Origin of the sequence: Rhodococcus sp. IEGM 1305, assembly GCF_030058635.1 — a bacterium.
Lineage (GTDB): Bacteria > Actinomycetota > Actinomycetes > Mycobacteriales > Mycobacteriaceae > Rhodococcus_F > Rhodococcus_F opacus_D.
This window is the reverse complement of the sequence record NZ_JASHKX010000001.1, coordinates 400,454-845,561: the sequence shown is the minus strand read 5'-3', so window position 1 is coordinate 845,561 and position 445,108 is coordinate 400,454. Positions and strand designations below refer to the sequence as shown.

The window sequence follows — 445,108 nt, the reverse complement described above, 5'->3', positions numbered from 1 at the left end:
ACGGTCGGGAATTCCCAGAAATCCGGCAGCAGGCGGGGGTGCGGGTACGACGGCAACCCGCCGCCCTGATCGGCGTGCGAGTGTTCCTGCCGGAACCCGTCCATCCGCTCCGCCGGGATCCGCCCCTCCAAGAACGCGCGGGCGTAGATGCCCGGCGAGGCGTGGCCCTGGATGAAGATCTGATCCCCACCCCCGGGGTGGTCCTTGCCGCGGAAGAAGTGGTTGAACCCCACCTCGTACAGGGCCGCCGACGACGCATACGTCGAAATGTGGCCGCCGACCCCGACGCCGGGGCGTTGCGCGCGGGTCACCATCACCGCCGCGTTCCACCGGATGAACGCCCGATACCGGCGCTCGGTCTCCTCGTCACCGGGGAACCACGGCTCGTTCTCCGTCGGGATGGTGTTCACATAATCGGTCGACGTCAACGCCGGCAACGCGACGTGCTTCTCCCCGGCCCGCTCGAGCATCCGCAACATCAGATACCGGGCACGGGTCGGTCCGGACCGGTCCAACAGTCCGTCGAACGATTCCAACCACTCCGCGGTCTCGTCCGGGTCGATATCCGGCAGATAAGACGCAACACCCTCACGGATGACGCGAACCGAGCCGGCGCGGCCGGGGTCTACGGAGGTCGTGGTCTGTTCGAGCAAAGGGATACTCCATCGTTGCGGGCGCGGGATAGGGCGCCGTAGTGGCCGTCCGGGGTGAGGACGAAGCTGTACAACTCACTGCATCAGGTGACTACCGCGGTTTCGCGAGCGGCCATCCCGTGATCTGCTTGGGACGCGGGGGCGCGTAGGTGCGCACCTTCGAGGTCGAGAGACCCAACCCTACAAGAGATTCCGCCAATGTGACAGCGGCACTGACGCCGTCGACCACCGGAACGCCGGCGCGCTCACGGATCCGGTCGTCGAGGCCGGCCATTCCACCGCAGCCGAGGCAGATCACCTCGGCCTTGTCTTCGCGCACAGCAGCTTCGGCCTCGTCGACGATCGCCTCGATCGTGCGCTCGGGGTCGGATGCCAGCGCGAGGACGGGCAGTCCGCTCGCACGTACACTCGCGCACTTGGTGTCGAGGCCCGCGAGCCGGAGCCGGTCTTCGATGAGCGGCACGGTGCGGTCGAGGGTGGTGACGACGGAGTACTTGTGTCCCAGCATCATTGCGACGCTGGCGGACGCTTCGGTGATGTCGACGACGGGTACGTCGAGCAACTCCTGCAGTCCTTCCCTGCCGTGTTCGCCGTATCCTGCCTGGATCACCGCGTCGTACGGTTCCGGGTACGACCGCACCCGGTCCATCACGGCGATCGCGGCGAGGTAGCTCTCGAAGTTCCCTTCCACGGATTCCGCACCGATCTCCGGTGTGAGCCCGACGATCTCGGTGCCGGGTGCCGCGGCGGCCTCGGCCTGTTTGGCGATGGCGTCCGTGATGGACGTGGTGGTGTTGACGTTGACGACGAGAATACGCATCGAAAGCTCCTGTCAGTGGTCGCCGTGGCCGCTGTCCACGGCGATGGACTCGCCGGACACGTCCACGTACTGCCGGGTGCGGTCGCCGACGACCGCGTAGATTGCCGCCGCCAGGCCCGCTCCGATGAACCAGGAGAACGGGGCGACGAGATGGAAGGCGGGGACGATCGCGAACAGGGTGCTGACGAGCGCGGCGGGGACGAGGGCATAGATCGCCCGAAGGTTGAATCCCTTGCGGTAGTAGTAGGGTCCGGTCGGGCTGTCCGAGTAGAGGGCGGGTACGTCGACCTTCGTGCGGCGGATGAACCAGTAGTCGACGAAGATGATGCCGAACAGCGGGCCGAGGACGGCGCCGAGGCCGCCGAGGAAGTAGTTGATCACCACGGGGCTGTCGTAGAGATTCCACGGCAGCAGGACCACGCCGATGCAGGCGCTGATGATGCCGGCCTTGCGGAAGCTGATCTTCTCGGGGGCGAGGTTCGACAGCACGTACGACGGTGCCACGAAGTTCGCCATGACGTTGACGGCCATCGTCACGATCACGAGGGCCAGGCAGGCCAGCGACAGGAACAAGGTGTTCGGGATCGCCGCGACGATGTCGGTGGGGCTGTCGATGATGGTGCCGTCGATCTGGAACTGGGCGCCGCACAGAATGAACGCGATGACGGCGAACGCGAGGACGTTGACGAACAGGCCCCAGAAGTTGCCGCGCACGACGGCGGTCTTCGACGGGGAGCGCCGCGAGAAGTCGCAGAAGTTGAGGATCAGGGTGCCGTAGATCGACATCCACAGGGCTGCGCCTGCGAAGACCTGCCGCCACATCTCCCCACCCGAGGCGGGCTGATCGGACGTCCACGCGATGGAGAAGTCGGTGCGGAACAGCATCCACAGGGCGAGCGAGCCGACCGTCACCAGGATCAGCGGACCGGCCAGGCTCTCGAATTTGCGCACCGCCTCCATCCCGTAGACGAGGACGACGATCTGGATCGCCCAGATCCCGATGAAGCAGATCCATCCGAGGCTGGAGAGTCCGAGGATCGAGTTCTGGTCGAAGCGGTCGAGGGAGGGCGCGACGGCGACGAGGAAGATCCGGAAGACGATCGACGCGAGGTAGGTCTGGATTCCGAACCAGACGATCGCGATGACCGCGCGGACGATGGCGGGAATCTGGGCGCCGCGGATTCCGAAACTGATCCGGCTCATCACGGGGAAGGGCACGCCCGTCTTCTGGCCCATGAACCCGGCGTAGGTCATCGCGACGCAGACGATGACCGCTCCGATCATGAGCGACAGGATCATGTGGCCGCCGCCCAACCCGAGCGCGAACAGGCCGATGGCGAACGAGTAGTTGGCGATGTTGTGGACGTCGTTGGTCCACAGCGTGAAGATGCTGTAGCTACCCCAGCGGCGACCCGAGGCCTTCGTTGGCGCCAGGTCCAGGTTGTAGAGTGTGGTACTCGTCTGGGTCGCTGGCGGCGTCGGCGTCGCGACGGTGGTGGTGTGCCGCGAGACTGTGTCGTCTATGAGCATGTGCCTGTCCTTGCGTGGCGGCGAACGAACTTCCGTATCACGGAAAGTTTGTTCCATTGGTCCCTCCAAGTGTGAGCCAGGCAACAGTGGCGGTCAATGATTTCCGCAGGATATATCTTGGTGGCGCGCCGCCTGGAACACGACAAACCCGCTGTAGCACTGGATCTTTCGGATCCATCGCCATGCAAGGGTGCGGCGGCGTCAGGCCAGTCCGCGGCTGAGCAGTCGGCCCCGGGGCGCCTCGTCGAGGTCGATCCGCTTGCCTGCCAGCCAGGTACTGCGCACGACGCCGGCGAGGGCACGCCGATCGTAGGCGGAGACGGGATTCTTGTGCTGCAGGGCGGCCACGTCGACGACGAACGCCTCCTCGGGCGCGAACACGGCGAAATCCGCCGCGTACCCCAACGCGATGTGCCCTTTCGTGTTCAGCCCGACCTGCTCGGCCGGGTTCTCCGCCATCCACCGGACCACGTCGTTCAGGCTGTGCCCGCGACGTTTGGCCTCCGACCACACCGCGGACAGCGACACCTGCAGCGAGGCGATGCCGCCCCACGCGACACCGAAGTCGCCGATGTCGAATCTCTTGAGGTCGACCGTGCACGGGGAGTGATCGGTGACGACGCAATCGATCACGCCGTCGGCCAGGCCCTGCCACAGCAGTTCACGGTTCCCGGCTTCACGGATCGGCGGGCAGCACTTGAATTGCGTTGCTCCCGAGGGTATCTCTTCCGAGACGAACGACAGATAGTGCGGGCACGTCTCCACGGTGAGCTTCACGCCGTCCTTGCGGGCCGACGCGATCATCGGCAACGCATCGGAGCTCGACAGGTGCAGGATGTGCACCCTGCACCCGGTCCACCGGGCCAGCTCGATAACCTCTGCGATGGCGAGATTCTCGGCACCGCGCGGCCGCGAGTCGAGGAAGTCCGCGTAGTTCTCCCCACCTGGCGACGTCGCGCGGTCGATCGCGTGTGCGTCTTCCGCGTGCACGATCATCATCGCGCCGAAGCCCGCGATCTCCTTCAGCGCCAGTTCGAGCTCGGCCGGATCCAGCGGCGGAAACTCGTCGACGCCGGAGTGCAGCAGGAAGCATTTGAATCCGAACACGCCCGCGTCGTGCAGGGCCCGCAGGTCCGGGACGTTGCCGGGCACGGCGCCGCCCCAGAATCCGACGTCGACGTATGCCTGATCGGCGGCGACCCGGCGTTTCACGTCGAGTGCCAGGGCGTCGACGGTCGGCGGGATGCTGTTGAGCGGCATGTCGACGATCGTGGTCACCCCGCCTGCGGCCGCGGCCCGGGTCGCGCTCGCGAATCCCTCCCACTCGGTGCGGCCCGGTTCGTTGACGTGCACGTGCGTGTCGACGAGACCGGGGATCAGCACCTCGTCGTCGCCCAGTTCGACCACGACCTCGGCGTCGAGCTGGGCGCCGAACGGTTCGATGACGACGATCCGGCCGTCCCGCACACCCACGCAGCGGGCGACCTCCCCCGCCGCGGTGATCACCCGCGGGGCGCGGAACAGCAGGTCGAGCCGGTCAGACATCGTGTTCACCACCTGTTCCGGCAACGCTGCGCACCGCCGCGGCCACGGCCGGGGCGACTGCGGCATCGAACACGCTCGGCACGATGTACGTGGGGTTGAGTTCCGACGGAGACACCGAATCGGAGATCGCGCGGGCGGCCGCGATGAGCATGTCGTCGGTGATCTCGACGGCGTGCGCGTCGAGCAGGCCCCGGAACACGCCCGGGAACGCGAGCACGTTGTTGATCTGATTCGGGAAGTCCGACCGTCCGGTCGCGACGACGGCCGCGTGCCTGCCGGCCGCGACCGGATCGACCTCGGGCACCGGATTCGCGAGGGCGAACACGACCGACCGCTCCGCCATCGTCTCGATGTCGCTGCCGGTCAGGATGTCCGGCGCCGAGACACCGATGAACACGTCCGCACCGACCAGTGCGTCCCGCAGCGATCCGGACCGAGCTTCCGGGTTGGTGTTGTTCGCGATCCAGGACCGGAACGAGTCGGACGTGTCGTCGGGCGAGAGGATGCCGTTCCGCCCGCACGCCACGATGTTCGTGGCACCCTGCGCGACCAGCAGTCGGATGATCGCGTGTCCGGCGGCGCCGACCCCCGAGACCACGATCTTCACCGTGTCGAGGCTCTTCTCGACCACCCGCAGGGCGTTGGTCAGTGCGGCGAGAACCACGATGGCGGTGCCGTGCTGATCGTCGTGGAACACCGGGATGTCCAGCATGTCGCGGAGCCGGGCCTCGATCTCGAAGCAGCGTGGGGCGGAGATGTCCTCGAGGTTGATTCCCCCGTACACCGGTGCGAGGGCCCGGACGATCTCGACGATCGCGTCCGTGTCCTGGGTGTCCAGGCAGACCGGCCACGCGTCCACGTCCGCAAACTGTTTGAACAGGGCCGCCTTGCCCTCCATCACGGGAATCGACGCGGCGGCACCGATGTTGCCAAGCCCCAGCACGGCCGAGCCGTCGGTGACGACCGCGACGGTGTTGCGCTTGATCGTCAGCCGCCGCACGTCCTCGGGGTTCTCCGCGATCGCGGTGCAGACCCGGGCGACGCCGGGTGTGTACGCGCGGGACAGGTCGTCGCGGTGCTTGAGCGGAACCTTCGGCACCACTTCGAGTTTCCCACCGAGATGGAGCAGGAACGTGCGGTCACTGACCTTGCCGACCACGACGCCGGGCACGTCGGCGATCGCGGACGCGATCTGCTCGGCGTGCTCGACGTCGGAGGCGTCGCACGTCACGTCGATGACCATGTGGTCAGGGTGGCTCTCCACCACGTCCAACGCGGTCATGGCGCCCTTCACGGAGGCCACCGCCCCCGCGAGAGTCGAGGTGGTGCCTGCGCCGACCGGGGCCGTGACGCGAACGGTGATGGAGTAACCGGGACTGGGATTGGGCATGCGTGTTTCCTCGGGTTCGTCAGGTAGGGGTGGAGAGCGCGCCGGTGCTCCGACTAGCGCGGCGCCTGGTCGGCGACGAGCGCTTGATGGCTCTGGGGCAGGGCTTCCCACCAGGTGCGTCGCGTCTCCGACAGCGCGGTCGCGTCGAGGTCGCCGAACAACCGCAGCCGGGACAGGCCACCGTCGGGGTAGACGTCGAGTCGCAGGTGCGTGGCAGCCTCGGTGGCGTCCAGAACGAAGCGGTGCCTCGTGTCGGGCTGCACGGCCGTGCGGGACAGCAGTTCGGTCCACGCGCTCTCGTCGGCGATGTCGGCGGTCCGCGCGTCGGCGGTGCTCAGCCGCACCCAGCCGGGCGCGTTCCCCACGTAGTAGCTGGTGTCGATCTCGACGTGCCGGGGATTGCCGGCCGCGGCCAGCGAGAACACCGCGAAGTCGTTGCCGCCGCCACGACGCCGGGAGTTCTCCCAGCCCTCTCCCATGTTCCGAGCCCGCCCGGGAAGGATGATGTTCGCGGGCGACGCGTAGAACGCGTCGGAGCAGCCGACGAGGCGTCCGCCGTTCTCCGCGGCGAGCAGGTCCACCGTCCCGTCGAGGAACCGGGGGTCGGGCACGACCTCACCGTGCACCCGCAACCGCGCGACGCCGCCGTCGGGGTAGATCGACAGCCGCACGTGTGTCCACCGGTGCCGGTCGGCGACGGCGTAGGCGTTCGCGGCATGCCCCTCGGCCGGGGACTTCTCGACGATGGTCTGCCAATCCGCCTTCATGACCTCCTCGATGGACGGGTAGCCCTCGATCGACGCCGCCTCGATGGAAATGAAGGGCGGGTAGTTGCCCTTGAAGTGCGCGGTGTCCACGATGATCCCATGGATGATGCCCGCGGCCCCGAGCCGGACGATCGCGTAGTCGTGGCCGTCGTCGCGGCGGCGGCGGGTCTCCCACCCGTCGTATACCTTGCCCTTGTGCCCGAAATCGGACGGGTCGAAGAACGGGGCCTCCGCCTTGATGAGGTTCTCCCGCTGGGCGAACAGTTCGTCGTTGGCCGCGGATACGCTTCCGCCGAGGGCGCGTGAGGCGAGGTCGGGTAGTGCGGTGAAGTCGGGTGACGTCATGATTCTCCTCGTGTGCTGAGTGGTGCGAGTTCGGCAGTCGATGCCGCGATCGTGCAGCCGGTCCGGCGCAGTAGTTCCGCCGCATCTCTGATCGATCGACGAAGGTCCGGTTCCAGGTCCGCGAGCGCGTATGCCGCGGAGATGCCGGCGCTGTGCAATTGGATGTCGCTGAGCAGGTTTCGGCCGCAGACGGCCAGGACGGGGATTCCGGCCCTACGGGCCTCGGTTGCGACGCCGATCGGCGCCTTGCCGTGGAGACTCTGCTCGTCGAGTGACCCCTCGCCGGTGATGACGAGGTCTGCCCCGGCGAGCCTCCCGGGAAAGTCGACGAGCCCGAGAACCGTGTCGATGCCGGGCCGGGTGTCGGCCCCCAGCACCGAGATCGCGCCGAATGCCGCGCCTCCCGCAGCGCCCGCACCCGCGATCCGGCTGTCGTCGCGGCCGGTCGCGGCGCGCACGACCTGCGCCCACCGGGTCATGGCGTCCTCGAGCACGACCAGTTCTTCTGCGGCCGCGCCCTTCTGGCTCGCGTACACGGCGGTGGCGCCGGTCGGGCCGAGGAGCGGATTGTCGACGTCGCAGGCGAGCCGGAAGTGCGCCGCACGCGCCACCGGGTGGAGACCGGTCAGGTCGACCCGGGCGGCCTGGCGCAGTGCCGCTCCGCCCGGTGCGACGTCGTTGCCCTCGGCGTCGAGGACACGTACGCCGAGGGCCTGTAGCAAGCCGGCACCGCCGTCGGTTGACGCGCTGCCCCCGAGACCGACGGTGATCTCGCGAGCTCCCCCCTCCAGCGCGTGCCTGACGACGGTGCCGAGTCCGAATGTACTGGCACCCAAGGGGTCCGCCACACCGTCCGGGAGCAGTACCAATCCCACGGCCGAAGCCAGTTCGACCACCGCGGTCGAGCCGCGCACCGCGTAGGACGAGGTGACGGGCCGACCTGTCGGCCCCGTGGTGGTCACCGCGACCGGAGACCACCCTGCGGCGACGGCCGCGGCGACGGTGCCGTCGCCGCCGTCCGCGACCGGAACACGATCGATCGCCCAGGAGGGATCACCGGCGAGGAGTCCGTCGGCGAGGGCGTCCGCCACTTCCGCCGCGGTGAGGGATCCCTTGAACTTGTCGGGTGCGACAAGTACACGTGTCACGGTGCCCCCTAGTCCAGCAGCAAGAGGGCTGTGGGAGCGTGCTCCCAGCTCTCCGCCAGATCCTCGAACTCGGCGACGTTGTCGAGTTCGGTTCCCATCGCGATGTTGGTGACCCGCTCGAGGAAGACCTCGACCACCACCGGCACCTTGTGCTCCCCGGCGAGCTCACGGGCCTTCTCGAGGGCGCCGGCGATCTCGCCGGGCTCGGTGACCCGCAGCGCCTTGCAGCCCAGCCCCTCGGCGACCTTGACGTGATCGACGCCGTACCCCTTCGGGACCGCGGGCAGCACGTCGTGTTCGGTGGTTTCCTGGGTGTTGATGTTGTCGAAGCCCAGCTGCACGCAGAAGTCCATGTCGAATGCGCGCTGCGCCTGACGGATCAGTCCCAGGTAGGAGTTGTTCACCACGACGTGGATGTACGGCAGGTTGAACTGGGCGCCCACCGCCAGTTCCTCGATCATGAACTGGAAGTCGTAGTCACCGGACAGCGCCACGACGGGTGTCTCCGGCTCCGCGGCAACCACTCCGAGGGCGGCGGGGATGGTCCAGCCCAGCGGCCCGGCCTGGCCGCAGTTGATCCAGTTGCGCGCCTTGTAGACGTGCAGGAACTGGCCGCCGGCGATCTGCGAGAGCCCGATCGTGCTGACGTACCGGGTGTTGCGCCCGAAGACGCGGTTCATCTCCTCGTACACCCGCTGCGGTTTGACCGGGACGTCGTCGAAGTGGGTCTTGCGCTGCATGGTCCGCTTCCGGGTGGCACAGTCCTCGACCCAGGTGCTGCGGTCCGCGAGTGTTCCGGCGGCCTTGCGCTCCTTCGCGACGGTGACGAACAGTTCGAGCGCCGCCTTGGCGTCGGAGACGATCCCGTAGTCCGGTGCGAACACGCGGCCGATCTGGGTGGGTTCGATGTCGACGTGAACGAACTTGCGCCCCTTGCGGTAGGTGTCGAGGCCGCCCGTGTGCCGGTTGGCCCAGCGGTTGCCGATGCCCAGGACGAAGTCCGACGCCAGCATGGTCGCGTTGCCGTACCGGTGGGCGGTCTGCAGACCGACCATGCCCGCGGCGAGGCGGTGGTCGTCCGGGATGGTGCCCCAGCCCATCAGCGTCGGCACCACGGGAACGTCCAGCAGTTCCGCCAGTTCCACGAGCAGATCCGCGGCGTCGGCGTTGATGATGCCGCCGCCGGCGACGATCAGCGGGCGGTCGGCGGCCCCCAGCATGTCGAGGGCCTTCTCCGCCTGCGCCCGGGTCGCCGCCGGCTTGTACACGGGCAGCGGCTGGTAGGTGTCCGGGTCGAACTCGATCTCCGCCAGTTGCACGTCGATCGGCAGGTCGATGAGAACCGGTCCGGGCCTGCCGGACCGCATCAGGTGAAATGCCTGCGCGAACGCACCCGGAACCTGGGCGGGCTCGAGCACCGTCATCGCCATCTTCGTGACCGGACCCGCGATCGCGGCGATGTCGACGGCCTGGAAGTCTTCCTTGTGCAGGCGCGCGACCGGGGCCTGCCCGGTGATCGCGAGGATCGGGATCGAGTCCGCCATCGCCGAGTACAGGCCGGTGATCATGTCGGTCCCGGCCGGCCCGGACGTCCCGATGCAGACGCCGATGTTTCCGGCCTTGGCGCGGGTGAATCCCTCGGCCATGTGGGATGCGCCCTCGACGTGGCGGGCGAGGACGTGCTTGATCCCACCGTGGTCACGCATTGCTGCGTAGAACGGGTTGATCGCCGCACCAGGGAGGCCGAAGGCCTGGGTGGCACCTTCGAGTTCCAGAATCTTGACCGCTGCGTCAGCGGCGCGCATACGAGGCATATCAGTTCTCCATCGAGGATTACGAGTTGAGGCGGGTCACTGGGAGGGGCGGCCGGACAGCCGCTCCACTCCGCGCAGCAGGCCCGAATGATCCAGGCCACCATCGCCGTTCGCACGGGCGGAGGCCATCAGCTGGGCGACGACGGCGCCGAGGGGTGTCACGACGCCGGCCTCACGGGCAGCGCTGGTCACGATGCCGAGGTCCTTGTGGTGCAGGTCGATACGGAATCCGGGTTCGAACGACCGGTCCAGCATCTTCTGCGCCTTCTGGTTCAGGACGGCCGATCCGGCGAGCCCACCGCCGAGTACCTCCACGGCGGCCGCGGTGTCGACACCGTAGGCCTCGAGGAAGATGATCGCCTCCGCGAGCAGCTGGATGTTGCCGGCGACGATCAGCTGGTTCGCTGCCTTCACCGTCTGTCCGGAGCCGTTCGGGCCCACGTGGACCACGGTCTTCCCGACGACGTCGAGGATCGGCCTGGCCGACTCGAAGTCTTCCGGGGCGCCGCCGACCATGATCGACAGTGCGGCGTTGACCGCACCGGCCTCGCCTCCCGATACCGGGGCGTCGATCAGCCGGAATCCACGCTCGGTTGCCTGCGCGGCGAGTGCGGTGGTGACGTCGGGCCGGATGCTGGAGAAGTCGATGATCAGCGCGCCTGCCGGGGCGTGCTCGAAGACTCCGTCCTCGCCGGCAAGTACGGCCTGCACGTCGGGCGAGTCGGGGACCATCACGGCCACGACGTCGGCGCCGGCAACGGCCTTGGCGATGGAGTCCGCTGCGGTGCCGCCGGCCTCGACGAGTGCCGCGGTGCGCCCGGGCGAGCGGTTGTATCCGACCACCTGGTGGCCGGCCTTGGCGAGATGAACGGCCATGGGGCTGCCCATGATTCCGAGTCCGATGAATGCGATAGTGCTCACGAGTGTCCTCGATTCCGTCGAAAGTGGTGTGTGTCAGTGGGCGGCGTGGGACGCGCGCTGTTCGCGGGGCAACCAGTCGAAGGTGTCCGGCCGGGTGGACTTGTACTCGAGTCCCACGTATCCGCGGTAGCCGTGACCGGCGAGCCTCTTCAGGTAGCCGTCGATGTCGAGTGTTCCGGTGCCGGGTTCTCCGCGACCAGGAGTATCCGCGATCTGTACGTGCCCGACGCGGTCCGCGTACGTGTCGATCGCGGCGCCGACGTCGTCGCCGTTGACCTCGAGGTGGTAGAGGTCCGCGAGGAGCCGGAGCGAATCGACACCGTGTTCCGCCTTCACCCGGTCGATCACGGCGATCGCCTCGGCCGCGCTCTTCAGCGGGTACGCCGGCGTGCCGCTGACCGGTTCGACGAGTACGACCGCACCGATACGATCCGCCGCCTTGCCCGCCTGGGCGAGGTTCTCGGTGGCCGTGTCGTCCTGAATCTTCGGATCCGTGCCGTCGATACGATTACCATACAGGGCGTTGAAAGCTTTGGTGCCCAATCGTTCTCCGATTCCGACGGTGATGTCGATGTTGTCGCGGAACGCCGAGACCTGCGCCGGGTCGGACAGCAGTCCGCGGTCCCCCGCCGGCATGTTGCCCGCCGCGAAGTTCAACCCGGTCAGCTGCACTCCGGCGTTCTCGATCGCGGCCACGAACGCGTCGACGTCGCTGTCCCGCGGTACGGCGGTGTCGAAGGGCCACCAGAATTCGACGGCGTCGAATCCGGCATCCCGAGCAGCCTGTGGGCGCTGCAGGAGCGGCACGTCGGTGAGCAGGATCGAGCAGTTCAGGGTGTAGGCCAAGGTATCCATCGGTTGTTCTTTCACTTTCCGGGTGTTCAGGAGACTGTGGTGTTGTCGGGCTCGGGCAGGCCTCGGTAGCGTCGCCAGGCGCCGTGATCGGTGATCTCGGTGAGCTCGCCGGCTCGGCTCTCGAGGAGGCCCGGTCGCAGGCCTACCGCCAGAACCGAACGGCCGTCGGACAGTTCGATCACGGTGAGCTCGAGTTCCTCGGGCTCCTCGGGGAGGAAGTCGGTGCGAATGTCGCCGATCGGCACGTCGTAGAGCTCGCCCTCGATCGAGGCTCCCCCGGTCTCCGTCAGCAGCAGTGCGGGGAATTCGTCACGCACGGAGAAGAATCGGTATTTCGGTGCGGTCCGGACCGTGCCGAGGAACGTGTGCGCAGACACGTTGTGATGCAGGTTTCCCCCACGCATCGCTCCACCGTTGCAGAACAATTCGGCCATCTTGTCAGCTCCTTCTTCCGTGGGCAGGTGTCGCCGCTTCGGGCTTGCCCGCCAATTCGATCGCTACCTGGAGCAGCGCTTCGCGTAGTCGTTTGGTGTTCGCGTCGAGTCCTTCGCGCACCAGGTCCTGGGTGACCGGCCACGGGGTGTCGCTGATGACGTCGTGATCGGTGACCAGGGCGATGCAGGTGTAGGACATGCCCAGTTCCCGGGCCAGCGCCGCCTCGGGGTACGGGGTCATGCTGATCAGGTCCCATCCCTGGGCCGCGTACCAACGTGATTCGGCGCGGGTCGAGAATCGGGGACCGCGGATCGCCACCATCACACCGCCGTCGTTGACCACCCAGCCGTTCCGGCGGAGCGTCGACACCACCGCTCGGCGCCCGTGGGCGCAGAACGGGTCCGCGAAGGAGATGTGGACGTCGTCGTCGTGGAAGGTGTCGTCGGTGCGGCCCGTGCGGTCGACCAGCTGGTCGGGCACTACGACCGAGCCGACGCCGATCGCCGGGCGCAGCGAGCCGGAGGGGGTGGGCGCGAGGATCGTGCGCACGCCGAGGCTGTGCAGGGCCCAGATGTTGGCGCGGGCATTGATGCGGTGGGGCGGGATGTTGCGGTGTCGTCCGGTGCGGGTCAGGTAGGCGAGCCGGCGGCCCCCTGACGATCCGAGGACGATGCTGTCCGACGTCGGCCCGTACGGGGTGTCGATGTCGACCTGTTCGGCGTCGTCGAGGAGTCCGTGGTATCCCCAGGTGCCGAGCACTGCGACGGTGGGCTGGGTGTCAGGCATGGTGGTTCACCGGTCCTTCCGAGGCCCCGTTCGTGGTCAGCGCTTCGCGCCTCTCGATCGCCGGCCGTGCCGGGGCGTCCTGGAGGTGTTCGTGCCCCGGGTGCGGGTGGATGGTGACGTCGTCCGGGTCGTCGGGTGTGACCTTCCCGTCGAGTACCGCTCGCATCTTGTCCTTGTCGAGCATGCCCTCCCAGTTCGCGACCACGAACGTGGCGAGGCAGTTGCCGAGCAGGTTCGTGAATACGCGCATGGAGTCCATGAGCCGGTCGGCGCCGAGCAGCAACGCGACCGCGGCCACGGGGAACGCGCCGATTGCGGCAGCGGTCGCGGACAGGGCGACGAAGGCCGACCCCGGCACACCCGCCATTCCCTTGGAGCTGAGGATCAGGATGCCCATGATCGCGAGCTGCTCGCCGAATCCGAGATCAACCCCGACCGCCTGCGCCAGGAACATCATCGCCAGCGACAGGTAGATCGCGGCTCCGTCGAGGTTGAACGAGTAGCCGGTAGGGATCACCAGACCGACGACGGCGCGGTCGCATCCCGCGTTGTCCAACTTCTTGATGATGCGGGGCATGACCGCCTCGGACGATCCGGTGCCCAGGGCGAGCATGAATTCTTCGCGGCAGTACTTGATGAACTTCCACGCGTTCACTCCGGTGATCAGCTTGACCACGATCGACAGGACGGCGATGAAGACCAGTGCAGCGCCGTAGCACGCCAGGATGAGTACTCCGAAGGATTTGAGGGAGCCGGCACCGTAATTGCCGACGGTGAATGCCATCGCACCGAACGCTCCGAGAGGCGCCAGGTACATGATGTAGCCGACGATGCGGAAGATGACGTGCAGCGTCTGGTCGATCACATCCATCAGGATCGGCGGAGCCGATTCACTGAAGGACGCCAGCGCGACACCGAACAGGATCGCGAACAGCAGCACCTGCAGCAGGTTGTTCTGTGCGAACGCATCGAACACGCTGGTCGGGATGATGTGCATGACGAACTCGACGCCACCCGGCAGGTGGCCGCCCTGCGTCTTCTCGTCCAGGGCGCTGGTGTCCAGCGTGGCCGGGTCGATGTTGAGCCCGCTACCCGGCTTGACGAGGTTTCCGACGAGCAGGCCGAGCCCGAGCGCGAAGGTCGTCGCGGCCGTGAACCAGAGCAGCGCCTTGCCGCCGATCTTGCCGAGCGCCTTCATGCTGCCGACCTTGGCGATGCCGGTGACGATCACCAGGAAGATCAGCGGCGACACGACCATCTTGATCAGCTTGATGAAGCCCTCACCCAGTGGCGCCAGGTGATGGGAAAACTCCGGAAACAGGATTCCGGTGGCGATGCCCAGGGCGATTCCGATCAGGACCTGGACGAAAAGTGATCTGTACCAACGCTGCTTTGTGGGTTTCGCAGCGATTTCGACTTCAGACACGGGGCCCTCCCTCGGGGCTTGGTGTTTTCCATATTATGGAAGTTGTATTTCGTATCTCGATATAGTGAACGCCGTCACACCGACGTTTGTCAACCGATGTAGCGAAGGAATCGTCGCGATCCGCCACTCCCGCGCTATCGTCATACGGAGCACCCTTTCCGTCTGACGGAAAGAATGTGGGGGCTCTCGCGCAGTCAGAGGATGGAGACAGACATGACGAACGGTCAGAGTCCGGCCGGCGGCGTGCAGTCGGTCGAGCGCGCATTCGACATACTCGAGATCATGGCGAGTGCCGGCGGGTCCATCGGGGTCAGCGAACTCGCCGACCTGGCCGGACTCCCCCTCCCGACCATTCACCGGCTCATCCGCACCCTGATGAACCGCGGATACGTGCGGCAGCTACCCACCCGGCGGTACGCGCTCGGGCCCAAGCTCATTCGCCTCGGCGAGAGCGCCACCCAGCTGATCGGCGCCTGGTCGCGACCGCACCTGTCCGAACTGGTGCGAGGCACCGGCGAGACCGCGAACATGGCCGTCCTCGACGGCACCATGGCCGTCTACGTCGCGCAGGTGCCGTCCGAACACGCGATGCGCATGTTCACCGAGGTCGGCCGACGCGTCTACCCGCACTGCACCGGCGTCGGCAAGGCCATCCTCATGCAGCTCTCGAATGACGCCGTGCGCTCACTGGTCGGCCGGACCGGAATGACGACGTACACCGAGAACTCTTTGACCGACCCCGACATGCTGATCACCGATCTCGAATTGAGCCGAAACCGCGGGTTCGCGATCGACGAGGGTGAGCAGGAGATCGGCGTCCGGTGCTTCTCGGTGCCGGTGCCGAACGCTCCGACCCCCACCGCCATCTCCGTCTCCGGGCCCGCGGCCCGCGTCACCCTCGAGTCGGCGGACCATATCGTGCCGCTGCTCAAGCGCGTGGCGAAGGAACTCGGCACCGAGTTCGACAAGAACGCCGCGCTCTGAATCCGGTCGCCCATCAACAAAGGTTGACGGATCCTTGTCATCAACTTAAGTTGATACCGTGAGTGACGATCCGAACCCGGCGACCGCTTTCGCTGCCGTCGTCGCGCTGCGGCGTCAGGCCGATCAGCTCGAGCGTGACGCCGTCGCACACGCACTGTCCGCGGGCTGGACCTGGGCGGACATCGGTCACGCTCTCGGCGTCTCGGGTCAGGCGGCGCACAAACGCCTCGGTCCCGGACGATCCTCCGACAAGAAGACGAGGGGCACACGATGAAGTTCACCCGGGCATGGCGCGACATGCGCACGATGAAGACGCTGTTCTCCGAAACGGAGGCCGAGGCCGACCGCCTGGGTGACCGGGAACCGGGCCTCGAGCATCTGCTGCTCGCAGCGTTCGTACTGCCGGACGGTACGGCAGCCCGAGTGTTCGAGCGTCTCGGATCGAACCGGGACGCACTGCGCGAGGCGGTCATTCGCGTGCACGGGGAAGCCCTCGCGGCGGCAGGCATGACGGACGCGGGCGTCGCCACCAGCGCACTGAGCCGCCCGCGCACCGGGCCGCTGCGACTGACCGAACCGGCCCAGGCCGCGTTCCGCAATGCGGTGGCTCTCGCGAAGTCGGAACGGCGACCGATCGTCGGAGCCGACCTCGTCGCAGCCGTCGCCACCATCACGCACGGCACCGCGGCGCGGGCACTGGAATCACTGGGACTCGTCCGGTCCGACGTCGTCGACGCCGCCCGCGCCGAGCCGGCACCGTGAGCGGACGGCCCAGGCCCGGCAGCCGCCGCCTGCGCGGATAGGCTCGACACGTGGTTCTTCCCAGCTCGACTTCTGTGTCCCCTGCAGATGTTCTCGGCTCCATGCGGGACGTCATCGACGGTCCGCTGCCCGACATCGCCGTCCGCTTCTCCAAGTTCCTCGCCGACATCTGGCCGCACACCGCGCTGGTGATCTTCACCCGGGAATGCACGGGACGTCCCCGCAAGGTCAGCGGAGATCCGTCGGTGGTCGAGCGCGTCACCATCGCCGAACTGGACGCGTTGCGCACCCGCGTGACGGAAGGCACCCCGTTCGACGACCAGATCGTGCTCGCCGGCTCGAAGCGGAAGGTGTGGGCGCTGCTGGACGCGACGGGGACCCTTCTCCTCGTTCTCCCGAAGCCGCGGCAGCGCATTCGTGAGGTCCCGCTGGTGGCGGGCGCGTTCGGCGTCGTCGCCGTGTCGATCCGGCATCAGGTGGCGCAGGCGAGCCCGGCATACCTGGCGGAGTCGCGGGCGGCGTCGAGCGAGCGGGCCAGGACCATCGTGGAGCTGACGGACCTGCACGCGGCGACGCTCGAATCGATCCTGTCGACGCTCCGGTCCAAGGACCTCGACGACCGTCGGTCGCGGATCACGGCGAGCGAGACGGCGTCCTCGGCGCTGGTGACCCTGCGCTCCGCGGGCGAATCCGACCGCAACCTCGCGGAGGAAGCCGTCACCACCGCGTTCGCCCGGCTGCAGGGCGAACTGCGGCCGCTGCTCCAGCACCGGCCCGTGCGGGTCGACTACGTCGATCCGCCGGTGGACGGCCGCGCGCTGCCCGGCGAGGTGGCCAGTGCCGCCCGGGCCGTCGTCCGGAGCGCCGTCCTGGCATTCGCGGCGCAAGCCGCCCTCGAGCGAATCCGCATCGCCTGGGACTGTGACGGCGCGAACCTCCTGGTCGAGGTCCGCGACGACGGCGACGGCGGTCTCGACACCGACGCGCTGGTGCGGCAACTCTCCGGCCGGGTGCACACGCTCGGTGGCCGGATCGACGTGGAGTCGGTCGACGGGTGGGGGTCCCGGGTAGCCGTCGCGATCCCCCTCGACGTACCGGTGGCGCGACCGGACGAACAGCAACTGGGCGATCTCAACCCCCGCGAACTCGAGGTCCTGGGTCACCTCGCGACCGGCAAGCGGAACAAGGCGATCGCCGACAGCCTCGGCATCAGCGAGAGCACGGTCAAATTCCATGTCGCGGGTGTGCTGAAGAAGCTCGGTGTGGCGTCCCGAGGTGAGGCGGGCGCGATCGCCCTGGAGGCGGGCATCCGCGCCGACACCACCAGTAGGCACGCATGAGCGTCGCGACGCTGCCGATCGGGCACTGACCCCCGCACGTGAGTGGCAAAGTGTGCGGGCGCACGCTTTGCCACTCACGTCAGGTGATGCGGTCCGGGTGGGTGTAGATGTTCATGGTGGTGCCGCGGAGGAACCCGATGAGGGTGAGCCCGGTGTCGTGGGCGAGGTCGATCGCCAGCGAGGAGGGTGCGGACACGGCGGCGAGGATCGGGATGCCGGCCATCACCGCTTTCTGCGCCAGCTCGAACGACGCCCGGCCGGACACGAGCAGGATGCTTCCCCGCAGCGGGACCCGGTTCTGTTCGGTGGCCCAGCCGATCAGCTTGTCGACGGCGTTGTGCCGCCCCACGTCCTCCTTGATCGCGAGCAGTTCCCCGGTCCGGGTGAACAATCCGGCCGCGTGCAGGCCCCCGGTGGTCTCGAACACCTTCTGCGCGGCCCGCAACCGGTCGGGCAGCTCCGCGATCGTCGCGGCCGGCACCCGCACCGTATCGGTGGCCGGTGAGTGCTTCGTGCGTTGCCGGATCGCATCCAGCGACGCCTTCCCGCACACCCCACACGAGGAGGTGGTGTAGAAGTTGCGTTCGATACCGGTGTCGGGCAGGAACACCCCGGGCGCGAGATCGACGTCGAGGACGTTGTAGGTGTTGACACCGTTGTCGTCGACGCTGTTGCAGTAGCGGATCGACGCGATGTCCGCGCGGTCGCCGATGATGCCCTCGGTCAGCAGAAACCCCTGCGCCAGTTCGACATCGGAACCGGGGGTGCGCATGGTGACCGCCAGCGGTGTCCCGTTCACCCGGATCTCGAGCGGCTCCTCCACCACCACGGTGTCCGGTCGGGTGGACTGCCGGGTGTCGGTGATCCGGGTGACCGGGGTCCGGGTGGTCACACGCCCCATCAGGGTCGCCGTTCGAGACGGATGGTGATCGCCTTCGACACCGGGGTGTTCGACTTACGGGCCACGTGATCGAGTGGGATCAGCGGATTCGTCTCCGGGTAGTAGGCGGCGACGTTCCCCCGCGGCGTCGGGTACGGCACCAACCGGAAATCATCCGCCCGGCGCTCCTGCACCGTCCCGCCCGGGGCTTCCCACTCGGAGATCAGGTCCACCCGGTCCCCGTCGACGTATCCGAGGGCGGCGATGTCCTCGGGCGCGATGAACAGCACCCGGCGTCCGCCCTTGACGCCGCGGTAGCGGTCGTCGAGACCATAGATGGTGGTGTTGTACTGATCGTGGGAGCGCATCGTCTGCAAGATCAACCGGCCCTCGGGCACCGGCAGCCAGGACAGCTCGTTGACCGTGAAATTCGCCTTCCCCGTGTCCGTCACGAACCGGCGCTCGTCCCGCGGCGGGTGCGGCAGTCCGAATCCGTCCGGTTGACGGACCTTGCGGTTGAAGTCCTCGAACCCGGGAATGACCCTTGCGATGGAATCGCGGATGCGGTCGTAGTCGGCGGCGAATTCCGCCCAGGGCACCGAATGTCCGGGACCGAACAGGGCCTGCGCTATCCCGCAGACGATGGCGACCTCGCTGCGCAACTGGTCACTCGCCGGTGTGAGGCTGCCGCGGGACAGGTGCACCATCGACATCGAGTCCTCGACCGTGACCTGCTGCTTCTTCCCGGACTGCACGTCCTTGTCGGTGCGCCCCAGCGAGGGCAGGATCAGCGCGGTCTGCCCCGTCACCAGGTGCGAGCGGTTCAGTTTCGTCGACACCTGCACCGTCAGCGCACAGCCCCGCAACGCGGCCTCGGTGGTCTCGGTGTCCGGGGTCGCCGAGACGAAGTTGCCGCCCATCCCGACGAACACCGACGCCTTCCCGTCCCGCATCGCCCGAATCGAGTCGACCGCGTCCAACCCGTGCTCCCGCGGCGAGCGGATCCCGAATTCGGCGTCGAGCGCGGCCAGGAACGATTCGGGCATCTTCTCCCAGATCCCCATCGTCCGGTCACCCTGGACGTTCGAGTGTCCGCGCACCGGGCACACCCCGGCCCCGGGTTTGCCGATCATCCCCTGCAACAGCAGCAGGTTCACCGCGTCCTGGATGGTCGCGACCCCGTGCGTCTGCTGAGTCAACCCCATCGCCCAGCAGATGATGGTCTTGTCCGAGGAGATCAACGCCTCCGCCGTGGCCTGGATCTGCGCGAGGGTGAGCCCGGTCGCCGCCGCCACCGTGCCCAGATCGACCTGCCGCAGATGCGCCGCGCACTCCTCGAAGCTCGCGGTGTGCCGGTCGATGAACTCCCGGTCCAGCACCGTCCCGGGATTGCGGTCCTCCGCCTCGAGCAGCAACCGGCCCAATCCCTGGAACAGGGCCTGGTCGCCGCCGATCCGGATCTGCAGGTACTCGTCGGCGATCTGCACACCGTCGCCGACCACCCCGTGCACCTTCTGCGGGTCCTTGAACCGCAACAGTCCGGCCTCGGGCAGCGGGTTGATCGCGATCACCCTCGCCCCGTTGGCCTTCGCCTTCTCCAGGGTCGAGAGCATCCGCGGGTGGTTGGTGCCCGGGTTCTGCCCGGCGATCAGGATCAGGTCCGCGTTCTCGAGGTCGGGAACCGACACCGACCCCTTCCCGATCCCGATCGTCTCCACCAACGCACTGCCCGACGACTCGTGGCACATGTTCGAGCAGTCCGGCAGATTGTTCGTCCCGAACGCCCGGATCATCAACTGGTACACGAACGCCGCCTCATTGCTGGTGCGCCCGGACGTGTAGAACACCGCCTCGTGCGGCGACGCCAACGCCCGCAGCTCGCCGGCGATCATCGCGAACGCCGCGTCCCAGCCGATCGGCTCGTAATGCGAGGCCCCCGGCAACAACACCATCGGATGCGTCAACCGGCCCTGCTGCCCCAACCAGAACTCGGTCCGACCCAGCAGATCCGACACCGAATGCGCCGCGAAGAACTCCGGCCCGACCTTGCGGGTGGTCGCCTCCTCCGCGACCGCCTTCGCCCCGTTCTCACAGAACTCCGCATGCTTGCGGTGCCCCGGAGTCTCCGGCCACGCACACCCCGGACAGTCGAACCCCTCCCGCTGATTCAACTTCATCAACGTCCGGGCCGTGCGCACCGGACCCATCTGCTCGAGCCCACGACGCAACGACACCAACACCGCAGGAACACCTGCCGCATAGGATTTCTCGTGCGTGACGACGACATCATCTTCGTCGAAGGTGTACCTGTCGGTGGTGTCGGTCATGGAGTCAGTTTCCTCGTGCAATCCATTCGGCGAGGTGCGGGGCCTCGGTGCCGATCGTGGTTCCGTCACCGTGACCGGTGTGGACGAGCGTTTCTTCGGGAAGAGCGAACAGCCGGTCCCGGATCGACCCGATGATGGTCGGGAAATCCGAGTACGACCGGCCGGTGGCGCCGGGGCCACCCGAGAACAGGGTGTCGCCGGAGAACAGTGCCCCGGCCTCGGGCAGGTACAGGCACACCGACCCCGGCGAGTGACCGGGCGAGTGGATCACCTGGATCTCGGTGCCCGCGATCGCGATCCGCTGTTCGTCCTCGAGATGCCAGTACTTGGCGTCGGGGTGGCTCATCTTCCACAGCACGTCGTCGCCGGGGTGCAGCAGCACCGGGGCATGCAAACGCTCGGCCAATTCTGGGGCGACGGTGACGTGGTCGTTGTGACCGTGCGTGCAGATCACGGCATTCACGTGCCGGCCTCCGACCGCGTCGATGATCGGCTGCGCGGTGTGGGCGGCGTCGACGATCACGACGTCGGTGTCGTCACCGATCAGCCAGATGTTGTTGTCGACGTTCCACTCTCCGCCGTCGAGGGCGAACGTTCCCTCGGTGACGACCCGCTCGATCCGCAACTGCCCGCTCACAGAACGACCACCGAACGCAGCACCTCACCGGCGTGCATGCTGTGGAACGCCGCTTCCACCTCGTCGATCTTGATGCGCTCGGTGACGAACTTGTCCAGCGGCAGCCGGCCCTGCTGGTACAGGTCGACGAGCATCGGGAAGTCACGCTCGGGCAGGCAGTCGCCGTACCACGAGGACTTCAGGGATCCGCCGCGGGAGAAGAAGTCGATCAGCGGCATCTCGAGGGTCATGTCGGGGGTCGGGACACCGACCAGCACGACGGTGCCGGCGAGGTCGCGGGCGTAGAACGCCTGCTTCCACGTCTCGGGGCGGCCGACCGCATCGATCACGACGTCGGCGCCGAAACCGCCGGTGAGTTCCTGGACGGCCGAGACGGCATCCACCTGGCCGCCGTTGATCGTGTGCGTCGCGCCCAGGTCCTTCGCCCATTCGAGCTTCTTGTCGTCCCGGTCGATCGCGATGATCTTCACGGCGCCTGCCAGGCGGGCGCCCATGATCGCGGCATCGCCGACACCACCGCAGCCGATGACGGCGACGGTGTCACCGCGGGAGACGTTGCCGGTGTTCACGGCGGCACCGAGGCCGGCCATCACGCCGCAGCCGAGCAGCCCGACGACTGCCGGGTCCGCGGAGGGATCCACCTTGGTGCACTGTCCGGCGTGGACGAGCGTCTTGTCGGCGAACGCGCCGATCCCCAGGGCGGGAGTCAGTTCGGTGCCGTCCTCGAGCGTCATCTTCTGCGCGGCGTTGTGCGTGTCGAAGCAGTACTGCGGGCGGCCGCGCTTACAGGCCCGGCACTGACCGCAGACGGCGCGCCAGTTCAGGACGACGAAGTCGCCGACCGCCACGGACGTGACGCCTTCACCGACACTCTCGACGATCCCCGAAGCCTCGTGGCCCAGCAGGAACGGGAACTCGTCGTTGATCCCGCCGTCGCGGTAGGTGAGGTCCGTGTGGCACACACCGCACGCCGCGATATCGACCACCACCTCACCCGGACCGGGGTCCGGAATGTTGACGGTCGCGATCTCGACGGGGGCACCCTTGGAGCGGGCGATGACGCCTCGTACCTGCTGCGGCATTGGACTCATTCCTTCGGTCGATCAGTCATAGCGGGATCGATGCATGGCCATATATGCACCTCTCCCGAGACCTTACGTTCCGGAAGATCACCGAGGGACTGATCGAAGTGAGAGGTTGACCTAGCCGGAATGCCAGCCGCTCACCACGGTCTTGCGATGGAGGTCATGACGGGAAACTGACGGTTGACACGTCGCGGTATATACAGGACTATACATCTCGAAGAGTGAGGCACACCACATCGATCACGGAGTTCTGATGACCCGGAGAGATTCCAGCTCGACCGAGGAACCGCACCCGCCCCTTCCTGTGGTGCTCGACGGCGCCCAGCTCACCGTCGACCAACTCACGGCGCTGGCCCGGGAACCCGTCGTGATCGAGCCCGACCCCGCAGCGCTCGACCACGCACGCCGTTCGTGGGAGACAGCCGTGCGCATCGCCGAACGGCAGCCCATCTACGGACGCACCACGGGTGTCGGGGGCAACCGGGACACCTCCGTCTCCGACGGCGTCGACCAGGACCTTCGACTTCTCCGCAGCCACGCCACGGGTTCGGGCCCCGCGCTGCCGGATCACGTCGTCCGCGCCGCCATGATCATTCGCGTCAACCAGATTCTCAACGGCGGATCCGGTCTGCACCCCGACATCGTGACCGCGCTGATCGATGCCGTCGCGGCGGACGAACAGCCCACCGTGCACGCTCGCGGGGCGATAGGCACCGGCGACCTCAGCGCGTTCTCCGAGATCGCGCTCGGGTTGATGGGCGAGGCACCGCTGAGGGACGGTCGACTCGTCACCCGGTGGACCGCACACCAGGGTGACGCACTCCCGCTGATCTCGACCAACGCGATGACGGTCGCGCTCGCGGCGTCGGCCACCGACAGCGTCGCGAACTGGCTGGAGCACTCGCTGATCGTCGGTGTGCTGTCGCTGCTGGCGACGCGCAGTTCCGTCGAACCGTTCGCGGCACGGGTGCAGGCTGCCCGCAGGCACCTCGGCCAGGAGGAGGTGGCCGGCCGGGTCCGGGAGCTCCTCGCGGGCCACCGCGTACAGGCTGCCCGCGTGCAGGATTCCTACGGGTTCCGCGCCCTGCCGCAGATCCTCGGGGCGACGTGGCAGGCGCTGCAGCGGTTGCGGGGCACGCTCGCGATCGAGATGAACTCGTCCTCCGAGAACCCCCTCATCTCCGTCGAGGACGACGCCGTGTTCCACAACGGGAACTTCCACGGAATGCCGATCGCCCTCGCCGTGGACGAGGCGAAACTCGCGCTGTCGAGCGCGGCGCTGTTGTCGCAGTGCAGGCTTGCCAATCTCTCCGATCCGGTGGTCACCGGTCTCCGGCCGTTCCTGGCCGACGGTCCGGCGGGCAGTAGCGGCACCATGCTGCTGGAGTACACGACGTCCGCGGCCATCGCCGAGATCCGGATGGCCGCGGCGCCGGGCTCTCTCGGACACACCGTGATCTCCCGCGGAACCGAGGACCACGCGAGCTTCGCGTCGCAGGCCGCCACCCAGCTCACCGACATCCTCGCCCAGTCTCGCATCGTGCTCGCGTGCGAACTGATCTCGGCGGTGCGCGCCCTCGGCCAGCAGAACCACGAACTCGACACGACCACCGAACTCGGCGCGTACCTGGACCGGGCACGCGCATGCCTGGACCCCCGGACGACCGACCGTCCTCTGAGCGACGACCTGAAAGCAGCGGTGAAGTTTCTGGAACAGATGCCGAATCCGGAGAAGGACACAACTCGGTAAAGCAGTCCCACGACACCGAACTTCCGAGTGTGTCTCCACTCGGATTACACGAAAGTAGCACGCGGATGATCACATTCGACAAAGTCACCAAGGCATATCCGGACGGCACGACAGCGGTGAACGAACTGGACCTCGAGTGCCCGAGCGGGAAGATCACAGCACTCGTCGGGCCGTCGGGATGCGGCAAGACCACGTCGCTTCGCATGATCAACAGATTGATCGAACCGACGTCCGGAACCATCTCCCTCGACGGCGAATCCACGGCGGACATGGATCCGGCGCTGCTGCGCAGGCGGATCGGGTACGTCATCCAGCATGCCGGACTGTTCCCACACCGCACTATCGTGGACAACGTCGCGACCATGCCCAGATTGCTGGGAAAGACGAAGAAGGAGGCCCGAACCCGGGCGATGGAGCTGCTCGAGACGGTCGGTCTCGCGGCGAACTTCGCGGACCGGTATCCGTGGCAGCTCTCGGGTGGCCAGCAGCAGCGAGTGGGGGTCGCGCGCGCCCTCGCCGCGGATCCGGCCTTCATGCTGATGGACGAACCGTTCAGCGCTGTCGACCCGGTGGTCCGGAGCCAGCTCCAGGACGAGTTTCTGAGACTGCAGAAGGACATCGGCAAGACGATCATCATCGTCACGCACGACATCGACGAGGCACTCAAGCTCGGCGATCAGGTCGTCGTGTTGCGGACCGGCGGGATCCTGGCGCAGGCGGCGACGCCGCTGGAGTTGCTGACCGAACCCGCCGACGAGTTCGTCGCCGACTTCGTCGGACGCGACCGCGGCTACCGTTCGCTGGGTTTCTCGAACCTCGGCGGCCGCGTGGAGACGGTCGCCGAACCCGTTGCCCGTCTGGGTGATTCGGCGTCCGATGCCCGCACCCGGACCACGGACGACTGGCTGCTCGTCGTCGATCCGGCGAACAAGCCGATCGGCTGGGTGCAACCGGCGAAGGTCGTCGACCGCATCCGCCCGGACGACGTGAATCTCAGCGGGACGGTCGCCGATGCGCACGGAACGATGCGGGCCCTGCTCGACGCCGCCCTGTCCGCACCCAGCAAACGCGGTGTCGTCGTCGACGGCGACGGTGTGCTCGTGGGAACCGTGACGGCACACGCGGCGGTCGCGGCGATCGAGTCTGCGGATCTCGTAGCCACGGAGGCGATGGCCCGATGAACATCGAATGGCTCGGCCGCCAGTCCGATCGCATCGCCGAACTGGTCGGCTGGCACATCCTCCTCGCGCTCGTGCCGCTCGTCGTCGGTGTGATCGTCGCGTTGCCGATCGGCTGGCTGGCGCATCGCAGTCGCCGGATCAACCCCTATGTGGTGGGCACGGCCGGCCTGCTCTACACGATCCCGTCGCTGGCGCTGTTCGTCCTGCTCCCGCCGATCCTCGGAACGAAGATTCTCGATCCGATGAACATCGTCGTCGCGCTGACGATCTACACCGTCGCCCTGCTCGTGCGCGTCATCGCCGACGCCCTGGATTCGGTGCCGCAGGAGACGGTGCTCGCCGCCACGGCGATGGGCTACCGGCCGTACCAGACTCTGCTGAAAGTTCAGCTGCCGGTGGGTGTTCCCGTCATCTGCGCCGGACTGCGCGTCGCGGTCGTGTCGAACGTCAGCCTGGTCTCTCTCGCCGCGCTGCTCGGGATCCCGCAGATCGGTTCCCTGTTCACCCAGGGCTTCCAGTTGCGTTTCTACACACCGATCATCACCGGTATCGCGCTGTGCCTGCTGCTGGCGCTGGTTCTCGACCTGCTCATCGTGCTCGCCAATCGGTTACTCACACCGTGGACCCCGAAGGTGGTCTCATCATGATCGACTTTCTGCTCGACGGTGCTCATTGGACCGGGCCCGAGGGCATTCCTGCTCTCCTCCTCCAGCACCTGCTGTACACATTCCTCGCCCTGTTCGCGGCGGCGCTGATCGCGGTTCCGCTCGGTTTGTACATCGGGCACACTGGTCGCGGAGCGGTCGTCGTCGCGGGCCTGGCCAACTCGCTGCGCGCCCTTCCCACCATCGGCTTGCTGATCCTGCTGGTGCTCGTCATCGCACCGTCGTTCTCGACCAAGCTGGCCTATCTCATTCCGAGCCTGATCGTGCTGGTCTTGTTGGCCATCCCGCCGATTCTCACCAACACGTACGCAGGCATTCGCTCGGTCGACCCGGCCGCCGTGGACGCTGCGCGGGGCATGGGGTTCCGGTCGATGCGCATCCTCACCGAGGTGGAGATGCCCTGCGCGCTGCCGCTGATGCTGTCGGGTGTGCGCAGCGCCGTGCTGCAGATCGTCTCGACCGCGACCGTCGCCGCCTACATCTCGCTGGGCGGACTGGGACGTCTCCTCATCGACGGCAAGGCGCAGAGCGACTACGCGCAGATGGCCGCCGGAGCGGTCCTCGTGTCTCTCCTCGCGCTCGCATTCGACCTGGCGATCGGATTCCTCACGGTTCGGGTCGTCTCACCCGGTCTGACGCGACGCGAGCGGAGCGGCGCGAACAAGCGACCCGATTCCGAAGACACCGCCGTCGCAGCCCGAACCGCGTCCGCTCCCGAGCCCTCGCTGATCTGAAGGACATCATCATGAAGAAGGCATTGATCGTCGCGCTGACCGGCGCCACCCTGATGTCGTTGACTGCATGCGGGATCGGCAAGGACCCGTTGGCGTCCGACGACGGCGGAAGCAGTGACGGCGCCATCGTCGTCGGCTCCGCGGACTTCCCCGAAAGCCAGCTGATCGCGACGATCTACGCGGAGGCGCTGCGCGCGAACGGCATCGACGTCACCGAGAAGCTCAACATCGGAAGCCGGGAGGTGTACGTCCCGGCCATCCGGGACGGCTCCATCGACCTGCTGCCCGAGTACTCGGGTGCGTTGCTCCAATACCTCGACAGCGCCACCACCGCGACCGCGTCGGACGAAGTGACCGCGGAGATCAAGGCCAAGCTGCCCGCCGGGCTCGTCGCACTGGAACCGTCCCCCGCCGAGGACAAGGACGTTCTCGCGGTGCGGCAGGAGACCGCGGACGAGTACTCGCTCGAGACGATCGAGGACCTCGTGCCCCACGCCGACGAGCTCACCCTCGGCGGCCCGCCCGAATGGAAGACCCGGGAGAACGGCGTCGCCGGCCTGCGGGACAAATACGGACTGACGTTCAAGGAGTTCCTGGCACTCGACGCCGGCGGTCCCCTGACGCTCAACGCCTTGCTGAGCGGTCAGATCGAGGTGGCGGACGTGTTCAGCACCGACCCGGCGATGCGGTCGGAGAACCTCGTGGCACTCGAGGACACCAAACACCTGTTCCTGGCGGAGAACATCACCCCGATCATCAACGAGAACAAGGCAGGCGACGATGTCCGCGGCGTCCTGGCCGACGTGTCGGCAGCACTGACGACCGAGGATCTCATCGAGATGAACCAGCGGGTGGCCGACCTCGAGGACATGGGCGACATCGCCCGGGAATGGCTGCAGGACAAGGGGCTGGCGTCCTGATCACGCCCCGGGCGGGCGAGTCAGCTCAGCGCATCGAACGTCGCCGTCGCATATTGGGCGGTCCGGTCGGAGCCGAGAAGTCCCGGCCCCATCTTGTTCATCACGTACGTCATGGTCATCCGGCGTTCGGTGTCGACGACGACCTGCGAGCCGCCCCAGCCACCCCAGAAGCAGATGCGTCCCTCGGGGACGAACGGCACGGACACGGGCGTCGGCAGACCGTACCCGATGCCGAATCGAATCGGTTGCCCCAGAGCCAGATCCACGCCGCTCGACTGCTCCTCGAAGATCAGGGAAATGGTGTCCGGCGACAGCAGGCGGACGCCGTCGAGTTCTCCCCCGCAGGCCACGACGGACTGGATCCGGGCGAGCGACCGGGCGTTGCCCTGGCCACCGGCCGCACCGTTCTCCGCCTGGCGCCACTCGTCGGACCAGGACGCGGACGCGTCCGGTCCGGGGCCGGTGAACGTCCTGACGATGACACTGGCGGGGTCGAGGGAGGCCAGATCGATCGGCAACGGCGGCGGCGGGACCACGTTCGACACCCGGCCGAACTCCGACGGGTCCAATCCGATGTGGAAGTCGGCCCCCAGTGGCCCGGCGATCTCCTCCGCGACGAAACGGCCGAGCGTGCGCCCGTCGATTCGGCGGACGACCTCACCGATCAGATGGCCGTAGTTCAGCGCGTGATATCCGGACGCCGTGCCCGGCTCCCACCACGGCGCCTGGGCGGCAAGCCGTTTCGTGGACTCGGCGAGGTCGAATGTGTCCTCGACCGTGATCGGCTGATCCCACCCCGACACACCCGACGTGTGCGACAGGAGATGGCGGACCTCGACGCGGTCCTTGCCTGCCGCGGCGAATTCCGGCCAGTACTTCGCGACGGGCGCGTAGACGTCCAGCAGTCCGCGGTCGACGAGCATCAGTGCGGCGAGCGCGGTGACCGTCTTGGTGCACGACCACACGTTGGTGATGGTGTCGCGCTCCCATTCGGTGGCGTGATCGGTGTCGGACCATCCGCCCCACATGTCGACCACCGGCTCTCCGTCGAGGGTCACGACGATCGACGCGCCGAGTTCCTCACCGGAGTCGAGATTGTCCTTCAGTGCCTCCTGCAACGCCGTGAAGCGCTTGTCGCACACTCCTCCGAGCTTGGTCACCTGTGGTTCCTCTCCACCAGCCGACGCAATTGATCTTGACATCGGATTCAATTTGAGGGTTCCAGTGTGATCCCGACCCTCATGTGATGTCAATCACTCGTTTCGTGGCGACTCATCCGGACGAGCCCCGACCTCAGCCGGTCACGGGCAGCACCAGCGCCTGCCCCGGGTCGCCCGAGGCGATGGTGACCTGGTGCGGCACCAGACTTCCGCGGAAGCTCGGATCTCCCCCGGACACCACGAGGCGAACGCGGTGCCCCTCGTCGAAGCGGTGGACGATGGCCGGCATCGTGACCCGGACGGGCCCACCGGGTGCCACGATGCGCACCGGAGCGACCTGTCCGTTGATCAGCGTTTCGGTGCCGTCAGGAGCCACGTCGTACAGCTTCGCGAAGACCACGACCGAGTCCTCGACACCGGTGACCGCGGGTGCGGCGGCGACGCGGACGTCGAGCGTCGGGGCGCCGACCACGTCCAGCGGGGCGTCGAGGATGCCGGACGACCATTCGGCCTGGGTGCCGGGGATCATGCCCTGCGGGACCTGATTCCCCGGCCGGGTGTCCGGTGCCTCCCGGTCCGTGGGGAGGCCGCCGGGCAGCGTGTTCAGCGTCTGCGCGCCGGGAACGATGCCGTCGAGTCGGTCGGTCAGCGCGCCGTCGCCGGAGAGGTAGAGCGAATAGTCCTGGCCTACCGCGATATCCGAGGATTCGGCGTACGCGGGTGCGGCGTTGCCGGTGTAGTCGACCCAGTTGCGGAAGTAGCTGAACACCGGCCCGGTGTCGACCGCGCGATCCTTCAGGTAGTGGTCGAACCAGTCGACCATCCGGCCCGTCTCGTACTGGGTGTCCGGGTTCGGATCCTTCATGCTGATCTCGCCCTCGGCGGGAGTGAGATCGGAATGCCCCCAGCTGTGCCAGATCATCTTCACGTCGTTGCCCTGCGCCTGCAGGGTCTCGAACGTGGCCGTCGCTTCGTTGAGGTCGAAGAGGGTGTCCTGCTGACCCTGCATGATCAACGCCGGAATCTTCACCCGGTCCGCGTACGACACCACGGACGACTGGCGCAGGAAGTCGACGGACCCCGGGTCCGGGTAGCCCTGCACCGCTGCCTGCGTCAGCGCCGGGCACGCGGGGTCGGCGAAATTGGGGCAACCCAACGCCCGCACAGGGTCCTGCGCGTAGCCCTCGGCCCGGGGGTTGGTCACGCCGATGGCCCCGAACATGAGCGACCACACCACCTTCGACGCACCGGGAACCGACGTGCTGACCCCGGTGATCTGGTCGGTGCCGTTGGGCGCGAGGGAGTAACTGAGGTCGTTCCACGTGATCATCGGGATGATCGTGTCGATCCGGGGGTCCACCGAGGCCGCGGCGAACTGCACGGCCCCGCCGTAGGAGCCGCCGACCATGCCGACCCGCGGATCGTGCGCCTCGGCGACGCCGTGGTGAGCGGTCGGGTCCTGCACCACGTAGTCGAGTCCGGGGACGGGGACGGTGTGCGCGGGATCGACGAACGCCATGCCGTCGCGTCCGCCGAGGAAGCTCACCAGTTCACTCGCGGCGCGCCCGTCGTAGTCGGGGTTGTCCATGTGAATCTTGCAACCGGAACCGCCGAAGCCCAGCCCGGAGTACGCGAGCACCGCGTAGCCGCGGGACGCGAGGAACGACGCGATGCCGGCCTGATCGTTCTTGGAACCGCCGAAGCCGTTGGTGGTGAGCACGGCGGGCACCCGATTCGACGCCGACGCCGAGTCGGGCTTGTACACGTCGCCGATCACGTCGCACGGCTCGTCCCGGTTCGGTCCGACGAGAACCTGGAAATGGAGCGTGGTCTTCGTGAACCCGAGCGGATCGGCTGTCACCGGGGCCGACGCCGCGATCGGTGTCAGTACCGCGGCCGCCGCCGTCACCACCGCCAGAGTCGATCTACGCGCCCTGTGTTTCACAGCCCACCCGCCGTCCGTCACTCCGCCCCGAGCACCTCCGACGAGCGTAAACGCTCTGGACGCACGACCAACTCAGGCTGCCGGTGTGTCGCGGCACCGGTGTGCGGCGCGGCGCGCAGACTCGCGCAGGTCGTCTGGCGCACGGCTGCGCCCCTCGTGCGGTTTATATTTGAGCTGTGGTAATGACCAAGCGCGCCGAAACGTCCCTGTTGACCGACCAGGTCTACGAGACGATGCACGAGGCGATCATGAACGGCGATCTGCCTGCAGGCTCCCGCCTGCGCATTCGCGACATCGCCGCGCAGGTCGGGACGAGCGTGATGCCCGTGCGCGAGGCGATCCGGCGGCTCGAGGAAGCCGGTCTGGCCGAGCGCGTCCCCCACAAGGGCGCGGTCGTGAAGGGCTTGACCTTGGCCGAACTGGTCCACGTCTACGACGTGCGACGGTTGCTCGAAGTGGAAGCCGCACGATTGGGCGCCCAGCAGATCAGCCCGGCGGACGTCGACCGGATGCACGCCGAGTACGAACTCATGCAGACCGCCATCGCCGAACGCCGGGTGGTGGCGCTGCTCGATCACGACGAGGCGCTGTTGACGATTCTCTACGAAGCATCAGCGAACCCCGTGCTGGTCGACTCCATCCGTACCCTGTGGCAGCACTGCCGTGCCTACAAGATCGTCGGTGCGCAGGGCACCCTCGACACGCCGGGGGACGACTCGTTGTGGAGGTACCAGGAACGTCTCGTCGAGGCCGCCCGCAAGGGCGACGCCGACGCTGCGGCCGCCGTCAACAACGAGTCGTTGATCAACGCGACGTCGCGGATCAGGGTGCAGCTCGCCGCCCAAGAGGATGCCGGTTAGCCCGTAGCGACAACGGTTTTCGCGGACCCGCCGGGTGCAATCCGTCCACCTCCACGGTGAGCGTCAGGGCACCTTCGGCGGGTTGTCGGGGAAGAGGAGGGCGCCGATCTCCTTGCCGATCGGCACCGTGTTATTGGCGTTGGCATTGGCCGTCGGTCCGAGCGTGGCGTAGACGACGATCGTGGTCTTCGACTCCGTCTCGTAGAGGGCGATGCCGTTGTAGCCCCCGAACGCCGGGTTCATGAGCAGCCAACTGCCCAGGTGAACGGTTCCGAATGCGAAGTACTTGTCCGCAGTCAGCGGGCCCAGCCCGGCGGTCTTGTCCGCCATCATCTCCGTGAACGCCGTGTCGGACAGGAGTTCGCCGGTGCCGAGCGCACGAACCCACCGCGCGACTTCGGCCACCGTCGAGTTCATGTTGCCGCTGTTGAGGAACGCCGTGGGATTCCAGAACGTGGAGTCCTCGAAGACGCCACGTTCGTTGGTATAGCCGTGCAGGATCGGTTCACTCATCTGAGGTGTCAGCACCACGCTGCTCGCGTCCATCCCCAGCGGCGTGAAGATCCGCTCCTTCAGGAGGTCTCCCAACGGCTTTCCCGCCGCCTTCTCGAGTACCACACCGAGCAGGCACAGGTCGCTGTGCGCGTAGGCAAAACTGGTCCCCGGTTCGAACAGCGGCGGGCGGGCGTTCGCCAAGTCGAAGATCTCCTGAGACGTAAAGCCTTTGATCGGATTTGCGTAGAAGATCTTCAGGAAATCGGGGTTGGTCACGTAGTCCGAAATGCCGGTGGTGCTGTTGGCGAGCATCCGCGGGGTGATCTTGTCGGCTCGCGGAAAGTCGGGCACCCACTTGGCGATCGGCTCGTCCAGGATCAGCGTTCCGGCCTCGCCCAGCTGCAACAGAATTGTCGACAGCATCGGTTCCATCGGCTGGCCGACTCGCAATTGCATGTCACGCGTCGCGGGAACGCCGAGCGGAGACTCCCCCACCGCCCCGGCGGCGATCTCCTCGTCGCCGCGCCACACACCGAATACGGCGCCGCTGAGATCGAGCTCCGTCAGCTTGTCGCGAACGATAGCGGCGATCTTGTCGGCGTTGGGATCATCGGTGTCCGCGACGTCGGGACCGTTTTCCGCTGATTGCTGTTCGCCGCTGCGACCGTCCGATCCGCACGAAACGGTGGCGAGGGCAAGAACGATGCTGAGCGCGGTGGCCGTTCGACGCAGCCGGCTACGAGTCGACAAGCTCATGGGGTCGATCCCTTCGTACGCAGAGGTCGAGTGGGAGTCGCTGCTCACTGGGATTCTAGGCGCAGACCGTCGTTGCCCAGGGAGGTTCCGGCCGTTATCCGATCGGCTGGTCGAGCGGCAACAACCAGCACTTTTCATCCGAGAACGGCCAGGTGGTGCCATGTGGCACCACATTTGAGCCACTAAACCCTTGCCGTGGTGCCATTGCTGTGCCACGATGGCACCATGGATTTGACACCGTATGTGAGCAACCTCGGACGTGAATTCGCCACCCTCGCCGAAGCCGGCGGTGACGAATCCCGTGCGTTGGTCGAGCGCCTGACCGGGTCGCTCGAGTCTGCGATCCGGATGACGTTGCTGGACGCACTGTCCGCCGCCACGGACGAGATCACCCAAGATCTGGCCCCGGGATCGGTGGAGCTGCGCCTGCGCGGACGCGACCCGAACTTCGTCGTGACCGCACGGCCCGCCGAGCCGATCGAAGACGCGACCGAGGACGATGCCGCACCGGCGGACGGCGGCACACCGATCGCCGAGGACGGCCCGACCGCGCGGATCAACGTGCGCCTCCCCGAACAGCTCAAGGCCGCGGTCGAGGAGGCCGCAGCCAAGGAGGGGCGCTCGGTCAACGCCTGGCTGGTCCGCGCGGCCTCGACCGCGCTGCAGCAACCGGACCGCGTCCAGCACGCCCAGCAGCGCGGCAAACAGACCAAGCAGAGCCTCACCGGCTGGGTGCGCTAGCCGCACCGCCTCACCTCACACCACGTCCCCGACCTGCGGGGATGTTTCACCAACTCATCCCGAGGGGACAGCTATGCCCAATTTCGATACACCCGAACCGATTTCCGTCACGCTCGAACTCGGCGTCGGCAATGTGCGGATCACCGCGAGCGACCGCACCGGCACCACCGTCGACGTGCGCCCGAGCGACGCATCCGATGAGTCCGACGTGCAGGCCGCCCAGCGGGTCCGCGTCGACTACGCGAACGGCGTGCTCCAGGTCATGGGACCGAAAGCGCGCGTACTCGACTTCTCCCGCAAGTCCAGGTCGGTGGAGGTGTCCATCGACCTGCCCAGCGGTTCGCAGGTTTCCGGCGAGGTGCAGGTGGGAGACCTCAGCGGCACGGGCCGGCTCGGGCAGTGCCGGTTCAAGACCTCCGCCGGGAACGTCCGGCTCGAGCAGACCGGTCCGTTGCGTGTGGACACCGCGGCCGGTCACGTCACCGCGGACGGCGTCGCGGGCAACGCCGAGATCCGCACCGGCTCCGGGAAGGTCCGCATCGGCGAGATCGAAGGCTCCGCAATCGTCAAGAACTCCAACGGTGACACCGCGATCGCCGCGGTCACCGGCGACGTCCACGTGCGCTCGGCGAACGGCGACATCTCCGTCGACCGGGCCGGCGCGAGTGTCGAGTCGAAGACGTCCAACGGCAGCATTCGCCTCGGCGAGGTGGCCCGCGGTTCGGTCGAGCTCGGGACCGCGATGGGCGACCTGGAGATCGGCATCGCCGAAGGCACCGCCGCCTGGCTGGAGGTGAACACCAAGTTCGGGCAGGTACGCAATCTGCTGGACAACACCACCCGGCCCGAGGCGTCCGACGAGACCGTCGAGGTCCGCGCGCACACCTCGTTCGGCGGCATCACGATCCGTCGTTCCTGATCCACTTCTGGACCTCGAGAAAGGGAAACCATGACCACTAGGCAATCTCAGCCGGCCATCGCGGTGACCGGGTTACGCAAGTCGTTCGGCGACCACGTCGTGCTCGACGGCATCGATCTGACCGTCCCGCAGGGAACGGTCTTCTCCCTGCTCGGCGCGAACGGCGCCGGGAAGACCACCACGGTCAACATCCTGTCCACCTTGATCAGCGCCGATGCCGGTTACGCCCGAGTCGCCGGCCACGACCTCACCCGCGAATCCGACGCGGTGCGCGCCGCAATCGGTGTCACCGGCCAGTTCTCGGCGGTGGACAACCTGCTCACCGGTAAGGAGAACCTGCTGCTGATGGCGGATCTGCACCACCTCGCCCGCAGCGACGGCCGGCGGCGCGCCGCCCAGCTGCTCGAACGGTTCGACCTGGTCGACGCGGCCTCGAAGCCGGTCTCGACCTACTCCGGAGGCATGCGGCGGCGGCTCGACCTCGCGATGACCCTGGTCGGCAGCCCGCGCGTGATCTTCCTCGACGAGCCGACCACCGGCCTGGACCCACGCAGCCGCCGGGCAATGTGGCAGATCGTCCGGGACCTGGTGGCCACCGGCGTCACCATCTTCCTGACCACCCAGTACCTGGAGGAAGCCGACGAACTGTCCGACCGGATCGCGGTCCTCGACCACGGCCGCCTGGTCGCCGAGGGAACCGCGGACGAGCTCAAGCGCCGCATCCCTGGGAGCCACGTCCGCCTGCAGTTCGCCGACCCACGCGGCCTCGAAGCGGCCGAGCGCGTCCTCGACCAGGTCTCGCGCGACCCCGACGCACTTGCCCTCCGCGTGCCCAGCGACGGCGGCCTCCGCTCGCTCAAGACCCTGATCGACCGGCTCGACGACGAGGCCATCGAGGTCGACGAGCTGTCCGTGCACACCCCCGATCTCGACGACGTCTTCCTCGCCCTCACCGGCAACCCCCACAACGAGAAGGTGACCTCATGAGCGCCCCCGCCCCCACTCTCGCCGGGCCGGCCCCGGCGGACCTCCGGTTCCACCCGCTGCGCGACTCGGCAACGATGCTGCGCCGCAACCTCAATCACATGCTGCGGTACCCGTCGATGACCGTGACTCTCGTCGGAATGCCGGTCGTCTTCCTGCTGCTGTTCGTCTACGTGTTCGGCGGGACGTTGGGCGCAGGGCTGGGCGGGGTGTCCGGCGGGCGCGCCGAGTACGTCAACTACGTTGTGCCCGCGATCATCCTGATGACCGTGACGGCCGCGGTGCAAGGGACAGCGATCTCGGTCGCGATGGACATGACCGAGGGCATCATCGCCCGGTTCCGCACCATGCACATCGCACGCGTCTCGGTGCTGACCGGACACGTGCTGGGCAGCGTGATCCAGGCGATGCTCAGCGTCGCGATCGTGATCGGCGTGGCACTGCTGGTCGGCTTCCGGCCCACCGCGGGGGTGGGCGCGTGGCTGGCCACCGTCGGCTTCCTGGTGGTGGTGACGTTCGCGCTCGTCTGGCTCTCCGTCGCGCTCGGCCAGGTGAGCAAGACCGTCGAGGCCGCGAGCAATGTGGGTATGCCGCTGGTTCTGCTGCCCTTCCTCGGCAGTGGGTTCGTCCCCACCGACTCCATGCCTGCCGGATTGCGCTGGTTCGCGGAGTACCAGCCGTTCACCCCGATCATCGAAACCCTGCGCGGCCTGCTGATGGGTACCCCGATCGGGAACAACGCATGGATCGCGCTCGGCTGGTGCGCCGTCATCGCCCTCGGCGGATACCTCTGGTCGAAAAGGCTTTTCAACCGCGAGTACTCGCGGTAGCGGCACGGCCCCGCAACTGATACTGCCACGAAAGGACATCCGATGAGTAACACGGTCGCCGTCCCGTACGGCCTCCCCATGGAACGCGATGCGGGCCCCTTCGACCCGCCCCGGCAGATCACCCGGCTGCGCGAGACTCGTCCCGTCAGTCCCATGGTCTTCCCCGACGGTCACGAGGGCTGGCTCGTCACCGGCTACGACGCGGTCCGCCGGCTCATGGCCGACACCCGGTTCAGCTCCCGCCAGGACATCGGCATTCTCCACGTGCCGTACGAGACCCCCGGCATGCCCACCGCCACCGAGCCGTCCCCGCAGATGCCGGGCGTGTTCATCGCCATGGACCCGCCGGACCACACCCGGATGCGGCGCACACTCACCGGCGCCTTCACCGTCAAACGCATGAAGCAGCTCGAAGACCACATCATCGACGTGGCCGAGCGGCAACTGGACGAGATGGCGCGCCTGACCCCGCCGGTCGACCTGGTCAAAGAGTTCGCGCTGCCGGTGCCCTCGCTGGTGATCTGCGAACTGCTCGGTGTCCCCTACGCGGACCGGGACACCTTCCAGGTCAACTCCGCCAAGTTCCTGATCAAGGACCAGCCGCTCGACGAGAAGATGGCCGCGTACGGCGCACTGAGCACGTACCTGGCCGAACTGGTCACGCACAAGCGCGCCGCCCCCGGAGACGACATACTGTCCGATCTGGCCCGCGATGACGACCTCACCATCGAGGAGCTGACCGGCGCCGCCTTCCTGCTGCTGCTCGCCGGCCACGAGACCACCGCCAACATGCTCGCGCTGGGCACCTTCGCGCTGCTGGAGAACCCCGAGCAGCTGGCGGAACTGCGCGCCGACCCCGACCTCCTCCCCGATGCCGTCGAGGAACTCCTGCGCTACCTGTCCGTCGCCGACATCTTCTATCGCTACGCCACCGAGGACATCGAACTCGGCGGCGAAACAATCGGCGAGGGATCGACGGTCGTCGTCTCGTTGCTGGCCGCCAACCGCGACCCCCAGCGCTTCGACAACCCCGACACCCTCGACATCCGCCGCAAGGCCCGCGGTCACCTGTCCCTGGGCCACGGCGTCCATCTGTGCCTGGGCCAGCAACTGGCCCGCCTCGAGATGCGCGCCGGATTCGAGGGACTGCTGCGCCGCTTCCCGACCCTGGGGCTCGCCATCCCCGCCGGCGACGTGAAACTCAGGACCGACATGAACATCTACGGCGTCCACGACCTGCCGGTCACCTGGACGGAAGCGTCCCGGTAGAACCGTCGGCCGAGCGCGTCAGCCGATCCAACCAGTCGCCGAACAGAGCGGCAAGTAGTTCGGGCCGCTCGTGCATGAGTGCATGACCGACGTCCTCGACGACGGCCAGGGTGGCGTGCGGGTAGCGCTCGAGCAATTCGGCCGCGTCGGTGTACCCGACGACCGAATCGCGGCGGCCCGCCACGATCAACGTCGGCCCCGGGAACGCATTCGATCCGACGTCGACCGTCCACCCGGCGAAGATGCGCCCGAGAGCGTCCTCGTCGACGAGCGTCGTACCCGGCAGAACATGGTCGCGGTAGCGGCGAGCGGTGGCCGGCGTGCGCACGACGAAGTACTCGTCGAACCCCGCCCACTGTGCACGTTCGAGTTCGTCGTAGGCATCGGCGTCCTGGCGAACCACGGCGTGGTCGGGCACGTGTCGTGACCGCTCGGTGACCGGGCACAACAACGCCAGGCCGAGCACCGTGTCCGGTCGCTGTGCGGCCACCCCGCGTGCCAGGTAGGCGCCGTAGGAATGTCCGACCAGCATCACCGGGCCCACGCCCAGGCTGTGGATGAAGTCGCCGAGCAGCGTCACCACATCGTCGTTGCAGGTCAGGCCGTCGGCTGTCGACAGGCCCATCCCCGGCAGGTCCGGGTAGATCCGTCGGTATCCCGTGCCGGGAACGACGGCCTCGATTGCCGCCTCGATCTCACGATGATCGACGCCGGCGCCGTGCAGAGCCACGAGCGGCACGCCGGTGCCGTGCTCGACGTAATGGACCAGGGCTTCGTCGATCCGGCGTTCCATGTCGACACCTTAACGATCCACGCGACTACAGGAGCCGCGCTCGACCAATTGCCCGATCCCCCGTCGACGACTGAAATATGCTGCGTGAGGTGGACATTGTCGATGCTCATCATCATTTCATCAACCTGCCCGATCTCGCGTACCCGTGGATCGACAGTCGCCCACCCGCGCTCACCGCCTTGCTGCCGAACTACTACGACGCTGCGCACCGGTACCTGCCGCACGACTATCGGGCACAGCTCGAGGGGACGCCCGTCACGGCCTCGGTCGCGTGCGAGTTCGGTGCTGCAGACGGAGTCGCGGAGGCCATCTGGGTTCAGCATTGCGCCGACCGCGTCGGTGTTCCGAACGCCTTCATCGCGGCCGTGCAGCTCGATTCAGGCGATCTGACAGGCGTTCTCGCGCAATACCGGGATCTCCCGGTGGTCCGGGCTGTGCGTCAGCCGCTGTACTGGGCGGCCGACCCGATCAAGCGCCTGGGTGCGCGCGGCGACTACCTGTCAGACCCGGCCTGGTTGCATGGATTCGAGCAGGTCGCCGATGCGGGGCTGGTGTGGGATCTGCTCGTCTACGACGAGCAGTTACCCGCCACGCACGAACTCATCGCCGCGTTTCCCGACACCACGTTCGTGCTGGAGGCGGCCGGTTGGCCGGTCGATCTCACTGCCGAGGGCTTCACCCGGTGGGAAGAACGCCTCACGGCGGTGAGTCAGTTTCCGAACGTCGTCCTCAAGTTGCAGGGAATCGCCCTCATTTTCGGAACATCCCTGGAGGCGATCGGTCGGTGGGTCCGGACGGCCCTCAGCATCTTCGGCGCCGGGCGATGCATGTTCGCCTCGCATTACCCGATCGACCATCTGGTGTGGGATACCGAAACCATGGTGTCCACCGTCCAGGCAGCACTCGGCGACTTGTCACCGTCAGAACAAGCGCGCTTCTTCGGCGAAACCGCACGACGGGTGTACCGCCTGCACGCCGGTGACACCTAGTATTAGGGAGATCGGAGTACCTGCAGTTTCGACGCCGCCAATCCACTTTCGGCGTCCGGCCCACACTGTGAGGAGTCCACGTGACGCAAGAGGGCAGTATCCGGGTCGGCGACCGGACCATCACGTATCTCGAAGCCGGTGACCCGGGCGGACCGCTCGTGCTGCACAACCACGGCGGACCCTCGAGCCGGCTGGAGGCCGAACTGTTCGATTCGCATGCGAAGGCCAATGGACTGAGATTCGTGTGCGCGGACAGGCCGGGCATGGGCGGGTCCGATCCTCAACCGGGCCGCACCTTCGAAGGCTGGACCGATGACCTCCTGTTGCTGGCCGACTCCTTCGGCGCACAACGATTCGCGGTGACCGGCTGGTCCGAGGGCGGACCGTGGGCCCTGGCGGCCGCCGCGTATCTGGACCCCGCGCGCCTGGCCGATGTCGTGTGCATCGCCGGTGGCAATTACGGAACCTTCGGATCGAACTGGGCCGCGAAGTATCTCAGCAGCGTCGACGCGCTGGGTGGCCGCCTGGCACTTCACTTCCACCCCGGTTTCACACTCATGTACGACGTGCTCGGTATCAGTGCCACCCACTTCGCGGATCGCTACGCGAAGGCGATCACGCAGTCGGCGTGCACCGCGGACCGGGAGGTGCTGGCTGACGAGAAGGTCCTCGACGCGTTCCTGAGGGCAGGGCGCGAGTGCTTTCGACATGGCGCGGACGGACTCGTCGTCGACGCCACGATGCTCTACAAGGCCTGGCCGTTCGACATGACGAAAGTGACGCGCCCCGTGCACTTCTGGCAGGGCAGCGCCGACACCCTGGTGCCTGAGATCATCAACAAGACGGTAGCGGACAAGACCCCGGGCGCCGTCTGGCACCCGATCAGCGGTGGTGGTCATTTCATTGCCGTCAGTCACGCGAACGACATTCTCGCACTGGTATCGAACGATCTTGCGCCAGTGCAAAACTGACCCTCCAGGTCAGGCCGGGATTTCTCGGGCGTCGAACCGAGTCTGATAGAACAGCACCGTCACGGCGACGATCGCTTCGAGTGCGGCCGTCGCGAGTGCCGCCGCCATCGGAGTCGACATCGAATGACCCATCGGAGCCGACGCCGCTGCGTGCATCGCGTGCCCGTGGTGACCGCCACCGGACCCGGGACTCATCACGGTGACGTGCAACGCGATCATGCCGACGTTCATCAGCGCGACGAGACCCCAATCCCGGTGTGAACCACGCATCCACAGGTGCCGGGCGCAGTACAGGCATCCGAAGATCATCGCGGCGGTCACCATGCCGACCATCGGCGACGACGTCGCATGCTCACCGAGCGACGCGGCGTGGAGCGCTGCCGCGGCAACCGCGAGGGCCGCGGCCGCCCGCCGCAACCAATGACTGGCGCGGCGGGCGATCGGAGAGAAGACGGCGGACACGACTTCTAGCCTTCGCAGCAGTGCGTCGCGGTGCTCGCCGGCACGTCGAGCGCGGGGTTGCGGTCGAAGAATCCGACCGGCTTCAGCGTGAACCCGGCATAGTCGACCGGCATGACCGGCCAGTCCTCGGGCCGGGGGAAGTGCGTCAGCCCGAACGTGTGCCACAGCACCAGGTCTTCGCCCTCGATGTCCCGGTTGCCCGCCACGAACGTCGGCAGACCGGCCTGGCCCGGGTGCTGGTTGACGAAGTCGCCTGCGGGATAACGCTCGGACTCGTCGTATTGCGTGACCCACAGGTGCTTGGTCGCGAACGCGGCACGGGAGGCGATCGAACTGGACGGATCCGCCAGGAGCACCGGCTGACCTTCGGGGTGCAGCGCGTACCCGACGTCCTGCCCCAGCCGGTTCTGCTTGGTGGGATTGGTGATGTGCCAGACCCGGGCCTTGAGGTTGTCGGCGGTGCGTTGCCCCTCGGATTCGGTGGTCAGCTTGGTCTTCTGGCAGCGGAAGGCATTGCCCCACGGGTTCTCCGGACCCATCGGGACGGGCACGGCATCCACTTCCTCGACGGTGTTCACATTGCCGTCGACGGCCATGTCGAGCCGGGCGGAGAAGAGGTGCTGGTGGAACGGGGCGCCGAGCCCGGGCGCCATCTGGGTGGAGAATCCGTCGGCACCGCGGTAGGCGGAGGTGAAGACGATTCCGGTGGCCTTCGCCTCGAGTTCGATGGTGCCGTCGAGGTAGAGGTACCAGTAGAAGCCGTAGTCGTAGTTGCCGATGGTGAGGAAGAACGAGATGACGAGGCGGCGCGAGCGGCGGGTCTCGGTCATGCCGTTGAACATGTCCGTGTGCTTCCACAGGACGCCGTAATCCTCCTCGTGGAGGCAGATCGCGTTCTTCATGACGCGCGGGTCACCGGACTCGTCGGCGATCGTGACGTCGAAGTACTGGATCTCGCCGAGGCAGTCGCAGCCGAGTTCGAGCGAGTTGGTGTACCGGCCGAACAGGTACTCGCCCTGGTCGAAGTAGTTCTGCCAGTACCGGACCGGGGACGGATCGGCGTAGGGAACCACCATCTCGGCGATCGAGGCACGATAGATCACGGGACGTTCCACTCCCCCGTCGTCGAACGAGAGCTGGTGCAGCGTCAGACCCTCGCGCACGTCGAAACCGAAGCGGAACTTCCAGTCGGCCCAGGTGATCTCGTTGCCGTCGACGGAGAAGCTTGCTCCTTCGGGTTGGGTGATCTCGATCGGCTTGAGGTCGGTCCGCGTGGGTGTGGCATGCGGTTCGGCGTTCCATTCGCCGCGCTCGGCGGGGACGGGTAGCTCGATCTCGTCGACCACCTTCACGACGCGACGCTCGGTGAGATCGACGTAGGCCACGACCCCGTCGATGGGGTGAGCCCACGGCAGGTCCGCCTTGTCCTCCTGGTGGAAAGCGAGGACGCGGACGATGCGGTGCCCGACCTCGTCCTCGTGACCGAACACGCCGGCCGACAGGGGAACCGCCCGGACCTTCGACGGCTCGATGCCGCGCTTGGCCATCGCCGCGAGCCAGTCGGAGCTGCCGAGCAGGAACGCCTCGATGTCCTCGAACTCCTCGTCGAGGATCGGCACGTGGCCGTCGGTGGCGGAATCGACGGTGGCCCTGCTGATCACGCGGTTCTCCGTCACCGACACGACGAGGTCGGTGCCGATGCCGGTGGATCGATCGAGCAGCAGGATCCGGGCGCGTCGCTCGATCGGGTCGCCCGCGGTAAACGCGAGGACCGTCGACTTGTGCGGCTCGGCGAGCGCGACGAAGACGAAGCGCACGTTCTCGCCGATCAGTCCCTCGTCGGTGAGGAGTGCCTTCGCCGAACGGATCTCGTCCGCAGACAACGGGGTGAGCGGATGATCCGGGGCGGCGGAACCGACGGGGGCCGGGGTCTCGGTGGTGGCGGTACTCATCGTGCGATCTCCTTGTCGGTAATGGTGTCGTTCGTGTCGTGCTGCGGTATGGCGGTGTCGTGGCGTGCGGCGTGGGGTCGGAGCACAGCGACGGCTGCTCCGCCGGCGAAGGTTCCTATGAGCAGGACCCCGATGACGGCGGCGAGAGTGCTCGACCCGCCGACGAGAAGGGGAAGGTTGGCGACGGTCATGATCAGAAGCCCGGCCAGGCCGACGAGGCCGAGCAGGGGTGCGATCACGGTGTTCCACACCCGGCGGTCCACCCGCGTCCTGCCGAAGTAGACGAGGACGGCCACGGAAGTCAGGGTCATCAGTGCGACGATGCCGACGGAGGACACACCGGCGAACCAGGCGAACACCTCGGTCACCGGGTCGAGTCCGGCAACGGCGGACGCGACGATCAGGACGAGAGCCGATGCCGTCTGCACGACGGACGCGATGTACGGCGACGCGTGCTTGACGTGCGAGCGGCCGCATCCCGCGGGCAGGGCCGCACTGTTCCCGAGGGAGAAGATGTACCGGGAGAGCACGTTGTGGAAGGACAGCAGGGCGGCGAACAGGCTCGTGATCAGGAAGATCTGGACCAGGTCGCCGGCGATCGCGCCCACATAGCGGGTGGCGGTCTCGGTGATCATCCCCTCCGGATTCTCGGTCGCGATGGCCACGGCACCCTCGTCGCCCCACGCGCTCACCATCGCCCAACTCGACAGTGCGTAGAAACCGCCGATCACCAGCAACGCCAGGTAGGTGGCCCGGGGAATGGTGCGGCCCGGGTCGCGGGCCTCGTCACGGAAGACGGCGGTGGCCTCGAATCCGATGTACCCGGCGATGGCGAAGATCAGGGCGATGCCGGGTGCTCCGGAGAAGAACTCGGCGGGGTGGAACGCCGCCGTCGAGAATCCCTCGCCGCCGCCGCCGCCCCGGACGATGACGGCGGCGTCGATGACGAGGACGATCCCGACCTCGCAGACGAGCAGTACGCCGAGCACCTTGCCGGACAGGTCGATGTGCCGGTATCCGAGGATCGCGACCACGGCCGTCACGGCCAGGGCCCACACGTACCAGGGAAGTTCGGGGCCGCCGTGAGAGGTGACGAAATCGTTGACGGCGGCTCCGATGTATCCGTACACCGCGCCCTGGACGGCGGTGTAGGACAGCAGCGCGAGGAATGCGGAGCCGAGACCGGCATGCCGGCCCAGGCCCTGCGTGATGTAGGTGTAGAACGCGCCGGCGCCGGGGAGGTGCTTGGCCATCGCCGTGAATCCGACGGCGAAGAACAGCAGTACCACCGTGCAGACGATGTACGACGCGGGGTAGGCGGCGCCGTTGCCCGCTGCGATGCCCAGAGGGACGGTTCCGGCGATCACGGTCAACGGGGCCGCCGCTGCGACGACCATGAACACGATGGCACCCGGACCGAGGGTGCCTGCCAGTCTGCGAGGGGCGCCGTCGCTGACCGCACTCGAGTGCGTGGGGGCGTTGGTTGTCATGGTTTCCTTCGACTTTCACGAGGAGAGGGCCTGCGTGGAGGCTCCGCGGTGAGCTCTGGGACGAGCATGCGACTGCGGGTTGTCGGCGCAGTTGCCGAAGCGTCACAGTCCGTCGACAGCAAATGAGAACGCACGCAGGACGATTCTCATTCGGGTCCGGTCGAGGAATCTAGAGGGCGATGTTGACGGACTTGCTCTGGGTGTATTCGGCGATGGCGCCTTCACCGAGTTCGCGTCCCCACCCGGACTGCTTGTAGCCGCCGAACGGAAGCGCCGTGTCGAACGCATTGTGGCAGTTCACCCACACCGTGCCCGCCTTGATCTCGGCGGCCACCTCGTGGGCGCGGGACACGTCCCGGGTCCACACGCTGGCGGCGAGGCCGTAGGGGGTGTCGTTGGCGGCCGCGCGGACGCCTTCTTCCCGGTTGAACGGCACCGCCACCGCGACCGGTCCGAAGATCTCCTCCTGGTACACGCTGAAGTCACGGTTCACGTCGACCAGCAGGGTGGGCTCCACGTAGAAGCCGGTGTCGCCGTGCCGCTGCCCGCCGGAGAGCGCGCGAGCACCGTCGGCGAGTCCGGCGTCGATGTATCCGGTGACCTTGCCCAACTGCTCCTCGGAGATCAGCGGGCCGATGTCGTTGGTGGGGTCGAGTCCGGGTCCGATCTTCTGGGACTTCGCGAAATCGGCGACACCGGACGTGAATTCGTCGAAGATCCGGTCTTCGACGAGCAGGCGCGTTCCGGCCGTGCAGGCCTGGCCGTGGTTGAACAGGAAACCGCCGGCCACGCCCGGGATCGCGGCCTCGAGGTCGGCGTCGGAGAAGATCACCTGCGGGCTCTTGCCACCGAGTTCGAGGGACACCTTCTTCAGGTTCCCCGATGCGGCAGTGACGATCTTCTTTCCGACCTCGGTCGAACCGGTGAACGCGACCTTGTCGACGTCGTCGTGGCTCGACAGCGCCGCGCCGATGTCGCCGAAACCGGTGAGCACGTTGAACACGCCGTCGGGGACACCGGCCTCGGCGATCACCTCGGCGAGGAGCAGCGCGCTGAGCGGTGTCTGCTCGGCAGGCTTGAGGATCATGGTGTTCGCGCAGGTCAGCGCGGGTGCCACCTTGAACGCGGCCATCACCAGCGGGAAGTTCCACGGGATGATCTGTGCGCACACACCGACCGGTTCACGGGTGGTGAAGGCGTGGAATCGGGCTCCGGGCGCCCACGGCACCGACACGGGGATGGTGCGGCCTTCGATCTTGGTGGCCCAGCCGGCGTAGTAGAAGAAGATCTCCGCCGCCCACGTCACGTCGACGGCCTTTGCCACCGCTACGGACTTGCCGTTGTCGATCGACTCGAGCTGTGCGAACTGATCGGCCCGGGCCAGAATCCCCTCGCCGATCTTCCAGAGGATCCGCTGACGTGCCGCGGGGGTGAGCGAGCGCCACGGCCCGGACTCGAAAGCCCGCCGGGCCGCCGCTACCGCCCGGTCCACGTCTTCGATTCCGGCGTGCGGCACTGTCGTGATCACCTGTCCGGTGGCGGGATCGACCGTCTCGAACGTCCTGCCCGACGCGGAGTCCACCCATCGGCCGTCGACGAACATGCGCTTCGGCGACGAAACGAAGTCGACGACCCGGGGGTCGAGTCCGGCGGGGGTGTGAACGACTGCAGTCATCATGTCCTCTTCGATGGAGTGAACGAATCTGTGAATGAATCCGGCTTCTGCAGAACACTTTTGGCGGAAGTTTTCGCCTCGTCGTGCTGCGGCCCGAACCCACGATAAACCCCGAATGTGTCGCCGGTCACTACTAAATCCGGATGGGAATCAGCGACTGCGGCATTCTCATTCGACTTTTCCGGCCACGGCGGCGCCGATTCTCATTCCGGCTTTTCGGGTTGGTGCAGCTGATCCGCCGTGTGCGCCGGCGCAGGCTCCGGAATCGGGAACGAATTCTCCGGCCATTCTCATTCGAGGTGATCGAAAATTAATTCCGATCGGCGCATCGCGCTCGTCTGCTGCGCTAGCGTGCAACTCATGCAGCCCCGGGTTGATCACTCGCGCGGGGCCGGCCGGAAAGTGTGGAGAGCAGGTGCGTGGTGTCCGGTACACCGAGAATCAGAAGTAGATCACCGGTCGCCGGTCTCGAGCGGGCGCGTCTGAGTTTCGTCCAAGTGCTCGGGCAGTCCGTTTCCGCGGTCGCACCGTCGGCCGTGATGGTCACGCTGCCTGCTCTCGTCATACCCGACGCGGGCCGGGCGACCATTGCGGTGTTCGTCGCGGCGGCGATTCTGATGACGGCGGTCGGCTACTGCATCGGACAGTTCGCCACCCGGATGGTCGCCGTCAGCGGTCTCTACAGCTACATCGTCAAGGGACTTGGGGCGGTGCCCGGTTTCGGCGGGGGCTGGTCGCTGCTCGTCGGCTACGCGGCCGCGGCCATGGCGAGCACACTCGGTGCCGCGAGTTACCTCGCCGCGCTGCTCGGCCGAGTCGGGCTTCCGGCGGGGTCGCCCCTCATCGCGGTCCTCGCGGCGATCGTCGGACTGCTCGCCCTTCTCCTCATGGTCCGGGGCGTGCAATTGTCGGCGCGGATCATGCTCGCCATCGAGGTCTTCGCAATCGTGGCCGCCTCCGCCGCGCTGGTGGTCGCGTTCGTGCAATCGGTCCGCGAGGGCGCGACCCCGTCCGCGGGCGGCGCGAAGTCAGGATCCGCGGTCGGGTTCGCCGTGCTGCTCGCGATCACGTCGTTCGTCGGATTCGAGAGTGCGGGCACGGTGGCGCGGGAAGCCCGCAACCCGTTCGTCGCCGTCCCGCGCGCCATCCGGTGGACCCCCATCGCGCTGGGCGTTCTGTACGTGTTCGCGGCCGCCCTGCAGTTGCCGGAGCCGGTGCGGCAGGGAGTCGACTCGCTGCCGATCGTCCTCACGCTGCCCGACACGTCCGGCGCAGGTTCGTCGGCGCTGTCGATCGTCATGGAACTCGGCATCACCGCCTCCTGGTTCGCGTGCGTCCTCGGTTCGACGACGGCGCTGTCGCGCACCCTGTTCGCGATGGGCCGCGAAGGGGTGGTTCCGAGCGTGTTCGGCCGGACGCACCACCGGTTCCACACTCCGCACGTGGCATTGACGGCGGCGATGCCGGTCGTGGTCGCGGTGCCCGTCCTCTACCTGTTCGTCAGCGGTTCGAGCCGCGACGTCCTGATCGGACTCCTCGCCGTGTCCGCCCACGGCTACGTCCTCGCGTACGTCCTGCTGTGCGTCGCGACGCCGGCGTTCCTCCGGCGGATCGGCGAACTGACTCGACTTCCCCTGATCGTCGGCGTGCTGACGGCGACGGCGATGGTCGCCCTCGTCGGGTGGGCGGCGTTCTCGCGCACGTATGTCGCGGGCGCGGCGACCGCCGTCTACGTGCTTCTGATGCTTGTCGGCGCCGCGGTCTTCGCGATCCGCGCCAGGAGATCCCCCGGAATCGGAGAACGGATGGGTGTGTACGACGAGGCCGTGGCCGACGACCTGCTGGGCCGGTACCGCCCGTGGGAGGTCCGCCGGTGAGCCCCGACGACAGAGCCCTGTCGGGGCGGCAGCCGAAAGCCGTCACCAGCGCGCTGCGGGTGCTCGAGGAGGTGGCCCGCGCCGGCTCGGGTGTGACCGCGAAAGACATCGCGGCCCGCCTGTCGATGCCGTCGGCGACCACGTATCGACTGCTAAACATTCTCGTGGGCGAAGGCTATGTGGTGCGGCTCCCCGATCTGTCCGGGTTCGCGCTGGGCCAGAAGATCGGGATCCTCGTCGACGCCGCCGTCGTGCCCACCGTGTGTGCGGCGGCGCGTGAGGTTCTCGCCGAACTACGACTGTCGGTGCGCTTCGGGGTCCACCTGTTCTACTACACCAACGTCGCCGTCCGCACGGCCGACGCCGACCCCGAATACCCGCCGCCGGAGGACGAATCGTTTCTCAACCAGCACCTCTACGCGTGCGCAGTCGGCAAACTCCTTCTCGCGGAGAAGTCGGAACTCGAATCCGTGATTCCGCGTTGGGAGCCACGGGCGCTGACGGCCCGCACGATCGTCGCGCGGAGCGAACTCCTCGCGAATCTGGACCTGATCCGAAGCCAGGGCTTCGCCACCCAACTCGCCGAGCTCCGGGACGCGTCGGCCTGCGTGGCCGTCCCCGTCCGGTCCGGAACGGGGTCGCTCGTCGGCAGTCTGGCCCTGTCGGGACACGTCGATCACGGACACCTCATGCTGCGCCACGTCCCGTCGCTGCGGGAACATGCGGAGCGGCTGGCCCCGCTGATGGCCTAGCGCTCAGATCCCACCCGGCGAGGTAGCCGCCGACGTCAGGCGCCGACGGCCACTCCGCGCGGTGCGGGAGTGAGACTCGCGCCGCCCAGACCGAGGTGGTCACGCAGGGTGCTTCCGGTGTAGTCGGTGCGGAAGAGTCCACGCCTCTGCAACTCGGGAACGACGAGGTCGACGAAGTCGTCGAACGTTCCCGGCGCCTGGGCCGCCGACAGGATGTACCCGTCCGCCTCCCCGCCGAGGAATCCTTCCTCGATCTGATCGGCGATCTGCGACGCCGTCCCGACGAACTGCGGCAGCAGCACACCCTGGGCATACAGCTTGCCGATGTCGCGCAACGTGAGGTCGTCCTCGACGCTGAGCCGGCGCGCGACGTCGAACAACCCCTGGGTGCCCGGCACGACGACATCCTCGATCGGGGCGTCGAGGTCGTACTGCGAGAAGTCGTGATCGGTGTGCACCGACAACGTGATCAGGCCGGAGATGGGGTCGGCGAGTTCGTTGTGGAACGCCTGCTTCTCCCGAGCGATCGACTCGGTCTCCCCGACGAACGGCACGAACGACGGGAAGATCTTGATGTCGTCGGGGTTGCGCCCGAAGTTCGATGCACGCGACTTCACGTCGTCGTAGTAGGCCTTACGGCCCTCACTCGTCGGGTCGATCTCGAAGATCGCCTCCGCCCAGCGGGCAGCGAAGTCCTTACCGACCGAGGAGGACCCGGCCTGGATGATCACGGGACGGCTCTGCGGTGAGTGCGGCACCGTCAACGGTCCGCGCGTCTTGAACCACTCGCCCTCGTGGTCGACGGTGCGCACCTTGTCGGGATCGGCGAACACACCCGACGCCTTGTCCTGCACCAGGGCGTCACGATCCCAGCTCCCCCAGAGCTTGAATGCGACCTCCAGGAATTCCTGGGCGCGGTCGTACCGCTCGTCGTGACCGAGGTGGTTCTCGATGCCGAAGTTCTGGGCCTCCGCCTGATTGAGCGAGGTGACGACGTTCCAGCCCGCCCGGCCCCGGGACAGGTGGTCGAGGGTGGCGAAGATCCGCGCCACCTCGAACGGGTGGAAGTAGGTGGTGGACTTGGTGATCGCCAGACCCATCTTCTCGGTTACGTTGGCCAGGCCCGCCGCCACCAGCGAGGGGTCGATGGTCGCCGACGCCTGCGTTCCACTGCTCAGCGGGACACGGATGTCGTTGCCGTATCGAACGGGTGTGGCGAGGAGATCGGCGAAGAACAGGAAGTCGAACTTTCCGCGTTCGAGTGTCTGCGCCACGCGCCGGTAGTAATCGGGTCCGAGGTAGTCGGTCTCCGACGCCGGGTGCCGCCACGCGGCGTGGGAGTGGGTGACGTGCGAGGCGATGAGGAAGCCGGCGAGGTGCAGTTCACGAGACATGGTGTGGCTCCTTGATCGTCGGAAGTCTTAGTTCAGCCTTCAACAACGCGGCGATGGATGTCACCGATTGGACTCAGCGTGACGCGAAGTCCGCGACTTTCGCAGACTCGCATGGAGCCGAGTCCGTCGAAGTCAGGCGATATCCGGTGCGCGGAAATAAGATGAGTGATGACGAAAAACCCGCCGGTCCCACACCATCCGGTCGTCCTCGAATCGTTCCCGTGAAGTCGGCGCTGTCGGCGGTCCTCGCCGGGTGCGTGGTGGCGCTCGCACTCCCGTGGTCGCACGTCGCCATTGCCGACGCCGCGCCGGACTCCGCCATCCGGTACGTCGCGTTGGGTGATTCGCGGGCCACCGGGTCGCCTCACGACCCGCTGTCGATTCGAGACGGCTGTTTCCGCACATCCGACGCGTACCCGCAGATCGTCGCCGACACTCTGCGCGCGGCATCCTACGTCAGCCGGGCGTGCGCCGGAGCGAAGACCGAAAATATCACGGATACACCACAATTCACCATCACCGGACCGCAGCCACCGCAGATCGGCGCACTCCAGCCGGACACGACGCTCGTCACCGTCAGCATCGGGGGAAACGACATCGCGTGGTCGTCCTTGGTGGAACCCTGCTACACACTCGCCCCGGGACTCGACGCGAACTGTCGCTCCGACGCCACCACGGCCCGGCGCATGAACGACGCTCTCACCGTGCTCGGCCCGAAGGTGTCCGCCACCCTCGCGGCGATCACCGGGAAGTCCCCCGCCGCAACGGTACTCGTGGTGGGGCACGGGGGCATCTTCGGCGACCGCGGTTGCTGGCCCTACATCCCCACGAGCGACGCCGACGCCGCCTTCGTGGTGCAGTTCTTCGTGAGTATGAACAGCGTTCTCGCCGGCGCGGCACGGAGTAACGGCGCGTACTTCGTCGACGTGGCCGCCGCCGCGGTGGGGCACGACGCGTGTGCTGGATCCGATCTACGGTGGTTCGAAGGCCTCGTCCCCCGATCGTTCACGATGCCCCTGCACCCCACGCACGAAGGACTGAGGGCGATGGCATCGCTCGTCGTCGCGGCCCGTCCATGACCTGCATCGCGGAATCCGGCTTGCGCCATTCCCCGGAGCGGTTAGCCTGCCCTTACAACGTCGTGGCGAGGTGAGGAGTGACGGATGCGGGTTGCAGGGATCATGGCGGCGGTTCTCTTGGTCGGAACGGTGGTCGCCGGGTGCGCGTCATCCGAGACGGACTCACCCGCGACCTCCGCGAGCAGTGATGCCTTCCCCGTGACCACGACGGGCGCGCTGGGGTCGGCGACGATCGACGAGCGCCCGGACCGCGTCGTCGCGTTGAGCTGGACCGACGCCGACATTCTGCTGTCGCTCGGCGTGACTCCGGTCGCAATCGGGAAGGCGCCGAACGAGTCGGGCGTGCAGCCGTGGACGGCGGATAGTCTCGGGGACGCCCACCCGGCCATCCTCCAGGGTGTCAACACCAATGTCTCGGTCGAAGAAGTCGCCGCACAGGCTCCTGATCTCATCGTCGCCACCAAGTCATTCGGGCTCGACAATCAATACAGCCAACTCTCGGAACTGGCTCCCGTCGTGCACTATGCCGACACCCCCTCGGCCGAGACCTGGCAGGACGCGACGCAGACGATCGCCGCCGCGCTCGGTATCTCCTCGCAGGGAGACGACGTGGTGGCGCAGACCGAATCGGCTATCGACGACGACGCCGCCGCCCACCCCGCCCTCGACGGCAAGACCTACACCTTCTTCGTGGGACCGCAGCCCGACTCGACGTACGTCGTCAACTCGACCGACGACGCCGGAGCGAAGTTCCTCGACCAACTGGGGTTGACGCTGACCCCGTTCGCCACGGCACAACCTGTAAGCAATATCCCCGGGCGTGCCCAGATCAGCACTGAACTACTCGCCGACACCGATGCCGATCTCATCCTGGCAACGAGTTCCAATGGCGCGTTGGAGAGTGTGGAACAGCAGCCGGCATTCCAGTCGCTCGGCGCTGTCGAGCGCGGCGCATACGTGCCGCTGGCACCGACGCTGGCGCAGTCGATCGCCTTCCCCTCACCGCCCAGCCTCGATTGGGCACTGGGACAGGTGGTTCCACTCCTCGACTCCGCCGTGCAACGCTAACGACCTCGGAAGCCACTCCCGACACACTCGTCAATCCGTCCGCAAGCACGTCGATGCACCGCCGCACCACTGGACATCCGACCCAGTGGCGCAGTCGTGTGGTCGTCCGGTATACCCTTAAACAGGCCGTCCGGTTTGTTAACGGGATAGCTCGTAACCGATACCGACGCTCACACGAAGAACATCGATATCCTTTTCCCGCCACGCGGTTCTGTTCCACGGGCGGGAACGGAAGGACCGCAGTGCTGTTGGCAGAAACGTCACGAACACCGGCCCCCGTGGCTGCACCCGATGCCGAGGACTGGCGCGAGCTGGCCTCGTGCCGCGGGGTCGCATCGTCGGTGTTCTTCTCTCCCGACGGCGAGCGCGGTCATGCCCGCGCCCGTCGCGAAGCGAACGCCCAGCAGATCTGCCAGGACTGCCCTGTGCTCGCCCAGTGCCGCGACCACGCCCTGGCAGCCGACGAACCGTACGGGATCTGGGGCGGGATGACCGAAGCCGACCGCAGGCGGCACGCCCGCCGACTCCGCTCCGACAGCCGCCGTTGACCGGTTCCTCCCCTCCGCGGATCACCGTGCCTCCAGCTTGTCGATGTCGGCGAGCACTTTCTTGTGCCAGGCGATCTCGGTCTGGATGCGCATCTTGGCGTGGGCGACGATGAGATCGTCCGCCGCACTCTGGTCGGGCCATCGACGATCGAGCTGGTGATCGAACTGCAGCTCGCGTGCCGCGAGGACCGCGATGCGGTCCTCGACGTAGCCGCGAAGTACCTCTCGGTCGAGATCCGCGCTCACAGCCAGGGCGAGGTCGACGGGGTCCGGTTTGAGTTCGAACTCGGTGAACGCCTCGTCACGAAGCGCTCGAAGCTCCCTGGCGCCTTCCGCCGTGATCTCGTACACGGTTCTGGCGGGCAGCGCACCGTCCTGCTCTGTTCGCAACGGCCGGATCAGACCCTCGTCCGCGAGCCGATGCAACGCACCGTAGAGCGACCCGGGCTTCACCTGTGACCACAATTCGGCTCGATCCAGACGCGCGTCGCGACGCAGCTGGTGACCGTGCATGGGTCCCCGCTTGGCGAGAGCGCCGAGGACGAACAGCCGCGTGGGATTCATGCCATCAGTTCTACCGGAGTACTCATATTTGAGTACTCTCTTTCGCATGGCTATTCGACCGATCCTCATTGCCGGAGACACCAGACTGACCACACCAGCGGTGCCGGTCACCGCGTTCGACAACGCACTCGCCGCCTTCGTCGACGACCTCTACGAGACCAACACCGCAGCTCACGGGGCCGGCCTGGCCGCCAACCAAGTCGGAGACCCGAGAGCGATCTTCGTGTACGACCTGATCGACGACACCCGACGGCATCGAGGGCACGTCATCAATCCGATACTCGAGACTTCACCTCTGCCCGAGACCATGCCCGACCCGGACGACCTCGAGGGATGCCTTTCCGTTCCGGGCGAGCGTTACCCGACGGGCCGGGCCGACTGGGCGCGAGTGGTCGGCGTGGACATCGACAACAACCCGATCTCCGTCGAGGGCACCGGTTACCTGGCCCGCTGCCTGCAGCACGAAACCGACCATCTCGCCGGGCATCTCTACCTCGACCGGCTCGTCGGACGCAATCACCGGGCCGCCCGCAAGATGATCAAACGGCGTCAGTGGACCGGCCCCGGCAACACGTGGGTACCCGGGGCGGACCGTGATCCTTTCGGTTGGTGACAGGCATGCCGTCCGTCACGAGGTCGATGGACTTCAGCGCCGCGGCGGCGATGGGCACGATCCGGCCGGGCGCCGAGGCCGGCTAGAACCCACCGTGGCCGCCGAAGTGACCGAAGCCGCCGAGTTCGCCGAACCCGCCGTGGAAGGGCCCCACATCCTCGCGGCCGGGTCCGATAGGCCCGGTCGTTCCCGGCCAGCCCCACGGGAAACCCGAATCCGGAAGGTCCGTCACGGGACCCGCATCCGGCACGACGCGGGCGGCAGGAGTAGCCACATCGGGTACTGTTGCGGCGGAAGCAGTTCCGGCACCGAGGGCGACCAGGGGTGCGATTGCGGCTACGGCGACCGCCGCGCGGAGTGCGAACTTGCTCATTGTTCTCACCTTCATTTTCTTTCTGTGCCGCACCGACTTGTGCGGTGCAGGTGATGGGTTGATGATCGAACGACCATTGATGTAAATCGTCGTGGAAACGGGGCCCGGCGTCGCCACTGCCAGCAGGAGCTTCCGGATGCCACCAGCGCCAATCTCGGTCTTCCAGGTAGCTGCAATTCCATGACCGCTCGATGTGTGCGAGGCCGCGTCATGGCATGTCGGGCCCGGCACCGATGACGTATTCTCGAAGTCGGTCACTTCGACGGTGATCGCGCGCTTTTCTTTTCTCACGGACGGCGAAACTCGGGGTCGACGATGGCCGAATTCCATCCTCCGGCGACGCGGTCCGATCCGCTCGGGACGATTGCGGTAGAGCTGGCCGCGGCCGGCTTCGACGATGCCCACGAAGTCGGACGTGGCGGTTTCGGAGCGGTCTACCGCTGCTGGCAGCGCTCCCTCGAGCGCACTGTTGCCATCAAGGTGCTCACTGCCGCCGCACTCGACTCGGACAATCTCGACCGATTTCTCCGCGAACAGCACGCCATGGGCAAACTGTCCGGGCATCCCAACATCGTCAGCATCTTCCAGAGCGGCACCACGGAATCGGGCGCACCCTACATCGTGATGCAGTACCACCCGCGCGATTCCCTCAACGCGCTGATCCGCGAGGCGGGCCCACTGAGCTGGCAGGAGTCGCTGCACATCGGGGTCAAGATCGCCGGGGCACTCGAGACGGCACACCGACGAGGCACCCTCCACCGCGACATCAAGCCCGCGAACATCCTGCTCACCGAATACGGGGAGCCTCAACTCACCGACTTCGGCATCGCGCGAATCTCGGGTGGCTTCGAGACCGCCACCGGCCTCATCTCCGGTTCCCCCGCGTTCACCGCACCCGAGGTACTCCAGGGACAGACCCCCACACCGGCGTCGGATCTCTACAGCCTCGGGGCCACGCTGCTGTGCGCGCTCAACGGTCACGCCCCCCGAGCCGAGCAGACGGCCACTCAGGTGCCGCAGACCACCGACGGAACGTTGCCCGGTGCCACGCAGACCGACATACCCGCCGACGTGCGCTCCGCCGTCAACCATGCGATGGCGGGCAACACCGAGGATCGTCCCGCGACCGCCGCCGAGTTCGGGCAGGAACTGCGGTGGATCCAACGCCGCCACGGCCTGACCGTCGACGACATGGCCGTGCCCACCGACACCGGCGACGACCACGCCCGCGAACATCCACAGTCGGCTCGGGCACCGGCGAGTTCGGCGAGCGGCCCGGTGACGACCCGCCTGCGCGTGATCCTGGCCGAAGACGACGTCCTGCTCCGCGAGGGTGTGGCGAGCCTGCTCACGCGCTCCGGCTTCGACGTCCTGGAACAGGCGGGCGACGCAACCACACTCCTCGACCTGGTCCGGGAGCGAGCGCCCGACCTGGTGATGGTCGATATCCGGATGCCCCCGACCCACACCACCGAAGGGCTCGACGCAGCCCGGGCGATCCGCGACGAATTCCCCGAAGTCGGCATCCTGGTCCTGTCCGCGCACGCCGACGTCGAACACGCGATGGAGCTACTCGCCAGCGGCCGCGGAATCGGCTACCTGCTCAAGAGCCGCATCACCGACGTGGACGATTTCATCGACACCCTCCAGCGCATCGCCGCGGGGGCCTCCGTCGTCGACCCCGCGCTGGTGCAGGAGTTGGTCTCCGCCCGCAGGCGCAACGACCCGCTCGCCGCACTCAGCGCGCGGGAGCGGGAGGTACTGGCCCTCATGGCGGAAGGACGTTCCAATGCCGGCATCGCCCGCCGGCTGTGGGTCACCGAGGGCACCGTCGAGAAACACGTACGCAGCATCCTCACCAAACTGAACCTCCCGGAGACCGGCGACGATCACCGACGAGTACTCGCGGTCGTCACCTTCCTCGAGGCCCGCTGACCGGGGCCACCCGCTCCCCTTCGGTTCCGTCACCGGCGCGGAGCACATCCCGGATGGCATCGAACGACAGATCGGACTTCGACACGAAGCCCACCGCGGGGCTCCCGGAGATCAACTCCGCCAGGTCCTGCTCGGCGTGAGTGGAAATCAGGATCACCGCGGCCGGGTGCGCCTCGTCGTGGAGCCGCTCCGCGAGGTCGAATCCGCTCTCCGGTCCGAGTTCGACGTCGACGAGGATGACGTCGGGCTGCAACTCCGTGGCCGATCGGACCGCCTCGGCAGTGTTCGACGCCGTACCGACCACCGTGATCCCCTGCTGCTCGAGCAGTCGCCGGGCAATGTCCAGAAAACGTGGGCTGTCGTCGACGATCACGCACCGTAGACGACCGAGTTGCAACACCATGTGGTCCATGGTCGACCGGGTACCTGCCGGTACGCATTCCCGCTAGCAGGTAAATCCTCCCGGTCACTCGCCGGCGACCGGGATGGTGATGTCCAGCGTGGTCCCGTGACCGGGCGGGCTCGTGATCTGCATGTGGCCGCCGAGTGCCTCGACACGGTCCTGTAGTCCGATGAGCCCGGAGCCCGCACCGGACGAGGCACCGCCGACGCCGTCGTCCCCGATCACCACGTGCAGAGTGCCGTCCTCCGCCCGCAGGGACACTTCGACCTCGGAGGCGTGGGCGTGCTTGGCGGCATTGGTGAGCGCCTCGGCGACCACATAATAGGCGGCCACCTCGACCGATTCGGTGAACCGGCCCTCGATCGCGACATCGAGAGCGACGGGGACTGCGGAACGACGAGCCAGCGTCCGCACCGCCGATCCCAGCCCGCCCTTCGACAGGATCGCCGGATGGATTCCGTGCGAGAGTTCCCGCAGATCCTCCGACACGCCTGTGAGCCCCGACGCGATGGCCGACAGCTGCTCCCGCACGTCCACCCACTCGGCCGGCACCGACGCCTCCGCCAGCCGCACCTCGAGTCCCAGCGACACCAGCCGCTGCTGGGCCCCGTCGTGCAGGTCACGTTCCAGGCGACGCCGCGCGTCGTCGGCGGCTGCGACGATCCTGGCCCGCGAGGCGATCAGTTCGGCACGGGTCGCAGCATTGGCGATCGCGGTCGCGACGAGATCGGCGAAGTCACCGAGTCGGGTCTCGGTGTCCGCGGGCAGCGGCTCGGTGCGCCGCGATCCGACGATCGCGGCGCCCCACACCCGTTTGTCCACGACGATCGGGACTCCCACGATCGATCCGAAGCCTTCCGCACGAATGCGGGTGGCAACTGCCCCACCGACGTGTGCGTGGTTGTCGATCCTGGCGCCGTGGCCGGTGCGCAATACGATCGCCCCGACGTCGTCGCCCTCCGTCGAGATCGTGTCTCCGGTGACGGGCATCCGAGTTTCCCTCGGCTCGTATCGAACAGCGACCAATGTCCCGGTTCCGTCTCCCTCGTAGCGAATCAGCACGGCGTCGACCACATGCAGCCAGAGCGCGAGTTCTTCGGCCACCGCCGTGAACACCTCGGAGGGGCTCTCCCCACGGGCCGCCAATGTCGCCACCCGGCGCAGTGCGGCTTGGTGTTCGGCGAGGATCGCGAGTTCGTCCCGGCTCGCCTCCGCCTCCCGGCGGCGCAGAACCGCTTCCGCGGTGCGCAATCTGGCCTGGCCCGCCATGAGGTTGGCCACCAGCGCGACGGGCAGGAACACCACGACGGCTACCCAGTCGCCGGGTTTGGCCGGAAGCAGCGTGCCCTCCACCTGCAGGTGAAAGTAGACGTAGATGACGGCGCTCACCACTGTCGTCAGCACCGACAGCGCGAATCCCCACCGAGCCGAGACCACCAGAACCCCGAGCAGGAACACCGCACCGAAGGCGTTCTGCGGTGCCACCTTGTTCAGCTGATGCACCACAACGGTCTCCACGGTGATCACGGTGGCGGCGACCACGATCCCCAACCACAACGGAGGGGTGGTCGGTCGCACCAGGAGCGATATCAGACGCGCAGGCAGTTGGCGCGCGTCCGAATCGAAAGCTGCCCGGGGGGACGCCGCGCCGCGCCGGGACAGCGCTCCGATTGACCGCCGTGACCACTTTCGCGTCATCGTGCATGCTCGGATCAGTCGTGGGGTTCGCGGACAGACCTCGATGAGCATCATATCGAGCTGCCTGTCCGGTCTCACCCGATCGAGTTCCCGTCACTCGGCTGACACCCGCCGATGTCGCTACGCTGGGCCTAGGCCGATGCAGTAAACCTTGGGAGGAAGCGGTGGTAGCCGTACAGATACAGGTGGGCGATCTGGTGCAGGCGTCCGGTCACGCCGGTCCCTGGCTGGTGGTCGAGCTCAGCAAGGGCATGGCGTCGCTGCAGCATCCCGACGGACATCGGCTCTCGGTTCGGACGACCACCCTGTCCGTGGTGCACAAGGCGACGAGCCCGGCCGGCGAGGTCGAACCGGCCGACCGGGAACAGCCGGGAGAGGCCCCCACCCTCTTCGACTAGTCGACGATGGTGGTGACGATCGAGGTGACAGCCGGGGTCCGCGGCGTCGAGCCGAACCCGAAGCGGACGGGCGGATCCACGGGCCGCAGCGGGCCGAGGTCCCGGCCGCGCCAGGATGCGGACATTCCCACCAGCCGCCGCTGATCGACGGCGCCGTAGTACTCGCGACGCCCGTTGCCTGCGGTGCCACGGGTGCGCACACCACGGAGAGCGGCGCGGGCGATCGGGTCGCTGACCACACAGAACCACGGTGCACTCGCGACGGCCCGCGGGATCAGGTTCAGCAGGCGCCCGAGCGCGGTGCGGGCGCCGACCTCGACGCTCACGCGCAGGTCCCCGGCCTCGACTGTCCGAGTGCCGCCGGACCGCGAGCGCCGCACAGGCGTGATCACGGTTTCGTCGAAGACGTACGTCGCGGTGACGAAGTCGCGGACCGCGTCCGACGGGGCGAGGAGCACGCGGTGACCGTCGGCGAGTTCGACCATGACATCCGTGAACTCACCGAGCGGCGATCGCGACCAGTGTCCGACGACGATGCGCACGCCCGAACCGGTGCCCAGGCCCGTGATCTCCCCGTCGAACCGCCATCTGGTCATCCGGCCAGCGTATGCGCGGTCACTCCGTCAGGTGTCGGTACGCGGCGGCGCTCCGGTCCGACAGCACGGTGCGGAGAATGAATCGTGTTTGCGCCGTAACGTATTGGTCCACCGTGTAGCGGGCAGCGAAGTGCCAGTGCTTGAGCGCCCACCCGTGCGCGAGCATCATCATGTCGAACGTCGTCAGGTCGACGTCGAGATCGCTCGCGATACCCGCGGCAATCGCGGCGTCGAGGGCGTCGTGGAGCGGCTTGGACGTCGCCACCTCGAGTTCCTTGATCCGCTCACGCCCATCCTGGTCGAGTGTCCGACTCTCCCGGTACGTCAGCACGACGGCATCCAGATTCTCGTCGACGATCTCCACATAGCGCCGGAACCCGGCCACCAGCCGCTCGACGGGGTCGGTGCCCGCTGCGTCCATCGCGGGCTCGAGCTGATCGCGGAAGGCGTCGAGGATGTCGACGATCGTGGCGAGGAGGATGTCCTCCTTGCCACCGAAGTACTTGTAGATCAGTCCGACACTCACCTGGGCCTCGTCGGCCAGTGCCTGCATGGACATCTGGTGGAAGCCGGTCCGCTGCATCACCGTGACCGCGGCGTCGAGCACCTGGCGTCGCCTCGAGCTGACGCGGACGGCGCGGACGGCTTCGTCGAGTGAAACGGCGGACGTGTCCTTCGCCATGACAGATGACCTCTCCTTGCTGGCAGAACCTGCGGTGAACGAGTATTCACAGTATCCCGCGCGGGGCCGGAACCGCAGTCCGGCCCGGGTCAGATACCGAGATCCTTCGCCACGATGGTCTTCATGATCTCGGTGGTACCGCCGTAGATCGTCTGGATCCGGGCGTCCACGAACGCGCGCGCCACCGCGTACTCGCGCATGTACCCGTAGCCGCCGTGCAGCTGCAGGCAGCGGTCGGCGACGCGAACCTGCAGTTCGGTGGTCCACCACTTGAGCCGCGCCGCACGGGCCGGGGTCAGCTCTCCGCGTACGTGCTGCCGGATGCAGTCGTCGAGATACGTGCGGGCCAGATCGAGTTCCGTGGCCAGTTCCGCGAGAACGAACTGGGTGTTCTGGAAACTGGCGATCGGCTTTCCGAAGGCGCTGCGTTCCTTCACGTATTCCAGGGTCTGCTCGAGCACACCCTCGGCGGCCGAGACCGCGCCGACGGACAATGACAGGCGCTCCTGCGGCAGATTGTGGACGAGCTGATAGAAACCCTGCCCCTCCTCGCCGAGGAGGTTGGCGACCGGCACGCGCATGTCGGTGAACGTCAGCTCGCTCGTGTCCTGGGCGTGCAGCCCGATCTTCTCGAGGTTGCGGCCGCGGGAGAACCCCGGTGTGTCCGATTCGACGACGAGCAGCGAGAGCCCCATGTGTTTGTCCGCAGACGTGCGCACGGCGACGACGAAGAGCGTGCCGTTCTGACCGTTGGAGATGAACGTCTTGCTGCCGTTCACCACGTAATGGTCGCCGTCGCGCACTGCCGTGGTGCGGATCCCGGTGAGGTCGCTGCCGGTGCCCGGCTCGGTCATCGCGATGCCGAGAATCGTTTCACCGGTGACGGTTCCGGGAAGCCAGCGTGCTTTCTGCTCCTCGGTCGTCATGTCCGTCAGGTATGGCAGCACGACGTCGTTCTGCAGGGAGAACGCGATGCCCGCGGCGGCGGCGCCCGCGCGACTGACCTCGTCGACGACGATCGCGTTGTAACGGAAGTCCTCGACGCCGGGGCCACCGTAGGCTTCGGGAACCGGGAAACCGAGCAGCCCCTGCTTACCCGCGTCGGTGAACAGTGCCGGGTCGAGGCAGCTTTCACTTTCCCACTGCTCGTGCCGCGGGACGATCCGCTCGCGCACGAAGCTGCGGACACTGTCCCGGAACTGGTGGTGCTCGGACTCGAATTCGATGGTCATGACGGTGTCCTTTACGAACTGAGGGTGTGGGGTGCGCGGGCACTCGGGACCACGAATGCCCCGCTCTCGAATTCCCGGCGCGCGGTATCGGTGGCCTTGTAATGCAACTTCTTTCCCGTCGCCGACATGGGCAGTGACTCCACGAAGCGGTAGGCGCGGGGGCGCTTGAACTGCGACAGCATCGGGTGCCTGCGGCAGAAGTCGTCCAGATCGTCCGCGGACGGGACCGGTGCGGTGGTGACGACGTACGCGACGACGACCTGCCCCCACTTGTCGTCGGGAACCCCGACCACCAGCGAATCCGTGACCGACGGATGTTCGCCCAGTGCTTCCTCGATCTGCACGGGGTGCACGTTCTCGCCGCCGGACAGGAGCATGTCGTCCTTGCGGCCGACGATCGTCACGAACTCCTTGTCGTCCCACGTGGCCAGATCGCCGATGTGGAGCCAGCCGTTCCGGAATTTCTGCCTCTCCTGTTCCGGGGCGTCGAAGTAGGCGTTGGCGCCCTTCGGTGAGCGGACGATGACCTCACCGATCTCGGTGCCGTCCTTGGCTACCGTCTCGTGAGCGTCGGCGAGGCGGTCGTCGAACAGCCTGACCACGGCGACGTCGTCGTCGATGCAGGCCCGCCCGGCGGTCCCGGCCATCTCCGGCAGATCGGTGGGCCGGAGAAAGGTGTTCCAGAATCCCTCGGTGCTGCCGTACCCGTTGAAGATGCGGGGATTCAGCACCTTCTGATAGTGCAGTGCCGCTTCCCGTTCGAGGGGCGCGCCCATCGTCACGATGCCGTCGAGGGTCGACAGGTCCCGGGGCTTCTTCTCCTGTGCGCGAGCGAGCATCGCCAGGTTGGTCGGGGCACCGATCAGGAACGTCAGCCCGTATTCCTCGACATAGTCGAGGGTCACGTCGGCGTCGAAGCTGCGCTGCGCCACCAGCGAGGCGCCGAGATAGAACGTAGGATTCGGCCCGGCGCAGTACAGTCCGCCGCGGTGGAACCACGGAGTCATGTTCAGGGTCTTGTCTTCCGCGGTCAGCGGGAAGTGCATGATCACGTCGTGGGCACTGAAGATCTCGATCATGCTGTTCAGCGGAACACCCTTGGGCATGCCGGTGGTTCCGGACGTGAACAGCCGGGTGGTTTCGTCCCACACCGTGCGACTCACGTTCGGCGGCGACGCCGACTCTGCCACGAGTTCGTCGAACCGGATCACCTCGAACCCGTTTCTCGGCAGCGGTTCTCCGGGTCCGACGGCGACGACGAGAGCGGGTTTGTGTGTGGCGCGCGACAAGGCGTCCCGCACCATCTCGCCGATCTCGGTGTCGTAGACGAACACCGTGGGGCGGTTCGCGTCGAGGATGCACGCCGTCTCCCCGGATGCGAGACGGAAGTTCATCGGCGCTCCGACCGCATCGCAGGCCTGCCCGGCCAGGTACAGCTGGGCGAATTCGGGACCGTTGAACAACTGGTAGGCCACGACGTCGCCCGGTGCGACGCCGGCGCGGGCGAGCCCGGTGGCGAGCCGGTCGACGCGATCGCCGAGTTCGGCGTACGTCCAGCTCTCGCCGGTCGACGGGGACTGCATCGCGAGTCGATCGGCATACCGGTGGGTGTTGCGCCGGAAGCCGTTCAGATAGGTGAAATCGTGCTCGAAGTACTGACGATAGGCGTGGGCATCGTATGTGTACGTCATGATGAGTCCTCCGTCCCGGTACCCGGTCAGCCGGCCATGGTGAGGCCACCGCTGACGCTGATCACCTGGCCCGTGATGAACGATGCGGATTCGGACGCGAAGAACAGGACCGGCGCCGCCACTTCCTCCGGGCGGGCGAGCCGCCGGAACGGAATGGCCTTCACCAGAGCCTCTTTGAGCTTCTCGGCCTGAGCCTGGAACAGCGGGGTGTCGGTCGGGCCGGGGCACACGCAGTTGACGTTGATGCGGTATCGGGCCATCTCCCGGGCGAGCGACTTCGACAGCGCGATCACACCGCCCTTCGCACCGGCGTAGATGCTCTCCCCCGCACTGCCGACACGGCCGGCATCGCTCGCGAGGTTGACGACGCGCCCGCCGTTCCCCGCCTCCACCATGCCGGGGAGGAACGCACTGCACATGTGCACGGGCCCGAGGTAGTTGATGGCGACGACCTTCTCCGCGAATTCGGTCGTGGCGTTGAGGAACTGGTCGGTGCGGTCCCATCCCGCCGCGTTGACGAGGACGTTCGCGACGCCGACCTCGGCCGTCACCCGGTCGCGCAGGCCGTCGACCTGCGCCCGGTCGGCGACGTCGACGGTCATTGGAAAGAGCCGGTCGGGCCGTTCGGCTGCCGTCTTCTCCGCGGCCTGCAGGTCGAGGTCGGCGACGACCACGGTGTCGCCCTGCTCGGCGAGCGCGAGGGCGATGGCCCGGCCGATGCCGGAGCCTGCGCCGGTGACCACTGCGATGGTGTTGCTCATGGTTTTTCCCACTTCCCGTGCTGTCGGACTCAGGCGTTCACGTACTTGGTGAAATCGGGCTTGCGCTTCTCCGCGAACGCCGCCGCACCCTCGCGGCCCTCGGGTGAGTGCGTGAACAGGTCCAGCGCAGACATTGCGAGGTTGCTCAGTCCGGCCTGGTGATCGGTGTCGGCGTTGAACGACTGCTTCAGGAAACGCAGGGTGGTGGGGCTCTTCTCGGCGATCTCCGCGGCGACGGCCTTGGCCTCGTCGAGCAGTCGGTCGGCGGGGACCACCCAGTTGACCAGGCCCCACCGTTCCGCGGTGACGGCGTCGTACTGGCGGCAGAGGTACCAGATCTCTCGGGCGCGCTTCTCGCCTACGACTCGCGCCAGGAACGCGGACCCGAAGCCTGCATCGAACGAACCTACGCGGGGACCCGCCTGGCCGAACTTCGCGGTCTCGGACGCGATGGTGAGGTCGCAGAGCACATGGAGCACATGCCCCCCGCCGACCGCGATTCCGTTCACCGCCGCGATGACGGGCTTGGGGACGTCGCGGATCAGCTTGTGCAGGTTGCCGATCTCGAACATTCCGCTCTCGGTCGGGCCGTAGTCGCCGGTCTCCGCGCGCTGCTTGACGTCGCCGCCGGTGCAGAACGCCTTCTCCCCCGCACCGGTGAGGATGATCGCCTGCACCGCGTTGTCGGCCCACGCCGAGCGGAAGGCCTTGATCAGCTCCTCGACGGTCTTGCCGCGGAAGGCGTTGTAGCGCGCGGGTCGGTTGATCGTCACGACGGCAGCCGGGCCGTCGACCTCGTAGGTGATGTCTTCGTAGTCGGTCACGGTGATTCCTCTCCTGGACTGTGCAATGAGGGCATGTTCATGAAGTATGAATATCAATTCGATGTAAATGAACGTACATTCACGCCGAAGTGGGTGTCAAGGGTCACTCGACGCTCGGTGGCGCTAGAGGAAGGCGCTGACCCCGGTCTCCGCACGGCCGATCAGCAGTTTCTGGATCTGACTGGTGCCCTCGTAGAGCGTCATCACCCGCGCGTCACGCATGTACTTGGCGACGGGATATTCGTCGACATACCCGTACCCCCCGAAGATCTGAATTGCGTTGTTGGCGGCACGAACCGCGGCCTCGCTGCAGAAGTATTTCGCCTTGGACGCTGCCGTCCCGAACGGTTCACCGCGCTCGATCAGGTCGGCCGCCCGCCAGGTGAGCAGCCGCCCCGCGTCGGCGTCGACGGACATGTCGGCGATCAGATCCTGCACGAGTTGGAACGAGGCGAGCGGACGGTCGAACTGCGTGCGCTCGCGGGAATAGTCGACGGCGGCCTCGAGACAGCCCTGGATGATTCCGACGCAACCCGCACCCACCGAGACGCGACCCTTGTCCAGCGAGTGCATGGCAATGGAGAAACCCTGCCCCTCGGATCCGAGCAGGCAACTGGCAGGCACGCGCACGTCCGTCAACGACAACTCGGCCGTCGCCTGCCCACGCAGCCCCAGCTTTCCGTGGATCTCGCGCGAGTCGAATCCCGGGGTGTCCGTCGGAACCAGAAAGGCCGAAACCCCTTTGGGCCCCGAACCTCCGGTTCGCGCGAACACCAGGCACAGCTTCGCCCACGTGCCGTTGGTGATGAAGATCTTGGAACCGTTGATGACGAAGTCGTCGCCGCTGCGTACCGCCCTGGTCTTCAGGTTGCCGGGGTCGGAACCGTTGTCCGGCTCGGTGAGCCCGAAACAGGCGAGCGCCTCACCGGACGCGATGCGGGGAAGCCATTCGTGCTTCTGATCCTCGGTGCCGTGCGACAGGATCACTTTGCCCACGAGCCCCATCGACACCGACACGATGCCCCGGACCGCGGAGTCCGCCCGGCCGAGTTCCTCCATGCCGAGGCAGTACGTGATGTAGTCGCCGCCGAGGCCGCCGTACTCCTCCGGAATGGTCATGCCGAAGAAGCCGATATCGGCGAGCTTCTCGACGATCGCGGTGTCGACCGATTCGGCGCGGTCCCACGCAGCGCGGTGTGGGACGACCTCCTTGTTCAAGAAGTCGCGGGCCAGCTGCCGGAACTCCTTCTGCTCCGCGGTCAGTTTCAGGTCCATGGATGCTCCTCGATGCCGTGTTGAATACACGATCACTATTTGTGAGTGACTAATCACTTCAAGTGAAGCTATATTCACTCCGGGGTGTCGTCAACCCCCGAGCACTGGCCCGGTGCCGCATCGGCTGAGTAGGCTCGACTCATGCCGGTCACCTGGTCGGACGAGGTCGATGACGTCATCGGCGGCGATCTGACCTGCGGGTTCGCGTACAGCACGCCCGCAGGCGGGGCCGTGGTGACAGCGGTGGCGCCCCTCGGGCTGCGCGACCGCGAGCGGGGAACGGTCGGTTTCACCACCTCACTGGGGTTCGGCCGCAAGCTCGAACGCATCACCGGCGAGCCCCGGGTCGCGCTCGCCTACCACGCCCGCGAGCACGGGGTCGGCGACTCCACCAATCAGCGCTACGTGCTCGTGCAGGGAGACGCGACGTTCGACCCCACCCCCGACCCGGAACTGCTCGAAGACATCGGCCGGCGCTCGACCCCCTACACGGGCGAGCCACGCCGCGGCGTGTTCTGGGACCGGTGGCTCAGCGCGTACTACGCCGACCGGGTACCGGTGACCGTGACGGTAAGACGAGTAGTCGCCTGGCCCGACCTGCACCTGACCGACCCGCCCGAGGTGTTCGGCGCACCGCTACCCGCCGTCGACGCGGAACCCCAGACCCCGCCGAAGAAGGGCACCGGCCCCCGCGTGGATGCGACCAAGACCGGGGAGCGCGCGGCGAAGCTGTCGCACCGGCTGCTCGCCTACCGTCAGGTGGACGGCTACCCGTCCGTCGTACCGGTCGACGTGAGCTCTGCCAGCAGCGAGGGCGTGCGTCTGACGGTGCCCGCCGGAGTGCCGCAGGGCGGCCGCCGCGCAGGGCTGCTCGCCCACGCCTATCGCGCCGAGCTCGTCGGCCTCGAGTCGCGTCAGAACACCGGCTGGATCGAGGTCACGGGCACCGAGGCGCTGTATGCACCCCATACCCAGGCCGGGTTCGCGGCGCCGCCCAACAAAACCCTCCTGCTCCTCGTCAACGGCTTTCTGGCCCGGCGCGGTCTGGCGAAGGCACGCAAGGAGGGTCGGACCCAGGCCACGGGTGCCTGATTCGGACGCCGCAGGTGCTTCACCGCCGACGCGGTCCTCGCGGTATTCTCACCTCAACCGAACCTTCGGTTGGCTACCGTGGATGACGGCGCACCGATGCGGCGGAGTTCTGCACCTGGAAGGATTGCGCGCATGACTACGGCACGCCCCGCACGGAAGACCGGATCGCCCGGACGTCCCGGCTACGACCTCGACTCGCTGCTCGCTGTCGCTGTGAAGGTCTTCAACGACAAGGGTTACGACGGCACCAGCATGGAGGTGCTGGCCCAGCGCCTGGGAATCACGAAGTCGTCGATCTATCACCACGTGTCCGGGAAGTCGGAGCTGCTCGAACTGGCACTGTCGCGGGCGCTCAACGCCCTCTTCGCGGTCACCACCGAGGAGAAGGCGACGAGCGGCCGGTACATCGACCGTCTCGAATACCTCGTCCGCCGCAGCGTCGAGGTCCTCGCCGCCGAGCTTCCCTACGTGACGCTCCTGCTGCGCGTTCGCGGCAACACCGCGGTGGAGCGTCGCGCGCTCGCCCGCCGCCGCGAGTTCGACGCGTTCGTCAGCGACCTCGTCGTCGCGGCGGCGGAAGAGGGAGACCTGCGGCCGGGCATCGATCCCGCGCTCACCAGCCGGCTCGTGTTCGGCACGGTCAACTCACTGATCGAGTGGTACCGCCCGCGCACCGGCGGGACGGTCGCCGACCTGGCGGACGCCGTCGTCGAGCTGACGTTCGACGGGCTGCGTCGCACCTGATCCGTCGGGCCTCCCAGTCGGGCGTGCGACCCAGGTACCGCAGGACCGGGGCCTCCCGTGATCGCGGAGGTGAAGGCGAGCTGATCGCCCGCCGCATGCTGCAACACCTGGGTGACCGTCCACTGGTCGCACGGCGTCAGCCGGGTCCAGCCGTCGGCGTCCACTCCGCGTACCACCGTCCGCAGCATCGCGTGCGCGGCGTCCAACACGCCCCACGTCGTCGAGTTCTTCGTGGCTTGATCGAGCCCTGTCAGCGAAACTGGCGCCTCGTCGCCACACTCACCGTCGGCCTGTCCCGACAATCCGGGTTGCCCTGCAGCGAGACACCAGACCTCGATCGGCTCGCCCGCCGTACCGCCCGTTCGGACAGTTGGGCGCGCAGCAGCGCTCGAACATCGGCAGGCACTTCTCGTGCAGCGGCGCTGTCCAGAATCTTCTGCAGTCTCCGGTCGAATCGAGGAATCGTCATACCGAACCCGATCCAGATCTCGTCGGGAGGTGGACCGCCGTAGGGCAGCCACCGGCACGCGAACTCGAGAATGGCTGCATCCAGTCGTTCCACGCCGGCCGCCACAATCAGACCGTGACGGCGAGGTTCTCGAAGATGGTGGCATTGGCCATGCCACCGCCTTCGCACATCGTCTGCAGTCCGTAGCGGACGCCGTCGGCGCGCAGGTGGTGCACGAGGGTGGTGGCGAGGCGGGCCCCGGATCCGCCGAGCGGATGCCCGAGCGCGATCGCACCGCCGAGCGTGTTGACCCGGTCGTCGGGGGCGCCGGTCGCCCGCAGCCAGGCGCCGACGACACTGGCGAACGCCTCGTTGACCTCGAAGGCTCCGATGTCGTCGAGGGTCAGGCCGGCGCGCTCTAACACCCGTGCAGTGGCGGGGATGGGACCGGCCAGCATCGCGACCGGGTCGTCGCCGACCACGGTTGCGGTGTGTACCCGCGCCAGCGGGGTCAGTCCCAGGTCGCGGGCCCGGTCGCCGGACATCACCAGTAGTGCTGCGGCGCCGTCGGAGATCTGCGAGGCGTTGCCCGCGGTGATGCGGCCCTCCTCGCCGAAGGCCGGCTCCAACTGGGCCAATTTCTCGAGGGTCGTGGTTCGGCGGATCCCCTCGTCGGCGTCGAGTTTCGTTCCGTCCGGCAGCGTCACCGGCACGATCTCGCCGGCGAATCGGCCTTCGTCGACCGCCGCGGCGGCCCGCTGGTGTGAGCGCAGGCTGTACTCGTCGAGCCAGCCGCGGCTCAGTTCGTACCGGTCGGCGAGGATCTCGGCGCCGCGGCCCTGGTTGAACTCGATGCCCTCGTAGCGTCGCCGAATCGCATCGCTGTTCGGGTCACCGAGGCCGACGCGCCGCGCCGATCCCATCGGGATGCGGGTCATCGACTCGACGCCACCCGCGACGACGATGTCGTATTGGCCGGACATCACTCCCGCGGCAGCGAAATGCAGTGCCTGCTGGCTCGATCCACACTGCCGCTCGATCGTGGTGCCGGGAACCGACTCGGGCCATCCGGCGGCCAGCACCGCGTTGCGTGCAATGTTGCCGGCCTGCTCACCGACCTGTCCGACGCATCCCCACACGACGTCGTCGACCGTCCCGGCCTCGACCCCGGCCCGGTCGAGCAGCGCGGTCAGGACGGTCGCGGACAGGTCGACGGGGTGGACCTCCGCGAGGCCGCCCTTGCGGCGGCCGATGGGGCTCCGTACGGCCTCGACGATGACTGCATCACGCATGGTGTGTTCCTGTTCTCTCGTTCTCGGTGATCACGTCGCGGTCCAAACCGGGGTGCGGCGTTCGGTGAAGGCGGCGGCGCCCTCGCGGGCGTCGTCGGAGTCGAAGACCGGCATCACGATCTGCCGGGTCCGCTCGAACATCTCCGCGTGCGGCCAGCCGGGAGACTCGTCGACAACCCGTTTGCTGGCCCGGACTGCGAGCGGCCCGTTGCCGGCGATCTCGTCGGCGAGTTCGAGCGCCGCCGCCAACACCTCGCCCTCGGGAGCGAGCCGGTTGACCAGCCCCAGCGGGTGCAGCTGCGCGGCGGTCACGGTCTTGCCGGTGAGCACCATCTCCAGCGCCACCGCTCGCGGCAGCCGTGCGGGCAGCCGGGTCAACCCGCCCGCGGCGGCGACCAGGCCGCGGCGAACCTCGGGCAGGCCGAACGTTGCGGTCGGCGCGGCGACGACGAGATCCGCCGCCAGGACGATCTCGAAACCCCCCGCGAGCGCGGGACCGTCGACGGCGGCGATCAGGGGCTTGCCGGGCGGCGCCTCTACCAGCCCGGCGAATCCGCGACCCTCGATGCGGGGGCTCTCACCTCGCAGGAAGGCCATGAGATCCATTCCTGCGCAGAAGTATCCGCCGGCTCCGGTGAGCACACCCACTCTCAGCTGTGGATCGGAGTCCAGCAGTTGAACCGCCTCGGCGACGGCCTCCGCGACCTCACGGTCCACCGCGTTGCGGACCTGCGGTCGGTTCAGCGTGATCACCAGCACCGGCCCGGCCCGTTCCGTCAGCACGACCGGTGTGAACGCCTCCGCGGTCACCGCGGCGCCATCCGGATCGCACCGTCGAGGCGGATCGTCTCACCGTTGAGCATGCCGTTCTCGATGATGTGCTCGGCCAGCGCGGCGAACTCGGACGGCTCGCCGAGCCGCTGCGGATGCGGAACCGACGCCGCCAGCGCGTCCCGGATGTCGTCGCGTGCGCTGAGAAGGAGTGGCGTCGCGAACACGCCGGGCGCGATGGTGCACACCCGGACTCCGACGCCGGCGAGGTCGCGGGCGGCGGGAAGTGTCATCCCCACGATTCCCGCCTTGGACGTCGCATAGTTGATCTGCCCGATCTGGCCCTCGTAGGCGGCGACGGACGCGGTCAGGACACACACGCCACGGTCGCCGTCGAGCAACTCGTTCGCCGCCATCGCCTCGGCCGCGAACCGCAGCACGTTGAACGTCCCGATCACGTTGAGCCGGATCACCGACTCGAACGGCTCGAGGTCGGCGGCCTTGCCGTCCTTGGTGAGCACGCGCATCGGTCGTCCGCGGCCCGCGCAGTGCACGACGGCCCGCACCGGTCCGCGCTCGGCAGCGGCGGCAAAGGCCGCGGCCACCGCGTCGCCGTCGGTCACGTCGGTCGGCACGAACCGCGCGACGGGCCCGAGCGCCGCCGCCTGCTCTGCCCCCGCCGAACCGGGGAGATCGAGCAGGGTGACTGTGGCGCCGGACTCGACCAGCCGGGTGGCGGTGGCGAGTCCGAGTCCGGATGCTCCGCCCGTGACGACGGCGTTGATGTCCTTGATCTGCATGAATGAACCTTCGATGTGGCCGGGCCCCAGTGTGGCGCCCGGAATGGTGTGGAGTGCGAGATGCCTAGAGCCCCATCGACTTCGAGATGACGCTCTTCATGACTTCGCTGGTGCCGCCGAAGATCCGGGTGACGCGGGCATCGGCGTACAGTCGCGCGATCGGGTACTCGGTCATGTAGCCGTAGCCACCGTGCACCTGCAGGCACTTGTCGATGACCCGGGCCTGCACCTCGGTACAGAACAGCTTCACCTTGGCCGCGTCGGCGGGAGTGAGAGTGCCCGCGTCGAGGGCGATCAGCGCCTGGTCGATCAGGGCCTGCCCGGCCTGCAACTCGGTCGCGCACTCGGCGAGTACGAACTTCGTGTTCTGGAAGCCGGCGAGCGGCTTACCGAACACCATCCGCTCCTTGGCGTACTCGATCGCCAGGTCGACCGCGGCGGTGGCCGTGGCCTGCGCGGTGATCGCGATCGACAGCCGCTCCTGCGGCAGGTTGTGCGCCAGCATCTTGAAGGCGGCGCCCTCCTCGCCGAGCAGGTTGGCCGCGGGCACCCGGACGTTGTCGAAGGTGAGTTCGGCGGTATCGCTCGACTTCATCCCGATCTTGTGCAGGTTGCGACCGCGAGTGAACCCGGGCATGCCGGATTCGACCACCAGCAACGACAGACCGTTGCGGCGATTCTCGGGATCCTTCGAGGTCCTCGCGACCACGATCACGAGGTCGGCGTTGATGCCGCCGGTGATGAACGTCTTGTTCCCGTTGAGGACGTAGTCGTCGCCGTCGCGGACGGCGGTGGTGGTGACACCGGCGAGGTCGGAGCCGATGCCGGGTTCGGTCATCGCGATCGCGCTGACGAGCGCACCGTCGGCGAAGCCGGGGAACCAACGGTCGCGTTGTTCCTCATTGGCGTATTCGAGAAAGTACGGGAGCACGGTGTTCAAATGCACCTGGAAGCCCCCGAGAGAGGCGGCCGCGTAACCGATTTCCTCGTACACGACGGTGTTGAACAGGAAGCTGTCGATGCCGCCGCCGCCGTACTGCTCGGGCACCTGCAGTCCGTTGATCCCGAGTGCCGCGGTCTTGGTGTAGAAGTCGCGGGGGATGCAGCCGGCCGCCTCCCAGTCGGGCAGGTTCGGGACGATCTCCTTGGCGATGAACTGGCGGACCACGTCACGGAAGGAATGGTGGTCGTCGGTGAAGATGGTGCGTTGCATGGTGATTCCTTCGAAAATGGGTCGACGGTGAGTGCCGTCGACGGATTTCAGCGGCCGAGCGCGACGACGCCGTCGGCGGCCAGCGCATCGAGCGCGTCGGTCGGGTAACCGAGTTCGGCGATCAGTTCGGCGGTGTGCTGCCCCAGGTCGGGCGCACCTGCCGTCGGGAGCTTCGGGACACTCTCGAGGTGCCACGGCGTGCCGAGAGCGGTCGCAGGCACGCCGTCGGGGCGGCTGACCTCGATGAAGAGCCCGGAGGCCTGGACGTCGGGACTGCGCATCGCCTCGGGATAGGTGTTGATCCGCCCGGCGACGACACCATTGGCGGCGAGCACGTCCATCGCCTCGTCGCTCGTCATGGTCGCGAACGCGGCGCGCAACTCGGTGAGCAGGGCGGGGCGGTTGCGGACCCGGCTCTCGTTGTCGGCGAACCGGGCGTCGTCGGCGAGTTCCGCCCGGCCCAGCAGTCGGCACAGTCGCCGGAAGTGGACCTCGGAGTAGGCGGAGACCACGACGCTGCCGTCGCGGGTGGGCATGATGTCGGCGGCCGGGGCGACCGTCGGCTGACCGTTGCCCATTCGCCGTGGTTCGTTGCCGGTGGCGAGGTAGGCGCCCCAGTTCGGGGCCTGCAGATGAATGGCGACCTCGAGCAGCGACACCTCGACGGTGTCGCCCTCGCCGGTGCGGAGGCGCCTGATGTACGCGCCGAGGATTGCCTGGGCACAGACGTAGCCGGTGGCGGCGTCGACGATCTGGGCACCGACCTTCTGTGGCTCGCCGTCGTGCTCGCCGGTCACCCACATCAGGCCGCTCTCCGCCTGCGCGGCGATGTCGAGGCCGGCTCGATTCCTGGACGGTCCGTGCAAGCCGAACCCGCTCACCGTCGCGTACACGAGGTGCGGATGCGCGGCGCGCATCTCCTCCGCGCCTAGACCGAGCTTGTCCATCACCCCGGGGCGCAGATTCTGCACCACGATGTCGGCGCCGGCGATCAGACTGCGGGCGATCTCCTGACCGCGCGGGTCCTTGAGGTCGAGCGCGATTGCCCGCTTGCCGCGGTTGTAGTTCTCCACCATGGCTTTACCGTGCGCGCCGATTCCACGTGCGGACTCGCCGTGCACCGGTTCGACCTTGATCACGTCGGCGCCGAGGTCCACCAGGACCTGGGTGGCGGCGGGGGCAGCGATGAATTGACCGAAGTCGATGACGCGGACGCCGTCGAGGGGCTTGTCGATCATGCGGTCTCCTCGGCACGCCGGCGGATGAGGGTGATGTCCCGTTCAGGGTTGACCAGGAACACCGCGATCGCACTACCGACGATCATCAGGATCCCGCTGATCAGGAAGCCGGTGCCATAGCCGGAGACCTTGTCGGCCGCCCGGCCGACCGAGAAACCGAGTACGAGTGGTGCGACCATGCCGGAGATACTCGACACAGCGCCGAGGCCACCGAGGACCATGCCGCGTTTACGGGACTGCACCACGTCGGCGATTGCCGTCAACGCCACGCCGTACGCCGCGGTGTTGAGTGAGAAGGCCAGGGACACGAGCAGGATCTGCACCGGTCCGGCAGACACGATGGTGAACCCGACCATGGTGATGCCGGCGCCGGCGATCAGGCCGGCCGACAGGTAGCCACGCGCAACCTTCCGGGAGACGCCGCGGGAGACGAGGCGATTCGAGAACCATCCGGCAGCGATCGCACCGACCGCCGCGAGTCCGTAGGGAAGCATGACCAACCGACCGGTGGTCAGGGTGTCGTAGCCGAGACCGTCTTCCAGGTAGACGGGGAGCCAGGACACCTTGAGCGTGGTGGACCAGTACGAGCAGAACATCAACAGCGCGATCCCGATCACGGTCCCGGTGCGCAGGATCGTCCGGTACGGGGCGTCGACGGTGTCGACGACGGTTGCGGTTGCCTGGGCCGACTCGGCGGCCTCGCCGGGTGCGCCGCGTCCGAGGAGGATCCAGGCGACCACCCAGACCAGACCGACCGTGATCAGAAGGTAGAACGCGGCGTGCCAGTCCCAGCGGACGATGATCCAGGTCAGTACGGGAGCAGCGATAAGGACGCCGAGCGAGGATCCGGCGGTGACGAAGCTGCTCGGCAGGGCACGCTTCTCCGGCGGGAACCAGGAGTGGACGGCGTGGTTGGCGAGGGCGAAGGCCGGGCCCTCGGCGAACCCGAGGACGAGCCGGCAGGCAACCAGGACGCCGAAGGTCACGGTGCCGGTCAGGGGCACCATGGTGGCTACCCAGAGCAGCATCAGTCCGGCCAGCAGCCATCGGATACGCACCTTGGACGAAAGCCAGCCGAAGAACAGGGCGCCGGCGGCGAACAGCCAGAAGAAGCTACTCTGGATCATGCCGAACTGTTGCGGCGTCAGGCCCAGATCCTTCTGGATCTGGACGCCGGCGAACGCGATGACGGACTTGTCCGCGAAATTGATGAGCATGAACACGACGAGCAGTCCGGTAATCATCCAGGCGCGCCGGGTCAGCGCCGATCTGGTGTGCCGGAACGCTGCGGTGGTCGGCGTCGATATCTGAGTCATAGGGCCTCTTCGGAAACGAACCGTCGCGACGTGTCTGCATGGCGTGAACCAGTCCGGACGGATCTCGAATGCGACCTTCTAGGTGATCGATCCGGATCCCGTCGCAACGGTGTGATCAGGTACACACCATTGAAGTCCCGAGTATCGATCGGGTCAAAGACCAGAAAAGTAGGAGAAATACTGCAATTGCCTATGAGTTCGTGGCGCGCGCGTTGTCGTCGCGAATCCGGCGGTCGAACTCGGCCCGCGTCAGCTTCGCGGCCTCCACGAGGGAAACGCCGGAGGACATGAGCGCGGCGATGGACGCCGCGAACTCCTCGAAAGACGCACGGGCGCAGGCCAGGAACTCCGTGGACGCCTGGGTCATCCGGCCGGGACGGCGGACCACGCCCATGCGGCGGGTGAGCCGCGGCGAGAGTTCACGCACCACCCCGCCGCGCAGCATCGCGTCGAGTCCGCTGCGCAGGGCCACGATCGACACCCCGCCGCCTGCGAGAACGATCGGCAGCACGGCACCACGCTGACGCACCTCCACCGCGACGTCGGGTTCGACGCCGTGCAACCGTAGCGAGCGGTCGATGAAATCCCGCGTCGCCGTGCCTTTTTCACCCATGACGAATGGAACACGGGTCAACGCCTCGATCGGCACCGGGTCGGGCCACCGCGCGTCGGTACCAGGCGGGCACACCAGGACGAGCTGCTGATCGATGAGCTCCTCCCCGATGAGGTCCTCGGTCGGGAGGGGCAGTGCGAGAATGCCCAGCTCACACGCCCCCGACCAGACCAGTGACACGATATCGGCGGTCTCGTCCCGTTCCTCGATGTGGAACCGCACGTCGGGGTACTGCCGGCGGAATTTGGCGACCCACACCGACAGCGGGTCCGAGGACAGGTCCGAGAGCGAGGCGATGTCGATCCGGCCGCCGCGCATCGCCCCGACATCGCGCACGGCGTTCTCGGCCGATTCCACCTCCCGCAGGATGCTGCGTGCCGGGCCGACGAGCGCCTCACCGGCAGGCGAGAGCACCAGGCCACGGCCGACGCGATGGAACAACTCGACGCCCAGGTCCCTCTCGAGCTTGCGCACCGCCTGCGACAGCGACGGCTGCGCCACGCGTAACTGCGCTGCGGCGCGGGTGACCCCGCCACAGTCGACAACAGCGAGGAAGTACTCCATCTGCCGCATGTCCATGCTCTGAATCTAGAGGTACCGGCGCCGCGGCGGAGGGCCGATAGGGATCTCCCGAGAGTGTGCGGCGACCGGCCGAAAAGGGTATCCCGCAGGTCGCCGGATGAACTAGCCTCCGCCGAATGAGTGTTGTCCTTCTGGTCCGTCACGGACAAGCATCCTTCGGCACCGACGACTACGACCGCCTGTCGCCACGCGGCCGAGAACAAAGTCGCGCCCTCGGCACCGAACTGAACCGTCGCGGTATCGCTCCCGCCCGCACAGTCACCGGAAACATGAAACGCCAACGAGAGACGGCTCGGGAGGCAAGCACGGCCGCCGCGTGGCACACGACAGACCCCGACATCGATCCGGGTTGGGACGAGTTCAACGCGAGCGACCTGCTGGCTGCGAGCGGTGAGCACGATCCGCGGGCGAAGACGGATCCGCGCGCCTTCCAGCGGCTGCTCGAGCGGGCATCCACACGGTGGTCGTCCGGTGACCACGACGCCGACTACGTCGAGACGTTCAGTGCGTTCACGGCCCGGGTCGACGCGTCCCTCGACCGCGTTGCCGAAGGGCTCGAACGCGGACAGACCGGTGTCGTGTTCTCCAGCGCCGGTGCGATCGCCTGGGTGACTGCCCGGCTGCTGGGGGGCGGCTTCCCGCAATGGCTCGCCCTGAACAGAGTCGCGGTCAATTCCGGCGTCACCAAGATCGTGATCGGAGCGTCGGGGACGTCCCTCGTGGCGTTCAACGAGCACGGTCATCTCCCGGCCCCCTGGGTCACCTACCGGTGAGACTGTCCGCCCGCTCATGGGCCACGATCAGCTCGACCCGCGAGTTGTAGCCGGTTTTCTTGTAGAGGCGGGTGAGGTAGGCCTCGACGGTCTTGCTGCTGTAGTGGAGAACCCCTGCGATCTCCCGGTTGCTGAGGCCGTCTCGGACCAGCGTGACGAGTTGACGCTCCACATCGGTGAGAGGTCCGGGTGCCCCCGACTTGTCGACACGTCTGTCGAGGACGAGTCCGCGCGACCTGCCGACGGCCTCGACCCGCTTCAGCCACAGCGTCGCGTCCATTTTTTTGAACAATGCCCAGGCGGCCTCGAGGTGATCGGCGACGTCCGGGCCGACGACGCCCAGCGCATGATGGGCCCGCGCCGCGATGTAGTGCATGCCTTGCTCCTCGGCCTCGAGAAGCACATCGCGAGCGAGGTCCACCTCACCGAAGCTGAGGGCATGGCCGATGCCGGATTCCGTGCGGGCCCTGGGCGAACCGATTTCGTCTGCATGGCAGCAGAACTCGGCCGCGACGCGCCGCGCGGCCTCGACCTCTCCGCGAGCGAGATAGCCCTCGACCAGAGTCGCGTGGGTGACGGTCCCGACCTCGCTCCAGCCGCGGGCTGCCGCCTCGGACCGCAGTCGCTCCAAAACCGGCATGGCGTGCTCGAACCGGGACCTCGACACCTCGACCGACACCTGCACTGCCTGCCACATCGCGAAGTCGAGCCGGCAAGAGGCCGGCGGCTTCGTCGCTGCCAGCACGGACGCCGCACGCCGGAAATCACCTCGGCCCGTGAGGATCTGCACCTCCACACCACGCAGGCGAGCCAGATTGCTGCGCATACCCGAGTACTCGAGATGGACTGCCTCTCGGGCAATCGTCTCAGAAGCCTCGGTCCATTCGCCGGCCGTGAACTCGGCGAGCGCGCGAGCCAGTACGGCTTGCCCGCCCAGGTTTCCGAATCCGGCGAGTCCGGCGGCTTCACCCGCCTTCGTCAGCAGCGCGTTCGCGCGACCGGTCGCGCCTGCCGTTGCGGCGTTGTGCGCTGCCGACTCCAACGCACCGGTGCGCGTGCCCACCGGGAGTTCCCGCTCGTCGGTCCCGAGAATCGCGAGCTGGTCGACGGCCTCGAGTGCTTTCGGGAACGTCCCGACGGAGGCTTCGACCTGACCGAGGTACGTGTAGGCGATGACCTGGTCCGCCGGGGTCGCCTCGCACACCTGTGACCACGCTGTCGCGGCCAGGACGCGCGCCTGATCCGTGTCACCGAGGCGCGCCGACATCGCCGCGCGCTGCGCGAAGTACGGCGTCGGGTCCGTGACCTCCTCCACCTCCGAAACCAGCAGGTCCACAGCACCTTGTGGATCGCCCATCGCATTGTGGCAGTGCACCATTGTCGCCACGGTACGGTCGCGGGAACTGCCCGCCTCGAGGAGTCCGAGCGCTTTTCTGCCGGCTTCGACTGCCAGAGCAGGCCGCGAACCCTTCCAGTACGCCGCGGACTGCCTGCGGAGTATCTCGCCGGCGGCGGCATCCGCGCGTGGCAGCAGATCAAGCGCCCGTCCGTACCAGCGGGCAGCCGCGCGTGGCGACGTGCGCAGCGCTCGATCGGCGGCACGCAACGCCACCGTGACCGCGACCTTGTCGCCGCGCGCCGCGCCCTCGGTGGCATGCCGGGCGCGCTCGAGGGCCGGCATGCCCAGCTCGTGGTCGGTGCCCTCGATCCGCGCAGCAATCGCAGCATGGACGCGGCGGCGCTCGGCCGGACCGGTCTCGTCATAGAGCAGCTCACCGATCAGTGGGTGGCCGAATTCGTACCATCCGGACCCCGTTGCCACCAGCGCACCGCTCGAGACCAATGAGTCGAAGGCGGCCCGGACCTCGCCCAACGACCTCTCGGCCAGTTCGGCGAGGAGCGGAAGGTAGTCCAGATCCACCCGTCCGAACACCGCGACCAGACGACCCAGTACGCGGACGGCGTGGTCCCGGGGAAACAGCCGGTGGAGCAACGCCGCAGGGCGCAAGAACTGGGGCGGGGAATCATCGACCAGGTAGCCGATTCCCTGTTCGATCCGGAGTGCACCCGCAGTGTGCAACGCGTTCACCGTTTCTCGGACCAGCAGCGCGTTCCCCCGCGTCCGCTCGGTCAGATACCCGGTCAGTCGCTCGTCGGGCACGGCACCGAGGACCGACTCGACCAGTCCGCCGAGGGCCTGCCCCTCGACCGGCCGAACTTCGAGAACCGTCCGCGCCTGTTCGCTCACGAGGTGGCCGATCGTCGCGAAGAGACGTTCGCCGGTCATCCACGGCCGAGTCCGCGAGGCGAAGATCACGAGGAGCGGGCGGCCCGCCAAATGCCGAGCGGCGAGGGTCACGGCGACGAGGCTGTCCTCGTCCGCCAGGTGCGCGTCGTCCACAACCACGACCACTGGCGACGAATCCGTCATAGACTGCAACAGCGCCGTCACACCACTCGGATCGTTCGACACCGTGCTGTGGCCGAGGACTCCCACGAGGGTGCGCAACGTCGCGTACGGGATGTCGCGGTCGTACTCGTGCGACGCGGCGTATAAGCACGTCCACCCACGCCTGCGGGCCGCGTCGAGCGTGCTCCGCAGGAGGTGTGTCTTTCCGGTGCCGGCCTCACCGTGAATCAGGTACGTCGAACCGGCACCGGCACTCAATCGTTCTATGGCGCAGTCGAACACGAACTCGTTCACAGCATCTAGGCGAGACTCATCCGAAGAGGCATGGCCTTCCATCCTCGCAGGGTGTTGTTGTGATAGCGACGTACGGGTGCCGCAAGTTCGATGCACGTCACACGGGTCACGAGAACCTCGAGCAGGCACTCGGCCTGGAGACGCGCCGCGTGCTGGCCCACGCACTGGTGGATCCCCATCCCGAAGGCCACGTGCCCCGAAGGATCACGCGAGAGGTCGAACCGATCAGGGTTGTCCCACCGGCGCGGGTCACGATTCGCAGCGGCGTAGCACAGCAACACCCTCGTCTCGGCCGGTATGACGGTCCCGGAGATCTCGACGTCGGCCGACGTCTTGCGGAACAACATCTGGACCGGCGACTCCCAGCGCAGCGCCTCGTCGAAGGCGACTCGGGCGAGGTTGGGGTTCTGTCGAAGAGCCGCCCACTGATCGGGATGGGTGGCGAATCCATAGAGCATCGCGGAGAGACCATAGACGGTCGTGTCGACACCTGCCGACAACAGCGAACGCGTGAGGAGCGGCGCCAGTTCGTGCATGATGTCGCCGCGGTCGGCGGCCGCCCAGATCTCGCTGCCGAATCCTTCGGGTTTCAGTGACTCCCTGGCACACTTCGCAGTGGCCCATTCCGCCAGTGCGTCGCTCCGGCATTCCCCCTGCAGGACCCGTTCATTTCGCGGCCCCAGGGCGTTGAAGATGTGATCTGCGTAGGGAACGAGATTCTCCCGCTGCTCCTCGTCGATGCCGGACGCGTCGGGAAAGAAGTTCACCGGAAACACGGCCGCGATGTCGTTGTATCCGTCGATCTCGGTCGCGTCCCCGGCAGCCGTGCCACCCAGCAGGTTGTCGATCAGCGTCTCGGCCTGCCGTGTGCAGGCGCCCTTCATCGCACGCAATGCTCGTGCGGACAGAATCGACTGCAGCACCTCGCGGGGTGCGTCGTGCTCGGGCGGATCGGTCTGAAGTAGTCCCCGGGCCCGCCATGGCTCGTTCAGGCCGACTCCGGAACCGGACGTCATGCCCTGCCAGTTCGAGAGCGCGCTGTGGACCTCGTCGTAACGCCCGAGGGCGTGGACGTTGTACCGGGGCAGGAAGACGACAGGCCCGGATTCACGCAGCCGCTCCTGGAAAGGCAGCGGGTTCTCGAGCGTTTCCGGCGAGAAGGGGTCGTCGTCGAGGGACGGGGCTGTCGAACCCTGCCGTCCGGTGGTATCCGTAATCGACACTGTCTACCTTCCTAGAGATCCAGCACGAGTCGTTTGGTGATCGAACGTGACACACAGACGAACATCCGGTCCCCCTTGGCGCGTTCCGCATCGCTCAGGAGTGAATCCCGATGATCCGGAACACCTCCCACGACGCCGACTTCACATGTGCCGCAGACTCCCTCGTTGCACGAGGACAGCACCGGGACGCCGGCGGCGTCCAGGGCCTCGAGAACGGTCTCGTCGGTGCCGACGGTGACGGTCCTGCCGGAGTTGGACAGTTCGATCGTGAAGGGTTCCGTGCGGACCGGTGGACGCTGGGAAGGCGCCACGAACCGCTCGAACCGGACGGCCCACCCGGGCCAGTTCGTGGAAGCGGATTCGACCGCCGCCAGCAGGGGCTCGGGTCCGCAGCAGTAGACTTTGGCCCCCTCGGTCGGCTTGCCGAGGAAATCGAGCGGCAGGTGACCCGATTCGTCCTGCGGCCACACCGTGACGCGGTCTCCGTATCGAGCCAGTTCGCCGAGGAAGGCCAAGGAACGACGCGACCGACCGCCGTAGAGCAGGTGCCAGTCGATTCCCAGCTTCTCGGCTGCGGCGATCATCGTCATGATCGGAGTGATCCCGATGCCGCCGGCGATGAATTCGTATCGGCTCGCCTGTGCGAGACCGAAATTGTTCCGAGGGGTGCCGACACTGAGCATGTCCCCGACGGCCAGATTCTCGTGAATGAACTGCGATCCGCCCTTGGAGTTCGGCTCCCGCAACACGGCGACCTCGTAGGCGGAGGCATCCCACCGGTCGCCGCACAACGAGTATTGCCGCACCTGGGAACCACCGTCCGCGGTCGGCATGACCAGGTCGATGTGCGCGCCGGGCGTCCAATGCGGGAGCCGCCCACCGGACGGCTCCTCGAGCCGCAGTTTCACGACGCCGTCTGCCACGACGTCCTTCCGCGCGACCTCGAGCGTCTGGTTTCCGGGTCGCCGCGTGACCGGCGATGCGGGCGAGGACGAGTCGACACCATGCTGAGCAAGATGATTTGGCACGTGATGATCATGCGCGGCGCCTGCTGGTGAGATCAATGTCTCAATCACTATCAAGGCGATAGCCACAGTCGCCTGCCGAACGGGCCCTACACACGACAGTGTCCCCCTCACCTGGGTTACAGGTGAGGGGGACACGGGTGGGACGTCACGGCGAAACCGACACGCTTCGTGGGCGAGTGGGCCGAACGAACTCAGCAGAAGCCGACCGTACGGTCAGGCACTGCGTCGTGCGGCCTGGCGACGAAGTTCATTGCGCGCCAGCGCGTTCTTGTGCACCTCGTCGGGTCCGTCTGCGAACCGCAGCGTGCGTACATACGCGGCTGCCGGGGCGAGAAAGAAGTCCTGGGAGAGTCCGCCGGCGCCATGGACCTGGATTGCCTTGTCGATGATCCATTCGACGGTCGACGGAGTGGCGATCTTGATTGCCTGGATCTCGGTATGGGCGCCCTTGTTGCCCACCGTATCCATGAGCCAGGCCGTCTTGAGAACCAGCAAGCGCAACTGCTCGAGACGGACCCGCGATTCGGCGATCCAGTCTCGAATCACGCCCTGTTGGCTGAGTGGCTTGCCGAACGCCACGCGTTCGTCGGCCCGCTCACACATGAGTTTGATCGCTCGCTCCGCAATGCCGATGGCGCGCATGCAGTGATGGATCCGGCCGGGTCCCAGCCTGGCCTGGGCGATCCCGAAGCCGTCGCCCTCGGTGCCGATGAGATTGGCAACCGGAACCCGCACGTCGGTGAACTCGATCTCGGCGTGTCCACCGCTGTGATGGTCGTCGTAACCCAGGACCTTCATCGCGCGCGTGATGTGGACGCCGGGGGTGTCCCGCGGTACCAGGATCATGCTCTGCTGGCGATGCCTGTCGGCCGACGGATCCGTCTTGCCCATCACGATCAGGATCTTGGCGTTGGGATTCATCGCACCGCTGATGTACCACTTGCGGCCGTTGATCACGTAGTCGCCACCATCGCGAACGATACTCGTGGAGATGTTGGTGGCGTCCGAGGATGCGACGTCGGGCTCGGTCATGGCGAAGGCCGAACGGATCTCGGCCTCGAGCAACGGGGTGAGCCACTCCTTCTTCTGCTGCTCGGTGCCGAACATCGACAGCAGTTCCATGTTGCCGGTGTCCGGGGCTGAACAGTTCAGCGCGGCGGGAGCGAGGAGCTTGCTGCGGCCGGTGATCTCGGCGAGCGGCGCGTACTGCACGTTCGTAAGCCCGGCACCCTCGGCCCCGGGGAGGAAGAGGTTCCACAGCCCACGGCTGCGTGCCTCCGCTCTCAGCTTCTGCAGGATGGGAGACTCCGACCACGCGAAGCGGTTCTCGAGGCTGTCCAGCTCATCCAGGTACGCCGCCTCGGCCGGGTAGACGTGCCCGTACATGAAATCGACGAGTTCCTTGCGCAACCCGTCGGTCCGGGCGTCTGTCGAGAATTCCATCTACTTGTGCTCCTTCAGTGAGTCGAGCCCGAGTTCGAGCAGCAACGGCACAGTGCTGCCACTGTCCTCGAAACCCGCACCCACGGTTTGACGATTGATGTGTCGATACCGGACGCCCTCGGAGATCGCGGCGAGCTTGAAGCAGGCCAGACCGAGGTGGAAGCCGAATCCCTCCAGTTCGCGACCGCTCTCGGCTTTGTAGTGTTCGATGATCTGTTTCTCGGTGAGGTATCCGGGTGCCAGCGTCGCGTCGTACTTGGCCGGTTCCGTCGAATCCCGTTCGGACACGATCTTCGCTCGCCGCTGATAGGTGAGCATCAAGGCCAGGTCCAGAAGCGGATCACCCAGCGTCGCCAGCTCCCAGTCGATGACCGCGGCAGGTATGTCGTCGGCGCCGACGAGCACGTTGTCCAAGCGGAAATCACCGTGGACGATGCCCGCGGCCGACTTCGTGGGGACGGCCGCGACGAGTGCCGTGTAGAGCTCGTCGGCGCCGGGGAGATCGCGGGTGTAGGACGCGTCCAGCTGCGTCTTCCAGCGTTTCACCTGCCGTCCCAGGAAGCCTTCGGGACGACCGAAGTCGTTCAGGCCCACGTTTCGCGGTTCTACCCGGTGCAGCTTTGCCAGTGTGCGTACCAGCTCGACGGAGATGGCTCGGGTTCGAGCCACGCCGAGTGGCCTGAGCTCATCGGCGTACCGATAGGGCACGCCCTCGATCCGCTCCATGACGTAGAAGTCGGTGCCGAGTACGCCCTTGTCGTCGCAATAGGCGATCATCGCCGGAACCGGGACGCCGGTGGTCCGAAGAGCACTGGCCACTCGGTATTCTCGGCGCATGTCGTGAGCCGTCGCCATGACCTCGCCCAGTGGCGCACGACGCACGATCCACTGGTTTTCACCGTCGGAGAGATCGTAGGTCAGATTCGATTTCCCACCCTCGATCAGCCGGGCCGACAGTTCCCCTGCCACCAGGCCCGGTCGCTCCCCGGCCAGCCAGTCTGTGATTCGATCGATATCCAGCCCGGGCGGGGATTGGGGACGCGTCGGGGCGGCACCTGTCTGTGTGTACTCCATGTGAGACCTCACGCCCGTGCGAAGGCGGGGACTATCTGCTCGTAGCTGATAGCGCCTTCCTTCGCGTTTCCGAAGCGGACGGCAAGGTCGATCATGTGGTCGACCTGATCCTTGGGTGCCTTGAACATCGGTTGCAATTTCGGCGCCACATCCTGCGCGTAGTGCTCGATGTAGGCCTTGGCGATTTCGGGTGCGTTGCCGTCGAAGGTGCCGGAGTTCAGAATTTCCGCTGCTTCGTCCTTGTGGGAGAGCATCCATTCGCTGCCCTCCGACTGTGCTCGAAGCCAGTTCTTCAGCACGTCCTCGTGCTCCTCGGCAAAACTTTCGCTGGTGGAAATACAGACCACGGCCTGGTTGCGCAACGTCTCGGGCATCGACGGCCTGCCGAAGTCGAGCAGCACCGATCCGCCGGTCTCCCGGGCGATGAACAGCCCCGAGCTCCATTGGACCGAGACGTAGCCGTCGAGTCGCCCGGCTTTCATGTTCGGGATCGCCGAGGCAGACGGGCCGACCGCCAGATGGGTGACGTCGGAGGATTGCATACCGGCCAGCTCCAGAGCGAGGTCCAGTTGCAGATCACCGCCCGCGCCAATGGCGCTCACCCCGATCGACTTGCCTTTCAGCGACTGCATCTTCTCTTCGAAGGTCGCGTCTTCGCCGGGCCAATTGCCGTTCGGGCCGACGACGACCCCGTAGGTGGTGGACACGTTCTTCAGACCGATGATGACCGGTCGCTTGCCCTGTGTGCTGTTGGCGTGGGCACCCATCAGCAGCAGGGTGTCGGAGCTGTAGCCGTTGACAGCGCCTGCGGACACGAGCTGTAGCGCCTGCACACCGCTCTGCGGGGTGATGAACTTCGGAACGTTGAGGTTGTTCCTGGCGAAGTCGTTGTTGGCATGATTCACCGCATCGAGGAGAAAGGTGTCACCCGGAAACGACCCGATGGTGAACTTGGCGGCCTGGCCCGAGGCACTCGCGCCCGGTCCACCCCCGCAGGCCGCCAGCAACGAGGTGGCGCCGACCGCCGCCGTGCCGAGACCGAGATACTTCAACATCGACCTTCTCGAGATGTTGCCGTCCAATGCCCGCAGTTCTCCGAAGGGCGAGTCACCTTGCTTCGACCCAAACATTCGTACTCCTAGTGATTAGTGCATGCCTGGTGGCCTGACGATGTGCTGCCCCCGGTTTCCGCAAACTGGCTACCGACCGATCCCGTTGTGCTCCATCACCACTCGGCCGACGGTCTTTCCGTCCCCCAGGCTCTGCAGGGCCGCAGGCACCCCGTCCATCGAGACCCGTTGACTGACGAAGGGATCGATGGCTCCGGAGTCCGCCAACGTGCACAGTTCCTGGTGGGATCGATCGACCGCGCCGGGATTCTTCGTGTTGTAGAGCCCCCAGTGAATTCCCAGGATCGAGTAGTTCTTGACCAGCGCGTGGTTGAGCGCCGCGGTCTGGATCTCGCCGCCCGCGAAGCCGACGACCAGAATCCGCCCCTCGAACGCAATGCATTTGGTCGAACGGTGGTAGACGTCGCCTCCCACCGGGTCGTAGATGACGTCGGCGCCTCTGCCTTCGGTGAATTCCTTGACGACCCCGACGAAGTCCTCCTGCCGGCGGTCGACGACGACATCGGCACCGAGCTGCCTGGCGTAGGCGGCCTTCTCCTCGCCGCCCACGACACCGACGACCCGGGCACCGGCGGCCTTGCCGAGCTGGATGGCCGCGCTGCCGACACCGCCGGCGGCCGCGTGAACCAGGAGGGTCTCCCCCTCTTGAATCCTGGCCAGCCGATGGAGTCCGAACCAGCCGGTCTGATACCCGATGAACAGGCATGAGGCCTGCGCGTCGTCGAGTGAGGCCGGCGCCGGATAGGTCGTGCTCTGGCCCATCAAGGCGTACTCGGCGAATCCGCCGTAGGGAAGAGTGGTCAGGCCCAGAACCCGGTCGCCTACCGCTGCCCGTACGACGTCCGGCCCGACCGCGACGACCTCACCGCAGACTTCACGTCCGGGGGTGAAGGGCAGGTCGGGGCGCACCTGGTACTTGCCACGGCACATCAGCACGTCCGGGAAATTGGCTGCGCCCGCCAGGACACGCACGAGGACCTGCCCTGCACCAGGTTCGGGAACATCACCTTCGACGAGTTGCACGACATCGATCGGCTCGCCGAGCTGGGTGACCGACCAGGATTTCATGCGGCGGGGAATCGATGTGCTCATGCTGTCTCGAATTCGACGAGGGGCTGACCGGACGCGACGCTGTCGCCCTCCGCGACGTGGACTGCCACGACCGTGCCTGCATCTTCGGCGAGGATCGGGATCTCCATCTTCATAGCTTCGAGGATCATCAACGTCGCCTCCTCCTCCACTCGGTCACCCGGTGCGACAAGGATCTTCCACACGTTGGCACCCATATCCGACTCGATCGTCTCTGACATCTCACGCACTCCTTCTGGCCAAGTTCTTTTGTCTCTGTTGGATCTTCTCGACCACACCGGTGTCGTAACGCCCGCTCGTGAATTCTTCCGAGCCGAGCACTTGTTCGAGGAAAGGCTTGTTGATGACGAGCCCCTCGATCACGAACTCCCTGCATGCCGCGAGGGCGCGGGCGTGCGCCTCCTCACGGGTCGCGCCGAACGCGCAGACCTTGGCCAGCAACGAGTCGAAGTGAGGCGTCACCTCGGTGCCCGCCGTATAGCCCGAGTCGATCCGGATACCGGGCCCGGTCGGCTCCTGCCACACGTCGATCGGACCCGGGCGCGGGAAGAACCTCTTGGGGTCTTCCGCGCAGATCCGCAACTCGATCGCGTGACCGCGCGAAACGGGGGCAAACCCCGGTGTGGTGGTGCCCGACTCCGCGATGCTCAGCTGCTGCTCGACCAGATCGACACCGTGAGTGAGTTCGGTGATCGGGTGCTCGACCTGGATACGGGTGTTCATCTCGAGGAACACGAAGTCGCCGGTGACGGCGTCGAGCAGGAATTCCACCGTACCTGCATTCCGATAGCCCACCGCCTGCGCGGCCGCAATCGAACTCTCGACGAGGCGCTCTCGCAGGGCCGGATCCAGGTGCGGGGCCGGGCTCTCCTCGATCAGTTTCTGGTGACGCCGTTGCGTCGAGCAATCCCGTTCTCCCAGAGCGATGATCGTGCCGTCGTTCCGACCCAGGATCTGGATCTCGACATGCCGCGCGGAGGACACATACCGCTCGACGAAGACCCGATCGGAACCGAAGCTCCGCGCCGCCATCGACTTCGTGTTCTCGAACGCCTTGCGCAGGCCTTCTTCGTCGTGAGCAACGGCCATGCCGATTCCGCCGCCGCCGGCGGATGCCTTGACCATCACCGGATATCCGAGACGCCCGGCCTCCGCGACGGCTTCGTCGCCCGTTTCGAGCGCTGCGCCGACGTCGCCGCTGATCGGCACACCGGCAGCAGCCACGACCCGGCGTGACTCGACCTTGTCACCCATCACCTCGATGACCTCGGCGCTCGGGCCGACCCACGTCAGTCCGGACTGGGCCACCAGTCGGGCGAAGTCGGCGTTCTCGGCCAGGAATCCGTAACCCGGATGCACGGCGGTCGCACCGGCTTGCTGTGCGATTCGAACGATCTGAGCGCCGTCGAGGTACGCCTGTACCGGCGTGTCGCCCTCGAGCTGAACGGCGTGGTCGGCCTCACCGATGTAGGGCAGGTCCGCATCGACCTTGTGGTAGACCGCGACGGTGCGAACACCGAGCTTGTTGGCGGTCGCGATGATCCGCCGGGCGATCTCGCCGCGATTCGCGACCAGTAGGCAATCTGGAAATGAGCTCATCACATCGTCCTCAGTAACTCGTCGGCCAGGCGCGCAGCAGGTGCTCGCCGATGCCGTTGGTCCGGGCTCGGTAGTGGTCTTTCAGCGCGCCGAGGATGAAGTCCCGGGTCTCGGCGGGATCGATGACCTGTTCGACGCCGAAGACGCGTGCCACGTCGTAAGCGGTAGTGCCCTTGGCCATCTCGGCGAGGCGCTGCGCATACAGCTCGGGATCCGATTCCGCGTCGACTCCGTGAACGACCGACACCGCCGATGTGGGATCCATGAAGCTCACCTCCGTCGACCACCAGCCTGCCGTCGTGTCGGCGGTCAGTCCGCCGCCCATGTTGATGTAGGCCTGGCCGTAGTTCTTGCGAAGCGTGACAGCGATCTTCGGCACGGTCACCAAGGACAGTGCGTTCATCCAGTTGATGACCTTGCCGGCGATCTTGTTTCGCTCGGCTTCCAGCCCGATCAGGAATCCCGGCTGGTCGACGAGGAACACGACGGGAATGTTGTAGGAGTCGCAGAGAACAAGGAAGCTGGTCGCCTTGTCACACGCCGGACCGTCGAGCGCCCCGCCCTTGAACATCGGATTGTTGGCGACGATTCCGACGCTCTGTCCACCGATCCGGACCAGTGAGGTCTCCAGGCTCTTGCCGTAGCGTGCCTTGATCGGGAACACCGAACCGGTGTCCGCGACGATCTCGATCACCTTGCGTACGTCATAGGTCTGGGTGCGAGCCTGGGGAACGATGTCGTTGAGTTCGGCCGCACGCTCGCCCGATCCACTCGGGATCGGCGCGACCGGCGGCGTCTCACCGTTGTGGGAAGGCAGATACGAGAGGAACCGGCGGATCAGTTCGATCGCTTCCTCGTCGGTGTCGGCGACGGCATCGGCATAGCCGGTCACCTCGGCATGGACCTTCCATCCCCCGAGCTCCTGGGCATCGACTTGCTGACCGGTGGCGCGGCCGACCAGGCCGGGGCTCGACACCGCGAGGACACTCCCCTTGCGGAAGACCGCGAAGTCGGCGGACACGGTGTGCCAGGCAGCCGATCCGAAGCAGTGTCCGAATGCGGCGGATGCCCAGGGGCTTTCGCGCTGCCGGAGGAACCGTTTCTTGCTGTTGGCGGCACCCATTCCGGTCCCGCCCATCGCGTCCGGCATCCGAACGCCAGTGGACTCCGACAGGTAGACCAGCGGCATCCCGACCTGAACGACGAGCTCCTTGAAATGGGACATCTTCTTGTTGCTCACCGGACTGCTCGACGACCCCTTGACGGTGAAGTCGTAGGCGACGACGGCCGCGCGCCGACCGTCGACCTCGCCGGTTCCTGTCACCTTGCCGTCTGCGGGCGTCTTGTCGCGATCGGCGTCGACGGCCGAGGTCGTGAACAACCCGCTTTCCCGGAAGGATCCGGGGTCGAGCAACAACGCGATCCTCTCGCGAGCGTTGAGTTTGCCCTCGGCGCGTCTCTGCTCCAGCTTCTTCGGACCGCCCATCGCCAGCGCGGCTGCGCGACGTTCTTCGTGCTCCTGCTCGCGGCTGAGTGTGGGTTCAGCCATCACTGTGTCCTGTGACATCTCTACTACCTTCCGTCTGCGTCGCGTGACGCCTGGTATGTCCGCTGTCCCTGCTCGAGAACCGCCCGTGCAGCGAGGGCCGCGTCCTCGAAGGCCGGAAAGACCGGGATTCCGCGTGTGCGTGCGCGGTGCGCGTACGTCTTGATCAATGCCTCCGTGTCGGCGCTGCCGTCGGTCTTGAGCACGAGAAGTTGGTGGGTGTTCGACGTTGCTTCGTCCCGGGCGCCTGCGATCGAGTCGATGACGGTGCCGGTCACGTCGCCGTGGGTTTCACCGAGGTTGCGCTGGATGATGCCCACATTGAGGTGGGAGATCAGCACTGCCGGCTCGCTGCCGGCGAGGACCACCGCGAGAACGTCCTTCGCGATCGCACCGTTCTTGACGGCGAGCGTTCCCGCAGGCACGTCGATCGGATTGTGCAGTCCGTTGCCCGGCGGCAGGCCCAGGTCGTCCAGTTCCTCGACCACGGAATCGGCGAGTGGCGGTGTGGCCAGTCCCTGCCGCCCGAGCGCGTCGGCGCCGAGGACGCTCGCTCCGCCACCGTTGCCGAACAGAACAGCATCACGACCGTTCGGCTTAACCCTGAGGTCGAGCGTGGACAGAGCATGCAGGGCCGTAGCGAAGTCCGCGAGCGAATCGACGAGCGTCATTCCGGCCTGTCTCGCGATCGCGGGCCACAGTCGGTGATTTCCCGCGAGGGCACCTGTGTGGCTGGTCGCCGCCCGCGAACCTTCGCTGGTCCGGCCACCGGCGAGAAGCACTACCGGCTTGCGCATTTCGGCTCGGGACAGCACATCGAGAACGTCGCGTGCCGCAGCCAGCGACTCGAGGTAGAGGCCGATGACACGGATCTCGCCGTTCCGCAGGGCGGACTCGACGAGCTCTGCAGCGGTGACGTCGGCGCCGTTCCCGATGCTGACCACGCTGTGAAAGTCGATGCCACGCAACGATCCGACCCGCAAGATATCGACACTCAGCCCGCCACTTTGCGAGACGACCGCCGTCGTTCCCGGCGTCAGAGGTGCGTCGGGCACAAACGAGAGTCGACCGGCCGAGGCATGGGTGCCCAGGCAGTTCGGGCCGATCAACCGAATGCCCGCATCGCGGACGGTCTGGACCAGGGTCTTCTCGAGGTCCTGTCCTTCTTCGACCTCACCGAAGCCGCTGGAGACCACCTGAGCGAATCGAACGCGGCCGGCGCCTCGGCTCAGCGCCTCGCCGACACGTGTCGCGGGCAGGGCCACGAACGCATAGTCGATCGGCTGATCGACCTCGGACAGAGCCCGCACTGCGGGAAGACCTTCGATGCTGTCCGAGGTCAGGTGGATCGGCACGATGGTGCCGTCGAAGCCACCGCCCAGAATGTTCCGAATGAACCGGTTGGCGAGGTTGGGCCGCTGGCCGCTCGCGCCGAGGACGGCGATCCTGCGCGGATGAAACAGCGGGGTGAAATCCGTGGCCCGGCCGTCATCGTCCTCGCGTGCGGATTCGGCTACTTCCACCGGACCGACGACGAAACGTGCGTCCACGGCCACCGCGCGTGTTCCGGAAACGATGACCGGGTTCAGGTCGATCTCGATCACGTCGTCCGGCAGCGACTGCAGCAGACCGTTCGGCCCGGCGAGTCGCGAGATCAGTGTCACCAAGGCAGGAATGTCTGCCCTCTCGCCACCGCGGGCTCCGTCGAGCACCTTCATGCCGCGCAGTTCGTGCAGCATGTCGAGAATCTGTTCGTTCGCGAGCGGTGCGAGACCGAACGCAACATCCTCGAAGACCTCGACCAGTACGCCGCCGAGGCCCACCATCACGGTCCAGCCCAGCCCCGGAGCCCGAACTGCTCCCACGATCACTTCGTGACCGGACGGGACCATTTCCTCGACGAGGAGGCCGTCCAAGCGGTGCCCTGCGGCGGCCAGTTGCTCGCCCATCCGTGCAGCGACCTCGTCGATCTCATCGCGGCGAACCCCCACCCGCACGCCGCCGGCGTCGGACTTGTGGACGAGCGTGGACGAGATGGCCTTAACGACCAACGGCTCGCGAATGTCGTCGGAAATCATCTGGCCGACAGCAATTTCGATGCCCCGGGGTGTGTCGATCCCGAAGGCGGAGAGCAGGGATTTACCTTCCGCCTCGGTAAACATCGCCGATTCTCTCTCCCGTGCAATGGAAATGAGTTCGGCGACTGCGTCCCGGGTGCATGGCTGTGCTGTATCGACTGACACCTGAAGTTCCTTACTGAACGTCGGATCCGGCGGCGATCTCGCTCGCTCGGCACGTGTTCAGTGTGGTCAGCCGCACAGGGATTGGGAAGGTTCGCAGCCTTGGCGGGGTGATACGGGTGCGCTATCGGACCGCCGCCGGGTCGACCGCGCTGTCAGAAATTCTTGGCAGATTCCCGCAACAAGCCCAGGAATGCCTGCACGGCAGACGTCCGCGCTTCGTCATTTCTCACGATCGCGGATATGCGGGCATGGGCCCATTCGTACGGAAGGGGCACGAGCGCGACACCGTTGCCGCTCACCGTCGAGCTGAGAAGTGTGTTCGCCATACAGATCCCGACGCCGGCGCGCACCATGTTCTGAGACGCTTCGGCGTTGTTCGTGGCGTAGACGATCCTGGCCTCGACTCCGTCGAGTAGCTGCTCGAACGCTGTACGGAGGATGCTGGTCTCCGCCGGAAAGATCAGCGGCTCCCCCTCCAGGTCAGCGGCCTCGAAGCCGTCCTTGCTGGCGAGGCGATGATTCTCCGGAACCGCCAACACCAGCCGACCGGAGATCAAGTCGACATGGTGCAGTAAGGCCTGCTCCGCCGGAATCAGATCTATCCCGGCCAGGCGAGTCACCAGACCGACATCGAAATGGCCGCTGAGGACGCCGCGGCTCACCATCTTCGATGGCCCTTCCTCGACTTCGAAACGCACATTGGGAAAGTCGCTCAACAGGCGCTTGACGACCCCGGGAAGTATTGTCTGAGATCCCGCCGGCACCGTGCCCAGGCGGACGGTGCCGAGTTTCAGGCCCCCGATGGCGCTGGCCTCCTCGCGCATCAGCCGTTCGGCCTGAACAGCGGCGACCACGTGCGGCAGGATCCGTTCGGCCGCGTACGTCGGTCGCACGCCCTTGGCACCACGAACCACGAGCACGACGCCGAGGTCCTCCTCGAGCCGCTGCACCTGGTTGGTGATCGTCGGCTGAGAGATGTCGAGTTCCTTGGCAGCTTGACGGAACGACCCGGTCCGAACCGCTGCTTCCAGATATCGCAACTGCTCGAATCTCATCGGTCTCCCTCGGTGCTGCCATGCGACCTGGCCCACATTACAGCGCGCAAGGCGCTCTCCGAATCCAGCGTCGGGCGGGCGCAGCGATCGACACGTAACCTCGAGTGGACCGACCCGAGTCGTTCAGTTCAAGAGATCGTCGAGGCCGGTCGAGTCCCGCGAGAGGGAGCCGCCTTCGACGGGAATCGTTGTACCCGTGATGTATCCCGCGGCAGGCGAGAGGAGGAATGCGATGGTGGCGGCGATCTCGAACGGCTGACCGAGCCTCCCGAGCATGGGCCGTCCGGCCAAAATCCGGGAGTCGTTCGGGCTTCGCGGTGCGGCGACGACACGTGGTGAGAGGAAGAGACCCGGGGCGACCACATTGACGCGAACGCCGCGGGGTCCGTATTCGGCGGCCAGTTCCTTGGCCCACACCTCGAGTGCCGCCTTGGCGGGGCCATATCCGGGTGCCGTTCGACCGCCGTGGGTCCCCATCACACTGGAGACGTGCACGATCGCACCGTGGCGGATCAGCGGGGACAGCCGACGCGAAGACAGAAACGCGTGGGCCAGGTTCACCCTGAAATCCTGATTCCAGTCCGCCAATCCGTAGTCGGTGATCTGTTTGCGATGCATCCGGCCGATGACGTCCACATAGCCGTTGATATGTCCGAACTCGGCGATTGCACCGGTCGCGACGACATCGATACCCTCTTCGGTGGTCACGTCCGCCACCAGAGACGGCATCCTCAACGAGGTGGCCACGTCGTCGACCCGGTCGGGATCGATGTCCACGCACAGAACGCGACCGCCCAGGGCGACGATCGTCCTGCTGACGTGCTCACCGATCCCGCCACCTGCGCCGAGGACGACGTAGGAATTTCCGTCCAACCGGAAGAGGCTGTTGTGATCGATCCCCTCGGCGAGAAGCGGCTGATCGGGGTCGTCGATGGTCAGCGCGGTTACCTCGTCCACTTGGTGACCAGCTTCTGCAGGCCGGAGATCGAGACGTCGAGGACCATGGACAGCAATCCCATCGCGATCAGGATCGCGAAGGTTTCCGCAACCTGGAAATTGTTGGTCACGACGACGAGGCGCTGGCCCAGGCCGGTGTATGCGCCGACCATTTCCGACACGACGGCGCCGAGCACCGAGTAGACCGCGCCGAGCCGTAGCCCGCCGACGATGGCAGGCAGAGCCGCAGGAATCTCGATCTTGAAGAAACGCTGGGTCCGCGTCATGCCCAGCGACTTGGTCAACTGCGCGATGTCGTGATCGATGCTCTTCATCGCACCCATCGTGCTCGTCATCAGGACGAAGAACACGACGCTGAAGGCAACGAGAGCCTTCGGTCCGAAACCCAGGCCGAACCAGAGGATGAAGATCGGTGCCAGCGCGGGACGCGGAAGGCTGTTCATCAAGGTCAGAAATGGTGAGGCTGCGGTATGAAGGACCTGGACGCGGGCGAAGACGACACCTGCGAGGATGCCGGCGATCGCACCCGTCACCAGCCCGACCATCGCTCCGCTGAACGTCGCCGTCACATCGGTCCAGAAGACGCCATCGGTCAGCTGGCCGAAGAACGCTTGCGCGACATCGAGGGGGGCGGAGATCATCATCGGGTCGACGATCTTGTTTCCGGAGACATAGGCCCATATGGAGACGAAGACTGCGAGAGCACCCACCCGAAGTGTCCAGACGAGGATCTTTTCGTTGCGTCGGGCGCGACGCCGCTCCACGAGGATCGTGTTGTCGAGATCCGCCGGTTCGTTGTTGTTCGCGGCTCCGCCGATCAATGCGACCGTGCGGGGCGCGTCACTGCGTAGATCAGACATCGAGCGCCCCGCGGACAAGCTCGACGTCGGCGGCCGAGGAGGTGTGAGGGCCGCCCGTGACCTGCAGGACCGTTCCCGTGATGAAGCTTGCGGCATCAGAGCACAGGTACAGACACGCATCGGCGACTTCTTCCGGCCTTCCGACGCGTCCGAGTGCGAGAAAGCGGCCGAACTTCTGCTCGGTTTCGGGAGATGCGAAGCGAGACGACGGCGTCAGGGTGGCGCCGGGTTCGACGCAGTTGACTCGAATGCCGCGATCCGCCCATTCCCAGGCCATCGTCTTCGTCAGCGAGGCGAGTCCCGCTTTGGCTGCCGCATAGGCGCCGCGGAGCGGGTGTGCGTGGTTGGCCGATCCGGATCCGACATTGATGACGTTTCCGCCACCCTGGCGTTCAAAGACCGGCAGGCATGCGCGGGCACAGTGGAAGGCCCCGCTGAGATTGGTATCGATCGTCGCATTCCAGGCATTGACCGACAGGTCTTCGAGGCGCGATGCGAAGTTGCCGCCGGCATTGTTGATCAGGACGTCGATCCTCCCGAACTGTTCGAGAGCGGTCCGGACCAGATCTTCGGCAGTCTGCGGCTCGCGGATGTTGCCGGCCACGAGCGCCGCCTTTCGTCCGAGCGCTTCGACACTCTCGACTCGGTCCTGAAGCGTCTCGGCGTTGCGCCCGTGCAGGATCAGATCCGCTCCTGCTTCCGCGAACTTGTCGGCGAGAGCCGACCCGATGCCTCCGGAAGCGCCGGTCACTATGACGACCTGGTCCGTGAAGTCGAAAGTGGTCTGACCCACCTTGTTGATGGTGGCGGCTTCTCTGGTCACCTGACGTCCTCCTCGTGATTCGCACCCTGTGTGTTGCAGCTTGTTACGCACTGGGATCCGTTCCCGGCAAGGTGCGTTCGAGTTAGCGTCGTGCCATTCGGGGCCGTGGACAATGACTGAATCGCTATCAAGGCGATAGCCCCCGAGCGGGCCTCTTTTCCTTGACACCGTCGCCGAGGTGTTCGACGATTCACGGGCCGATAGGGTGATTTTTACCACAGGGTCATGTAGCTCGGATCCACCGCGAATTTTCTGTGCCAACTCAGCAGATCGTCCGGCGCAGGAGGAAGCGATCGGTCAGCCCCGTAAACACATCATCGGATTGACGGTGTCCGATTCATCCCTACGGTCGAACAGTGAGAGTGAGAATCTTGTGACTGGTCTAGCTGAAACTACGACGAGGCCCACTACCGCCAAGGGGATCTCGGTCGAGTTCGAAAATGTCCGCCACGCGTTCCTGCACGGCAATCGACCGGTGCGCGTGCTGGACGATTTCAACCTCCGCATCGAGCCGTCTGAGTTCGTCAGCATCGTCGGTCCGTCGGGCTGCGGCAAGACCACGGCGCTCGGCATGGTCGGCAACCTCCTGAAGCCCCGCAGTGGAACCGTTCGCATCGATGGAGCGGAGGTGAGGCCCGGCAGCAATGATGCGGCTTTCCTCTTTGCTCGTGATGCACTCCTTCCGTGGCGACGGGTCCGCAGCAACGTCGAACTCGGCATGGAGATCCGCGGTGTTCCCAAGGCAGAACGACGCGAGCGTGCCGAGGAATGGCTTCGTCGTGTACGACTGCACGAGTTCGCCGACTCGGATGTTCTCCACCTGTCGCAAGGAATGCGCCAACGCGTTGCGATCGCCCGCACTCTGGTCCAGAGCCCAGGCGTCCTTCTGATGGATGAGCCGTTTGCAGCCTTGGACGCACAGACGCGCGCGATCCAGCAGGAGGAGTTCCTCCGGCTGTGGGAGGCCGAGCGACCGACGGTCATCTTCGTCACCCACGACCTCGAAGAAGCCATCCTGCTCAGCGACCGCGTCATCCTGATGGCCAGCCGGCCGGGTCGCATGGTGGTCGACATGAAGATCGAACTCCAGCGGCCGCGGCATCAGGAGATGCGCAGGTCCTCTGATCTCTTCAAATCGTATTTCCACGACATGTCCGCCCGGCTTCGGGCTGAAGTCGATCTCGCCGAACAACGCATGATGGAAGAAAACCAGAATGACTGAAACTCTGCAGACGGTGACGACCGCCGATGGCGCCATAATGGCCTATCGGCAATTCGGCCGAGGATCGCGCCTGATCACCTGCCTGCACTCCCTGGCATTGGACGGATCATGGTATGCGCCTTTGGCCGAGGCTCTCGGCGACGACTACCGTCTGCTTGCGCCGGATTTCCGGGGGCACGGCATGACTGCGCACGGACGATCTGCCATCACTCTCGGCCTCATTGCCGAGGACGTCGCCGCGATGTGGGACGCCGAGAGCGTCGAGCGCTCCGTGGTGTTGGGAATCTCCCTGGGAGGCATGGTCGCTCAGGCGGTCTCGGGGAGCTTTCCGAACCGGGTCGACGCGCAGATCCTGATGGCCACCCGGGGCGCCTATGATGACGAGGCCACTCGCGGAACGTTGGCCCGCGCGGCTGAGGTTCGTGCACCTGACGGGCTCGAGCACGCTGAGGAAATGACCATGCATCGCTGGTTCGGTGATGCATCGCGAAACGAGGCAGACCCGTTGGTTCGGAAAGCTCGCGAACAGTTCCGGGGCGCCGGTGGCGACACCATCGGCGCCTATTTCGATGCAATGACCGAGGTCGGCACGTTTCACACCGAGTCGCCTCCCCCGACTCTCGTGGTCGGCGGCGTCGACGACCGAAGCACTCCTCGTGCGGTAATCGAACAGCTGGCCGCCTCGATCACGGGTGCCGAACTGCGTTTCGCCGAGGGTGGACACCTCGCCGCCTTCGACAACCCCGGCGAAGTCGCCGCCACGGTGCGGCCTTTCCTCGAGGGCCTCGACTGCTGGTAGCCGATCAGTCCACGTGCACACTGGTTCCACATACTGCCTTACGGAGACGACATGGATTTCACGCTCGATCGCGCGCTGACAGAGGATACGCTTCGCGCACAACTCGATTCGGCCCTGACACCCGCGCTCCTGATGTTGACGGCTCACGTCACAGGCGACGCAGGGGTCCTGCGTCCGGAATGGAAGCCCAACCGGGCGACGTTGCCTGCCAGTGGACTCGCACCCGAGACCGACGCGGAGATCAGAGCCTTCTGCCTGAACCGCCTCGCACCGTATCTCCCCTCGCAGCGGGACTGGGCCGCATTCCCGGACGATTCCGTGCGTGAGTCGATGTGCACCTGGTTGATGGACGTAGACATCGAGGACGCTCAGGCTCTGGCTGCGGTGGCCTTCACACCTGACGACTGCGACCCTCGCGGGCCGGAGTGGAATCTCGACGAGATCGCTCCCGAAAGCGACCTGCGCGCCGTGGTCATCGGCGCCGGATTCTCCGGATTGCTTGCCGGACTTCGACTGAAGCAGGCAGGTGTGCCCTTCACGATTATCGAGAAGAGCGCGAATGTCGGTGGCACGTGGTACGAGAACAGCTACCCGGATTGCAGAACCGACGTCCGTAGCCACATCTACACGTACTCGTTCGTTCCGCACGACTGGGTCACGCACTTCGGCCGCCAACAGGCCATCCATGAATACCTGTACAACTTCGCAGCGAAGAACGGTCTCCTCGAGCATATCTCGTTCGGCACCGAAGTGACCTCGACCCGTTGGGACGAGAGCACCAGTACCTGGACGATCGACACCCGCACGTCCGACGGCGTCGTCAGCTCGGCTGAATCCCAGATCGTCGTCAGCGCTGTGGGACAACTGAACCGGCCCATGATCCCCGCCGTCGACGGCCTCGAAACCTTCACCGGCCCGGTGATGCACTCCGCGGAATGGGACCACAGCATCGATTTCGCCGGCAAACGCGTCGTCGTGATCGGGACCGGCGCCAGCGCACTGCAATTCGCTCCGAAGATCGCAAAGGAAGCGGAGCATGTCACGATCTTCCAGAGGAGCGCGCCATGGCTGCGGTCGACCCCGGTGCTTCGGCAGGACATCGACCTCGGCGAACGCTGGCTCCTCACCAATCTGAAGCACTACCGCGCCTACTACCGTTTCTCCATCTTCCTTCCCCGCCTCATCGGCAACCTCCCGGCTGCAACGGTCGATCCGGACTTTCCGCCGACCGAGGTCTCGGTATCTGCGGCCAACGAGGCGCTTCGTGTCGAGCTGACCGATTACCTCACCGAACAGGCCGGCGACCGACTCGATTTGCTCGAGCAGATCATCCCCGACTACCCGCCCGCCGCGAAGAGAATCATCTGCGACGACGGCACGTGGGTTGCCACCCTCAAGCGTGACAACGTGCGCCTGGTGAGCCAGGCCGTGCAACGGATCGACCAGGACGGTGTCTGGATCGGTGACGAGCACGTCGCCGCCGACATCATTGTGTTCGGAACCGGTTTCAAGGCCTCGGAATTCCTCGTCCCCATGACGGTGACGGGCATCGACGGACAAGATCTGCATCAGACCTGGGGTATCGATGCCAGCGCGTACCTGGGCATCACGCTTCCCGGCTACCCGAACTTCTTCTGCATGTACGGTCCGAACACCAACACCGTCATCCACGGCAACCTGGTGTTCTTCCTCGAGTGCCAAGCCGCATACATCATCAGTGCCGTCCAGATGCTGGCCAAGGGCGGCCACCGTTCGATGGCGCTTCGACCGGACGTGTTCACCGAGTACACCGACGAGGTCACCAAGGAGAGCGCCAAGCGCACCTGGGGCTGGTCGAAGACCCACAGCTGGTATCAGAACGCCGCCGGGCGGTCCACCATCATGTGGCCACTCCCGGCTCGCGAGTACTTCGAGCGCACCAGCGCGGTGCACGACGAGGACTACTACATCCACTGACCCGCATGACGTCATCATCCGCATTTTTCATTTCACCGGAGGCTACTTTGATCACCGAGACAACGGCAGGTGTCGCCAACCTCGAAACCCGCTACCTGACGGGCGGCGGCCCGGAAGACGGCGTCCCCGTCGTGTTCCTGCACGACGGCGCGTGGGGCGGCAGCGCCGACGTGACGTGGGGGCAGGTCCTGCCCCTGGCCGCAGAGAAGTACCGGGTCATCGCCCCGGATTTCCTCGGTTACGGCGGATCCGCCAAGTCCGTTCGCCTGGATGTCTCACCGTTCGCTTTCCGGATCCGGCACGTGTTCGCCTTGCTCGACCATCTCGGCATCGACGGTCCGGTGCACCTGGTCGGAAATTCGTTCGGTGGATCGGTGGGTCTGCGGGCGCTGGCCGACGGTGACTACCGATCCCGGATCGCCTCGGTCACCACACTCAGTGGCACCGGCGGCCCCTGGAAAGCGCCGGACATGGGCAAGCTGCGCGACTTCGACGGTTCGGTTGCCGGTATCGAGGCGTTCGTCGACCTGCTGTGCGACGACTTCTCCGGCAGGGCCGGACAGGTGGACGCCCGATTCAGGTGGGCCGTCGCTCCCGGTCACTTCGGGTGCATGAGCGCTCCGCATCTGCCGGTACCCGAGGCGTTGCGGAAGGAGCGCCCAGCCGATCCCTACCCCGCCACACTTGCCGGCGTTCAGACCCCCGTGCTGCTCCTCGAGTGCTCCGAGGACGTGCTGCTCGAGGCGGGGTGGAGCAAACACCTCCAGGCCGAACTCCAGAATTCCCGCGCCATGGTCCTGCCCTACCGGCACTGTCCGAACATCACCCATCCGAAGGAGACGTGGGCCGTGATCGGCGAGTTCCTCGACAGCTGCACCGGCGGTACGAACTGATGCCGACCCCGGGCGGCAATGCTGCGACCGCGTCCACCGTGGGTTCGCTCGTTCTCACCGGCGGATCGTCCGGAATCGGCGCCGGGTTGGCGGGCGATCTGGCAGGCGAGTGGGACATCACCGTCGTCGATCGGGATCTGCCGGAAACGCCTGCCCCCGGCGTGACGTACCTCCAGGGCGACATCACCACCGACGATGCGGTCGACACGGTTCGCAAGTCGCTGACCGAGAACGGCCGGGCAACGATCGACGGCATCGTCCACTGCGCGGGCATCGGCGCATTCGGCCCCTTCATGGAGATGCCGAAGTCCGAGTGGGAACGGGTGCTTCTGGTCAACCTTCACGGAACACTCAATTTCGTCCAGGGCGTCGCCGACATGGTCGCGGACGGCGGCAGAATCGTCCTGTTCTCGTCCGGGACGGTCTTCAAGGCCCCGGCGAGCGCAGCGGCGTACGCGGCCTCCAAGGCCGGCGTGATCGGCTTTGCCCGCAGCCTCGCCGCGGAACTCGGAGCCAGGAACATCACGGTCAATGTGATCGCCCCCGGTTTGGTGCTGACCCCACTCTCGACGGCGATCGCCGCAGGTGAAGAGGCCAACATCAACACGCGAGCGATCAAACGGCCCGCAACGGTCGAGGACTTCATCGGCCCGACCCGATTCTTCCTCTCCCCCGGCTCCTCCTTCGTCACCGGGCAGACGCTCGTCGTCGACGGAGGTTCGATCCGCCGTTAGGCGGCGCCGCACGGACCGCCACCGGTCGCCTGCTCGACGGCCGCGTGACCGAATTCCGGATCGTCTCGGTCCGCGGCCCGGGCGGCGATAGTCTGGGAAGGGTCGTCGAGAGGTAGGCGGATGACACCACAGTTCCCAGGGCGGCACAGGGGCGGATAGCGCGTTGGCAACCGACGGCGATCCGCTCCGCACACAGCGCGATACCGACACCGCGACGACAGATGAACTGCGCGCGGCCGGGTTCGACGATGCCCGGGAGATCGGGCGTGGGGGCTTTGGCGTGGTGTATCGCTGCACCCAGTCCGCTCTGGACCGCGCGGTGGCCGTGAAGGTTCTCAGCGGCGACCTCGACGACGAGAGCCGGGCCAGGTTCCTCCGGGAGCAGCGGGCGATGGGCAGGCTGACCGGGCACCCGAACGTCGTGAGTGTGCTCGAGGTCGGCGTCACGCCGAGCGGGCTTCCCTTCCTGGTGATGCCCTACCATCCGCAGGATTCCCTCGATGCGCGGATTCGCCATCAGGGTCCGCTCACCGTGACCGAGGCGCTGCGGTTGGGAGTGAAGATGGCTGGCGCACTCGAGACGGCGCACCGGTTCGGCATCGTGCACCGCGACGTCAAGCCCAGCAACATCCTGCTCACCGACTACGCCGAACCGGCACTGACGGACTTCGGCATCGCGCACATCACCGGCGGTTTCCAGACCGCGACGGGAACCATCACCGGATCGCCCGCGTTCACCGCCCCGGAGGTCCTCGAGGGCGACACCCCGGGTCCGTCCTCCGACGTGTACGGCCTCGGGGCGACACTGTTTGCCGCGATGACCGGACACGCGGCATTCGAGCGCCGGAGCGGCGAGCAGGTGGTCGCGCAGTTCCTGCGGATCACCACGCAACCGGCGCCGGACCTCCGAGGCTCCGGTATCGAAGCCGCCGTGGCCGCCATGCTGGAACACGCCATGTCGCGAGACTCGCACGAGCGCCCGTCCGCCGCGATCCTCGGTGAAGCGCTGCAGGACATCCAATTTCGCCGCGGTGACCCGGTCGACGAAATGTCGTTGCGCCCGGACCCCGAAGCCGGGCGAGACCCGCAGCGCCCGACGTCGACAGGACGATCATCCACCGGAACCCCCTCGGGATCGGGTGCCGACGGGACTCTTCCCCTGGACTTGACGAGCTTCGTCGGCCGACGAAAAGAGCTCGCCGAGGCCAAGAAACTGCTCTCGGCGTCACGGCTGGTCACGTTGACCGGAATCGGCGGTGTCGGCAAGACCCGACTGGCACTGCGCGTCGCGACCAACATCCGGCGGGCATTCGACGACGGGGTCCGGCTGGTCGAACTTGGTGAACTGCGCGACGGATCGTTGCTGGGAGAAGTCGTGGCGGCCGGGCTGGGATTGCGGCAGCGGTCGCCGAGACCGCTGCAGACCCTCGTCGAGTTCCTGGAGCCGCGCGACATGCTGCTCGTACTCGACAACTGTGAGCAAGTGGTGGATGCGGCAGCAGATCTGACGGAGACAGTGCTGCGTACCTGCCCCGGCCTGCGGATTCTCGCGACGAGTCGCGAAACCCTGGACGTCGCGGGGGAAGCCGCCCTGCGCGTGCGCCCACTGGCACTTCCGGATTCGGACACGGAGGCGTCGCTGAAGAGTCTGCCCAGCTACGACGCGGTGACGTTGTTTGCCGAACGGGCCGCCACGGCGGTACCCGGCTTCGAAGTCACCGAGGACAATGCCGCCACCGTCGCCCGAATCTGCATCCAACTCGACGGTCTGCCCCTGGCCATCGAATTGGCGGCAGCGAGGCTGCGCTCGATGTCGCCGGAACAGATCCTGCAGCGGTTGACCAACCGGTACGAGCTGCTGACCCGCGGAAGCCGGAGTGCACCGACCAGGCAGCAGACGCTGCGGTGGAGCATCGACTGGAGCTACGACTTGTGTCTCCCCGCCGAGCAGCAGCTGTGGTCGCGGCTGTCGGTCTTCGCAGGCAGCTTCGAACTGGACGCCGCCGAGGAGGTGTCCATGTACGACGCCCAACCGGCCGGTCTCATCGATCTCGTCGCGTCGCTCGTGGACAAGTCGATCCTCATCCGCGAGGGATCGGGGGCGGTGGTGCGATTCCGGATGCTCGAAACGCTGCGCGAGTACGGCCGGGAGAAGCTCGAACAGGACGGCACCCTCCCGGACCTCCGGCGGCGGCATCACAGCTGGTATCGGCAATTCGCCCTCCAGGCCGAATCCGAATGGATCGGCCCCCGGCAGGTCGCCTGGCTCGCCCGGCTCGAGCGTGAACAACCCAACCTGCGCGAAGCGATGGAGTACGGCCTGTCCAAGGCTGCCGACTCGGCCGAGGCGGGGCTGGAGATCGCGACCGCTCTGTATCCGTTCTGGGTTTCGCGTGGGCTGCTCCGAGAGGGGCGCCGCTGGCTCGACCGCGCACTGGCGCAGGAGGGAGGACACGACACCGCACTCCGGGTCAAGGCGTTGCATTCGGCCAGCGTCCTCGCCAGCCGACACGAAGACCTGGAGCGGGCAGCCGAACTGATCGACGAGGGGCGTGTGCTTGCCGAGACCCGGGGAAGTGCACTCGATCGCGCCCTCATGCTTCAAGCCGACGGAGCGCACGCACTGCACGGCGGCAACCCGGAGCACGCCGTGAGCTCGTTCACCGAGGCTCTCGAGGTATTGCGCGGCGAGCGCAACCTCCTTGCACACGTCACGGCCCTGCATGCGCTCGGATTGGCTCACGAGATTCTCGGACACGCCGAGGCCGCCACCGGCTGTCTCGACGAGGCGATCCGGATTACCGAATCACACGGTGAATCGGTGTACCTGGGTCGCTCGTCCCTGACCCTCGGGCTGGTGATGTGGCGGGAGGGCGACCGTGATCGCGCGGTGCTGCTGCTCCGGAAGGGACTCGAACTGGCCCGCGTGGTCGACGATCCGTTCGGAGCCACCTGGTGCCTCGAAATTCTCGCCTGGATCTCGTCCCGCGAGAACGATTTCCACCGCGCCGCCGTCCTGCTGGCAGCGGCCGAGATGCTTCGACGGCGGGTGGGCACCTCCATTGTCCAGATCCCCGACTTGACCGAATCTCACCAGGAATGCGAGCTCGTCACGCGGCGCGCACTCGGTGCCCGGGCGTTCGAGACTGCGTCCCGCGAGGGCGAGGCGCTGGGCTTCGACGCCGCCGCCTCCTATGCCCTGGGCGAACCTCTCCCGGCAGCGCCAAGGCGTGGCGATCCTGCGACGGCACTGACCAAACGCGAACGCCAGGTCGCCGACCTGGTTGCGCAGGGTCTGACCAACAAGGCGATCGCCGCCCGCCTCGCGATCTCCCAACGCACCGCGCAGGGCCACGTCGAGCACGTCCTCGCGAAACTCGGATTCTCCTCACGAGCTCAGATCGCGGCGTGGGTCGCAGAACTGTCAGCCAAGCCGGACAGCTCACACCCCTGATGCCGTGCCATCGCACGCCCTCCGCGCGACCGGCGTCAGCCGCCATCGCTCGGGAACGAATCGGAATCCGAGCCGCACCGCCGCGCCGAATCGCCGGAGCCTGCGCTCGTCGTCCGCGGACCACTCCCAGCCGAGCTTGTCGCGGGCGACCGGAGGCAGCGTTCCTCGGGCGATCCACACGAGCAGCCGTCCGAGCACGGCACCGACGAGACGCCACAGAACCGCGGGGATCCGATCGTCGGGACGAGGCGTCGGCTGCCCGTTGAGCACGCGCGACCTGCGCACCGTCTCGGTCGTGTCGAGAACCGTGCAGACCATCTCGTCCCAGTAGTCCACGAAATCGGCGTACGTCTCGGGCAGGTTGGTAGCCGACACCCCGTAGACGCGTACCACTGCTTCGACTCCTGACACAGCTGTTCCTTCTCGGAGTCGCCGAGCGGTTCACCGAAGTATTCGGCGACCACGTACTGGGTGCCCAGGAACGTGGCGTGAGCCCAGAAGTACGGACCGGGATTCAGCGCGTGATACCGCCGCCCCTCGTCCGTCGTGCCCTTGATATCCCTGTGCATGTCGCGGATCATCTGGGCCTCCGCGCCCGTCGGATCGTAGAGCGCGCGGATGATCGGCCCCGCGGAACGGGCCAGCCGGGCGAACTCGTTGCCGAATACGGCCGAGTGCCGCACAAGAGCGGTGTCGATGACGGGATGCATCACCTGCAGCGTGCCCGACCACGAGATCAGCAGCGCGGTTCGCCAGTCGCCGAACCGGTGCCACGTCAGCGAGTGGGGCCCGAGCGGCGGCAGCGCCGAACGTCGTTGGGACGGAAGCTCCGTGGTGGTCATGGCGCTCTCCAGATGCCGCTCGATGTGGCACGTGGTGCAATTCAGCATGACTTTTGACATCGCATGATGTCAACAATGGAGCGCGGGGGTTCCCCGATCGTTGCCGGGATCGATGAGACGATGACGGAATGACCGACAGCGACAACCCTCGTGGAGCGCCGCGCAAATGGCGTGGCCGGGAGCCGGCCGACCGCCGCGCCGCGAGGCGTGCGGCACTGATCGAAGCCGGCCTACAGATCATGGGAACCGAGGGAACGGCAGCGACGACGATGCGCGCGACCTGCCGCCAGGCGGGCCTCACCGAGCGCTACTTCTACGAGAGTTTCGACAATCGCGAGGCGCTGCTCGTCGCACTCCTCGACCACGTCGTCCTGGGCGCGAGGGACACCCTGGTCGGGGCTCTCGAGACGGGCCCTGCCGATCCGGGTGAACTCGTCCGCCACGTCGTGAAGGCGTTCACCGGCTACATCGCCCAGGACCGGCGGCGGGGACGCGTCATGTTCGTCGAGTCGCAATCCGTGCCGGAATTGGCCCAGCGCGGCGAACAACTCGTCACCGAGTTCACGACTCCCATGACGGCGGCACTGACAATGCTGGGTGTCGACGGCGCACCCCGCGACGCCGTCAACACCCAGCTGAACGCGATTGCCCTGTTCGGGGCGATCGCCTTTCTGTACCAGCGCTGGCTCACCGGCAGCCCGAAGATCTCGCAGAAGCGGATCGTCGAGCACATCGCACTCACCATCGAGGCTCATGCGCCGGTGAACAGCACCCCCTAGACGTGCGCGGCGCGAACCAGCGGTCGCCGCATCGCTTCCAGGCCCGCGACGACCGCCACGGCGATCACCACGTGCATGGCCGAGAGCGCGATGGTGCTGGCGGTGTCGAAGTCGGCCTGAATGGTCAGGGCGATCGTCGCGAGCGGCAGCAGGGCGCCGATCACTTCGGCCGGCCGGATGACGGCCACCCATTTCAGCGAGATCAGCGCGGCCAGTGTCATTCCGATCAGTATCGGAATGACCGTCAGCATGACGACGCCGCCGGGCGCCACGCTGCTGGTCTTGCCGGCATCAGTCATCTCGAACGAACCGCCGGCAGCCAATCCCAGCAGCCAGATCACCAGGTTGGGGACGAGCGCGCCGATCGTCGTCGCGGCGATTGCCCACGGGCGGCTCAGTTCGAGCGTCATCGGGTTGATCCGTGAGGTCGTGGTTGCAGAAATCGTGGTTCCGGTGCTGGACATGTTCATTTCTCCCTGTCGAGTGGCTCGAAGTGCTACTGACCGATCCTGCAACCTCAACCATTGTTTGGGTCAAGGCTTGAAATCGAGGTCTTGTCGGTGAGACCCGAACAGGTAGACCCGGGCGGTACGCAAAACTCATCGCGGTCGGCCCCGGTCGGTCATCTGAGGGAAGATGGCGACTATGAACTCTGCCCCCACCACACCCTCCCGACCGCGGGGGCTCCGCAACCCCCTCCGCATACTCGCGCGCTGGCTCGGCACCCGCGAATGGGTGATGCGGATGGCGCCGATCATCATCTGGCTGGAGTCGCACCTGCGCGCGTGGACCGGCAACCGGGTGAGCCTGATCGGCATAGCCGGACTGCAGTCCGTGCAGGTGACGGTCCCGGGACGCAAGAGCGGCACCCCTCGCACGACGGCCCTTCTATGCATTCCGTACGGGGACGGGTACATCGTCACCGGCTCGAATTGGGGACGTCCCGAGCATCCGACGTGGTCGGTCAATCTGCGTGCGGCGGACGAGGCCCAGGTGAAGGCCGGGTCGCACGAATCCCGGATGAGCGTCCGGATGGTCACCGGGGACGAACGCGAGAATCTCTGGAAACTGGTGGTCGACTACTGGCCCGGCTACCTCATGGAGCATCGACGGTCCGGCGGACGTGAGTTCCGGCTGTTCGTGCTCGAGCCCACCCGCTCGGCTACGGAGAGTCGCGAATCCTGAAGACCGGCTCCACGAAGCGTTCGACGGCGTGACGCTCGGCGGCCGCGTCGCCCAACGGCCAGGTCAACAGTGACAGGACGACGCGCACGATCCACCCCGCCGCCTCCTCGTCGGGCGCAATGCGGGTGAGCGAGATCGCCACCCGGCCGAGTTCGGGTGCGCGGGCCAGGTACTCGTCCGTACTTCTCGACCGCGACCCGGTGAACCACCGGGCCAGTGTCGGCTCCGCGCGGATCGCAGTCACCGACGCGAGAATCGCCTCGACAATCCGCTCCGAGTTCTCGAACGGTTCCAGCGACTGCTCGACGTGGTCCGCCACGGCTCCGGCGGCGCGGGACATCACGGCGTCGACGAGCGCCCGCTTGCCGCCGACGTAGCGATAGAGCGTCGCGCGCGAGCACCCTGCCCGCGCGGCGACCTCGTCGACACCCACGCCGTCGATGCCCCGCTCGCGGATGAGGTCGGCCGCGGCGGCGTGAATCCTCTCGACGGCAAGCACCCGCCGGTTGCCGCCGGTCAACCAATCCGCGTGTTCCATCCGCGCCGCCGTCCGAAACGTCGTTGTCACTGTGTCTCACCATGAGACGAATACACCAAACATTCTAGAACATGTTTTCCCAATTGGGTTCATGATCAGGCTCGACGACTCCAGATCCACTCACGCTGAGACAAGGGCACATTTATCGCTGAACAGCGAAGTCGCAGTCTTCTGGCCACCCTTGACAGCACCCTCCTTCGGCGCGAACCGTGATCATCTGTAACAGGTTCTCGTCAACAAGGAGTCCTCGATGGCCCACTTGCCGACCCACGGAATCGACATCTTCGATCCCGTCCATCTCGACGAACCGAACGAGCTCTACCGGATCCTCCGCGAACACTCCCCCGTCCACCGGGTCGCCGGCACCGACTTCTTTCTGGTGTCGACGTGGGATCTCGTGACCGAGGCGGCGAACCGCACCGACGTCTTCTCGTCGAACCTCACCGGTGTGCTGGTGCAGCAGCCGTCGGGACCGCCCGCGACGTTCGACCTGGACGGCGGCGGTCAGGCCGTGCACGTCTTGGCCACCGCCGACGACCCGGCGCACCTGCACCACCGCACACTCGTGCTGACGACGCTCGGCCGCCGCATCCGCGCGCTCACCCCGACCGTGCACTCACTCGTCGACACTCTGTGGGACGAGGGCCTCCGCGACGGGCAGATCGATTGGGCGTCCGCGATGGCGGACCGGCTGCCACTGGCGATGGTCGCGCATCTCATCGGCCTGCCCGAGTCGGACGTACCCCAGCTACTGACGTGGGCCTACGACAGCACGGAGATGCTCGGCGGGGTCGTCGCCGCGGATCGCCTCGGCCCCCTCGTCACCTCCGCGGCCGAACTGGCCGGCTATCTACGGGCCGAACTCGTGCGCGCGAGGACCGACCCACGCGAGGATCTCCTGGGCGTCCTCGCGCACGCATGCAATGCCGGTGAACTGTACGAGGACGTGGCGACACTCGTCCTGGTCCAGCTGGTCGGCGCCGGCGGCGAATCGACCGCGGGGCTGATCGGGGGCGCCGCACGCCTCCTCGCCACCCGCCCCGGACTGCAGTCCCGGCTCCGGCAGCAACCCGCACTCGTCGACGCGTTCCTCGACGAGGCACTTCGTCTCGAGTCCCCGTTCCGCGGGCATCACCGGCACGTGCTTGCCGACACCACGCTCGGCGGCGTCGAACTGCCCGCCGGTAGCCATCTACTCCTGCTGTGGGGTGCGGCCAACCGGGATCCGGCCGTGTTCGAGCGTCCGGACGAGATAGTGCTCGACCGGCCGCACATCCGTTCGCATCTCGCATTCGGCAAGGGCGTCCACTTCTGTGTCGGATCGGCGCTCGCCCGCATGGAAGCGCTCGCCGCGACCACCGCATTGCTCGCGCGCACCGACAGCTTCTCCCTCGCCGCCGACGCCGAGCCACGGTGGGTCCCCAGCCTGTTCGTGCGGCGCCACAGCGCGCTCCCGCTCCGACTCGAGCAGATGACACGCAGCGATTGACATTGACGTCAATATCAACACATACTGTGACCGTGACCACAAGCGAGGCTCAGGAGCGGGCGCGGTCGGCGCGGAAAGACAACGACGGTCCCCGCCGCCGCGAACTCCTCCGGGCCGCGAGCGCCTGCTTTGCCGAACTCGGTTACGACCGGGCGACCGTCGAGGTGATCACCACTCGGGCCGAAGTGTCGCGGGCAACGTTCTACGCCTACTTCTCGTCGAAGGACGAGGTGTTCCACGCCGTCGCCGCCGACGTGTGCGAGGAATTCCTCGAGTCGCAGCACGTGGAAGGACCGGCCAGTGAAGACCTGCGAGAGGTGCTGCGCACCACCACGAAAGCGTTCGTGGAGGCCGTGTACGCCAACGGGCGCGTCCTCGAACTGATCAGGCACCGCGCCCGGCTCGACCCCGAGGTCGGCCGGAGCTGGACCACCGTGCAGACCCGGCTCATCCGCCGCTACACCCGGTTCATCGAGCGCATCAACGCCACCTGCGACGTCACGCCGTGCGCCCCACCCGCCCGCATCGCGCAGACCCTCGCCGACGCCCAGCTCGCGGGCGCCGCCCGGCTGGTCGATGCGACCGCCCGCGAACAACGCCGGTACACCGCCGACCTGACCGCCATCTCCGAAAGACTCATCGGCTTCGCCTAGCAACGACAATCCGCACAGAATCGGGAGTTCGGTATGCCCACTTCGCCTTCGAGTGACCCCGCTGCACTGGAATCGGCCCTCGCCGAGATACGCGAACTCCAGGACGCCGCGTGGCCACGGCAGGTACCGCGGTCAGTCGAGTACCCGATCGAGGGCCGCACCGTGATCGACTACCTGCGGCACTGGGCGACGGCACGACCGCAGACCGTCGCGATCGACTTCTACGGTCGTGCCATCACCTACGCCGAACTCGACGAACTCTCCGACCGCTTCGCCGGCTGGCTCCTCCAGCGGGGCGCGTCCGCCGGCGACCGCGTCGGCGTCCACCTCACCAACTGTCCGCAGTTCCATGTCGCGATGCTCGGGATCCTGAAGATCGGTGCCGTCCACGTCCCGATCAACCCGCTGTTCCGGGAGCACGAACTCGCGTACGAACTCGACGACGCCGGCGTGGAGATCCTGCTGACGCAGGATTCGTTCGCGGCCATGGTCGACTTCGTGCGCGGCCAGACGGCGCTGCGGCACGTCGCGATCACCGCCCTGTCGGACCTGCTGCCCGCCGAACCCGGCGTCGCACCGCCGTTCCCCCTCACCTCCGCGCCCACCGACTGGGCGGAGATCGTGAACTCCGCACGCGCCGAGCCTATTCCGATGGACCCCGACGCGTTGGCGGCACTGAACTACACCGGAGGCACCACCGGGATGCCGAAGGGCTGCAAACACACCCAGGCGCACATGGTCTACACCGCAGCCACCGCGACACTGGCCGGCGGCAGGCAGGTGGGCGAGGCTCCCCCGGTGGTCCTCGGGTTCCTGCCCATCTTCTGGATCGCCGGCGAGGACTTCGGCATCCTGTACCCGCTGATCAACGGCGGCACCGTCGTGCTCCTCAACCGCTGGGACCCGGACGCCGCGGCGACCCTCGTCGACAGTCGTGGGGTGACATCGATGGTCGGGACGGTCGACAACTATGTCGAACTGATGGATTTGCCCGGCTTCACCGAACGTGATTTCTCCACGCTGGACAACGCGATGGCCGTGTCGTTCGTGCTCAAGCTCGACCCCGCGATTCGCGGCCGCTGGCGCGACGCCACCGGACACGTGCTGCGGGAGGCCAGCTACGGGATGACGGAGACGCACACCGCCGACACCATCACACTCGGTTTCCAGACCGACGACGAAGACCTGCTCAGCGAACCCGTGTTCTGCGGACTTCCGGTTCCGGGCACCGACGTGCTGATCGTCGACGAGGCCGGGGCGCCCGTGCCGGTAGGGCAACCCGGACAGATCGTCGTGCGCAGTCCGTCGCTGCTCACCGGTTACTACGGCAAACCCGACGCCCCCGCTGCCGCGCTCCGCGACGGATGGCTCCAGACCGGTGACGTCGGCAAGCTGAACGATAAAGGCGCACTGCACTATCTGGCGCGCAACAAGGAAATGATCAAGACCAACGGAATGAGCGTGTTCCCCTCCGAGGTCGAGGCACTGCTCATGCTGCACCCCGACATCCAGTCGGCCGCGGTGGTGCCGAAGCCCGATCCGGGCAAAGGCCAGGTGCCGTTCGCGTTCGTTCAGCTCCTGCCCGACCGTGAGATCTCGGGCGAGGAACTGCGAGAGTGGGCCGCCCGGAACATGGCCACGTACAAGGTGCCCACCGTCGAGGTGCTCGACGCACTACCCATGACAGCGACCGGGAAGGTCCGCAAGGCCGACCTGTTCGCCCTGGCCGAGGAGTACAAGTGACCCTGCTGGTCGCCAATCGTGGCGAGATCGCGCTCCGCATCATCCGCACCGCCGGGGAGATGTCGGTCGACACCGTCGCCGTCTACGCGGAGGACGACGCGGACAGCCCCCACGTGCGCGCGGCAACCGAAGCGGTCGCGCTCCGCGGTTCCGGCCCGTCCGCCTACCTGGATCCTCGGGCCATTCTCGACGCGGCCGCCGAGTTCGGTGCCACGGCAGTGCATCCCGGATACGGATTACTCAGCGAGAACGCCGCTTTCGCACGCGCCTGCGCCGAGGCCGGACTGGCCTTCGTGGGTCCGAGCCCCGACGTGCTCGACATCTTCGGCGACAAGTCGTCGGCGCGTGAGGCCGCGGTGGCCGCGAAGGTGCCGGTGCTCGCCGCGACCAACGGTCCCACCGGCCTGGACGGCGTCCGCGCGTTCTTCGCGGAACACCCGGGCGGCATCATGATCAAGGCGCTCGCGGGCGGCGGCGGTCGCGGCATCCGTGCCGTCCGCAGCTCGGACCGGATCGAGGAGGAGTACCGGCTGTGCGCGTCCGAGGCGCAACTCGGATTCGGCAACCCCGCACTGTTCGCCGAGGCACTCCTCGACGGCGCCCGGCACATCGAGGTGCAGGTGGTGGCGGCCCCTCAGGCGGGCGTGACGCGGGCCCTGGCCGTCGGTGACCGCGACTGCAGCGTGCAGCGCCGCCACCAGAAACTCGTCGAGATCGCCCCCGCGCAGGGGCTCGACCCGGGACTGCGCAGCGAACTGCACGAGGCCGCGGCCCGGCTGTGCGCCAGTGTCGGGTACCGGGGACTCGCCACCGTCGAATTCCTGGTGTCCCGGGACGGCTTCGTGTTCCTGGAGGTCAATCCCCGAATCCAGGTGGAGCACACGGTCACCGAGGAGGTGACGGGGATCGACCTCGTCGCCGTGCAGATCGACATCGCCCGGGGTGCGGACTACGGGGATCTGTCGCTGCCCGAGGGCGTCAGCGCCGTGGGGCTCGACACGTCGGGCACCCCCACTGCCGCCCGCGGAATCGCCGTCCAGGCCCGCGTCAACATGGAGACGATGCGCCCCGACGGTCAGGCCGTTCCCGCCGCGGGCACCTTGTCCGTCTTCTCGCCGCCGACGGGACCGGGTGTGCGCGTCGACACCTACGGCCGGCCCGGACTGTCGCCGAGCCCGCGGTACGACTCGCTCCTCGCGAAGGTGATCGTGCATTCGCGGGGCCCGTCGTTCTCGGCCGCGGTGCGCAAGGCGGATGCGGCGCTCGCCGAGTTCGTCGTCGAGGGCGTCCCCACCAATATCGCCTTCCTCCGGGCGATTCTGGCGGATCCCGGCTTCGCCGACGGCGTAGTCGGCACCGATCATCTCACCGAGCGGATGAGCGCGCTCGTCGACGCCGCCCAGGTGCAACAACCGGCGGAGGTGGCGTCGGAAACACTCGAGTTGCGGGCGGGTGAGGACGTGCTGCGCGCCCACATGGCCGGGACCGTCGTGGAGTCGGCCGGCGAAGGTGCAACGGTGGAGTCGGGTGCCCAGCTCGTGGTGCTCGAGGCCATGAAGATGCAGCACGTGATCGCCGCGCCCGCCGGTGCGGTGGTCGAGCGGAATCTGGTGTCGCCCGGGCAGAACGTCAACGCCGGCGACCCGCTGGTCGTGATCCGCCGCACGGGAGCGGAGGCCGGCGACGTCGCCGACAGCGCAACCGATCTGGATCGTGAGCGCGCGGACCTGGCGGAGATCCGGCAGCGGCACGAGGTGACCCTCGACGCCGCCCGGCCCGCCGCGATCGCGAAGCGCACGAAGCTCGGACGGCGCAGCGCACGTGCCAACATCGACGATCTGGTCGACCCCGGCAGCTTCGTCGAATACGGACCGCTCGTCCTGGCCGCGCAGCGCAGCCGCCGATCCGAGCAGGACCTGATCGAGAACACCCCCGCCGACGGTCTCGTCGCCGGGCTCGCCACCGTCAACGGTGACGTGTTCGGTTCGCGCGACGCCCAGGCGGTCGTGCTGTCGTACGACTACACGGTGCTCGCCGGAACCCAGGGCATGCGGAACCACGCGAAGACGGACCGGGTGATCGAACTCGCCGGCCGCAAGCAGGTCCCGGTTGTCCTGTTCGCCGAGGGCGGCGGCGGACGGCCGGGCGACACCGATGCCGGCCCGGCAGCAGGGTTGGACCTGAACACCTTCCGGTCGCTGGCGGCCTTGAACGGGAAAGTTCCGCTGGTGTCAGTGGTCTCCGGGCGCTGCTTCGCGGGGAACGCCGCCCTCGCCGGAGTCTGCGACGTCCTCATCGCCACCCCCGACGCGAACATCGGCATGGGCGGCCCGGCGATGGTGGAGGGCGGCGGACTGGGTGTGTACCGGCCGGAGGACATCGGACCCGTCGACGTGCAGCGGCGCAACGGCGTCATCGATCTGCTCGCCCGCGACGAGGCGCACGCCGTCGAACTGGCCAGGAAGTACCTGTCGTACTTCCAGGGCGCGCTCCCCGACTGGGAAGCCCCCGACGAGCGGCTGGCACGCCACGTCGTCCCGGAGAACCGGTTGCGCGCCTACGACGTTCGCAATGCCGTGGAATCCATCGCCGATGTCGGCTCGGTCCTCGAACTACGCCGCGACCACGGCGTCGGCATCGTCACCGCGCTGATCCGGGTGGAGGGGGCGCCGTACGGGCTGGTCGCGAACAGCAGCCACCACCTCGGCGGCGCGATCGACGCGGTCGCGGCAGACAAGATGGCCCGCTTCCTGGAGCTGTGCGAATCGTTCGGTCTGCCCGTCGTCTCGCTGTGCGACACACCGGGATTCATGGTCGGCCCCGATTCGGAGAAGGAGGCCACGGTTCGCCGGTTCGGCAAGCTGTTCGTCGCGGGCGCGCGGATGACCGTGCCGTACGGGACCATCATCCTGCGCAAGGGGTACGGCCTCGGCGCGATGGCCATGGCGGGCGGCTCCTTCCACGCGTCCGAGTTCACGGTCGCGTGGCCGACCGGCGAGATCGGGGCCATGGGGCTGGAGGGCGCGGTGCGGCTCGGATTCCGGAAGGAACTCGAGGCCATCGACGACCCCGCCGAGCGCGACACCGCGTTCGCGCAACTCGTCGACGCCGCCTACCAGCACGGGAAGGCCTTGAACGCGGCGACGATCTTCGAACTCGACGACGTGATCGACCCGGCCGACTCCCGTGCCTGGATCGTGCGCCTCCGGCACCCGTGAGTACTTATTAACCGCGGGATGTTAATAAGTACTCACAGGGGCGACGCCCACCACGGCCCGGCCGGAGTAGGTGCCTGCGCGCACCTGGTCGATCACCGAGACGACGTCCGCGATCGGAACGTCGTGGGTGATCGATTCGAGCCGGGACGGCGCGAGGTCGGACGCGAGACGGCCCCACAGCCGGCGCCGCTGCTCGATCGGGTACTGCACCGAATCGATGCCGAGCAGGCTGACACCCCGCAGGATGAACGGCAGGACCGTGGTCTCCAACTTCGGTCCGCCGGTCAGCCCACTCGCCGCGACCGCGCCCCCGTACTCGATGGTGCTGAGCACGTGCGCGAGGGTGGCACCGCCGACGCAGTCGACGGCGGCGGCCCACTGCGCCTTACCGAGCGGACGCGGCTTCGTGTCGGGCTCCGGGAGCCGTCCGATCACCGTGCTCGCACCCAGTTCGGTGAGCAGTTCCGCCTTCTCCGGCTTTCCGCTCGACGCGACCACCTCGAAGCCCGCCGCGGACAGCAGGTCGACGGCGACGGTGCCGACGCCGCCACTCGCACCGGTCACGAGCACCGGACCGTTGCCCGGCTCGACTCCGCGGGACAGCAGCGCCTCCACGCTCATCGCGGCCGTGAAACCGGCGGTCCCGATCGCGGCAGCGGTGCGGGTGGACATGCCGTCGAGTTTCACCACCCAGTCGGCCGGGACGCGGGCGAACTGCGCGTACCCGCCGTGACGGGCGGTGCCGATGTCGTAACCGTGCGCGACGACCGTGTCACCGACGGAGAACTCCGGGGACTGCGACTCGACGACCGTGCCTGCCACGTCGATGCCGGGCACGATGGGGTACTCGCGGACCACTCCACCCTTCGGTGTGAGCGCCAGGGCGTCCTTGAAGTTCACGCTGGAGTACTCGACCTGGATGGTGACCTCGCCCTGCGGCAGGAACGACTCGTCGACCGTCTCCTGGGAGAGGCCGATGGCGCCCTCGTTCTCGCGAGCGATCCAGGCGGTGAATTCCTTCATCAGCTTGCTCTCCTGACCTCGGGGGTGCGTCGAGACCATCATGCGACAGCCGTGTCCCGCAGACGAGGCCGGGGCGACGTTCCCCGGATCAGAACCGCAAGAGCACCTTGCTCGACGAGGACGCATCCCTGGCTGACGCGAAGGCGGTGAGCGCATCGGCGACGTCGTACTCCGCCGTGATGATCGGATCCACCGCGAGGGAGCCGTCGGCGAGGGCGGCCACCACCTCGTCGATCTCGTCGTTGAACCGGAACGAGCCGACCAGATCGAGTTCCCTGGTGATCGCGATCGACACGGGTACCGGCTGATCCCCCGAGGGAAGCAGACCGACCATCACGACGCGGCCACCGCGGGCCGTCCCGTGGATCGCCGATGCCAGACCGCGATGGTTGCCGGAGCATTCGATGGTGACGTCCGCTTCCACCGCCGCGACTGCGTCGGCATCGGTGGCGGTGAGCGTCGCGTCCGCACCCACGGCACGCGCGATCCTCAGCGGGTACTCGTGCATGTCCACCGCGGTGATCTTCCCGGCGCCCGCCCGCTTCAGCACTGCCACGACGAGCGCGCCGATGGGTCCGGCACCGATGACGAGGACCGACCGGTCCTTCACCTCCCCTGCCCGCGCGACCGCGTGCCACGCCACGCTCGCCGGCTCGGCCAGTGACGCCAGACGAAGATCGAGACCGTCGGGAAGGACCCGGAGCATGCGGGTCGGGACGGCGACGTGGCTGACGAACAACCCGTCCGCGTGCGGGAAATGTGCCGCGCTGCCCAGGTACGTGCATCCGGGCGAGATGTTGGGGCGATCGGCCGGATATTTCGCGCTGTCGCCGCCGGGGGTCGCGGGATGGATGGTGACGGGGGTGCCTGCGCCGGGACCGCTTCCGTCTTTCGCGCCGATCAGGACGGTTCCCGACGCCTCGTGTCCGAGCCGCATCGGTGCGCGAAGGATCGATTCGCCGGCGGCGCCGTGCTGCCAGTAGTGGAGGTCGGATCCGCAGATCCCGCCGTAGGCTATGCGGATCACCGCTTCGTCCGGTTTCGGTGCGGCGATCGGCACCTCCTCCACGCGCAGGTCCTGCGCACCGTGGGCGACGACCGCCTGCGCGTGCGTCGGAACCTCGGTGGTGTGTGAAGCGGTGGTCGGGCTGGTGTTCATGCGTGGAGTCCAGTTCTGTCGGAGATCGGAGCTGGTCATCTGGTGACGGGTTCCGCGGTGGTGAGAAGGCCGAGTTCGTCCCGGCGTGGCATGCCCTCCCAGTCGCCGGACACGGTGCACGCGAACGCCCCGACCGTGACAGCGGTTCTGAGCCGGTCGGCGGGTGCCTCACCGGCCAGTCGTTCCGCGAGGTAGCCGGCGACGAAACCGTCTCCGGCCCCGACGGAGTCGATCACGCTCACCGGAACCGCGGGCAGGGAGTACGTCTCCCCGTCGACGATCGCCAGGCATCCCTTGTCTCCCAGTTTCAGGACGCTTTCGCGTGGTCCGAGATCGCGGATGCGGGCGACGAGTTCGGCGGGAGTGCCGTCGCCCACTGCGATCGCGGCCTCGTCCTCACCTGCGAAGACGATGTCCGACAATCCGATCAGCTCACGGAAGACGGGGCCGGCGTCGTCCGGCGACCACAGCGCTCGGCGGTAGTTGAGATCGAACGACACCGGAATGCCCAGTGCGCGTGCCCGTTCGACGCAGTGCAGGGTGGTCTTCCTGGCGGTGTCGGACAACGCGGGGGTGATGCCGGTGACGTGCAGCAGGGACGCCGACTCGAGCCGGTCGTCCGCGATGTCCGACATCGTGAGCCGCGACCCCGCGCTGCCGGTCCGGTAATACCAGACGCGGGTGGCGGTGGCGGTTCGCCGCTCCTTCACCATCAGTCCGGTCGGAACATCCGGATCGCGGATGACGTCGGCGGTGATTCCCTCGGCCCGGAGTTCCCGTTCGATCAGGTCACCCAGACTGTCCTGGCCGACGCGCCCGATCCAGGTGACGTCGACGCCGAGTCGCCGCAGCGCGATCGCGAAGTTCGATTCGGCGCCGCCGATTCCCAGGTGGAGCGTGGAGGTGTGGGCGAGCGGTCCGGTGTCCACCGCCCTGGTGAGGGCCATCGTCTCGCCGAATGTCAGCACCGTCATCACGCGACCTCCAGTTCGGCGACGACGTCGCCGAGGCGCCGGCATCGTTCGGCCAGCTGCCCGAGGTCGCCGCCGCGGAGTGCGTCCCCGATCAGCGGTCCGCCGAGGCTGACCGCCGCCGCTCCGGCCGCGAACCACGCGGGGACGTCCTCGATGCCCACCCCACCCGACGGGACCACCTGGATGTCGGGGAAGGGGCCGCGCAGGTGCCCGATGTACTCCGGCCCGACCACCGACGCCGGGAACAGCTTCACGGCAGTCGCACCCGCGTCCCATCCGTTCCACAATTCGGTCGGGGTGAATCCGCCGGGGTAGATCGGAACTCCGGCACGGACGGCCGTGGCGATGACGTCGAGGTTGGTCGTCGGCGTCACGAGGAAGTCGGCACCCACGTCGAGGGCGGCGCGGGCCTGGTCGACGGTGGTGACCGTCCCGACCCCGATCTCGACGCCGTCGGGTGCGGTGCGCCGGATGCTGCTCAGGGACTCGAGGGTGCCGGGCGTGCTCATCGTCAGCTCGACGGCGCGCACCCCGTTCTCGGCGAGGACGGTCACCACGGGGGCGTACCGGTCGGCGTGCGCGGCGCGCAGCACCGCGATGACAGGGGAGGTCATGCCGCCGTCACCTCCCGGTCGGTGGAGTTGGCGGCCAGCGTGAGGTCGCGGTCGCGGGTTTCCGGTGCCATCGTCGAGGCGATCAGAACGGTCACGGCCATCACGATCATGTAGAGGGCCACGGGGATCCACGAGCCGGAGAAGGCCGTGACGAGGGCCGCGCAGATCAGTGGTGCGACACCGCCCCCGAAGATCGAGGCGAATTCACGGCCGAGAGTGACGCCGGCGTAGCGGTAGCGGGAGCCGAAGATTTCCGGGAAGTAGCTCATGGTGACGCCGACGGCGCCCTGGCAGGCCAGGATGAAGCCGACGATCATCGCCATCGTGATCAGCAGGTGTGAGCCGGTGTTCAGGGCCAGGAAGGTCGGCACCGGCAGGATGATCAGGGCGATCACGATCGAGATGTAGACCGGCTTGCGGCCCACCCGGTCGGACAGACGCCCGAACCCGTATGCCGCGATGCCGCCGCAGATGGCCCCGACCAGCAGCACCTTGGGAATGAACGTGGGGTCGACGTGCACGTCGTTCTTGAGGTACGACGCCATGAACACCTGGTACGTGTACGACTGCGCGCTGATGCCGATGGTCATGAACATGACGATGAACAGCGGCTTCTTGCCGTTCGCGAAGATCTCCTTCACCGGCGTCTTCGGAACCTGGTGCTGCTCCTTGAGTTCCTGGAACACCGGGCTCTCGTTGAGCTTGCGACGAATGACGAACGCGGCGACCGTGACGAACAGACTGCTGATGAAGACGAGACGCCAGCCCCAGGACATGAGCTGCTCTTCCGGCAGGAGCTGCGCGGCGATCCACGCGACTGCGCCGAGCGCCGTGCCCAGTGCGGCTCCCGTCATCACCAGGGCGGCGAGCCTACCTCGCCTGCCTATCTGCGCCGTCTCCGTCAGAAGGGTTGCACCGCCGGACTGTTCGGCTCCCGCTCCGAACCCCTGGAAGAATCGGCACGCGACGAGGAGAGCGGGTGCGAGCAGCCCGACCTGACTGTAGGTGGGCAGCAGGCCGATACCCAGTGTCGCGCCGCCCATCAGCATCAGCGTCGCGACGAGCACCCACTTGCGGCCGAGACGCTCTCCGTACCGCGAGAAGAACAGGCCGCCGAGCGGCCGGGCGAGAAACCCGACGGCGTAGGCGCTGAAGCTCGCGAGGATGCCCGCCGCGGGCGAGATGTTCGGGAAGAACAGGGTGTTGAATATCAGCGCCGAAGCGGTGCCGTAGATGACGAAGTCGTACTGCTCGAGCGTGGTGCCGATGAGCCCCGCCCACGCCGCCCGGCGGACCGCGGACGGGTCTGCCTGGGGTGTACCGCCACCGCGGCCGGGAGTTTTCGGGTTCACCGTGGGGTCGAGTGTAGTGTCCATGGATTCCTCCATTGGTGGTCCCGGAATAGTCCGGGCAAGGGGTGAGGGAGTCAGATGGTCGCGCTGGACCGCAGCGACGTGATCGTGTCGAGGTCCGGGACCGGGTCGGATGCTTCGCCGGCGGCGACTGCCGGCCCGTGACGGACGATGATGTCGACGAAGTCGGCGATCCGCGAGACGAAGTCGGTGTGCGAAGCGAGAGTGCTGGGAAACAGACCTCCGTCGACGAAGACGGAGCGAACGAATTCGGTAGTGGACGCGGCGTTGTCGGCCATTCCTGCCAGGCGCGGTCGAGCGGGGTCGGTCATGGATCGTGCGTGGGGGCCGGGGTCGAACCCGGGCGGCGGGGCGATGCAGCAGAGGTATGCCGCCACCGTCAGAGAAAGGTACTGCGGGACCGTACCGCGGCCGAGGTGTGCGAGCGCGGGGATCGGGATGCGCTGCGTCAGTTTGACCGATCCGTCGGATCCGACCTGTGAGGTGCGATGTCCCAGAGCGGTATTGGACCAACGCGAGAACAGCTGCCGGATGTAGTCGTCCGTGTCCACCGATGCGGGAACGGTGACCGTCGGCAGGTACTCGTCGCAGAGGATCCGCCGCGCTGCGGCCTCGACGAACGGTTGCGCAACGGACTCGGGGATGGTGGCGCGCCCGTCGAGTGCGCCGAGGTAGGCGATGAGCGAATGTGTCCCGTTGAGCAGCCGGACCTTCATCAGCTCGTACGGCTCGACGTCGTCGGTGAACAGCGCGCCACCGTGCTCCCACACGGGGCGGCCGGCGGCGAACCGCTCCTCCATGACCCACATCGTGAACTGCTCCGCGGGGACGGCGATCGTGTCGCGCACGCCGAGGTGTGCCCGTGCCGTCTCGTTGTAGCGGTCCGAGCCGGACGGCACGATCCGGTCCACCATGGAGTTGGGGAACGTCACGGACGAGTCCATCCAGGACAGCAGGTCGTCGCGCAGAGTCGGGGCGAACGTGCCGACGAACTCGCGGACGAGTCTTTCGGTCTGACGCCCGTTGGACAGCAGGTTGTCGCAGCTGAGGATCGTGACCGGGGCGCCGTGCGTGCTCGCCCGCAGGGCCAGTCCGCGGGCGATCTGCCCGATCGTGGTGCGGGGCGTCCGCACCTCGTTGAGGTCGCGGCGAACGACGTCGGAATCGAGGTCGAGGGACCCGGTCTCGGGTGACACCGTGTACCCGTGTTCGGTCACCGTGATCGTGACGATCTTCGTCGCCGGGTCCGCGATCGCACGGACGACGGACTCCGGGTCCTGCTCGGCCACCAGCGTTCCGGTATGTGAACCCGGGACGCTCACACGAGCACCGTCCGGCGAGATCTCGACGACGCTGTACAGAAGGTCCTGCGCGTTCATCGCATCGGCGACGGTACTCGAGCGGCTCGCCACACCGAGAATGCCCCACGGTCCGGGTTCGCGTTCCATCGCGAGCGCGGTGTACACCGCCTGGTGTGCGCGGTGGAAGTTGCCGAGGCCCAGGTGAACGATCCCGGTCCCCTCCGGTACCCGCCGGTGGATCAGTGCCGCGGCGGGAACGTTTCGGCGCGAAAGTGTCGGTTCGGACATGCTCGTCACCAATCCGTCATAGAGCCGTCGCGGCGCCGGGCGACCGGGAGATAGGCCTGCTCGTACGGATATTGCTCCGCGAGTTCCTCGTTCATGCTTACTCCGATGCCCGGAACGTCGCCGGGGGTGAGGTGCCCGTCCGAGAACGACCACGCGTGGGGGAAGACCTCGCTGACGAGCGGGTCGTAACCCATGTATTCCTGGATTCCGAAGTTCGGCGTCGCGAGACCGAGGTGCAGACTCGCTCCCAGGGAGATCGGCGAGACGTCCGACGGGCCGTGCGGTCCGCCGCGAATCTGGTACACCTCGGCGAGCGCGAAGATCTTGCGAACGTGGCTGATTCCGCCCGCGTGGACGATGGCCACCCGGATGAAGTCGATCAGCTGTTCGGTGATCAGGTGCTGGCAATCCCAGATCGTGTTGAAGACCTCCCCGATCGCCAGGGGTGTGGTGGTGTGGTTGCGCACCAGGCGCAGTGCGTCCTGGTTCTCGGCCGGCGTGACGTCCTCGAGCCAGAACAGGTCCACGTGTTCGACCGACTTCCCCAGCCGCGCGGCCTGCTGCGGGGTGAGCCGATGGTGGGCGTCGTGGAGCAATTTGAGTTCGGGGCCGACGTGTTCACGGACGGCTTCGAGGATCCGGGGTGCATGGTTGAGGTACGCGTCGGTGTCCCACACTTCCTCGACCGGCAGGGCGCCGCGACTCGCGGGCTCGTATCCGGCGGCGCCCTGGTGCACGCCGTACACCGAATCCAGTCCGGGTACCCCGGACTGCACTCGAATCGCCTGGAAGCCCGTCGCGCGCGTGGCGTCGACCGAGTCGAGCAACGCGGGCGCGTCCCACCCGGTTGCGTGGGTGTAGGAGAGCACCCGGTCGCGGACGGCACCGCCGAGCAGCTGGTAGACGGGCTGACCGAGGGTCTTGCCCTTGATGTCCCAGAGGGCGACGTCGACGGCTCCGATCGCGGCCATCGTGACGGGCCCGCGCCGCCAGTACACGCCGCGGTAGAGGTACTGCCAGGTGTCCTCGATCCGCGCCGCGTCACGCCCGATCAGCAGGGGCGCCACATGGTCCCGGAGATACGACGCGACGGACAGTTCACGGCCGTTGAGCGTGGCGTCACCGTAGCCGACGACGCCGTCGGCCGTGGTGATCTTGAGGGTGACGAAGTTGCGGGTGGGGCTGCAGACCAGCACGTCCGCGGAGATGATCTTGTCGGTCATGCCCGTGATCCTTTCGAGCCGACCGCGGGTGCGACGACGTTGCGCAGTTGCTCACCGCGAGCGAGTCGAGTGATGTTGTCGGCGATGTCGTCGACGCGGCCGACGAAAGTCTGCTGTGAGACTCCGGAAGAATGCGGTGTCATCAGGATGTTGGGGAGTTCGGAGAACGGCAGAGCGCTGGGCCTCCCGCGACCGTCGGGTCCGGGATAGTCGTACCAGACGTCGATGGCCGCAGCGGCGATGGTCGACGAGGACAGTGCGTCGAACAGGGCCTGCTCCTGGACGAGAGGTCCGCGGCCCACATTCACCAGCACACCGTCGCTGCCGAGTGCGCGCAATTCGTCGGCGCCGATCATCCCCCGCGTCCGGTCGTCGAGCGGTGCGGACACCACGACGACATCGGATTCGACGAGGAGACGCCCGAGCTGGGACACGTCGGCCGCCCAGTCCAGTCCCGCACTCGGCGCGTCGACGTTGCCACGACCGGTCACGGCCGCTCCTGTCGCGCCGAATGCTCGGAACAGAGTCCACGTGGCATGGCCGATGTGGCCGAATCCCACGAAGCCCACCCGCGCGCCCTGCAGCGAATTCGACTGCGTGAGAAGGTCGTCGTAGACCGAGGTCGCCCAGACGCCCTGCCGGAGCGCCGTGTCCTGCGCGACGAAGCCGCGCCGGAGCATCACCGCGGCCGCCACGACGTATTCGGCGATCGACTTCTCGTGATGGAAGGTGTTCGCCACCAGCACGTCCGGTGCCAGGGCATCGAACGCGATGTTGTCCGTGCCGGCACCGGCGACGTGGACGAGACGCAGCCGCTCTGCAGCCGACGCCATGGACGGTGTGAACTTTCCCCCGACGTAGACGTCGGCGTCGCGCAGATCGTCGATCAGGGCGGCCTCGTCGAAGCTGTCGTGCCAGGACAACCGTGCATCGGACGGAACTGCGGCCTCGAGCCGGGGTCGGTGCGGGATCAGGTTGCTGTCGGCAACAACGATTTTCATCTAGCGGCTCTCTTTTCCGGGGCGAAACACCCGATCGTGCGCCGGTCCGGCCGAAGCCCGGACGACCAGTTGAGTGGGGAGATGGATTTCTCGGATATCGGAGTCCGGCTCGTTCGCGCGCTGGAACACCAGGTCCAGACTCAGCACGCCGGCTCGCGCCATCGGCACATTGATGCTTGTGAGCGCGGGGCTGGCGAGTTCGGCCAGCGGCGAGTCGTCGATGCCGACGACGCTCAGGTCCGCTGGCACCGAGAAGCCCATTGCGCGGACGCCGTTCATCACTCCGATGGCCATCGGATCGTTGTGCGTGATCACGGCGCTCGCGCCCGTCGCGATCACGCTCGCCGCTGCGGCGTGACCACCCGCGAGGGTTTCCTGCTGCCAGCCGAGCAGACTCAGCTGCACGTCGCGGGCCTTGCAGAATTCCTCGACCGCGGCGACGCGGCGCTGGTTCGACCAGGATTGAGGCGAGCCCTGGACATACGCGAGGTGCTCGTGTCCGAGGGCGACGAGGTAGTCGATGGCCTGGCGAATTCCGTCTTCCGAATCCGCCACGATGCAATCGCATTCGGGTGACGAGCGGTTGACGAGCACCAGGGGGGTGTCGCCGGCGAGCTGCACGATGTCCGATGCGGGCAGCCGTGGAGCGCAGACCACGAGTGCGTCGACGCGCCCCTGCAACTCGCCGAGAACCTCACGCTCACGGTCGGCGCTGCCGTCGGTGTCGGTGAGGAGCACGGTCTGGCGCCGGTGCCACCCCTGCGCCTGCGCCGCCTTCACGAAGCTCGCGAACACGGTGTGCCCGATGTCGGGTACCACGACCGCGACGGTGGTGGCGGTGGGGCGCACGACGTCGGTGCGGGTCGGTGACGCCGCCCGGTAGCCGATCTCGTCGGCGACCGCGATGATCCGCGCGAGCGTGTCCGGTCCGATCCGGTCCGGGGCACTGAATGCCCGTGACGCGGTGGACAGGGATACCCCTGCGCGTTGTGCGACCTCGGTCAGGGTGGGTGCCACGGTGCTACCGCCTCGCTGTTCGTTGTGACTGCCGACACACACTATCCACCTGCTTGCGCAAGGTTGTCAATAGTTGCGCAAGGCTTGCAGCAAGCCGTGTGCGTCGTGCGAGTTCACACGTCCAGGAGCGACAACTGCCGATCGGATTCGAACAGCGCGGCCCGGTCGAACGTGGACGTCGAGGCCAGTAGTTCGTCCGCACCGGTACGCGCGGCCAGGGCCTCGAGCGCGACCCTCACCTGCTCGGCGGTGCCGTGAATGGAGTTCGCGATCGAGGCGTCGACCTGTTCGCGCAGCCGCGGAGTCCACGCCTGCCCCCGGATGTCCGCGACCGATTCGAGCGGCGGGAACTCGCCGGTCCGGCTCGACTGTGCCAGCGCCCACGCCTCCGGAAGCAGCAGTTCACGGGCCCGGTCTGCGTCCTCGGCGATCATCACCTCCAGCGAGACGACCACGTACGGGGACCGGTTTCCGGCGGACGGGACGAAGCTGTCGCGGTACCGGTCCAGTTCCGGGACGTTGGCGCCCGACCCTCCGAGTACCGGACCACCGACCACCACCGGCAGACCGGCCTTCGCGGCGAAGTCGAGCCCGCGCCGGGTAGCGAGAACGAACATCGGCGGTGGACTCGTCACGTGGGGCCGGGCCGTCACGGCGCCCTTGCCCTCGAGGTAGCTCCGCACCTCGTCGAGGTCGCCGGCGAACGTGTCGGGGGCGTTGCGGTCGCGGCGCAGCGCCTCGCGTACCGGCTTCGTGAATCCCAGCGACCGTCCGACGCCCAGGTCGATCCGGCCCGGGTAAATCGCCTCGAGCATCAGGAACTGCTCGGCCACCACGAGGGGCTGGTGGTTCGGCAGCATCACACCACCCGAGCCCAGCCGGATCCGGGCGGTGCGGGCACCGAGGGCCGCGAGCAGCACGGGCGGCGACCCACTCGCGATTCCCGGCACGGCGTGGTGCTCGGCCACCCAGAACCGATGGAACCCCAGTTGCTCGGCATGCACCGCCCGCTCGATCGTCCCGGTCAGCGCGGCAGAGTCCGGCGCACCCCGGCGCGTGCGGGACCGGTCCAGAATCGAGAGTTTCACCCTCGGGGGAACCGCCGTCCTGCCGGCGGTATTTCCTCACCCCGTCCGCACTCGGTGGACGAGTGTGCGCGCTTCGCTGACATACTGACCGCCGCAGGATCCACGATCGCCGGGAGGTCAATGGTGAGCAGCACGGGGACTATGTCGTACTCGCTGGACGTCACGTCGCGGTCCGCAGCGCAGATGCGGGAGTGCGTAGAGTTCTTCAGCGAGCCCGAGCTGGCCCACCTGCCCACGGCCCGCCTCGCGGACGCACTGGAGTCGCTGGCGGAGACGGGCCGCTACGAGCACACCGTGGAGGAACTGGAAGTCGGCTCGCAGCTGGCGTGGCGCAACCACGCCCGGTGCGTCGGTCGTAAGCACTGGCGCACGCTGAAGCTGATCGATGCCCGGCACGTCACCACCGCGGACGAGATTGCGGAGGCGTGCTGGGAGCACCTGCGGGTCGCGACTAACGGCGGCGCCCTGCGCTCGGTCATCACGGTCGGTCCGCTACCGCTGGCGGACGGACGCGAGTACAAGATCGTCAGCCCGCAACTGATCCGGTACGCGGGCTACCGTCACGCGGACGGGACGGTGACCGGGGACCCCGCGCAGGTCGGAATCACCGAGACGGTGACGAAGATGGGGTGGCGGGGTGCAGGTACGCCGTTCGACGTGCTGCCGCTGTTGATCAGCACCCCCGACGAGACGCTGCGCTGGTACGACGTTCCCCCGGACCTGGTCCTCGAGGTCGAGATCGAGCACCCGGACTACGCCTGGTTCGCCGATCTCGGTCTCAAATGGCATGCGGTTCCCGCCGTGTCGAACATGAGCTTCTCGGTCGGCGGGCTGACCTACCCCCTCGCCCCGTTCAGCGGGTGGTACGTGAGCACGGAGGTCGGGGCCCGCAACCTCAGCGACCAGGATCGATACGACATGCTGCCCGCCATCGCCGAACGGCTGTGCCTGGACACGACGTCGGAGCGAACGCTGTGGCGCGACCGCGCACTGGTCGAACTGAACCGCGCCGTGATCCACAGTTACCGGCAGGCCGGTGTGCACATGGTCGACCATCACACCGTTGCCAAGCAGTTCATCAGCCACGTCGAACGCGAAGAGTCACTCGGCCGGAAATGCCCGACGGACTGGTCGTGGATCAACCCGCCGATGTCGGCGGCGCTGACCCCCACGTTCCACCGGCTCTACGACGCACCCGACATGGACATCCGCCCGAACTTTCTCCCGGCCGCCAGCTCCGGTTGCCCGATCTCCGGTCAGCCGCGGTAGGGCGGGGCCACGCCCCAACCCCAGTGCGGGACGGGTGCGTGCTCGACCACCTCGGCACCGGGGCTCGAGTTCTGCAGCGCGAGTCTGGTCCCCCACTCGACGTAGGCCATGAATGCGGAACGGAATTCGGGATCCGACGGGAGGTCGGCGTCGTCGGCGGCGAGGCTCATCGTTGCCGCGAAGCGGTGCCGCTGCTCCGGGCTGATGGCGAGGCCGATGTGGTGGCGCAACATTCGTTCATATCCGCCGAGTTGTTCGGTGTAGCCCGGCGGGCCGCCGAACACCTCGCACCACCACAGCGTCACGTTGCGGCGATGCTCCTCGTGCACTCCGCCGGGGAACATCGGCGACAACAGTTCGTCGCCCTCCACCCGGTCGTAGAAGGCGTCGATCAGCCGCCGGAACGACTGCTCACCGCCCGCCCACTCGTACAGGGACGGTGTTTCCTGATCACTCATGGGAGCTCCCGATTTCCGTCATCTGTCCATTACAATACACATCAGTATTGGATTGAAAAGAGGATCGAGCATGAGTGTGGCCGGGCGTAGTCGCGACACCGATATCGACACTCGCGTGCTGAGAGTGGCGGGAAGGCAATTGGCCCGGGCCGGATACGACGCGATGTCGATCGCGGCGATCGCCGCGGAGGCCGGCACCACCCGACAGGCGCTGTACCGGCGGTGGGCGTCGAAGTCGGAGCTCGCCGCGGCAGTCGTGGCGCAGCTGGCCGACGAACAGTCGGGGCGGTCGTCGGCCGATCCCTTCGGGGATCTGGTCCGCGAGCTGACCGACTTCCAGCAGGGGGTGTCGCGGAGCGGCCGGTTGTCGCTCGTCGGCACGATGCTGCAGGACACGACGGACGCCGACGTCCGCGCCCAGTACCGTGCCCGGGTGGTGGCGCCGCGCCGGCGCCGCATCCGCGACATCCTGGACCGCGCCGCCGAACTGGAGCTGATCGACGCCGACGCCGATCTCGACGTCGCCGTCACCATGACCACCGGCAGTTGGTACGGCCGGGCGCTGGCCGGTGGTCGCCCACCCGCCGACTGGCCTGCCCGGACCGCGACACTGATCTGGCGGGCCGTCGGCGGGGTGCCGCCGACCTGACGCTATTGCTACGCCGTCGACGCGTTCGTCGACCGCCGGTCCCCCATGTTCCGTGACATCAGGACGCCGATGAGGAGGAGAACGCCGGCGACGGCGATGAACCAGCCCGTGCGGTGCAGTCCGTCGTCGCCGATGACGTGACCGGCGGTGGTCTGCAGCACGACGGCCGACAGGTTCGCTCCGATGTACTGCACGGTGCGGTACATCCCGATCGCCGTGCCCACTTCCTCGACGGACGTGACCGAGCTGATCAGGTTCTGATTGCCGATATTGTTGAATCCATTGGGAATTCCCAGTACTGCGGCCACCAGGAGTAGCACGACGATCGGGGCCGTACTGCTCTCCACCGACGCCAGGAGCAGTCCTCCCACCAGGAGCGCACACGTTCCGACGGTGAGCGTTCGGCGCACCCCGTGCCGCCGATACGTCCGTGACGCGAACAGCGTGGAGCCGATGCCGACGACGGCGACGGGCAGCATCATCAGACCGGCTTCGGTGGCGCTCATTCCGCGGGAGTACTGCAGCCACTGCGGGATGCCGAAGAAGATGCAGTAGAACGCCGTGTAGGTGAGGAGGGTGCGGGCGAGTGTGGCGCTGAGCGCACGGTTCCGGGCCAGGGCCCGAACGTCGATGAACGGTTCGTCCGCGCGTCGTTCCCAGTGGATGAACAGGGCGAACACCAGAGCCCACACCGGGATCAGCCACCAGACGGGATCGGTGGTGAGCGACAGCAGGAACAGCATCGTCGACGAGACGAGCCCGAGGAACAGCAGGACCCCGGCCACGTCGAGCGCGTGCAGCAGTTGCCGACCGCTGACCGAGATGCCGCCGACGAATCCGACCTTCGCGAATTTCGTGACCGCCACCGCGCTGAACGCGACGATCGGCAGGTTGATCCACATGATCGACTGCCAGCCGAACGCCCCGACGAGCAGTCCGCCGAGCGTCGGGCCCAGTGCCACGACAGCCTGGCTGCAGATCGCGAGGGTCGTGATCGCGGTGCGCGGCTGCGCGCCGTGTCGTTCCGCGTATCCGCGAATCATCGTCATCGCATTGGGATACTGTGTGGCGGTTCCGATTCCGACGAGGATGCGGGAGAAGATGAGCCAGCCGACGCTGGGTGCGAGCAGACCGGCGATCGAGCCCAGCGCCACCAGGGCGAGGCCCCCGAGGTAGACCTTCCGGGCGCCGAGCAGCGCGCCGAGCTTGCCTGCCATCGGGGCGGTCACGGCCGTGGCGATGTAGAGCCCCGAGATCACCCATGCGATCCCGGACGAGGAGCCGAACTGGGCGGCGATCCCGACGATCGCCACCGCGATCATCGACGAGTTCAGCGGTTGAAGGATGCTCCCGGTGGCGACGGAGCCGCTGACCCGGAACGGTACGGACGGGGACTTCTGCGCGAGGCCGGCATCGGCGACGGTCGCGCTCACGAGTTCATCAGTGACTCCTGCGGCGCCGGCTCGGGAGTTCCGGCGAGCCGGCGGAGTAGCCGTCCGGCGATGAAGAGGAGGTCACGTTCGGCGTCGGTGCATTCGGCGGCGAGTGCGGCCGTCAGCCACTCGCTACGCCGCGACCGATCGTCGACGAGCGTCTGCAAACCCAGCGCGGTGACCGCGACGATGCTCGCGCGCGCATCGTGGGGGTCCACGGTCCGGGAGACCATTCCGGACTCCTCGAGGATCGAGACGGTCCGCGCGATGGACTGCGGCGCGACCTGCTCGAGATCGGCGAGAGCGCGTGCGCTCATCGGACCTTCCCGGTCGAGGTGCGCGAGGGCTTGGAGTTGTGAGGGGGTGAGCAGGTGCCCGGAGCGCTGGGTTCGGATACGTCGGTTGAACAGAACGACGTCCTCGCGGAGCTGATCGACCTTCTGGTCCATGTGGCTGCCTCCCTCTCACTGGTCAGGTTCATTAGCCAGTCTAGCTGTTTTATTTGCATTCCTCAATGATTCATCTACCGCGGATAATGGTTGTTCTGAGGCCGAATTTCATCAGCACTGCTGTCTAATGGTCGCGGGGAGGCGTCGCGCGCTCGAATTCCTGCAGGTAGGGCGAGCGGGGCGGGTGTCTCACAGGAACCTCCGAGGCGATCGCTGGCAGTATGAGGACGGCGAGCGCTGATCCAGATCCGAAAGAAGGTGGTCGTGACTCTTCGCACACGGACAGCCGGCATTGTCGCGGTGGTGGCCATGACGTTCCTGGCAACGGCATGCACCATCGGAGACACCGGCACCTCGGAACCCCCGACCACCTCCCAGTCCGCGCCCGCCTCGATTGCCGTCCCCGCCGCCGACGGGGCGCCGATCAACCCGACCACCCCGATCGTGGCGACCGCGACGGGCGGCCGGCTGACGGCCGTGACCGTCACGAATCCCGCGGAGCAGAACACACCGGTCGCCGGAAACCTCACGCCCGACGGCACGAACTGGACGAGCAGCCAACCGCTGGCCTACGGCTCCACGTACACAGTCGTCGCGGACGCGGTCAACCCCGACGGCGCCCCGGTCGAGCAGACCTTCACCGTCACGACGTTGACGCCCGGCACCACCGCGTACGCGAACGTCGTCCCGGCACCCGAGGTCGTCGCGGACACCGGGATCGGCGTCGGCCAGCCGATGGTCTTCCAATTCACCGCACCGGTCGTGAACAAGGCCGAGGTGCAGCAGCGACTGCAGGTGACGACGACACCGCCGCAGCCCGGCGCCTGGTACTGGACCGACGACCAGAACGCGCACTACCGAGCGGCGGGATACTGGGCGCCCGGCACCAAGATCCACATCGAGGCCGACGTGTACGGCGTCGATCTGGGCGACGGGATCTTCGGCGCCGAGAACAACGCTGCCGACTACACCGTGCACGACTCGTGGGTGGCCAAGGCGGACGGGGCGAGCAAAATGCTCACCGTCTTCCACAACGGCGTCCAGGAGAACGCGATGCCGATGAGTCTCGGCACCCCCGACCACCCCTCGCACGAGGGTCCGCACGTGATCTCCGACAAGCAGCAGAGCATCATCATGGACTCCTGCACGTACGGGGTCTGCGCCGGCGATCCCGACTACTACCGCGAAAAGGTAGATCTCAACCTGCGGATCTCCAACGACGGCGAGTTCGTCCACTCGGCGCCGTGGTCGGTGGGTGATCAGGGCAGCAGCAACGTCTCCCACGGCTGCGTCAACCTGGCACCCGCCAACGCCCAGTGGATGTTCGACCATTTCGGTATCGGCGATGTCGTCGAGATCACCAACTCGGGCGGACCGCTCCTGCCCGTGTGGGACACGTACGGTGACTGGGAGGTCCCGTGGGATCAGTGGCAGGCAGGTAACGCAACGGGATAGGAGGCGCTCGTGAATTCACCATCCGCGGAATGTGTCACGCAGTTGAAGGCGGTCCTCCCGCACCGGGTTCATCTGCCGGACACCCGCGACTACCGCACCGCGCTGGGCAGAGTGTTCTTTCCCGATGCCGCGAGACGCCGGCCGTCCTGCGTCGTCCAACCGGTGTCCGTGGAGGAAGTCTCCACCGTCATGAGGGTCGCGCATCGGACGGGCGGCACCGTCACCGTCCGCGGCGGCGGGCTGAGTTCCAACTGCGTCGCCGACGATGCCGTCATGCTCGACCTGTCGGCGCACCTGAACACGGCCCGACCCGAAGACGACCGGGTGGTCGTCGCCGGCGGCGCCACCGTGGGAACCATGCTGGACGCCCTCGCACCCACCGGCCGCGTGGTTCCGGTGGGGATCGTGGACCACGCCGGATTCGGACTCGTCACCCGCGGCGGCGTCGGATACCTCACGCGCAGTCTGGGATTGACGATCGATCAGCTCGTCGAGGCCGAACTGGTGCTTCCGTCCGGCGAGGTCGTCCACCTGTCCGATGCCAGCACCGGTGACGAAGCGGACCTGTGGTGGGCGGTCCGGGGATGCGCACCATGCTTCGGCGTCGTCACGTCGGCGGTGCTGCGCACACACCCGGTGGGTCCGGTGTGGGTCGACCGGATGGTGCTCGGACTCGAAGCGCTCGCCACCTACTTCCGTGTCGCACCGACGCTTCCGCGGGACACGACGATGGGCGCGGTACTCGGTTACAGCGCCCTGTCTCCCGACGAGCCCGTCCTCTTCGTGTACACCGCGTGCGCGAGCGGGGACGAATCCGCCATCGACCGCGCCCGATCCGCCGCCACCACGGTCGCCGACGTGTCGGGCACCGTGCTGTACCGATCCGAGACGTCCGGCACGTACCTCACCGGGTTGCCCGAATTCGCGCCGCCCGGCCCCGACGGCGAAGAACCGGAACCGATCCGGCTGCCCGAACCGGGCGAGCGCCGAGGGTCGTTCTTCGGGAAGGCCGTCTTCACCGGACCGACCCTCGACTCCGAACTCGCGGAGGCCCTGGCCACCCAGATCCGAGGGGCGCCGACGCGGGAATGTCGTATCGACTTCCAGCACACCGGCGGCGCCCTCGCCGACGTCGGTGACGGCGACACCGCATTCTGGGGCCGAAGCGGCGAGTGGAACATCCCGCTCAACGCCATCTGGTCCGACCCCTACGACGGAGCCGCCTGCCTGTCGTGGGCCGGCGGCACCCTCGACGCGCTCGCACCCCACACGATCGGCGTCTACAGCGTCGAAGTCCGGCCCGGCTTCCCCGAGACCGGAGCCGAGATCGACGCGGCCTACGGTGGAAACCTTCGCCGACTGCGCGAACTGCGGCAGAGGCACGATCCGATGGGGGTGCTGACGCACTATCCGCTCTAGGACATGCCCTAGTCGCCGATCCGCTCCCCCGTCTCCGGGTGGAACAGGTGGACCGCTCCGTCCCGCTTGCGCAGGGACACCGTGTCGGCCAGCCGCGCGGGGGTGCGGGTCAGTGACCGGGCGGTGAGTTGTGTACCGTCACCGGCGATGTGGGTGTGGACGTAGGATTCACTCCCGAGTTCCTCTACCAGGTCCACGATCACCTCGATCCCACCGTCCCCGGTCGACAACTCCAGCTGCTCGGGGCGCACACCGACCGTGACGGTCTCCAATCCGGCCGCGTGCAGCGCCGACAGCTGGTTGCGTTCGAGCGCGAGCGTCGAGTTCCCCAGGCGCACGCCGTCGCTGACGATGGGCATGGTCATCAGATTCATGGCGGGCGAACCGATGAAGCCGGCGACGAACGCGTTCTTCGGGCGATCGTAGAGTTCGGTGGGAGCCGAGAACTGCTGCAGCTTGCCGTTCTTGAGGACGGCCACCCGGTCACCCATGGTCATGGCCTCGACCTGGTCGTGGGTGACGTACACGGTGGTGGTGCCGAGCCGGCGCTGCAGCGCCGCGATCTGCGTGCGGGTCTGGACGCGCAGCTTGGCGTCGAGGTTCGACAGGGGCTCGTCCATGCAGAACACCTGCGGCTCCCGCACGATCGCCCGGCCCATCGCCACCCGCTGGCGCTGACCGCCGGACAGCTTGCCGGGCTTACGATCGAGGTAGTCGGTCAGGTCGAGCAGCTTGGCGGCATCGGCCACCTTCTTCTTCCGTTCCTCCACCCCGACCCCGCGCATCTTCAGAGCGAAGCCCATGTTCTCGCCCACCGTCTTATTGGGATAGAGGGCGTAGTTCTGGAACACCATCGCGATGTCACGGTCCTTCGACGGAACACCCACCATGTCCTTGCCACCGATCTCGATGGTGCCCTCGTCGATGTCCTCGAGGCCGGCGAGCATCCGCAGTGCGGTGCTCTTGCCGGAGCCGGACGGTCCGACGAGGACGATGAACTCGCCGTCTTCGATGTCGAGGTCGAGCGTATCGACCGCCAGCGTGTCGGCGTTCTCGTAGATGCAGGATGCGCCCTTGTACTCGATGTCAGCCATGATTGCTCCTCTTGTGGGTACCGAAGTCGGGGGAAGTGGTTGCCGGGGTGATCATTTGATCGCACCGAAGGACAGGCCGCGGACCAGCTTGTTCTGTGCGACCCAGCCGGCCAGGATGACCGGGAGCGCCGCCAGCGTCGCCGCTGCCGACAGCCGGGCCCAGTACAGGCCCTCACCGGTGATGAAGCCGACGAGGAACACCGGAATGGTCTGTGCCTGAACGGCGGTGAGGTTGACGGCGAAGAAGAATTCGTTCCACGAGAAGATCACGCAGATCAGGGCGGTGGCCGCGATGCCGGGTGACACGAGCGGAAGGATCACCTCGCGCACCGACGTCCACAGGCTCGCGCCGTCCATGCTGGCGGCCTCGAGCAGTTCGCCCGGAACCTCGAGGAAGAACGAACGCATCATCCACACCGCGATGGGCAGGTTCATCGCCGTGTACAGGATGATCAGCGCCCAGATGTTGTCGAGTAAGCCGATGTCGTTGACGATCACGTACAGCGGGATGATCGCGGCGACGATCGGGAGCATCTTCGTGCTGATGAAGAAGAACAGGGCGTCCTTCGTCTTGCGGACCGGTCGCAGCGACAGCGCGAACGCCGCAGGCACACCAAGCACCAGCACGAGGATCGTCGACATGGCGGTCGCGAACGCCGAATTCAGCAGTGCGGTGCCGATTCCGCTGTCGAGGACTGCCTTGAACTGGTCCAGGGTGGGCGTGAAGAACAGTTTCGGCGGAGTCGTGTAGGCGTCGCCCTCCTGCTTGAACGCGGTGAGCACCATCCACGCCACGGGGAAGAAGAAGCCGAGGGCCACGATCCACGCCACCACGCTCCACGGACTGAACTTGCGGTGCTTGCGCGCCCGCTTCGTCTCCGGCGCGGTGGGGGTGGACTCCACCGGCGCCGCCGCAGTGTCGGTACTCATTACGCTGCCTCCTCGTTACCGGTAAAGCTCTTGAAGATCAGGCGCAACGCCAGGGTCGCGACGACGATGGTCGCGATCACGACGATGACGCCCATCGCGGCGGCCTGCCCGATGTCGAAACCGAGGAATGCGCGCTGATAGATGTAGAAGGGGAGGTTGGCACTGGCGGTGCCCGGCCCGCCCTGGGTCATCATGTAGATGGCGTCGAACGTGTTGATCAGGTAGATCGCGCCCAGCACCGCGCCGAGTTCGATGAACCGGCGGAGATGCGGGAGCGTCAGTTCGCGGAACATCGCGATCGGCTTGGCGCCGTCCACCCGTGCCGCCTCGAGGATGTCGCGCGGCATGGACTGCAGACCCGCCAGGATCAGCAGCATCATGAACGGGGTCCACTGCCAGATCAGGTTCACCATGACCGCGGCGAGCGGGAACTTGCTGACCCAGTCGACCTGTCCCACCCCGAACGGGGAGAGGACGAAGTTGACGATGCCGAACACCGGGTCGAACATCGTGGTCTTCCACAGCAGCGCACCGGCGACGGGTGTCACCAGGAACGGGGTGATGAGGAGGGTACGCACGATGCCGCGGCCCAGGAAGGCGCGGTCGAGCAGCAGTGCCAGCAGCAGGCCCAGCACCACCGAGATGATCACGGTCCCGACGATCAGGATCACGGTGTTGACCGCGACCTCACGGAACTGGCTGTCCTGGAACACGTCCACGTAGTTCTGCAGGCCGACGAAAGCCTGGGACCCCGGACGGACCAGGTTCCAGGACTGCGTCGAGTAGTACAGCGTGAACAGGAACGGGATCTGGGTCACCACGATCATGAAGATCAGAGCGGGAAGCAACGGCCCCCGGCGACGCCATCCCTCGGCGCGGGAGACGCTGTCATCCTTGGCCTCCCGCAGTTCCCGCACCCGGTCGGCGGTGCCGTCCGCGGTGGGTTTCTCGGCGATGGTGGTCATCGTTCCTCCCGATAGGTCGCGCCGACCACCTCGGCGTACTGCTGTGCCTGGGCGAGCGCCTCGGGCACGGTCTGCTGGCCTGCGATCGCCGCACTGATCTGCTGGCTTACGCGGGTTCCGAGATCCTGGAACTCCGGGATCGCCAGGAACTGCACGCCGGTGTACGGAACCGGTTGCACGGTGGGCGCATCCGGTGTCGCGTTCTCGATCGCCTCGAGCGTCAGCGGTCCGTAGGCCGCCGAGGCTTCCTTGTACTCGGGAATCTCGTAGGTCGACAGCCGGCTGCCCGGAGGCACCCGCTCCCAGCCCAGATCCTCACCGACCGTGCGTATGTATTGCTTGTCGGTCATCCACGAGATGAACTTCCACGCCGCATCGGGATTCTCGCTGCTCTCGGGGATTCCCAGCGACCAGCTGTACAGCCAGCCGGAGTTGTCCTTCACCTCGATCGGCGCGGGGGCGTACCCGATCTTGCCGACGACGGCGCTCGACGCCGGATCCTCCAGGGTGGACACCGCGGACGTCGAGTCGTACCACATCGCCACCTGGCCCTGGGCCAGCTGTGTGGCGCACTCGCCGAAACCGCTCGTCGCGGCGCCGGGCTCGCCGTACTCGCGCACCAGGTCGACGTAGAACTGCACCGCGCGTTCCACCTCCGGGCTGGTCAGCTGAGCGTTCCAGTCCTCGTCGAACCAGCGGCCACCGAACGTGTTGATGACCGTGTCGAGGGGTGCGAGCAATTCACCCCAGCCCGGCTTGCCGCGTAGGCAGATGCCTGCCATGTCCTCGGAGTCGAGTTGCTTTGCGGCCGCTGCCACCTCGGTCCAGGTCGGCTTCTCCGACAGGGTGATTCCGGCCTGCTCGAACAGGTCCTTGCGGTACATCAGGAACGAGGACTCGCCGTAGAACGGCACCGAGTACATGCTCCCCTCGTAGGACAGCGACTCGCGCAGGGTGGGGATGAAGTCGGCCTCGTCGTAACCCTCCGTCGCCTCGGCGTATTCCGAAAGGTTCTTCAGCCAGCCGTACTTGGCCCACTGCGGGGTCTCGTAGTTGCTGATCATCACGACGTCGAACTCACCGCCACCGGTTGCCGTGGACGCCGTGATCTTCGCGCGCGCCTGGTTCTCCGACAGCGTGACGAACTTCAGGTCGATGTCGGGATTCTCTTCCTCGAACTGCGAGGCGAGCTTCTGCGCATCCTGCATCTGTGAATTGGAGACCATCGCGATGGTGATGGTCTGGTCCGACGCGCCCAGCGATCCGGCGCCTGCACATCCGCTCAGCGTGAGGCAGAGCGCTCCCGCTCCGGCTACCAGCATCGTCGCCGGTTTCCTGTGTTTGTTCACCGATCTTCACCTCTCTTGCGTGGTGCTACTGATCGAGCAGCCAACGCGCGCATTCGATGTCGCAGACCAGCATCTTGGCCAGTCCGCCGTGGAGGGCACCCAGTGCCGCTTGGTGTTTGGCGACGCCACCCGTGACGAGGATCGACCCCTCGCACGCGCGGATGTCGTCGAGAGGAACGGACATGGCCCGTTCGTCCAGAGGGCCGGCAACCTCGGTTCCGTCGAGCCGGTAGAAGCGTCCACCGACTTCGCCGACCGCGCCGAGGCCGGTGAGCACGGACAGCATGTCCGTGTCGATGAAGCTGCCCTCGAACAGGGTGGTCGACGTGGACACGGCACCCGTTCCGAACATCATCATCTCCGCGGTCCGCCCGGCCTCGAGCGCCTTGGAGATGACGGAGTCGCTCCGCATGGATACCACGGTCGACGCGTCCGCATACAGCGGAACGGGAAGCCGAACAGTGTTGGCCTGCAGCTGCTCTGCGCATCTACCCAGGACGTACTCCGTTCCGGTCTGGTAGTTGATGGCACTCACCGAGCCGTCGAGCTGGACGACGGACGCGCACGTGGCCGCCCCGGACGGCAGACCCTGCGCGACGGCGACCGTCTCCGGCCCCCACGTGAATCCGAGGGTGTCGCCTTCCCGAATCCGGCGAACCAGCAGCGACGCCGCGGCCCGTCCGACGCCGGCGAAGCTGTTGTGGTCGTCGATCGCACCGGCGGCGTCGACGGAATCGGCGACCACCACCGCCTCGACGAGTCCGAACTTCTCCTCGAGCGCGCGCTCCTCGTCCGAGCGCAGCGCATCACGCAGATGCGCGGGTGCCTGCACCTCGATGCGCACCAGGCCCTGGGCGCGGGCTCGTGCCACCAGCCGGCCCGCGGTGGGGCGGGAGACACCGAGTCGTGTGGCGACCTCGGCCTGGGTCATTCCGTCGAGGTAGTACAGCGTTGCAGCGCGCAACGCGAGGCGCAGATCCTCCGTCGTGGACGGCGGTGGTGCCGTGATGAGAGACGGCGTCGGGGCCGTCGAGTTGGGGGACGTCACTGGTTCTCCTCGCCATGATCCCGGGTCCGTCGTGTGTGTCTTCGGAGCCCCGGGGAAACCGTGAGCAAATGATCACTATGCGTTCATCTGCTCAGTACGCTAGCATCGAAGTGTGACCCACACAACACTCCCTTCGGATATCCCCAGGACGATGCGTGCCAGCGTGCTCGTCGAGCCGGGTGTGATCGAGATCCGGGAACGCCCCGTGCCCACTCCCGCCCCCGGCGACGTCCTGGTCCGCGTGGCCTCGGTAGGTGTCTGCGGATCGGACGCCCACTACTACCGCGAGGGCCGCATCGGCGAGTTCGTGGTCGACCAGCCGATCGTGCTGGGCCACGAGGCGTCGGGCACCGTCGTAGGTGTCGGCGACGGGGTCCCGGCAGCGCGTATCGGGCAGCGTGTCTCCATCGAACCGCAACGCCCCGACCCGGACACCGACGAATCCCGGCGCGGTCTCTACAACCTGTGCCCGCACATGCAGTTCTATGCCACCCCGCCGATCGACGGGGCGCTGGCCGAATACGTGACCATCGGCTCGGCGTTCGCCCATGCGATTCCGGACGAGATGTCCGAGGACGCGGCCGCGCTGTGCGAGCCGCTGTCCGTGGCCATCGCCACCACCCGCAAAGCCGGAGTGACGGCGGGATCCCGTGTTCTGATCGCGGGCGCGGGGCCGATCGGAATCGCCATGGTGCAGACCGCCCTCGCGTTCGGTGCCACCGAAGTGGTCGTCTCGGACCTCGATCCCCGGCGACGCGACGTCGCAACCAAATTCGGTGCCACCGCGGTGCTCGACCCCCGCGAGCAGGACGTCGCGGGACTCCACGTGGACGCGTTCGTCGACGCGTCCGGCGCCCCGAGTGCGGTGCTGGCCGGAATCCAGGCCGTCAGGCCCGCGGGATCCGTGGTTCTGGTGGGCATGGGCGCCCCCGAGATGACACTGCCGGTCCAGACCATCCAGAACCGGGAGTTGGTACTGACCGGGGTATTCCGCTACGCCAACACGTGGCCGACGGCGATCGCCCTCGCGCGGTCGGGGCGGGTCGACCTCGATTCGATGGTCACCGGAAGATTTCCGCTCGCCGAAGCGGAGCAAGCACTGAACGCAGACCGGACGCCGGGCAGCCTCAAGGCCGTCGTACGCGTCCAGGAATGAGGAGAGACCGATGCAACTGTGCGCGCAGGCACTGCAACAGTTCGACGACACCGTGCAGGTGCCGAATTACGATCGAAGCGACATCACCGTAGGGATAGTGCATTTCGGTGTCGGCGGATTCCACCGCGCACATCAGGCGATGTACGTCGACCGGTTGCTGCGACGCGGGGAGGCCCGCGAGTGGGGCATCTGCGGGGTCGGGGTCCTGCCCGGTGACCGGCGCATGAAGGACGTCCTCGACGCGCAGGACGGCCTGTACACGCTGGCGCTGCGGCACCCGGACGGCACCTGGGACGTCAGCGTCATCGGATCCATCGTCGACTACCTCTTCGCCCCCGACGACCCCGAGGCCGTGATCGAGAAGATCGCCGCGGAGTCCACGAAGATCGTCTCACTGACGATCACGGAGGGCGGCTACAACTTCACCCACGACACCGGCGAGTTCGATGCCGAGAACCCGGATGTCGTACACGATCTCACCGACGGCGCCGCACCGCGGACCACGTTCGGACTCGTCGTCGAGGCACTGGCCCGGCGCCGAGCGCGCGGGCTGCCGTCGCCGACCATCATGTCCTGCGACAACATTCAGGGCAACGGCGACGTGGCGCGCAAGATGTTCCTGGCGTACGCCGAATTGAAGGATCCCGAACTGGCGGCCTGGATGCGCGCGGAGACGTCGTTCCCCAACTCGATGGTCGACCGCATCACGCCCGTCACCACCCCCGAGGTGACGGAGGCGCTGTCGTCGCGGTTCGGCATCGACGACCAGTGGCCCGTCGCCGCCGAACCGTTCACGTCGTGGGTGCTCGAGGACGCCTTCCCGCTCGGTCGCCCGGCATTCGAGGACGTCGGCGTCCAGGTGGTCGACGACGTCGAACCCTACGAACTGATGAAGCTGCGTCTGCTCAACGCGAGCCACCAGGCCCTCTGCTACTTCGGCTACCTGTCGGGATACCGGCTCGTGCACGACGTCGCGCAGGACCCACTCTTCGCCGACTTCCTGCTCGCGTACATGGACGAGGAGGCCACGCCCACCCTGGCGCCGGTACCCGGAGTCGATCTCGACGAATACAAGCGCACGCTCATCGAACGATTCTCCAACCCCGAGATCCGCGACACCGTCGCCCGCCTGTGCGCCGAATCCTCCGACCGCATCCCGAAGTGGCTGCTGCCCGTGATCCGCGAAAACCTGCTGGCCGACCGGCCCGTTCGACTGTCCGCCGCGATCGTGGCGAGCTGGGCCCGGTATGCCGAGGGAGTCGACGAGGACGGCGAGCCCATCGACGTCGTCGACCAATTGAAGGACTCCCTCGTGCCGATCGCGCGCAGCCAGCACGAGAACCGCACTGCCTTCATCGAGAATCAGTCTGTCTTCGGCGACCTGGCCGACAATCCGCGCTTCGTCACCGCGTACCTCTGGGCGCTGGACTCGCTGTACAGCGTCGGTGCACGGGAGACACTCGAGGCTCTGCGTGAGAAGGTGCAGTCATGAGTCTGGTCATCGGTGAAGCTCTCATCGACATCGTGACGGCGAGCGACGGCGCCACCACCGAATATGTCGGCGGCAGCCCGCTCAACGTCGCGGTCGGCCTCGGCCGGCTCGGTCGTCCGGTCGAATTCGTCACCCGGATCGGCGACGACACGAGAGGCGGCGCGATCGTCCGGCACCTCGAGCAGTCGGGAGTGAGCCTCGCGCCCGGCAGCATCACCGCGCAGCGAACGGCGACGGCCCACGCCACCCTCGATTCCGCCGGATCCGCCACCTACGAGTTCGACATCGAGTGGGACCTTCCCTGCCCGAGCGGGTCGTCCACACCGGCGCTCGTCCACACCGGTTCCATTGCCGCCGTGATGGAACCCGGCTGCGACGTCGTCGCCGACATGCTCGACCGCCGCCGCTCGTCGGCGACCATCAGCTACGACCCCAACGTACGACCGGTGTTGATCACCGACAAGGCACGCGCCCGGCAGCGGATCGAGCACCTCGTGTCGATCTCGGACATCGTCAAGGTCAGCGACGAGGACCTCCGCTGGTACGACCCCGACCGAAATCCCGAGGACATCGCCCGCGAGTGGCTGTCCCGCGGCCCGGCGATGGTCGCGGTGACGAAGGGCGCCGAGGGCGCATTCGCGGTCTGCGCGGCCGGACTCGTCGAGGTCGCGGCCCGCAACGTCGAGGTGGTCGACACGGTCGGCGCGGGCGACGCGTTCATGGCCGGGCTCCTCGACGGGTTCTGGTCGCACGGCTTCCTCGGCGCGGAGAGCCGCGACGCCCTCCACGCGATCGCCCCGGAGGAAGTGCGGAACGTGCTGGACAACGCGGTGCTGATGTCGGGTCTCACCGTCGCGCGTGCCGGGGCGGACCTGCCCACCCGCCAGACACTGGATCGCGCGGCGGGTGTCCGGCAATGACCCTCGTCGCGGGCATCGATTCGTCCACCCAGTCGTGCAAGGTGATCGTCTGCGACGCCGACACCGGTGAACTCGTCCGCGAGGGCAGGGCGTCGCATCCGGACGGCACCGAGGTCGACCCGCAGGCGTGGGCTTCGGCCCTCGACAGCGCCATCGCCGCCGCCGGCGGACTCGACGACGTCGCCGCGGTGTCGGTCGGCGCGCAACAGCACGGCATGGTGTGCCTCGACGACACCGGGACGGTCGTGCGTCCGGCGTTGCTGTGGAACGACACTCGCTCCGCCGACGCCGCCGCCCAACTGGTGGACGACCTCGGTGGTCCGGACGCGTGGGCGGACGCCGTCGGTGTGGTGCCGCTCGCCGCGATCACCGTCAGCAAACTGCGCTGGCTCGCCGATTCCGAACCGGCGAACGCCGACCGGACGTCCGCGGTGTGCCTGCCCCACGACTGGCTCGGCTGGCAGCTCACCGGCAGGTCCGATCTCGGCACCCTGGCCACCGACCGCGGCGACGCCAGCGGCACCGGATACTTCTCCGCGGCCACGGATTCCTACCGTCCCGACCTGCTGTCGCTGGCACTGCGCGGACGCACGGCCACCGTGCCGCGCGTGGCCCACCCGGCCGAGAAGATCGGGGAAACCCGCTGGGGCGCCGCCGTCGGCCCCGGCACCGGCGACAATGCCGCCGCCGCACTGGCTCTCGACGCCCAGGAAGGCGACGTCGTCGTCTCCGTGGGAACGTCGGGCGTCGTGTCCGCGGTGTCCGTGACACCGGCGAACGATCCGGGCGGTTTCGTCGCCGGCTTCGCCGATGCCACCGGACGTCAACTGCCCCTCGTGTGCACGCTGAACGCTGCCCGGGTGCTCGACGCGACCGCCTCGCTGCTGGGCGTCGATCACGACGAGCTGTCGCGGCTGGCGCTGTCGGCGCCGTCCGGCAGTGGCGGACTGGTGATGGTGCCGTATTTCGAGGGGGAGCGCACCCCCAACCGGCCGAACGCCACCGGCTCCGTTCACGGACTCCGGCTGGCCAATTCGACCCCCGCCCACCTCGCCCGCGCGGCGGTCGAGGGGCTGCTGTGCGGCCTGGCGGACGGCATCGACCACCTGATCGCCCAGGGCGTCACGGTGCGTCGCATCCTCCTCGTCGGCGGCGGCGCCCGCTCACAGGCACTGTGCGAACTCGCGCCCGCCATCTTCGGGGCCCCGGTCCTGGTGCCGCAACCGGCGGAGTACGTCGCGATCGGCGCATGCAGGCAGGCGGCCTGGACGCTGGCCGGGACCCCGGAACCACCCAAGTGGGATCAGACGTCCGCCCAGCGTTACGAGGCCGACCCGGCACCCGAAGTGCGCGAACGGTATGCCTCCGTGAGGCGCTGACGCGCCTGTGCGCCTTTTTGGTTGCTCCAGCTACCAAAAAGGCGCACGGGTGGCTACGCCACCTTCACCAGCATCTTCCCGACATTTCCGCCGTGCATGAGCTGCAGGAACGCGTCGACCGAGTTCTCGATGCCGTCGACGACGGTCTCGTCGTGAACCACGTCGCCGGATGCGAGCCACGGTCCCATCTTGGCGGCGAACTCGGGGAAGACGTGCGTGTAGTTGCCGAGGGTGAAGCCCTCGAGGGTGAGCCCGCGGCTGATGATGTTCACCATGTTGTCGGGGCCCGGTGTGCGCTCGGTGGCGTTGTACGCGGAGATGGCACCGCAGAGGGCGGCGCGGCCGCCGTTGCGCATGACGTCGAGTGCGGCCTCGAGGTGGTCGCCGCCGACGTTGTCGAAGTAGACGTCGATGCCGTCACCGGCAAGTCCCCGGAGTTGCTCGCGCACCGGTGCCTGCTTGTAGTCGAAGGCCGCGTCGTATCCGTAACGGTCGGTCAGCAGCGCGACCTTCTCCGCGGACCCGGCGGATCCGATGACGCGGGACGCGCCCTCGAGTCGTGCGATCTGCCCGGCGGCCGTCCCCACCGCACCCGCGGCGCCGGAGATGAACACGGAGTCGCCGGCCTTCAGGTGCGCGATGTGGACGAGTCCGACGTACGCCGTGAGCCCGGTCAGTCCGAGAATCCCCAGATAGGCCGAGATCGACACTCCCGGAATCTCGTCTACGACGCGGAACGCCGAGGCGTCACCCTGCGCGACGTCCCGCCACCCGAGATCGTGGACCACCACCGAGCCGACCGGATGCGTCGCGGCGGTGGATTCGACGACGCGACCGACAGCTCCGCCGGTCATCGTCTCGCCCAGCGCGAACGGCGGGATGTACGACTTCACGTCGTTCATCCGGCCGCGCATGTAGGGGTCGACGGAGACGAATTCGTTGGCCACCCGCACCTGGTCGGGCCCGAGGTCGGGCAGCTCGACGGTCGCGGTGCGGAAGTCGTCCTGGGTGGGCCAGCCCACCGGCCGGTTGATCAGCTGAATCTGGGTGCTCGTGGTCACGGGTGTTCCTTTCGATACGTCTGAGGTCACAGCGCCAGTCCGAGCGCGAGGAGGAGTACCGCGAGCAGCGGAAGTGTTCCCTGGGTGATCGCCGCGCGAGCCTTGTCGGGCGACGACAGCAGGAGCACGAGGGCCGCGAGCAGCATGGAGCCGGCACCGGCGAAGACGAGGGCAGCACCGACGGCGGTCGCGCCGATGATCACGGCGACGATGCCGACTGCCGTCACGATCGCCAGGAAGAGGTTGTAGAAGCCCTGGTTGAAGGCAAGCTCCTTGGTGGCGTCGGCTTCTTCGGCACTGGTTCCGAACGTCGCGCGGGTGCGCGGCGCGGTCCAGAGGACGGACTCGAGCACGAAGATGTAGACGTGCAGCGCACTGGCGAGTGCGGCAAGAACAAGACCCGCGGCGACCATACGAAATCCCTCCTCGTTCTGAACTGACCATTTCAATATATACTGAAATGGTCGTTTCACAACCAGGAGTGAGGATCGTCATGCCGCGCACGCAGGATTTCGACACGGCCGAAGTGGTCGGCCGCGCCCGCGACCTGTTCTGGGACAAGGGCTTCGAAGCCACGTCGATACCCGACCTCGAGCGCGTCACCGGATTGAATCGGTCGAGCCTGTACAACGCGTTCACCAGCAAACGCGGACTCTTCGACGCCGCCGTGCACGACTACCTGGACCGGGTGGTTCGCCCCCGGCTCCGCATCCTGACCGACGAACCGACGCGCCCCGACGCCGCCGTGCGCTACTACCGCAGCCTTGCAGGCGCCCTCGCGGCCCTCCCCGACGAAACCCCCGGACGCGGCTGCCTGCTACTCAACAGTGCCGCCGGTTTCGCCGCGCACGACGACACGCAACGGTCCGTCGTCGACGCATACCAGCGCGAACTGTCCGGGGCGCTCGCCCACGCTCTCCGGGCCCACGACCCGGACGCGTCGACGGCCACCCTGGCCCACCGGACCCGGCTCCTGACATCACTGTCCGTCAGCGCACTCCTGCTGTCGCGGGTCAACCGGGACGAGGCCGTGGCGGTCGCGAACACCGCCGTCGAGCAACTGGAGGAATGGCGACCCACGTCCTGACGTGAGTGGCAAAGAGTGCCCCGACACGCTTTACCACTCACATAGCGGTGACCCAGTCCGCCATCACGTCCGCCAGCGCCTCGGCGCCGCGGTTGCAGTCGTCCGCCTCGGCGAACTCGTCGGGCGAGTGGGACACGCCGGTGGGGTTGCGGACGAACATCATCGCCGTCGGCACCTTCGCGGACAGGATTCCGGCGTCGTGGCCGGCAGCGGTCGGGAGGACGGGAATGTCACCCAGGTGGGCGAGCGAGCGGCGCAGTCGTTCCCGGGTGGAGTGCGGGAACTCGACGATCGGCGTGACCGATTCGGCGTCGACCTCGAGACCGATACCGTCGGCGGCCGCGTAGGCCTGCGCCTCGGCGGTGATCTGCTGCACCAGCTTCGTCAACGTCTCCTCGTCGGCGGCCCGCGCATCGAGCCACGCCCGCACCTCCGACGGAATAGCGTTGGCACCGTTGGGAAGTACCCGCACCTTTCCGAACGTCGCGACCGCCTCGTGCAGCGTCGCGGCGGTCCGGGCGGTGTGGACGGAGGAGGCGAACGCGAGCATCGGGTCGCGGCGGTCGACGAGCCGGGTGGCGCCGGCGTGGTTGGCCTCTCCGGAGAACACGAACTGCCACCGGCCGTGCGGCCAGATCGATGACGCCACGGCGATGGGGCTGTCGATCAGGTCGAGCGCGCGTCCCTGTTCGACGTGCAACTCGACGTACACGCCGACGCGGTCGACGAGGTCTGGGTCCTCGCCGAGATGGTGCGGGTCGCGGCCGGCGCCGACCAGTGCCTCGCCGAGGCTGATGCCGTCGTTGTCCCGCAGCGCCAGCGCGCGTTCGGGTGCCAGCGCCCCGGTGGAGAGTTGCGAGCCGACGCACGCGACACCGAACCGTGCGCCCTCCTCGTCGGAGAAGGCAGTGACCGCCACCGGACGCGTCGGCGTGATTCCCCGCTCGCGGACGAGGTCGATCGCGGCGAACGCGGACACCACCCCCAGCGGTCCGTCGTAGGCGCCGCCGTCGGGTACCGAATCGAGGTGCGATCCGGTGACGAAACTGTCGCGGGGGTCGCCGTCCCAGCCCTCGGGCATCCACCACGCCCACAGATTGCCGTTGCGGTCCTCGTCGACGCTCATGCCGCGTGCCTGCGCACAGTCCGAGAACCATTCGCGCAGCGTCATGTCGGCGTCGTTCCACGCGAATCTTCGGTATCCCCTGGTCGACTTGTGCTGTCCCACATCGAGGATGCTCGCCCAGAGCGAATCGAAGGAAGTCATGTTCTCGGTCCTCTACTCATAGTGTCAAAGCCGGCAGGCGCTTCGCGCCCGTGCGCCTTTCTGGTTGTCCCAGCTACCAAAAAGGCGCACGGGTGGCGGAGCCGCCTACAGGGCGCCGGGGATCCAGGTGGTTCCGGCGAGGGGCACGCGGGCCATCGCCGACGCCTCGACGGTGAGGGCGACGAGGTCCTCGGGTTCGAGGTTGCGCAGATGCGACTTGCCGCAGGCGCGGGCGAGGGTCTGCGCCTCCATGGTGAGCACCCGCAGGTAGTTCGCGAGCCGCCGTCCGCCCTCGACGGGGTCGAGGTTCTTGGACAGTTCCGGGTCCTGGGTGGTGATGCCGGCAGGGTCCTTGCCGGCCTGGAAGTCGTCGTAGAACCCGGCCGCCGAGCCGAGTTCCTCGTACTGCTTCGCGTAGCGGGGGCTGTTGTCGCCCAGCGCGATCAGAGCGGCGGTGCCGATGGCGACGGCGTCCGCCCCGAGGGCCATTGCCTTCGCGACGTCGGCGCCGCTGCGGATGCCCCCCGACACGATGAGCTGTACCTTGCGATGCACCCCGAGTTCCTGCAGCGCCTGCACCGCCTGCGGGATCGCGGCCAGGGTGGGGATGCCGACGTGCTCGATGAACACGTCCTGGGTGGCGGCGGTGCCGCCCTGCATGCCGTCGACCACGACGACGTCGGCACCGGCCTTCACGGCGAGTTTCACGTCGTAGTAGGTGCGGGTGGCGCCGACCTTGATGTAGATCGGCTTCTCCCAGTTGGTGATCTCGCGCAGTTCGATGATCTTGATCGCGAGGTCGTCGGGGCCGGTCCAGTCGGGGTGCCTGCACGCCGACCGCTGGTCGACGCCCATCGGGAGGGTGCGCATCCCGGCGACGCGTTCGGTGATCTTCTGTCCCAGCAGCATTCCGCCGCCGCCGGGCTTGGCACCCTGGCCGAGGACGATCTCGATGGCGTCGGCCTTGCGCAGGTCGTCCGGGTTCATCCCGTACCGGGACGGCAGGTACTGGTAGACGAGGTTCTTCGACTGCCCCCGTTCCTCGGGGGTCATGCCGCCGTCACCGGTGGTGGTGGATGTGCCGACCTCGCTGGCGCCGCGGCCGAGGGCTTCCTTCGCCTGCCCGGACAGTGCACCGAAGCTCATGCCGGCGATGGTGATCGGGATGTCCAGGTGCAGCGGGAACTTGGCGTTGCGGTCGCCGAGCACGACGTCGGTGTCGCACTTCTCGCGGTAGCCCTCGAGCGGGTACCGCGACATCGACGCGCCGAGGAACAGCAGGTCGTCGAAGTGCGGCAGCTTGCGCTTGGCACCCCAGCCGCGGATGTCGTAGATGCCGGTTTCGGCGGCGCGTTGGATCTCGGAGATGACGCCGCGGTCGAACGTCGCCGATTCGCGCAGGGCCGGGTTCGGGGTGTTCATGACGGTTCTCCTAGTACGCGCTGGCGTTGTCGACGTGGAAGTTGTAGAGGTTGCGGGCGGAGCCGTAGCGGGTGAACTCGGACGGGTCGGCGTCGAAACCGGCCTGATCCAGCAGTTCCCGCAGTTCCGTCAGGTGCTCCTCGCGCATGTCCTTCTTGATGCAGTCGGCGCCGAGGGAGGCGACGGTGCCGCGCACGTAGATGCGGGCCTCGTACAGCGAGTCGCCGAGGGCCTCGCCGGCGTCGCCGAGGACGACGAGACGTCCGGCCTGACCCATGAACGCGGACATGTGGCCGATGTTGCCGCCGACGACGATGTCGACGCCCTTCATCGAGATGCCACAGCGCGCAGCGGCATTGCCGTCGATCACGAGGAGGCCGCCGTGGGCGGTGGCGCCCGCGGACTGCGACGCATCACCCTTGACGTGCACCGTTCCCGACATCATGTTCTCGGCGACCCCGACTCCGGCGTTGCCGGTGACGGTCACCGTCGCGTGCTGGTTCATGCCGGCGCAGTAGTAGCCGACGTGCCCGTCGATGGTGACGTCGATGTCGGAGTCGAGGCCGCAGGCCAGCGCGTGCGCGCCCTGCGGGCCGGTGACGGTGACCGTCTTCGGGGCCTCGGGGGAGGTGAGCCGCTCGTTGACGGCACGGGTACTCGACGTCTCGAGGTTCAGGACAGTCGCTTCGGTGGTGGCTACCGGTGCCATACGTACACCTCTTCCGGTTCGGGCTCGAAGATTCGGGCGTTGTCGACGCCAGGCAGGTTCGCCAGGGCGCGGTATTCGGAGGCCATCGCGACCCACTGGTCGGTCTCGGCGATGACGGCGGGCTTGCAGGAGATGGCGTCCCGGACCACGGCGAACGAGTCGGCCGTCGAGACGAGCAGGGTGTAGAAGCCGTCGAACGTCTCGTTCAGCGTCAGCAGCGCCTTCTCCAGGTCGACGCCCTCGGCGAGCTGCTTGGCGACGAACCGCGCCCCGACCTCGGTGTCGTTGGCGCTGTCGAATTCGACGCCGTCACGTTCGAGCTGATGCTTGATGCTCATGTGGTTGGAGAACGAGCCGTTGTGCACGAGGCACTGGTCGGGGCCGACGGAGAACGGGTGCGACCCCTCGGCGGTCACTGCGGATTCGGTGGCCATGCGGGTGTGCGCGACACCCTGCCAGCCGCTCGCCGACGGCAGCCCGAACCGGTTCGCCAGGTCGATGGGGTTTCCGACGCCCTTGAGGACGGTCAGGTCGTCGCCGAAGCCGATGACCCGGGCCGACGGCACCACACTGCGCACTGCCGCCGCGAGATCCTCGGCGCCGACGACGCCGTGCAGGATCGTCGTCGGGTGCAGGTCGATTCCGGTGACGGTGGTGTCGAGTGACGCCGACAGCGTTGCGGCGAGTTCCGTTGCGGGGATGGGGCAGTCGAGCAGCGAGACCGTGGACTCCCCGACCGGTGACCAGGCCTGGTCCCCGTAAATCGCCATGCCTGCGGAATCGGGTCCGCGGTCGCACATCTGACCGAGCATGTCGGTGAGCAGGGCGCCGAGTTGTGGGTAGAGGGACGGCTCACGCAGGTGAAGTCCGACGATTCCACACATGGATGTCTCCTTTCGGGAGGTCTGTCAGAACGCTGTCAGGTAGTGGTCGAGTTCCCAGGGGGAGACGGTGTTGTGCCAGGCGAAGAACTCCTCGCGCTTGAGTGTCGCGAAGTACTCGGCGACCCCGGGGCCCGCGACGTCCAGGGCGCCCGTCACCACCGGATCCGATTCCAGTGCGTCCATCGCGTGCAGCAGCGTCATCGGCAGCATGTCGCTGGGACTGTCGCCGGAGCCTGGGGTGCCGGGGTCGAGATCCCGTTCGATGCCGTCCAGGCCGGCGGCGATGGCGGTGGCCGCGGCGAGGTAGGGATTGGCCGAGCCGTCGCCGCCGCGCAGTTCCACCCGGTTCCTGTCCGGAACCCGGAGGTAGTGGGTGCGGTCGTTGCCGCCGTACGTGGCGTAGCGAGGCGACCAGGTGGCACCACTGCTCGTCGACGTGGCGCCGGTCCGCTTGTACGAGTTGACGGTCGGCGCGATCACACCCTGCAGTGCGCACGCGTGCTCGAGGATCCCCGCGATGAACGCGTACGCCGTCCTCGACAGTCCCAGCCCCTTCGGATCGTCCCCGTCCGGGAACACCGAACCGGCGTCGTTCCACAGCGACAGGTGTAGGTGCATCCCGGAACCGGTGCGGTCGGAGAAAGGTTTGGGCATGAACGTGGCCTTCATGCCGCGCTTCTCGGCGATCACCGACAGCAGGTACCTTGCGGTGATCACCCGGTCGGCGGTGGTCATGGCGTCGGCGTAGTCGAAGTTCTGCTCGAACTGCCCGTTGCCGTCCTCGTGGTCGTTGGCGTAGTTGCCCCACCCGAGCGTGTTCATGGCCGCGGACACCTCGGTCAAATGGTCGTACATCCGGGTGACGTCGCGGGCGTCGTAACACGGCTGACGACTGACGTCGGCCGTGTCCGCGGTCGTGAGGGCGCCGTCTCCGGTGCGGTGGACGAGGAAATACTCGATTTCCGCGCCGACGTTGACGGACAGGCCGAGATCGGACGCCTTCTTCAGCGTCTCCTTCAGGATCACCCGCGGCGCATACGGCCAGGGCTTTCCCTCCACGTGCGGGTCGCAGTGCACGATCGCCAGTCCGGGTTTGACGAACGGGATCGGCGTGAACGACGAGACATCCGGTACGGCAACGAGATCGGAATCCTTGGGCTCCTGCCCCATGTGCCCCGCCGCGTACCCGGCGAAGCCCACGCCGTCGTCCTGAAGCTGCTCGACGGCCTCGATCGGGACCAGTTTGGCGCACGGCTTGCCGGACAGCGTCACGAACAGGGCGAGGATGAAGGTGGTTCCGGTGGCCCGGGCCACCTCGGACAAGGTCTGCGGTGGGGTTGTCACGATGTTCTGCGCGGTGAACGCGTCAGCAGTGTCGACAGCCATGGGTAGCTCCTGAACTGGTGGTCTACGGGTGAGGGGGTCTGTGGGTCAGCGCATCTCGCCGGCGCCCTCGTAGGGGTGCAGGCTGAAGAGGAGGTCGTCCTCCTCGAAGCGTGAGTAGCGGAAGTCGGACGGCTCGACGTTCGGGAGGCTGGTCATGCCGTCGTCGAGGAGCATGTCGGCGACGAGGCGGCCGACCGCGGGTGAGATCTTGAAACCGTGACCGGAGAACCCGGTGGCCAGGAACAGTCCGTCGACCGGTGCGGGTCCGATGATCGGGTTGTAGTCGGGAGTGACGTCGTACGCGCCGACGTAGCTCGAGGTGATCCGCGGATCGGGCATGTCGGGCAGACGGTTCCCGAGCTTGCCGATGTTCTTCTCGATGGTGCTGTCGTCCGCGCGGTTGCTGTACTTGTCGGGGTCGATGTATTCGGGCGCGGCGTGGTCGCTGTTGCCGACGAGCAGTTCACCGTTCGGCTCACGGCAGATGTACTGCAGTCCGGCCAGGTCCGACAGCACCGGCACCTCCGGAGTCGGAACACCCTGGTCGATCAGGACGAGCTGCGCCCGTTGGGCTTTCACCGGGATGTCGACGCCGACACCGGCGCCGAGTTCGGGGGCCCACGGACCGGTCGCGAGGATCACCTGCTCGGCATGCACTTCGTCGCCGTTCGTGAGCGTCACCCCGTAGACGCGGCCGTCCGCGTTCTGCAGCAGCGACGCCACCGGCGTGCTCTGGCGGATTTTGACGCCCAGCTTGCGGGCCGAGGCACCGAACGCCATGCCGGCCATGTACGCCTCCCCGCGGCCACCGAGGGGCTCGTACGCGAAGGCGGCGAAGTCGTCGAGATGCAACCCCGGCCACAGTTCGGCCATTTTGTCGTGGCCGATGTAGTCGACGTCGATACCGAGGCCCTGCATCATCGCGACGTTCGCCTTCAGCGGGTCGATGTTGTTCTCACCGACGCCGACCACGTATCCGCACTCGCGGAATGCCATGTCGTCGCCGAAGATCTCAGTGGCCCTGGTGAAGATGTCGACGCCGTACCACGACATCGCCGCCAGCGACGGCGTCCCGTAGTGGCACCGGACCACACCACTGGACTTGCCGGTCATGCCCGAGCACAGGGTGTCACGCTCGAGGACCAGCACATCGGTCTCGCCGCGGTCCGCGAGCGACCAGGCGATGGCGAGACCTTCGAGTCCCCCACCGACGATCACGAACTTTGCTGTCTGTGTCACGTTGCTTCCTTCATTCGGCCGGATGTTCGGGCGCTGCGGCTTGGGTAGCGGTTCGTTTCACCTCATGAATCGCTGTTGTTCACTATGAAACAGTTCTACTATGTCGATCGTGTTACGGCAACGTTGTCGGTGCATCACCAAATCGCGGCGCTCAAACGCTCTTTCAACAACTATCCTCGCGTTGATCTGCACGTTTCCAGCCTGGCCGGATTGATTTACGTCATCGAAATACGTCTTGTGGTTTCCTGTTGCTACTCCTCGTTTCATACAGAGGAGGTCGCGGACCCAACTCACCACACCTTCAGGGAGAACCCATGACCACGACCGACAAGCCCACCGCCGTCCCGTTCCGCGTCACCGCCGGATTCCACGAGAACCTGCCTCAGATGCCGGTCTCGGAGTACCCGGGCACCAAGGGATACATCGACGACGTCTTCGCCAACCCGGACGGCTCGGAGATGTCGGCCGGCTACTTCGAACTCCAGCGCACCGACGCCCCGCTCGACTACTACTACGCCTACGACGAGATGAAGGTCGTCCTCGAAGGGGAGTTCACCCTCGAGAACCTCGACACCGGCCAGGTCGAGGTGGCGAAGGCGAAGGATGCGATCTTCTTCCCCAGGGGCTCGCGTATCCGTTTCACCACCCCCGACCGCGCACTGGCCTACTTCGTCGGCCACCGTTCCTTCGCTCCCTGATCCGCGATGGCGGTATCGATGAGGTCGACCAGCGTCCCACGGTGGCGATCCGACTACTCGGCCGTCGACGACCTCGCAGCGGGCGCTCTCGTCACCCGCTACGTACTGGTCTCGGAGCGCTCGGTCAGCGGGCAGGTCATCCGTGAGCTGTCCGAGCGTGTGGCGCCCGTTCCCACTCGCACGGTGATCGTGGACGCCGGGGCCGGATCCGGGTTCGGCGGGCTCGGCGAACTGCTGTCCGGGGCGCGCATCGGGTGGCGGTTCGTCGTGGCGGGCCCCGAGCGCATGGTGGGGGCGGTGCGTGCTCGGCTGATCTCCGCGGGCGCGTTGCCCGCCGAGATCGCCGCGATCATCGACCCCGACGCCCCGGTGCGCGACGTGTTCTGCGCGCACTGCCACACCACGTCGCCCTCGGTGCCGGTCGCCATCGGCGGCCGGACACCGTGCGCCGGTTGTTCCGCCGAACTCACCGTCTACTACCACTACTCCCGACGCCATAGCGCCTACCTGGGATATCGAGCCGACTCGGAGGAACTGCCATGACCACGGCCCTCGAAACAGTTGCGGGCGAGAGCATCACCGGAGGGCTCACTCTGACAGTGCGCGAGGCACGGCTGCTGTGTCCGGGCATCCGTCACGTCGTCCTCGCGGACCCGGCAGGCCGCACCCTGCCGTCGTTCACCCCGGGCAGCCACATCGCCGTCACCTGGGCCGAGGGTCGGCAGAATTCCTACTCGCTGACCGGCCCCTCGATCGAGCCGGACCACTACGCGATCTCGGTCCGGCTCGACGAGAACGGCCACGGGGGTTCGCGCTGGGTCCACGACCTCCAGCCGGATCAGCGCATCCGTGTGAGCCTTCCGCGGAGTGCGTTCGCGCCCGTGCTCAATGCTCGGCACCACCTGCTGGTCGCGGGTGGAATCGGCGTCACGCCGATCCTGTCGCACGTCCGAGCCGCGCTCGAGTGGGGTCGTTCGTTCGAAGTGATCTACTCATTCCGCGATCAGTCGGGAGCGCACGCCGACGAGTTGGCGGCGCTGTGCGGTGACCGGATGATCACGGTCTCCACGCCCGGGGAACTCGCGGACCGCCTCGTCCCCAAGCTGGCGGACCAGCCACTCGGTACCCACGTCTACACGTGCGGTCCCGCGCCGATGATCGCGGCGGTGGCCGAGTGGGCCCGCGACTGCGGCTGGCCGCCGGGGCGCGTGCACTCGGAGGCGTTCGGGGCGGGCCCGCTGCCCGAGGGGGCGCCCTTCGCCGCCACGCTCGGGCGCACCGGCATGATCGTGCCCGTGCCCTCGGGGACCAGCCTCCTCGAAGCGTTGCTGGACAAGGGAATCAACGTCCCGAACCTCTGCCGGCAGGGTGTGTGCGGCGAATGCCGGCTGTCGGTCCGCGGCGGCGCGATCGAACACCGCGACCTGTTCCTCACCGACGAGGAGAAGGCCTCCGGAGATTCGATCATGCCGTGCGTATCACGTTCCGCAGGAGACCGATTGGAGCTGGATCTGTGACATCGACCGACTCGCGTGCCGACCACATCGCGCGCTTTCCGTTCCCCTTTCCGCGCGACCAGTACCGCTACAGCACCAACGTCGAGCCGGCCGGGAACCCCACCGCCACCGTGGCCGGCAGCTGGGGTGACACCCGCATCGCCATCGACGCCCACTATCACCGGGAACTCGCCGAACGCGAGCGCATCCTGGCCGAGGATCCGTCGCGGCACCAGTGCCTGCCCCACATGGTCCCCGCCGCGTGGGACGCGATGCTCACGCTGATGCGCATGCTCGCCGACGAATACCCCCGCACCATGACCCTCGAACGGCACGAGGGCAGCTGGTTCTGGAAGAACGACCTCCTCGGGATCGAGCACAACTTCGTGTTCGGGGATCCCGACACGTTGCCGGCGCCGCCGCTGGTGTACATCTGCGGCCAGATCCAGGAGGACGTCGTGCTGCTCGATCAGCGTGAGGGCGAACTGTGGGGTGACGCAGGTCTGGTGACGTTCGCGGCGGACTGGTCCTTCGGATTCGACGTGGGCATGAGCTTCCTCGAGATCCACGGCCCCGTCCCGCGCGTCCACAGCGAGAAGATCATCACCCGCGCACACAACTTCCTGATGCGGCTCGAGCCCGGCCAGAGCTACCGACGCACCAACTGGACGCTGACCGTCCACGGCAAACTCGACACGTCGACCGAGACCTACCCCGAGTGGGGGAAGGACCGGCGCACCCTCGCCGACGGCCCGCTGGACGAAGTCGGGGACCGCCTGTTCCTGAGAACCGAAGTGCAGCACCTCATCCGGCTCGCCCACTCCGGTGCCGTCATGTTCCTGATCCGGACGTACCTGCTTCCGTTCCGGGATATCGCGTCCGTTCCGGAGTGGGGCGAACGACTGTACCGGGTGCTCGAGGACCTTCCGGTGGACATGGCCGAATACAAGGGCATCAGTCGCACCCGGGAACCCGGCATGAGATGGCTGCTGAACCACGGGAATGTGGAACTGTGACGCTCACCGATCGGGCAGCACCCCAGACCGATCAGGCTCTCTACCTCGTTCTCGCGACGGTCTCCGTGATCGCCCGCGACGGCCTGCGCGGGCTGACGACGCAGGCCGTCGCCCGGGAGGCCGGCATCTCGGACGAGGCCGTCCTGCGCAGCGCCGGGTCGACGGACGCCCTCCTCGACGCCGCGCTCCGGTACGCGCTCGACAAGAGCGCGAGCGTCTTCGCCGACATCGCCGCCGGCTCGTCGCTCGACCACTTCGTCGAGCACCTCACCGACCTCGTCGCCCGCGACCCCGACCTCCAGGTCTTCCAGTACGAGCTGATGCTCGAATCCCGACGCACGCCACGCCTCGACCCGCACGTGAAACTGCTGTACGCCACGTACATCGAGGCGACGTCCCAGGCACTGACCCGGCTGGGCATCACCGCCGACGAAGACCTGACCCTGCTGGTGTACTCGGCGATCGAGGGATTCATCATGCACCAGCTGATCGCGAAGGATCGTCCCGCGACCGAGCGCGCGATCGGGCGACTACGCCGGATCCTGTCGACCGCGAGGTAGTCCCTGCACGTGAGTGGCAAAGTGTGCCCTGGCACGCTTTGCCACTCACGTGCAGGCGAGGACCTCCGCCACCACGACCGACGCCTGCCCGGACAGCCGCACCGACCCTTGCTCGACGAGGAGACAGTCGCCCGGTTGGACGAGACCGAGGTCCGTCGCCAGCCGCCCATCGAGGACCAGGACGAGGACGGCAAGCCGCCCGTCAGCGGTGACGTCCTGCGCCGCTCCGATGTCGACGACGTCCACGGACGCCGCTGTGGTGGACCTGTGGACCATGACGTTGAACGCCTCGGTGGGACCTTCCGCCACACAGTCGGGGCTGCGTTCACCGGCGAATGCCGTCGGACTCAGGCGCGGAATCAGGGTGGGGCCGCCGCCGAAGTCGAGTGACACGGGATGGTCGCCGATCACCGTGAAGATGCGGTCCACCTCGGGGAATGGCGAGAACGTCGAGTCCGCGTCGAGCGTCGCGACGCTGAAGCGCCACCGGGACGCGACACCGGCGGCGATCTCCGCTGTGGTGCCCGCGCCGTTGGCCCACGGGGTGGTCCGCCGATCCGAGCGCCGGGCGATGCGGGCCTCGCGAACTGTGGTCACTCCTTCTCCTTACCTAGAAAGTCCACTGTCAGGATACTTTGTTTCGCGCATCGGCACGCAGGCGTACGCCGGATTCCGTTACGCAGTTGTCACTCAGCGAACTATTTCCGCAATCTCCGCTTTGGTTCACTGTCACTAGACATCGATTCCCAAAGGCGGACACGACAAGTGTCACGCCATCCTCGATCAAGGTGGACGACTATGAACGAAGCAGTCGCTGCGGCCGACACCGCCTGGATTCTCGCGGCCTTCACGGCAGTGAGCCTCATGGTGCCGGGCCTGGCCATGTTCTACGGCGGAATGGTCAGCGTGCGCAACACGCTCAACATGGCCATGATGACGTTCGGCGCGTTCGCCGTCGTCGGGGTGCTGTGGATCGTGTTCGGCTACTCCGCCGTGCTGGGTAACTCCCTCGGCGGTCTCGGCATTCTGGGCGACCCCCTCGAGTTCTTCGGCTCCAGTTCATTACTGGAGGCCCCCGCCGAACCCGGACTGCCGCCCGCGCTGGTCTCGGGATTCCAGCTGTTGTTCGCGGGCATCACCGTGGCACTGATCTCCGGCGCGCTGGCCGACCGGATGAAGTTCGGCGCCTGGATGCTGTTCGCCGGACTGTGGGCCACGTTCGTCTACTTCCCCGTCGCCCACTGGGTGTTCGCGTTCGACTCCGCGGACGGGTCGGTGATCGGCGGATGGATCGCCAACACCCTCGGCGCCATCGACTTCGCCGGCGGCACCGCCGTGCACATCAACGCCGGCATCGCCGCCCTCGCCGTCGTCCTGGTTCTCGGGGCCCGCAAGACGTTCCCAGTCTCGCCCCGCCCGCACAGCCTTCCCCTGACCATGCTCGGCGCCGGCATCCTTCTCTTCGGCTGGTTCGGATTCAACGGCGGCTCGGCGCTGTCCGCCGGGAACAGCGCGTCCGTCGTCATCCTCAACACCGTCGCCGCGGCGTGCGCGGGTATCTGTGCCTGGCTGGCAGTCGAGAAACTGCGTGAAGGTCACGCCACCTCGCTGGGCGCCGCTTCGGGCCTGATCGCCGCGTTGGTCGCCATCACACCTGCCTGCGGCGCCGTCTCACCGCTCGGCGCTCTGGTCGTCGGAGGCGCCGCCGGCGCGGTCTGCTGCTTCGCGGTCTCCTGGAAGTACCGGCTCGGCTACGACGACGCGCTCGACGTCGTCGGTGTGCACCTCGTGGGCGGCATCCTCGGCACCGTTCTGATCGGTTTCCTCGCGGATCCGGCCGCTCCCAACGGCGCCGCGGGGCTCTTATACGGCGGCGGCGTCGACGTGCTGTGGCGTCAATGTGTCGCCGTGGCAGCCGTTCTCGCCTACTGCTTCGTCGTCACACTGGTGATCGCACTGGCACTGAAGAAGTTCATGGGCATTCGCGCCGACCAGGAAAGCGAGTACGACGGCCTCGACGTGTCCGTCCACGGCGAAACGGCCTACGTACTCGATGCCGTCGGCCTCACCGGCGCCTCGAAGCACGGCACCGACGCGGTGCTCGGTGCAGAAGCGATCACGACCAGGGCGGCGGACCCCGCGAAGGCCTGATCCAGCGTCCGACACAGGCAGTGGCCCAGCCCCGCGGAATGCTGCGGGGGCAGGGCCACTGCCTGTGTCCCAGCTAGGTCAGGCTCTGAGCCAGACCCCGAAGCCTCGCGCTGTAGTTGTTCGGCTGGGCCGAAAGGAACTGACTCAGCACGATCAGGTCGAATTCCTGCATGGCAGCCGAATCGGCAGTAATCGAGGCATGATTCGTCACTTCGTGCTCCAGTAGTTCGACCGCCTCACGCCACCCACGGATCGCGGGTCTTCCGAGTTCCATCTGCGGCTCGAATCGCAGTGGTTCGACGAGTGGGCTGCCGAGAATCTCCTGCAAGTGCTCCTCGAGGCTTTGGCGCGCGAGTCGGATGATCAGCTGAGTCTGCCCTTCGTGCCACTGCATGGTTGCCGGGCGGCCCGGCTGCAGAATCGACGCGACCGACATGGTCGAATCGAATTCCTCTGCGCCAGAGGTGATTCGGGCCGTACCCGACAGAGGGATCTGAACGACGTAGAAGTCGCCGGGATCGTTCGGGTTCATCCGCGCATCGGTCCCGTAGTCGAAATAGTAGAGACCGATCGTGCCCGCGGTGGCCAGGTGAACCGGCTCGAGGCGGTCGAAGGGCAGCGCGGCCTTCTCTTCGGACGCTATCTGAACTGTCGATATCACGGTAACCACAACCTTTCGAACCATCCGCCACTCTACGCGCCGGCGCGGGGGCGAAGGAAGGTCGAAATCCCGATTCTGCCGTCAGTCCTCGTGATGGTCCGGGTACGCCGTGACGGCGAGGAACCGGATGGGCAACCGCACGAGATCGTTGGGCCCGTGCAGACCTTCACCGTCGAGCAGCAGCGAATCCCCCGGCCGCAGCGTGTACTCGGCCTCGCCGTGCCCGTAGACCATGACGCCCTCGAGCATGTAGAGCAATTCGGTGCCGGCGTGCTGGAACAGCGGAAACGTCTCACTGGAGTCGGTGAGCGTGACCAGCACCGGCTCGAGTCGCTTGTGCTGGCCGCGCAGTGCGCCGAGAAGTTCGTAGTGGTGTCCCACCCGGGTGCCTCGCCCGACGATGACCGCACCGCGGCCCGCCTCGACGTACACGGCGTCGCGGGCGGTGTCGGCGCCCCGGAACAGAGAGGTCACGGGCACGTCGAGCCCGGCTGCCAGACGCGCCAGCGTCGACAAACTGCACGAGGTCTGCGAGTTCTCGATCTTGGACAGCATGGCCTTCGAGATTCCGACTTTGGCCGCCATGTCCCCCACTGAGAGTCCACTGGCTTTGCGGAGCGACCGGACCTGCCTGGCGATCACCTTCTCGAGATCGGGCCCGGTCGGCGTATCGGACGGCACCTCACGCTCGACGGGCGCTGGGTCTCCCGTGTCGCGGTGGACCTCGGTCTCGGGTCGAGTGGTCACGTCCGCATCGTAGCAGCGCCGTTTACTGTCAGGAAACCGCGACTCACTACGCCGGACGGCGAATCGGTGCGCATACGAGCAATAACTATGCGCATGCGTGCAAGACGACGCCGCGCCTCCGCCCGCATGCTTGTGACAGCCATCACAACACCACCGGGAGAGTTGACGCCATGACCGCAGTACACGAGAACGTTAGTGCCACAGGACTTCCTGATGGAACCGCGACCGAGTTGTTCATCGGCGGGCAGTGGCGCGCGGCGTCGGACGGCGGGACGTTCACGGATCTGAACCCGGCCACCGCTCGCCCCCTCGCCCAGATCGCGTCCGGCACCGCCCAGGACATCGACGACGCGGTCCGGGCCGCCCGCACGCAGCTGAACGGTGAATGGGGTTCACTGCCCGGCGCCGCCCGCGGACGGATCCTGAACAAGGTCGCCGATCTCATAGAACGCGACGGCGAGATACTGGCCCGGCTCGAGGCCCTCGACGTCGGGAAGCCCGTCGGCCAGCCCACCATGCTCGACATCCCGATGGCCGCCGGCACGTTCCGGCACTTCGCCGGCTGGGCCGACAAGATCACCGGTCAGTCCATCCCGACCGCCGGGTACTTCGGCCAGCCCACCCACTCGTACACCGTCCGCGAACCGGTCGGTGTGATCGGCGCGATCGTTCCGTGGAACACCCCGCTGATGATCTCGGCATGGAAGATCGCCCCGGCCCTCGCCGCCGGGAACACGCTGGTGGTCAAGCCGCCGGAGGACGCACCGCTGTCGATCCTTCACCTCGCGACGCTGCTGGAGGAGGCCGGACTGCCCGCAGGCACCGTCAACATCGTGCCCGGGCTCGGCGAGGTCGCGGGCGACGCACTCGCCGGCCACCCCGGCGTCGACAAGATCAGCTTCACCGGCAGCCCCCGCGTCGGCCGGATCATCGCCAAGCGCGCCGCCGACACGTTCAAGCGCACCACCCTCGAACTCGGCGGCAAGTCCCCGCAGATCATCCTCCCCGACGCCGACCTCGAGGCCGCCATCAACGGCACCGCGATGGGACTGTTCTTCAATCAGGGCGAGGTCTGCGCCGCGGGCACCCGCATCCTGGTGCACCGCTCGCTGTACTCGCAGGTGGTCGACGGTCTCGCCGCCGCCGCGTCCGCGCAGGTCCTCGGCGACCCGTTCGATCCGGCGACCACGATGGGCGCCCTGGTGAACGCGAAGCAGCGTGACACCGTCCTCGGCTACATCGAGGCCGGACGCAGCGAGGGCGCCCGGGTCGCCGCCGGCGGTGGCCGCCCGGACGGGGACGGGTTCTTCGTCCAGCCGACCATCTTCGCCGACGCGAACAACGACATGAAGATCGCGCGGGAGGAGATCTTCGGACCCGTCGGCACCGTCATCGCATTCGACACCACCGATGAGGCGATCGCGATCTCCAACGCCACCGATTACGGGCTCGCCGCCTCGATCTGGACGCGCGACGTGTCCCACGCCCACACCCTCGCCGGCAAGGTCCGCGCCGGAGCGGTCGCGGTCAACGGCTGGGCACCCATCGACCCCGCCCTGCCCTGGGGCGGCATGAAGACCAGCGGCACCGGCCGCGAACTCGGCTGGGCCGGAATCGAAGCCAACACCGAGGAGAAGGTCGTCACGATCATCCTCTGATCGCTCACAGCATCGACGTCGTCGGACAGGAGCAGGACTTATGAAAACCCAGGCCGCAGTGTTGTGGGAGCCCGGTCAGCCGTGGCAGATCGAAGAACTGGAACTCGACCCCCCGAAGCACGGAGAAGTGCTTCTGCAGCTGGTGGCGTCGGGGATGTGCCACTCGGACGAACACGTCCGGGACGGCAGCCTGCCGCTCGAGTACTACCCGTTCATCGGTGGCCACGAGGGCGCCGGCATCGTCCTCGAGGTCGGGCCCGGTGTCACCAGCGTCGAGAAGGGCGATCACGTCGCCCTCGGATTCATCCCCGCGTGCGGCCGATGCAGGCAGTGCGCGACCGGCCAGTCCAGCATCTGCGACCTGGGAGCCCACCTGCTCGAGGGCTGGCAGATCTCGGACGGCACGGCGCGGCATCACGTTCGCGGCAAGGACGCCGCCATCCAGTGCCTGATCGGAACGTTCTCGCCGTACACGGTGGTCAACGAGGCGTCGTGCGTCAAGATCACGAAGGACATTCCCCTCGACAAGGCGGCGCTGGTCGGCTGCGGTGTCACGACGGGCTGGGGGTCGTCGGTGTACGCGGCCGGCGTCCAGGCCGGTGAGACCGTCGTCGTGATCGGCATGGGCGGCGTCGGGTGCGGGGCGGTCCAGGGCGCAGCGCTCGCCGGAGCCAGGCACGTCGTGGTCGTCGACCCGTCGGAATTCAAGCGGGAGCAGGCCAAGATCTTCGGCGCGACCCACACCGCGGCGAGCATCGACGAGGCGCTCCCCCTCCTCCAGGATCTGACGTGGGGCCAGCTCGCCGACAAGGTGCTCATCACCATCGCGAATGCGAGTGGCCGCATCATCGCCCCGGCGATGAGCCTGGTGGCCAAGGGCGGCACCTGCGTCCACGTGTCGGTCGGCGACGTCACGCAGAACGACGTCGATCTGAACCTGTTCGATCTGACGGCGATGCGCAAGACCCTCAAGGGGGCGTGGTTCGGCAACGCGAACATCCGGTTCGACATCCCTCACCTACTGCGCCTGTACATGGAGGGTCAGCTGAAGCTCGACGAGATGATCACGAGGACATACACACTCGATCAGATCAACGACGGCTACGAGGCGATGCGGAAGGCCGAGAACGTCCGCGGCGTCATCATGTATTCGTAGATCGGCACGGTCGGGAGCGGTGGGGCGCTGCACGCCTCTCCGCTCCCGGCCTGGTTCCCTGCCCCCATGCCGTACGTGTTCCTGCTTGCCGCGATCGCCGCCGGTCTCGTCGTCTCGGGAGTGGTCGTTCTCAATCTCGGCGGAGCTCATTGATACCGTGGTCGCATGATCGCTGGTGGGGCAGGTACGCGTCGTGCCTAAGCTCGTGGATCACGACGAGCGTCGGCGCAGCATCACCGCCGCCGCCTGGCGGCTGATCGCCGCCCGCGGTATCGATGCTGCCAACATGCGCGACATCGCCAGCGAGGCCGGGTACACCAACGGCGCCCTGAGTCATTACTTCGCCGGCAAGGACGAGATCCTCCGTACCTCGTACGAGCACATCTCCGAGGCCACCGACCGCCGGATCACCGAGGCGCTCGGCGACGCGACCGGACTCGACGCACTGCGCATCCTCTGCCGCGAAGTGATGCCGATCAACGAAGAGCAACTCCTCGAAGCCCGGATCGCCGCCTCGCTGTGGCCGCGGGCCATGTACGACGAGCAGATGGCCGCGACCAACCGCCGCACCATGGACCACTGGCGTGAGCAGATGGCGATCTTCCTCGAGCAGGCGCGCGAGGAGGGCTCCGTCGGCGACATCGACGTCAGCATCGTGGTCGAGCAACTGCTCAACATGATGATGGGCATGCAGATTCTGGGTGTCCTCACGCCGGGCGAAACGTCGTCGGAGCGTCAGCTGGAGATGCTCGAGCAGTTCGTCGCCGCACTCTGAGCCTTCCGTCGCTCAGCCAAAACCGTTGCTGCGGAATCCGATAGGAACCATTTTTGACCGAACGGTCAGTTTGTTCGGGCGCGAAACTCACTGTTTACACGAGGGCACCTCGGCTGTAACGTACGTCACTAAGCTTTTTATTCAACACCCGTAGAACCAAAGGATCGCGACATGCCCACCCTTTCCCCTGTGCGTATCGACCACCCGCTGTCGCTGCCGACCGTCGAAGAAATCGCTTCCCTGCGCGAGATCCTCGAGACCGCCGACGCGCTGACCGAGCAGACGAGATTCGTCTACGTCGGCCTCGAGGAACCGGACAAGTCGACGCTGTACACGGCGGAGGACCCCGAGACCGATCGCCGATTCCGCGTTCTGCTGCACGACATCTCGTCACCCAACGCGGTGGACGTCGTGGTGTCGGTGACCCAGCGGTCGGTGATCAGCTCGGTGACCCTCGACGCCGCCCGTGACGGTCAGATGCCCGTCCTGGACGAGGAGTTCGAGCTCGTCGAGCAGGTGCTGGCCGCCGACGAACGCTGGCTCGCCGCGCTCGCCGCCCGCGGACTCGACGTCGCCGACGTCCGGGTCGCTCCCCTCTCGGCCGGTGTCTTCGACTACCCCGGCGAGACGGGCACGCGGATCCTCCGGGGGCTCGCGTTCCGCCAGGACCACCCGAAGGACCACGCCTGGGCCCACCCGATCGACGGGCTCGTCGGATTCGTCGACGTCATGAACCGGACCGTCACCGACGTTCTCGATCTCGGCGCCGTCCCGATCCCCGAGGAGTCGGGCAACTTCGACGACCTCGCCGTCACCGGCCCCCTGCGCACCACCCAGAAGCCCATCGAGATCACCCAGCCCGAGGGACCCAGCTTCGTCGTCGACGGCAACCGCGTCGACTGGGAGAAGTGGTCGTTCCGCGTCGGCTTCGACGCCCGCGAGGGTCTCGTCCTCCACCAGCTCGGGTTCGCCGACGGCGACCGGGTGCGCCCCATCATCCACCGCGCGTCCATCGCCGAGATGGTGGTGCCCTACGGCGACCCCTCGCCGGTCCGGTCGTGGCAGAACTACTTCGACACCGGCGAGTACATGGTGGGCCGTTACGCGAATGCCCTCGAACTCGGCTGCGACTGCGTCGGCGACATCACCTACTTCGACGCCGTCATCGCCGACGAGTTCGGCACCCCCAAGACGCTGAAGAACGCCGTGTGCATGCACGAGGAGGACTTCGGCGTGCTGTGGAAGCACACCGACCTGTGGGCCGGCTCCGCCGAGACCCGCCGCCAGCGCCGTCTCGTCATCTCCTTCTTCACCACGATCGGCAACTACGACTACGGATTCTTCTGGTACCTCTACCTCGACGGCACCATCGAATTCGAGGTCAAGGCCACCGGCATCGTCTTCACGTCGGGTCACCCGGGCGGCGACTACCCGTACGCCTCGGAGATCGCCCCCGGCCTCGGCGCCCCGTACCACCAGCACCTGTTCAGCGCCCGCCTCGACATGATGATCGACGGCGACCGCAACTCCGTCGAGGAGGTGCAGACCAAGCGGGTGAAGATGGGCCCCGGGAACCTGCACGGAAACGCGTTCACCCTCGCGCGCACGCCGCTGACGAAGGAATCCGAGGCGCAGCGCCTCGCGGACAACAGCGTCGGACGCGTGTGGCACATCAGCAACCCGAACAAGCTGAACCGTCTGGGCAAGCCGGTGGCGTACGCACTCCACCCGGAGGGTCAGCCGATCCTGCTGGCCGACGACGACTCCTCGATCGCGGCGCGGGCGACGTTCGCCACCAAGCACCTGTGGGTCACCCAGTTCGATGAGAAGGAGCGTTACGCGGCAGGGGATTTCGTGAACCAGCACGCGGGTGGCGCCGGACTGCCCAGCTTCGTCGCCGGTGATCGCGATCTGGAGAACGAGGACGTCGTCGTCTGGCACACGTTCGGCCTCACGCACTTCCCGCGACCGGAGGACTGGCCGATCATGCCCGTCGACTACACCGGATTCACGTTGAAGCCCAGCGGCTTCTTCGACCGCAACCCCGCTCTCGACGTTCCCCGCACGACGTCGAAGCACTGCGCGACCGGAGGCGGCAGCTGCCACTCGGACGGGGGAACAGATGTCTGACACCACCACGGGTTCGGGTGCCGGCAAGTTACGCGGATCCATCGGCGTCGTTGGGATCGTCTTTCTCGTCATCGCTGCCGCCGCGCCGCTGACCGCGATCGGCGGCGCTCTGCCCGTCATGATCGCGATCGGCAACGGTGCGGGCGCCCCGACCGCCTATCTCATTGCCGCACTGGTCCTGCTCGTCTTCAGCGTCGGATACGCGGCCATGAGCAGCCACATGGTCGACACCGGCGCCTTCTACGCCTACGTCGCCAAGGGGCTGGGCGAGTCCTGCGGGCTCGGCGCAGCCGGCCTCGCTCTGCTGACCTACACCGCCATTCAGGCCGCCGTGTACGGCCTGGCCGCCGCGACGATTCAGGGCCTCGTGGTCCAGTACGGCGGACCCGACCTGCCGTGGTGGATGTGGGCGCTCGTACTCATCGCACTCGTGGCCGTGCTCGGATACCGCAGCATCGACCTCGGCGCCAAGGTCCTCGGGGTGCTCCTCGTGCTCGAGATCGGCATCATCCTGGCGCTGTCGTTCGGCGTGCTGGTGCGGGGCGGGGCCGCGGGTATCGACTTCGCATCGTTCACCCCGACGTCGTTCTTCAGCGGATCCCCCGGTGTCGCATTGATGTTCGCGATCGCGTCGTTCATCGGCTTCGAGGCGACCGCGATCTACGGCGAGGAGGCCCGCAACCCCCGGCGCACGATTCCGATCGCGACGTACGCCGCCGTGATCGTCATCGGGCTGGTGTATGCGCTGGCGAGCTGGGCCGTGGTGCTCGCGTTCGGCAGCGACAACGTCTCCGCCGCGGCCGCCGCCGACCCTGCCGGTCTGACGTTCGCCGCCGCCGCGCACTTCCTGGGCGGACCCGCGGCCGACGTCATGGCCATCATGCTCGTCACCAGCCTGTTCGCCGCACTCCTCGCCTTCCACAACGCCATCTCCCGGTACGTGTTCGCCCTCGCCCGCAAGGGGGCGGCTCCGCGCGCACTGTCCCGCACCCACACCAAGCACGGTTCCCCGCATATCGGCTCGGTCGCCCAGACGATCTCCGCGACGGTGGTCGTGGGGGTGTTCGCCCTCGTCGGCGCGGACCCGGTGCTGGAATTGTTCACCTGGATGGCGGGTCTGGCCACCGTGAGCATCCTGGTGCTGATGGTGCTCACCAGCGTCGCGATCATCGCGTTCTTCGCCCGCACCCGGCTGGATACCCGGCTCTGGCACACCCGCATCGCTCCGGTGCTCGGATGCGTGGGCCTGGTGGCCGTCACCGGGTTGGTGCTCGACAACTTCACCACGCTGATCGGCGGATCGGAACTGCTCGCGGACATCCTGCTGGCCGTAATCGCGCTGTTCTTCGTCGCCGGTCTGGTCGTCGCCCGGGTCACCCGGCAGAGCCGGGCGGATGTCGGGCAGCGTCGCGAACTCACCCCCACGATCTGAGTCCGGCGATGTTCGAGATCCCTGCCGTGCACGCGGCGATGCTCGTCGGAGCCGTCGGGGCGATGGTGCCGATGTGGCGGGCACACGGCACGGACTGCCGGGTGCGGATCGCGCACGGCGCGATGGCGGTGTCGATGGTCGCGATGATGATCCCCGGCCTGCCGGCGGGGATTCACCTGCTGGAGGGTGCCGTCCTCATCGCCCTCGCCGTGTTCGTCACCGGTGAGACCATGCACCGCCGGACCGCCGTGCCCTGTGCGGTGGACCTCACCGCCATGGGGGTGCTGCTGCTCCTGGCCCCGACGTCCGCCCCCGCCCCGGCCGCGTCGGCGTCGTCGGGCCACCACCACGGTGGCGCTGGAATCTCGACGGGCTGGCTGCCACTCCTCGTGCTCGTGTGCTGGGCACTGTTGACACTGCATCTCTTTCGCTCCACCCCGCGCCGCGAGCGCCGCTCCGGCGTCAGGGCCGCGGCGGCGGGATCCGCACTGATGATCCTGGGCATGGCCCCCATGGCCGTCTGACAGCTCTCCCACGACTGCAACCTGGAGGAACCGATGAGTTACGCCGATGCCGTCTACATCCACGGCAAGGTTTTCACCGTCGACGCGAACTTCACGATCGCCACCGCCCTCGCGGTGCGTGACGGACTCGTCCACGCGGTGGGCAGCGATGCGGAGATCGAAACCCTGATCGGACCGGACACCGTGGTCACGGACCTCGGTGGGAAGACGATCCTCCCGGGAATCAACGACTCGCACCTGCATGCCATCGCCTACGGGCTCGACACTCCGCCGCTGTCGCTGGACGTGTCGTTCCCGGCCGTCCGGTCGATCGCGGACGTCCGTAAACTCGTGCGGGAGGCCGCCGCGGCGGCCGAGGACGGCGAGTGGATCATCGGAACCGGCTGGGACGACGGGTATCTCGACGAGTGCCTCGCCGAGGCCGGACGGACGCCGACCCGCTGGGACCTCGACGACGTGTCCCCGAACAATCCCGTGTTCCTGCAGGACTTCTCGCGGCACACGTCGTGGGTGAACAGCGCGGCGCTGGCGCTCGCCGGGGTGGACGAAACCACCCCGCTCCCGCCGGGCAGCCTCATGCCGGTCGGCGAGGACGGCCTGCTGACCGGCATCGTCATGGAGGGTGCGCAGGCCCTCGTGCAGCGTGTTCTTCCCGCCCTCACCCGGGAGCGCCGAGAGGAGGCACTCCGCTCGGCGATCTCGATCCTGCAGAGCGAGGGCATCACCAGCTCCACCGATCCCGCGATCGGCCCCGGCGGCGAGGCCCTCGCCGGTGGCGCGATGGGCGCCGAGGGCCTCGCGGTGTATGCCGACCTCGCCCGCCGCGGAGAACTGGGCGCCCGCGTCAACCTTCTCCTCCTGCCCACCGGAATGTCCGGATCCGCGGAGGATTTCGGACAGAACCTCGCGAACATCGAGGTTCCGGAATCGGTGGACCCGAGGATGTTCCGGGTACTCGGGGTGAAGGTGTTCGCCGACGGCATCCCGCCGAGCAAGACCGCGTGGATGCACGAGGAATACGTCGGCGGCGGCTGCGGCTCACTCTGCGTCGGCGGCGACACCGACGAACGTCAGGTGTACGAGGTGACCGAGATGGTCCGCATCGGCCACGAGGCCGGCTACCAGATCGGTGTGCACGTCACCGGTGACCGTGCCATCGACACCGTCGCCGACGCGATCATCGCCGCGCAGAATGCGCACCCCCGAGAGGATGCCCGGCACTACCTGATCCACGGCGACTTCATCAGCGAAGCCACCCTGCAACGCTTGGCCGAGAACGGCATCGGCGTCAACATGAACCCGACGATCAAGTGGACGATCGCCGACCTGGAGGTCGGGGTGGTCGGGACCGAACGAGCCGCCTACGAATGGCCGTATCGCAGTGCCGTCGAATCCGGGGTGCACCTGATGAGCAGTTCCGATGCACCGGTCACACCGCCCGATTGGCGTCAGGGCATCTCCACGATGATCCTGCGCGAGAGCAAGGCCAGCGGCGCGGTGAGCGGGCCCGACCAGTGCATCGGCCTCGCCGACGCCGTCCGCACCTACACGATCAACGCGGCCTGGCAGGACTTCGCCGAGGACTGGAAGGGATCACTCGAGGTCGGCAAGGTGGCCGACCTGTGCATCCTCGACGGCGACCTCGAGACCATCGACCCGCACGACATCCCGGCAATGCAGGTCGTCTCCACCGTGCTGGGTGGGAAGGTCGTGTTCCAGCGCGTCGCCGAAAGCGTCGCGTAGCCCGGTACCGATACGTCGGAATTGCCGGTTCGCCGCTCGGTCGGCGAACCGGCAGTTCGGCGTCTATCCGATCCGCCGGTTCACTGAGCCCACGCCGCCTCGGCGATCCAGTACTCGCTCCCGTCGGCGCTGATTCCGCGTTGCCAGTCGGTGGTCCGTCGCAGGTTCGGTTCGACGCGCGCGGTGGCCGCGTCGGCGCCGTCCGGTCCGTCCTCGCGGGTCTGCCAGTGGACCCAGTTCACTTCGTTGCCGTCCTCGTCGTGCACGAAGAGGTCGACGTGGTGCCACCCGTAGCGATGGGTGTCGGCGTAACAGGTCAGGAATGTCCGGTAATGATGCGAATAGTCCACGAGGTACCTCCGGGCCGCGGTGGTGTTTGCCACCACGCTAGAACCGGATCGTGCCCAACGGAATCCAAGAAACCTTTACCCGCGTAGGGGTCGGCCGCTCAGTGGTTCGGATCGGCGGGCAACGTGAACGTGAAGACGGCCCCGTGCGGATCGTTCTCGCGCGCACTGAGTGTCCCGCCCTGGCGGGAGATGATGCGATGGCTCAGCGCGAGCCCGATTCCGTGACCCGTGGACTTCGAGGTGAACGCGCCGTCGAAGATTCGGCCGTCCGGGATGTGCGAGAGCCCCTTGCCGTGGTCCTCGACGCTCACGACGCCCTCCGTCTCGGTGATGTCGGTGCGTACCGTCACGATGCGGTCGGCTGCCGGCCATTCCGCCATCTCGTCGATGGCGTTGAAACACAGGTTCAGGATGACCTGCCCGGTGAGCACCCGTTCGCACACGACGGCAACCGTGTCGTGCGCCCGGAGGTACTCGACGTGAACTCCCTTCTGCCGCGCCCGGATATCGATGAAATATGCGCATTCGTCGACGATGTCGTTGAGATCGACGATCTGCTGCGACTCCTCGAGTTGTGTCACGTATTCACGCAGACTCCGGACGATCTGATTGGCCCGGTCGATCTGCTTGCGCGCCTCCCCCAGGCCCCAGCTCACCTCGTCGTGACCGCTCCGGCCGTCGTCGAGGCGACTCTGCGTTCCGGCGATGAAATTGGTGGCGGCCGCGAGCGGCTGGGCCAACTCGTGGGCGATGGCCATCGCCATGTCGCCCATCGCGTTGTAGCGGGCCAGGTAATTGAGGTACTGCGAGTCCCGTTCGTGCTCCTGCTCGGTGCGGACGTGTTCGGTGACATCGTGGAAGAGCAGGAGGTGGCCGCTCAGATCGTTCTCGATACCGATGTGCTGGCAGCTCCCCGCATGCCACCGGCGCTCCTCGGCTGACAGTTCCACCTCGTAACGCAGGCTCTGGGAACCCCCGTCGGCGGTCGTCAGTTGCAGGGCGCGTCGCACGCTCTCCCGTGACTGACCCGCCCGGCAGAACTCCGTGAAGCGTTCGCCGACAAGCGATGCCACCGGAACCTTCAGGAGCTCCGACGCCGCCTCACTCGCGTACGTGATACGACTGTCGTCGTCCAGGACGAGGATTCCTTCGGCCATGTTCCGCAGGAACGCGGCCAGCCGGGCCTCGGTACGGGTGAGGTCGGCCTCGGTGCGGGTGAGGTCGCGGCGCATCGACGTTTCCTGCTCGATGTCGCGGAACTGCACCATCACCACGGTCCGGGCACTCAACTCGACCCGGATCGCGATCGCCTCCGTCAGGACTTCTCGCCCGCTCTTCGCGCGATACGTCCATTCGATGACCGCCGCCCCGTTGTCGACAGCCTCCTGCAGCCACCGCCGTCCCACCGACCTGCGGTACCGCTTCGCCGGGGAACTCATATCGGGCGCTTTGAGTGGTTTGAGTTCTTCGACCGTGAACTCGAGCAGTTCGGACGCCGCCCGGTTCGCCCAGAGGATGTCCTTGGTGGCCGCATCGTGGACCAGGACGCAGTAGCGAAGGGACTCGACGAGTCGTTCGTAGTCGGACGGCGCGAGATCGGACAATGCGGCCTCCTTCGGCTCATCTCGAGTCTACTGAGCAGACGGACCGCGGACGCGATAGGGAAATCCTTTACTCCGAGGCGACATCTCTGCACGTCCTCGGGAGGAAGCACCGATTGAGTGATGCCCGCCACCGCAATAGCGTGAATTCGGCACGAAAAACGCCACACCCCTTCTACTTCGCGTCGATCGGAGTATTTGATGACCAACGCACCGACCCTCGACACGACGGACGCCGCCGCGAACGGGACGCTGTCGTTCGAGGACGTCCTCGAGCACGTCGCATTGCGGCGGGAAGAGTTCGCTCGCCAGAAGTTCGTGCCTCGCGACATGATCGACGAGTTCAAGCAGATCGGCATCTACCGCGCGGCGACACCCCGCCAATTCGGCGGCGACGCGCTGCCCCCGAGCGAGTTTCTGCGGATGATCGAACGCATCTCCGCGGTGGACGCGTCGGCGGGCTGGGTCGCCAGCTTCGGCTCCGCCCTCGTCTACCTGGCGGCACTGCCGCTCGCGACACAGGCGGAGTTGTACAAGGACAGCCCCGACCTCGTCTTCGCCGGCGGACTGTTCCCGGTGCAACCCGCCGAACAGGTGCCGGGTGGTCTGAAGATCACCGGGCAGTGGAAGTTCGCCAGCGGATGCAAGGGCGCCGACATTCTCGGCGTCGGAATCCGCGGCGGCGACTCCACAGCCGGGAAGCCTCGCACCGCACTGCTGTGGCCGACGGACGTCGAGATCGTCGAGAACTGGGACGTGGTCGGCCTGTCGGGTACCGGAAGCCACGAACTGAAGGTCGACGGCGTCGTCGTACCCGAGGACTGGACATTCATCCGGGGCGGAACCCCCACCGTCGACGAACCCCTCTACCGCTACCCCTCCATCGCCTACGCCGCCCAGGTCCTGGCCGTCGTCAATCTCGGAGTGGGCCGCGCCGCGCTCGACTACGCGATCAAAGTCGGTGCGGGACGCACAGGAATCACCGGAGCGCCCAAGCTCGCCGATCGCGCCTACTACCGCATCGACCTGGCCAAGGCGGAGGCGACGCTGAGGTCCGCCCGGGCCTTCTTCTACGAGGTCACCGACGAGGCGTACGCCACGGTGGTCGCCGGCGACCCCGTCCCGGACAAGCTTGCGGCGCTTCTTCGCCTGTCGTCGACGCACGTGGCCAAGGCGGGCGCTTCCGCAGTGCACACCGCATTCCAGTTGTCGGGCACCGGCGCAATCTACGACGGCAACGCGATGCAGCGGTACATGCGCGAGGCCCTGGTCCCGCCGCAGCACGCCTTCCTCGGCGACGGCATCTACGACAGCGCCGGTGCGGTGCTCATGGACATCCCGCCGTTCCCCGGCTTCATCTGACCACCCCGTTTCAATCGAGGAGACCATTCGTGAGTGACACCAAGACCACACCGCTGCGAGTCCTGTTCTGCATCGGCATCAACCAGAACTTCTTCGACCTCCCGACCGGCCAGGGCGGGCTGGTGTGGAAGGCGTTCTCCGGGATGATGGACGCGGTGGCCGAGACACCGGGCGTCCGGGTGATCGGCGACATCGACGACGACAGCCACCTGGTCGGACCGTCGGACGGCTGGCCGTGGACCTGCTACATCCTCGCCGACGTCGACACCCAGGAGACCGTCAAGGCCGTCTGCAACCTCTTCCGCACCACCCCGGTCGGCGAGTACACGCTGTGGCGATACGCGAAGATCGAAGCCCGCATCGGCCGTGCGCTCACCGTCCGCGACGACGTCGACCTCGGCGTGTGAGCGCAATGCACTCTGTGACCGCGTCCGAGGGCATCGAGAGCCGTGCGGCCGTGCACCGCGTGATGTGCCGTTACATGGAACTGTGCGATGTTCCCTCCGTGGCGTTTTCGGTCGAGGAACTCGCCTCGCTGTTCACGCCCGACGCGGTGTGGGAAGGCATCGGCGCCGAGTACGCGCACAAGTTCGGCACGCATCGGGGCCGACCGGAGATCGTCGGAATGCTCACCGCGTACCTTCCACCGAACTCCCATTTCCGGGGAAATGTGCACCTGCTCGGCAATGAGCAGATCGAGGTGGACGGCTCCGAGGCGCAGGGGCGGTGGATCATGCAGCAGCTGTCGCGATACGAGGACGGATCGGCCGAACTGCTCGTCGCACGCATCACCGCCGAGTGTGAAGTTCGGGGCGGTATCGCTCGAATCAAGCACTTCACGACCGAGAAGCTGTTCGTCACTCGCCTCGACGAGGCGACACGACTGCTCGAATCGAATGGAAAGAGAACGTGATGACCACTTCGCTGGATCCCACCAACTTCGCGGACCGCGCCACGGACGACCGCGTGGACGGATCGCTGTACACCGACCCCGACATGTTCGAGGCGGAACTCGAGAGAATCTTCTACCGCACCTGGGTATGGGTTGCCCACGAGAGCGAGATCCCCGAGGCCGGAAGCTACAAGATGGCGACCATCGGCCGGCAACCGGTGATCGTCAACCGCGACCGCAAAGGGAACTTCAACGTCCTGCTGAACCGGTGCCGCCACCGCGGGGCCAGCGTCTGTGAGGTCCCCAAGGGCAAGGCGAACGGGTTCACCTGCCCCTATCACAGCTGGTCGTACGCCCTCGACGGGCGACTGCGCGGAATCCCGTACCCCGACGGTTACGACGAGGACCTCGACAAGAAGGACCTCCGCCTCCAGAGTCTGCGGGTGGAGTCGTACGCCGGCATGATCTTCGCCAGCTTCAACCCCGACGTCGAACCCCTCGACGATTTCCTCGGCGACGCGAAGGTGTGGATGGACCTGTTCATGAAGCAGGGCGCCGGATACCCAGTCAAGACGCAGGGCGAACATTGCTTCCGTTTCCGCGGAAACTGGAAGATCCAGTTGGAGAACACCACCGACGGATACCACTTCCCGATCGTGCACCGGTCCTGGATGTCCTCCGTCGACGCCGAGACCGCCGACATGCTCTCCTTCATGACCGACGACAACGCCGTCACCCACGCTCTCGGAAACGGCCACAGCGTCGCGATCATGGTCCCGGAGCACGTCGACCTGGACCACGACGACGGCACCGAGAAGATTCAGGCGCGTTTCGACCACATCGTCGAAGAGCTGTCGAAGACGATGCCCGCCGACAAGGTCCGTCGCATCGTCCGCTCCATGCACGGCGCCGGGTTCAACCTCAACATCTTCCCCAACGTCGCGATGTCGATGTCGTTCTTCCGGGTGCTGCGCCCGATCTCCGTCGACGAGACCGAGATCCGGCACATCGCCCTCGGCATGGACGGCGGACCGGAGATCGTCAACCGCGAACGCCTCCGCATCCACGAACATTTCCAGGGCCCGTTCGGGTTCGGCAGCCCCGACGATTCCGAGGCCTGGGACCGGGTACAACGCGGATCCCGCGGCGCACCCGGAATGCCGATCATGGTGAACCGCGGTCTCAATCGTGAAGCGCTCGACAGCGACGGACACCGCACCTCGCACGTCACCGACGAAACCGGAATGCGCGAGGCCTACGCAATGTGGAAGAGGATGATGACCGATGAGCACTGATCTGATGACCGCCCAACTCGCCGACACCCGGGTACTGCAGGCGATCGAACTCATCTGGCACGAAGCGGCACTCCTCGACGCCAAGGACTACCAGGCGTGGGACGCCCTCTGGACCGACGAAGGCCGGTACGTCATTCCCATCGACCCGGACACCGACGACTTCGACGGATCGCTGAACATGGTCAACGACGACACTCGCATGCGGCGCATGCGTCTCGAACGTCTGACCTCCGGCTACTCGATGTCCGCGCTCGCCGCCGCCCGGACGGTCCGCACCGTCTCGCGGTTCACGGTCGAGGAACGGACCGAGGACTCGATCACCGTGAGGTCCGCGCAGATCCTCGTGGGCTTCAAACGCGACGACCAGCAGACCCTCGCCGCCGACGTCACGCACCGCATTCGCTACACCGAGAGCGGGCCGCGGTTGGACCTCAAGGTCATCCGGCTCGTCAACTCCCAGGCAGCGGTCAACGCCTCCGGCTACCTGCTCTGACCAGCACTTTCCGAACCTTATCGATCGAACAGGAGCTCGACGTGGATTCTGTCGCAGTAGTCACCGGCGGCGGACGCGGCCTCGGTGCCGCGATCGCACACCAATTGCACGACCGCGGATACCGCGTCGCGGTCGCGGACATCGACAGCGGTGCCGCGAAAGAGACCGCGGCGGAGCTGGATCCGGACGGCGACACGGCCATCGGCGTGGAGTTGGACGTTCGGAAGCGGAAAAGTTTCGAAGCCGCACGTGACCGGGTGATCCAGGAGTGGGGCGGCATCGACGTCCTCGTCAACAACGCCGGCCGGTCGCAGACGGGCTCGCTGATGGACATCGCGCCGGAGGAATTCTCCGACATCGTCGAGATCAACCTCAACGGGGCCTTTCTCGGCTGCCAGGTGTTCGGAAGCTACTTCGCCGAGAAGCGATACGGCAGAATCGTCAACATCGCGTCGCTGGCGGGGCAGAACGGTGGCACGGCGACCGGCGCGCACTACGCCGCGGCCAAGGGCGGCGTCGGCACACTGACCAAGGTCTTCGCACGCGAACTCGCCCCGTCGGGTGTCACGGTGAACGCCGTCTCCCCCGGGCCGCTGGACCTGCCGGTCGTGCGCGAGACGGTGCCCGCGGACAAGCTGGCCGCCATCCTCACCACGATTCCGGTGGGCACCCTGGGCTCGCCCGATTTCATTGCCGAGACCGTTGCCCTGCTCGCGTCGCCGACGGCCGCGTCGGTCACGGGTGCCTGCTGGGACGTCAACGGCGGCCTGTACATGCGCTGACCCCCGCCCGCGGGCGACGGGTCGCAGCACCGGAGGAAGAATCACCATGAGCATGTTCACTGTCACTGTCGCGGACATTGTCGAGGAAACGCCGGATATCAAGTCGTTCCGGCTTGTTCGGACGGACGGGTCACCGTTCGACCCGTACCCGGCGGGCGCCCACATCGACATCCTCGGTCCCACCGAGGTCCTCACCCAGTACTCACTGTGCAGCCCGCCGCACGAGTCCGAATCGTACGTTGTCGCCGTCAAACGCGAGACCGGCCCGCGCGGTGGCTCGGCCGCGCTACACGATCGTGTGAGGGTCGGCAGCGAGTTGCAGATCAGCCGGCCCCGCACTTTGCTCGCGCTCGCCGAGGGTGCGGATCGGCACATCCTCGTCGCGGCGGGGATCGGGTTGACCCCGATGCTGAGTCTGGCGTTCGCGTTGCATCGGCGGGGGCAGCAGTTCGACCTGCACTACTTCGCGCGGACGAGGGCGCAGGCCGCGTTCGTCGAACTGCTGGAGAGTGCCGATTTCCGCCGTGACGTGCACCTGCACTTCGGCCTGACGAGGGACGATCAGTTGTCGGCCCTCGAGAAGATCCTGGCGGACGCATCGGCCGACACCCACGTCTACACCTGCGGCCCCGAAGGTTTCATGGATCGGGTGCGCGGACTGGCGGAACCCGCCGTCGGTGAGGACGCGGTCCATTTCGAACACTTCGAGGCGGCGACACCTACAGCGACCGGTTCGGACACGGCGTTCGAGGTGGAACTCGACACGGGCGAGGTGTTCGAGGTGCCTGCCGGGAAATCCATCGCCGACGTACTCGAAGAGAACGACATCGAGATCGACACGTCCTGCAGGGAAGGTATCTGCGGCACGTGCGTCCTGGACGTATTGGAGGGCGAACCCGACCACCGCGACAATTGCCTGACCAAGAGTGAGAGAAAGGCGGGAGACAGAATTGCCGCGTGTGTGTCGCGCGCGAAATCCGGGCGGCTCGTCGTCGAACTTCCCTGAAACTGCCGAATAATTTCAGGTCACGGCAATTCCGGCCTGCAGAATATCGCGGACGAGAACGGCGATGCTTTCTGCTCCGGTCTTTTCCTTGATACGGGTGCGATGCACGTCGACCGTCTTCACGCTGATACCCAGCTCCTTGGCGATGTTCTTGCTGGGCAATCCGTCGAGGACGAGTGCGAGAATTTCCCTTTCGCGCACCGTCAGCGTGTCTATCCGGCCCTGCAGTTCCGTTCTGTTGCGTCGCTCGCCGAATCGTTGACGCGCGACCCGGAGCGCATCCTGAATCACGTCGAGCATGTGCTGCGGATCGTAGGGCTTCTCGATGAACGTCAGCGCACCCCGCTGCAGTGCCCGCACCGACATCTTGATGTCACCGTGTGCCGACACGAAGATGATCGGGATCGGGGATTCGTCGGCGAGGAGTGCCTCCTGGAGCTGGAATCCCCCGACTTCCGGCATCCGGACATCCAGCACGAGGCAGGCCGGGATGTCGCGGCGGTACTCGTCCAGGAACGACTGCACCGAGAAGTAGTACTCCGACGTGATGTTGACCGAATCGAGTAGCCACGCAAGCGATGCGCACAACTCCTGATCGTCGTCGACGATGTATACCCGTGTTTCCTGCTGATCCATCGAATCCTGCCTCGCACAGATGGCTTGCTTCCTCGTCCAGTCAACACCGACCGTAACGGAAGCGGTAGGCAACTGAAGGAATCCCCTACTCGGATACGCGACTTACTGCGAGAAAGTAGCGTCGCCGCCAATGTTCCAGCGCACGACGCGCGTCATATCCTTCTTGCAGGAACGCCGGCGCAACGTGGTGACACGACTTCCTGTTCCAACTCATGGAGACGAAATGCCCGAACTCACAACAATGCAATCGAGCTTCCGCACCGCCATGGCGAATCTGCCGGCCGCGGTCAACATCGTGACGACCGACGGCCCTGCCGGGCGCTGCGGAATGACGGTGACCGCCGTCTGCTCGGTCACCGACTCCCCGCCCACCGCACTCGTGTGCGTGAATCAGAACAGCGCCATGCACAACGTATTCCAGAACAACGGCCGAGTCGGCATCAACGTGCTCTCCGGCGACGACGAAGAGCTGGCCATGCATTTCGCGGGCGCAACCCAAGTCGCGATGGCGGACCGGTTCGAGTGGGACATCTGGGAGGAAGACACCGACGACGGTGTTCCGATCCTGCGCGCCGCCCACGTGGTGCTCGCCGGCCGGATCGCGGACAGCAAGACCGTGGGATCACATTCGGTGATGTTCATCGAACTGGACCGCGTGCAGACGCGCGAACACGGCGACAGCCTCGTCTACTTCCAACGCAAATTCCACCGTTTGTCGGTTCCGGTCGAGTCCCCCGACTGGCTGTTCTACGACGAATGGTCCGATCCGATCACCGTGACGCCCACCCTCGTTCCCGCCGCAGCCGGAGGTAAATAGCCATGGTCACCCCGTCACCGCCCGAACAAGTCCCACAGAATTCCGACCTGCAGGCGCTCGCAGACACGCGCGCCGCCTTGACGTTTCGTCTCAGCGCCCTGGTCCTCGCACTATTCCTGCCCCTGCCGATCCTCGGTGGGTTCACCTCGCTGCTGGACGGCGTCGTCTTCAGCGGTGTCACCGTGGCGTGGCTCTACGAGGTCGCGCAATTCGTCGTCGCCATCGTCGTGGCCCGGTACTACATGGCGCGGGCAGCCGAACTCGACTCCCGGACCGCCTCGCGGGCGAAAGGATAACAGCCATGAACCTCGTCTCCGCATCGCTCTTCGCGGCCCTCGTTGCCGTCACTCTGATGATCACCGCGTGGGCTTCCAAGAGGAACAAGTCCGCCGCCGATCACTACGTTGCTGGCGGCAGCCTCACCGGCAGGCAGAACGGTGTCGCCATCGCCGGCGACTTCATCTCTGCCGCCTCGTTTCTCGGAGTCACCGGTGCGATCGCCCTGACCGGTTTCAACGGGTTCTACCTCGCGGTCTTCGTGCCCGTCGCGTTCGTCCTCGCGATGCTGCTGATCGCGGAACCCCTGCGCAACCTCGGCCGCTTCACGCTGGCGGATGTCCTCGCCACCCGGTTCCCCGGCAAGGACGTGCGGTCGATGATGGCGATCAGCACGGTGGTGATCAGCGTGGTCTATCTCGTGTCGCAGCTGGTCGGTGCCGCGCTTCTGGTGTCGTTGCTGTTCGACCTCGACTACGCCGTGGCCGTGTTGATCATCGGAACACTCACCACCGCATACACACTGGTGGGCGGAATGCTCGCCACCAGCTGGATCCAGATCATCAAGACCGGTCTTCTCATGGTCTGCGCCGTCGTGCTGTTCGTTCTCGTGCTGGTGCGGTTCGATTTCAACCCCTTCGGCCCGTTCAGCACCGCGCTCGCCGAGTTCGGGCAATCGTTCGTCGCGCCGCAGCGCACGTCCGGTGCCGCGTCGTTCGATCAGTTGTCGCAGACGGTCGGGCTCGTCCTCGGCGTGCTCGGCCTGCCGCACGTCATGATCCGATTCCTCACCGTTCCGGACGCGAAGCAGGCGAGAACGTCCGCCTACACGGCGATCTGGATCTTCTTCGCCTTCTACCTGCTGGTCCCCGTGCTCGGCTACGGTGCCGCCAAGCTGGTCGGTGTCGAGGTGATCAAGTCCGAGAATCGGGGCGGCAACCTCGCGGTCGCGCAGCTCGCCGAGACAGTCGGCGGCGGAGTCCTGCTGGCGTTCGTCGCGGCCGTGGCGTTCGTGACCATTCTGGCCGCACTGTCCGGCCTGGTGATCGCCACCTCCGGTGCGATCGCACACGACCTGTACGGGCAGGTGATCAGGAACGGATCGGTGTCGGCGAAGGCTCAGCACCGCGCAGCCCGTGTCGCGACGGTGGCCACCTGCGTCATCGGTGTCGCCATCGCATTCGCGGCGCAGAAGCAGAACGTCGCGTTCCTCGCGTCACTGGGCATGTCCATCGCAGCATGTGCGAACCTGCCGGCACTGCTTCTGACCATGTATTGGAAGCGCATGACGGCGCGTGCCGTCATCTCCGGCATCGTGGTCGGGCTCGTCCTGTCGGTCACCGTCATCCTGCTCAGCCCGGTCGTGCAGGGACCGGACTCCATTCTCGGATTCTCGAACCCGGCACTCGCCGTGGCACCCCTCTCGCTGGCGGTGTCCATCATCGTCGCGCTGGTGTCGGCGCCGTCCGGGGAGACGAAAGTGCGAGCAGATCGCCTCTTCTCGGTGATGCGCACCCGAGCGCTCACCGGGCAGACCGAGACGACGAACGACGACACGATGGTGGCGACGCAATGAAGACGGAACTACAGTCACCGAGCCCACTCCGGGACCTGGCGGAGCAGCTGGCGACGGGCGCGACGACGCCCATCGACGTGGCGGAGGCGGCACTCGCACGGATCGCGGACCTCGAGCCGGAAATCTATGCCTGGGCCCACCTCGACGCCGACGCGGTGCGGTCCGCGGCCGCCCGGATCCAGGACGGCGGCCCGGACGCCGCGCTCTGGGGCGTGCCCGTCGGCGTCAAGGATCTCATCGACGTCGCCGGGATGCCGACGCGCTGCGGCAGTGAACTGCGGAGTACGGACCCGGTGACGACGGACGCCGACTGTGTGGCGCGGTCGCGCGCACTCGGCGCGCTCCCGTTCGGCAAGACCGTCACCACCGAGTTCGGGTATTTCACGCCCGGCCCGACCCGCAACCCCCGCGCCCTGGGTCACACGCCCGGCGGGTCGTCGAGCGGCTCGGCGGCAGCGGTGGCCGTAGGCATGGTGCCGCTGGCGTTCGGCACGCAGACCGCGGGGTCGCTGACGAGGCCGGCGTCGTTCTGCGGAGTCGCAGGTTTCGTCACCGCCCACGGCGAACTTCCGACCGCGGGCATCACCGGATTGAGTCCCAGTCTCGACACGGTCGGGCTGCTGGCGCGAACTGTGCCCGATCTCCACTTCGCGTGGACGGCGCTGCGCGACGGCACGCGGGCACCCGTCCTCGTGCCTTCCGCGCCGAGCCGGCTTCGCCTGTGGAGTGGGTTCGAGCTCGGCGAGGTGTCCCGAGGGATGACGGCGGCGCTCAGGACGACCGCCGATTCCGCCGCGTCGGCGGGGATCGGGTGCCGTGAGTTGGACGCCGCCGCAACGATCGTGGCGCTGACGGAACACCACCACACGGTGATGGCGTACGAGGCGGCCAGAGAACGCGCCGCCGAGGCCGCGCAGACCGACAGAATCAGCGCGGCCCTCGCCGAACTGTTCGCCGCGGGGGCAGCGACCACCGACGCGGACTACCGCGCCGCCCTCGCCGGAATCAGCGAGACCCGACAGCTGCTGCTCGCGGCGTTGGACGAGGACGAAGCCATCCTCGGGCCCGCGGCGCTCGGCGCCGCTCCACCCGGGCACGACGCGACGGGCACGCCCCTGCTCAGTCGGCCGTGGCAGGCCATGGGTCTGCCGGTGGTCACGATCCCCGGGAAGCGCGACAGCGCAGGGCTTCCCCTCGGATTGCAGCTGATCGGACGTCCCGGCGCGGAGCAACGCCTGTTCGAAACGGCCGCATGGCTGGAATCCGTGCTCTGACAACGACAGAAGATCGTCAGTCGACGAAGATCGACGGTTGGCGATCCTTCCACGGCGCAGCCTGCTCCAACTGCGCGGCCACCTGCAGCAGCAGATCTTCTCTGCCGGTGGCCGCGACGAGCTGGACGCCGATGGGGAGGCCCTCCCTGCTCAGCGCGAGCGGCAGGCTGATCGCGGGATTCCCGGACACGTTGAACGGTGCCGTGAACGGTCCGAACTCGAAGATGCGGCGTAGCCACGAGCGCACACTGTGCCGGGAGTCGTCGTAGTCGAGGGTGCCGTGCGGCACCGGCAGCCAGGCGACGGTCGGGGTCACCAGCAGATCGAATCGGGTGAAGAACAGCCCGATCGACCGGGTGACCCGGTGTTGCGCGCCGAGTGCTGCCGCGACGTCGAGCGCGGTGAACGCCTGGGTCTCCTGCAGCACTGTCCGCGAGACCGCTTCGAGCAGAGCGGGATCGGGCCTGCGTGGAGCGCGCAGGATCGCCGCGCCCGTGGCGATCGCAGTGAGTGTCGACGCCTCGACGACGTCCTCCGCGTCGAAGTGCGGGCGCGTCTCGGTCACGGTGTGGCCGATCCATTCGAGGATCGTGCCGGCGGCGACCGTGGCCGCCGATACCTGCGTCTCGACCGAACTCCCGCCCCACGGTTCGGTTGTCAGGGCCACCCGCAGACGGCCGGGATCGGCGCGCATCGTGTCGGCGTAGCGACCGGACGGCGCCGGGGCGGTGTACTTTTCACCGACCGGCGGGGCGGCGACGGCGTCCAGCAGATGGGCCGTGTCGCGGATGGTTCGGGTGAGGGCGAACTCGTAGATGTGCCCGAACCCGGCCTCGCCGACCAGTGGGCCGCAGGGGATTCGGCCGCGGCTCGGTTTCAGGCCGACGAGCCCACAGCACGAGGCCGGCACCCGTAGCGAACCGGCGCCGTCGTTGCCGTGCGCCAGCGGAACCGCCCCGGCCGCGACGAGCGCGGCGGATCCGCCACTCGACCCGCCGGTTCCCCGATCGAGCGCCCACGGATTGCGCGTCGGCCCGTACCGCACCGACTCCGTCGCGAAGTTCAGCCCGAACTCCGGCGCCGTCGTCTGCCCCAGCGCCACCAGTCCGGCCGACCGGAACCGGGACATCAGTTCGTGATCCACACCGGCGACCGCGCCGCGGATGCTGCGGCTACCGAGCGTGAACGGCACCCCCTTCGCGAACGGGCCGCTGTCCTTGATGACGAACGGCACCCCCGCCAGTGGCCCGTCGGACCGGTGGTCGAGGGCCGGATCGAACATCGGCACCGTCAGTGCACCGAGGTCCGCATCGGCCTGCGCGATCGCGACGCGCGCAACGGCTTCGACCTCCGTCGCCGTCACCTCACCGGCCCGGATCAGCTCACTCAGACCGACGGCGTCGAGCCCGGTGTACTCGTGCAGTTCCAGCGGTCCCACTCCTCAGGTCGCGACGACCGATTCAGTGTGACCCGGAGGGCCGTGCGGCGCGAGCGAATTTCTGCCGCCGTCACACGGTGATCGACAGCAGTTCCTGTTCGCGGAAGGCGCGCGGCGAGACCCCGTACGTCTCCTTGAACAGCCGCGAGAAGTGCGACGAGTTGACGAGACCGTATCGGGCACAGATGGTTCCGATGCTGTCGCCGCGGAATCGGACGTCCTTGAGATCGCGGCGGCACTTCTCGAGCCTGCGGTAACGGATCCATCCGGCCACCGTGTGTCCGTCCGCCTCGAACATCTTCTGCAGGTGCCGGGTCGACACGTGGTGGTGGGACGCCACCGTGGCGGTGTCGAGCGTGGGGTCGTGCAGGTGCGCGTCGATGAATGACCTCACCCGTAGCAGCAACGACGCGCCGGGAGCGGTGGCGTCGGCGGGCGCCTCCGATTGCACCGCGGCACTGAGCAGGTCGAGCACCGCGTCCTCCACGAGGGGCGTCGTCGGCATGGTGCCGGTGACGACGGAGTGGTGGAGGTTCGTCAGGAACGGAGAGACGAGCGCGCCCATGCCGGTGCTGCCCTGGATGCGGCGCGCCGACACGGTGCCCAGTTCCCGCGAGGCGATGCGCAGTAGTTCGCGGGGAAACATCAGCACGAACATGCTGAAGTCGCCCGCGAAGTGCAGGTCGTACGGCTTGCTGGTGTCGTAGACGGCGAAGTCGCCGGGCCCGAGCACGGCCTCGCGGTCGTCCTGGACGATGACGCCGCTGCCCGACAGTTGCAGGCCCACCTTCACCAGGCCGGGGTCGGACCGCTTGATCGACGTGCGGGTCCGGCGGACGTCGACCGCGTGTCCCCCGACCTCGCTGAGCTGCAACCCGCCGAGCGCGGTGGTGCGCAGGGTCCCGGTGAAGCGCCCCGGTCCGTCCTCCGCCGTGGACACCACGGCGAGCGGGACGAATGCCGTGGAGACGGCCTGACGCCAGTGCTCGAACTGCCCGTCGTCACGCGCGGGCCCACCACCGAGACGCACCTTCGATCACCTCACTGAGCGGAGCGGTTGTCGATCAGTCGACGTGCCTTACCGAGTGAGCGTTCGAGGTCGCCGGGAGCGACGACGTCGACCTTCACGCTCACGCCGATCCTATTCTTCACCAGCTTCTGCAGTTCACCCGCGGCCCACGCGTGGTCGTCGGTCACGGCATCCGGACGCGATTCCACCCGCACGGTCAGCTCGTCCATGCGGCCCGGGCGGTCCAGGATGCACTGGAACTGGGGTGCCAGCGCCGGCACGGCGAGGATCAGTTCCTCGATCTGGGTGGGGAAGAGGTTCACCCCGCGCAGGATGATCATGTCGTCGGTGCGCCCGGTGACCTTCTGCATCCGCCGCACCGACCGCGCCGTCCCCGGCAGCAGCCGGGTGAGGTCGCGGGTGCGGTACCGGATGATCGGCATCGCCTCCTTGGTCAGCGACGTGAAGACGAGTTCGCCCTCCTCACCGTCGGGCAGCACCTCCCCGGTGACCGGGTCGATGATCTCCGGGTAGAAGTGGTCTTCCCAGATGTGCAGGCCGTCCTTGGTCTCGACGCATTCCATCGCGACACCCGGGCCCATCACCTCGGACAGTCCGTAGATGTCGACGGCGTCCATGTTCAGTTGCTTCTCGAGTTCGGTGCGCATCTCCTCGGTCCACGGCTCCGCCCCGAACACACCGGTCCGCAGCGACGTCTTCGCCGGGTCGATGCCCTTCTTGATCATCGCGTCGACGATCGTGAGCATGTACGACGGGGTCACCATGATCGCGTCGGGTTCGAAGTCCTCGATCAGCTGAATCTGTCGGTCCGTCATGCCACCGGACATCGGGATCACCGTGCAGCCCAGCCGCTCGGCACCGTAGTGCGCCCCGAGGCCACCGGTGAACAGGCCGTACCCGTACGCGACGTGCACCTTGTCCGTCGGCTTCACCCCACCCGCCCGCAGGCTCCGCGCGACCAGATCGGCCCAGTTGTTCAGGTCGCCCGTGGTGTACCCGACGACCGTCGGGCGCCCGGTGGTCCCGGACGACGCGTGGATGCGCGAAACCTTCTCCTGCGGCACCGCGAACATCCCGAACGGATAGTTCGCCCGCAGATCCGCCTTCGCCGTGAACGGGAACTTCGCCAGATCGGACAGGTCCTTCAGGTCGCTCGGGTGCACACCGGCGTCGTCGAACGCCTTCCGGTAATGCGGAACGTTGCTGTACGCGTGGAGAAGTGACCACTGCAGGCGTTCGAGTTGCAGCGATGAGATCCGGTCGCGCGTGGCGAACTCGATATCCTGCGAGGGGGCGGCGATACTGGTCATTCTAGTCTCCGGGGTGTGCGGGCTGGGTATGGTCAGGCGTCGAAATCGACGGTCACGCTGTCGCTGACCGGGAAGGTCTGGCACGTCAGCACGAAGCCGGAGTCGACCTCGTAGTCCTCGAGCGCGTAGTTGCGGCGCATGTCCACGTCACCGCACGTGATCTTGGCGCGGCACGTTCCGCAGACGCCGCCCTTACAGGCGAACGGAAGGTCCGAACGGTACTTCTCGGCGGCATCGAGGATCGACTCGTCCCGCGGCAGCGTCGCGGTGGTCGAGCGACCGTCCAGGACAACCGTCACCTCACTGCTCGGCCCGGTGACGCCGGGCTCGCGGTGGGTTTCCATCGGCGGGGGCACGTCGTCGACGAAGAACAGCTCGTGATGCACGCGGCCCTTGTCGATCTGCAAGTCGCCGAGAACGGTCTCGGCGTCGGTGACCATGCCGTACGGGCCGCACAGCCAGAAGTGATCGATATCGGCCACCGGGACCACGGCGTCGAAGATGGCCCGGAGCCGGTCGGCGTCGAGACGGCCGGTGAACAGTTCGACCTCGCGGGGCTCGCGGGACAGAACATGGATGATGTCGAAGCGCGACCCGTACGTGTCCTTGAGGTCGGCGATCTCCTCGGCGAACATCACCGAGCGGGTGCGCCGGTTGCCGTACAGGAGAACGACTTCGGCCTCGGGGTTCGCCAGCATCGATGCGGCGATCGACAGCATCGGCGTGATGCCCGATCCGGCGGCGATCAGCACGTGGCGACCGCCGGCCGCGGGGTCGGCGACGAACGTTCCGCTCGGGCCCTGCACCTCGATCCGGTCGCCGGGGCGGACGTCGTGCACGAGCCACGTCGAGAACAGACCGTCGGACACCTCCCGCACACCGACCCGCGGCGCGGAACCGGAAGGCGCGCAGATGGAGTACGAGCGGCGGTGTTCGACGCCGTCGATCGTCCGCCGCAGCGTGAGCGACTGTCCGGGACCGAACACGAACTCGTCGGCGAGCTCGGCCGGCACGTCGAACGTGACCGCGACCGCGTCGTCGCACAGGGATTCGACGTCGGCGACGGTGAGGGTGTGAAACGCCCTGTTGCGCAACGCCGCGCCGGGTGTCGGGGAGACCGCTGTGGTCATGGTCAGATTTCCTTCACGTGATCGAAGGGCTCGAGGCAGTCCAGGCACCGGTAGAGCGCCTTGCACAGCGTCGCCCCGAATTCCGAGTCGAGCCGGGTGTTCGCCGAGTGGCACTTGGGGCATGCCACGGGTCGCGGCTTGACGGTGAGCGTCAACGGCACCGGACCCGAAGTGCGCCGCGGCGCGGGACCGGGTGTCGAGTAGCCGTTCTCGCGGAGCGTGCGCAGCCCGTTCTCGCTGATCCAGTCCGTGCTCCACGGCGGCGACAGGACGGTCCTGACCTCGACGCTGCCGAACCCGGCGTCCTGCAGGGTGTGCTCGATGTCGTCCCGCATGGTGGCCATGGCGGGGCAACCGGAATAGGTGGGGGTGATGGTCACGACCACCGACCCGTCGGCGTATTCCTCGACGTCGCGCAGCACACCGAGATCGGCGAGCGTGAGCATCGGCATCTCGGGGTCGAGCACGGATTCGGCGAGGCGACGGGCGTCGCTGCGCACGGCGGTGGTCATGTCACCACACTCCTTCGGGATGCGCCCGGGCCACGCTCTGCATCTCGGCGAGCAGCAGTCCGAGCGCCTCGGTGTGCAATCCCTGCCGGCCTGCCCGGCCGCCGACGGTGCCGACGGTCCGGCCGGTCGGTGCGGTGAGCTCGGCGGCATGCAGCACCTGCTCGAGGACGGAATCGAATTCCTCACGCACGTCCCGCGGGTCGACGCCCACCCCCACCGCCGCGAGCGCGAGCTCCTCGGTGGTCGGGACGAACAGTTCCTCGACATACGGCCACACGTGGGTTAGCGCCGCTTCCATCCTGGACTTCGACTCCTCCGTGCCGCAGCCGAGCGTCACAACCCAGCGGGCCGCGTAGTCGCGGTGGTAGGTGAGTTCCTTGACGCCCTTCACCGCGACCGCCGCGAGGACCGGGTCCCGGGACGTGCGGAGACGATCGAACAGCGCGAGACGCCACGTCGAGAACACCAGCAGTCGCGTGATCGACTGAGCGAAGTCGCCGTTGTCGAGTTCGGCCAGCCGGGTGTTGCGGAACCGATTCTCGTCCCGGAAGAACGCGAGCGCGTCCTCGGCGGGAATCGGGCTCGTGTCCGAGATGTACGGCACCACCGACGCGTCCGCCGCGGCCGCACGGGCGAGCAGCAGTCGCGCCTGACCGAGCAGGTCGAGCCCGACATTCGCGAGCGCGACCTCCTCCTCGAGTTCCGGTGCGCGCGTGCTCCACTCGGCGAGACGCTGTGAGCTGATCAGCGCATCGTCACCGAGCATCAGGCAGTAGCCGGCCAGCGCGGAGAGGTCGACGTCCTCCGGAACCGTGGTGTCGACACCCGCGAGGGGGTCGTCGAAGCTGGTGCCGAACGCCCACTGGCCGTGGCTGTCTTCGTCGACGAGGCCTTCGTAAGCATTGTCGTGGTCGGTCATCGTCAGCCTCACATGTGGGGAACGTTGTCGGGGATCTCGTAGAACGTGGGGTGCCGGTACACCTTGTCGCCGCTGGGCGCGAAGTAGGGATCCTTCTCCGACGGGCTGGACGCCACGATCGAATTGGACCGCACCACCCAGATGCTCACGCCCTCGTTGCGGCGGGTGTAGACATCCCGGGCGTGCCGGACGGCCATCTCGTCGTCGGCGGCGTGCAGGGATCCGACGTGAACGTGGTTGAGTCCGCGCTTGCCGCGTAGGAACACCTCGTACAGGGGCCAGTCCGCGCGCACTGCGTTGTCGTCCGTGCTCATCGTGCGTTCTCCTTGCTGCTCTCGCGGCGGGCGAAGGCCGTCGCGGCCTCCCGCACCCACGCCCCGTTCTCGTGTGCTGCCCGCCGGTTGGCGACGCGCTCGACGCTCGATGCGCCGTTGCCCTTGATCACCTGCATGAACTCGCTCCAGTCGGGCTCACCGAAGTCGTGAGCGCCGCGCTCGGCGTTCCACTTCAGGTCCGGATCCGGGAACGTCACGCCGAGCACCTCGGCCTGCGGGATGGACATGTCGACGAACCGCTGACGGAGTTCGTCGTTGGTGTGCCGCTTGATGCGCCACTTCATGGACTGCTCGGAGTTGGGCGACTGGTCGTCCGGCGGTCCGAACATCATCAGCGCCGGCCACCACCAGCGGTTCACCGACTCCTGCACCATCTCGCGCTGGGCGTCGGTGCCGCGCATCATCGTCATCAGCAATTCGAAGCCCTGCCGCTGGTGGAACGACTCCTCCTTACACACCCGGATCATCGCCCGCGCGTACGGCCCGAAGGAGCTGCGGCACAACGGAACCTGGTTGCAGATCGCGGCACCGTCGACGAGCCAGCCGATGACGCCGACGTCGGCGTAGGTCAGCGTCGGGTAGTTGAAAATCGAGGAGTACTTCTGCTTGCCCTCGATCAGCTTCTCGGTGAGGTCGGCGCGATCGGCTCCGAGCGTCTCGGCGGCCGAGTACAGGTACAGGCCGTGTCCGGCCTCGTCCTGAACCTTCGCCATGAGGATTGCCTTGCGACGCAGCGACGGCGCGCGGGTGAGCCAGTTGCCCTCCGGCTGCATGCCGATGATCTCCGAATGCGCGTGCTGCGCGATCTGCCGGATCAGCGTCTTGCGGTAGCCGTCGGGCATCCAGTCCCGCGGCTCGACCCTCTGGTCGGCTGCGATGGTGTCATCGAAGAGCTCTTGCAGCTCATCGGAAGCGTGTGACGTGGTCATATGTCCTACCTCTATTACCGAATGATCGGTTGGTATCAAGTATGCATGTCAGCCCCCGCCCACACAAGGGCGGGAGCCGAATTACGTCAGTGGCCTTCGAAGGCGGGCGTGCGCTTCGCGAGGAACGCGTCGACCGCGCTGCGGTGATCCTTCGACCGGCCGAGCTGCTCGGCGGCCTCGCGCTCCCGCTCGAGCGCCTCCGACAGCCCGCTCGACGCTGCCGAGACCAGCGACTTGACCTGCGCGTACGCGGCCGTGGGACCGTCAGCCAGCTTCCGCGCCAGCGCAGTGGCCGCGTCCCCGAGTTCGACGTCGGGAACCACCCGGTGCACCAGCCCCCAGTCCAGCGCCTGCGCCGCTGTGAACCGGTCGCCGAGCATCATCAGCCCGGTCGCCCGGCTCGCTCCCAGCGCCTGCACCAGGGTGTGACTCAGCCCGGAGTCGCCGGCCAGCGCGATCCCCGTGAAGGCCGTGGCGAACTTCGCGCCCTCCCCCGCGATCCGGATGTCGGCGGCCAGGGCGATGCCCAGCCCCGCCCCCACGCAGGCCCCACCGACCGCGACGACGACCGGGACACGGACCGCGGCCAGCGCCCGGAGCAGCGGGTTGTAGTGCTCGGCGACGGTGTCCATCGCGTGCGCGGCGTCCGCCTCGAGCCCGGCGACGTGCTCGGCCAGGTCCTGGCCGACGCAGAAGTTCTTCCCCTCCGCCTGCAGCAGTAGGGCACGCACGCCGTCGTCGGCGGCGACCTTCTCCACCGCCGCCAGCAACTGTTCCTTCACCGCGCGGTCCAGGGCGTTGGACGCGCCCGCACGGCGCAGGGTGATGGTGGCCAGTCCCGCGTCCACGGAAAGTCCGACCACGTCGTCAGTGCTCATGAGAATGTGCCTCCTGCTGATTGTGGTGTGGGTGGCCCGTCAGGACCAGGTGAAGAACCCCTGGCCCGTCTTGCGGCCGAGTTCGCCGTTGGCGACCTTCTCGCGCAGCAGCGCGGGCGGCGCGAACCGGTCGCCGAGTGTCTTCGCGAGGTGCTCGGCGATCGCGAGCCGGACGTCCAGTCCGACCAGATCGGTGGACCGCAGCGGTCCCATCGGGTGGCGATAGCCCAGTTCCATGGCCCGGTCGATGGACTCGGCGTCAGCGACGCCTTCCTCGAGCATCCGGATCGCCTCGAGCCCGAGGCACACGCCGAGACGGCTGGTCGCGAAGCCCGGGGAATCATTGACCAGCACCTCGGTCTTGCCGAGCTGGGCCACCCACTCCCGGACCTTCTCGACGACACCGGCGTCGGTGGCGGGCGCGCGGACGATCTCGACGAGCGTCGACGCCGGAACCGGATTGAAGAAATGCATGCCGATCAGCCGCGCCGGGTCATTCAGCGCCGCCCCGAGGCCGGCGATGGAGATCGAACTGGTGTTGCTGGCGATCACCGTCGACGGGTCGACCGTCTTCTCGACGAGCGCAAGGACACCCAGCTTGAGGTCGACCAGTTCGGGCACCGCCTCGACCACCAGATCCAGGGCCGGCGGGAGCGCATCGGGGGCGGCCACCGTGGACACCCGTCCGAGGATCGTCGCGGGATCGACGTCGCCGAGCTTGCCGCGTTCGTGCGCGCGGTCCAGTCCGTCGGACACCCGCCTCAGCGCCGCCTGCCGGTCGCCGCTCTCGGCGATGGTGACGGTGGAGCCGAGGGTCGCGAAGACCTGCGCGATACCCGCGCCCATCCGGCCGCCGCCGACCACTCCGACGTTCTTCGGTGCCGTGCTCGTCATTTCTTCTTCTCCAGAAACGCAGTCATGCGGTCGTGTTTGTCGCGGCTCTCGAACAGCACCGCCTGCGCGATGTCGTCGGCGAACGGGTGCGAGCCCGGTGCGTCGACGATCATCTTCGTGAGCTTGAGCGCCAGCGGCGCCGACCGCGTGATGCGGTCGATGACCTTGTGCGCTGCATCGATGTGCTCGCCGGGGGCGACGACACTCATGACGAGTCCGCTGCGCAGCGCGTCCCGCGCGTCGAGGTTCCGGCCGCCGAGCAGAACCTGCTTGGCGACGGACGTGCCGACCAACTCGGGCAACCGGTAACTGGCCCCGGCCGCGGCCATGATCCCCAGCCCCGGCTCCGGGTTCCCGAAGACCGCGGTCTCGGTGGCGATGCGGATGTCGCACGCGTAGGACAGTTCGGCGCCGCCGCCGAGCGCGTACCCGCTCACCGCCGCGACGGTGGGCAGCGGCAGCTTCGCGATGCGGTCGAACAGATTGCGGTTGATGCCGGCGAACGCCTCGTCGCGGCCGCGTTCACGCAGTTCGGCGATGTCGGCGCCACCGGCGAAGTGATCGCCCTCGCCGGTCAGCAACATCGGCTTCGGCGCCGCTTCCAGCGCGGCGCACACCTGGTGCAGTTCGCCGATCATCTCCGCGTTGATCGCGTTGCGCTGCGCGGGACGGTGCAGCGTGACCACCATGCGGTCGTCGCGGTCCTCGATCTTCAGTGTGTTCACGGCGCCTCGATCAGCATCGCGACGCCCTGGCCGACGCCCACGCACAGCGTGGCCAGCCCGCGGCGGGCGCCTTCGCGTTCCATCCGGCCGAGCAGCGTCAACAGGATCCGCGCACCCGAGCAGCCCAGCGGGTGGCCGAGTGCGATGGCGCCGCCGTCCGCGTTGACGATCGACTCGTCCAGCTTCAGCTGCCGGATCACTCCGAGCGACTGCGCCGCGAAGGCCTCGTTGAGTTCGGCGGCGCCGAGGTCGGAGATCGACCAGTTGGCGCGGGCGAGGGCCTTGCGGGTGGCCGGGACCGGGCCCAGACCCATGACGTTGGGGGCGATGCCCGCGCTGGCGCTGGTGACGATGCGGCCGCGGACGGTCAGGCCGTACTTCTCCACCGCAGCCTCGCTCGCGACGACCAGGGCCGCGGCGCCGTCCGAGAGGGACGACGACGAGCCGGCGGTCACGATGCCGCCGGTGCGGAACACCGGTTTCAGCGAACCCAGCTTCTCCAGCGTGGTTCCCCGCCTGGGGGTTTCGTCGGCGGTCAGTTCACCATCGCGCACCGGCACGGGCACGATCTCACGGGCGAACCGGCCGGCGTCCACCGCCGCGATCGCCCGCTCCTGGCTGCGCAGCGCGAAGGCGTCGCTCTCGGCGCGGGTGATGCCCTCGAGCGCGGCGACCTCCTCGGCCGTCTCGCCCATCGACAACGTCACCTTGCGGACGTCCGGTCCGGCCCCGGCCGGAACGTCACGCTCTGCCGCGGTGAACCGCGGGTTCGTGAAGCGCCAGCCGAGCGAGGTGTCGGCCACCTCCCCCGGACGTGCCCACGGGGTGCCGGGCTTGGCCATCACCCAGGGTGCGCGGGTCATCGATTCGACGCCGCCGGCGATCACGATGTCGGCCTCGCCGCTGCGGATGGTGTGCGCGGCGGACGCGACGGCGGTCAGACCGCTCGCACACAGGCGGTTCACCGTGTAGCCGGGAACGCTGTCGGGCAGGCCCGCGAGCAGCACGGCCATGCGGGCGACGTCCCGGTTGTCCTCACCGGCCTGGTTGGCGGCACCGAGGATCACCTCGTCGACGGCGTCGCCCGGGATCCCGGCCCGGCGGGCGGCCTCTGCCACGACGAGACCGGCAAGGTCGTCGGGGCGCACTCCTGCGAGCGCTCCGCCGTATCGACCCTGCGGGGTACGGGCTCCGTCCACCAGAAACACTTCGGCCACAGTCTTCTCCTTCACGGGGGTGCCGTCTATTAATAACCGAATCTTCGGTCGGTACGCAAGAGGAGGTAGCGCACGAAAAGTTGCGATGCTCCCTTGACAACCAGCGGCGGAAGCGACGATTCTGTTAACCGACCGAACGTACGGTGAAATGGAGTTGTCGTGAGCAAGTTACTGGAAAGCTACGCCGCCGGACGCTGGTACACCGCGCCGGACGAGGGAACCCCGCTGCTGAGCGCGGTCGACGGCTCCGAGGTGGCGCGCATCTCGGCGACCGGACTCGACCTCGGCGAGATGGTGACCTACGCCCGCGAGGTGGGCGGACCGGCGCTCGCGAAACTGACCTTCCACGAGCGTGCCGCCGCCCTCAAGGCGCTCGCCCTCACCCTCATGGCGGGCAAGGACGAGTTCTACGCTCTCTCCACCTCGACCGGCGCAACCAAGCGCGACTCCGGCGTCGACATCGACGGCGGCTTCGGCACCCTCCTCAGCTACGCCAGCAAGGCCAGGCGGGAACTGCCCAACGACACCGTCTACCTCGACGGCGCGTTCGAGCAGCTGGGCAAGAAGGGCACCTTCCTCGGCCAGCACGTCTACACCTCGCGCCGCGGCGTGGCTGTCCAGATCAACGCGTTCAACTTCCCGGTGTGGGGCTTCCTCGAGAAGCTCGCCCCCGCGTTCATCGCCGGCGTCCCGTCGATCGTGAAGCCCGCGAGCCAGTCGGCCTATCTCACCGAGCTCGTGTTCCGTCGCATCATCGAGTCCGGGCTGCTGCCCGAGGGTTCGGTCCAGTTGCTGTCGGGGAGCGCCCGCGGGCTGCTCGACCACCTCGGCGGGCAGGACTCCGTGGCGTTCACCGGATCCGCCGACACCGCGGCCACCCTGCGGGCACATCCGAACGTCGTCGGCGAGGGCGTCCACTTCAACGCCGAGGCCGATTCGCTCAACGCGTCGATCCTCGGCTCCGACGTCGAACCGGGCAGCGAGGAATTCGACCTCTACGTCAAGCAACTCGTCACCGAGATGACGGTGAAGGCCGGCCAGAAGTGCACCGCCATCCGGCGCGCCTTCGTGCCGACCGCACTGATGGACGACGTCATCGCCGCGGCCGAGGCCCGGCTGTCGCGCGTCGTGGTCGGCGCCCCCGACGCCGAAGGCGTCACGATGGGTGCCCTCGCCAGCCTCGAACAGCGCGACGAGGTCCTGAAATCGCTCCGCGGACTGACCAAGTCGGCGCAGATCGTGGTCGGCGACCCGGAGAACTTCGACGTCGTCGGCGCCGACAAGGCGACGGGCGCGTTCCTGCCGCCGATCCTGCTGCGCTCCGACGACAAGGACGCCACCGAACCCCACGACATCGAGGCCTTCGGCCCGGTCAGCACCGTCATCGGATACGACAGCACCGACGAGGTCATCGAACTCGCAGCCCGCGGCAAGGGCAGCCTCGTCGCCTCCCTCGTCACCCGCGATTCCGCACTCGCCCGCGACATCGTGCTGGGCCTCGCCCCGTTCCACGGCCGCGTCCTCGTCCTCAACCGCGACGACGCGAAGGAATCCACCGGCCACGGCTCACCCCTGCCCGTCCTCGTGCACGGCGGCCCCGGACGCGCAGGCGGCGGTGAGGAACTCGGCGGCATCCGCGGCATCCTGCACCACATGCAGCGCACCGCGGTCCAGGCCACCCCCGACATCCTGACCGCGGTCGGAAACAAGTGGGTCACCGGTTCGCAGCGCAACGACGACGGCATCCACCCGTTCCGGAAGAACCTCGCTCAGTTGCGGATCGGCGACACCATCGTCGGCGGCCCCCGCCAGGTCACCCTCGCCGACATCGACCACTTCGCCGAGTTCACCGGCGACACGTTCTACGCCCACACCGACCCCGAGGCCGCGGCCGCGAACCCGCTGTTCGGCGGCATCGTCGCCCACGGATACCTCGTCGTCTCCCTCGCCGCCGGCCTGTTCGTCGAACCGAATCCCGGTCCCGTCCTCGCCAACTTCGGCGTCGACAACCTCCGGTTCCTCACCCCCGTCAAGGCCGACGACAGCCTCACCGTCACGCTCACCGCGAAGCTCATCACGCCGCGCAGCAGCGCCGACTACGGTGAAGTCCGTTGGGATGCAGTCGTCGTCAACCAGGACGGCGATCCCGTCGCAACGTACGACGTACTCACCCTCGTCGCCAAAGGAGAAAACGCATGAGCTTCAAGGTCGCCGTCTGCTACGGCCAGCCCGATGACCCCGAGGCGTTCGACGCCTACTACCGCGACACCCACATGCCGCTGGCCCGCAAGATCCCCGGCCTGACCGACTTCACGTGGGGCAAGTGCAGCGCCCTCGACGGCGGGAAGCCGCCGTACTACGCGGTCGCGAGCCTCGTCTTCCCCGACGCCGACACCATGAAGTCCGGGTTGCAGTCCGAGGAGATGAAGCAGGCAGGCAAGGACGTCCGCAACTTCGCCACCGGCGGCGTCACCATGTACGTCCAAGAAGAAGAATCCGTCTACAACCAGTAGGAGAACCATGACTGTCGACGCGTCCGCGGAATGCCGCATCGCGCGGAAGATGTTCGAGGCCGACAACGCGTCCCAGGCGCTCGGCATCGAGATCCTCGAGCTCAGCCCCGGTCACGCAGTCGCGTCGATGGTCGTGGGTGAGACCATGGTCAACGGCCACGGCATCACTCACGGCGGGTTCGTGTTCACCCTCGCCGACACTGCATTCGCGATGGCGTGCAACGGATACGACACGCCCGCCGTCGCCGCCCGCGCCGACATCCGATTCCTGACCGCCACCCGACTCGGCGACACCCTCGTCGCCGAGGCCGTGGAACGGGCCCGATTCGGGCGCAACGGCATCTACGACGTCACCGTCCGGCGCGGCGACGACGTCATCGCCGAGTTCCGCGGCGACAGTCGTGCGCAGCCGCGCCCGTGAGCATGTGCGCTCCGCACCTGTGAGTACTTGTTAACCACGGGACGTTAATAAGTACTCACGGGCCGCAGGCACGCGACAAGTCCGATCTCCAGCGCGACCCAGACTGCACCGTCCGGTCCCACGGCGATCCCGTGCGGCTCCGAAGACGGTGTCGGCAGGTCGTATTCGGTGATGTCGCCGTCCGGCCCGATGTGTCCGATGCGGTTTGCGCCCCATTCGGTGAACCAGCAACCGCCGTCGGGGTCGGCGACGACGGCGTGAGGTCGGGCCGAGCGGTCCAGGAGTGCGAACTCGTCGATCCGGCCGTGGACGGAGATCCGGCCGATCTGCCCGGCGCCGATCTCGACGAACCACAGCGCGTCGTCGGTCCCGCGGGTGATCCCCACCGGCCCGGCGGCGGGCGTGGGCAGAGAATGCACCGCGACGTTGCCGTCGAGATCGATACGGCCGATCGCGTTCGCCTGGTTGAGGGTGAACCACAGTGCGTCGTCCGGACCCAGCGTGATCGCCGAAGGGAACCCGCCGTCCGTGGGCAGAGGAAACTCGGTGATCTGCCCGTCAGTGGTGATCCGCCCGATCCGGTCGGCATTCGTCTCGGTGAACCACAGGGCACCGTCCGGGCCGGCGACGATCCCGAACGGACCGCTGTCCGGGGTCGGGATCGGGAAGGAATCGATCGCTCCGTTCGACGTCATCCGCCCGATCCGGTGGTCGCGGAATCGTGTGAACCACAAGGCCTCGTCCGGACCCGACGTGATGATGGTGGGCCCACACTCCGCGGTGTCGAGCGGATACGTCGCGACTTCGCCGTCGACGGTGAGGCGCGCGATTCGACCGGCGTGGACGAGCGTCACCCACAAGGCCTGGTCGGGCCCGGTCGTGATCGCATACGGCCCCGACGTCTCGTCGGAGACGGCGAACTCCTGGATTCTCATGCGCTCCGCACCTGTGAGTACTTGTTAACCGCGGGACGTTAATAAGTACTCACGGGCGCGAAGCGCCTATGGGGGCCGCGTGCTTTCCGCGCTCGGACGCGGCGGCGTCGCGCGCTGCCCGCTCGGCGGCGGCCGCCTCGATGGCGATCGCGTGATCCACCGCGTGCGGCGCGATGCCGAGGTTGTCCAGAGTCTCCCACAGACTCGACAGGGCAGCCTTCGGGTCGAGGTAGTACTCCGACTCCCGGACGCGCCAGAACGTCCAGCCGCACCGTTTGAGTTCCTGCTCGCGTTCGAGGTCCGCGATCCGCTGTTCCGGGGTGGTCGAGAACGCGTCGCCGTCGCATTCGACGGCGAGTCTCATGGTGCCGCCGGTGACGACGAGGTCGATGCGCCGATTGTTCACCTCGACTTGCGAATTGACGTGGTAGCCGCGTTCGGCGATGTCGTTGAACACCCGCTGCTCGAGCAGATTGTCGAACGGCGGGATCCGGACGTCGCGGTCGACGTCCTGCGGCATGGGGTCGGCCGGCGCCGGCGACGTCGACATCATGTAGCTGAGCAGGGAGTTCCGCAGGTCGGCCCGCTTCAGTTCGTCGACGGTCACGGAGTGGAACAGCCACAGCTGGTCCTGCGCGCGTGACGCCGCGACGTTGAACCGCCGCTTGTACTGGTTCGCTGTCAGCGGTGCGAAGTTCTGCTCGGGTCCCACGACCATCGACAGGAAGACGACGCTTCGTTCGTCGCCCTGGAAGTCGGGCGGCGTCCCGACCCGCAGGCGCCGCTGCTCCCACTGTTCGATGCCGATGCGTTTGACGAGTTCGGTCCGGATGGCGTCGACCTGGGACTGCCCCTGCAACACGACGATTCCGAACGTCTTGCCGTCGTAGCGAGGGTCGACGAGGCATTCGATGAGCTGGTCGACGAGGGCGGCGGCCTCGACGTGGTTGGTGAGTGTCGCGTCCTTGCCTGACACGGTGGCCTCGGATACGTACGTATGTTTCAGCGGCGGAAGCCGGTCCGCGCCGAACTGCCGCACCGGGACCAGCGGCAGTTCGCCGTAGAATTGGGTGCTCGACCAGTTGATGATCTCGGGCATCGAGCGGAAGTGCTCGCGGAGCCGGACCACCTGACCGAAGCTGGTGCGCAGGATCGAGAACAGGCTCGACCGCGGCGTGAGCGTGGCCTGGACGTACTCCGGAAGGTCCGGCAGGTAGGCGTCGAGCCGCGTGAACACGTCGTCGAGGGTGCCGGTGGTGGGGATGTCGGCGGGTGCGCACTGCTTGTCGTCGCCGACGACGATCACCCGCGGCGCCAGCCACAGCAGGAACAGGTTGGTGATGTCGGCCTGGCTCGCCTCGTCGACGATGACGACGTCGAAGCTGCCCGGCACGGGCGGGATCGACGCGAGCACCTGCTGCAGCGGCATCACCCACGCGGGCACCGCGCCCTGCGCCTCGCCCATCGCGGATCGTGCTGCGCTGCGGTACTTCTCGGCGTACTTCCCGGCGCCGGCACCGATGCTGGAGATGTGCTCGCGGTACGTCTGCAGCGCCCGCACCTGATCTGCCGTCAGGTGTTCGAGGCAGTCGCGCCAGGCGGTGGCCGCCGCGAGCCGCGCCGTCAGGTGCGCGAGATCCGCGTCGACGGCGTTGAGTTCGGCTTCCAGTTCCTGCTCACGACCGGCACGGTGCTGCTCGGTGACCCATTGGCGGGCACGGCGCCACGCCCAGGCCTCCGACATCTGCCAGCTCATCTCGTCCCACTCGGTGAGCGCCGCCGTCCTGCGCACCAGTTCGTACAGCGCCGGGGCGACGGGTGAGAGTTTGTCGGACAGTTCGTCGAACAGCCGCTGATCCTGCTGCTCGACGCGGGCGATCGCGTACCGGGAGAGGGCATCCGACAGGGCCTCGTTGTCGGCCTGATCGAGTGCCGCCACCAGGGCGGTGCCTTCCGGCGACGGTCCCGCGTCGACCTCGGTGGAGACTGCCGAGACGATGGCGTCGAGTTCCGCACGGGCACTGTCCACGTCGGCGCGCGTGGTGATCGCTTCTGCGGCCCCGGCCACCGCGACGGCGTCCGCAAGAGTGCGGATCCGCGGCGCGTTCGGGGACAGCGCGAACAGTTCGCGGGCCAGCGCGTCGCGCGCGACGAGGAGGGCGCGCACCCGGGCCACCCGGCCGACGATCATGTTGAGGCTGTCGACCTGGACGGCACGGGAACCGTTCATGTCCACCGGAATCCGAAGGTCCGCCAGCAGGGTGGCGGCGGTCTGCGCGGCGTCGTGGGCGCGCAGGTGCTCGGTCACGAGCCGCACGGTGGCGGCGGTCGTGGCGGGTACACCGTCGACGGTGGCGTCGAGGCCGAGTTCTTCGACGGCCTTCTGCTCGTCGCTGCGACGGAAGCGCGTCTTCCACTCGACGGCGCCGGATTCCATCGCGACGGCGAGCGCACCGATCGCCTGCAGCGCGGGTCGGGTCATAACGACGCACTGGACGTCGTGCGCACCGATGTAGCGGTCGGCGGCCGCGGCCGCCTCGACGATCGCGGGCAGGGCGTCCAGACGACCCCACAGGTGCGTCGCCCGGCCGGAGAGGACGGTGTCGGCGAGGCCCTGGAACTGGCCGTCGAGGTCGAGGACGTCGTGTGCCCGCGCCTGCAATTCCTTGCAGTGCCGGCGCACCGTGTACGCCGTCTCGGGGTCGACACCCCCGAGGACCTCGAGCAGATGCGCCGACTGCGGGGTGTCGATGGGGACGCTGGTCGAGGCCCGCGAGCAGAGCCGTTCGAGTTCGGCCCGGTTGGGCAGCAGCGAGTCGAGCGCGGGAAGCGTCTGACGGGACCGCTGCGCCCGTTCGGGGGATGCGGTCACCGACAGCCGGCGCAGTGTCTCGACCTCGGTGCCGGTGAGGGGCGGCTGCTCGCTCAGCAGCGGACCGGGAAGCCACTCGAAGGCGTCCTGCAGACCCATGACCTTGCGGACGATGGTGGCGGCGGTGCCCTCGTAGCCGTCCGCGACAGCGTCGTGGAGGTAGGTCTCGGACTCGCGCAGCGCCTTCACCTGCTCGAGCACGACGGCCCGCTTCTGCACGGCCTCGTCCCGCTGGGCGCGGAGATCGGCGATCTTCTGGCCCTCGCTGTGCGGGTTGAACGACGACTTCCGTTCGGCGATCGTCGCGACGCTGCGGGTGAGCTCGTCGGAGCCGCCGCGGGACAGATCGGTGATGGAGACGCACAGTTCCTGCATCTCGGGCGGGAGCTTGTCCCTCAGCACCCGGAGCGCCTGCGCCTTCTCGCTCGTGACGAGCACCCGCTGGCCGCGCGCGAGCAGCGCCGACACCAGGTTGGCGATGGTGTGGGTCTTGCCCGTGCCGGGCGGCCCTTCGACCACCACTCCGCTGTCCCCGCCGAGCCGCTCGATGATCTGCGACTGCTCGGCGTTGGCCGGGAGCGGGAAGAGCGGGTCTTCGGCGAGCGTCGACGAGGTGGCAGCGCCGGTGCGCTCGAGCCACGACAGCCGGTCTGCCGGTTCGATCGCCTCGACCAGCTGCGCGAGCCCGAGCGGAACGGTCGCGCCGTCGCGTTCGAGGTGGGAGATCATCTGCTCGTAGTACTCGACCAGCGCGAAGGCACTGCGCTTGCGCAGGACCAGGGCGGGCGACAGTGTGAGGGTGCCGTCGGCGTCGGCGTCGGGTGGCCGGAGGCCGTCCCGCATCGTGACAGTCGTCATCAGCGACTTCGGCGCCCACTCCGCGAGCAGGGCGCGAACGCCGTCGCTCAGCGGCGACACGGCGGTGTCCTGCAGTTGCTTCTGCAGCGGCATCGCGTGCGCGCTGTCGTAGACGTCGAGTCCGATGAACAGCTGGGAGTCTTCGAGCCGGGGCTGGGAGCCCGCGATCAGCCGCACCAGCAGGTCGCCGGTCCGGGGATCGCGGTGGATGCTCGCCGACTGGGTGACCAGGTGGGTCTGGACGCCGTCCGGGCCGGCGCCCGCCAGGGTCAGCAGACCGGACGCGACGACGAGTTCGATCGACTCGGGTCGGGCGTTCAGCTCCTGCAGCATCCGCTGCAGCGACTGGTACAGATCGGCGTGCGGACGACGCTCACGGTCTGCCTTCGCCCACGCCTGCCAGCGCGGCACGTACGCGTCGAACGCCTGCCGGACGTCGTACGCGCGGCGCACGTCGTATTCCTCGTCGGAGTCCTCGGCGTAGGCGTCGGACGCGTTCAGTTCGATATCGGAACGCGAGCTGTCGGAGCGGGCCGCAGCGTCCACCCAGCCGGCCAGGACCGTGGGCAGTTCCGGCGGATCCTCGACGCCGATGAGGGGCACGCGCAGGACGATGTCGCCCTGCGCGGCGTCGGAATCGAGTTGGATCGTCCGGCCGTCCTGATGCAGCCATTCGACCTGTTCGTGCTGGTCGACGCGGAGAACCGGCTTCGTGCGAGCCCTGACGATCTCGCGCAGGAACTGCAGCAGGCGCTGGACGCGGCCTGCGAGCTCGGCGTCGTTTTCGGGACTCGACAATGTAAACCTCTGCGAATTCTCGGTGATGACGTGCGCTTGCCCCCGCCGTGCACACTATCGGGTCGAGGGGGTGAAGTTCGAGGCGTCATCCCCTGGCAGAGGGACTGGACGGTCGCTCGGGGTGCAGATCGGGCCTCCATTCGTACCGACCGGTCGCTACTATTCGTCCATCACGGTCCCGCGGATCACGACGCTCGCCGCGGTGATCGCGACCGACGCTGGGAGGTGGCTCCGTGACCCCAGGCCCCGGCGCCGGGGCCTGGGGTCACGGCGAGGACGGAGTGTTCAAGGACAGGCAGTGGTACGTGGACGGCTGGACGACGATGACACCCGGCGCTCCCCGCACGCTGACGAGCTTCCAGGACTGGACGCGCTCGTGCGAGCCCGGCGCGGCACAGGTGCTGCGTGATTTCTTCGACGCCGCCGGCGCCGAGGTGCGGGCCCGTGATGCGTGGACCCCGATCACGGCGGGGTTCACCGGCGGCGGCCAGTGCGGAACCCAGGGCGACCAGTACCAATTCGTTTCGGCGTCATCGTATGTCGACGTCGTGCAGTACCACGACTACGGCGCCGACGGCGTTCCGCTGCCCGGCGATCAGTGGAACGGCCTCGCCCGGCGCCTCGAACAGGCTGCGGCACTGGGCAAACCGCTCCTGTGGGCGTTCGTGCCCGACCCCCGGCCCGCCGACTGCACCTATGGTCTCCGCCCGCCGACAAGGGACGTGGTGGGCCAGTTCGGGAGCTGGGGATCCGGCACCGCCCCCGACGACACGTAGTCGTGGATCGTCAGGCCCAGGAGACGGATTCTTCGGGGTCGAGCCTGGGCAGCCGGTCGAACCAGGGGTTCTCGCCCGGGTGGCCGATGTTGACCACGAGGGTCGAATGCCACTGGCCGTCGGGGAAGAACTCCTTGTCGATTCCCTCGGCGTCGAATCCGGCCATCGGGCCGGCCGTCAGACCCAGCGACCGCACGGCGAGGATGAAGTAGCCGGCCTGAAGGGCGGCGTTGAAGTCCCCGGTCTGCTTGCGCATCGGTTCGTTCGCCTCGAACACGTCGCGGAGTTCGGGACGGAATGGCAGCAGTGCCGGGATGTGGTCGTGGAAACGTGGGTCGACCGCGAGGACGGCGACGGCGGGCGCCGAGGCGGTCTTCGCCTTGTTTCCCTCGTTCATGTGCTCGACCAGACGAGCGCGGCCCTCGTCGGTGCGCACGAACAGGACCCGGAGCGGCTGCGTGTTGGCCGCCGTGGGCGCCCAGCGCGCGAGTTCCCAGATCTGCGCGAGTTCGTCGTCGCTCACCGGGGTCGGAGCGAAGCTGTTCGCGGTGCGCGCCTCCGTGTAAAGCAGCGCCCGTGCCGCCTCGTCGAGTCCTCTACCTGTAGAGATTGCGTGGCTCATCGACTCCCTTTCTGCTTGTTACTTCTAAAATACTAGTTGCAGGGCCGATGCTAGCACCATTGATAGGGTGGAGGCGTGGCTGACGACGGCGAAGTGACGCACGAACCCCGTGCCTGCGACGCGGCACTCGCCCGCGCCTTCACGTTCCTCGGCAAGCGCTGGAACGGTGTGATCCTCGGCGTGCTGATGGAGGGACCGTCCACGTTCTCCGAGCTACGCCGCGGAGTGGGCGGTATCAGCGATTCGGTGCTGTCCGACCGGCTCGCCGAACTGGCCGCGGCCGGACTCGTCCTGCGCTCGGTGGAGGAGGGCCCACCGGTCTCGGTCGCGTACGAACTCACGCCAGCCGGCCGGGCGCTCCTGCCGTCCCTGAACGCCCTGACGGCCTGGGCGCGCGAGAATCTACCGGCATAGCCGGATTCTGGCGACGAAGACGCGGACGGTCAGCGTCCGCCGCGTCGCAGGGTCACGCGATACGTGTAGTGCTCGGGCAGGAAGTAGCTGACCGCCAACTCGACGGTCCGCCCCTCCGAATCGGAATAGAGGCGGTCCACCCGCAGCATCGAATGGCCCTCGGGGCAGCCGAGTTCGCGGGCCACGTCCGCGGGGGCGGGCGCGACCGTGATCGATTGCGCCGCCTCGACGATGGGGCTGCGCAGGTGCGGCTCCAGCAGACCGATGATCGTGTACGCGCTGACGGCGCCCTCGGACATCTCGGGCGCGTCGACGACGAGCCGGGCGATCTCGTCGGGAAGGTACACGGTGGTCAGCACGAACGGGGTGTCGTCGTGGCGTCGCCGGAACACGACCGTGTGGACGAGGTCCGTGTCGAGGCGGAGCCTGCTCGCGGCCTCGATGTCGACCCGGCGGCGCAGCGGAGAGACCACCTCCATGGTGGTGTCCGTGGACAGATTCATCAGATCCTCGATCGACCCCAGCTGACGCAGGTATCGGCCGTCGGACTCCGCTGCGAACGTCCCGCGTCCCGGGACCCGGTAGACGATGCCCTCGGCTACCAGGTCCTGGAATGCGCGTCGCACGGTCTGCCGGCTCACGCCGTGCTGTTCCGCGAGCTCGAATTCGGTAGGGAGCTTGAGGCCGCCGCGGTACTTGCCCGCGGCTATGTGCTCACGGAGCTGCTTCGACACCAGCTGGTACGCCGGCTCCGTCTCTCGTTCTCTTTCCCTACCGTTCATCGCGCACCGATCCTACGTGCAGGTTGCCGGACTACAGACCGCCTCGCGACACGAGTTGCGAGACGATGACGTTGCGCTGGATCTCGTTGGTGCCCTCACCGACGATCATCAGCGGGGCGTCCCGGAAGTACCGCTCGACGTCGTACTCGGTGGAATAGCCGTAGCCGCCGTGGATGCGCACCGCGTTCAGGGCGATGTCCATCGCCACCTCCGACGCATACAGCTTCGCCATCCCGGCCTCCATGTCGCACCGATCACCGCTGTCGTACTGCTCGGCCGCATGCCAGGTCAGCTGCCGGGCCGCGGTCAGCTTGGTCGCCATGTCCGCGAGGTAGTTGCCGATCGACTGGTGCTTCCAGATCGGCTTGCCGAAGCTCTCCCGCTGCTGCGCGTAGGCGAGGGAGTCCTCGAGCGCCGCCGTGGCCACACCCAGGGCCCGGCAGGCCACCTGGATGCGGCCGGTCTCGAGGCCCTTCATCATCTGCGCGAACCCCTTGCCCGGGGTCCCGCCGAGAATCGCGTCCGACGAGATCCGGTAGCCGTCGAACGACAGCTCACAGGTTTCGACGCCCTTGTAGCCGAGCTTGGGCAGATCCCGCGACACCGTCAGACCGGGACCGTGCTCGACCAGGACGATCGAAATCCCCTTGTGCTTGGGGGACGCGGCCGGATCGGTCTTGCACAGCAGCGCGATCAGCCCGGACCGGCGGGCGTTGGAGATCCACGTCTTCGAACCGGTGATCACCAGGTCATCGCCGTCGGACTTGGCGTTGGTGGACATCGCCTGCAGATCCGACCCGCCGCCGGGCTCGGTCAGCGCCATCGTGGCCCGGATCTCACCGGTCGCCATCTTCGGCAGATACTGCCGCTTCTGCTCCTCGGTGCCGTACAGCGACAGCAGCTTCGCCACGACGGTGTGCCCGCCCATCGCCCCGGCCAGGCTCATCCACCCGCGGGCCAATTCCTGGGTCACCTGCGCATAACAGGGCATCGACACCGGTGATCCGCCGTACTCCTCCGGAACCGCCAGACCGTAGATCCCGATCTGCTTCATCTGCTCGATCCACTTCTCGGGGTACTCGTTGGCGTGCTCCACCGCCTGCACCGTCGGCTTCACGTCGCGGTCGACGAAGGCGCGCACCGTCTCGACCAGGTACGCCTCTTCCTCGTTCAGCTTGCCCATCACTCCACCTCGCACTCGCACAGCATTTGTACGGCCATAATCCGACAATGTCTGCTTAAAGTCAACGATCGGTCTTGACATGACGGCTACGCCGCTGCCAGCATCAGCAGCGCAGCCCTACCGGGCTGGCCGTACATATCCAGCCCGAACCGGGCTCCCGGACCCTAGGAATGAAGCATCGTGCAGAACCTCACCCGCAGGCGCGCCGTTCTGGTGGCCCCCGGATCCGACGAACGCAAGGCCGTCAAGGCGCTCGCGTCGACCGCCGACGAGGTGGTCCTCGACCTCGAGGACGCCGTCGCCTCGGCCAGGAAGTCCGACGCCCGCGACCTCGTGCGCCGTCTCGTGCGCGAGTCCGACGGCTCCCGGGCCGTCTCGGTCCGCATCAACGCACTGACCACACCGTGGGCCGAGGACGACCTCGCCCTGTGCGCTTCCCTCGGTGCCGCTCTCACGAGCATCGTGGTTCCCAAGGCGGAGACGGCGCAGGATCTGGCGCACGCCGATCAGGCTCTCGCCGGCACCGACATCGGGTTGCAGGCTCTCGTCGAAACTCCGGTCGGCGTGCAGAACATCGGCGACATCACCCGGTCCGTCGCCCGGCTCGAGTCCGTCATCATCGGCTACGCCGATCTCGGGGCGGCTCTGGGCCGTTCCCGATCCGCTCTCCCCGAGCACTGGCTCGCGATCCAGGACGGCGTCCTCGTCGCCGCCCGCGCCGCAGGCATCCAGGCGATCGACGGACCCTTCCTCGGTATCGCCGACGACGACGCCTTCCGCCACTCGGCCGCATGGACCAGCGCACTCGGGTTCGACGGGAAATGGGTCATCCACCCCGCCCAGGTCGAATCGGCCGCTTCAGCCTTCACCCCCACCGACACCGCAGTCGAGGACGCGCGCCGTGTGATCGACGCACTCGCCGCCGCCGAGGCCGCGGGCAGCGGGGCCGCGCAACTCGACGGGCAGATGCTCGACGAGGCCGTCGCGGTGGCCGCACGACGGGTCCTCGCCCAGGTAGGTGCGCAGTGACGATCACGCAGACCTACGTCGGTGGACCGTACTTCGACGAACTCGAGGTGGGGCAGGTGTTCGACACCGCCCCCGCCGTCACCCTGACCAGCGGCCTCGCCGCCGCCCATCAGGCCATCCTCGGCGACCGCCTGCGGCTGCCCCTCGACGCGCACCTGGCCCGGGCCGTCACCGGATCCGGGGACGCCGTGGCGAATCCCGGCCTCGTCTGCGACGTCGCCATCGGACAGTCCACGCTCGCCACCCACCACGTGAAGGCCAACCTTTTCTACCGCGGCCTCCGATTCCACCACTTCCCGCACCTCGGTGACACCCTGTACACCCGCACCGAAGTGGTGGGCCTGCGCGAGAATTCGGCGAAGCCGGGACGCAAACCCACCGGGCTGGCGGCACTCCGGATGACGTCGACGGACCAGGACGGCCGCACTGTCCTCGACTTCTACCGCTGCGCCATGCTCCCGCTGAGCGAGAACCCCGACGAGGACCGCGTCCGCAAGTCCGACGACCTGTCCGCGATCGGTCCGCAGACCGAGCAGGCCTTCGCCGCCCCGGAGGGCTGGGACCTCGCCCGCTACCGCGACAAGGTTCCCGGACAGCACTTCTCGACCGACCTCGCCGGCGCGGTCCTGCGGAGCAGCGGCGACGTGGTCTCGAGCGCCCCCGAACTGGCGCGCCTCACCCTCAACATCGCGGCCACCCATCACGACGAACGGGTCGGCGCGGACGGACGGCTCGTCTACGGCGGCCACACCATCGGCATCGCGCTCGGGCAGGCCACGCGCGCGCTGCCCAACCTCGTCACGGTCCTGGGCTGGAAGTCCTGCGACCACACCGGTCCCGTCCACGAGGGTGACACCCTCACCAGCGACCTCGAGATCGAGAGCGCCGAGGCGTTGCCCGGCGGTGGCGGAGTTCTGCATCTGCGTTCACTCGTGTTCGCGCACAACGCCGCAGCGTCCGACGTTCCCGTCCTCGACTGGCGTTTCACCGCCCTCATGGCCTGACCTCCACCATCAAGGAGCTTCTCTCGTGACTGCCCACACTCCCCTTGCCGGACTTCGGATCGTCGAGGTCTCCAGCTTCGTCGCGTCGCCCCTGTGCGGGCTGACGCTGTCTCAACTGGGGGCCGAGGTGATCCGGGTCGACCCCATCGGCGGTTCCGCCTGCTACAAGCGCTGGCCGGTCACGAGTGACGGTGAGAGCATCTACTGGACCGGCCTCAACCGCGGCAAGCGGTCCGTGGCCGTCGACATGCGCAGCCCCGAGGGGCAGCAGCTCGTCCAGCAACTGGTCGCGGCCCCCTGTGCGGGTGGCGGAATTCTCGTCACCAACTCCGGTGGTCGTGACTGGCTCACCCACGACGCGCTCAGGGCCCTACGCCCCGACGTCATCACCCTCGAAGTCCTCGGCGGCACCGACGGCTCCCCCGCCGTCGACTACACCGTCAACGCGGGGCTCGGTTTCCCGTCCATCACCGGTCCCACCGATCATGCCGGTGTCGTCAACCACGTCCTGCCCGCGTGGGACGTGGTGTGTGGGCTGTATGCCGCGCTGGCCGTCGCGGCCGCCGTCCGGCACCGCGACGCCACCGGCGAGGGCACCCACATCCGCCTGCCGCTCGAGGACGTCGCGCTCGCCACCGCCGGCACGCTGGGCTACCTCACCGAAGTCCAGATCAACGGCACCGGCAGGCCGGCGACCGGAAACTCCGTCTACGGCACGTACGGAACGGATTTCACCACCAGCGACGGCGAACGGTTCATGATCGTCGCCCTCACCCCGCGCCACTTCCGTGACCTGGTCGCCGTCACCGGAACCACGGCCGCCGTGGAGGCACTCGCCACCGCACTCGACGTCGACTTCGCGCGCGACACCGATCGCTTCACCCACCGCGACGTCCTCACCGCCCTGTTCGCCCGCTGGTTCCGCGAACACACCGCGGCCGAAGTGGCCGAGGCGCTCTCGAAGACGTCCGTGCTCGCCGAGCGCTATCGCACCTTCGAGGAAGTCGTGAAGTCCGGGGAGCTCGAGAAGAACCCGATGTTCGCCCCCCTCGATCAGCCGCGCATCGGCACCTACCTCGCCTCCGGGCATCCGGCGTCGTTCGACGGCCATCACAGCACCGTCGCACCCGCCTCCGCAGTCGGCGACGACACCGGCAGCGTGCTCCGGGACCTCCTCGGCAGCTCCGACTCCGACATCGCCAAACTCCTCGACAGCGGCATCGTCGGGGGGAAGTAACGCCTCGACGACGCGACGCTGCGGAAAGCGTGGTTCCGCAGCGTCGCTCGTGAGACTGGCGTCAGCCGAGTTCGTACACCTGGCCGGTGTGAATTCCGTGCACTGATTTGACGAAGGCACGTGCTACGTCGGCGACGAAGGGCAGCCCCCGGAGAACCAGTTCGATCTGCCCGAGCAGTTTGTCGTCGAAGCCCGGCCGGAAGTCGGCCGAGGTGGTGTCGCCGAACGACGGGAACGGGGTGACGCCCGCGACGCTCACCACGGCGTCGACGGTGCCGACTCGGTCGTACACGCGGTCGATCGACCGTCGGTCGCGCAGGTCCACGTCGAGAGCGCTGGACCGCGACGCGACGATCACCTCGTTCTGCGAGTTCAGCGCGTCGGCGACGAATGCGCCGCTCCGAGCCCGACCTGTTGCCTGCTCGACGAGCCGGCGACGGTCCTCGATCTGGCGGCACGTGAACAGCTTCCGACATCGCTTGACGATGTGCGCGCCCAGGACCCCGACCGCGCCGGCATTCTCGTTACTCATCGTCTCGCGGAGATTCCAACTACGGCCACACCTGCCGTTCTCGTGCGGGAGGGTGTCATAGTCGCGCACACGGTACCCGAAACCGTGGACTGACTGGGCGCACAGAGGTGGGCCGACCGCTCGGGCAGCCCACCTGCACCAGCGTCTGTGGGGACTAGTGGTGTGTGAATACCGGTGACCGCTTCTCCACGAACGCGGCCATGCCTTCCTTCTGGTCCTCGGTGGCGAAGGTGGAGTGGAAGACCCGCCGTTCGAAGCGGATCCCTTCGGTGAGGGTGGTCTCGAATGCCCGGTTGACTGCTTCCTTCGCCATCATCGCGACGGGCAGTGACATCTCGGCGGTGGTGGTGGCCGTCTTCAGTGCTTCGTCGAATAGTTCGGCGGCAGGGACGATCCGGGACACGAGTCCGGCGCGTTCGGCTTCCTCGGCGTCCATGGTGCGGCCGGTCAGGCACAGTTCCATGGCCTTCGCCTTGCCGATGGCGCGAGTGAGTCGCTGTGAGCCGCCGATGCCGGGGATGACGCCGAGCTTGATCTCAGGCTGACCGAACTTGGCGGTGTCGGCGGCGAGGAGGATGTCGCACATCATTGCCAGCTCGCAGCCGCCGCCGAGGGCGTATCCCGCGACTGCGGCGATGATGGGTTTGCGCGCGGCGGCGATGCGGTCGCCGATGGAGAAGAAGTCGTCCAGGTAGACGTCCATGTACGACTTGGTTTGCATCTCCTTGATGTCGGCGCCGGCGGCGAACGCGCGGTCGGAGCCGGTGACGAGGATGGCCCCGATGTCGCTGTCGGCGTCGAGCTCTTCGACGGCGGAGACGAGTTCGCGTAGAAGCTGGGTGTTCAACGCGTTGAGTGCTTTCGGGCGGTTGAGGGTGATGATCCCGACCCGGCCTTTGCGGTCGAGGAGGATGGTGTCGTAGTCGGTCACTGGTTGTCTCCGGTTGTGGTGGGTGGGGTGAGCCCGAGTTCGAGGTCGCCGAGTGGGGCGAAGAACGCGTCGACCCGCGCCGGGTCGACCTCCTCGATCGTGGCGGGCGACCACTGCGGGTTGCGGTCCTTGTCCACGACCTGCGCCCGGATGCCCTCGACGAGGTCGGGCGAGCTCAGGCAGGCGACGGACACCCGGAACTCGTCATTGAGTACTTCCTCGAGGCTGCCGGCCTGCCGTGCGCGGCGCAGCGATGTCAGGGTGACCGCGCACGCGGTCGGCGACTTCGCCCGCACCTGCTCGGCCGCCTTCTGAGCCTCGGGCACCCCACTGGCCTGCAGCCGGGCGACGATGTCGGCGACACTGTCGGCCGAGTACGCGGCGTCGATCCAGCCCTGCTGGCCCAGCAACTCCGAGACCGGTGCCGGTTCGGTGAACTGTGCGAGCGCCTCCTGAACCGACGTGGCCGACAGCGCGTCGAGGAACTGCTCGATCTTCTCCGACGGGATGAAGTGGTCGGCGAACCCGCACGCGATCGCGTCGCCGGCACTGAGCCGGGCGGTCGTCAGGGCGATATGGGTGCCCAACTCGCCCGGGGTGCGGGCGAGCAGGTAGGTGCCCCCGACATCGGGGACGAAACCGATCCCGGTCTCGGGCATCCCGATCATCGACCGCTCGGTGACGATCCGCACGCTGCCGTGCGCCGACACCCCGACCCCGCCGCCCATCACGATGCCGTCCATGATCGCCACATACGGTTTGCCGTAGCCCGCGATGGCCGCGTTGAGGATGTACTCCTCGCGCCAGAACTCCCGCGAACCGGTGCCCCCGTCCTTGGCGTCGTGGTAGATCGAGACGATGTCGCCGCCGGCGCACAGGCCACGCTCCCCGGCACCGGTGATCACCACCGCCCGCACCTCGTCGTCGCCGGACCATTCGGTCAGGGCCGCCGCGATCTGCCGCACCATCGCATGGTTGAGGGCGTTGATCGCCTTGGGCCGATTGAGCACGATGCGGCCAAGCCCGTCCCGCTTCTCGACAATTACCTCAGATTCAGAATTCACGTAGGTCACCCTGCCGTTCCGCTATTTCCGACGACGCTGCGGGCGATGACCACCCGCATGATCTCGTTGCTGCCTTCGAGGATCTGGTGGACGCGCAGGTCCCGGACGATCTTCTCGATTCCGTACTCGGCAAGATAGCCGTAACCGCCGTGCAGTTGCAGCGCCTTGTTGGCCACCTCGAAACCGGTGTCGGTGGCGAAGCGTTTGGCCATCGCACACAGTTCGACGACATCGGGAGCGCCGTCCTCGAGCGCGGCCGCCGCCCGCCACAGCAGGGTGCGGGCCGCCTCCAGTTCGGTGCGCATGTCGGCGAGCTGAAACTGCAGCGCCTGCGAGTCGATCAGCGGCGACCCGAACGCCTTCCGGTCCGTCAGGTAGGCGATGGCCCGCTCCAACGCGGTCTGCGCGCCGCCCACCGAGCACGCCGCGATGTTGAGCCGGCCACCGTTGAGGCCGGCCATCGCGATCCGGAAGCCACCGCCCTCGGAACCGAGCAGATTCGCCGCCGGCACCCGCACGTCCTCGAAGATCACCTGACGGGTGGGCTGGGCGTTCCAGCCCATCTTCACCTCGTTCGGCCCGAAGGACAGACCCGGCGACCCCTTCGGGACGATGAACGCCGAAATCCCCCGCGGCCCGCCCTCCCCGGTGCGGGCCATCACCACGTACACCTCGGACGTGCCGGCACCGGAGATGAACTGCTTGACCCCGTTCAACACGTAGTCGTCGCCGTCGCGGACCGCCCGGGTACTCAGCGCCGCCGCATCCGAACCGGCGCCCGGCTCGGTCAGGCAGTAACTGCCCAGCTGATCCATCGAACACAACCCCGGCACCCACGCGTGACGCTGCTCGTCGGTGCCGAACCTGTCGATCATCCACGTGACCATGTTGTGGATGGAAATGTAGGCGGCGATCGACGGGCACCCCTTCGCGAGCTGCTCGAAGATGCGGGCGGCGTCGACACGAGTGAGCTCGGATCCACCCACGTCCTCGCGGATGTAGATCCCACCCATCCCCAACGACGCCGCCTTACGCAGGACGTCCACGGGGAAGTGCTTGGCCTGATCCCATTCCACGGCGTGCGGCGCGAGATGCTCGGCCGCGAAATCGCGGGCAGTGTCGCTGATCGCCCGCTCGTCATCGGTCAAGGTGAACATATAGACCCTTTCAGATCGGGGAAGTTGGAAGTACTATAGTTGGACATCCACGCAAATTGCCAGTGGGTGTGACCCACTCCAAACCGGAACCGCTTCGACACGGGAAGTGCCGACACAGTCCCGTCCACCTGAACGCGAGTTTCGCGAAATACACACTCAGGGTGTTTATTCGATGCCCATTCCGGACAACTAGGAGGCTTCCGGTGGCCACCGCGCAACCACCCCACTCGGCGCCGGCTGCCGACTCTGTGGCGCCGTACACGTCGCTGATCGCCGCCGTCCTGCAGACGCAGAAGCTGATCAGCCATCAACTCAACTCTGCGTTGCGTCCGCTCGGGCTGTCCTTCGCCCGGTACGAGGTATTGGCGATGCTGGTCGCCGCGCACGGCCCACTGCCGATGGTGCGGATCGTCCGCGCTCTGGACAGGCATCCCACCACCATCGGAACGCTGATCGACGGGCTCGAAGGTTCCGGATTGGCCTTACGGACGATCAATCGCGCCGATCGCCGTTCGACCCTCGTCACGATCACCGACAAGGGTCGCGAAGTGGCAACCTCGGCGACCCGCGCCCTCGATGCCGTCGCCCTCGCGGACCCGAAGGTCATGCACCGTCTCCACGAGGACCTGCAACAGCTCCTCTCGGCCACCCGACGTGCATCGACCGCTGCACCGGGCGGACGCCACACCACGGCGGTCGAGCTATCAGGAGGCCGGCCGTGATCGACGCACGCAACATCCGCTCGGATGACCTTCGGTACCTGCTCGCCGTCGCGCGAACCGGTCGCCGCCAATCCGCGGCACTGGACTTGGGTGTCGACCACACCACCGTCTCGCGGCGAATACGCGCCCTCGAGAAGGCCCTGGGTGTCCGTCTGCTGCAGCGCAGTGCCGACAGCTGGGAGCTGACCGATGTCGGCCGATCGATCGCGGAGAAAGCACGACTGATCGAGGAAGCCGTTCAGGAAACCGCCGACGTGGTCCTCGGGATCAGTGAGAATGCACTCCGAGGAACCATCCGGATCACCGCCCCGGACGGATTCGGATCGTTGTTCGTCGCTCCCGCACTGGCCAAGCTGCGAATGAGTCACCCACACCTTGTCGTCGAGTTGATCACCGATACAAGGCAATTGAATCTCTATCAATCAGGGTTCGACCTCGCGGTCGCGGTGGGCACACCGATCACCAGTCGGCTGGTCTCCGAACGTGTGTGCCAGTACTCGCTCGGGTTGTACGGCAGCGAGGAGTACTTTCGCGAGCACGGCGAACCCGGCAGTCTGGACGAGCTGACAGCGCACCCGCTGGTCTTCTTCGTCGACTCCTTGCTGCAGGTCGGGGATCTCGACTTGAGCCGGCATCTACCCGGTGTCGCGGCAAAGTTCATGTCCACCAACATCTTCGCTCATGTTGCTGCCACGCGTTCCGGCGGCGGCATCGGGCTGTTGCCGGCGTTCATGGCGGACCAGCACGCCGATCTGCGCAGGATCTTGCCCGATGCCGTCGATGTTCGGCTCGCCTTCTCCCTGGCCGCGCGCCGCGAAAGCCTCACCAATCCCGCGGTCCAGGCAGTCCGGCAGGCGATTCAGGAAGAGGCGCGCAGTCGGCGAGACGAACTGGTCCCCACTGTGTAGTTGCCGGGCGCACCAGGGGCGGCGCCGCAGGACGCAGACTCCTGCAACGCCGCTGACCGGTGCGCCAGTCGGACTCTCACCGAATTCATGCCCGCGCGGGCACCATCGCATCGAGCGGATCGGTGGCGTCGACCGAGTCGAGCCAGTCGAGAATCTGTTCGGTGTGCTGTCCGAGCACCGGCGGCGCAGCATGCGCGGTCCGCACCAGCGACGCACCGTCGGCAGTTTCCATCCGCAAGGACGGACCCGGCAACTGCACCGGCCCCACCACAGGGTGCTCGACCTGCACCAGTAGTCCCTGGCTGCGGGTCTGCTCCCACTCGTAGACCTCGTCGATCGTGCGGATCGACCCCGCCGGAACACCCGCGGCCTCGAGCGCGGCGAGGACATCGACCCGCGTGCGGTCGGCGAAGTCGGCCTCGATCGTGGCGATCAACGCCTCCCGCGCCGCGACCCGGTCCCGGTTGACCGCGAACCGCGGATCCTGGGCCGACAGACCGGCCACCGGGGCGAACTTCGCCCAGATCGCCTCGCTGCCGACCGCGATCTGAACGTAGCCGTCGGCGCAGCGGAAGCTTCCGTACGGTGCGATCTGCGGGTGGTGATTGCCGGACCGCTGCGCGACCTGCTCGCCGACCGTCCACTTGGTGCCCTGGAAGGTGTGGGCGCTGATCGCGGCGGCCAACAGGGACGTCCGCACGACCATGCCCTTGCCGGTCTTTTCCCTCGATGCCAGTGCAGCCGAGACACCCGTGGCGCCGTGGACACCGGCGAGGACGTCCGCGATCGGGACTCCGATCCGCGTCGGTTCCCCGTCGGGGTCTCCGGTCACCGACATCAGCCCGGCTTCGCCCTGGGCGATCTGGTCGTAGCCGGCGCGGGATCCCTCCGGCCCGTCATGCCCGAAGCCGGTGATCGACAACGTGATCAGGCGCGGGTTGAGCTCTTCGAGCACGTCGGCCGCAAAGCCGAGCCGGTCGAACGCGCCCGGCCGCAGGTTCTCGATCAGCACGTCCGCGCGCCGGATCAGGCGGCGCAGCGCATCCTTGCCGTGCTCGGATTTGAGGTCGAGGACGATCGATTCCTTGTTCCGGTTCGCCGACATGAAGTACGACGACTGCGGGTCGTCGGCCGGCCCGACGAACGGCGGCCCCCACGTGCGGGAGTCGTCGCCGGTGCCCGGGGCTTCGACCTTGATCACGCGGGCACCAAGGTCACCGAGCATCATTGCGGCGATGGGCCCCGCCAAAGCGCGGGAGAGGTCGAGCACGAGGATGTCGCTCAGTGGTCCGACAGTCATGGCCTGCTCCCTTCTCAGAGTGTGCGCAGGCGCACGTTGACCTGCTTGGTCTGGGTGAAGCCGGCGATCATGCCCTCGAGCGACACTTCGCGGCCGAGACCACTCTGCTTGTATCCGCCGTAGGACTGGCCGACCATCTGGCCGCCGCCCTGGTTGACCTGCACCCATCCGGTTTCGAGGGCGTGGGCGGTGGACAGCGCCAGATCGAGGTTGTGTGTCCACACGTATGCGGCGAGACCGTAGTGCGAGTCGTTGGCCATCTCGATGACGTCGGAGTGGTCGTTCCACGGGATCGCGACGAGCGCAGGTCCGAAGATTTCCTCACGGGACAGGCGCCAGGAGTTGTCGGCACCGGAGAATACGGTCGGTCCCATGTAGTAGCCGTCGGAGTTGGGAACCTTGGCGGGGGATCCGTCGAGGACGGTGGCAACCTGGGACGAGCTCAGGCCGTCGTCGAGGAATCCGCAGACGGAGGCGAACTGCGTCTCGTTGATGATGGCGCCCATGTCCGTGGACTCATCCAGCGGGTTCCCGACCTTCAGGGCGGCCAACGTGTTCACCAGCCGGTCGAGGACCTCGTCGTAGATGTCCTGGTGCAGGAACAACCGGGAACCAGCCGTGCAGCTCTGTCCCTGCCGGTGTACCCGGGTCGACAGCAGCAGTTGATTGATGAAGTCGTCGTCGATGTCCACGTCGGGGAAAACGATCGAGGGATTCTTGCCGCCGAGTTCGAGGGAGACATGTGCGAGACGGCCACCGGCCTCACGGGCAACATGGCGCCCCACCTCGGTCGAGCCGGTGAAGGAGATCTTGTCGACGTCGGGGTGCTGGACCAGCGCCTCGCCGGCGACCCTGCCGGATCCGGTGATGACGTTGAGGACACCGGCGGGCAGGAACTCGGCGCAGATCTCGGCAAGCAGCAACACGCTCAGCGGGGCCGCCTCAGCCGCCTTGACCACGACGGTGTTCCCGGCAACGAGGGCGGCAGGGATCTTGAATCCGGCGATCATCAGCGGGGAATTCCAAGGCAGGATGCATCCGATGACGCCGAGCGGCTCCTGCCGCGAGTACTGAAGCTGATCGTCACCGGCGGGCAGAACCGTGCCCTTGATCTCGCCGGCGACACCGGCGAAGTACCGGAACAGGTTCGCCAGGGTGGCGACCTCCGGACGCGCCTGGGTGCGCAGCGCGTTGCCGGTGTCGAGGGCGGTGAGACGGGCCAGTTCCTCGGCCCGCGCGTCGATGGCGTCGGCGATCTGGCTCAGGACCCGGCCCCGTGCCGTGAAGTGCTGAGACCGCCACCGAGGGAAGGCTTTCTGCGCAGCACGCACCGCACGATCGACGTCCTCGGTGCCCGAGGACGGGACCCGGCCGATCACGTGCTCACGCAGAATCGGGGTGGTCACCTCACTCCACTGACCGGAAATGGCGTCCACCCAGGCCCCGTCGACGAACATGGGGTAGTCGCGGGCCTCGGGAATGTGGAGCTCAGCGAGTGAGGTTTGTGTGGAGGTCATGTCGGAATCTCCTTGATATACGGATGGCTCTGCTGGAGTGCAGTGAGGTCAGGAAATATGTGGGTGCTAGCGAAAGCGTTAGGCGGACGGAGCGACACTTCCGCGCTCGGACAGCACGCCGATCGCGTGGGCGTAGACCTCGTCGACCTCACCTTCTGCATCGACCGACAGAAGAAGCGGAGAGTAGTAATCGAGCAGCGGTCGGGTTTCGTCGTGATAGACCCGCAGGCGTCGACGAATGACACCCTCGGTGTCGTCGGCGCGGCCACGGGCCAGCATCCGTTCGACGACTGCATCGTCCGCTATCGAGAAATCCAGGACGGCGTCGATCTGGCGCAGCTGCCGGCCGAGGAGCTCATCGAGCGCGGTCGCCTGAGCCACGGTGCGGGGGAAGCCGTCCAGAATGAATCCCGTGCCCGTGTCGCCGGTAGCGAGGCGCTCCGCCACCATCCCGATGGTGACCTCGTCCGGGACCAGTTCGCCCGCGTCGAGGAACGATTTCGCCGTCTGTCCGAGTTCCGTGCCCTGCGCGATATGGGAACGGAACAGGTCACCAGTCGAGATATGGGGAAGCTGCAGCGCCGTCGAAAGCAACTGCGCCTGAGTGCCTTTACCGGCTCCCGGCGGCCCTGTCAGAATGATGCGCACAACGAATTCCTTTCACATCGAGCAGCGCCTCACACCCGGTGCCGCGGCACAGGGCGAGGTCTACGTGGGAGGGCTACGACTGTTGTTCCTGCGCGTCGAATGCGCCGGCACGGATCGCGGTCACGATCGCGGAGAAATCGCGACCCGGGCCGTCCTGGGCGACGAACTGTTCGTAGAGTTCGGTGGCGCGTCGTCCGAGCGTCGTATCGACACCGTTGTCCGCCGCGGCGGCCTGCGCGAGTCGAAGGTCCTTGAGCATCAACGCGCTCGCGAACCCGCCGGCGTAGTCGCGGTTGGCGGGGCTGGTGGGAACCGGTCCGGGAACCGGGCAGTTCGTGGTCAACGCCCAGCACTGACCGGACGCGGTCGACGAGACGTCGAACAGGGCCTGGTCGGTCAGGCCCAGCTGCGCGCCCAGCGCGAAGGCTTCGCTGACGGCGATCATGGAGATCCCCAGGATCATGTTGTTGCAGATCTTCGCGGCCTGACCTGCTCCGGAGTCGCCGCATCGGACGATGTGGGACCCCATGGCGTCCAGGAGTGAGCTGGCCTGGTCCACCGCGTCGGCCGGGCCGCCGACCATGAAGGTGAGCGTCCCGCCGTCGGCGGCGACGGTTCCTCCGGACACCGGGGCGTCCACCGCCCGATGCCCGGCTGCGACAGCCAGGTCAGCGGCTGCCCGCGCGTCGGCGACATCAATCGTCGAGCAGTCGAGGAAGAGGGTTCCCTGCGATGCGGCCGCGACCAGATCACCGTAGACGTCGAGTACGTGCTTGCCACTGGGCAGCATGGTGATGATCACGTCGGCACGCTCCGCTGCGTCTACAGGAGATGCAGCAGAGTCGATTCCGTGTGATGCTGCCTTCTCCGCTGCCACCGGGGAGGGGTCGAATCCGATGACCGTGTGGCCGTTGCGCACCAGATTCGTGGCCATACCCAAGCCCATGTTACCGAGCCCGAGGAAAGCGATCTTGCTCATCGTGTACTCCTAGCGGTGTGATAGCCGACATTCCACGCACGGGGCCGAGAAAACCCACCTGGGGCATCGATTCGAACAAACGGCTCGTGGATGAACCCCGGGGATCATGGCGCTTCGCGTCGCTCTCCGCCGGGAACGGTAATCAGTGTGCCCGCGTATGGATGATCGTGGAATCACCTAACCTGCAATGGGGATGTGCAGAATTGCATCACCACGATCGAAGTGAATCGAACCTGCTGACCTGTGTTCCCGGCGATGCGGTCTGGCCCGCGCCAGACCTGGGCCAGACAATGGGTCTTCTGACCGCGGGCACCGAGGAAGACGTCAGATCGGGTCGGTTACCCGACACTCAGAGCGCCCCAGCAAGCAACGGGTCGCATCTGTCACGCACTGGCGCGGATTACCGCCGGAGCAAGACCTGGCGTACCTGACGCACCTTTTAACCGCACAGGGCGGGTGAAGAATTCAATCAGGCCGCATCTCGGGTGGAGGTGGACGGAGCCGTTGTGCACCAGAGTAGCGGAGACCTACTCGGCATTGGTGATGATCGCTCCGGCCTTGTCGGGAACCGATGCCGGGCAGGCGGCGGCCGCCGCCGATCACGATGATGGACCGACGTGACTGATCATTGTGATCGGCGACCTGAGCAGACAGACATCTACCGCTGCTGCGCGCGACTCGTGACCGGCCGACTATTACCGTGACTTAGCGTTCGCGTGAGTTGTGCGGCGGGTCATGTAGTTCGCTGCGTTCGCCCGAATGTTGTCGACTTCCTCATCGGTGAGGGGGCGTCGGACCTTGGCCGGCACTCCAGCGACCAATGATCGGGGTGGCACGACGGTTCGTTCGGGCACCAGGGCGCCGGCGGCGACAAGGCTGTCCTCCCCTATCTCGGCGTCATTCATAATGACTGCGCCCATGCCGATGAGGACGTTGTCGCTGATTGTGCATCCGTGGACGGTGGCGTTGTGGCCGATCGAGACACCGTCACCGATGGTGGCGGGACTGCCTGGGTCGGCGTGGATCGCACACCCGTCCTGCACGTTCGTTCCCGATCCGATGGTGACTGTTTCGGCGTCGGCCCGGATCACGGCGTTGTACCAGATTCCGGATTCGGATCCGATGGTGACGGCACCGACCACGACGGCGGTCGGTGCTATCCAGGCGTCCGGTGCGATGGCAGGCGTCCGTGCGTCATCGAGGTTGAGGATCATGATGTCCTTGCGAAGTGTTGGTTCGGTGCGACACCGATGTGGGGGCGACGGCGCTTCGACGTGGGTGGTCAGGTCTGGTGCTTCAACCGCGGATGTGCAGTACGGCAGCAGGATTCAGAACTGCGGTGGGATCGAAGGCGTGTTTGACCGCTCGATGGACCTCGATGTTCACGGGATCGAGTTCCTTGCGCAGCCACCCGGCCTTCAGACGACCGACACCATGTTCACCGGTGATGGTTCCCCCTAGCTCGAGGGCCTTCTGGGTGATCGCATTGAACGCTTCCAGCGCGGCATCACGGCTGGCGGCATCAGTCTTGTCGTAGATGACGGTGGGGTGAAGGTTGCCGTCCCCGGCGTGGCCGAACACTCCGATCGTCAGTCCGGTCTGCTGCGCGATCTGCTCGATCGCCGCGATGAGATCGGTGATGCGTGAGCACGGTACGCAGACGTCGTCGAGTAACCAGTCACCGAGCCGTTCGAGGGCGGGTAGGGCTTGACGCCGCGCTTCGAGCAGCATCTCCGCTTCGGTTGGGTCGGAACTGACAACGATCTCGCCGGCGCCGTGGCTCGTGCAGTGCTGTTCGATGTCGGCGAGCACGTTGGGCGCATCGACTCCATCATGCTGAATGAGTAGCAGCGCGGCCGTGTCGTCGCCGATACCCATTTTGGTCATGTCATCGACTGCCTTGACGGTGGTGCGGTCGAGAATTTCCAGCATGGAGGGGGTGATTCCGGCACCGGAGATCGCCCTGACCGCTTTGCCCGCACCGTCGAGGGTGGAAAACGATGCCACAAGGGTCTGTGGCTGGCGCGGAGCCGGGAGTAGTCGCAGCGTGATCTCGGTGATGATCGCGAGGGTTCCCTCGGATCCGACGAGAAGGCTGGTGAGGTCGTAGCCGGCGGTACCTTTCACCGTTCGCCGCCCGGTTCGCACGATGCGCCCGTCGGCGAGCACGCATTCGAGCGCAAGAACGAAATCGCCGGTGACACCGTATTTGACGCAGCACATGCCGCCGGCGTTGGTGGCGACATTGCCGCCGATCGTGCAGAAGTCCACACTTCCGGGGTCGGGCGGGTAATACAGACCGGCCTTGCTGACGTAGTTGCGGAGTTCGGCGGTGATGACGCCCGGCTCGACGACGACGATACGGTTGTCGGTGTCGAGTTCGCGGATGGCGGTCATGCGGTGCAGGCTCAGCACGATCGCGTCGGCTGGTGTGTTCGCCCCGCCGCTGAGCCCGCTGCCGGCGCCGCGGGGCACTATTGCGACGCCGTGGGCGTGGGCTACGCGAACACAGGCCGCGACTTCCTCGGTGGTCCGGGGCATTGCCACCGCGACGGGCAGTGCGCGATCGGTGAACTGCGATTGATCTGCGGCGTAGCTAGCGACGACGTCGGGATCGGTGGTGATGATCTGGGCAGGGAGGCTGTCGATGAGCCGGTCGATCGCAGTGGAGTCGGTAATCACTGGGTGGCTTCCGCTGGTTCGGACAGGGCGAGTTCGAATGTCATGGCGATGGGATTGTGTCCCCGGACGAGTGCGCCGCTGTAGACGTTCCCGTCGACAGCTGCAGCAGCGCAGGTCAGTTCGGCTCGGATAGTGCCGGTTTCATCGCGGCGAACTCCTCCGTCGAGGTACATGACCTCAACGGCGGGCCCCGGGGCGCTGACGAGCTGGTCGCCCTGGACCAAGGTGGCACCGACGAAGGAACCGATCTTGCCCCGGATCACCGCGGTCTCGAAACCGTGCTCTTCAGCAAGATTCTCGATCGCTTCGATGATGTCGATGTTGGGGTGGACCCGGGCGACGACTGAGCGCAAGCCACCGGATGCGTTGACCGCCGGTTTCATGGGGGCGGCGGGCTGCGGCTGGAACACCGAAAAGTTGATCTCGGTGTCGGGTAAAACGGTCATCGCCACGTCACGGCTGGCGTACAGGTCGGCGGTCACCCCGGCACCGACAATGACCGACTCCGGGATGAGGTGTCCGGCGCGCATGATCCCGTCGGCGTCGACGAACTGGGCGTGGCAGTGGGTGAAGACCTCACCGTCCCGCAGCCCGATCGTCAGTCCGCCGCGCATGAACGTGGCCGGGCTACGGCCCGTGATCGGGTCGCTGAACGTCGCGACGCTGGTGCCGGCCTGGCAGACCGCCGGGATGTAGTAGTCGAACGAGGTGAACGTCCCGCCCCGCAGTTCGCCGAACGCGCTGCTGTATCCCTGCTCGAATACGGCCTGCCGCAACGCTTCCAGCAGTGGGGTTCCGGCGGGCAGTTCGACGCTGATCGGATGGAGGGTGGTCGGATACGCGTCGATCCGTTGGGGCAGCGGTGTCCCGGGTTGGGTCAGGTAGCGAACCTCGGGCAGCACTCGGTCTGTGAGGGTTGTCATGGTCAGGCCTCGCTCGGCCAGGAGTTGCGCTTGCGGAATTCCTCCTCGAGCAGGGCCGTGGTGACCTTGCCGTACCCCGAAGTCGGAAGCACGGTGGCGAACTCGATCCGCTTCGGAATCTTGTAGCGCACCATGTTCTCTCGGCACCAGCTCAGCAGCTCGTCGGCGGTCAGCGACGAGTCCGGGCGCCTGACGCACAAGGCGTAGCCGACCTCTCCCCACGTGTCGTCGGGTGCGCCGACGACACCGGCGGCGACGACATCGGGATGCTTGAGCAGTTTCTCTTCGACCTCACGTGGATCGATGTTGGAACCACCGGAGATGAACATGTCCGAGGCGCGACCGGTAATGTAGAGCAGCCCGGTCGGATCGAGATAGCCGAGATCCCCGGTCCGGAACCAGCCGTTACGGAAAGCCTTGCCGTTTGCCTCCGGGTTGTTGAGATAGCCCGCGAACACCGCTGGCCCGCAGGCACAGATCTCGCCGCGCTGGCCGGGCTCGAGTTCGCGGCCGGCGTCGTCCTGAATGCTGATCGTCATACCGGTACGCACGTAACCGGCAGTCGGGATTCCGTCGGGTTCGGCGGTGGTGCCGTGCAACTCCGGAGGCAGGACGGTGATGTTGCCGGTGACCTCGCACAGTCCGTAGTACTGCACGAGTACTGTGCCGAGAGTGTCGAGGGCGACGCGCTGATCCCGCGACGACATCGGTGCGCCGGCGTAGACCACGTAGCGCAGGCTGCTGTTATCGGGAGCATGATCGGCCGGGGCGGTCTGAACCAGCTTGTTCAAGATGGTGGGCACGGTGAACATCGTCGACACCGAGTGCCGGTCGATGAGCTCCCAGGCCTCGGCGGGGTTGAGGGTGTCGCTGGTGGTGAGCACGACCGCGGCGCCGCGAGCGACATGAGTCAGAGCGTGGACACCTGCGCCGTGTGAGAGCGGCGCCAGCACGAGCGTGGCGTCGCGGTCGGTCAGGTTGGGCATCAGGTCGCAGATGTGGTTGGTGACGACGAATGCCATCTGATCGTGCTCGAGTACCGCCGCTTTCGGACGGCCGCTGGTGCCGGAGGTGAAGAAGTACCACGCCGGCGAGTTCACGTAGACGGGTTCATCGACGGTGACATTGCCGCGGCCGGTGTGCTTCTCGATCATCTGTGACACGTGCGCGCTGGCGAACTCGGCGGTCTCTCCTTCGTCGCCGATCGACCAGATTTCGTAGTCCGACAGCGCGCGGGCGTGGTCGTCGCTCGACGCGTGGATGATCACCAGATCCGGGGCGACGAGCTCGGCCAGGGGGACGACGTCGTCGGGAAGCAGTTTGTAGTTGGTGGGCACGATGATCGCGCCCACCCGCCAGGTGGCGTAGAGGACGGTGAGCGAGTCCATGCAGTTCGCGCTGTGCAACAGGACCTTGGAGCCGGGACCGACTCCATGCTCTCGCATCGCCGCGGCCAACGCGTTGACGCGTGCGTTGAGCTGTGACCACGTCCAGGTGTGCTCGCCCCGAATGATCGCAGGTCGATCGGGTAGCCGGGCGGCGGTCTGGGTGAGGAAGGTCGCCAGATTGGTGGTGCGCTGCCGGTTGGCCGGCGATGGTGCGGTCTCTGTGGTCATGGCGGTTACCACCTCTCGAGGATGGATGCGTAGTTGGTGACCGCTGTGCCACCCATGTTGAAGATGCCGCCGAGGTCTGCGGTGGGCAGCTGGAAAGTGCCGGCTTCGCCGGTGAGCTGCATGGCAGCGATGGCGTGCATGGACACGCCGGTGGCTCCGATCGGGTGTCCCTTGGCTTTCAGGCCTCCGGACCGGTTGATCGGCAACTTTCCGTCGGGCAGGGCGAGGCCCTCGTCGACCACCTCGTGGCCGTGGCCGCGTTCGGCCAGCCCGAAGACTTCGTAGTGGATGAGTTCGGCGATGGTGAAGCAGTCGTGGGTTTCGATGAAGTCCAGATCAGTGGTGGCTGTCGCGGCCTGTTCGAGTGCCTGATTCCAGGCTCGGCGGGCACCGGCGAACTCGATCGGATCGCGCCGCGACAACGGCAGGAAGTCGTTGGCGTGCGCGCGGGCACGGAACGACACTCGCCGTGGTGCGGTCCTCGCACGGTCGGCGCTGGTGATCACCAGTGCGACCGCGCCATCGGAGATCAGCGAGCAGTCGGTGCGGCGCAGTGGAGCCGCCACGTAGGGGTTCTTGTCCGAGACTTCGTTGCAGAATTCGAAGCTGAGGTCTTTGTGTAACTGAGCGTAGGGATTGGTCATGCCATTGTGGTGATTCTTCGCGGCGATGGCCGCCATGGCCGCACTGGGATCGCCATAGCGGTCGGCGTATGCGCTCGCGATGCCGGCGAAGACACCGGCGAACCCGCCGGAGACATTCGACTCCTCGGGCCGGTAGCAGCCGGACAACAGGATCTCGCCGGCGCGTGGGGTGTCGACGCCGGTCATCTTCTCGGCGCCGATGACCACAGCCACATCGCCGCGGCCCGAATCGATGAAGTCGCATGCCGCGTAGACCGCGGCGCTGCCGGTCCCGCAGGCGTTCTCCACCCGCATCGCGGGGGTGAACTGGAATTCGGGGTTGGTGAGAGAGACCAGCGAAGCCTGGAAGTCCTGATCGGAGAAACCGTTGTTGTAGACGCCGACGAACAGGCCGTCGACCTCGTCTGCGGTGACCTGTGCGTGCGTAAGCGCTTGCGGGACCACCGAGCCGATCATGGCGGTGACATCGGGTTCGTCGAGTCTGCCGAACTTCGAGTGCCCCCATCCGATGATGGATGTTCGACTGGTCATGCGTTTCCTCCAACGATAAGTGTGAAACTGGTTTGTTTGTAGGTTATTTCAGATTTTTGCGTGCAGCTTCGGTGCTTCGCTGCGGCGCAGAGTCGGTGCCAGGCGGGCGGCTTCTTCCTTGAGCAGGATCGCCAGCCGCGCCTGCCGGTCAGGACCCAGACGTGAGCTGATGGCCGCGATGCTCAGTGCCATCGCGGGTTCGCCACTGGCGTCGGGGACCGCGATGCCGATGGCCCACGACTCGGGAACCACGGTGCCTTCGTTGACCGCGACACCTCCGCGCCGGCGGACGAGTTCGGCCTGCTCGAGGATCCAGTCCGGGGTGAGGTTGGGGTAGTTCTCCGCGAGCTCTGCGGCATTGGCTGCGGTGACGGCAGAGGCCTCCTGCGGCGACATCGCAGCCAGCAGCGCCAGGCCATGAGCACCGACGCCGAGCGGATACCGGTCCCCTGCCTGCAGCACGTGGCTGCGAATCGGCCAGGTCCCTTCCTCGCGGTGCAGGCAGACCGAGTGCGTTCCGCGGCGCACCGAGATGAACGCCGCGTCCTCGGAGACCTGCGCGAGCCGCACCACCGACGCCAATGCCTGCTGCTGCAGCCCGTGCCGGCGCTCGGCGGCGCTGCCGATGATGTAGGCCTCCGACCCGAGCCGATACTTACGGTCCTCGGACTGCTCGAGATAGCAACTGCTCACCAACTCCGCGAGGAGTCTATGCACCGTGGGCTTACTCAACCCGCTCTCGGAGGCCAACTCCGCCAGCGAGAGCCCGCCCATCCGTTCGTGCCCGGCGACCATCGACAACAAGTTGAGGGCTCGGCGAACACTTTGCGTTCCGGTGGTCGGCTGTCGGTCGGCTGCGGCCGAAGCGGGGGAATCGTTCCGCATCATGGAATCCCTAGAGGTGAGTTGTGGAATGCGATTTCGTGTTGAAAGTACCTCTCAGCACTTCTTGCACGATAGGAGTGACCGTGGTCTCAGTCAACTATTCCGCTATGTGGACCATTTTGCTGGGCTTTTGTGGACTTGGTTGACGCCTCGGGGCACGCGGGCTCACAGTTGCTTCGACATCGTGACCGAGGTCACGAGCTCAGCGTTCGTGGTATCCGCTCCCCGCTCACACGCTGTTTTGCTTCGATCACAGACAGGACCCGCAACCAATGACGAAGACGATGGTGAATGAACAGCCACCCCGAATCGACTTCCGGCAGGCCCGCTGGTCACGGGTTGGTGTGCCGTTGTTCGTGACCTACTTCATCTGTTTCATGGATCGCACCAACATCAGCGTCGCGTCCCCCCACCTGGCGGAAGAACTTCAGCTCAGCGCCGCTGCGATGGGTGTGGTGTTCTCGGCCTTCTTCTGGGGATACGTCCTCAGCGGCATGCCCGCCGGAGCCTGGGCGAACAGGGGCCACGCCAAAACCATCATCGTGGTCTGCATGGTGATCATCGGCCTGGCCGCCGGCCTGACCGGAGTCGTGCACAACTATCCGGTGCTCCTGGCTGCCCGCGTCGTGCTGGGACTGGCCGAAGGCGCGATCTTCCCTGCTTTCGCGGTCATGTTCATCAGCTGGTTTCCTTCCCGGGAACGCGGACTCGCGGTTGCCTTGACCATGTACACGGTGCCGCTGTCGGCGGCAGTCATGGCACCACTGTCGGGCTGGCTGATCGACCTAGCCAATTGGCGAGCGATGTTCATCATCCAGGCCATCCCGGCGATCCTCGTCGCTGTCTGGCTGCACTTCGCCGTCACCGAGCGCCCCGAGGACAATCCTCACCTGAGCGACGAGGAACGCGACTACATCGTCACCACCCGGACAGTCGAAACCGCCGACGAATCAACCTTGCTGCAGGTATTCGCCCGCCCGACCGTGTGGCTGTTGGCGCTGGTGTACTTCTTCTGGGCGATGGGTATCTATGCGCTGACCTTGTGGCTACCCACCGTCATCGGCGACCTCACCGGTGAAGGGTCGCTGATGGTCGGATTGCTCACCGCCATCCCATTCCTGTGCGGAACAGTCGCAATGTATGTCGTCACCAAGGCCGCTGTCACCACCGGCCGCTCCTTGGGCTATTTCATCGCCCCGTGTATCGGACTCAGTGGAGCAGCGATGCTCGCCCAGCACTTCATCGATCTGGGAGTGGCCTTCAGTTTCGCGATGCTCGTGCTGTCTGCCGGCTCGATCTACGCGGCCCTGGCCCTGTGGTGGACCTGGGTGATGCAGATCGTGCCCCGTAACCAGGCCGGAGCCTCAGTGGGATTCGTAAACCTCTGCGGCAACTTCGGCGGGCTCGTCGGACCTCTGCTCATCGGCCTGGTCGCCACCGAAGGCAACACCGCATCCGGATTCTGGATCGTCGGTGTCGGCATCCTCATCGCCGCCACGGTCGTCATGGTCGTCGACGCGCGCCGCACCCGTTCCCAGGCACTCGAGCAGTCGCTCTAACTCTTCCGCCGACCTGGCATACAGAACAGAGATAGGCAATGATCAAACGCATCGCACTGGTCACCGGAGCCGCCGCCGGTATCGGCGCAGCCATCGCCGAACACCTTGCCGTTCAGGGCAACCACGTGATCCTGGCCGATCTCAACTACGAGGCCGCCAACCAGCTCGCGAAGACCCTCGCAGACCGCGGCACCGTCGCCGAAGCCGTCCGCCTCGACGTCGGCGACAGCGAATCGATCGCCCAGGGATTCGCCTGGCTCGCCGACACCTACGGGCGCTGCGACATCCTGGTCAACAACGCCGGTATCGCCCGCACCTACCCCTTCGTCGACTACCCCGACGATCACTGGCTGGCCACCTTGAACATCAACGTCACCGGGGCATTCCGGTGCGGCCAGCACGCAGCCCGGCTGATGCTCGACCACGAGTGGGGACGCATCATCAACATCGCGTCCACCAGCGGGATCCGGGCCGGCACCGGACGCACCGCCTACGGAACCTCCAAAGCCGCGCTCATCGCTCTGACCAAACAGATGGCCGTCGAACTCGCACCGCGCGGCATCACCGCCAACGCCGTGGCCCCCGGCCCGATCGAAACACCACTCTCGCGTGAAGTGCACACCGAAGCGATGCGCGAGGCATACAACAACCACGTACCCGCACACCGCTACGGCACCCCCGACGAGGTGGCCGCCGCCGTCGGCTTCCTCGCCTCGGAGGCAGCGTCCTACATCAACGGACACGTCGTGCCCGTCGACGGCGGTTTCCTCGCCGCCGGAATGCTCAGTGACTGAACGGTTTCTGTTCGTCGAGGCGTTCGGCCAACCACCCCCGAAACCCCCACCGTTTTACAAAAGGGATCGGTCCCGTCGGACCGCTCCACACCCCAGCGAGAGAAAGCAGCAGAGTGTCCATCGCGGAAGCCAGCAAGATGACAGTCGAGATGTTCTATGACGACGATGCCGATCTGTCGATCATCCAGGGCCGTAAGGTCGCTGTGATCGGTTACGGAAGCCAGGGCCACGCGCACTCGCTGAGCCTGCGCGACTCGGGCGTCGATGTGCGTATCGGCCTCAAGGAAGGCTCGAAGTCCCGCGCGAAGGCCGAGGAGCAGGGCCTGACCGTCGGTACCCCCGCCGAGGTCTCCGAGTGGGCCGACGTGATCATGGTGCTCGCACCCGACACCGCGCAGGCGTCGATCTTCACCAATGACATCGAGCCCAACCTGAAGGACAGCGACGCGCTGTTCTTCGGACACGGCCTCAACATCCACTTCGACCTGATCAAGGCTCCGGAGTTCGTCACCGTCGGCATGGTCGCCCCCAAGGGCCCCGGCCACCTGGTGCGCCGTCAGTTCGTCGACGGCAAGGGTGTTCCCGCGCTCATCGCGATCGACCAGGACCCGAAGGGTGAGGGCCAGGCCCTCGCGCTGTCCTACGCCAAGGGCATCGGCGGCACCCGCGCCGGCGTCATCAAGACCACGTTCAAGGAAGAGACCGAGACCGACCTCTTCGGCGAGCAGGCCGTGCTCTGCGGCGGCACCGAGGAACTGGTCAAGACCGGTTTCGAGGTCATGGTCGAGGCCGGCTACGCCCCCGAGATGGCGTACTTCGAGGTGCTGCACGAGCTCAAGCTCATCGTCGACCTCATGTACGAGGGTGGCATCGCCCGCATGAACTACTCGGTGTCCGACACCGCGGAGTTCGGCGGTTACGTGTCCGGCCCGCGCGTCATCGACGCCGGCACCAAGGAGCGCATGAAGGCGATCCTGGCCGACATCCAGTCGGGTGAATTCACCCGCCGCCTCGTCGCCAACGTCGAGAACGGCAACACCGAACTCGAGGGCCTGCGCAAGGCCAACGCCGAGCACCCCATCGAGGTCACCGGCAAGAAGCTGCGCGACCTGATGAGCTGGGTCGACCGCCCGATCACCGAAACCGCCTGACACCAGAGAAGAAAGCAATGGATACTCGAGTAGCAATTGTCACGGGTGCGGGCTCCGGAATCGGTGCTGCGTGCGCCGAGGTTCTCGCAGACGCGGGACACCACATCATCGTCGCCGATCGCGACGTCTCGAGCGCAGAACAAGTTGCATCTGCGCTGAACGCCCGGTCTTACAGTGCCGAACCTCAGCACATAGACATCGGGGACAAGGAATCGATCCGGTCGACTTTCGACGATCTCGCTATAAATCATGGCCGATGCGACATTCTCGTGAACAACGCGGGCATTTCACAAGTGCACGATATTTTGTCGTTTCCCGATGACGTATGGGAAAAAACGTTGAACATCAACCTGACTGGGGCTTTCCGATGCAGCCAACGGGCGGCGAAGATGATGGCCGAGCACAGGTGGGGGCGGATCGTCAACGTCAGCTCGATCAGCGGGATCCGGGCCGGCGTCGGCCGCACCGCATATGGGTCAGCTAAAGCCGGCGTCGACGCTTTGACCCGCCAATTTGCCGTCGAACTCGGGCATGCGGGTATCACGGCAAACGCTGTTGCACCCGGTCCCATCGAGACGCCTCTCGCCCATGTGACGCACAGCGAAGAAACTCGAAAGTCTTATTACAGCCACATTCCGTTGCGGCGGTATGGCAACCCTGAGGAAATCGCTTTCGCCGTTGGGTTTCTCACTTCAGAACAGGCCGGTTATATCACCGGACATACCCTGCCAGTCGACGGCGGATTCGTCGCTGCAGGACTGCTGAACATATAGCTACACCGTGACAGAGGTTCGTACTCCACGACATCGGAGCAGAGTGCATTCGCCCGTTTGTCTCAATCCCTCCGAAGGAGGACAGGTGTCAGGACAGGGATTGTCGTTCATTACGTCCGACGATGTTGAATTGATCTACGACGATGAAGGTGTCGGCCGCACCTTCCTCTTCCTACATGGTTACGGCTGTCGACGAGGACACTGGGAGTATCAGCGTCAGGCACTGTTGGATGTCGACCATCGAGTGATAGCACTCGACCTGAGGGGTCACGGCGACTCCCAGAAACCGCCGCACGGACAAACGATCGCACGTATGGGTCAGGACGTCCGCGAATTGATTTCGGCGCTGGATCTCGATCAGGTGACTCTGGTGGGGCATTCCATGGGAGTGTCGGTATCGCTCGCGATGTTCATGATCTCCGGCTCTGATCGGATCGAGCGCTTTGTCTACATTGATCAGTCGCCGAAGATCATCAATGACGAACACTGGCACTGGGGCGTCAAAGGCGTGAACTGGAGTAATGCCGATGACTGTGTGAATTTCCGTATCAAATGGAGTAATGAAGACCAAGAACCCCCACTGCCTCCCGGCTCAGCCATGGCGGAAGAACCTTGGGCGACCTTCGATCATGCTGCGGTGTCTAAACTTTTCCTCAACCACTTCGTCTCTGATTGGCGTGACGTCCTACCGCGAATTCCTGTTCCCACCTGGGTTGTGACCTCTCGCTTCACGAATTATTACCATTCGGATGGGATGGAGTGGGTCGCGAAGCAGATTCCCATCAGCCGCTTCACGATTTTCGAGCAGAGCGGACACCAGCCACATGTCAGCGAGGCAGTCGAGTTCAATCGACAACTGCTCGAATTCTGCGCACTTCCCACATCGGTGACCGCCGAACACTAAGCCTATTCACAGGACGAAGACCATGAACAAAGCTCTGCGAGCCAGACTTGCCGCAAACGAAACCGCCTACGGGATGTGGGTCACCTCGGAAGCCGCCGCCGTAACCGAAGTTGCTGCAGTCCTTGGCTTGGACTGGATCTGCATCGACATGGAACATGGCTACCTGAATTACAAAGACATTCAGGGCCATCTCGCCGCAGCACGCGGTAGCCAACTGTCAGTCTTCGTGCGACCCCCCACCCAAGCCCTCGAACCGATCAAACGGGCACTCGATGTAGGCGCCCACGGGTTGATCGTTCCGCTCATCAACAACGCCGCCGAGGTCGAAGCCGTCCGACAGCACATTTACTACCCCCCTATCGGGCGACGGGGCATCGGCGGTGAGCGCAGCGTCACCTGGGGCCTCGAGTTGGAAAACTATGTGAAGTCTGCCAACGACGAACTTATGTTCTTGCCGATGATCGAGACCCAAGAAGCTTATGACAATCTCGACTCGATCTTGTCGGTCGCCCAGATCGAAGCTATTTTCCTAGGTCCCGGCGATATGTCTGCGAGCCGCGGGGCTGTCGGCGAATGGGAAGGGCCCGGCGTCGCGGAGCTCAATCTCGACATCCTAGAGCGGGCCGAAGCACGCGGCATTCACGCTGGCCTCGTCGCACGCAGCACCGAAGAAGCAATTACTCGACGCGATCAAGGATTCCGTATGGTTTCGTTAGGGTCCGACATTGGTCTCATGATTCGGCAAATCCGATCAATGGCAACAGAACTCGGCCGCGAGCCACGACTGCACAGCTGGTTCTAATTTTCCGTCCCTACGCGTAATCGCTCCATTCCACAGGAGAAATGCAGTGTCACAACACGTCTCACCCGAAGCACCCGGCAGCAGCTCGGCGCGACACGAGGAAGCGAGCCGCTCGTCCGCCGCTGCCGGTGAACTCGACGGCATCGTCGTCGCCGTATTCGGTGCCGGGTCCCGCGCCGACAGCCTGAGTAACGGTCAAGCGGCGGCGCTGACTTTCGCCCGAGCCGGTGCGGCGGTCGCCTGCATCGATGTCGACGGTCACGCCGCCGACGTCGTCACCCAGCAAATCATCGACGAAGGCGGGACGGCACTCAGCGTCCAGGCGGACGTCACCTCAGAGGACGACGTGGTCCGCGCCTACTCGGCGATGGCCGCCGAATGGGAGCCGCCGCTGGCGGTGCACAACAATGTCGGTGTCACCATTCCAGGCGAAATCGTCGACCTCGATCGGGCCGGCTGGGACAAGGGAATGGCGCTCAATGCCACCAGCTGCTACCTCACCATCCGCCACGCCCTGCCCCACATGCTCGCCCGCGGGAAGGGCTCCATCGTCAACGTGTCATCGTTGGCCAGCATTCGTGACACGGGATACGTGTACCCGGTGTACAACGCCAGCAAGGCAGCGGTAAATCAGCTGACGATCTCGCTCGCGCTGACTTACGCGAAACGCGGCATCCGAGCGAATGCCATCCTTCCCGGACTCATCGACACTCCGATCGGACGCCAGGCGAGGGGACCCGAGGTCGACCTCGACAAGGAACTCGCCGCCCGCCATGCCGCCAGCCCGACCGGACAAATGGGCACTCCCTGGGACGTCGCCAACGCCGCGTTGTTCCTCATGAGCGACCGCGCCGCCTACGTCAACGGAGTTCTTCTGCCAATCGACGGTGGGCTGAGCGCCCGGTGCATCTGACTTCGGCGTCGGATCAATCACCGGACGCATCGGCAACACCGCCGGCGAAATCTGGACACGTTGTGGGCGATAGTGTCGGCACCACACCTTGAATTCATCCGCGTAACCGTCACATGGGTCGTCGTAAGCGGTCCCGGCAAGGAAAGCATGTCTACGAACACAACTATCGACGATGGCGCGTTGTGGATCGCGCACCGAGCGGTGCAAGACCGTCGTGAGCTTTCGGAGGTCGACGCGTGATCGCCTACGTGTTGCTCGCCGGCGCCATCGTGTGCGAGATCGTCGCAACGCTGTCATTGAAAGTGTCCGAAGGCTTCAGCAAGCTCCCGCCCTCCCTCCTGGTTGTGATCGGCTACGTGTGCAGCTTCACTTTGCTCGGCCTGGCGCTCAACCGCGGGCTCCCGGTTAGCGTCGGCTACGCAATATGGGCCGCTGCAGGAACAACGATCGTGGCAATCCTCGGTGTGGTGTTCTTCCGAGAATCACTCTCCGGTGTGGCCATAGCGGGATTAGCGCTCATCGTCGTTGGCGTGGGACTACTGAATCTCGGTAGCACCGGGCACGGCACTTCATCGAACCCAGCTTCGGATGACGAAGTAAGCACCCAATCACGGTGAGGTGCAATTCTGGCATACCGGTGCACGGGGTGGCCCCGGCAGGGCGGGTTGCGCCCGCTCTGCCGGCGACAGTAGTGCTGCCGCCCTGGGCAGGTACCCGATCACACCGGGCGACGTCTTCGGCCTACTGAGAGATCTGCTTTCCATTCCAGTCGGTCAGCGTCCATCCTGTCTCCGGAGTACCGGTGACAACGATGTATCCGGTGTTGGGGAGAGGGTCGGTTGTGAAAGGGCTCAAATCGGGGTTCCTCACGTTCAAGAGGACCCAGGTAGGAATCGAAGGTCCGTGCGCAAAGACAATGGGGTTTGTATCACCGCTCGCGTAGATCTCTTCGACGGCCTTGTCGAAACGCTGGTCGAATTCGTTGCCGTCGACCGAGCCGGACATACGTGAGTCACGGTTTCCCTGTAGCCAATCGTAGAAAGGGGCGTCATACGCTGCCACGGCCTCCGCCTCCGGCCTGCCTTCCAGGTCGCCGGCTTCGATTTCCTGGAGACCCGGGAGCACCTCGACCGGCTCGTTCACTGCTTCCGCCCCGGGCTGGGCGGTTTGCTGTGTTCTCACCATTGTCGAGGCGTACACCCCGTCGGAGCCCTGACCCACAAGGGCATCGGCGGCAACCTGAGCTTGCTTCCGTCCCTGTTCGGTGCTGGCCCCGGCGTGGAGGTATCAATAATCTTGGATACGTTGCCGGCAGACTTGCCCGTGGCGCATGAATGTAATGGTGATGGGTTTCTCAGGGTTGCTGAGTGCAGTGTTCGAGTTGGCGTCTGGTGTAGATGCATCGTCGGCTTCGGTGCCGCAACTCGCAAGGCTGCAAGCGCTGCGACGGAACCCGGTTTTCGTGAGACTCGAAACTCTGTGAACCATTGGTAGCTTCTTTCCTAGGTGGCGGACGGAAACATTCACTTTTCAACACAACTATGTGCACTGAATGTTGTTGAGCCGCAGAACGGCGCCGCCGCGTGCGTCGGCGGAGACCACGATTACCGAAGAAGAATTGACAGCCCGCTGAGCTGGTCCGGCGACGAATCTGCACCTCGGCGCCGGACCAGCTCCGGCATGGCGACTGTCAGTGCTGCGCGATGAAATCGAGTGGTTGGAAGTTGAATGCCTGATACTCGTTGAGGTGTGGGTTGTGCCCGCTCTTGGGGGCCCAGTGCCGGTGGTGGTCAGTACGTGCCGGTGGTGGTCAGTACGTGCCGGTGGTGGATTGGTGGTCGCGCCAGATCCAGCGGATTGTCCGAGGAAACACCGAACCACCGTGGCGCAAGGTATGGCCGCCCTCGCCGAAGACGAACTGATGGTCGTAATAGCGGTACTCCAGTGCCGCTGCCATGTCCTGGTTGGCGATCGCGAGGTCCCCGAAGACCACACGCGCGTCGCGTCGCCCGCTCTGGAGCCACATCCGAATCGGCTTGCGCGGGTTCCGTCTCACCTGCGGTGCGTGGTTGTGGCCGCCGCGGATGTCGACGAAAGAACCGCAGTGTGTGATGACATTGCCGAAGAAGTCCGGCCGGTGCCACGCCGCTGTGAAGGACGCGTTGCCGCCCGAGCTGAAGCCGACGATGACGTGGTCGCGTGGCTTCGTCGACACGTTCAGCTCACCTACCGCGTCCGGGAGCAGCTCCTCGATGAGGAACCGTGTCCAGGTGTCGTCGATCGAGTCGAACTCGATGCTTCGGTTGTCCGCACCACCGAAGATCGGGTACCCGGGTCCCGTCTTTCCCGCCTCGATGAACACGGCAAGGGTCAGGGGGATTTGGCCCTCGGCAATGAGGTTGTCCAGCACCACGTTGGCGCGGAAATCCCCCGCAAGGTATTCCAGTCCGTCGAGGAAGACGATCAACGACGCCGGCTCCGAGCCGTCGTACTGTGCCGGAACGTACACCCGATAGTCCCGCTCGATTCCTGGGTACGCGACCGAGCTCGTGTGCTGACGGACCGTGATCGAACCCGCTGGCACGCCCTCACGCGGACGCGAGTTCGAGCCGAGTGAGTACTCGGGCCAGGTATCGTCTGCGTCCGCGTATGCCGCGCGATCCTCGGTCGTGATGTGCTTGTCGGCGAACCATTCCTCCCAAGCCTCGGGGGACATTCCAGCGTTACCTGCATTGCTACGGTCGTCGGTCATGAAACCTCTTATCTTGACGTAATCGTGTTCGGGTCGATTTACCCGCAGCGACCGGGCGTGCCCTCACATGGCCGTGAGAGCACGCCCGGAGCACCCAATCTCCTGCCACGGACACCACGGAGATCAGGTAGTCCGGTGGGAAGCTGTCGCCTTCTACTGCCGCCCGATTCGCTGATAGACCTGCGGTCGCCACCGTCGCAAGGCGAGTGCCAACACGAAACCGAAGGCGAAGAATCCGTAGACGAAGGCGAGAAGAATGTTGGACATGGTCTGCGATCCACCGGTGAGGATGTGGAAGTTGAGAATGGACAGCACCATGACCGTACCGAAGCCCACGGCAGCGGCCAGGGGAAGGACGATTGATTTCATCACGTGGTCTTTGTGATTGCCTGTTCGCTTCAGGTAGGCCGGAACTGCGACAGCCGTGAGGAACTGCACCGTAATACCTGTCAGCGCAGCAACACCCAGCAACGCGGCATAGAAGGCCATCTCGTCGATGTGGAGTACGACTACGGCGGCGTTCAGGGCGAGCGCGGCCGCACTCATCACCATCGATGCCACGTAGGGTGATCCGTGGCGCGGGTGCACACCGCTCAGGGAACGGGGAAAGACTCCGTCAGCGCTCAGGTTGAACAAATAACGCGCGCCGACGTTGTGCGCGCAGACGATCACAGCGAGAGCGCTGGTGATGACCAACATCGAGGCAGCATCGAAAAGGAAGTGGCTTCCGAAGGTGACGAATGTCGAATCCATGGCGCCGGTGGGGTCGGCCACGACCAGTGACGCCGCGTCGTCAACTCCGAGTGCGTTGATGAACAGCCACGTCGTCGTCACGTAGATGACGACGGCGCAGGCGATGAGTCCGTAGGTTGCCCGGGGGATCGTTTTTTCAGGATTGCGCACTTCATCGCGGAACAAGACGGTCACCTCATAGCCGCCGAACATGCCGCTGGCCAAGAGCAGTCCGATGGACAACGATCCGTCGAACCAATTGCTAGGACTGAAGGGTGCCGCGCTCAGTCCCTCGGCACCCCCACGCGCGAAGATCACCGCGTTGTAGATGAAGACGACGATCAGTTCTCCGCACAGAACTACGGCGGTGACCTTTGCCGAGAAGTCGACGCGGAGATAGCCGAGGACTGCGACGATCAGCCAGAGCACGAACGCCCAGACATACCAGGGTAGGTCAGGGCCGTGGAAGGTATTCGTGACGAGGGTGCCAAATATGACGCCACCGAAGGGCAGGTAGCCCGCGCAGACGCAGAAGTATGCGAGCAGCATGGCAAGGCCGGATCCGAGACCGATTCTCTTCCCGAGGCCGGCCGTTACGAATGCATAGAACGCGCCGGGACGCTGAATGACGTCCGACATTCGCAAGAATCCCGTGGCGAAAGCCGCCACGATCAGGCCGCCGATGACGAAGAGGATCGGCGTGCCAATGCCGTTCCCGAAGGCAATCATGAATGGGATGACGCCAATTACCACGACGAGGGGGGCATTGAAGGCCATCACACTGAAGAACAGCCCCAAGGTGCCCATATTGCCCCTGAGCGCGGGAGCCTTTTCTTCGAGTACGCCATCCATTGTGGCCACACTTACACCTTTGTCAATCATGTACTGCCCTTCTGGAATTGGTCACCGACACACGAATGTGTTCTCAGGACGTCTGTTGCCGAAACTGTTCAGCGACGACAGGTGTGCGGCGGAGGTGCGGCTGCGCTCAACCGAATGAGCCGAGTTGGGCCTTCGGATGCGGATGCGGATGTCGGAGTCATCCGGCGCGAGAGCGCGGAAGACGTGCTGGCGGGATCTAACACCGCCCCCCTTCCGCAGCAGACCTACGACGTGATCTGAGTCACGATTCGATGTGACTGTGCTCGTTGCCGAACTCGGCCGTCAAGCGAGTCGACAAATCTCCAGGAAATCGGTCCGCATTACGGAATCAAGATCAAGACCACATTGCGGGTTATGCAGAAGGGACTGCCGATTGACCGTTCCACCCGATTGACCCGCATCGGAGATGATTTCACAATGCGGAACCCAACCGCGTGAAGTATCGGCCCGCGACGGCCTGTCGAGCTCGCAGGAAGTCCGCCAACGCGGTGTGGAATCAACTGCTGCGATTGCACCGCCGACAACTGTTGACTTCCCAGTTTTGACGCCGCTTCCGTCCTGTAGGAGGACGCACATCATGTCGGAGCGCTACCCAACCCCGCCTTCATACTCCTTCCTGAAACACCAGTGCCCGCCTCAGCTGCAACCGCTGCCCGGATCCTCAGCCGATGTAACCACCGCTGATCGCAGCCCGCCGCGTCTCCCAGCAGGCTCGCAATAGACTCACGCTGTCAGTGGGCGAACCAGAAGCAGAACCAGGTCAACTGGCACGGCACGAGTAAACAACTTGCCGGGCATGACGAGTCAGCCATGCGGGTGACAGGACCGAATTTGTCGGCGATTGCGTCAATTGCGTCTCGGACCATGTCCTCATCCAACGCCTCGGGGTCCAGCGCTGGTAGATCCACCAGCCCTCGACGCAGCGCCTCCAGCGAGCGTGTTGCCGGTTCCGGGAAGTGGGTCTGCAGAGCTAAGAGGGAGCTTTCTACGAAGGCACGGATGAGGTTTCGCACCCGGTGGCTGACAGAGCCGTACGCGTAGATCTCGCGAATCAACCTCAGTTCCCACTCGGTGGCACGGGATGATCCGCCTGGCGAAAATTTCGTCCAGATCAACGAAATGATAGGTCACCGATCCCAACGCCACACCGGCACGATCAGCAATAGGTCGAGGTGGCGGCCCGCAGCCCCTCCCCAGCAACGATATCCAAGGCGGCCTTCCTGATTCGCGCATTTCGTGACGGGTCGTTCGCGATCCCCTTGCGGACCATCAGCCAGATCCCACCTCTGGTCGTGGCGATATGCGATCAGCCATAGTGCGTACGGTAGTACGTACTTCTACGACGGAAGGAGCTCGCATGGAGGCGACGAAGTTGCAGGAGCGTGCGGCCGCGCGGGCGGAGGAGCTGCCCGGGGCGGGGTTGGAGCATCCGTTCGGCGACGGATGGGGTGTGTTCAAGGTCCGCGGGAAGATATTCATGCTCCTGACGCACGTGACAGGTGAGCCGATGGTGATCTTGAAAACGGACCCGGCGGAGGGGAAGGCATTGCAAGCCTCGCACGAGCACATCACGCCGGGCTATCACATGAACAAGCAACACTGGATCACGCTGACGCCAGGTGGGGACATCGACGCGCAGCTAGTCGACGATCTGGTGACGGAGTCGTATCTCCTGGTCGTGGAAAAGCTGCCGAGAACGCAGCGGCCGATCGACCCGGATCGGTTTGGACAGGGCCGGGCATGACGGTCTCAGGGCATCGGGTAGAGCAGGCCGCTCGGCGTACCGCCGAGGATCTTCCCGGGGTCAGCCACGGGTATCCCTTCACCGAGGGACTGGACGTGTACAAGGTCGCCGGCAAGGTGTTCCTGATCGTCACCGAGGATCCTGCCGAGCGGATCGTCACCGTCAAAGTGGACCCAGACCACGGGCGCGCGCTGCAGCGCTCCCACGAAAGCGTCGGCCCCGGACGATACCTCGACAAACGACACTGGCTTTCGATCGCCGCGGGGCCGGGCGTGACGACCGACCTGGTGGAGAACCTTGTCGCCGGCTCGTATGCACTCGTCGTCGAGCGAGTACCTCGCCGTGATCGCCCGGACGATGCGCGGGAAGCGATCGATCGTCACATTTCCGACTGAGCCGCAACAGGATAGGACGCAGGAAGAAGGATACTGATGGTTGTGGAGAGGCCCCCATCGTTGTTTGACGTGGACGACACATCGCGTCCGCTGGCGGACCGCCTACGGCCGTCCGACCTGTCGGACGTGGTCGGGCAGGATCATCTCCTGGCGTCCGACAGTCCGATCGGGCGAATGGTTGCGCAGCGGAAGCATACTCGAGCAGGTCCCGAAGCCCCGGCTGCGGGGCAGCGTAGGCCGCCTCGAGCACCTCGATCTCGAACTCGACCGCCGCGGCGAGCAGATTCTGCTTACCTCGGAAATGGCGATACAACGCCGGACCGGTGATACCGACATCGGCCGCGATGTCCGCGATCGCGGCATCGTGAAAACCCCGGCGCTCGAACTACTTCTCCGCAGCGGCGACGATGAGCTGCTTGCGGTTTCGTGGCCGACGCTGCACGGCAACATCAGTCATGGTCCGCTCCTCTTTTTCAGGTGCCGCACCCGGCGAATCTCCACGGCAGCGCGCACCCGGGGCACCGCCGTCCTTCACCACCATGTGAGCAGTCGTTCGGGACTCCTTCGGAGTGCCCGACTCGATCATCCCACGGACCAGCCTCGCCGACATCAGTCGTCAGTCACTATTCGCGGTGGTGCACATTACCGGCGGTCTGCGGGCCCGCCGCGATGGTGGCCCGGTGCGACCCGGACGAGCGTCGCGGGATCAGGGTGGGCATCGCGCGCCGGATCGGATCGTCGACGGGGGTGGTGGCGAGCATCAGATCGAGCGCGGTGGCGGCGATCTGGTCGAACGGGGTGCGCACCGAGGTGAGCGGGACCGGAAGACGTTGCGACAGTGGGATGTCGTTGTAGCCGACCAGGGCGACGTCGTCGCCGACTGTCAACGAGCATCTGTGCGCGGCAGCCACGACTCCGAGCGCGAGATTGTCGTTGGCGGCGAAGACCGCGGTTGGACGGGACGCGGAGCGGAAGAGCCGGTTCCCGGCCTCCTCGCCGTCCTCGATGCCGAACGTCGTTTCGACGATCCACTCGGGCACTTCCGCGATTCCCGCTTCCCGCAGCGCCTTTCGCGCCCCGGCCAGACGACCGACGGCGGTGGACGCGAACAACGGGCCCGACAGGACGGCGATGTCGGTGTGCCCGAGGTCGATCAGATGACGGGTGGCGAGATAGCCGCCCGCCTCGTCGTCGCCGACCGAGGACGGACTGATCCCGTCGGTCCTGAGCACGAGCGCGTGCGGCACGCCGCGCTCCCGCAGCTCGCGCGGCAGCGGGTCGTCGCGCCGGCTCGAGGCGACGATCAGGCCGTCCACGTTCCGGGCGAGCAGCGTCCTCGCCGCGTCGGACTCGTCGGCGGGGTTGTCCCCCGTCGTGGCGACGACCGTGAAGTAGCCGAGGCGGGTCGCGGCCCGGCTGATCGCCTCGTACATCAAGGCCATGACGGTGTCGCTCAACCGTGGGACGAGGACGCCGATCGTCGCGGTCTGCCCGCGGCGCAGGCTCGACGCGAAGGTGTTGCGCCGGTAGCCCAGTTGATCGGCGACCGCCCGCACTCGTTCGGCGGTAGCGGAGCGGGACGGTGGAACGCGATCGTCGAGCACCCGGCTGACGGTCGAGGTGCTCACCCCCGCCGCGTCCGCCACTTCACGCAGCGTCACGACGTGCTTACCGTCCCGCGCCCGCTGGGGCGCGCTCCCATTGGCTTCCATGGTCTTCCTCTCTACCGCCTCGGCCCGGCCCTCCGCGCGTGAGGTAAGGCCTGATCACATCCGATTCAGAACGTGACCCTTGACACAGACACGATCGTATCGCACGATGAAATCGTTCACGGGAACGTTCCCGGGAACGTTTGCAAAAGTCTCCTTCGATGGAAAAGAGCGATCATGAGCACACTCGACCTCCGCGGCCTCACACCGGCGCCGGTGACACCCTTCACCCGTGACGGCGCCGTCGACTACGACGCCATCCAGCGCCTCGGCTCGTGGCTCGGCAGTGTCGACGGCGTCAAGGGCCTGGTCGTGCTCGGCCACGCCGGCGAGGGCACCTTCCTCACCCAGGACGAGCAGGTTCGCGTCATCGCCGCCTTCAAGGAGTCCGTCGACGGCCGGCTGCCGATCATCGCCGGCATCACCGGCGAAGGCACCGCAGTCTCCGTGGAGGAGGCCCGCCGCGCGGTCGACGCGGGCGCCTCGGCCGGCCTGGTGTACCCCTCCCACGGATGGCTGCGGTTCGGTTACCAGGACGGCGCCCCGCAGGATCGGTACAAGGCGATTCACGAAGGGTCCGGGCTGCCGCTGATCCTGTTCCAGTACCCCGACGCCACCAAGGCCACGTACAACCTGGACACCCAGCTCGAGATCGCCGCCCAGCCCGGTGTGTTCGCCACCAAGAACGGCGTGCGGAACATGCGCCGCTGGGACCGTGAGATCCCGGTCCTGCGCCGCGAGAACCCCGACCTGCAGATCCTGAGCTGCCACGACGAGTACCTTCTGCACACCATCTTCGACGTCGACGGCCTGCTCGTCGGCTACGGCGGACTCGCGCCCGAGCCGCTGGTCGAACTCATCGCGGCAGGCAAGGCCAAGGACTACCCCGCGGCCCGGGCCATCCACGACCGCCTCCTGCCGGTGACGGCGAACGTCTACCACCGCGGCTCGCACATGGAAGGCACCGTCGCCCTCAAGGAAGGCCTCGTCGCCCGCGGAATCCTCGAACACGCCACCGTGCGCTCACCGTTGCTGCCGCTCGCCGAGGGCGCTGGTGCCGAAATCGCCGCCGCGCTGCAGTCGGCCGAGCTGACCTCGGTCGTCGCCCACGCCTGACCCCGCTCGACCCGTCACCTCGGATTCACCGAATCCGCCGCTACGCGGTGCCACTGCGCCGCGTGCCGGTTCTGCCGCCCGGCCCGGACACCCCGGGCCGGCCGGCACCACCCGCAGCAGACCCGGCCCACTCCCGGCCGCAGGTTCGTCGCCCCTTCCGAGCCGGCAGCGTCGGATGCCCCATCGTCAGTTGCGCCACACTCCTCGTCTGCGGTTCGAACACCAGAAAGTAGGCTCACCGATGAGTCAGCCATCTCGCACATCAGCCGATCCCGTCGGAGGCGGTTCAGTGGTCGCAGACACCCCTCCGCCGCCCGGAGGTCGCGTCCGGCCCCAGCGGCGGTACTGGGTTCGGACCCTGGCCATGGCCGGTCCCGCATTCATCGCCGGAGCCTGGCAGTTCGGGCCCGGCAACCTCGCCAGTGCCGTCCAGGCCGGCAGCGAGTACAGCTACTCCCTGATCTGGGTGATCGCCGTCTCGACGATTTTCATGCTGGTCTACGCCGACATGAGTGTCCGCCTCGGCATCCGCACGCCCGTATCGATGATCAGCTCGGTCAAAGACATCCTGGGCCGACGCGTCGGCGTCTCCGCCGGCATCGGTGTCTTCATCATCACCCTGTGTTTCTCCGTGGGCAACGCCGTCGGATCCGGCCTGGGACTGTCGATGGTCTTCGGCGGGTCCCCGATAGTGTGGTCCGCCGTCTGCACAGTCTTCGTCGGACTGATCCTGTTGTTCCGCAACGTCTATCGAACCGTCGAACGCGTCCTGCTGGTGATCGTCGCCCTCCTCGCGGCCACCTTCGTCTTCAGTGCCGTCATCGCCCAACCCGACTGGTTCCAGGCCGTGCACGGACTCGTCCCGAGCATCCCGCCGGGTGGACAACTGCTCGTCGTGGCCCTCGTCGGCACCAACTTCTCCCTCAACGCCGCTTTCTTCACGTCCTACGGCACCCACGAACGCAAGCGCACCGCAGCCGAATACCGGCAAACCACCATCGCCGACACCATCCCGGGCATCGTGGCACCCGGCATCATGACCTCGCTCGTGATCATCGTCGCCGCCGCTGTCCTCGGCCGGCAGAACACCGAAGCAACCACCCTCGCAGGCCTGGCCAAGATCTTCGAACCCATCGCCGGCCCGATCGGATCGACGATCTTCGCACTCGGGCTGTCCGGGGCCGCGTTCTCCGCGATGGTCGCCAACGCCACCGCCGGAGGCACCATGCTCTCCGACGCGCTCGGCAAAGGACCGTCGCCCAGCACACCGACAGCCAAACGTACCAGCGCCGTGATCCTCGGCTTCGGACTCCTGATCACGATCCTGTTCACGAAATCCCCTGTCCAGCTGATCATCTTCGCCCAGGCATTGACCGTGCTGATCGCACCGTTCCTCGGACTCCTGCTCTTCGTGATGAGCAACAACCGTCAGCTGATGGGCAACCTCCGCAACACCTGGTGGAAGAACATCATCGGCGCCCTGGGATTCCTCTCGATCCTGTCCCTGTCCGGCCTGCTGATCTACGAACTGCTCGGCTAACACCGACATGGGGCGGCACACTGCACACCGCAGTGTGCCGCTCGACTGCTGCATCCACCCCCCGAAGCAATCCGCGAGGAATCAGAAACCATGCCACTCTTCGTCGTCGACTACACCTACTCAGCCCAGACCGCCGCAGGACGTGACACGTACCGATCCGAACACCGAGCATGGCTCTCCGAATTGGTCGACCGCCAGATCGTCATCGCCTGCGGTCCGTACGCCGATGACAGCGGTGCCTTCATCCTCGTGGAGTCCGACACCACCGCAACGGTGGCACAACTCTTCACGCAGGATCCCTTCGTCATCCAGGAACTCGTACCCGAACATCGAATTCTCGAATGGACGCCGGTGATTGGTCGTCTCTAGACCGACGATGGAGCAGGGAAGGATTCGAAATCCGTATTCTCGACTGGTCGTCACAACCAACTCGGCGGGAAGCGTCTCGACCCGACCCGCCCATTCCTGGCGGAGACCTGCAAGGTATCCCAGCGGTTTCGTGTTCGCGTCGTGTGGTCTTCGCGTCGCGGAATCCATCCGTGCCTCTCAGTTCCACTTTCGATTGCGCAGGTCAAGCTTCTTTGGCGTTGTAGGGACTGTCAGAAGAACGGTTGATCCGGAGTGTGCGCCATCACAACCAGCCGTCTCATCGCGCCGACGACCGCGGCCCTGACCGCTGAGTATAGGAACCGACAGCGATATCGTTGAAAGCACGCTATCGAGAGGTGCATCCACGGTTGTATCTGAACTGGTCGTGCCGTCGGGACCAGTGCGCGGAACCCACGAGCCGACGGAGTGAGTAGACCGTCCGATGGCTGAAGGTGATCCGCTCGACACTCAGCGGTACCCGCCGGTCCCGGCCGCGGAGTTGGCAGGCACGGGCTTCAACGATGTTCAGGAGATCGGTCGCGGCGGTTTCGGCGTGGTCTACCGCTGCACGCAAGAGGGCCTGGACCGTCAGGTGGCGGTGAAGGTGCTCACCGTGGCGCTCGACGACGAGAACCGTGCCAGATTCTTTCGGGAGCAGCGCGCGATGGGCCGGCTGACCGGGCACCCGAACATCGTCAACATTCTGCAGGTCGGTGTCACCGACAATGGACTCCCGTACATCGTCATGCTTTATCACCCACAAGACTCTCTCGACGCTCGGATCCGCCACAACGGTCCGCTGCCGTTGAGGGACGCACTACGTCTTGCGGTGAAGATGGCCGGCGCCGTGGAGACAGCGCACCGGCTCGGCATCCTGCACCGCGACGTCAAGCCCGCGAACATCCTGCTCACCGAGTACGGCGAGCCCGAGCTGGCCGACTTCGGCATCGCGCACATCTCCGGCGGTTTCGAGACCGCCACCGGCGCCATTACCGGGTCGCCGGCGTACACCGCACCGGAGGTGCTGAGCGGTGATCCGCCGAGTCCGGCCGCGGATGTTTACGGTCTCGGTGCCACTCTGTTCAGTGCCCTGACCGGTCATGCCGCGTTCGAGCGGCGCAGCGGTGAGCAGGTGGTGGCGCAGTTTCTGCGGATCACCACACAGCCGGTCCCCGACCTTCGCGAGCAAGGTATCGCGGAGGATGTGTCCACGGCGATCGAACGCGCAATGTCCCGCACACCCATTCAACGCCCGGCCACGGCGGCCGATTTCGGGGAGGAATTGCGACAACTTCAGCAACACCACGGCTTCGCGGTCGACGAGATGGCCCTTCGCATAGAACCCGGTGGTGGGGTCACTGACCGAGAACCGGTGTCGCGGGAGCAGCGACCGTCCACTCATCCCTCCCATGGGGGTGCCACGGGCAGTCTTCCGCTGGAGTTGACCAGTTTCGTCGGCCGTCGCCGCGAACTCGCCGAGGCGACGAACTTGCTGGCGCGGTCTCGGCTCGTGACATTGACGGGGATTGGAGGTGTCGGCAAGACACGTCTGGCGATACAGGTCGCGGCGAGCGTTCACCGCGAATACTCCGACGGTGGGCGCCTGGTTGAGCTGGGTGAACTGCGTGACGAGTCGTCGTTGGTCGATTCGGTGGCCACGGCCGTGGGACTGCGAGACCAGTCGGCGAGGCCGCTGCAGGACGTCCTGATCGAACATCTGGCGCCACGGGAACTTCTGCTGGTACTGGACAACTGCGAGCACATGGTGGACGCGGTCGCCGAACTGGCCGGCTCTCTGCTACACACCTGCCCGCGGTTGCGGATCCTGGCCACCAGCCGCGAACCCCTCGACATCGGCGGCGAAGCGGTGCTGCGGGTCCCGCCGCTGAATGTCCCGGATCTTCAGCGGGAGGTCACGCTGCGCGAGATGCCGAAATACGATGCAGTGGGTTTGTTCGTCGAACGTGGCGCTGCCGGGGTTCCTGGCTTTTCTCTCACCGAGGACAACGCGGCGACTGTGGCTGGTATCTGCCACCGCCTCGACGGATTGCCGCTGCCGATCGAGCTGGCCGCTGCCCGGTTGCGGGCGATGTCACCCGAGCAGATCCTCGAGCGGCTCACCCACCGCTTCACCCTACTGAACCGAGGCAGCCGCGGTGCGCCGACGCGGCAACAGACATTGCGGTTGTGCATCGACTGGAGCTTTGAGCTGTGTACCGCTGGAGAACAACTGGTGTGGGGGCGGCTGGCGGTCTTCGCGGGAAGCTTCGAACTCGATGCCGCGGAGCAAGTGTGCGGCGAGAGACTGGTCCAGGACGAGTTGCTCGACACGCTGACCTCCCTGGTCGAGAAGTCGATCCTGATCCGGGAGGAGTCCGGATCGGTGGTGCGGTTCCGGATGCTCGAGACGCTCCGCGAGTACGGCTACGAGCAACTCGAGCAGATCGGTGAGCGAACCGTGTTGCGTCGCCGGCACCGGGATTGGTACGAGGCGTTGGCGGTCGAATCGGAGGCGGAGTGGATCAGTGCCCGCCAACTCGAGTGGATCAGCCGTCTGAAACGGGAACAACCGAACCTGCGGGGAGCTCTCGAATTCTGCATCACTGACGACGTGCCCGCTGGCCTTCGTATGGCCACCGCGCTCTATTGGTTCTGGGGCTCGCAGGGCCTCTACAACGAGACCCGGCGCTGGCTCAACAACCTGATTGCCCGTCAGAGCGGCCCACCTGCCCTCGAATGGGTCGAAGCGCTGTACTGCGCCAGTGTGATGGCAAACGTGCAGGGCGATCTCCAGGTCGGCGCCGCCCTCGTGGAGAAGGGACGTGTGGCGACCGAGCAGACGGATGACCGCATGATGCACGCCCTCGTCGACGGGGCTGATGGCATGCTGGCCCTCTACAGCGGTGACCCCACGCGCTCCTATCCGCACCTCGAGACCGCCCAGGCGGAGTTCCGCAATCAAGGCAAACGCGCACACGAAATCAGCGTCGGGTACGGGCTGGGTTTGGCGTATGGACTGTGCGGATTGATACAGCAATCCATCGAGTGCTACGAGCATGTTCTCGCGGTCACCGAAGAGCATGTGAGAATCGTCAGGCCCAGTTCGCCGCCTGTGGAATGCCCTGTCAGAATCCCCAGCCAACCTTTGCACAGGCGGCTCGATCCTGGGGGCTGATTGGGTCTCCCAGATGTGCGGACGGGCGTGACCTGGCATCCTCCGTATAAACGAAATTGCCGGGTGCGGTCGTCGAGACGCGCAGGCGCTTGGAACGCAAGCGTCATCGTGGAAATGGACGCAGCCGTAGGCTCAAGCGTTTATCGCGGCTGCGTCGGAAGCTATTGGGGCGATCAGGCAGTTCTCTGGCCGGACTCGCAGCGAATCGCCGTGGAGGTAGAGACGACCGCCTTGATCGTGGCCGAGGGCAAGAACACCGGGCGTGCAACTGCGGGGGGGGGCGTCACGCGTGCGGCCGACCGCGGTGGTCTGCGCCAACGATCTGTTCGCGCTGGGCTTATCCACGAGTGAGTCAGCGCCAGGGTGGGTACCGGACGAACTGGCCATCGTCGGGTACGAGGACTTGGCGGCTGCGGTCGCGCTCAGTCCGGTGCGCCAACCTCGCTGGCAACTCGGACGCACAGCCGCCACGCTGTTGGTCCGCGAGGAGCAGGAGGCCGACGACGAGCACGAACAAGTGCTGGTTTGCGCGGAGCTGGTCGTGCGTCGCACCAAGCGCACGGTTCCCGTGCTGGTCCATCTTTGCTCGTTGTCAGGCTAGGTCCGAACCAGCCTTTCTGGCAGCAAGACAATTTCGCGGCCCGACACCGGCAAGCGAACATCCAGCCCCGCTGGGATCGGCTCACCGGTGCGGGCCCCCACGGGGGTCAGTTCAGGTTCGTGCGGAAGAAGCTGGTCAGCTTGTCGAACGGAATGAGGTCGACGCGGTCGTAGAGGTCCACGTGACCGGCGCCGGGAACGGTCACCAGTTCCTTGGGCTCACCAGCGAGCCGGTAGGCCTCTTCGCTGAACTCTCGGGAATGGGCCTGGTCGCCGGTGATGAACAGCATCGGCCGAGGAGAGATCGTGTCGATGTCGGCGAACGGGTAGAAGTTCATGAACTTGGAATTGCTCGACAGCGTGGGGTGCGTGGTGGTGTCCGGGCTATTCCCACGGGATGTGCGGTAGAAGTCGTAGAACTCACGCTCGATCGCCGTTGACTGATCATTCAATTCTTCAGGGGTCCCGCTGGTGTACTCGGTTTCACCGCCGGTGAATTCGACGTCTCGCTGGGCTGCGGCTTGCGCCAAGGCCGCTTGGCGCTGGTCGGGGGTGACCGAGTGGCCCAGCCCGTTGCGGTTGACGCCGCCCATGTCGTACATGCTGACCGTTGCGACGGCCTTGATGCGCGGGTCGATCTTGGCGGCGCTGATGACGAAGCTGCCGCTGCCGCAGACCCCGATGGCGCCGATCCGCTCCCTGTCGACGAATGACTGGGTGCGCAGGAAGTCCACGCCGGCGCTGAAGTCCTCGGCGTAGATGTCGGGGGCCACAGCGTTGCGGGGCTCGCCGTCGCTCTCGCCCCAGAACGACAGGTCCAGGGACAGGGCGACGAATCCCTGCTCGGCCATCTTGGTCGCGTAGAGGTTGGCGCTCTGCTCCTTGACCGCTCCCATCGGGTGTCCGACGACCATCGCCGGATTCGTTACATTACGGTCGATGTCCTTGGGGACGAACAGGTTACCGGTGACGTTCATCTGGTACTGGTTCTTGAAGGTCACCTTCTCGACGGTGACCCGGTCGCTGGTGTAGAAGTTATCGGCACCGTTGGAGGTGTCACCGGCGGGCAGGTTGGTCGACTGGGCCACCGGTGCCGAGGACGTGGTGTCCCGCTCGGACGGGGTGCAGCCGGTTGCGGCGAGCACGCTGACTAGGGCCGCACTGGCACCGGCCAGCTTGAGGCCACGGCGGGTGACGTTCCGCCTCGCGTAGGCGGCATCTGATTTCGTGTTCATCGTTGATGCTCCTAGTGTTCTGCACCGAAAGCGCACGGTGCAAAGGGATTTACAGAGACTGTTGGGTTTGGGTGGTTGGTGGCCAGAGTGTGAGCGGTGCGTAATCGCTCGACGCTCGCACCGACGTGCTGCATCAGCCAGCGGTCAGGCGACGGGTTCGTGGACCCGGTCTTCGCCTCGACGGTGGGTGTGTCGGCGCTCGGTCGTGTGGTGGTGGCGCTCGGTCGTGTGGTGGTGGCCGCGAGCAGCGCTATCCGCGCCACGGCCGATCCGGTCAGGCCGCGTCGAGTACCTCACGGAAGCTGCTGTGAGTGGTGTGCATGGTCCAAAGTTTGTCGGCGAGCACGTCGGGGTCGTGTGTCGGGTGTCCCGGTGTGATGGCCCCGGGGATGATGAGTTGGGCGACGTGAACACCAGAATCTGCCAATTCCGTATGCAACATCTGGGCGTAGGCGGATTCGCCGGCGAAGGCGATGGATGTTCCCGCGACGTTCGGATTGGGTCGGGTGGCGCTGGCGCCGTTGACGAACAGTACGGTGCCCCGGCCTTGTTTCCGCATGCTCGGCAACACGTGCCCAACCGCCGCGACCGGACCCAGAACGGAGAACTCGACCGCGGCGATCAGGTCATCCCGCGTGGTGTCGAGCACGGGACGGAGGAACTCGCGCTGCGGAATCGGGCTGTATTCGAGCACGTCGATCGGTCCGAGCTCGGAGGCGGCCCGGTCCAGAGCGGTGCCGAGGGCCTCGGCGTCACGGACGCTGGCGGCATAGCCGCGGGCGTTGATGCCCGCCTGCCGCAGGTCCGCGGCGAGGGCGTCGACATTGCTCTGGGTACGGGAGATCAGTGCGACGTTGAATCCCTGGGCGCCGAATTTTCGGGCGACGGCGGCTCCGAGTCCTTTGCCGGCGCCGATGATGACGATGGTGGACATTGACTGTGGTCCTTCCTGTCGGCGGGTGCGGCCCCAGAGGGGTAAGGGGCCGCACGCGCGCTTTGTGTGGATCAGAGTGTGAGCAGAACCTTGGTGGCGCGGCGCTCGTCCATTGCCTTGTAGCCTTCGGCGGCCTGCTCGATGGGGAGGGTGAGGTCGAAGACCTCGCCCGGGTTGATCTGGCCGCTGATGATGAGCTCGATCAGTTCGGGCAGAAACCGGCGTACCGGCGCGGGGCCGCCGTGCAGGTGCACACCGGAGAAGAACAACTCCATACCGGGGAGTTCGACCTCGTGTGCGACGCCCACGTAGCCGACGTGACCGCCGGGGCGTGCCGATCGGATGGCTTGCATCATCGATTCCTGGGTGCCGACGGCCTCGATGACCGAGTGCGCCCCGAGGCCGTCGGTGAGTTCCTTGATCTTGGCGACACCGTCGTCGCCGCGCTCGGTCACGATGTCGGTCGCGCCGAACGTGCGGGCCAGGGCCTGTCGATCTGTATGGCGGCTCATGGCGATGATGCGCTGCGCGCCGAGGTGCTTGGCGGCGAGCACGGCGAGCAGTCCCACCGCGCCGTCTCCGACGACCGCGACCGTCTTCCCGGGGCCGGCCTCGGCGGCGACGGCGGCGAACCATCCGGTGCCGAGGACGTCGGAGGCGGCAAGCAGGGATGGGATCTGCTCCGGGGTCGGCTGCGTCGGGGTGGCCACGAGGGTGCCGTCGGCCAGCGGAACACGCACATACTCTGCCTGGGTGCCGATGGAGCCCATGGGAACGGCGTGCACACAGCGACTCTGGTAGCCGGACTGGCAGATCTCACAAGTGTTGTCGGAGGCGAAGAACGACCCGATGACGAAGTCGCCGACCTTGACGTGCTTGACGTCGTCGCCGATCTGCTCGACGACGCCGACGTACTCGTGACCCATCGGCTGGGGCCACTCGGGCTTTTCGATACCGCGGTAGGGCCAGAGGTCGGAGCCGCAGATGCAGGCCGCGGTGACGCGGATGATCGCGTCGGTCGGTTCGGTGATGGTCGGGTTCTCGCGCTCTTCGACTCGGACGTCGCCGGGCGCGTGCATGATGACTGAACGCATGGATGTGCTCCTTCTGATTGGTTTAGCGAAGTTCCGCCAGCGGGCGGGCTGTGTCGGAGGAGGGAATCGGATTCGGGGTGCCCCGGTGGCGCATGAATGTGGCGTATGCGGCCACCGCCAGCGCCACCGATACAGCGGTGATCACACCCAGTGGCAGCAACATGGCGGCTCCTGCGATGCCGACGAATGGAGCGGAGATGCCGCCGAACGCAAAACGGGCCATGCCCAGCAGTGACGACGCGGTGCCGGCGATCTGCGGGTATCCGGCGAGAGCGAGGGTGGTGGTGGGCGGGGTGGTGACAGCGACACCGCTGACCATCACCACGAGCGAGATGATCACCGCGGCCAGTGGCAGCTCGAACAGCCCGGACGTGAGTAGGCCCAGTGCTCCGGATGCGCACATCGCCAGTCCGGTGAGAAGCGTGCCCTGCACGCTCCAGTGTTCGCTGGTGCGTCCCGCGAGAAACCCGAAGACCATGAACCCGGCGGAGTTCAGCCCGAACGCGAACGCATACTCCTGCGGCGTGAGGCCGTACATGCCCTGCAGTACATAAGTTGCCCCGCTCAGGTAAGCGAACAGAGCGGCGTATACGAAGCCCTGGACGAGCACCGCGCCGAGGAACACACGGTCGGATAGCAGAGTGCGGACGTCGTGGCCGATCTGGGCGAAGCCCCCGTCCGTGCGCAACTGACGAGGGAGGGTCTCACGGAACCCGAACACGATGGCGACGAGGATGAGCACACCGATCGCTGCCAGGAACAGAAACAGGCCACGCCAGTCGGTGATTCTCGCCAGTTGACCTCCCAACAGCGGACCCACGATGGCTGCGAAGCCACCGAGGACCGTGAGTCGACCGTAGAACCGCATTAGCGCGCCGCCGGAGTAGATGTCGCGGCCCGCGGCCTGAGCGATGACGATCCCGACGCCACCTGCCATCCCCTGCACGAGACGGGCGACGATCAGCAGCTCGACGCTCGGGCTTACCGCGCACAGCGCCGAGGTGAGGATGTACGCAGCCACCCCGACGTACAGCGGGACACGGCGCCCGAACCTGTCCGACAGCGGCCCGGCGATCAGCTGCCCCAGCGCGAGGCCTATCAGGCACGCCGTCACGGTCAGTTGGGCCATGGAGGTGGCCGCGTCGAGCTCGATCGTCAGCGCGGGCAGCACCGGTAGATACAGGTCCATCGAGATCGGGCCGAAGACCGTCAGCACGAGCAACAGGATCGGCAACACCCGGCCGATAGGCTGCTGCGGCGTAGTGAACGTCGTAGGTAACGAGGACGAAGAAATTGGCACACTGGCAGTCAACCCTCGCGTGCTGAGACCAGGAAGTCCCTGCGGAGAGGTGTACCGAGAGGGCACCCCTCCCACCCAGAACACGATCTATTCTTTCGAACATGGACAACCGAACCGAGGTCCGCGAGTTTCTCATGTCGCGCCGCGCCAAACTCACCCCCGAGGAGGTGGGACTCCCGGCCGGCCCGAACAGGCGAGTTCCGGGACTCCGCCGCGCCGAAGTCGCCACCCTCGCGGGTGTGAGCGTCGAGTACTACTCCAAGCTCGAACGCGGTGCAATCGCCGGCGCCTCCTCATCGGTGCTCGATGCAATCTCGCGTACGCTCCAACTCGACGACACCGAACGCGAGCACCTGCTCGACCTCGCGCGCGCCGCCGACGGCATCTCCACATCACGGCGTCCTCGACGCCGGGCGTCCAAGCAACCACCCGCACGTCCAAGCCTGCAATGGGCGCTCGACGCGATCACCGACGGCATCGCGTTCGTACGGAACCAACACCAGGACCTTCTCGCGACGAATGCACTCGGACGCGCCTTCTACGCGCCCCTCATCGGCGACGGCGGACTTACCCCCAACCTCGCCCGATTCCAATTCCTCGACCCCGCCTCCCGCGACTTCTACCCCGACTGGGACGCATTCGCCGAGATGTGCGTCTCAATCATGCGCGCCGAGGCCGGACGTGACCCGCATGACCGCGCAATGCAGGACCTCGTCGGTGAGCTCTCCACACGAAGCGACACCTTCCGCAGATTATGGGGCGCTCATGACGTCAGAACCCACGGCTCGGGATCCAAACGTTTCAACCACCCTCTCGTCGGCGAAATCAACCTCGCATACGAAGAACTCATCCTCACCGCTGAACCCGGACTCGTCCTCATGATCTACACCGCCGAACCGGGATCCCCCTCGGCGGAACGGCTCCGACTGCTCGCCTCCTGGACTGCCGACCACCACACCGCCATCCCCGAACACTGAACTGAGGACCGAGCCTTGCAAATCTTGTCGGCGCGTCCGCCTGCGGGTCCAGTCGAGGGACAGAGAAGTGATCGCCTCCTCGAACCGGGCGGACATCTGGGCGCGGCACGCTGTTTCGTCCGCTCGTGAGGGATCGCTTCCTGGATACTTCACTGAATAGCTCTCCTCATCGTCGACGAAGTCGAACAGAGAACGTCGATGGCGGCGGAATTTCTTCTATCGGCTCGCCGACGACGAATCGCCCAATGAGCCTGCTCGTCGTTGACACCGCCTAGATTCAAACTCGATGTGATCACAGTCGGTTGCGCATCGGAAGGTGCTGCCGGCGAGGGCTTTTCTGCCACGGACGGATTGGCGACGGTGATTCGCACGCGAGTTGTCGGTGCCTGCCAGAGCTGGCCGACTAGCCAAGGAACAATTACGCGCGTTCCAGCGAAAAATCAAGTGGCGCAACGGAGTCGAGTGCATTAATCAGCATCCTACGAAGCGACGCGGTGCGGGTACTCTGCCAGGCCAGTACGCCTACTCCCGGAAGGCAAGTTCTCATGAATCTTCGCACGGGGGCTCCGGCCTCCTGCACGCCGCACTCAGGCGGTACTGCTGAGCGATGAGCACGTGGAAGGCTCGCCGTCGTCTGAGGTGGTTGCGAGGCGGTGGCCGGGTGGAAATCCGTGACGGCGTGCGACCGTGGCGATCACCAGGGCGGACACGGCGAGGACCAAGACGATCCAGGGGAACGAGGACGCTCCGAGTTTCCCGAGGACAACTCCGCCGAGGCCGCTGCCGCCGAAGATCGCCAGGTTGAAGCTGGTGATCAGCATCGAGGTCGCCAGATCACCGTCGCGACCGGCGGCGTCGGAAAGTGCGGTCTGCACCTGGGTGGCAGCTCCACCGAAGGTGAAACCCCACCCGACGATCGCGAGGAAGTACGGCACCAGCAGATGGCCAGTGAGCCCCAGAATCAGGCAACCGAGTGCGAATGTGGACAAGCTGCACAGCACTAGCATCCGTAGTCCTCGATCGACGAGCGCCCCGGTGAACCAGATGCCGGCCAACGCCGCAACGCCGAATGCCAGTAGGGTCACGTCTACCCGGACGTCGAGCCCTGTCGAGTCCACATAGGGCGCAATGTAGGTATAGAGCACGTTGTGCGCGAGAATCCAGAGGAAGGTGGTGGACAGTACCGGGGCGACGCCGGGGATCAGCAGAACCTTGGTGAGCGGGGTTCCGGTGCGGGCGGACTGTCCTGGCCGGTCGGGCACCGCCACGAGGATCCACACGATGAGGAGCACCGTGAGCAGTGACATCCCCGCGAAGGCCCACCTCCAGCCGACAACGGATCCGCTGAACGTGCCCAACGGCACTCCGAGGGCGAGCGCGAGCGGAGTGCCGACCATCGCCACTGCCATCGCTCGTCCGGCCATGTGGCTGGGTACCAGGCGGCGGGCGTAGCCGGCAACCATCCCCCACACCAGAGCGGAGAACCCGCCGGTGACGACGCGCGCAGCAATCGCCACGACGTACACGTCGGTGGAGGCGGTGCCCGTGTTGGCGACCAGGAATCCTGAGACTGCGAAGAGCAACAGAGGTTTTCGCCGGACCCCACGGGTGAGAGCAGCGGCGGGAATCGCCACGGCGACCGTTCCCGCGGCATAGGCTGTGACCCACTGGCCAGCGGCGGCTTCGCTCACGCCGACTCCGGCCGCAATTTGCGGGAGCAAACCGGCCGGCATGGTCTCGGTCATGATGTTCACGAAACCCGCCAAGGCGAGCGCTAGCAGGGCCGCCCAGGGAAGTCGCTCGCCATGTTCCGACGTAGTTTGCCCGCTCCGCCGGCGGGGGTGCTTTCGCTGCACTGGGATCCTTTCCGTTGCTGCAAAGGTCGATGCCGTAGCCACCTCCGCCCCCGCGGCGACCCGGTGGGAACCGCTCGCCGACAACAACCCCCATGGCCTCGGCAGTACGGCCGCCCGGGAGTCTCGGACGGACCGTGGAAGACCTGCCTGCCAGCGTGCTGACGGCGTAGCGGCCGAGCGCGGGAGCAGGCGGATCGCACCGGAAGGCTTACACGAAGCACACCGTGGAGTGCGGGCAGACCTCCCCCCAGGTAGTCCGCCAACCGTGGATGTGAGTGCAGCACTCGCTCCTCGTACCGTAGAAGGCGGGATCAGCTGCGGCTGCGATCGAAACACTCAGGGCTGACCAAACCTGCCCCGAGCGGCGTTCTTCGACGCAGACGTTGTCGATGCTTCTGTGGCTGTTGCAGATTCGATCGTTGCACGGCCGACCGGTGAGCCGTTCAGGACGGACCGCGGCACTCCCTCGTGGATCGTGGGGCCGCGTCCGCCACAAGGGACGTGCCCGGAATAGTGCGGAAGGGTCGACGCGGAAGGGCTGCCGACGACACCCGACGCCACGACTGTCACCCGGCTCACCTGTGTGTAACGATCGTGCCGAAGTCGTGAGCCTTCGGGTCCGTTGGGGTGGTGACCGGCAGTGTGCGACCGCGCGCTTCTCGCGCCATCGCCGCCCCCTCGCCTATGGCGAACCCGACGGGGACTGCAAGGGCCATCGATACCACGGCGATACCGGCATCGATACCTAGCCGCATCACACTAAAACCACAGGCCACTCCTTCTCGGAGGTTCATCGGGAGTCCTCGCCCGTGAAGAGCACTGCAGATCGGGAATTTTGCGAAGTCGAACACTTTTTTAGGACATTTCTGTGGGGCGATTCTATTTTCAAACACTGGACCGCTATCTATGACGTCTACTGATGACACAGAAATTTGGAAATGTCGATATTTCTTCTCGGATCGACGCTGCAACGATTGTAGCCTCGCTTCTCAAGGAATCGTTCACGCGCTGACGAAGCCTATTGGTGTGGTGCATGGTTAGCGTTCTCCAACCTATCGGCGCACACTGAATGGCTGCACTGCGTTGACGACTGCGCAAAGGATCCCCGGGGTATATCGGACGGGCGGTTATGAATCGGACCAACACCGTCTCGTAGCGGCCGCCCGCTACGCCGGGACGCGGATGCGATGACGTCGGCGAGAATTGATATCGCAGTCTCGGCGTGAGTTGCTGCTCCGATGTCGAGCCCGAGCGGACTCGACATACGTTCGAGTTCGCTGTTGCTGGTACCTTCCTCCCGTAACCGTCTGATGCGATCACTATGTGTGCGGCGCGACCCCATGACACCGACGTAACCTACGGACGAAAGATGCAGCGCTACAGAGAGAACGGGTACATCGAATTTTGGGTCGTGGGTGAGAACGCACACCGCGGTTCTTCCGTCGATACGACCCGCACTGGCTTCGTCGGCCAGATAGCGATGGGGCCAGTCGACAACCACCTCGTGGGCATCCGGAAAGCGCTGGGGCGTGGTGAAGATCGCACGCGCGTCGCACACGGTGACCTGATATCCCGCTGCGGCGCCGAGACGGGTGAGCGCGGTCGCGAAGTCCGTCGCTCCGAGAACGAGCAGCCTCGGCGGGGGGATGAGTGCGTCGATGAACACCTGCATCTGGCCAGGTCGGTCGCACTCGGAGGCGTCGTAGGTGACCAGCCGCGCTCGTCCCGCAACCAGACAGGCACGCGCGTCGTCTGCTATCTGCTGATCCCATATCGCCGAACCGGTGGTGCCCGAAACCGCGTTGGACCAGACCAACACCCGCCTTCCTCGAACGGGCCGGGGACCAGTGACTACCGTTGCCACGGCCACGGGTCGGTGCTGTCGAACCGAGGTCGCGACCTCGTCGAGGTGGGGAAAGGTATCGCGGCCGATGCGGTCGATGAAGACTGTGATCTCGCCGCCGCACGTCAGGCCTACGGCGAGGGCGTCGTCATCGGAGACACCATAGCTGCGCAATACTGCACCCGAGCCCGCCAACACGTCGCGTCCGAGTTCGTAGACATCGCTTTCGACGCATCCGCCGGACAGGCTGCCGAGAACTGAGCCGTCGCGGTGCACCAGCATGACTGCGCCAGGCTGCCGCGGCGCGGACCGGTACGTCGAGACGACGGTGGCAAGGGCAGTATCTTGCCCGGTCGACCAAGTTTCGAGCAGCTCTTCAATCACCTCACGCATCGAAGTCCTTCGGCAACTCCTGTCCCGACAGTTCGCGACGCGTCACCGAGAGATGTCGGAAAAGTAGGTATCTCAGCCTGGTTGTGCATAGAGCCAGGCTAGGCGAGGAAGACGGCCGCTGGGGGACCCTGTCAGTACACCCTTCGGAAAACCCTTGCCCGGCAGTCCGATGTGCAAGCGCGTTGGCGCGTAGTGGATGACGCGTTCATTGGTGGTGTTGCGCTTGCGCGATTCCCGGCTTCCAACCGAGCGTGTTGTCCGGAGAAGACACCCGCTCACTGCCCCACGGTACGAGCCGACCTTTGGCAAGATGGAGGACTGGTCAGAGCTGTCTGGACGCTGCACGTTGCGCTCGCCCAGCTCGGGACATTCGCTGAGCGCATCGTGACGAAGGATGGTTCGTCGGGCAGTCCCAGGGGCGGTCTGTCGATGGGTGTACTGACAGGGTCTCCCTCACCGGCGATATGTCCGGTTGCATGGTTGTCGCCCGGCTTCGACGCCGTTGCGATCTACATCGCACGCGTTCCCTGAGGACGCAACGAGGGCACGACCATCGATCATCCGCCGAATTGAGAGAACCGTATGCCCACCAAATTTCCCGATTCGCCCGATCCTTCGACCGCAGGGCCTACGTCGGAGTTGTCCCGGCGCACGTTCATCGTGGCAGGCGGTGTGGTGGCGGGTGGCGTGGCTGTAGTGGCAGGCGGTGTCGCTGCCGGGCCTTCTCTCTTCGGTTCCGAAGCGGCTGCTGCCGCCGAGGCGCCCAGCAGTCCCGTGTCACTCGTCGTCAATGGCGAACGGCATGTCTTGACGGTCGACAACCGGACCTCGCTGCTGAATCTGCTGCGCGAGCAGCTGGCGCTGCCCGGAACCAAGAAGGGCTGCGACGCCGGCGCCTGCGGGGCGTGCACCGTTCTGGTTGACGGTCAGCGGGTCAATGCGTGCCTGATGTTAGCGGTGCGTCTCGAGGGTGCCGAGGTCACCACGATCGAAGGACTGGCAGCGGATGACGACGACGAATTGCACCCGCTGCAGCAGGCTTTCGTCGAGCAGGACGCATTCCAGTGCGGGTTCTGCACGCCTGGCCAGATCATGTCCGGCATCGGTTGCATGCAGGAAGGGCACACCGGATCTCAGGAGGAGATCCGCGAATGGATGAGCGGAAACATCTGCCGCTGCGGTTGTTACGTGAAGATCGTCAATGCGATCCAGCAAGCCGGGAACGGAAAGTGAGGCCCGATGTACCCGTTCACCTACACTAAAAGCGCCGACACCCGCGAGGCGATTGCCGCCGGACAGAGCGGGGGACGCTACATCGCCGGCGGAACCACCCTAGTCGATTTGATGCGCGAGACCGTCGAACGTCCCCACGCGTTGGTCGACATCAGCCCACTTCCGCTGCGAGAGATCACAACCACCGACGGTGGTGGGCTGCGTATCGGTGCGCTGGTGAGCATGGCCGGGGCTGCCGCCCATCCGCTGGTGCGCACCTCCTATCCCGTTATCGCGCAGGCTCTGGAGCTGAGCGCATCCGCACAGCTGCGCAACATGGCCACCATCGGTGGCAACGTCATGCAGCGCACTCGGTGCACCTACTTCCGAGATACCGCGGCTGCCTGCAACAAGCGCGAGCCGGGATCGGGCTGTGCGGCGCTGGCAGGATACAACCGCACCCACGCGATCCTCGGCACATCCGACGACTGTGTGGCCACCCACCCTTCGGATGTGGCCGTGGCCTTCGCGGCACTGGAGGCAACCGTGCACCTGTTGGGACCGGAGGGGGACCGCAGCGTCGCCTTCGCAGACTTTCTGCTGCAACCGAGCAGCACTCCGGAACGCGAACAGACACTGCGGTCCGGTGAGTTGATCACCGCCATCGAGGTCCCGGCGCATCCGCAACCGCTCCAATCCGGGTATCTCAAGGTGCGCGACCGGCAGAGCTATGAGTTCGCGTTGGTATCCGCAGCGGTCGCACTGCACGTCCGGGACGGTGTGATCCGCGTGGCCAAGGTGGCCGCGGGAGGTGTGGGCACCGTGCCGTGGAAACTGCCCGCCGTGGAGCAACGACTGGTCGGGCAACGACCCTCCGCGGCCCTGTGGACCGACGCTGCTCGGGTTGCCGCAGACGGGGCTCACCCTCTGCAACACAACGGATTCAAGATCGACCTGCTCGAGCGCACCGTCGAACGCCAACTTCGCATCGTGGGAGAAGACATCAAGTGAGCCAGCAACCACAGGCAGCCGTTGGGACCCCACTATCCCGCGTGGACGGCCGCCTGAAAGTGACCGGACAGGCGCCGTACGCCGCCGACCACGACATCTACGGGGTCGTCCACGCCGTCATCGTCGACAGTACCGTCGGCCGCGGACGCATCACCGGTATCGACACCCGGGACGCTCTGGCCCAGCCCGGCGTGCTGGCGGTGATCGGACACCACAACGCGCCTCGGCTCGCATACAACGACAACCCGGGCTCGAACAACCCCGACGGCGCGCGGCTACGGGTTTTCCAGGATGACCGAGTTCTGTTCTTCGGGCAGCCGGTCGCTGTGGTGGTGGCTCAAACACTGGAGAAGGCGCAGCACGCTGCGAGCCTGGTGCGCGTCTCCTATGCTGCCGAGCAGTCCTCGACTGAGTTGACGTCCGCTCCCGCGGACCAGCCGACGAGCTATGCCCGCGGGGACGCGGACGCGGCGCTGGGCTCTGCGGAGGTCCGGTTGGAGATGACCTACCGCACTGCCCGCAACCACCACAACCCGATCGAACCACACGCCACCATCGCCCGCTGGGACGGCGACCGCCTCACCCTGTGGGACAAAACCCAATGGGTGCGAGACGGCACCCAGAAGGAAATTGCCGCCGTATTCGGCATTCCACAGGACACGGTCCGCGTCATCTCACCATTCGTCGGCGGCGCGTTCGGCAGCGGTTTGCGGGCGTGGCCACACGTGACCATCGCAGCCCTCGCCGCGCGCGAGGTGGGGCGCCCGGTCAAGCTCGTGCTCACTCGCAGGCAGCTGTACTTCGGAACCGGGTACCGGCCAGCCTACGCATACCACTTGCGCCTGGGCAGCGATCGAAGTGGACGCCTGACGGCCATGGTCCACGACATCCGCGCGGAAACATCAACCTATGAGAAGTTCACCGAATCCGTCATGGGGCAAGGGCGGTGCTGTACAGCACGCCCCACGTTCGGCAGGCGTACCAGACGGTGCCGCTCGATGTAAACGCGCCGATCTGGATGCGGGGCCCCGGCCACGCCACCTCCGCATTCGCCATCGAGTCCGCAATGGACGAACTGGCACACGAGATCGGCGTCGACCCAATCGAACTGCGTCAACGCAACGAACCCGACAACGACCAGTCCACCGGGCTGCCGTTCTCCACCCGCCGGCTGCGCGAGTGCTACACCGTCGGGGCCCGCGAGTTCGGCTGGAACCGGCGCAACCCCGCACCAGGCGCAACCCGGGACGGCGACTGGCTGATCGGCACCGGAATGGCGACCGCCGTATACGACACCGTGCGACTTGCGGCACGGGCCCACGTCAGACTCGACGCGAACGGAACCGCCTTGGTCCAGTCCGCGACCAGCGACATGGGCCCGGGCACCTACACCTCCATGACCCAGGTCGCCGCCGACGCACTCGGCCTGACCATGAGCACCGTCGAATTTCAGCTCGGCGATTCCATCATGCCCCCGACTCCACCGCACGGCGGCTCCATGACCATGGCCAGCGTCGGCTCCGCCGTCCAGGACGGCTGCGACAAAGTACGGCAGCAGGCCATCGCGATGGCTGTCAACGACGTCCGGTCACCGTTACACGGCGTCAACCCCGACGACATCATCGTCCGGCGCGGCCGACTGGAACTGTCGAACGACCCCACGCGCGCGGAAACCTATCAGCAACTTCTGGTTCGCAACAACCGCAGCCACCTCGAAGTCATCGGAACGTATGCCCCGCCCGAGGAAGCCCGCTGGTCGATGTCCGCCTACGGCGCGGTATTCGCCGAAGTCGCCGTCGACCGGAATCTCGGCCTGGTGCGGGTCAGGCGAATGCTCGGCGTGTACGACGCGGGCCGGATCATCAGCCCCAAACTCGCCGACAGTCAGGCGCTCGGCGGCATGGTCGGCGGAATCGGGACCGCCTTGCTCGAACACACGGTCACCGACCACCGCGACGGCAGAATCGCCAACGCCAACCTCGCCGACTACCTCGTCCCCGTCAACGCCGACGTGCCCGGCCTTCAGGCCATCTACCTCGACGGGGAGGACCGCGAGGCCGACCCCATCGGCGTCAAAGGTCTGGGCGAGGTCGTGATGGTCGGAGTGGCGCCCGCCATCGCCAACGCAGTCTTTCACGCCACGGGACGCCGCATCCGCGAACTCCCGATCACCGCCGAGGCCCTGCTCTAATGACGATGCAGAGAGTTGGTCCTGGTCGGTCTTCGCGGCCGATCTTGATGGTGGGGTGGTATGAGCACGTCAGGACATTGCCGATTCTGGCACGAGTATTGGATATCCCAGTTCTGACGGCTCAGCCGGTGTCAGTGCCAGCCGGTCTGTCGGCCGACCACCGCTGGGTTCACTTGGGGGATAACACACTCGGACAGACGATGCGCGTATCGCAGTCCGCGAAGTGACGGGATTGGGGCGAATGGTCGCATGGGCACTCGTAAGGACCTACGAGACTCCGCCCGCACCCGAAACGCCAGACTGACCGCCATCCGCTCACTGTTCTCCTATGCCGCCCTGCGGCATCCCGAACATGCAGCGCTCATTGCACAGGTCCTTGCGATCCCACCGAAACGGTTCGACAAAGCCATCGTCTGCTTCCTCGACGAACCCGAGGCCGCTGCGATGCTAGTCGCTGCTGACCGCGGCACCTGGGCCGGGCGGCGTGATCATGCGCTGATGACGTTGGCGATGCAGACCGGTCTGCGGGTCTCGGAACTGCTCGGACTCAACTGCGGCGACGTCGTCACCGGAACGAGCGGACACGTTCGGTGCGTAGGCAAGAGCCGCAAAGAACGGTCGGTGCCGATGACGGAATCAGTGCGCGCAGTCATGAACGTGTGGCTGATCGAACGAGCCGGACAACGCGACGATGCGGCGTTCTGCACTCGAACCGGCCGACGGTTGAGTGTCGATGCCGTCCAACGCAGAGTCACCATCTACGCCGCACAAGCTCGGCAGTCCTGTCCGTCGCTGGTCGGAAAACACCTCAGCCCCCACGTCTTCCGGCATATCTGCGCCATGACGCAGCCAGGTTGTGCCACAGGTTCCAGCGGTCGGGTCAGCCGCCAGCTCGGCGGCGTGAGGAGGGTGTGGCGGTTCGATCGGGTGGCCACTTTGAACCAGGGCTCGGCCGAAACGGTCTGCAACAGGCGCTCGGATGGAGATATCGGCGCAGGTCCTCGCGTGTGCACGTCGTAGGCAAGAGCAGAGGTGGACGCGGAATCGTCACTGCCGGCAGAGAGCTCGTCGGTCAGGCTTCTTCCGAACAGGCCGACAAGCAACACGAGAATCCCGGCGAGCGCGATGAGCGACCATCGATGGCGATACACAGTTCTCGCTGACACGGTGAGTGGCCCCCGGGCATCCTCGCTGCCCTCCGTGTGGTGGTGACGCGTTTTGTCCTACGCATTTCGACGGGAGCAACCTTCCTAGTCGCTTATTTTCGAGTTGGGATTTCTCCTTGAAATGGGCCGTTATCTGCTTTCAATATGACGTGTGCAATGCGCCTTTTCGTCGAGTGGTAGCTGGATCGGTGGGGAGTTCAGCGCTCGACGGGTACCTCTGTTCTCGTCTCGCGACGGCGGCAGACGAGGGCGAGCACGATGGTGGGAATCAGGGTGAGCGCGACGATGACGGTGCCCACCATCGCGGGACCGCTGAGGCCGAGCGGCGTGGCCAACGAGGCACCGGCGATCGCGGTACCGATGGCGGTGCCGGCGTTGAACGACGCGACGCTCAGCGCCGACCCGAGGGCCGCGGCCTTCCCTGCGTAGCGGACGGCCAGGTGGATCAGCACACTGTTGGCGCTGAGGCCGAACAGGCCCAGCAGCACGACCAGGGCGACTGTCAACCATGCCGAGCCCGAGAAGAGGCCGATGCTGAGGAGAATGATCGTCGTCACGGCCGGGGTGACGATCGTCACCAGGTGGGGGTGGGCGTCACCGAGTCGCCCGCCGATGATGGTGCCGATGAACGAGCCGACACCGAAGCCGGTGAGCACCAGTGGGACCAGGGAGGCCGAGACGCCGTCTTGGTCGATGAGGATCGGTGCGATGAATGAGTAGGTGGCGAGCACCCCGCCGCAGGTCGTGATGCAGGCGGCCAGCACCAGCCACAGTCGCAGGGACCGCAAACCCGCCAGCTCCGAGCCGAGGGAGGGCTCGTGCGAGGGCGCGTCGCGCGGGACGAGCCGGGCGACGAACACGACCGCTACTACGGCGGCGATCGCGAGCGCCCAGAACGTGCCTCGCCAGCCGACATGCTGCGCGAGGAACGCGCCCACGGGCACGCCGAGGACCGTGGCGAGCGAACCGCCCGCCCCGACGATGCCCATCGCTCTGGAACCGAGGGAAGGACCGGCGGCGCGGGTGGCGACGACGGCGGAGACCGCCCAGAACGCCCCGGTCGCCAGGGCGGTCACGAACCGGGCGGCCATCAGGATCACGAAGTCCGATCCGAGCGCCACGACGATATGGCCGACGACAAAAACGACGAGCGCGAGGACCAGCGTCAGCCGCTTCGACAGTCGCATCGTCAGCATCGTCAGCAGCGGGGCGCCAATGATCATCCCGATCGCGAACACCGTGATGAGGGAGCCAGCCTCCGCGAGCGAGATGCGTAAGTCGGTCGCGATCTCGGGGAGAATACCCGCGACCACGAACTCGGTGGTGAGCATCAAAAACGTGCCCAGCGCCAGAACGTAGACGACGAGAGGAAGGCCGGAAGACGCGGTGCCGCGTGGCGGGGCGTGCTCCGGTTCGGAAGCCATGAGGGCTTCATCAAGCATGTGCAGAACCTCGTATCGATTTGAGTTGTTTGGTGTCGATATCCATCAGACCCCGCGTCGGGCATGCGGAGAAGGTTCTGTTTATGGGGGTACAAATTCAACCCCCTACGAGCCGAGCATCGCTCGTACCGTGGAGGCATGGACAATCGCGCGGACATCAGAGACTTCCTCGCCAGCCGACGCGCCAAGCTGACGCCGGAGCAGGTCGGCCTGCCCACGAGCGCCCGGCGCCGGGTACCGGGCTTCGGCGTGAGGAGGTTGCCGTCCTCGCCGGGGTGAGCACCGAGTGGTACACCCGGCTCGAGAAGGGGCACATCGGCGGTGTCTCCGAGGGGGTGCTCGATGCGGTCGCCCGGGTCGCCGGGTCGATTCCTTCACTCAGAAAGCCGTGGCTCGTTTGAGTAGGTCACGCTCTTCGGCGACCTTCGCCAACTCGCAGTGCAGCCGGGTCAACTCGGCGCGTTCCTCGCTACTCAGTCCGTCGCGCTGGCCGCGGTCGATGCGCGCCTGCTTGACCCACCCCCCAGGGTTTGGTCGCACGACCAGCGCGACGGCGTCGGCTTTGTGCTCCCCGTGTTCCGCGTCCTTCGACGGCGGACGGAACTTCACCATTCAACATGGACTATCTCCGACACGAGGTGTCCACCAACCGGTGTCCATTCCAGACTTCGCCGTTTCGGCATCCTCTTTCGCTTCGGCCACTACCCAATGTTGTGATGTCATCGGATGGTCTCGTGGCTCAGGATCCTGCGTTGTCTATCCGAGCCTCGGCGTTCGGTCCAATGCTGCGCGAGAAGACGATCCCGACGAAGAGTAGGACCGCGGTGGCAGCGATGAACCATCCCATGCGATGTAATCCGCCATCATCGATCTCATCACCGGCAGTCACCTGCAGCACGACGACAGAGAGGTTGGCGCCAATGAACGTCATCGTTCGGTACATGCCGATAGCAGTACCGACTTCCTCGACGGAGGTCACCGCATTCACCAGGCTCTGGTTTCCGATATTGTTGAAGCCGTTGGGGATACCAAGGACTGCTCCCACGAGCAGCAGCACCAGAATCGGCGCGGTGGAACGTTCGACGGAGGCAATCAACACGCCCCCGATCAGCAGCGCTAAGGTGCCGACGAGCAGGGTCCAGCGGGCCCCGGCCTTTCGGTAAAGGCGGGATCCGACGATCGTGGAGATCACGCTGACCCCGGCAACGGGCAGCATCGTCAGCCCGGCCTCGATCGCGCTCATTCCCCGCACGTACTGCAGCCACTGGGGAATTCCGAAGAACACGCAGTAGAAGCACGTGAAGGTGATCAGTGCCCGACCGAGCGTTCCACTGAGCGCCCGGTTCCGCACCAACGCATGGATGTCGAGAAACGGTTCCGCCGTCCGCCATTCCCATCCGACGAACAAACCCAGACCTACGATGGCTACCGGCAGCAACCCCCACGATGGGGCATCTCGCAACGAGACCAATACCATCATCATCGAGGTGATTGTGACGAGGAACAGCAGAATTCCCAACCCATCAAGGGTGTGTAGCGCCGCGCGCACAGATGTAGCTCGTCCGCCGGCGAATCCGACATCGGCCCGCATCACGGCGACAGCGCTGAGCAACACAACCGGCAAGTTAACCCACAGAATGGACTGCCATCCGAACGTGCCCACCAGCACACCGCCGATTGTAGGGCCGAGCGCAGCCACGGACTGACCGCACACCACCAGAGTGGTGAGCGCTGTACGCGGCTGCCGCTCGTACCGCTCGGCATAGCTGCGAATCATCGTCATGGCGTTTGGCATGTGCGTCGAAATGCCAATTCCAAGAACAACATACGCTCCGATGAGCCATCCCACGCCCGGGGCCAGCATTCCTGCGACCGAGCCCACAGCAACCAGCACCAGGCCGCCGACGAACACGCGCCGGGCGCCGAAGAGTGCACCAAACCGTCCCGCGGTCGGAGCTCCGACTGCCGTCGTGATGTACATCGCGGAGATCACCCAGGAGATCCCGGACGTCGACCCGAACTGGGCGGCGATGCCCACGATGGCGACGGCGATCATCGACGAGTTCAATGGCTGCAGGACGCTGCCGGTGGCGAGCGCTCCACTCACGCGGAACGGGACCTGCAATTCCTCAGATACGGGCACATTCCGACCGTTGATAGCCGTCACGGCTGCGTCTCCCTCGGTCGGTACGGATCTGCGACCTCTGAGAGGGCCGCCAGCAGGCTCCCCGCAAGGAACGGCAGTCCGCGTTCCGCCTGGCACGCACCGCAGAGAGGGCGCTGCGCCCGTCACGGTAATCGAAACGAGCCGCGAACCCGCATTCGCCGGATCAAGCGCACGAGCGCCTATCCCCTTGCCCTCCGAGGCGGAGACCGTACGGGCGATCGCCGGCGGAAGAACCTGCTCGCGGTGCGCGAGCGCACGAGTACTCAACGGCCCCCACCCTATCGAGATGCGACAGGCCTCGTACTGTGTCGGTGTCATCAGATGATCCGACCCTTGCTTCCTGCCGCTCATCGTGACGACGTCGCTGGTCGTCGTTGGCCAGTCCGCAGTCGATTGCGCCGAGGATGATCCGCTTGGTCTCGTTGAGGACCTCCGGTCGGTGTGCAGCTGCGACGTGCTGCGCGAATGCGGCGAACCCCTCGACGTTCGTCGGTGCCATTAATCTCATCCTCTCGCTCGCGGTTGAACGGAAACCGCCACAGAGGTGCGGCTGGTCGCATCGGGCCGGGGCAGGCACGGTGGTTGCCGAGAAGGGGGTCAGAGTTACCAGTCGAGCACCAGGCGCTCGGTCATCGACTTCGAGACGCACGGCGCCATCAATGCGTTGGACGCCTGCTCCTTGGAGGAGAGGAAGGAGTCCCGGTGGTCGGGCACGCCCTCCAGCACAGTCGACAGGCAGGAGCTGCAGGTGCCCTCGAAGCAGGCAGCGGGAATGGTCACGCCCGCTTCAGCGCAGGCGTCGATGATGGACTGGCCAGGCTGCACGGACACGTCGATGTTGGAGCGCTCGAGGTGCACTGTGAATGCTTCATGCGACCCCGCAGTTCCCTGTCGAGCGCCGGGCTTCGGCGCGAACCACTCGGCATGTAGGTCCCGTCCCGCCCGTTCGGCGGCCTCCTCGATGCCGACAAGGAAACCCTGCGAGCCACAGGCATAGATCGCCGCTCGCTCGTCCGTCGCTGCGACGAGGGAGTTGAGGTCGGGGCGGCCGCGCTCGGACGTGAGATGCATCTGCGTCTCCTCGTAGCGCTCGAGCTGATCGAGGTAGGCCAGCCGGGATTTGGTCCGCCCCACATAGTCCAGCCGCCATGGCACGCCGCGCTCTTGCGCCGCTTCGATCATCGGCAGGATCGGTGTGATCCCGATCCCGCTCGCGAAGAAGTGGTAGCGGTCGGCGGTCTCCAGCGCGAAGTTGTTGCGCGGCCAGCGGACCGGGACCCGGTCGCCGACTTTCAGTGTGTGGAGCATCGCGGAGCCACCGCGGCCGTTCTCCTCGAGCAGGACCGCGATGCGCCAATGGGTCCGGTCCGACGGTCCGTTGATCACTGAGTACGACCGAATAACGTCACCAGGCAGCACGACGTCGATATGCGCGCCCGCCGTCCATTCGGGAAGCGCTGCGTCCTCGTTGGCGCGCAGCTCGATCTCGACGGTGCGGTCGGCCACGGGGCGGACCGCGGCAACAGTCATGACCAGCTCTTTGTAACCGGCCCGGATCACGCTGCCGGTCAGGTCGACGGAGCGCGGAACGAAACGTACGGGGAGCTTGGACGGGCCGAGGTGGGTCCAGGTGCTCATCTCGGGCTCACCCGTCAACTCGAAGTCGTCGGTCATCGAGAGCAGCTCTTCCACCGCGATGCGCAGTTGCTCACGTGCGAGAGAGGCACCGACGCATCGATGCGGGCCGAAACCGAACGCGATGTGAGGATTGGGCTTGCGATCGAAATCGACCTTGTCCGCGTTCTCGAACTTGCGGTCGTCGAGGTTTGCTGCCGACACCATCAGGCCGACCCGCGATCCCTTGGGGACCATTCGACCCTCGATCTCGACATCACGGGTCGTCTTGCGGCCAACGAGGCGGACGGGCGTCCAGGCTCGGAGCAGCTCCTCGATCGCCTGGGGGATCAGCTTCGGCTCGTCCCTGAGCCGCTTCTGATCATTCGGAGTCGTGGCGAGATGTCGGATGATGCTGCCGAGCATGTTGGTCGTCGTGCCGTGGCCCGCTTGGAGGAACAACCGGATCGTGCCCGCGATGTCGTCGTCGGTGAGTCGCCTCCCGCCGACCTCCTCGTGGATCATCGCGCTGATGACGTCGTTCGGGTCATGCGGCGCCTTCTTACGCGTCGCCAGGACTTGGTAGATGTACTCGTAGATCTCATCGTTCGCAGCCTTGTGCGTCGCGCTGTCGCCGGCCGCACCGGCATCGATGATCTGGTTGATCGTCGTCTTGATGCGCTCGGCGTCCTCGACCGAGATGCCGAGGAAGATGCACTGGACCTGGATCGGCATGTAGAAGGTAAAGGACGCGACGGCGTCGACCTCGCCCAGGGAAACGCACCGTCCGATCAGGTCCCGTGCGGTCCGGCGGATCACCGGTTCGATGCGACGGATGTACTCCGGTGTGAAAAACCTGTTCAGCAGGTCGCGGTAGGCCGTGTGAAAGGGCGGGTCCACCTCGGCAGGTGCTCGAGGGGGGCGATCCGGGCTTGTGGCATCGGGGATCGGGGTCTTCTGTGCGCTGGTGAAGGTGTGCCAGTCGAGAGCGGACTCGGTCACGTCCTTGAAGCGCGTGAGGGCGTAGAACCCCCCGAATTGGTCGCTCCACGCGACGGGACATTCGTCGCGCAGGTGGGTGTAGACGTCTGTCGGGTCGCCATGGTTCTCCGGGGCGAGCGGATCCCAGTCCTCAGATGGATGGGGGATTGGGCAGCCAGAGGGCATGAAACTCACCTTTCAGTGTGCTTGACGTCGCCGCTCGGTCGGATCACGGTCGCGGGCCCGGGCGCTCGTGTCGGGAGCATGCGCGATGTCATTTAATGGTGCGCGGCATAGGCCTGCTGGAAACGGGAGATGGGCGTTCCGCCTACTACTGACACAATATCCCGCAATATGAGATATTGTCAATTGCTAGTGCCGTTCCGGCGCGAATACATCGACCTATCATTCGGAAAGGATGGGTCGCTAATATCTACGACCTGAACACGGGTTTCGTAGGCGACGGCGGTTGGTGGACCCCTCACCGTCGGAACAACTCGACCAGACCCGCTACATCCTTCAGAGCAGCGTGCTCCCCACGGGCTAACCTCTGCAGTGAGGGCCCGTGGCTGCCACGTGCGCCGAAGCGCCCCTCCACGGCCAGATAAAAGGGCATGCGTTCCCGGCAGCTCGTGGCACCCGCCGCCGGAACGCTGCCCGAGGGACCGCACAGAGTCGCCGGATTGACGTTCTCGGACCGGCAAGACCGGTCCGAGAACATCACAGGCATGGTCCGTCGGACGCGGTCAACCGTGCGAGCCAGGCCGCCGACCCGACACGCCCGATGCGGCCGACGGCACGGGAGCGGCAGCCGAATCCGACTCTCGCTGTGAGTCATGCGTGGCTTCGGGCCCCTCCGCCCCATCATCGGTGTCACCGTCCGGGGCGATCTTCGCCAACGCCTCACGAGAGGTATCCACACGGGCGACGGCGTACAGCAGGGTCACGGCCACGTACATGCCCGAAAGGGCCAGGATCACCCCGAGGATGCCATAGCTGGAGAACAACCACAGGACGATGAACGGGGAAGCGATCAAGCCGATGCGACCGACAGTCTGGGCAAAACCGCCGCCACGGAAGCGGAAGGCGGTGGGGAAGAACTCCGGAGCCGTTCCCGAACACAGGGTCAGGAACGACGCGGCCATCGCGACCAGGATGAAGCCGACGGCGATGATCAGCGCAGGTTCTGTCATGAACGGATAGATGGCAGCGAACACCGCGGCGAGCGCGCCGAACATCACGATGCTGTTCCGCCGTCCGAGGCGGTCGGTGATGAACATGCACAGCAGCGGTCCCGCGACATAGCCGGACATGATGGCCGCGTTGAACCCCAATGACTTCGACACGGTCATCCCCTGCTCCACGAAGAACGTGGGCATCCAGCCGGTGACGGTATAGGAACCGAACAGGCAAGTGACGGTCAAGATCAGAGCCATCAACGTCCGCCGAATGACAGGGCGCGAGAACAGCACCGTGATCGGCACCCACTCGGCCTTCTCGTCCACTGCGCCCGCCGCCTGGTGCACGACCGGAGGCGGGCTGACCTCCCGGCCCGAGACGCCGGACTCTCTCTCGATCCCCTGGATAACGGCCTCAGCCTCCTCGTACCGCCCACGCGACTCCAACCAACGCGGGGACTCCGGCATCTTCCGGCGCATCCACCAGGTGATCAGCGCGCCCACGCCACCGATGACGAACATCGCGCGCCAGGACAACGTGGGAATGACCACCCAGCCGATGAGCGAGGACAGCGAGACTCCGAGCCCGGCGAAAATTCCGAGCAGGCCCAAGTATCGGCCGCGGTGGCCTCGCGGAATGAACTCGGTGATAATGCCCCAGCATATGACGTACTCGGCCCCCATCCCGATGCTCATCACGAATCTCAGGGCGATGAGCACCTCCATGTTCGGTGCCATCGCCGCAACCAGAGCGAAGACCCCGAAGAGCGCCAGGTTGAACTGGAAGGCGAAGCCGCGTCCGAACCGATCGGTGAGCCACCCGGCGAACGCCGCTCCGATCGCGAGACCGGCGAACGTGCCCGACAGGAAGAGCGAGTTCAACTCGAGCGTCGAGAAGCCGGTAGGCAGCAACGATGCCAGCACCGCGGATGAGATCTTGTTGTCGAACGAGTCCCAGAACATGCCGAGGCCGACCAACAGCACCAAACGCCGATGAAACTTGCCAATCGGGAGATTGTCGAGCCGCAGGCCCGCATTGACGTGCATATTCACCGGCCGACACCTCCCGGACGTGCCGGGCCCGAGGCCTGGAAGGATCTGGTGGATCCCGGGGAGCTGACGGAGAGCGGGGTCCGTTCCGGGATGACTCTCATGATACGAGTGCGCTCGGCCACGCTGGGAATACGAGTGTCGGACGGGTTCGATCGACATTGTTCGGTCATGCGTCTTACTACCTTTGGCTTGGTGTTCGGTGCGCAACGGCGCGAACACGACGGTGTGATGGTGAACCGCTCCTTCACGACGCGGGTGGACCCCTCGAGCCAGATAGACCGCCGACTCCACTTGACATCTTGACTCAATGTGCCGACGGTCACAGTTCCTAGGAGCGGGATTGACGATATCCCGTACTGTGAGACTTAGTCAACAGTCGGAGGTGGTGGGTTCAGCCACCGTAGACACGCGCTCCTTGAGGCAGGACTACCCCAACTTCACAGTCATCGCTCTTATCGACGACGGCCGGAAACTGGTCCTGGTCCACTCCCTGACGGTGCCACGGTCCGCGCGTAGCTCCGCGAAGACGCCGAACGCGCAGGAGATCACCTTGCTGGTTCTCAGAACTACTGTGACCTGCGCGTACAGCTTCCCACCTGACCGGAGTCGCGATCGATTCCATCGACGTAAGCGCCGGGGAATCGCGCGGGGACGCAAACGTAGCCCACCGTCGTGGAGTGCGCGGATCCAGTCCTCGACGTCGCCGGATGCCGGGGTGATGCCGTCGAGTTGGCGCTCGAGGCACGCCTCAAACGCTGGTGCCCGGTCGTCGTCGAGCAGCCCGAGCTGGTCGAGGATCTCCACGACCCGACCGCGATGACGGACCGTGGAGATCAACTCGGAGTAGCGAATCTTCTCATCGCCGGTATGGCCGGACAGCACGACGACCAGCGCCTGGTCGAACCTTGCGGTGAGTGCAGGTGACCACCTGTGGGCCTCGCCGAAGTCCTGAACGACGCGGCGGGCGCGTATGAGGGTGCGATTGGTCAGGTCCACGTCCCTCCGGCTGTAGTCGCGGCGAATATCGAGCGGGAGTTGGCGTTGAACTCCGGCCCGTGTCGGATCTCGGCGCTCGGTACCCGTGGGCGTGGAGCGCCGTCCTCGCGTGCCGTGCTTGCCCAGTCGTGCTCGTCCGGGGATGCGGTAGTGGTCGCGATGCATGCGGGAGAAGAACAGCTGCTGGCGGCGCACCCGACGCAGAAATGGTTCGGAGACTGCGGTTTTCCCGGTGGCCTTTGGCGTCGGCGAGTGCCTGCAGCCGGTCCGGCACAGGCGGCAGTAACCTTGATTGATCGGGACTGTCCGATGGGAGGCTGCGCAGCGGCCCGATAGGTGCAGGTTGCGGAAGGTGTAGCAAGCTCGGCAACAGTCGCCGGGGAGTACGCCTCTTCGGACGGAGGAAGAAATCCCGGATCGATCAACCGGGCGGTGGAACGATCCTACTCGTCAACGGGTCGAGCGCCACAAGGCGAACGGCAGAGTCACGGTTACCCTAGTCGTGGCACACCCATAGCCCGCCACGCTGTACGGCGCAAGGACCTGCGCCGTCCAGAACCCCGTCGTCTCGACCGTGCTCCGGGCCCCGGACCGTGGAGCAGTTAACCGAGCCGAAGAAGGCGAATATCGGTCGGTCGTCAAACGGGCCGATGCGGCAGATTGCTACGGCGATGCCCGCCGCGACCATGCCACACCCCTGCGACTGCGGCGCCTGCGATCTCAACTCCCAAACAACCCTCCGCGAACGGCTCAACGAGGGCCGCGCCGCTATGTTCGCGCTCGACATCAACTCTCACGCACCGGGAACCGCCAGCTCAATGCCGCAGTTCGCCGCCCTCACTCTTTCCGCTGCCAACCCGACGCGCGAGTCCGCAAGGCCAGCGGTGGCGGGGGAATGATGCACTTCGCATCCTCAAACGCAGAGTCCCGGACGTCGTCTTCACAGCGATGGCCGCAGATCTATCACTTCTATCACTGATGATGTCTGCTAGACAGAGGAGCAAGTGACAGACCCGCACACGGACTGCCGCGTTCGTCGCCCTCGACGAGCACGGCAAAGCGCGTACCATCCACTCGTGCTACCCGTTTCGCTGAGGACCGGCCGCGCGACCAGCATGCGAGCCACCTCATCGACCTGCGCAAGGCGGTCGACCAGTTCACGTCCCGGCTGTCGCACCGAAGGATAGCGCACCCAACCTTTTCACACCTACAGACGCCACCAGAAAGCTAGAGACAAGCCTCGGCGGTGGTCGCGTGGATCACGACCGAGTCCTGGAGGGTCGATGCCGACGGGTGATCGCCCACACGAGCAGCGGCGCCGCACACAGCATCATCACCAATCTGATCACCTGCGACGCTGCAACGAAAGTCGCGTCGGAGTCAGTCGAGGTGGCAACAGCCAATACCGCGGACAACCCACCGGGGGTGGTCGCCAGGTATCCGTCCAAGACGCTGATGCCTGTCCACATCGACAACAGCACACCGAGCCCAGCACACGCCACGGTCAGCACGACAATCAACGCCAACGCCCAGACGAAGATTCGGCCCAACGCACCCAAACTGTCGCGGGTGAATGACAATCCCGCCTGCCATCCGATGATCAGGAATGCGATCGGCAACACCACCGATGGGATGTGAATGCCATCCACCCACCCTGCGAGCTCGCACGACGCTGATGCGATCAAGGGACCTAGCGTAGCGGGGACCGGAATGCGAACGAGCATCGCTGCGCCAGTGCCGGCAATCATCACAATTATCATGAAACCGATCGAGAACCACCAGGGCACAGCAGAACCGGATGTGACCGGCAGAACCGAAGCGGTGGTGCTGGGGGCCGCGAAGCCGTAGGTGACGATGAGCGGCATCGACAGCACGACCAGGGCAACCCGCAGGTACTGGGCCACTACCACGACGCGCCCGTCGGCGCCCAGATCTTGGGCGACGGCGATCAAACCTGTCGCACCGCCCGCAATCATCGACAACACACCGGTTGCGGAATCGACATCCCGGTGACGACCCAGGATCAGTCCGGTACCGACACTCAGCAGCAACGTCGCGATAGAAAATCCGACGACAACGAGACCGTGAGAACCCAAAGCGGACAGCGTTTCTCGTCGCATCGACAAACCAATGGAGACCGCCAGCATGGCCTGGGCCGCCATGGTGGCCGGACGGGGAGGGCGTGACGGCCCGATTCCGGCGACTGCGAAGACGATCGCGGCGATCAACGCCGCGAACAGGGTCGGTGAGATCACACCGACAACGGCGAACAGCCACCACCCCAGACCCGATGCGGTGGCCAATCCCGCCCAACGAGCGGCTATTTCACGATGGCGGTTCCACATCCTGCGGTAGTACGTCTCGCTCGAGGATCCGTGGCAAGCTAGGATCGTCCGCCAGCGGAGGTGGATCATCTTGGCCGGGTCCTTCGCGCTGTCCGAAGTGGCCGTCACCTCGCCGGCGCCACTCGGCGAATCGGATCCTCTCATGTCGTAAGTCCACGCCCTTCTCTTCGTAGCCGCTGGCTAGGCCGGGCTAATCGACCGTCCACACCGGGTGTGCTGTGAGGGAAGCTGACACTGCACCAAAGTGATACTGCTCGAGGAGCTTTAGGCGCCGCCGTTATTAATCCTCATACCAATGCACCCGCATCCAGGAAGGCCGTGAAGACCGGATCCCGCCTGGCCTTGCCCGGTGGGTTGTGCGTCAGCGTTACCGTCATCGTCACTCCTCGTGGCGTCGCGGTGCGTGCCCAAGCAGTGGTGGACGGTGTTCCACCGACTCGGGAGCCTGCTCCTAGGGCTCCTTACTTCTGACGTCATAGCAAATTCCCATGAAGGGAATTCATCGCATTGCGATCATCTGCAGGACCGAGGATTGGCGTTCTGATCGATGTTGACAATATCCCGGAATATGAGATGTAGTCAACTAGACGCTCAGGGCGAAGTGGAGACGCTGATCTCAAAAGGACAATGTTGATCATGCCTGCACCGCAGAGTACGACACCGAGACCCAGGAGCGCACAGTACGGATGTATCGGGACCGAATCCGCGAGCACGGCCCGAAGATCGCCCGGCGCCATGTCGGCGAGCTGCTCGGCATTGCTCGGCGACGCTGGCGAACTGGACTGAACGGGAGGAGACCCACCCCGCTCCCGGAGCGTCGTCTGCAACACCCGACGTGTCGGACCCTGCCTTCGACAAGAGGTAGCCGAATTACGCAGAACCAACGAGGTATTGAAGACCGCGTCCGCGACACCGTCGACCTGTCCATAGTCGATACCGCCACCGGTGGTGTCCCCGCGCACATCGTGTCTTCGGCCGACGGAACGGGATATGCGAACATGCTCGGGTGACGGCACCGGTCTGGGAGAGGTCACCTGTCACGGCAGCACTGTGAAGGATCACGCTCGAAAGCGGGCAAGCTCCTGATCAGGCCGAAACAGGTGGGGCCAGGCTGGTAGGGCTGATCGGTCAGGCTGGTGTCGTGATTCGAGGTAACTCTCAAGAATACTGGCCGCCTTCGGGTGTGCGTTACATTTGACGTGTCCCTTCGGGTTGCCGGCACCCGGGGTACGCCGGGTATCGACAGATCCCCGGTCACCTTGGCGGCAGTCTCTGGTACGTGACGTCGAGTCCGAGGGTTGTTGATCGTGAGTGGCGTCTTCGCGGCGACCGTCGACTCGCCTTGTTCGGCTGGGCGCTGGTCGGGCTCTGGACCATCCCCGCCTTCGGTCACACAGCGCGCTGCTTCTCCCTCAGTCGGCCCGAGATGGTCGTTGCTGCCTGCTGGACGGCGAGCACAGCGTGCTGGACGTCGACATCGCGGCGCTCGTTCTCATCCCAGGCGACACCCACACTCCCCAGGGCTGTCTTCTGGTCGGTGAGAATTGGTGCCGCGACGCCGTAGACGCCGGGGTTGAACTCCCCCACGGTCAAGACGTAGCCGTCTTTCTTGATCTCACCCAGGTTCGCGCGGAAGGCGCTCCACGTGCTGCCCAGTCCGGCGTTCTCAATTTCTTTGCGCTGGCGAGGGTAGATGGCTTTGAGGCGGTGATGCGGGAGGTACGCCAGGATGACCTTCGACACCGCTCCTTGGAACAACGGGCGCCGCTGCCCGCGGCTGAACCGGTTTTCGGGGCTCAGCGGGGCGCGGCACTCGCCGACGCACAGGACCGAGTCACCGTATGCAGTACATAGAAGAGCCGAGTGCCCGATTTTGTCCACCAGATCCTCGAGTACGCCGTGGCTTGCCAGGAGTAGTGGGTCCGTCACGCGCATCTGCAGGTCCATCTCGATGATCCGCGGGCCCAGGGTGTATTGACCATTGCGCACTGCGTTGAGCAGTCCCGCGTCGTGCAGGGTCTTGATATAGCGGTATCCCGTCGATCTGGAGGTCTCCAGAGCCTCGATGATGGCGGCTGTCGACCATACGGGCTCTGCTTCGGTGAACAGCTGCAGGATGTGGAGCATCTTGGCCAGGCTGCTCGCGCTGTCCGGAGTGGCTGTCACTGCGCCGGCGCCATTCGGCGTTTCGAGTCCTCTCATGACGTGAGTCCACATCCTTCTCTTCGTGTGGCCCGGCTCGGTGTATGAGGCCATGACGTTGGTGACACCAGTGCGGAGCTTGCTGATTTCCGATGGCAGTGTGAGGCCGATGATAGTTGTAGGGCACCTTCCCCTCGTGCAGCGCCTCGGCGCGTTGCTGGTTGCTGGTTCAGGTCCTCAGCGCTAGGCCCGCCTCACGCACGGCATCTCCGGCCGGCAACGGGAACATCGACTGAGGAGAGCGGATGGTCCCGAATCTCAGGGCCTGAGCGGCGCCGAATGCCCCGCTCAGCCCTGAGGGATCACGCTCCGGCCTTTCTCTCGGCCGCGGCCAGCGAGCTATGTCCGCGGGACCGCCATGTACTTGTACTCGAGGAATTCGTCGATGCCCACGCGTCCGCCCTCGCGGCCCAGACCCGAGGCCTTGACGCCGCCGAACGGCGCGGCGGGGTTGGACACGATGCCCGTGTTCAGGCCGACCATGCCGACCTCGAGGGCCTCCCCCACTCGGAAGCCGCGGTCCACGTCCTGGGTGAACAGGTAGCCCGCGAGCCCCCACGGGGTGTCGTTGGCTATGCGGACGGCCTCCTCCTCCGTGTCGAACGGGACGACCGGAGCCACCGGACCGAAGATCTCCTCGGTCATGAGGTCCGCGTCCGCTGAGACGTCCGAGAGGACGGTGGGCGAGTAGAAGTAGCCCGGGTGGTCCGGCCGGTTCCCGCCGCAGACGACCTTCGCGCCCTTGTTGACGGCATCGTCGACGAGCTCCTGGACCTTCCGCAGGGCCTTTTCCTCCACGAGCGGGCCGACGTCGGTGCCCGGCTCGGCGCCGTCCCCGACCGATAGCGAGCCCAGCCGTGCGGCGAGTCGGCGAGCGAACTCCTCGGCGACGGGCCGCTGGACGAAGATCCGGTTCGCGGCCGTGCAGGCCTCGCCCATGTTGCGCATCTTGGCCGCGACCGCCCCTTCGACAGCACGGTCCAGGTCGGCGTCGGCGAAGACGATCAAGGGGGCGTTGCCGCCGAGTTCCATCGACGAGCGCATGACGTGCTGGGACGCCTGCTCGAGCAGGCGGACGCCCACCTCGGTCGAACCGGTGAAGCTGATCTTGCGGGCGATGCCGCTCGCCATCCAGGGCGAGACCACCGAGGATGCCTTGGTCGTGCACACGACGTTGACGACGCCGGCGGGGAGCCCGGCCTCGACCAGGATGTCCACGAGCGCTAGGGAAGAGAGCGGGGTGAGGTTGGCGGGCTTGAACACGACCGTGCAGCCGGCCGCGATGGCCGGTCCGATTTTGCGTGTGCCCATGGCGAGCGGGAAGTTCCACGGGGTGACGAGTACACAGGGGCCGACGGGTTCGCGTGAGACGAGGATGCGGTTCTTCCCGTCGCCCGTTGTCGTGAGGTCGCCGCCGATGCGGACGGCTTCTTCGGAGAACCAACGGAAGAATTCGGCAGCGTAGGCGACCTCGCCCTTGGCCTCGGTGAGCGGCTTGCCCATTTCCGTGGTCATGATGAGGGCGAGCTCGTCCTGTCGCGCCATGATGATGTCGTAGGCGCGGCGCAGGATCTCGCTGCGCTCACGTGGAGCTGTCTTGGCCCAGTCCTTCTGTGCGCGGCCTGCGGTTTCGATGGCGCGCAGTGCGTCCTCGGGGCCGCCGTCGGCCACGGTCGCGATGACTTCCTCGGTTGCCGGATTGACGACGTCGAAGCGGGCACCGGACGCGGCTTCGCTCCACTGCCCGTCGATGAAGATGCCTGTGCTGACTTTGGCGATGGCCTCGCGTGCTCGCTGTGAGGTACGGAGGTCGCTGTCGGTGGTGGTCATGGGAGTTCCTCTGTTTCCTTGGTGTGGCGGGCTGTGGTGGTGGTCGGGGTCGGGCTGGTGGTTGTGCCCGGGTCGAGGATTTGAGCCAGGTGCAGGCCGGGTCTCGAGGGATCGAGCTGGTCTACCTGTCTGGCGCACGAGAAGCCGTCGGTCAGCACCGCAGCGCTTTCGTCGGTGGCCCTGAGTGCGGGGGCAAGCGCGTTCTCTGCGACCTGCATGCTCACGTCGTAGTGGTTGGCTTCGAAGCCGAAGTTCCCGGCCACGCCGCAGCAGCCATTCGCGTCGACGACGTTGCGCACGCCGGCCGCTTCGAGCACCGTCCGCTGGGCCGCAGCTCCGAAGACCGAGTACTCGTGGCAGTGCGTCTGGAGCACGGCCTGTTCCGGCGGAGGGCTTGCCGGGGACGGTTCCCAGCCTGCGGACACTCGTTCGGCGACGTGCGCGGCGAAGCTGCGCACGCGTGCGGCGACGCGCTTGGCCTGCTCGGTGTGGACGAGTTCGGGGAGGTCCTTCCGGAGCGCGGCCGCGCAGCTCGGCTCAACGACGACGATCGGCCGGTCGGTACCGTCGTCGAGCACCTTTGCGGCCTTGGAAAGTAGCTTCTTCGCGGTACCGAGCTGACCCGTGGAGATCCATGTCAGGCCGCAGCAGGCGTCGGGCGAGCATTCGACGACGTGTCCGGCGTCGGCGAGGACGCGGGTGGCCGCGCCCGCGACCTCGGGCCGGAAACCGCGCGTGAACGTGTCCACGAACAGGACCACCGAGTCCGTGCTGTCGGTCTCGCCTGCAGCATGGGCGCCAGCGTCGGCGATCTCGCGCCGCCACTCCCGCGCGCCGGCGAACCGCGGAAGCGCGCGCTTGGTAGTGAGCCCGCCTGACGCTGCCGCAACCTTGCCCAACGGGGTCGCGAGGACGGCGTTGACGACGACGGAGAGGCGGCCTGTCAGCTTGAGCCAGCGCGGGAGCCATCCGAGGGAGAAGTGCGCGAGCGGACGCACGCGGCCGCGGTAGTAGTGGTCGAAGAATTCCGACTTGTATGTGGCCATGTCCACCCCGGCTGGGCAGTCGGTCGAGCAGGCCTTGCACGACAGGCACAAATCCAGCGCCTCCCGGACCTCCTCGGATCGCCAGCCCTCCTCGACCGTGCGCGCGCCGCGGACCATGTCCTGCAGGACGCGGGCACGGCCTCGCGTCGAGTCCTTTTCGTCGCGCGTGGCGCGATAGCTCGGGCACATAACCCCGCCGCTGTCCGCGCGGCACCGGCCCACGCCGATGCAGCCCTGGGCGGCGTGTACCCACGGATCCGTCCCGGCATGTGCCGGGTGTAGGTCGAAGCTCGTGCGCCATTCGCGCTGCGGCACCCCCGCGAGAGCGAGGTGCGCGTCCATGGGATCGGGCTCGGTCATCGAGCCTGGATTCAGGATGCCTACGGGGTCCCACAGACGGCGGCACTCGGAGAACGCGGCCATCATCTCGGGCGAGTACATGAGGGGCAGAAACTCGGACCGAGCCCGGCCATCGCCGTGCTCACCGGACAGCGATCCGCCGTGCCGGACCACGAGTTCGGCGGCCTGGCGGGTGAACGTGCGGAAGACCTCGCGGCCTTCCTCGCTGCGCAGATCATAGGTGATGCGGATGTGCATGCAGCCGGCCCCGAAGTGCCCGTACATAACCCCGGTGAGCTCGTGCTCGGCCAGGAGTTCGCGAAGGTCGGCAAGGTAGTCAGCAAGCTCGTCGGGGGCGACCGCCGAGTCCTCCCAGCCCGGCCACGACTCACCCCCCGACGCCAGACGGGAGGACAGTCCCGCCCCATCTTCCCGGACGCGCCAGAGCGAGGCGCGTTCGGCGGGGTCCGCGGCCGCACGGCCGTGCACGAGCCGCCCGTTCTCTGCCAGCCGTGCGAGCAGCCGGTCCGCCTGAGCGCGCACCGCCTCCGTGTCGTCGCCGTCGAGGTCCACGAAGAGCCACGCCCGTCCCTCGGGCAGGCCCAGGACGGAATCGGGTCCGCGACGGTGCCGCATGGTGGCGACGATGGCCTCGTCGGTGCCCTCGACGGCGGCGGGTGAGAACTCGAGGATGGCGGGGATGTCGCGGGCGGCGTCGACGACGTCGTGGTAGCCGAGGCAGACCAGGAGCGCGGTCGCCGGCTTCGGCACGAGCTTCATGCGGGCGCCCACGACTATCGCCCACGTTCCCTCGGAGCCGACGACGGCGCGTGCGATGTTGAACTTCCTCTCCGGCAGGAGATTCTGGAGGTGATAGCCGGAGACCTGCCGGGGAATGCGGCCGAGTTCGAGGCGGAAGGTGCTCAGGTTCTCCTGGGCGAGCCGGGCCAGTGACGCCGAGAGGGTCTCCGCTCGGGTGATAGAGAATGAGTCGGCGGGATCGGTTGCCCGCAGGCCCGTCTCGGTCGCCGTCAGCCGCGCGCCATCGGACGTGACGAGGTCGATTTCCGCCACGTGGTCGGAGGTGCGGCCGTAGCGCACGGAGTGATTGCCGCATGCGTCGTTGCCGATCGCTCCACCGACCGTGGCGCGGTTCTTGGAAGAAGGGTCGGGCGCGAACGTGCAGCGACCGCCGGTGGCGCGTTCCACCTCGCGGGACAGTGCCGCGAGGACGACGCCGGGTTCGACGTCGACCGTCCCGGCCTCCTCATCGAGGGCGAGGACGCGATCCATATGCCGCGAGAAGTCCAGGACGAGTCCGGGGCCGATGGCGTTGCCGGCCATCGACGTTCCGCCCCCTCGGGCGATGACCGCGGTGCCGCTCGCCCGGCACGCCATGACGGCGGCCACCACGTCGTCGACGGTGCGCGGAAACGCGACCGCGAGCGGTTCCACGCGGTAGTTGGAGGCGTCGTAGGAATACTCGGAACGCCGCCGCGGCGACGCGTCCGCGGAAACCCCTGCCTCCGAGAGTTCTCGGAGCAACCCCGTCGCCGGATTGCGTACCTCGATGACGGCCCCGTCACCAGTGTCCACCGGTGCGCCGTCGACAGGGTTGCGCTGGTGCAGAACTTCGGGGTCGTGCAACACCGGGCGGCTGACGGAATCGGTCATGGGATGAGTCTTTCTCGTAGAGACAGGCAGTGGCCGGTGAGCGCAACACGGGGCTGTGTGTGCTCCGTGTTGCCTCGTGTCGACTCAGAACGTGTGCAGAACCGCGCGGAAGAACTCGGTCGGCTCGATGGCCTCGACGGGCACCGGACCCTCATTGGCCAAGAATTCGTATCCGGTTTCGGGACCGTACTTCTCGCCGCCCGCCGATACCTTGCCGTTGAGCTGGAACAAGATTTCGATGGAGGGGTGCTGGCCCGCCTGGTACACGGCGCCGGCGTCGAGGCGCAGGAATCCGATCCGGAGGTTGCGTTCGGTGAAGCTTCCCAGCCACTTCTCCGAGACCCCCGCGTCGCCCTGCTGCGCCCAGTCGTAGGCCTGCGGGTTCATCGCGATGACATCGGTGTATCGCGGAGTTGCGAATTCGAGCTTGCGCCCGGTGGCGCGCTCGAAGATCGCCTGCGAGCCATCAACGGTCTGGGGCACGCCGTTGGCGTCGGTGTAGTGGTACAGGCCTTTCTTGAATTCGCCGGTCTTGTTCAGTTCGGCGTTCACCGCCTCGCGTTGGGCGACACTCAGATAGCCGTTACCGCTCGCGCCGCCGGCCTGCAGAACCAGGGTGCGAAGACCCTCGGCGCGCTCCTGCGGCCCGTAGTGGACACTTTCCGGGAAATACCCCACCCACCCTTCCTCGAGGAAGTCGGTCTCGCTGTAGGGCAACCTTCCACTGATGACGTAGCGGATCTGGTCGAAATCGTGCCGATGGCGAGGGGTCCGCCAACCACCACCGCCCGTGTAACCCATGTTCAGGTCGTAATTGTTGGGCGAGCCATCTTCACCAAACAGCAGGTGCTTCTGGTCGAGCTTTCCCTCACGCATGGTTCCGACTCGTTCACTGCCGGTCTCGGATGCCGTGCTTACACGCATCTCTTGCTCCTTCACAAAGTCGATGTCATCCCGCGGCAAGGCCTAGGGGCTGCGGCGTCTCGCCCGCTGTCGTTCCTGCATCAGTACAAGGCGACAATTGACAATATCTCATATTGCGGGATATTGTCTACATCAGTTGGCCGAGACGGTTTCGCCCCTCACCCACTGCCTGCCCACCACGACGCGATGCACGAGGATCGAACATGACGACGACAGCACTGACTCACACCCCCCAGGACTCCGGCGTGCCGGCGTCGGCACGGGATTTCAGCGTCGAGGAGAGGGTTGTGATCGTCACCGGTGCCGCCCAGGGCATCGGCCGCGAGCTGGCGCGTCAGTTCGCCGCGGCCGGAGCTGTTGCCGTGGTGGCCGACCTCGACATCGACAAGGCGGACACGGTCGTCAAGGAGATTCATGACGCCGGGGGCGTCGGTGTGGCCGTCAAGGTGAACGTGGCCGACGAGTCGTCCGTTGTGGCGATGGTCGACACCGTCATCGAACAGTGGGGCCGGGTCGACGTACTGATCAACAACGCGTCGATCTTCGCGACCATCGAGAAGGGGCCGTTCGATCAGATCCCGGTGGCGCAGTGGGAACAGGTGTTGAAGGTCAACGTCACGGGTAGCTACCTGTGTGTTCGGGCGGTGGCCTCGCACATGCGTACGGCGGGTTTCGGCCGCATCATCAACATCTCATCCGATGCGGTGACCCGCGGCGTCGGCAACTACCTGCACTACGTCACCTCCAAGTCGGCGCTGATCGGGATGACCAACTCCCTGGCGCGCGAGCTCGGCGGTCACGGGATCACCGTCAACTGCGTCCGACCGGGCATGGTGGCCACGGAAGTCGAGCGCGCCGTCAACCCCACCGTCGAGGGCCGTGAGCGCGCGGCATCACAGCAGTGCATCCCGCGAGGAATGGTCCCCACCGACCTCGTCGGCATCATGTTCTTCCTGGCCACACCGGCGTCCGCGTTTATCACCGGCCAGACGATCGCTTGCGACGGCGGCTACACCCACAGCAGTTGACCCACCGGACACGCCACCCACAGTCTGAGGAGACCTCGCTCATGAGGCAGTACCCGCACCTATACATCGACGGTCGATGGACTGCACCGACCGAGCCCCGCGAAATTGAGCTCATCGACCCCACCCGCGAGGAGGTCTTCGCTCGGGTGGCTCTGGGGAGCGCTGCGGATGTAGACCGCGCGGTCGCCGCGGCCCAACGCGCGTTCGAGAGTTTCTCCACCACCTCGGCAGCCGACCGAATTGCGTTGATCGACCGCATCATCGACGTATACGAGTCGCACATCGATGAGTTCTCCGAGTTGATCGCGCGCGAGGTCGGCATTCCCGTCAGCAACCGCGCTCAGGTCACGGGCCCGGCCGAACACATGAGGGTGGCCCGGGACCTCCTGCGCGAGTACCCCTTCGAGGCTCGGGTGGGCGGCGCTATTGTCCGTCGTGAGCCGGTCGGCGTCTGCGCGCTCATCTCACCGTGGAACTGGCCGATCCAGACCGGCGTGATCAAGCTCATCTACGCTCTGGCCGCCGGGTGCACGATTGTCGCCAAGCCCAGTCTCAACTCCGCCGCCAGCGGCGTGCTCTTGGCTCAGGTGCTGCACGAGGCCGGTGTGCCGCCGGGCGTGTTCAACCTGGTGAGCGGCACCGGCCGCGAGGTGGGCGACGCGTTGTCCCACCACCCGGGCGTGGACATGATCTCGTTCACCGGGTCCACCGGCGCCGGCAAGGTGGTCGGCGCCGCCGCCGCAGGCACCGTGAAACGTGTCTGCCTCGAACTGGGCGGAAAGTCGGCCAACATCGTGCTTCCCGACGCAGATCTGGAAAAGGCCGCGCGCTGGAACATCCAGCGCTGCTTCTTCAATGCCGGCCAGTCCTGCCATGCCCCCAGCCGAATGTTGGTGCACGAGAGCCAGGTCGAGCAGGTGGCGTCCTTCCTGGTCGACGAGGCACAGCGCTTCCGCCTCGGTGACCCACTGGAGAGTTCGACGACCATGGGCCCGGTCGTCAGTGCCGCCCAGTTCAAGTCGATCAGAGACCACATCCAGAGCGGTCTCGACGAGGGCGCCTGCCTCGTCACCGGCGGGCTCGAGCGCCCTGACGGTCTCGACCAGGGATATTTCGTGCAACCCACGGTGTTCACCGGCGTCACACCGGACATGACGATCGCCCGGGAGGAGGTCTTCGGCCCCGTTCTGGCCGTCCTGACCTACCGTGACGAGGACGACGCCCTGCGCATCGCCAACGATTCACCCTTCGGGCTCGGCGGCTACGTCTTCGGCGGCCAGCGTGAGAATGCCCGCCGCGTCGTGAACGGTCTGCGTGCCGGACGCATCAGCTTCAACGGCGCCGCCACGGATTCGTACACCCCCATGGGCGGTTACAAGCAGTCCGGAATCGGTCGCTCGATGGGCAGGCTCGGGCTCGAAGAATACCTCGAAGTCAAATCCGTGTACGGATTCGAGGACGAAGCGCAAGCCTTGCCGACTCTGTTCGGCTGAAGACACCCCAAGTCGGTCAGGAGCCCCCCAGAACATGAACAACGTCGCCACCCCCCTGCTTCGCAATCCCATGAAGGAAAAGTTGTCCAGGGGTGAGCCGGTGTTCTCGATGACCGTCCGACTCGTGCGGACCGTCGACATCGCCGCCATCGCCCACACCGCAGGTTTCGACTCCATCTACATCGACATGGAACACAGCAGCTTTCCCCTCGAAGCCGCGGGTCAGATCTGCATGGCCTGCACTCACATTGGCGTCACTCCACTCGTCCGCATCCCCGGCCTGGACCCGTTCTTCATCGCCAGGGTCATGGATGCCGGCGCCATGGGGATCGTCGTACCCGGCGTGCAGTCCGCCGACGAGGCGCGCGCCGCGGTCCGTGCCGTCAAGCATGCGCCCACCGGTGAGCGCTCCCTGGCGGGAGCAGCACCCCAACTGCTCTACCGCTCCCTGCCCGCCGATCAGACCGTCCGTGAGCTCGACCAGGCCTCCATGGTGGTGGCGATGATCGAATCCCGGGCCGGGGTGGAGGCGGCCGACGCCATCGCGGCAGTGGACGGCGTGGACATCGTCCTCGTAGGTGCGAGCGACCTCAGCGTCGAGTTGGGTGTCGCGGGACAAGTCGATCACCCCCAGGTGCACGAGGCGTTTCTGCACGTCATCGACGCCTGCCGAGCACACGGGAAGACCGTAGGCATCGGTGGAATGGGTGGGCGGCCGGATCTTATCGACAAGTATCTCGCACTCGGCGCCGGCTACGTCTCCACCGGCAACGACATCTCATTCCTCAGCGCTGCTGCAGCACAGAAGCGTCGGCAGTTCGCCTGATCGCCACACCACGGAACAGGAAGCACACATGAAAATCTGCGTATATGGCGCAGGCGCCGTAGGCGGGCACATCGCCGGACGGCTCGCTGCTGGTCAAGCCGAGGTCTCGCTGATCGCTCGCGGTGAGCAGCTGGCCGCGATCCGACAGCATGGGCTGCGGGTGCAAACCCGTGACGGAGAGCTGGTCTCTCACCCGGTCGCCACCGACCGGCCCGGCGATCTGGAGTCACAGGACATCGTGATCGTCGCGGTCAAGGCCCCGGCCCTGCCCGCCATCGCCGAACACGTCGGTTCCCTGCTCCACCAGGACAGTTTGGCGCTGTTCGTCACGAACGGCATTCCCTGGTGGTACTTCCACTCTCACGACGGAGCCTTGGACGGCACCCAGCTGGGACGGCTGGACCCCGAACAGGCGCTGTGGAACCACATCGGTCCCGAGCGGGCCGTGGGCGCCGTTGCCTACACCGCGTGCAGCGTGGTCGCACCGGGAGTGGTTCGCGCCGGGAACCCCCGTAACCGCCTGATCATCGGACGCCCCGACGGCCAGCCTGACGAACGGCTCGACACTCTGGCCTCGCTCTTGAACCCCAGTGGCCTGGAGGCCACCGTCACGGAGAAGATCCGTGATGCGGTCTGGGCCAAACTGCTGATGAACCTGATCGGCGGCTCGCTGGGCGTCCTCAGCGTCTCACCCATGAAGGATGTCCTCGACAAGCCCGCCGTCGCCGGCACCGCCAAGGCGATGGCGGCCGAGGGCGCCGCCATCGCTCGCGCCCTGGGCTGCGACCCAGGCGATCCCTACGAGGGTCTGAGCAAGCTGGCGACGTCCAGCCACCTGCAGAGCATCGCGCAGGACCTGCAGGCCGGTCGGCCCCTCGAGATCGACGCCATGTTCCGTGTTCCCCTCGATCTGGCCGAACTGGCACAGGTCCCGACCCCCAACCTTGACCTGGTGATCGAACTGGCCACTCAGCGGGCCCGCGCCACGGGCCAGTATCACGACACCAGTAGATGACATCGCAACGGGCTCCGGTAGCAACCCGCAGATCGTGTGGCTCATCGACGGACTCCCAACGGGTTTCACTCCGAACCGTAGCCAGAACCGAATCAGCGGGCGACGCTGGCCAGTGCCTGGACCTGCTTCCGGGTGGTCGTGGCCGACCCGGAGTCCCCGCAGCGGCTCGGATCGACGCCTTCCTGACTTCGGCGCTCGCCGCGAGCCCCGACCACCATCGCAATGCTCGAGCGCGGCGTGACATACATAATTTGACGGTCAGGGCGAGAGCGTCTGGCGCTCCACTTATTTCTCTCGCTTCGGCGAGGAAACTTCCGCGGCTTCCGCACCGATCAGACGTGAATTCCCATGAACCCTCGTGAGTATCGGCAACGGCGCCAGAGGCGTCGCGCCGCTCGGATCGAAGCCCACCGCAAGCGGAACCATCCTGACGCCGAGGCTGAGCACCTCATCGAGTTCGCCATCAGGTGGGCGCCATTTGGGGTCGCTCATGAGGAGGAAGTACTTGTGCACTTCGGAATGACAACGCGCCGGTTCATTGAGCGATTGTGGCAGGTCATTCCTGAATCGAACTGTGTCCATGACGAGATTCGCATTTTGGCGAGCGCATACCCGCACCACTGCCGAACCGGCGGCCCAGGCGGCTGACTGTCCCGGCTCGCGACAACTTGACCGTCACACTACTTACCCCACTTCGCACTAGGTCATTGCTGACCATGTCGTCTGCCGAGAACCCACCCACCGAAAGCTGGAGCACTGTGTCGCATTCACGGTCCTACGGAACCATCGCACCGGAAGTAGCTCGATCGTGGTTGCTCACGGCCGCGTCCCAGCGCGAGACCTTCGACGATGCCGCGCAATCCGGCGCGGATGCCGTCATAATGGACCTCGAGGACGGCGTCCCGACGTCAGAGAAACCACAAGCACGGGACAACGTCCTGACCTGGCTGTCCGGCAGCTCCGCATGGGTGCGCATCAACGATGTCACCACACCGGACTGGGATCTCGACGTTGCCGCCCTGGACGGTTCCCCGGGCCTGTTGGGTGTCGTACTGTCGAAGACCGAAAGCCCCGAACACGTTCAAGCGACGAGCGAGCGGCTGCCCGGTACCCCGATCGTGGCGCTCATCGAATCCGCCCTCGGCCTGGAACGAAGCCTCGGCATCGCCGCGGCAACCGGCGTCATCCGACTTGCGTTCGGCAGCGGAGACTTCCGGCGAGACACCGGGATGCGGTACGACCCTCTCGCACTGGCCTATCCCCGTGCACGCCTGGTCGTGGCCAGTACCGCCGCCGGCATCGCGTCACCGATCGATGGTCCCAGCGCGCGCGATTGCCACGACCTTCCCGCGGATCTGCAACCGGCGATTGCCACGGGAATGACCGGCAAACTCGTCCTCCGTCCCGAGCAGGTGGACTGCATCAACTCGCATCTGAGCCCCTCCCCCGACGAGATCGAGACCGCCCGGTCGGTCATCGAACTTCTCGGGGCCGACGGCGTCCGCATCCGCGACGGGTCGGACCGCCCACGACTGGCAGAGGCGCAACGCGTCACCCGGCTCGCTCAGGCGCTTCGGATCTGAGAGCGCCACGTCCTTGTAGTCGTCTCTGCCGGGACGGTGCCGCTCGCTAGCCGATTCCCACGGAAATGGTGAATGGCGGGGTGAACGGGTCCACCAGCAACGCCAAGGCCGTGCCGTTCGGCGTCTACAAGAACAGCGGCGTCGGTCGCGAACGCGGGCTGCAGGAGATCTACTCGTATACCCCGTCGAAGTCGGTCGGGACTGCCCCCGCCGCAGCTGGCCTATCCCCTTTCACTGCACCAGGCAGACAGACTCACGGTGGGACTGGCCACGCCGGTTCTGTCGAGCGCGGACAACGCCCCAGGCACCAATCCCGACCGTCACGAGCAGGCTCGCCGACGCAGCCACTGGAGTCATCCCGCCCAGTTCATAGGCGACGGGCGCGATGACTGCACCAACCGACCCTCCCATGAACACCCCGACCATGAACAACGTATTGGCCCGAGCTGCACTGTTCTCGTTGGCCGCCAGCACACGACTCTGGTTCGACGTCTGTACCGCCTGGTTGACCAACGTGACCACAAACATTGTCAGTGCAAGCCCCACCAAGACGTAGGCGTCGAAGAATGCGGAGATGCAGGCACACAACAGAACAACCAGAGCCACACCTATGACGGGAACAGGGCCGAAACGTTCGATAGCCGGACCGAATAACGGAGTGACCAGCGCCGCCGACAATCCCACGAACCCGAACATCCCCACCTGCAGAATGCTCCAGCCGTACGGTTCAGCGGTCAGATGCAACACGCTGACCGTCCAAAACATGTTGAATACGGCGAACACGAGAAACTGAAGGACCGCCGACTCGATGAGTTCGGGGCTGCGAGTGGCCAAACGCAGCGTGTCGCTCAGCAACGCGCGATACTTCGCAGACGGCGCCGACGGCATCCAGGCCACGTCGAGGGCTCTCCTGGTGAACGGAACAGTCGCAAGCACCATGCCCGCGAACAACAGGACGACGAACCGCCATCCGATCGAGTCGGAAAGAACGCTCGAAACGATGCGACCGCCGAAGACCCCGAGTAGCAATGCGCCCACCATCGTTCCGGTCGCCGTCGCGGCTTTACCCTCCGGCGCGAGTGTGCTGACCGCGGGAATGAGAACCTGGGCGATGTTCGCGACCAGTCCCGCCGCGAAGAAGCTCGCCGCGAGACCTATGATGGACGGCATTGCTGCACAGCACATCAACGTCGCGGCGAGCGCGAGCGATTGGACGGTGACCTGCCGACGAGGGTGCACTCGGTCGGCCAGCGGTACGAACAGGAAGATGCCGCAGGCGTAACCGATCTGCACCGCTGTGGCCACCGAGGCAGTCGCGATCGCAGGAGCACCAAAACTCGTTGCCATCGCGGTCAGCAATGCCTGAGGAATGTAGATGACGCTCACTGCGGTCGACGCCGAAACGGCGAGAACGGAGAGGGCCAGGCCCCAAGTTCTGCCTTGCTGTGACGGCGTCGAACGTGCAACTGCCTTCATCGAGCCACTCCTCAACCTCGTATACGACGCCCGTGGTCGACATACGCGCCAGGGCCACTGCACACCGGTTTCTCGTCAACATTGACTTCGGATCTCAGGGCGGATTCAACCGGTCGTCGCAACACCGTGCCGTGAGGCACGAGTGTACCTGTACGGCAAAGACTTCCGCTGGAGTTCTCCAACGTGCACTTTCCGGGGGCGGTTGTTGAGCGCATCGGCGACCGCCTGAAGCTCACGGAAGTTGTATCGGGACAGATCAGTTCCCTTCGGAAAATATTGTCGCAGCAGACCATTGGTATTCTCATTCGTTCCGCGCTGCCATGGACTGTACGGATCACAGAAGTAGACACGGATACCGGTTGAGGCGGTCAGCTCGGCATGACGCGCGAGTTCCTTTCCGCGATCCCATGTCACGGATCTGCGTAGATGCTCGGGCAGCGGTGACAGCGTCGCGGCCAGAGCATCACGAACGGACTCCGAACCATATCCGGACAGCGCCGGCCCGTTCTTCACCATCGTCGCTGTTCCATAGCCTTTCAGTCGCGGCAGGTGTAGTAGGCGAGATCGGCCTTCCACTGCGCGGTCGACGCGCGATACTCGAGCTTGCCATTGCGGGTGGCGGCGTTCCGCCACAACTCTCGCGAGATCGTCGACGGTGACCGTCCGATCCGGTCAGCGATGTCGCGCATACTCATACCCTTGGCTCGCAGCAGCGCGATATCCTCACGCTCGGTGAACGACAGGTATCTCCCCGAGACCGGGGTCAACTCGATCGGTGGCATCCCACTAGCCTGGCGGAACCACCGTGTCCCCACCGGCCCCGACACGCCGCATGCGGTCGCTGCGTCGTCGCTCGTGAGACCCTCGGCGATCCGCGTCCAGAATGCCCGCTCGAGATCTCGGCGTATCGGAGGTCGTCCCGGTGACCGCATCACCGCACGCCCCGTCAACGCTGCCGCCCACCCGGGTGGTCGTCCCATCCCACACCTCCGTTATCGAGGTGTTGCTTCCACCGGTTGAGCCTGGTCAGCTCCCGAGCGGAAAATTGATTTCTCATTAACGGAGTTTCGCTCAGATAGGAGTCAGTACGTTCTGCAGCGCGCGCGATGGCGTCGGTCACGTTCGGGGTATTCGAGGTGCGACCGATGGCGCGGTCGGGACGCCGCTGCCGGTGGCCGATTCGATCGCAGCCTCCACTCGCCGATCCTCGTCGTACAGTCCGGAGTGACCCTCCATCGGTGCGGCACTGGCAACGGCCCCGAACGGACTGCTGACGCCCTCGTGCCACCGGACTGGGCGGCAATCACGTCGAGCACATGCTGTTCACACCTAGTTCTCCAGGTGCGATATCAGTGGAACGACCGGCCCCCGTCTGCTGCAAGCGCACTTCCGGTGACATAGGACGATTCCGAACTTGTCAGAAAGAGAACGGCACGAGCGATCTCGACGGGCTGCGCCAGCCGGTTGAGGGCGTAGTTCCCGACGTTCTGACGTTGGCCGTCGGCCATCGCGGTATCGACCATGCCGGGACACACGCTATTGACCCGCACCTTCGGTGCCAATTCGGCGGCGAGTGCCCTCGTCAGGTTGAGCACCCCACCCTTGGACGCTGCGTACGCAGTGAGCTCGGGTGCATTGGCCAGCAATCCTGCCGCCGACGCAATGTTCACCGCAGTTGCGTTCTCTTCCTTCAACAACCACGGGATACAGCTACGCAGGACGATGTACGTGCCGGTCAGATTCACCTCCAGAACATGCCTCCACGCGTCAGCCGGGACGTCGGTGATTGCGCCGCGGAACATGATTCCTGCCGCGTTGACCACCCCGTCGATGCCGCCAAGTGCGGTTGCCGCCGAATTCACGGCGTCGGCGACGGCGTTCTCGTCGGTGATGTCCACCACGAACCCGTGACCGCTGGTGTGTTCGGCGGCCTGCTGGAGACCGCCCTCATCGCGATCCAGAAGGGCGACCGACGCGCCCTCGCTCGCCAACAATCGGGCCGTAGCCCGTCCGATTCCCGACGCCGCGCCGGTGACGACGATACGGCGTCCGAGAAGACGACGAGTCGGGGCCGACGACTGGTGCTCCGGTGCTTCCGACAAAGTTTCGGTCATAATTTTCCTTTTCCGTAGTATCGACCGTCAGCGCATCACAAAGGCATTCGCCGGCGCGGTGTCGTCCGTCGAGAGCACAACGCTCTTGGTCTCCAGGTATTCGTCCACCGCCTCGATTCCGTGCTCACGACCCAAACCCGATCGCTTCGTTCCGCCGAACGGCACCATGTAGCTGTAGGTGCGGTAGGTGTTCACCCAGACCGTTCCGACGCGTAGCGCTTTCGACATGCGCAAGGCGCGCCCGACGTTCTCGGTCCACACACCCGCCACGAGCCCATAGGCCACATCGTTGCCGAGCGCGACGGCGTGCGCCTCGTCGTCGAACTCGATGATCGACAGCACGGGCCCGAAGACCTCTTCCCGGGCAATCCTCATGTCGTTGGTGACGTCGGCGAAGATTGTGGGCTCGACGAATTGGCCGCCCCGAAGATCCGGATCGGAGGCAGGCTTTCCGCCGAGAAGCAGACGGGCACCGTCGGCCTTCGCGATGTCGATGTAGTCCAAGACCTTCTGATACTGCGGCGGTGTCGCGATGGGACCGACGTTCGTCTGCGGGTCCATAGGGTCACCCAAACGGATACCCTTGGCGATCGCGAGCACTTTGTCGGTGAATTCATCCTTGATCGAGCTGTGCACCAGCAGACGTGAACCTGCAGAACACATCTGGCCCGACGCTCCGAAGATGCCGGAGACCACTCCCGTCGCAGCCTTCGCCAGGTCCGCGTCGTCGAAAACGATGTTGGGAGACTTGCCACCCAGTTCGAGCGAGACTCGCTTCATGGTGCGTGCAGCTGTTTCGTAAACCCTGGCCCCGGTGATATCCGAGCCGGTGAACGTGATCTTCGCGATGTTCGGGTGTTCGACCAACGCGGTGCCCGCTTCGTGCCCAAGGCCGGTAACGACGTTGAACACCCCGGGCGGCAACCCGGCTTCCTTGGTGAGCTCGGCGAACTCCAGCGTGCTCGCGGAGGCGAACTCCGACGGTTTGACCACCACTGCGCAGCCAGCTGCAAGCGCGGGAGCGCATTTGACTGCCGCGAACCACAGCGGCGAGTTCCACGCCGTGAGCGCAGCAACGACGCCGATGGGTTCCCGATCGGTGAAGGCGACCGAATTGGACTTCTCGATGGGGATCGAGGATCCCTGAATCTTGTCGGCCAGGCCGGCGTAGTAGTACCAGACCTCCGAGATGGACGCGAGTTGGCCGTGCATCTCGGCAAGCAGCTTTCCGTTGTCACGGACCTCGATCTCGGCCAGACGCTGGGCGTTCTTCTCGATGAGATCGGCGATGGCGCGCATCGTCTTCCCGCGTGCCGATGCCGACATCGTCGCCCATGGGCCCTCTGCCATCGCGCGATTCGCCGCGGATACCGCACGGTCCACATCGGCCTTCGTGCCGCGCGGGATCCTTGCCCATTGTGTCCCCTTGTACGGGTCCACGGAGTCGAGCCACTCAGCGCTGGCCGGGTCGATCCACTCTCCGTCGATGTGCAACTGGTACTTCGTCACTAGACGTCCTTCTTCGTTCGTTTACGTTGTGCTGTAGTGAAAGCGGATCTATCGAGCGAGTGCTGCACCGGGCTTCTTCGTTGCGGGCAGAGCCTCGGTCGTGAAGTCGGCGAGGTCGAGGTGTCGCCCTTCCTGCATCGTGGAGACCGCGTAGGCGGAACCGATGATCACGACCAGGGTGAACACCAGAACCAAATTGGTACCTCCGACAGCAGCTAACGCTGCTGCGATGAACGGCGCAGGCGCAGAGAAGATCAGGTTCGCGAAGGTGTGTGACATGGCAGCACCCGAGAACCGAACCTCCGTCGGGAACTGCTCTGCGAACATCGCCGGCTGTGCGCCACTGAGGAACTGGATCGAGGACAGTACGAGAGTGATGATCGATCCGGTGAGCACGGGGTTGGGCCCGGGCAGGGTGAAGAACAGCAGCATGCCGGTGAAGCACCCAGCGAGCCCCAGGAGGAAGACCGGCTTGCGACCAATCCGGTCGCACACCACGCCTCCGGCAATGGCGAAGAATACCGATACTCCGTTAGCGACCATCAGGATCACCAGCGCTGTCTGAGACGACATGCCCGTCTCACGGGGCAGGTAGCTCAGTCCATATACCGCGACCAGGTAGAAGCTCAGCGACGAACCGCCCCATGCAAGGGTCAGCAAGGCAACTTTGCGAGGATGCGTGGCCAGGACTCGCAGGCCTGTGCTGCGAGGCTTCACGACGCGCTCTTCGATATCCTTGTTGACGACGAAGGCGGGTGTCTCCTCCAGCTTCAGCCGGATGAACACGGCGACAACGACAATGATGACGCTTCCGAGGAACGGCACACGCCAACCCCAGGATTCGAACTGGTCTTGCGTCAAAGTCGCACCCAGCACCACCAGCGCAAGATTCGCGAGAACCTGGCTGACGGGCGAGCCCATGACGATGAACGAACCCAGCAAACCTCGACGGCTCTTGTCGCCGTGTTCCATCGTCATCAGCTGATTGCCGATCGCCTCACCACCGAGTGAAAAGCCCTGTACAAAACGTAATCCGACGAGCAGAGCGGCGATACCGAAACCTTGTCCAGTCGGTAGTACGCCAATCAGAATCGACGAGCCACCCATCAGGACGAGCGTGGTGAACAGGATCGGTTTACGCCCGATGCGGTCACCGAGATGCCCGAACACGATGGCGCCCACGGGTCGAGCGACGAACCCGACTCCGAACGTGGCGAAGGATGCCAATAACGCACCAGTCGAACCCAACTCATGGAAGAAGAGGATCGGGAACAACGTGGCGGCAAGCGCCCCGTACACCGCGAAGTCGAAGTACTCCAGCGCCGACCCCAGCGCACCGCTCACAACGGCACGGATTTCCATGGGGCGGGAAGGCTTGCGCTTAGCGGCTTCCGCCGACTGCTCCGGCGGTAAGGCTGAGGTCATGTGGTGCTCCCAGATCTGTGTCGTCGAACCGAGGGACGGTGCAGTTTCAGATGCGACCAATTTCACAATATCTCGCAGTATGAGACTTGGTCAACAGCAAAAGGGATGGTTGCCGCGCAAAAGATCGACCCGGATCCGATATTCGGATCTGAGAGGCGAGACGAGGTTGGGTGTGGGGATTCGCAATTCGGAGCCGAGGCAGTCTGATCAGTTTGAATCGACGGAAACCGACGCGTCGAGGCGTCGATACCACGTGTCTAGCACCCAACAGCTCAGGCCACAGTGGCGAACTGCCCTGCAAGTTGCTTCTCCACGAGGCGATCGGAAATAGTCGGGGCGTCTGCCTGACCACGGCGATCGCGAGTTCGACCTCGACATCCCGTCGAACATTTCGTCCCATGCGACGCCGACGCTGCCCAGTGCGGCCTTTTGATTTGGTGAGGATCGGAGCACTGTAGACGCGAGGGTTGAACTCCCCTGGGTCAGCACGTAGCCGTCTTCGCGTCGACGCGGGTAGACCGGCAGATGAGCCAGAATCAAGAGATCGGTCGACGAATCTGCACATTCATTTCGATGACTCGCGATCTCACCGAGTACTGTCCGGTGCGCACGGCTGTGAGCAAAGCATCATGCAGGGACTCGATGTTGCGATACCGGACGATCGTGAGGCCTCGAGCGCCTCCAGCGTCGCAGCTGTCGGCCAGACAGGCTCGATCTCGGTGACCAGCTCGAGGAGCAGAGCATTTTGGACAGGCTGCTCGCTCCGGAGGCATTCTCACGTCGTCGACACCATTCGGTGAATGGGATCCTCCACATCCTTCTGTTCGCGACCGGCCGGGCCGACCTCTCGACGACGGGACGGTAACGACGTCCCGGCCGAGCACTTACGAGGTGGTCCCATCACGAAATGCAGACCGGCCCCGCGTGCGTGACGCACCCGGGGCCGGTCTGTATTTGTCTGATCGTCACAGTTCGATGTAGACGCTCTTGCTGTAGAGGTAGGTGTCCATATGTGCAGCACTCCCCTTGGAGCCGTACCCACTCAGCCTCGTTCCACCGAATCCGACCAACGGATCGATGTAGCCGTAACAGTTCACCCACATCGTGCCTGTGTGCACGCCGTGGACCACCCGAAGCGCAGAGGACAGATTTTGTGACCACACCGCTCCTCCGAGACCGTATTCGCTGTCGTTAGCGATGGCGATGGCCTCGTCCACGTCGTCGAACGGCAGAATCGACAGAACTGGGCCGAAGATCTCTTCGCGAGCGATTCGCATCTCGTTGGTCACGCCACCGAAGACGCTCGGCTCCAGGAAGTATCCGTTCTCGAGCTCCCCCTCGAGCCGTTGGCCGCCGCAGAGCAGTTCGGCCCCTTCGTCTCGGCCGACGTCGATGTAGGACAGGACCTTGTCCAGCTGGGGTTGGGAGATGACCGGGCCCAGCGTGGCGGCGGCGTCCAGGCTGTGCCCGACCCGCAAGGTTTTCATGAACGCCAGCAGCCGCTCGGTGAACTCGTCAACGATGGGCCGCTGAACCAGCACCCGAGTGCCGGCGAAACAGATCTGGCCGGAGTTGGCGAAGACCCCCATCGCGGCTCCCGGTACCGCTTTGTCCAGGTCCGCGTCCGCACACACGATGTCCGCCGACTTGCCGCCCAGTTCCAGCTGCAATTTCTTTATGTTGACGGTGGACGCCTCGATGATGCGGCGGCCGGTCTCGGTCGATCCGGTGAACGCGATGCGGTCGACGTCGGGGTGAGCCGCCAGCGCATGGCCGGCTTCCTTGCCCAGGCCGGTGACCACATTGACTACTCCCGCCGGCGTCCCGGCCTCGTGCAGGATCTCGGCGACCCGCAGCACCGACAGCGAAGCATCCTCGGACGGCTTCAGCACGGCGGTACACCCGCTGGCCAGAACCGCGCCGATGATCCAGAACTGACTGTTGAGTGGACCATTCCAGGGAATGATTCCGCCGATGACCCCGACCGGGGCCTTCAACGTCATCGTGGTGACATTGCCGGGGATGCCGTTCATCAGGGTCTCACCTGAGATGTTGGCTGCCTGTGAGGCGAAGAACGACAGCATCTTCATCAAGGCGGGCTTGGTGTTACGCAACCGCGAGACCGGCGCACCCATGTCCATGGCTTCGATGTGGATCAGTTCCTCGAATTTCTCGTCGAGGACCTGGGCGATACGCGTCAGTAAGGCCTGCCGCTGGTAGGGGGTCCAGGTGCTCCATGGACCATGGAATGCCTTGCGTGCAGCGAGGACCGCGCGATCGACGTCGGCTTGCTCGCCGGCAGCAAGCCGCGCCAAGACCTCACCGGTCGACGGATTGACGGTGGTCAGCGTCTGCCCGGACGCGGCCGGGACGCGCTGGCCGTCGATGACGAGCTGCTGCACGTCGCGGGACAAAAAACCTTGGGCCTGCTCGCACAGCGCGAAGTTCTGCTGGGATATGGTCACTGCTTTCCTCTCACCTGACCTTCGACGATCCGTCAATCGAAGATGAAGACGCCTTTGCCGATCTGGCGTCGATCGAACAGCTCGTAGGCCCGCTCCGCCTCGTCCAGCCGGAACTCATTTGTGAACAGCGACTCCACGTCCAGGCCACGCTCGGCCACGAAGAGGGCACACTCCTCCTGCAGGTTCTTGCTGAAGGTGAGCGACCCGAGGACGGTCTTCTGCAATTGGATGAGTTCCTCGCTGTCCAACTCGATCGTGCCGAAGACTCCGACCATGCATGCGGTTCCCCAGCGGCGGAGTGCCTGGACCGCCTGACGACGTACGGTGGCGTTGGCGCTGCATTCGATGGACTTGTCTGCGCCTTCGCCGTTGCGGGTCAGCTCACGAACAGCGACCACGGGGTCCTGCTCTCGTGAGTTGACGATGTAGTCGGCGCCGAACTGTTGGGCCATCTGCAGCCGCGAGGGTTCGACGTCAAGGGCGATGACCCGAGCACCGAAGGCCTTGGCCAACATGGTGCAGCTCAGGCCTACGGGCCCCTGCCCAAAGATCGCCACGGTTTCGTCGGCGGACACACCGGCCCTCTTGATCGCCCCGAAGGCTGTCCCGGTGCCACACGAGATGGCCGCACCGGTCTTGAACGAGAGTGCGTCGGGCAATTTGATGAGCGTGTGGGCGGGAACCATCATGAAGTCCGCATGTCCACCGTCGCCATCCAGCCCGCCGTATACCGTGCGTGCGTTCGGACAGTACTGGGTCCAGCCTGAACGGCAGTACTGGCAGGTTCGGCACCCGTCGTAATGGTGGACCATGACCCGGTCTCCGACCTTGGCCTCACTGGGTCGTACGGCGTCACCGATATTTTCGACGACTCCACACGGCTCATGACCTTCGATCACCAGCTGGGATCCGGTGCGCAGCGGGCCGTGGAGGTGATTGAGGTCGCTTCCGCACATGCCGGAGGCCTTCATGCGGATCACCACTTCGTCCGGCCCGGGCTTCGGGTCGGGGTACTCCTGGATATCGAGCTTGCCTTCGCCCAGAAATACAACAGCTTTCATGTCAACGCTCCTCGGTGGTCAAGAGATGGACGGGCCAGAGAGCGACGGACCGGAGGACGAATCTAACTCTCGCTGCGGATTATTCGTGTCTCCGGGACCCTTCGGCCCATCATCGGTGTCACCGTTCGGGGCGATCTGCTCCAGAGCCTCACGGGAGGTGTCCACACGGGCGAGGGCGTAGAGCAGGGTGACGGCGACGTACATGCCCGAGACGGCCAGGATGACCCCGACGATGCCATAGTTGGAGAACAGCCACAGAACGATGAAGGGCGAGGCGATCAAGCCGACTCGACCGACGGTCTGAGCGAAGCCGCCGCCACGGAAGCGGAAGGCGGTGGGAAAGAACTCCGGCGCCGTTCCCGAACACAAGGTCAGGAACGATGCAGCCATAGCGACCAGGATGAAGCCGACGGCCATGATCAGAACAGGTTCTTTCATGAACGGATAGATGCCAGCGAAGATCGCCGCGAGCGTTCCGAACATCACGATGCTGTTGCGGCGTCCGAGGCGATCGGTGATGAACACGCACAGCAGCGGTCCCGCGACATAACCGGACATGATGGCCGCGTTGAACCCCAGGGACTTCGACACCGTCAGCCCCTGCTGCACGAAGAAGGTGGGCATCCAGCCGGTGACGGTGTAGGAACCGAACAGGCAAGTCACGGTCAAGATCAGAGCCATTAACGTCCGCCGAATGACCGGGCGCGAGAACAGCACCGTGATCGGCACCCACTCGGCCTTCTCGTCTGCGGTGCCGGCCGCCGGGTGCGCGTTCGGGGGGGTCGGGGTGTCCTCCTGGCTCGAGACGCCGGACTCTCTTTCGATTCTTTGCAGGACTGCCTCGGCTTCCTCGTACCGCCCGCGCGACTCCAGCCACCGCGGCGACTCCGGCATTTTCCGGCGCAGCCACCAGGTGATCAGCGCGCCCACGCCCCCGATGATGAACATCGCGCGCCAGGACCACACTGGAATGACCACCCAGCCGATGAGCGAGGACAGCGAAACCCCGAGCCCGGCGAATATTCCGAGCAGACCCAGGTAACGGCCTCGGTGCCCACGCGGAATGAACTCGCTGATAATTCCCCAGCATATGACGTACTCGGCCCCCATCCCGATGCTCATCACAAATCGCAGGGTGATGAGCACCTCCATATTCGGTGCCACCGCCGCACACAGAGCGAGGACACCGAAGAGCGCCAGATTGAATTGGAAGGCAAAGCCCCGTCCGAACCTATCGCTGAGCCAGCCAGCGAAGGCCGCTCCGATCGCGAGACCGGCGAACGTGAGCGAGAGAAAGAGCGAGTTCAACTCGAGCGTCGAGAAGCCGATCGGCAGCATCGATGCCAGCACGGCGGAGGACAGCGTGTTGTCGAACGAGTCGAAGAACATGCCGAGACCGACCAGCACCACCAACCGCCGGTGAAACTTGCCGATCGGGAGATCGTCAAGCCGCAGGCCCGCATTGACGTGCGTGTTCATCGGCCGACACCTCCCGCTTGTGCCGGGCCCGAGGCCTGACAGGAACTCGTGACGTCCGGGGTGCCGAGGGCGGGCAGGGCCCGTTCCGGGGTGCGGTCGGCCACGCTGCGTGTACGAGTTTCATACGCGTTCGATCGGCATTGTTCGGTCATGCGTCTTACTACCTTTGGGCTTGGTGTTCGGTGCGTAGTGGTGTGAACACGACGATGTATTGGGTGAATCGCTCCTTCTCCACGGGAGTGGACAGCTTCGATCAAGACGAACCACGCGGTCCGCTTTGACACGTCGGCGCGATAGGCCGGCGGTTAAACAGAGCCAGTGCCCAATCACTCGAAGTGATATTGACCATATCCCGCAATGTGAGACTTAGTCAACAGTCGGGTTTGTGAGTCGGGCAAGTCACCCAGGCCATCTTTTGATCCACTCATGACCATCGCTATCAGTCATATGAGTGTCGCCCTCGCCTACAACATCGCGTGCGGCGATCAAACCGGGGCGGGCGCGGTAGCACCGGTGTAGCCGCGGTCATTGAAATCAGACTGGGTCGATTCCGTGACGTTTAAGGGCTACGCTCGGCTCGTTAGTCGGCAGACGTCCGCTCTACTGCCTCGTCGGGAACGCAATAAGCGGTGCGGCTTTCCGGGGGCCTACCCAGCCAAGGATCCGAACCCGGACAATTGCCCAACCCGGGAAAGGGGAGCGTCGCTGTAGGGCGCTTTGGTTCACTGGCACCTTTCGTGGTGCCAACACTGTTCGACGCGTTCGCTGCACGCCGTCCTTTTGATGTCATGATGCGTGCCTACACCGAGCCCGAGGAACGGCCCATGCAATTGCTGTCCTTCGGGTGAGATGGAGATCGCGATCGGGTACAACGCCCACCTAGACCGAGCTCTAAAGACCGCGGCCCTCTACGACACACGCATGCACGTGATCTTGTCAGTCAGTCATCCGCTGGCCCAGCAAGCATCGGTGTCGATCGAGGAACTCGTCGACGAACCGCTCATCCTTCTCGATACCCACCCAGGCCCGAGTCCGCGCTCGACTATTTCGTTCGGGACTGCCCCGTCATTGGTTGACATCTGATCGGTGAAAATTGCTCCTCACGGTGGAAGGATGTTCCCCTTCGCAGTCATCTACGTTATCTGAATCAATAATTGGATTGCAGCGCCTCGGGCCGCGACCTTGGCAGGGCCTGTATCTCTGGGACCGTCCGCTCGACGAGTAACGCCATTTCGTATCCGACCTGTCGTGAGTCGCAGTCGGCGACTGCAAGGACCGCGAGTTGCGAGCCGTCTCCGACACTCATGAGTAGCAGGTACCCGTTCGGCATTTCAACTACCGATTGGGCGACCATGCCGCGGTCGAACAGATCGGCTGCTCCAGCGGCCGGACTCGCGAGCCCCGCTGCCACGGCGGCGAGTTGGGTCGCCCGAGCGTCGGGAAGTCGGTCGTTTGCTGCCATGAGCAGACCGTCCGTCGATACCAGCACTGCGTGCACGACTCGAGGAACGTCGCGAACGAAGTTCGACACGAGCCAGTCCAGGGCACGATCTGGTGCTGGATGCATATGATCCGATCCTTTCAAATTTCATTCGGGAATGGCGTGTTTGGAGGTTTGGAGCGCAATCCGTCCAGCCTGGATACCTCTGTGGTGGGCGTCGAGATTCGCGCGGATCGAGTCAGGATTGCGTGATTTCTTCCCGGAAGGCGCCGGGCTGGGTATCGCGCCGGGAACCAGCCTTGCTCCCGGGACACGCTGTGGAAGTCCGACTTCGGTGACGCCGGTGACCGAACTCTCGGCGGCGTGGCGTGCTGCGGACCAGCCAAGGTCCGCTGTCGAGATCCACTCGCTGCTGTTATTTTCTGCGGGTGTGGTGGGGTCCGTCAGCCATTCCGACACCATCCCTAGGTCGATTGGGGTGGTTTCTGTGCCGTCCGGATCGGCGGGAAGAACTGGCGTTGCAGATGGAATCGGGTGTCTAGAAAGCAGGTGCTGTGCTGGCAGCGACAGCAGCGGATGTCCGATATCGTCGGATCCACGAGCAGGGGTATGCCAGGCTTCAAATAGAACTCTGCGTCGATTCCGGCTGCGTCGATGCCACCATCGTTCCAGCAATAGGGCCGAGGGATCGGACTGCGAGGATGAAGAAGCCTGCCCCGAAAAGCGATTGAATTCGGTTGTTCACTTGCGCAATTGATCGGCGTTCCCGAATGCGTCGCACAACTCGGTCCGGAACGGAAGCAACGCCGGGGTCTGTAGCAAAAGTATCGACCGCTCGGATGGCACGCTCGACACGCTTGATCGGCGTACTCGATCTACTTTAAGGGCAATACCGTTCAGTGAGTGAACAACGATGTTGCATTTCGGCGGTTGGGTAGGTTGTGGATGGTGTTGGTGGTGGGCGCGTTTGGCTGCCCATTTGAGAACTTTGCGTTTGACGACGCGGGGGTTGGCGCGGTGTCGGCGTACCGGGTTGATACGGCGCAGTAGTTTGGCGATGCCCTGATTCCACAATCTGGTGGCGGCGTTGTGGTTATGAGGGGGAAAAAGAGCTGTGGGACAGGGATCGTCGGGTGATCCGCAGGGCGGCGACGAAGGACATCCGGTCTTCGGTCGTGACTGCCGGCGGTCGCGGCGTCGCGCATCAGGGTGCGGATGGCGTAGTGGCAGCACAGGTGCCCCCAGATTTCCTGCTCGACCAGCGGTGGGGATTTCGACCGCAGGACCGCTCGCGGCCCGCGTTGGTGGGTTTTGAGTTCGTCGAAGGTGTTCTCGATCTCCCAGCGTTGGGCGTAGGTGAGGGCGAGTTCTTCCGCGGATGCGTCGGCGGGGTCGAGGATGGTGGTCAGCAGCCGGTACTGCTCGGGGTTTCCCCGCCCGTCGTCGAGGGTGTAGTCGATCACGCGCACCGTCAGTGGTGTGCGCTGCTGCCGATTCTTCCCGGAGGTGGGGACGATCTGTGCCAGCCAGGATCCGTCGTCGAGGGTCTCGAGGTGGCGAGGTGAGAGCGTCGATGTGACCCGCCACAGCAGGTCGGCGCCGGTGGCGGCGGCCCGGGTCCACATGTCGAATCCGTACAGGCCGCGGTCGGCGAGCAGCAGCATTCCCGGTTCGAGGGTGTCGAACAGATCGTGCGCGAGCTCCCGCTCGGAGGTGCTGCACGATCCGATCGCGGCGTCGAAGACCGCGTGGGTGCCGCATTCGGCGACCGCCACCAACCGTGCCTGCGGGAACGCGGACTTCTCGCCGCGACTCGATCCGGGCCGCCCGAAGTGCTCGGCGTTGGCCGGGGTGTCGGGCAGGTCGAGGCAGGGAAGCTCGAAAGGCTCATCGGTGGGCCGGGTGGAACGGACGACGCGGCGGAGCCGACTCACGACGGCCGGTGAGACCCTGGTCGAAGGATCCCGGCAGCTATTGGCAGATCTGATCCGCCTCGAGCAGGTCACCCGCGACGCGGCCGCCGGGCGTACCGCGGCGTTACGAATCGGTGCGGTCCACCCAGCAATGAGGCTGCTCATGCCTCGAATCCTGTCATCCGTTCGCGCCGGGGTCCCCGACGTTCGAATGACATTGCACCCCATAAACAGTCACACTCAACTCCGCCAGCTGATCGACGGACAACTCGAAGCCGGAATCCTCCGCAGCCGCAGCACCCCACCAGGTCTCGCGGTCGACACCCTCATGGACGAGCCGCTCTACGCGGCCGTCGCCAGCTCGCACCCGCTGGCAACTCGCGGCCTCGCCTCCATTGCAGACCTCAACGACGAGGACTTCATCATGGCTCCACGCGACCGGAACCCAGTCTTCTACGACGAACTACTGCGCCTCGTCACCGACAATCAGTGCTCCCCGAGAAGAATCGTCGAAGCTGACGATATGTGGGCTCAACTCCCGATGGTCGGCGCAGGTGCCGGGGTGGCTGTACTGCCACTACTGTTCGTCGATCACACGCGGGACGACATCGTATTCCTCACCCTCGACAGGAAACTGGGACTAGGGCTCCCTCTGGTACTCGTCTACGCACCCAACTCACCGACGGCCGCACTCACCGCAGTTCGCCGGGCCGCTCGAGCAGAAGCAGAACACCTCCTCGAAGCCAGTTCGCGGCAGTCAACCGAACCGTAGGCCCGGCCTATGGCTTGCTCGGCAGCCGGGCGGCGTCATTGAGAGCAGGGTCGCGCCGCGTTGATCAAACACCACGCCTCACAGGTCGCAATCGCGAATAGGCCCTATTCACAAGGGACCTCGCATTACACCAGAGAGAATGCGTTGTTTTCACAGCGTCGGGATACACTTCGAAGGCCCTTGGAGTGGGCCAAGAAGCACACGGCGGAGTGCTACACCTACCTGCCGCGGACACTGCGAACTCACCGAAGTACCAAGCCTGAGAGAACTGCAGATGCTCCAGCAGAACACTGCGTTCCACGCAAACACCTGCGGCTTGCCGCGTCACGTACGAACCGTGTGTGCCTGTTCCAGGGTCGGGTAGTCCGTGTATCCGCGGTGGTCGCCGCCGTAGATCCCGATCGGTTCCGGGGCATTGAGCGGGGCGCCTCGGCGGATACGCTCCACGAAATCCGGGTTGGCAAGGAAGCCGCGGCCGAAGGCGATCAGGTCGGCCCCGCGTCGGAGCCAGGCATCTGCGGCACCGACCTTCGTGACATCGTCAGGCCGGCTGAGTGTCGGCGACACCACGAGAGCGCTCGGCCACAGGGCCCGGATTCGGTCGTCGAGGTCGGCGTTACCTGCCTCGACGAGGTGCAGGTAGGCCAGCTCCTCCTGTGCCAGCTCCTGAACCAGCGATGTGTAGGTGGTGTGCGGGTCGTGATCGATGACGTCACCGAATCGGTTGCCGGCGGAAATCCGCAGCCCCACTCGATGCGGGCCTATGGCCGCGGCGACCGCTCGTACGACCTCGACCGTCAGCCGGATGCGGCCCTCGCTGGTTCCGCCCCAGTTGTCGGTGCGCAGATTGGTGTTCTCGGCGAGGAACTGGTGCAGAAGATAGCCGTTGGCGGCGTGGATCTCGACACCATCCAGTCCCGCTGCCATCGCCCGCTCGGCTGAGCGGGCGAAGTCCTCGACAATGGTCAGGGTCTGGGCTCCGGTGAGCTGCTGCGGGCGGACGGCCAGTCTCCTGCCGTCTGCGGTGTACACCTCCGCCCGGGCGGCGATGGCCGAGGGCGCCACGGGATACACCCCATCGGGCAGGAAGGAGGGGTGGGCGAGACGTCCCGCATGCATCAGCTGCACGAAGATCCGGCCCCCAGCGTCGTGCACCGCATCAGCTACACGAGACCAGCCGCGCCGGTGGGCGTCACTGTGCAGGCCTGGCACGCCGGGTCCGAGTCGGCCGGCCGCGGTGGGGTGGGCGCCCTCGGCGATGATCAGTCCGGCGCTGGCGCGCTGTGCGTAGTAGGTGCTCATCAACGCGCTGGGCGTGCCATCCGAGGCGGCGCGGGATCGGGTCATCGGAGCCATCACGATGCGATTGGGCACGGTAAGGGCGCCCACTGTTGCGCTGTCAAATAACGCGGAGTTCACGGTGCCGGGCGCCGATAGGGAGCCGGGTGTCATGCGGTCTTCAGTTCGGCGAGGAGTTCGTAGCTGCGGATCCGGTCCTTGAATTCCCAGGTCTCGGTGAGAACGATGAGTTCGTCGGCCTGCGTGTGCTTGACCAGTTCGTTGAGGCCGTCGCGGACGGTGTCAGGCGAGCCGACGCAGGACGCGCGGAGCATGGCACCGACGGCCGAAGCTTCTTGCGGGGACCACAGCTGGTCGATGTCGTCGACGGGAGGCAGGTTCTGCAGTTCGCCGCGGATCAGGGTGAGGAACTTGCGCTGGAGGGTCGTGAAGATGTGCTGGGCGCTTCGGTCGGTGTCGGCGGCGATGACGTTCACACCGACGACGGCATGCGGCTTGTCCAGGTTCTCGGAGGGGCGGAAGTTCGCACGGTAGATGTCCAGGGCAGCGGACAGCTGATTGGGAGCGAAGTGCGAGGCGAAGACGAAGGGCAGGCCTTCCTTCGCGGCCAGGGCCGCGCCGAAGGTGGAAGAACCGAGGATGTACAGCGGGACGTTGGTGCCCTCGCCGGGGATGGCGCGGACCCGTCGGGTGGTTTTGCCCGGCGCGAGGTAGCGGCGAACGTCGGCCACCTGGGCCGGAAAGTCATCGGCGGTGGCGTCACCGCGGCGCAGTGCCTGGGCGGTCCACGGGTCGGTGCCCGGTGCGCGTCCCAGACCGAGGTCGATGCGTCCTGGGTAGAGGGAGGCGAGGGTGCCGAACTGTTCTGCGACGACGTATGGGGCGTGGTTGGGGAGCATGATGCCGCCGGAGCCGACCTTGATCCGCTCGGTGGCAGCGGCCACCTGTCCGATCAGGACGGAGGTCGCCGCGGAGGCCACGCCGGCCATGTTGTGGTGCTCGGCGATCCAGTAGCGGTGGTAGCCGAACTCCTCTGCCTTGCGGGCAAGTTCGATGGTCTCGTGCAGCGCCTCGGTGGCGGTGCCGCCGTGCCGGATGGGGGCGAGGTTGAGAAGGGAGAGCGGGATATCGCGGAGGTGGTTCATGACTGTGCGAGATTGCCTTTCGCGTGCTGCGGGGAATGCATGGATTGATCGGCGCGGATGCGTGATCACGCCTGGATATGTGCGGGTGACGGTGGTGCAGGTCAGTGGTGCTGACTGAGCTCGGCGAGTTGGTGAGCAGGGGTGGGCTCGTCCTCGTTGCCGGGGCGGGCGATGACGGCCGACGTCGGGCGGCGGGGGAAGGCGGACGTGCGAGCGAATAGGGCGATGAGCAAGGCGACCGCGGTGAGTGCAGCGGCCGCACCGGGCACGGCGGCTACGCCGATGTGATCGAGGACCTGACCGCCGACCAGCGAACCGCCGCCGATGCCGAGGTTGAAGCCGATTATGAACAGCGCGGAGGCGGCGGCCGGCGCCGCGGGCGCTGCTTTGAGTGCGGCGGACTGCAGGAAGGTCGGTAGTGCCGCGTAGGCCAGTCCCCACAGCACAATCAGTGCGATCGTCGCAGGAGTGAACCAGCCGACTGCCCCCAATCCGGTCAGGGCCAGAACGACGATGCCCACGGCGCTCAGCAGGGCGCCCCGCGGGCGCCGGTCCACCAGCATTCCGGCGCACCACACCCCGGCGATGCCCGCGACGCCGAAGGCGAAAAGGACAGGGCTGACCGCGCTCTCGGAGATGCCGGCATCCTGCAGGAAGGGGGCGACATAGGTGTAGAGCGTGAAGTGACCCAGCATGACCACGGTGGTCGTGACGGCGATGGCCAGTACTCCGGGGATCCTGAATGCCTTGGCGGCCGACGAGTCGGCGGAGCGCGTGCCGGGAACCTGAGGCAACAGGGCGGGAGCCGCGGCCATCACGAGGACCGCCACCCCGGCCAGGACGACGAAGGCCGCTCGCCAGCTCAGGGCGTTACCCAGTGCCGTACCCAGGGGGACGCCCAGGGACAGGGCTGCGCTGTTACCGGCGTAGACCGTGGCGACGGCGCGGCCGGCGCGGCCGGGAGCGACCATCTGGGTGGCGTAAGCAGCCATCATCGACCAGAGCACACCGTGCACCAGCGCCGCGATGAGCCGGCCGATAATGGCCACGGGAAAGGTGGGGGCGAGGGCCATCAACAGGTTGCTCACGGCGAAGGCCGCCATGATCACCAGGAAGAGTCGACGGCGTGGCCAGTTGGCGGTCCACGCGGTGACCGGCAAGGTCACGAGCATGACCACGAGGGCGTAGATCGCGACCAACAGTCCGACCTGCGACTCTGATGCCCCCAGGCCTTGGCCCATCTGCGGCAGCAGACCCATGGGCAGGGTCTCGGTGGTGATGGTCATGAAGGCGGCCACGAACAGGACGCCGAGGCCGCCCCGTTTTGTTCTGGAGGAGTCGTTCATTACGTCGGTCACGCCATTGACGCTAAACTTGTACATTGATGTCAAGGTCAAGCCGAAATGGAGTGAAGCACATCACCATGAAGATCGGTGAACTTTCCCATCGCACCGGAGTCGCCACTCGACTCCTGCGCTACTACGAACAGCAGGACTTGCTGCACCCCGACCGTCTGGCCAACGGTTACCGGGATTACCCCGAGAGCGCAGTGCAGCGCGTCCAGCAGATTCGTGATCTGCTCCAGGCGGGGCTGAGCACCGGGGTCATTCGCGAGATCGTGCCCTGCTTCCTCGGCGCCGGCGCCGCCTTGCGCCCGATGGTCGACGCGGAGTTGGCCGCCAATCTCGCCCGCGAGCTCGGCGAGATCGAGCGGCGCATCGACACTCTGACGCGCAATCGGGACGCCATCCGCGCCTACCTTACGGTCGCCAGCCCGGCCGCCTGAGAGGCGAGAGGGATGGCCCCCCGCCGCCGACAGGGTGTGGATCTCAGGTTTCCGAGTTCGGTCGAATTCCGTTCTGCGCGTTTGCGCCGCGCGTGGGTGGTGACGTGCTTCACTCCGGATTCGCTTGACCTTGACATCAATGTCATTGATTAGCGTCGACAACATGACCCGCAACAATGGATTGATCAAATCGGAGCGAGGCCGCCTCGACCCAGTATCAGGACAAAGGCCGATGACCCCGACGGCCGAGGGGGCACTCGCGGCGTTGGACACCTTCGTGGCAGGTTGGGCCTGCAGCGACCAGGACGCCCTGACTGCCGTCTTCGCCGACTCGAGCGTCCTGCACTCCAGTGCGCATGGCGAGGCCCGCGGAGCCAGAGACATCACGGCTCTGTTCAGCGCCGATTTCGATCCCGCCATGCCCCTAGACATAGTCACCACGAACCACTTCGTCGGCGGCGACGACGAGCGGGCCGTCCTTACCTCCTACCTGTACGGTTTCACACCGCAAACAGAACCGGCGCTTTCGACGTTCGGCGCGACACTCGTGGCCGACCTCGTCCGGACTGAGTCCGGTTGGCAATTCGAGGTCCTGCGGCTGTCCATCCCATGGATCGACGGGGACGAGGCTCGGTTCGCGAAATGGAGCATCCCCTCCCCCGAAGGATGGAAGATCGGCGACGCGACGCCCAGCATCGTGAGCGAATTGGACTCACCCTGGGCCCGCGGCATCCCCGATCTCGACCCCCACGATGCCGTGCGGCAGGTCGCCGACTTCTACTCGCGCTATTCGTGGGCCATTGACCAAGGGGACATCACGCTCCTGCATGGCTGCTTCACCGAGGATGTCTTCGGGGCGTTCCCCCCGATTGGTGACCTCCAAGGACGCCATGAAGTTATCGGACAGATGAAGTCCTTCCGTCGCCTGTGGCCGTGGATGCAACATTTCGGCCGTCCGCTGCAGATCACGGTCGACGAAGCTCGCAACACCGCTCACCTTGTCGTCGGCCGCATCATCCCTCAGCGGCCGGCTACACCGAATGGGCAGGATCTCTACGGAGCCCACTATCAGTTCGATCTCCGCCGCGAAGACGACACCTGGAAGATCTCGCGTTTCGAATACATACCCGGCTGGATCACCGCGACGGGACGGTAGACCGCCCGTCGCCCGGCTCGACGGCCGCATCGAGATTGGGTGCAGCCGTCACGGCACCCGCCAGCGCATCCTCGGCCCGCCGTAGGAGGCCGTGGTAACACCGGCCGGGACTGCGGCCACCGCACCGCATCCCAGGTTTCTGTCCCCCGTCCCAGGCACCCCGGGTCCGGGCGCACCGCTGGAGCCGACTCTCGGGTGAGCAGGGGCGGCCGCTCTCGCCCTCCACATGGCGGCCCGGGTTCGCCGGCACCCCTGACGCACTCACTACCCACTCATAGACAAGAAACGGCACATGCGATGGATACCCTTTCCGCTCCTCAGGATCGTCCGGCACTCTCGCTTCTCGATCTCGCACCGATCCGTCACGGCCACACTGTCGGTGACGCATTGCACCGCACTGTCGAACTCGCCGCCCATGCCGAGCTCCTGGGCTTCCACCGGTACTGGCTTGCCGAGCACCACAACATGGCGCCGATGGCGAGCTCGGCCAACATCGTCCTGGCCGGCGCCGTCGCCGCCGGGACCCGAACCATTCGGGTCGGCACCGGCAGTCTCAATCTGTCCAACTACGCGCCGCTCGTCGTGGCCGAGCAGGTCGGCACGCTGACAGCCCTGCATCCCGGCCGCTTCGATCTCGGGCTGGGGCGCGCACCGGGAGCGGACCCGTGGACAGCGGCCGAAATCCGTCGCGGACGACCGGCGGATCAGGAGTTCACCGCGCAATTCGCCGAACTCCTCGCCTACCTCCACGGCACACGACCCCGGGTGCGGGCCATCCCGGGAGAAGGCGCCCACATACCCATCTACCTGCTCGGTTCCGGTGTCTATAGCGCGGCCTTCGCAGCGCGTCTCGGGCTGCCGTTCGTCTTTGCCGCACATTTCGCCCCGACTCGGTTGCAGGAAGCGACGGATCTCTACCACTCCACATTCCGTCCTTCACAGATTCTTTCCGAGCCGTATGCGATGGTCTCCGTGAACGCGGTCCTCGCCGATGATGACCGAGAGGCGGCCCGGCTGTTCACCTCCGTCCAACAGCGGTTCCTCGCAACGGTGCGCGGCCGGATGCAGCCGCTGGCTCCACCGGTGGACGACATACATCGACTGTGGACCCGGGACGAAGCCGCAGCAGTGGCAGAGCAGCTGAGCCAGTCCTACATCGGTACGCCTGAGACCGTCCGTCCCCGACTCGAAGCGCTCGTGGCTCGGACGGGCGCCCGCGAGCTCATCTTCATGTCGGAGACCTACGACCAAGCAGCACGAATGCGCTCGTATGAGCTCATCGCCAGCCTCTGGAACCCAGTGACGGCACCGTAGCCGCACGCGCGAGGGCTGCCGCCTGGGCTGTTCGACGCAGTACCCTGGGTTGCCGCGATGGACGGCCCGCTGGACAGGGACATTCGCGTACGTGGTCCGGTGGAAGCGCACCCGAGATCGGACTTCGGCGGCAGCTGCGAGAAGCCACTCCATCTCGCAAACGAAATGCTTCTCGAAGTGCGCGCAAGATTGGACCCTGTCGATGTTTACCAGTGGTCGAAATGATTCGTCAGCTTTGCGTCCCGAACAGATCCTACTGTGGTGGCCACAAGTCCGAGAGTCCGTTTAACCTTTGCCCACGCCCACGCTCGGAGTGCACGACTAGATACACCTGATACCTCATTCGACGCACTTGATGCAGACAAATGATACGAATACCGTTGCGCGAAACGCCAATAAGCCCGGAAATCCGCATGCAGCGCTGGAGGTCTACACGATACGATTCCCGCGATGCCGCCAATAGTGTCAACCGAACGCGATTGGGCACAACGGCTCCCGAGTCTCGTGGTCCGGTCGGGAATAGCTCGGCCGCCCTGGTCTGCGTCACCGAGGATGACGGCGTCGCGGTCCGCGGGACCGACGAGGTAGTGTCTTCCCGCGAGCATCCGTGTCTACGACAACGAGACGGTCGTTCCGCGCGGGCCGGAAGCTTTGCTGCACTGCGGGTACGGGAAAATTTCAGTCGACGGCCGCAAGGTTTGGAGTGGCACTCGCCCGCAATCAGTTGTTCGTCGTGCTGCCGTGCCACAGCTGAGTCGTCTGGGCTGGCGCACTCACCGGATATCCGGGAGCTGGGAGCGCTACGCGATCTTGACCCAACGGACGACCGACCGTCGACCACGACCTCAGCTGATCACGCGAGCCGCTCGAACTGATTACCTACCGACGATTCGAGCGTTCGGATTGGGGTTATGCTCGCATTGATGCTCGAGAGGTGATTTGCATGACACAGGGATTGTGGACACCGAGGCACGGGATCGAGGTCGGCCGTGGCCGAATACGATCCAACGGCGACACAGCGTGATCTGACCCCGGATATCGCCACGGAGTTGGCCGCGGCGGGGTTCGACGATGCCCGGGAGGTCGGTCGGGGTGGCTTCGGCGTCGTCTACCGCTGCCTGCAGCCATCCCTCGACCGCACCGTCGCCGTGAAGGTTCTCACCGCCGATCTGGATCCGGACAACCTCGAGCGGTTCATTCGTGAGCAACGGGCTATGGGCCGGCTGTCCGGGCACCCGAACATCGCCAACATTCTGCAGGTCGGCGCCACCACCAGCGGGCAACCGTACATTGTGATGCACTACCACCCGCACGGTTCGCTGGCGACACGGATCCACCGCACGGGCCCGATCGAGTGGCGGGAGGCGGTTCGACTCGGTGTGAAGATCTCGGGCGCGCTCGAGACCGCGCACCGGATCGGCACCGTACATCGGGACGTCAAGCCCGCGAACATCCTGCTGACGGACTACGGGGAACCGCAGTTGACCGATTTCGGGATCGCACGCATCGCGGGTGGCTTCGAGACCTCGACGCGCGCGGTGGTCGGCTCACCGGCGTTCACCGCACCCGAGGTGCTCGGGGGCCGGCCCCCCACCCCGGCGTCGGACGTGTACGGCCTCGGAGCGACGCTGTTTTGCGCGATCACCGGGCATGCCGCGTTCGAGCGACGCAGCGGCGAGCAGGCGATGGCCCAATTCCTGCGGATCACCTCTCACCCGGTGCCGGAATTGCGTGGGGAGGACATACCCGCCGACGTATGTGCCGCGATCGAGAGGGCGATGTCCCGGGAGCCAGACGATCGTGCGTCGACTGCCGCCGAGTTCGGGGAGGAACTGCGCGAAGCCCAACTTCGCAACGGCCTGCCCGCCGACGAGATGGCCCTACCCACCGACCTCGGAACGCAGACCCAGGACGAACATCGCCGCGGCGCCTCGACCAGGACTGCGTCGGGCAGGTCCGGCCCGATGACGACGGCCGGCCGGAACGATGCAGCGACGACAGGGACGCCGCCCGCCCCCTCCACCCGATTCCGCCCGCCCACGCCGACCCGGCAACTGGTCGAGCGTAGACAACTCATCGACTCCCTACGCGCTGGACAGCGGCGCCGGTTGACGGTCATTCACGCGCCGGCCGGATTCGGCAAGAGCACCCTCGCCGCCCAATGGGGTGAAGTGCTGACAGAGGAGAGTGTGGCGGTCGCATGGCTGACGGTCGATCACGATGACAACAACGTGGTGTGGTTTCTCTCGCATCTGGTCGAGGCGATCAGACGGGTCCGCCCGACCCTGGCGCGCGACCTCGGGCAGGCGCTCGACGAGCACGGCGACGAGGCCGAGCAGTACGTCCTGTCTTCACTGATCAACGAGATCCACGCCCGCGGTGAGCGGGTGGCGATCGTGATCGACGACTGGCACCGGGTCACCGACGCCGGGACACGCGGAGCCATGGGATTCCTACTCGACAACGGCTGCCACCACCTCCAGGTCGTCGTGGCAAGCCGCACCCGGTCCGGCCTTCCGATGAGTAGACTGCGCGTGCGTGATGAACTCGTCGAAATCGACTACACAGCATTACGTTTCGATGAGAATGAGACACGATCCTTCCTGGTCGACCTGGGCGGACTGGAGCTGGAGCAAGAGGATATCGCGGACCTGCGGGACTCGACCGACGGGTGGGTGGCGGCGCTGCAATTGGCGTACCTGTCACTGCGCGGACGCGACGACCCCACCGAACTGATCGGGCACATGTCGGGTCGGCATCACGCCATCGGCGAGTTCCTCGCCGAGAACGTGCTCGACACGTTGGAACCGGAGATCCTCGATTTTCTGCTGGCGACGTCGGTTACCGAACGGATCAGCGGGAGCCTTGCGGGCGCGCTGGCGCACGTGTCACGCGGGCAGGCGCTACTCGAAATAATCGAGGAGCGGGATCTGTTCCTGCGACGGGTGGACGAGGACGGAGTGTGGTTCCGGTACAACCACGTGTTCGCCGAGTTCCTGCAACGACGACTCGAGCGTGATCAACCCGAGCGGATCGACGAACTTCACCGCACGGCATCGACCTGGTTCGCCGATCACGAGTTGCTCGGCGAGGCCGTCGATCACGCACTCATGGCTGGGGATCAGGTCCGGGCGGTCGAGCTCGTCGAGCGCGATGGGATGCACCTGATCGAGTACTCGCACATGACGACCCTCCTCGGGATGGTCGCGAAACTCCCTCCCGCGCTGACGGAGTCACGTCCGTGGTTGCAACTCGCCGTAGCCTGGGCCAATATCATGCTGCACCGGGCCGAACCTGCACAGAGAGCACTCGACCTCGTCGAATCAACGCTCGATCGTGTTCCCTCCACCGATGAGGTCGCCGATCTGAGAGTAGAGGTCGCCGTGATGCGGGGCGTTATTCGGTTCCGGGCGGACCGAATCGACGGCGCGGACGAGTTGGTCCAGGCATGCCTGCCGCGGCTGGACACGTTGCGGCCGTGGGTTGTGTCGAGCGCCGCGAACATGGCAACCTACCGCGCGACATACCAGTTCGATTTCGACGAAGCACGCCGATTGCAGGAATGGGCCTTCGCATTTCATGCGCGAACCAACGGTCCGTACCTGGTGATGCACGGGCACTGTTTCGCCGGCCTCGCCGCCTACGAGCAACTCGATGTCGCCGCGGCGGAAAGCAGCTTCCGGGCTGGCGTCCGTGTGGCAAGGAAGATGGGTGGTACGCACTCGGAGGCCGCGCGCCTGGCCGATTCTCTCCTCGGCGCGTTGTTGTACGAACAGGGCGAGATCGACGAAGCCGAACAGTTGCTCGACGAAGGCTATGAGCTTGGGGGCGAGGGCGGTCTCGTGGAGTTCAAGATCCCGCGGTATGTCCTCGGGGCGCGTATCAAGGCCCTGCGGGGCGACCGAATAGCGGCAGCGCAGCGACTCGATGAGGGGGCGAGGATCGCTGTGACACTGTCTCTTCCGCGATTGCGAGCAAACGTCGAGAATGAACGGATCAGGCTGGGGCTTCCCCTGAGCTCCGATATCGCGGTCTCGCCGCCCGCAGAATATTGCTCTCGTCGACGACCGGTGGACGGAATCGAGGCACTGACGGCGCAGGTCGAAGAGGCAACAGCCACCAGACGGCTGCTCGACGAGCATTCACCGGACCAGGCCGACCTCGCCTGCACATGGGCACAGGAGTGGACGAACCGACTCGAAGGCCGCGGCGCACACAGGCTGTTGATGCAGGCCAGAAGGTTACTCGTGGCCTGTTTGTCCGCCTCGGGCCGCGTCGACGAAGCCAAGGAACTGCTCACCTCGATCGCAGCACAATGCGCCGAGCTGGGCCTCGTACGTCATCTTCCCGATGGTGGACCACACATCGTCTCGCTCATCGCGGCGCTGCGGGACGATCAGGTCGCCGGGCGGTGGCGTAGAGACTGGGCATCGGTCCCTGCCACTTTCCTCGCGGACCTGGTGACTGCAGAGGCGCCGCACAGGATCTGATGAGTTACCGCCAGCGACGCGCTCTGGCCGCTACCCAGGCGCGCTTCGGCAGGGAAGCGTTATCGCTGATCACGGCACGAGCCCTCACCGTGACATGTTGACTCCTGTTTGGGAACTGGACGGGGCACTGCCGATGGGATGGGGAGGCGGTCCCACCGGGCTGTGGCCTCGGACGCTGAGATGTGCGCGAAGGGTCGATCTTCGAGCGGATCGTGATGTTGGATGTTGCGGCGGTATCCGGCTCGTGACTTCAGCTGCGAATCTCCTCGAGGGCGCACAGCTTGTCGATAGGGTCTGGAACATGGTGACTCGTCACTTCTCGCGTGTCCGCAGTTGTTGACTCTGAAACGATCACGGATCCTCCTCGCCTAGGGATACCTATCCGGTCCGGTGGGAGCGCTGGGCTGGATCTACTGCGAGCCGTCCGTGTTTGCTACGGATACGTCGCGCAGCCAGAAGGGCGGCCGACGATTCGACCGGCGCGTCGGGAACGACCAAGTAGATGCGACAAACGTAGTAAAGCCTACAAACGCTCGTTCGATGGATGAAACGTAGATCATAGTTCAGGTGGGCGCAAGAGTTGCGGACGCCGAACGCGCACCCGTCGGCGCCGATCGCGCCACATCGCCACGGGCCGTGACACGAACCCGGCGGCGCGCCCCCCTGTGAGGGTTGACACATCGGACTCTCCCGCTAATACTTACGAACGTCCGTACGTTTGTTGCACGGGAGAGGGACTTCGATCGGAGACGATCACACGCGGTGGCACCAGAAGAGTTCAGTCGAGACATCAACCCCACCTGAGCATTAACGATATCTGTCGATTCGTCTTACTGCGTCGATGAGACTGAGCTCCCGGGGCTCGACCGACGATTACACACCCGAATTTCACGCGCACCAGACAAACACCGATAACGCGGTCGACACCTAGCCACGCAAAGGGCACTACTGGTGCCGATGCAAGCCAGGCGGTGACCGGGCCGACAAACATTTCCACCCTAAGGAGTTCTCAGGTCATGTTGTTCGAGACATACAAATTGGGTCCACTCGAGCTGTCGAATCGAGTCGTCATGGCACCCATGACGCGGGTTCGCGCCTCCGAGACGGGACTGCCATCCCAGAGTGCCGCGCTCTACTACGCGCAACGCGCCAGCGCGGGGCTCATTGTGAGCGAGGGAATCTCGCCGTCGAAGCAGGGACAGTCCGAGCCGAACATTCCTGGTCTCTACAACGATGAGCAGGAGGCGGCCTGGCGCCCGATCACCCAGTCTGTTCACGATGCCGGCGGCCGGATCTTCGCCCAGCTCATGCACGGCGGCCGCGTGGGGCACCCGGAGATCAACGGAATGCAGCCGCTCGGAGCCTCGCCCATCGCCGCCCACGGCACCATCTTCAACTCCGGTGGTCGGCTCGCGTTCGTCACTCCCGTCGAGATGACCGTCGAGCAGATTCAAGAGCAGATCAACGTGTTTGTCGCGGCGGCCGAGCGCGCGATCGCTGCCGGCTTCGACGGCGTCGAGATCCACGGCGCCAACGGCTACCTGATCCAGCAGTTCCTGTCCGACAACAGCAATCAGCGCACCGACCAGTACGGCGGGTCGCACGAGAACCGGGTACGCTTCGCGGTCGAGGTCGCTACCGCCGTCAGTACCGCCATCGGCGCCGACCGGGTGGGGATCAGATTCTCGCCCGGCGGAAAGTTCCACGACATGAACGAAAGCGATCCCGAAGGTCTGTACACAACCCTTCTCAACGCCCTGAATCCGCTGGGATTGGCGTACCTTCACATCCTCGAGACTGCATCGGACGACGTCAACGACCGGATCCGGGAAATCTGGACCGGCCCGCTGATCGTGAACCCGGCAATTGTCGGAAGTGCAGACTTCGTCGACAAGGCGAATGCCGATCGATGGTTGGCACGCGGCGGCGACCTGATCGCATTCGGTCGGTACTTCATCTCCAATCCGGACTTGGTGCGTCGCCTGCGCGATGGTCTCGAACTGACCATGCCCGATCTCGACACCTTCTACTCGGGCGGCGACAAGGGTTACATCGACTACCCGGAGTGGTCGGACAGCGCCGTGGGCTGACACCCTTGGGCGGGCCGGGCCGGATTTCCTCCGGCCCGGCCGGATTCCGGGTCTCGGCGAGTAGCTCGACTGAGGTGGTGAAATCGGCGCAACTGCTTCGGCGGCATCGCGCTCGAACCCGTCCTCGGAACCGCTTCTTTCAGTGAAGTTGCTACGGTGCCCGACACTCGCTTACACTTACGAGTGTTTGTTCGCTTTAGCCTAGGACCCTACCTGGCGGATGGCAAAGATCCCCTGCCGGCCAACCATTTCAGGCCGAGTTTCAGCAGGTCTCGAAATCCGCGTCGGGACGTCCGTGGCTCGGTGGGACCCGGAGGTTGGGGAATCGATGACGATGTACGCCGAGCTGGGCCGAATCCTCGACGTGCTTCGCTCTCAGCACGTGACCGATCGGGCGGCACGTCTTCGCGCCGCATCGGCGCTGGAGAGGGTCCTCCTCTCCGACGTCCACGCTAATCCGTGTGTTCACGCCGGTCTCACGGCCCGCGCGGATACCGCATGCCCTTCGGATCACGACCAGCCGTTGACCGGTCGCGAGCACGAGATATTGGGCATGATCGCCGATGGTGCGTCGAACGCCGAAATCGGTCGTGACCTGTACATTTCGAGGAACACGGTCCGGTTTCACGTCAGCAATATCCTGCGCAAGATGTCGGTGAACAATCGCACTGCGGCGGTCGGGAAGATGACAACCGGCACCGGCGCGCGCTGACACTTCTCCCCAGGTTGCCCCCGTCTCGGCACACCGAACGGCCGATATGCGTTCCGCCTCCCGACACACCGAAGGCCCCCAGCCGTGATTCGACCGGAGGACTTCCGTGGGTGGAAAGATTGAGCCGCAGCGAATGATGCCTGCGGATGAGGCGATGACGGGAAAGTCAGTGCGCCTCGGCGTGAGTACCGACCCGGACATATCCGGCGAGGGTGGTGTCGTCGACCTCGGGCAGGTTGACGACGATGTTCTCGGGCGTGCGGGTGGTGAGCCAGATGAGTTCGTCGGTGGTGCTCATGTTGGCTTCGACGTGCGGCATGAAGGGTGGGACGAAGACGAAGTCCCCTTCGGACATGTCGATGTACTCGCTGAAGTTCTCGCCGAAGTAGATTCGCGCCTTGCCGGTGAGAACGTAGCCGCCGGTTTCGGCCTCACCGTGATGATGCGGCAGTGACCGATATCCGGGCTCGTTGAAGACCTTCCCGAACCAGATCTTCGTCGCCGGCGTGTGCTGGACGCTGACCCCGGAGACACGCACGGCACCACCGGATTGGCCCGTGTTCTGCGCTTCCTCTCCCTTGCGAGTTACTACCGGCTTGTCGTGCTCAGCCATGCTCGATTCCTTTCAAAGAACAAACGTTCGCCTGTAGGCGAGGGTACGAGCGCACCCTCGATCGCACAAGACTGCGCGACGGTCACGCTCCGACGACTGCACGCGTCAGCGAAGCGGCTCGGGGCGCCGGCGGATCATGAAGCTGCTCCGGAAGGTCATCACGGCTTCGCCTCGCTGATTGAGAGCGCTGTAGGCGAAGGACCAGATGCCCTGGTCGGGCTTCTTCGTCGGGCGGGCGGCAATGAGCTCGGCTTCGGGATGCAGGGTGTCGCCGATGAGCACGGGACGCAAGGCGCGCACCTCGTCGAGGCCGAGCCAGGCGACGACGTTGTTGAAGTAGCCGGTCTGAGTCGCCAGCCCCAGGGCGAGCGAGAGCGTGAACGGCCCGTGCGCGATCCGCTGCCCGAACTGGGTGCCGGCGGCGTACTCCTCGTCGAGGTGCAGCGAGACGATGTCGCAGGTCAGGCCGGCCCACTGCACCAGGTGCGCATCGGTGACGGTCATACCGGGACCCCGGAGTACGTCCCCCAGGTCGAGGTCCTCCCACCAGCGATCAGGCTGCCCGATCACTCGTGTGGCAGTACTGACGTCGTTGATTGTCATCGAAACTCCTCATAGCGCCGGCGCCGCCGGCCGTGTTAACGTACGAGCGATTGTTCGTTTAACAGTACGGGCCACCAACCCGCTGGTCAATCATTTGGTCAAAGCCTTGCACCACGAAGTCTGGATGTGACGAAATGCCGCACACCACGAAATATCGCGCCGCGTCCGCGGCGGGTTCGGATACGGCCGAGTGGCCGAGGCGGCGACCGTCAGTCTCCCCCGGGAATTTGCGGGGAGCCTGTGTCGTCGCCGCACCGGCGGTGCCCTATCGAGTGAGGAAGTAATGCGACCCCTACGTTCTCTCCAGTTCGTGCCGGCTCATCGTGAGGGCTGGGCACAGAAAGCTGTTCGCGCCGGTGCCGACGCCGTGATCCTCGATCTCGAGGACTCGGTTCCCGAGCCGAGCAAGGCGGATGCCCGCGCAATGGCAGCCGAGACGATCGACGCCCTGCGCCGTGACCATCCGGATGTGACGGTGCTGGTGCGCCCGAACCCACTCGACACAGACCATTTCGGCCGAGATCTCGCGGCCGTGGTGCGCGCGGGACTCGACGGGTTGCTGTTGCCGAAGGTGTACGGAGCCCGTGAGGTCCTCGACTTCGCCGCGTTGCTCGAGCACTTCGAGATCGAGGCCGCCCTGATCCGTGGCAGCGTCGAGGTGATCCCCACTCTCGAAACCGCGAAGTCGCTGGTGAACTGCGAGTCGATCGCGGCGGCCCATCCCCGGGTCGCATCGCTGATGGTCGCGGCGGCTCGCGATGCCGATGTCTCGCGTGAGGTCGGTTTCGAGTGGACCGCCGAGGGCCTGGAAACCCTGCATTACCGCAGCAAGGCCGTGCTCGCCTGCCGCGCCGCCGGGTTGGCCCATCCGATCGTGGGACTGTGGCAGGAGATCTCCGACCTGGACGGGCTGCGCCGGTTCGCCGAAGGCAACCGGCGACTGGGCTTTACCGGGCAGGTGCTTATCCATCCCTCGCACATCGAGACGGTCAACGACGTCTATGCGCCGGACCCGAAAATCGTCGACCGCTTTCGCCGCATGATCGAGGCCTTCGAACAGGCCCAGGCGAACGGGCAAGCGGCGGCACTGTTCGAGGGCGAACACGTCGACATCGCCCACGTCAAGACCGCTCGCGGCGTGGTTGCCCTTGCCGAAACCATCCAGTCGCGCTGACCCCATCACCCGACCGACCGAACCCTTGAGGACCCTAAAATGAGTGGATTGTATTTCGAAGAACTCGAGCCGGAGCTCACCATCAAGCACGCGGTGACCCGTACAGTGACCGAAACGGACAACCTGCTGTTCACGACGCTCACGATGAACGTGCAGCCGCTGCACCTCGATGCCGAGTTCGCCAAGGACAGCATGTACGGCGAGCGCATCGTCAATAGCGTCTTCACCCTCGGCGTCGTCGTCGGTATTCCGGTGCAGGAAACGACTCTCGGAACGACGCTGGGCAACCTCGGGTTCGAGGAGATCGCCTTCCCCGCGCCGGTGCTGATCGGCGACACCCTGCGCGTGGAAACCGAGATTCTGTCGCGCCGCGAGTCGAAGTCCCGCCCGGATACCGGCATCGTGCGCTTCGAGCACCGCGGTTTCAACCAGAACGACAAACTGGTCTGCCGCGTCCAGCGATCCGGTCTGATGCTCAAGAAGCCCGCCGAGGTCGCCGTCTCATGAAACTGGCCACGCTGCGTGTGGAGGGATCGACCGCCGCCGCACGGATCGACGGCGGAAACGCGGTGCTGATCGAGCCCTATCCCAGCCTCTCGGATCTGCTACGCGACCCGCACTGGCACCGCATCGCCACCGAGGCCTCCGGGCAGGTTGTCGACCTCGGTGCCGTGGAGTACGCCCCCGTGGTCACGCACCCGACGAAGATCGTGTGCGTGGGCCTGAACTATGCGAACCACATCGAGGAGATGGGACGCGAACTCCCCCGCTACCCGACCTTGTTTGCCAAGTTCCCCGAAGCGCTCATCGGCGCCTACGACGACATCCACGTCCCGGCCTACGCCGATCAGCAGGTCGACTGGGAAGGGGAGCTCGCCGTCGTCATCGGCAAGAAGGCGAGATCGGTGCAGGCCGCCGACGCCGGCGAGTACATCGCCGGCTTCGCGGTCGCCAACGATGTCACCATGCGCGACTACCAATATCGGACTCAACAGTGGCTGCAGGGCAAGACGTTCGAGGGAACGTGCCCGCTCGGTCCGACGCTGGTGACCCCGGACGAGTTTTCGCTCGGTGCCACCCTGAACACTCTCGTCGACGGTGCCACCGTCCAGTCGGACTTGACCGGCGACCTGGTGTTCACCCCGGCCCGGTTGATCGAGTACATCTCCCACATCGTCACCCTGCAGGCCGGGGACGTGATCTTGACCGGAACTCCCGGCGGGGTCGGCCACCCGACCGGAACGCATCTGTCTGACGGCCAGACACTCACCACGGAGATCACCGGCCTGGGCACGCTGCGCAACACCGTGTGCGTTGCCGCCCCGGTCCCGGTCGGCTGACCCCTCCGCGCTCCACAATCGAATACGGCACGGCCCAGCCCTTCCAGTCCGTCACGGACCGGAAGGGCTAGTGGCCGTTGCTTCGCGAGCGTCCTTCGAGCCCTGCGGCCCCAGATCGCGCACCTCGGTTCCCACCCCCAGTGTTCGCGCGACACCGAACCCCACGGCAGCGAGCACACGTGCGGTTACCCACCGACGCAACAGGGTTGGTGCGTCGACAATGAGGGCGCGTCACGTGCGGCACTGCCCTGTCGGCGTGCGACGGCCGCGAAATACCCAATCGTCCAGGTAGCGGCATGCCGTAGATCACCCGTTGACGGATGCTGTGCTCTACGCCACAATACAAACAAACGAGCAAACGTTCGTCTGTGTCTGGCAGAAGAAGGAAAATCCATGAACGCTCTGTCTTGTCGTCGCGCAGCCCTTGCCGGAGTTGCCCTCAGCGCAGTCCTCAGCGTCGCGGCATGCACGGCCAGTGCTCCGGCAGAATCGGGTGGCAGCTCAGGAGGTTCGACGAGCGACGGCGGCCAGGCCCTGCCGGTCGAGCAGCTCTGTGGTGACCAGCCACTCAAGATCGCGCACGTCGCCGGATTCGGTGCCAACTCGTGGCGCAAGATCACGCAGGCCGAACTCACCGACGAACTCTCCGCCTGCCCCAACGTGACCCTCGAGTACACCCAGGCCGACAACGATCTGCAGAAGTACATCACCGCGATCAATTCTTACACCGCACAGGGTTTCGATGCGATCGTCACGTACGACGACTTCGGCAGCCAGGCCCTCAGCGCCCTGAAGAACGCCCATGACGCCGGCGTGGTCGTCGTCCCCTACATCGCCGATCCCGGCGGTGAGGTCGGTGTCGACTACGACGGCTACGTCCAGTACAACTTCGACGTCGAGGGCGACACGATGGCCAAGTGGCTGGGCGGCCAGGTCCAGCCGGGCAGCAAACTGCTCTTCAGCGGTGGACTACCGGGCGGAAGCCCCTCGACGGTCGCCCTGTGGGACGGAATCAACGAGACCTCCAAGGAGCTCGGTGATCCCTTCACCCCGCTGACCAACGAGCCGCAGCCCTCGAGCTGGGACGCGGCATACGAACAGCGCGCCATGGCCGGCGCATTGACCAAGTACCCCGAGATCGACGCCCTGGCATCGGATTACGGTGTCGCATCGAAAGGTGGACTGCGCGCCTTCATCAACGCCGGTCGGCCGATCCCGCCGCTGGCCACCTCCGCTACCGACAACGAACTCGGGTGCATGTGGCTGCAGCACCACGAGGCCAACCCCGGCTTTCAGTTGTTGACCCTCGACGGCACCACGACCGTCGTACGCATCGCAGCCCGCAAGGCGCTCGCCGCACTCAACGGCCGGCCCGACAACGAGCCGGAGAACTTCGAACTGCCCACGTTCGTCGACACCCTGGGCGGCAAGCTCCCGACCTGCCGCGAGGATCTGCCGCCGGACGCCGACCTGTCCTCGGCGCTCTCGCCCGAGCAGCTCTCGGCCGTCTTCCAGTAGCGGCTGGGCGCCAGGGATAAGGAGTGGTCAACTATGACTCAGCAAGACATTGTCGAGGATGTGATGTACGTGAGTGACGTACAGGTTCAGGAAAGTCCCGTTCACGAAGTGCCCGATCAGGACGTCGTTCTCCGGCTCGAAGCGGTGGACAAGAAGTACCCGGGCGTGCACGCAATCAAGAACGTCTCGCTGACGGTCCGGCGCGGCGAGGTTCATGCGCTGGTCGGCCAGAACGGCGCCGGCAAGTCCACGCTCGTCGGCATTGCGGCCGGTTCGATCACCGCCGATTCGGGGACGGTGGAGATCGGTGGCGTCGCCGCCGCCGACCCGTCCCCGGCGTGGTGCCGCGAACAGGGTTTGGCCATCGTCTACCAGGAACCAGCCCTCCTTCCGGACCTGACGGTCGCCGAGAACATGCGCCTGAGCATGCCCGAGGAACTACGCCCATCCGTCGGGGACCAGGTCAGCTGGGCAGAAGGCATCCTCGCGCGGTGGAGCAACGTGGCGTCGATCGATCCACGCACTCCGGTGCGCGAGTTGCAGCCGGACGCGCGGTTCGTCGTCGAAATCGCCAAGGCTCTGGCCGAGGAGCCGAAGGTCATCGTTCTCGACGAGCCCACCGAGCACCTCCTACCGCCTGCAGTCGCGGAGTTGTTCCGGCTGGTGTCGGAGCTGATCGCGGCCGGCGGTGCCGTCGTCTACATCTCGCACCGCCTCAACGAGGTCAAGCAGATCGCCCACACCGTATCGGTGCTGCGCGACGGCGCGCTGGTCGGCACGTTCACCGGCGCCGACGTCACCGAGCAGGACGTGGTCAACCTCGTCGTCGGCCGGGAACTCACGCGCGGTCACACGCGGGCCGACACCCGCTCGAGCCGGCTCGGTGACACCTTGCTACAGATCACCGACTTCTCCGGCGAGGGTTTCGACGACCTTCACCTGCAGGTACGCGCCGGCGAAATCGTCGGGTTCGCCGGTGTCGAGGGACAAGGCCAACGTGAGGTGCTCCGCGCGCTCGGCGGTCTGGTCAGCAACCACGGCACCGTCGAGATCGACGGCCGCCCGGCCAAGACGTCGAGCCCGACCACCGCACTGGCCGGTGGGATCGCCTATCTCCCCCACGACCGGCACAACGAGGGCATCCTGCCGGGACTGAGCCTTCGGGAGAACGCCTCGCTGGCCTCGCTGGGGCGGTTCACCCGCTTTGGTGCCCTCTCACGCCTGCGCGAGCGCAAGGCCACTTCCGAGACGTTCGCGTCGATGCGGGTCAAGGCTCCCTCCCCCGAGGTCGACATCACCACCCTCTCGGGCGGAAACCAGCAGAAGGTCGTGCTCAGCCGGGTGCTGATGACCGAGTCCACGGTGATTCTCGCCGATGAGCCCACCCAGGGTGTCGACATCGGTGCGCGGGAGGAGATCTACACCATCCTCCGAGAGGCGGCGGCGCGCGGGGCGGCGATCATCGTGCTCTCCTCGTCGGCGGCGGAACTCGAGCAGCTTTGTGACCGGGTCATCGTCTTCTCCCGGGGGAAGGCCGCGAAGGAGCTCGTCGGCGACGAACTGACCGAGCACGGCATCGCCCACGCCGCGCTCAGCGCAACAGGTAGTCGTAGCCGGGTCGGTACGGCGCTGCGGAAGGTCACGCTCGGCCGGAAGATCTCCCGCAGCGACCTGACGCCCGCCGCGATTCTCGCGCTCGCCACCGTGCTGCTGGCGATCGTCGCGATCCTCCAGAGCGAGTTCTACCTCACGTCACGCAACTTTGGTCTGATCCTGCCGCTGCTGGCCACCCTCGCGTTCTTCGCGATGGCACAGCAGGTGGTGATGATGATCGGGGGCATCGACCTGTCGGTGGGCCCACTGGCCGGTCTGCTCGTCGTTGTCGGCTCATTCGTGCTGTCGGCGTACAAGACACCCATCGGCATGATCATCGGCCTGGTCGTCCTCGCGATCGTCGCCGCGGTTGTCGGCCTGGTGAACTGGACACTGGCGGTCGTCGTCAAGATCAACCCGTTGATCGCAACACTGGTGACCTACACCGCGATCCAGGGCATCGCCTACCTCCTGCGTCCGCTGCCCGCGGGCAAGATCGATCCAGTCTTCACCTCGTACGCATCGACCAAGCTCGGATTCGTACCGATCATGCTGGTTGTGGCAATCGTCGTGGCGGTGCTTCTCGAAGTCGCCATGTACCGCACCATGTTCGGTGTCCGACTGCGAGCCACCGGATCCCAGCACGCCACGGCTGACCGCATCGGAGTCCGCACCAAGTGGATCACTCTGGCCGCCTACGTGAGCTGCTCGGTGCTGATCGTCCCGGCAGCCGTGCTGCTCATGGCGCAGGCCGGTACCGGCAACGCCAGTATCGGTGACAGCTACACCCTCGCCAGCATCGGTGCCGCGGTCCTCGGCGGCGCCTCCATCTTCGGCGGGCGCGGCTCGTTCATCGGAGCCTGCCTCGGCGCAGTGCTGGTGATCCAGATCAACACGGTCGTCCAGTTCATCGGGCTGCCGCTGTATTGGCAGCAGTGGCTTCTCGGCGGTCTGACCATCGCCGCGGCCGCCTTCTACTCGAAGTCCCGAACCCTCGCAGAGCGGAGCTGACCCGTGAGCGCAACACAAGAACAACAACTCCCCCAGAAGTCCGGGAACGAGTCCACCGGCGGTCGCCGTTGGACCCCGACCTGGAACGGCACCAGCTCGGTCATCGCGATCACTGTGGCACTGTTCCTGTTCAGCTGGCTGATCGCCCCCGGCAGCATCTCGGGCAGCGCTATCGACTCGCTACTGCCCTTCGCCGGAATCCTGGCGATCGCGGCGATCGGGCAGACCATCGTGGTCATGCTCAAGGGCATCGACCTGTCGCTGCCCGGCATGATGACCCTCGCCGCGCTGGTCAGCAGCCAGTACGCCCAGGATCACGGCAGTATCCTCGCCGCTCTGCTGGTCGTCGCCGCCATCGCCGTCGTCGTCGGACTGGTCAACGGCATCGTCGTCTCGGCATTCTCGGTGACCCCGCTGGTGGCCACTTTGGCAGTCAACGCCGTCCTGATGGGGGCCGCCCTCGCATACTCCGGAGGAACCCCGACCCGCGCACCGCAAAGTGTGTCCGACTTCGCTCTGGAAAAAACGGTCGGTGTTTCCAACACGGTGTGGCTTGCAGTGTTGCTGATGATCGTGACGGTATTCGCGACAGGGCGCACCGCCTGGGGGCGCCGGGTAGTCGCCGTCGGGTCCAACGAGCGGACCGCCCGCGCCGCGGGTGTGCGCACCGCCCGACTCAAGATCAGCGGATACGTCGCCGCGGCACTGTGTTACAGCGGCGCCGGTGTCCTGCTGGCCGGGTACGTGAGCACACCGAACACCAATGCCGGCACCAGCTACCTCCTGCCGGCCATCGCAGCTGTGGTCGTCGGCGGCACCGCGCTGACCGGTGGTCGCGGCAACATCATCGGCACGGCGGTCGGGGCCCTGTTTCTGAGCCAGCTGACCCAGCTCGTGCTCTCCCTCGGAGCGCCCTCTTCCACACAGTTCCTCGTCCAGGCAGTGGTCATCGCCGTCGCGGTGGGAGCACAGCAACTGGACCTGCGTCACGTCATCCAACGTCTGACTCCCCGAAAGGAATCTGCATGACGAACATCGGTCAGCGACTGCACGAGAAGGTGGCCTTCGTGACCGGCGCCGCCCGCGGCCAAGGTCGATCGCACGCTCTCACCCTCGCGGACGAAGGCGCGGATCTCATCCTGCTCGACTCGGTACGCCCGATCGACCAGGTGAGCTACGCAATGCCTGACCACGCGGACCTGAAAGAGACCGCACGCCTGGTGGAGGAGCGGGGCCGCAGGGTGGTGATGATCGAAGCCGACGTCCGTGACGAGTCGATCATCGCCGCGGTCGCCGAGGCCGCCGCCGAACTCGGTCGACTCGACATCGTCGTCGCCAACGCGGGCGTGCTCGGAGCAGCCAAGCCCTCCTGGGAGCTGACCCGTGCCGAATGGGACACCCTGATCGACATCAACCTCACAGGCGTCTGGCAGACGATGAAGGCGGCGCTGCCGCACATCATCGCCGGCGGCCGAGGCGGGTCGATCATCGCGATCAGTTCCATCGCGGGCATTCGCGGTGTGCCGCACGTGGCGCACTACAGCGCCGCCAAGCACGCGCTGGTCGGACTGGTCGGCTCGGTCGCGAACGAGGTTGCTCCGCACAGCATCCGGGTGAATACCGTGCATCCGACCAATGTCCGCACGGACATGATCGACAATCCGACGGCGGCGAAGATCTTCCGGCCCGACCTCGAGAACCCGACCCTCGACGACGGGATCGACGTTCTCGGGCGGATCAACCTGCTGCCGGTGCCGTGGGTGGACTCTGCCGACATCTCCGAGGCCGTCCTGTGGCTGGCCAGCGACGAGTCGCGTTATGTGACCGGCACCGCGCTGCCCGTCGATGCCGGAATGCTCGCGAAGTACCCCGGCTGACAACACACTTCCCTCCAAAGACCCCAACAGAGAGAGAAAATCAATGACAGTCAATGGTGGACCGGTCCGCACGATCGCACTGATCGGACGCAAGCCGGGTATGTCGTTCGCCCAGTTCGACGAGTACTGGCGAGAAAAGCACGCCCCGCTCGCCGCGCAGGTGCCCGGCGTGATCCGCTACGTGCAGCGGCACGTCGTTCCGCAGGAAGGTGCCACCGAACCCGACAACGGATTCGGGATCGACGGTCTGGCCGTTCTCGACTACGAGAGCGCCGAGGCGATGGAGGCCGGTTGGGCATCCGAGGACGGTCAGGCGGCACTCGCGGATGTCGAGAACTTCATCGGCAAGCACTACGTCGTGGTCCTCGAGGACCACGTCGTCGTCGACGACGCCTGAAGCCGTCGGCGTCCCTTACACGCAGACACTAGTTAGGAGCCCGTCATGGATGTGGGCGTCGTTTACTTCTTCACCGATCAGGGTCCGGACCCCATTGAGTTCGGGCAGGCCGCGGAAGGGTACGGATTCGAGTCCCTGTTCGTGCCCGAACACACACATTTCCCGGTGTCCCGTAAAACCGACTACCCGATCCCCTATGGCGGGCCCGAACTACCCGGGTTCTACCTACGCACCTACGACCAAATCGTCACGATGTCGATGATCGCCGCACACACGCAGACGATCATGCTCGGGACCGGCATCTGCCTCCTCGCCCAACACGATCCGATCGCCAAAGCCAAGCAGATCGCCACCCTCGACCACCTCTCCGGCGGCCGCGTCATCTGCGGCGTCGGCATGGGGTGGAACGTCGAGGAGGCCGAGGCACACGGCGTCGTGTGGAAGCAGCGCTATTCGACCGTCCGCGACAAGCTCAAGGTCATGCAGGCACTGTGGACCGAGGAGGAGGCGAGTTACGACGGGCAGCGGGCGTCCCTCGCCCCCTCCTGGGCGTGGCCCAAACCCGCGCAACCGAATGGTCCACGCACCTACCTCGGCGGCGCCGGTCCGACCACGATGCGGCACGCCGCCGAGTGGGCCGACGCCTGGTACGTCGTGCCCTCGGCGGAGGATCCGACTCTGTCGAAGACGGTGCCCGAGTTTCGTAGGGTCGTCGAGGAGTCCGGTCGTGATCCCGAGTCCGTGGGTATCGCGGTGGCCTCGGCGCCGCCGGATCCTGCAGCACTCGAGAGCTATCGAGAATTGGGGATCGAACGGGCAGTGCTGTGGGTCGATCCGGCAGATGACCCGGGCGAGGGCATGCGCAACCTCGAGACGGTCTCCAAGGTCCTCGCACAGATCTCCTGACAAACCTTCCAGAACTCACCCCTCACAGGAGGACTCGAAACCATGAACACCACTACCGCGGATGTGAGCATCGCCGAGGTCGCCGAGCGACTGATACGACTCGAAGACGTCCGCGCAATCGAACAGCTCAAGTACCGCTACGCCGGCTTCTGCGACAACGGCTACGACCCGGAGGGCATCGCCGGCCTGTTCGTCGACGACGGCCGGTGGGTCGTGGACGGCGAGGGTGGATCCATGACCGGCCACGAGGAGATCAAGGCGCACTTCCGGGCGTTGTCGGACAAGATCACCTGGGCTCTGCACTACATGATCGCCCCACGTGTGGAGCTCGCCGACGACGGCCAGAGCGCAACCGGATACTTCTACCTGCTGTGCCTGTGCACCATCGAGAACAGCCAGGACGCCACCAAGAAGGACCCGGTCATCCTGACGATCAACTACACCGATCAGTTCGTCAAGCGCGACGGCACCTGGTATTTCCAGGAACTGCGCGGACGCACCCACCAGGTGTCCAATTGGGACCAGGGCTGGGTCAAGCAGCCCTTCCGCGACTGAGGCTGCGGCAGCACCCATTCGGCCGCTCCGGCCATCCCGAGCGAGGCCGAGTTGTCAACTGCGGGGCTACGGGGTCACCTCCGTCGCCCCGCACAGCGGGGCATCCCATCCGCGACGGAAGTGGCACAACACCTTATCCGCCGGTCCGCTCCTTTCAATTGTTCGACGGGTGGGCCTCACGCTTTGCTGTGGGCCGCGATCCAGGAATCACGCAGTGCAGCGCATTTGGAAGTTATCGCCATGCAGCCCAGCCGATTCGGAAAGATAGCGTCTACTGATGTAGACGCTCATGTCGAGCGTTATAAGCGACTGCGGCGCAAGAAGCGGGACGGCGCAGTAGGAGGTCGCGTCCTCCGGCGGAGACCGATGCGCACGCGATGGTTCGTGTGGCGCTGGCCTGGCTGCCCTACGGCGGCGTTCCGTCCGACGAACTGCTGGTGCACTTCGCACTGACGGAAGATCAGTTCGTCGCCGCACTCTGGCAGATCGTGGCCGACGGTCACTGTGCTCGAGAGGATGCGCGGGACATTGCCGAGCATTACCCGCGGTCGACGAACAACTGAGGAGCGCCGAGTTCGCACCGATCCGGTGCGTGGCGGCATGGGCGGCCGGTGCGATAAGTGGCCGTGTATTCATCATCAACGTTTCAGGGAGGAAATTGTGATCGAAACTGCCAGTGGAACCGGGACTCGTCTTGCCGATCGGACGGCGGTGATCACCGGCGGCGCGTCGGGGATCGGCCGGGCCAGCGCTCTACGATTCGCGTCCGAAGGCGCTGAGGTCGTCGTATGGGACCTCGATCCGGTCGGGATCGATGCGGTGGTCACCGAGATCCGCCGGGCGGGCGGCCGGGCTCACGGGGTGGCGGTCGATATCTCCGACGCGTCGGCGGTGGCAGCGGCGGCCGCCGAGACCGCGGGTGTGGCGGGTGAGGTGACGGTGCTGATGAACAACGCCGGTGTGCTCGACGATTATGCCCCGCTCCTCGACACCGACGAGGCGCTGTGGGACCGCATCATCGGCGTCAATCTCAAGGGCATGTTCTTGGTGACCCGCGCGGTGTTGCCGTCGATGATTGCTGCTGGCGGTGGGTCGATCGTTAACACCGCCTCGGTCGCCGCGTTCATCGCCGGTGGGGGCGGTGCTGCGTACACCAGTTCCAAGCATGGTGTGGTCGGGTTCACCCGGCAGATGTCGTTCGACTACGCGCACCAGAATGTGCGGGTGAACGCGATCGCGCCCGGTGCGGTGGAAACCGGGATGTCCAAGGATATCTTGTACAACGAGGATCTGCCGGTCGTGGAGGCGCTGCGTAGTGCACCGGCGGGCCGGCACGCGCAGCCAGAGGAGTTGGCGAACGTCGCGCTGTTCCTGGTCAGCGACGAGGCGAGCTTTGTGCACGGCGCGGTCTACGTCGCGGACGGCGGTTGGACCATCCGCTGACTTCCCTACTTCGACGACAAAGGGGGCTCGGACCGGATCGCGGTCCGAGCCCCCTTTGTCAGTGCTCGTCCCGTCATGCAAGGCATCTCGGGTGTTGTCGAGCACGACCCGCAGAGTGCGCGGGAGTGCTCTCCGGCTCCGGACTCGCGACGCCGTCGTGTGAACCGCCCGGAACCGGAGAGCGTTTGGGAGCCGACCCGCAAGGATGACGCAACGGCTGGTATGCGGTCTCGCGGTCGGCGATCAGGGGGTTGAGTGTGGGTCTACAGCCGGGAGCGGCGGGCGCACTCCACGCTCAGCAGGCCGAGGACTCCGATGGTGACCATGGCGTAGGTGGCGCTGCCGGTGGCGTCGATGATCAATCCGAGCATCGGCGCGGCGAGGACTGCTCCGACGTTGCTGACGGTGACGATGAGTCCGCTCGTCTGGTAGTTCGCCTGCGGCTGAGACAGTTCCGCCGCCCACGCCCAGTAGGTGCCACCGTACAACGAGGCTGCCAGGAACATCATGCACAGGTAGATCCCGAGAGTGCTCGCGGGAATCCCGGGCAGGGCGACCACCATGATGCCGGCCAGACCGGCACCGATCATGTTCGTCTGGAATCGCTCGCCGCGGAAGAGCCGGTCCGACATCAGCCCGCCGATGGGAGCCGCGACGAGTTTGAACATGAAGGTGACGCCGATGATCGCCGAGGCTTCGAGCAGCGTCATGCCGCGGTCTTGTTCGAGGAACAAGGGCAGGGCGTAGGAAAGCCCGTAAAGGGTGATCGCAGTGCCTGCACCGTACAGCGAGGACCACCACACTCGGGAGCTGCGCAGCGCCTCGGCGAGTGATCCCGGTTTGGGGAGCGCGTCGAAACGGGTCGAGTGCGGGCGCCGGAGTCCGACGGGTTCGGCAACGAGGGCGTCCATCGAGGGCACACCGGGGTGGGACTTGTGGAAGTCCTTGACGGTGAGCACGAACAACGCACCGCAGGCGATGCTCGGGACCACGGTCAGCCACATCGAGGCGACCTCCCACGACATGCCGCTGTCGGTCAGCAGCGGTCCGGCGAACGAGGTGATCGAGAAGCCGACGCCGAGGAAGCCCATCAGGAGGCCGGTCGCGAAACCGCGCCGGTTCTTGGGAAACCACAAGGATGCATGGGTGGCCAGCGAGGCATTCATCACGCCGCCGCAGCAGCCCAGGAGCAGACGCAGCACGAGCATGCCGGTGTAGGACTCACCGACGACCGGGATCAACAGCCCCGAAACGACATTGCAGAGCAGGCCGATGACGACGATCTTCTTCACCCCGATACGGGCGGCCCACTTGCCGGCGAAGACCGGAACCACGCAGAACGTGAGCATCGATGCGGTGGTGAGCAAGGACAGCTGGGTGGCGTTGATCCCCCAGTCGTCCTGGATGACCGTGCCGAACACGGCCACGGTGTTCAGACCGATGAAGCAACACATGAAGCACAGCAGGCTGACCAGCAGGACCCACCAGCTGTAGAGGGGCGCGCGCGTGGATGTCACACGCGCGCCGGTGAGCGTCGAGGTTGTCATGACGTGCTCCTGTGTCTGGGGCGCCGCCCGCAAGGCAGGAGGCGCAGTCGGGACGAGCGCGACGGACCGGAGTACACACGGCGCGTGGTGAATTCGACCGTGAATCGCACCCGGAACGGAAGGTGCGGTAGCTCGGAACGGAACCGCATCAGCAAAACGAACGTACGTATGTTAGTGCGGCATCACCTGTCGTGTCAACGGTCACAACGAGGATTCAGGACCGGACGCGCCCAACGCGATCGAGTGGTGAGATGACCCACCGGGATTCGCCCACGGAACGCGCAAAACGCCCGGCTGGTGCACCAGCCGGGCGTTTACGGGAGGGTCGACGAACAGTGGTCAGGCGAGCGAGACGGTAACCGCCTTGCTCTGCAGGTAACCGTCGAGGGCTTCGCCGCCCATCTCCTTACCCCAGCCGGACTGCTTGAAGCCGCCGAACGGCAGCGCGGCGTCGAAGACGTTGTAGCAGTTGACCCATACCGCGCCGGCGTTGACCGCCTCGGCGAAGCGGTGGGCGCGACCGACGTTGCTCGTCCACACACCGGCCGCCAGACCGTAGGTGGTGTCGTTCGCGCGGCGCAACACCTCGGCTTCGTCGTCGAACGGCATCAGCGAAACAACCGGACCGAAGATCTCCTCCCGGGCGATGGTCATGTCGTCGTCGACCCCGCCGAGCACGGTCGGCTCGAGGTAGTAACCGGGCTCGCGGGTCTGGGCACCACCGGCGATGATCTCCGCTCCGTCACTGAGCGCGCCCTCGACGAAGGTCTTGACCTTGGAGCGGTGCTGGTCGGAGATCATCGGGCCGACCAGGACGCCGCGCTCGGCGCTGGGGCCGATCTTGATCTCCGGCACCTTGGCGGCGATACGGGCCTGGACCTCGTCGTAGACGTTGCGCTGCACATACAGCCGCGACCCGGCCGTGCAGGCCTCACCCTGGGCATAGAGGACGGCACCGAGCACTCCGTCGACGGCGATGTCGAGATCGGCGTCGTCGTAGATGACATTGGGGGATTTGCCGCCGAGTTCGAGGGTCAGCTTGCTCAGGTTCGATGCCGCCGCGACGACGATCCTCTTGCCGGTCTCGACCGAGCCGGTGAACGCGACCTTGTCGACCTGCGGGTGACCGGCCAACGGAGCACCGGCGTCCGCACCTGTTCCGGTGATCACGTTGACCACTCCGTCGGGCACACCGGCTTCGACGGCCAACTCCGCCAGGCGCAGCGGGGCCAGGGAGGCGAGTTCGGCGGGTTTGAGCACCACGGTGCATCCGGCGGCGAGTGCCGGGGCCAGCTTCCAGACCGCGGCGAGCGCGGCGCCGTTCCAGGGGATGATCTGGGCGACCACGCCGACCGGCTGCCGCCGGGTGTAGGAGAAGAAGTCTCCGGGGTTCTGCCGCGACAGCGGGATGGTGCGTCCCTCGAGCTTGGTGGTCCACCCGGCCATGTAGCGCAGCAGGTCGGCCATGTTCGGCAGGTCGATGTCGCGGATGAACGCGTAGGGCTTTCCGCAGTCCTGGGTGTCGATGAGGGCGATCTCGTCCGCGTTGGCCTCGACGAGGTCCGCGAAGCGGTGCAGGATCCGGGCGCGGGCCTCGGCCGGCAGCCGCCGCCACGGGCCGTCGTCGAATGCGCGGCGGGCAGCCTGCACCGCCAATTCGACATCGCGCGGGCCGCCTGCGGCGATCTCGGCGAGCTTTTCTCCGGTCGACGGGTTGAAGACGTCGACAGTGCCGCCTTCGACCGGATCCACCCACTTACCGTCGATCAGCAGTTGATGACGGCTGGGGCTGGTCTCGGACATCTTTTCTCCTTCAGGTAGAGCTGCTCGGCGAACACACGAACGCTGGCGGCGATGATGCGGCCGTGGGTGCCGCCCGGCGCGCGCGGAAGTCCTCGGGACCCGGCACGCTTACCACATACGAACGATTGTTTTCTTACGGTACCGGGTGGGCACCCATCCATGTCAACGATCGGCGCCCACCGGGAGATCAGGGGATGTTGCCGCGGTAGCGGGCCGACCGGTACGGGATCGGCCAGTCGAGCGTGTCCTCGACGCCGAGTTCCTTTGCCGCCTTGAGCGGCCACATCGGCTCGCGCAGCAGGTTCCGTCCGACGAAAACAGCGTCCGCGGCTCCGTCGACGAGGACTTGCTCGGCCTGGGAGGAGTCGGTGATCAGCCCGACGGCCGCGACCGGCAGGGATGTGTCGTTGCGAATCCGGCGAGCGAACGGCACCTGGTATCCCGGTCCCACGGTGATCTTCTGCTCCGGGGTCAGGCCACCGCTGGAGACGTCGACGAGGTCGATCCCGGAACCCTCGAGCGAGCGAATCAGTGCGACGCTGTCGTCGACGTCCCAGCCGTCCTCGGCCCAGTCGGTGGCGGAGATCCGCAGCAACAGCGGCAACTCCTCCGGCCAGACCGCGCGAACAGCGGCGATGATCTCCCGCAGCAGCCGGGCGCGGCGGTGGGGGTCTCCGCCGTAGTCGTCGGTGCGCCGGTTGGTGATCGGCGACAGGAACTGGTGGAGCAGGTATCCGTGTGCGGCGTGGATCTCGACGACCCGGAATCCTGCGGCCAGGGCACGGGTGGCGGCGTCGGCGAAGTCGGTGACCACCTTCGCGATGTCGGCGACGGTCATCTCGCGTGGCACCGCCTGGTCTCCCCAGGCGGTCGCCGAGGGACCGACCGTCTCCCAGCCGCCCTCGCTGATCGGGACGGTGCCGTCGCCCTCCCAGGGAACCTGCGCGGAGGCCTTGCGGCCGGCGTGCGCGAGTTGGATACCGGGGATCGATCCGTGCTCCGTGACGAACCGATTGATGCGGGCGAACGCCTCGAGCTGCGTGTCGTTCCACAGCCCGGTGCACTTGGGGCTGATCCGCCCTTCCGGGCTGACCCCGGTCGCCTCGGTGAGAACCAGGCCGGCCTTGCCCTTGGCGAACGAGCCGAGGTGCACGAGATGCCAGTCGTCGGGTACGCCGTCGTCGGCGGAGAATTGACACATCGGCGCCACCCAGAGACGGTTTCGGAAGGTCACACCGCGCAGGGTCAGCGGTGAGAACAGCCGCGTTCGATGAATAGTGGGTTGAGACAACACGAACTCCTAGGTCGGGGTGGTGCGGCTATTCCAGCGTCGAGCCGGCCTTCGGGCCCTCGAGGAACTTGTTGGGGGTCAGGAAGAAACACAGCACCAGTGCCCCGTTCGGCGCAGAGGCGCGGTGCTGGTTGCCCTGCGGGCGCCACGAGAAGTTCCCGACGGTGGTCTCGCCTTCCTCGTCGACGATGCTTCCTTCGAGCACCCAGGTCTGCTCGATCCGGACGTGCTCGTGCAGCGGCAGGACCGATCCGGGCTGCCAGCGGAACAGGGCGGTGAGCAGACCGCTCTCCTCATCCTTGAGCAGCACCTTGATATCGATGCCTTCGTACCCGGAAGGGCGCCAGGGCAGGGCGTCGACGTCGACGTAGCGCGAGGCCAGCGGCGGAAGTGCGTTGAGTTCGTCGGCGAAGGGGGTGATCGCGGGCATGATGGTGTTTCTTTCTGTGTTGTGGTGTGCGGGTGAGCGAGTCAGAACGACCGCGGCAATCCCAGGTACTTCTCACCGATGTGGTTGCGGAGCATCTCGTTGGTCAGTGGGGCGAAGGTGTAGAGGCGGGCGTCGCGGAACAACCGCTCCATCGGGTACTCCTTGCTGAACCCGGATCCGCCCATCAGACGCATGCCGGCGTCGGTGACGGCGACCGCCGCATCGGAGGCGGCGACCTTGGCCATGGCGCTGAGAATGTCGGCGCGTTTCCCGGTGGCGGTGGCCTCGGCGGCCTGGAGCATCAGGGCCCGGGCCGACTCGATCGCGATGGCGCCGTCGACGAGCCGGTGCTGGCCGGCTTGGAAGCTGCCGACCGGACGCCCGAACACCTGACGCTGGCGGCCGTAGTCGACGGCGGCTTCCAGCGCGCCCCGCGCGATCCCGAGTGCGGCGGCGGCGGCGTTGAGTCGTTCCCCGTTGAGAGTGCCCAGCACCTGCCGGAACCCCTGGTCGACGTGCCCGAGGACGGCGGAGGCATCGATTTCGACGTTGTCGAAGGTGACCTCGCAGGTGTCCAGGCTGTGGATGGCGAAGGTATCGAGTTCCCGCACGGTGATGCCGGGAGTGTCGGTCGGGACAACGAACATGGTGATGCCGTCGATCGGCGAAGACTCAGGCGTCGAGGTCCGGGCCAGGACGATGAGATTCCTCGCGTGCTGCGGACCCGAGATCCAGGTTTTGGCGCCGTTGAGTACCCACCGGCCGCCATCGGACTTCTTTGCCCGGGTGCGCATGACGCGAGCGACGTCGGTGCCGCCGTCGGGTTCGGTCAGCGCGAAGGCGACCCGCTCGCTGCCGTCGAGGAGTGGGGCCAGGACGGTGCTGCGCTGCTGGTCGCTGCCGTACTCGGTGAGCAGTCCGACGCCCATGTACTGCACGACGAGGCACACCGCCATCGAGGTCGGGCCGGCGGCGAGCTCTTCGAGGACGATGATCTGGAGTCTCGGGTCGGCGCCGCTCGTGCCGTCGGCCTGGGCATCGAGTCCGATCAGCCCGGCCTCCCCTAGCGCCCGGTACAGCTCGAGGTCGAACGCGTTGGCATCATCGAGTTCCCTGACCCGCTGCGGGGGTGCACATCGTTCGATGATCTCTCGCACCATCTCGCGCAGATCCGCTTGCTCCGTGGTGTCCGGCAGGGTGCCGCTTCCGATCATGAGACTCCTCCGACTCGGGGTGACCGCGCCCTTCGGGATACAAAGGTGCGGCCGTCGCGCTGTGACCAGGTCACCCATCCCACAATACAAACGAACGCACGTTTTTCCAAGGGGCCGGAAGGCCATTCCGTCCACCTAGACAAACAAACACCCGTTCGTATAGCGTGTGTGATGCCCATTACAGAGGGCGTGCAGGCCGCACGGTCCCACAACGCAACCGGCCCCGCCCTCACTCGTCGTGAACTCGCGTTTCACCCGCGAAAGACGGCACCGACCATCACGAGAAAGGGTGACCATGCCTCCCACCGAGACCGCTGTCGACTGGAGTCGGCTCTGGTCGGAACCGTCGATGCTCCGCCTGCGACGTGACCGCCGAAGTTTCTTCACCGTTGCCTGGAGCGTTTTCGCGGTGGCATTCTGCGCGCTCGTCGGCTTCGCCGCCTTCGCCCCGGAGATCATCGCCAAGCGCCCCGTAGCGGGTCTGAGCGTCGGGCTGATCCTGTCCCTGGCCTACGTCGCGACGGTGATGAGCCTCGGCGCCTGGTACGTGCGCCGCGCACGCCACTGGGACATCCTGGCCGCGGCCGTGCTGAGCGTGCCCGCCACCCGGGAGCGAGAGGTCGCGGGCAATGTCTGACGGATTCAACACCACCGCCGTCGTCGTCACCATCCTGCTGCTGGCGACCACCTTCGTGGCGACCTACTTCGCCTCGCGCCGCACGAAGACGTCGGCGGAGTTCTGGACGGCCGGCGGCGGTATGACCGGACGCAAGAACGGCACCGCCATCGCCGGCGACTTCCTGTCCTCGGCCTCCCTGCTGGGTTACGCCGGGCTGGCCTACCTCTACGGCATGGACGGCATCGTCTACGCGATCTTCGCGTGCGGGATCTTCCTGATGGTGATGTTCCTGATCGCCGAAAAGCTGCGCAATCTGGGGCGTTTCACGTTCGCCGACGCGCTCGCCACCCGACTGCGGTCCGGTCCGGTCCGCATCGTCTCGGCGATCTCGACGCTCTTCATCTGCGTCTTCTACCTCCTCGCCCAGATGGTTGCGGGCGGCGTGCTGATGGAGGCACTCGCCGGAATCGACTTCTCCTGGGGCGTGGTGATTGCCGCGGTCCTCATGCTGACCTATGTGCTCTTCGGCGGAATGCTCGCCACGACGTGGCTGCAGATCATCAAGGCCGTGGCCCTGATGAGCGTCGTCGCGCTGCTGGTGATCCTGGTTCTCATCCGGATCGATCCCAACCCGCTCAACATCATCGAGCAGGCGGTCTCGCAGAGTAAATTCGGCGATCACTACCTGGCCACCGGCAACTCCTTCAAGGGGCCCTGGAACATCATCTCCATGGCAGTGGCCGTGACGTTGTCCGCGGTGGGCCTGCCTCATGTGCTGATGCGGTTCTTCACCGTTCCCGACGCCATCGAGGCACGCAAGTCCGCGATCTGGGCGATCAGCCTGATCGGTGGATTCAACGTCCTCATCGCGTTCCTCGGCATCTCGGCACGCGCCGCCCTCGGCGCCGGCGGGGAGGAAATCGCCGGCAAGGGCGGCAATCTCGCCCTGCCCGCCTTGACCGTCTGGCTCGGCGGCGGGGACGGCTTCGCGTCCGACCTGCTGCTGGCGCTGGTGGTCGCGGTCTCGATCGCCACGCTGCTGGCGGTATCGGCCGGCTTGGTCCTCAGCGCGTCGAGCACGATCGCCCACGACCTGTGGGCCAAGACGTTCCACCGTCCCGAAACCGAGGAAATGACGGTCGGCCGGATCGCGGCGGTGGCGTTGGTGATCGTCACCGTCGGTGTCACCCTGGCCATCGGCGGCACCCAGAACGTGACCTTCCTGGCCACGCTGGCGACCTCCACCGCGGCCAGCGCGAACTTCCCCGTCCTGATCATGACATTGCTCTGGCGGCGGATGCGTACCCTCGGCGCCGTAGTCGGGGCGCTGTCGGGTCTGCTGACGGCGCTGGCGCTGATTCTGACCGGTCCGCTGGTGTGGCCGAGTCTGGCTCCGCTGCTGTCGGATTCACTGACGACCACCGCACCCTTCCCGCTGGCCTTCCCGATCCTGCTGTCGGTGCCCGCCGGATTCCTCGGGTGCATCGTGGGCAGCTACCTCAGTCGCGAGCCCGCAAATGACGCCGCCTTCGACGAACTTCAAGTGCGAGCCCTGACCGGGGCAGGTCTGGACAAGACGAAGACCCTCGCGCACTGATCCCCTCACGGCGGCGTTCGACCGGAAGCTGTCATCTCCGGGCGAACGCCGCCGTGCATTCCCGATTGGTCGCCGAACTTCTACCGTCGCCGACCCCGACTGAAGGAGAAATGTATGTCCGTCAAGATCGTTGCGCTGATCACCTCGAAGTCCGAGCTCTCTCGCGACGAGTTCCTCCGGTACTGGAACGTCGAGCACCCCCAGTACGTATGGAAGCTCCCGGAACTCGAGCGCTACGTGCAGAACCCGGCAATCGAGCATCGCACGGAATGGGCGTACGACGGGATGGCGGAGCTGTGGTTCCCCTCCGTCGCCGCGGTGGCCCAGGCGTTCTCCTCGCCGGAGGCGGACGCCGTCCGCGAGCACGAGGAAGAGTTCATCGGGAACATCACCTGGTTCCTCGCCTCCGAGTCGGAGATCGTGCCGGTCTGAACGGCGCCGTCGAGGTCAGGGTTCGCGCAGAACGCCCTCCTGGGAGGCCGACGCGATGCGCGCACCCGCCTCGGTGGTGAAGTCGCAGGTGCACAGGCACCGGCCACCGGTCGCGATCGGACTGACCTGCCGACACAGCATCCACTCGTTCACCGAGAACGGCCGGTGGAACCACATCGCGTGGTCGATGCTGGCACCGGCGATCACCCGGTTGCCGTACCAGGAGCGCCCGTGCGGCATCAGCGCCGGGTCGAGCAGGGTCAGGTCGCTGACATATGCCAACAGGGCAGTGTGCAGAAGCGGCTCGTCCGGGACCGTGGTGGCCGCGCGCACCCAGAATTGCTGCTCGGGATTCCGGGTGCCGGCCGCGGCCAGCGCCTCAGGATGTTCGAGAAAGCGGAAATCGAAGGGGTGGGGTTGCGACCACCACTCCGGCAGCATCGCACTCTCGCCCTCGAGTTGCTCGTGCAGCGGCAACAGTTCGTCCGGTGCAGTCCCGGTCAGGGGCGGGGACCATTCGTGCTCAGGGCCGTCCTGCTCGGTGGCGAACGAGAGCTGCAGTGTCGCCAGCACATCATCGCCCTGGGTGGCGGTGACGGCGCGAGCGCTGTAGGAGCGGCCGTCTCGCAGAATCGTCACCTGATAGGCGACGGGCGCACCAGGGTCTCCACCCCGCAGGAACAGCGTATGCAGCGAATGCGGATACCGGTCGGCGGGCACGGTCGCACCGGCCGCCATCACGGCCTGCGCGAGAACCTGTCCGCCGAAGAGCCGGGGAAGTTTGCGCACCGAGGTCGGACCATCGAACCGGCTCACCCCCGCGGGGGTCACTCGCAGGGCGTCGACCAGGGACTCGAGTTCTTCGGCAGAGGCAATCACCGTCCGCGCCCTCTCTGTCGTCGACCCCACCTCACGGATGCGGCGGGGACCATCGTTGACCGTTACCACATCTGACGGTACCGTAAGCGAACGTACGATTGTTTGTCTAAGCGACATGGTCTTACGAAGGCGACCCCACACCGGGGCGTCCATCGAACAGGTATTTCGAAACCCCAAGGAGTCCGGGCATGTTGTCCAAGGTCCTCGTCGCCAACCGCGGCGAAATCGCGGTCCGCATCATTCGCACGTGTGCAGAGGCCGGTGTAGCCAGCGTCGCCGTGTACTCGGAGGCGGACGAGAAGGCACTGCATGTGCGGCTGGCCGACGAGGCGGTCCTGCTCGGCGCGGCCTCCGCGTCGGAGTCGTACCTGGCGATCGACAAGATCATCGAGGCCGCCAAGAGCACCGGTGCGCAGGCCGTGCACCCCGGCTACGGCTTCCTGGCCGAGAACGCGGCGTTCGCCAAGGCCGTGGAAGACGCGGGATTGATCTTCATCGGGCCGCCCTCCTCGGCGATCGAGGTGATGGGTTCGAAGATCGCCGCCCGCGATCTCGCCGCGAAGGCCGACGTCCCGCAGGTCCCCGGCTCGCAGGGCACCATCGCCTCCGTGGCGGACGTGATCGCGTTCGGTGACGAGCACGGCTACCCGGTGGCGATCAAGGCCACCTACGGCGGTGGCGGCCGCGGCATGCGCATGGTCGCCTCGGCCTCGGACGCCGAATCCGCGTTCGCCTCGGCCAAGCAGGAATCCGCCGCCGCGTTCGGTCGTGACGACGTCTACCTCGAGCGGTACCTGTCCAGCGCTCGCCACGTCGAGGTCCAGGTCTTCGCCGACACCCACGGCAATGCGGTATGGATCGGCGACCGCGACTGCTCGGTGCAGCGCCGGCACCAGAAGCTGATCGAGGAAGCACCCGCCCCCGGCCTGTCGGACGAGCTGCGCCGCGCCATGGGCGAGGCGTCGGTCCGCCTGGCCAAGCAGGTCGGCTACGTCGGCGCCGGCACCGTCGAGTTCCTCGTCGAGGCCGACCGGGAGGCCTTCTACTTCCTGGAGATGAACACCCGCATCCAGGTCGAGCACCCGGTCACCGAGATGACCCTGGGCCTGGATCTGGTCGCCGAGCAACTCGCCGTCGCCGCCGGCGAGCCGCTGTCGATCACCGAGTCCGGCGCCGACCCGCGAGGGCACGCGATCGAGGTCCGCGTCAACGCCGAGGACACCCGCGGCGCCCTGTTCATGCCCAGCCCCGGCCCGATCGCCACCGTGCAGGCACCGACGCGCGCCGGCGTCCGCTGGGACGGGGGCTACGAATCCGGCGACGAGGTCCAGCCGTACTACGACAGCCTGGTCGGCAAGCTCATCGTGTGGGCGCCGACCCGAGACCGCGCCCTGGACCGGCTGACCCTCGCCCTCGACGAGCTGATCATCGACGGCGTGCCCACCACCGTCCCGGCCGCACGACAGATCATTGCGCACAAGGACTTCCGCAACGTCGCCATGCACACCAACTGGCTCGAGCGCGACATCGACTTCGCCTCGCTGCTGCCGCCGGTCGAGGACCTGTCCGACACCGATGCCGAGGACACCGAGGAGATGCTGCCCCGCAACGAGGCGTGGGTCGGTGACCGCCGCTACGTCATCCCGTTCTTCACCCCCGCCGGCCCGGCCGCTGCCGCGCCCGTCGCCGAGCCGCAGGCGCGCCGCGCCGCGACCGGCGGACCACGGAAGAAGCGGGGCGGCGGCGCCGCGGCGAGCGGTGAGGCCAAGAGCCCGATGCAGGGCACGGTCGCGCAGATCGACGTCGAGGTCGGCGCCCAGGTCGAGGCGGGGCAGGTGCTGATGGTGCTGGAGGCGATGAAGATGCAAAACCCGATCCGCGCCGCCGTTAACGGTGTCGTCGAGTCCTTGCACGTCGAGGTCGGGCAGGTCGTGGCGGCCGGAGCATCCCTGGCCACCGTCGCGGCGGCAGGTGAGTGAGATGACCACACCCGCAGGGCCGCCGGTCGCGGTCGTCACCGGCGCCGGAGGCGGACTCGGAGCCGTCACCGCCACGGTGCTCGGCGAACTCGGCCTGGCGGTGGCCTGCGTCGACATCGACGAAGTCGCGGCCAAGCGCACCGCCACCGAACTGGGCAACAACGGGGTCACCAGCGCCGCGTACGGCGTGGACATCACCTCCGAATCGGCGGCCGGCTCGTTGGTCGACGCGGTGCACGTCGACCTCGGCCAGGTATCCCATCTGGTCAACATCGCCGGCATCCTGCGCCGCACCCATCTCGCCGACACCACCGCCGACTCCTGGCGGCAGGTCATGGACGTCAACGTCACCGCCCCGTTCCTGCTCACCCAGGCCTTCGCGGACGATCTGAAGGCCGCCGAGTACGGGCGAGTAATCAACTGCGCGTCCTTCGCCGGCACCCGCGGCTACGAGTACCCCGCCTACGCCGCCTCCAAGGCCGCACTGATCAACCTGACCAGCTCCCTGATGTTCGACTTCTGGGGCACCGCGGTCACCGTGAACGCCGTCGCCCCCGGCGCGATGGTCACCCCGATGCTCGACCGCCCCGCGGCAGAGCGGATGGCGGCCAAGACACCGACCGGACGCATTCTCGACCCCGACGACGTCGCCGCGGTCATCGGTTTCCTCGCGGGCCGCACCTCACGCGGGGTCAACGGCACCACCACCGTCATCGACGGCGGCGCCTCCCTGCTGTTCAGCTACAAGTAGCGCCCCCACCGACGATTCGTAATCCACTACCTCCGAAACAGTTTGGAAAGATCATGACTGACATTCTCGACGAGAAGACCACAGCGGCCCCGGTCGGCCCGCACGAAGAGCTCGAGACGCGGCTGGCCAAGGCCCGGCTCGGTGGCTCGGAGAAGCAACGCCAGAAGCAGATCGATGCCGGCAAGATGCTCGTGCGCGACCGGTTGGAACTCCTGTTCGACAACAGCTGGTCCTTCGAGGACGGCCTGCTCGCCCGCTACGACGAAGGCCTGCCCGGCGACGCCGTCGTCACCGCGGTCGGCAAGGTCGACGGCCGCGATGTCGTCGTCATCGCCAACGACTACACCGTCAAGGCCGGCACCTGGGGCAAGCGCACCTTCGAGAAGATCGTCCGCGCCCAGGAACTCGCCGACTCCACCGGCACCCCGATCGTGTACCTGTTCGACTCCGCGGGCGCCCGCATCGACGAACAGTTCGAAAGCTTCGTCGGCCGCCGTGCCTGGGGCAACATCTTCTACAACCAGGTCCAGATCTCCGGCCGCGTCCCCCAGGTCTGCGCCCTCTTCGGGCCCTCCCCCGCCGGCTCGGCCTACGTGCCCGCGCTGTGCGATCTGACGATCATGGTCCGCGGTCACGCCACCGCCTACCTCGGCTCCCCCCGCCTGGCTCAGATGGTGACCGGTGAGGACGTCACCCTCGAAGAGATGGGTGGGGCGGAGATGCACTCGACCGTCTCCGGTCTCTCCGACGTCCTCGTCGAGGACGACGCCGAAGCGATTGCCGCCGTGCGGGTATGGCTGTCGTTCCTGCCGTCGAACTGGCAGCAGGAGCCCCCGATCACCGCTCCGGCCGACCCGTCCGGTACCCGGACCATCAAGGAGATCGTCCCCGAGGTCGAATCCGAGATCTTCGACATCCACGAGCTGATCGACTCCCTCGTCGACGACGCCAGCTTCTTCCCGTACAAGGATTTGTTCGCCCCGGAACTGGTCACCGGATTCGCGCGCCTGAACGGCCAAAGCGTCGGCATCGTCGCCAACCAGCCCACCGTGAAGGGCGGGGTAATCTTCCCCGACTCCTCCGACAAGGCCGCCCGGTTCATCTGGATCTGCAACGCCTACAACATCCCGATCCTGTTCCTGGTCGACATCGCCGGCTACATGATCGGCTCCGAGGTCGAACGACAGGGCATCATCCGGCACGGCGCGAAGATGATCTTCGCCGTCTCCGAGGCCCGCGTGCCCCGCATCACGGTGCTGCTGCGCAAGGCATACGGCGGCGGGTACCTCGCAATGTCCGGTGCCCCGATGCAGCCGGACGCCCTGATCGCGCTGCCGACGGCCAAGCCCGCCCTGATGGGCCCGGATGCCGCCGTGAACGGCATCCACTACAACCGCATCCAGGCCATCGAGGATCCGGAGGAGCGGGCCGCGTTCATCGCCGAGAAGCAGGCCGAGTACGCCGCCGGGATCGACGTGTTCAAGATCGCCAACGAGAACGCCGTCGAAGCGGTCGTGCCCGCGAACGAGCTGCGCAACGAGCTCACCCAGCGTCTGGCGCTCTACCGGAAGCGGGACCGCACCGCGCCCGCCCGCCGAAATGGCGTCACCCCGGTATGAGCGCGCCGGTGCTCGCGCCGCGGCGGGAACGTCTCACCGGTGTCGTCACCGGTGCGGGCACCGGGATCGGTCGGGCCTGCCTCGAAGTGCTGGTCGACCACGGCGCCCGCGTCGACGCGTGGGATCGCAGCGACGAGGCGCTGGCAGATCTTGCCGGGCGTGAGGAGGTCGCTCCCCGTACCGTCGATGTCACTGATGCGGCGGTGGTCGGATCCGCAGCGTCGGCGGCGTTGAAGCACTGGGGCCGCATTGACTTCGTGATCAACTGCGCAGGCGCGTTTTTGGTCGGTCCGCTGGCCGACGTCAGTGCCGCGTCGGTGCGTGCACTGTTCGAGGTGAACGTACTCGGGACGACGGTGGTCACGCAGGCGTTGCTCCCGGCGCTCAAGAGCAGCCGGGGGTCCATCGTGAACGTGGCCAGCTCGGTCGCCCTCAAGCCCACCGCCAGCAATGCGCACTACGCGGCGTCGAAGGCGGCGGTCGCGCACCTGACCCGGTGCTGGGCCCTCGAGTTGGGGCCTGAGGGGGTTCGGGTCAATTCCGTCGCTCCCGGACCGACGCCGACCGCGATCTACCGGACCGCCGGAATGAGCGCGGAGCAAGAGTCGACGCTACTCCGCGAGCGGGCTGAGGCGATTCCACTGCGCCGGGTCGGCGATCCCGTCGACACCGCCCGGTGGATCGCACGGTTCGCGCTCGAGGACGACTGGACGACCGGTGTCGTTCTTCCGGTGGATGGTGGTATGGCGCTCTGACGCCGCGCATCCTCGCCATTCGCTTTCGGCACCCGGATCCCGGGCCCTCACGACGAGGGCCCGGGATCCGGTGCCTCCCGTCGGATCAAGTCAACCCTCGACTCCGAAAGCGACCTATCCCGCAGTGCCTGATCGTTCGGACCACCACATCGACCGGGACTGGCAGCACCGCGCCTCATGTCGCGGCACCGACACCGAGAGGTTCTTCTCCCCCGACGGTGAACGCGGCAGCGTCCGCGCCCAGCGTGAGCACGCCGCCAAACAGATCTGCCAGGACTGCCCCGTGCTCGCCGAATGTCGCACCCACGCCCTCGCCGCCACCGAGGCTTACGGCATCTGGGGTGGCATGTCCGAAAACGAGCGCGCCCGCCAGACCAGACGTACCCGCCTCGCGTCCCGGCCCGGGGAGTTCGTCGCGCCACCGGACCCTCGAACCGCGCCGGACCCGAGCACGTCATGAGGTAGAACAGTCACGGCCACCCACCTACGACGCACCGAGAGTCATCGAATCCGGCGAGTACGCAGGAACGTTGCTCGAACAGGTGGCGGCCAGCAGGGAAGAAGCGCAGTCACCCCTCGTACACGTCGAGGACATGCGTGATTCCGAACAGTCCGGCAAATCACCTGCACCAGTCGCATTCTGTTCCACTGCGCACTTTGTCAACGTCAGGCCCGGCCGTGGCGCGCGTATGAGCCGCCCTCACTGAGGCGAGAAGACACGCAGCGCAAAGCCCACTGCCCCTTCACCCGAAACGTTTCCGTCGCGGGTGAAGGGGCAGTGGGGATGGTCCCGCGGCCAGACTTGAACCGGCCACGGAATCCGACGGCTTCTAGCCGCCGACCTTTTGACTTGCGCCGGCGTCGATGGGCAGGTTGATTCCAGTGATGTACCGCGACTCGTCCGAAGCCAGGAAGAGCACGGCGTTGGTGATGTCGATGGGTTCGACCCACGGGATGTTCGGGAGCGAGTGCATTGTCGCGAACGCGTCGCGGGAATCCTCGAGTGTCGGATGCGCGAGGTCCGGTCGGAATAATCCGTAGAAGGTCTCGTTCTGCAGGAGTTTGGTGTTGACGTTCGTCGGATGGACCGCATTGACACGGATCCCCTTGGGGCCCAGCTCGTTCGCGAGGGTGTGCATCAGTCCGACGATGCCGTGCTTGGCGGTGACGTAGTGGCCGACGTTCGGGTAACCGTTCAAGCTCGACGTCGATCCGGTAAAGATGACCGAACCACCTTCGCCCCGCTCGACCATGTTCGGCACCGCGGCCTTCACGGTGTGGAAGACACCGGTCAGGTTGGTGTCGATCATGTCGTTCCACTGCTCTTCGGTCAGGTCCAGGACCTTGTTGGCCGAGATGATGCCTGCGTTGGCACAGACGATGTCGATACGGCCGAACTCGGCGAGGCCATCGGCGACCGCAGCCTCCATCTGCTTCAGGTTGCGCACGTCGGCCTGCGCGATGACCACGCGGCGGCCCAGCTCCTCGACCAGTCGCGCCGTTTCCTTCAGGTCGTCGAGCGACGCCATCGGGTACGGCACACTGCCGATCTGGTCGGCGATGTCGATGGCGATGATGTCAGCGCCCTCTTTGGCCAGCCCCAGTGCGTGTGAACGGCCCTGGCCGCGCGCGGCCCCGGTGATCAGGGCGACCTTGCCCTCCAAGCGGCTCATTGAGTTTCCAATCTCTCGATGTACGTCCCTGCCGATGCCGGCGGAGCAACCAACAAACGTACGTGCGTTTGTTTAATAAGAGTGTGATATGAGCGACAGCAAATGTCAACCATGCGTGCGGGGCGAGGACGAGGGCGCCCGCTGTATGCAGCATTGCGGCACATTACGGCCACAGAACGATCAACAGGGCCCGGGAAGCATTCTCCGCGAATGCATTACCGAGCCAACGGGACGAACAGCGCAGCGCTGCCACGTGAGTACGCGGCAGTAGTCATCGATCGGGGGACGCCCGTTTGTCACCAAAGTTGTCAGCCCGCGCCCAGGGCTGAAGCCCCGGGCGCGGGCTGAATGGAAATACGGTCGGATCAGCCGGCGTTCTCGACGCCGAGCTGGCGCAACGCCATCTTGATGTAGGTGTTGACGACCTTGTCGAGCGACTTGGGTCCGCCGGGTTTGTACCAGGACGACACGTGCGCACCCTGAGCCAGTATCGAGTACGTCTGCAGTTTGGCATCGAGGATGTCAGCGCCGGTCTCCTTGGCCACGTCCTTGATGAGTTTCTGCAGCAGGCGCTCGTACTCGGCACGCTTGGCGAGGACCAACTCCAAGTCTCCGTCGCTCAGGGCCCGGAGCTCGGTATTGCCGATGAACGTTTCCCGCGCATGCTCCGCGTGGTAGCGGATGTGGCAGTCGACTGCCGCTTTGAACCGGTCCAGCGCACTCCCATCGATGCTGACGAGCGCTTTGTTCACGGCTTCGAGGAGTTCGTCCATGACCGACACCATGATGTCTGTCAGCAACTCTTCTTTGCCGCTGATGTGGTTGTAGAGGCTGCCGACCTGGATGCCGACCTCGCTCGCGACGGTGCGCAGCGACGTGGCCTCGTAGCCGTGCTCGTAGAACAGGCTGGCCGCGGCCTCCCGTATAGCGACGTTGGTGCGCGCGCCGCCGCGTGTCACCCGAGTTGCTCGCGTCACTGTGCCCCCTCCGAGGTAAATTGGACGGTCCCCGAGGGGGCCGGCAAGCGGTCTCAGGAACAATCGTACGTTAGTCGATCGCTATTCTCGCTGATTGTCGGCACGGTTGTCACCAGCCCATCGTCGCCCGGATGTTGGTTTTGACAATCTTGCCGCTGGGATTCATCGGCAGGGCGTTCGGGCCCACGAGCGCGATCATCTTCGGGACCTTGTATCCAGCCAAGTGCTTGCGCAGGAACGTGGCGATCTCCGTCTCCGTGACGGTCTGACCCGGCCGAACGGCGATCACCGCTCGCACTTCCTCGTCCCACTCCTCACTCGGCACGCCGAGGACGGCGGCTTCCATGACAGCCGGGTGCGTGTGGAGCAACTGCTCGATCTCCGAGCTGTACACGTTCTCGCCACCGGTCTTGATCATGTCCTTGGCCCGGTCGCGGAAGTACAGGTAGCCATTTTCGTCGCGAACCGCCAGGTCGCCGGTACGCAGCCACCCGTTGTCGAGCACCTCCTTGGTGGCCTCCGGTCGACCGAAGTATCCGGTCATCAGATTGGGGCCCCGGACGCAGATCTCTCCGATCTCCCCCACCGCGGTCGGGGCACCGTCGTAGAGATCACGCAACTCGACCTCGGTGAGGAGGTATTCGGTGCCGATCGAGCCGTCGATCTCCGGCCGGAGCATGTCCTGCGGGAGCAAACGGGTGACCATCGGCCCGGCTTCGGTGAGGCCGTAGCGGAAGAACAGGTCGACGTCCGGGATCAGTGCCGACACTGCCAGCTTGTCCGGCATGCGCAGCAACCCGGCACCGGTGTGGAGGGCCTTGAAATTGTTGCGGAACCCGTCGGTGTCGAACGTGCCCGACTTGAGCATGCGCCGGATCATGTTGGGCACGAGGAACATGTTGGTGATCGACTCGCGCGCGACGAGGTCGGCGATCTCCTCTTCCACGAATTTGTGAACGAGGACCGAGCTGTTCCCCGTGACGTAATGGGGCAGGAACCAGCACAGCAGTGCGGCGGAGTGGAAGAGCGGGGTGACGACCAGGCCACGATCGTTCGGGCGGCCACCGATCCGGCAGTCGGCGATTTCGTTGACTGCGTTGGTCAGGATCGCCGAGTGCGAGAGCACGACCCCCTTGGAGAAGCCGGTGGTGCCGCCGGTGAACAGAATGCAGGCAGCATCCGATGCTTGAACCGGCATATCCTTGATCGGTTCCGATCGCAGCAGGTGATCGAATTCGTCCCCCTCGTGCACCACGGCGACCGGCGCTTCGAGGCCATCACCGGCCAGGACCTCCGCGATTGCGGCGTCGAAGCCGTCGCCGACGAGTACGACACGGGCGCCGGTCTCGTTGATGCCGTGGGCCAGCTCCTCGGTTGCCCATCGCCAGTTGTAAGGGACGAAGGCGGCGCCGGCAGCAACGATTCCCAGGAAGGTTTCGATACTGAAGGCAGTGTTGCCCGCCAGCACGCCGACGGTGTCACCGGGCTCGACACCCCGCGCCCGCAGGCCGGCGGCGATAAGCCACGCCCGGTCCGCGAGTTCTCCATGGGTGAGCCGGCGCGTACCGTCGAAGATCGCTTCGCGTTGGGGCACCAGCCGCTCGTTGCGACGAATAGCGTCGACGAGAGTAAACATCGTTCTCCTTAGCCGTACAAGAGCCGTACAAGTGTTGCTGTGGTCTTCAACACTACGTTAGGCGTACGTACGTTCGCTAGTCCTACGGTTCTGGAATTCCCGCCGACTTGCAGCGAATGCCGAATGACCGCCCTCTGGGGCAAGACAGCTAATGGCTCGCGTACCGCGACGTCTGCCACACGGTCGCCTCATGGGTGGACGAGGAGTACGACAAGCGCCTCGACGAAAGGGCGGCCGCGGAACACCCCACCCGGGGCACTCCTTCAAGCGACGGGCCCTACCTTCGCCGGCAGGTGGGTCAGGCGCCACCAATCAGCCGGCGGGCGTTGCCCTAGCGATCAGGCATCAATGGTTCCCCCGCCCCGCCGGCTCGTCATATCAGTCTCGCGTGTACACCTCCACGCCCCCGACAAACGTTGATTGAACGCCGATTTTCGAGATCTGGTCGTGCGGTACTTCCAGCGGATCCTCGTCCAGGACCACGAAGTCGGCGAGCCGGCCTGCGGCGAGTGTGCCCTTGCGGTCTTCCTCGCCGGTGGCAACCGCTGATCCTGCTGTGTAGATCGCGAGGGCTTCGGTCGGCGAGACACGTTGCGACGACCCGACGAGGGCACCGTCCCACCCGGTTCGAGTGACCATGCTCTGCATCGCCAGGAGGGGTTCCACTGCTCCACAGGGGAAGTCGGAGGACCCCGCCACTGCGACTCCGGCATCGAGGAACGCCCGGTGCGCAAACATCCGCTCCACCCGGTCCTCGCCGTACCAATCGATCAGATGGCTGCCATGTTGATGGACGTAGTTGCCGAAGGGGACCGCGATCGCGGAAAGCTCGTTCATGCGCCGCAAGATGCCCCCGTCCACCACACTGCAGTGTTCGATGCGGTGCCGCAGTCCTGGTCGCGGCATTTTCTTCTGCGCGGTTTCGAATTCGTCGAGGACGAGCCGGATGGCGCGGTCGCCGTTGGCGTGGACGCAGACTCGGTTGCCGTCACCGTGCACCTTCTGGACCACCTCCGCGAGTTCCTCACGGGTGAGCACCTGGATGCCGTGATGACCGGTGTCGTGGTCCGGCTCTTCCAGCAGGAGGGTTCGTCCCCCGACAGCGCCGTCGACGAGCGCCTTCACTCCGACGAAGCGCAGGTAGTCGTCGCCGAAACCCGAGCGTAGGCCGAGCCGGTGTACTGAGTCGTAGTGCTCGGCGGCGAGAAGGAATCCGACACGCATCGTCAACAGGCCTTGCTCGCGAGCTGCCTCGAAAAGGCGAATGTCCGCGGGCCCGGCAAATGCGTCGCAGACCGATGTCAACCCTGCTGCGTGCCAACGGCGAATTACATTCCCTAGCGCTGCTATCCGCTCGTCGAGTCCCAACTCGGGTACGACCGTCCTCCCGTCGACATCGCCCTGGGCGTAGGCGAAATCGGTGAGAGCGCGCTCATAGAGAATGCCGTTGAGCCGACCAGTTCCGTCCCGTCCGAAGTCACCTCCGCTGGGCGGCTCCGAATTGTCGGTGATGCCTCCCGCGGCGAGCGCTGCGGAGTTGACCACTCCCCAATGACAGGCGACGTGGAGGACGATCGTGGGAACGTTCCCGGTGACGGTGTCCAGGTCCCAGCGGGTCAGAACCCGACCTTCGGGCATCTTTGCGTCGTCGTAGCCCACCGCGCGGACCCAGCCCTGTGCAGGGTCGGCCTTGGCCGCAGCACCGACTTTGTCGAGTAGTTGCGTGAGCGTGGATGCCTGCGAGGGTGACACGTCGAGCTTCAGTTCGTTCTCGGCGGCCATAGCGAGGTGCAGGTGTGCGTCGTGAAATCCGGGTGAGATCACGGCGTCTCCCCTGTCGTCGACCCATGCGGTGGGGAATTGTCGGTGCAGATCGTCGGAGTCGCCGAGCGCAACGATACGGTCACCGATCATCGCGATCGCGTTGGCGGATTCCGCAGCGGAGGTGAGGATTCGACGTCCGCGAACGATGCGCGGTCGTGCGGGTGTGTTCATGAGATGGTCCTTAGATCGTGATGGTGATGGTGGTGGTGGTGGTGTTCAGTCGACTTCGGCAACGACGTGACGCTCGGTCGCGACGTTGAGGCTGACATCTGTGCGCTCCGAGTGAGGGGCGGGCCGAGTTCGCGTTCGCCGGGCGAGCAGGACCACACACGCCAAGGTGAGCAAGGTGAGGGCCACGTGGTACAACGCCACCATGGCGATACCGCTGCCGGCGAGGAGCCACTGAGCGATGAACGGCACCATTCCGCCGATCAACGTGGCCGACAACTGGTAAGCCAAAGAGATACCGGTATAGCGGATCCGGGCGTCGAACGCTTGCGCGAGGAAACCGGCCAACACGGCAAAGTACGCCGGACTCGTCAGAGCACCGAGGGCGAGGCCGACGTAGATCAGACCAATGTCCCCTGTGCTGACCAGCGCATAAACAAGCGGCGTCAAAATCACCGTGGCGACCAGCGCCGTCACCATGATTCGCGTCCCCCCGAAGCGATCCGCCAGGAGTGCGCCGATGGGTTGGACGAAGAACTGCACGACCGTTGCCAGCAGCAAAGCCGACAAGATCGTCGATCGGCTGACACCCAGGTCCGTGGTCGTCCACGCAACCATGAACGTGCCCATGAAATAGGCTCCACCGACACCGATCGCCGCGGCTCCGATTCCGAGAAGGAGCGGGACGGGAGCGGTTCGGATGGTATCGAGTGCCGGCGTCTCGGAAATTTCCCCATGCTCCTTCGCTGCAAGGAATTCCGGTGATTCCTCTACGCCGATTCGAATGATCAACCCGACCAGAAGCAGTACCGCCGAGAAGAGGAATGGGATCCGCCAGCCCCAGGAGGCGAAATCGTCAGCCGGGAGTGTGCTGACGCCCAGAAAGGCGAGGGTCGCCAAGATGTTGCCGACGGGCGATCCCTGCTGCGCGAAAGCACCGAACAGCATCCGTCGGCCGGGCGGCGCGTGCTCGGCGGCGATCAACACCGCACCACCCCACTCGCCGCCCAACGCGAGTCCTTGAATCATCCGGAGCAGGATGAGCAGAACTGGAGCGGCGATGCCGATCGACGCGTAGCCGGGCAAAAGTCCGATGGCGGTACTGGACAGACCCATCAGGACGAGGGTGGTGATCAGCGTCTTCTTCCGGCCGATCCGATCGCCGAGATGACCGAACACCACACCCCCGAGAGGACGGGCCAGGAAACCTGACCAGAACGTCGCGAACGAGGCGAGCAGTCCCACGGTCGGCGATGCCGACGGGAAGAACACGGGCCCGAAAGCGAGTGCGGCCGCGGTACCGAAGATGAAGAAGTCGTACCACTCCACCGTGGTGCCGATCAGCGCGCCGAAGCCTGCTCTCCGAGCCCCGCGAAGGTTCGGGACGGCCTCGGAACCCGGGCCGGATATAGCGTTCATGCCTTCTCCTCGAAAGAAACGGAGCCATGAGCCGGCTCACAGTCACGTGCGTGGAGATAAGTGTGCAGAGTGCTGCTATAACCGTCCAATATCCATTTCGCAGCAGGCCAATGCCTAGGAGGCATGGTGGAGATACGTGTACTTCGGTACTTCCTCGCGGTCGTCGACCACGGGTCGGTTACGGCGGCCGCCCGCGCGGTGAGAGTGGCGCAACCCTCGCTCTCCCGGCAACTTCACAATTTGCAGCAGAAGTTGGGTGTCGAATTGTTTCGCCGCGGACCGGGCGCCCTACGTCTGAGTGTCGCAGGCGAACGTTTCCTGCCGCTCGCCCGCGACCTCGTGGCGCGGGCCGACCAAGCGAGCTCAGTACTCAGGCACCTCGCCCGAGGCGACGACATCCCACTGACGATCGCGGCGCCGGCGACCACCATCGCCGACGTCCTCGGTCCGTATCTCGCTGGTCGATACCTGAGGTCAGGACTGAACGACATCATCGAGCGGGATACCCGCACCGTGTACGACGTGGTCCAGCGCGGAGATGCCGACATCGGCATCTCGACGTTCCCTCCACCCGGGTCGATGGAGACCCGAGTCATCGGCCGCGCCCCGGTGTGCGCGCTGGCATCACCGGAACATCCCCTGGCCGGACAGACCCAAGTCGCCTTAGCCGACCTCGTTCGAGAATCGCTCATCCTGATGCACCGCAACAACGCTGCCCGACTCGCATTCGACACCGCCACCGCCGGCCAAGGCCTCGCCTACGTCGACCCCCGAGTTGTGTCAGTGACATCTGTAGCCAGAGCACTCGCCGCATCGGGCCAGGGGGTTGCTGTACTGACCGATCAACCCCTCTTCAACCTCATCCGCGTGCCGATCCAGATCCCCGAAGGCATCCTCGCCGTCACCCTCTATGCGGGCTGGGATCCCGACCACTTCGCCGCGCCCGCAGTGTCGGCACTCGTCGATTCGATCTCCGACTACCACCGAAACGTCCTGACGCCGACGGCGGAGATCACGATCGCCGACCCACTGCACACGCCCGACCGACCGTGACACCGGCGTTCACTGCGCGAGGAAGTCGGCGAGAGCCTGCGCCACGAGGGCAGGCTCGTCCTCGGTGAGGAAGTGCCCGGCGCCGGGCACGAGCGTCGCTCGCGCCCCGGGGATGCGGCGCGCGAGAGCGTCGGCGAACGACCGGTCCAGCCATTCGTCGTCCGCACCCCACACGATCTGCACCGGCACCTTCACGGTGCCGAGTTTCTCGACGACGTCGGCGGTGTCGCGTTCGTCGAAGTATTGAACCTGGTCGAGGTAACGCTGCTGCCCGCTCGCGCCCGCGAAAGGACCGAGGTAAGCCTCCGCGACGGACGACGGCAGCCGACGACGCGTCGCGGTGTCGAGGTGCGCCTCGGTGATCCGCTGGAAGGTGTGCGTCGGCATCGTGCGGTACACGTCGAGGTGGCGTTGCATGTGCTGCGCCACCGGCGTCACCCACGGCGAGAGCACCGCCGCGTCGAGGAGTGCGATTCGCCGGACCGGGACTCCCTCGACGAGGTGTGCGCGGAGCACCGTCGCCGCACCGATGTCGTGGCCGACCAGCACAGGCCGGTCGAGCCCCCAGTGTTCGACCAGCCGGGTCAGCACGCGAGCGTGCGTGCGGATCGCCACCGGCTCGCCGGGAACCGGTGGCGAGTCCCCGTAGCCCGGGAGGTCCCAGACATACACCGTGTTCCGCTCGGCGAGGCGGGGAATGACCGCGCGCCACAGATACGACGACGAGGGCGTGCCGTGTACGAGGACGACGGGCGGGCCGTCGCCGAAGACTCCGGCCGCGACGGTGGCCCCGTCCACCGTCAGCCGGTCGGGCAGGCGCCACCGGTCGGTATCGACCGTGTTGGAGATCTGCTGTCGAGTCATGATCATCCTCCCGAGACGTAATGGTTAAACTGGATTGGTAACCATTACGCTAGACGGAGGATGTAAGTGATGCAACTGACTTTCACCGATTACACCTTCGGGGCAGCGGTGGCGACGGCGCTCGTCCTCACCGCCCCGGAGGTGCTCGTCGCGACCGGTGACGCCCTCACCGACGGCGAGTCGCTGCACGCATTCCTCACCGAGCACGGCATCGGCCCCGGAGACCGGCGGGCAACCGGCACCGATCTGGACGAGATCCGTGCGCTGCGGACACGGGTGCGCGACGTCGTGGCCGCGCCGAACGAGGAGGCGATCGTCGACGGAGCCAACCAACTCCTACGCGTCGCCCACACCGCCCCCTTCCTCGGGCGCCACGACGGCACATGGACGTGGCACCTCGAGACCGCACCCGAGTCGACGCTCGCCGACGACCTGGCCGTCGTCATCGGAACCGGCCTGCTCGGAACCGTGGCTTCGCTGGGGCCGAACCGGTTCCGATCGTGCGAATCCCCCTCGTGCAACGGAATTTTCGTCGACACCAGCCGGGCGGGACGGCGCCGGTTCTGCATGCCACAGGTGTGCGGAAACCGTGTCAACGTGGCGAACTTTCGCGCCCGACGCCGTCGCGAACAGCAGGATCGCCCCGGAACGGGCCCCACAGACGCCGGGTGAGGAGTCGATGCCGATACGACCACCACCACCGGCGCCGGATCGTCGTGTGGAACAGCGAGGAGTTGCCTAGGCTCGGGCCGCCGCGGGAGACGCGGTGAACCCGGCGCTCGGCGTGAACCGTGCCAGCACGTCCTCGGCCGGTTCCCCGGCCTTGGCGGCGATGAACGCGAGAACGTCCTCCCTGGTGTCGATACCGATCAGCGTGTCGGGTTCGGAGAGGAACCCGAACAGGGCCGCGGCGACGGGTTCGCTCACGGTCGCCGCCGGGAACAGCAATTCGGCGTGGACCGCGTACTTCGGATCGCCGAGGAACAACCGGGTGACCTCTGCGGCAGCGTGACCCCTTGTGTGCCAGTGCTTCTCGAACTGCTCGGACAACCAGTCGGCGGTGAACTCGCCGTCGTGCGCACGCGCCGCGTCGACGAGCGCGGCCACCTGCACGGCGGTGTTCTGGGCGCCCTGTCCGGCGAGGGGGTCGAACGCGATCGCGGTGTCACCGATCGCCGCGACCACGTGGCCGCTACTGGTCGTCCCGACCGCGCGGCGCACCGTCGGGGTGACCGCCCCTTTCAGCCACGAGTGCGGGTCGGACTCGATCACCTGCAACTGCTGGATCTCGGGGGCGTCGTGCGGGAAGTAGTCGCGGTAGAAGTCGACGACGGTCTGCCGCGCCGAGTGCACGTCGGTGACCGCGGCGAACCGCTCCTCCCACGGGCTGCCCGGTTTCGCGAATCCGAGGAAACTCCATGTGGCGCCGGCGTCCTTGTGCAGGTATGGGCCGAGCCAGGCCTCACCGAAGTCGGTGTGCAGGTTGAAGAGATTGTGCGCGCCGCCCGCCGCGGACCGGTAGCCGAAGGTGTCCGCGCCGTGGCCGAGGCCCTGCAACGTCACCAGCAGCAGTCGGCGCTGCGGTTCGCTGTACACGGTCCGTTCGGTGTCCACCGGGAACAGCGTGGACAGCCCGCCCTTTCCGGTCGCCACGAGCGTCAGGTCGTGGTCGGCGGCGATCGCGTCGAGGGCGTCGGGGTCCACCGCCCGGACCTCGAAGCGGCCGCCGCGGTCCAGGAACCGGCCGAGCCGGTCGTCGGCCCGCAGCCGCACGTCGACGCCCTGCGCGACGTACCGGAAGTCGGGGTCGAACTCGAGGACGTCGGCGCGGGTGTCGCCCTCCCCCGTGTGCAGGCGGGTGCTCATCCCGGTCGAGTGCGGACCGTCGGCGTAGAGGTCCTCGATGATGCGGGCGTCGGCCTCACGGGACTTACCGAAGTAGACGGCGGTGCCGGTGGCCGGGACGTCGTTGCGCAAGGCGTCCCGGTCGCGGTCACTGTAGAGGGTGACGGTGAAACCGGCGTCGACGAGACCGAGCGCGGCAGTGGTGCCGGCCAATCCGGCTCCGACGACGGCGGCGGTGCGGGGTGTACTCATGGGTCCTCCCGGTGGTTGTGGTGGTCGTTCAGGTGTTCGTGTACGCGCGGTAGCGGTCGGTCCGCGTCGAGAGGTCGCCGCCGAGGCGGTACCGCGCGCCCCGGTGGTCGGCGGGAAGCCGGTCGCCCTTGTCGAACAGCTTGTGGCGCAGGGTCCCGTCGGTGTAGCCCGTCGGGTAGGCACCCCGGGCCTGCAGCGCCGGCACGACGTGGGTGACGACGTCCTCGAACGAACCCGGCGTGATCGCGTACGCCAGGTTGAACCCGTCGACGTCGGTGTCGGCCACCCACTCCTGCAACTGCGTTGCGACGGTCTCGCCGGAGCCGACGAACCGCGGCCCGAGACCGCCGATGCTCGCCCACTCCGCGATATCGCGCACCGTCCACTCGCGACCGTCGTCCGCGGCCTCCTGGAATGCGGCGACGGCCGACTGGATGGCGTTGCTCTCGACGTTTCCGATCGGGTCGTCGAGGTCGTACCGCGACAGGTCGATCCCCATCCAGCCGGACGTGAAGACCAGTGCGCCGTCGAGGTCCGCGTATCGCCGGTACTCCTCCTGCTTCGCGGCCGCGGCCTCGTCGGTGCTGCCCGTGATGACGGTGGACAGCGCGTAGATCCGCGCCGAATAGGGGTCGCGGCCGGCGTCGACGAGGGCCTGGCGGATCCGTGCGACGGTGTCCTTCAGCACCCGCTTCGACGGCGGCCCCACGAAGATCGCCTCGGCGTTCTCTGCGGCGAACCGGACACCGCGCGGCGACGCCCCCGCCTGGTAGATCACCGGCGACCGCTGTGGCGACGGTTCCGACAGGTGAATGCCCGGGACCGTGAAATGCGTTCCGCGGTGGCCGATGTGGTGCACCTTCTCCGGATCGACGTACACGCCGCGCTCGGTGTCGCGGACGACGGCGTCGTCCTCCCACGAACCTTCCCACAGCTTGTAGAGCACCTCGAGGTACTCGTCGGCGTGGTCGTACCGGGTGTCGTGGTCGAGTTGGTCGGCGTCACCGAAGTTCCGGGCCGCGGACGGCAGGTACCCCGTCACGACGTTCCACCCGATCCGTCCCCCGGTGAGGTGGTCGAGGGTGGAGAGTCGGCGCGCGAACGGATACGGGTGCTCGAATCCCGTCCCCGTGGTGATGCCGAACCCGAGGTGTTCGGTGACCGCTGCCATGGCCGAGACGAGCAGCAACGGGTCCGCGACCGGGATCTGGGCGCCCTGCCGCAGCGCGGCCTCGTCGGTTCCGCCGTAGACGTCGTAGGTGCGGCGATGAACAGGCCGTCGAACAGCCCGCGTTCGAGGAGCCGGGCGAGGTCGGTCCAGTAGCCGAGGTCGGTGTAGCGGTGCGACTGGTCGTCCGGGTGCCGCCACAGCCCCGGCGACTGGTGGGCGACGCAATTCATGTCGAACGCGTTGAAGCGGATCTGCCGGGTCATGCCGGCGCGTCCGCGTCGCGCACGCTCTGCCGCTGCCCGGCGCTCCAGGCGTACGGCAGCGGATCACCGTTCAGCACGTACGCCCCCACCGACTGCTGCTTGTAGATCAGAGGGTTGTGGGCCGAAATCGTGCGTGCGTTGCGCCAGTGCCGGTCGAGGCCGAGTTCCGACGAGGTGATCGACGCGCCCCCCACCTCGAACAACTGCGCGGTCGCGTCGAGGACGAGGCCGATCACCACGGACTGTGCGCGGGCCGCCGCGGCCTCGGCACGGTCCAGAAGTTCAGGGTCCTCACCACCGGCGTCGAGCAGGCGGTCGAGTTCGTCGGCGACGGCGAGCACGGTCGCGCGGGCGCCGTATGCGGCGGCGGACAGCTTGCCGATCACCTGCTGCACGAGCGGGTCGTGCCGGGGCAGGTCGGCGGCGGCGTGGGTGAACGTGCGGGTACGGGCACGAACCCATTCCGCCGTGTCCGTTTCCGCACGGCGGGCGATCCCGGCGAGGACGGCCAATTGCACGAGTTGCAGGTAGGACGTCGCGTAGGTGCGGCCGGGCGCGCCGTATCCGGGCCCGAGGATCCGGTCCTCGGGCACCACGACACCCGAGAACGTGGTCGTGCCGCTTGCAGTGAGCCGCTGTCCGAAACCGTCCCAGTCATCGGTCTGGGTCACGCCCGGAGCGTCGGCGTCCACCAGCACCGACACCCGCTCGCCGTCACGGTCGGCCGCGACGAGGATGTGATCGGCGTACAGACTGCCCGTGCTGTAGTACTTCACGCCGTCCAGAACCCAGGTGCCGTCGTCGCCGCGGCGCAGCGTCGTCTGGTACCGGTCGGCGGCTCCCACCCCGGGTTCGGTGATGGCGTTGCCGACCAGTGTCCCCTCCGCCGCCGCGCGCAGCCACCGCTCTCGGTTGACCGTCGGGGCGGCGAGGCGCTGGTCCTCGACGAAGCTCCAGTGCACCCGAAGCGCCTGGGGCAGATTGGATTCCGCGGCAGCCAGGTCGATCAGCAGACCGAACAGCTGTCGGACCGACGCGCCGAACCCGCCGAACTCGACGGGGACGCGCAGGGCACCGAACCGCGCGTCGCGAAGCAGACCCACCTCGTCGAACGGCAACCGGCGATCCCGTTCCCGGCCCAGCGCGCCCTCGGCGATCCGGTCGAAGATCGGATGGAACCGGTCTTCGAGTTCGCGGTCGGTCACTGCCTCGGCCTCGATCGTTGAACTGCTCACGTGCCCGCTCCTCGGTGCGTCGACTATGTCGACACCACGATGGGCGAACGGGCCACGTGGGGGCACTACTTACGATCGTGCAGAGTCGAACGCTCGGCTCGCGCGGTCTGAGGTGCCGCTCTACACGCACCGTGTACGTCGAGCCGACCGATCATCGACGGAGGAATCGATTGTCCCGGTGAAATCACTTGGAACAGCGGCCATATTCGCAGCCTCGCTAGCTTCCCGGCCCGACGTCGATCGGCACACGAGGCGCCGAACGGCGATCACTGGCGATGGTTACCACGCATTCCACTCGCGTACCGAGAAGTGAACGAACGCCGGTGAGCTCGTCGATGCTCGTCTCGTCGAGAAACTGCTCCTCGATGCTCTGCTCGTCGAGCGACCCGACCTCTTCGGAAACTTCGACGGGTGCCTTCGGTCCGCGCGTCGCCCACCAGCACAGGATTGCCCCGAGGCACACCACAGCGGTTCCCACCCAGAACGTGAGGCCGAGTGCCGTGGCCAACATCGACGACGAGAATGCGGCGGACAGTACAGGCGTGAAGTACGAGGCAGCGGCGAGCAAGGTCATGTTTCCGCGGAGGATTCCGACATTCCACAAGGCGTAGCCGAAGCCGATCGCGCACGCCGCCACCACCGTCGCCGCGATCGCGGTGAAGCTCAGGTGCATCGGCTCGCGACCGGACAACAGGTACATGCACCAGAACGCCACAGCCGTCAGCACGAAGAAGGGGGTGATGCCGTTGTTCCCGTTTGCGAACATCTTGGTGACGGTGCAGTAGCCCGACCAGATCAGTGCGCCGGCGAACGCGAGCCCATAGCTCAGAGGATTCGAGCGCACGTTGTCGACGGTGCCTGCGACGTCCAGTCCGGCGTCACCGCCGAGAACGACGGCAATGCCGACTACCGACAGCACGATGCCGGGCAGGATCAGGCGCGAAGCCTTCTGTCCGGCGAACACGATCGCGAACACCACCGTCAGGCTCGGCCACAGATAGTTCACGATTCCGACTTCGATTGCCTGCCTCGGAGTGTCCGCCAGTCCGATCGCGAGGGCGAAGCACACCTCGTACGCGGCAAACATCACGGCACCGGTGACGAGATACGTCCGACTGAAGTCTTTGAACTTGGGCCATCCGACAGTCACCGACAACAGAATCGCGCAGCACGAGTAGATCATCGCTGCGCCGCCGATCGCCCCCAGGCTATCGGTGACCAGACGGATCATTCCGACCATCGAACTCCACAACACAATCGCCAACAGCCCCGCCGCGGTGGCACTTCCGCTCGACTTGGTCGCTCTCACAACAACACTCCTCCTTTACCGTGCTCGTGAACTCTCGGTGACTCCGTCGCTCGGACCGATTCGACCGGAATGCAACGAGTTTCGCGCCCTGTCGCACAGGGAAACGACTGCCGCTGCAATCGAAGGCCTCGGTTGCACACCGACAGTCGATGACACCGCCGCTTACATTGCGGTAATAAGAATGTAATCTGTGATCACATATGCGACAAGGTCGTTGATGCGTGAGACACGCCACTGTCGAGGTACGGAACGTTCAGACCGATTGAATTCGCACAGATTTCGACGCTCGAGCGCCGGAAGGACACTGGGTCCGGGCAGGACAGAGTGTTGAATGTTGTTGGCACTCCGCGTAGCCGGCGGCAGGCGTCATCGGACAGGGCACGCGTGTATCCGGCGCGAACCGCCAGATCGGCGTCGCACTCGTCGACACTCTCGAAGAGTCTCCTCGGCCATCGGCCGCAAGCGCTCGTGGCGGGAGACGACGGCAAGGAAGTAGCCCCGAGGATCTGCGCGCCCCATCGAAAAGATGAGGTCGTGAACTTGTCCGCGACCTTCCCGAGAAGCGTCTAACGCACGGGCAGATCGCTGCCGTCGGGAGAGAGGGAACCGATGGCATGCACGATGCCCGAAGGCTCCGGATATCTGAGCGTGAGCGTGCAGGTCTGACTCATGTCATCTCCTCGGGTGTTGATATATCAGTTCAACACTATATGGCTATCAGCATCGTGCAAGGTAGCGGGGTCGGGGGGTCCCGGTCGCAAGACATCACATCGAGGGTTGTGTGATCTGTGATCTCATCCTATTCTGTGTGACGAGACGCACATCACATCGACGTGAAGGTCTGAATCGCGATCTTCATCGCGTCTCACGGTGCAGATACCGCTGCCCTTCAGTGCATCGGGATCCACCAGAGCGCCAGTGCAGGACCCGTCGCGCTCGAGGCTCGACTCATCTCTTTCACACCGACCACGACAGGCACCCCGAGCACACGTCTTACCGGGGTCCAACGTCAAGCCAGACCAGAAACGTCAACGAGGAGCTCGATATGGTCACCAATCCGCTGGACGACGCGCCACTGTCCAGGTTTCACAAGAAGCTTGCCGTGTTCTCGTCGGGAGGACCGTTCCTGGACGGATTCGTCTTGTCCATCCTCGGTGTCGCGATGATCCAGATCGCGGATCAGTGGGGCCTGTCGTCCGTGGAGCAGGGACTGGTCGGCGCATCGTCGCTGATCGGCATCCTCCTCGGTGCATTCGCCGGCGGTTGGTTGACCGATCGTTTCGGGCGAGAAGTCTTGTTCACCGTCGACTTGATCGCGATCGCCGCATTCTCGGTCGCACAGTTCTTCGTCCAGGACGTGATCTGGCTGATCGTGCTCCGCCTGCTCATCGGCATGGCCGTCGGCGCGGACTACCCGATCGCCACGTCGCTACTGACAGAGTTCACCCCTCGCAAGTACCGCGGGCCGTTCCTCGGCGCATTCGTCGCCATGTGGTTCGTCGGCGCTGCAGCGGCGTACGTCGTGGGCCAGATACTTGCCGAAACAGGAAACGACAACGCCTGGCGCTGGATGCTCGCCAGCGCCACGGTGCCTGCAGTGCTGATCGTGGTAGCCCGCGTAGGCACTCCCGAGTCGCCGCGCTGGTTGGTGGGCAAGGGCAGGATCGACGAAGCCGACAAGGTGCTGCGTAAGGTGTTCGGCCCAGGCGTCTCCGTCGCCGACCTCCCCGTGGAGGACGAGAACAGCGTCAGCGTCAAGGAGCTCGTCCGTTCCGGATACGGAAAGCGGATGGCATTCATTACTCTGTTCTGGACCTGCTCGATCGTCCCCCTGTTTGCCGTCTACGCGTTTGCGCCAGCCATTCTCAGCGCCCTCAAACTGGAAGAAGATGCGGCACATATCGGTTCTGCCGTCATCACGATCCTGTTCCTGGTCGGATGCATCATCGCTCTGTTCCTCGTCAACCGGATGGGACGCCGCCCCCTCCTGATTCACAGCTTCCTCTGGGCCGGTCTGGCACTGCTGTTGATGGGAGTGTTCCCCGAGGCCCCCACCTCGATCATCATGGTCTTCTTCGCTGCCTACGCCGTACTGATCGGCGGCACGCAGATCCTGCAGTGGGTCTACCCGAACGAGCTCTTCCCCACCGAGATCCGTGGCACCGCAGTCGGTATGGCCTCCTCTCTGAGCCGCATCGGTGCGGCAGTCGGAACATTCCTCGTACCACTGTCCCTCAGCGGCCTCGGCATCGGAGCGACGATGCTCATCGCCGCGGTGATCACGTTGCTCGGAGCTGTGCTGTCCCACTTCTGGGCACCGGAAACCCGAGGACTGTCCTTGACCGAGAGCGCCTCGCTCGGGGTCGCCAGCTCACCGGTGTCGCCCGCACGAGCGTCCCAGTCCTGACGTCTACGCCTGATCTCGGTGCTGCGCTTCGAGGAGAGCCCGGATTCGATCCGTCGCATTGACGAGCGAATCGTGATTGACGCTCGCAGCCGCGACGTCGTCGCCTCGAAGCGCAGCCTCGACGAGACGCTCTTGAAAGACCACCAACGACTCGACGTCCCCGGAGTCCAGCGTGCCCCGGGCACCGACGATCTTGTAGGCCCTGCAGTGGTGCCACAGATTGCGAATCATGTTGACGAGCACCGGGTTATCAGTCGCACGATAGAGAATCGACAGCAGTTCCTCGTCGTGTTCCAACAATTCCACGACGCGGCCCTCGACGATCGCGACCCTCATCGCCTCGAATTCGGTCTTCATTCGCTCGGCGTCGGCGCGGGTGATTCGAGTGGCACCGAGCCGGGCAGCCTCGACCTCCAACAACAGTCGGACGTCGTAGACATGGACCAGCTCTGCGAAGCTCAGTCCCTTCACGACAGCACCCCGGTGCGGGACCCGCTCCGCGAGACCTGCCTCCTCGAGCCGGCGGATAGCCTCTCGAACCGGCATGACACTCGTGCCGACCTGGGCGGCGAGGTCGCGGATGCGCAACCTCGTCCCGGCAGGCATATCGCCATTCATGATCGATTGATGGATCATCGAGTACACCTGATCCGTCAGGAGAGTCGGCGCGACCTTCTGCGGAACGGTCGCCGGGGCGATCCCAGCGGGGCCTGAGCAGGACTCTCCCGAACGTTGGGTCGCACGGCTCGCAGCTCGTTCGCCCTCACGAGTAACCGATTCCATCGCAGTCATGTGGCCCTCGCCCCTCTCTCCCCGATCTCGACGTAGCCCGATCCGTCGCGGTCGGGTCTTCGCGCACGAGGCGCCGCCGATCACATCGCTCTTGTGTGATCTGTGATCACACTTTATCCTCAGTGGAGCGGATATGACCGGCATCACTGTTTTGTCCCAGAGAACGACGCGTCCGGACTGCGTGTATCGCACGCAACCACTGCACGGCAGGTGCGCGCGTCCGAGTCACAACTTGCCACGAACACGCCACCAACCCCCGGCGAGAGACATGGCCCCAGTGAAGGAGATATCGAAGTGCGAGATGTAGTTGTAGTCGGTGCCGGCCTGGCCGGTCTGTCAGCGGGCTGGCGGTTGCGTCACTGGGACACACTTGTCTTGGAGTCCGAGGAGCGCGTCGGTGGACGCATCCGTTCCGAACGTCGCGGGTCGTATTGGCTGAACTGGGGCGGACACGTGTTCGCCGGTCCCGGATCGTCCACGGAAGCCCTGCTCAACGAGGCCGGGGTGATGTCGGTCGACATCCCGGGGTCGCTGCAGGCCCTCGCGATGAACGGGAAGTTCCTCCGCAAGGGGCACATCGCCACATATCCGTTCCGGATCCCGATGTCGCTCTCGGCCCGCGTGGCAACCATGCGCGCCGGCATGAAGGTCGTTGCGGGCGTCGGAAAGTACACCGGAGTGGTGCGCAAGCGCGCCGGTGAGTCCGGAGCGATGCGCCAGCAGCGGATCTACGACTTCGCGAACGACGAATCCTTCCTCGACTTCGTCGGGGAGTTGCCGGAGGACGCAGCCGCACTGTTCAAGACCACCGTCACCCGGTCCGCTGGAAACATGGACCAGATCTCGGCGGGCGCGGGCATCGGATACTTCAGCCTGGTGCTCGGCTTCGGGCAGGGCCTCAGCCGCGGCATCGTCGGCGGGCCGTCCACACTCACCGAAGCCCTCGCCGCGTCGCTGGGCGACCGCGTTCAGCTGGGTGCCGCGGTGCAGGAGGTCGTGCACAAGAAGGATTCGGTGATCGTTCGCTACCGCCAGGACGGACGCGACCACGAAGTCGAGGCGCGAACGGTCGTGCTGGCCACGACCGCGGACGTGTCCCACCGGGTCGGTGTCGACCTGCCGCAGGACCTGCGCGATGCGCTCTCTCAGATCAAGTACGGCCCCCACGTCAGCTCGGCGTTTCTCACCGACGAAACGACGGCGCAACCGTGGGACGACATCTATGCCATCGCCGCCCCCAAGCGTTCGTTCGCCATCGCGCTCAACCAGGCAAGCATCGTCCGCGGCACCGAGTCCGTCCGGCAGCCCGGCGGCAGCTTCATGACGTTCTCGCCTGCGGCGCTGGGTAGCGCCCTGCTCGACAAGAGCGACGACGAAGTGGTGAACACTCACCTCGCCGACCTCGAGCAGATCCTCGGGCCCGGGTTCTCCGACACCGTCGTGGAAGCCAAGGCCGCACGGTGGAAGAACGCGTCGCCCTACAGCTTCCCCGGTCGCGCAAAGCTTCAGCCCACCTTGACGCGCGGTGCCGGCCGAGTCTTCCTCGCCGGCGACTATCTCGGAACGCTCTACACGGAAACGTCGATCACGTCCGGGTTCTCCGCGGCTCAAGAGGTCGCCAGCGTGCTTGCAACCCATCGCCAGACTCGTCAACCAGAGATGCTCACCGTTCAGCCCGCCAGCGCCTGACCTTCCCCACACCAAACACTCGTCAACGATCTAGGAGTCATTTTCATGTCCAAGCAACTCAGCGGTGTCCTCACAGCATTGACCACCCCGTTCGACGCCGACGAGCTCATCGACACGGACAAGCTGAAGCTCGTGGTGGACCGCTCGATCAAGGCAGGCGTCGACGGTGTCGTCGCGGCAGGATCGACCGGTGAGGTCGGGGCGCTGTCGTCGGACGAGCGCCTGCGTCTCGTCGACACGGTCATCGAGCACACCGACGGCCGGGTTCCCGTCATCGCCCAGACCGGTGCCACGACGACCGCAGAGGCCATCCGGCTCTCCCGCGCCGCCGAGAAGTCGGGCGCCGACGTGCTCATGCTGATCACACCGTTCTACGAGCCGCTCTCGACCGAAGAGACGGTGGCGTACATCAAGGATGTCGCTTCCGCCGTGGAGCTGCCGGTCATGCTGTACAACATCCCCGCGGTCACGGGTGTGAACCTCGATCCCAGCACTGTTCGCTCCCTGGCCGAAGAGGTCGACAACATTCGGTACATCAAGGACTCGAGCGCGAACTGGGAACAGGCACTGCAGCTGATCCACCACCACAGCGACGTGATCGGCACCTTCATCGGCTGGGACTCCTACATCTACAGCGCGCTGGTCGAGGGCGCTGCCGGGGTCATGGCAGGTGCCGCCAATGTCGTTCCGGACGAGATCGTCGCAGTGAACCGGCTCATCGCCGAAGGCGACCTGCACGGCGCGCTCGCCAAGTGGAAGAACCTGTACCCGGTGATCGACGCGATGATCTCCGTTCCCTTCATCTCCGCCGTCAAGGCAGGTCTCGCTCTGCAGGGCGAACCGGTAGGAGCGCCCCGCCGGCCCACCGCAGAACTTCCCGCAGAGCAGGTCGAGAAGATCGGACAGGCACTGAAGACCCTCGCAGGGCGGACAGGGTAAATCATGGCAAGCCTGGACTGGGCCGAGATGCTCACGACCGTGGCGGACGCCATCTGGGGACCGATGGCCTACGTGGTCCTCGGCCTCGGGGTGGCGTACACCGTCGCCACCAGAGGCATCCAGTTCCGACGCATCCCGGACATGATCCGACAGCTGAAGGAATCCAGCGAAGGCGAAGGAGGACTGTCCTCCTTCCAGGCGCTTGTCCTCGCGCTCGCCAGCCGTGTGGGTGTCGGGAGCATCGCCGGTGTCGCAACAGCAGTCGGCGGTGGTGGACCGGGTGCCCTGCTGTGGATGGCCGTGACAGGACTGGTCGGTTGCACCGTCGGGTATGCCGAGGCAACCCTCGCGCAGGTGTTCAAACGTCAGGTGGAGGACGAGGACCGGAAGAAGGCCAACGAGGACATCGGCGGCATGCCGTACTACATCAAGTACGGACTGAAGCTCCCCAAGGTCGCGGGCCTCGTCGCGTTCCTCGGGCTGGTCGGCTACGGATTCATGTTCCCCGGATTCCAGGTCAGCACCATTGCCTCGAGCGCGGAGCTGGCATTCGGAACACCGACCTGGATTCCGGCAGTGCTCATCACCGTGCTGATCGCTCTGGTGATCTTCGGCGGCACCACTCGAATCGTCAAGGTCACACAGACTCTCGTACCGATTCTCGCAATCGGATACCTCACATTGGCGTTGGCGGTGATCGCCGCGAACATCGAGAACGTGCCGGAAGCGATCACGCTCATCGTGAACTCGGCATTCGGTATCGACCCTGTGCTGGGCGGCATCGCAGGCGCCGCAGTTGCATGGGGCGTGCGCCGGGCAGTCTTCGCATCGGCGAACGGAATCGGTGAGGCGACGTTCGCCGCGGCGGCGGCGCGGACGTCGCACCCCGGCAAGCAGGGTCTCGTCCAGACGTTCAGCATCTACATCGACGTGCTGCTGATCTGCATGGCAACAGGGCTGATGATGATGGTGTCCGGGCAGTACAACGTCTCCGATGGTTCGGGCGGTTACCTCGTCCAGCACCTTCCGGGTGTGGAGGCCGGTCCGAACTGGGTCCAGAAGGCCATCGACACATTGGTGCCCGGGTGGGGCGCAGCGTTCATCGCGGTAGCCGTGTTCCTGTTCGGTTTCACCTGCCTCATCGTGTACTTCTACGTGGCCAACTCGAACCTGTTGTTCCTGCTGAACGGGCGGAAGGGGCCGGTGTCCAAGCTGGTCCTCAAACTCGGCACGCTCGCGATCGTGTTCGTAGGATCCGTCGTGAACGCAGGACTTGTCTGGGCGATCGGCGATATCGGGCTCGGGCTCATCGCCTGGGTCAACCTGATGTGCCTGGTACTGCTCTTCCCGCTCGTCTACCGGGTCTACCGCGATTACGAACAACAGAAGAAGCGTGGACTCGACCCCGCCTTCGATCCGACAGCGCTCGGCATCGACGGAGCCGAGTTCTGGGAATCGAACACCGTCACCGGACACAGCGTCTCCCGGTGAGGAGTTTGCCGCAACTGTCCGTCACGCGATAGCTGATCACCCAGCGCAACCCGTTGCGGGCCGGCGCTTCTCGCGCCTGCCCGCATCATCCCAGTCGATCTTGGAGGTTCTTCCAGATGCCCAACACCACCCTCACCGGACATGTCGCTGTCAGCCGAGCACCTGGAGGTTCCTTGAACGTCCGGGACGACCTGCCCCCGACCCAGCACTACATCGCAGGAGCGTTCGACGTCGTCGACAACTCCGGTCCCCGCACCGACGTCGTCGACCCGAGTACCGAACAGGTCATCGCCGCGGTACCCCAGGGGACCGCGGCCGATGTCGACCGAGCGGTCGCAGCCGCGGTCGCAGCCAAGAACGACTGGGCCAGACTCGTTCCCAAGGAACGCTCCCTTCTGCTTCACCGCATCGCGGACAGAATCGAGCAGAACGCCGAGGTGCTGGCGCGGCTCGAATCCGCCAACACCGGAAAACCTTTCGAAGTCTCGAACGACGACGTCGCCGGTACCGTGGACACCTTCCGGTTCATGGCGGGCGCACTACGTGCGACCACGTCGATGGCTGCCGGAGACTACGCCGAGAACCACCTGTCGGTCATCCTGCGTGAACCGCTCGGTGTGGTCGGCGTCGTCACCCCGTGGAATTATCCACTGCTGATGGCGGCGTGGAAGATCGCTCCGATCCTCGCGGCCGGAAACACGGTGGTGATCAAGCCGTCCGAGCAGACCCCTTTGACGACACTGAAATTCGCCGAACTCGTCGGTGACCTGCTTCCGGCGGGCGTGTTCAATGCGGTGTCCGGACTCGGACCGACCGTGGGAGCGCGGCTGGCCGAGCATCCCGACGTCGACATGATCGCCCTGACCGGATCCGTGGGCAGCGGCAAGGCCGTCGCACGCGGGGCCGCAGACACGCTCAAGCGCGTCCATCTCGAATTGGGCGGCAAAGCACCCGTGGTGATCTTCGCCGACGCCGATCTCGACGACGCCGCGGTGTCGTTGCGTGCGGCGAGCTACTGGAACTCGGGCCAGGAATGTGGCGCAGCATGCCGGATTCTCGTGCACGAGTCGGTCGCCGAGGAGTTCACCCGGAAGCTGGTCGAGCAGGTGAGCACGTTCGTGGTCGGCGAGCCAGGAGCAGGTGACACCGTGGAAATCGGCCCTCTGGTGTCGAAGGCGCACTTCGAGCGGGTCACCGCATATCTGGAACGTGCGGCGCAGCAGGGAATCACCGCCGCAATCGGTGGATCTGCACTGGACGGACCCGGGTACTTCGTCGCACCGACCGTGCTCGTCGGAGTACCCGACGGCGCCGAGTGCGCTCGCGAGGAGATCTTCGGGCCGGTGGTCACCGTCGAGACGTTCACGGACGAGGACGAGGCGATCCGCCGCGCGAACGACGTCCCGTTCGGCCTCTCGGCATCGGTCTGGACCGAGAACGCCCGGCGCAGCCACGAAGTTGCCGCGCGGATCGACGCCGGAACAGTGTGGGTCAACTCCCATCTCGTGCTGGCCAACGAAGTTCCGTGGGGTGGGTTCAAGGGATCCGGCTACGGACGCGACCTGTCGATCTATGCCCTCGACGACTACTCGCGCACCAAGCACGTCATGCACAACCACGGTCGATAGTTCAACCCGCGGTTCGTCCTGCCCGGCGTCGACCGTCGTGCGAAACGTGGCGCCCGCCCTGTTCTCTGCGCAGGGCGGGCGCCGCAGCCGTATGCCCGGCGTCGCCCACACGGGAGGGGGAACCCACCGTCGATATTGCTGCCGCTCACACCCTCTGGACAAGATCGGAGTAGTCATGAAGTCCACCGCTCTGACCACACACCTCTACGCGCCCTCGACCCAACTGTGGGATTGGCAGATGAACGCCACGTGCCGGAGCATGGGAACCGATCTGTTCTTCTCCCCCGACGGTGAAACGCGGGAGGCCCGGCGGTACCGGGAAAACTTCGCCACCCGAATCTGCCAGACCTGCCCGGTCCTCGAGCAATGCCGCACTCACGCGCAGACGGTGCGCGAGCCGTTCGGGATCTGGGGCGGTACCACGGAGTCCGAGCGCCGGTCCGGTGACGACGTCAGGCCCGGATCGACGAAGGCGGACGCCGCTGCTGGTGGGCGCACAACCCCTCCCGCCGGAGGACGCCTGACGATCTCCGGCCGGCACCCCGGGCCGGGAAGACGCCACCGGCAGGCGTCGTCATCGTCGACGGTCCGATGACTCCTCCGCGAGGCGGCGTCAGAGACTAGGGAACAGTCCGAGGAGTCTGCCGAGCACCAGACCGATGTGCAGTTCGAGACGATGCGCGCCCACCGTGAGGTCGAGTCCGGTGAGGTCCGCTCGGTCGTCAGTGGGCATCGAGGAAAGCCTGCTCGATGTCCGCGGGTATCCGGCCGCGCGAGGAGATCTCGTAGCCCTGCTGGACTGCCCATTCCCGGACCTCCTTGGCCGTGCCCCCGCCCCGGGGCCGTCGAGTGCGGGAACGGCGCGTCGGCCGTTCCTCCTCCTCGGGCTGCTCGGTCTCTTCGCCCTCGTCGTTCTCGCCCGTCACCTCGGACTGCTCGTCTCCTTCGTCCTCCGGCAACTCTCCGCCGTCCCACACCTGTTCGTCCTCCGCGGACTCGTCACCCGCAGGTTCTTCCTCGCTCTTTTCCGGCTCGACTACGCGGAGGTCGCGGTTCTCGCCCGACCTCCGCTTGGTGACGGCCTCCTCGGCCACGCCACCCACGAGGTGTCCGGCGCTCGACTGGAGGCGGTTGTTCAGCGAATCGATGCGCGAGCTGGTCGCGGTGACCGCCGCGGCTTTCGCGGCGTTCATCAGCTCTCCCCGAATAGACTCGGTCAGCTTGGCGACCTCCGGGGAACTCGCGAGCTTCGCGGTCCAGCCCCTCAGTAGAAAGCCGGCCCCGACCGCCACCACCAAACGACCTTTGGTTTTCATCACCCTCACCCGCAGTTGCCGAGTTGTCACCCCGCACCTCGGCGTCGGTGGGCGGCGAGATACATCACGGAACCGTTCCCGGCGGGGTGCGTAAGCGGTGTTTACCCCGGACAGGGGCGCCTAATCATCATCACCTGGCGCTCATAGGACAAACACCAAACTCCACACCCTCCCCTGGGCCCGCGGCGCCCACTCGATCGGCGCGTCCGGGAGCTAGTCGTAGATGACGGCAAGTCCCCGGCGCTCGAGGTCGGCCAAACCGTCCCGCATGGTTTGGAGCTGTTCGGGTGAATGCCCCACCCAGTCCGTGATCTCGCCGACTATTCTCACGGGCTCCCGTGTGCGGTAGGAGCGGGTCGGATTTCCGGGAAACTTCTTGTCCGTCACGTTGGGGTCGTCCTCCAATGCGCCTTCCGGTTCCACGATGTAGATGCGCCCCCTGCCCTCGCCTAGAGCCAACTCCGCTCCCCACACTGCGGCATCCAATGTTTGCGTCACATAAACGTGGTTCGCGAGGCGCCCGACCCCGTAATTCGACAGGTACCCGGGCACCAGCACATCACCCACCGAAAGGTCTGCCTTGGTGCCGTGAAGGAGCGCGCCCGACTCGTGCACTTCGAAAGGTTTCGTCACAACAACCCCATCCGTTGTTCTCGTCGGACGATTGTGCAGCACGTCAGGGGCCTTGCCGCAAGCCCCACTTCCCGCCATATAGTGAGAGTGGGAGAATCCGTAATGGGAGTTTGCTGCCATAATCGTCGACCGTATCGTCGTTCGCACAGTGAGATCCATTCGTGGACCCCACCGCCCAGCCAGTAACAGCCTGCCGGGCAGAGTGGATACAAGGGCGACGATGTCCTCCACCCGCAACGCAGCCCGCGGCGTCCTGGATCGGCCGCGGCGGTTCAGTGCCGTCGGATCCCCGGACAGGTTCGAGGAAACCAAGCTTCCGCTGCCGGACTCTGCAAGCACGCGGTCCGCGTCGTAGTGCCCGATTACCCACACCCACCGACTCAACGTGGACGGCGAATAGCGCGCTCCCTCTCTGTCGACGGTGTCGGCGGCATAGGCCACGTCGGCGGCGACGCGAGACCGGGTGCGACGGCAACGCACTGCGCCCGCGCGTCTCACCCCAGCCCAGAAGCCCGCCAGTCGCCGGCATAGACCCGGTCGGTCCGGTGCCGCGCCGAGGACCGGACCGGGCTTCAGGGCGGCTTGCACACCCATGCGAGGTCGAACGAAGATGGAACGGTGATCATCGAACGCAGCTCGGTCGTCGGCGCACCGATCGGGCAGGTGTGGGCGAGGGTCGTCGACCCGGAGGGGATCAACGACGAAATGCGTCCGTGGATGACGATGAGCATCCCGCGGGGTCGGGAGTCGCTCACCATCGACTCGGTCCCGGTCGGTGAGCCGCTCGGGCGGGCGTGGCTGCGGCTGTTCGGGCTGGTCCCGTTCGACTACGACGATCTGACCATCGCCGAACTCGAACCGTGTCGGCGGTTCCACGAGAAGTCGACGATGCTGAGCATGCGCCGGTGGGAGCACGAACGGACGCTGCGGCCCTTCGACGACGGGAGCACCGGCGTCCACGACCGGATCACGTTCGAGCCGAGGCTGCCGCTGGTGCCGCTGACGCCGGTGCTCGCCCGCGTCCTCCGCGCGTTCTTCGCCCACCGGCACCGCCGTCTGGTGCGACACTTCGACTGACATCCGCGCCCAATGTCACACCGGTGCAGTCGGACTGAACCAGTGTGACATTGGGCGCGACAACCGGGTCAGTGCGCCGTGTACCCACCGTCGACGACGAGTTCGGTGCCGGTGGTGAAGCCGGACTCGTCCGAGGCGAGGTAGAGCACCCCGTACGCGATCTCGTCGGGTTCCCCCTGCCGCGGGAGGGGGTTGCCCGAGACGAGTTGACGGTAGTACTCCTCCGGTCCGATCGCGCTGCCCTCGGCCGACCGCTGACTCATTGCCGTCCGCATCGACCCGGGGTGGATCGAGTTGACGCGAATTCCGTGCGGCCCGTACGTGACGGCGTCCGCCTTGCTCAGCAGTCGCACAGCACCCTTCGACGCGTGGTACAGCGGGACGTTGGAGCCTCCGGTCAGCCCGTGGATCGACGAGAAGTTCACGATGCTGCCCTTCTTCCGGCCGATCATGTGGGGCAGCACGTGCTTGGTGGTCAACCAGACACCCTTGACGTTGACGTCGAAGATCTGGTCGAACTCGGCGACCGACGCCTCGTGCGACGGCGCGGGCCGCCCGATGATGCCGGCGCAGTTGACCAGGATGTCGGGAACACCCACAGTCTCCACCACCGCTGCGACGGCCTCGGCGACGCCGGCCTCGTCGGTGACGTCGACCGCGAACGACGTGATCGCCGTCGAATCCCACGGCGCATCAGGCACTTTGAGGTCGAGGGCCGCGACCAGCGCGCCCTCTCGTGCGAGCATCCGCGCGGTCGCGCCACCCAGGTCACCGTTCGCCCCCGTGACGACGGCGACCTTCCCTGCCACTCGACCCGTCACGACCTGCCTCCCACTGCAGCGACGGCCCACGGGCCGATCATCGGATTCCATTCGGTGATGTCGTACGACGCGACGAACCCGCGCGTCCGGAACGGGTCGCCCTCGACGACGTCGACGACGTCCCGCTTGCCCGCGGCCTCGTAGATCATCGCCGCGCCGGGTTCTTCTCCTGCCGCGAACGGTCCGGACGCGAGGATCAGCCCGCGGTCGGCGGCGGCTTGCAGATGGATCTTGTGTTCGGGACGGTGCTCGTCCCGGCCGGCCGTGTCGCCGGTGTATACGTAGCGGACGAGGAAGAACGGCATGTCAGACCTCTTCCAGGACGGTCGGCTCGACGGACTCGCTGCGCAGCGACGCGAGGATCTCGGCGTCCCGGCCGATGGTGTATCCGAAGACGAGGGCGGGCCCGATGTTGGCGCCGTAGCCCGGGTAGCCGCCGCCGAAGATGCTCACGGCCGCGGACCCGGCGGCGAAAAGGCCGGGGATCGGCTGGTTGTCGTCGTTGAGGACCTGGCTGTGCCGGTCGACGGCCAGACCGGAATAGGCTCCGAGGTCGCCCATCTCGATCTTCGCGGCGTAGTACGGTCCCTTGTCGAGTGGCTCGAGGTTCGGGTTGGGCTGGTGTTCCATGTCGCCCTTGAAGTGGTGGAACCAGTTCGACCCGCGGTTGAACTTCGGGTCCTCGCCCTTGGCGGCTCCCGCGTTGAACTCGGCCAGGGTCTTCTTCAGCCCGGCGACGTCGACACCGATCTCGAGGGCGAGTTCCTCGACCGTGTCGGCTTTGTGGAGGAAACCGGTCTTCTTGAAATAGCCCTGCGGGATCGGCCACGGCTTGGCGTAGCCGATGCCGTACTTGTTCATGGCTTTCGAGTCGGCGATGATGTAGCCGAATGTCTCGTCCTGGCCGGCGTTGTCCTGAATCATCGCCATGCCGAAGTCGTGGTAGGAGCTCGACTCGTTGGCAAAGCGTTCGCCCTTGCGGTTCACCGCGATCAGTCCGGGAAGTCCGAATGCCCGCAGGTGCGGGAAGATCCGCTGTTGCCCGCGCAGACCGGTGAACACCGTCACCGGGGCCCACGCGGCCGGCTCGTGGACGTCGGTGTCGACGTGCCCGCCGAGCGGCGCGGCCAGGCGCACGTTGTCGCCGTCGTGCCCGACCGTGGGAGTGAAGTGGTTGTCGCCGTGCGGATCGTGACCCCAGTACTCGGCTCGCAGCGCCGGATCCGAGGAGTAACCGCCGGCCGCGATGACGACGCCGAGCCGTGCCTCGACCGTTCCCGCGTGCACGCCCCCGAGTACCGCCCCGGTGACGACCCCGTTCTCCGACTGCACAATCTTCGTCACCGGCGTCTCGGTCCACATCCGGATTCCGAGCTTCGCGGCGGACGACACCATCCGCACCATGAGCGAATTGCCGTTGGTCCGGTCGAACGATCGGCGGCAGAGGACCGTCTCGACCCACGTCTTGAGGAGCTTCTTCGACACGTAGGCAAACGATTTCCACGACTGGTTGGCGTGGAGGAACTGTGCGATGTCGGGCCCGACCTCGGGCATGTAACCGAAGACGGTGTAGGTGTCGAGGTAGGGGCGCAACCGCAGCCGGTTCTCGCCGAGGGTGCGCGCGTCGACCACCTTGCCGGAGATCGCGCGGCCCGACGGCTTCGCGCCCGGCGCGTCCATCTGGTAGTCCGGAGCCATTTCCGGATAGACGAATTCGACGTCGGTGTCGCGCTCGAGCCAGTCGATGGCCTCGGGCACCTCGTCGAGGAACGTGTCGACCATCTCGGCCTTATAGCAGTCCTTGGCGAGGGCGCGGATGTAGGTTTCGATGTCCTGACGGGTGTCACCCTGCGCGACGCCCTGCTTGTTGCCGGGAACCCATGCCCAGCCGCCCGAGATCGCGGTGGTGCCGCCGAGCCACTGCGACTTCTCGGCGACGATGACGCTGTGGCCCTCGCTCGCCGCCTTGAGTGCGGCGGCCATGCCTGCGGCCCCGGATCCGATGACCAACAGGTCGCATTTGACAGTTTTCGAGCTCATGCTTGGACCTTCCCTGGAGAGTCGGCATTCGATCAGGCATCGGCGAAAGTTCTGGTGTGCAGTGACTTTCGAATCGCGATGCGTGATCGGTGACGGTGTGTTCGTGACAACCACTCTGACCGACTCGAGACCCGAGCCACAGCGCGACTCCAATGGATGGAAAGGGTTTCTGTCAGTGCCGCGATCCGCGCGTCATCGCCCGGGTGATGCCGCGCGACGCCGTCGTCAGCGCCGCGACCACCGACTGCGGGTTGGCCTGATCGTGCGGTATGACGACGGACAGGGCGGCGATCACCCTGCCGCCGTCGGTGTCCCGCACGGGCACAGCGACTCCCGTCGCTCCGGGTGTGATGAGACCTGCGGCTACCGCGAAGTGCTGGTGCCGGACCTCGGCGAGAAGTCGTCGCATCTGTTCGGGGTCGGTGACCGTGGCGTCGGTGTAGCGCTCGAGCGGCTGCGACAGCAGTTCGTCCTGCACGTCACGGGACGCGTTGGCCATCAGGACCAGACCGGACGAGCAGGCGTGCACCGGCAGACGTCCGGCGATCTTGGTGACGTTGACGACGGACCCGCGGGTGGAGAGCCGTTCGACGAACAGCACCTCGTTGCCGTCGAGGATGCCCAGCTGGGTGTGTTGCTTGATCGCGGCGTTCACGTCTTCCATGAACGGCATCGCGGCTTCACGCAGGCTCAGGGTGTGTGAGCCGCGGGAGCCCAGTTCCCACATCCGCACGCCGATGCTGATGCGGGTGTCGTTGCGTTCGAGGAGTCGGTACTTCACGAGTTCCCCGACGATGCGGTGCGCCGTCGCGACGGGGAGGTCGGATCGACGCGCGATGTCGGACACCGACAGGGACGGTGTGTCCGCGTCGAATGAGGACAAGACCCTCACGACGCGGGCAGTGACCGATTCTCCTGTCGGTGTCCGTGACATCGCCCTATTGTCCTCCGGCTACTCCCGAGGGGTCGACGGACGCCCGAGTTCCGCCAGCGGCACCCGGTACGTCTCGCGGGCGGTGAAGGCGGCGACGGACGAGACCAGCATGCAGAGCGCCGTGAACACCGCCACGGGGACCCACGCGTTCACCCCGGTACCGAGCAGCGCCCAGCCGATCGCCGGGGCGAAGCCGGCGATGAGGAAGCCGATCTGCGTACCGACCGCGAAACCGGAGTAGCGCACGGGCGCCGCGAACATCTCGGTGAAGAAGCTGGGCCACAGGCCGTTCACCATCGAGTAGAACAGCGTCATCGTGAGCAGCGCGGCGAGGAAGATCAGCGGAATGGAGCCGACGGAGATGGCCCAGAAGTACCCGAAGATCGTCACGGCGCACCCGAGGGCACCGGTGATCCAGACGGGGCGGCGTCCGACGCGGTCCGACAGCTTGGCGAGCAACGGGATCGCGACGATGGAGCCCGCGATCGACACCGACGACGCCCACAGCATCGTGGTGCGGTCGATGCCGACGTCGGGTCCGGTGGCGTAGGCGAGCCCGAAGACCGTGAACACGGTCTGCCCGACCGCGAACAGCGAGCACAGCGCGATCCGCAGCACGTCCCGACACTGGGTGGTCACGACGGTGACGACCGGCAGCTTCTGCACTTCCGCGTGCTCGCGTGACTCCTCGAACACCGGGGTCTCGTCGAGCTTGGTGCGCACGAAGTAGGCGACCACGAGCATCACCGCGCTGCACCAGAACGGAATTCGCCAACCCCAGCTGTCGAGTTGTTCTTTCGGCAGCGCGGCCACGGGGATGAAGACGAGGGTCGCGAGGACCATCCCGGCGGCATAACCGGTCATCGTGAAGCTGGTGAAGAACGCCCGCCGCCCCTCGGGTGAGTGCTCGAGCGTGAGGGTGCTGGCTCCGGCGGCCTCACCGCCCGCGGAGAACCCCTGCGCGAGGCGGCACAGCACGAGGAGGATCGGGGCGGCGATGCCGATCTGCTCGTACGTGGGCAGGAATCCGATCGCGAGACTGGACATACCCATGATGAGCAGGGTCAGCAGCAGAATCTTCTTGCGGCCCAGCTTGTCTCCGAAATGTCCCAGCACTATTCCACCGACGGGCCGGGCCACGTAGCCCACGCCGAACGTCGCGAGCGCGGCGACCGTCCCGATCGCGTCGTTGCCGGCCGGGAAGAACGTGTGCCCGAAGACGAGGGCCGCGGCGGATCCGTAGATGAAGAAGTCGTAGTACTCGAGCGCACTGCCGAGGAATGACGCGAGCGCCGCCTTCTTCGGCGTCTTCGCGACCTCGGTGGGTGTCGCGGTCGTCGGGCTGTCGTGCGTGACGGCGGATACGTTCATCGACTCTCCTGCGATCGGGCCTGGCGTGGTGTGACACAACGTGCCAATCACGCCTACGCGTGCGCAACGTCACATCCATCCATTGGAAAGCCGGCCTCGCGCCCCGGACGAACGGGACGGTCGTTGCGTCAGATCGAACGAGCGTCCCGTTCGTCCGGGGACGGCAACGGCTACGGCTGCACCGGGGACAACTCCCAGCCGGTGCTCATGTCGCGGGCAAGGTCGGGCACCCGCCGCAGCACCCGCTGGCTCTCGACGAAGTCGCGGAACGGGATGGCCAGCAGGGCCCGCAACTCTCCCGGACGACCCTCGGCCAGCCGCTGGTAGGACGACGCGATGTCACTGACGATGTACTGCCAGCGCGGTTCGCGATCGGCCCAGTTGAAACCGGGCAGGGGCGTGCGGAGACGGTAGGCCGAGCCGTTCACGTCGCCGTCGACCGACATCGGCGCAACCTGCCCCGGTGCGCGCGAGCCGGGAACCGACGGTTGCGCCGCGACGGTGGTGGCGTACGTGAGCGCGCGGCCGACGCCGTCACGGGCTGCCGCGGTGACGTCCCACTGATCGGCGATGATCTGATTCTGCTCGCGCGACGCCATCCGGAACAGCGCGTCCGCGTACCCCGCCGGAGTGCCGGAGAAGATGCCCCTCCACGCGATCTCGGCGTTCTCGTCGAGCAGTCCGGCGGCGGCCATCTCCTCGACAGCGGCCCTGCCCTCGTTCAGGTACGCCTCGTGCATGGGCACCATGTCGAAGTAGATGTGCTTCTGCATCATCAGCAGGCGCTTCTGGTACCAGTCCATATCCTCGGCGGTCATCGCCGGGCCGACGGTGACGAGCGTTCTCGGGTCCGCGGGCAGGAGCGTCATCGCCTCGCCGGGCAACCCCCGGACCGTCGACGCGACAGCGTTGCCGAGCGTGTGGACGACGTCGACTCCGAGCACGGTCCGGCCGAGGTCGAGGTCCCAGAAGCCGGCGGCGAACGACCCTCCCGCCAGCCCGGCCATGCCGGACCAGTAGAGCTCGGTGCGCTGGAGTTGGTACCGGCCGTAGTTCTCGTAGACCCGGTCGACCACCGCTGCGTTGGCGATCAGCCCTGCGTTCGGATCCCAGGCGGCCAGGTCGATGCCGGACGCCTCGGATCCTCGAGCGAGCCAATACTGTTGCAGAAGAGCGGAATACCGCGTCGGAGCGACACCGTCGGAGCGGGCGGCCGCCAGCGCGGCGCCGAGTACGGCGGAGTCGGTGGGCAGCCGGGGGTCGAGTCCGCCGATGGTCTCCGCCGCCGCGTTCGCCGGTGTGATGTCGAGCAGGCCCTCATAGTCGGTGGCGTGCGCGACGATCGGCGTCGGCGCCACGAGCGCGACCACCCCGAGCAGCGCGACGAGCACCGCGCGGATCGTCGTGGTGCGGACCCACGGTGATTGGCAGTGCACAGCACCGGGCATGTCAGGTATTTAACAACATATATGTTTTGGCGTCAGGGGTTTGCCCGGATTGCCGCCGGCGCAATGCAATCCCAGGTCAGCGCACGTGAGTGGCAAAGCGTGCCCCCGGACGCCTTGCCACTCACATGGGCTGGGGACCGAGCTGGCCCAGCACGGCCGAGAGGATGGTGTGCGCGCTGCCGATGACGGACTCGATCGGCTGCGGGTTCTCCGACAGCACCCATTGCTGGGCGATCATCAGCACGGCTCCCACCAGTCCGGTCGCGAGAGTGCGCAGGTGGAAGTCGGGGAAGGCGGTCCGGTCGACGGCCGGACCGATGACGACGAGAACGGCGTCCACGAACGACAGGGTGACGCGGCGATAGGCGTTGTCGACCTCCGGCCCGACACCGAGGACCTCCTGGAATGCGATCCGCGGGATTCGTGGGTCGTCGGCGACGGATCGGAAGAACGCGGTCAGCGCACCGCGAACCCGCGCATCGAGATCGGCGCCGCCGTCCCCCGCACCGCGCAGGACGCTGTCCCGCAGACGGTCGGTCACACTCGCGTACGCGGCCAGGAGCAGGGCCTCGCTGCCGCCGAAGGACTCGTAGAAGTAGCGCTTGGTGAGCCCGGCGGTCGAACAGATCTTCTCCACCGTCGCGGACCGGTAACCGCTGGTCCCGAACACTTCGACGGCCGCATCGACGAGGCGCACGCGGCGCTCTTCCTGACGCTGGCGCGGACCCGCACCGCGGTAGGTGCGGCCCGTGTCGTCGAGCCTGGGCGAACTCACGACCCCCATATTGACACCGTCCAGTTCCAGATACAAACTGACACCGAACGGTGCCAGATCACACGCCAGGAGATCCCATGCCCACGCTCAGGAACAAAGTCGCACTCGTCACCGGGGCCGCGCGGGGCATCGGCGCAGAAACGTCGCGCGCCCTCGCCCGCAAGGGCGTCAAACTGGTTCTGATCGATCTGGACGCCGAACCGCTGAAGGCGCTCGCCGCCGAACTCGGCGACGACGTCGCGATCTCCGCGGCCGCCGACGTGTGCGATCTGGCCGCCGTGCAGAAGGCCGTCGACGCCGGTGTCGCGAAGTTCGGCGGCATCGACCTCGTACTCGCGAACGCCGGCATCGCCAGTTTCGGCTCGGTCCTGCACGTCGATCCGGCCACGTTCAAGCGGGTCATCGACATCAACATTCTCGGCGTCTTCCACACCGTCCGCGCTGCACTGCCGTCCGTGATCGAACGCAAGGGCTACATCCTCGTCGTCTCGTCGTTCGCCGCGTTCGCGCCCGTGGCCGGGTTGACTGCCTACAACGCGAGCAAGGCCGGCATCGAGCATTTCGCCAACGCCCTGCGTCTCGAAGTCGCGCACCACGGCGTCACCGTGGGCTCGGCCCACATGTCGTGGATCGACACACCACTCGTCCAGGACGCGAAAGCCGACCTCACCGCGTTCAACCAATTTCTCGCCTCGCTGCCGGGACCGCTCGGCAAGACGACATCGGTGGGCTCCTGCGTCGACGCGTTCGTGGACGCCCTGGCCAAGCGGAAACGCCGGGTCTACGTGCCCCGGTGGGTCGGAATCTTCGCCTGGCTGAAGGCGGTGGTGACGTCGCGGATCGGGGACCGCACCCTGCTGCCGCCCGTCCCCCGGATCCTTCCGCTGATGGACGAGGAAGCCGCGAAGCTCGGCCGGTCCACCAGCGCACGTAATGTCGCTCTCGGCGACGTCGCCGTAGACCCGAAGTAACCACCCTTCCCCGCCAGCGAGAGAGTGTTCATGTCACACACCGAGACCGCCGCCGAGACCACCGGGTCGAAGGCGCCCGTCGAACACGTCGACGTGCTGATCATCGGGGCCGGACTGTCCGGGATCGGTGCCGCGTACCACCTGCAGGACAACTTTCCCCGACGGAGCTACGCGATCCTGGAGAGCCGCGAATCGATCGGCGGCACGTGGGACCTGTTCCGCTACCCCGGCATTCGCTCCGACTCCGACATGTACACCCTCGGCTACCGGTTCAAGCCGTGGTCGGGTGAGAAGTCCATCGCCGATGGGCCGTCGATTCTCGAGTACGTCCGCACGACCGCCGCCGAGCACGGGATCGACCGGAACATCCGGTTCCAGCACAAGGTCGTTCGTGCCGAGTGGTCCACCGCCGATTCGCGCTGGACGGTCGACGCCGAGCGCACAGACACCGGCGAGACGGTCCGGCTCACCGCCGACTTCCTGATGTCCTGCAGCGGCTACTACCGTTACGACGAGGGCTACACCCCCGAGTTCCCCGGGCTCGACCGCTTCGGTGGTCGCGTCGTGCACCCGCAGCAGTGGCCCGAGGACCTCGACTATGCGGGCAAGCGGGTCGTCATCATCGGCAGCGGCGCCACCGCGGTGACGCTGGCGCCGTCCATGGCTGCCGACGCCGCACACGTGACGATGCTGCAGCGGTCGCCCACCTACATCATCTCGATGCCGGCGAAGGACAAGCTGGCCAACAGGCTGCGACGTCACCTGCCCGCCAAGCTCGCCTACGCCCTCACCCGCCTGAAGAACGCATCGGTCGCCACCGCGATCTACCAACTGTGCCAGCGATACCCGGAATTCATGAAGGGCCGCATCCGGCAACTCCAGGAGAAATGGCTGCCGAAGGGGTACGACATCGACACCCACTTCACACCCCGATACAACCCGTGGGATCAGCGACTGTGCTTGGTGCCCAACGGGGATCTGTTCCGCGCCATTCGGAACGACGAGGTGTCGATCGTGACCGATCACATCGACACCTTCACCGAAACCGGGATCACGCTGAAGTCCGGTGAGGAATTGCACGCCGATGTGGTCGTCACCGCAACAGGTTTGAACCTGCTCGCGTTCGGCGGGATGACGCTCGCCGTCGACGGCCACGACATCGACCTCACCGAAACCATGGCGTACAAGGGAATGATGCTCAGCGGGGTGCCCAACTTCGCGTTCGTCATCGGGTACACCAACGCGTCCTGGACGCTCAAGGCCGACCTGGTGTGCGAGTACGTCTGCCGTCTGCTCGCGCACATGGACGCGAACGGCTTCACGCAGTGCGCCCCGGAGCGCGACAGTTCGGTCGAGGAGGAGCCGTTCCTCGACTTCGCCGCCGGATACGTGCTGCGGTCGGTGGAATCTTTCCCGAAGCAGGGTTCGAAAGCGCCGTGGCGGCTGCGGATGAACTATTTCCGCGACCTGGTTGCACTGCGGCACGGCAAGATCCTGGACGACGCGATGGCGTTCCGCCCGTGAGTACTTGTTAACCGCCCGCGGTTAACAAGTACTCACGGGCCCGCGGCCTCGCTCTCGCGCAGCGCCTTGCCCTCCTGCACGTACTGCTCGTACTTCTCGGCGTTCTTGTCGGAGACCCGCGTATCGCGGGCCGGCAATTGCAGTTCGTCCTCGGCCGGAATGCCAGCCTGCAATTCCCGTCCGCGTTCGAGTTCGGCGTCCAGTTCGGCGCCGAAGAGCAACGCCAGGTTGGTGATCCAGAGCCAGAGCAGGAACACGATCACGCCGGCCAGGGAGCCGTACGTCTTGTTGTAGCTGCCGAAGTTGGCGACGTACAGACCGAACAGGACCGACGCCACGATCCACGTCACGATGGCGAGGAACGCGCCGGCGCTGATCCAGCGGAACTTGGGTTGCTTCACGTTGGGCGTGACGTAGTAGAGGATGGCCACGGCCACCACGACGATGCCGAGGACAAACGGCCAGCGGGCAATGTTCCACACGGTCAGGGCGGTGTCGCCGAATCCGATTGTGTCACCCACCGAGCGTGCGACGGGGCCGCTCAGGGCGAGCATCGCCGCAGCGGCCGCGACCAGGACCAGGCCGACGATGGTGACGGCCAGCATCTGGGGCCGGAGCTTCCACACGGGACGCCCCTCCTCGACCTCGTACATGCGGTTCATCGCGCGTCCGAACGCCCCGATGTAGCCGGACGCCGACCACACCGCACCCAGCAGGCCGAGGACGAGAGCCATTCCCGCGGTCGGTGCTGCGACCAGTTGCGCGATGGGTTCGCGCAACGTGTCCACGGCGGAGGACGGCCCGAGGTCGTCGACCATCTGCAGGACCGCGTCGGTGGTGCGCTGTCCCTGACCGAACACTCCCAGCAACGAGACCAGCGCCAGCAGCGCAGGAAACAGCGAGAGGACCGCGTAGTACGTCAGAGCGGCGGCCAGGTCGGTGCACTGGTCGCGCGTGAACTCGTGCGCCGTCTTCCTGATGACGTACCACCAGGACGGTTTCGTCAGGTCCGCGGGCGAATCCGGCTTACGCGGATCGTCGGGTTCCGGTTCGGCGTGCTGATCGTCGTTCATCGGTCACGCCTACCCGGAACGCAGGTCGGGGAAACTGGGGCCCTATTCGCGGTCGGTGCCTGCGGTGAAGTTCGCGACGACCTCTGCCGCGATCTCCCGAAGTTTGACGTTGCGGTTCTGCGAATAGGAAGCGAGTTTGTCGAAGGCGGTGTCGGCGTCGCACTGGAAGGCGGCCATCGTCAGCCCGACAGCTTGGCTGAGGGTTGTTCGCGTATCCAGTGCTTTGCGCAGTTGTTCCGTTTCGAGCTCGCTGTCCGTGACCAGAGTTTCACGAAGCCACGACATTTCGAGATGAACACGCACCCGCGCGACGAGTTCGCTCGGCTGAAACGGTTTGACGATGTAGTCGTCGGCGCCGTGGTTCAGTCCGTCGATGGTCGACTCCGTTCCCGCTCGGGCGGTGAGCAGAACGACCGGGAGCCGTGCCGTCGACTGCTCCGATCGCAGCTCGCGGAGGAAGTCGATGCCGTCACGACCGGGAAGCATGATGTCGCTGAGCACGAGATGCGGCGTGCGGACGGCGACGCGCTTCAGCGCGGACTCCGCGTCGGCGACGGCGTCGACGTGCCAGCCCTGCTCGTGCAGCAATCGTGTGAGGTAGGCCCGCAGGTCCGGATGGTCTTCGACGAGCAGGATGCGGCGGTCCGCCCCGGGTTCGGTCGAGGGCGCGACCTCGGCGAACGGTTCCCGCTGGTCGATGCCGCCGAAGGACGTCACCGCGCCGACGGGTCGGTCGTCTGCCCGCGGGGTCACGCCGTCCGGCGCCGGGACCCGCGGTAGGCGGACGGTGAAGGTGCTGCCCCGGCCCGGTGCGCTGTCGAGATCGACGGAACCACCGAGTGCAGCGGCGAAATCGGCCACCAGGGAAAGCCCGATGCCGACGCCGCCTGATCCGCCGGCCTCGACGCGATAGAACCTGTCGAATACGCGTTCCCGTTCTTCGGCGGGAATGCCCACACCCGTGTCGGTCACGCTCAGCACCAGCCGGCCGGCGTCCTGGCGGAGCGCCACGGATACGGATCCGGACCGGGTGTACTTGACCGCGTTCGACACGAGGTTCAGCACGATCTTCACCCACATCTCGCGGTCCACTTCGACCGGACCGGCGCCTTCGTCGATGTCGACCCGGAGCGCGAGTCCGGCCTGCACGGCGGCGGAATCGAACATGCTCACGCATTCGGCGGTCAACCGGCCGACATCGGTCGGCTCCGGGCGGGGCAGCAGCTGGCCGGCTTCCGCCTTGGACAAATCGAGAAGGTCGTCGACGAGCTGCTGTAGCCGGACCGCTGCCCGGTGGGCGGCCGCGATCGCGTCAGGCTGATCTGCGGGCGACTCGTCCCCGGTCCGCTCTCGCAGAGTCTCGAGGGGGCCCAGCAGCAAGGTCAACGGGGTACGGAACTCGTGACTGACGTTCTGGAAGAACCGCGTCTTCGCCGCGTCCAGTTCCGCCAGCGCAGCCGCGCGGTCCCGTTCGAACTCGTAGGCCAGAGCGTCCGAGATCAGCGTCGACACCTTCGCCGTCACCAACTCGGCGAAGCCCCGATACGCGTCGTCGAACGCGCGATACGGACTGATCCCGAGCACGAGCACACCCACCGGCTCCGCGTGACCCGTCACGATCAACGGACACAGCCGCACCTCCGTCACCGCCTTCGACCCGGCGGACTCGAACTCGCCCGGCACCCGGACACGGTGGCTGGTGACGTCGGTCGCCGGGATCCGGGCGGGCCTGAACTCGCCGTCGTCGTCCACTCCGACGGCACCGACGAGCACGAGGTCGTCGGCGGCGTCGTCGCCCGAGCCGCCGGCGACCTCCCGGCGGAGGTAGATCGCGGCCAGCGGAACGTCTTGTCCGCTGTCGCCGAGTACCCGCACGACCGCACGGCAGGCGTCGACGAGCGGATCGTCGCCGCCCGCGGTGGATACCGTGCCCAGTTGCCGCAGCGTCTCCAGTCGCCGCTCCCCGAGCACGGTCGCGGTCACGTCGGTCGTCGCCACAAAGATGCCGGCGACGTTCCCGTCCTCGTCCTGCACCGGACTGTAGGAGAACGTCCAATACGTCTCCTCGAGGTACCCGTGCCGCAGCAGGTACAGCGGCTGATTCTCCGTGTAGGTCGCCGCGCCGCCCGACATCACCTGCTCGGCGAGCGGTCCCACCTCGTCCCAGATCTCCGCCCAGCACTGCGCCCCGGGTTCGCCGATCGCGGCGGGATACTTGGCGCCGAGGACCCGGGTGTACGGGTCGTTGAAGATCTGCACGAGCTCAGGACCCCACCAGAGCAACATCGGGACCTCGGAGGGCAGCACCGTGCGTACCGCCGCCCGCAACTCGACAGACCAGGTCTCGACCGGGCCCAGCGGCGTGGCCGCCCAATCGGTGCGGCGTAGCCGCTCCCGTGTCTCGCCCGGCCCGGCGAACAACCGCTCCGCCGACCAGGAATTACCGAAACCCGAGCCAGTCACATCCATGGACCTTTCGCCCACCGCCGGTCGCCCGGACCCTTCCAGTTGTCAACAGAGAAATCATGGCCCAGTACCGCGTGCAACCGCCACTTCTGTATTCCGACATTCGGAAGCGAAGTTGGAAACGAGTGACCCGTCCGCCACGGTAGGTGAGTCGTGAGCCACATCACAGCCCACCTCCGAGGAAGAACAGGTCCCGCGCATGCAATTCGACCTACGCGAACGCATCGACAACAGCCCGATGACGCGCTACCAATGGGGCGCCATCGCCATCTGCGGTCTACTCAACGTGCTCGACGGCTTCGACGTCCTCGTCATGGCATTCACCGCCCAGTCGGTATCGCAGGAGTGGGATCTGTCCGGCTCGGTCGTCGGCCTCCTGCTCAGCGCCGGACTGTTCGGCATGGCCGCGGGATCGCTGTTCCTGGCGCCGTGGGCTGACACCATCGGCCGCCGCGCCATGATCCTGCTGTGCCTGGCACTCGCGTCGACGGGCATGCTGCTGTCGGCGGTCAGCCAGAACGCGATGCAACTCGGCCTGCTCCGCGCCCTCACCGGCGTCGGCATCGGCGGAATCCTCGCCAGCAGCAACGTCATCGCCAGTGAGTACGCGTCGAACCGCTGGCGCGGGCTCGCGGTGAGTCTCAACTCCACCGGCTACGCCGTCGGCGCCACCCTCGGCGGAATCATCGCCGTCGTCCTGCAGAACTCGCTCGGCTGGCGCTCGGTGTTCCTGTTCGGCGGACTGTGCACGGCGGCCATCATCCCCGTCGTCTACGCCCGGCTCCCCGAATCGATCGACTTCCTACTCGTCCGGCGACCGGCCAACGCACTCGACCGGATCAATGCCTTCGCCCAGCGGGTCGGTCAGCCGCGACTCGACGAGCTGCCCGCACCGCGTGCCGCCGCCACCGCCGACGCCGGATTCGCGATGCGCGTCCTGCTGTCACCGCAGCGCCGCCGCAGCACACTCCTGGTGTGGTTCGCATTCTTCATGGCGATGTTCGGCTTCTACTTCGTCACCAGCTGGACCCCGAAACTGCTGGTCGAGGCGGGCATGTCCGCGAACCAGGGCGTCACCGGCGGAGTGCTCCTCAACCTCGGCGGCATCTTCGGCGCCACCCTGCTCGGGGCGCTGTCCGCACGTTTCGCCCTGAAGCGTGTGCTCATCGCCTACATGGCGATCGCGGGCGTACTGCTCGTCGTCTTCGTTCCCGCCACCGCGTCCATCGTCATCGCGTTCGGGCTCGGCGCCCTGATCGGCGTCTTCGCCAACGGCTGCATCGCCGGGCTGTACGCGATCACGCCGTCGGTCTACTCGCCCGCCGTCCGGGCCACCGGCGTCGGCTGGGGCATCGGCATCGGCCGCGTCGGCGCGATCGCGTCCCCGATCGTCGCGGGCGCCCTCCTCGACCGCGACTGGTCGCCCACCCAGCTGTACATCCTCGTGGCCGTGTCCTTCGTCCTCGCCGGACTCGCCGTGTCGCGACTGCGGTTCGAGAAGACCGGCGTGGACGCCGGGGACGCCACCGCGGATGCGCCGCTGACCACCCACTGAGGCGGCTCCGCCACCCGTGCGCCTTTCTGGTTGCTGGAACAACCAGAAAGGCGCACGGGCCCGGAGGGCCTAGATCCCGACCTTCGACAGGATCGCCGTCATCGCCGCCTGGACGCCGGTGGACAGGGTGGGCTCCGCGACGGGGGCGAAGAACGGTGAGTGGTTCACCGGCACAGGGTTTCCGCTCTCGAGGGTCTCCGCGGTGTGGCCACCGAACATCCAGAACACCGACGGCACGCCGATCGCCTCGGCGAGCAGACCGAAGTCCTCCGAGCCCATCATCGGAGACGACGGCGTGACGTTGTTCTCGCCCAGCACTTTCTGCAGCTCGGCGACGAGTTCGGCGGTGGCATCGGGATCGTTGTAGTTGCGCGGGAACGTGTACAGCTCCTCGATCAGCGGCTTCGGCGCCCCGGACGCGTCGGCCTCGGCGTAGATGATGCGGCGCAGCGCGGCATTGACCTGCTCACGCACCTCGGGGTCGAGGGTGCGCACGTTGATCGTGAACTCGGCCCGGTCCGCGATGATGTTCTCCTTCAGCCCCGCATGGAACGTGGCGACTGTGACGACCGCCGGCTTCATGGGGTGAACTTCGCGGGACACGATGGTCTGGATGCGGTTGATCATGTTGACGCCCTGGATGATCGGGTCGATCGAATCCTGGGGCTGGGAGCCGTGCGACCCCTGGCCGTAGACGGTGACCTTCAGCGAATCGGCCATGGCCATCGCGTCGCCGCTCGTGACGTGCACGGTGCCGGCCAACATCGGCCCGACGTGCTGCCCGAAAACGATCTCCGGCTTGGGTGCCCGGTCCCACAGGCCGTCCTCGACCATCGCCTTCGCCCCGGCGGCCGTTTCCTCGCCGGGCTGGAAGAGGAACACGATCGTTCCGGCCCACGCCTCCCGCGCGCCTGCGAGCAGTTCGGCGACGGTGAGCAGGGTGGCCACGTGTGTGTCGTGGCCGCAGCCGTGCATCACCGGCACCTCGGTGCCGTCGTCGAGGTGTCCGGTGGCGGCGCTGGCGTAGTCGACGCCGGTGTCTTCCGCGATCGGCAGCCCATCGGAATCGGCGCGGAAGGCCACCGTGGGGCCCTCACCGTTGGTCAGGACACCGACCACTCCGGTGCCGCCGCAGACGAACGTGTCGATCCCGAGGGCGACGAGGGAACTCTGGATCAGCTCGGCGGTCTTGTGTTCCTGCATGGACAGTTCCGGGTGCGCGTGCAGGTGGTAGTAGAGGTCGTGCATCTTCGTCCGCAGCTCGTCGGTGAGCGCGATCGGCAGGTCGGTCATGGAGCCTTCTTTCGAATCAGGTGAAGGTGAGATATCTCCGCGTATCGATTCTTACTCGATGGTCGCGAGCTCGGCCGGGCTCTGGTCGTTCTTGTTCCGCAGGAACCAGGCGAGGACCGCCGTCACGATCACCGCGATGGCGGTGGACGACAGCGCGAGGCTCGGCATCGCCGGAACCACGACGAACGTGACGACCGCGGCCACCAGCAGCGCGACCACCGTGGCCCGGGGCTGCTTCATCGACACGATCGCCTGCACGAGGACCGCCCCCAGGACCGAGGGAAGGATGTAGGAACGGGTGACGGTCACGATGTCGGCGGGAATCACGCTGATCAGCCAGGTGCCGAGCAGCCCCACGAACACGGCCAGGGACACGAGGTGCACCATCGCGGCGCCGCAGATCGCCAGGACCGCAGCCAGTTCGGCCCGCTTGGTTCCCGGTTTGGCTCCGATGTTCGTCTGCGCGATCAGCGCGGCCGGCAACAGCTTGTTCGCGATGTTGCCGATCATGAACGCCTGGTACATCGCGGCCGGGCCGAGGATGGGGAAATAGGTCAGGGGTTCGACCAGCCAGATGATGAAGAATGTCCCGGCCACCGCGGCGAACGCGGTCCACAACTGGCCTGCGGTGACGTCCACCTCACCCGAGAACACCAGGTACAGGGGCGCACCGATCGACAGGAGCAACCCCACGATCATCGTGATCCGACCCCAGCGGGACGTCGTCTTGTCGAACTCGGCGAGTTCACGCGCGCCGGTGGACACCGTTACGGCTTCGTCGGTAGTCATCGAAAAGTCCTTTCCGTGCGTGTCGTGAATCAGGAGGTGACCAGGTAGGTGACGGTGAGGGCGACGAGGATCGAAATACCCAGCCCCCATTCACGGAGCCAGCCCTTGCCGAACGTCCGGGCCACGAACAGGCAGATCCCCATTGCGGCCGCGGAGGCGGCGAACGCAACGATGTGATAGCTGGACTTCGTGAGTTCCTGGAAGCCCAGCGACGCGAACGCGCCGATCAGGGCCGCGGACGGAACGACCGCCATCAACGCCGGATTCACCGTGCGGATCTTCGCGTCACCCCGCTTGAGCAGCGGAGTGAGGACGAGCGCGGACAGCATCCACATCACGCCGCCGATGCTCATCGCTAAGAATGCGACGACGAAGACGTTCTGGGTGTACGTGTCGGCGCCGAGTTTCGCGCCCATGGAGTCGGCGGCGATGCTGGCCGCGGACACGTCGTACGCGGCGGAACCGATCAGGCCGATGCGGGCCAGGACGGCGGGCGTGCCGAAGAGGGCGAGCAGGGCGATCGCCACGAGGCAGACCGCCAGGGACGGTCCGATCGCCGAGACGGCGCCGGAGCGGAACGAGACTTTCATGTCTTCCGGCGACATGTCCGCGACGGGTGCCACCTTGCGGACCGCGGTCATGTAGATCGCCGACTGCACGACTATGACGACGAAGATGCCGGCAACGGCCACCCAGAGAACAGGCGAGTTGGCGACAGCCATGATGTCCGTGGATGCCCCACTAGCAGTCACATTCATGAATCTCCCAGGGAGAGTGAGCAACCGGTGAACCGATTGCTCGAGCGATGTGAGGGTGATCCGGTGGATCACCTCGGCTGACACCCGCTCTGTTCCGTAACCTGAGAGTTTGGAGACACACTCGTGCGAGTGGTCATCGTGCCCCGTCGGTGAACGTGCCGTTACAGCCGACACGCTGCTCTCCAGAGTTCCCGACCCTGACTGTCCTGGTGCCTGAGAGTTTGTGGGTACTTGCTCCTTCGGCGCCCGGGACACGGTCCCGGAACTCTCCAGCCAGGTTCATAGGGAGAAACCATCGAGATGGTTCCGAATCGAACTGACTCGAGACGTACTGTTCCGCAGACGTATTACGAAAGCATGACTTCACCGTTCCGGCGTGTTAACTCACAACAGTTCCTGGTCGGAAATCGCCAGTGCGCGTTCGCATGCCGAACACCCCATGTGAGTGGCAAAGCGTGCGCCAGCACACTTTGCCACTCACATGGGGGTCAGCCGTGGACGTGGAGTGGCTTGCCTGCCACTGCCATCAGTGCCTCACCGAGCGCCTCGCCCTGCGTGGGGTGGGCGTGCACGAACTTCGCCGCCTGAGCTGCCTCGACCTGGAAGTTGTACATCAGCTGCGCCTCACCGATCAGCTCACCGACACGGTCGCCGACCATGTGCACGCCGACCACGACCCCGGTCGGCGCCACCACGAGTTTGACCGCCCCCGACGTCTTGAGGATCTGGCTCTTGCCGTTGCCGGCGAGGTCGTAGGTGACGGTCTCGACGGTCTCGCCGAACTTCTCCCGGGCCGCGGTTTCGGTCAACCCGACGGACGCGACCTCGGGGTGGGAGTAGGTGACCCGCGGGATGCCGGTCTCGTCGATGACGTCCGGACGGAGCCCGGCGATTTCCTCGGCCACGAAGATGCCCTGTTGGAACCCGCGGTGGGCCAGCTGGAGCCCGGGGACGATGTCGCCGACCGCGAAGACGTTCGGCACCGCGGTGCGCAGTCGATCACTGGTCACCACGAAGCCCTTATCGAGCATCACTCCGGTCTCCTCATACCCCATGGACGCGGTGTTGGGTCCGCGCCCCACTGCGACCAGCACGACGTCGGCGTCGAGGACGTCGCCGGAGTCCAGGGTGACGGACACCGCATCCTCGTCCTGCGTCACCTCCGTCACCCGCACACCTGTCTTCGCGACGATCTTGCGACGACGGAACGCCCGCTCGAGGTACTTGGAGATCGTCTCGTCCTCGTTCGGCACCAGCCGCGGCATCGCCTCGACGATCGTCACCGACGCACCGAACGACGCCCAGACACTGGCGAATTCGACGCCGATGACGCCGCCGCCCAGGATGATCGCCTTCTTCGGGACGGACGGCAACACGAGAGCCTCGTCGCTGGTGACGACCCGGCCACCGATGGCGATGCCGGGCAGCGTCTTCGGGGACGAACCGGTCGCCAAAATGACGGCGGCGCCCGTGATCAGCTCGCCGTCGACCTCCACTCCGTTGGGTCCGACCAACCGTCCGCGGCCGTTGACGACGGTGATGCCGTACGAGTCGACGAGGCCCTGCAGCCCCTTGTGCAGGCGGGTGACGATCGTGTTCTTGTAGCTCAGCACCTTCTCGAGGTCCACACCCTCGAACGTGACGTCGATACCGAACTGCGAGGCGGTGCGGGCACTGTCCGCGACCTCGGCGGAGTGCAGCAGCGCCTTCGTCGGAATGCACCCCTGATGCAGGCAGGTGCCGCCCAGTTCGTTCTCCTCGACGAGGATGACCGAACGGCCCAGTTCGGCCGAGCGGATGGCGGCCGCGTAGCCGCCGGAACCGCCGCCGAGGATGACGACATCTGCAGATCGGTGGGACATGGGAACTCCTTGCTGGAACGGAAGAGGGTGGGGTTCAGTGAACTGCGGTTGCGGCGACGGCCTCCGCGTGGAGGCGGCCGGCCCGATAGGAGGAGCGCACGAGCGGACCGGACAGGACGCCGAGGAAGCCGATCTCGCGGGCGATCCCGTCGAGCATGACGAACTCGTCCGGCGTCGCCCACCGTGCCACCGGATGGTGCCGGGCCGACGGCCGCAGATACTGCGTGATCGTGATCAACTGGCAGCCGGCCGCGTGCAGGTCCCGGAGGGCCTGAATCACCTCGTCCGTGGTCTCCCCCATCCCGAGGATCAGGTTCGACTTGGTGATCAGGCCGTCCTCCCGAGCCCGTGTGATCACCTCGAGGGACCGCTCGTACGTGAAGGCAGGGCGGATACGACGGAATATCCGGGGAACAGTCTCCACATTGTGCGCGAGTACTTCCGGGCGGGTGTCGAACACCTCGCGTAGCTGCGCGGCATCGGCGTTGAAATCGGGGATCAGCAGTTCGACGCCGGTGCCCGGGCACAGTTCGTGAATCTGCCGGACCGTCTCCGCGTACAGCCAGGCGCCGCCGTCCGGCAGATCGTCGCGGGCAACCCCGGTGACGGTGGCGTACCGCAGGCCCATGGTCTGCACCGACTCCGCGACCCTCCTGGGTTCGCCCCGGTCGAGTGTGGCGGGCCGGCCTGTGTCGATCTGGCAGAAGTCGCACCGCCGGGTGCACTGGCTTCCGCCGATGAGGAACGTCGCCTCTCGGTCCTCCCAGCATTCGAAGATGTTGGGACATCCCGCTTCCTGGCACACGGTGTGCAGGTTCTCGCGTTCGACGAGGGCGGCGAGGTCCCGGTATTCGGGGCCTGTCCGCATCTGCACCTTCATCCACGACGGTTTGCGTTCGACCGGGGTCTGAGCGTTGCGGACTTCGAGGCGGAGCAGTCGGCGGCCGTCAGGCTGTGCAGTCATGGGGGGACTCCTAGGGCCGGTCGAAACCGGTCGGTATGCGTCGTCGGACCCGCGCGGTGGACAGCGCGGAACCGGGGCAGGCGATTGGGGAGAGCGAGCACACTTCGACAACCGTTGCGGCTGCGGGCATCTGGGCTCTCATCGTCCGGCGTGTGCGGTCACGTCGGAGCGAAGATGCATCGAGGATGCCAAACGACGAGGACTTTTGGCAACACCGTCGGTCCAAGGAGACAAACCCGCGGCGTCTGTGTACTGTTTGGCCAATCACAACTGAAGACGCCGTTGACGCGCAGCGGGAGAACCTCCGTTTCGGAGGCGCCGTAGGAGCAACTTCCTCCCCGGGAATCTCTCAGGCCCCAGTACCGCAGCGCAGAGGCAACTCTGGAGAAAGTATCGGCCGTAAAGCCGGAACTTACCGAAGGTGAAGAGCACGCCGCAGTTGCGGTGCGCCCAAACTCTCAGGTTTCAGGACAGAGCGGGGAGGTGCCCCCTTGTCGATGTCCGGTGCGGTCCGGACTCAACGAAACCGGAGTCACCTCGTGCCAGCAGAACCCCGCACCGCCACCCACGGCGTGCCGCTCACCAGCGACTTTCCGTCCCGCCACATCGGTCCTGATGCTTCCGCGTCGCGGCGGATGCTCGACGCCCTCGGTTACGACAGTCTCGCGAACCTGATCGACAGCGCGGTGCCGGACCAGATCCGCAGCTCACAGCCCTTGAATCTGCCCGCGGCGCGGTCCGAGCAGCAGGTGCTCGCCGACCTGCGGGCACTGTCGGAGCGCAACGAGATCCGCGTCCAGATGATCGGTCTCGGATACTCCGACACCATCACGCCCGCGGTGTTGCGGCGGAACATGCTCGAGTCCCCCGCCTGGTACACCGCCTACACGCCGTATCAGCCGGAGATCTCCCAGGGCCGGCTGGAGGCGCTGCTGACGTTCCAGACCGTCATCGAGGATCTCACCGCCCTTCCCCTGGCCGGCGCGTCGCTGCTCGACGAGGCGACCGCCGTGATGGAGGCGGTGCTGCTGATGCGACGCGCGAACAAGTCGAAGTCCGCCACCAACCGCGTCGTCCTCGACGCAGACTGCCTGCCGCAGACGCTGGCCGTCGTCCGGGGACGAGCGAAGGCGGTGGGCATCGAGGTGGTGGTCGCGGAACTGTCCGGGGAGCTGCCCGACGGTGACATGTTCGGGGTGGTCTTCCAGGCGCCCGGTGCGAGCGGCGCGGTCCGCGACCTGGCTCCGATGATCGCCGCGGCGAGGGCGCGCGGCGCGCTGACCACGGTCGCGGCGGACCTGCTGTCGCTGACGATCCTGACGCCGCCCGGCGAGCAGGGCGCCGACATCGCTGTCGGGTCGGCGCAGCGTTTCGGTGTGCCCCTGTTCTTCGGCGGACCGCATGCCGGCTACATGGCCGTGCGCGGCGGGCTCGAGCGCATGCTGCCCGGCCGTCTCGTCGGAGTGTCCGTCGACGTCGACGGGAAGACGGCCTACCGGCTGGCTCTGCAGACCCGCGAACAGCACATCCGGCGTGACAAGGCGACCAGCAACATCTGCACGGCGCAGGCACTGCTTGCGAACGTCGCCGCGATGTACGCCGCCTACCACGGTCCGGAAGGGCTGCGCGCCATCGCAAATAGGGTGCACGACCACGCGACGACCATCGCCGGAAGCCTGCGCGCCGCCGGTCACACAATCGTCCACGACAGCTTCTTCGACACGGTTCTCGTGCGGGTCCCGGCGGGTGCCGGGGCGATCGTGGAGTCGGCCGATCGGGACGGCATCAACCTCCGCCTCGTCGACGCCGATCACGTTGCGATCGCCTGCGACGAGTGCACCACCGACGACATCGTCCGGCGGGTGGTCGCCGTGTTCGGTGCGCAGCCGACGACCGTCGCGGCGGCCGAACTGCCTTCGGCACTCGCCAGGACGTCGAACTACCTGCAGCACCCTGTGTTCCACGATCACCGCTCGGAAACCGCGATGCTCCGCTTCCTGCGCACACTGTCGGACAAGGACCTCGCGCTCGACCGCACTATGATCCCGCTCGGATCGTGCACGATGAAACTCAACTCCGCTGTCGAGATGGAACCCATCAGCTGGCCCGGGTTCGCGTCCATCCACCCGTACGCCCCGGTCGCGCAGACGGCCGGCTACCTCGAGCTCGTCGCCGACCTGGAACGCTGGCTCGGCGAGATCACCGGCTACGACCGGGTCTCGTTGCAGCCCAACGCCGGATCCCAGGGTGAGCTGGCCGGGCTGCTCGCGATCCACGGCTATCACGAATCCCGCGGCGACTTCGGACGCAACGTCTGCCTCATCCCCCAGTCCGCGCACGGCACCAACGCGGCGTCCGCGGTTCTCGCGGGCATGAAGGTCGTCGTCGTCGCGACCGCGGAGAACGGCAACATCGACTTGGGCGACCTACGCGCGAAGATCGCGGCGCACGAGGGCGCGGTGGCCGCGATTATGCTGACCTACCCGTCCACGCACGGCGTGTACGAGAGCGACGTGCGGACGGTCTGCGATCTGGTGCACGAGGCCGGCGGGCAGGTGTATGTCGACGGCGCGAACCTCAATGCGCTGGTCGGCCTCGCACAGCCAGGTAAGTTCGGCGGCGACGTGTCACACCTGAACCTGCACAAGACGTTCTGCATCCCGCACGGCGGCGGTGGTCCCGGTGTCGGGCCTGTCGCGGTGCGCGAGCATCTGGCGCCGTTCCTGCCCGGTAATCCGCTGGGCGGCGACGACCTCGGCACCCCGGTGTCGGCGGCCAACTACGGATCGGCCGGCATCCTGCCCATCACGTGGGCGTACATCGCACTCATGGGACCGGACGGGCTGACGAGCGCCACCGAAACCGCGGTTCTCGCAGCCAATTACGTCGCCCGGTCGCTGGATCGGCATTTCCCGGTCCTCTACACGGGCCCGTCCGGTCTGGTGGCACACGAGTGCATCCTCGACCTCCGGCCCATCACCAAGTTGACCGGCGTCACCGCCGAGGATGTCGCGAAGCGATTGATCGACTACGGCTTCCACGCGCCCACCCTGTCGTTCCCCGTCAACGGCACCCTGATGGTCGAGCCGACCGAGTCCGAGGATCTGGCCGAACTCGACCGCTACATCGAGGCGATGGTGTCGATCCGCCGCGAGATCGACCTGGTCGGCGATGGCGTGTGGCCGCTCGAGCGCAGCCCACTGCGTCAGGCCCCGCACACCGCCGAACAGGTGACCGCGGACGAATGGGACCTGCCCTACCCCCGCCACCTCGCCGCCTACCCCGTCGCGTCGCTTCGCGCCGCCAAGTACTGGCCCCCGGTGCGTCGCATCGACGGCGTCCACGGCGACCGCAACCTCGTCTGCTCGTGCCCGGCGCCCGAGGCCTTCGAGAACACCACCGACATCGACACTTCGGCCATCGCCGAGACCCCCGAGGAGGCCTTCGCATGACCCTCACCACGACGCCCGCGTCCCCGCTGCTCGGCGAGCACGGCGCGCTGGGAGCCCATTTCACCGACTTCGCGGGCTGGCAGATGCCGCTGAAGTACGACAGCGAACTCGCCGAGCACCACGCCGTCCGCAAGACCGCCGGACTGTTCGACCTCTCGCACATGGGCGAGATCGCGGTCACCGGACCCGAATCCGGAGCGGTCCTGGATTATGCTCTGGCCGGCGAACTCTCGAAGATCGGCGTCGGCAGAGCCAAGTACTCCCTCCTGTGCAATGCGGACGGCGGAGTCATCGACGATCTGGTCGTCTACCGTCTCGCCAACGAGCATTTCCTCGTGGTGGCCAATGCGGCCAACGCGCCGACGGTGCACCGCGAACTGGCGGCACGCGTCGAGGGTTTCTCCGCGAACGTCGACGATCAGTCCGCGGAGACCGCACTGATCGCGGTGCAGGGACCGGCCGCGCAGGGCATCGTGCAGTCCCTCGTTCCCGCCGAGCAGGTCGACACTGTGGCGGAGTTGAAGTACTACGCGGTCGCGCGCGCGGTGGTCGCCGGCATCGACGTCCTCCTCGCCCGTACTGGGTACACCGGGGAGGACGGCTTCGAGCTGTACGTGCCGAACGAGCTGTCCGTACAGTTGTGGCGCGCATTGCTCGACGCCACCACGACCCGCGGCGGCGTCCCCGCCGGCCTCGCCTGCCGCGACACCCTCCGCCTCGAGGCCGGAATGGCGCTGTACGGCCACGAACTGACCCTCGACACGAATCCGTACGAGGCCGGGCTCGGCAAGGTGGTCCGGCTGAACAAGGAATTCGTCGGCCGCGATGCCCTGCAGAGGTTGTCGGATCAGTCCCCGCAGCGGGTGCTCGTCGGCCTCGCCGGAGGCGGCCGCCGGGCCGCGCGTGCCGAGTACACCGTGTTGGACGCGGCCGGTGAGTCAGCGGTCGGCACCATCACGTCCGGGGCGTTGTCTCCGACGCTCGGGCATCCGATCGCGCTCGCGTTCGTGGACGTCGCGTTCCGCGAACCGGGCACCGAACTGACGGTGGACATCCGCGGCAAGAAGGAACCGTTCGTGGTCACGCCGTCGCCGTTCTACCGCCGCTCCTGAGCCGTTCCCTCCCACTTCAGCCCCGAAAGGGTCACATATGTCTTCGCACGCCTTCCCCGACGACCGCAGCTACACCGACGACCACGAGTGGGTCCTGATCGAGCCGGGCGCCGCCCTCCCCGACGAACCGGTCCGCGTCGGCATCACGTCGGTCGCCGTCAACTCGCTCGGCGAGCTGGTCTTCGTCGACCTGCCGGAGGTCGGTGCGACCATCGTCGCCGGCGAATCGTGCGGCGAGGTCGAGTCGACCAAGACCGTGTCCGAGCTGTATCCGCCGGTGAGCGGCCGGGTCACCCTGATCAACACCGCCGCCGTCGACGACCCGGGACTGGTCACCTCCGACCCGTACGGCGAGGGCTGGCTGTTCGCCGTCCAGCCGTCCGCCGCCGGTGAGCTCCTCACCGCGGCCGAGTACGCCGAGAAGAACGGGGTGCAGGCATGAGCGTCCTGAACCGCGATCTCGCGGATTTCGATCCGGACGTCGCCGCACTGATCGGCAAGGAGCTGGGGCGCCAGCGCACCGGCCTCGAGATGATCGCGTCGGAGAACCACGCACCGCTTTCGGTGATGCAGGCGCAGGGGTCCGTGCTGACCAACAAGTACGCCGAGGGGTACCCGGGCAGGCGCTACTACGGCGGCTGCGAGCACGTCGACGCGATCGAGCAGCTCGCCATCGACCGCGTCAAGTCGCTGTTCGCCGCCGAATACGCCAACGTGCAACCGCATTCCGGTGCCACCGCGAACGCGTCGGTGATGCACGCGCTGATCAAGCCGGGCGACACGATCCTCGGACTGTCCCTCGCCGACGGCGGCCACCTCACGCACGGCATGCGCCTCAACTTCTCCGGCAAGCTCTACAACGTCGCCGCCTACGGGGTGTCCGAGCAGGACTACCGCATCGACATGGACGAGGTGGCGAAGGCGGCACGCGAGCACCGGCCGCAACTGATCATCGCCGGCTGGTCCGCCTACCCCCGGCACCTGGACTTCGCCCGCTTCCGGGAAATCGCCGACGAGGTCGGCGCATACCTGATGGTCGACATGGCCCACTTCGCGGGCCTGGTCGCCACCGGATTCCACCCGTCCCCCGTCCCGCACGCACACGTCGTCACGTCGACGACGCACAAGACCCTCGGCGGACCCCGCGGCGGCATCATCCTGACCAACGACGCCGCCATCGCGAAGAAGATCAACTCCGCGGTATTCCCCGGCCAGCAGGGCGGCCCACTGGAACACGTGATCGCAGGCAAGGCAACGGCATTCAAGATGGCGGCCGAACCCGACTTCGCGGAGCGTCAGGAACGCTGCCTCGACGGTGCGAAGGTCCTCGCCGAACGGCTCAGCCGACCCGACGTCAAGGAAGCCGGAATCAGCGTCCTCACCGGCGGCACGGACGTGCACCTCGTCCTCGTCGACCTGCGGGATGCCGCCATCGACGGGCAGCAGGCCGAGGACCGCCTCGACGCGATCGGAATCACCGTCAACCGCAACGCCGTCCCGTTCGATCCGCGGCCGCCGATGGTGACGTCCGGTCTGCGCATCGGCACGCCGGCACTCGCCGCCCGCGGCTTCGGCCGCGACGACTTCGTGACGGTCGCAGACCTGATCGCCCAGGCACTGGTCGCAGCGGACGGCGCCGACACGACAAGACTCGCCGCCGAAGTGCGGGTACTGGCCGACAAGTACCCCCTCTACCCGGGTCTATAAAGTCGTGACGATCAGTGTGTTCGACCTGTTCTCGGTCGGTATCGGACCCTCGAGTTCGCATACGGTCGGGCCGATGCGGGCAGCGGGCACGTTCGTCGACGACCTCGACACACTCGGCCTTCTCGGGGACGTCGCCGGTGTCCGTGTCGATCTGTACGGATCGCTCGCGGCCACCGGCGCCGGCCACGGCACCATGTCGGCGATCCTCCTCGGCCTCGAGGGGTATCGGCCGGAAACCATCGCCACCGAGGAGATGGAGACGCGACTCGACGAGGTGCGGGCGAGTCGGCGGATCCGCCTCGGCGGGACCGCCGACATCCCGCTCGCCGAGGACGAGATGGTGCTGCACCCGTTGACGGTCCTCGATTTTCACCCCAACGGAATGACCCTCACCGCCACCGGCGTGACCGGCCGTGAACTGCACGCGCAGACGTACTTCTCGATCGGCGGCGGATTCGTCGTCACCGGCGCCGAACCGGAGCTGCCCGTCGACGCGGGCGCGACTTCGCTGTCGTTCGGGTCTGCGCTCGAACTGCTCGACCTCAGCGAGCACTACGGGCTCACGATCAGCGAGGTCATGCTCGAGCACGAACGCGCCCTCCGGCCCGAGCCGGAGGTCCGGGCGCGGCTCCTGCACATCCGGGACGTGATGGTCGAGTGCCAGCAACGCGGAATCAGCCGGGACGGGTACCTGCCCGGCAGTCTGCGGGTACGCCGCCGCGCCCGCGGCTGGTACGAGCGGCTGAATGAGGAGGATCCGGGTCGTGATCCCGCGTTCGCCGAGGACTGGGTGAACCTGGTGGCGCTCGCCGTCAACGAGGAGAACGCGTCCGGCGGACGGATCGTCACCGCCCCCACCAACGGGGCGGCCGGCATCATCCCGGCGGTCCTGCACTACGCGCTGCACTACACCCCCGCCGGGAAGGCCGACCCGGACGGAACGACGGTGCGATTCCTGCTGGCGGCCGGCGCAATCGGATCCCTGTACAAGGAACGGGCCTCGATCTCCGGGGCCGAGGTGGGCTGTCAGGGCGAGGTGGGTTCCGCGGCGTCCATGGCCGCCGCCGGGCTCGCCGAGATCCTCGGCGGCAGCCCGCAGCAGGTGGAGAACTCGGCGGAGATCGCGATGGAACACAGTCTCGGTCTGACGTGTGATCCCATCGGCGGCCTGGTGCAGATTCCGTGCATCGAGCGCAACGCCATCTCGGCGGGCAAGGCGATCAACGCCGCCCGGATGGCGCTGCGCGGCGACGGCACCCACCGAGTCAGCCTGGACCAGGTGATCGAGACGATGCGGGCCACCGGCGCCGACATGAGCTCGAAGTACAAGGAGACCTCCACCGGCGGTCTCGCCGTGAACGTGTCGGTGAACCTCGTCGAATGCTGACGTAAGTCCTCTAGGGCCAGTGAATGAACGCGGTGCCGGGGATCCGATCGGGATCCCCGGCACCGCGGTCACGCATGTGCGGGCTGCAACAGACCTATTCGGTCGAATCGCTCCGCACGGTCGGAGAGTCGCTGGGTGGTGTCTGCCGCGTCGAGGAGCGACAGTTCGCGGTGGAGTACCGCACCCACCCGGGTGCAGAACGCCGTGGATTCGTCTGCTGCGTCCGGGAATTCGGGAATCACCTCGTCCACGATGCCGCTCGCGAGGAGGTCGGACGACCGGATTCCCTGCCGGGCGGCCATGTCCGGAGCGTGTGCGATGTCGTGGTGCAGGATCGCGCTCGCACCTTCGGGTGGGAGGGGTGAGAGCCAGCCGTGCTGGGCCGCGAGCACCCGGTCGGCCGGGATCAACGCGAGCGCGCCGCCACCGGTGCCCTGCCCGAGCAGTAGGGAGATGGTGGGGACGTCGAGCGAGACCATGTCGGCGATGCAGCGGGCGATCTCACCGGCCAGACCGCCTTCCTCCGCCTCCTTCGACAATGCCGCGCCCGCGGTGTCGATGACCGTCACCAACGGCAGGTTCAGTTCCGCCGCCAGCCGCATTCCCCGGCGGGCTTCCCGCAGAGCGCCCGGGCCGAGTGGCGACCGCGTGGTCTGCCCTCGACGGTCCTGCCCGAGCAGGACGCACGGCATGTCACCGAACCGGACGAGGGCGAGGATCAAGCCCGGATCGACCTCGCCCTGACCGGTTCCGTTGAGCGGAAGAACATCCGACGCGGAGTGGAACATCACCTCCCGCACCCCCGGCCGGTCCTCGCGGCGCGAGGCGACCACCGAATCCCAGGCGGGGACGTCCGGCAGACTCTCGTGGACGGGGGCGTCCGCGAGCGACGGCCGGCCACCACGGCCGGAGGTGATGATGCGCAGCGCGCGGTCGACGATCTCGGCGAGCTGATCCGGCGGCCGCACCGCGTCGATGAGTCCGTGCGCGTGCAGGTTCTCGGCGGTCTGGACCCCCGCCGGGAACGGCGACTCGTACAGCGCCTCGAACACGCGCGGTCCGAGGAAACCGACGAGCGCTCCCGGTTCCGCGATGGTGACGTGCCCCAGCGACCCCCAGGACGCGAACACTCCGCCGGTCGTGGGGCTCCGCAGGTAGACGAGGTACGGCAGGTGCGCCTCCTTGTGCTTGATCACCGCCGCCGTGATCTTGACCATCTGCAGGAACGCGGTCGTTCCCTCCTGCATTCGCGTGCCACCCGACGTGGGCAGGGCGAGCAGCGGAAGGCGCTCGCGCGTGGCGCGCCGGATCGCGGCGACGAGACGCTCGCCGGCGGCCACTCCGATGGAGCCGCCGAGAAAGCCGAATTCGCAGACGAGGATTGCCGTTCGGCGGCCACGGATGGTGGCCACTCCGGTCAGCACCGCCTCGTCGAGGCCGGTCTTCTCCTGTGCGCGAAGAAGTTCGTCGGCGTACTCGGGGTCCGCCGCGACCTGGATCGGGGGCGTGTCCCAGGACTCCCACGTGCCGGCGTCGACTACGAGGTCGAGCAGTTCGGGAGCGGTCAGGCGAGCCATCAGCTGCACTCTTTCAGCCACGACATCACGGTGTCGTTGTCCGCGCCGAGGACCGGTGGTGCGGTGTGCCGGGTCTCGGTGACCTCGGTGCCGTCCGGTTCGAAGAACCGCAGGGGCGGGCCGGGCAGCGTGATGTTGCCGAGTGTGCGGTGGTCGACGTCGACGAGCAGTCCCTGCGACTTGGTCTGCTCCCATTCGTAGACTTCGGAGATCGTCCGGACGCGTCCCGCGGGCACTCCGATGCGGTCGAGTTCGACGAGAAGTTCGTCGCTGGTGTACGCGCCGAACGCGTCCTCGACCAGTTCCAGGACCTGCTTGTGGTTCTCGACGCGTTCGGGATTCGTGGCCATTCCGGGGGTTTCCGGATCGAGGTGGAAGCCCGCGCAGAACCGCTTCCACAGTCCTTCGCTGCCGACCGAGATCTGGACGGCGCCGTCGGCGGTGCGGAACAGCCCGTAGGGCGAGATCGAGGGATGGTGGTTGCCCTGCGCCTCACCGACCTCGCCGGCGACGGTCCACTTCGTCCCTTGGAAGGCGTGCACGCCGACGACGCTGGCCAGCAACGACGTTCGCACGACGCGGCCCCGTCCGGTGCGCTCACGTTCCTGCAGGGCGGCGACGACGCCGAACGCCCCGTACATGCCGGCGAGCAGGTCCGCGATGGGCACGCCGACGCGCTGGACGTCGTCAGGATTGGGGCCGGTCAGCGACATCAGTCCGGCCTCGCCCTGCGCGATCTGGTCGTACCCCGCGCGTCCGCCTTCGGGTCCGTCGTGACCGAAACCGCTGATGGACAGGACGACCAGGCGCGGGTTCAGCTCCGCGAGCCGTTCGGTGGTGAATCCCAGGCGGTCGAGGACGCCGGTGCGGAAGTTCTCCATGAGGACGTCGGCGCGCCGGACGAGGGATTCGAGGGTGGCGTGTCCGTCTTCGGCCTTGAGGTCGAGGGTGATCGACTTCTTGTTCCGATTCGCGGACAGGAAGTACGTCGATTCCCGCTCGGCGTCGGCAGGCTCCACGAAGGGCGGCCCCCATCCGCGGGTGTCGTCGCCGCCGTGCGGGGTCTCGATCTTGATGACGTCGGCGCCGAGGTCGCCGAGCATCATCGCCGCGTGGGGGCCCGCGAGTGCGCGGGTCAGATCGACGACGACCACTCCTTGCAGCGGACCTGTGCGCTCCATCGTGTTCGTGGACATGTGAAACCACCCGTTACTTCCTGGCGAGAGCCGCGAGAGCTGGACTGTTGGTGCAGTGACCTAGTGGACTAGCCAATTAAATGAAACATCTGATCCGACCGATGTCAAGAGGTGAAAATCGACGCAATGACGCGGGGAGGCGGGCCGGTCGCCTCCCCGCCGGCCGTCAGAGCCAGCCGGGCACCACGAGAATCGCCCAGGCCACGAGTGGCCCGATGGCCACGACGAGGGCGCTGTACTTCAGGATCTGCTTGTAGAAACGGTCTCGATCGACGTTCTGTGCGTTCGCGAGGACCAGCGCTCCGTTGGTCGAGAACGGGCTGACGTCCACGATGGTCGAAGAGATGGCGAGCGCGACGATGACGCCCACCGCGCCCACCTCGCCGGCGAGGAGGAAGGGGACGGCGAGCGGAATGGTCGCTCCCAGAATCGCCGTGGACGACGCGAATGCGGAGACGATGGCCCCGATGTAGCAGAGCAGAAGAGCGACGAGAAGAGGCATCCCCAGGCTGGCCACCGCGTTTCCGACGTACTCGACGGTGCCCGCCTCCTGCAGGACCCCCACGAAGGTGAGCACGCCGCCGATGAGCAGAACCGTCGACCAGCTGATCTGAGCGATCGCACCCTTCTGCGCCTTAGGCGAGGCGAGCGCCAGGACGACGGCCACCGTCATCGAGATGAACCCCACGTCCAGGTCGAGGATCAGCGAGAACACCGCGAGCGCGGCGAGACCGACCAGAGTGAGGGCCTGATCGAATGTGACTCCGGGGCGTGCGGGTGCGCCCGCGAGGGTCGCCGTCGGGCGCACCTTGGTCGCGGTGGCCCCTCCGGACCCCGAGCCACCTCCGGTCGCGGGCACTCCTCCGCCCGAGCCACCGGCACCAGTTCCTTCGGTGTTCTCGGCGCCGTCGTCGTGCACGCTGCGCCCGATCAGGTCCCGACCGCCCAGGAAGACGAACAGGAGCACCCCGATAGCGGCGTTGAACAGGAGGCTTCCGAGGAACAGGGTGAGCGGGCTGTTGGTCAATCCCGCCTTGGACGCGATGTCGTTGACCGTGACGCCGTAGATGCTGATCGGCGAGAAGCCGCCTGCCTGCGCTCCGTGGACGACCATCATGCCCATCAGGAGGGCGTTGATCTTGTAGCGGGCGGCGAAGCCGAGAGCGATCGGCGCGACGATCGCGACGGCGGCAGGGCCGAGCGCGCCGATCGAGGTGAGTACCGCCGTGATCCCGAACATCACCCAGGGGATCAGCGCGACACGACCGCGGACCAGCCGGACCGCCCCGCGGACCATGAGGTCGACGGTCCCGTTGTTCTGGGCGATCGCGAAGAGGTAGGTGATGCCGACCAGCGTCAGGAACAGGCTGCTGGGGAATCCGGCGATGATGTCGTCGCTGCTCATGTGCAGTGACAGGGTTCCGACGAAGAAGGCGGCAACGAAGCCGAGAGCGCCCATGTTCACGGGCAGCACGGTCGCCGCCAGGAACATGACAGCGAGCGCAAGTATGGGGATCAACTCGGTCGACATGAAAGTCTCCGGTTCTGTGGCAGTGGCATCTGGTCTCGACCGCCGCCGGCGAGCAAATTGACTCAGTGGCAGATTGGCCTAGCCACTTCATAAAAGCAGTGTCGTGGATCACTGTCAATAGGAACTGTGGATGCGGTTACATGCCTGTGCGAGATACCGTGGAGTAGTTTCAGTGGAATGGAGAGTGGGTGGCCCAGTGGCTGAGCAACTGCGTCCGGTAGCACGACCGCGGCTGTACGAGGTGATCGTCGAACAGCTCTGCGCCCATATCGCCGACCACGAGATGACGCCGGGCGACCGACTCCCCGCCGAGCGTGAACTCGCCGCTCAACTGGGCGTGAGTCGCGCTTCCCTGAGTCAGGCGCTCGTCGCCCTCGAGGTACAGGGTGTGGTGTCGGTGCGGCACGGGGACGGTGCCGTGCTCGTCCGCCGCCCCATCGAGGAACGAGCCGTCAAGGCGCTGCGCGAACACGCCGATCGTCTCCCCGAGGTGATCGAGGCCCGCGAGGCACTCGAGGTGAAGCTTGCCGGGCTCGCCGCCGAGCGCCGGACCGACGCGGAAATGGCGGCGATCGATGCCGCCCTCGCGACGATGGAAGCCGAGATCGCCGCTGGCGATCGCGGCGTCGTCGGCGACGAACAGTTCCACGAGGCCATCACCGTCGCGGCGCACTCGTCACTGCTGGCCAAGCTGATGCACGAGATTTCCGGGCTGATCCGGGAGACCCGGATCGAATCCCTGTCCCAAGCAGAACGCCCGCGGGCCTCGCTCGAAGGGCACCGCCGCATCGCGACGGCGATTCGAGACCAGGACTCCGCGGGCGCTTCCCGTGCGATGGCCGATCACATCCGGATGGTGTCCGACGTCGCGCTGCTGCGCGAGGGCGGATAACCGGGTCTACCCGCCGACCACCGACTGCGGCCGGTGGGCACCGAGAATCTCGTCGGTGTCGGCGCCGAGTACCGGCGGCGCGGACGTCAGACGCGGGCGCACGCCTGCGAAACTGACCGGGAACGCGATCTGCCGCAGGCTGCCCAGCGTCGGGTGGTCGACCGTGCCGATCATCCCGAGTGCCGCAGTGTGCGGGTCGGCGTAGATCTCGTCGAGGTGCCGGATCGGTGACACGGGCACGGCGTGCGCGGCGAGTGTCTCGCACCAGTGCTCCACGGTTCCCGACGCGAAGGCCGTCGACAGCTCCTGCTCGAGATCACCACGATTCGCCACGCGGTCACGGTTGCGCTCGAAGCGCGGGTCGGTCGTCAGATCTTCGCGTGCGATCGCGGAGCACAGGCTCCCCCACTGAGTGTCGTTGCCCACCGCGAGGACGAAGTATCCGTCGCTCGCGGGAAATGCTTGGTACGGAGCGAGATTGGGATGACCGGAGCCCAGCGCGCCGGGACGCTCGCCGGTCGCGAAGTAATTGGTCGCCCAGTTCACGTGCAGAGCGAGCTGGCATTCGAACAGTGACGTCGTCACGTACTGCCCTCGGCCGGTCCGCGACCGCTCCACCAGGGCAGCGAGCACTCCGATCAGACCGAAGAGTGCCGCCCCCAGATCACCCATCGCGAATCCTGCCTTCATCGGCGCCCCGCCCGGCTCACCGGTGAGAGACATCAGCCCGCCTGCGGCCTGCGCGATCATGTCGTAACCCGGTTCGTCGCGCAGCGGACCGTCCTCGCCGAACGCGGAGATGTGCAGCACGACCAGATGCGGGTACCGCTCGGACAGCGTCCGGTAGTCGAAGATTCGCTGCAATCCGCTGCCGGGCTTGAAGTTCTCGACGACGACGTCGGTCTCTTCCAGGATGCGATGGATGACGTCCTGTCCCTCTTCCGATTTGAGGTCGACGGTCACCGACTTCTTGCCCCGGTTGATCGCGAGGTAGTACGTGGCGTCGGGGCCGACGAACGGCGGACCCCACGACCGTGTCGGGTCGCCGCCGTCGGGGTGTTCGACCTTCGTGACGTCGGCGCCGAGGTCCGCGAGCGACATGGTGGCGTACGGTCCCGCGAGGATCTTCGAGAGGTCCAGCACCCGCACACCCGCGAGGGGCGCCGGACCGGTGTGGGTGGTGTTCACAGGAGAACTCCTGTCGCAGAGTCGGATCGGGGTGCGGCGGCCTGAGCGGCATCGGCGGTGACATCGGTGTCGTCGACGACGGCAGCGAGGTGGTCGAGGGCAGCCCCCGGGAGATGTCCGGTGTCGCCGGACAGGTAGGCGTTCGCGACGAGCAGCGACCGGTAGCCGCTGCCCGAGGTGATCGCGAAGTCGGCGAGGTCGTAGAGCAGGGTGGCCATCGCCGCGCGGGCCAACTCGTTCGCGTAGCGCGCGCATCCGGCCTGCGCGGTGTCGTCGTCTCCGGCGACCAGCAGATCGCCTTCCTCGACCAGGTCGTCCCAGCGTCGGCGGAGAACATCGGCGCCGGTGCCGCAGTCGGGTCCGAGTCCGGCGAGGATGCCGCGCATCGTGTCCGCCAGCCGGCGATGCGCACCGAGCTTGCGCATGCACCGCAGCACGTCCAGGGCGATGACGTTGCTCGACCCTTCCCAGATCGACCCCAGGTGGGCGTCGCGGACCAGGCGCGCGTGGGCCCATTCCTCGATGTAACCGTTGCCGCCCCGCACCTCCATGGCCTCGCCGGTGACCACGCGCGCCCGCTTGCAGATGTAATGCTTCGCGAGCGGGGTGAGGACCCGGATCAGGGCACGTGCGGAGTCGTCGCCGGCGTCCGCCGCCTGCAGACACTGCGCGCTGTACGCCACCAGGGCGAGCGCCGCCTCGGCGTCGAGGGCGAGCGGCAGCAGGGTTGCCCGCATCAGGGGCTGGTCGAACAGGGCCTTGCCGAACACGACCCGCTCCCGGGTGTGGTCGACTGCGTCCCGCACGGCTCGTCGCATCAGCGCACTCGACCGCATCGCGTTCGACAGCCGCGACGTGTTCACCATCTCGGCCATCTGCCGGAACCCGCGGTCGAGTTCGCCCACCTGAAGGGCGTACGCACCGGCCAGCGACACTTCACCGCTGGGCATCGAGCGGGTGCCGAGCTTGTCCTTCAGCCTGTCGATCGTGTAGCTGTTGCGGTCGCCGTTCGCCAAAACCTTGGGCACCATGAACATTCCGACGCCGCGGGTGGACTGGTCGTCGCCGCCTGGGAACCGGGCGAGGGTCACGATGACGTCGGCGTCGGGATTGGACGCGAACCACTTCTTCCCGGTCAGCCGCCACGCGTCGCCGTCACGCTCGGCCCGGGTCTCCGTGCGGGCGATGTCGGTGCCGGCCTGCGGTTCGGTCATGAACATCGCACCGGTCATCGCGCCGTCGGGGTCCGTCGACGTCAGTGCGTCGATCCACGGTCCGAACACGTCCGGGTCGCCGAACATGCGCAGCGTGCGGGCGGCGGCATCCGTCATCGACACCGGGCACGCCAGCCCGAACTCGGCCTGCACGAACACGTACGACGCGAGGTACTTCACCAGGTGCGGTGGGACGTCGTCCCAGCCGTGCAGGCCGCCGCGGTGCGACAGTGCCGACAGTCCGTATTCGCTGTAGGCGGCTCGGCACAGTTCCTGGTAGGAGGGGTGGTACGCGATCCGGTCGATGCGTTCGCCGTCCCGGTCGAACTGCTGCAGCACCGGCGGATTCTTGTCGGCGGTGGCGGCGAGGGCGTCGAGCCGGTCGCCGGCGTCGGCGCCCAGCCGGTCGAGCAGGGTGTTCAACTTGTCGCGGTCCGACGGTGCGGTCCACCGGTCGACGACGGCGCGCAGGGCGGGATCCGTGTGAGCGAAATTCATGAGTGGGCAGCATCTTTCCGGGTCGAGGTGTGTTCGGGGCGGGGCTCGGCGTCGGCCCGGTCCGAGCGGGCTTTCCCGCGGCGGAGCAGCAGCGTCATGCAGGCGAGCGAGAGCACGACGTAACCGAGTCCGAGGGCGACCACCGGCCAGATCGAGTCGGTGTGGGTGAGCAGGAACTGGCAGAGCACCGGGGCGGTTCCGGCGAAGATCGCCGTCGACAGCTGATACGACAGCGAGATTCCGGTGTAGCGGACGTTGGTCGGGAAGACCTGGGCGAGGATGCCGGCGAGCGCGGCGTAGTACATCGCGTGCGGCGCGGTGGCCAGCACCATGCCGAGCATCGCCAGGGGCACCGACCCGGTCTGCACGAGAAGGAACATCAACGGCAGCAACACGAGTTCGGGCAGCAGCATCCACCGGACCGCCCGCGACGGATCGATTTTCGTGGCCAGCACGGCGCCGAACGGCTGCACGAGTACCTGCGCGACGAGCGCGATCGTGATCACGAGGAGGAAGTCCCCGCGGTCGAATCCGAGGTCGGCGGTGGCCCACGCGAGTGCGAACGTGGTCTTCACGTAGGTGATGGCGACACCCGCGACCACGGCCCCCACGCCGAGGGCGAGTTCGACCGGGTGCGAGCGCAGTACCTCGACGAGCGGCATCCGGGTGCGCTCCTGGGCGACGACGGCCTTCTTCATCTCCGGCGTCTCCGAGATCCGCAGCCGGATGTACAGCGCGACGACGACGAGCGCGGCGGACGCGAGGAACGGCAGACGCCAGCCCCAGGACTCGAACACGCTGTCCGACAACAATGTCAGCGCCAGGAACGCGAGGGTCGCGAGCAGATTGCCGACGGGCGATCCCTGCTGCGCGAATGCGCCATACAGCACCTTCTTGTTCGGTGGCGCGAATTCGGTGGCGATGAGCACGGCGCCACCCCACTCACCGCCCATCGCGATGCCCTGGACCACGCGGAGCGCGACGAGGAGGATGGGCGCCCAGATCCCGATCTGCGAGTAGGTGGGGAGGCAGCCGACGCCGACCGTTCCGATCCCCATCAGGATCAGCGTGATGATCACGGCGTTCTTGCGGCCGAACTTGTCGCCGAAGTGACCGAACACGATCCCGCCGAGCGGGCGGGCCACGAAGCCGATCGCGAACGTCGCGAAGGCGGCGAGGGTGCCCACCGCGGGCGAGGCGTCGGGGAAGAACAACCGGCCCAGCACGAGTGCGGAGGCGGTGCCGTAGATGTAGAAATCGAACCACTCGATGGTGGTGCCGACGAACGCGGTGACACCGGCCTTGCGGGCCTGCTTGGTGCTGTATTCGGGTGGTGCCGCGTCGCGGCCGGGATTCGGGTTCACGGTTCTCCCTGACTTTCGTGGGGCGTCACGCCGACGCAGAGGTGGTGTGCATCACTATCGTCGGAATTCCGTGTAGAGTCCAAGACTTAATTAAGCTTGTTTAGGTGATTCAGGCACATAGTTCCGAGGAGGGGTCGTGGAGCTCCGTCACCTGCACGCGTTTCTCGCGGTCGCGGAAGAACTGCATTTCGGGCGGGCCGCCGAACGTCTCCACGTGGCGCAGTCCCCGCTCAGCCAGACCGTGCGGGCCCTCGAACGGGAACTGGGAACCGATCTGTTCGTCCGCACCACCCGCTCCGTGCGGCTCACGGCCGCCGGCGAGGCGCTGGTGGGTCCGGCCCGGACCATCGAGGCGCAGGTCGGGATCGTGAAGGGCATCGCGCAGGCGGCGGCAGCCGGGGAGACCGGCCGCGTCACCGTCGGCTTCGGTGGCGCGGGCGGCTACACGGTGCTGTCCGTTCTCGCCCGCTCCCTCGCCGACGCCTACCCCGGCATCGAACTGGACCTACGCCCGCAGATGTACTCCGGTGAGGTGCTCGACGCCCTCACCCGCGGAACCCTCGACATGGGCATCGTGGGGTTGCCGATCCCGCGGGGCTTCGCCACCCACACCGTGCGCGTTGAGGCACTGATGGTGGCGGTCCCGGCCGGGCACCGTCTCGTCGACGCGGGCGCCGTCGTGCCGCAGGAACTGGCGAGCGAACGGTTCGTGATCTACCCCGCCGAACACGGTTCCGTGGTCCGCGACGCGACGCTCGCACTCTGCGCGGCAGCAGGATTCGCCCCCGTCGTCGCGCACGAGGCGCCCGACCCGTACAGCCTGCTCGCGATGGTCGGCGCCGGGGTCGGCGTCGCCGTCGTGGTGGATTCGACCGCGCACCTCACGATGGACGGTGTCGAATACCTGCCCATCGCCGGCGACGCCCCCACCCTCCCCATCGCCATGGCCTGGCAGGACGCCAACCCCTCACCTGCAGTGCAGACGGTCACCCGGGTACTGCGCGAGGTGATCGGGGAGGTCGGGTAGCTCCGGCCGCGCCAACGCCGAGAGGCGGTGCCCCGTCGCCGGGACACCGCCTGTTCAGGACGTTCAGTAACTCGCCGCCGACGCGCCGATGGCGTCGGCCGCCGCGGACACGGGCGCACGCTGCGAACCCGCGACCATGAGCGAGACGAGATCGAACACCACGGTAGCCGCTGCAACACAAGTGATCTCGGCGTGATCGTAGGCTGGGGCCACCTCGACGACGTCGGCGCCGACGACATTGAGCCCGGTCAGCTGACGCAGCAAGCAACTGGCCGACGGGCGCCGCAACAGGGCCGACAACCTAACGGTCCGTGTCCCCACCCACCGAGTGGGAACAGCAGCCGCCACCGGACTGGTCGTCGGCGCCGCTCAGCGGCGGAGCGCGGCCGCGGAAATAGGTAGCCCCGCCGCCGCAAGGCGATCACACACATCAGCCGGGGTCCCGGGTGGATTACGCCAGGCTGTGGCCGTCGCGCTGACCGCCTGGTGGACCCGTACCCCGTCGAGGTGGAACAGATCCATCACGAACTCGTCCGGATGCTTTGCCTCGATGCCAAACTGCGCCAGCTCCGCATCGGGGAAGTCCCGCAGATTCGCGGTGACGATGACCTGGGCGCCGGCGCGGATCGCCGCGGCCAGCACATGCCGGTCGTCCTCATCCGGCAGTGTGAGTGCGGGGATGAGTGTCTCGTAGCCGGTGACCAGGCAGTCCGGTACCGCCCTATTCATCAGCTCCCGCAGCTTCGTCAACGTCCCAGTCGGGATGTCCGGGCGATTTTCAGCCAAGTTCTCGAATGTCTCGTCCAGGATGCGATCCGTCCACCGGGCATGCACCAGGCCGGTCTGCGCGAGCCCGGATCAGCACGTCTCGTAAAACATTCGGGTACAGGACATTCGCGTCATAGAGCACGGTGAAGGTCACGTCAGTACAGTCCGAGGTCTTCCGTCAGGGCCGCCAGCTCGTCCGCGGCGGCACGCGAGGCCCCCAGCTGCGTCCGCTGGTAGGCGAGCAAAGACGATGCGAGGATCCGGCGATGCCGGCCTACCATTCGGTACTCGATGTGCCCCTCGTCGAGGAGCTTGATCACATGCGGGCGCGAGACATTGAGCATCTGCGCAGCCTGCTGGGTCGTCAGCTCCGCGTGCGCCGGGACGACGGTGACCCCCTGCCCGGCGGCCATATTCGCCAACACCTCGCGGATCAGCTCGAGCGCCGCGCGAGGAAGATGCACCGACTCCGCGGTGCCGGCCACGGTCACATCGAGGGTCTCCCCCGCCGGATCGACGTCACGAAGCAACTGCAGGGCCTGTCGGGCCTGCTCCTGCTCGACAACGGTCGGCTGATCATGCGCTGCGGACATCACGCCACCTCCTAAACGAAATATACGCAACAAACGAAACAACCGCAACGGCGGCCGGGCGACGTCAGCGACGCCACCCTCTGTCCAGGATCGCCCCGGGAGGGGTTGGAACCGGTCGCTCCCCGTGAATTAGCGAACCAGCGGTCGACCGCGATTGTCAGCTCCACCTCGACCGGTGCGTCGAGGGGCAGGGCCGCGGGATTGTCGAGCGTGGCGGACGCTCACACTCTGGTCGACCGGCAGACCGTCATGTATCGCATCCGCAAGGTCGAGGCGCTGACGTCCCGCGATCTGGCGGATACCAACTCTCTCTCCGAACTCTGGCTCGCCGTGCGCGCCGCGGAACTCCTCTACACCCGGGACGGCGACTGGTCGGAGTCCAAGCCGACCCCGTGACTACCGCCGTCCCGCCCGATGGATCGTCCGAACGAGAAGGTCGACACTGCCGGCACGCTCAGGCCGACACCGAGAAGACGTCGGCCAGGTGGGTGATTCGCAGGGCACGCGCGAGCTTCGGGCGATCGCTGCCGTCGGCGATGTTCTCACCCTGCGCGCCGAGGTGTGCGATGACCTCGGCAGCCCAGGCCACATCGCTCTGTAGCGGGGACAGTTCGCGATTGACGATCGGTGTGTGGCCGACATGCATGCAGAGCTTGCCGGTCATGCCCATCGACCTGGTGACGGCCAATGCCTCGGACAGATCGGGTTCGCCTGTCAGGCAGGGGCCGTCGATGGGACCGGGGAGTCCGGCCGCCCGACTGGCGACGACGAGCCGTCCCCGTGCGTAGGCCATCGCGTCGGGGTTGGCGCCCGCATTGGTGTCGCGGCGGAAGTCGCCGGTGCCGAATGCAATTCGGGTCGTGGCATCGGCCGAGGCGATGTCGAAAGCGAATTCGACGCCACGCGCCGATTCGACCAGGGCGAGGATCGGGATGCCGGGCAGCTCGGCAGCCGTGCGATCGATGTGGTCCGCAGATTCGGCCTTGGCGAGCATCACGCCACTCAGTCCCGGGAGCCCCCGGATCGCGTCCAGATCAGCGGTCCAGTCCGCGGTGGTGACGTCGTTGATGCGCACCCACCCGGTGCCCCCACCGGCCAGAAAACGCGCAACGTCTTCGCGGGCTTGTGTTTTCGAGGACGGAACAACACCGTCCTCGAGGTCGAAGATCACCGCGTCTGCCGCCGAGTTCGTGGCTGCGGCGAACTCGTCCGGACGTGAGCCCGCGACCAGGAGCCAGGAGCGCGCATGTGTCGCGGGGACTATGGCGGCTTGTGCCGACGATGTGAGGGTCATCCGATTCTCGTTTCCTCTCGATGTGACTTCTACTCGGGCGAGGACTGCGCTGTCCTGTATTCGAGGTGCTGGTTGTGAAGCGTCGATCAGTGCGCGGCGACACCGGTGAGATGGTCGAGTGCGGAGAATTCGCTGTCCACGGTGGGCGCGGTGAGCAGGCCGGCGAGTCGCCGGGGGGACAGGATGTCATCGACCTGCGCGCGAGTGAGCAGACCGTCGTCGACGGCGAGGTCGCCGACGTAGGCGCCGGTCGCCAGCGCCCTCTTGGCGATATCCGCGCTGGCGGCATAGCCGATGAACGGCGAGAGCGCGGTGACGATGCCGATCGAGCGCCGAACACCCCGCTCGAGGTGGTCGCGGTTGGCGGTGATCCCGTCGACGCACTTCACCGCCAGGGTGTCCGATGCCGCGGCCAGGTGCGTCGTCGAGCGCAGCAGGCTGTAGACGATCACGGGTTCGAACGCGTTGAGCTGGAGTTGCCCACCCTCGGCGGCCATCGTGACCGTCAGATCGTTGCCGATCACCTCGAACGCGACCTGGTTCACCATTTCGGGGATGACCGGGTTGACCTTGCCGGGCATGATCGACGAACCGGCTTGGGCCGGAGGCAGATTGATCTCACCGAGTCCGGCGGTCGGCCCGGAGGAGGTGAGCCGCAGGTCGTTGCACGTCTTGGACAGTTTCACGGCGACACGTTTGAGGATTCCGGAGACCTGCACGAATGCTCCGCAGTCCTGGGTTGCCTCGATCAGATTGCCGGCCGGGACGACCGGTTCACCGGTCAGCTCGCGCAAGTAGTTGCAGGCGAGCGCGGAGTACTCGGGATGTCCGTTGATCCCCGTGCCGATGGCGGTGCCGCCGAGGTTCGATTCCAGCAGCAGAAGCGCTCCCTCGGAGAGCCGGGCGCAGTCCTCGTTCAGCATGATCGAGTAGGCGGCGAACTCCTGCCCCAGGGTCATCGGTACCGCGTCCTGCAACTGAGTGCGACCCATTTTGACGATGTCGTCGAATTCGATCGACTTGCGCTCGAACGACTCCGCGAGCCGACCGAGCGACGCGATCAACATTCGGAGGTGCTCGACCAGCGCGAGCTTGATCGCGGTCGGGTACACATCGTTGGTGGACTGACCCAGGTTCACGTGAGCGAGCGGGTCGAGTTCGGTGTAGGCGCCGCGCCCGAATCCGAGGATCTCGAGTGCACGGTTCGCGATGACCTCGTTGACGTTCATGTTCGACGAGGTGCCCGCCCCGCCCTGGATCGGATCGATCGGAAACTGGTCGAGCAGTGCCCCGGCGCGAATCTCCGTGCACGCGGCCACGATCGCATCGGCCCGCCGGTCATCGAGGAGACCCAGGTCCCGGTTCGCCAGGCAGGCAGCCTGTTTCACGGTCGCCAACGCCGCGACCAGTGCCGGGTACTGACCGATGGCAGACCCGGTGATCGCGAAATTGTCCATCGCCCTGGCGGTGTGGACGCCGTAGTACGCCCCCGCCGGTACCGCCAGATCTCCGATCGAATCGTGCTCGATCCGCACATCGCTGTCGCTCAACTTTTCCACCAACACCCAACTCGCCGTTCTACTTGACAGGGACTATGACGTCGATCACTGTTGTCGAACAGTACACCACATCCAATATATTGGAGCTGTTGAATGACGACAACCCGAGCCATCCCCGCTGACTCCGCGACCGCACCCGAGGACGCCGACGCGTCTCGCACACCACGCAGGTGGTGGAAGTTCTGGAAGCTGCCGATCGGCGTGCAGTCACTGATCGCCGTCGGCGTCGGCGCACTCATCGGCACGTTCGCCCCCGCCGTCGGCGAGCAACTCAAACTGGCCGGCGACGTGTTCCTCAACCTGGTTCAGATGATCGTCGTCCCCTTGGTCTTCCCGCTCATCGTGCTCGGCATCGCGCGTATGGATTCGGCGAAGAAGGTCGGGCGCATGGCCGCCAAGGCGATCCTGTATTTCGAGGTCGTCACCACGATCATCCTGCTGATGGCCGTCGCGCTTGCGAAGCTGCTCGACATCGGTTCCGGCGCCCCAGTCGCCGGCGCCGACGGTGCGTCCGTCGAGACCCTCGAGCAGGGCATCGACTTCCACGAACTACTCCTGCACGCTGTTCCCAAGAACGTCTTCGCCGCCTTCGCGGAGGGGAACCTGCTGGCAGTGATCGTGTTCGCCGGGTTCGTCGGCGTCGCACTCGCCGCGATCGGTGAGCAGTCGAAGCCGATGACGTCCGTGCTCGACTCACTCGCCAGCGCGATGTTCAAGGTGGTCGGTTACGTCATTCGCCTCGCGCCCCTCGGGGTCCTGGGCTTCATCAGCTACGACGTCGCGCACTACGGGTTCGGGAACCTGTCGAGCCTGCTCGGCTTCCTCGCCGTCGTCTACGTCGGTATGGCGATCATCCTCGGCGTCATCTTTCCGATCATCGCCGCGATCTTCCGCGTCGAGTACGTCACGATGCTCAAGGCCATCGGAAATCTGGTCGGCCTCGCGTTCGTCACCCGTAGCTCCGAGGCAGTGCTCGCGCCGCTACTGCTCAAGCTCGAGGGGCTCGGCGTCAGCCGCTCGACGACCTCGTTCGTCGTGCCGCTCGGCTACTCGTTCAACACCGACGGCTCCGTTCTCTACCAGGCTGTCGCCCTGGTCTTCCTCGCCAACGCCTACGGCATCGACACCTCGATCCCCACCCTGCTGCTGATGGTCGGCGTCCTGGTCATCTTGTCCAAGGGCATGGCCGGCGTTGCCTCCGCCTCGATCGTGGTGCTCATCGCCGCAGGTAACACCATCGGCCTGCCCGCCGAAGCCGTCGCGCTCCTGCTCGGAGTGGACTTCATCGCCGACATGGCCCGCACCGCGGTCAACGTCGTCGGAAACTCCCTCGCCGCATCAGTGATCGACAAGTCCGAGGAGAAAGCCGAGGCGAAGGCCGGCCGGTCCGCCGCAACGCCGGGCGACGAACTCGGCGACAAGGTCCTCGCCGGGCGACACAACGCGGATGGGTAGCGGGGGCCCGGACAATGGACAGTCGACGAAGACGCACTCGGTATCGTCACGACAAGGCGCCAGGCACTCACCCACGCGGCCCCCGGGAGCGTGCGGCGTGCAGAGTACAGTATCCAGTATGTTGCGTGATAATCCGGTGGAGCGCCCCCGCATGAGCGACGTCGCGTTCGAGCGGATCTGCGACGCGATCGTCACCGGTGAGCTCGCGCCCGGATCCAAGGTCAAGGACAGCGAGCTGGCCGAACATCTGGGCCTGAGCCGCACCCCGGTGCGAGAGGCTCTGACACGGCTGATCGACACCGGACTCGTCGAGGCCAAACCCGCCGCCTTCACCCGGATCACCCCGCTGAACCGGGCCGATGTCGAGGCAACGCTGGCGGTGATGGAGGTCCTGGATCAACTGGCCGTGAAAACGGGGGTGCCCAACCTCACCGACGAGATGATCGACGTGATGCGCACCGCCAACGACGACCTCGCGCAGGCGATCAAGACCGACAACATCGGTGCCGCCCTCGCTGCGGACGACACTCTCCACGGCGTCATCGTCGACGCCGCAGGCAACCCACTGCTCAAACGGCTCATGCACCAGGTGCACCCGCAGATCCACCGGATCTACTACCGCAAGTTCTCCAGTCTCCGCGGCTGGCAGGACGCCATCGAACACCACGACAACTTGATCACACTGTGCGCGGCCCGGGACGAAGCGGCGGCCGCCGAAATATCGTCGCAACACCGACGGTTCCTCGGCGGCCTCATCGGCGAACTCTTCGACATCGACGAGTCCACCTCGTAACCTGCCGCTACGAACGGCCGCCGCGGGCATGATCGGTCATCACCCGCGGCGGCCGTTCGGCGCGCCGGACCAAGGCATCCAACTGCTCGGTGCCGATCGGACTGCCGGGGAATGCCGCGACGCGGTTCAGCGGCATCGAGGCGGCCATGCGCAGCAGTGACGGGTCGTCGAACACGCCCGACGCGGCGGTCTGCGCCAGCGCCTCCCCGAGGATCTCGCTCCCCACCGGATGCGCCAGCCATTCACCGATCGTGGACTCCGCCGTGAGCACCGGAAGGGGTGCGTCACCCTCGACCGTCACGACCACCTCCCCGCGCAGGTCCCGCGACGAGGCGCCGACCCACACCCGGTAGTCGCCGCCTTCGACGACCCACCGCGACAGCGCCGCATCGAAGTACGCCAGGTCCTCGAACGGAATCGGGATCCGGACGGATTCGCTCGCACCGGCCGCGATGTCGACGTTCGCGAAACCTTTCAGCTCGCGCACCGGCCTGGTCACTGCCGAACCGGGGACGCCGACGTACACCTGGACCACCTCACGTCCGTCCCGGGGCCCGGTGTTCGTGACCGTCAGCGCAACCTCGAGTCCGGCGGCGGTCCGCGTCGCGGCGGGGGCGGAATAGTCGAAGCTGGTGTACGAAAGGCCATGCCCAAAAGGGAAACTCACCGCCACGTCCCGGCTGTCGTGATACCGGTAGCCGACGAACAGGCCTTCCCCGTACCGCACGTGGCCCGCCTCGCCCGGGAAGTCGAGGTACGCCGGGGTGTCCTCGAGTCGAACGGGAATCGTCTCGGCCAGCCGGCCCGACGGGTTGACCACCCCGAAGAGCACGTCGGCGACGGCTCCCCCACCGGCCTGACCGAGGAGCCAGCCCTCCACGATCGCGGGGACTCGCCCGGCCCAACCCGACACTCGCACGACGCTGCCGTTGGACAACACGACCACGACGCGCGGGTTGGCCGCGAGCACCGCGTCGAGCAGTTCGGTCTGCGCCGCGGGCAGTTCGAGGTGTTCCCGGTCGAATCCCTCCGACTCGTCCTCCGCGGGGAGCCCGAGGAACACGACGGCGACATCGGCGGAGGCGGCCAGCGACACCGCCTCGTCGACCAGTGTATTTGTCGCGCTGACGGATTCATCGAGTGAGTATCCGGGCGCGAACGTGATCTCGGGGCCGGCGGCGAGCGTCCGAATCTCGTCGAGAGCGTTGTCGAGGCGGGTCGGGACGATCTGCGAACTGCCCGCACCCTGGTAGCGCGGAGTGCGTGCGAACTCGCCGATCACGGCGATCGTCGTGTTCGCTGTGGGATCGAGCGGAAGGATTCCGTCGTTCTTCAGCAGCACGACACTGCGGCCGGCGACATCGCGGGCGAGGGCGTGGTGGGCGTCGCGGTCGTAGTCGGCGGAGGGATCGAGGTTCGACCGCACCTTCTCGACCAGCGCGAGCACCCTTTCCGCCGCAGTGTCGAGTGCGGACTGCGCGAGGGCACCGGACTCGACCGCGGCGACGATCTGGGCGTCGGTGACCCCGTTGGTCGACGGCATCTCGAGATCGAGCCCGGCGGAGAGCGCGGCAACCCGATTCGACACGGCACCCCAGTCGGAGACGACGAGCCCGTCGAAACCCCATTCGCCGCGGAGGACGTCGGTGAGTAGCCACCGGTTCTCCGACGCGTAGACGCCGTTGATGCGGTTGTACGAGCACATCACCGTCCACGGAGCCGCGTGCTCGACCACGTGCCGGAACCCGCGCAGGTAGATCTCGTGCAGGGGCCGCGCGTCGATGTCGGCGCTCACCCGGAGCCGGTCGGTCTCCTGGTTGTTGGCGGCGAAATGCTTCAGCGACGCGCCGACCCCCCGTCCCTGCAGTCCGTCGACGAGGGCGGCACCGAGTCGGCCGCTCAGAATCGGGTCTTCGGACAGGTACTCGAAGTTGCGGCCGCAGAGCGGTGAACGCTTGATGTTGATACCCGGCCCCAGCAGGACCCCGACGCCCTCGGATTTCGCCTCGTCACCGAGGGCCTGACCGACCGCCTCGAGCAGGTCCGGGTCCCAGGTCGAACCCAGCGCGACCGCCGGTGGGAAGCACGTCGCGGGCACGCTGTCGCCGATGCCGAGGTGGTCGCCGCCGCCGGTCTGCTTCCGCACTCCGTGTGGGCCGTCGGTGAGATAGATCGAGGGGACACCCACCCGGTCGAGCGCCTTTGTCTCCCAGAAGTTCTCACCGCTGGTGAGCGAGGCCTTCTCTTCGATGGTGAGTTCGGCGGATGCGGACGAACGAGTGTCCATGGTCCCTCTCTCCGTGGCGGCCGGGGTCGGGAGCATCGTATCGGGGGGACCGTCGAATCGGTGCGACTTTCCGCCGTGCCAATACATACGTACGTATGGTTTTCCCGCCTACGACAGCCGCACCGCGACCGGCACGGATTCCCACGACCGCAGCGTGTTGTTCAGGTGCCGGCGCACCGGCCCGGCGATCTCCAGCGACTCCACCCGCGACGCCAGCGCCGTCAGCAGCGCCTCCGATTCGAGCCGGGCGACGTGCTGGCCGACGCACTGGTGAATTCCCATCCCATACCCCACGTGCCCCGACGGGTTGCGGCCGAGATCGAACACGTCCGGGTTCTCCCACCTGCGGGGGTCCCGGTTCGCGGCGCCGAGGAACATCAGGATCTTCTTGCCGTCCGGGATGGTCGCACCGCCGATCTCGGTGTCGCGGGTGGCAGTGCGGAAGAACGTCTGGACCGGCGACTCCCACCGGACCGCCTCGTCGAACGCCGTCCGGGCCAGCGTGCGGTTCTCGCGCAGCCTCGCCCACTGCTCCGGATGCGTCGCGAACGCGTAGAGCACGGCCGCGAGACCGTTGACCGTGGTGTCCACCCCCGCCGTCAGCAACGAGCGCACGACGAGCGGCGCCTGCTCGTACGTGATGTCACCGCGGTCCGCCGCCGCCCAGATCTGCGCACCGAAGCCGTCGCCGGTGAGCGCGTCGCGGGCACACTGCGCCTTCACCCAGCCGGACAGTTCGGCCACCCGCGGCGCTCCCTTCTCCACCAGACTGTTGGCGGGACCGAAACTGTTGAATGCGTGATCCCCGTACGGCAGCAGGTTCTCCCGTCCGGCGTCGGAAATGCCGACGGCATCCGGAAAGACCCGCAGCGGAAACGCGGCGGCGAGGTCGGTGACCGCGTCGAATTCGGTTGTGTTCGCGAGCAACTGGTCGACGAGGGCCTCCGCGTCCCGGAACCACGCTGCCCGCAGTTTCTGCAGCGCGCGGGGGCCCAGAATCTTGCTCAGCACCGCCCGCGGAGCGTCGTGGTGCGGCGGGTCGGCCTCGAGCAGGACACTCGGGGGACGCCACGGCGTCTCGTACCGGAAGTTGCTCAGGCCGACCCCGGCACCGGATTGGAACGATTGCCAGTCGGTCAGCGCGGCATGGACCTGCTCGTAGCGGCCCAGCGCGAAGACGTCGTACCGCCGCAGGTACACGACGGGGCCGGCATCCCGCAGATTTTCCTGGAACGGCAACGGGTCCTGCAGGACGTCGAGGGCGAACGGGTCGGCGTCGCTGACGGGCAACGCGGGAGCGGGGGCGAACATCGTCACGGTGAGTCCTTCGGGGTGGGGGTGTCAGAGGTCGAGCACGAGGCGGTCGGAGCAGGACCGGGAAACGCAGATGAGCATGCAGTCGCCGGCGGACCGCTCCTCGTCGTCGAGGACGGAATCGCGGTGGTCGGGGGCACCGGCAAGGACGGTGGTCTCGCAGGTCCCGCACGTGCCCTCGCGGCACGAGGACAGAACGTCGACCCCGGCCGCCTGCACGGCGTCGAGGACGCTGGCGCCGGGCGTCACCGTCACCGCGAGGCCGGAGCGCGCGAGTTCGACCTCGAACGGTTCGTCGCGCAGCGGCGCGCCGGTGTCCTTCGGCACGAAGCGTTCGGTCCGCAGCGTACCGACAGGCCAATCCGCGCAGCAGTTTTCGACGGCGGCGAGCAGCAGCCCGGGCCCGCAGACGTAGACCTTCGCGTCGGCGGCGGCCGCGGCGAGACACGCGGGGATGTCGAGGTGGCCCTGCTCGTCGCGAGGCACGACGGACACCCGGTCGCCGTAGGCGGCGAGTTCGTCCCGGAACGCCATGGACGTGCGGGTGCGGCCGCCGTACAGGAGTTGCCAGTCGATTCCCATCAGCTCCGCCTGGCGGACCATCGGCAGCAGCGGGGTGATCCCGATACCGCCGGCGATGAACAGGTACCTCGGTGCGGGGACGAGCGGGAAGTTGTTGCGCGGACCGCCGACCCCGACGAGATCACCCTCCGCGAGTACGTCGTGGACGTACGCCGACCCGCCCCGGCCCGCCGGTTCCCGCAGCACCCCGACCCGGTAGCTGTACGCGTCCCACCGGTCGCCGCACAGCGAGTACTGCCGCGTCAGCCCGTTCGGAAGCAGCAGGTCGATGTGGGCCCCCGGCGCCCAGTCCGGCAGGCGCCGCCCGTCGGGGTGACGCAGGGTCAGCGCGACAACACCCTCCGCGACAACCTCTTTGGCGACAACCTGTAGCGCCGCGTCCGCTGGCGCACCGGAACAAACCGGGTTCTGTGGCATCTCGACTCCTCGATCTCGCGTTTGTTCGAGGATCTTCCGAGCCGGGGGTGAGCCGCCAGATCATTTTCAATAGTTGAAAGTCGGGATGTTACCGGGGTCACTCAACGAGGCTGCCCGCCCGGACGCCGCCGAGGCTGAGTTATCAGGTGTGCGCCCTTCGGCTGATGTCTTTGTCGACGGCGGTGGCGATGTCGTGGACGAGCCGCGAGTGCCAGAGTTTGTGTGCCTCGAGGTCCGCGGTGAGCGCGTGGCAGTCCGGGCATTCCCGGGGGCTGGGTTGCGAGGTGCTTTCCATGATGCTGCGCTTTCTGGGAGAAGTGGTTCCGATTCCACCGTGGCACGGGCGGGGCGGATAGTCCACCGCGCACAGCGTCACAGACATTGGTCAGCCGCCCGCGCAATTGCGCCGGATTCCGGCAAATCCGTGGGAATCTGCCACCTGGGCTTGCCTCATGTCGACGCCGCCGCCATCACGCGGGTGATGCCCTTCGCCGCCGCCTGGAGCGCGGGGATCTGCGCGTACGCCTTCTCGTCGTTCGGCACGATGACCGACAGCGCGGCGACCACCTTGCCGTGGCCGTCCCGCACCGGGACCGCGACGCCCGTGGTGTCCGGGTAGAGGTGGCCGGCGCAGAGGATGTAGCCGTGCCGGCGCACGTCGGCGAGGACACCCCGCAGCTGTCGTGCCGTGCGAATCGTGTTGTCGGTATACACCTTCAACGGTTCGCTCAGGATGCGTTCCTGCAGCTCCGACGGTCCGTGCGCGAGCAGGACCAGCCCGGACGAGGACACGTGGAGTGGCATCCGGCCCGCGATGCGCGTGTAGTTGACCACGGCGCCCGGTGCCGTGAGCCGCTCGATGAACAACACCTCGTCGCCTTCGAGGACACCGAGCTGAGTGTGCTGCCCGACGACGGCGTGCAGGTCCTCCATGAACGGCATCGCCGCTTCCCTGAGCCCGAGGGTCGGGGACGCCCGTGACGCGACCTCCCACAGGCGGACCCCGATCCGCACCTTCCGGTCCTCACGCTCGAGCCAGCCGCACCCCACCAGCTCGTCGATCAACCGCGACGTCGTGGAGATGTGGAGACCGGACCGTCGCGCAATCTCGGACACCGTGAGCAGCGAGTCGTCCGAACGGAACGATTCGACTATCCGCACCGTCCGGGCCAGGACGGATTCGCCGGTGTGCACACGTGCCATGAGTTCAGTGTGCACACCGGCCGGCGCTCAGCGCAGGTCGCGCCGCCGGAACGCCGCCACGCCCACCACGAGCAGCACCACCGTGATCAGGAGCAGCCACACGATCGGCGTCGCCTCGAACTGCCCACCCGGCAGCTTCGGGGCGTGGCTGAACGGCTCCAGATTCAGCACCGCCTGCGGGAACTGCGCGATCGACCCGACCATGAAGATCAGGAGGAACGCGACGAGCACGCCCCACGCCACCGGCGTGAACCGCGGGACCACACCGAACAGCAGGACCGTCACGCCGGCGAGCATCCAGATCGCGGGAAGTTGCACGAGCGCCGCCCCGATCACGTCGGGCAGGGCTCCTCCCACGTCGCCGATGGATGCGCCGTACGTGAGTCCGGCGGCCGCTCCGGCCACGATCATCGCGACCGCAGGTCCGAGCAGCGCGAACAGGATGTGACTCGACGCCCACCGGACGCGGCCGACGGAACCGGCTGTCACGGGTTCGAGGCGCTGGGCGTTCTCCTCGGAGTACAGCCGCAACGACGCGGAGATCGCGTAGGCCGCGGCGGCGACCGCGAGCATCGTGAACGCGTAGCCGATGAACGATTCCTCCAGCGACTGCGAGCCGCCCATCCGGGTGATGATGTCCCGGATCGTCTGGCTGTCGCCGACCTGGCCACCGATCCCCTTCGCGGCGCTGCCGATGAGCAGGCCGTACAGTCCGAGCCCGGCGGTCCAGGCCGCGAGCGTCCCGCGGTGCATCCGCCACGCCAGTCCCAGAGTTCCGGCGAGCGCCGGCGACGCGTCCGTGGGGCCGGGGCGTTCGGCGATCAGACCGGCGCCGACATCGCGTCGACGCAGGAGAGCGTATGCCGCCCAGGTGAGTACGACTGCCGTGACGAGACTGGGGACGACGACCCACCAGCGTTCGTCGGCATACGGACGGATCTGCAGATCCCAGCCGAGCGGTGACAACCACGACAGGGTGCCGGACCCGGCGTCACCGACCGCGCGCAGCGCGAACGCGACCCCGAGCACCGTCAACGCGACGCCGCGTGCGACGCGGGCGCCGGTGCTCACCTGCGCCGCAACGGCGGCGACCGCAGTGAACACCAGACCGGAGCAGGCCAGTGACGTTCCGAAGGCGACCGAACCGCCCGCCGGAAGGTCGCGGGCGAGCAACGCTGCCGCACACAGGATCCCGGTGACGACGGACGCGCCGCCGGCGAGGAGCAGCGCCGCGGTCAGGCCCGAGTACCGTCCGACGGAGGTGGAGTCGAGAAGCTCCGCCCGGCCGGTCTCCTCCTCGGCGCGGGTGTGCCGGATGACTGTCAGGATCACCACCAGCCCGATCAGCGTGTAGTAGATGCCGGCCTTCCAGACGCCCACCGAGCCGAGGCTGGAGTTGAAGATCGGCCCGTACATGGCGATCTGCGCGGGGCTGGCCGCGGTGGTGGCCGCGAACTCCGCCAACTGGGCGTCGGAGGTGTAGATGTCGGCGATGCTCGCGACGTACAGCGCGGGCGCGAACGCGAAGATCAGGATCCACAGCGGCAGCGCGATTCGATCCCGGCGCAGGAACAACCGCAGAAAGTGCAGCGTCCCCGTGAAATCCGAGGAAGATACCGGCGCCGGTTCCACGGGCCGGTAGCGGGACACCGTTGCGGTACTCATGCCCGCACCTTCTCCACCGTGTCGGACGACGTCGTACCGTCGTCGATCTCGTAGTGCCGCAGGAAGAGTTCTTCGAGGGTCGGCGGCTGACTGACGAGGCTGCGTACCCCGGTGTCGCCGAGTACCCGGATGAGCTCGCCGAGATGTTCGCTGTCGACCTGGCAGCGCAGCGTCGATCCGTCGAACTGGATGTCCGCCACGCCGTCGATGCGGCTCAGATCGCCGGGGTCACCGAGAAGTTCGGCGGTGATCGACGTACGGCTGAGATGCCGCATCGACGCCAGTGTCCCGGATTCGACCGTCCGTCCCGCCCGGATGATGGTGACCCGCTCACACAGCGCCTCCACCTCGGACAGGATGTGACTGGACAGCAGCACCGTCACACCGCGGTCGCGGGCCTCGGCGACGCACTCACGGAAGACCTGTTCCATCAACGGATCCAGGCCCGACGTCGGTTCGTCGAGCAGCAGCAGGCGAGCGTCGGACGAGAACGCCGACACCAATGCCACCTTCTGACGATTGCCCTTCGAATACGCCCGACCCTTCTTCCGCGGGTCGAGGTCGAAACGCTCGATCAGATCCTGCTTGCGGGGCTCGTCCAGACCGCCGCGCATCCGCGCGAGGAGGTCGATGGTCTCACCGCCGGACAACGACGGCCACAGGGTCACGTCGCCGGGGACGTACGCCATGTCGAGGTGCAGGGCGACGGCGTCGCGCCACGGGTCGCGGCCGAACACGGTGGCCTCACCGCTGTCGGAGTGCAGGCTGCCGAGGAGGACGCGGATGGTGGTGGATTTGCCGGCGCCGTTCGGCCCGAGGAACCCGTGCACCTCCCCTTCACCGACCTCGAGGTCGAGTCCGTCCAACGCCCGGGTTCGTCCGAACGTCTTGACCAGGTTGCGCACTTCGATGATCGCACTCATAGCTGCTCCTAGTTCGGGGAGTCGGTATGTTCTGAGGGAGCCGCGCCCGCCTGCGCGGCGCCGTCTTCGGTGGCCAGATATGCCTCGAGCGTCGACGAATCCGGCAGCAGGCCCTCGGTGTACATCTCGAGGGCGGGCAGCGTGACGTCGGTGGCGAGGTCGCGGATGGCCGTGGCGTAATCGAGCGGAGTTTCCTTGTCGGCGCGCATCTGCAGGTAGAGCAGCATGGCGCCGACGTTGTAGAGGGTGAGGTAGCGCGCCCTCGCCTTCGGGTTGCGGCTGGGCCGGACAGTTCCGGCCGCCACGCCCATCGCGAGATACTGCTCGGTGTCTTCCACCATGTGCTCGAAGAGGGACTCGCCGAGACCTCCACCCGCCTGGAAACTCCGCACGATGTACGCGACGAGCGGGGCGTACTGCTCGATCTCGGCGAGGGCGTGCATTGTGCCCGCCGGCCCGGGGGTCGAAATCGCCTCCGCCTTCTGCTCCCGGATGATCCGCAGGACGTGGTCGTCGCATTCGGCGCGCAGGCCGTCCTTCGAACCGAAGTGGTGAATCACCAGACCGGGTGACACCCCGGCTGCGGTGGCGATCGCCCGTACACCGGTACTGAAGCCGTGATTGCCGAACACCGTGATGGCCGCGTCGCGCACTCGGGCACGCGTGGTCAGATCGGGTTGCGGGACCTCGGAACCGGCACTGGTTGAACGCATGTTTAATACGCTAAACGCGCGTTCAACCGAGCGCAAGGGGTGAGGGCGTCAAGATTTCGTCAACGCGGGGAGTTCCGGCTCGGCCGGGTGTCCGGTGAACACGACGCTCGGGCGGGGATACCGATTGCGGGCGCACGCCTCGTCCAGGGCCTCGTCGACGACCTCCCGCAGATCGGCCCGGTCTGCGCCCTGGAGGACCAGTTCAGTCAGGATCACCCCGTAGTCGCGCCGGACCTGTTCCATCAGCCCGATCGCGTCGTCGATGGCCCCGGAACCGGCTGTGCAGCGGAAACCGATCAGCCGCAGTTGCGGCTGTTCCATCACCGCACGCAGCGCGTCCTCGACCCCCGGGCCGAGCGCCGAAGGGTCGAGCACGATGTTCTGCCGTGGCTGCTCGTGCACGAACGGGTGGGGAAGACGAAGCGTCATCGGAACCTCCTCGGGGATTCAGTTCCAGATCTACCCCCGCCACGCGACGTCGCGGCCGTTCTTGACGGCACTATGACTCCGCGGGCCGCGATCCTGACGCGGTGTGGCGCCGCGGGGTCGCCTTCCCTATGCCGTTGCCTTCTCGACCGCGTCGTGTGTGAGACCGGCCAGCTTCTCGACGTTCTCGGTGGTCGCCGGATAGCCGGCCGAGGTCACCCCGATCACGTACTCGCCGGCGAGCGCGCCGTACCCGATGTGCGTGTCGTCTCCCTGGGTCACGGAGCCGGCGAAGGCCTTGTCGCCGACGTCGGCCGGCGCCGGTAGCGCCACGAACCCCGGGACGGCTTCGCTGTTGTCGATCGCTTGCTCGAATGCGGTCGCGGCTGCGTCGACGCTGGGATATCGATCGACGGAGACGGTCACCCTTCTGCCGTCGCCCCCTTCGTAGATCACCATTCGCGTCGCGTCGGGAGTACCGGAAGCAGTGGAGTTCTCACTCGTCGCCGTCTGTTGTTCTATCTCCGGGAAGTACGTCTGACGACGTCCAACCCCACCACAATCTCCTGAGGCAACAGGATCGCCTCGGATGTCGTCGCGTCCTGCTGCGATTCGGCGTCAGACTGCGTGTCCTGCTGCCCACACGCACCCGCGAAAAAGACTCCGGCCAGGATGATCGCGAGGATGGCGAGAGGCGCGCTACTGCCGATCCTTCGCACTCGGTACCGCTCCGCTCGTTGCACCATGCTCGATACCCCCTGTCGCTCGGGACAATGCCTCGTCGGGTGGCCAACTGGTAGCTGACCGACCGGAACTCGCACGGCGTTAATTCTCGCCGATCCGGGCGCCGCGGACACTCACTTCGCTACGTTCGGCCGTTCCGCAAGCTCACCGGGGTCGATGTCAGAACGGGTTGTAGATCCAGACACCGCGGTAATCCCACTCGGTCGACCCCGTCGGAATCTTCATCTTGTACAGATCGTGTTCATTCCCGACGTGATCGAACTGGCAACACCAACTCTGCCCGTGAAAGGACGCACACTCGATCGTCCGGCTCGTGCCGTACGGACTCAGGATGATCGATTTGCCTGCGTTCGCTCCGAACACCCCGGGATCCAGAGGTATGACGAAGTCGGATGTCCGGTCCTTGTAACCGAACGGGTCGGGATCGACGGGGTCGGCGAATGCCGCCGGCACACAGATGCCCAACGGGATCAGGCATAAGATCGCCACTGCGATAAACCTTTTCACTTGCACTCCGTTCACGTTGGGACGCGATCGCCGCATTGGCTGAATCACCGCCTGCTCGAGTGCCTCCGCGCGCGCGTCAGGGGACGGCGAACGTCCCACCGGCCGGATGGAGAACGGGCCATGGAGAGTTCAGCGTTGCCACCGCTACAACCTGACCGGCTCCCGTTCGTACCGCGGCCGAACGACGTTCGCACGAATAAAGGGCGCCCGGTTCCAGTAGGACGGACCCGCGAGCGCCGGTTTCGAGGTTGAGCCAATGCACCCACGCGCTCTCGCAGTACGCGCCTGTGGGAATCGGTTCTCGCGCTTCGAACACGACCATTCCGGATTCCCCGCCCGAAGTCGCTGTGGGAGTCATCGCGACCACCCACGGGAGCATGCACGTGGCGAGCCCGCCACACCGAGACAGATAGGGCGACGACACCTGGAACGGCACTGTGGTCTCGCCCGTCGTGTCGGTTGACGCCGCAGACGCTGCAAATGCGTTGAACGCAAGAAGGCCGAACATCAACACCGCCAGAACAACGACTTGTGCGAGAGGTGCACGCCGTCTTCGACACCAGATCTCCACTGCCGACCTCCTGACACCCCGCGCGCTGCATCGGGCAACTGCCCTGTACATCGAGAGCCACCGTAGGCCGTTACTGCCGGCGCGTTGGCGGGCAGTTCCACCCCTTGAATCGGGCTCGGACGACGGTGATCGTCAGGTCGGTCACGCGTTCGGGGGCGCCTGCGGGATGTGCTGGGGTCCGATGACGGAGAGAAGCTGTAGTTTTTCGTGGCTTTCGCTGCCGGGGATGGCGGTGTAGACGAGAAGGAGGTGCGACTGGTCGGGGTCGAGAAGTGTCTGGCAGGTCAGTTCCAGGGCGCCGACCTCGGGGTGCATGTAGCGTTTGACGCCGTTGTAATGGATGCCGATTTCGTGTTCGTTCCAGACGGTGCGGAATTCTTCGTTGTGGGCGAGCAGCAGTTCCATGAGGTGAGCGGCCCGTGATCTGGGGCCGCGGAGCGTGACCATCGCGCGTAGTCCGGAGGCGAAGACGCGGGAGTGCAGCGCGTGGTCGTCGGGGTGGTAGAGCGCGCGGGTGGCCGGGTCGGTGAACCACCGGTAACCGATGCTGCGGGCGGGACCGGTGTACCGGGTGGTGTCGCCGGTGAGCGCGACGCCGAGCGGGGTCTGCCGAAGTGTCTCGCCGAGCTCGGTGACGACCTCGGCGGGGGTGTCGGTGAGCCGGTCGAAGATGCGGAGCAGGCCGGGACTGATGTGTTCGCTGGTCGCGCCTCTCGCGGGTGGGTTGTGCCCGGCGAGGCGGAACAGGTGGTCGCGTTCGTCGAGGGACAGATGCAGCCCCTGCGCGATCGAGGCGATCATCTGCTCGGACGGGTGCGGGCCGCGCTCCCGCTCGAGCCGGCTGTAGTAGTCGGCGGAGATGTGGCAGAGCGTGGCGACTTCTTCGCGGCGCAGACCAGCGGTTCTGCGCCGTTGCCCACGCGGGAGTCCGACGTCTTCAGGTTGAAGGGACTCTCGGCGGCGGCGCAGGAACTCGGCGAGCCCCGCTCGATCGATCACGACTGCTTCCTCCTTGCTTCCAGTTCTGGTTTCAGTCTGCCCTCGGTACCGGAGGGCTGCCTGGGATCGACAGGCCGTGGATGTCTCGGTGGATCGGGCGCAGCCTGAGACCACATCCACATTGCAGAGAAAACAGGAGCAGGACATGACACGCACACGACCGGACATCACCGTCCCCGACCTCTCCGGGAAACTCGCCGTGGTCACCGGCGCAAGCGACGGCGTCGGACTGGGCCTGGCGGCGCGCCTCGCCGCCGCCGGCGCCGAGGTCGTCATGCCAGTCCGCAACCCTCGCAAGGGCGACGCGGCGGTCGCGAAGATCAAGCAGCAGCACCCGGAAGCGGCCCTGTCCCTGCGGGACCTCGACCTGTCGTCGCTGGGCTCGGTCGCCGCGCTGGGCGCCACGCTGCGCGACGAGAACCGTCCGATCCACATCCTCGTCAACAACGCCGGCGTGATGACACCCCCGGACCGGCAGACCACCACCGACGGGTTCGAGCTGCAATTCGGCAGCAATTACCTGGGGCACTTCGCGCTCGTCGCCGACCTACTACCCCTGCTGCGCGCGGGACACGCGCATGTGACCTCGCAGATCAGTGTCGCCGCGAACCAGCACGCCATCAACTGGGACGACCTGAACTGCGAACGGTCCTACCACGGCCAGCGCGCGTACAGCCAGTCCAAGATCGCGCTCGGCCTGTTCGGACTCGAGCTGGACCGGCGCAGCCAGGCAGGAGGCTGGGGGATCACCAGCAACCTTTCCCACCCCGGCATAGCGCCCACCAATCTCCTGGCCGCGCGCCCCGAGGTCGGCCGCGGGCGAGACACCGCCGGCAGGCGCATCATCCACGCTCTCTCCCGCCGCGGCATCCTCGTCGGAACGGTAGAGACCGCGCTGCTTCCGGCCCTGCTGGCCGCCACCTCACCGGCCGCGCGCGGCGCCCGCCTGTACGGTCCCAGCGGTCTCGGTCACCTGTCCGGCCCGCCCGCCGAACAGTCCGTCTACTCCCGGCTTCGCAGCGACGACGACGCCACACGCATCTGGCAGATCTCCGAGCACCTCACCCACACCTCCTTCCCGACCGGCGACAGCGCCCGTCCCCGCCTCGGATCGACAGGCCCTGACAACCGGCGACCGCGGTGAGCACCTCGCGGTCGCCCTCGGGGAGCCGCGCCGCCACAGTCATTCGCGGTGTTCCACGACACGCCGAGGCCCTGCGCGCCCCGAGCGAACGTGTATCCGGCTGCCAGATAGGCATTCTCGTTGCGTCGGTAGCCGCCGTCGATGTATCGGTTGTCGCCGATACCGCAGGGAGAGTCTGAGGGCCTCCCTGCGGCTGGTTGCCGAATACAGCTGCGTGAGTGGCGGTCCAGTTTGCACGATTTGTAACAGATCCTGTCCCGCTGCCGAAATGGAATGGGGGGCGACGGACGTCTCAATTCTCGTGGTAACGAAGGAATGGAGCGCTGATGAACAAGCAGCTGGGACGACGGGTCTGTGCTGCGGCACTCACTGCTGTCGGACTGGGAACCGCGGTGGCGACCGGAGGAGGCGCTGTTGCGAGTGCTCAGCCCGCGCCACCGACATCGACGACGATGACGTGCTCGAGTGCGAATCCCCTCGTCTGGGCACCGCCGTTCACGTGGACCATCAACGCCGCGTCCGGGGAGTCGCTGCGACCGGGTGGGCCTGCACTGGAGCCGGCAATCCTGCTCAGCGGCGGCAACGAACTGCCGACGCCGCCCGGCGGTCTCATCCCGAGCATCGGCGTCAACTGGTACGGCACGCGGGTGTCGGTCGACTGGCACAACACGACAACCGGCGCGACCGGACACAGCGTCAGCGATGAGGCGGCCTGGCAGCAGAAACCCGGCATCCCGATCAACCGAACGTGGACGGGAACCGGGACGGTGGCGTTCACCGTGACCGTCCAGACCGGCGCGGGATGGTGGTTCGTCAATTCGCAGAACGCCGTTTGCCAGGGAACGATTTCCGTCGTGCCCGGCCGGTGACCTCGGACGCCCCTCGGCTACAGGTCAGGCGAGGGGCCGTTCGCCGTTCGCCTCGGCGAGTTCGGCAAGCCTGTCGACTGAGGCCAGAAGCATGTCCGACGTGGTGGCCCGGGCGCGCTCGAGGCGTTTCTCGTCGGTCAATCGCGACCAGTCGTAGGTATGCGTGACGCGGACGCTCGCCTCATCGACTCGGTCGAGTTCCCAACGCCACAGATGACCCGGCGGCTGATCGCCTTGCACCGAGGGCAGCCAGGCGATCAGGCGCCCCTCCTCGAATTCCACCACGTGGTTGTCGCGGATGCCGCCGTTGGTGAGCGTCATGGTGAACACGTCACCGACGGCGCGCACCCGCTGCCCGGCGGCGGCCTCGACCAGGTTGTCGTTGCCGTCCCAACGCGGCTGCTGCGCCGGGTCGGCAATCAGTTCGAAGACCGTCGGTGCCGAGGCTGCGATTATGCGGCCGACGGTCACCACGGTGGGAATTCCGTTCTCCTCAGTCATAACTCGATCCAACCATGAGACGTCCGCAGATCCCGAGCACCATGTCTCTTCGCACGCGCGGCAAGTCGGTCTGTGGAGGGGTGATCGACTTCCCGGCGACACGGAGATCAACGTGTATCGAGTTCGCGAACCGGCCGACGTCTGGATCGCGGATCCGGAGTCGAGCCCGTATGTTCTGAACAAATGTCCATCGAGGGATGGTGACCGTGACAACTGGAACAAGGATCGAGCGACCGCGATGCTGTTGCACGGGGTGTGGGACTCCATGGGTGCTCTGGTGCGGGGGCACACGACGTTGCTCTTCGTGCTGAAGTTCGCAGTCATCGTCATCGCATGGCAGTCGCGATCAAAGGCTTCGCGATGACGGCCCGACAGAACGCCAATTCTTGCGCGCGAGCGTGGCGCCCGAGGTCGCCCGGGGCGTGCTGACCGCCGCCGAACTCGAGGCGATGTGCGGCGACCGCAAGGCGCGAAAGGCGTTCCGCAAGGCCGGAGCCGGTCGAATGGAGCGGACCCGCGCCGTACATGTCCTCGACGCCGCCGACGAGCTCGCCGACGAACTTGCCGGTGCCCGCGGCGCGGACACCGACCGTGTCGCGTTTGCCCGGTCCGAACTCGCCCGCATCCGCAACGGCGCCCCGCCACCTACGAGGGACGCCGCCCCGACGATGTGAGCGCACCCGGTGCACGCCACGGGCGGGTGGGCGACAGTAGCGTACCGATCGAGACAATCCGGACAACCAAGGAAAGGGCACAACCATGCGCAATTTTCGACGTACGGCAGCAGTGGGAGCCATGCTCGCGGGACTGATGACTGCCGGGGCGGCAACGGCGTCCGCCGCTCCGTTCGGCTCCCTCGGCGACGGACCCGACCTCGTGATAGCGCAAGCGAACGCCGAGGGTGTCAACGCGTGCGCCGTGCGTGTCACGAACGAGGGCGACGGGACCGCCACCGGAGTCACGGTCCACACGCCGCTCGTTTACGAGAGCAGAAGCCTCGGCACGCTCGCCCCCGGCGAATCGAAGATCGCCGAATACTTCGATTGCGGATTCTCGGAGCGGATCTTCTACTTCGCGACGACGAGCGGCGAAACGAATTGGGCCGACAACTTCCTGTACATCGAACTCTGAGCGCCGCCGACAGCCCGGAACGGAAGAACTGTCGGCATTCGTCCCTGTTGGACATTTGTGCATGTGGCGGAAAGCGTGACTGTGCTGTAGAACATAAACAGCGAGACCGGTTTGTGATATGAACCACATCTAAACGTTACTTTGCGACACCACTACACAGACATGAACAACAGTTCCGGGGGGAGCGGATCCGCGCAGGTGGATCCGGGTTCGGGAACGGTAAGGACACCACATGCTGTTGCCGATGGCACCGACCGATTCACTGTTTCTGCTCGGCGAGTCCCGCGAGCATCCGATGCACGTCGGCGGCTTGGCGGTGTTCACTCCACCCGAGGGGGCGTCCGCGGCCGATGTGCGCGCGATGTTCGATGCCGCGCTGGTCGGTGACCAGGTGGCGGTGCCGTTCCGTAAGCGGGCCCGCCGTTCGGTGACGTCGCTCGGCCAGTGGGGCTGGGACACCCTCCCGCACCACGAGGTCGACCTGGAACACCACGTGCGCCGGGACGCCCTGCCTCAGCCGGGCGGAATGGCCGAACTGATGACCCTGGTGTCGAGGCTGCACGGCACCCTGCTCGACCGCAGCCGCCCCCTGTGGGAGATGCACCTGATCGAGGGCCTCGCCGACGGCCGCTACGCGATCTACACCAAGATCCACCACGCCCTCGCTGACGGTGCATCCGCGATGAGGCTGCTCCGCGACAGCATGAGCGAGGACCCGCATCGTCGGAACATGCCCACACCGTGGCAACCCCGCAACCCGCTGACGGCCGTGCCGGACGCGGGCGTCGCGGTTTCGGGTGGGCTCGGCTCGGCACTGCCCGCGATGGCGTGGGACGCCGCCCGCGCCGCGGTCGGCGAGGTGGCCGGACTCCTGCCCGCAGCGGTCGGCACCGTGGATCGCGCCCTTCACGGCAAGGGTGGTGCGGTGTCGCTGACCGCACCGCACACCCTGTTCAACGTGCCGATCAGCGGAGCCCGGCACGTCGCCGCCCGGTCCTTCCCCCTCGAACGGATCCGCCTGCTGGCCAAGCACGCCGACGCCACCATCAACGACATCGTGCTGACGATGTGCGCGGGCACCCTCCGTGCCTATCTGCACACCCGCGACGCGTTACCGGACAATCCGCTGATCGCGATGGTCCCCGTCTCCCTCCGCGCGCCGAATACCGGGGCCGGAGGCAATCGGGTGGGAGTGCTCATGTGCAACCTGGCCACCCACCTCCCCGACCCCGCGCACCGCCTCGAGACCGTGCGCAACTGCATGAACGAGGGCAAGGCGGCCCTCCAGGCGATGAGTCCCGCCCAGGTGCTCGCGATGAGCGCCCTCGGCGCCGCCCCGCTCGGAGTCGAGATGTTCCTCGGCCGCCGCGGCCCGCTGCGGCCACCGTTCAACGTCGTCATCTCCAACGTCGCCGGCCCCCGAACCCCGTTGTACTGGAACGGGGCCCGGCTCGAATCCCTCTACCCGCTCTCCATCCCCACCACCGGGCAGGCACTCAACATCACGTGCACCAGCAGCGACGACCAGATCGTCTTCGGCCTCACCGGTTGCCGCCGCACCGTCCCGGATCTGCACCCCATGCTCGATCAGCTCGACGCCGAACTCGATCTCCTCGAGACCGCCGTCGGACTGTGACCTCGGCGGAGCATCTGCGCGATCACACCGTCACCGTGCTCGCGGTGGCCACGCGCACCTGAAATTCGAGGCGTGACACGGCCTCCCGGGCGGCGTCGAGCGCCTGCTCGGCGGTGTCCCCGACCGCGCGTGCGCATGCGACACGCGAATCGGACGACTCCAGGACGTTGACCGCGCCGCCCGGGCGGACCAGGAGTTGCACGTCGGTCACGCCGTCGACGTTCCGGGCGTCGTCGACGCCGCTGACGTCGGTGAGAACACCCGCGACGGGTGCGGCGGCGAACCAGATCGCGGAACAGCGGGCCGGCCGCTCCTCGGCGAGGACGGCCCGGATCCCGGGTAGAACCTTCTCCCCGACGGTCTGCCGCACGACGCATTCGGCGAGGTCCACGCCGGTGGCATCGAGGGCCAGGGACGGTATCTCGTCGCCGCCCATCCGCACATGGGTTTCGATCACCCGGGGACCGGTCGGGGTGAGCACGATCTCGGTGTGGGTCGCACCGAACTCCACGCCGACGGCATCGAGCACACTCGTCACGTACGTATGGATCCGTTCTTCCTGCGCCGCGGAGAGGGCTGCCGGTGCCACGTGCCCGAGTTCGACGAAGGTCGCCGGGTCGGAGTACTTGCGGGTGACGGCCACGATCTGGTGTTCGCCGCATTCCGAGAAGGCCTCCACACTGAACTGCGGGCCCTCGTGGAACCGCTCCACGAGCACCCCGCTGGTGGTCAGGCCGTCGAAGTCGCCCCCGGCGCGTGCGAACGCCGCGGCCAGTGCGCTCTCCTCCCGAACCACGGCCACCCCGGCGCTGCCCGCGCCGCACACCGGTTTGACCACGCAGGGAAAGCCGTGTTCGAACGCGAAGGAACGCACCGCCTCCACGTCGGCGACGACGGCGGAGGCGGTGGCGTCGACGCCGGATTCGCGAAGCGCGGCGCGCATGGCGTTCTTGTCGTGGACCGACGTCACCGTGCGGCGCGAGTGGGTGGACAGGCCGAGGGCCTCCCCGATCGCGGCGCAGCGGTCCTGGTCGCGTTCACCGAACGTGGCGATCCGGGTGAACGGATGCTGCGCATGCGCGGCCGCGGCCAAGGCGATCCACTCCTCGTCCGGCGCATCGTGCCGCACGGCGATGACCCGCGAATGCTCGGCCAGACGGCGAAGTTTGGCGACGAATTCCAGTCGGCAGATCACCGAGGTCTGGGTGCCGGGGAGGGCATCGCGGACCCGGCCCGGGAGGTCGCGGCCGCTGCCGACGACGAGGACGTGTTCGGTCATTTCTTCACCTCGAGTATCGAGAAGGGAGACAGTGCAGGATGGTCGCCGGCCGGGAGTTCCTTCGTCCGTGCGCGTTCCGCGAGACTGCGACGCGCCGCCGTCCGGGAGACCAGTGCCGCGGCACCGAACGTCCCGGCCAGGACGGGCCACGCCAGGAGACCGGCCGGCAACAGGACGACGACCAGAACGGCGGGGCCGAGCACCTTCTGGCCCGTCATGCCGAGGCTGAACGCGCCGAGATAGCGGGCCACGGCGGGCTGCGGGGACAGTTCGGCCGACAGTTCCCAGGCGGCCACGGAGTGGATGTTCTCGGCGATCGACAGTGCCACCACCGCAACGACGACGGCGGCGATCGCCGGTCCGGTGTCGGCCATCTGGCCGACGGCGAGTGCACCGCAGCAGAAGGCCATCAGCGCCCCGGTCCACGTCAGGAGTCGCGTCGCCGCGGACGTGCCGTCGGCGAACCGGGCGACGTAGACCTGCAGGATCACCGTCAGCACGGTGTTGACCGCCATGAGCACCGGCACCCACGCGAGCGGCACCGACGTGTACTCGATGACCCAGATCGGGAGCAGAACGATCAGCACGGTGTCGTACAGCGACAGCACACCGTTGCCGACCGTGAAGACCATGAACCACCAGTCGCGGAACGGCGAGCGCACCGCGGTTCCGGCCGGCCCGGGATCAGCCGGGAGAGCCGTGCGTTGCACCACGGTTCCCGTCCTTCGCAGTACGAGCCGGACGGCGAACGCGATGACCACGAAGGAGATTCCGTTGCCCAGGAACAGCGCCGTGAACGCGGCGGGGGTGCCGGTCACGAAGACGACGCCCGCCAGCAGGAATCCCGCGGTGAGACCCACGTTCCGGATGGCGCGGATGGTGGCCATCGTCCGGGTCCGGTCGCGGCCGCCGATCACCGCCGTCACGACGGCCTGCTGGATCGGGCTGCTCGCCCGGTCGGCCGCGGTGAGCAGCACGGTGAGCACCAGGTAGCCGGTGAAGTCGGATACGAGCGCGAAGCATCCGTAACCGATACCGCGCACCAGCAGGAGGGCCACATAGAACCGGCCCGGTCCCACCCGGTCGGCCAGCCTGCCGAGGGGCACCGGGGCGAGCAGGGCGAGCGCACCCGCTGTCGTGGTGGCCAGGGCGATCTGGTTCGCGGTGAGACCGACGACGCCGATGAAGTACAGGGCGAAGGACGCGAAGAACATCCCGGTGCCCAGCGAGTCGATGCCGGCGCCGACGGCGAGCGTGCGACCGGCCGGGCTGTCGGGGAGCAGCGCATCACCCAGCCGTCGCAGGCGGGCGTTCACGGGATGCTCCCCGGCGTCAGGAAGGCGTGCACCAGATCGGCCGACCGCTGCACGTGGGTGGGTGTCGCCGCCTCGGGCGCCGGACGCCGCAGGTGGTTCCAGGCGTACCGCCGGGCCGCGTTGACGAGTAGTTCGGCGTCCTGAGCCGACGCGGCCGCCGCGGACTGCGCGACCAGCGCCGCCGCGATGAGGAGCCGGCTCATCCGGTCGACGAGCACCCACCCGGCGGCGGCGACGGTCGCGGGGTCTGCCCCCACCCATTCGTGGCGGGTTCTGTCCAGGGCACCGAGCGCGTCGTCCACCATCTGCCAGGCCGCGAGCAACCTGCCCTGGGGGGCCGCTCCGAGAAGCTCCCTGGCCCGGTGGGCGGCCGCGTCGAAGTGTTCGCGAATCGTCAGCAGTTCCAACGCATGGGTGGTCAGGGTCCAGCAGTCGGACCGGGCGGTGCCGCTCCCGTCGGCGCGGGTGGTGTCCGCGGCAAGGGAGTAGGCGATGCAGCGCCGGGCCACTCTCCGGGCGCGGCCGTGCGACTGCTCCGGGAGGGCCTGCCACGCCCGGGCGGCCATCACGTCGACGACCCGGTCGGCGATCTCCTCGCGACGCGCATTCGCCCACGCGCTGCCGTCGAGCAGGTATGCCGCGCTGGCGAATCCGGTGACGGCACCTTCCAGGATGCCGAGTCCCTCGGCATCCCAGATCGCCGCGACCCGATCCGGTACGGCCGAAGACAGTAGACGCGTGCTCATGCGAACTCCAGCCAGTGCCGGTAAGTGGGCTCACGCCCGCGGACCACGTCGTGGAAGACGTCGCGCAGCTGTTTGGTGATCGGGCCGCACCCGCCCGCCGCCACCGGGCGGTCGTCGACCGACGCCACCGGGACCACCTCGGCGGCCGTGCCGGTGAGAAACGCCTCGTCGGCGACGTAGAGCTCGCTGCGGGTCAGGCTCTGCTCCCTCACCGTGATCCCCAGGTCGCGGGCAAGCGTGATCACGGTGTCGCGGGTGAGACCGGGCAGGATGTTGTCGCCGACCGGCGGGGTGATCAGCTCACCGTCGCGGACGGCGAAGATGTTCGCGGCGGACGCTTCGGCCACGTGCCCGGTGGAGGTGAGCATCAGCGCGTCGTCGTAACCGGCACGCAGCGCCCCGACCTTGGCCAGAGCCGAATTGACATAGGCTCCCGTCGCTTTGGCGAGCGGTGGGACCGAGTGGACACCGTTTCGTTGCCAGCTGCTGACGACGAGTCGGCAGCCCTCCTGGTCCGCGGTTTCGCCGAGGTACGAACCCCACGGCCACGCCGCGATCGCCACCCGGGCAGTGTCCAGCGCGGGCGTGACACCCATCGAGCCGTAGCCGAGGTAGACGATCGGTCGCAGATAACCGGAGTCCAGGCCCGTCCGGCGCAGCAGTTCGAGCGAGATCTCGGTGAGCTCGTCCACCGACCACCCGGGGTCCATCAGGTACACCCGCGCCGAGTCGTGCAGCCGTCGCAGGTGGTCGCGCAGCCGGAACACGGCCGGACCGCGGTCGGTCGCGTAGGCCCGGATGCCCTCGTAGACACCCCAGCCGTAGTGCAGACTCGGTGTCAGCACGTGGACCTGCGCCTGGTCCCAGGCGACGAATTCACCGTCCATCCAGACGGTGCCGGTCGGGATCAGTTCCATTGTTCTGCTTTCGGTTCGGTGGCGGCGGGCCGCCGGGACGGGACCGGGACTGCCGGTGCGCCGACCTGGTCCAGCCTTCGCTCGATGCTGCGCGACTGCAGTGTCAGAGCCTCTCGATACTTGTCGGCGCCTTCGCCGCGGAAGGCGAACCAGCCCCAGCGGGGTCGCAGTTCGCATCCGCGGGCGATCTTGGCCTCGTAGGCGGCGAGTCCGTAGTGGACGCGACGGATGCCGTGCTCCACCGCCCACCGCGCGGTCTCGTGGTAGGTCAGGGTCAGGTAGCAGCCACGAATCCCCGGGGCGAAGCCCGCGGTCCTGGCGAACAACGTGTCGGGGGTGCGGAGGTAGAGCACGAATCCCACGAGCCGACCGTCGAGTTCGGCACCGAGCACGACACACGAGTCACCCAATTCTTCACGGACGGCGTCGAAATCGCGTCGGACCCGGTCTTCGCCGCCAGGCAGTCCGTACTTGGCCCGGTGCGCGACCTGGAGGGCGACGACATCGTCGTCGATCGCCTCCGCACCCCAGCGGACCACCGTGCGGAGGCCGGCGGCGGTGTAGTCGGCGACCTCCTTGCGGAGCCGGGCGCGACGGCGTTTGCTCAGGCTCGCGACGTACTCCGGCCAGCTGTGGCCGCTCAGGTCCTGCACACCCTCGGCGCCCAGCAACGCCGCTGTGTACCCGGCGCGGGTCGCGGACCCGTCCACGTCCTCGGCCTCCGCCTCTCCGACGTACAGCAATGCCACACTGCGGCAGCCGAGTTCGTCACCGGCCTGATGGAGCAGGCCGGGCAGGGCCGCCATGACCGCGCGGCGCTGATCGTGCGAACGGCCGGGCGCATGCGCGACACCGTGGTGGTTTCCGAACGTCGCGAGCGCCAGCGACGGGTACTGATCCTCGCGGGCACCGGACAGCGCCGCGGTCAGCTCGGCCCAGCGCAGCCGATCGGGGTGATCGAGCAACTCCGGTTCGGCCATCGGCCCTGCGGTTCCCGCCAGCCGGGGCGGATCGTAGAAGAGCAGGCCCCCCGGCCGCGCCGTGAACAGCAGTGGCGCGACCGCGACGGTGCGGCCGTCGGCGCGCACCTCGAGGTAACGCACCTCGTGCAGGTCGGTGCGTTCGGTGAACCGCCACCACCGCGCGTCCTCCCAGATGATGTCCGGGTCGGCGATGCCCGCGAAGTCGGCGGCGGTGGGGCGGGCGCCGCGGGGCAGGACGTGGCCGGTGATCCCGTCGACATGGGTGGCGGTCATGCTGCGCCCTCGCTTTCGGCACGGTCCCAATCGAATCCGGCGCTGACCTGTTCCCCGGTGGCGATCAGCCGATTGCCCAGCGCCGTGAAATCGGGGTCGGTCACCACCCAGTAGGCGAGGAAGTCCGCCGACTTGCGCTCGTTGTACCGGGCAGGGGTCCAGTCGTCGCCGACGTGGGTGTTCAGCGTGAAGTCGTGCACGCCCGGCGGAGCGTCCGGCAGTCGCAGCACCCGGCCCCGGCGCGGCGGCACGCCGTAGAACGCTGCGTGCGGGGCGGTCGCCACCCGGTCCCGGACCGCGTCCAGGTCGGTCGGCAGCCCGCATTCCACCCGCGCCCAGAGATGCCGGGGGTCGATGCCCAGGACGTGGCGGAGCATCGTCGGGATCGGTCCGCCGCCGATCCGCGCGGCCACTTCGCAGAGCACGATGTCGCCGTCGGCGGTGACGAAGAACTCGGCGTGCACGCAGACGGTGAGCGGCGAGCCGAGTGCATCGACGAGCCGCCAGGTCTCGTCCACCAGGCGTGCGCAGACCGGGTCGGCGGTGTCGACCGACCGGGAGCCGAACGGGGCGTCGGTCCAGTGCTCGAGGCACCCCTGGCCGGTGTAGCGGGATGCGATGGCGGCCAACGGTTCTCCGGCGACGCGAAAGGCATCCACATGGTGCACCGCACCGTCGACGAATTCCTCGACTTCGTACGGTGTCGCCGAGACGATGTCGGCGAGTCCGGCTGCCTGCGCCGGCGAATCGAGCACGTACACGCCGGTGGAGCCGGAACCGCTGCGCGGTTTGACGACGACGCGGCCCGGGTTCTCGGCCATGAAGTCGACGATGTCCGCCGGGCCGTGCACGGGGGCGAAGGCCGGGACGAGAAGCCCTGCGGCCTGCGCCAATTCCTTCATCAGGATCTTGTCGCGGTAGGCCCCCGCCGTGGCGGTGTCCAGGCCGGGGAGGCCGAGTTCGCCGCGCAGTTCGGCGGCCCGCTCCACGTCCACCTCGGCCAGCGCGAAGACCGCGGTCGGCCGCTGCCGTCCGGCGAGTTCCCGAGCGGCGGCCAGGACGGCGTCGTCGTCGTGGTAGTCGGTGACCGTGACGATCTCGGCGAATCCCTCACCCGGATCCGATCCCTCGGCGCAGACCGCCACCAGACGTCCGCGCATCTCCGGCAGCCACTGGGCGAAGGGCAGCCCGGCGGCGCGCGGGCTGATCAGTACGAGAATCATCGAGAAGCCTCCTTTCTCGTCACGGTCAATACGTCGAAAGTTGTTTCCAGCGTGGCGAAGACCTCCGCGGTCCGGGGGACGAGCGGTATTCCCCGCACCCGCCGTTCGCGCTCGTGGGCGCGTTGCGGATCGCCCGGGGCCACCACCGGTGTCCCGGTGGCGGGCGTTGATCCGCGGACGGTGCCGAGCAGGTCTGCCAGCCCGGCCGCGAAGTGCGCGTGCCCGCTGAACGCTCCGGGATCGAGGGCGAGGACGAAATGGCCGACCCCCCGGCTTCGACCGGGCGTTCCCTCACCCACTTGCTCGAGCTGCCAGTCGGGCGGCGACCCGGTCAACACGGCCCCCAGCAGAGTGACCGCCATTGCCAGGCCCTGTCCCTTGTAGCCGCCGAGGGGCGACAGTGCATACGCCTCGCCGGGCTCCGCGGTGGACTGCCCGTCGCAGTCGGTGGCCCAGCCGCTGCCCAGTGGTCGCCCCTCGGCCCGGCGGTGCTTCACCTCACCGAAACACACCTGACTGGTGGCCATGTCGAGGGCGAGCCCGTCATCCCCCGTGCCCGCGGCCACGCTGATCGGGTTGGTGCCGAACAGCGGCTCGACCCCGCCGTACGGAGCGACCCGGGAGGCGGCGGACGTGACGGCGATGCCGATCATCCCCTGCCCGGCCAGGTGCCGGGTGTACACCGACGCCGCGCCGAAGTGGTTGGAATTGCGCACGCCCACCGCCGCGACGCCGAAGGCCTTGGCCCGGTCGGCTGCCAGGCGGGCGGCGGCGAGTCCGGCGAGCACGCCGAGTGCGCCGTCCGCATCCAGCAGCAGTCCGGCCCCACGGTCCCGGACCACGGTCGGGCACGCCGCCGCATTCGCGACGCCGGTCGCGAGTTCGTCCAGGTATTGCGGCAGCAGCCGCAGACCGTGGGTGTCGATGCCGCGCAGGGACGTGTCGACGAGCGCGGCAGCCACCTGATCGGCGTCGTCCTCGGGCACTCCGGCCTCGACGAGTGCGATCGAGGCGAGCCAGCGGGCCTCCTGCTCGTCGATCAGCGAACCAGTGTTCGGTGTCTGGTGGATCATGAAGCACTCCAATGCATGAAGACGTGGGGGCCGATGCCCGGGATGTCGAAGTCCGGGCCAAGAATCCGGAAGCCCTGCTTGACGTAGAAGCCGGCGGCGGTGGTGCGGGCGTTGCACCAGACCGCGCCGGCGCCGGCCAGCGCGGCGTTCGTGAGTACGGTGCGCAGGAGTGTGGTCCCCGCACCGCTACCGCGAACCTCCTCGAGGGTGGCCATACCGCGGAGGCGCCGCCCCCGGCCGGGGAGAAGATCTGGCACGGCGTGCGTTTCGGGGGGATCCTCGTGATACAGCGAGGCCACGCCGACCGGGCGCCCCGCGACGAGGGTGGCGAAGTGCCGGGTGCCGGCGTGCGCGTCCTCGGGGTAGACGCAGGTCTCGGCCGGTTGACCGGGCCGGAGCACAGTGTGGCGGATCGGCCGCACGTCGGCGGCGGACACCGGCCGCACCCGCCAGCCGTGGGCGGCCGGATCGGGAAGGTAACCGGAACCGGGACGATCCGGCAGGCTGACGCGGCCGGCGCCGTCGAGCGTCAGTCCACGGCCCGTGTTCACCGCGAGAAGATCGACTGCGTCGACATCCAGGTGGTCGGCCAATCCCCCGAGATGGGCTGTGGCCGACACCCCGGCCGCGGATTCGGGCATGCACCCGAGCATCGTGATCAGACCGCGTTCACGCGCCCGGCGCAGCAGCGCGAGCGACGGGGTGATGCCTCCGGCCTTCATCGGCTTCACGTTGATGCCGTCGAACGCGTCGGTGCAGGCGTCCAGGTCTTGCGGCGACGCGATGCTCTCGTCCGCGATCACCGGGATCGGGCTGCGCTCCTTCAGGATCCGGGCATCGCGCCACGCCGAGCGCGGAAACGGCTGCTCGATCAGCTGCACGCCGAGTTCCTGCAGGCCG

385 protein-coding genes, 11 pseudogenes and 3 riboswitches (1 of these 399 only partly in view) are annotated in these 445,108 nt (G+C 66.5%); of the genes and pseudogenes, 166 read left to right on the top strand and 230 right to left on the bottom strand.

Annotated features, from left to right (window positions below):
* The 13 genes from QM693_RS03870 to dctA form a co-directional block, all read right to left on the bottom strand.
* Positions 1 to 659 (bottom strand): pyruvate dehydrogenase E1 component-related protein (locus tag QM693_RS03870; protein ID WP_502942585.1); only part of this gene is annotated, 659 nt, incomplete at its 3' end.
* Positions 660 to 744: 85 nt separating this feature from the next.
* The gene (locus QM693_RS03865) at positions 745 to 1,473 is read right to left on the bottom strand and encodes an aspartate/glutamate racemase family protein (RefSeq protein ID WP_283351452.1); all 729 of its coding nucleotides are present in this window, start codon (positions 1,471 to 1,473) and stop codon (positions 745 to 747) included.
* 12 nt (positions 1,474 to 1,485) lie between these two features.
* Positions 1,486 to 3,003, bottom strand: coding sequence for an NCS1 family nucleobase:cation symporter-1 (locus tag QM693_RS03860; protein ID WP_283351451.1), 1,518 nt, complete (start codon positions 3,001 to 3,003; stop codon positions 1,486 to 1,488).
* A gap of 201 nt (positions 3,004 to 3,204) precedes the next feature.
* A complete protein-coding gene (allB, locus tag QM693_RS03855; protein WP_037226270.1) occupies positions 3,205 to 4,548 on the bottom strand; it encodes an allantoinase AllB in 1,344 nt (447 codons plus the stop codon).
* The gene (locus tag QM693_RS03850; RefSeq protein WP_283351450.1) at positions 4,541 to 5,938 is read right to left on the bottom strand and encodes an NAD-dependent malic enzyme; all 1,398 of its coding nucleotides are present in this window, start codon (positions 5,936 to 5,938) and stop codon (positions 4,541 to 4,543) included. The genes allB and QM693_RS03850 overlap by 8 nt, the downstream gene beginning before the upstream one ends.
* 53 nt (positions 5,939 to 5,991) lie before the next feature.
* On the bottom strand, positions 5,992 to 7,050 hold the full coding sequence (alc, locus tag QM693_RS03845; protein ID WP_283351449.1) for an allantoicase: 1,059 nt from the start codon (positions 7,048 to 7,050) through the stop codon (positions 5,992 to 5,994).
* Positions 7,047 to 8,198 carry a glycerate kinase gene (locus QM693_RS03840; protein ID WP_283351448.1) on the bottom strand — a complete coding sequence of 384 codons (1,152 nt, stop codon included), beginning with the start codon at positions 8,196 to 8,198 and terminating at the stop codon, positions 7,047 to 7,049. The genes alc and QM693_RS03840 overlap by 4 nt, the downstream gene beginning before the upstream one ends.
* An 8-nt stretch (positions 8,199 to 8,206) precedes the next feature.
* Positions 8,207 to 10,012: a glyoxylate carboligase gene (gene gcl / locus QM693_RS03835; RefSeq protein ID WP_283351447.1), complete on the bottom strand. Its 1,806-nt coding sequence runs from the start codon at positions 10,010 to 10,012 to the stop codon at positions 8,207 to 8,209.
* A gap of 36 nt (positions 10,013 to 10,048) precedes the next feature.
* Positions 10,049 to 10,933 carry a 2-hydroxy-3-oxopropionate reductase gene (locus QM693_RS03830; protein WP_283351446.1) on the bottom strand — a complete coding sequence of 295 codons (885 nt, stop codon included), beginning with the start codon at positions 10,931 to 10,933 and terminating at the stop codon, positions 10,049 to 10,051.
* Positions 10,934 to 10,966: 33 nt separating this feature from the next.
* Complete coding sequence (locus tag QM693_RS03825) at positions 10,967 to 11,788, bottom strand: hydroxypyruvate isomerase family protein (protein WP_283351445.1); 822 nt, start codon at positions 11,786 to 11,788, stop codon at positions 10,967 to 10,969.
* A 26-nt stretch (positions 11,789 to 11,814) separates the two neighbouring features.
* Entirely contained in the window at positions 11,815 to 12,222 is a 408-nt protein-coding gene (locus tag QM693_RS03820; protein ID WP_271212249.1) for an allophanate hydrolase-related protein, read from the bottom strand.
* Positions 12,223 to 12,226: 4 nt separating this feature from the next.
* The gene (locus tag QM693_RS03815) at positions 12,227 to 13,009 is read right to left on the bottom strand and encodes an MTAP family purine nucleoside phosphorylase (protein ID WP_283331981.1); all 783 of its coding nucleotides are present in this window, start codon (positions 13,007 to 13,009) and stop codon (positions 12,227 to 12,229) included.
* Positions 13,002 to 14,435 carry a C4-dicarboxylate transporter DctA gene (gene dctA, locus QM693_RS03810; protein WP_283351444.1) on the bottom strand — a complete coding sequence of 478 codons (1,434 nt, stop codon included), beginning with the start codon at positions 14,433 to 14,435 and terminating at the stop codon, positions 13,002 to 13,004. The genes QM693_RS03815 and dctA overlap by 8 nt, the downstream gene beginning before the upstream one ends.
* A 213-nt stretch (positions 14,436 to 14,648) precedes the next feature.
* Between dctA and QM693_RS03805 the strand changes: the two genes are divergently transcribed.
* The 4 genes from QM693_RS03805 (at position 14,649) to QM693_RS03790 (ending at position 17,521) form a co-directional block, all read left to right on the top strand.
* On the top strand, positions 14,649 to 15,419 hold the full coding sequence (locus QM693_RS03805; RefSeq protein ID WP_283351443.1) for an IclR family transcriptional regulator: 771 nt from the start codon (positions 14,649 to 14,651) through the stop codon (positions 15,417 to 15,419).
* Positions 15,420 to 15,477: 58 nt separating this feature from the next.
* Positions 15,478 to 15,693 carry a hypothetical protein gene (locus QM693_RS03800; RefSeq protein WP_009475274.1) on the top strand — a complete coding sequence of 72 codons (216 nt, stop codon included), beginning with the start codon at positions 15,478 to 15,480 and terminating at the stop codon, positions 15,691 to 15,693.
* Positions 15,690 to 16,181: a Clp protease N-terminal domain-containing protein gene (locus tag QM693_RS03795; RefSeq protein WP_283351442.1), complete on the top strand. Its 492-nt coding sequence runs from the start codon at positions 15,690 to 15,692 to the stop codon at positions 16,179 to 16,181. The genes QM693_RS03800 and QM693_RS03795 overlap by 4 nt, the downstream gene beginning before the upstream one ends.
* Before the next feature lie 101 nt (positions 16,182 to 16,282).
* Positions 16,283 to 17,521 (top strand): helix-turn-helix transcriptional regulator, encoded by a 1,239-nt coding sequence (locus QM693_RS03790; protein WP_283351487.1) that lies wholly within the window; start codon positions 16,283 to 16,285, stop codon positions 17,519 to 17,521.
* Between the two features lie 79 nt (positions 17,522 to 17,600).
* On the opposite strand, the gene fdhD is transcribed toward QM693_RS03790, so the two are convergent.
* Genes fdhD through QM693_RS03770 form a run of 4 tightly spaced genes read right to left on the bottom strand, consistent with a single transcriptional unit; the run spans position 17,601 to position 22,447 of the window.
* The gene (gene fdhD / locus QM693_RS03785) at positions 17,601 to 18,422 is read right to left on the bottom strand and encodes a formate dehydrogenase accessory sulfurtransferase FdhD (protein WP_280781346.1); all 822 of its coding nucleotides are present in this window, start codon (positions 18,420 to 18,422) and stop codon (positions 17,601 to 17,603) included.
* The gene (locus tag QM693_RS03780; RefSeq protein ID WP_283351441.1) at positions 18,422 to 20,728 is read right to left on the bottom strand and encodes an FdhF/YdeP family oxidoreductase; all 2,307 of its coding nucleotides are present in this window, start codon (positions 20,726 to 20,728) and stop codon (positions 18,422 to 18,424) included. The genes fdhD and QM693_RS03780 overlap by 1 nt, the downstream gene beginning before the upstream one ends.
* Positions 20,729 to 20,732: 4 nt before the next feature.
* Positions 20,733 to 21,365: an MBL fold metallo-hydrolase gene (locus QM693_RS03775; protein ID WP_009475279.1), complete on the bottom strand. Its 633-nt coding sequence runs from the start codon at positions 21,363 to 21,365 to the stop codon at positions 20,733 to 20,735.
* Entirely contained in the window at positions 21,362 to 22,447 is a 1,086-nt protein-coding gene (locus QM693_RS03770) for an S-(hydroxymethyl)mycothiol dehydrogenase (RefSeq protein ID WP_280781343.1), read from the bottom strand. The genes QM693_RS03775 and QM693_RS03770 overlap by 4 nt, the downstream gene beginning before the upstream one ends.
* Positions 22,448 to 22,703: 256 nt before the next feature.
* Between QM693_RS03770 and QM693_RS03765 the strand changes: the two genes are divergently transcribed.
* From QM693_RS03765 to QM693_RS03745, 5 genes are all read left to right on the top strand, one after another.
* Positions 22,704 to 24,200 carry an aromatic amino acid ammonia-lyase gene (locus QM693_RS03765; protein WP_280781342.1) on the top strand — a complete coding sequence of 499 codons (1,497 nt, stop codon included), beginning with the start codon at positions 22,704 to 22,706 and terminating at the stop codon, positions 24,198 to 24,200.
* A gap of 65 nt (positions 24,201 to 24,265) precedes the next feature.
* The gene (locus QM693_RS03760) at positions 24,266 to 25,381 is read left to right on the top strand and encodes an ABC transporter ATP-binding protein (protein WP_283331988.1); all 1,116 of its coding nucleotides are present in this window, start codon (positions 24,266 to 24,268) and stop codon (positions 25,379 to 25,381) included.
* Entirely contained in the window at positions 25,378 to 26,028 is a 651-nt protein-coding gene (locus tag QM693_RS03755; protein WP_280781340.1) for an ABC transporter permease, read from the top strand. Before QM693_RS03760 ends, QM693_RS03755 begins: the two co-directional genes overlap by 4 nt.
* Complete coding sequence (locus QM693_RS03750) at positions 26,025 to 26,780, top strand: ABC transporter permease (RefSeq protein ID WP_283351440.1); 756 nt, start codon at positions 26,025 to 26,027, stop codon at positions 26,778 to 26,780. The genes QM693_RS03755 and QM693_RS03750 overlap by 4 nt, the downstream gene beginning before the upstream one ends.
* A gap of 11 nt (positions 26,781 to 26,791) precedes the next feature.
* A complete protein-coding gene (locus QM693_RS03745; protein ID WP_112300149.1) occupies positions 26,792 to 27,700 on the top strand; it encodes an ABC transporter substrate-binding protein in 909 nt (302 codons plus the stop codon).
* 20 nt (positions 27,701 to 27,720) lie between these two features.
* Here QM693_RS03745 and QM693_RS03740 read toward each other — a convergent pair whose 3' ends face one another.
* Together QM693_RS03740 and QM693_RS03735 are read right to left on the bottom strand one after the other, a co-directional pair.
* Positions 27,721 to 28,860, bottom strand: a complete 1,140-nt coding sequence (locus QM693_RS03740) for a serine hydrolase domain-containing protein (RefSeq protein WP_283351439.1) — start codon at positions 28,858 to 28,860, stop codon at positions 27,721 to 27,723.
* A gap of 133 nt (positions 28,861 to 28,993) precedes the next feature.
* Positions 28,994 to 30,772, bottom strand: a complete 1,779-nt coding sequence (locus tag QM693_RS03735) for a CocE/NonD family hydrolase (protein ID WP_283331991.1) — start codon at positions 30,770 to 30,772, stop codon at positions 28,994 to 28,996.
* 215 nt (positions 30,773 to 30,987) lie between these two features.
* Between QM693_RS03735 and QM693_RS03730 the strand changes: the two genes are divergently transcribed.
* On the top strand, positions 30,988 to 31,665 hold the full coding sequence (locus QM693_RS03730; protein WP_283331992.1) for a GntR family transcriptional regulator: 678 nt from the start codon (positions 30,988 to 30,990) through the stop codon (positions 31,663 to 31,665).
* Positions 31,666 to 31,728: 63 nt separating this feature from the next.
* Here the strand turns inward: QM693_RS03730 and QM693_RS03725 are convergent, their stop codons facing one another.
* On the bottom strand, positions 31,729 to 32,916 hold the full coding sequence (locus tag QM693_RS03725) for a serine hydrolase domain-containing protein (protein WP_283351438.1): 1,188 nt from the start codon (positions 32,914 to 32,916) through the stop codon (positions 31,729 to 31,731).
* Between the two features lie 225 nt (positions 32,917 to 33,141).
* Between QM693_RS03725 and QM693_RS03720 the strand changes: the two genes are divergently transcribed.
* The 5 genes from QM693_RS03720 to QM693_RS03700 all read left to right on the top strand — a co-directional run bounded on the left by QM693_RS03720 (position 33,142) and on the right by QM693_RS03700 (position 37,659).
* The gene (locus tag QM693_RS03720) at positions 33,142 to 33,657 is read left to right on the top strand and encodes a YlcI/YnfO family protein (RefSeq protein WP_283331994.1); all 516 of its coding nucleotides are present in this window, start codon (positions 33,142 to 33,144) and stop codon (positions 33,655 to 33,657) included.
* Between the two features lie 73 nt (positions 33,658 to 33,730).
* Positions 33,731 to 34,576, top strand: coding sequence for a DUF4097 family beta strand repeat-containing protein (locus QM693_RS03715; RefSeq protein WP_283351437.1), 846 nt, complete (start codon positions 33,731 to 33,733; stop codon positions 34,574 to 34,576).
* A 30-nt stretch (positions 34,577 to 34,606) separates the two neighbouring features.
* Positions 34,607 to 35,563 (top strand): ATP-binding cassette domain-containing protein, encoded by a 957-nt coding sequence (locus tag QM693_RS03710; protein ID WP_283351436.1) that lies wholly within the window; start codon positions 34,607 to 34,609, stop codon positions 35,561 to 35,563.
* Entirely contained in the window at positions 35,560 to 36,390 is an 831-nt protein-coding gene (locus QM693_RS03705) for an ABC transporter permease (protein ID WP_280781331.1), read from the top strand. The genes QM693_RS03710 and QM693_RS03705 overlap by 4 nt, the downstream gene beginning before the upstream one ends.
* A 42-nt stretch (positions 36,391 to 36,432) precedes the next feature.
* On the top strand, positions 36,433 to 37,659 hold the full coding sequence (locus QM693_RS03700; protein ID WP_283351435.1) for a cytochrome P450: 1,227 nt from the start codon (positions 36,433 to 36,435) through the stop codon (positions 37,657 to 37,659).
* On the opposite strand, the gene QM693_RS03695 is transcribed toward QM693_RS03700, so the two are convergent.
* Positions 37,634 to 38,452 carry an alpha/beta fold hydrolase gene (locus tag QM693_RS03695; protein WP_283351434.1) on the bottom strand — a complete coding sequence of 273 codons (819 nt, stop codon included), beginning with the start codon at positions 38,450 to 38,452 and terminating at the stop codon, positions 37,634 to 37,636. The genes QM693_RS03700 and QM693_RS03695 overlap by 26 nt on opposite strands.
* Before the next feature lie 77 nt (positions 38,453 to 38,529).
* Here QM693_RS03695 and QM693_RS03690 point away from each other — a divergent pair, with 77 nt between their 5' ends.
* Both QM693_RS03690 and QM693_RS03685 read left to right on the top strand, forming a co-directional pair.
* The gene (locus QM693_RS03690) at positions 38,530 to 39,441 is read left to right on the top strand and encodes an amidohydrolase family protein (RefSeq protein WP_283351433.1); all 912 of its coding nucleotides are present in this window, start codon (positions 38,530 to 38,532) and stop codon (positions 39,439 to 39,441) included.
* A gap of 80 nt (positions 39,442 to 39,521) precedes the next feature.
* Positions 39,522 to 40,412: an alpha/beta fold hydrolase gene (locus QM693_RS03685; protein ID WP_283351432.1), complete on the top strand. Its 891-nt coding sequence runs from the start codon at positions 39,522 to 39,524 to the stop codon at positions 40,410 to 40,412.
* 9 nt (positions 40,413 to 40,421) lie between these two features.
* Here the strand turns inward: QM693_RS03685 and QM693_RS03680 are convergent, their stop codons facing one another.
* The 4 genes from QM693_RS03680 to QM693_RS03665 all read right to left on the bottom strand — a co-directional run bounded on the left by QM693_RS03680 (position 40,422) and on the right by QM693_RS03665 (position 45,991).
* On the bottom strand, positions 40,422 to 40,874 hold the full coding sequence (locus QM693_RS03680) for a hypothetical protein (RefSeq protein WP_280781326.1): 453 nt from the start codon (positions 40,872 to 40,874) through the stop codon (positions 40,422 to 40,424).
* 5 nt (positions 40,875 to 40,879) lie between these two features.
* A complete protein-coding gene (locus QM693_RS03675) occupies positions 40,880 to 42,826 on the bottom strand; it encodes a primary-amine oxidase (RefSeq protein WP_283351431.1) in 1,947 nt (648 codons plus the stop codon).
* Complete coding sequence (locus QM693_RS03670; RefSeq protein WP_283351430.1) at positions 42,823 to 44,316, bottom strand: APC family permease; 1,494 nt, start codon at positions 44,314 to 44,316, stop codon at positions 42,823 to 42,825. Before QM693_RS03670 ends, QM693_RS03675 begins: the two co-directional genes overlap by 4 nt.
* Positions 44,317 to 44,485: 169 nt before the next feature.
* On the bottom strand, positions 44,486 to 45,991 hold the full coding sequence (locus QM693_RS03665; RefSeq protein WP_283332001.1) for an aldehyde dehydrogenase family protein: 1,506 nt from the start codon (positions 45,989 to 45,991) through the stop codon (positions 44,486 to 44,488).
* 422 nt (positions 45,992 to 46,413) lie between these two features.
* Here QM693_RS03665 and QM693_RS03660 point away from each other — a divergent pair, with 422 nt between their 5' ends.
* Positions 46,414 to 47,868: an APC family permease gene (locus tag QM693_RS03660; RefSeq protein WP_280781322.1), complete on the top strand. Its 1,455-nt coding sequence runs from the start codon at positions 46,414 to 46,416 to the stop codon at positions 47,866 to 47,868.
* Entirely contained in the window at positions 47,865 to 48,620 is a 756-nt protein-coding gene (locus QM693_RS03655; RefSeq protein WP_283351429.1) for an IclR family transcriptional regulator, read from the top strand. Before QM693_RS03660 ends, QM693_RS03655 begins: the two co-directional genes overlap by 4 nt.
* Positions 48,621 to 48,655: 35 nt before the next feature.
* Here QM693_RS03655 and QM693_RS03650 read toward each other — a convergent pair whose 3' ends face one another.
* Entirely contained in the window at positions 48,656 to 50,014 is a 1,359-nt protein-coding gene (locus QM693_RS03650) for an LLM class flavin-dependent oxidoreductase (protein WP_283351428.1), read from the bottom strand.
* A gap of 221 nt (positions 50,015 to 50,235) precedes the next feature.
* On the opposite strand from QM693_RS03650, the gene QM693_RS03645 reads away from it, so the two are divergent.
* The 3 genes from QM693_RS03645 to QM693_RS03635 all read left to right on the top strand — a co-directional run bounded on the left by QM693_RS03645 (position 50,236) and on the right by QM693_RS03635 (position 52,709).
* On the top strand, positions 50,236 to 51,093 hold the full coding sequence (locus QM693_RS03645; RefSeq protein ID WP_283351486.1) for an SGNH/GDSL hydrolase family protein: 858 nt from the start codon (positions 50,236 to 50,238) through the stop codon (positions 51,091 to 51,093).
* Between the two features lie 84 nt (positions 51,094 to 51,177).
* The gene (locus QM693_RS03640) at positions 51,178 to 52,161 is read left to right on the top strand and encodes an ABC transporter substrate-binding protein (protein WP_283351427.1); all 984 of its coding nucleotides are present in this window, start codon (positions 51,178 to 51,180) and stop codon (positions 52,159 to 52,161) included.
* Positions 52,162 to 52,403: 242 nt separating this feature from the next.
* Complete coding sequence (locus QM693_RS03635) at positions 52,404 to 52,709, top strand: WhiB family transcriptional regulator (protein ID WP_280781318.1); 306 nt, start codon at positions 52,404 to 52,406, stop codon at positions 52,707 to 52,709.
* A gap of 21 nt (positions 52,710 to 52,730) precedes the next feature.
* On the opposite strand, the gene QM693_RS03630 is transcribed toward QM693_RS03635, so the two are convergent.
* Positions 52,731 to 53,273 carry a PadR family transcriptional regulator gene (locus QM693_RS03630; protein ID WP_283351426.1) on the bottom strand — a complete coding sequence of 181 codons (543 nt, stop codon included), beginning with the start codon at positions 53,271 to 53,273 and terminating at the stop codon, positions 52,731 to 52,733.
* 46 nt (positions 53,274 to 53,319) lie between these two features.
* Here QM693_RS03630 and QM693_RS03625 point away from each other — a divergent pair, with 46 nt between their 5' ends.
* Positions 53,320 to 53,886, top strand: a complete 567-nt coding sequence (locus QM693_RS03625; RefSeq protein ID WP_283332008.1) for a peptide deformylase — start codon at positions 53,320 to 53,322, stop codon at positions 53,884 to 53,886.
* 82 nt (positions 53,887 to 53,968) lie between these two features.
* Here the strand turns inward: QM693_RS03625 and QM693_RS03620 are convergent, their stop codons facing one another.
* Positions 53,969 to 54,259, bottom strand: a complete 291-nt coding sequence (locus tag QM693_RS03620) for a hypothetical protein (RefSeq protein ID WP_283351425.1) — start codon at positions 54,257 to 54,259, stop codon at positions 53,969 to 53,971.
* A 315-nt stretch (positions 54,260 to 54,574) separates the two neighbouring features.
* Between QM693_RS03620 and QM693_RS37565 the strand changes: the two genes are divergently transcribed.
* On the top strand, positions 54,575 to 56,194 hold the full coding sequence (locus QM693_RS37565; protein WP_349307479.1) for a protein kinase domain-containing protein: 1,620 nt from the start codon (positions 54,575 to 54,577) through the stop codon (positions 56,192 to 56,194).
* On the opposite strand, the gene QM693_RS03605 is transcribed toward QM693_RS37565, so the two are convergent.
* A complete protein-coding gene (locus QM693_RS03605) occupies positions 56,172 to 56,606 on the bottom strand; it encodes a response regulator (RefSeq protein ID WP_283351424.1) in 435 nt (144 codons plus the stop codon). The genes QM693_RS37565 and QM693_RS03605 overlap by 23 nt on opposite strands.
* Positions 56,607 to 56,660: 54 nt before the next feature.
* On the bottom strand, positions 56,661 to 58,202 hold the full coding sequence (locus tag QM693_RS03600) for a GAF domain-containing sensor histidine kinase (protein WP_283351484.1): 1,542 nt from the start codon (positions 58,200 to 58,202) through the stop codon (positions 56,661 to 56,663).
* Positions 58,203 to 58,459: 257 nt separating this feature from the next.
* On the opposite strand from QM693_RS03600, the gene QM693_RS03595 reads away from it, so the two are divergent.
* On the top strand, positions 58,460 to 58,693 hold the full coding sequence (locus QM693_RS03595; protein ID WP_280781313.1) for a hypothetical protein: 234 nt from the start codon (positions 58,460 to 58,462) through the stop codon (positions 58,691 to 58,693).
* Here the strand turns inward: QM693_RS03595 and QM693_RS03590 are convergent.
* The 7 genes from QM693_RS03590 to QM693_RS03560 all read right to left on the bottom strand — a co-directional run bounded on the left by QM693_RS03590 (position 58,690) and on the right by QM693_RS03560 (position 65,754).
* Complete coding sequence (locus tag QM693_RS03590; RefSeq protein ID WP_283332011.1) at positions 58,690 to 59,289, bottom strand: condensation domain-containing protein; 600 nt, start codon at positions 59,287 to 59,289, stop codon at positions 58,690 to 58,692. The two genes, QM693_RS03595 and QM693_RS03590, sit on opposite strands and share 4 nt — an antisense overlap.
* Before the next feature lie 19 nt (positions 59,290 to 59,308).
* Positions 59,309 to 59,971, bottom strand: a complete 663-nt coding sequence (locus QM693_RS03585) for a TetR/AcrR family transcriptional regulator (protein ID WP_283351423.1) — start codon at positions 59,969 to 59,971, stop codon at positions 59,309 to 59,311.
* 89 nt (positions 59,972 to 60,060) lie between these two features.
* Positions 60,061 to 61,203 (bottom strand): acyl-CoA dehydrogenase family protein, encoded by a 1,143-nt coding sequence (locus tag QM693_RS03580; protein ID WP_283351422.1) that lies wholly within the window; start codon positions 61,201 to 61,203, stop codon positions 60,061 to 60,063.
* An 11-nt stretch (positions 61,204 to 61,214) separates the two neighbouring features.
* Positions 61,215 to 62,894 (bottom strand): class I adenylate-forming enzyme family protein, encoded by a 1,680-nt coding sequence (locus QM693_RS03575; protein ID WP_283351421.1) that lies wholly within the window; start codon positions 62,892 to 62,894, stop codon positions 61,215 to 61,217.
* A 26-nt stretch (positions 62,895 to 62,920) separates the two neighbouring features.
* The gene (locus QM693_RS03570) at positions 62,921 to 63,655 is read right to left on the bottom strand and encodes an SDR family NAD(P)-dependent oxidoreductase (protein WP_283351420.1); all 735 of its coding nucleotides are present in this window, start codon (positions 63,653 to 63,655) and stop codon (positions 62,921 to 62,923) included.
* A 29-nt stretch (positions 63,656 to 63,684) separates the two neighbouring features.
* A complete protein-coding gene (locus tag QM693_RS03565; RefSeq protein ID WP_283351419.1) occupies positions 63,685 to 64,479 on the bottom strand; it encodes an enoyl-CoA hydratase-related protein in 795 nt (264 codons plus the stop codon).
* A 123-nt stretch (positions 64,480 to 64,602) separates the two neighbouring features.
* Positions 64,603 to 65,754, bottom strand: a complete 1,152-nt coding sequence (locus tag QM693_RS03560) for an acyl-CoA dehydrogenase family protein (protein WP_283351418.1) — start codon at positions 65,752 to 65,754, stop codon at positions 64,603 to 64,605.
* Positions 65,755 to 65,895: 141 nt separating this feature from the next.
* On the opposite strand from QM693_RS03560, the gene QM693_RS03555 reads away from it, so the two are divergent.
* Together QM693_RS03555 and QM693_RS03550 are read left to right on the top strand one after the other, a co-directional pair.
* Entirely contained in the window at positions 65,896 to 66,846 is a 951-nt protein-coding gene (locus QM693_RS03555; protein ID WP_283351417.1) for a hypothetical protein, read from the top strand.
* 132 nt (positions 66,847 to 66,978) lie between these two features.
* Positions 66,979 to 67,590, top strand: a complete 612-nt coding sequence (locus QM693_RS03550; protein ID WP_005250938.1) for a TetR/AcrR family transcriptional regulator — start codon at positions 66,979 to 66,981, stop codon at positions 67,588 to 67,590.
* A 95-nt stretch (positions 67,591 to 67,685) separates the two neighbouring features.
* On the opposite strand, the pseudogene QM693_RS37560 reads toward QM693_RS03550, so the two are convergent.
* The 8 genes and pseudogenes from QM693_RS37560 to QM693_RS03505 form a co-directional block, all read right to left on the bottom strand.
* Positions 67,686 to 67,778: pseudogene (locus QM693_RS37560) on the bottom strand (maleylpyruvate isomerase N-terminal domain-containing protein); the annotation flags it as partial.
* 388 nt (positions 67,779 to 68,166) lie between these two features.
* Positions 68,167 to 69,330 (bottom strand): thiolase family protein, encoded by a 1,164-nt coding sequence (locus tag QM693_RS03535; protein ID WP_283351415.1) that lies wholly within the window; start codon positions 69,328 to 69,330, stop codon positions 68,167 to 68,169.
* 30 nt (positions 69,331 to 69,360) lie between these two features.
* Complete coding sequence (locus QM693_RS03530; protein ID WP_283351414.1) at positions 69,361 to 70,140, bottom strand: crotonase/enoyl-CoA hydratase family protein; 780 nt, start codon at positions 70,138 to 70,140, stop codon at positions 69,361 to 69,363.
* Positions 70,137 to 70,901: an SDR family NAD(P)-dependent oxidoreductase gene (locus tag QM693_RS03525; RefSeq protein WP_283351413.1), complete on the bottom strand. Its 765-nt coding sequence runs from the start codon at positions 70,899 to 70,901 to the stop codon at positions 70,137 to 70,139. Before QM693_RS03525 ends, QM693_RS03530 begins: the two co-directional genes overlap by 4 nt.
* A gap of 64 nt (positions 70,902 to 70,965) precedes the next feature.
* Positions 70,966 to 72,114: an acyl-CoA dehydrogenase family protein gene (locus tag QM693_RS03520; RefSeq protein WP_283351412.1), complete on the bottom strand. Its 1,149-nt coding sequence runs from the start codon at positions 72,112 to 72,114 to the stop codon at positions 70,966 to 70,968.
* A 47-nt stretch (positions 72,115 to 72,161) separates the two neighbouring features.
* On the bottom strand, positions 72,162 to 73,352 hold the full coding sequence (locus QM693_RS03515; RefSeq protein ID WP_283351411.1) for a CaiB/BaiF CoA transferase family protein: 1,191 nt from the start codon (positions 73,350 to 73,352) through the stop codon (positions 72,162 to 72,164).
* Positions 73,349 to 74,668, bottom strand: coding sequence for an MFS transporter (locus tag QM693_RS03510; RefSeq protein WP_283351410.1), 1,320 nt, complete (start codon positions 74,666 to 74,668; stop codon positions 73,349 to 73,351). Before QM693_RS03510 ends, QM693_RS03515 begins: the two co-directional genes overlap by 4 nt.
* A 190-nt stretch (positions 74,669 to 74,858) precedes the next feature.
* Positions 74,859 to 75,860, bottom strand: coding sequence for a LysR family transcriptional regulator (locus tag QM693_RS03505; RefSeq protein WP_283351409.1), 1,002 nt, complete (start codon positions 75,858 to 75,860; stop codon positions 74,859 to 74,861).
* A 119-nt stretch (positions 75,861 to 75,979) separates the two neighbouring features.
* Between QM693_RS03505 and QM693_RS03500 the strand changes: the two genes are divergently transcribed.
* Positions 75,980 to 76,636 carry a histidine phosphatase family protein gene (locus QM693_RS03500; protein WP_283351408.1) on the top strand — a complete coding sequence of 219 codons (657 nt, stop codon included), beginning with the start codon at positions 75,980 to 75,982 and terminating at the stop codon, positions 76,634 to 76,636.
* On the opposite strand, the gene QM693_RS03495 is transcribed toward QM693_RS03500, so the two are convergent.
* The 15 genes from QM693_RS03495 to QM693_RS03425 form a co-directional block, all read right to left on the bottom strand.
* Entirely contained in the window at positions 76,623 to 79,340 is a 2,718-nt protein-coding gene (locus QM693_RS03495; protein ID WP_283351407.1) for a helix-turn-helix transcriptional regulator, read from the bottom strand. The genes QM693_RS03500 and QM693_RS03495 overlap by 14 nt on opposite strands.
* A 5-nt stretch (positions 79,341 to 79,345) precedes the next feature.
* On the bottom strand, positions 79,346 to 80,563 hold the full coding sequence (locus QM693_RS03490) for a cytochrome P450 (RefSeq protein ID WP_283351406.1): 1,218 nt from the start codon (positions 80,561 to 80,563) through the stop codon (positions 79,346 to 79,348).
* Between the two features lie 11 nt (positions 80,564 to 80,574).
* Positions 80,575 to 81,591 carry a PDR/VanB family oxidoreductase gene (locus QM693_RS03485; protein ID WP_283351405.1) on the bottom strand — a complete coding sequence of 339 codons (1,017 nt, stop codon included), beginning with the start codon at positions 81,589 to 81,591 and terminating at the stop codon, positions 80,575 to 80,577.
* Positions 81,592 to 81,804: 213 nt separating this feature from the next.
* On the bottom strand, positions 81,805 to 83,034 hold the full coding sequence (locus QM693_RS03480) for an acyl-CoA dehydrogenase family protein (protein ID WP_120660349.1): 1,230 nt from the start codon (positions 83,032 to 83,034) through the stop codon (positions 81,805 to 81,807).
* The gene (locus tag QM693_RS03475; protein ID WP_283351404.1) at positions 83,035 to 84,108 is read right to left on the bottom strand and encodes a phosphotransferase family protein; all 1,074 of its coding nucleotides are present in this window, start codon (positions 84,106 to 84,108) and stop codon (positions 83,035 to 83,037) included.
* Between the two features lie 8 nt (positions 84,109 to 84,116).
* Complete coding sequence (locus tag QM693_RS03470; protein WP_283351403.1) at positions 84,117 to 85,190, bottom strand: ABC transporter substrate-binding protein; 1,074 nt, start codon at positions 85,188 to 85,190, stop codon at positions 84,117 to 84,119.
* 117 nt (positions 85,191 to 85,307) lie between these two features.
* The gene (locus tag QM693_RS03465) at positions 85,308 to 86,306 is read right to left on the bottom strand and encodes an NADPH:quinone oxidoreductase family protein (protein WP_283351483.1); all 999 of its coding nucleotides are present in this window, start codon (positions 86,304 to 86,306) and stop codon (positions 85,308 to 85,310) included.
* A 20-nt stretch (positions 86,307 to 86,326) separates the two neighbouring features.
* Positions 86,327 to 86,548: a biotin/lipoyl-binding carrier protein gene (locus tag QM693_RS03460; RefSeq protein ID WP_283351402.1), complete on the bottom strand. Its 222-nt coding sequence runs from the start codon at positions 86,546 to 86,548 to the stop codon at positions 86,327 to 86,329.
* A gap of 1 nt (position 86,549) precedes the next feature.
* Positions 86,550 to 87,926, bottom strand: a complete 1,377-nt coding sequence (locus tag QM693_RS03455) for an acetyl-CoA carboxylase biotin carboxylase subunit (RefSeq protein WP_283351401.1) — start codon at positions 87,924 to 87,926, stop codon at positions 86,550 to 86,552.
* 10 nt (positions 87,927 to 87,936) lie between these two features.
* Positions 87,937 to 89,475 (bottom strand): acyl-CoA carboxylase subunit beta, encoded by a 1,539-nt coding sequence (locus QM693_RS03450; protein ID WP_283351400.1) that lies wholly within the window; start codon positions 89,473 to 89,475, stop codon positions 87,937 to 87,939.
* Positions 89,476 to 89,498: 23 nt separating this feature from the next.
* Positions 89,499 to 91,715, bottom strand: a complete 2,217-nt coding sequence (locus QM693_RS03445) for an acetate--CoA ligase family protein (RefSeq protein WP_283351399.1) — start codon at positions 91,713 to 91,715, stop codon at positions 89,499 to 89,501.
* Between the two features lie 152 nt (positions 91,716 to 91,867).
* Positions 91,868 to 92,770, bottom strand: a complete 903-nt coding sequence (locus QM693_RS03440) for a LysR family transcriptional regulator (RefSeq protein WP_283351398.1) — start codon at positions 92,768 to 92,770, stop codon at positions 91,868 to 91,870.
* Between the two features lie 123 nt (positions 92,771 to 92,893).
* Complete coding sequence (locus QM693_RS03435; protein WP_283351397.1) at positions 92,894 to 93,727, bottom strand: SDR family NAD(P)-dependent oxidoreductase; 834 nt, start codon at positions 93,725 to 93,727, stop codon at positions 92,894 to 92,896.
* Positions 93,715 to 94,587, bottom strand: a complete 873-nt coding sequence (locus QM693_RS03430; RefSeq protein WP_283351396.1) for an ABC transporter permease — start codon at positions 94,585 to 94,587, stop codon at positions 93,715 to 93,717. The genes QM693_RS03435 and QM693_RS03430 overlap by 13 nt, the downstream gene beginning before the upstream one ends.
* Positions 94,580 to 95,671, bottom strand: a complete 1,092-nt coding sequence (locus QM693_RS03425; protein ID WP_283351395.1) for an SDR family NAD(P)-dependent oxidoreductase — start codon at positions 95,669 to 95,671, stop codon at positions 94,580 to 94,582. Before QM693_RS03425 ends, QM693_RS03430 begins: the two co-directional genes overlap by 8 nt.
* A 112-nt stretch (positions 95,672 to 95,783) precedes the next feature.
* On the opposite strand from QM693_RS03425, the gene QM693_RS03420 reads away from it, so the two are divergent.
* From QM693_RS03420 to QM693_RS03395, 6 genes are all read left to right on the top strand, one after another.
* Positions 95,784 to 96,632: an ABC transporter ATP-binding protein gene (locus QM693_RS03420; protein WP_283351394.1), complete on the top strand. Its 849-nt coding sequence runs from the start codon at positions 95,784 to 95,786 to the stop codon at positions 96,630 to 96,632.
* A gap of 13 nt (positions 96,633 to 96,645) precedes the next feature.
* A complete protein-coding gene (locus QM693_RS03415) occupies positions 96,646 to 97,431 on the top strand; it encodes an alpha/beta fold hydrolase (protein WP_283351393.1) in 786 nt (261 codons plus the stop codon).
* A gap of 51 nt (positions 97,432 to 97,482) precedes the next feature.
* A complete protein-coding gene (locus tag QM693_RS03410) occupies positions 97,483 to 99,387 on the top strand; it encodes a flavin-containing monooxygenase (RefSeq protein ID WP_283351392.1) in 1,905 nt (634 codons plus the stop codon).
* Positions 99,388 to 99,434: 47 nt separating this feature from the next.
* Positions 99,435 to 100,280 (top strand): alpha/beta fold hydrolase, encoded by an 846-nt coding sequence (locus tag QM693_RS03405; RefSeq protein ID WP_283351391.1) that lies wholly within the window; start codon positions 99,435 to 99,437, stop codon positions 100,278 to 100,280.
* Positions 100,280 to 101,014 (top strand): SDR family NAD(P)-dependent oxidoreductase, encoded by a 735-nt coding sequence (locus tag QM693_RS03400; protein WP_172651665.1) that lies wholly within the window; start codon positions 100,280 to 100,282, stop codon positions 101,012 to 101,014. The genes QM693_RS03405 and QM693_RS03400 overlap by 1 nt, the downstream gene beginning before the upstream one ends.
* Before the next feature lie 163 nt (positions 101,015 to 101,177).
* Entirely contained in the window at positions 101,178 to 104,468 is a 3,291-nt protein-coding gene (locus QM693_RS03395) for a protein kinase domain-containing protein (protein ID WP_283351390.1), read from the top strand.
* On the opposite strand, the pseudogene QM693_RS03390 reads toward QM693_RS03395, so the two are convergent.
* Positions 104,457 to 105,310, bottom strand: a pseudogene (locus tag QM693_RS03390) (oxygenase MpaB family protein). The gene QM693_RS03395 and the pseudogene QM693_RS03390 sit on opposite strands and share 12 nt — an antisense overlap.
* Positions 105,311 to 105,438: 128 nt before the next feature.
* Here QM693_RS03390 and QM693_RS03385 point away from each other — a divergent pair.
* Positions 105,439 to 106,089, top strand: a complete 651-nt coding sequence (locus QM693_RS03385) for a TetR/AcrR family transcriptional regulator (RefSeq protein ID WP_283351389.1) — start codon at positions 105,439 to 105,441, stop codon at positions 106,087 to 106,089.
* Here the strand turns inward: QM693_RS03385 and QM693_RS03380 are convergent.
* Entirely contained in the window at positions 106,086 to 106,553 is a 468-nt protein-coding gene (locus QM693_RS03380; protein WP_283332062.1) for a DUF6069 family protein, read from the bottom strand. The genes QM693_RS03385 and QM693_RS03380 overlap by 4 nt on opposite strands.
* Before the next feature lie 181 nt (positions 106,554 to 106,734).
* Between QM693_RS03380 and QM693_RS03375 the strand changes: the two genes are divergently transcribed.
* Positions 106,735 to 107,274, top strand: a complete 540-nt coding sequence (locus QM693_RS03375) for a nitroreductase family deazaflavin-dependent oxidoreductase (RefSeq protein ID WP_283351388.1) — start codon at positions 106,735 to 106,737, stop codon at positions 107,272 to 107,274.
* On the opposite strand, the gene QM693_RS03370 is transcribed toward QM693_RS03375, so the two are convergent.
* Positions 107,252 to 107,812 (bottom strand): TetR/AcrR family transcriptional regulator, encoded by a 561-nt coding sequence (locus tag QM693_RS03370; protein WP_283351482.1) that lies wholly within the window; start codon positions 107,810 to 107,812, stop codon positions 107,252 to 107,254. The genes QM693_RS03375 and QM693_RS03370 overlap by 23 nt on opposite strands.
* A gap of 250 nt (positions 107,813 to 108,062) precedes the next feature.
* Here QM693_RS03370 and QM693_RS03365 point away from each other — a divergent pair, with 250 nt between their 5' ends.
* From QM693_RS03365 to QM693_RS03350, 4 genes are read left to right on the top strand one after another with little or no spacing between them, the layout of a single operon-like run.
* A complete protein-coding gene (locus tag QM693_RS03365) occupies positions 108,063 to 109,301 on the top strand; it encodes a cytochrome P450 (protein ID WP_283351387.1) in 1,239 nt (412 codons plus the stop codon).
* A gap of 26 nt (positions 109,302 to 109,327) precedes the next feature.
* Positions 109,328 to 109,954, top strand: a complete 627-nt coding sequence (locus QM693_RS03360; protein ID WP_283351386.1) for a TetR/AcrR family transcriptional regulator — start codon at positions 109,328 to 109,330, stop codon at positions 109,952 to 109,954.
* Positions 109,955 to 109,987: 33 nt separating this feature from the next.
* Complete coding sequence (locus tag QM693_RS03355) at positions 109,988 to 111,697, top strand: AMP-binding protein (protein ID WP_283351385.1); 1,710 nt, start codon at positions 109,988 to 109,990, stop codon at positions 111,695 to 111,697.
* On the top strand, positions 111,694 to 114,915 hold the full coding sequence (locus tag QM693_RS03350) for an acetyl-CoA carboxylase family protein (protein WP_283351384.1): 3,222 nt from the start codon (positions 111,694 to 111,696) through the stop codon (positions 114,913 to 114,915). Before QM693_RS03355 ends, QM693_RS03350 begins: the two co-directional genes overlap by 4 nt.
* 21 nt (positions 114,916 to 114,936) lie before the next feature.
* Here the strand turns inward: QM693_RS03350 and QM693_RS03345 are convergent, their stop codons facing one another.
* From QM693_RS03345 to QM693_RS03300, 10 genes are all read right to left on the bottom strand, one after another.
* Positions 114,937 to 115,938, bottom strand: a complete 1,002-nt coding sequence (locus tag QM693_RS03345; protein WP_283351383.1) for an MDR family oxidoreductase — start codon at positions 115,936 to 115,938, stop codon at positions 114,937 to 114,939.
* An 88-nt stretch (positions 115,939 to 116,026) separates the two neighbouring features.
* The gene (locus tag QM693_RS03340) at positions 116,027 to 117,097 is read right to left on the bottom strand and encodes an L-idonate 5-dehydrogenase (protein ID WP_283351382.1); all 1,071 of its coding nucleotides are present in this window, start codon (positions 117,095 to 117,097) and stop codon (positions 116,027 to 116,029) included.
* Positions 117,098 to 117,132: 35 nt separating this feature from the next.
* Entirely contained in the window at positions 117,133 to 118,071 is a 939-nt protein-coding gene (locus QM693_RS03335) for a sugar kinase (protein WP_283351381.1), read from the bottom strand.
* Entirely contained in the window at positions 118,071 to 118,685 is a 615-nt protein-coding gene (locus QM693_RS03330) for a bifunctional 4-hydroxy-2-oxoglutarate aldolase/2-dehydro-3-deoxy-phosphogluconate aldolase (protein WP_283351380.1), read from the bottom strand. The genes QM693_RS03335 and QM693_RS03330 overlap by 1 nt, the downstream gene beginning before the upstream one ends.
* The gene (locus tag QM693_RS03325) at positions 118,682 to 120,061 is read right to left on the bottom strand and encodes an MFS transporter (RefSeq protein WP_283351379.1); all 1,380 of its coding nucleotides are present in this window, start codon (positions 120,059 to 120,061) and stop codon (positions 118,682 to 118,684) included. The genes QM693_RS03330 and QM693_RS03325 overlap by 4 nt, the downstream gene beginning before the upstream one ends.
* 50 nt (positions 120,062 to 120,111) lie before the next feature.
* Positions 120,112 to 121,647, bottom strand: coding sequence for a mannitol dehydrogenase family protein (locus QM693_RS03320; protein WP_283351378.1), 1,536 nt, complete (start codon positions 121,645 to 121,647; stop codon positions 120,112 to 120,114).
* A 5-nt stretch (positions 121,648 to 121,652) separates the two neighbouring features.
* The gene (manD, locus tag QM693_RS03315; RefSeq protein WP_283351377.1) at positions 121,653 to 122,870 is read right to left on the bottom strand and encodes a D-mannonate dehydratase ManD; all 1,218 of its coding nucleotides are present in this window, start codon (positions 122,868 to 122,870) and stop codon (positions 121,653 to 121,655) included.
* Entirely contained in the window at positions 122,867 to 123,871 is a 1,005-nt protein-coding gene (locus tag QM693_RS03310) for a 2-hydroxyacid dehydrogenase (RefSeq protein WP_283332074.1), read from the bottom strand. The genes manD and QM693_RS03310 overlap by 4 nt, the downstream gene beginning before the upstream one ends.
* A complete protein-coding gene (locus tag QM693_RS03305) occupies positions 123,872 to 124,888 on the bottom strand; it encodes a LacI family DNA-binding transcriptional regulator (protein ID WP_005250920.1) in 1,017 nt (338 codons plus the stop codon). It lies immediately after the preceding gene.
* Between the two features lie 113 nt (positions 124,889 to 125,001).
* The gene (locus tag QM693_RS03300) at positions 125,002 to 125,976 is read right to left on the bottom strand and encodes an MsnO8 family LLM class oxidoreductase (RefSeq protein WP_283332075.1); all 975 of its coding nucleotides are present in this window, start codon (positions 125,974 to 125,976) and stop codon (positions 125,002 to 125,004) included.
* 141 nt (positions 125,977 to 126,117) lie between these two features.
* Here QM693_RS03300 and QM693_RS03295 point away from each other — a divergent pair, with 141 nt between their 5' ends.
* Positions 126,118 to 127,245: a nitric oxide synthase oxygenase gene (locus QM693_RS03295; RefSeq protein WP_283351481.1), complete on the top strand. Its 1,128-nt coding sequence runs from the start codon at positions 126,118 to 126,120 to the stop codon at positions 127,243 to 127,245.
* Here QM693_RS03295 and QM693_RS03290 read toward each other — a convergent pair.
* Positions 127,233 to 127,703 carry a group II truncated hemoglobin gene (locus tag QM693_RS03290; RefSeq protein WP_164060417.1) on the bottom strand — a complete coding sequence of 157 codons (471 nt, stop codon included), beginning with the start codon at positions 127,701 to 127,703 and terminating at the stop codon, positions 127,233 to 127,235. The genes QM693_RS03295 and QM693_RS03290 overlap by 13 nt on opposite strands.
* A 70-nt stretch (positions 127,704 to 127,773) precedes the next feature.
* Here QM693_RS03290 and QM693_RS03285 point away from each other — a divergent pair, with 70 nt between their 5' ends.
* Positions 127,774 to 128,352 (top strand): helix-turn-helix domain-containing protein, encoded by a 579-nt coding sequence (locus QM693_RS03285; protein ID WP_283351376.1) that lies wholly within the window; start codon positions 127,774 to 127,776, stop codon positions 128,350 to 128,352.
* A gap of 8 nt (positions 128,353 to 128,360) precedes the next feature.
* Here QM693_RS03285 and QM693_RS03280 read toward each other — a convergent pair whose 3' ends face one another.
* Together QM693_RS03280 and QM693_RS03275 are read right to left on the bottom strand one after the other, a co-directional pair.
* Positions 128,361 to 129,785, bottom strand: a complete 1,425-nt coding sequence (locus QM693_RS03280; protein WP_283351375.1) for an MFS transporter — start codon at positions 129,783 to 129,785, stop codon at positions 128,361 to 128,363.
* Positions 129,782 to 130,234, bottom strand: coding sequence for a MarR family winged helix-turn-helix transcriptional regulator (locus QM693_RS03275; protein ID WP_280781284.1), 453 nt, complete (start codon positions 130,232 to 130,234; stop codon positions 129,782 to 129,784). The genes QM693_RS03280 and QM693_RS03275 overlap by 4 nt, the downstream gene beginning before the upstream one ends.
* A gap of 258 nt (positions 130,235 to 130,492) precedes the next feature.
* Between QM693_RS03275 and QM693_RS03270 the strand changes: the two genes are divergently transcribed.
* Both QM693_RS03270 and QM693_RS03265 read left to right on the top strand, forming a co-directional pair.
* On the top strand, positions 130,493 to 131,689 hold the full coding sequence (locus QM693_RS03270) for a L,D-transpeptidase (RefSeq protein WP_283351374.1): 1,197 nt from the start codon (positions 130,493 to 130,495) through the stop codon (positions 131,687 to 131,689).
* Positions 131,690 to 131,698: 9 nt separating this feature from the next.
* Positions 131,699 to 133,108 carry an FAD-binding oxidoreductase gene (locus QM693_RS03265; RefSeq protein ID WP_283351373.1) on the top strand — a complete coding sequence of 470 codons (1,410 nt, stop codon included), beginning with the start codon at positions 131,699 to 131,701 and terminating at the stop codon, positions 133,106 to 133,108.
* Positions 133,109 to 133,116: 8 nt separating this feature from the next.
* On the opposite strand, the gene QM693_RS03260 is transcribed toward QM693_RS03265, so the two are convergent.
* Genes QM693_RS03260 through QM693_RS03240 form a run of 5 tightly spaced genes read right to left on the bottom strand, consistent with a single transcriptional unit; the run spans position 133,117 to position 138,494 of the window.
* On the bottom strand, positions 133,117 to 134,202 hold the full coding sequence (locus QM693_RS03260; RefSeq protein ID WP_283351372.1) for an ABC transporter ATP-binding protein: 1,086 nt from the start codon (positions 134,200 to 134,202) through the stop codon (positions 133,117 to 133,119).
* A gap of 51 nt (positions 134,203 to 134,253) precedes the next feature.
* Positions 134,254 to 135,132 (bottom strand): carbohydrate ABC transporter permease, encoded by an 879-nt coding sequence (locus QM693_RS03255; RefSeq protein WP_280781217.1) that lies wholly within the window; start codon positions 135,130 to 135,132, stop codon positions 134,254 to 134,256.
* Positions 135,132 to 136,097: a carbohydrate ABC transporter permease gene (locus tag QM693_RS03250; RefSeq protein ID WP_283351371.1), complete on the bottom strand. Its 966-nt coding sequence runs from the start codon at positions 136,095 to 136,097 to the stop codon at positions 135,132 to 135,134. Before QM693_RS03250 ends, QM693_RS03255 begins: the two co-directional genes overlap by 1 nt.
* The gene (locus QM693_RS03245) at positions 136,094 to 137,419 is read right to left on the bottom strand and encodes an ABC transporter substrate-binding protein (RefSeq protein WP_283351480.1); all 1,326 of its coding nucleotides are present in this window, start codon (positions 137,417 to 137,419) and stop codon (positions 136,094 to 136,096) included. Before QM693_RS03245 ends, QM693_RS03250 begins: the two co-directional genes overlap by 4 nt.
* Before the next feature lie 52 nt (positions 137,420 to 137,471).
* Positions 137,472 to 138,494 carry a sugar-binding transcriptional regulator gene (locus QM693_RS03240; RefSeq protein ID WP_283351370.1) on the bottom strand — a complete coding sequence of 341 codons (1,023 nt, stop codon included), beginning with the start codon at positions 138,492 to 138,494 and terminating at the stop codon, positions 137,472 to 137,474.
* A 151-nt stretch (positions 138,495 to 138,645) separates the two neighbouring features.
* Between QM693_RS03240 and QM693_RS03235 the strand changes: the two genes are divergently transcribed.
* Genes QM693_RS03235 through xylB form a run of 4 tightly spaced genes read left to right on the top strand, consistent with a single transcriptional unit; the run spans position 138,646 to position 143,441 of the window.
* Positions 138,646 to 139,650: an NAD(P)-dependent alcohol dehydrogenase gene (locus QM693_RS03235; protein ID WP_283351479.1), complete on the top strand. Its 1,005-nt coding sequence runs from the start codon at positions 138,646 to 138,648 to the stop codon at positions 139,648 to 139,650.
* A gap of 10 nt (positions 139,651 to 139,660) precedes the next feature.
* Positions 139,661 to 141,142, top strand: a complete 1,482-nt coding sequence (locus QM693_RS03230; RefSeq protein ID WP_283351369.1) for a mannitol dehydrogenase family protein — start codon at positions 139,661 to 139,663, stop codon at positions 141,140 to 141,142.
* Positions 141,139 to 142,062, top strand: coding sequence for a carbohydrate kinase family protein (locus tag QM693_RS03225; protein WP_283351368.1), 924 nt, complete (start codon positions 141,139 to 141,141; stop codon positions 142,060 to 142,062). The genes QM693_RS03230 and QM693_RS03225 overlap by 4 nt, the downstream gene beginning before the upstream one ends.
* Positions 142,059 to 143,441, top strand: coding sequence for a xylulokinase (xylB, locus tag QM693_RS03220; protein WP_283351367.1), 1,383 nt, complete (start codon positions 142,059 to 142,061; stop codon positions 143,439 to 143,441). The genes QM693_RS03225 and xylB overlap by 4 nt, the downstream gene beginning before the upstream one ends.
* 53 nt (positions 143,442 to 143,494) lie before the next feature.
* Here xylB and QM693_RS03215 read toward each other — a convergent pair whose 3' ends face one another.
* Positions 143,495 to 144,502, bottom strand: coding sequence for an NADP-dependent oxidoreductase (locus QM693_RS03215; protein ID WP_283332089.1), 1,008 nt, complete (start codon positions 144,500 to 144,502; stop codon positions 143,495 to 143,497).
* 26 nt (positions 144,503 to 144,528) lie between these two features.
* The gene (locus tag QM693_RS03210) at positions 144,529 to 144,915 is read right to left on the bottom strand and encodes a DUF1304 domain-containing protein (RefSeq protein WP_280781212.1); all 387 of its coding nucleotides are present in this window, start codon (positions 144,913 to 144,915) and stop codon (positions 144,529 to 144,531) included.
* An 80-nt stretch (positions 144,916 to 144,995) separates the two neighbouring features.
* Between QM693_RS03210 and QM693_RS03205 the strand changes: the two genes are divergently transcribed.
* Entirely contained in the window at positions 144,996 to 145,589 is a 594-nt protein-coding gene (locus tag QM693_RS03205) for a TetR/AcrR family transcriptional regulator (protein WP_164064009.1), read from the top strand.
* 37 nt (positions 145,590 to 145,626) lie between these two features.
* Here the strand turns inward: QM693_RS03205 and QM693_RS03200 are convergent, their stop codons facing one another.
* The 6 genes from QM693_RS03200 to QM693_RS03175 form a co-directional block, all read right to left on the bottom strand.
* Positions 145,627 to 146,856 (bottom strand): allantoate amidohydrolase, encoded by a 1,230-nt coding sequence (locus QM693_RS03200; RefSeq protein ID WP_283351366.1) that lies wholly within the window; start codon positions 146,854 to 146,856, stop codon positions 145,627 to 145,629.
* Positions 146,857 to 146,961: 105 nt separating this feature from the next.
* Positions 146,962 to 148,278, bottom strand: coding sequence for an FMN-binding glutamate synthase family protein (locus QM693_RS03195; protein ID WP_005569862.1), 1,317 nt, complete (start codon positions 148,276 to 148,278; stop codon positions 146,962 to 146,964).
* Positions 148,279 to 148,288: 10 nt separating this feature from the next.
* Positions 148,289 to 148,987, bottom strand: coding sequence for a GltB/FmdC/FwdC-like GXGXG domain-containing protein (locus QM693_RS03190; RefSeq protein WP_283351365.1), 699 nt, complete (start codon positions 148,985 to 148,987; stop codon positions 148,289 to 148,291).
* Positions 148,975 to 149,871: a class II glutamine amidotransferase gene (locus QM693_RS03185; RefSeq protein ID WP_283351364.1), complete on the bottom strand. Its 897-nt coding sequence runs from the start codon at positions 149,869 to 149,871 to the stop codon at positions 148,975 to 148,977. Before QM693_RS03185 ends, QM693_RS03190 begins: the two co-directional genes overlap by 13 nt.
* A 24-nt stretch (positions 149,872 to 149,895) precedes the next feature.
* Complete coding sequence (gene glnT / locus QM693_RS03180) at positions 149,896 to 151,257, bottom strand: type III glutamate--ammonia ligase (RefSeq protein WP_283351363.1); 1,362 nt, start codon at positions 151,255 to 151,257, stop codon at positions 149,896 to 149,898.
* Positions 151,258 to 151,302: 45 nt separating this feature from the next.
* Positions 151,303 to 152,496, bottom strand: a complete 1,194-nt coding sequence (locus tag QM693_RS03175) for an NAD(P)/FAD-dependent oxidoreductase (RefSeq protein ID WP_283351362.1) — start codon at positions 152,494 to 152,496, stop codon at positions 151,303 to 151,305.
* 314 nt (positions 152,497 to 152,810) lie between these two features.
* On the opposite strand from QM693_RS03175, the gene QM693_RS03170 reads away from it, so the two are divergent.
* Genes QM693_RS03170 through QM693_RS03150 form a run of 5 tightly spaced genes read left to right on the top strand, consistent with a single transcriptional unit; the run spans position 152,811 to position 156,266 of the window.
* Complete coding sequence (locus QM693_RS03170; RefSeq protein WP_005250830.1) at positions 152,811 to 153,194, top strand: cupin domain-containing protein; 384 nt, start codon at positions 152,811 to 152,813, stop codon at positions 153,192 to 153,194.
* A gap of 6 nt (positions 153,195 to 153,200) precedes the next feature.
* Entirely contained in the window at positions 153,201 to 153,737 is a 537-nt protein-coding gene (locus QM693_RS03165; protein ID WP_164063999.1) for a dimethylamine monooxygenase subunit DmmA family protein, read from the top strand.
* Positions 153,734 to 154,711, top strand: a complete 978-nt coding sequence (locus QM693_RS03160) for a PDR/VanB family oxidoreductase (protein WP_283351360.1) — start codon at positions 153,734 to 153,736, stop codon at positions 154,709 to 154,711. Before QM693_RS03165 ends, QM693_RS03160 begins: the two co-directional genes overlap by 4 nt.
* Positions 154,708 to 155,706: a heme-dependent oxidative N-demethylase family protein gene (locus QM693_RS03155; RefSeq protein WP_283351359.1), complete on the top strand. Its 999-nt coding sequence runs from the start codon at positions 154,708 to 154,710 to the stop codon at positions 155,704 to 155,706. The genes QM693_RS03160 and QM693_RS03155 overlap by 4 nt, the downstream gene beginning before the upstream one ends.
* Positions 155,703 to 156,266 carry a TetR/AcrR family transcriptional regulator gene (locus QM693_RS03150; protein ID WP_283351358.1) on the top strand — a complete coding sequence of 188 codons (564 nt, stop codon included), beginning with the start codon at positions 155,703 to 155,705 and terminating at the stop codon, positions 156,264 to 156,266. The genes QM693_RS03155 and QM693_RS03150 overlap by 4 nt, the downstream gene beginning before the upstream one ends.
* Before the next feature lie 45 nt (positions 156,267 to 156,311).
* On the opposite strand, the gene QM693_RS03145 is transcribed toward QM693_RS03150, so the two are convergent.
* Positions 156,312 to 156,863: a HutD/Ves family protein gene (locus QM693_RS03145; protein WP_283351357.1), complete on the bottom strand. Its 552-nt coding sequence runs from the start codon at positions 156,861 to 156,863 to the stop codon at positions 156,312 to 156,314.
* 201 nt (positions 156,864 to 157,064) lie between these two features.
* On the opposite strand from QM693_RS03145, the gene QM693_RS03140 reads away from it, so the two are divergent.
* Positions 157,065 to 158,417, top strand: a complete 1,353-nt coding sequence (locus tag QM693_RS03140) for an ammonium transporter (RefSeq protein ID WP_283351356.1) — start codon at positions 157,065 to 157,067, stop codon at positions 158,415 to 158,417.
* Between the two features lie 73 nt (positions 158,418 to 158,490).
* On the opposite strand, the gene QM693_RS03135 is transcribed toward QM693_RS03140, so the two are convergent.
* Together QM693_RS03135 and QM693_RS03130 are read right to left on the bottom strand one after the other, a co-directional pair.
* Entirely contained in the window at positions 158,491 to 159,102 is a 612-nt protein-coding gene (locus QM693_RS03135; protein WP_052024030.1) for a cupin domain-containing protein, read from the bottom strand.
* A 57-nt stretch (positions 159,103 to 159,159) separates the two neighbouring features.
* Entirely contained in the window at positions 159,160 to 159,825 is a 666-nt protein-coding gene (locus tag QM693_RS03130) for a helix-turn-helix domain-containing protein (protein ID WP_280781195.1), read from the bottom strand.
* A 170-nt stretch (positions 159,826 to 159,995) separates the two neighbouring features.
* On the opposite strand from QM693_RS03130, the gene styD reads away from it, so the two are divergent.
* The 7 genes from styD to QM693_RS03095 all read left to right on the top strand — a co-directional run bounded on the left by styD (position 159,996) and on the right by QM693_RS03095 (position 169,243).
* The gene (gene styD, locus QM693_RS03125; RefSeq protein WP_283351355.1) at positions 159,996 to 161,483 is read left to right on the top strand and encodes a phenylacetaldehyde dehydrogenase StyD; all 1,488 of its coding nucleotides are present in this window, start codon (positions 159,996 to 159,998) and stop codon (positions 161,481 to 161,483) included.
* Positions 161,484 to 161,523: 40 nt separating this feature from the next.
* Positions 161,524 to 162,639, top strand: coding sequence for an NDMA-dependent alcohol dehydrogenase (locus tag QM693_RS03120; protein WP_283351354.1), 1,116 nt, complete (start codon positions 161,524 to 161,526; stop codon positions 162,637 to 162,639).
* Positions 162,640 to 162,844: 205 nt separating this feature from the next.
* Entirely contained in the window at positions 162,845 to 163,414 is a 570-nt protein-coding gene (locus QM693_RS03115; protein WP_283351478.1) for a TetR/AcrR family transcriptional regulator, read from the top strand.
* A gap of 171 nt (positions 163,415 to 163,585) precedes the next feature.
* Complete coding sequence (locus QM693_RS03110) at positions 163,586 to 165,544, top strand: primary-amine oxidase (protein ID WP_283351353.1); 1,959 nt, start codon at positions 163,586 to 163,588, stop codon at positions 165,542 to 165,544.
* A complete protein-coding gene (locus QM693_RS03105) occupies positions 165,537 to 166,976 on the top strand; it encodes an APC family permease (protein ID WP_283351352.1) in 1,440 nt (479 codons plus the stop codon). Before QM693_RS03110 ends, QM693_RS03105 begins: the two co-directional genes overlap by 8 nt.
* Positions 166,977 to 166,984: 8 nt before the next feature.
* The gene (locus tag QM693_RS03100) at positions 166,985 to 167,500 is read left to right on the top strand and encodes a DUF5134 domain-containing protein (RefSeq protein WP_283332135.1); all 516 of its coding nucleotides are present in this window, start codon (positions 166,985 to 166,987) and stop codon (positions 167,498 to 167,500) included.
* A 33-nt stretch (positions 167,501 to 167,533) separates the two neighbouring features.
* Positions 167,534 to 169,243, top strand: coding sequence for an amidohydrolase (locus QM693_RS03095; RefSeq protein WP_283351351.1), 1,710 nt, complete (start codon positions 167,534 to 167,536; stop codon positions 169,241 to 169,243).
* Positions 169,244 to 169,323: 80 nt separating this feature from the next.
* On the opposite strand, the gene QM693_RS03090 is transcribed toward QM693_RS03095, so the two are convergent.
* Entirely contained in the window at positions 169,324 to 169,593 is a 270-nt protein-coding gene (locus tag QM693_RS03090) for a hypothetical protein (RefSeq protein WP_280781189.1), read from the bottom strand.
* A 98-nt stretch (positions 169,594 to 169,691) separates the two neighbouring features.
* Positions 169,692 to 171,197 carry a PAS domain-containing sensor histidine kinase gene (locus QM693_RS03085; protein WP_283351350.1) on the bottom strand — a complete coding sequence of 502 codons (1,506 nt, stop codon included), beginning with the start codon at positions 171,195 to 171,197 and terminating at the stop codon, positions 169,692 to 169,694.
* 198 nt (positions 171,198 to 171,395) lie between these two features.
* Here QM693_RS03085 and QM693_RS03080 point away from each other — a divergent pair, with 198 nt between their 5' ends.
* Genes QM693_RS03080 through QM693_RS03050 form a run of 7 tightly spaced genes read left to right on the top strand, consistent with a single transcriptional unit; the run spans position 171,396 to position 177,024 of the window.
* The gene (locus QM693_RS03080; protein ID WP_283351349.1) at positions 171,396 to 172,556 is read left to right on the top strand and encodes an acyl-CoA dehydrogenase family protein; all 1,161 of its coding nucleotides are present in this window, start codon (positions 171,396 to 171,398) and stop codon (positions 172,554 to 172,556) included.
* Positions 172,557 to 172,585: 29 nt separating this feature from the next.
* The gene (locus QM693_RS03075; RefSeq protein ID WP_283351348.1) at positions 172,586 to 172,963 is read left to right on the top strand and encodes a hypothetical protein; all 378 of its coding nucleotides are present in this window, start codon (positions 172,586 to 172,588) and stop codon (positions 172,961 to 172,963) included.
* A gap of 5 nt (positions 172,964 to 172,968) precedes the next feature.
* Positions 172,969 to 173,469, top strand: coding sequence for a nuclear transport factor 2 family protein (locus tag QM693_RS03070; RefSeq protein ID WP_283351347.1), 501 nt, complete (start codon positions 172,969 to 172,971; stop codon positions 173,467 to 173,469).
* Positions 173,469 to 174,743 carry an aromatic ring-hydroxylating oxygenase subunit alpha gene (locus QM693_RS03065; RefSeq protein ID WP_283351346.1) on the top strand — a complete coding sequence of 425 codons (1,275 nt, stop codon included), beginning with the start codon at positions 173,469 to 173,471 and terminating at the stop codon, positions 174,741 to 174,743. The genes QM693_RS03070 and QM693_RS03065 overlap by 1 nt, the downstream gene beginning before the upstream one ends.
* Entirely contained in the window at positions 174,733 to 175,236 is a 504-nt protein-coding gene (locus tag QM693_RS03060; protein WP_283351345.1) for an aromatic-ring-hydroxylating dioxygenase subunit beta, read from the top strand. Before QM693_RS03065 ends, QM693_RS03060 begins: the two co-directional genes overlap by 11 nt.
* Before the next feature lie 41 nt (positions 175,237 to 175,277).
* Positions 175,278 to 176,018, top strand: coding sequence for an SDR family NAD(P)-dependent oxidoreductase (locus QM693_RS03055; RefSeq protein WP_283351344.1), 741 nt, complete (start codon positions 175,278 to 175,280; stop codon positions 176,016 to 176,018).
* A 46-nt stretch (positions 176,019 to 176,064) separates the two neighbouring features.
* The gene (locus tag QM693_RS03050) at positions 176,065 to 177,024 is read left to right on the top strand and encodes a PDR/VanB family oxidoreductase (protein WP_283351343.1); all 960 of its coding nucleotides are present in this window, start codon (positions 176,065 to 176,067) and stop codon (positions 177,022 to 177,024) included.
* 15 nt (positions 177,025 to 177,039) lie between these two features.
* Here the strand turns inward: QM693_RS03050 and QM693_RS03045 are convergent, their stop codons facing one another.
* The gene (locus QM693_RS03045) at positions 177,040 to 177,660 is read right to left on the bottom strand and encodes a response regulator transcription factor (protein ID WP_011595535.1); all 621 of its coding nucleotides are present in this window, start codon (positions 177,658 to 177,660) and stop codon (positions 177,040 to 177,042) included.
* Between the two features lie 223 nt (positions 177,661 to 177,883).
* Here QM693_RS03045 and hpaC point away from each other — a divergent pair, with 223 nt between their 5' ends.
* Genes hpaC through QM693_RS03025 form a run of 4 tightly spaced genes read left to right on the top strand, consistent with a single transcriptional unit; the run spans position 177,884 to position 181,603 of the window.
* Positions 177,884 to 178,477 (top strand): 4-hydroxyphenylacetate 3-monooxygenase, reductase component, encoded by a 594-nt coding sequence (hpaC, locus tag QM693_RS03040; RefSeq protein ID WP_164063966.1) that lies wholly within the window; start codon positions 177,884 to 177,886, stop codon positions 178,475 to 178,477.
* Between the two features lie 2 nt (positions 178,478 to 178,479).
* The gene (locus tag QM693_RS03035; protein ID WP_283351342.1) at positions 178,480 to 178,773 is read left to right on the top strand and encodes a DUF485 domain-containing protein; all 294 of its coding nucleotides are present in this window, start codon (positions 178,480 to 178,482) and stop codon (positions 178,771 to 178,773) included.
* Between the two features lie 5 nt (positions 178,774 to 178,778).
* Positions 178,779 to 180,329, top strand: coding sequence for a solute symporter family protein (locus QM693_RS03030; protein WP_283351341.1), 1,551 nt, complete (start codon positions 178,779 to 178,781; stop codon positions 180,327 to 180,329).
* Entirely contained in the window at positions 180,326 to 181,603 is a 1,278-nt protein-coding gene (locus tag QM693_RS03025) for an amidase (protein WP_283351340.1), read from the top strand. The genes QM693_RS03030 and QM693_RS03025 overlap by 4 nt, the downstream gene beginning before the upstream one ends.
* 16 nt (positions 181,604 to 181,619) lie before the next feature.
* On the opposite strand, the gene QM693_RS03020 is transcribed toward QM693_RS03025, so the two are convergent.
* The 12 genes from QM693_RS03020 to QM693_RS02965 all read right to left on the bottom strand — a co-directional run bounded on the left by QM693_RS03020 (position 181,620) and on the right by QM693_RS02965 (position 192,920).
* Positions 181,620 to 183,041, bottom strand: a complete 1,422-nt coding sequence (locus tag QM693_RS03020; protein WP_283351339.1) for an amidase — start codon at positions 183,039 to 183,041, stop codon at positions 181,620 to 181,622.
* Positions 183,042 to 183,111: 70 nt separating this feature from the next.
* Positions 183,112 to 184,071 carry an AraC-like ligand-binding domain-containing protein gene (locus QM693_RS03015; RefSeq protein ID WP_283351338.1) on the bottom strand — a complete coding sequence of 320 codons (960 nt, stop codon included), beginning with the start codon at positions 184,069 to 184,071 and terminating at the stop codon, positions 183,112 to 183,114.
* Positions 184,072 to 184,082: 11 nt separating this feature from the next.
* Complete coding sequence (gene paaK, locus QM693_RS03010) at positions 184,083 to 185,381, bottom strand: phenylacetate--CoA ligase PaaK (protein WP_283351337.1); 1,299 nt, start codon at positions 185,379 to 185,381, stop codon at positions 184,083 to 184,085.
* A 32-nt stretch (positions 185,382 to 185,413) separates the two neighbouring features.
* Positions 185,414 to 186,511, bottom strand: a complete 1,098-nt coding sequence (gene paaE / locus QM693_RS03005; RefSeq protein WP_283351336.1) for a 1,2-phenylacetyl-CoA epoxidase subunit PaaE — start codon at positions 186,509 to 186,511, stop codon at positions 185,414 to 185,416.
* Between the two features lie 2 nt (positions 186,512 to 186,513).
* Positions 186,514 to 187,023 (bottom strand): 1,2-phenylacetyl-CoA epoxidase subunit PaaD, encoded by a 510-nt coding sequence (gene paaD / locus QM693_RS03000; protein ID WP_283351335.1) that lies wholly within the window; start codon positions 187,021 to 187,023, stop codon positions 186,514 to 186,516.
* Position 187,024: 1 nt separating this feature from the next.
* Entirely contained in the window at positions 187,025 to 187,942 is a 918-nt protein-coding gene (paaC, locus tag QM693_RS02995) for a 1,2-phenylacetyl-CoA epoxidase subunit PaaC (protein ID WP_283351334.1), read from the bottom strand.
* 8 nt (positions 187,943 to 187,950) lie between these two features.
* On the bottom strand, positions 187,951 to 188,256 hold the full coding sequence (gene paaB, locus QM693_RS02990; RefSeq protein ID WP_005250775.1) for a 1,2-phenylacetyl-CoA epoxidase subunit PaaB: 306 nt from the start codon (positions 188,254 to 188,256) through the stop codon (positions 187,951 to 187,953).
* Positions 188,253 to 189,206: a 1,2-phenylacetyl-CoA epoxidase subunit PaaA gene (gene paaA, locus QM693_RS02985; RefSeq protein ID WP_005250773.1), complete on the bottom strand. Its 954-nt coding sequence runs from the start codon at positions 189,204 to 189,206 to the stop codon at positions 188,253 to 188,255. The genes paaB and paaA overlap by 4 nt, the downstream gene beginning before the upstream one ends.
* A gap of 86 nt (positions 189,207 to 189,292) precedes the next feature.
* Entirely contained in the window at positions 189,293 to 190,084 is a 792-nt protein-coding gene (locus QM693_RS02980; protein WP_283332154.1) for an enoyl-CoA hydratase-related protein, read from the bottom strand.
* Between the two features lie 39 nt (positions 190,085 to 190,123).
* Positions 190,124 to 190,978 (bottom strand): 3-hydroxyacyl-CoA dehydrogenase family protein, encoded by an 855-nt coding sequence (locus tag QM693_RS02975; protein WP_283351333.1) that lies wholly within the window; start codon positions 190,976 to 190,978, stop codon positions 190,124 to 190,126.
* Positions 190,975 to 191,703 carry an enoyl-CoA hydratase/isomerase family protein gene (locus QM693_RS02970; protein WP_283351332.1) on the bottom strand — a complete coding sequence of 243 codons (729 nt, stop codon included), beginning with the start codon at positions 191,701 to 191,703 and terminating at the stop codon, positions 190,975 to 190,977. Before QM693_RS02970 ends, QM693_RS02975 begins: the two co-directional genes overlap by 4 nt.
* The gene (locus tag QM693_RS02965; protein ID WP_283351331.1) at positions 191,700 to 192,920 is read right to left on the bottom strand and encodes a thiolase family protein; all 1,221 of its coding nucleotides are present in this window, start codon (positions 192,918 to 192,920) and stop codon (positions 191,700 to 191,702) included. Before QM693_RS02965 ends, QM693_RS02970 begins: the two co-directional genes overlap by 4 nt.
* Positions 192,921 to 193,079: 159 nt before the next feature.
* Here QM693_RS02965 and paaZ point away from each other — a divergent pair, with 159 nt between their 5' ends.
* Genes paaZ through paaI form a run of 3 tightly spaced genes read left to right on the top strand, consistent with a single transcriptional unit; the run spans position 193,080 to position 195,854 of the window.
* Entirely contained in the window at positions 193,080 to 195,119 is a 2,040-nt protein-coding gene (paaZ, locus tag QM693_RS02960; RefSeq protein WP_283351330.1) for a phenylacetic acid degradation bifunctional protein PaaZ, read from the top strand.
* Positions 195,116 to 195,433 carry an EthD family reductase gene (locus tag QM693_RS02955; RefSeq protein WP_283351329.1) on the top strand — a complete coding sequence of 106 codons (318 nt, stop codon included), beginning with the start codon at positions 195,116 to 195,118 and terminating at the stop codon, positions 195,431 to 195,433. The genes paaZ and QM693_RS02955 overlap by 4 nt, the downstream gene beginning before the upstream one ends.
* Positions 195,434 to 195,440: 7 nt before the next feature.
* Positions 195,441 to 195,854: a hydroxyphenylacetyl-CoA thioesterase PaaI gene (gene paaI, locus QM693_RS02950; RefSeq protein ID WP_105422581.1), complete on the top strand. Its 414-nt coding sequence runs from the start codon at positions 195,441 to 195,443 to the stop codon at positions 195,852 to 195,854.
* 44 nt (positions 195,855 to 195,898) lie between these two features.
* Here paaI and QM693_RS02945 read toward each other — a convergent pair whose 3' ends face one another.
* Both QM693_RS02945 and QM693_RS02940 read right to left on the bottom strand, forming a co-directional pair.
* Positions 195,899 to 196,789, bottom strand: coding sequence for a Vgb family protein (locus QM693_RS02945; protein ID WP_283351328.1), 891 nt, complete (start codon positions 196,787 to 196,789; stop codon positions 195,899 to 195,901).
* Positions 196,790 to 196,838: 49 nt separating this feature from the next.
* Positions 196,839 to 201,317 carry a PDDEXK-like endonuclease domain-containing protein gene (locus tag QM693_RS02940; protein WP_283351327.1) on the bottom strand — a complete coding sequence of 1,493 codons (4,479 nt, stop codon included), beginning with the start codon at positions 201,315 to 201,317 and terminating at the stop codon, positions 196,839 to 196,841.
* Positions 201,318 to 201,580: 263 nt separating this feature from the next.
* On the opposite strand from QM693_RS02940, the pseudogene QM693_RS02935 reads away from it, so the two are divergent.
* Positions 201,581 to 202,093: pseudogene (locus QM693_RS02935) on the top strand (beta-mannosidase); the annotation flags it as partial.
* A 10-nt stretch (positions 202,094 to 202,103) separates the two neighbouring features.
* On the opposite strand, the gene QM693_RS02930 reads toward QM693_RS02935, so the two are convergent.
* Positions 202,104 to 202,715, bottom strand: coding sequence for a malonic semialdehyde reductase (locus QM693_RS02930; protein ID WP_283351326.1), 612 nt, complete (start codon positions 202,713 to 202,715; stop codon positions 202,104 to 202,106).
* Between the two features lie 75 nt (positions 202,716 to 202,790).
* Here QM693_RS02930 and QM693_RS02925 point away from each other — a divergent pair, with 75 nt between their 5' ends.
* Positions 202,791 to 203,129 (top strand): winged helix-turn-helix transcriptional regulator, encoded by a 339-nt coding sequence (locus QM693_RS02925; RefSeq protein ID WP_009475646.1) that lies wholly within the window; start codon positions 202,791 to 202,793, stop codon positions 203,127 to 203,129.
* A gap of 29 nt (positions 203,130 to 203,158) precedes the next feature.
* Here QM693_RS02925 and QM693_RS02920 read toward each other — a convergent pair whose 3' ends face one another.
* Together QM693_RS02920 and QM693_RS02915 are read right to left on the bottom strand one after the other, a co-directional pair.
* On the bottom strand, positions 203,159 to 203,911 hold the full coding sequence (locus QM693_RS02920; protein ID WP_007301678.1) for a GntR family transcriptional regulator: 753 nt from the start codon (positions 203,909 to 203,911) through the stop codon (positions 203,159 to 203,161).
* 31 nt (positions 203,912 to 203,942) lie between these two features.
* Positions 203,943 to 205,094, bottom strand: coding sequence for an acyl-CoA dehydrogenase family protein (locus QM693_RS02915; RefSeq protein WP_283351325.1), 1,152 nt, complete (start codon positions 205,092 to 205,094; stop codon positions 203,943 to 203,945).
* A gap of 180 nt (positions 205,095 to 205,274) precedes the next feature.
* On the opposite strand from QM693_RS02915, the gene QM693_RS02910 reads away from it, so the two are divergent.
* Genes QM693_RS02910 through QM693_RS02900 form a run of 3 tightly spaced genes read left to right on the top strand, consistent with a single transcriptional unit; the run spans position 205,275 to position 208,364 of the window.
* Positions 205,275 to 206,123 (top strand): HpcH/HpaI aldolase/citrate lyase family protein, encoded by an 849-nt coding sequence (locus QM693_RS02910; RefSeq protein ID WP_283351324.1) that lies wholly within the window; start codon positions 205,275 to 205,277, stop codon positions 206,121 to 206,123.
* Positions 206,120 to 207,127: a MaoC family dehydratase gene (locus QM693_RS02905; RefSeq protein WP_283351323.1), complete on the top strand. Its 1,008-nt coding sequence runs from the start codon at positions 206,120 to 206,122 to the stop codon at positions 207,125 to 207,127. Before QM693_RS02910 ends, QM693_RS02905 begins: the two co-directional genes overlap by 4 nt.
* A 25-nt stretch (positions 207,128 to 207,152) precedes the next feature.
* Positions 207,153 to 208,364, top strand: a complete 1,212-nt coding sequence (locus QM693_RS02900) for a CoA transferase (protein ID WP_283351322.1) — start codon at positions 207,153 to 207,155, stop codon at positions 208,362 to 208,364.
* A 61-nt stretch (positions 208,365 to 208,425) separates the two neighbouring features.
* On the opposite strand, the gene QM693_RS02895 is transcribed toward QM693_RS02900, so the two are convergent.
* The 4 genes from QM693_RS02895 to QM693_RS02875 form a co-directional block, all read right to left on the bottom strand.
* Positions 208,426 to 208,896, bottom strand: a complete 471-nt coding sequence (locus tag QM693_RS02895) for a Rossmann-fold NAD(P)-binding domain-containing protein (protein WP_502942579.1) — start codon at positions 208,894 to 208,896, stop codon at positions 208,426 to 208,428.
* A gap of 154 nt (positions 208,897 to 209,050) precedes the next feature.
* The gene (locus QM693_RS02885; protein ID WP_283351321.1) at positions 209,051 to 209,827 is read right to left on the bottom strand and encodes an enoyl-CoA hydratase; all 777 of its coding nucleotides are present in this window, start codon (positions 209,825 to 209,827) and stop codon (positions 209,051 to 209,053) included.
* Positions 209,824 to 210,891, bottom strand: coding sequence for an enoyl-CoA hydratase/isomerase family protein (locus QM693_RS02880; protein WP_283351320.1), 1,068 nt, complete (start codon positions 210,889 to 210,891; stop codon positions 209,824 to 209,826). Before QM693_RS02880 ends, QM693_RS02885 begins: the two co-directional genes overlap by 4 nt.
* Before the next feature lie 5 nt (positions 210,892 to 210,896).
* Positions 210,897 to 212,048 carry an isobutyryl-CoA dehydrogenase gene (locus QM693_RS02875; RefSeq protein WP_283351319.1) on the bottom strand — a complete coding sequence of 384 codons (1,152 nt, stop codon included), beginning with the start codon at positions 212,046 to 212,048 and terminating at the stop codon, positions 210,897 to 210,899.
* Positions 212,049 to 212,251: 203 nt separating this feature from the next.
* Between QM693_RS02875 and QM693_RS02870 the strand changes: the two genes are divergently transcribed.
* Both QM693_RS02870 and QM693_RS02865 read left to right on the top strand, forming a co-directional pair.
* On the top strand, positions 212,252 to 212,770 hold the full coding sequence (locus tag QM693_RS02870; protein WP_280781154.1) for a MarR family winged helix-turn-helix transcriptional regulator: 519 nt from the start codon (positions 212,252 to 212,254) through the stop codon (positions 212,768 to 212,770).
* Positions 212,767 to 213,678 (top strand): LysR family transcriptional regulator, encoded by a 912-nt coding sequence (locus tag QM693_RS02865; RefSeq protein WP_283332171.1) that lies wholly within the window; start codon positions 212,767 to 212,769, stop codon positions 213,676 to 213,678. The genes QM693_RS02870 and QM693_RS02865 overlap by 4 nt, the downstream gene beginning before the upstream one ends.
* A gap of 85 nt (positions 213,679 to 213,763) precedes the next feature.
* Here the strand turns inward: QM693_RS02865 and QM693_RS02860 are convergent, their stop codons facing one another.
* From QM693_RS02860 to QM693_RS02815, 10 genes are all read right to left on the bottom strand, one after another.
* Positions 213,764 to 214,978 carry a CaiB/BaiF CoA transferase family protein gene (locus tag QM693_RS02860; RefSeq protein WP_283351318.1) on the bottom strand — a complete coding sequence of 405 codons (1,215 nt, stop codon included), beginning with the start codon at positions 214,976 to 214,978 and terminating at the stop codon, positions 213,764 to 213,766.
* Positions 214,979 to 214,992: 14 nt separating this feature from the next.
* The gene (locus QM693_RS02855; protein WP_283351317.1) at positions 214,993 to 216,495 is read right to left on the bottom strand and encodes an aldehyde dehydrogenase family protein; all 1,503 of its coding nucleotides are present in this window, start codon (positions 216,493 to 216,495) and stop codon (positions 214,993 to 214,995) included.
* 78 nt (positions 216,496 to 216,573) lie between these two features.
* Positions 216,574 to 217,143 carry an adenylate kinase gene (locus tag QM693_RS02850; RefSeq protein WP_283351316.1) on the bottom strand — a complete coding sequence of 190 codons (570 nt, stop codon included), beginning with the start codon at positions 217,141 to 217,143 and terminating at the stop codon, positions 216,574 to 216,576.
* 73 nt (positions 217,144 to 217,216) lie between these two features.
* Positions 217,217 to 218,122, bottom strand: a complete 906-nt coding sequence (gene mmsB / locus QM693_RS02845; RefSeq protein WP_283351315.1) for a 3-hydroxyisobutyrate dehydrogenase — start codon at positions 218,120 to 218,122, stop codon at positions 217,217 to 217,219.
* Positions 218,123 to 218,817: 695 nt separating this feature from the next.
* The gene (locus tag QM693_RS02840) at positions 218,818 to 219,336 is read right to left on the bottom strand and encodes a gamma carbonic anhydrase family protein (RefSeq protein WP_283351314.1); all 519 of its coding nucleotides are present in this window, start codon (positions 219,334 to 219,336) and stop codon (positions 218,818 to 218,820) included.
* 82 nt (positions 219,337 to 219,418) lie between these two features.
* Positions 219,419 to 220,804, bottom strand: coding sequence for an FAD-binding oxidoreductase (locus QM693_RS02835; protein WP_283351313.1), 1,386 nt, complete (start codon positions 220,802 to 220,804; stop codon positions 219,419 to 219,421).
* Positions 220,801 to 221,727: a PCC domain-containing protein gene (locus tag QM693_RS02830; RefSeq protein ID WP_283351312.1), complete on the bottom strand. Its 927-nt coding sequence runs from the start codon at positions 221,725 to 221,727 to the stop codon at positions 220,801 to 220,803. Before QM693_RS02830 ends, QM693_RS02835 begins: the two co-directional genes overlap by 4 nt.
* A gap of 2 nt (positions 221,728 to 221,729) precedes the next feature.
* On the bottom strand, positions 221,730 to 223,343 hold the full coding sequence (locus QM693_RS02825) for an AMP-binding protein (protein WP_283351311.1): 1,614 nt from the start codon (positions 223,341 to 223,343) through the stop codon (positions 221,730 to 221,732).
* 5 nt (positions 223,344 to 223,348) lie between these two features.
* On the bottom strand, positions 223,349 to 224,518 hold the full coding sequence (locus QM693_RS02820; RefSeq protein WP_283351310.1) for an acetyl-CoA acetyltransferase: 1,170 nt from the start codon (positions 224,516 to 224,518) through the stop codon (positions 223,349 to 223,351).
* Positions 224,519 to 224,566: 48 nt separating this feature from the next.
* Positions 224,567 to 225,403 carry an IclR family transcriptional regulator gene (locus QM693_RS02815; protein WP_283351309.1) on the bottom strand — a complete coding sequence of 279 codons (837 nt, stop codon included), beginning with the start codon at positions 225,401 to 225,403 and terminating at the stop codon, positions 224,567 to 224,569.
* 272 nt (positions 225,404 to 225,675) lie between these two features.
* Between QM693_RS02815 and QM693_RS02810 the strand changes: the two genes are divergently transcribed.
* The 8 genes from QM693_RS02810 to QM693_RS02775 all read left to right on the top strand — a co-directional run bounded on the left by QM693_RS02810 (position 225,676) and on the right by QM693_RS02775 (position 232,916).
* Complete coding sequence (locus QM693_RS02810; RefSeq protein ID WP_283351308.1) at positions 225,676 to 226,962, top strand: MFS transporter; 1,287 nt, start codon at positions 225,676 to 225,678, stop codon at positions 226,960 to 226,962.
* A 38-nt stretch (positions 226,963 to 227,000) separates the two neighbouring features.
* Positions 227,001 to 227,756 (top strand): SDR family NAD(P)-dependent oxidoreductase, encoded by a 756-nt coding sequence (locus tag QM693_RS02805; RefSeq protein WP_283351307.1) that lies wholly within the window; start codon positions 227,001 to 227,003, stop codon positions 227,754 to 227,756.
* 137 nt (positions 227,757 to 227,893) lie between these two features.
* Complete coding sequence (gene ilvC / locus QM693_RS02800; protein ID WP_283351476.1) at positions 227,894 to 228,907, top strand: ketol-acid reductoisomerase; 1,014 nt, start codon at positions 227,894 to 227,896, stop codon at positions 228,905 to 228,907.
* A 17-nt stretch (positions 228,908 to 228,924) separates the two neighbouring features.
* Positions 228,925 to 229,680 (top strand): SDR family NAD(P)-dependent oxidoreductase, encoded by a 756-nt coding sequence (locus QM693_RS02795; protein ID WP_283351306.1) that lies wholly within the window; start codon positions 228,925 to 228,927, stop codon positions 229,678 to 229,680.
* Between the two features lie 85 nt (positions 229,681 to 229,765).
* A complete protein-coding gene (locus tag QM693_RS02790) occupies positions 229,766 to 230,584 on the top strand; it encodes an alpha/beta fold hydrolase (RefSeq protein ID WP_283351305.1) in 819 nt (272 codons plus the stop codon).
* 22 nt (positions 230,585 to 230,606) lie between these two features.
* Positions 230,607 to 231,386 (top strand): HpcH/HpaI aldolase family protein, encoded by a 780-nt coding sequence (locus QM693_RS02785; RefSeq protein WP_283351304.1) that lies wholly within the window; start codon positions 230,607 to 230,609, stop codon positions 231,384 to 231,386.
* A gap of 46 nt (positions 231,387 to 231,432) precedes the next feature.
* Positions 231,433 to 232,299 carry an SDR family NAD(P)-dependent oxidoreductase gene (locus QM693_RS02780; RefSeq protein ID WP_250772274.1) on the top strand — a complete coding sequence of 289 codons (867 nt, stop codon included), beginning with the start codon at positions 231,433 to 231,435 and terminating at the stop codon, positions 232,297 to 232,299.
* A gap of 236 nt (positions 232,300 to 232,535) precedes the next feature.
* Positions 232,536 to 232,916 carry a DMT family transporter gene (locus QM693_RS02775; RefSeq protein WP_283351303.1) on the top strand — a complete coding sequence of 127 codons (381 nt, stop codon included), beginning with the start codon at positions 232,536 to 232,538 and terminating at the stop codon, positions 232,914 to 232,916.
* 124 nt (positions 232,917 to 233,040) lie between these two features.
* Here the strand turns inward: QM693_RS02775 and QM693_RS02770 are convergent.
* From QM693_RS02770 to QM693_RS02760, 3 genes and pseudogenes are all read right to left on the bottom strand, one after another.
* Positions 233,041 to 233,553: pseudogene (locus QM693_RS02770) on the bottom strand (histidine phosphatase family protein); the annotation flags it as partial.
* 556 nt (positions 233,554 to 234,109) lie between these two features.
* A complete protein-coding gene (locus tag QM693_RS02765) occupies positions 234,110 to 235,051 on the bottom strand; it encodes an alpha/beta hydrolase (RefSeq protein ID WP_283351302.1) in 942 nt (313 codons plus the stop codon).
* Between the two features lie 153 nt (positions 235,052 to 235,204).
* Positions 235,205 to 236,635 (bottom strand): APC family permease, encoded by a 1,431-nt coding sequence (locus tag QM693_RS02760; RefSeq protein ID WP_283351475.1) that lies wholly within the window; start codon positions 236,633 to 236,635, stop codon positions 235,205 to 235,207.
* Positions 236,636 to 238,022: 1,387 nt separating this feature from the next.
* Here QM693_RS02760 and QM693_RS02755 point away from each other — a divergent pair.
* Both QM693_RS02755 and QM693_RS02750 read left to right on the top strand, forming a co-directional pair.
* A complete protein-coding gene (locus QM693_RS02755; RefSeq protein ID WP_283351301.1) occupies positions 238,023 to 238,409 on the top strand; it encodes an MmcQ/YjbR family DNA-binding protein in 387 nt (128 codons plus the stop codon).
* On the top strand, positions 238,406 to 238,804 hold the full coding sequence (locus QM693_RS02750; protein ID WP_283351300.1) for an MmcQ/YjbR family DNA-binding protein: 399 nt from the start codon (positions 238,406 to 238,408) through the stop codon (positions 238,802 to 238,804). The genes QM693_RS02755 and QM693_RS02750 overlap by 4 nt, the downstream gene beginning before the upstream one ends.
* Positions 238,805 to 239,084: 280 nt before the next feature.
* Here QM693_RS02750 and QM693_RS02745 read toward each other — a convergent pair.
* Positions 239,085 to 239,177 (bottom strand): annotated as a pseudogene (locus QM693_RS02745) (TetR family transcriptional regulator); the annotation flags it as partial.
* 250 nt (positions 239,178 to 239,427) lie between these two features.
* Positions 239,428 to 240,516, bottom strand: a complete 1,089-nt coding sequence (locus tag QM693_RS02740; protein ID WP_283351299.1) for a LacI family DNA-binding transcriptional regulator — start codon at positions 240,514 to 240,516, stop codon at positions 239,428 to 239,430.
* 174 nt (positions 240,517 to 240,690) lie between these two features.
* Between QM693_RS02740 and QM693_RS02735 the strand changes: the two genes are divergently transcribed.
* From QM693_RS02735 to QM693_RS02715, 5 genes are all read left to right on the top strand, one after another.
* Positions 240,691 to 241,629, top strand: coding sequence for a dihydrodipicolinate synthase family protein (locus QM693_RS02735; protein ID WP_280781146.1), 939 nt, complete (start codon positions 240,691 to 240,693; stop codon positions 241,627 to 241,629).
* 364 nt (positions 241,630 to 241,993) lie between these two features.
* Entirely contained in the window at positions 241,994 to 243,169 is a 1,176-nt protein-coding gene (locus tag QM693_RS02730) for an Nramp family divalent metal transporter (RefSeq protein ID WP_280781145.1), read from the top strand.
* 90 nt (positions 243,170 to 243,259) lie between these two features.
* A complete protein-coding gene (locus tag QM693_RS02725; protein ID WP_283351297.1) occupies positions 243,260 to 243,538 on the top strand; it encodes a YciI family protein in 279 nt (92 codons plus the stop codon).
* A 442-nt stretch (positions 243,539 to 243,980) separates the two neighbouring features.
* Positions 243,981 to 246,713, top strand: a complete 2,733-nt coding sequence (locus tag QM693_RS02720; protein ID WP_283351296.1) for a protein kinase domain-containing protein — start codon at positions 243,981 to 243,983, stop codon at positions 246,711 to 246,713.
* Positions 246,714 to 246,975: 262 nt separating this feature from the next.
* Positions 246,976 to 247,314: a substrate-binding domain-containing protein gene (locus QM693_RS02715; protein WP_283351295.1), complete on the top strand. Its 339-nt coding sequence runs from the start codon at positions 246,976 to 246,978 to the stop codon at positions 247,312 to 247,314.
* Between the two features lie 106 nt (positions 247,315 to 247,420).
* Here the strand turns inward: QM693_RS02715 and QM693_RS02710 are convergent, their stop codons facing one another.
* The 4 genes from QM693_RS02710 to QM693_RS02695 all read right to left on the bottom strand — a co-directional run bounded on the left by QM693_RS02710 (position 247,421) and on the right by QM693_RS02695 (position 251,813).
* Positions 247,421 to 248,548: an alpha/beta hydrolase gene (locus QM693_RS02710; protein ID WP_283351294.1), complete on the bottom strand. Its 1,128-nt coding sequence runs from the start codon at positions 248,546 to 248,548 to the stop codon at positions 247,421 to 247,423.
* A gap of 274 nt (positions 248,549 to 248,822) precedes the next feature.
* Positions 248,823 to 249,482 (bottom strand): SDR family NAD(P)-dependent oxidoreductase, encoded by a 660-nt coding sequence (locus QM693_RS02705; protein WP_283351293.1) that lies wholly within the window; start codon positions 249,480 to 249,482, stop codon positions 248,823 to 248,825.
* Between the two features lie 71 nt (positions 249,483 to 249,553).
* Positions 249,554 to 250,576, bottom strand: coding sequence for a zinc-dependent alcohol dehydrogenase family protein (locus QM693_RS02700; RefSeq protein ID WP_283351292.1), 1,023 nt, complete (start codon positions 250,574 to 250,576; stop codon positions 249,554 to 249,556).
* Between the two features lie 22 nt (positions 250,577 to 250,598).
* Positions 250,599 to 251,813 (bottom strand): multidrug effflux MFS transporter, encoded by a 1,215-nt coding sequence (locus QM693_RS02695; protein ID WP_283351291.1) that lies wholly within the window; start codon positions 251,811 to 251,813, stop codon positions 250,599 to 250,601.
* 164 nt (positions 251,814 to 251,977) lie between these two features.
* Here QM693_RS02695 and QM693_RS02690 point away from each other — a divergent pair, with 164 nt between their 5' ends.
* Positions 251,978 to 252,853 (top strand): helix-turn-helix transcriptional regulator, encoded by an 876-nt coding sequence (locus QM693_RS02690; RefSeq protein ID WP_283351290.1) that lies wholly within the window; start codon positions 251,978 to 251,980, stop codon positions 252,851 to 252,853.
* A 587-nt stretch (positions 252,854 to 253,440) separates the two neighbouring features.
* On the opposite strand, the gene QM693_RS02685 is transcribed toward QM693_RS02690, so the two are convergent.
* Together QM693_RS02685 and QM693_RS02680 are read right to left on the bottom strand one after the other, a co-directional pair.
* Entirely contained in the window at positions 253,441 to 254,709 is a 1,269-nt protein-coding gene (locus QM693_RS02685) for an MFS transporter (protein WP_283351289.1), read from the bottom strand.
* A gap of 1,018 nt (positions 254,710 to 255,727) precedes the next feature.
* Positions 255,728 to 256,945, bottom strand: a complete 1,218-nt coding sequence (locus QM693_RS02680; RefSeq protein WP_283351288.1) for an XdhC family protein — start codon at positions 256,943 to 256,945, stop codon at positions 255,728 to 255,730.
* A gap of 774 nt (positions 256,946 to 257,719) precedes the next feature.
* Between QM693_RS02680 and QM693_RS02675 the strand changes: the two genes are divergently transcribed.
* The 5 genes from QM693_RS02675 to QM693_RS02655 all read left to right on the top strand — a co-directional run bounded on the left by QM693_RS02675 (position 257,720) and on the right by QM693_RS02655 (position 262,379).
* Positions 257,720 to 258,178 carry a (2Fe-2S)-binding protein gene (locus QM693_RS02675; protein ID WP_317568738.1) on the top strand — a complete coding sequence of 153 codons (459 nt, stop codon included), beginning with the start codon at positions 257,720 to 257,722 and terminating at the stop codon, positions 258,176 to 258,178.
* 6 nt (positions 258,179 to 258,184) lie between these two features.
* On the top strand, positions 258,185 to 259,168 hold the full coding sequence (locus tag QM693_RS02670; protein WP_283351286.1) for an FAD binding domain-containing protein: 984 nt from the start codon (positions 258,185 to 258,187) through the stop codon (positions 259,166 to 259,168).
* A 41-nt stretch (positions 259,169 to 259,209) separates the two neighbouring features.
* Entirely contained in the window at positions 259,210 to 260,172 is a 963-nt protein-coding gene (locus tag QM693_RS02665; RefSeq protein ID WP_283351285.1) for a xanthine dehydrogenase family protein molybdopterin-binding subunit, read from the top strand.
* Entirely contained in the window at positions 260,157 to 261,359 is a 1,203-nt protein-coding gene (locus QM693_RS02660) for a xanthine dehydrogenase family protein molybdopterin-binding subunit (protein ID WP_283351284.1), read from the top strand. The genes QM693_RS02665 and QM693_RS02660 overlap by 16 nt, the downstream gene beginning before the upstream one ends.
* A gap of 249 nt (positions 261,360 to 261,608) precedes the next feature.
* Positions 261,609 to 262,379, top strand: a complete 771-nt coding sequence (locus QM693_RS02655; protein WP_283351283.1) for a tyrosine-type recombinase/integrase — start codon at positions 261,609 to 261,611, stop codon at positions 262,377 to 262,379.
* Positions 262,380 to 262,722: 343 nt separating this feature from the next.
* Here QM693_RS02655 and QM693_RS02650 read toward each other — a convergent pair whose 3' ends face one another.
* Positions 262,723 to 263,949: an MFS transporter gene (locus QM693_RS02650; protein WP_283351282.1), complete on the bottom strand. Its 1,227-nt coding sequence runs from the start codon at positions 263,947 to 263,949 to the stop codon at positions 262,723 to 262,725.
* Between the two features lie 156 nt (positions 263,950 to 264,105).
* On the opposite strand from QM693_RS02650, the pseudogene QM693_RS02645 reads away from it, so the two are divergent.
* Positions 264,106 to 264,323, top strand: a pseudogene (locus QM693_RS02645) (helix-turn-helix domain-containing protein); the annotation flags it as partial.
* A 22-nt stretch (positions 264,324 to 264,345) separates the two neighbouring features.
* On the opposite strand, the gene QM693_RS02640 reads toward QM693_RS02645, so the two are convergent.
* The 11 genes and pseudogenes from QM693_RS02640 to QM693_RS02590 all read right to left on the bottom strand — a co-directional run bounded on the left by QM693_RS02640 (position 264,346) and on the right by QM693_RS02590 (position 282,316).
* On the bottom strand, positions 264,346 to 264,579 hold the full coding sequence (locus QM693_RS02640) for a hypothetical protein (RefSeq protein ID WP_283351281.1): 234 nt from the start codon (positions 264,577 to 264,579) through the stop codon (positions 264,346 to 264,348).
* Positions 264,580 to 264,706: 127 nt separating this feature from the next.
* Positions 264,707 to 266,134: an MFS transporter gene (locus QM693_RS02635; protein ID WP_283351280.1), complete on the bottom strand. Its 1,428-nt coding sequence runs from the start codon at positions 266,132 to 266,134 to the stop codon at positions 264,707 to 264,709.
* Between the two features lie 603 nt (positions 266,135 to 266,737).
* A complete protein-coding gene (locus QM693_RS02630; RefSeq protein WP_283351279.1) occupies positions 266,738 to 268,915 on the bottom strand; it encodes a cytochrome P450/oxidoreductase in 2,178 nt (725 codons plus the stop codon).
* A 560-nt stretch (positions 268,916 to 269,475) separates the two neighbouring features.
* Positions 269,476 to 270,954 carry an MFS transporter gene (locus QM693_RS02625; protein ID WP_283351474.1) on the bottom strand — a complete coding sequence of 493 codons (1,479 nt, stop codon included), beginning with the start codon at positions 270,952 to 270,954 and terminating at the stop codon, positions 269,476 to 269,478.
* A gap of 432 nt (positions 270,955 to 271,386) precedes the next feature.
* Positions 271,387 to 272,151 carry a hypothetical protein gene (locus tag QM693_RS02620; RefSeq protein WP_283351278.1) on the bottom strand — a complete coding sequence of 255 codons (765 nt, stop codon included), beginning with the start codon at positions 272,149 to 272,151 and terminating at the stop codon, positions 271,387 to 271,389.
* A 1,064-nt stretch (positions 272,152 to 273,215) separates the two neighbouring features.
* Positions 273,216 to 274,445 (bottom strand): AbrB family transcriptional regulator, encoded by a 1,230-nt coding sequence (locus tag QM693_RS02615; protein WP_283351277.1) that lies wholly within the window; start codon positions 274,443 to 274,445, stop codon positions 273,216 to 273,218.
* Between the two features lie 1,245 nt (positions 274,446 to 275,690).
* Positions 275,691 to 276,503: an IclR family transcriptional regulator gene (locus tag QM693_RS02610; RefSeq protein ID WP_283351276.1), complete on the bottom strand. Its 813-nt coding sequence runs from the start codon at positions 276,501 to 276,503 to the stop codon at positions 275,691 to 275,693.
* A gap of 42 nt (positions 276,504 to 276,545) precedes the next feature.
* Positions 276,546 to 276,672, bottom strand: a pseudogene (locus QM693_RS02605) (IS481 family transposase); the annotation flags it as partial.
* 170 nt (positions 276,673 to 276,842) lie between these two features.
* The gene (locus tag QM693_RS02600; protein ID WP_283351275.1) at positions 276,843 to 278,333 is read right to left on the bottom strand and encodes an NAD-dependent succinate-semialdehyde dehydrogenase; all 1,491 of its coding nucleotides are present in this window, start codon (positions 278,331 to 278,333) and stop codon (positions 276,843 to 276,845) included.
* Complete coding sequence (locus tag QM693_RS02595) at positions 278,330 to 281,392, bottom strand: FAD-binding and (Fe-S)-binding domain-containing protein (protein WP_283351274.1); 3,063 nt, start codon at positions 281,390 to 281,392, stop codon at positions 278,330 to 278,332. Before QM693_RS02595 ends, QM693_RS02600 begins: the two co-directional genes overlap by 4 nt.
* Positions 281,393 to 281,476: 84 nt before the next feature.
* A complete protein-coding gene (locus QM693_RS02590; protein ID WP_283351273.1) occupies positions 281,477 to 282,316 on the bottom strand; it encodes a hypothetical protein in 840 nt (279 codons plus the stop codon).
* A gap of 203 nt (positions 282,317 to 282,519) precedes the next feature.
* Here QM693_RS02590 and QM693_RS02585 point away from each other — a divergent pair, with 203 nt between their 5' ends.
* Genes QM693_RS02585 through QM693_RS02570 form a run of 4 tightly spaced genes read left to right on the top strand, consistent with a single transcriptional unit; the run spans position 282,520 to position 286,678 of the window.
* Positions 282,520 to 283,344 carry an SDR family NAD(P)-dependent oxidoreductase gene (locus QM693_RS02585; protein ID WP_283351272.1) on the top strand — a complete coding sequence of 275 codons (825 nt, stop codon included), beginning with the start codon at positions 282,520 to 282,522 and terminating at the stop codon, positions 283,342 to 283,344.
* A 41-nt stretch (positions 283,345 to 283,385) separates the two neighbouring features.
* Positions 283,386 to 284,837, top strand: a complete 1,452-nt coding sequence (locus QM693_RS02580) for an aldehyde dehydrogenase family protein (protein WP_283351271.1) — start codon at positions 283,386 to 283,388, stop codon at positions 284,835 to 284,837.
* Positions 284,838 to 284,871: 34 nt separating this feature from the next.
* Positions 284,872 to 285,663, top strand: a complete 792-nt coding sequence (locus QM693_RS02575; protein ID WP_283351270.1) for an HpcH/HpaI aldolase family protein — start codon at positions 284,872 to 284,874, stop codon at positions 285,661 to 285,663.
* A 28-nt stretch (positions 285,664 to 285,691) separates the two neighbouring features.
* Positions 285,692 to 286,678, top strand: coding sequence for a ketopantoate reductase family protein (locus tag QM693_RS02570; protein ID WP_283351269.1), 987 nt, complete (start codon positions 285,692 to 285,694; stop codon positions 286,676 to 286,678).
* Positions 286,679 to 286,770: 92 nt separating this feature from the next.
* Here QM693_RS02570 and QM693_RS02565 read toward each other — a convergent pair whose 3' ends face one another.
* Positions 286,771 to 286,926, bottom strand: a complete 156-nt coding sequence (locus QM693_RS02565) for a hypothetical protein (protein WP_283351268.1) — start codon at positions 286,924 to 286,926, stop codon at positions 286,771 to 286,773.
* A gap of 100 nt (positions 286,927 to 287,026) precedes the next feature.
* Here QM693_RS02565 and QM693_RS02560 point away from each other — a divergent pair, with 100 nt between their 5' ends.
* Both QM693_RS02560 and QM693_RS02555 read left to right on the top strand, forming a co-directional pair.
* Entirely contained in the window at positions 287,027 to 287,326 is a 300-nt protein-coding gene (locus QM693_RS02560; protein ID WP_283351267.1) for a hypothetical protein, read from the top strand.
* Between the two features lie 110 nt (positions 287,327 to 287,436).
* A complete protein-coding gene (locus QM693_RS02555) occupies positions 287,437 to 288,261 on the top strand; it encodes an HpcH/HpaI aldolase/citrate lyase family protein (protein WP_283351266.1) in 825 nt (274 codons plus the stop codon).
* 231 nt (positions 288,262 to 288,492) lie between these two features.
* Here QM693_RS02555 and QM693_RS02550 read toward each other — a convergent pair whose 3' ends face one another.
* The 8 genes and pseudogenes from QM693_RS02550 to QM693_RS02515 form a co-directional block, all read right to left on the bottom strand.
* Positions 288,493 to 289,737, bottom strand: coding sequence for an MFS transporter (locus tag QM693_RS02550; RefSeq protein WP_283351265.1), 1,245 nt, complete (start codon positions 289,735 to 289,737; stop codon positions 288,493 to 288,495).
* Between the two features lie 94 nt (positions 289,738 to 289,831).
* Positions 289,832 to 290,717, bottom strand: a pseudogene (locus QM693_RS02545) (IS30 family transposase).
* 369 nt (positions 290,718 to 291,086) lie between these two features.
* Positions 291,087 to 291,851 (bottom strand): SDR family NAD(P)-dependent oxidoreductase, encoded by a 765-nt coding sequence (locus QM693_RS02540; protein WP_283351264.1) that lies wholly within the window; start codon positions 291,849 to 291,851, stop codon positions 291,087 to 291,089.
* Between the two features lie 27 nt (positions 291,852 to 291,878).
* The gene (locus QM693_RS02535; protein WP_283351263.1) at positions 291,879 to 293,360 is read right to left on the bottom strand and encodes an aldehyde dehydrogenase; all 1,482 of its coding nucleotides are present in this window, start codon (positions 293,358 to 293,360) and stop codon (positions 291,879 to 291,881) included.
* 48 nt (positions 293,361 to 293,408) lie between these two features.
* On the bottom strand, positions 293,409 to 294,785 hold the full coding sequence (locus tag QM693_RS02530; protein ID WP_283351262.1) for an MFS transporter: 1,377 nt from the start codon (positions 294,783 to 294,785) through the stop codon (positions 293,409 to 293,411).
* A gap of 965 nt (positions 294,786 to 295,750) precedes the next feature.
* A complete protein-coding gene (locus QM693_RS02525; RefSeq protein ID WP_283351261.1) occupies positions 295,751 to 297,250 on the bottom strand; it encodes an aldehyde dehydrogenase family protein in 1,500 nt (499 codons plus the stop codon).
* Between the two features lie 32 nt (positions 297,251 to 297,282).
* Positions 297,283 to 298,311, bottom strand: a complete 1,029-nt coding sequence (locus tag QM693_RS02520) for a zinc-dependent alcohol dehydrogenase family protein (protein WP_283351260.1) — start codon at positions 298,309 to 298,311, stop codon at positions 297,283 to 297,285.
* 18 nt (positions 298,312 to 298,329) lie between these two features.
* Positions 298,330 to 299,790: an MFS transporter gene (locus QM693_RS02515; RefSeq protein ID WP_283351259.1), complete on the bottom strand. Its 1,461-nt coding sequence runs from the start codon at positions 299,788 to 299,790 to the stop codon at positions 298,330 to 298,332.
* 849 nt (positions 299,791 to 300,639) lie between these two features.
* Between QM693_RS02515 and QM693_RS37745 the strand changes: the two genes are divergently transcribed.
* Complete coding sequence (locus tag QM693_RS37745) at positions 300,640 to 300,873, top strand: LysR substrate-binding domain-containing protein (protein ID WP_411194585.1); 234 nt, start codon at positions 300,640 to 300,642, stop codon at positions 300,871 to 300,873.
* A gap of 64 nt (positions 300,874 to 300,937) precedes the next feature.
* Here the strand turns inward: QM693_RS37745 and QM693_RS02510 are convergent, their stop codons facing one another.
* Together QM693_RS02510 and QM693_RS02505 are read right to left on the bottom strand one after the other, a co-directional pair.
* Positions 300,938 to 301,357 (bottom strand): roadblock/LC7 domain-containing protein, encoded by a 420-nt coding sequence (locus QM693_RS02510; protein WP_283351257.1) that lies wholly within the window; start codon positions 301,355 to 301,357, stop codon positions 300,938 to 300,940.
* Positions 301,358 to 302,324: 967 nt separating this feature from the next.
* A pseudogene (locus tag QM693_RS02505) lies at positions 302,325 to 303,102 on the bottom strand (IS4 family transposase); the annotation flags it as partial.
* 103 nt (positions 303,103 to 303,205) lie between these two features.
* On the opposite strand from QM693_RS02505, the gene QM693_RS02500 reads away from it, so the two are divergent.
* On the top strand, positions 303,206 to 303,916 hold the full coding sequence (locus QM693_RS02500; protein WP_283351256.1) for a LysR family substrate-binding domain-containing protein: 711 nt from the start codon (positions 303,206 to 303,208) through the stop codon (positions 303,914 to 303,916).
* Between the two features lie 324 nt (positions 303,917 to 304,240).
* Here QM693_RS02500 and QM693_RS02495 read toward each other — a convergent pair whose 3' ends face one another.
* The 3 genes from QM693_RS02495 to QM693_RS02485 form a co-directional block, all read right to left on the bottom strand.
* The gene (locus tag QM693_RS02495; RefSeq protein WP_283351255.1) at positions 304,241 to 305,368 is read right to left on the bottom strand and encodes an alkene reductase; all 1,128 of its coding nucleotides are present in this window, start codon (positions 305,366 to 305,368) and stop codon (positions 304,241 to 304,243) included.
* On the bottom strand, positions 305,365 to 306,360 hold the full coding sequence (locus tag QM693_RS02490) for an LLM class flavin-dependent oxidoreductase (RefSeq protein ID WP_283351254.1): 996 nt from the start codon (positions 306,358 to 306,360) through the stop codon (positions 305,365 to 305,367). Before QM693_RS02490 ends, QM693_RS02495 begins: the two co-directional genes overlap by 4 nt.
* Before the next feature lie 101 nt (positions 306,361 to 306,461).
* Positions 306,462 to 307,718 carry an MFS transporter gene (locus tag QM693_RS02485; RefSeq protein ID WP_283351253.1) on the bottom strand — a complete coding sequence of 419 codons (1,257 nt, stop codon included), beginning with the start codon at positions 307,716 to 307,718 and terminating at the stop codon, positions 306,462 to 306,464.
* A gap of 50 nt (positions 307,719 to 307,768) precedes the next feature.
* On the opposite strand from QM693_RS02485, the gene QM693_RS02480 reads away from it, so the two are divergent.
* The 6 genes from QM693_RS02480 (at position 307,769) to QM693_RS02455 (ending at position 317,908) form a co-directional block, all read left to right on the top strand.
* Positions 307,769 to 308,146 carry a MerR family transcriptional regulator gene (locus tag QM693_RS02480; RefSeq protein ID WP_442971705.1) on the top strand — a complete coding sequence of 126 codons (378 nt, stop codon included), beginning with the start codon at positions 307,769 to 307,771 and terminating at the stop codon, positions 308,144 to 308,146.
* A gap of 163 nt (positions 308,147 to 308,309) precedes the next feature.
* Complete coding sequence (locus QM693_RS02475; protein ID WP_283351252.1) at positions 308,310 to 309,302, top strand: nuclear transport factor 2 family protein; 993 nt, start codon at positions 308,310 to 308,312, stop codon at positions 309,300 to 309,302.
* Positions 309,303 to 309,599: 297 nt separating this feature from the next.
* Positions 309,600 to 310,616, top strand: a complete 1,017-nt coding sequence (locus QM693_RS02470; RefSeq protein ID WP_283351251.1) for an LLM class flavin-dependent oxidoreductase — start codon at positions 309,600 to 309,602, stop codon at positions 310,614 to 310,616.
* Positions 310,617 to 311,605: 989 nt separating this feature from the next.
* A complete protein-coding gene (locus QM693_RS02465) occupies positions 311,606 to 315,106 on the top strand; it encodes a serine/threonine-protein kinase (RefSeq protein ID WP_283351250.1) in 3,501 nt (1,166 codons plus the stop codon).
* Between the two features lie 1,016 nt (positions 315,107 to 316,122).
* Positions 316,123 to 317,196: an alkene reductase gene (locus tag QM693_RS02460; protein WP_005565823.1), complete on the top strand. Its 1,074-nt coding sequence runs from the start codon at positions 316,123 to 316,125 to the stop codon at positions 317,194 to 317,196.
* Between the two features lie 328 nt (positions 317,197 to 317,524).
* A complete protein-coding gene (locus QM693_RS02455; RefSeq protein WP_283351249.1) occupies positions 317,525 to 317,908 on the top strand; it encodes a helix-turn-helix transcriptional regulator in 384 nt (127 codons plus the stop codon).
* 166 nt (positions 317,909 to 318,074) lie between these two features.
* Here the strand turns inward: QM693_RS02455 and QM693_RS02450 are convergent, their stop codons facing one another.
* A complete protein-coding gene (locus QM693_RS02450) occupies positions 318,075 to 318,521 on the bottom strand; it encodes a cupin domain-containing protein (RefSeq protein ID WP_005565825.1) in 447 nt (148 codons plus the stop codon).
* Positions 318,522 to 318,626: 105 nt separating this feature from the next.
* Positions 318,627 to 319,124 carry a MaoC/PaaZ C-terminal domain-containing protein gene (locus QM693_RS02445; protein WP_052023967.1) on the bottom strand — a complete coding sequence of 166 codons (498 nt, stop codon included), beginning with the start codon at positions 319,122 to 319,124 and terminating at the stop codon, positions 318,627 to 318,629.
* 283 nt (positions 319,125 to 319,407) lie between these two features.
* Between QM693_RS02445 and QM693_RS02440 the strand changes: the two genes are divergently transcribed.
* The 12 genes from QM693_RS02440 (at position 319,408) to QM693_RS02385 (ending at position 330,938) form a co-directional block, all read left to right on the top strand.
* On the top strand, positions 319,408 to 320,298 hold the full coding sequence (locus QM693_RS02440; RefSeq protein WP_043789338.1) for an HpcH/HpaI aldolase/citrate lyase family protein: 891 nt from the start codon (positions 319,408 to 319,410) through the stop codon (positions 320,296 to 320,298).
* 39 nt (positions 320,299 to 320,337) lie between these two features.
* Complete coding sequence (locus QM693_RS02435) at positions 320,338 to 320,805, top strand: MaoC family dehydratase (protein WP_005565830.1); 468 nt, start codon at positions 320,338 to 320,340, stop codon at positions 320,803 to 320,805.
* Positions 320,802 to 321,638, top strand: a complete 837-nt coding sequence (locus QM693_RS02430) for a fumarylacetoacetate hydrolase family protein (protein WP_005565832.1) — start codon at positions 320,802 to 320,804, stop codon at positions 321,636 to 321,638. The genes QM693_RS02435 and QM693_RS02430 overlap by 4 nt, the downstream gene beginning before the upstream one ends.
* A gap of 393 nt (positions 321,639 to 322,031) precedes the next feature.
* Positions 322,032 to 323,156, top strand: a complete 1,125-nt coding sequence (locus tag QM693_RS02425; protein ID WP_005565836.1) for a substrate-binding domain-containing protein — start codon at positions 322,032 to 322,034, stop codon at positions 323,154 to 323,156.
* Positions 323,157 to 323,219: 63 nt separating this feature from the next.
* A complete protein-coding gene (locus QM693_RS02420) occupies positions 323,220 to 325,760 on the top strand; it encodes an ATP-binding cassette domain-containing protein (RefSeq protein WP_502942583.1) in 2,541 nt (846 codons plus the stop codon).
* Positions 325,761 to 325,763: 3 nt separating this feature from the next.
* Complete coding sequence (locus QM693_RS02415) at positions 325,764 to 326,789, top strand: ABC transporter permease (RefSeq protein WP_283351248.1); 1,026 nt, start codon at positions 325,764 to 325,766, stop codon at positions 326,787 to 326,789.
* Complete coding sequence (locus QM693_RS02410; protein ID WP_005565841.1) at positions 326,786 to 327,637, top strand: mycofactocin-coupled SDR family oxidoreductase; 852 nt, start codon at positions 326,786 to 326,788, stop codon at positions 327,635 to 327,637. Before QM693_RS02415 ends, QM693_RS02410 begins: the two co-directional genes overlap by 4 nt.
* Before the next feature lie 43 nt (positions 327,638 to 327,680).
* The gene (locus QM693_RS02405) at positions 327,681 to 328,034 is read left to right on the top strand and encodes an EthD family reductase (RefSeq protein ID WP_283351247.1); all 354 of its coding nucleotides are present in this window, start codon (positions 327,681 to 327,683) and stop codon (positions 328,032 to 328,034) included.
* A gap of 45 nt (positions 328,035 to 328,079) precedes the next feature.
* Complete coding sequence (locus QM693_RS02400; protein WP_283351246.1) at positions 328,080 to 328,940, top strand: LLM class F420-dependent oxidoreductase; 861 nt, start codon at positions 328,080 to 328,082, stop codon at positions 328,938 to 328,940.
* Between the two features lie 42 nt (positions 328,941 to 328,982).
* Entirely contained in the window at positions 328,983 to 329,495 is a 513-nt protein-coding gene (locus tag QM693_RS02395) for a nuclear transport factor 2 family protein (RefSeq protein WP_283351245.1), read from the top strand.
* Between the two features lie 377 nt (positions 329,496 to 329,872).
* Positions 329,873 to 330,058 (top strand): hypothetical protein, encoded by a 186-nt coding sequence (locus QM693_RS02390; RefSeq protein ID WP_283351244.1) that lies wholly within the window; start codon positions 329,873 to 329,875, stop codon positions 330,056 to 330,058.
* The gene (locus QM693_RS02385) at positions 330,024 to 330,938 is read left to right on the top strand and encodes an SDR family NAD(P)-dependent oxidoreductase (RefSeq protein ID WP_283351243.1); all 915 of its coding nucleotides are present in this window, start codon (positions 330,024 to 330,026) and stop codon (positions 330,936 to 330,938) included. Before QM693_RS02390 ends, QM693_RS02385 begins: the two co-directional genes overlap by 35 nt.
* Before the next feature lie 263 nt (positions 330,939 to 331,201).
* Here the strand turns inward: QM693_RS02385 and QM693_RS02380 are convergent, their stop codons facing one another.
* The 5 genes from QM693_RS02380 to QM693_RS02360 form a co-directional block, all read right to left on the bottom strand.
* Positions 331,202 to 332,485, bottom strand: coding sequence for an MFS transporter (locus tag QM693_RS02380; protein WP_283332185.1), 1,284 nt, complete (start codon positions 332,483 to 332,485; stop codon positions 331,202 to 331,204).
* A gap of 339 nt (positions 332,486 to 332,824) precedes the next feature.
* The gene (locus QM693_RS02375; protein ID WP_283351242.1) at positions 332,825 to 334,288 is read right to left on the bottom strand and encodes an aldehyde dehydrogenase family protein; all 1,464 of its coding nucleotides are present in this window, start codon (positions 334,286 to 334,288) and stop codon (positions 332,825 to 332,827) included.
* A 187-nt stretch (positions 334,289 to 334,475) separates the two neighbouring features.
* On the bottom strand, positions 334,476 to 335,579 hold the full coding sequence (locus QM693_RS02370; protein WP_283351241.1) for an NADH:flavin oxidoreductase/NADH oxidase: 1,104 nt from the start codon (positions 335,577 to 335,579) through the stop codon (positions 334,476 to 334,478).
* Positions 335,580 to 335,607: 28 nt separating this feature from the next.
* On the bottom strand, positions 335,608 to 336,009 hold the full coding sequence (locus tag QM693_RS02365) for a cupin domain-containing protein (RefSeq protein WP_005565853.1): 402 nt from the start codon (positions 336,007 to 336,009) through the stop codon (positions 335,608 to 335,610).
* 41 nt (positions 336,010 to 336,050) lie between these two features.
* Positions 336,051 to 337,223 carry an acyl-CoA dehydrogenase family protein gene (locus QM693_RS02360; RefSeq protein WP_283351240.1) on the bottom strand — a complete coding sequence of 391 codons (1,173 nt, stop codon included), beginning with the start codon at positions 337,221 to 337,223 and terminating at the stop codon, positions 336,051 to 336,053.
* Between the two features lie 295 nt (positions 337,224 to 337,518).
* Between QM693_RS02360 and QM693_RS02355 the strand changes: the two genes are divergently transcribed.
* The 3 genes from QM693_RS02355 (at position 337,519) to QM693_RS02345 (ending at position 339,871) form a co-directional block, all read left to right on the top strand.
* Complete coding sequence (locus QM693_RS02355) at positions 337,519 to 337,860, top strand: DUF485 domain-containing protein (RefSeq protein ID WP_283351473.1); 342 nt, start codon at positions 337,519 to 337,521, stop codon at positions 337,858 to 337,860.
* Positions 337,853 to 339,439 (top strand): solute symporter family protein, encoded by a 1,587-nt coding sequence (locus QM693_RS02350; protein WP_025433374.1) that lies wholly within the window; start codon positions 337,853 to 337,855, stop codon positions 339,437 to 339,439. Before QM693_RS02355 ends, QM693_RS02350 begins: the two co-directional genes overlap by 8 nt.
* A 114-nt stretch (positions 339,440 to 339,553) precedes the next feature.
* The gene (locus QM693_RS02345; protein WP_005565859.1) at positions 339,554 to 339,871 is read left to right on the top strand and encodes an EthD family reductase; all 318 of its coding nucleotides are present in this window, start codon (positions 339,554 to 339,556) and stop codon (positions 339,869 to 339,871) included.
* Between the two features lie 15 nt (positions 339,872 to 339,886).
* Here the strand turns inward: QM693_RS02345 and QM693_RS02340 are convergent, their stop codons facing one another.
* The gene (locus QM693_RS02340; protein WP_283351239.1) at positions 339,887 to 340,750 is read right to left on the bottom strand and encodes an acyl-CoA thioesterase; all 864 of its coding nucleotides are present in this window, start codon (positions 340,748 to 340,750) and stop codon (positions 339,887 to 339,889) included.
* A 188-nt stretch (positions 340,751 to 340,938) separates the two neighbouring features.
* Between QM693_RS02340 and QM693_RS02335 the strand changes: the two genes are divergently transcribed.
* The 5 genes from QM693_RS02335 (at position 340,939) to QM693_RS02315 (ending at position 346,314) form a co-directional block, all read left to right on the top strand.
* Complete coding sequence (locus QM693_RS02335; RefSeq protein ID WP_283351238.1) at positions 340,939 to 342,729, top strand: acetyl/propionyl/methylcrotonyl-CoA carboxylase subunit alpha; 1,791 nt, start codon at positions 340,939 to 340,941, stop codon at positions 342,727 to 342,729.
* A 1-nt stretch (position 342,730) separates the two neighbouring features.
* Complete coding sequence (locus tag QM693_RS02330) at positions 342,731 to 343,480, top strand: SDR family NAD(P)-dependent oxidoreductase (RefSeq protein ID WP_064080348.1); 750 nt, start codon at positions 342,731 to 342,733, stop codon at positions 343,478 to 343,480.
* A gap of 53 nt (positions 343,481 to 343,533) precedes the next feature.
* On the top strand, positions 343,534 to 345,099 hold the full coding sequence (locus QM693_RS02325) for an acyl-CoA carboxylase subunit beta (RefSeq protein ID WP_283351237.1): 1,566 nt from the start codon (positions 343,534 to 343,536) through the stop codon (positions 345,097 to 345,099).
* Complete coding sequence (locus QM693_RS02320; protein WP_283332193.1) at positions 345,096 to 345,854, top strand: SDR family NAD(P)-dependent oxidoreductase; 759 nt, start codon at positions 345,096 to 345,098, stop codon at positions 345,852 to 345,854. Before QM693_RS02325 ends, QM693_RS02320 begins: the two co-directional genes overlap by 4 nt.
* A 124-nt stretch (positions 345,855 to 345,978) precedes the next feature.
* Positions 345,979 to 346,314, top strand: a complete 336-nt coding sequence (locus QM693_RS02315) for a WhiB family transcriptional regulator (RefSeq protein WP_283351236.1) — start codon at positions 345,979 to 345,981, stop codon at positions 346,312 to 346,314.
* A 370-nt stretch (positions 346,315 to 346,684) separates the two neighbouring features.
* Here the strand turns inward: QM693_RS02315 and QM693_RS02310 are convergent, their stop codons facing one another.
* From QM693_RS02310 to QM693_RS02290, 5 genes are all read right to left on the bottom strand, one after another.
* Positions 346,685 to 347,527 carry a mycofactocin-coupled SDR family oxidoreductase gene (locus QM693_RS02310; protein WP_005250628.1) on the bottom strand — a complete coding sequence of 281 codons (843 nt, stop codon included), beginning with the start codon at positions 347,525 to 347,527 and terminating at the stop codon, positions 346,685 to 346,687.
* 365 nt (positions 347,528 to 347,892) lie between these two features.
* Complete coding sequence (locus tag QM693_RS02305; protein WP_283351235.1) at positions 347,893 to 348,504, bottom strand: TetR/AcrR family transcriptional regulator; 612 nt, start codon at positions 348,502 to 348,504, stop codon at positions 347,893 to 347,895.
* Positions 348,505 to 348,613: 109 nt separating this feature from the next.
* Positions 348,614 to 350,140: a class I adenylate-forming enzyme family protein gene (locus QM693_RS02300; protein WP_283351234.1), complete on the bottom strand. Its 1,527-nt coding sequence runs from the start codon at positions 350,138 to 350,140 to the stop codon at positions 348,614 to 348,616.
* Positions 350,141 to 350,518: 378 nt separating this feature from the next.
* Positions 350,519 to 352,135 carry an amidohydrolase gene (locus QM693_RS02295; RefSeq protein WP_283351233.1) on the bottom strand — a complete coding sequence of 539 codons (1,617 nt, stop codon included), beginning with the start codon at positions 352,133 to 352,135 and terminating at the stop codon, positions 350,519 to 350,521.
* A 45-nt stretch (positions 352,136 to 352,180) separates the two neighbouring features.
* A complete protein-coding gene (locus QM693_RS02290; protein ID WP_283351232.1) occupies positions 352,181 to 353,551 on the bottom strand; it encodes an MFS transporter in 1,371 nt (456 codons plus the stop codon).
* A 123-nt stretch (positions 353,552 to 353,674) separates the two neighbouring features.
* Here QM693_RS02290 and QM693_RS02285 point away from each other — a divergent pair, with 123 nt between their 5' ends.
* Entirely contained in the window at positions 353,675 to 354,604 is a 930-nt protein-coding gene (locus QM693_RS02285; RefSeq protein ID WP_283332200.1) for a LysR family transcriptional regulator, read from the top strand.
* A gap of 9 nt (positions 354,605 to 354,613) precedes the next feature.
* On the opposite strand, the gene QM693_RS02280 is transcribed toward QM693_RS02285, so the two are convergent.
* A complete protein-coding gene (locus QM693_RS02280; RefSeq protein WP_283351231.1) occupies positions 354,614 to 355,468 on the bottom strand; it encodes an alpha/beta fold hydrolase in 855 nt (284 codons plus the stop codon).
* A 69-nt stretch (positions 355,469 to 355,537) separates the two neighbouring features.
* Here QM693_RS02280 and QM693_RS02275 point away from each other — a divergent pair, with 69 nt between their 5' ends.
* On the top strand, positions 355,538 to 356,140 hold the full coding sequence (locus tag QM693_RS02275; protein ID WP_283351230.1) for a CGNR zinc finger domain-containing protein: 603 nt from the start codon (positions 355,538 to 355,540) through the stop codon (positions 356,138 to 356,140).
* Between the two features lie 66 nt (positions 356,141 to 356,206).
* Here QM693_RS02275 and QM693_RS02270 read toward each other — a convergent pair whose 3' ends face one another.
* The 4 genes and pseudogenes from QM693_RS02270 to yddG all read right to left on the bottom strand — a co-directional run bounded on the left by QM693_RS02270 (position 356,207) and on the right by yddG (position 361,543).
* Entirely contained in the window at positions 356,207 to 357,565 is a 1,359-nt protein-coding gene (locus QM693_RS02270) for a styrene monooxygenase/indole monooxygenase family protein (RefSeq protein WP_283351229.1), read from the bottom strand.
* Between the two features lie 28 nt (positions 357,566 to 357,593).
* Positions 357,594 to 358,999, bottom strand: a pseudogene (locus QM693_RS02265) (LLM class flavin-dependent oxidoreductase).
* On the bottom strand, positions 358,996 to 360,234 hold the full coding sequence (locus QM693_RS02260) for an acyl-CoA dehydrogenase family protein (RefSeq protein ID WP_105423723.1): 1,239 nt from the start codon (positions 360,232 to 360,234) through the stop codon (positions 358,996 to 358,998). The pseudogene QM693_RS02265 and the gene QM693_RS02260 overlap by 4 nt, the downstream one beginning before the upstream one ends.
* A 217-nt stretch (positions 360,235 to 360,451) precedes the next feature.
* Positions 360,452 to 361,543: an aromatic amino acid DMT transporter YddG gene (gene yddG, locus QM693_RS02255; RefSeq protein WP_283351228.1), complete on the bottom strand. Its 1,092-nt coding sequence runs from the start codon at positions 361,541 to 361,543 to the stop codon at positions 360,452 to 360,454.
* Between the two features lie 1,045 nt (positions 361,544 to 362,588).
* Between yddG and QM693_RS02250 the strand changes: the two genes are divergently transcribed.
* Entirely contained in the window at positions 362,589 to 363,950 is a 1,362-nt protein-coding gene (locus tag QM693_RS02250) for an MFS transporter (protein WP_283351227.1), read from the top strand.
* Between the two features lie 3 nt (positions 363,951 to 363,953).
* Here QM693_RS02250 and QM693_RS02245 read toward each other — a convergent pair whose 3' ends face one another.
* Entirely contained in the window at positions 363,954 to 364,742 is a 789-nt protein-coding gene (locus tag QM693_RS02245) for a GntR family transcriptional regulator (protein WP_283351472.1), read from the bottom strand.
* Between the two features lie 294 nt (positions 364,743 to 365,036).
* Between QM693_RS02245 and QM693_RS02240 the strand changes: the two genes are divergently transcribed.
* The 5 genes from QM693_RS02240 to QM693_RS02220 all read left to right on the top strand — a co-directional run bounded on the left by QM693_RS02240 (position 365,037) and on the right by QM693_RS02220 (position 371,084).
* Entirely contained in the window at positions 365,037 to 366,431 is a 1,395-nt protein-coding gene (locus QM693_RS02240; RefSeq protein ID WP_283351226.1) for a protoporphyrinogen/coproporphyrinogen oxidase, read from the top strand.
* Positions 366,432 to 366,476: 45 nt separating this feature from the next.
* Complete coding sequence (gene dapA, locus QM693_RS02235; RefSeq protein WP_283351225.1) at positions 366,477 to 367,370, top strand: 4-hydroxy-tetrahydrodipicolinate synthase; 894 nt, start codon at positions 366,477 to 366,479, stop codon at positions 367,368 to 367,370.
* A gap of 3 nt (positions 367,371 to 367,373) precedes the next feature.
* Positions 367,374 to 368,861, top strand: coding sequence for an alanine/glycine:cation symporter family protein (locus QM693_RS02230; RefSeq protein WP_283351224.1), 1,488 nt, complete (start codon positions 367,374 to 367,376; stop codon positions 368,859 to 368,861).
* 116 nt (positions 368,862 to 368,977) lie between these two features.
* Complete coding sequence (locus QM693_RS02225; RefSeq protein ID WP_283351223.1) at positions 368,978 to 370,489, top strand: aminobutyraldehyde dehydrogenase; 1,512 nt, start codon at positions 368,978 to 368,980, stop codon at positions 370,487 to 370,489.
* A 175-nt stretch (positions 370,490 to 370,664) separates the two neighbouring features.
* Positions 370,665 to 371,084 (top strand): WhiB family transcriptional regulator, encoded by a 420-nt coding sequence (locus tag QM693_RS02220; RefSeq protein WP_283351222.1) that lies wholly within the window; start codon positions 370,665 to 370,667, stop codon positions 371,082 to 371,084.
* A 127-nt stretch (positions 371,085 to 371,211) separates the two neighbouring features.
* Here the strand turns inward: QM693_RS02220 and QM693_RS02215 are convergent, their stop codons facing one another.
* Complete coding sequence (locus QM693_RS02215) at positions 371,212 to 371,805, bottom strand: Lsr2 family DNA-binding protein (RefSeq protein ID WP_502942577.1); 594 nt, start codon at positions 371,803 to 371,805, stop codon at positions 371,212 to 371,214.
* Between the two features lie 213 nt (positions 371,806 to 372,018).
* Positions 372,019 to 372,516, bottom strand: a complete 498-nt coding sequence (arr, locus tag QM693_RS02210) for an NAD(+)--rifampin ADP-ribosyltransferase (RefSeq protein WP_411194586.1) — start codon at positions 372,514 to 372,516, stop codon at positions 372,019 to 372,021.
* Between the two features lie 540 nt (positions 372,517 to 373,056).
* On the opposite strand from arr, the gene QM693_RS02205 reads away from it, so the two are divergent.
* Positions 373,057 to 373,515 (top strand): Rv1443c family protein, encoded by a 459-nt coding sequence (locus tag QM693_RS02205; protein ID WP_283351220.1) that lies wholly within the window; start codon positions 373,057 to 373,059, stop codon positions 373,513 to 373,515.
* A gap of 68 nt (positions 373,516 to 373,583) precedes the next feature.
* On the opposite strand, the gene QM693_RS02200 is transcribed toward QM693_RS02205, so the two are convergent.
* The 7 genes from QM693_RS02200 to QM693_RS02170 form a co-directional block, all read right to left on the bottom strand.
* Entirely contained in the window at positions 373,584 to 374,336 is a 753-nt protein-coding gene (locus QM693_RS02200) for an SDR family NAD(P)-dependent oxidoreductase (RefSeq protein ID WP_283351219.1), read from the bottom strand.
* On the bottom strand, positions 374,333 to 374,641 hold the full coding sequence (locus QM693_RS02195; RefSeq protein ID WP_283351218.1) for a YciI family protein: 309 nt from the start codon (positions 374,639 to 374,641) through the stop codon (positions 374,333 to 374,335). Before QM693_RS02195 ends, QM693_RS02200 begins: the two co-directional genes overlap by 4 nt.
* Position 374,642: 1 nt before the next feature.
* Entirely contained in the window at positions 374,643 to 376,376 is a 1,734-nt protein-coding gene (gene chcC2, locus QM693_RS02190) for a 4-oxocyclohex-2-ene-1-carboxylate 5-dehydrogenase (RefSeq protein WP_283351217.1), read from the bottom strand.
* 172 nt (positions 376,377 to 376,548) lie between these two features.
* Positions 376,549 to 377,310, bottom strand: coding sequence for an IclR family transcriptional regulator (locus QM693_RS02185; RefSeq protein ID WP_005575358.1), 762 nt, complete (start codon positions 377,308 to 377,310; stop codon positions 376,549 to 376,551).
* A gap of 18 nt (positions 377,311 to 377,328) precedes the next feature.
* Positions 377,329 to 378,681, bottom strand: a complete 1,353-nt coding sequence (locus tag QM693_RS02180) for an MFS transporter (RefSeq protein WP_283351216.1) — start codon at positions 378,679 to 378,681, stop codon at positions 377,329 to 377,331.
* A 170-nt stretch (positions 378,682 to 378,851) separates the two neighbouring features.
* Positions 378,852 to 380,129, bottom strand: coding sequence for a hypothetical protein (locus tag QM693_RS02175; protein ID WP_283351215.1), 1,278 nt, complete (start codon positions 380,127 to 380,129; stop codon positions 378,852 to 378,854).
* A 121-nt stretch (positions 380,130 to 380,250) separates the two neighbouring features.
* A complete protein-coding gene (locus tag QM693_RS02170) occupies positions 380,251 to 380,904 on the bottom strand; it encodes a TetR/AcrR family transcriptional regulator (RefSeq protein ID WP_283351214.1) in 654 nt (217 codons plus the stop codon).
* A 77-nt stretch (positions 380,905 to 380,981) separates the two neighbouring features.
* Here QM693_RS02170 and QM693_RS02165 point away from each other — a divergent pair, with 77 nt between their 5' ends.
* Positions 380,982 to 381,875, top strand: coding sequence for an SDR family oxidoreductase (locus tag QM693_RS02165; protein WP_283351213.1), 894 nt, complete (start codon positions 380,982 to 380,984; stop codon positions 381,873 to 381,875).
* 30 nt (positions 381,876 to 381,905) lie between these two features.
* Positions 381,906 to 383,399 carry a flavin-containing monooxygenase gene (locus tag QM693_RS02160; protein ID WP_283351212.1) on the top strand — a complete coding sequence of 498 codons (1,494 nt, stop codon included), beginning with the start codon at positions 381,906 to 381,908 and terminating at the stop codon, positions 383,397 to 383,399.
* 32 nt (positions 383,400 to 383,431) lie between these two features.
* Here the strand turns inward: QM693_RS02160 and QM693_RS02155 are convergent, their stop codons facing one another.
* Both QM693_RS02155 and QM693_RS02150 read right to left on the bottom strand, forming a co-directional pair.
* Positions 383,432 to 384,472 (bottom strand): YihY/virulence factor BrkB family protein, encoded by a 1,041-nt coding sequence (locus QM693_RS02155; protein WP_280781126.1) that lies wholly within the window; start codon positions 384,470 to 384,472, stop codon positions 383,432 to 383,434.
* Positions 384,473 to 384,514: 42 nt separating this feature from the next.
* Positions 384,515 to 386,941: a response regulator gene (locus QM693_RS02150; protein WP_283351211.1), complete on the bottom strand. Its 2,427-nt coding sequence runs from the start codon at positions 386,939 to 386,941 to the stop codon at positions 384,515 to 384,517.
* Between the two features lie 196 nt (positions 386,942 to 387,137).
* On the opposite strand from QM693_RS02150, the gene QM693_RS02145 reads away from it, so the two are divergent.
* Positions 387,138 to 388,493 (top strand): MFS transporter, encoded by a 1,356-nt coding sequence (locus tag QM693_RS02145; RefSeq protein WP_280781124.1) that lies wholly within the window; start codon positions 387,138 to 387,140, stop codon positions 388,491 to 388,493.
* Between the two features lie 69 nt (positions 388,494 to 388,562).
* Here the strand turns inward: QM693_RS02145 and QM693_RS02140 are convergent, their stop codons facing one another.
* The 5 genes from QM693_RS02140 to lipA all read right to left on the bottom strand — a co-directional run bounded on the left by QM693_RS02140 (position 388,563) and on the right by lipA (position 394,159).
* Positions 388,563 to 389,786, bottom strand: coding sequence for an amidohydrolase (locus QM693_RS02140; protein ID WP_283351210.1), 1,224 nt, complete (start codon positions 389,784 to 389,786; stop codon positions 388,563 to 388,565).
* 51 nt (positions 389,787 to 389,837) lie between these two features.
* Complete coding sequence (locus QM693_RS02135) at positions 389,838 to 390,575, bottom strand: hypothetical protein (protein WP_283351209.1); 738 nt, start codon at positions 390,573 to 390,575, stop codon at positions 389,838 to 389,840.
* Positions 390,576 to 390,604: 29 nt separating this feature from the next.
* Positions 390,605 to 391,333 carry a DUF5058 family protein gene (locus QM693_RS02130; protein WP_283351208.1) on the bottom strand — a complete coding sequence of 243 codons (729 nt, stop codon included), beginning with the start codon at positions 391,331 to 391,333 and terminating at the stop codon, positions 390,605 to 390,607.
* Positions 391,334 to 391,420: 87 nt separating this feature from the next.
* Positions 391,421 to 391,521, bottom strand: a riboswitch (glycine riboswitch).
* Between the two features lie 3 nt (positions 391,522 to 391,524).
* Positions 391,525 to 391,616, bottom strand: a riboswitch (glycine riboswitch).
* A 205-nt stretch (positions 391,617 to 391,821) separates the two neighbouring features.
* Complete coding sequence (gene lpdA, locus QM693_RS02125) at positions 391,822 to 393,195, bottom strand: dihydrolipoyl dehydrogenase (RefSeq protein ID WP_283351207.1); 1,374 nt, start codon at positions 393,193 to 393,195, stop codon at positions 391,822 to 391,824.
* A gap of 34 nt (positions 393,196 to 393,229) precedes the next feature.
* Positions 393,230 to 394,159: a lipoyl synthase gene (lipA, locus tag QM693_RS02120; RefSeq protein ID WP_283351206.1), complete on the bottom strand. Its 930-nt coding sequence runs from the start codon at positions 394,157 to 394,159 to the stop codon at positions 393,230 to 393,232.
* A gap of 283 nt (positions 394,160 to 394,442) precedes the next feature.
* A riboswitch (glycine riboswitch) is annotated at positions 394,443 to 394,534 on the top strand.
* Between the two features lie 122 nt (positions 394,535 to 394,656).
* Here lipA and gcvP point away from each other — a divergent pair.
* Genes gcvP through QM693_RS02095 form a run of 5 tightly spaced genes read left to right on the top strand, consistent with a single transcriptional unit; the run spans position 394,657 to position 401,817 of the window.
* Positions 394,657 to 397,611 carry an aminomethyl-transferring glycine dehydrogenase gene (gene gcvP, locus QM693_RS02115; RefSeq protein WP_502942576.1) on the top strand — a complete coding sequence of 985 codons (2,955 nt, stop codon included), beginning with the start codon at positions 394,657 to 394,659 and terminating at the stop codon, positions 397,609 to 397,611.
* Positions 397,608 to 398,723: a glycine cleavage system aminomethyltransferase GcvT gene (gcvT, locus tag QM693_RS02110; RefSeq protein WP_283351205.1), complete on the top strand. Its 1,116-nt coding sequence runs from the start codon at positions 397,608 to 397,610 to the stop codon at positions 398,721 to 398,723. The genes gcvP and gcvT overlap by 4 nt, the downstream gene beginning before the upstream one ends.
* Before the next feature lie 37 nt (positions 398,724 to 398,760).
* Positions 398,761 to 399,165 (top strand): glycine cleavage system protein GcvH, encoded by a 405-nt coding sequence (gcvH, locus tag QM693_RS02105; RefSeq protein ID WP_009475688.1) that lies wholly within the window; start codon positions 398,761 to 398,763, stop codon positions 399,163 to 399,165.
* Entirely contained in the window at positions 399,162 to 400,430 is a 1,269-nt protein-coding gene (gene glyA, locus QM693_RS02100; protein WP_283351204.1) for a serine hydroxymethyltransferase, read from the top strand. The genes gcvH and glyA overlap by 4 nt, the downstream gene beginning before the upstream one ends.
* A 4-nt stretch (positions 400,431 to 400,434) precedes the next feature.
* Positions 400,435 to 401,817: an L-serine ammonia-lyase gene (locus QM693_RS02095; RefSeq protein ID WP_283351203.1), complete on the top strand. Its 1,383-nt coding sequence runs from the start codon at positions 400,435 to 400,437 to the stop codon at positions 401,815 to 401,817.
* A gap of 68 nt (positions 401,818 to 401,885) precedes the next feature.
* Here QM693_RS02095 and QM693_RS02090 read toward each other — a convergent pair whose 3' ends face one another.
* From QM693_RS02090 to QM693_RS02080, 3 genes are all read right to left on the bottom strand, one after another.
* On the bottom strand, positions 401,886 to 403,394 hold the full coding sequence (locus QM693_RS02090) for a carboxyl transferase domain-containing protein (protein ID WP_283351469.1): 1,509 nt from the start codon (positions 403,392 to 403,394) through the stop codon (positions 401,886 to 401,888).
* Entirely contained in the window at positions 403,394 to 404,590 is a 1,197-nt protein-coding gene (locus tag QM693_RS02085; RefSeq protein WP_283351202.1) for a CaiB/BaiF CoA transferase family protein, read from the bottom strand. The genes QM693_RS02090 and QM693_RS02085 overlap by 1 nt, the downstream gene beginning before the upstream one ends.
* Before the next feature lie 166 nt (positions 404,591 to 404,756).
* Positions 404,757 to 406,121 carry an SLC13 family permease gene (locus tag QM693_RS02080; RefSeq protein ID WP_283351201.1) on the bottom strand — a complete coding sequence of 455 codons (1,365 nt, stop codon included), beginning with the start codon at positions 406,119 to 406,121 and terminating at the stop codon, positions 404,757 to 404,759.
* A gap of 196 nt (positions 406,122 to 406,317) precedes the next feature.
* Here QM693_RS02080 and QM693_RS02075 point away from each other — a divergent pair, with 196 nt between their 5' ends.
* Positions 406,318 to 407,013 (top strand): FadR/GntR family transcriptional regulator, encoded by a 696-nt coding sequence (locus QM693_RS02075; RefSeq protein WP_283332231.1) that lies wholly within the window; start codon positions 406,318 to 406,320, stop codon positions 407,011 to 407,013.
* A 6-nt stretch (positions 407,014 to 407,019) separates the two neighbouring features.
* Here QM693_RS02075 and QM693_RS02070 read toward each other — a convergent pair whose 3' ends face one another.
* The 3 genes from QM693_RS02070 to QM693_RS02060 are packed head-to-tail and all read right to left on the bottom strand — an operon-like array spanning position 407,020 to position 411,277.
* A complete protein-coding gene (locus QM693_RS02070; RefSeq protein ID WP_283351200.1) occupies positions 407,020 to 408,201 on the bottom strand; it encodes a CaiB/BaiF CoA transferase family protein in 1,182 nt (393 codons plus the stop codon).
* Positions 408,198 to 409,913, bottom strand: coding sequence for an acyl-CoA dehydrogenase family protein (locus QM693_RS02065; protein ID WP_283351199.1), 1,716 nt, complete (start codon positions 409,911 to 409,913; stop codon positions 408,198 to 408,200). The genes QM693_RS02070 and QM693_RS02065 overlap by 4 nt, the downstream gene beginning before the upstream one ends.
* Complete coding sequence (locus QM693_RS02060) at positions 409,910 to 411,277, bottom strand: MFS transporter (RefSeq protein WP_283351198.1); 1,368 nt, start codon at positions 411,275 to 411,277, stop codon at positions 409,910 to 409,912. Before QM693_RS02060 ends, QM693_RS02065 begins: the two co-directional genes overlap by 4 nt.
* A gap of 136 nt (positions 411,278 to 411,413) precedes the next feature.
* Between QM693_RS02060 and QM693_RS02055 the strand changes: the two genes are divergently transcribed.
* Positions 411,414 to 412,304, top strand: a complete 891-nt coding sequence (locus QM693_RS02055) for a LysR family transcriptional regulator (protein ID WP_283351197.1) — start codon at positions 411,414 to 411,416, stop codon at positions 412,302 to 412,304.
* A gap of 63 nt (positions 412,305 to 412,367) precedes the next feature.
* Here the strand turns inward: QM693_RS02055 and QM693_RS02050 are convergent, their stop codons facing one another.
* The 3 genes from QM693_RS02050 to QM693_RS02040 form a co-directional block, all read right to left on the bottom strand.
* Positions 412,368 to 412,604, bottom strand: a complete 237-nt coding sequence (locus QM693_RS02050) for an arginase family protein (RefSeq protein ID WP_502942575.1) — start codon at positions 412,602 to 412,604, stop codon at positions 412,368 to 412,370.
* Between the two features lie 69 nt (positions 412,605 to 412,673).
* Positions 412,674 to 413,138 carry a PIN domain-containing protein gene (locus tag QM693_RS02045; protein ID WP_283351196.1) on the bottom strand — a complete coding sequence of 155 codons (465 nt, stop codon included), beginning with the start codon at positions 413,136 to 413,138 and terminating at the stop codon, positions 412,674 to 412,676.
* Positions 413,139 to 413,227: 89 nt separating this feature from the next.
* The gene (locus QM693_RS02040; protein WP_283351195.1) at positions 413,228 to 413,665 is read right to left on the bottom strand and encodes a helix-turn-helix domain-containing protein; all 438 of its coding nucleotides are present in this window, start codon (positions 413,663 to 413,665) and stop codon (positions 413,228 to 413,230) included.
* A 210-nt stretch (positions 413,666 to 413,875) separates the two neighbouring features.
* On the opposite strand from QM693_RS02040, the gene QM693_RS02035 reads away from it, so the two are divergent.
* Complete coding sequence (locus QM693_RS02035; RefSeq protein WP_283351194.1) at positions 413,876 to 414,061, top strand: helix-turn-helix domain-containing protein; 186 nt, start codon at positions 413,876 to 413,878, stop codon at positions 414,059 to 414,061.
* 58 nt (positions 414,062 to 414,119) lie between these two features.
* Here the strand turns inward: QM693_RS02035 and QM693_RS02030 are convergent, their stop codons facing one another.
* Complete coding sequence (locus QM693_RS02030; protein ID WP_283351193.1) at positions 414,120 to 414,959, bottom strand: HpcH/HpaI aldolase/citrate lyase family protein; 840 nt, start codon at positions 414,957 to 414,959, stop codon at positions 414,120 to 414,122.
* Between the two features lie 86 nt (positions 414,960 to 415,045).
* The gene (locus QM693_RS02025; RefSeq protein WP_283332309.1) at positions 415,046 to 416,494 is read right to left on the bottom strand and encodes an aspartate ammonia-lyase; all 1,449 of its coding nucleotides are present in this window, start codon (positions 416,492 to 416,494) and stop codon (positions 415,046 to 415,048) included.
* Between the two features lie 117 nt (positions 416,495 to 416,611).
* Here QM693_RS02025 and QM693_RS02020 point away from each other — a divergent pair, with 117 nt between their 5' ends.
* Both QM693_RS02020 and QM693_RS02015 read left to right on the top strand, forming a co-directional pair.
* Positions 416,612 to 417,973: a dicarboxylate/amino acid:cation symporter gene (locus QM693_RS02020; RefSeq protein ID WP_105418692.1), complete on the top strand. Its 1,362-nt coding sequence runs from the start codon at positions 416,612 to 416,614 to the stop codon at positions 417,971 to 417,973.
* Positions 417,974 to 418,091: 118 nt separating this feature from the next.
* On the top strand, positions 418,092 to 418,766 hold the full coding sequence (locus QM693_RS02015) for a GntR family transcriptional regulator (RefSeq protein ID WP_283351192.1): 675 nt from the start codon (positions 418,092 to 418,094) through the stop codon (positions 418,764 to 418,766).
* A 7-nt stretch (positions 418,767 to 418,773) separates the two neighbouring features.
* Here the strand turns inward: QM693_RS02015 and QM693_RS02010 are convergent, their stop codons facing one another.
* The 12 genes and pseudogenes from QM693_RS02010 to QM693_RS01955 form a co-directional block, all read right to left on the bottom strand.
* The gene (locus QM693_RS02010) at positions 418,774 to 421,053 is read right to left on the bottom strand and encodes a glycoside hydrolase family 3 C-terminal domain-containing protein (RefSeq protein WP_283351191.1); all 2,280 of its coding nucleotides are present in this window, start codon (positions 421,051 to 421,053) and stop codon (positions 418,774 to 418,776) included.
* A gap of 108 nt (positions 421,054 to 421,161) precedes the next feature.
* Positions 421,162 to 422,364: a cytochrome P450 gene (locus QM693_RS02005; RefSeq protein ID WP_283351468.1), complete on the bottom strand. Its 1,203-nt coding sequence runs from the start codon at positions 422,362 to 422,364 to the stop codon at positions 421,162 to 421,164.
* 30 nt (positions 422,365 to 422,394) lie between these two features.
* Positions 422,395 to 423,366 carry a PDR/VanB family oxidoreductase gene (locus QM693_RS02000; protein ID WP_283351190.1) on the bottom strand — a complete coding sequence of 324 codons (972 nt, stop codon included), beginning with the start codon at positions 423,364 to 423,366 and terminating at the stop codon, positions 422,395 to 422,397.
* Between the two features lie 142 nt (positions 423,367 to 423,508).
* Complete coding sequence (locus QM693_RS01995; protein ID WP_005256569.1) at positions 423,509 to 423,661, bottom strand: hypothetical protein; 153 nt, start codon at positions 423,659 to 423,661, stop codon at positions 423,509 to 423,511.
* A 155-nt stretch (positions 423,662 to 423,816) separates the two neighbouring features.
* Complete coding sequence (locus tag QM693_RS01990; protein WP_280784769.1) at positions 423,817 to 424,569, bottom strand: IclR family transcriptional regulator; 753 nt, start codon at positions 424,567 to 424,569, stop codon at positions 423,817 to 423,819.
* A 27-nt stretch (positions 424,570 to 424,596) separates the two neighbouring features.
* Positions 424,597 to 426,234, bottom strand: coding sequence for an ABC transporter permease (locus QM693_RS01985; protein ID WP_283351189.1), 1,638 nt, complete (start codon positions 426,232 to 426,234; stop codon positions 424,597 to 424,599).
* Positions 426,231 to 427,157: an ABC transporter ATP-binding protein gene (locus tag QM693_RS01980; RefSeq protein ID WP_283351188.1), complete on the bottom strand. Its 927-nt coding sequence runs from the start codon at positions 427,155 to 427,157 to the stop codon at positions 426,231 to 426,233. The genes QM693_RS01985 and QM693_RS01980 overlap by 4 nt, the downstream gene beginning before the upstream one ends.
* A gap of 8 nt (positions 427,158 to 427,165) precedes the next feature.
* Positions 427,166 to 427,870 (bottom strand): TetR/AcrR family transcriptional regulator, encoded by a 705-nt coding sequence (locus QM693_RS01975; RefSeq protein ID WP_283351187.1) that lies wholly within the window; start codon positions 427,868 to 427,870, stop codon positions 427,166 to 427,168.
* Between the two features lie 48 nt (positions 427,871 to 427,918).
* Complete coding sequence (locus tag QM693_RS01970) at positions 427,919 to 428,299, bottom strand: decarboxylase (protein ID WP_283351186.1); 381 nt, start codon at positions 428,297 to 428,299, stop codon at positions 427,919 to 427,921.
* Between the two features lie 126 nt (positions 428,300 to 428,425).
* A pseudogene (locus tag QM693_RS37555) lies at positions 428,426 to 429,042 on the bottom strand (hypothetical protein).
* Positions 429,043 to 429,199: 157 nt separating this feature from the next.
* Entirely contained in the window at positions 429,200 to 429,562 is a 363-nt protein-coding gene (locus QM693_RS01960; protein ID WP_283351184.1) for a hypothetical protein, read from the bottom strand.
* 697 nt (positions 429,563 to 430,259) lie between these two features.
* The gene (locus tag QM693_RS01955; protein WP_283351183.1) at positions 430,260 to 431,117 is read right to left on the bottom strand and encodes a helix-turn-helix transcriptional regulator; all 858 of its coding nucleotides are present in this window, start codon (positions 431,115 to 431,117) and stop codon (positions 430,260 to 430,262) included.
* A gap of 145 nt (positions 431,118 to 431,262) precedes the next feature.
* Between QM693_RS01955 and QM693_RS01950 the strand changes: the two genes are divergently transcribed.
* Together QM693_RS01950 and QM693_RS01945 are read left to right on the top strand one after the other, a co-directional pair.
* Positions 431,263 to 432,261, top strand: a complete 999-nt coding sequence (locus tag QM693_RS01950; protein ID WP_283351182.1) for an SDR family oxidoreductase — start codon at positions 431,263 to 431,265, stop codon at positions 432,259 to 432,261.
* Positions 432,262 to 432,587: 326 nt separating this feature from the next.
* Entirely contained in the window at positions 432,588 to 433,130 is a 543-nt protein-coding gene (locus QM693_RS01945) for a hypothetical protein (RefSeq protein WP_283351181.1), read from the top strand.
* 24 nt (positions 433,131 to 433,154) lie between these two features.
* Here the strand turns inward: QM693_RS01945 and QM693_RS01940 are convergent, their stop codons facing one another.
* Positions 433,155 to 433,631, bottom strand: a complete 477-nt coding sequence (locus QM693_RS01940; protein ID WP_283351180.1) for an SRPBCC family protein — start codon at positions 433,629 to 433,631, stop codon at positions 433,155 to 433,157.
* A gap of 386 nt (positions 433,632 to 434,017) precedes the next feature.
* Here QM693_RS01940 and QM693_RS01935 point away from each other — a divergent pair, with 386 nt between their 5' ends.
* From QM693_RS01935 to QM693_RS01925, 3 genes are all read left to right on the top strand, one after another.
* Positions 434,018 to 434,305, top strand: a complete 288-nt coding sequence (locus QM693_RS01935; protein WP_283351179.1) for a hypothetical protein — start codon at positions 434,018 to 434,020, stop codon at positions 434,303 to 434,305.
* An 85-nt stretch (positions 434,306 to 434,390) separates the two neighbouring features.
* Entirely contained in the window at positions 434,391 to 434,762 is a 372-nt protein-coding gene (locus tag QM693_RS01930; RefSeq protein ID WP_283332250.1) for a hypothetical protein, read from the top strand.
* 232 nt (positions 434,763 to 434,994) lie between these two features.
* A complete protein-coding gene (locus QM693_RS01925) occupies positions 434,995 to 436,398 on the top strand; it encodes a WS/DGAT/MGAT family O-acyltransferase (protein WP_280779745.1) in 1,404 nt (467 codons plus the stop codon).
* Between the two features lie 22 nt (positions 436,399 to 436,420).
* On the opposite strand, the gene QM693_RS01920 is transcribed toward QM693_RS01925, so the two are convergent.
* The 8 genes in view from QM693_RS01920 to QM693_RS01885 are tightly spaced (each overlapping or abutting the next) and all read right to left on the bottom strand, a layout consistent with a single transcriptional unit that may run on beyond the window.
* Positions 436,421 to 437,677 carry an ATP-grasp domain-containing protein gene (locus QM693_RS01920; RefSeq protein WP_283351178.1) on the bottom strand — a complete coding sequence of 419 codons (1,257 nt, stop codon included), beginning with the start codon at positions 437,675 to 437,677 and terminating at the stop codon, positions 436,421 to 436,423.
* A complete protein-coding gene (locus QM693_RS01915; RefSeq protein WP_283351177.1) occupies positions 437,674 to 438,993 on the bottom strand; it encodes an MFS transporter in 1,320 nt (439 codons plus the stop codon). Before QM693_RS01915 ends, QM693_RS01920 begins: the two co-directional genes overlap by 4 nt.
* Positions 438,990 to 439,739 carry a hypothetical protein gene (locus QM693_RS01910; RefSeq protein ID WP_283351176.1) on the bottom strand — a complete coding sequence of 250 codons (750 nt, stop codon included), beginning with the start codon at positions 439,737 to 439,739 and terminating at the stop codon, positions 438,990 to 438,992. Before QM693_RS01910 ends, QM693_RS01915 begins: the two co-directional genes overlap by 4 nt.
* A complete protein-coding gene (locus tag QM693_RS01905) occupies positions 439,736 to 440,656 on the bottom strand; it encodes a branched-chain amino acid transaminase (protein ID WP_283351175.1) in 921 nt (306 codons plus the stop codon). The genes QM693_RS01910 and QM693_RS01905 overlap by 4 nt, the downstream gene beginning before the upstream one ends.
* A complete protein-coding gene (locus QM693_RS01900) occupies positions 440,647 to 441,912 on the bottom strand; it encodes a GNAT family N-acetyltransferase (protein ID WP_283351174.1) in 1,266 nt (421 codons plus the stop codon). Before QM693_RS01900 ends, QM693_RS01905 begins: the two co-directional genes overlap by 10 nt.
* On the bottom strand, positions 441,909 to 443,135 hold the full coding sequence (locus tag QM693_RS01895) for an ATP-grasp domain-containing protein (RefSeq protein ID WP_283351173.1): 1,227 nt from the start codon (positions 443,133 to 443,135) through the stop codon (positions 441,909 to 441,911). The genes QM693_RS01900 and QM693_RS01895 overlap by 4 nt, the downstream gene beginning before the upstream one ends.
* Complete coding sequence (locus QM693_RS01890) at positions 443,132 to 444,208, bottom strand: Ldh family oxidoreductase (RefSeq protein ID WP_283351172.1); 1,077 nt, start codon at positions 444,206 to 444,208, stop codon at positions 443,132 to 443,134. The genes QM693_RS01895 and QM693_RS01890 overlap by 4 nt, the downstream gene beginning before the upstream one ends.
* Positions 444,205 to 445,108 carry the 3' portion of a GNAT family N-acetyltransferase gene (locus QM693_RS01885; protein WP_283351171.1) on the bottom strand. 587 nt of this gene lie beyond the right edge of the window, so 904 of the gene's 1,491 nt are visible here — the last part of the coding sequence; the start codon falls outside the window, past its right edge — the gene reads right to left on this strand; it ends in the stop codon at positions 444,205 to 444,207. The genes QM693_RS01890 and QM693_RS01885 overlap by 4 nt, the downstream gene beginning before the upstream one ends.

Excerpts from the sequence above, each read along its gene's own strand:
- QM693_RS03865 (WP_283351452.1), bottom strand. The coding sequence starts at position 1,473 with ATGCGTATTCTCGTCGTCAACGTCAACACCACCACGTCCATCACGGAC.
- QM693_RS03860 (WP_283351451.1), bottom strand. The coding sequence starts at position 3,003 with ATGCTCATAGACGACACAGTCTCGCGGCACACCACCACCGTCGCGACG.
- allB (WP_037226270.1), bottom strand. The coding sequence starts at position 4,548 with ATGTCTGACCGGCTCGACCTGCTGTTCCGCGCCCCGCGGGTGATCACC.
- QM693_RS03850 (WP_283351450.1), bottom strand. The coding sequence starts at position 5,938 with ATGCCCAATCCCAGTCCCGGTTACTCCATCACCGTTCGCGTCACGGCC.
- alc (WP_283351449.1), bottom strand. The coding sequence starts at position 7,050 with ATGACGTCACCCGACTTCACCGCACTACCCGACCTCGCCTCACGCGCC.
- gcl (WP_283351447.1), bottom strand. The coding sequence starts at position 10,012 with ATGCCTCGTATGCGCGCCGCTGACGCAGCGGTCAAGATTCTGGAACTC.
- QM693_RS03825 (WP_283351445.1), bottom strand. The coding sequence starts at position 11,788 with ATGGATACCTTGGCCTACACCCTGAACTGCTCGATCCTGCTCACCGAC.
- QM693_RS03820 (WP_271212249.1), bottom strand. The coding sequence starts at position 12,222 with ATGGCCGAATTGTTCTGCAACGGTGGAGCGATGCGTGGGGGAAACCTG.
- QM693_RS03815 (WP_283331981.1), bottom strand. The coding sequence starts at position 13,009 with ATGCCTGACACCCAGCCCACCGTCGCAGTGCTCGGCACCTGGGGATAC.
- QM693_RS03805 (WP_283351443.1), top strand. The coding sequence starts at position 14,649 with ATGACGAACGGTCAGAGTCCGGCCGGCGGCGTGCAGTCGGTCGAGCGC.
- QM693_RS03795 (WP_283351442.1), top strand. The coding sequence starts at position 15,690 with ATGAAGTTCACCCGGGCATGGCGCGACATGCGCACGATGAAGACGCTG.
- QM693_RS03790 (WP_283351487.1), top strand. The coding sequence starts at position 16,283 with ATGCGGGACGTCATCGACGGTCCGCTGCCCGACATCGCCGTCCGCTTC.
- fdhD (WP_280781346.1), bottom strand. The coding sequence starts at position 18,422 with ATGGGGCGTGTGACCACCCGGACCCCGGTCACCCGGATCACCGACACC.
- QM693_RS03780 (WP_283351441.1), bottom strand. The coding sequence starts at position 20,728 with ATGACCGACACCACCGACAGGTACACCTTCGACGAAGATGATGTCGTC.
- QM693_RS03770 (WP_280781343.1), bottom strand. The coding sequence starts at position 22,447 with ATGCCGCAGCAGGTACGAGGCGTCATCGCCCGCTCCAAGGGTGCCCCC.
- QM693_RS03765 (WP_280781342.1), top strand. The coding sequence starts at position 22,704 with ATGACCCGGAGAGATTCCAGCTCGACCGAGGAACCGCACCCGCCCCTT.
- QM693_RS03760 (WP_283331988.1), top strand. The coding sequence starts at position 24,266 with ATGATCACATTCGACAAAGTCACCAAGGCATATCCGGACGGCACGACA.
- QM693_RS03755 (WP_280781340.1), top strand. The coding sequence starts at position 25,378 with ATGAACATCGAATGGCTCGGCCGCCAGTCCGATCGCATCGCCGAACTG.
- QM693_RS03750 (WP_283351440.1), top strand. The coding sequence starts at position 26,025 with ATGATCGACTTTCTGCTCGACGGTGCTCATTGGACCGGGCCCGAGGGC.
- QM693_RS03745 (WP_112300149.1), top strand. The coding sequence starts at position 26,792 with ATGAAGAAGGCATTGATCGTCGCGCTGACCGGCGCCACCCTGATGTCG.
- QM693_RS03730 (WP_283331992.1), top strand. The coding sequence starts at position 30,988 with ATGACCAAGCGCGCCGAAACGTCCCTGTTGACCGACCAGGTCTACGAG.
- QM693_RS03725 (WP_283351438.1), bottom strand. The coding sequence starts at position 32,916 with ATGAGCTTGTCGACTCGTAGCCGGCTGCGTCGAACGGCCACCGCGCTC.
- QM693_RS03720 (WP_283331994.1), top strand. The coding sequence starts at position 33,142 with ATGGATTTGACACCGTATGTGAGCAACCTCGGACGTGAATTCGCCACC.
- QM693_RS03715 (WP_283351437.1), top strand. The coding sequence starts at position 33,731 with ATGCCCAATTTCGATACACCCGAACCGATTTCCGTCACGCTCGAACTC.
- QM693_RS03710 (WP_283351436.1), top strand. The coding sequence starts at position 34,607 with ATGACCACTAGGCAATCTCAGCCGGCCATCGCGGTGACCGGGTTACGC.
- QM693_RS03705 (WP_280781331.1), top strand. The coding sequence starts at position 35,560 with ATGAGCGCCCCCGCCCCCACTCTCGCCGGGCCGGCCCCGGCGGACCTC.
- QM693_RS03700 (WP_283351435.1), top strand. The coding sequence starts at position 36,433 with ATGAGTAACACGGTCGCCGTCCCGTACGGCCTCCCCATGGAACGCGAT.
- QM693_RS03695 (WP_283351434.1), bottom strand. The coding sequence starts at position 38,452 with ATGGAACGCCGGATCGACGAAGCCCTGGTCCATTACGTCGAGCACGGC.
- QM693_RS03690 (WP_283351433.1), top strand. The coding sequence starts at position 38,530 with ATGCTGCGTGAGGTGGACATTGTCGATGCTCATCATCATTTCATCAAC.
- QM693_RS03675 (WP_283351431.1), bottom strand. The coding sequence starts at position 42,826 with ATGAGTACCGCCACCACCGAGACCCCGGCCCCCGTCGGTTCCGCCGCC.
- QM693_RS03670 (WP_283351430.1), bottom strand. The coding sequence starts at position 44,316 with ATGACAACCAACGCCCCCACGCACTCGAGTGCGGTCAGCGACGGCGCC.
- QM693_RS03665 (WP_283332001.1), bottom strand. The coding sequence starts at position 45,991 with ATGACTGCAGTCGTTCACACCCCCGCCGGACTCGACCCCCGGGTCGTC.
- QM693_RS03650 (WP_283351428.1), bottom strand. The coding sequence starts at position 50,014 with ATGTCTCGTGAACTGCACCTCGCCGGCTTCCTCATCGCCTCGCACGTC.
- QM693_RS03640 (WP_283351427.1), top strand. The coding sequence starts at position 51,178 with ATGCGGGTTGCAGGGATCATGGCGGCGGTTCTCTTGGTCGGAACGGTG.
- QM693_RS03630 (WP_283351426.1), bottom strand. The coding sequence starts at position 53,273 with ATGAATCCCACGCGGCTGTTCGTCCTCGGCGCTCTCGCCAAGCGGGGA.
- QM693_RS03625 (WP_283332008.1), top strand. The coding sequence starts at position 53,320 with ATGGCTATTCGACCGATCCTCATTGCCGGAGACACCAGACTGACCACA.
- QM693_RS03620 (WP_283351425.1), bottom strand. The coding sequence starts at position 54,259 with ATGAGCAAGTTCGCACTCCGCGCGGCGGTCGCCGTAGCCGCAATCGCA.
- QM693_RS37565 (WP_349307479.1), top strand. The coding sequence starts at position 54,575 with ATGGCCGAATTCCATCCTCCGGCGACGCGGTCCGATCCGCTCGGGACG.
- QM693_RS03605 (WP_283351424.1), bottom strand. The coding sequence starts at position 56,606 with ATGGACCACATGGTGTTGCAACTCGGTCGTCTACGGTGCGTGATCGTC.
- QM693_RS03590 (WP_283332011.1), bottom strand. The coding sequence starts at position 59,289 with ATGACCAGATGGCGGTTCGACGGGGAGATCACGGGCCTGGGCACCGGT.
- QM693_RS03585 (WP_283351423.1), bottom strand. The coding sequence starts at position 59,971 with ATGGCGAAGGACACGTCCGCCGTTTCACTCGACGAAGCCGTCCGCGCC.
- QM693_RS03580 (WP_283351422.1), bottom strand. The coding sequence starts at position 61,203 with ATGACCATCGAATTCGAGTCCGAGCACCACCAGTTCCGGGACAGTGTC.
- QM693_RS03575 (WP_283351421.1), bottom strand. The coding sequence starts at position 62,894 with ATGACGTACACATACGATGCCCACGCCTATCGTCAGTACTTCGAGCAC.
- QM693_RS03570 (WP_283351420.1), bottom strand. The coding sequence starts at position 63,655 with ATGAGCAACACCATCGCAGTGGTCACCGGCGCAGGCTCCGGCATCGGC.
- QM693_RS03560 (WP_283351418.1), bottom strand. The coding sequence starts at position 65,754 with ATGGACCTGAAACTGACCGCGGAGCAGAAGGAGTTCCGGCAGCTGGCC.
- QM693_RS03555 (WP_283351417.1), top strand. The coding sequence starts at position 65,896 with ATGCCGGTCACCTGGTCGGACGAGGTCGATGACGTCATCGGCGGCGAT.
- QM693_RS03550 (WP_005250938.1), top strand. The coding sequence starts at position 66,979 with ATGACTACGGCACGCCCCGCACGGAAGACCGGATCGCCCGGACGTCCC.
- QM693_RS03535 (WP_283351415.1), bottom strand. The coding sequence starts at position 69,330 with ATGCGTGATGCAGTCATCGTCGAGGCCGTACGGAGCCCCATCGGCCGC.
- QM693_RS03525 (WP_283351413.1), bottom strand. The coding sequence starts at position 70,901 with ATGCAGATCAAGGACATCAACGCCGTCGTCACGGGCGGAGCATCCGGA.
- QM693_RS03520 (WP_283351412.1), bottom strand. The coding sequence starts at position 72,114 with ATGCAACGCACCATCTTCACCGACGACCACCATTCCTTCCGTGACGTG.
- QM693_RS03515 (WP_283351411.1), bottom strand. The coding sequence starts at position 73,352 with ATGATCGACAAGCCCCTCGACGGCGTCCGCGTCATCGACTTCGGTCAA.
- QM693_RS03510 (WP_283351410.1), bottom strand. The coding sequence starts at position 74,668 with ATGACTCAGATATCGACGCCGACCACCGCAGCGTTCCGGCACACCAGA.
- QM693_RS03505 (WP_283351409.1), bottom strand. The coding sequence starts at position 75,860 with ATGGACATGCGGCAGATGGAGTACTTCCTCGCTGTTGTCGACTGTGGC.
- QM693_RS03500 (WP_283351408.1), top strand. The coding sequence starts at position 75,980 with ATGAGTGTTGTCCTTCTGGTCCGTCACGGACAAGCATCCTTCGGCACC.
- QM693_RS03480 (WP_120660349.1), bottom strand. The coding sequence starts at position 83,034 with ATGGAATTCTCGACAGACGCCCGGACCGACGGGTTGCGCAAGGAACTC.
- QM693_RS03475 (WP_283351404.1), bottom strand. The coding sequence starts at position 84,108 with ATGGAGTACACACAGACAGGTGCCGCCCCGACGCGTCCCCAATCCCCG.
- QM693_RS03465 (WP_283351483.1), bottom strand. The coding sequence starts at position 86,306 with ATGAAATCCTGGTCGGTCACCCAGCTCGGCGAGCCGATCGATGTCGTG.
- QM693_RS03460 (WP_283351402.1), bottom strand. The coding sequence starts at position 86,548 with ATGTCAGAGACGATCGAGTCGGATATGGGTGCCAACGTGTGGAAGATC.
- QM693_RS03455 (WP_283351401.1), bottom strand. The coding sequence starts at position 87,926 with ATGAGCTCATTTCCAGATTGCCTACTGGTCGCGAATCGCGGCGAGATC.
- QM693_RS03450 (WP_283351400.1), bottom strand. The coding sequence starts at position 89,475 with ATGGCTGAACCCACACTCAGCCGCGAGCAGGAGCACGAAGAACGTCGC.
- QM693_RS03440 (WP_283351398.1), bottom strand. The coding sequence starts at position 92,770 with ATGAGATTCGAGCAGTTGCGATATCTGGAAGCAGCGGTTCGGACCGGG.
- QM693_RS03430 (WP_283351396.1), bottom strand. The coding sequence starts at position 94,587 with ATGTCTGATCTACGCAGTGACGCGCCCCGCACGGTCGCATTGATCGGC.
- QM693_RS03410 (WP_283351392.1), top strand. The coding sequence starts at position 97,483 with ATGGATTTCACGCTCGATCGCGCGCTGACAGAGGATACGCTTCGCGCA.
- QM693_RS03400 (WP_172651665.1), top strand. The coding sequence starts at position 100,280 with ATGCCGACCCCGGGCGGCAATGCTGCGACCGCGTCCACCGTGGGTTCG.
- QM693_RS03385 (WP_283351389.1), top strand. The coding sequence starts at position 105,439 with ATGACCGACAGCGACAACCCTCGTGGAGCGCCGCGCAAATGGCGTGGC.
- QM693_RS03380 (WP_283332062.1), bottom strand. The coding sequence starts at position 106,553 with ATGTCCAGCACCGGAACCACGATTTCTGCAACCACGACCTCACGGATC.
- QM693_RS03375 (WP_283351388.1), top strand. The coding sequence starts at position 106,735 with ATGAACTCTGCCCCCACCACACCCTCCCGACCGCGGGGGCTCCGCAAC.
- QM693_RS03370 (WP_283351482.1), bottom strand. The coding sequence starts at position 107,812 with ATGGAACACGCGGATTGGTTGACCGGCGGCAACCGGCGGGTGCTTGCC.
- QM693_RS03365 (WP_283351387.1), top strand. The coding sequence starts at position 108,063 with ATGGCCCACTTGCCGACCCACGGAATCGACATCTTCGATCCCGTCCAT.
- QM693_RS03355 (WP_283351385.1), top strand. The coding sequence starts at position 109,988 with ATGCCCACTTCGCCTTCGAGTGACCCCGCTGCACTGGAATCGGCCCTC.
- QM693_RS03345 (WP_283351383.1), bottom strand. The coding sequence starts at position 115,938 with ATGAAGGAATTCACCGCCTGGATCGCTCGCGAGAACGAGGGCGCCATC.
- QM693_RS03340 (WP_283351382.1), bottom strand. The coding sequence starts at position 117,097 with ATGAACACCAGCCCGACCACCGCTTCACACACCACCGAGGTTCCGACG.
- QM693_RS03335 (WP_283351381.1), bottom strand. The coding sequence starts at position 118,071 with ATGACGGTGCTGACATTCGGCGAGACGATGGCCCTCACCAGGGCGGTG.
- QM693_RS03330 (WP_283351380.1), bottom strand. The coding sequence starts at position 118,685 with ATGACCTCCCCTGTCATCGCGGTGCTGCGCGCCGCGCACGCCGACCGG.
- QM693_RS03325 (WP_283351379.1), bottom strand. The coding sequence starts at position 120,061 with ATGGACACTACACTCGACCCCACGGTGAACCCGAAAACTCCCGGCCGC.
- QM693_RS03320 (WP_283351378.1), bottom strand. The coding sequence starts at position 121,647 with ATGTCCGAACCGACACTTTCGCGCCGAAACGTTCCCGCCGCGGCACTG.
- manD (WP_283351377.1), bottom strand. The coding sequence starts at position 122,870 with ATGACCGACAAGATCATCTCCGCGGACGTGCTGGTCTGCAGCCCCACC.
- QM693_RS03310 (WP_283332074.1), bottom strand. The coding sequence starts at position 123,871 with ATGAAAATCGTTGTTGCCGACAGCAACCTGATCCCGCACCGACCCCGG.
- QM693_RS03295 (WP_283351481.1), top strand. The coding sequence starts at position 126,118 with ATGTCGTACTCGCTGGACGTCACGTCGCGGTCCGCAGCGCAGATGCGG.
- QM693_RS03290 (WP_164060417.1), bottom strand. The coding sequence starts at position 127,703 with ATGAGTGATCAGGAAACACCGTCCCTGTACGAGTGGGCGGGCGGTGAG.
- QM693_RS03285 (WP_283351376.1), top strand. The coding sequence starts at position 127,774 with ATGAGTGTGGCCGGGCGTAGTCGCGACACCGATATCGACACTCGCGTG.
- QM693_RS03275 (WP_280781284.1), bottom strand. The coding sequence starts at position 130,234 with ATGGACCAGAAGGTCGATCAGCTCCGCGAGGACGTCGTTCTGTTCAAC.
- QM693_RS03260 (WP_283351372.1), bottom strand. The coding sequence starts at position 134,202 with ATGGCTGACATCGAGTACAAGGGCGCATCCTGCATCTACGAGAACGCC.
- QM693_RS03255 (WP_280781217.1), bottom strand. The coding sequence starts at position 135,132 with ATGAGTACCGACACTGCGGCGGCGCCGGTGGAGTCCACCCCCACCGCG.
- QM693_RS03250 (WP_283351371.1), bottom strand. The coding sequence starts at position 136,097 with ATGACCACCATCGCCGAGAAACCCACCGCGGACGGCACCGCCGACCGG.
- QM693_RS03245 (WP_283351480.1), bottom strand. The coding sequence starts at position 137,419 with ATGCTGGTAGCCGGAGCGGGAGCGCTCTGCCTCACGCTGAGCGGATGT.
- QM693_RS03235 (WP_283351479.1), top strand. The coding sequence starts at position 138,646 with ATGCGTGCCAGCGTGCTCGTCGAGCCGGGTGTGATCGAGATCCGGGAA.
- QM693_RS03230 (WP_283351369.1), top strand. The coding sequence starts at position 139,661 with ATGCAACTGTGCGCGCAGGCACTGCAACAGTTCGACGACACCGTGCAG.
- QM693_RS03225 (WP_283351368.1), top strand. The coding sequence starts at position 141,139 with ATGAGTCTGGTCATCGGTGAAGCTCTCATCGACATCGTGACGGCGAGC.
- xylB (WP_283351367.1), top strand. The coding sequence starts at position 142,059 with ATGACCCTCGTCGCGGGCATCGATTCGTCCACCCAGTCGTGCAAGGTG.
- QM693_RS03210 (WP_280781212.1), bottom strand. The coding sequence starts at position 144,915 with ATGGTCGCCGCGGGTCTTGTTCTTGCCGCACTCGCCAGTGCGCTGCAC.
- QM693_RS03205 (WP_164064009.1), top strand. The coding sequence starts at position 144,996 with ATGCCGCGCACGCAGGATTTCGACACGGCCGAAGTGGTCGGCCGCGCC.
- QM693_RS03200 (WP_283351366.1), bottom strand. The coding sequence starts at position 146,856 with ATGACTTCCTTCGATTCGCTCTGGGCGAGCATCCTCGATGTGGGACAG.
- QM693_RS03195 (WP_005569862.1), bottom strand. The coding sequence starts at position 148,278 with ATGAACACCCCGAACCCGGCCCTGCGCGAATCGGCGACGTTCGACCGC.
- QM693_RS03190 (WP_283351365.1), bottom strand. The coding sequence starts at position 148,987 with ATGGCACCGGTAGCCACCACCGAAGCGACTGTCCTGAACCTCGAGACG.
- QM693_RS03185 (WP_283351364.1), bottom strand. The coding sequence starts at position 149,871 with ATGTGTGGAATCGTCGGACTTCACCTGCGTGAGCCGTCCCTCTACCCA.
- glnT (WP_283351363.1), bottom strand. The coding sequence starts at position 151,257 with ATGGCTGTCGACACTGCTGACGCGTTCACCGCGCAGAACATCGTGACA.
- QM693_RS03170 (WP_005250830.1), top strand. The coding sequence starts at position 152,811 with ATGACCACGACCGACAAGCCCACCGCCGTCCCGTTCCGCGTCACCGCC.
- QM693_RS03165 (WP_164063999.1), top strand. The coding sequence starts at position 153,201 with ATGGCGGTATCGATGAGGTCGACCAGCGTCCCACGGTGGCGATCCGAC.
- QM693_RS03160 (WP_283351360.1), top strand. The coding sequence starts at position 153,734 with ATGACCACGGCCCTCGAAACAGTTGCGGGCGAGAGCATCACCGGAGGG.
- QM693_RS03140 (WP_283351356.1), top strand. The coding sequence starts at position 157,065 with ATGAACGAAGCAGTCGCTGCGGCCGACACCGCCTGGATTCTCGCGGCC.
- QM693_RS03135 (WP_052024030.1), bottom strand. The coding sequence starts at position 159,102 with ATGGTTCGAAAGGTTGTGGTTACCGTGATATCGACAGTTCAGATAGCG.
- styD (WP_283351355.1), top strand. The coding sequence starts at position 159,996 with ATGACCGCAGTACACGAGAACGTTAGTGCCACAGGACTTCCTGATGGA.
- QM693_RS03120 (WP_283351354.1), top strand. The coding sequence starts at position 161,524 with ATGAAAACCCAGGCCGCAGTGTTGTGGGAGCCCGGTCAGCCGTGGCAG.
- QM693_RS03110 (WP_283351353.1), top strand. The coding sequence starts at position 163,586 with ATGCCCACCCTTTCCCCTGTGCGTATCGACCACCCGCTGTCGCTGCCG.
- QM693_RS03105 (WP_283351352.1), top strand. The coding sequence starts at position 165,537 with ATGTCTGACACCACCACGGGTTCGGGTGCCGGCAAGTTACGCGGATCC.
- QM693_RS03100 (WP_283332135.1), top strand. The coding sequence starts at position 166,985 with ATGTTCGAGATCCCTGCCGTGCACGCGGCGATGCTCGTCGGAGCCGTC.
- QM693_RS03095 (WP_283351351.1), top strand. The coding sequence starts at position 167,534 with ATGAGTTACGCCGATGCCGTCTACATCCACGGCAAGGTTTTCACCGTC.
- QM693_RS03080 (WP_283351349.1), top strand. The coding sequence starts at position 171,396 with ATGACCAACGCACCGACCCTCGACACGACGGACGCCGCCGCGAACGGG.
- QM693_RS03070 (WP_283351347.1), top strand. The coding sequence starts at position 172,969 with ATGCACTCTGTGACCGCGTCCGAGGGCATCGAGAGCCGTGCGGCCGTG.
- QM693_RS03065 (WP_283351346.1), top strand. The coding sequence starts at position 173,469 with ATGACCACTTCGCTGGATCCCACCAACTTCGCGGACCGCGCCACGGAC.
- QM693_RS03060 (WP_283351345.1), top strand. The coding sequence starts at position 174,733 with ATGAGCACTGATCTGATGACCGCCCAACTCGCCGACACCCGGGTACTG.
- QM693_RS03050 (WP_283351343.1), top strand. The coding sequence starts at position 176,065 with ATGAGCATGTTCACTGTCACTGTCGCGGACATTGTCGAGGAAACGCCG.
- QM693_RS03045 (WP_011595535.1), bottom strand. The coding sequence starts at position 177,660 with ATGGATCAGCAGGAAACACGGGTATACATCGTCGACGACGATCAGGAG.
- hpaC (WP_164063966.1), top strand. The coding sequence starts at position 177,884 with ATGCCCGAACTCACAACAATGCAATCGAGCTTCCGCACCGCCATGGCG.
- QM693_RS03035 (WP_283351342.1), top strand. The coding sequence starts at position 178,480 with ATGGTCACCCCGTCACCGCCCGAACAAGTCCCACAGAATTCCGACCTG.
- QM693_RS03030 (WP_283351341.1), top strand. The coding sequence starts at position 178,779 with ATGAACCTCGTCTCCGCATCGCTCTTCGCGGCCCTCGTTGCCGTCACT.
- QM693_RS03025 (WP_283351340.1), top strand. The coding sequence starts at position 180,326 with ATGAAGACGGAACTACAGTCACCGAGCCCACTCCGGGACCTGGCGGAG.
- paaK (WP_283351337.1), bottom strand. The coding sequence starts at position 185,381 with ATGACCAGTATCGCCGCCCCCTCGCAGGATATCGAGTTCGCCACGCGC.
- paaE (WP_283351336.1), bottom strand. The coding sequence starts at position 186,511 with ATGACCACAGCGGTCTCCCCGACACCCGGCGCGGCGTTGCGCAACAGG.
- paaD (WP_283351335.1), bottom strand. The coding sequence starts at position 187,023 with ATGACCACCGCCGTGCGCAGCGACGCCCGTCGCCTCGCCGAATCCGTG.
- paaC (WP_283351334.1), bottom strand. The coding sequence starts at position 187,942 with ATGACCGACCACGACAATGCTTACGAAGGCCTCGTCGACGAAGACAGC.
- paaB (WP_005250775.1), bottom strand. The coding sequence starts at position 188,256 with ATGAGCACGGACGACAACGCAGTGCGCGCGGACTGGCCCCTGTACGAG.
- paaA (WP_005250773.1), bottom strand. The coding sequence starts at position 189,206 with ATGACCACGTCACACGCTTCCGATGAGCTGCAAGAGCTCTTCGATGAC.
- QM693_RS02980 (WP_283332154.1), bottom strand. The coding sequence starts at position 190,084 with ATGAGCACTGACGACGTGGTCGGACTTTCCGTGGACGCGGGACTGGCC.
- QM693_RS02975 (WP_283351333.1), bottom strand. The coding sequence starts at position 190,978 with ATGACGAGCACGGCACCGAAGAACGTCGGAGTGGTCGGCGGCGGCCGG.
- QM693_RS02955 (WP_283351329.1), top strand. The coding sequence starts at position 195,116 with ATGAGCTTCAAGGTCGCCGTCTGCTACGGCCAGCCCGATGACCCCGAG.
- paaI (WP_105422581.1), top strand. The coding sequence starts at position 195,441 with ATGACTGTCGACGCGTCCGCGGAATGCCGCATCGCGCGGAAGATGTTC.
- QM693_RS02945 (WP_283351328.1), bottom strand. The coding sequence starts at position 196,789 with ATGAGAATCCAGGAGTTCGCCGTCTCCGACGAGACGTCGGGGCCGTAT.
- QM693_RS02930 (WP_283351326.1), bottom strand. The coding sequence starts at position 202,715 with ATGAGCCACGCAATCTCTACAGGTAGAGGACTCGACGAGGCGGCACGG.
- QM693_RS02920 (WP_007301678.1), bottom strand. The coding sequence starts at position 203,911 with ATGAACGGTAGGGAAAGAGAACGAGAGACGGAGCCGGCGTACCAGCTG.
- QM693_RS02915 (WP_283351325.1), bottom strand. The coding sequence starts at position 205,094 with ATGGGCAAGCTGAACGAGGAAGAGGCGTACCTGGTCGAGACGGTGCGC.
- QM693_RS02895 (WP_502942579.1), bottom strand. The coding sequence starts at position 208,896 with ATGAGTAACGAGAATGCCGGCGCGGTCGGGGTCCTGGGCGCGCACATC.
- QM693_RS02875 (WP_283351319.1), bottom strand. The coding sequence starts at position 212,048 with ATGTTCACCTTGACCGATGACGAGCGGGCGATCAGCGACACTGCCCGC.
- QM693_RS02860 (WP_283351318.1), bottom strand. The coding sequence starts at position 214,978 with ATGACTGTCGGACCACTGAGCGACATCCTCGTGCTCGACCTCTCCCGC.
- QM693_RS02855 (WP_283351317.1), bottom strand. The coding sequence starts at position 216,495 with ATGACCTCCACACAAACCTCACTCGCTGAGCTCCACATTCCCGAGGCC.
- mmsB (WP_283351315.1), bottom strand. The coding sequence starts at position 218,122 with ATGAGCAAGATCGCTTTCCTCGGGCTCGGTAACATGGGCTTGGGTATG.
- QM693_RS02840 (WP_283351314.1), bottom strand. The coding sequence starts at position 219,336 with ATGATCCTCAACCTCGATGACGCACGGACGCCTGCCATCGCACCGGAC.
- QM693_RS02830 (WP_283351312.1), bottom strand. The coding sequence starts at position 221,727 with ATGACAACCCTCACAGACCGAGTGCTGCCCGAGGTTCGCTACCTGACC.
- QM693_RS02825 (WP_283351311.1), bottom strand. The coding sequence starts at position 223,343 with ATGACCACAGAGACCGCACCATCGCCGGCCAACCGGCAGCGCACCACC.
- QM693_RS02820 (WP_283351310.1), bottom strand. The coding sequence starts at position 224,518 with ATGACCAGTCGAACATCCATCATCGGATGGGGGCACTCGAAGTTCGGC.
- QM693_RS02815 (WP_283351309.1), bottom strand. The coding sequence starts at position 225,403 with ATGCGGAACGATTCCCCCGCTTCGGCCGCAGCCGACCGACAGCCGACC.
- QM693_RS02810 (WP_283351308.1), top strand. The coding sequence starts at position 225,676 with ATGACGAAGACGATGGTGAATGAACAGCCACCCCGAATCGACTTCCGG.
- QM693_RS02805 (WP_283351307.1), top strand. The coding sequence starts at position 227,001 with ATGATCAAACGCATCGCACTGGTCACCGGAGCCGCCGCCGGTATCGGC.
- ilvC (WP_283351476.1), top strand. The coding sequence starts at position 227,894 with ATGACAGTCGAGATGTTCTATGACGACGATGCCGATCTGTCGATCATC.
- QM693_RS02795 (WP_283351306.1), top strand. The coding sequence starts at position 228,925 with ATGGATACTCGAGTAGCAATTGTCACGGGTGCGGGCTCCGGAATCGGT.
- QM693_RS02785 (WP_283351304.1), top strand. The coding sequence starts at position 230,607 with ATGAACAAAGCTCTGCGAGCCAGACTTGCCGCAAACGAAACCGCCTAC.
- QM693_RS02765 (WP_283351302.1), bottom strand. The coding sequence starts at position 235,051 with ATGACCGACGACCGTAGCAATGCAGGTAACGCTGGAATGTCCCCCGAG.
- QM693_RS02760 (WP_283351475.1), bottom strand. The coding sequence starts at position 236,635 with ATGGATGGCGTACTCGAAGAAAAGGCTCCCGCGCTCAGGGGCAATATG.
- QM693_RS02755 (WP_283351301.1), top strand. The coding sequence starts at position 238,023 with ATGGAGGCGACGAAGTTGCAGGAGCGTGCGGCCGCGCGGGCGGAGGAG.
- QM693_RS02750 (WP_283351300.1), top strand. The coding sequence starts at position 238,406 with ATGACGGTCTCAGGGCATCGGGTAGAGCAGGCCGCTCGGCGTACCGCC.
- QM693_RS02740 (WP_283351299.1), bottom strand. The coding sequence starts at position 240,516 with ATGGAAGCCAATGGGAGCGCGCCCCAGCGGGCGCGGGACGGTAAGCAC.
- QM693_RS02735 (WP_280781146.1), top strand. The coding sequence starts at position 240,691 with ATGAGCACACTCGACCTCCGCGGCCTCACACCGGCGCCGGTGACACCC.
- QM693_RS02730 (WP_280781145.1), top strand. The coding sequence starts at position 241,994 with ATGGCCGGTCCCGCATTCATCGCCGGAGCCTGGCAGTTCGGGCCCGGC.
- QM693_RS02725 (WP_283351297.1), top strand. The coding sequence starts at position 243,260 with ATGCCACTCTTCGTCGTCGACTACACCTACTCAGCCCAGACCGCCGCA.
- QM693_RS02720 (WP_283351296.1), top strand. The coding sequence starts at position 243,981 with ATGGCTGAAGGTGATCCGCTCGACACTCAGCGGTACCCGCCGGTCCCG.
- QM693_RS02710 (WP_283351294.1), bottom strand. The coding sequence starts at position 248,548 with ATGAACACGAAATCAGATGCCGCCTACGCGAGGCGGAACGTCACCCGC.
- QM693_RS02705 (WP_283351293.1), bottom strand. The coding sequence starts at position 249,482 with ATGTCCACCATCGTCATCATCGGCGCCGGCAAAGGACTCGGAGCCGCC.
- QM693_RS02700 (WP_283351292.1), bottom strand. The coding sequence starts at position 250,576 with ATGCGTTCAGTCATCATGCACGCGCCCGGCGACGTCCGAGTCGAAGAG.
- QM693_RS02690 (WP_283351290.1), top strand. The coding sequence starts at position 251,978 with ATGGACAACCGAACCGAGGTCCGCGAGTTTCTCATGTCGCGCCGCGCC.
- QM693_RS02680 (WP_283351288.1), bottom strand. The coding sequence starts at position 256,945 with ATGCGTGAGGTGATTGAAGAGCTGCTCGAAACTTGGTCGACCGGGCAA.
- QM693_RS02670 (WP_283351286.1), top strand. The coding sequence starts at position 258,185 with ATGTACCCGTTCACCTACACTAAAAGCGCCGACACCCGCGAGGCGATT.
- QM693_RS02655 (WP_283351283.1), top strand. The coding sequence starts at position 261,609 with ATGGGCACTCGTAAGGACCTACGAGACTCCGCCCGCACCCGAAACGCC.
- QM693_RS02650 (WP_283351282.1), bottom strand. The coding sequence starts at position 263,949 with ATGGCTTCCGAACCGGAGCACGCCCCGCCACGCGGCACCGCGTCTTCC.
- QM693_RS02640 (WP_283351281.1), bottom strand. The coding sequence starts at position 264,579 with ATGGTGAAGTTCCGTCCGCCGTCGAAGGACGCGGAACACGGGGAGCAC.
- QM693_RS02630 (WP_283351279.1), bottom strand. The coding sequence starts at position 268,915 with ATGCCCTCTGGCTGCCCAATCCCCCATCCATCTGAGGACTGGGATCCG.
- QM693_RS02625 (WP_283351474.1), bottom strand. The coding sequence starts at position 270,954 with ATGCACGTCAATGCGGGCCTGCGGCTCGACAATCTCCCGATTGGCAAG.
- QM693_RS02615 (WP_283351277.1), bottom strand. The coding sequence starts at position 274,445 with ATGAGAGGATCCGATTCGCCGAGTGGCGCCGGCGAGGTGACGGCCACT.
- QM693_RS02610 (WP_283351276.1), bottom strand. The coding sequence starts at position 276,503 with ATGAGAGGACTCGAAACGCCGAATGGCGCCGGCGCAGTGACAGCCACT.
- QM693_RS02600 (WP_283351275.1), bottom strand. The coding sequence starts at position 278,333 with ATGACCACCACCGACAGCGACCTCCGTACCTCACAGCGAGCACGCGAG.
- QM693_RS02595 (WP_283351274.1), bottom strand. The coding sequence starts at position 281,392 with ATGACCGATTCCGTCAGCCGCCCGGTGTTGCACGACCCCGAAGTTCTG.
- QM693_RS02590 (WP_283351273.1), bottom strand. The coding sequence starts at position 282,316 with ATGCGTGTAAGCACGGCATCCGAGACCGGCAGTGAACGAGTCGGAACC.
- QM693_RS02585 (WP_283351272.1), top strand. The coding sequence starts at position 282,520 with ATGACGACGACAGCACTGACTCACACCCCCCAGGACTCCGGCGTGCCG.
- QM693_RS02580 (WP_283351271.1), top strand. The coding sequence starts at position 283,386 with ATGAGGCAGTACCCGCACCTATACATCGACGGTCGATGGACTGCACCG.
- QM693_RS02575 (WP_283351270.1), top strand. The coding sequence starts at position 284,872 with ATGAACAACGTCGCCACCCCCCTGCTTCGCAATCCCATGAAGGAAAAG.
- QM693_RS02570 (WP_283351269.1), top strand. The coding sequence starts at position 285,692 with ATGAAAATCTGCGTATATGGCGCAGGCGCCGTAGGCGGGCACATCGCC.
- QM693_RS02565 (WP_283351268.1), bottom strand. The coding sequence starts at position 286,926 with ATGTATGTCACGCCGCGCTCGAGCATTGCGATGGTGGTCGGGGCTCGC.
- QM693_RS02560 (WP_283351267.1), top strand. The coding sequence starts at position 287,027 with ATGAACCCTCGTGAGTATCGGCAACGGCGCCAGAGGCGTCGCGCCGCT.
- QM693_RS02550 (WP_283351265.1), bottom strand. The coding sequence starts at position 289,737 with ATGAAGGCAGTTGCACGTTCGACGCCGTCACAGCAAGGCAGAACTTGG.
- QM693_RS02540 (WP_283351264.1), bottom strand. The coding sequence starts at position 291,851 with ATGACCGAAACTTTGTCGGAAGCACCGGAGCACCAGTCGTCGGCCCCG.
- QM693_RS02530 (WP_283351262.1), bottom strand. The coding sequence starts at position 294,785 with ATGACCTCAGCCTTACCGCCGGAGCAGTCGGCGGAAGCCGCTAAGCGC.
- QM693_RS02520 (WP_283351260.1), bottom strand. The coding sequence starts at position 298,311 with ATGAAAGCTGTTGTATTTCTGGGCGAAGGCAAGCTCGATATCCAGGAG.
- QM693_RS02515 (WP_283351259.1), bottom strand. The coding sequence starts at position 299,790 with ATGAACACGCACGTCAATGCGGGCCTGCGGCTTGACGATCTCCCGATC.
- QM693_RS37745 (WP_411194585.1), top strand. The coding sequence starts at position 300,640 with ATGGAGATCGCGATCGGGTACAACGCCCACCTAGACCGAGCTCTAAAG.
- QM693_RS02510 (WP_283351257.1), bottom strand. The coding sequence starts at position 301,357 with ATGCATCCAGCACCAGATCGTGCCCTGGACTGGCTCGTGTCGAACTTC.
- QM693_RS02495 (WP_283351255.1), bottom strand. The coding sequence starts at position 305,368 with ATGACACCCGGCTCCCTATCGGCGCCCGGCACCGTGAACTCCGCGTTA.
- QM693_RS02490 (WP_283351254.1), bottom strand. The coding sequence starts at position 306,360 with ATGAACCACCTCCGCGATATCCCGCTCTCCCTTCTCAACCTCGCCCCC.
- QM693_RS02475 (WP_283351252.1), top strand. The coding sequence starts at position 308,310 with ATGACCCGCAACAATGGATTGATCAAATCGGAGCGAGGCCGCCTCGAC.
- QM693_RS02470 (WP_283351251.1), top strand. The coding sequence starts at position 309,600 with ATGGATACCCTTTCCGCTCCTCAGGATCGTCCGGCACTCTCGCTTCTC.
- QM693_RS02460 (WP_005565823.1), top strand. The coding sequence starts at position 316,123 with ATGTTGTTCGAGACATACAAATTGGGTCCACTCGAGCTGTCGAATCGA.
- QM693_RS02455 (WP_283351249.1), top strand. The coding sequence starts at position 317,525 with ATGACGATGTACGCCGAGCTGGGCCGAATCCTCGACGTGCTTCGCTCT.
- QM693_RS02450 (WP_005565825.1), bottom strand. The coding sequence starts at position 318,521 with ATGGCTGAGCACGACAAGCCGGTAGTAACTCGCAAGGGAGAGGAAGCG.
- QM693_RS02445 (WP_052023967.1), bottom strand. The coding sequence starts at position 319,124 with ATGACAATCAACGACGTCAGTACTGCCACACGAGTGATCGGGCAGCCT.
- QM693_RS02440 (WP_043789338.1), top strand. The coding sequence starts at position 319,408 with ATGCGACCCCTACGTTCTCTCCAGTTCGTGCCGGCTCATCGTGAGGGC.
- QM693_RS02435 (WP_005565830.1), top strand. The coding sequence starts at position 320,338 with ATGAGTGGATTGTATTTCGAAGAACTCGAGCCGGAGCTCACCATCAAG.
- QM693_RS02430 (WP_005565832.1), top strand. The coding sequence starts at position 320,802 with ATGAAACTGGCCACGCTGCGTGTGGAGGGATCGACCGCCGCCGCACGG.
- QM693_RS02425 (WP_005565836.1), top strand. The coding sequence starts at position 322,032 with ATGAACGCTCTGTCTTGTCGTCGCGCAGCCCTTGCCGGAGTTGCCCTC.
- QM693_RS02420 (WP_502942583.1), top strand. The coding sequence starts at position 323,220 with ATGTACGTGAGTGACGTACAGGTTCAGGAAAGTCCCGTTCACGAAGTG.
- QM693_RS02410 (WP_005565841.1), top strand. The coding sequence starts at position 326,786 with ATGACGAACATCGGTCAGCGACTGCACGAGAAGGTGGCCTTCGTGACC.
- QM693_RS02405 (WP_283351247.1), top strand. The coding sequence starts at position 327,681 with ATGACAGTCAATGGTGGACCGGTCCGCACGATCGCACTGATCGGACGC.
- QM693_RS02400 (WP_283351246.1), top strand. The coding sequence starts at position 328,080 with ATGGATGTGGGCGTCGTTTACTTCTTCACCGATCAGGGTCCGGACCCC.
- QM693_RS02395 (WP_283351245.1), top strand. The coding sequence starts at position 328,983 with ATGAACACCACTACCGCGGATGTGAGCATCGCCGAGGTCGCCGAGCGA.
- QM693_RS02390 (WP_283351244.1), top strand. The coding sequence starts at position 329,873 with ATGGTTCGTGTGGCGCTGGCCTGGCTGCCCTACGGCGGCGTTCCGTCC.
- QM693_RS02380 (WP_283332185.1), bottom strand. The coding sequence starts at position 332,485 with ATGACAACCTCGACGCTCACCGGCGCGCGTGTGACATCCACGCGCGCG.
- QM693_RS02375 (WP_283351242.1), bottom strand. The coding sequence starts at position 334,288 with ATGTCCGAGACCAGCCCCAGCCGTCATCAACTGCTGATCGACGGTAAG.
- QM693_RS02365 (WP_005565853.1), bottom strand. The coding sequence starts at position 336,009 with ATGCCCGCGATCACCCCCTTCGCCGACGAACTCAACGCACTTCCGCCG.
- QM693_RS02360 (WP_283351240.1), bottom strand. The coding sequence starts at position 337,223 with ATGATCGGAAGCGGCACCCTGCCGGACACCACGGAGCAAGCGGATCTG.
- QM693_RS02355 (WP_283351473.1), top strand. The coding sequence starts at position 337,519 with ATGCCTCCCACCGAGACCGCTGTCGACTGGAGTCGGCTCTGGTCGGAA.
- QM693_RS02350 (WP_025433374.1), top strand. The coding sequence starts at position 337,853 with ATGTCTGACGGATTCAACACCACCGCCGTCGTCGTCACCATCCTGCTG.
- QM693_RS02345 (WP_005565859.1), top strand. The coding sequence starts at position 339,554 with ATGTCCGTCAAGATCGTTGCGCTGATCACCTCGAAGTCCGAGCTCTCT.
- QM693_RS02335 (WP_283351238.1), top strand. The coding sequence starts at position 340,939 with ATGTTGTCCAAGGTCCTCGTCGCCAACCGCGGCGAAATCGCGGTCCGC.
- QM693_RS02330 (WP_064080348.1), top strand. The coding sequence starts at position 342,731 with ATGACCACACCCGCAGGGCCGCCGGTCGCGGTCGTCACCGGCGCCGGA.
- QM693_RS02325 (WP_283351237.1), top strand. The coding sequence starts at position 343,534 with ATGACTGACATTCTCGACGAGAAGACCACAGCGGCCCCGGTCGGCCCG.
- QM693_RS02320 (WP_283332193.1), top strand. The coding sequence starts at position 345,096 with ATGAGCGCGCCGGTGCTCGCGCCGCGGCGGGAACGTCTCACCGGTGTC.
- QM693_RS02310 (WP_005250628.1), bottom strand. The coding sequence starts at position 347,527 with ATGAGCCGCTTGGAGGGCAAGGTCGCCCTGATCACCGGGGCCGCGCGC.
- QM693_RS02300 (WP_283351234.1), bottom strand. The coding sequence starts at position 350,140 with ATGTTTACTCTCGTCGACGCTATTCGTCGCAACGAGCGGCTGGTGCCC.
- QM693_RS02295 (WP_283351233.1), bottom strand. The coding sequence starts at position 352,135 with ATGAACACACCCGCACGACCGCGCATCGTTCGCGGACGTCGAATCCTC.
- QM693_RS02290 (WP_283351232.1), bottom strand. The coding sequence starts at position 353,551 with ATGAACGCTATATCCGGCCCGGGTTCCGAGGCCGTCCCGAACCTTCGC.
- QM693_RS02285 (WP_283332200.1), top strand. The coding sequence starts at position 353,675 with ATGGTGGAGATACGTGTACTTCGGTACTTCCTCGCGGTCGTCGACCAC.
- QM693_RS02280 (WP_283351231.1), bottom strand. The coding sequence starts at position 355,468 with ATGACTCGACAGCAGATCTCCAACACGGTCGATACCGACCGGTGGCGC.
- QM693_RS02275 (WP_283351230.1), top strand. The coding sequence starts at position 355,538 with ATGCAACTGACTTTCACCGATTACACCTTCGGGGCAGCGGTGGCGACG.
- QM693_RS02270 (WP_283351229.1), bottom strand. The coding sequence starts at position 357,565 with ATGAGTACACCCCGCACCGCCGCCGTCGTCGGAGCCGGATTGGCCGGC.
- QM693_RS02250 (WP_283351227.1), top strand. The coding sequence starts at position 362,589 with ATGGTCACCAATCCGCTGGACGACGCGCCACTGTCCAGGTTTCACAAG.
- QM693_RS02245 (WP_283351472.1), bottom strand. The coding sequence starts at position 364,742 with ATGACTGCGATGGAATCGGTTACTCGTGAGGGCGAACGAGCTGCGAGC.
- dapA (WP_283351225.1), top strand. The coding sequence starts at position 366,477 with ATGTCCAAGCAACTCAGCGGTGTCCTCACAGCATTGACCACCCCGTTC.
- QM693_RS02230 (WP_283351224.1), top strand. The coding sequence starts at position 367,374 with ATGGCAAGCCTGGACTGGGCCGAGATGCTCACGACCGTGGCGGACGCC.
- QM693_RS02225 (WP_283351223.1), top strand. The coding sequence starts at position 368,978 with ATGCCCAACACCACCCTCACCGGACATGTCGCTGTCAGCCGAGCACCT.
- QM693_RS02220 (WP_283351222.1), top strand. The coding sequence starts at position 370,665 with ATGAAGTCCACCGCTCTGACCACACACCTCTACGCGCCCTCGACCCAA.
- QM693_RS02215 (WP_502942577.1), bottom strand. The coding sequence starts at position 371,805 with ATGAAAACCAAAGGTCGTTTGGTGGTGGCGGTCGGGGCCGGCTTTCTA.
- arr (WP_411194586.1), bottom strand. The coding sequence starts at position 372,516 with ATGGCGGGAAGTGGGGCTTGCGGCAAGGCCCCTGACGTGCTGCACAAT.
- QM693_RS02195 (WP_283351218.1), bottom strand. The coding sequence starts at position 374,641 with ATGCCGTTCTTCCTCGTCCGCTACGTATACACCGGCGACACGGCCGGC.
- chcC2 (WP_283351217.1), bottom strand. The coding sequence starts at position 376,376 with ATGAGCTCGAAAACTGTCAAATGCGACCTGTTGGTCATCGGATCCGGG.
- QM693_RS02185 (WP_005575358.1), bottom strand. The coding sequence starts at position 377,310 with ATGTCACGGACACCGACAGGAGAATCGGTCACTGCCCGCGTCGTGAGG.
- QM693_RS02180 (WP_283351216.1), bottom strand. The coding sequence starts at position 378,681 with ATGAACGTATCCGCCGTCACGCACGACAGCCCGACGACCGCGACACCC.
- QM693_RS02175 (WP_283351215.1), bottom strand. The coding sequence starts at position 380,129 with ATGCCCGGTGCTGTGCACTGCCAATCACCGTGGGTCCGCACCACGACG.
- QM693_RS02165 (WP_283351213.1), top strand. The coding sequence starts at position 380,982 with ATGCCCACGCTCAGGAACAAAGTCGCACTCGTCACCGGGGCCGCGCGG.
- QM693_RS02160 (WP_283351212.1), top strand. The coding sequence starts at position 381,906 with ATGTCACACACCGAGACCGCCGCCGAGACCACCGGGTCGAAGGCGCCC.
- QM693_RS02155 (WP_280781126.1), bottom strand. The coding sequence starts at position 384,472 with ATGAACGACGATCAGCACGCCGAACCGGAACCCGACGATCCGCGTAAG.
- QM693_RS02150 (WP_283351211.1), bottom strand. The coding sequence starts at position 386,941 with ATGGATGTGACTGGCTCGGGTTTCGGTAATTCCTGGTCGGCGGAGCGG.
- QM693_RS02145 (WP_280781124.1), top strand. The coding sequence starts at position 387,138 with ATGCAATTCGACCTACGCGAACGCATCGACAACAGCCCGATGACGCGC.
- QM693_RS02140 (WP_283351210.1), bottom strand. The coding sequence starts at position 389,786 with ATGACCGACCTGCCGATCGCGCTCACCGACGAGCTGCGGACGAAGATG.
- QM693_RS02135 (WP_283351209.1), bottom strand. The coding sequence starts at position 390,575 with ATGACTACCGACGAAGCCGTAACGGTGTCCACCGGCGCGCGTGAACTC.
- QM693_RS02130 (WP_283351208.1), bottom strand. The coding sequence starts at position 391,333 with ATGAATGTGACTGCTAGTGGGGCATCCACGGACATCATGGCTGTCGCC.
- lpdA (WP_283351207.1), bottom strand. The coding sequence starts at position 393,195 with ATGTCCCACCGATCTGCAGATGTCGTCATCCTCGGCGGCGGTTCCGGC.
- lipA (WP_283351206.1), bottom strand. The coding sequence starts at position 394,159 with ATGACTGCACAGCCTGACGGCCGCCGACTGCTCCGCCTCGAAGTCCGC.
- gcvP (WP_502942576.1), top strand. The coding sequence starts at position 394,657 with ATGTCCGGTGCGGTCCGGACTCAACGAAACCGGAGTCACCTCGTGCCA.
- gcvT (WP_283351205.1), top strand. The coding sequence starts at position 397,608 with ATGACCCTCACCACGACGCCCGCGTCCCCGCTGCTCGGCGAGCACGGC.
- gcvH (WP_009475688.1), top strand. The coding sequence starts at position 398,761 with ATGTCTTCGCACGCCTTCCCCGACGACCGCAGCTACACCGACGACCAC.
- glyA (WP_283351204.1), top strand. The coding sequence starts at position 399,162 with ATGAGCGTCCTGAACCGCGATCTCGCGGATTTCGATCCGGACGTCGCC.
- QM693_RS02090 (WP_283351469.1), bottom strand. The coding sequence starts at position 403,394 with ATGGCTCGCCTGACCGCTCCCGAACTGCTCGACCTCGTAGTCGACGCC.
- QM693_RS02085 (WP_283351202.1), bottom strand. The coding sequence starts at position 404,590 with ATGTCCACGAACACGATGGAGCGCACAGGTCCGCTGCAAGGAGTGGTC.
- QM693_RS02080 (WP_283351201.1), bottom strand. The coding sequence starts at position 406,121 with ATGTCGACCGAGTTGATCCCCATACTTGCGCTCGCTGTCATGTTCCTG.
- QM693_RS02065 (WP_283351199.1), bottom strand. The coding sequence starts at position 409,913 with ATGAATTTCGCTCACACGGATCCCGCCCTGCGCGCCGTCGTCGACCGG.
- QM693_RS02040 (WP_283351195.1), bottom strand. The coding sequence starts at position 413,665 with ATGTCCGCAGCGCATGATCAGCCGACCGTTGTCGAGCAGGAGCAGGCC.
- QM693_RS02030 (WP_283351193.1), bottom strand. The coding sequence starts at position 414,959 with ATGACCCTCACATCGTCGGCACAAGCCGCCATAGTCCCCGCGACACAT.
- QM693_RS02020 (WP_105418692.1), top strand. The coding sequence starts at position 416,612 with ATGACGACAACCCGAGCCATCCCCGCTGACTCCGCGACCGCACCCGAG.
- QM693_RS02015 (WP_283351192.1), top strand. The coding sequence starts at position 418,092 with ATGTTGCGTGATAATCCGGTGGAGCGCCCCCGCATGAGCGACGTCGCG.
- QM693_RS02010 (WP_283351191.1), bottom strand. The coding sequence starts at position 421,053 with ATGGACACTCGTTCGTCCGCATCCGCCGAACTCACCATCGAAGAGAAG.
- QM693_RS02005 (WP_283351468.1), bottom strand. The coding sequence starts at position 422,364 with ATGTTCGCCCCCGCTCCCGCGTTGCCCGTCAGCGACGCCGACCCGTTC.
- QM693_RS02000 (WP_283351190.1), bottom strand. The coding sequence starts at position 423,366 with ATGCCACAGAACCCGGTTTGTTCCGGTGCGCCAGCGGACGCGGCGCTA.
- QM693_RS01995 (WP_005256569.1), bottom strand. The coding sequence starts at position 423,661 with ATGGAAAGCACCTCGCAACCCAGCCCCCGGGAATGCCCGGACTGCCAC.
- QM693_RS01990 (WP_280784769.1), bottom strand. The coding sequence starts at position 424,569 with ATGGCACGTGTGCACACCGGCGAATCCGTCCTGGCCCGGACGGTGCGG.
- QM693_RS01985 (WP_283351189.1), bottom strand. The coding sequence starts at position 426,234 with ATGAGTACCGCAACGGTGTCCCGCTACCGGCCCGTGGAACCGGCGCCG.
- QM693_RS01980 (WP_283351188.1), bottom strand. The coding sequence starts at position 427,157 with ATGAGTGCGATCATCGAAGTGCGCAACCTGGTCAAGACGTTCGGACGA.
- QM693_RS01975 (WP_283351187.1), bottom strand. The coding sequence starts at position 427,870 with ATGCGTTCAACCAGTGCCGGTTCCGAGGTCCCGCAACCCGATCTGACC.
- QM693_RS01970 (WP_283351186.1), bottom strand. The coding sequence starts at position 428,299 with ATGACGCTTCGTCTTCCCCACCCGTTCGTGCACGAGCAGCCACGGCAG.
- QM693_RS01950 (WP_283351182.1), top strand. The coding sequence starts at position 431,263 with ATGACACGCACACGACCGGACATCACCGTCCCCGACCTCTCCGGGAAA.
- QM693_RS01945 (WP_283351181.1), top strand. The coding sequence starts at position 432,588 with ATGAACAAGCAGCTGGGACGACGGGTCTGTGCTGCGGCACTCACTGCT.
- QM693_RS01940 (WP_283351180.1), bottom strand. The coding sequence starts at position 433,631 with ATGACTGAGGAGAACGGAATTCCCACCGTGGTGACCGTCGGCCGCATA.
- QM693_RS01930 (WP_283332250.1), top strand. The coding sequence starts at position 434,391 with ATGCGCAATTTTCGACGTACGGCAGCAGTGGGAGCCATGCTCGCGGGA.
- QM693_RS01925 (WP_280779745.1), top strand. The coding sequence starts at position 434,995 with ATGCTGTTGCCGATGGCACCGACCGATTCACTGTTTCTGCTCGGCGAG.
- QM693_RS01920 (WP_283351178.1), bottom strand. The coding sequence starts at position 437,677 with ATGACCGAACACGTCCTCGTCGTCGGCAGCGGCCGCGACCTCCCGGGC.
- QM693_RS01910 (WP_283351176.1), bottom strand. The coding sequence starts at position 439,739 with ATGAGCACGCGTCTACTGTCTTCGGCCGTACCGGATCGGGTCGCGGCG.
- QM693_RS01905 (WP_283351175.1), bottom strand. The coding sequence starts at position 440,656 with ATGGAACTGATCCCGACCGGCACCGTCTGGATGGACGGTGAATTCGTC.
- QM693_RS01900 (WP_283351174.1), bottom strand. The coding sequence starts at position 441,912 with ATGACCGCCACCCATGTCGACGGGATCACCGGCCACGTCCTGCCCCGC.
- QM693_RS01895 (WP_283351173.1), bottom strand. The coding sequence starts at position 443,135 with ATGATTCTCGTACTGATCAGCCCGCGCGCCGCCGGGCTGCCCTTCGCC.
- QM693_RS01890 (WP_283351172.1), bottom strand. The coding sequence starts at position 444,208 with ATGATCCACCAGACACCGAACACTGGTTCGCTGATCGACGAGCAGGAG.